This window comes from Alteromonas sp. ABV2_168, from assembly GCF_056161165.1.
The window spans coordinates 1-326087 of sequence record NZ_JBSWYQ010000004.1 but is presented as its reverse complement, the minus strand read 5'-3'; the positions used below and the strand labels follow the sequence as shown (position 1 = coordinate 326087).

The following is a 326087-nucleotide window of genomic DNA, read 5'->3' as shown; positions in this document are numbered from 1 at the left end:
CTTCGCAAGACAAAATTTCTGTCCCCTTCGTCTAGAGGCCTAGGACACCGCCCTTTCACGGCGGTAACAGGGGTTCGAATCCCCTAGGGGACGCCATTTATATCGCGTCACAGTCGATTGAAACTGTGAGATAGGCCGGAGTTGTTGTTTGTAGCTTGCATCAGTGAGTTACACTTAAACATATTCAGGACTTGAAAGTTCAGTAAGAGGAATAAGGTCGCTCATCTCGCGGGCTCGATTCGCCTTACTGAAAATCTCGGAAGCTTGCTTCCGAACCTAGGATAAGGCTGCTCTCACGATAAATCGTGAATCGCCTTACAGAAATTTAGCGAAGCATGCTTCGCAAGACAAAATTTCTGTCCCCTTCGTCTAGAGGCCTAGGACACCGCCCTTTCACGGCGGTAACAGGGGTTCGAATCCCCTAGGGGACGCCATATAAGAAAGACCAGCAATTGCTGGTCTTTTTTTTTTCCTTAAATTTACCTGCCTGAATTCTTCTGCGGAAACTGCACCGGTGATCCTGCCATCATCACAAATTGTTACTTTTTCACATACTTTCCATCCTTTAATATTGCTAGTCTGATAGTTGATTAATAAAAGGAATTATCGCTATGCAAGGAACGCTTTTCATAAAACGTTTGTCGACGGTCGCGCTTTGTGTGAGTGCGCTTACTTTTCCGGTTATTGCCAGTGCAGACACCCTGATTTCCGATGATGCACTGGACGCCTGGTTTAAGGAAGGTAAGTACGGCCAGGTCATCGCGACGCTGAAAGATGAAAAGAATAAGTCGGCAGAGCGTTTTTCTACTTACATCTCTGCACTGATGAAAACCGATCTGGATGACGCAGAAAAGGCAGCGGAAGATTTTATCAGTGCCTATCCGGAAAATTACCGTGTGTACATGCTCCATGCGAGTGTGATGGGCGCACAGGCAGGAGAGAGTATTTTTTCAGCATTAGGCTATGCCAAAAAAGCCCGTAAGAGTCTGGAGAAAGCTATTGAAGTGGCACCTGACGAAATCCGCACTTATCAGGCTCTTTTCCAGTATCACCTTTTTGTTCCATCCATAGCCGGTGGCGATATGGACACGGCAAAATCACTGGTGGCTGATATAGCAGCACTTGACCCTGATGAAGGACAGATTGCTGAAGCAAAATATTTGCTGGCCGGTGATAAAAAAGAAGAAGGCATTTCGCTTCTTAATAAGCTAATGGAAAAACCTGAAACCCGGGTTTATGCCAGATACGTGCTGGGCGATCAATATATGAGTGATGAAGCTTACCCGCAGGCTTTTGATACCTTGCAGCCTTTGCTGACGCTACGCCTGGAGGCCGCTTCTGTAGAAGATGAGTCTGCATGGGAGGCATACAGCGAGGATCGGTTTAATCAGTTATACGGTCTTTATCGCCTGGGGCAAACAGCGGTGCAGTCTGGTGAATATACCGGTACCGGCATTCAGGCGCTGGAGACTTACCTGAGCGAATTGCCCGAAGCCGGTATCGATACAGATGGCTTGCCTTCTCTGAACTGGGCGAATCTCCGGCTGGCTGAATTGTATCTGCATGATAATAATAAGGAGCAGGCAAAACTTACCCTTCAGCGTATCAGCGGCAAAGAAGATGAACGCTTCAGTAAACTGCTTAAGAAACTGCAGAAAAAAGTCTGACTGTTATTTCAGGCTGCCAGCCCGCCACAGGATGCGTGCCTGGGAATTCTCTGCCGGGCCGGATAACGTGATAAAGTGCATATTCATCTGACTCGCGATAACAGCAACTTTAAATGCCGTGGTATCGTGTCAGTCAGAACATTGTTGTTAACAGAAACAAAGGTTGGATATGCAAGATTACCCTATTGGTACCCCCGGAACGCCCTGGTCAGACACAGAGAAAAAACAGTGGCTGGATGCCCAGTCTGTTAAACGTAGCTATAAAGAAGAAGTGATTGACCGGTTGCCCGCGGTACCTGAGAATTATGAAATCACACAGTTTGGTGCATTACCTTACGACGAGTCCCGCTATCCGCTTTACGTCATCAAACCAAAGTTATTCGTTAAATCCCTACCAACCGTACTTATTACTGGTGGTGTTCATGGTTATGAAACCAGCGGCGTACAGGGAGCACTGAAGTTTGCCACAGACCATCTGGCTGAGTGGCAGGACAAATGTAACTTCGTAATTGCACCTTGTGTCAGCCCATGGGGTTACGAAACGATTAACCGCTGGGATCCCCTTGCCGTTGATCCTAACCGCAGTTTCCGCGCGGATTCTCCGGCACCTGAAGCAGCCATGCTGAAAGCGATGGTTGATGCCATTGAAGAGCCGGTTCATATGCACATCGATTTACACGAAACCACTGATACTGATAACTCCGAGTTCCGGCCGGCCCTGGGTGCGCGGGATGGTATCACTCAGGACGTCTGGGAGATCCCGGATGGTTTTTATCTGGTTGCTGACAGCGGGAAGGTTGAGCTGGATTTTCAGAAAGCGGTCATCGAAAAAGTGCGGGGCGTTACACACATCGCACCTGCAGATGAAAATGACAAAATCATCGGCGCTGAGGTGCTTTACGATGGTGTGATCAGCTATGACAAGAAATCCCTGTTTCTGTGCGGAGGCCTGACTGATGCGCCATACGTTACGACAACCGAGGTTTATCCCGACAGTCCATCAGCCTCTGATGAAATATGCAATGATGCTCAGGTTGCAGCCATCATAGGCGGTCTGGAATATATTTTGGCCGGTTAAGAACAAAACATTCTTTGTTTACACTTCCGGACGTTTGAAAGTATAGACGTCTAAATGTATAGTGTGCTTCCTGACTCAGCGAGGCACATTATGTATACTTTCAAAGCACTGATTTACGACGGCAACCGCCAGCGCATCGTTTCTCGCGATTGCGATACCAAAGCTGAGTTCGAACAGTACCTGACCCGTGAGTTCGGATGCTACGTGTGTTTGTGGATTGCTCAGGACGTGAAAAACATCGCCAGTTAACCGGCGAACCTCGCAGTATCATCACTTCATATTGTATTACCCCTTACTCAACGGCTTTCATTTCATCTGTGGCAGGATGATTCGCTGCCTTTTCTCTGCTAAACTTCGCGCCCGTTTCTAAACCATACCGGCACAGTGTAAACACATGAGAATCTTACTTGCTCCCATGGAAGGGGTCGTTGACCATCTGATGAGAGACATGCTTACCCGCGTGGGTGGCTTTGATTTGTGTGTGACCGAATTCGTGCGGGTGGTCGATCAAAAGTTACCGCATAAAACCTTTTATAAGCTTTGTCCTGAGTTGCATAACGGCAGCGTGACACCGTCTGGTGTACCGGTAAGGGTTCAGTTACTGGGCCAACACCCTGAGTGGCTGGCAGAAAATGCGCAAACAGCAGTAGAGCTGGGTTCCCCCGGTGTGGATCTGAACTTCGGATGTCCGGCAAAAACCGTGAACAAAAGCAAGGGCGGGGCAGTGTTGCTGAAAGAAACGGAAACCCTTTACAACATTGTCAAAGCGGTACGGGACGCCGTGCCGGCAAATCAGCCTGTCACGGCGAAAATCCGGCTGGGTTTTGAAGATAAATCTCTGGCCATTGAAAATGCCATTGCTATAACAGAGGCAGGCGCGGACCAGCTTGTCGTGCATGCCCGCACTAAAACCGAGGGTTACAAGCCTCCTGCTTACTGGGACTGGATTGCTAAAATTCGCGCTCACACCAATATTCCACTGGTTGCTAACGGTGAAATCTGGCATGCCGGTGATGCACTGCGCTGTCAGGAGCAATCCGGCTGTACTGATTTGATGCTGGGGCGCGGCGCACTGGCCATGCCGAATCTGGCGCGGACTATCCGCGGCGAGCAGGCGGTTATGCGCTGGGAAGAAGTGGCGGATTTATTGATTCATTATTCCGGTTATGAGATTTACGGCGATAAGGGACGGTACTATCCCAACCGTATTAAGCAATGGTGTGGTTATCTTAAGCGTCAGTATCCGCAAGCGGAAATCCTGTTTAATGATATCCGTAAATTGCAAAAAGCGGATGAAATTGTCGCTGTACTGCGTCGTCAGTCCTCGCATAGCAGCGTCGCTTAATCTCACCGTATATTGTTTGTTTTCCCGCAATTGTCTAGGTTATTAGTGGGGAGGGCTTTTCGACAGAAACAGCCGCAATACTCATACTAAAAACGTAAACAATAAAAAAACGGAAAACATCATGAAACACACACCAACAAAGCTGGCCTTAGCGCTGGCTTGTCTGTGTTCCACTGTTTTAGTCGCTTGTTCCGATAAGCCGGCTGAAAAGGGAGAGCAGGCGCCTCATGTGTCAATCAATACCGATCCTTATCCCGGCACTTACACACCCATAGCCGGAAAGCCCACAGTCATTACCAACGTCACCATCCTCGATGGTGTGGGTAACCGCATTGAAAACAGCATGATTTATTTTGCTGACGGGAAAATTGTAGCGACAGGTGAAACCGTTGAATACCCCGCTGATGCGGTTGTTATCGACGGTGACGGAAAGTGGGTTACTCCCGGCATTATCGACAACCACAGCCACCTTGGTGTTTATCCGTCTCCGTCGGTGGGTTCTACGTCTGACGGAAACGAAATGACGAAGCCGGTAACTCCCGGCGTATGGGCTGAGCATTCCGTATGGCCACAGGATCCCGGTTTCGGCCGCGCTCTGGCGGGTGGTGTCACCTCGCTGCAAATACTGCCCGGCTCAGCGAATTTATTTGGCGGCCGTTCAGTGGTACTGAAGAACGTACCAAGCCGGACTATGCAGGATATGAAATTTCCGGATGCCCCCTACGGGATGAAAATGGCCTGCGGTGAAAATCCGAAACGTGTGTATGGTCAGAAAGGCGGCCCGATGACCCGTATGGGCAATGTTAAAGGCTATCGTCAGGCGTGGTCTGACGCCCAGGCTTATATGCGTGAATGGGACAAATATGAAGCGGATTACGATGCAGGGAAAGATCCCAAGGCCCCGAAACGGGATCTGGATTTAGAAACCATGGCCGGCGTGCTTAATGGTGACATTCTTGTGCATATGCATTGCTATCGCGCTGATGAAATGACGGTCATGATGGACATGATGAAGGAATTTAACTATCAGATTTCCTCATTCCACCATGCTGTTGAAGGCTACAAAATTGCCGACAAGCTGGCAGAAAACAATGTGTGTGCCTCCATGTGGGCCGACTGGTGGGGCTTCAAGCTGGAAGCTTATGACGGGATCCGTGAAAACATTCCGGTGGTACACGCTGCGAAAGCCTGTGCCATTGTACACAGTGACGACGAACTCGGCATTCAGCGCTTAAATCAGGAAGCGGCCAAAGCCTGGTCTGACGGTAAACGTGCCGGCATGGATATCTCTATGGCCGATGCGTGGCAATGGCTGAGCGCCAACCCGGCAAAATCACTGGGAATTTTTGATAAAACCGGCTCTCTGGAAGCAGGAAAAAATGCCGACCTTGTTTTATGGACAGGGAATCCTTTCTCGACTTACACCAAAGCTGAACAGGTCTATATCGACGGTGGTAAGGCTTACGATCTGAAGAGCCCGGACAGCTGGCCGTTAAGCGATTTTGAAGTGGGTCAGGTCGGTGAAGGAGATGTAAAATGAAGCGCTTATTATCACTTGCTGTTGCCGCAGCACTCAGTACCGGTGTAATGGCTGAGAATATCGCCATTACAGGGGGGAAAGTACTTACCCAGACAGCACAGGGCACGGTTGAAAACGGCACTGTATTGATTAAAGACGGTAAAATTGAAAAAGTGACAGCCGGCGGCAACGTGCCGGCAGGCTATACCCGTGTGGATGCCAGCGGAAAAGTTGTTACGCCGGGTTTTGTCGGTGCGTTGACATCTCTTGGCCTTGTTGAAGTGTCGTCCTGGGCGGGCGAGGTGGATTCTTCTGCCGGAGCAACGCCTGTCAGCACAACCGGTGCGGCTCTGGATGTCACATACGCGATTAATCCTGACTCCACGCTTATCGACGTAAGCCGTATTGAAGGGGTAACCTCAGCGGCAACGACGGTACAGTACACTGACATGTTATTCCATGGCCAGGGTGCGGTGATCAGTCTTGACGACAACGCAGAGATATTAAAAAACAAAGCCTTTATGGTGGTGAACGTGGACGGTAATTCAGCCGACAGCCACGGCGGCTCAAGGGCTGCATTGTGGGTGACACTGGAAGCGCTGTTTGATGAAGTCAGCAGCACGAAGTCCGTGCCTTCACTGACCTCAAGCTGGGACGGTATTAACGCCCGTGCAGATATCAAAGCGCTCAAAGGTGTTGTCAGCGGTGATGTACCGTTATTCATCGAAGCCGACCGTGCAGCAGATATCCGCCAGGTGCTGGCGTTTAAAAAGCGTCACCCGGCCATGCATCTTGTGTTACTGCATGGAGTGGAAGCCTGGCGTGTTGCTGATGAACTGGCTGAAGCCGGCGTGCCGGTTATTCTTGACCCGCAGCTGAACTTACCGGGTAACTTTGAACAGTTAGGTGCAACGTTACATAACGCGGCAAGACTGGAAGAAGCCGGTGTGAAAGTCGCTATAGGTATGGAAACTCACAATATCCGTCTGGCTGCCCAGCATGCCGGGAATGCTGTTGCCAACGGCCTCAGTTATGAAGGTGGTATCGCCAGTCTTACTTCAGTCCCTGCCGCGATTCTGGGTGTGGACGGTCAGGTTGGTTCACTTGCTCCTGGCAAACGTGCCGATGTGGTGATCTGGAGTGGTGATCCCCTTGAAGTAACAGAAGTGGCAGAGCAGGTCTATATTGAAGGCGAAGCCATTGAAATGTCTTCCCGTCAAACCAAACTTCGTGACCGCTACATGAAACTGACAGAACAACCTGAAGGCGTGACTTCACATTATGTGAAGCCGTAAAGATGTAAAACAAAAAAGAGGATGCCGGGCATCCTCTTTTTTGAACTGGCGGGCTCAGCTCCTGTTCAGAATGAGCGGAGCGAGTTGCTGAGCCATAAACTGTGCAATCATTGGCTGGGCTTCTGCATTAGGATGAATGCCGTCGTTTTGCATTAGTGATTTATCCAGCGCTACCTGTTGCAGGAAAAACGGGATTAAATTTATGTCATTTTCTTCTGCCACCGCATCAAATGCATTGGCGAACATTTGTGTGTAACGACGCCCGTAATTGGTAGGAATTTCCATATCCTGTATGAATACAGTAGCCCCGGACGCTTTTGCCAGCTTAACCATTTCGTTCAGATTGGATTTCGTCTTTGTGACCGGATGACCTTGTAATCCGTCATTACCACCCAATTCTATAAGTACATGTGTTGGCTGATGTTGTTCCAGCAATCTGGGAAGTCTGGCCAGGCCGCCGTCTGTGGTTTCTCCGCTTATCGCGGCGTTTATTACATCGATCTGATGCTGTTCGTCATTCCAGATATTTTGTAACAAACTAACCCAGCCTTCCTGTTGCTTTAAACCATAGCCTGCACTTAGGCTATCACCCAGGACTAACAGTTTGAAATGCGGTGATGTTTGCTGATTTTCTGACGCAGCGTGCAGATGATCTGAAACCACCAACAGCTGTAAAAATAAAAGAGCCCATGCAAAAGCAAAGCGGCGGTATCGTTGTAACAAAAACACGGCAGTGACAACTCCTATGATTAGCACCCGAAATATTACGAAAACAGTATCTACGAGTGAAGGTGAGCTTCAGATCCTTCAATCAATTTCATTCGAAGTCAAGGCAGGTGAGTCTGTTGCCATTGTCGGCGCGTCTGGTTCCGGCAAATCCACTTTACTGAGTCTGCTGGCCGGGCTGGATGAAGTGAGCAGCGGAGAAATCCATCTCGACGGCGCTCCCCTTCATACCATGAACGAAGAGGCGCGGGCACAGCTGAGGGGAGAGAAAGTCGGGTTTATTTTCCAGAGCTTTATGCTGGTGCAAAGTCTGACAGCCATCGAGAACGTCATGCTGCCTGCGGAGATTTCAGGGCTAAGTGATGCGAAAGGCCGCGCGAAGAAAATTCTGGAACAGGTGGGCTTGTCCCACAGAGCCCATCATTACCCTAATCAGCTGTCCGGCGGCGAGCAACAACGGGTTGCTATCGCAAGAGCGTTTATCGGTCAGCCAAAAATCCTCTTTGCCGATGAGCCTACAGGTAATCTCGATGCTGCCAACAGTGAAAAAATTGAGCAGCTTTTATTTCAGATGAACCGTGAACTGGGCACGACACTGGTGCTGGTTACCCATGATAACGAGCTGGCACTACGTTGCTCACGACAGCTGACGATGCAGGCGGGGGAACTGACTGAAACCACGGTATCATCCGGTCCTGTCGCTGAGGAAGCCTGATATGGGGATGGCATTTAATTTAGCGTGGCGTTTATTTAAGCATGAGGCCCGGCGGGGTGAACTTACCATTATCCTGCTCGCTATTGTGTTATCAGTGGCGTCGGTGTTGTCTCTGTCGTTGTTCAGTGAGCGCCTTCAGGGCGCACTTACCGAGCGCTCCGCCAGCTTTATGGCTGCAGACAGTCAGTTACGCGCCTCTCAACCGGTGGATCCGGCCTGGATTGCACAGGCGCAAACAGACGGACTGGGCACTGCGACACAGGTCGCCACGCGCTCTATGGCATTCGGTGAAGAGCAGATGTCACTGGTGGACTTGCGTGCCGTAGACGGACACTATCCGTTAAAGGGTGAAATTCTGGTGACGGACTCGCCTTTCGGAGAAGCGAAGCCGGCTACAGGTTTGCCCCAACCCGGCGAAGCGTGGATAGATTCGCGGTTATTTCAACTGCTGGATGTTGAGCCCGGAGGAACCGTTTATGTGGGCGACGCCGCATTTACAGTAACAAATGTGCTGTCTGAAATTCCTGATGCCGGTTTCAGCATTTTCTCAACCGACCCCATCGTATTAATCCGTGAAGCCGATTTACCGGCTGCAAATATCACCGGCCCCGGCAGCCGGGTGACGTACAAAGCCTATTTTACCGGTGATACGTCACAACTAGACACGTTCTATGAGTGGCTGCGTCCGCAGCTTGATGATGAAATTCACCGCTGGCAGTCTGTCGAAGATGATGAATCCCCGGTCGGCCGCTCGGTGAAGCGTGCCGAACGTTATTTCCTGCTCGCCAGTCTGCTTGCCATCATTCTGGCTGCGGTGTCGATTGCCGTTGCCGCCCAGCGATACAGTCAGCGTCATTTTGACCCTGTAGCCATTATGAAAACACTGGGCGCCAGCAAAACCACAATACGCCGCATTTACACTATGCAAATTTGTTTTATCACCCTGGTAGGCATCGTGATTGGTATTACTGCAGGCGTTATTATTCAGCAGATAGTGGTGACGGCGCTGGCTGATCAGGTAGATGTATCTCTGGATGTGTGGCACTGGCGACCGGTGCTGATTGCTGTATTTACCGGTGTGGTTTGTGCGCTCCTGTTTTCACTGTATCCCTTACTGCGCTTATTTTCAGTGCCTCCGCTGCGGGTACTGCGCCGCGATGTTGGCGCCGGAATGAGCTCAAAATCCCTGCAGTTTTTGGCTGCGGGTGGTGCAATTTTTTTACTGATGTGGACGTACAGCCAGGACTTGAAAATCAGTGCCATTCTGTTTGTATCCGGCATTGCGCTGGTCGCCGGTTTGCTGCTTGTTACGCTGGGTCTTATCCGTGTGGGGCGCAAACTGGGCAGCGGCAGCATGGGGCCGTGGCAGCTGGCGTGGGCCCGTATCCGCAGGCGCTCCATGGATAACAGTGTGCAACTTATCAGTTTCTCCGTGACCTTATTGTTGTTGCTGGTGGTGCTGGTCATGCGCAATGATATGGTCGCGCAATGGCGGGCACAGTTGCCAGAGGGCACGCCTAATTATTTTCTGATCAATATTACCCAAAGTCAGAAACCTCAGTTGCAATCGCATTTTGAGCAGGCGGATGTGGAAGCTTCTGACTTTTATCCCGTTGTACGCGGGCGGTTCGTTGCGGTGAATGATGACCGTGTGAATACGGAAGTCTCGAAAGAAGACAGGGAAGGTCCCCGTGAGGGCAGGGACGGTTTGGGCCGTGAAGCGAATCTGACATGGAGTAACACCCTGCAATTTGGCAATGAAATCGTTGCCGGTGAGTGGCAGGGTAATGCGACGTCTGCGCCGGAGGACGGGATTTATCCTGTATCTGTAGAAGAGGAAGTGGCTGGCAGGCTGGATATCCGGCTCAATGATGTGCTGACATTTAATATCGGCAGTGAAGAGGTGCAGGCGCGGGTAACCAGTTTACGAAAAGTCGACTGGCAAACTATGCAACCCAATTTCTTCTTTGTCTTGTCACCCGAAGCGATGGCGGCGTTTTCACCAACCTATATCACCAGTTTCTTCCTGCCACCGGAAAGAAAGCCGGAACTGACAGAGTTGCTGAAGCCATTCCCGTCCGCCACGTTGTTCGACGTGGATGCCCGTATCAATCAGTTGCGGGATATTGTTGACCAGGTCTCACTGGCCGTTGAGTTTATCCTGATTCTGGTGCTGGCTGCCGGCGCACTGGTGCTGATAGCACAGGTCCAGGCATCCATGGACGAGCGTCAGCAGGAACTGGCTATACTTCGTACTCTGGGAGCGAAAGGCTCGCTGATCCGCCTGAGCGTGGTATATGAATTTGTCATCATCGGCGTCGTGGCCGGGTTTATGGCCGCACTTGCCAATGAGCTCAGTCTCTATTTACTGCAAACACAAATTTTTCAGATGGAAGCATCGTTGCATCCGGAGTTTTGGGTGATTGCTCCGGTGACCGGAGCGATTGTTGTGGGCGTATTGGGGGCACTGGGCTGCTGGCGTTTGCTGTCATTAAATACCACAGCGTTGCTTCGTAAAATGGTGTAACGAGGCTATTGAATTTATTGCGGTACAAAATAGCTGTACCGGCGGTATAAACCGGTTCAGAGAAGAGTGTGTCACTCTCTGAACCGGCTCATTTCCTGATATTTTCCAGTGACTTTCCCGCCAGCTGGCAGGTTTCAGGTATTCATCTTTTCTGCACAGCGCTTTTTTATTTCGTTACAAAATTTACAACAACTCTTTACGTTGCCTGTGATAACTTACGCAATATCGCTGCCGGTCGTTCTGACAATCCGTTCTCCGGCCTGAAAATAATTGCTTCGCAGTGACCACAATCATTACGTTCAACAAAATAAAAATGACACCCAGCCTGACAAAGGATTTCATCTGACAATGAATAAATCATCTGTTTTCGCACTCCTGTTTATTCTTCTTATATGTGCATGGATGGTCTCCGGACTTTTTTCATCAGAGCCCGAAGAGCAAGATCAGACTCAAAGTGAGAGCCAGCCATTTTCTGTGGAAGTGACGGTTTCTGAAGCGCAGGTTACACCAGTTTCGCTGGTGGTTCAGGGGCAAACCGTGCCGGAACGCCTGCTGGAAATTAAAGCCCAGACTGCAGGGCGAATTGAGCAGATTTCGGTAACCGAAGGCGACTCTGTGCGAAAGGGTGATACCTTACTGACCATTGATATGGAAGACAGACTTATTCAGCTTGAGCAGCAGGAAGCCTTGTACGAAGCCCGTAAGAAAACCTATAAGCGTTTATCGCAACTGGCTGATAAGCAGTATCAAAGTGAATCAGAGCTCGACACCGCTCTGGCAAATGTAAAAGCGTCTGAAGCCGCCATTGCGAACATCCGTTCAGATATTAATTTTGTGCGTCCTGTGGCGCCTTTTGACGGCGAAGTCCAGAGCTTGTCTGCAGAAAGCGGCGATGTGGTAAGTATCGGCGATCCGATGCTGGAGCTGGTGGATAACTCGGTACTGGTGGTTGAGATCCAAATCGCACAACAACGGGTGAATGAAGTTAAAAAAGGGCTGCAGGCAGATATTAAGCTTGCCACCGGCGAGCAGGTATCAGGCAAAGTCCGCTTCATTGCGCCTTATGCCAGCAGTGAATCCCGTACCTATCTTGCTGAAATCGGTATACCCAATCCTGACGGAAAACTGAAATCCGGGTCCAGCGCCACAGTTACCCTGCATGTCAATGAAGTGAAGGCCCATTATGTATCGCCGGCTACCTTCACGCTGGATGCCGACGGACGGATTGGCGTGAAGTCGGTTGGTAATGACAACAAAGTGGCGTTTCATCAGGTCTCGTTACTGCAATCTGACAATGAAGGGGCCTGGGTAACCGGCTTGCCTGATACCGTACGTCTTATCACCACAGGGCAGGGCTTTGTGGATGCCGGTAATGTGGTGACGCCTGTTGAGAAGGCGGCCCGATAATGAATGGAATTATCGATGCGGCATTTGCCCGCACCCGTACTGTAGCGCTGGTCTTTTTTGTTTTAACCATTGCCGGCGCCAGCGCTTACTTTGCTATTCCGAAAGAGTCTGAACCGGACATTACGATTCCGTTTATCTATGTTTCAGTGGTGTACGACGGTATTGCGCCGGAAGACAGCGAACGCTTGCTGGTACGGCCGTTGGAGAAAGAGCTTCAATCCATTGAAGGCCTGAAAGAAATGAAAGGTACGGCCATTCAGGGCTTCGCCTCGGTGGTGATGGAGTTTGAAGCCGGCTTTGACGCCGATCAGGCATTACTTGATGTCAGGGAAAAAGTCGATCTGGCCAAAGCCGAGTTGCCTCCCGGCAGCGAAGAGCCCAGAGTTACCGAAGTGAACCTGTCACTCTTCCCGGTGCTGACTGTCATGCTGTCCGGCGACATTCCTGAACGCACACTGGTGAATATTGCCCGCCGTCTGCAGGATGAAATTGAAGCTTTATCCGGTGTACTGGAAGTGGATATTGCCGGTGATAGGGAAGAATTACTTGAAGTCATTATCGACCCGGTTGCGCTGGAAACGTATAACCTGTCTTTTCCCGATGTGCTGAATTTTGTCAGTCAGAATAATCAGCTGGTGGCTGCCGGGGCTATTGATGCCAGTGCCGGCCGGATGGTGTTTAAAGTGCCGGGCGTAATTGAAACCATGCAGGATTTGGCTACCTTGCCGGTGAAAAAAGTCGGAAACACCATCGTCACCTTCGATGATGTCGCCACAATTCGCCGTACCTTCAAAGATCCCACCAGCTTCGCCCGCTTGCGGGGTGAAAAAGCCATTGCTCTTGAAGTATCAAAGCGAAGCGGCGCAAATATTATCGAAACCATTGCGGACGTACGCAATCTTGTGGAACTGGCGAGAACTCAGTGGCCGGATACCATCAAAGTAGACTATCTGCAGGACAAATCCGGTGAAATTAAGAGCATGCTGGGTGATCTCGAAAACAACGTGCTGACCGCCATTATTCTGGTGATGATAGTGATTGTTTTTGCCCTGGGTATACGGCCGAGCATCCTGGTTGGCATGGCTATTCCCGGTTCATTTCTGGCGGCCATGACGGTGATATTTTTCTTCGGCATGACCATGAATATGATTGTGCTGTTCAGCCTGATTCTGGTGGTGGGTATGCTGGTTGACGGCGCCATTGTTACCATCGAGCTGGCAGACCGGAAAATTGCTGAAGGCGAGCCGCCGAAAACCGCTTTCGCCACCGCCTCCAAACGCATGGCGTGGCCTATCATTGCTTCAACCATCACCACGCTGACCGTATTCTTCCCGTTGCTGGTGTGGCCTGGCCTGGTGGGGGAGTTTATGAGCTTCCTGCCGCTGACCGTCATCATCACATTAACCGCTTCGTTATTTATGGCGCTGATATTTATTCCGGTACTTGGCGGTGTGATTACCCGTAAAGTCAGCGTCGATACCCAGTCTGATACGGTGAAATTTATCCGCATGGCGGAGAAGGGCAACCTGGATGATATTCAGGGATGGCTGGGCCGCTATCTGCGATTTTTAAAGAACATTGTAAATCATCCCGGCAAGTCCACCCTGGCGGCACTGGGTATTATGTTCATGACCTTTGTGCTTTACGGTTTCTTTGGCCGTGGCGTGTTGTTCTTCCCGGACATTGAACCTGAATATCTGCAAATTCAGGTGCAGGCACGGGGTGATTTATCTATTTATGAACGCGACAAACTGGTTAAGAAAGTCGAGACGTTTTTGTTGCAGCAGGACAATCTCGACTCGGTGTACGCCCGCACAATTGGCGGCGGTGGTGGCAACGAGTCGGAAATGCCGGAAGACGTTATCGGCGTTATCCAGCTTGAATTAAGCGACTGGGAAACCCGTCCGCCGGCGTCAGAAATCATGGCTGATATCCGTGAATATGTTGAAACCATCCCCGGCATCAAAGTACAGGTACGGTTGCCCGACATGGGGCCGTCCTCCGGTAAACCGGTGGAAATTGTCCTCAGCGGGATCAGTAATGACAGTCTGATTGAAGGCACGGAACATATTCTTGCCCTAATGGAAAAAACAGGTGGTTTTGTTGATGTTGAAGACTCCCGGCCTCTGCCCAGTGTGGAGTGGCGTTTAAACGTGGACAGAGAGCTGGCGGCGCAGTACAACGTGGATGTCACCCTGCTGGGGAATGTGGTGAAGTTAATCACCAATGGCGCCATGCTGGCGGAGTACCGCCCGGATGATGCCGAGGAAGAAGTCGAAATTCGTCTGCGCTTCCCGGAAACCTTCCGCAATATTGAACAGCTCTATCAACTTCGTATTCCTTCTGCCAACGGCTCTGTGCCCATTGGTAACTTCGTGACTATTGAGCCTGCACCCAAAACCGGGCGGATAAACCGTCTTGATGGTGCACGAACATATACAATTAAAGCTGAAATTGCGGAAGGTGAGTTGCTGGATCAGAAGCTGAAGCAGATGCGTGAAAAGCTTATCGAATCGCCGTTACCTGCTGACGTTATGTTGTCGTTTAAGGGCGAGGATGAAGACACCCAGGAGTCAATGACATTCCTGAGTAATGCTTTTATCGGATCGATTTTCCTGATGCTGATCATTCTGGTGACCCAGTTCAACAGCTTCTATCAGGCCTTTGTGGTCTTGAGCGCAATTATCTTTTCAACAGCAGGCGTGTTAATTGGCCTGATGGTCACGTCGCAACCCTTCGTGGTGGTTATGAGTGGTATCGGCACCATTGCCCTTGCAGGCATAGTGGTAAACAACAACATCGTTTTAATCGACACCTATAATGCGCTCAAGAGTGAGGGCATGGACGCCAAGGAAGCCATTTTACGCACGGCAGCGCAGCGTGCCAGACCGGTACTGCTGACGTCTGTTACCACCATTCTGGGCTTATTGCCCATGGTGTTTGCGCTGACCATTGATATTGTCGGCCGGAACATTTCTGTGGGAGCACCATCAGCGCAGTGGTGGACAGTGTTGTCGAGTACCATCGCCGGTGGTCTGACATTTGCGACCCTGCTCACACTGCTGCTGACACCGGCACTGTTAATGTTGGGAGAGAAAATAAAATCCCTGACCTCAGCCAGGGATTAGAGCAACGCCGTTACCAGAACTTTTCAAGGATGTTCTGAACAATGTTAAGGCTCATAACGTGTGCAGCAAAGGCCTGCACACGTACCTGCATTCTGTGAACAGGATAGCCGCGAAACACCCACCACTTGCGGGTCGCATTATAGCGGGTCAGAAATTGCTTTTTATGCGCCGGTAGCGGTGTGGTTCCGTAACGCTCCCAGGCTTTATATGCCCCGGTGATATCTGCATAACGCATAAATTTCTGCAACCATAATGGGAAACGTTGCCAGCGCAAGCTCGACTGAAAATCAATAATGGCGGGCTTTCCCTGCTCATCAATAAGAATGTTCCCCATGTTCCGTAAGTCCAGATGAACCCGTCCGGCCTCATGCATCCGGTGAATAATTTTTTCCAGTTCCAGGCAAAATGCCGGTGACAAACGGTTTCCCTCAGCACCGTAATCTTTCAGTGTTTGCCCGGCAATATGGCTGTAAGCAATGGTACATTCTCCCGGCCGGAAGCAGAGCGGTGTAATGCCCGGTATGTGTTGTAATGCTGTAATGGCATTGAACTCCTGGCGAACTGATAAACGGCCTATGGTTTTTCTGATAAGCCAGTGCCGCGAAGAAAAGTCTTTGATGATGAGTTGATAATGTTCGTCCTGATATAAATAAACGATAGCGTTAGCAAAGCGTCCTTCATGCAAAACGGACAGGCTGCCGGCAGAAAATGTGTGGCCGGGTGTGTGTGCTGACAGAGCACGAAGAATTGCCTGAATCATGTTGAGTGTGTGTTTTTGGTTGACCAGGCAAGTATTTTATCGCTTGTGGTTGCCCAGGCAACTAAATAGAGATTGTAAGCGGATAAGTGCGATAACTGTCAGTTAGTGACACAAATTATGCTGACAACGGGTGAGCATGCTGAAAAATTGCTCCCTTTCAGATTCTGAAAAATCTTTCAGTGCGACATCGTAAATGGCATTAATTTTAGGCGTAGTAAGCGGGAACAGCTGTTCGCCTTTTGCGGTGAGGGCCAGTTTAAATGCGCGGCCGTCGTGAGGGCAGGGTTTACGGCGGATAAGCGCCTTTTCTTCCATACGGCTTAAAATCCGGCTCATCGCACCTTTATCATGATGCATCGCTTCACAGAGTTTTGCCAGCGTATCGGCTCTGCCTTCAGCGATCAGCTTGATAACAGCAAATTGTGAACCGGTAAGGTCAAATTCTTTCAGAGCCTCGTCCAGTCTGCTCATCATCTGATTTCTGACCAGTGCGATTTGTTTGCCGAATTCACCCGCAGCCACAGCCGTTACTCCGTTATGTAAAATATTAAAGACACCGGCAGACTAAACAGGTTCACATCGGGGTGCAAGGCTTTTGATTTTTATACAAAAGCCTTTCGCTGGCCGGTGGCAATATTCCGGCGGATCAGATGCTGCTCTCAGCTTCAGCCATCTTTGTAGTGATAGCTGTAGCCGTTCAGGGCAGGGGCACCGCCAAGGTGAGCATAAAGTACCTTTGAGCCTTCAGGGAAGAAACCTTTTTTAGTCAGGTCGATTAGTCCCTGCATCGATTTTCCTTCATATACCGGGTCGGTGATCATGGCTTCGGTTTTAGCTGCCAGACGTATTGCTTCATTGGTTTCTTCTGACGGAACACCGTAAGCGGGATAGGCATAGTCAGGGTTGATAACAATTTCGTCTTCACGTACTTTGCGGCCAAGGCCCACCAGATCAGCCGTTTTATCAACAATGCTGGTTACCTGATCCCGTGTCTGCTGCAGAGTGCCTGAAGCATCAATGCCAATTACGGTATCTGCCCGGTCGTGATTTGCAAAGCCTACAATCATGCCGCCCTGGGTAGAACCGGTCACCACACACACCACAATATAATCGAACTTAAAGCCCAGCTCTTTTTCCTGAGCAATCACCTCTTCGGCAAAGCCGATATAGCCTAAAGCACCGTATTTATGTACCGATGCACCGGCCGGAATTGCATAGGGTTTGCCGCCTGCATCTTTTACTGACTGAATCGCTTTATTCCAGCTGTCACGAATGCCGATATCAAAGCCGTCGTCCACAAGGCGGCTGTCAGCCCCCATCAGGCGGGTCATCTGAATATTACCCACGCGGTCATAAACAGCGTCGTAGTGGGGCACCCATTTCTCCTGCACAACCACGCATTTCATGCCGATTTTGGCAGCCGTCGCAGCTACCATACGGGTATGGTTAGATTGCACACCACCAATTGAAACCAGTGTATCGGCACCGCTCGCAATGGCGTCCGGTACAATATATTCCAGTTTTCTTAGCTTATTACCACCCATTGCCAGACCTGAATTACAGTCTTCCCGTTTAGCATAGATATCTACTTTTCCTCCCAGGGCTTCAGTCAGCCTGGGCAAATATTCGATTGGCGTCACGCCGAATGTCAGCGGGTAGCGCTCAAAATTACTGATCAATGATTTCATAATCCGGTTTCCTGTTCTTACCGGTACCCGTATTTATTCTTCGGGCAGTCCGGCAGGTGGTTTGTCAGGACAAGCAACAGACTTTGTCCTTTTTGTGCGTTATACTGCACAACATAAAACAAACATAACACCGTGCGTTATAGCGCACAAATAGTTTTTTGCTATGGCTGAACAAGAATTTAAGCAACATATCGCGTTACACCTTAAAACTCTGCGAAAAGACAGAGGACTCAGTCTGGATGCTCTGGCAAAGTTGTCCGGAGTCTCTAAGGCGATGCTGGGACAAATAGAACGTCAGGAATCCAGTCCCACCATTTCAACTCTCTGGAAGATTGCCAGCGGCCTGGATGCATCGTTTTCTGCCTTTTTTGCTTCCGGACCGGATGACAGAGAAAACAGTGATAACTTTCCCCGGGATCCGGACATGAAAGTGAAAGCCATTTTTCCCTATTCAGCAGATACGCGGATAGAAGTCATGGAAGTATGTTTGCTGAATTTTCATGAACAACAGTCTGATCCCCATGCGCCGGGGGTGATTGAACACGTTTATGTGACAGAAGGGGCGTTATCGTTGCATGTGGACGGGGCGTGGCATGATTTAAAGTGTGGTGGCAGCTTGCGTTTTCATGCCGATCAGCCGCATGTTTATAAATCCACAGCGCAAACAACCCGTTTTCAAAATATTATCTGCTATCAGGCAGGTAAATCGTCCGGCAAAGACTAAGCTGAGTAGCGTCTTTGCCGGGCGGGAGTGCTGAATCAGTTATTTTGCTTTTTATCTTCAGATGCCTCTTCTTCATCCAGATCCGTCACTTCAACACGACCCATGCTGACTTCATGTTTGGTACGCAGTTTCTGCAGAATTTCCAGTTGTGCTTCTGAAAAACGGAAGTTAACAGGCGTTTTCATTGCGTTGTCTTCAGCGAGGTAGTTTTGAATTGCTACCGTGTCGCCAAAGGCCTCGCCGGGTTGAGTCGCTACTACGGCATCCAGCATGGCCGCCCCGTTGGTTGCAGCCGACCGGCCGTATTTTCTACCTTCGCCAATCAGCGCTGCCAGTGTCCAGTCTTCCATTTCGAATTCGACGTCGTCGCGGTTTGCGTATTCATCAAACATGTCACCCTGCAGATAGTCCATTAAATGGCTGACCAGTTTGGCCTGATCGTTGTCAAAGAAAGGCATATTGCGCTCGTATAATGCCGACACTTCGCCGTCAAAATATGTGCCGCGGTTTGAGTTAATAAATTCACCGGCATTGTCTTCCAGCTTCCGCCATACTGTTTTTCCGGTGTAAGCAGTATTTCTGAGGCTCGGGCCACCAATATTGCCTTGCCAGAGACCATAAATAATCAGAGGATTACCAAAGTACTTTTCTTTGAGGATCGTAAACTGAATGTCGTCCAGGCTTAACGGAACACCGGCGACGTTAAGTAGTTTTTGCGCCATGATCGAGTCGCCATCACCGTAATCGAGCACCCGCAGTAAATTATGCTTCGGATACACTTTCATCATTTCATCCAGCAGGGTGAAATTGTAAAGATTCAGCCAGTATGCCAGTTGTTCATTTTTGTTCAGCAGACGTAATGGCACTTCAGCGGGCAGCATTTCAAGGCTTGCGCGAATGTCAGAGATAAATTCAGCTATCAGATCTTTTTCACTTGCGCCTTTAAAATAGAACCTGTTACCTTCAAGCGCCGTCAGTCTGTTGATGCGGGTTTTTAATCTGGTACCGACACCTGCATCCGGACGTGGTGCTTTTTCCCGCGTGGACCAGCCACTTACTGTTACATAAGATGAGAGCAGCGCATTCAAATCATCATAGGCCACTTCCAGACTAGAATTGGGGTCATCGCCGCGAAATGGCTCAGGAATATTTTCTTCACCGGCAACAGACAGGGGAGATGTGCCTGCGAGCAGCAAAATCAGCAAGGTGTTGATTGTTTTTTTCATAGTTACATCCTTTTTACTAATTTGGAGTGATAACTATTTACCTCCGGGGCCGGACTGTCAATGCAGTTGCACGATTAATAACCGGATGTGTGTCACGAAGATGTGACAAAATGTGAATGGCACCTGTCAGCATAATTGCCAGTGACGGGCGCCGGACTCCATGGTTAAGTTTCAGGCGTATATTTGTTGCAAAGCTGCCGGCAGGGCCGGATAGCGAAAATGGAAACCACTTTCCTGCAAACGCTCAGGAATCACATGCTGGCCGGTGATGACCATATCTGCAGCTTCCCCCATCAGTATTTTCAGTACGAATGCCGGGACCATGAAGAAATCCGGCCGGTGAAGCGTTTCCGCCAGAGTTCGTGTGAAGGCCGCATTGGTCTCCGGTTCCGGAGCAGTAAGATTATAGGGCCCTGAGCAGCGGTGGTTTTCGAGGAGGTGTTCAATGGCTGTTACCATGTCATCAATGTGGATCCATGACAGGATCTGTTTGCCGCCCGCAATTTTCCCTCCTACACCCAACTTTACCGGCATTGCCATTTTGGGTAATGCTCCCCGGTCCTTATCGAGCACGACACCGGTGCGTAACAAACATACACGGGTTGCGTCAGAGGCAGCCTGCATGGCGATTTGTTCCCACCGCTGACAAACCTGGTGGGTGAATTCATCATGAACGGTATGGTTATTTTCGGAAACCGGTCTATTTCCCTGACGACCATAGTAGCCGATGGCTGAGCCGGAAATAAAAACAGACGGCGGATGTTCACAGGCTTTCATGCGGGTAACAAGCTGCTGTGTCAGATCCCAGCGACTATGGCAGATACGTTGTTTTTGTAACGGCGTCCAGCGTTTATCTGCAATAGGCTCACCGGCCAGATTAATGACGCCGTCAAACAGACAAAAATCTGCAATATCATGCAAACCTGCAATTACCTCAACATTGTCCGGCAACTGTTTGCGGGCCTGCTCCGGCGACCGGCTTAACACGGTGAATTGATATTTACATGCTGTTTTATGAATAAACCGGCTGCCAACCAGCCCGGTACCGCCTGTGACAAGTATTTTCACTGATACCTCTTTAAGGTTTGGTGCACGACAACGTCAGGGACACTGAATCGGCGAAGCGCAGCGCGTGAGGCTTATCCACTTCCACTTCTGCAAACGTTACCCACGGGTGCTCTGCTGCAACGGCAAGCACATCTGAAGTAAGTTTCTCAAGCAGAGAGAAACGGTTGTCTTCCACCAGTTTTATAATCGCTTTCGTCACCGTTTTATAATTCAGAGCATCATCCATGTTGTCAGTATTGGTGGCGTTTATTGCATCGTAATGAATCTTCGCGTTGACCACGACATCCTGTTTATTTTTTATCTCGTCGTCGTTAATACCAATATAGGTGCGCAGGCGCAGGTTTTTGATCCGGATGGTTGCCTGATTCAGCGTCATGATCTCTCTCGTTATTCTGGTTATATCTATCAGCAGTATAATTTGTTAATTTGATAACAGGAATTATCTTTAAAAGACCACTATGGAACTCAAATCTCCCACAGCCAAAGCGATGATAGTACTCGCTTGTCTGGTCGTTGTACTGGCCGGTATTAAGGCCGCCAGCGCCATCATGGTACCTTTCTTCCTGTCGGTATTTATCGCTATTGCATGCAGCCCGCTTATAAATTGGGCCAGTGCTCACCGCATTCCGCGCTGGGCATCCATTAGTTTAGTAATACTGATTATTCTGGTTTTCGGATTCCTGCTGGCAGGGCTGGTTGGCCAATCATTAACAGATTTTAAGGAAAACCTGCCCGGTTACCGTAAACAGCTGGACAGCGAGTTTGCCTGGATCATTGACCGGCTGGCGACAATGAACATTCATATTAACCGTGAGCTGTTCACTCAGCACTTTGATCCCGGTACGGCGATGTCTGTGGCAACGAATTTTCTCAGCGGAATGGGAGGCGCATTGTCTAATATGTTCCTTATCCTGCTGACGGTTATTTTTATGCTTTTCGAAGCTGACAGTATGCCTTCACGTTTACATACGGCGCTGGCAGATCCGGAAATGAAGATGAAACATGTGGACCGGTTTATAAAATCGGTGAACAGCTATCTCGCGATTAAAACCGTGGTAAGTCTGGCAACCGGGCTGATCATCGGTATCTGGTTATATATTCTGGATATCGACCACTTTCTTCTCTGGGGTGTGCTTGCGTTTCTGCTCAATTATATTCCGAATATCGGCTCAATTATCGCTGCCATTCCGGCGGTGCTGATTGCACTGGTGCAATACGGGGCGGGCACTGCAGGACTGGTTGCACTGGCATTCGTGGCGGTAAATACCGTGATGGGAAATATCGTGGAGCCCAGATTAATGGGGCGGGGGATGGGACTGTCTACCCTGGTCGTTTTCCTTTCTCTGGTATTCTGGGGGTGGCTGCTGGGCAGTGTCGGAATGTTGTTATCCGTTCCGCTGACAATGGTTGTGAAAATTGCGCTGGAATCCCGTGAGGAAAGCCAGTGGCTGGCATTACTGCTGTCCAGCAACGCAGAGAGGGATGCCAGACAGCTTTAATCAGTGAAATTACCTTTATAAGGCGATTACATTGACCGGTGTAATGATGACCGGTACCGCTTTTGAGGTCGGGGTGGCACTTTGCTGCCCCACACTGTTGAAGGGCACCAGCGGGTTCGCTTCCGGATAGTAGGCCGCAACGTTCCCCTGAGGAATGTCGTAGCTGACCGCTTTAAAGCGTGAAATTTTACGGGTGACATCGTCATCCCACACGGTCTCAACATCTATCAGACTGCCTTCACGTATATTCAGTCTGGCTAAATCCTGCGGGTTAATGAACACAATATTACGTTCACCGAAAATGCCTCTGTAACGGTCGTTCATGCCGTAAATCGTGGTGTTGTACTGGTCGTGGCTGCGCAATGTCTGCATGGTGAAAACCGGCGTATCACTGGCTGCGATTTTTGCCATCACGCCTTCGCTGAACAAATTTTCAGGTAAGGCATTGTGGTTAAACAGGGCTTTACCCTCTTTATTCCGCCATTCCCGGTTTGCTGCAGCGTTGTACAAATGAAAGCCGCCTGGTTCGGCTATCTTATCATTCATATTCTCAAACCCGGGGATAACCTTCGCGATAAGGTCGCGGATCAGGCTGTAATCGTCTTTCAGTGACAGCCAGTCTGCCGGCGTATTCTCACCCAGAGTTGCAGCGGCGATACGGCAGATGATCTCTGTTTCCGATTTAAGGTTGTTACTTTGCGGTGATGTGCTGCCGCTGGAACCGTGCACCATACTGAATGTGTCTTCTACGGTAATCACCTGATTGCCCGTGGCCTGCATGTCGATTTCTGTTCTGCCTAAACAGGGCAGCAGCAGGGCGTCCTGTTTAGCGGTAACGTGAGTGCGGTTGAGTTTAGTTGCGATGTTTACCAGCAGTTCAGCATTGCCCGCAGCAGCGGCGGTAAAGGGGGTATCTGCTGCGGCAGCCACCAGGTTCCCGCCAAGGCAAATAAGTACTTTGCTGCGCTTTTCATGCAGGGCGCTCAGCATATCAAACACACGGTGTCCGGGTTTTTCCGGCGGATTGAAGCCAAAAGTCTCATTCATGCGCTGATTAAAATCGGGTTTCGGTGCTTCCAGGATCCCCATCGTGCGGTTGCCCTGCACATTGCTGTGACCACGCACCGGACTCAGTCCTGCACCGGGTAACCCGAGGGCACCGGTGAGCAGATGCAGGGAAACAATTTCTTTGATGGTATCTACTGAGTAAAGATGCTGGGTGATACCCATCGCCCAGGTAGAAATGGTTTTGCGTGAAGCAGAAAACAGCGCTGCCAGTTCTTCGATTGTACTTTGCGACAGGCCACTTTGTTTTTCTATGCTCTGCCAGCTTGTTGCTTCAACAGCAGTTGCATACGCGTCGTAACCTGAAGTGTGGGAAGTCATAAACTCATGGTCGAGCCTGTCTTTGTGGTGCATCAGAATGGCCTTCGCCATACCTCTGGCAACGGCATAATCGCCCCCCAGTTTAGGTGAAACGTACTTACTGCTTATTTGCACAGTTTCAAGACCGAGTAACTCTGCAGGCTTTTGCGGGCTGGCAAATTTCTGTAAGCCGACTTCTTTTAAGTTGTTCACCGAAACAATGGTCGCACCCCTTTTTGACGCCGCACGTAAGGCGTTAAGCATGCGCGGATGATTGGTACCGGGGTTTTGTCCGAACACAAACAAGGTGTCAGCTTTTTCAAAATCTTTCAGGACCACCGTGCCTTTGCCTACACCTACCGACTGGTTCAGCGCAATGCCGCTGGCTTCGTGGCACATATTGGAACAATCGGGAAAATTATTCGTGCCGAATGCACGTCCGAATAATTGATAGACAAAAGAGGCTTCATTACTCGCCCGGCCGGATGTATACAACTCAAGTTCATCAGGGCTGCTTAACCCGTTGAGTTTAGCTGCAATGATGTGAAAAGCATCATCCCAGCTTACCTGTTCATAATGGTCTGTTGCTGCATTGTAACGCAGCGGTTCTGCCAGCCGACCCTGACTTTCCAGCCAGTGATCGGATTGTTTATTAAGATACGTCACACTATGTTGTCTGAAAAACTCAGCACCAATGGTCATCTCTGTCGATTCCCATGCCACCGCTTTTGCACCGTTTTCGCAAAATCTGAATGTACCGTCTTTTTCGTCTCCCCAGGCGCATCCCGGGCAGTCAAATCCCTTATGCTTATTCACCTTATACAGGTTCAGCATGTTCTGACGAACCTGCTTACTTTTAATCAGTTCGTTCACGGTGGATTTAATTGACGGTAAACCGCCTGCCTTAGTGGATTTAACTGCCATGTTGAACCTCGCGGGAGAAAAATACAGGCTGGTTGTTTCGTGGCAAAAACACCAGATTCAATTTGTGTTGCCTGGCGAAAGACACTGCCAGTGACGTGGGAGAAGAAAAGCTTATCAGTGTGGTAAAGCCTGCAATCACTGCCTTCTGGACCAGTTCAACACCACATCGGCTGGTCACAACAAGATAACCTTCTTCATGGTTTTTTATGCGTTTTCGCACAGCACCGATCACTTTATCTAATGCGTTGTGACGGCCAATATCCTCCCGTCCGAGTACGATGTCATTGCCTGAACCGTAAAGGGCGGCGTGCAGGGCGCCGGTCTTGCGGGCTTTTTCCTGCAGCTTGTCCATAGCATCTCTGAGTGAACCGAAGTCACAGGCCGGCACAGGAGCCCAGCTTACCGCAGCGTCAAGTTGCGGAAATACCTGTTCAAGGGCGGTGTGATTACAAATTCCGCAGCCTGCATTGACCCGTGTAAAACGCCGTGATTTTAGCAGGTGTTCCCGGCGGCCGGTAAGGCTGACATTGGCTTCGATGCCGGCTTCGTTGCGTACGATATGAATATCTTTAATTTCAACCGGCGCAGTAATGATTTGTTCGGTAAGAAAGTAGCCGGTAATGAAATCTTCGATATCGTCAGGGGAGATCATCATCACCACCAGACTGATGTCATTGACTGAAACCGCCAGCGGCACTTCTTCAACCAGCAGTGATTCATCGTCAGGCAGTCGATGGTTGTCAGCAGAAAGTAAATCCGGTTTTGTCATTAATGCATACAAAATGTTTAATCGGCTAAGATGAGCCATACTAGATGAAAATGCAGGACGGGCACAGTCGTATACTCAATTCGTCACCCTGTATGCATAGATAGCAAGTGTTCTGTAAGGGCTCAGGTCGGTTGCGGTCAAAACAGGGAAACTAACGTCAGGAGAAATTCGTGAAGCAAAAAGCGCTAATTCATAGCATAGCGATGTCAGCCAGTATTCTTATTCTTACCGCATGTGACAATGGCGGGAAAGAGGAAACCATCGCCGGACGCCCTTATCAATATGACTGTGGCGATGCCGGTGCGGTGATATTTCAGGTGGACGGCAACAATACAGCCATTCTGCAGATTGGAGCAAATGCCATGGTGCTGACGCCCGGTATCAGTGCCTCGGGTGCGAAATATACGGGTAACAGTGTGGTGTTCTGGAGCAAAGGTAAAAAAGCGACGCTCACCCTCAGTGATGAGGAATATCAATGTGCCCTGGTTGACGGAGAGTGAATCAGACGCTGTGATGACAAGAAAAAGTACGCAATAAGCATTTTGTTTTTTCAGTGCTGTAATAAATAAACCTGCTTTTCCAGGCAGGAACTCAATTAGTGGCTCATAATATTTACAAAGTTTTTTCAATTTTTTTCAAAAAAACTAATTTATTTGCATCTGATTAGCCTGCACTCCCGTATGGCTATATGTTCACTCACGAAAAAAGGTTAAATTATGTCCACATTCAAACCTCTCACTCTTGCTGTTTCAGCTGCGCTGGTTGCCGGTATTTCTGCTACTGCAATGGCTTCGAGTCACCGGGAGGCGCCGGCTATAACACGCGCTCCTACCGTCGATGCTACAGATTTTTACATGTTTAACAGTTACGAATCTGGCAGAGATGGGTATGTCACGTTGATAGCCAATTACATTCCGTTACAGGATGCGTACGGCGGGCCAAACTATTTTTCAATGGATCCGGATGCAGTATATGCAATTCACATTGATAACGATGGCGACGCGATGGAGGACATTACTCTCGCATTTCAGTTCAGTGCCATGCTAGCTGCGGATAATGAAGGTGTTGCTCTGCCGGTTGGTCCTGAAGGCGATCAGAAGATGATCAAAGTGCCTCTAAAAAATATCGGGCCGGTCAGTGCTGACGATCAAAGTAATGCTAACTTTTCTGAGCATTACACAATGACATGGGTTAGTGGTAACGCCCGCACCGGTGAAAGAACATCACTGACACCATCTTCAGCAGCAATGTTTTCTAAACCACTGGATTATATTGGTGATAAAACTTTCACCAGTTCAAGTGAATATGAGCGTTACGCCGGTCAGTATGTTTATGATTTCGCTGTACCGGGCTGCGATAACCCCGGCAAGGTCTTTGTTGGACAGAGAAAAGACCCGTTTGTTGTTAACCTGGGAGACACTTTTGACCTGGTCAATTATGTTCCTGTTGAAGGAGACAGTGCGCCCGGTGCAGGTGACGGAGATGGTTTTCCGGGAGGGATCACTCAAAGCGAAGATAATGATGATCTCGCTGACAAGAACGTGACCTCTATCGCTGTTGAAATTCCGGCCGCTTGTATTACCGGAGACGGCAATGGAACAGTGGGCGCATGGACTACAGCCAGCTTGCCACAGGCCAGAATCCTGAATCCAAATGCAACGTTCGAAAAGCCATCAGCTGCTGGTGGAGCGATGACACAGGTATCACGGCTTGGTAGCCCGTTAGTCAATGAACTGGTAATAGGGCTTGGCGATAAAGACAAATTTAACAGTTCACATCCGTCTGCAGACGGACAATTTGCTGATTATGTGACCAATCCGGTATTGCCTGAATTGCTTAATATCCTGTTCCGCGATGCAGTGAATACTACCCTGGGCACAGATCTGGAAACTCTCGCGCCAACTAATTTTCCGCGTAATGATTTAGTCACTGCGTTTCTCACCGGCTTTCCGGGAGTAAATCAGCAAGCTACGGTAACAGCGTCGGAAATGCTGCGTCTGAATACGGGTATTCCGGCAACACCAGCCGGTGAACAGTCAGCCTTTGGCGTTGCCGGTGATGATCTTGCCGGTTTTCCAAACGGCCGGCGTCCGGGTGATGACGTAGTTGATATCGCACTTCGCGTGGTAATGGGAGCATTATGTTATCCCATTCCGGTAAATGGTGAGTCGACTGACTTAGGTCTTTGTACTTCAGAAGATGCAAGTGTTGGAAACGTACCGTTTACCGATGGTGCTCCGGTAGACGCTTCCATGACCATGTCTGGTTTTCCTTATCTTGCAACCCCAATCTCTGGCTCAGCGGAATAAAGGAATCATGATGAAACATCTATATTTAGTCGCAGTCACAGGCATCATTCTCGGCGGCTGCAGCGATGACGATGATACCAATTATGCTCCTGAGGTAATATCAGAAGACTTTACCACCACGGTGGATACATCATTTTCTGATACGCTCACAGCATCTGACGCTAACGGCGATACGCTCGTTTATTCGTTGGAAGGATCGCCGGCCAACGGTAGTGTGGAAATCGCTGACAATGGTAGTTTTACATTCACACCAGATGCTGAATTTACCGGAGAAGACAGTTTTACGTTTACTGTCAGTGACGGTGTCAATGACCCCGTGAGCGGTACAATTGGTATTATTGTTGAAGCGGAGAACGTGATGGTCTCTACCTATGTCCGTTCCGCATTCAGTCAGCCGGCAACCGGAACCCCGCTTCCTGTAAATGGCAGGGTGTTTGAAAACGATTCAGATGATCCCGCAGCGTTCGATGATCTATTGACGGATTACTGATAACCGGGAGGCCAGGGACGGCCTGTTGTCACGGGGAAAAATATTGAAAATCTTCTTTTGCACACTAGTTGCTACCTTTGTCGTTTGGGCGGGACAAACTTCTGCAGTTCGCGCAGATATTTTCTATCCGGACGACAGAACTGTGGTAGCAAGTTGGGAAGCCGGGCCGGAAGAAAAGCCAGAGCTATCTTCGTTAAAAAAATCACTGGATGAAGCGAGATCACTTAACGGTTCAGGGTTAGCGCTTCGACGCATAATTCGTTTAACAAATGCAGTAATAAGCTCAGGAAACTTTGAGCCGGAAATGTTGTTGTTTAAGGCAAGATTACAGCAACACCAACATGCTTTCATTGATGCTGCTTCAACAATCAGGCAGTACACTGATAAATACGGAAAAACACCTTCTGCGCAGTTATTGCAAGCGACCATTGCAATCAATCTCGGAAAATCTGATGAGGCTGAAGCTGCCTGCCGGTCTCTTGCCGGAACCGGAGAACCTGCCTTGTCTGCAATTTGTTTACTGGATATACGCTCGCAGCAATCTCCCGATTTAGATGATTACAAAAAGCTTGAACAGTTACATCAATATTCCGGTGTGGCCACATCCGCACCACTTGATGGATGGCTCAGAGAAATTCTGGCTTCTTTGGCGCTTGAACTTAACCGCCCGGAAGAGGCCAGTGCATGGCTTGATAACGTCGATTTTAATCAGGTTCCGTTGAGTCGTGTTGCGCTTTGGGCTGATATTCAGCTTGCCCTGGGTCAACCGGATAGAGTTCTCAACACGCTATCACCCATTATTAATGATCCGGATAATGTAGATGATGCCATTATGCTCAGACTTGCGCAGGCAGAAAAACTAAGTAAAAACGGAACGCTGTGGACGCAAGCTATGGCACAGCGTGTGGCTATGCGCGCCTGGCGTGACGATGGCGTTCATGCGGCGCAACTTGCACGATATTATCTTGATATTCAACCTGATCCCCTGAAAGCTCTGAAGTATGCGCGTCTGAATTGGGAGCACGGGAAAACCCGGGCCGATAAGATACTATTGGAACGCGCCGTTGACAGCCAGAATGAATCAGAAGAAAAATAACCGGAGCAGGCATGTTTTTGTTGTCGTTTTATCGCGCTAGTGATTATGTTACCAACCGTGCATTCGGGTTGATGATTTTGTCATTCCTGATGATAACCGTTCCGGAGGGGGTGAAAGCCCATGAACTCAGCAACGGATATATTACTTTGAACGGAGACAATACGCAGAAGTTTAGCGGGCGACTTTCTCTTATGCCATATGATCTCGAGATTGAGATGAAACTGGATGAGAATTTTGATGGCAAACTCGTCTGGCATGAAGTAAAAGAAGCTCAACCTGATCTGCATGCCTACGCAGCTGCTGTTTTGCAATTTACTCAGGGTAGTGCAGCCTGTTCGCCGGTATTTCATGAAGTAGCAATGGAATTAATATCTGGCGAAGCCCTGATAGCTATTCCATTCACAATCGACTGCCCCTACGACACCGATGTTTCAGTGGATTATCAGGGGATATTTGAGCAGGATGACACTCATCAAACATTGTTCAGTGCGGCTATAGGTGGAGAGAGTCATACTGCTGTGTTTACGAATGAACACAGGCAAGTGACACTGTCAGCTGCGTCCGGCGCTTCCGTGTGGCAAACCATCACTACTTTTGTGTATCAGGGTATTATTCATATCTGGATTGGTATTGACCATATTTTGTTTCTGTTAGCTACTTTGCTGACTGTTAATCTGGTAAGAAAAAACAATCAATGGCAGGGCGAATTGAGTAAAGGTAAAGTACTTAAATCTACGTTCTGGCTTGTAACTGCATTTACCGTTGCCCATTCTGTTACGTTGACAACGACTGCCCTTGGCTGGTATCACCCTCCCGGTCGCTGGGTGGAATTTGGTATTGCAATATCAGTGATGCTGACGGCAATCAATAACATCTGGCCTGTTATACACCGGCTGGCTATTGTTACATTCGCTTTCGGATTAATTCACGGGATGGGCTTCGCAAGTGTGTTCGGGGAACTGCAAGCTGATGCACAGAGTCCTTTGCTAGCTATTGCTTTATTTAATATTGGTGTAGAGCTCGGTCAACTCGTCGTCGTATTATTATTGCTGCCATTGCTTCTGGCATTAAGACATATGCGATTGTATGCTTCTGCTGTCATGCCTTTAGCTTCATCAGCTATTGCTCTGATTGCGCTCAACTGGGCAGTTCAGCGGTTTTGAGTTTTGTTAATACCTGTCACTCCCACGGGCTGAAGCTCTGCTAAAACCTGAAACAGAGCATCCTGAAAAAAAGCCCCGACAAAGTCGGGGCCTTCTAAATAGTATTAAGAACCGCTAATTAAACGTTCTTAACTGCTACGTCTGCTTCAAACTTAGGCTTAACAGCCAGGTCTTCTGAAGGCGGAGCAAACTTGGTCAGGTCGATGCCTGCAACAGCCTGCTTGTACTCTTCAGTAGTCGGGAAGCGACCCAGTACTGTAGACAGTACTACCAGCGGCGTTGAGCCCAGCAGTGATTCGCCTTTCTTTTCGCTCGTATCAGCAACAACACGGCCCTGGAACAAACGGGTAGAAGTAGCAATTACAGTGTCACCAGGTTCAGCTTTTTCCTGGTTACCCATACACAGGTTACATCCAGGGCGCTCCAGGTACAGAATGTTGTCGTACTTAGTACGTGCAGCTTCTTTTGGCTTAGCATCGTCAAACTGGAAGCCAGCGTATTTCGCCAGAATTTCCCAGTCGCCTTCAGCTTTCAGCTCATCAACAATGTTGTACGTAGGTGGAGCAACAACCAGTGGCGCTTTAAAGCTAACCGAACCGTTCAGTTTTTCCAGGTTACGCAGCATTTGGGCAATGATTTGCATGTCGCCTTTGTGAACCATACAAGAACCTACGAAGCCCAGGTCAACTGGCTTACCGTCATAGTAAGAAACCGGACGGATAACATCGTGGGTATAACGCTTAGAAACGTCTTCGTTGTTTACGTCCGGGTCAGCAATCATTGGCTCGTCGATTTGGTCCAGGTCAACAACCACTTCTGCAAAGTATTTTGCGTTGTCATCCGGTGCAAGCGCTGGCTCTTCACCAGACTTGATTTCAGCGATACGCTTGTCTGCCAGGTCGATAAGGCCTTGCAGCATGTTAGCGTCGTTATCCATACCTTTGTTGATCATGATCTGGATACGGCTCTTCGCCAGTTCCAGTGATGCAATCATGGTCTCGTTGTCAGAGATACAGATTGAAGCTTTCGCTTTCATCTCAGCAGTCCAGTCAGTGAACGTAAATGCCTGGTCAGCCAGCAGCGTACCGATTTGAACTTCGATAACACGGCCCTGGAACACGTTTTCACCAGCGAATTGCTTCAGCATTTGTGCCTGTGTAGCGTGAACAACATCACGGAAGTCCATGTGCTCTTTCATGCTACCTTTAAAGGTCACTTTCACAGACTCAGGAATAGGCATTGCCGCTTCACCTGTTGCCAGTGCCAGTGCTACCGTACCGGAGTCAGCACCGAATGCCACACCTTTTGACATACGGGTGTGCGAGTCACCACCAATGATAATTGCGCGGTCGTCTACAGTGATGTCGTTAAGCACTTTGTGAATAACGTCAGTCATTGAGTGGTAAACGCCTTTAGGATCACGGGCAGTGATAACTCCAAAATTGTTCATGAAAGACATCAGCTTAGGAATGTTAGCCTGCGCTTTCTTATCCCAAACTGACGCAGTGTGACAGCCAGACTGGTATGCACCATCAACAATTGGAGAGATGGTTGAAGCCGCCATGGATTCCAGTTCCTGACAAGTCATCGGGCCTGTAGTGTCTTGAGAACCTACAATGTTTACCTTCACACGTACGTCTGAACCAGCATGTAATGGAGAGTCAGAGTTCACACCGACTGCATTACGGTTGAAGATTTTCTCAACAGCAGTCAGGCCCTGGCCTTCGTGTGATACTTCTTTAGACGGCGCGTAAACGTCTGGTGCAGTTACACCCAGCGTTTCAGCTGCGAAAGTTTGCAGTTGCTTACCGAAAACTACAGCGTATGAACCGCCGGCTTTCATGAATTCAACTTTTTGTGGCGTAAACGCGTCAGCAACGTCAGCCAGTTCTTCAGAACCGTTGAACAGTTTCTTCGCTTTGGTGTCGATGGTCAGTACGGTACCGGTAGCAACAGAGTACGCTTCTTCCAGTACCGGGTCGCCATTTGCATCGCGAATCACTTCACCATTTTCGTCAGTTTTCTTAACCCAGTTTTTCAGGTCCAGACCAATACCGCCGGTTACACCAACGGTTGTCAGGAAGATAGGAGCGATACCGTTAGTACCGGCAACAACAGGGGCTTTGTTTACGAAAGGAATGTAAGGGCTGGTAGGCTCACCGGCCCACAGTGCCACGTTGTTCACACCAGACATACGAGAAGAACCTACACCCATGGTGCCTTTTTCTGCAATCAGCATGACTTTAGCGTCAGGGTGTTTTTTGCCCAGCTCGACGATTTCCTGTTGTGCTTCAGGCGTAATCATACATTGGCCGTGCAGTTCACGGTCGGCACGGGAGTGCGCCTGGTTGCCCGGAGAAAGCAGGTCAGTAGAGATATCACCTTCAGCAGCGATATAAGTAACAACTTCAATTTTTTCTGGTACATCTGGAAGCTTGGTGAAGAATTCTGCTTTCGCGTAGCTTTCCAGAATATCTTTGACGATTGGGTTGCCTGCTTTATAAGCCGCTTCCAGACGCCCGGTGTCTGCATCGTACAGATAAACCTGTGTTTTCAGAACTTCTGCAGCAGGTTTGGCAACTGCTTCGTTATCAGATAACGCCAGGTCCAGTAATACTTCTACAGAAGGGCCACCTTTCATGTGAGAAAGCAGTTCAAGTGCAAACTCAGGTGTGATTTCTTCTACTTTTTCTTCGCCAAGAACAATTTCTTTCAGGAATTGTGCTTTAACACCAGCCGCGCTCGTGGTGCCGGGCAGGGTGTTATAGATAAAGAATTTTAAAGAGTCTTCACGGTGCTCATTTGCTGTGTCTTTAATTTGAGCAATGATTTCTGACAGCAGATCAGCACTGTCTATTGGCTTCGGGTTAAGACCTAGTTCCGTTTTACGGGTTTCGATCTCTGCCAGATATTCTGAATACAAACTCATAATTTTCTCTCGGTCTTGGTTCACTCGGGCGTAGAATTAAGACGGTCTTAGCTATACGCGTATAAAAATGAGGGACATATTAACTGATTTTTAGTGATTACGTAATGACAGAAAGTGACCCGGGGCTGTCATGCAACATGCTTATGTAAAACAGATGTTGCATGTCGATTTTTGGTTTCTTTGTTAATGATTTGCGATTTATAAATTAATTATAAAAATCATTAGTTTATAGAGTTCAGATAAATGTGATTTACGGTGACGCGTCAGATTGGTTTTACCAATTAGGATAAATTATAGTGTTACATTTATGGTAAGCATTCATGAGGGTTATGGTTGTACCAGATTGAAAAGTAAACATAACGCACAACAAACTGTAATTACACAGGAAATGACAATGTAACTGCTGCGCCGCCCAGTGTACTGTCTGCAATATCCAGCCTGCCTTCATAAATAGCAACGAGATCGGCAACGACAGCCATGCCAATCCCCTGACCTTCCGCATAGGTGTCCAGACGCTCGCCCCGTTCAAGCAGCGCGTCTTTCTGATCCGGGGGGATGCCCGGCCCGTCATCTTCTATACGGATATGACTCCAGCCCTCTTCCTGCTCAAGGGTGAGAAGTACGGTTGTGCTGGCTGCTTTACAGGCGTTATCTAAAAGGTTACCCATCATTTCCATCAAATCTGTTTCATCGCCCTTGAACTGGCAATTGGTATCACCTGCCATGTTTATGCTAAGTGAACGATCACGATGCACTTTTTCCATTGCATTAAGTAGTTTTCGCGCCAGCGGCGCTACCGTGACACTGGCTTGCCAGCCGGCTTTGGCTGCTGCAGCCCGTTTGAGCTGGCGTTGGATGATATTGTTGATTTGCGTAAGTGAGTCATGGGCATCATCGGGAAGATTATTGGTGCCCATAGCAACAGCCAGCGGCGTTTTCAGGCTGTGAGCCAAATCACCCAGACTATTCTTATAGCGACTGCGTTGCTGGGCTTCTGCTTCAAGCAGCCGGTTAATGCTGTTTTTCAGCGGGGTAAACTCTTTCGGATAACGGCGGGTGAGTGCACCCTGGCGTCCGCTGGCTGTCAGCCGTATTTCATTAATCAGTTCCCGCACAGGATTCAGCACGAAAGTAATGCCCGCGATAATCAATGCAAGGAGTCCGGTAGCGAGCAGGAGCAACCATTTCCACAATGTACCGGTGAATGCGTCACGCTCAAGATTGAATTCCTGACGGCTGTTCATAATGTAAAAATGAACCGGTTCGAAGCTGTCGGCGGCCGCGAATTCTGCTGTAAAAGCATAGCTGAAATAGCTGCCGGTGTTACTGAGTGCCCCCCGGTCTTCGGTGATAAATTCTTCATCGCCGGTTGCTGGAGCGGGAAGGGTAGCGATCACCTCATTGTGCAACGCTGAAGCCGATTTCCAGACCACTTTATTGCGGAAAACGATAATGCCTATGTAGCCTGAATCCGGCAAATTAAGCTGCTCTTCGTACAACAGTTCCGGCATGTAAGGCACATCACCGTCCAGTTCAAAGGCAGAGACCAGTGCCAGGTTCATCAGCTTTAATTCGTTGTGCTTCGCCTGGGTGAGACTTTCCGTATAGGCTTTGTCCAGTGTCAGCACGGTCACCGGAATAAAAATAGCCAGCGCAAGCAGTGCCAGAAGAGCACTGCGAAGACGAAGAGACAGACGGGTCATAGATCTCTGTTCAGGCGGTAGCCGCGGCCACGAAGTGTTTCAATAGGTTTCAGTGTGCCGTCAGGATCGAGTTTTTTCCGCAGACGTCCTACAAATACCTCAATCACGTTACTGTCTAAATCGAAGTCCTGATCGTAAATGTGTTCTGTCAGTTCTGTTTTCGACACAATCTTCTGCGGATTCAGCATCAGGTATTCCATGACCTTGTACTCGTACGCCGTGAGGTCCAGGCGGACGTCGTTCAGAGTAATTTCTTCGGCAACTGTGTCCAGGCATACCGGACCAAACTGAATAGACGGATTTGCCTGACCGGAAGCGCGGCGGATCAAAGCTTTTACTCTGGCCAGTAACTCTTCATTGTGAAATGGCTTGGTGAGGTAGTCATCAGCACCGGCATCCAGACCTTCTACTTTTTCCTGCCAGCGATCTCTGGCGGTCAGGATCAGCACCGGTGTGCGCACATCATTCTGACGGGCTTTACGGATCACGTCGAATCCGTCAATACCCGGCAGACCAATATCAATGACAGCTAAATCGTAATTGTATTCCTGAAGCTGATATAAGGCGTTGTTACCATTGTCTGCGAGGTCCACGCTGTAGCCGTTTTGCTGTAGCAAAGCATCTAACTGGGTTAGCAGACGACTGTCGTCTTCGGCAATTAATAAGCGCATTTGTCTTAATTATCCTTGTCCGTTGCCGGCTGAACTTTGCCGGTTTTCTTATCTACATCCACCGACACCACACGACCATTTTTTTTCAGCACTTTTACACGGTATTTTGTACGGGTCTGGTCGACCCGCAACACCCGACCTTTTTCATGTTGTTGTGCTTTTGTCGCGGCCTGACTGCGATCTATCTGTTGCGCCTGCTCCTGAACGGCAGCGGCCTGCTGCGATAGCGAAGCTATGAGCAGTAACACAGTCAGAAACAGGGTTTTAACGATATTCATACAGCCTCAGGATGGTGCTCAGGACACGGTGTCCGGCATTCTCTAATTTTCGTATCCTAGCATAACCGTTATAAATGAACATTGGCTGAATCGAATCTGACTTTTGTTAATTGCTGCAAATTCATTACTTTAAAATTTCTAAATCCCGCAATAAAAAAACGGGAGCCGCCGGCTCCCGTTTTGTTTCCGTAACCGGTTACGGCAATACTTTCTTGTAGGGTTTAACTACGACATTGTCATAGACGCCGGCTTCCACATACGGGTCGGCTTCAGCCCAGGCTTTCGCGGTTTCCAGAGAGTCAAATTCAGCGACAACCAGGGAACCGGTGAATCCGGCCGGGCCGGGATCTTCACTGTCAATAGCAGGGAAGGGGCCGGCAATCAGCAAGCGGCCTTCGTCTTTTAACGCATTCAGACGTGCCAGGTGAGCAGGGCGGGCGGCCAGACGCTTTTCCAGACTGTTTTCCACGTCGGTTGCACAAATCATATAGAACATCGTATTTCTTCCCTTATTTTTCCGTAGCGGCTTTCATGCCGGTAACAAAGGCATCAAGTGCGCTGAGCATGGCCGGCACATCATCCAAATGTTTGGCGATGATGTTAACGGTGGCTGAACCACTGATTGCGCCCGCAGCGCCGGCTTTGATGGCTGTCGACACCTGCTCCGGTGTTGAAATACCAAAGCCAAGAATTGGCGGTGCACATGCATAATCCGATAATTTGGCAATTAATGACTCTGCCGGGATATCTGCAGCGGTTTCCACGCCGGTCACACCAGCCCGGCCCAGTAAATAAGTGTAGCCGCGCGAGTGTTCACCAATCTGCGATAAGGTTTCTTCTGTTGCATTAGGCGGCGCGATGAGAATTTGGGCAACGCCGGTTTCATTGGCTACAGATATAAAGGGTTTTGCTTCACGAAGCGGTACATCCGCCACCAGAATTGAATCAACACCGGCATCGTGTGCCTGCTGATAAAAGGCTTTGATCCCTTTGGCCATCACCAGGTTGCTATATAACAATAAGCCCATAGGCACATCGGGGTATCTTGCTCTGACGCGGGACAGCATCTCAAAGCAGGCATCCGGTGTGACGCCGTTGCCTAGAGCACGAATACTTGCAGCCTGAATTGTCGGGCCATCAGCAATGGGATCTGAGTAGGGAATACCCAGTTCAAGAGCGTCTGCGCCGCTTTCAATCAACTGACAGATAATTTTTTCAGACGTGTCGATATCTGGATCGCCAATCATGACGAAAGGAACAAACGCACCGCGATTACCGGCGTTCAGCCGGCCAAACATATCACTATAGCGATCCATTAAAATCTTCTCCCAGAATCTTGATCACGTGTCCAAGGTCTTTGTCGCCGCGACCCGATAAATTCACCACGATAATGGTTTCTTCTTCTGCCTCGTCCGCCATGTTGAGCGCATGGGCCAGCGCGTGGGAAGACTCAAGCGCCGGTATGATACCTTCTTTGCGGGCTAGCAACTGGAAGGCATTCAGCGCTTCTTCATCAGTAACCGCAACATATTCAGCGCGGCCGGTATCCGCAAGATAGGCATGCTGAGGACCAACAGCAGGGTAGTCCAGACCGGCAGACACAGAGTAGCTTTCTTCAATCTGACCTTGCTTGTCCTGCATAATATACGTGTATGCACCGTGCAGAATGCCTTTCGAACCGGTACAAATGGTGGCACCGTGTTCTTTGGTGTGCAGGCCTTTACCTGCAGGCTCGACACCGATTAGCTTCACAGAAGGTTCGTCGATAAAGTCAGCAAACATGCCGATAGCATTCGAGCCGCCGCCAACACAGGCAACCACGGCATCCGGTAATCTGCCTTCTTTTTCCATGATCTGCGCACGGGTTTCTTCACCAATCATGCGGTGGAATTCACGTACGATATGCGGGAACGGGTGAGGGCCGGCCGCGGTGCCCAGCAGATAGTGTGCTTTGTCGTAATTGGCAGACCAGTCACGGAGTGCTTCGTTAACCGCATCTTTCAGGGTGCCTGAACCAGCATTCACTGGAATGACTTCCGCACCCATCAAACGCATACGGAATACGTTCGGTGCCTGACGCTCAACATCTTTCGCACCCATGTAAATGCGGCATTTCAGACCCAGCAGTGCGCAGGCAAGTGCCGTCGCCGTACCGTGCTGACCGGCACCGGTTTCGGCAATGACTTCGGTTTTGCCCATACGCTTAGTCAGCAGTGCCTGACCCAATACCTGGTTGGTTTTGTGCGCACCGCCATGCAGTAAATCTTCACGCTTCAGATACAGCTTAACCTTGGGGTTTGTTACCAGATTGCGCGTCAGGGTCATCGCCGTAGGACGACCTGCATAATCTTTTAACAGTGCCGAAAACTCTTCCTGAAATGCCGGATCTTCTTTGGCATCAATAAATTCTTTCTCGAGTTGGTCTAGCGCGGGAATAAGCAACTCGGGCACGTACATGCCCCCGAAATCCCCGAATTTTGAATCAAGTTGGTTCATGAATAATCCTGTTGATCATCAATTAATAGCGTCGTGCTGTTGCGAACAGCGCCGCCAGCTTTTCAGCAGATTTTTGTGCCGGAGCATCTTCTACTCCGGAATTTACGTCTATGGTGCCCGCGCCGGTTTCGAGCGCAGCGACCAGGTTCCCGGCATGAATGCCGCCGGCAACGATGAGTTTTTTCTTGTCTGTCACATTGTCCAGCAGTGACCAGTTAAACGACTGTCCCGTTCCGCCTTTTTCCGAACCTACCTGACAATCCAGCAGTACACGGTCTGTTTCGGTTTCGCCCGGCAAATCGCTGAGGTGCGGCGGTAAGTCGCCGGATATGCCAACCGCCTGCCAAATCTGGCATTCAGCAGGCAATGCCGCCCGTAATGTCTGGCGGAAAGCCGCATCTTCGCTGCCGTGTAACTGAACGGCAAACAGGTTAAGTGAACGGGCAGCGCTGACAATGTCATCCACAGGGTGGTCGACAAATACGCCCACATAACGGCCCGGCACTGTCTCAATAATCGTGCGCGCCTGTTCTGGCGTTACACAACGTTTAGACTTTTCTGCGAAGATGAGTCCGCCATAGTTGGCGCCGCCGTCAAATGCAGCTTTAGCATCTTCTACACGGGACAGGCCGCATATTTTGATGTCGCCGTAAATGAGGGCACGCACCGCTTCGGGTAAATCTTTTTGAGCCATCAGCGCACTGCCGACCAGAAAGCCCTGGCATAGCGGCGCTAAGCGGCGTACATCCTGGTGGGTGTAAATGCCGGACTCAGAAATCACAACGAAATCATGACTTGCCTTCTCCAGCATAGGGATCAGTTTTTCGCTGGTGGCGAGGTCGGTGGACAGATCCCGCAGATCACGGTTATTAATGCCGATGATTTTCGCTTCCAGCGCGATGGCGCGGTGCATTTCTTCTTCGTTACTGACTTCGGTAAGAATATCCAGCGCCAGGCTGTCAGCCAGGCTGGCGAGAGTGCGGTAAGTGTCGTCGTCCAGCACGCTCAGCATCAGCAAAATAGCATCAGCGTTATAATGACGGGCCAGATAAACCTGATACTCGTTCACAAAGAAATCTTTGTTCAGCACCGGTTGCGACACCCGCTCAGTCACATAAGCCAGATAGTCATAGCTGCCCTGAAAATACTTTTCATCAGTCAGCACTGAAATGCCTGCTGCGTAAGGTTTATAAGCGGCAAGAATTTCGTCGAGGTCGAATACAGGGCGAATGAGCCCTTTTGACGGCGATGCCTTTTTACATTCAAAAATAAAACCGGCATCCGGCTGACTTAATGCATCGAACAAGCTTTTATTTGATGGTGTCAGTGAATCTTTAAACGTGGTTAACGGCATTGCTGCCATACGTGCTTCTAACTCCACACGTTTATCGGCGACGATGCGTTCTAACACATTACTCATCGTTACTGCTCTCCTGATGACTGATTTTTGCCACGGCGTTAAGCGTGGTTAACGGTTTGCCCTGTTTCATGGCTTCCATGGCCATTTCCGCACCGTCTTTGAATGTGGTCACGGTGTCGGTAAGTTTCAACAGCGCGCCGCAATTCATTGCAATGGCGGCCCGGTGTGCTTCCTGACCTTCGCCGGCCAGAGCGGCTTCCACCATTTTGCGGTTTTCATCCGGTTCACCGCCGGCTATGGCCTCAAGAGGGTATGAAGGTAAACCGAAGTCTGAAGGCGTCACGGTCAGTGTGCGTAAATCACCATGCTCTAAGTCGATGATGTGAGATTCGCCGTGCAGAGCCAGTTCGTCCAGTCCATCGCCATGAACAATCATGGCCCTGTGCTGGCCGAGCAGCATCAACGTGCGGGCATACGGCTCAAGAAGCTCCGGAGAATATACACCGAATAAACCATGGGTAGGGCCGGCAGGGTTTGCCAGCGGACCCAGAATGTTGAAAATGGTGCGGGTTTTCAGTGCCGCACGGATGGGCGCAGCGTGACGCATACCGGAATGATAAACCGGTGCGAACAGGAAGCAGAAGTTCGCATCGTCCAGACATTGTCTTGCTGTCTCCGGGCTGATTTCCAGATTAATACCGAACTGTCTGAATATATCCGCAGAGCCGGATTTACTGGAGACGCTGCGGTTACCGTGTTTGGCGACTTTTACGCCGCAACTGGCGGCTACCACACCCGCCGCACTGGAAATATTAATGGTGTTATGTCCGTCACCGCCGGTGCCGACAATATCCGCAAAAGGATAGTCCGGCGTGGGGAAAGGCAGTGCGTTTGACACCATGGCGCTGGCAGCACCGGCGATTTCATTGGGTGATTCGCCGTTCAGCTTTAAGGCGGTAAGCACGGTTGCCAGGATCAGATCAGGTTGTTCGCCATGCATAATGCTGTTAAATAAAGCAAAAGACTGCGCCTGACTCAGATGCTCTTTAGCAAATAACAGGTCCAGCAGGGGAGAGGCATCATACATGTTCCAACTCCTTGTCGGTTAAATAGTGAATACTTTGCAGTAGTAAACGGCTTCCGTCTGCGGTGAGAATTGACTCCGGGTGAAACTGGAAACCAAGCATTTTGTCTTCGGGGTGATAAACCGCCATGGTGGTGTCACCAAAACTGGCAATGGTTTCTAACCCTGCCGGTAATGATGTAGCCACAAGAGAATGATAACGGGCCACATGCAGCGGGTTAGCCAGACCTGAAAACATGGCCTCGCCGGAGTGACTGATGGGCGATGATTTGCCGTGCATTACCTCTCTGGCCCGGTCGACCACGCCGCCGTAATGACTCACGATAGCCTGGTGACCTAAGCATATACCCAATACCGGAAAAACACCCTGTACCTTTTTAATCAGTGCGGGCATGCAACCGGCTTCATGGGGCGCACCCGGACCCGGCGACAATAACAGCAATACCGGCGCTTTTTCTGCTTCCTGCTGCATGCGGGAGAACAACATGTCTGCATCTACCGTGTTACGGTACACAATGATGTGTAAATCCAGTGCCCGTAGCTCGTCAACCAGGTTATAGGTGAAGGAGTCTACATTATCGAGCAGAAAAACGGTGATTTTATCTTTCATGATCAGGCTCCCTGTTTCAAAGAGCGGCGAACCGCGTTGATGACAGCCTGCGCTTTGGTGCGGGTTTCATTGGCTTCAGACTGGGGATCTGAGTCGTAAACCACACCGGCGCCTGCCTGAATATAGGCACGGTCGTTTTTCACAAACGCTGAGCGGATAACAATACAGGTATCCATATCGCCGTTCCCGTTTAAGTAGCCCACAGCGCCGCCATAGCTTCCCCGGCGTTTCTTCTCAACCTGGCGGATTAATGTGGCCGCACTGACCTTTGGTGCGCCGACCAGGGTGCCCATGTTCATGCAGGCCTGATAAGCATGCAGCGCATCCAGATCGGTTCGTAACTGACCCACGACCCGGGAAACCAGGTGCATCACGTGAGAGTAGCGGTCTACTTTCAGCAGGTCTTTCACAAAACGCGTGCCCGGACGGCTTACTTTCGCCACATCGTTACGGGCCAGGTCGACTAACATAATGTGTTCGGCTTTCTCTTTGTCATCTTCACGCAAATTCAGTTCAATGCGGCTGTCCAAATCCGGATCGATTTCACCATTCGCCCGTTTGCCTCTGGGGCGGGTACCGGCGATGGGGTAAATTTCCACCTGATTCGATGATTTCTCGTATTTGATTGCCGACTCAGGTGACGCGCCGAATATAGTAAAGTCTGCATCCTGCATATAAAACATATAAGGACTTGGATTACTGATTTTTAATTGAGCGTATGCGGTTAACGGGTCAGGACAAGGTAAGGAGAAAGTGCGGGAAGGTACAACCTGGAAAATGTCACCGGAAAGGATATTGGCTTTTAAGTCGACAACGTCCTGCTTATAGGTTTCATCGTCTTTGTCGACATCCACATCCATAGCATCCTGAGCCCCGGGCGGGATAGTGGCAGTACTCGCAGGTATATCTGTGAGTCTGGCCTGCAGCCGCTCCAGTCGCTGTGCCACATCAAAATAACTTTGCGCCACGTTAGGGCCGCTGAATACGCTGCCGATTAAACGGGTCTGGCGGGTTTGATGATCGACAGTGAGTAAGGTCTCTGCCAGATAGAATACATAGTCCGGACAGTCATTTTCGCCATCGGGTACATCAGGTAAGTTTTCGAATGTGGCCAGCAGATCATAAGCAAATACACCACCCAGAAAGACGGCGTGGGGATGCTGCCGGATTGGCGTGATTTTCTGAACCAGTAACCGCAGTGCGTCGAATACGCTGGCCGCTTTCAGCCGGCTGTCTTCATCCAGGGCATTATCCGCAGCGTGGCAGGTGAGCGTTACCGTTACTCCGTCTCTGACAACACTGGTATTGTCCGGGCGCTGTGCTTCAATCAGCGGTAATACAGATTCGCCGTTGGGGGTCAGTGCAGTGCAGATAACCTGATTACCTTTGCACACAAGGCGCATCGCGGCATCTACCATCAGCAGGCTTTGCAAGTCGTCCTTGCTGTCAATTTCTGCTGATTCTAACAACAGTGCATTTGATTTTCCGGCACAAAGGTGGGCAAAGGCGGCTAACGGATCGTTCAGGTAGGTACCTGACTGTTCGATTGTTTCCACTTTGCCGGGCTGGGTGCCCAGTTCAGCTAAACTCATTGTCGCATTTTCTCCAACTGCGATTAAAAAAAAAGGCCCGTTAAACGGGCCTTTATTGTGTTCTTTTACGCACTCACGCGTACACCGCCCGTTACTTCAGGGAGTGCCACCACCAAACTGCTTTTACTAAAGTGCTGATTGATAATTGATTACGCATGATTTCTCTGTCATAAACTTCGATAGGCATCGAAGGCGTTAGTACGTATAATATGCCCTATAGAAGAAAACAAAAACGAAGTTGTGTCAACCGTAAATTTGCATAAGACATTGAAAATCGATCTACATAGTCATACAAAATTTTCCGACGGCCATTTAACGCCGGAAGAGCTGGTGCTCCGCGCGCACACCATGCAGGTGGATGTGCTGGCCATTACCGACCATGATACCCTCGCCGGTTTACCGCTTGCCCACCAAACTCAGGCAAAGCAAAAGCGTGTGATGACGATCATTAACGGCGTTGAAATCTCCACCGCCTGGCATGGGTTCGATATTCATATCGTCGGCTTAAATGTGGATGTGGAAGATGCATCACTCAACAGCTTTCTGGCTGAGCAAAGTACAATACGCAAGGAACGTGCGGTTAAAATTGGTGAAAAGCTGCAAAAATGCGGTTTTGACGGTGTGCTTGAAAAGGCGCTGAATCTTGCCGGTGTGGGGCAGGTGACCCGTGCACACTTCGCACGCGTATTAGTTAATGAATATGGTGTTGCGACCATGGATGCGGCCTTTAAAAAGTATCTTGGAAAAGGGAAACGGGCCGCCGTTAAGGCTGTGTGGCCCGGCATGGAGCAAGCCATATCTCATATTCGTGCTGCCGGTGGTCAGGCTGTACTTGCTCATCCCGCCCACTATGACATAACGGCAAAATGGTTGCGCCGTCTGGTCAATGATTTTGCACATCACGGTGGACAGGCCATCGAAACGGCTTTTCCCGGTATTAATCCTGACAAGCAAAAGCTTATCAACGAGCTTGCCAGCGAGCACAATCTTTTGGCTTCGGCGGGTTCTGATTTTCACTTCCCGTCCAGGTGGACAGAATTGGGGCGTAATTTAGGTATCGCTTCTCACCTCAAGCCAGTCTGGCATGACTGGGCACTGCCCGCCCATCAGTAACAGGACATTGTAATGAGTCAATTTTTCTATATTCATCCTGAAAATCCACAGCAGCGATTGTTAAATCAGGCTGTGGAGTTAATCCGGCAGGGCGAGGTAGTGGTGTATCCCACTGATTCCGGCTACGCCATTGGCTGCCAGATGGAAGACAAAAAAGCGCTGGAACGCCTTTGCCAGATAAGGCAAATCGAGCACGACCACAACTTCACTTTGATGTGCCGTGATATGTCCGAATTATCGTTTTATGCCAAAGTGGATAACACCGCTTTCCGGCAAATAAAAAACAACACACCGGGCCCGTATACCTTCATTTTCAAAGCCACCCGTGAGGTTCCCCGCCGGTTACAAAACCCCAAGCGGAAGACCATCGGGATCCGTGTGCCGGATAACGTGATTGCACTTAAGTTGCTGGAAACCCTTAATGAACCGCTGATGTCCACATCACTGATCCTGCCGGGTAAAGAAATGGCAGAGTCAGATCCTGATGAAATCCGTGACAGGCTGGAAAAACAGGTAGGATTGATTATTCATGGCGGGTATCTTGGTGAATATCCCACCACCATTGTCGATTTCTCTGAAGGCAATGCGGAAGTGATCAGGGAAGGCAGTGGCGACCCGTCACCGTTCCTGTAAAACAATCATAGCACGGACGAACAGCACGTAAGATGACAGACGAACAAACGCCGGCGGCAGTAAGCGACCCCGTTCAGCAACCTTTGCCACTGGCGTTTATCAATGGTGAAGCGGTCATTGAAAAGCCGTCAGATCTGTACATTCCCCCCGATGCACTGGAAGTCATTCTGGAAACCTTTGAAGGCCCGCTGGACCTTCTTTTGTATCTTATCCGCAAACAGAAATTCGAAATCGTAACCTTACCCGTGGCAGACATTACTGCACAGTACATGGAATATGTGGAGGTTATGAAAACATTGAAGCTGGAATTAGCTGCCGAATATTTGCTGATGGCAGCGATTCTGGCTGAGATTAAATCCCGGTTACTGCTACCAAGGCGAAGCGATGAACCTGAAGATGAAGAAGACCCGCGAGCGGAGCTGATCCGCCGGTTAAGAGAATACGAAGCCGTTAAAGAAGCTGCGCAATTACTGGATGAACAGCCCCGTATGGAGCGGGATGTGTTTGCAGTGAAGGCTGATGTGGCTCTGAGTGTGCAACCGGTGCGGATAGAGCCGGATGTGTCACTGCAGGAGCTTGTGCTGGCATTCAGCCATGCCATGAAGCGGGCTGCTGCATTTGAACATCATACAATTGAGCGGGAGGCGCTGAGTACCCGTGAGCGCATGAGTCAGATTCTGGCTATGGTAAACAGTGAGACCTACACACCGCTGGATGCGCTATTCACGCCGGAAGAAGGCAGAGCAGGTGTGGTGGTGTCTTTTCTGGCGATTCTGGAATTAGTAAAAGAACAGCTTTTATTGTGCGTTCAGACAGGACCATTTGCCAGAATTCATGTAAAATTGGGCCGTCATGAAGAAGATTAATAAAGTCCAGCTTAAGCAACTGGTCGAGGCCGCACTGTTTGTTGCCGATGCGCCAATGACTAAACTGGCACTGCGAGAGTCTGTGCTGGCTGAATTTACAGTCAGTGAACGGGCGCTGAACGAGGTGCTCAAAGAGCTGGTGCTGGACTATCAGCCCAGAGGGATTCAACTGGTTGAAGTGGCCAGCGGATATCGTTTTCAGTCACTGGACAGCTTAAGCCCCTGGCTGAGCCGCATGTGGCAGGAGAACGCGCCCCGTTATTCACGTGCAATGCTGGAAACACTGGCGTTAATTGCTTACCGTCAACCCATAACCCGCGGCGAAATTGAAGCGGTACGCGGGGTGGCAGTCAGCAGTAATATTATCCGTACCCTGACAGAAAGAGACTGGATCAAAGTGGTAGGGCACAAAGAAGTGCCGGGCAGACCGTCGTTATATGCCACTACCAGACAGTTTCTGGATTATTTTTCGTTAAAGTCGTTGGCCGATTTACCCGGATCTGAGGTTTTTGAAGGGCTTGAAGACAACGAACAGCCGCCTGCGACGGCTACACTAGAGGCACCGTCTGACGACGACCGTGCGATTGAAACCGCTGAACAAAAGCGAGAAGAAAATGAGTGAAAAGTTGCAAAAAGTCCTGGCAAACCAGGGACTGGGCTCCCGCCGTGAAATGGAACGGTGGATAGAAGCCGGAAGGGTATCGGTAGATGGCAAAATTGCGACACTGGGCGACCGTGTTGAACCCGGCCAGCAAATCCGTGTAGACGGTCATCTGTTATCCCGTCAGGCAGAAAAACCGGTATGCCGTGTATTGATGTATAACAAGCCGGAAGGTGAATTATGCAGCCGTCACGATCCTGAAGGCCGCCCCACAGTATTTGACCGTCTGCCTGCTATCCGCGTGGGACGCTGGATTGCCGTAGGCCGGCTGGATATCAATACCAGTGGCCTGTTATTGTTCACCAATGACGGTGAACTGGCAAACCGCTTAATGCACCCTAAATGTGAAGTAGAACGTGAGTATGCTGTACGCGTATTCGGTGAAGTGTCCGGTAAAACCCTGAACACGCTGACCAAAGGGGTTGAACTGGAAGATGGTCTGGCGGGGTTTACTGAAATCAAAGCCCGTTCTAAGCCTGCCGGTGAAGAAGAGAGTATGAACCGCTGGTACAACGTGACGTTGTCTGAAGGCCGTAACCGCGAGGTACGTCGCTTGTGGGAGTCTCAGGAAATGCAGGTCAGCCGTCTCGTTCGCGTGCGTTACGGACCGGTGGAGCTGCAAAAGCGTTTACCGCAGGGGGCCTGGGTAGAGTTGCCGCTGGAGCAGTTAAATGCCCTTCGTAAACTGGTGCAACTGGACGATGAAACACAAACGCTGGTGGATGTAAGACAGGGTAAACTTGATCATGCCCGCCTTACCCGTATGCGCCGCTCGGTGAAAAAACACCGTACACGGCAGTCTCATCAACGTAATCAGTCAGCCAGCTCTGACTGACTGGAAGGGCGTTTCTTTAAACAGGTACGCCCGTTATCAATACCGTGCCGGCGGGCAACCTGAGCAATCAGCCCGCGGTGCGTTTTGAGAAATTCATCTAATTTTTCCAGCATCGCCGGATACTGCTCACTGGAAATCCGCAGGCTCTCTTTCTTATCCTGAATATGTTCTGATGCCACAATGCGTTTACCTGACAGCTTCAGTGCTGCAGTTGCATCATTCAGCTGTTCGCTGTCTGTGATAATGGCATCAACCTCACCGTCAACCAGCGCCTTTACCAGGTGTGTCGGCTCAGAGAATGACACTATTTTTGTGTAGCCTTTACGTTCCTGTTCTAACCAGTCACTGGAAACCGGCTGATCTTCAATAATACCCAGTGCAGTCACGTCGGGGATTCGCATCCATTGATTCTCAGGCAACACACGGGTGATTTCACAAATACCGACCACAGGCTGGCTGTAAAACAGCGTGCCGTCTGTGGCAGACCAGCGGGGGTGATCCGGAAAGCGGAAATCAATCATGTTTTCTTTAAACCACTGATCGTAAGCGTCGCCCTGAAGGGGCACATATTCCAGTTCAAAGCCCTCTTCAAGAGCAAATGCTGTCATCACCGCATCGAGCACCGGGTGATATTTGCCACCGTTTACCGGGTGGACCTGTCTGCCTGAACTGTCTTCGACACCTACAAAGAAAGTATCTTTCGCCGCAAAAGCATGACCTGAAAGCAATACGGCAGCGAGAAGAGTGATAGCGCGTCGCATCGTATTCGTCCTGTTCACTTAAACTTTAGTCGTAGTAGAAGCCTATCAATGCAATTGCATTTGCTCGATAAGGCCGTTGGCATGCAAGTATTAAAACTAATACCTGAAGAAAGTGAAGTAATCTGTATTCAATGTCTTAGCGTAGACAAGGTGAATTCATAAAACAGGAGAAGATAATGCAATCGATGCCTCAATTAGGTGTAGGTACGTTTCGTTTAGAAGGAGAGGTAGCAAGAAAAACGGTTTCAGATGCGCTTTCCACCGGCTTCCGCCATATCGATACCGCCCAGTTTTATGGCAACGAAGAAGAAATCGGCAATGCAATTCAAACTGCCGGTCTTCCCCGTGAAGAACTGTTCGTGACCACCAAGGTATGGCACGACCATCTTGATAAGGGTCACTTCATTCCGTCTGTGCATGAAAGTCTGAACAAACTGAAAATGGCCTATGTTGACCTGCTGCTCATCCACTGGCCGTCACCCAATGATCATATTCCCATGGAGTCATATTTAGCGTCACTGAAGCAGGCTAAGGAAGAAGGTTTAACGCGCCATATCGGTGTGTCGAATTTCACTATGGCACAAATCGACAAAGCGGTTGAGATCCTGGGAGAGGGCGAGATACTCACTAACCAGATAGAGCTTCACCCGTTTATGCAAAACCGTCAGGTGGTTGAACATTGTAAGCAGGCTGGTATTTCTACTACCGCATATATGCCCTTTGCGGTGGGCGAAGTCATGAAAAATGATGAACTCAAAGCCATTGCTGACGCGCACGGAGCCAATCCTGCACAGGTTGTACTGGCGTGGATGGAAGTAAAAGGTATCCATGCCATCCCTTCATCAACGAATAAGGACCATTTGCAGGCGAACTTCGATTATACCACTGTGACGCTGTCAGAAGATGATGTGGCGCGCATTGACGAGCTGGATAACGGCGAACGTATCGTGGATCCGGATTTCGCGCCGAAGTGGGATTAATATCCTTTTACATTTAAGCACCCGTAATTGTCATAAAGGGTTTGCCGGCTGCACTTTCATCACCATATAGTGGATAGGATGTATACGCCTGATGAGGTGCAGTCAGGTAAGTAAGGCAATATTAATACAAGGACAAACGTGCTACCGGATAATAAACAGCAGCAGCTCCGGCGTGCAAAACGCATCGCGCTTTTCTGGCTGGTAGGAGCTGCGTTTGTCTTTATTCTTGCGACGCTGGCAGAGTACCGGCAGTGGATAACGCCATGGCCCGCCTGGGCCGGACTCATTAAGATGGCATCAGAAGCTGCGCTGGTTGGCGGGCTGGCTGACTGGTTTGCCGTCAGCGCATTGTTCAGGCCTATTCCGGCCAGATTTCCAATCCCTCACACGAATATCGTAGCGAATAACAAAGCGGCGGTTGCCGGCAATTTGTCCCGCTTTGTGAAAGAAAAATTCTTCAATGAAGTCGCTATCGAAAAACTGGTCAATGATGCCCGCCCTGCTCAGGGAATGGCAAGGTGGTTGCGCGAGCCTCAAAACGCAGACCGTCTGAGTCGCTTCGCTGCGCGCTCGCTGGTGGGGATCATTAACACGCTGGATGATAAACCCGTTCAGGACATGATGGTAAGCGGAGTAAAGCGGGCTCTGCTGAAAATGGATCTTTCACCTCTCGCGGCCGGCACGTTACGGGTTCTGACCCGTGATAAGCGACATCAGGAGGTGCTGGACCAATTGCTTTATAAAATCGCAGAGCTTGCTCACCGGCCTGACAGTCAGATGTTTATTGCTGAAAAGCTGCATAGCTGGCTGAAAGCAGAGTACCGGCGACTGGAGAAGATATTGCCGACAACCTGGTTGAGCGAGCAGGGCGCTGACATCGCTTCCAAAGCCATTGTGAGCATTCTGGCGGATATTGCCAACGACAGCGAACACCCGGTACGCAAGAGTTTCGACCGCCAGTTGGAGGACTTCACGGCGAGGATGGAAACCGACCCTGCAATGACAGAGAAGCTGGAAAATATCCGTAACCAATTGCTGAACAACGATACCCTTCAGCAGTACCTGTTTCAGGTGTGGGGCGACGTGAAACGCTGGTTAATCGATGATGTTGCAGCCACAGACGGCAAATTCACAGGCCGTTTATCCCATGCACTGCAGGAAACAGGTAAATCGGTGGCAAACGATGAGCAACTGGCAAACGCTGTTGATGTACACATCGCAGAAGCAGCCAGAGCGATGGCGCCGGAGCTCGCAGATTTTCTTACTGACCATATCCGTAAAACCATTCTGGCATGGGATGACAACCAGATGGCGGAACAAATTGAACTGAACATCGGTAAAGATCTGCAAAAAGTGCGTATTAACGGTACGTTGGTGGGCGGGCTGATTGGTGCCTGTCTGTTTTTAATTGAACATGCTATCAGTCTTTTATAACCGGTACGTAGCCGTCTTCCTTTTGAGTTTTTTGTACTATCGTGTGACACTTTTCCTTCCCCATTTTTATTTATAAAAAACGAAAACAACATGAGAAAACGAATTCTTCCGGCGTTACTGCTGGTGTTGCCGCTTATGCATGTCAGCGCAGACGCAGAGCAGGTCAGAGCCCGTGATCTTGGCATCGCGCCTGGTGTACTTGCGACCGGAAAACTGAACAGTATTACCGATGTCGCAGGCGTACGGGTGGGGCAGGTAACCCTTCATGACGGAAAAGACGTTCACACCGGTGTGACAGCCATTATTCCGGCAGAGGGCAATTTACGGCAGCGTAAGGTACCGGCTGCGGTATACGTGGGCAATGGATACGGCAAAATGGCCGGGATCAGTCAAATCCGGGAATTGGGAGAAATTGAAACACCCGTTGTGCTTACCAATACACTGAATGTGGCTGAAGGTATTGCCGGCGTGGTGGAATGGACGCTGGCACAACCGGGGAATGAAGACGTGGCATCGGTGAATGCTGTCGTAGGTGAAACCAACGACGGATTTCTTAACGACATCCGCCGCAGAACCGTGACGAAAGCTGATGTGATTCAGGCTATCAATACAGCGCAAGGTGGCCCGGTTGCAGAGGGAAATAATGGTGCCGGCAGCGGTACCCGCGCCTTCGGATGGAAAGGCGGGATCGGAACAAGCAGCCGTTTGCTGCCTGCATCACTGGGCGGATACACAGTCGGTGTGCTGGTACAGAGTAACTTTGGCGGCATCCTGAATATCGACGGCCTGAAAGCCGGGGAAGCGCTTAATCAGCACTACCTGTACAACGAACTGAATAACGATACCGCTGCTGACGGCTCCATCATGATAGTGGTTGCAACAGACGCACCGCTGGACGACCGCAATCTGGAAAGGCTGGCAAAGCGGGCCATGGCCGGTGTTGCGCGAACCGGTGCCAGCCTGACAAACGGCTCCGGCGATTATGTTATAGCCTTTTCTAACGCAGATGCATTACGTCGTGACGAGCAGTCGCCGGCGCATTCATCCACCGTGATGGCGAACAGTCAGGTGTCACCTTTATTCGAGGCGGTGATTGAAGCAACACAGGAAGCCATTTATAACAGTCTGCTGGTGGCTGAGGACGTGGAGGGTTTTCACGGGAGTGTAAAAGCCCTGCCGGTAGACAAAATCCGCTCTATATTACCGGCCGAACAGGGGACTACAGAGTCATCTGATACGTTGAGAGTGGCTACTTTTAACGTAAGTATGGAGTCGACGAATTACCCTTCTTCAGGGCTTCCGCCCGGTGATGACGTGCTTAAAAAGGTGTTGTCAGATGGCAATAATCCGCAGGTCAAAAATATTGCTGAGATCATTCAGCGCACCGCGCCGGATATTATTTTGCTTAATGAGTTTGATTACATCAAATCGCAGAGCGATGGTGTACGGGCTTTTATTCAAAATTATCTGAATGTCAGCCAGCACGGGCAACCTGCTATCGATTACCCGTACGTTTATCTCGCGCCGGTGAACACCGGTGAGCCGTCTCCTTTCGATCTGGATAACGATGGTAAAGCCACCGGAACAGGCGGTGATGCGTGGGGATTTGGCTTGTATCCCGGCCAGTACGGCATGGTTGTATTGTCGAAATATCCCGTTGTACATGATCAGGTGCACAGCTTGCAGACACTTAAGTGGAAAGATATGCCCGGTGCTCAGAAGCCCGTTGACCCGGCCACAGATACTCCCTGGTATAACGAAGAGGAATGGGCTGAGTTCCGGTTAAGCTCCAAGTCTCACTGGGATATACCCGTTAACGTTAATGGCCGCATTGTGCATGTACTTGCTATGCATCCCACACCGCCTAATTTCGATGGTGATGAAGACCGAAACGGAAAGCGGAACCATGATGAAATCAGGTTGATGGCTGACTATCTGTCTCCGGATAAAGGCGAATATATTATTGATGATGAGGGTAAGCAATCCGGTCTGCCGGAAAACACCCGTTTCGTACTGGCGGGCGATTTCAACGCTGCCGATGCGGGTGATAAACACCGGCCCGGCGTCATAGAACAGCTTATTGATAACCGGTACGTGAACGGCAATGTTATCCCGGAAAGTGAAGGTGGCCGTGAACATTCAACAGAGCCTTACAGCCGCAGGTTCACTGCACACTGGGGGGCAAGGGCAGATTACGTTTTACCGTCAAGATATGGTTTTGAAGTGACCGGTAGCGGTGTTTTCTGGCCCGAAAAAGCCAGCCCGTTGTACCGTCTGGTGAAAGATCGTGAAGCAAGTTCTGATCACCGCCTGGTCTGGCTGGACGTTAAGTTAACCGGTAAGTGATTAAACAGGCCGGGCAGATGTATTTCTGTCCGGCCTGTCAGGGTTTAGCTGCGGTTGCTGTTGTTACGTCTTATTACTTTGCTTTCCAGCGCAGGGTTAGCAAGCTCAAGTACAACGGCGCGCTCTAAAATGATATTGCCGTTAACAACCACATCGTCCGTGATTGAAAGCACCGGTTGTTCGGATTTGTTCTTCATCCAGCCATTTTCTGTTTCTTCAAATACGATGTCGCCGTAGATCCGGGTATTGCCTGACAAGCTGACATCACCGTTTTGCGTTGTGACTGAGCCTTTTATCTCGCCATCCGGCACCGAAATGTCGCCATTCACTGTTTCCAAATCGCCTTCCACCAGACTATTCACAGAAAGCCCGATATTGCCATTTACCGTAGACATATCACCAAACACATTCAGGTTTTTACCGGCATTGATATCGCCGTTAACCGTACTCGCTTCATTGATTGCAGCGTTATCTGCAATACTGATATTGCCATTCACCGTACTGACATCTTCAGCAACAGTAAATGTTTGCAAAGTCACGTCTCCGTTGACGGAAGACACATCACCAGCATGGCGGCCTTCATAGATGGTTACCGATCCCAGCACACTGCTTACATCGCCGCCATCGTGATAATCACCGTTACCCCCGACATTGATAACACAGCCTGATAACGTGGCAGCACACAAAAGTGATAAAGCAATAATTGAGAGATTCCTGTTTAGCATTCTATTTTCCGTTTTGTAGTGATGTGTGTCCGGTATGGCGTTAATACTTCCGTTTATTGCCGGGAAGCATTCACTTAATGACGAGCAATAACCGCACACGAATGAGTGTAAAAAGTATGTCAAGTTCAGCAATTGCTGAGCCAAAATTGATTATTTATTTAAAATCAGGAGGTTATGGGTTTTTGGCGTGCTGGGGGAAGGGGAGAGCGTATTTGGAAGTAGTCCGGAACACCATATTTTGGTGTTCCGGACCAAAAATGCTTACTGATCGAGCGGAGTATTAAAATCTTCTGACAGTTCGAAGTCGCCTTCTACGGTGGTCAGCACATTACCGTCGAAATTAAGTACCAGTTGCTTCTGGAAATCTTCACCGCGTTTGGACATACCGCGCTTCATATCGTACACGTAATACCAAGTGCTCTTATCAAAAGAGTCTTCAACAACAGGGTGGCCAAGAACATAAACAACCTGCTCTTTGGTCATGCCAACACGCAGCTTTTTAACGTCACGTTCGTCCAGAAAGTTGCCCTGTGGCACATCAATCCGGTAGATCCAGTTGTTACAGGCAGTGGTGAAAAATACAGCGGTTAACAAAATAGCGATTTGATACAACTTCATGCGTGAGCTTGTCCAGTTATGCTTTGATTATAGTGACAGGCATTACCTTTGCCGGCAAACCAGTGTCAGAATGCGGCTGTCGCAAAATAATGCGCGACAGCATGCTACCCAATCACCTATGACCAATCAACCGCTTATTAGTTCGATTCTGCACTTTCTAACAGTTCTCTGGCATTTGCCAGTGCTGATTCGGTTACCTTGTCACCGGCAAGTAACCTGGCAAGTTCGTCTATCCGGTCCTGCTTCGTTAATGGCAACATCTGTGTTTCTGTTGTACTACCATCACTGAACTTGGTCACAAACAACTGGTTATGGGCCTGTGCAGCAACCTGAGGTAAGTGCGTAACACACATAACCTGACTCACTTTACCCAGCCGGCGTAACAAACCACCCACAATAGCGGCGGTAGGGCCGCTGATCCCCGTATCGACCTCATCAAAAATCATGGTCGGTGTTGCGTGTTTGTCGCTGGTCAGTACCTGAATGGCAAGCCCGATACGCGACAGCTCACCGCCCGACACCACTTTCTCCAGCTTGTCTGCCGGCTGACCGGGGTTAGTGGATACCAGGAAAGTCACATCATCCAGACCAGACGCCACAGGCGTTTTGTCTTCCTGATAATCGACAGCAATATTAATGACCGCATGAGGCATATTCATCTGACGGATTTGCCCCTGAATCGCTTCTGCCAGCTTAACCGAAGCAACCTGCCTTGATGCCGAAAGTGCCTCACAGGCCTGACGGTAAGCATCTTTTGCTTCAACGACCTCATGCTGTAAATCTTCAAGACGATTCTCATCCTGCTCCAGACCGGCAAATTCTGCCGCCAGTGCCTGATGATGGCCGAATAGTTCTTCAGGCATCACTGTATGCTTACGTGCCAGTTCCATGGCTTTGCTGTAACGGGATTCCACCTGTTGCAGCCGCAGAGGATCTATTTCAAGATCATCGCAATAGCTGCGTAATTCTCTGGCCGCTTCTTCTACCTGAATAGAGGCATCGTTCAGCAAGGCAATAATCGGCGTCAGTGCGCTGTCGTGTTCTTCCAGCTCAGACAGACGGTCAAGACCATTTTGGATAATGGATAACGCATTACCTTCATCATTCTCATACAGGTTATAAAAACTCGTTTGCGCCTGTTCCAGCAATGCCTGGCCGTTACTCAACCTGCGGTGCTCAATTTCCAGTTCGGTAAATTCGCCGTCTTCAATAGCAAACTCATCCAGTTCCTGTACCTGGTAGGCCAGCAGTTGCTGGCGGTCAGCACGCTGTTGCGCCTGTGTTTCCAGGTTTTTCAGTTCCGACTGTTTCTGCCTCCACAAGCGGTAGTTATCTGACACGGCGCTCAGCAAGGCAGGATGCGCGGCATACTGATCCACCAGCTTTCGCTGGTAATCGTCTTTCAAAAGCTGAAGGTGCGTGTTCTGGCCATGGATAGCAATGAGGTACTGGCCGAACTGTTTCAGCTGCTGCAGCGATACCGGTGTGCCGTTAATGAACGCTTTCGATCTGCCTTCGCGGGAAATGACACGGCGTACAAAACAGCTGTCGTCATCTTCATCCAGCAATTCCTGCTCATCCAGCCAGGCCAGTGCAGCTTTGTGGCCTTTCAGATTAAAATGGGCAACGATTTCAGCTTTAGGCGCGTCTTTACGCACCGCGCCGGCATCGGCCCGCTCACCCAGACAAAGGCTGAGTGCATCAATGGCAATAGACTTACCCGCACCGGTTTCACCGGTGATGGCCGTCATACCCGACTCAAGATTGACAGATAATTGCTTAACAACAGCGAAATTTTTGATCGACAGATTAACCAGCATGTGTTCACCGCAGTATGTTTATACAGTATGTGTAAATATATACAGTATTCTGGCCGTGTAAAGTGAAGTTGTAGGTTTTAATGACAGTGTCATTTCTTACAATCTGATGTAATTGTTTATATTCAGTAAGTTAAGTCATTTATAGTAGTTTTTTATGGGAATGAAAATTTTTCGAGCGGCGGTTATTCGGTTTGGCTTTGTACGCGAGTATAAGGAGGTGTCCACTGAATCGCCACTGATTTCCTGGACGTCTCTCAGTTAGATAAACTAACTGAAAAGAGAGGTGTATATGAGCGGTAAACGCTACCCTGAAGAATTCAAAATTGAAGCGGTCAAACAAGTCGTTGATCGTGGCCATACTGTCGCCGATGTTGCCAAGCGACTCGATATTACTACTCACAGCTTGTATGCCTGGGTTAAGAAGTTCGGCCCTGATTCTAAGAAGCATAATGATTTATCTGAGGCCCAGGCTGAGATAAAGCGGCTTCAGAAGGAATTAAAACGGGCTACAGAAGAACGGGACATATTAAAAAAAGCCGCGGCGTACTTCGCAAAGCAGTCCGATTGAGGTACGCCTTTATCAAGGATAATAGCTAATTCTGGCCTGTCCGTTGGCTATGTCGAATGCTGGATGTTCATCCGAGCGGATACTATGCCTGGAGCAGTAAGCCTCTGTCGAAACGCGATAAAGCCAACCGTCGTCTAACAGGACTAATTAAGCAATTCTGGCTGGAGTCTGGTGGCGTGTACGGCTACCGCAAAATTCATTCAGATTTACGGGACATCGGTGAACGATGCGGTATTAACCGCGTGTACCGACTCATGGTTCGGGAAGGGTTACGTGCCCAGGTTGGCTATCGACGGCCTCGTCATCGAGGCGGAGAAAGTCACTTTGTGGTTCCAAACAGGCTGAATCGAGAATTTAATCCCGCTGCGCCTGATGAAGCCTGGGTAACGGATATCACCCACATCCGAACTCACGAAGGCTGGCTATATCTGGCGGTTGTCGTGGACTTGTTCTCCCGAAAGGTTATCGTCTGGTCAATGCAGCAGCGAATAACGAAAGATATTGTGCTCAATGCCCTGTTGATGGCTGTATGGCGCCGGAATCCAAAGCAACAAGTGACAGTGCACTCAGATCAAGGAAGTCAATATACGAGCCATGACTGGCAGGCATTCCTAAAAGCGAATGGTCTGGAGGGAAGTATGAGCCGACGTGGTAACTGTCATGATAACGCCGTTGCAGAAAGCTTCTTCCAACTGCTGAAGCGAGAGAGAATCAAAAAGAAAATCTACTCAACCAGAGATGATGCCCGTGCTGACATATTCGATTACATCGAAATGTTTTATAACTGTAAACGCAAACATTGTTCCAATAAATTACTGTCACCAGTAGAGTATGAAAGACGCCATGTTCAACGGCTGGGAAGTGTCTAGGCTAATAGTGGCGATTCACTTAACAAACAAATTTGAATTAATACAAGTTAGCAGGCATGGGAAAAAGGACATGAAGCATGTGTGGATACTGCATTGAGGGTGAGGCAATTAAGTGCCTGTGGGATAACCAGTTTGATATTGATAAGCTAGCAGACGTAATGAAGGGGAAAGACCTAGAATATATTGTGTCAGAATATCATTTGTTCCCTGAGTTTGTTGACGAAAGCGCAGCGCTGGCAAGCTTTCGCGAGCGCTTGCAACCTAACCATCCTTTGAGTCTATGGGCGACGCTCCGTCAGGTGATATTAACAGGGAGCATTTCTTCTTCGTTCTATAGTGAACTAGAAGAGCAGGTATGCGCTGGCGTTTTGCAGCAGGAGCTCAGTCACTACGGCGCAGATATTCAGCTCCCCATACCAGCTTTTTCTCAATTAGTGAGTTCAAAGTCACTTTCTCAGTTTTTACAGCGTTACTCGACACTCATTCCTAGCCTCATTGAAGAAGCGAAATGTATCATCAGGCAGATATCGAGAGATTTCGTTTCGCCATTTTTTACGAAGGGTGAAAACGAAGGTGGGATGTTTGCAAATATGTCGTTGCCTACATACGAGGAAGACGAGCATTCTGCGTTTTATAATCTACCTATTACTATTTTTCTAGCGGCAGATATTCTCATCTCCCATGAGCCTGCGGCTGTAGAGCTAACGGCGGTTTCGTTACACATTTATCCTACTCCAGCTTTCGATTCAACAATGATGGCGTGGCAACGTTTCATCGTGTGGCATTGGTATTGCCTAAATGGCCAAGAAGGTTTAAAAGAGCTAGGTGTTGTAATGCGTCGAGAGCTCGTGCTTTATTTGGCGATAAAAATGAAATGTCAGAACCAATCGTTGGAGTGGCTGTCTACTGTTGTGACGTCTATGCGCTCTCCTATTGTAAATATTGATAGCGAATACTTAATGCAGATGACGAAAGAAGCGTCTTTAAATAGCTGATTTGCGCTATGTGGTGAAATCCAGAGACTGTCTGGTTTGGTAGGTTTACGTATTTTATAGACAAAATGGTGCCTACTTCTTACGCTTTCATTACCTGATAGGTGTTGGTAAACAAGGATTGTGCTCCAGTCTTTATTCAAGTTATAGTGCGAATTGAAATATAAAAGGAGTTTAAAAATGCCATCATATCACGTGCATTATCGGAAAATCAGTAACCATAATATGAAGGGGAATAAAAATATGTCAGGGAAAGATATAGAAGAGATAAAGAGTAAATTTAATAAGTCGGCTCACGCTAATACGGATGAAATTTTCGAAATTAAAATTGGCTCCAAGGTAGTGTGGACAGCTTGACGCTAATTTTGTCAATTGCTTGTTGTCTAATTCCCAAGTATACGCTCCTCTGAAATTGATAGAGGAGCCCAGGTTATTCTTTCTCGCACGTTAGGGGTGAGGTCAAATGGCAGCAAGTATAACGATAGCTTCTCGTTCTTATCGAAGCGGAATGGGTGCGCGAACGGACGTTCAAAGTCCGATGTCTTTGGATAAATCAAGACTAATGTGCCTTTGCCGTCAAGATATTTATAGCCATAAGCTAACATCTGATAAAAGTCTGATTGTGAAAGGTCAAACTTGTCAGAACCACTACTTTTATTTTGATTAATTAACTTCCATTTAGTATCCATGACAATCTTACCCCCACTCGGAGTCGTTAGGTATAAGTCTGGCTTTAAGCGAAAATACCCCTTATCGCCATATGTCACCAGTGATTCTTTATTGAGTTGTGTTGAGAGTGAAAAGTTGGGGGGCAAATTGTCAAAAAGGTACTTTGCCACAAAGCTTTCAAACACAGATTCCATTGGAAATAGCAACGAGAATGCTTCATTGCTTCCTGACATTGCATGCGGACTTAGTCCTTCAATGATAAGTTTTGACCATTTAATCGGTTGTTCATAATGTTGCATACCACGTTGTAAGGTTGCGGATGCAAAATCTCGTTTTAGATCTGTTGAGAAAGACACCTCGTTAAAAGCAAACATGAGCTCTTGGCAGAGCCTACTATTGGCTTGGTGACGAGTATATTGATTCACTTTAGAGAGCGCGGTGTGAATAATGCGGTTTGTTGGTGTATCCGCCATGTACGTATCGTATTCAGTAAAGAAACGATGCTTATGAATAAAGTTTCGCTTTAGTTGTTGGGTGTGTAGTAGTTTTCCGCGTAAAAAAACATTGTTGTTTTGTTCAGCAACATAGTCACTTTTGAGCCCGCGTTTTACCAAATGATTCACCGACTCTAAAAATTGCGCGATGAATATCTCCAGCAGCGGCATCTTCTGCTGTTTGATGTTGGCTGCGCCGGTTTGAATGTGCCTGAACGACTTCAACGATTTTAGCATCATTAAAAGGGACAACCTGGCCGTCTCATATGCGTCCTTTTGGTGGTCACCGGCTTGCCGTTTGGCAATTTTGGGCAGGATTTCAATTTGAGTGCCGTCTGGGCACCGGACAACGCCTGCATAGTTTTGAACTTGGAATACGGTCATGCCTGATTTCTTCTTATAGCTTAAGAAGTTTGTTTCATGCTCATCAGAAATGAGGCATGCATGTAGGTATTCGAATGCAGCTGGTGAAATCTTATAGACTGAGTTGGACGTATTCTCGGCTCTATTGTCATTACTTAAATAATCATATTCAAAAACAGTGATATTTTGTTGATGATTATTCTTCATTGGCAATATCGCCATTTGACAAGTCTTGATAAACACCCTTGTACAGCAATGGGTTGTGCCATTCTGAAGAGTTTGGAGGGATAAGCGAATATTCCGCAGTATCATTATCACCGAAGCTCTCAGTTTCCCGCTTACCAAACAGTTTTTCAAAAGCAATATTGCGTTCAGTAATGAACATCGGGGCGTTACTGTTGACCTTCTGATTATCGCCGAGGACCAGTCTAACCTTGTGCCAGTCTTCAAAGAAATATTCTGTTAATAGCGGGATGATTTTATTTTTGAAGCATGTTGCGAGTTCTCGAATAGCTAGGTCATGTTTATTGCTATTAAGCGCGGCGACAACGGGCATAAAGAACGCGTGTCCTAGCATGTGCTCTCTATCATACAACGCCGCAATTCGTTCGTTGATGATCCGCAATAATGTTGCGAGATCGATTTCATGTTCTTTAATCTTGATGATGTAGCCAGTTAGTACTTCGTAGTCCGGCATCATCTCTTTAAATTCAAATCTTCGTCTTAGCGCCGTGTCCATCAACGCTAATGATCTGTCGGCAGTGTTCATTGTTCCAATGATGAAAACATTACTTGGTACGCCAAACTTATCGTTACTGTATGGAAGGGTGACTTCGAGGGCTTCTGGTCGGCCAATACGTTTAGAAGGCTCTATAAGAGTAATCAGCTCACCAAAAATCTTAGAGATGTTCCCTCTGTTGATTTCATCAATAATTAATACGTAATTTTCCTTATTAACAGCAGAAAGCGGCTGTTGGCGGGAAATGATTTCATCACACAGTGGTTTAAATAATGTCTTGTAGCCTGACACGAAGACAGCCTCGACGTTTGAACCGGCTTCTCGTAGCTTTTCGTCACTCACCTCATTCATGTTCAATGTGCCGTTTTTAACGAGCTTAACGATTTCGTCCACGATGAGGCGGGGCATCGGTAAGTGGCTACCGTTTTGCTTTTTGATGTGGACGAGCTCCGATGTTAGTTTGGTAATAGTAAACGAACCAAACTTATCACCGGGTCTGAGTAACGATGAGGGAGATTGCTGTTCGCCGAGTCGCGCGTCTCTACATATTTGTTTGAAAACCCCATCCTTTTGGAAGTAACTTAAGTCACCCTTGTCTGTGGTTCTTGCACTCAATCCTTCGACAAATTCTTCATAGCCAAAACTCTGATGGAAAGTCACAAAGCGAATGTGTTTTGAATCTACCAGGCGCTGATACTGTTTCTTGTATGACGCTCGTTTTTCTTCCGTTGTGCTGCCTTCAGGAGAGAATTCAGGCATCGCGGCGTCAACGGCTAACCTAATCGTTGAATATGTTTTTCCCGTTCCAGGTGGCCCGTATAGAATTTGGTTAAGTGGATATTCATTCTCTGTGCTCAATTCGCCATTATTTTCCACACGTGCATCCTTTGATGTCATAGATCTGAGGTCTTCTAGAGTCATAGTGAAATAGGGGGATAAAAGTTCTTCTTCGAAGCGGCTTAAATCTTCTTCCGACACTCTGCGACAAGTACTATTATTACTTGGACTCCAACCGTTATAAGGTCTCGGCCCCTCAAATTTTTGAGGTGTATCGAGGGTCTTTATGATGTCGTACTCTCGTAATAGCCAATTTTCACTCAATGGTGAATCAGCGTCTTTGATGATATCTGATGTGACCCGAACAATTCGAAATACATTCGGCCCATGAACGAGAGATACGACATCGTTTACTTTTATACTTTCGAATGCCGCCGCTCCACCTCGTTTGGTATCTTTATGGACGGCTAATCTATTGTGCTGAGAAAGCCAGTCTAGGTCGTATTGGTTAAATGAATCTGGGCTATGAGAAACTTTCCAAATAGATAATGAAGAAACGGCATCAGAATCTTTGTAATCATGAGGCCAAAAAGGCTCCCGATTAATCGGATGTTCTGCATTAAAGTTACTCAAATCAGATAAGGATTCCAGTTCATTAATGAAGCCTTTATCCAATTGACCTTTACGTTCTGTGGGGTAGGCCTGAGCGAAATTTACTTTGTCTTTTAAAAGTGACAATCTCATGAACACAGAATTAGCTCTGCCGTGTAGCTCCTTTCTGCCAAGCCTAAAAGCCCAGCCTTGGCTCATGTCAGTAAGAAATATATCGAGCCCAGCGCGGTTCACTAAACGACACAAGTCACAAAAGTTGGTAAACAACTCACTATCCCAGCTGTCGACTTTTTGCATAAAAGCTGGTTTATGAGCAAATTGCTGCTTTATCTCTTCATTCGTCAAGGACATCGAAACTCCATGTTGATATCTTGAGGGGGAGCCTAAAAGGGAGGATTAAAACTATCAACTAGCATTATGAAAATAAAGGCTTAATTTATTTATAGGCATGGCGAATTGATTCGGCAATGTAGCCGCGAGAACTATTAGCTTCACACTCTTTATCGCGAATGCTGTATCAAGAGAAGTGGTGTCCAGTGGATCAACAGAAACAAAAGTTTGACTATCGCGTCACCTGGCAAATAAGCTGGTTTGCCATGCTCAGCATCTTTTAAACCTTCTATTCCTGATTCTTCATACCATTTGCACCAATGATTAACAGACGAACGTGCAGCACTCTGCAACGATGCTGCACGGGAACGAGAATGACCGTCATTAACCAAAAGCACAGTATTAGCGCGACGACTAAAGCGTTTATCCTTACTACGTTGAACAATTTTCTGTAAACGGCGTCGCTCAGCCCGGTCAATCAATGATATTCTGTTCATGCTCAGTGTGGTTCTCGGTAATTTCTGTTTGGCGACCGATCTGATCGCAGAAATCACACTGAGTTCCCCTATGGGGTGCTCTACACTTAAGAACAGTTATTTAGATAGTGCGTTTAACAATTGAATAGGGTGACTTTAATTTTTTAAAACTGAATTTAAATCTAATGTAAGATGTTTCGTTATATCAATGTGCTCGCATGAGATTGGAGCACATTAATGCCTATCTGATATTTAGGAGTTGCTTTTATCTTGAATGTTATAGCTTAGTATATTTAGCTAGATTTTTGCATTTCAATGATTTTAACGACGCACTCAGATTTCTTTAATGAGGATTTGCTCGCTTCTGGTAGGATTTTGCTGCCCTCTGTTAAATTCTCATATTCATTATAAATTGTTGCCAATTCAATTTGGAAGTCATGAATTGCTATTCGCGGTATGTTGATTTCGTTTATGGGTTTCAAATATATTTTATCTCTTTCTTCATCTATCTTTCTGATGAAATTTTTCTTATATTTTTCTATTTCTGAAACTTCTTTCTCTGTTAATAATTTTTCGGGGGGAATTTCAAATAACCCATTGTTATGTCTTCTCAAGAAATTTAAATAGCTATTGAGCGCTGTTGTATCTAGCCTGTCTAATCCGTAGCTGACGAAAGCTAATGCGCTCATAAGATGAAATTTAACTTCATCCGAAACTTTATTGCTAATCTTAAATAGATGCTCGGCATAAAGCATTTCCTGTATAACGAAATGTGACAAAGCTATAGAAGTGTTTCCTAAAACTATCAACTGCATTGCAGACTTATCTTTTACCGCCAGGCTTAGATTTTCTCTTTGAAGAAGGGTTAATAATGCAAAATTATCATTTTCGCTCGCAAATTTTATTAGTTCTGGTGTAGCTAAATCAATATAAGGCTCTAAGAGTCCGCTGTTCGCCTGGTTAAAATAGGAGTCATAATTCGGGATTAAAATATCCCCACGTGTTACGGCCCACTCATTTGATTCTTCTCTTGCTAAAGCCCGGCTTTTTTCGTCTAAATCATTGATTGCAATGCACCAGTCTTCATCAAGCGATAATTTTTCTTTAGTTGACTTAAAGGTATTCTCTTCATTTGCTATTTTCCCTGCTTCTGAATTAATAGCTGCTTTTTGGGGTGAGAAACTAAATGATGATTCTGGTGTTGATTCTATTTTAAATTCAGAAAAGTACCAAGTAATCAAACCTGCGATTGTCAAAATGCACAATAAAGTTATTTTATTTTTCATGTGATTTAATCCAAATATTATTCACAACTAATTGCATTCATTTGCCAGGCTATCAGCTCTATCTTGCCTACAATGAGCGAGATGCGCATCTCTTTCGGCTTCAGCTATGGCCTTACAATTACCAAAGTAAAGGTCTATCATGCCAACTCTGGAACAGTCTTGTTTGATTATTATAGAGTACGCGTCATAAGCTCTGGATTCACAAGCCGCAAATTCACTTTCCACTCTCAACTTGCATTGCTCTGAACTTTCGGTATTACTGCCTTCTCCTGGAGGGGAGACAGGAGTAGTTCCCGGAGTTGTTGGAACATATGGTGAGTTGCCTCCTATTCAATATGCTGGAGAGCATACCGGAACTTGTGGGAAGTAATCGCAATAGTCATCCTGACTTCCGACGGTAGTTGAAGGAAGCGTTCCCCCAAACTCTTGAGCATGGACCTGATTGGTTATCCAAAAATTATCACTTGAACTTAATCTGTGTATATTTATGTTTGTAACAAGGCAAACAAAAGCAATTGCTGCTTTAACGGTATTTCTAGATTTACCAATTCTCATTGTCGTCTATATCCATATAGTTAAAAATCGTGATAAAGATAGTTGATATTTCTAATAATATAAATAGTTATGATTTCTATTTGCGTTCAATTTGATTTTTGTGTTGTTGCTTTATTCCAGCGATTACAGTATCACCACTTATATCATCATATGTTAATGATTTTGTGAGTTACCCGAATAAGGGAGCGAGTTGCAAAATAATGAACCTTAAAATTCAATCAATAAGACCTTCACGGCCCCGAACACCACCACCCCCGTGAGAGTGGGTAAACCCATTGAGCGGGTTTTCGACCAAACAACCAGTGTTGCCAGCAGGCCTGCTACTGTCGCTGTCCATGAGGGGATGGCGAGGTGGACCGGTACCAGCGAGCTGCCGAGCATGGCGGCTATCATTGCAGGGCCGGATACGGTGAGCCAGTCTGGCATATCGGGTGTTGTTTCATCGTTCTCATGCTTAGAGAGTTTTTTGCGCATCCACAAATAAGGCAGCAGCCTGATTAAATAAGTACCAAAGGCAATACTGACGAGGGTCAGCCACATTTCCTGACTCATTTCTGGCTGTCTCCCGGTTGAATCGCCTTTATGGCATAAAACACGACGACGCCGGCTAAGGCGGCAAGGGGAATGGCTGCATTCGGGTAACCGGCTATTTTGCACAGCATAGACAGCGCTGCAGCAGTGATAAGAGTGGTGGTCCATAAAATGCTGTTACAGCGCGGGGCAACCAATACCGCAAACAGGGCGGGCAGGGCGAACGGCAGGGCTTCATTGACGAGTGGCCAGCGTTGGGTAAGTGTATCGCCGGCTACTGCGCCAAGCGCTGTACCGCCAATCCAGCTGAACCATGCCAGCAAACCTAAGCTCGTATACCATGCAATCCGGTGCGCTTTGGGCAGTTGTGGCAAGCGCACCAGCGCTAAGGCAAATACCTGGTCGGTAAGTCCGTGCATCAAAGGAAGCCAGCGTTTATCTGAACCCATGTACCTGGCAATGTTCGGTGCATAAACCATATGGCGGGCGTTAATCAGCAGTGTCATCAGCACAACAAGTGGCAGGGGAGCACCGGATGCCACCATGGCTACAAATAAAAATTGTGAAGCACCGGCATAGATGAATGTTGAGATCAGGATGGTTTCAAAAACGCTGAAACCTGCCTGTATTGAAATTAAGCCGAAGGAGATGGCTACGGGAATATAACCCCCGAACAAGGGAAGGGCATCCTTCAGTCCCTGACGCCATGGCGAAAAGTCCGGCGTGATTGTAAGCGTATTCATTCCGCAGGTTCCTGTATGCATGTTCCGATCACCCGGTGGTGGTGTAAATAGTGTGTCATGTGCAAGGTGAGATGAAATTAAACGTTCCGGCTGTAACCGCGCAGCACCGGGGCGGCGGGATCCAGTAAAGCCAGTTTCTCCAGTGCAAGTTCTCTGGCACCGGCAGATGCGCCGTATAACGGTGCCTTTTCCGGCTCTGAGGTAACAGAAATAGCTGTACCGGCAATATTACTGGCCAGTGCATCTTCAATACAGGCTTGCAGTGCCGGATGGTGACAAAGCTGACCGCCGAGCACCACCTTTTCCGGATTGGTCAGTACGCAGGTAGCGGCCACTACCTTACCGGTGGCATTCAGCACTTCAGCGGGCAGTGCGTTGCCGGGTGTCAGCGCCATTTCATAAAAGTGTTCAGTATACAAAGATTCAAGCAACGGTGGCGCAGTGCCCAGCCTGACATAACCAATTTCACCGGCCATACCGTCAGCACCACGCACAATATTACCGTTGAGCATGAGGCCGCAGCCTATGCCTCTGCCAAGATGGATATAAGCAAAATTCTCACAGCCGGAATTCACAAATTCCATGAGTGTGGCCCAGTTTACATCGTTATCGACGGTCACGGGGCATTGGTAACGATCGCCAAGCAGCTGTGCAAACTGAAGGCCGTGCGCCAGCGGAAAAGGAGAGTAAGGCAGGGCCAGCACATTACCGGTAACCGGACTGACAGGATCGGCCACAGACACACCGGTAGCGAGCAGCGGTGCGTTTGTTGCCTTCAGGGTTTTGTCTGTGAGGGTGAACATATCCTGTACAAAATCTGCCTGCAAACGCCCTTTGGAATAAGTCACAAACTCTTCAGAAAGTGTATTTCCGGTAAAATCCGTGAAGCGTATCCAGGTGGCATTTTCTTCCAGTGCGAGGGAGAGCAGGGCCCCGAAATCCGGGTTTATTTCATATATAACCGACGGACGCTTTGATGACACGTTATCCATTTCAGATGCGGTTTTAATCATGCCTTTTTCAGTCAGTCTTTGTGCAGATTCTGACACCGTGGGTTTGGAGATCCCCGTCATTTTGGCTATGGCTGCACGGGACAAACGCTGCGCTTTCTCCAGACACTGAAAGAACTGCTGGTCTGTGCGCATGGCCAGGCTGCCGGGCCGGTGATCAGGCTTGGCTGACATTGTAGCTGCTTCCTTTCTCTTAAATCTGCTTTGTTAACGAAATGAAAAAATGTCTTTACTCAATGCGATGCCCAGACTAGTATAATTAAATAAGTTAGGAAACCTTACTTATTTAATTGTGAGGTTAATAATCCATAAAATGAGAGGGAAGTATTGTGAGCGAACAGACGTCTAAATCGTATCTGCCAGACGAAATCGAAAAAGCCATTAAAGACACTAAACAACTATGGCGGGAGCGTATTGGTGATGTACCTGCTCTGCTGGAAAATATTGTCGCGGGACTGGAAAGAAACATTCAGGCTATTGAACAGGATATTAAAAACGGCAACACAGGCTGGCCTGAAGCAAACTATGAAGATATTGCCGCCGGTACGGTCTCTGCGGATGTGATGGCCGGGGTAAAACAACGGGGATGTCTGGTGGTACGGGAGCACTTTCCCCGTGAACAGGCCGTGAAGTGGGACAAAGAGCTGGTGGATTATGTGGAATCTAACGATTTTGATAATCAGTACCGGGGGCCGGGAGATGACTTTTTCGGGACCTTGTCGGCGTCCCGTCCTGAAATATTTCCTATCTACTGGTCTAAACCTCAGATGGAAGCGCGCCTCAGTAGTCGCATGCAGGATGTACAGGTATTCTTAAATTCATTCTGGAAAACGGAATCGGAAGGCAGGAAATGGTTTGATCCTGCATGTAATTATATTTACCCCGATCGAGTGAGACGCCGCCCGCCCGGCGTGACATCCGGCGGTCTGGGGCCCCACACCGATTCCGGCGCGCTGGAAAGGTGGTTATTACCTGCGTATCAGAAGGTGTTCCGTCATATTCTGGACGGCGACTTTGATAAGTACGACCCCTGGGATGCTGCCTGGCGACCGCTCGTGAATGAGTATGAAGGCGGAACAACGAAATGTTCGGCGTTCAGAACGTTTCAGGGCTGGACTGCATTAAGTGACATTAAACGGGACCAGGGCGTGCTGTTTACCATTCCCGTGCCGGCTGCGATGGCGTATTTGCTTATTCGCCCGTTGCTGGACGATGTGCCGGAAGACAGCTTATGTGGTGTGTCGCCCCGTAAGGTGTTGCCGGTGGATGAGAAATGGCACAGCTTGCTGTTGCGGGCGAAGGCAACCATCCCCGATATGTCGCCGGGAGATTCGGTGTGGTGGCATTGCGATGTGATCCACGGCGTAGAACCGGTTGAAAACCAGCAGGGGTGGGGGAATGTAATGTATATTCCTGCTGCGCCGGGTTGTGATAAAAACCGTTTATATGCACAGCGTTGTGCCGGAGATTTTAAAGCAGGCAGATCGCCGGATGATTTCCCGGAAGAGCATTACGAAGAAAGCTGGGACAACAGAGTAAAATGGTCAGACTTATCTGACGCAGACAAAAAAGCATTTGGTGAATAAGCCCTACAGTGCCGGCTCATACGATATCCTCACCGGACGGTACCAGAAAGCAGGAGTCACCGGTTTTCTCACCGCCTTTAAAGGTTTTCACCTCACTGACGGTGAGGCCGGTGTATAGTTTGGGGTCGTCCAGAATGGCATTAACAACAGGATCATCAGGTCCGCCATTTAACCAGGCGTTCACAGCGTTGCGGTTGTGGGGCAAAAAGCACGGAATGGATTTTTCGTGAAACTGGCTGAAACGAGGATGGGGTGGTCTGGTGATCACCGCACAGGCAGCCGTGCCGTTGTCGAACTGCCTGTACACCGCACCGATTAACATGGCGCCCTGCGCTTCCATCAGGTAATGCACTTTCCCTTTTCCCCGCGGATTCGACTCGCCAACTGCGGTGGCAACCACAATACCTCTTTGATAACGTACCGCATGTTTCCAGAAAGGACTGTCGAGATTACGTGCATTGAAAGTAGTACGGTCACCAATAACCAGTCCGTCGCCCTCTGGTCTGGCATCAAACCACCAGGTCGCATCAATGACGTTGTCAGGCGCTGTTATCAGATTGGTGATTTTACGGGCCGGATTTTTACCAAAAGCGGGATAGAAATTCAGTACCCCGCCGCTTTCTTCCTTAAACAAGGGCAGTGTGGTGGTTAAGCCAACTTCTTCAAGCAGGTCAATCACGGCGGGGCAATCTGTCACCCGCTGAATGAATCCGCACATAGCAATGCCTTTTTGAGAATAATCATTACACAGTACAGGACATTCGTATCGATAACACAGTTATTTCCCGTCTGTGACATCCGGCAACACGAAAGACACTTTATTCGGGTGCAGGCGGAACCATAAACCGGGATTCTCATCAAGCTGTGCCTGTGCGGTGGTTTCGTCTGCGCTGATGGATGTGTTCAGCACCTTTGCGTAAGTCACCTTTTTGGCCGGTGCGGTGCTGGCATCCACCACTGACTGAACCAGTTTTTTCGCGCCCAGAATAGCGGCCGGTCCGAGGGTTAAAATCATCCCTGCTGCGCGGCATTCTGCTTCGTCCTGCGGGCTGATTGAGCTGCCACCGGCTTTAAATTTACTGATGTGGTGCTCAAGAATACTGGCAGAAATGGGAATGAGGCCTGCCATGTGTGAGGCTTTTGCGCCGGAGAAAGGCTTGATATAAGCCAGGTGAGACGCCGCATTGTCTTCCGGACCGTGACCGATAAAGAAAATGTCCAGACCACCAAGGCGTTCAAGTTTTTGTAAGTAATCTTTCAGACCTGCCTGTACATCTTCAAGATCCGTTTGCATGGGGGTGAAGCTTTTGATTTTGGCAAAGAATGCATCGCCAAGAATACGCTCGAAATCCCGCACAAAACTCAGGCTGTTTTGCATGCTCATGGGGGCCAGTGCATCCTGTGTGAATACGTTCAGCCGCGCAAGTACATCATCCAGTTCCCTGCCTTTTGCTTTTTCTCCCAGCAAACGGTGAAATGCCTGAGCGCCACGCCCGCCAAGCAGGGCAATGTTAATATCGCCGTCCTTGCCTTCTGCTGTTTTCAGTAATTCTTCCAGCATGGCTTTACCCACTTCCGCTTCTGATGGCAGAACAACGGGGGAAACACCATAGTCTTTGTAGTTGCTGACGGTCGCTTCGTGCTGACTTAACCAGACGTTTTTTTGTTTATTTGCTTGCTGAGTCACTCATTTCACCTGTTAAAACGATTCGGTTCTGTACCCGCTTTATCGGTACATAAAAAAATGCCACCGGTAGCATAGCATTGGTCAGGGTTTGTTTCGAGGCTATCCTGAACGCGCAAACTACTCACCGGTATTCTGGTGACGGCTATATCTTCTTTGTTGACGGCATAGCTGATCCAGAGTGCATCATGCCAGACAATACTCTTCGGGTAGCTGTAACCGGTGCGTTTATATTTTCCGGCGAATTTCATCGGCGGCAACGAAGATTCATCTCTGGCGAGCAGGGCATGATCAAAGTGTTTACCGTCACGGCTGAGCGTGACAACCAGCGGCAGCCGGTCTTTCGTGCCGGAGGGATTATTAACCAGATAGGCGGTGCCATCGGGTAAATTACCGGCGCTCTGTTTGGCCCGTGAATCAGGCATACCGGTAACCGCAGGCAAAGACCAGGTGTCACCGTTATCTTTACTCACCGATGCCAGCACACGAAAGCTGCCGGCCTGATCGCGAAACGTCATAACAATGTTGTTGTCTGCATCAACAAAGGATGACGGTTCGAGCTCCCGGCTGATGGTGTCTTTGTGGGGTAAATTAGTGAAACTGCCCGCTGTCCATCCTGACGTGGCTGAGGGGTCTTCAGTGTAATAAGGTGTCGCATGCAAACCCGGTTACATGTGAAAAGCCGTAAGAATGCGGCCTGACGGCAAAGCTTTCAAATCCTGCTCAATAATACCTTGTACCGGGCGTCCGCCGGCACCGGTAACCGGTTTAAATGCACTCCAGTTAATGCCATCTGAACTTATTGCATATTCCGTATGACCCTGCTTTTGTGGTGCATCGTCTGGCCATACATTAATAAACGCGATTAAAGTATCACCCTGCGTCCACCAACCGCCGCTGGTAACAATGGCGTGTTTTCGGGCCGGTGCAAGTACACGGGACTTATTCCAGTGTTCTCCGTCTTCACTGAAACTGTAAATGACATGGGTGCCGGGTCCGTCTTCATCTTTTCCCGATGTTTGCCACTGGCAGAAAAGTTGTCCTTTAAAGCCGGTGAGCACAGCGCCGTGATTGTAGCCCGCCTTAGTTTGAACACCTTCAAATACGCTAAAGTGCTGTACGCCATCCGGCGATTTAAGGGCAGGGAAAGTGTTGCCATGCTTTGTAAATAGAGTCGGATTGACGGTAAACGGCACAGAGGGCTTAGCGGATTCTTCCGAAAATGCACTGAACGGATAAATGAGGACAAGTAACGTAAACAGAAAACGCAAATCCGGATGACGAAAAGCCGTCTGGCGGAATGCAAAGAGAGAAGCTGAAAATGGGGACTGAAACATGGCAGAAACTCATTGAAGCACAACAACATGCTTACCAGAGTGTATCAGTATGCCCGGCCTGCGCTGCTACTTCTGCCCGGAATGTTCAAATATCAACATTTACGGGTGTGTTCAGACCGGCTGTTGCAGAAATCAATGGTCCGCGCCGGTTACCAGCGCTTCAGTTTAGGTTTGCGGCGTTGCCAGAACTGAGCGCCTTCGTATGGGAGTTCATGCTCTACAGTGAAGGTTTTATCAGCAATAATGCTGCCGTTTAATTCCAATGTCATGCGCCAGTCACCGGCTTTATCGTCAAGGGGCTCCCAGAGCGTATCCCCCAGATAAAAATCCCAGTCGTTTGAGCGTACATATTCTTCACCGTCGAAGGGCGCCATGGGCTCTCCGTCTTTACCCGGTATGTCGGGGTGATAAATACAGTACCGGACCTTTTGATTTTTCGCCCGCTTGATATTCACAATGAAGCCGAATTCAATATCCAGTTCAAGGGGGATATCAAGGGTAAACGTCTTTATCTTAGGCAACGCTTTGTCTTCAGCATCCCATTTTGAATGGATACCAAAAGTCAGCATTTCTATAACGGGTTCAGGTCTGGCCATGGTCTTATCCGGCTGGGGTAAAATCGCGGGAATGGTATCAAATCCCGTGCCGGTCTCACAGTCTGTTTGAACCCTGTAGAATGCTGGTGGCGATCAACTATACTGTGATAAATGTAGTAAACAGAGTCTGACAGGTGGTTAGCAGTATGAAAATGACAGGCATTGTGGCGGTGTGTGTTTTATTACTGACAGGGTGTGGTGGTTCGGGAGACAGCACCAGCCGGTCTGCGCGGGCTGTCAGTGAGCCTGACATAACAGTGACAGAAAATGTCAGTTACCGTCAGGTGCTGGCTCTGAATGCCACATCCCCTGATGTAAATATGGCTTATGGTGAAGAGCCATTGCAAACCGGTGATTTGTGGGTGCCCGCAGACGTGGTATCACCGCCGCTGGTGATTGTAATCCACGGCGGCTGCTGGTCAAATCAGTACGGACCGGAACAACTCTATCCTCTTGCCTCGGCGCTTCAGGAAGACGGTTTTGCTGTGTGGGTGCCGGGTTTTCGTCGCAACGGGGATGAGGGCGGCGGCTGGCCGGGTACGCTGGAAGATGTCGTGCAAAGCATCAATTATATTTATCAGCAGAACGAGTTCCGGTTTGACGAAACCAGCGTTACGCTGGCCGGACACTCTTCAGGCGGTCACCTTGCATTGCTGGCCAGTCAGCAAATCACATTACCAGTGGCGCGTATCACCGGGCTTGCGCCCATTACGGACATCGTGGCTTACTCACAGGGCGAAAACAGTTGTCAGCAAGCTGTTACTTCATTCATGGGAAGCCGCAGGGAGGACGATCCGCAGGCCTGGGCTGAGGCAAATCCTGTCAATCTTAGTTACGATACACCGCTTTGGATCCTTGCCGGTGAGCAGGATATTACGGTAACCATTGAACAGAATCCCATACCTGAAGCCACTTTTGTTGTTGTGGAACGCGCTGGACATTTCGACTGGCTACATCCTGATACGCCGGCTTTTCAGGTGTTTACCTCTTTGCTGGCCCGTTAGCCCCTATTACATTTTTCGTGTAATTTGCAGTGAATATGCATAAAGTGGCTTTTTTCTGTCATCTGACAACCGTATTCTGAGCCGTAATAAGAAAAAGAGTAAGGACGCTGTTTTGTTGTTATCCCATAAGCATCAGTTTTTGTTTGTTCATATCGCCAAAACCGGCGGTACCAGTGTAAGAAAAGCCTTATCCTCTCACCGTTGGGATGTTAAATACGGTCTGCCCCAGTTTGTGGTGAACAAGCTGAGCCAGTTTACCGGGCATAAACTGGGATGCCGTTTTCCCCGCCACAGCCGCATTGTGGCAGCCAGTGAAATGTTGCCGGCGGACTATTTTAATAACCTGTATAAATTTGCTTTTGTGCGCAATCCCTGGGATTTGCAGGTCAGCTCTTTTTATCACATCAAGCGGGAACGCCCTCAGGTGCTGGAAGGGCATGACAACTTTAAAGATTTCATGCGTTACAAGTTCGATCCGGCGCGGCCTTATCAGTATCACATCGATACTTCGCTGCAATTACAGTCTGACTATCTGGTGGATTTGCACGGCAATGTACTGGTAAATAAAGTCGGCAAATACGAAAACCTGCAAGGGGATTTCGATAACATCTGTGAGCATATCGGCCTGAAAAAAATCAAGCTGCCCCACAAGCGTAAAGCGGATGACAGAAAACGCTACCGCGCTTATTACGATGATGACCTGGCTGAAAAGGTGGCTAACCATTTCGCCCGGGATATTCAGATGCTGGGGTACGAGTTTTAACCGGACATAGTGCCCGGGAGGATCAGTAAAGCTTGCTGCCCCAGCTCAGTTTATTACGCAATACATTGAAATAGCTGTAGCCTTTAGGGTGCACAAGGCGCAGGGTATCCTGACTTTTATGCACGCGGATCTCATCCCCGGGCAGAACAGGCAATACAATATGACTGTCACAGCTCACCTGCAGGCTGTCGCTGTTTACTTTTGATACCCGCATAGAAATAGTGCTTTTTGAGTCCACCACAATCGGGCGGCTGCTGAGGGTATGGGGAAACATGGGCACCAAAGTTAATGCATCCAGGTGGGGTACAATGATAGGGCCGCCGGCGGATAAAGAATAAGCCGTAGAGCCGGTAGGTGTGGCAACAATTAACCCGTCTGACCGCTGACTGAACACAAACTGGCCGTCGATATAAATCTCAAACTCCATCATGTGAGCCACTTTACCGTGGTGCAATACTACTTCGTTCATCGCGGCATTATTGCTCTTCAGTTTTTCGTGGCGATACACACACACTTCCAGCAGGAAGCGCTCTTCAACCACGGTTTCACCGGAAAAAATAATATCCAGTTGCTCTTCAATCTGGTCCGGGTGGATATCGGTTAAAAAACCCAGGTTTCCACGGTTTACGCCGACAACATGAATGTCAAAACGGGAGAGTACACGCGCTGCGCCCAGCATACTGCCATCCCCGCCGATAACCACGGCAAGGTCGGCTTCTTTTCCGATAGTGACTAAGTTGGCGGCAGGGTATTTGTCATTATCCATCTCATCAATGATGGATTCTTCGATAAGTACGCGGCAACCACGCTTATCGAGCCAGGTCGCTATTTGTTTGAGACTGTCCTGAGTGCCGGTATGGTCAGGTTTACCAATCAGGCCAACGGTTTGATAAGTCATAATCTGGCTAATGCCCGCATGCTGCTACATTTTTTCGGACATTAGCACAGAGTTTGATAAAAAAGAAAGGGTTAGCGCGCCACCCAGCCGCCATCAAGTACCATAGTCTGACCGGTGATATTGCGGGCGCCGTCGCTGATGAGAAATTTCGCCGTCGCGCCCAGTTCGTCCATTGAAATAAATGCTTTCTTTGGCATGGGCTTGAGCATAATTTCATTTACCACTTCTTCTTCGCTGATCCCGTTTTCCTTAGCCTGGGCAGCAATCTGCTTGTCTACCAGCGGCGTTTTTACGTAGGAAGGGCAAATGGTATTGATGGTGACGTTGCAGTCGCCGGTTTCAAGCGCAATGGTTTTTGCGAAACCAAGTAAACCGTGTTTGGCTGCGACGTAAGCCGATTTATAGGGAGATGCAACCAGCGAGTGTATTGAACCCACATTGATAATGCGGCCAAAATCAGCACCACGCATACAGGGTAAAAATGCCTGAGTAAGCAGGGCAGGGCCAACTAGCATAATATTGATAAGCTGTTGCCATTTTTCGGCCGGAAAATCCTCGATTTTAGACACATGCTGGATGCCGGCGTTGTTGATAAGCACATCTACCTTCACGTCTCCCAGTTTACCGGGAAGTGCTGCGACCTGCTCAGCATCGCATACGTTAACTTCAACGGCCTGCGCGCTGAAGCCGGCGTCCTTTAATTGCTGAGCCGCAGACTCAGCGGCATCAAGATTAATATCTGCAATGAGTAGATGATGCCCGTCATTTGCCAGTGATTCAGCAATGCCATACCCGATGCCACTGGCACCGCCAGTGATAAATATATTCAAAGCCATGATAGAACCTTAATTTGATGATAATCCAAGAACGATATCGCGGACGGCGTTAATCTGCTCTCCGCTGCGTGTGGCGTAATCTTCTCCGGTGTAACCCCACCAGTCCCAGCAGCCCTGAGGATTTAAAGGCATGAAAAGCGATTTGCGGGTTTGCGGGTACACCACCACCATATTGTTACTGTCGGCCCAGTTATTCAAGCCGGTTTGCTCTACGTAAGCTTTGCCCACTGCTTCTGCGTACTGATTACAGCCATGAAAACTGACATGCACCCGGCATTGTTCACCTTCACGGCAACTGGCAGGAATATAAGCATAGCCTGTTTCTGCCATGGTAGACGCATTATCGCCGGCGAGTGTCTGCTGACTGAAACTCACTACCTCACCACTCAGCTTGTCGCTGGCGGGTTGTAAACCGTCCAGCAGAAAGTTGAGCATTTCTCCTGCAGCATCATAGTCACAGCGGCCGATATAGGGTGAGTCAGACGACATGCACTGTCCGCCGTTGTTCTTTGTAGGGAATAAATGGGCAACCGGTTTATTGTTAACGTAAGTAATTTGTTCAGCCGGCATCAAAGCCGCATACTGGGCGTTCAGTGCGTCACTGACGGCGCTGTTCACCCGCACGTCGCGGGTGCCGTGAAATAACCAGACCTTATCGTTTTGCAGTGCTGACAGTGGCGCCAGTTTTCCTTCCTGCGCCAGCGTTTTTACTTTTCCGGTGAGTGCATTCACATCAATGGCTGGTTCAGTTTTATCAACACACTGACTCAGCGCTGTGCTGATATCACCTTTTGCGCAGTAATAAGGGCCTGCCGCCAGAATGCCCGCTCCGTCAATCCAGTCGCTGTAAGCCAGATGAAACTGATTGGCCATGTAACCGCCGGAAGACAAGCCTGACACTGTGATGTGAGCAGTATCGAGGTTAAGCGCCGGCACCTGTGCCATTGCGCCGGCGCTAAATAATGCTGAGAGCAGGGCGGCGGTGGCGTTGTTTTTCAATCCGTGCATAAATCGTGTTTCCGTTATGAATCGTGAATGTTTGAATGAGGAACCGGGTGCATCATTCAGTTTCGTCGTTTAAAAACCGGCGCAGCAGTTGTGCTTTTTGTTTGATGTCAGCCACTCCTTCAAGATGCCCCAGTGCGCCTTTCAGGTAACTGAGTTGCGTATTCTTGCCTTGTGATTTCAAAATACCATGGGGTGCTTCCGCCATGTATGGCATCAGCAGAAGATCGGTTTCAGCGGGCAAATAAAGCGTTTTCGCCTTAACGTTCTTCAGCCCCTCTTGCAAGGAGCCCCGGTGGCCGGCAACGAACAATTGATTTGCGCGTACCAGGTAAAGCAGGTGGTTGGCATCCATTAAATCAGCACGGTCTTCTGCCCTGCTTCTGAGCCAGTTAATGATTGAATGGGTGGCATGAATATCCTCAAGCGGGCCTTTTTCCTGTGGTGTATAGCCCAGCGCTTTGCCTTGCTGATTGAAAAAATCCGGATGCAGCGCCTGCAGAGTAATGCTCATGAGTGCTGCGACCAGACCGTCTTTTGGCGGATTATCAGGGGTATAATCACCGTTATTCCAGTGTTTATCCAGCCGGATTGGCGTGGCCCACTGTTCCAGCGCGGCGGTGGTCCAGGCGTCAGCCTGAGCCGCAGGGATCACGGCAATCATTCGGGGCACCCAGTCCGGATAAGTCGCGGCCCATTCCTGTGCCTGCATGGAGCCCATAGAGGGACCGGCAACGGCATGCAGCGATGAAATGCCAAGGCTTTCCAGTACGAGTTTTTGTACGTTCACAAAGTCGCGGATGGTCACCACCGGAAACGACAAACCATAAGGCTTACCGGTTTGGGGATTGATGGTGGCCGGGCCTGTGGTTACCACATTCGGGTCGTAAGCGGACAGGTTTACCAGAGAATCCACACTGATCACAAAGAACTTATTGGTGTCTATGGCCTTGGCGGGGCCGATAATGGCATCCCAGTATCCGGGTTCCGCATCATCTCCGTGATACCGGCCGGCGGCGTGTGAGTTTCCCGAAAAATAATGCGTGATAAGTATGACGTTATCTTTGGCGTCGTTGAGTTTGCCGTAACTTTCCCAGCCAACTTTCACTTCAGGAATAATTTCTCCGCCGTAAGTTTCAAACTGAGTAGTGGTGAAAACCTGCTTTTCTGTCATCAACATGGCTGTACCTGACTGGTTGGGCGGTGTGGCGGCACAGGCCGGTTGGACGGCTACCGCGCATAAGACAATTAACCTTACCAGTATGCTACGAAAATTAGTCATAAATGTAGTCATCATTTTCCTTAAAACAGACTGAACAGCGTAATGGCAATAGCTAAGCCAATAACCGGCACTACCACTGTCAGTGCGGCCATGGCACCGTATGCGGCTTTGTGGGTTTCGCGACAAATAGCACGGATGGTGGTAACAACGTAACCATTATGCGGCAATGAATCCAGCGCGCCGGATGAAATAGACACGATGCGATGCAATTGTTCGGGCTGCACGCCCTGGTCAATATAATGCGGTGCAACCAGCGGTAAAACAATGGCCTGGCCGCCGGACGCTGAGCCGGTGAGTCCGGCGATGACACTGACCGCAATCGCTGCGCCAATCAGTTCATTGCCGGGAATATGCGTCATAATTTCAACGGTTTGCTGAAAAGCCTCTGTGTGTTTGGCGATGGCACCGAAACCCACCACGGCGGCGGTGTTGCCAATGGCGACCAGAGCACCGGTTGTGCCATCGTTAATGGCGGCGGATAAATTATGAAAGTAGCGGAAATTGATGATCATCAGCGTCAGTACGCCGCCTGCCAGTGCAACGATTAATGCCAGTTGCGCCATGCTGTCATGGAGTAAAAAGGATAATGCCAGTACGACAAACAGGGGCAGTATGCCGGTCAGCGGACTGGGGTAATCTCTGGCTTCAATTTCAGGATCGCCGGTGCGGCTTTCAAACTTTTCGCCGTTAGCGATGGCGCGGCTAATCATGCGCTTCAGCCACCAGTAACCGAATGTGGCCATAAAAACAGCAACCAGCAAGCTGACTTCCCATGCTGCAAAGGGAGATGTTCCCAGATATTTTATCGGGATCCAGTTCTGGATTTCAGGTGAGCCTGCTGATGTCATGGTGAAGGTGACAGAGCCGAACGCCAGTGTAGCTGGGATAAAACGGCGGGGCAGATTGGCGTCTTTAAACAGGCTGAGCGCCATGGGGTAAACCGAGAATGCCACGACAAACAGACTTACACCACCGTAGGTTAAAATGGCGCAGGCAAGCACCACAGCCAGCACGGCGTGTTTAAAACCCAGCTTATCGACTATCCAGCGGGCCACGGAGTCTGCCGCACCGGTATCTTCCATGAATTTACCGAAAATAGCCCCCAGCAAAAACATAAAAAACCAGGCCGCAATGAAGCCGGAAAAGCCACCCATGTACAAGGTGACAAAATTCTCTTCGCCCTGAAAAAGAGGAATACCGCTGGTAAGCGCAACAATAACGGCGCAAAGCGGAGCAGCAATAAATAAATTCATGCCGCGGATGGTAAGCACAATAAGGAGGGCAAGCCCGCCTGTAAGGCCAATCATACTGATCATATCGGGTTCCTTAATAACAATCTGTGACCGCAGACGCTTCAGGAACTGAAAAAGATTGTGTCGTTAAATCAGTAAGATGCCCATAGTACGATGGTACTACTTACTGCTACAAAAAATTAACATAGAGTTTACCTCAGACCGCAGCTTCAGTGCCGAATAGTTGAAACAGATAACAAAAGGGACACATCATGATAAACGCACAGAAACCCGTTAACCGCTTTACCCGCACGCTAAGTGCAGTGGCGGTCACTGCCGCATGCTTAAGCAGTCAGACTGCTTTTGCGCAGCAAAACAACGATGAAAGCAGAGGCAAATTAGAGCGCATTGAGGTGACTGCCCGTAAAACGGTAGAGTCATTACAGGAAACGCCTGTTGCTATCACTTCAATCGGTGCAACTGAATTAACGGAAAAGGGCATCAGCGTGCTGACGGAAATTCAGCAGTTCTCACCGAATACCACCATGCAAACCAGCCGCGGTACCAACTCTACCTTAACAGCATTTATCCGCGGGCTGGGTCAGCAGGATCCGCTTTGGGGTTATGAGCCCGGTGTTGGGATTTACATTGATGATGTGTATATGGCACGGCCACAGGGCGCGGTGCTGGATTTACTTGATGTACAGCGAATTGAAGTGCTGCGGGGGCCGCAGGGCACATTGTACGGTAAGAACACCATTGGTGGTGCGGTGAAATATGTCACGAAAGAAATGACCGGTGAACCTCAGTTTAACGCTGAGGTGACACTGGGCAATTACAGCCGCCGTGACATGAAATTAACCGGTCAGATGCCGCTGATTGAAGACAAAGTTTACCTGGGTGTGGGTTATGCAAACCTGAACCGCGATGGTTACGGTGAGTTCCTGATCTCTGCACTGGATGGTCAGGATACAGAAAACTACAACAAAGATCTGTGGGCTGCCAGACTGACCCTGGAAATTCATCCGTCTGATAACCTGTTCCTACGGTTCGGCTGGGATAAAACCGAAGATGATTCAAATGCTAAAGGGGGTTACCGGTTACTGCCAAGCTTACGTACCGACGCACCGCAACCGGATTCTGTTTTCGACTCTTACACCAGCATGCCTACAGACAACTATGTTGAACTGGAAGGCTTCAGCTGGCTCGCCAGATACAATGTGAATGAAAATCTGGAGCTGAAATATATCGGCTCCCACCGCGAAAGTTTTTCTGATACCAATATCGATTTTGATAATACTCAGCTGGATATTTTTGACGTACCGGCCATTTACGATGACTCTAACGATACTCACGAAATTCAGGCGAACTATACCGGCAGTGCGTTCAGCCTTGTAAGCGGCCTGTATTATTATGACGGTGAATCCTGCGGCGTATTTGATGCGGTACTTGGTGTGCTGGGGCGGGACTACGCGGCGCTTGGCATCTTCCCTGAAGGTACGCCGGGTTTCACCCGTGAAGTGTCCGGTTGTAATAACAGTGAAAGCTGGGCGGCGTATACCCAGTTAAATTACGATATTACCGATAAACTCTCTCTGTCTCTGGGGGCCCGTTATACCGACGAAGAAAAACAGGCAACGGTAAATAACGGCACGGTATTGTTTAATCTGTATCCTGAATCCGGCTGGATTGACGGTTATGTCCGTCCTGACGGTCTGACTATGCCGCAGGTGCTGGGCAGCGATTCCGACGGCGACGGCGTGCTTGATGCGCCGGCAACAGAAAGCTGGTCACGTTTTACGCCGCGGGTAGGGGTAGAATATCAGTACACCAGGGACACCATGTTCTTCGCCAGTTATTCTCAGGGCTTTAAGTCCGGTACGTTTAACCCCCGCGCGACAATCAATGAACCCGGTGTATCACCGGAAGTAGTGGACTCGTTTGAACTGGGCGTGAAAAGTGATGTAACCAGTCAGTTCCGCGTCAATGCCACGGCGTTCAGCTACAACCATAAAGATCGTCAGTATATTGGTATTGAAGGTAACTCCGATGATCCCACAGCATTGCTTCAGCGTCTGAGAAACGCCGCTGAAACTGCCGCCTCGGGTATTGAGTTGGAGATGACTTACGTGGTGAATGAGGCACTGAAGTTTGATCTGGCCTACGGTTTTATCGATTTTGAAATTAAAGAAAATAACGCTACGCCGCCGCTAATCGGACTGGCAAGCACACCGGAAAACACCCTGAATTTCGGTGCAAACTATTTATTGCAAACCAGCATGGGTGATTTCATTTTCAACGCAAACTATTACTACCGTGATGACTATCTGCTGTTTGAAACCAGCGACCTTATTGAGCAGGACGCGTACGGTATGGTCAACCTCGGCGTAAGCTGGGAAAGCATGGAAGGTAACTGGTACGGTGGTCTGCACGTGAAAAACCTGACTGACGAAGAATATCTGGTTGGCGGTTATGACTTTGTCACCCGCAATGAGGATGGCAGTTACGGTCCCGGTCTGGGTAACGACACCACGCTGATTGGCTATTATGGCGATCCGCGCACAGTACAACTTACTGTAGGCTACCGGTTCTGACTCTGATTGTGTGTAAACTCTGAAAGGCGGCAAGGGCCGCCTTTTTGTGTTTGATGACTTGAACCCGGAGGCAGACTTCGTCAAAGTAATTCATGAATATGACTCAAACGGATTTACCCATGCAGGCCAATGTACTGATAGCTGATGATCACCCGTTATTCCGCGCCGCTATGCGCCAGGCGCTGGCCGGTATTACCGGTGAATCAGTGATTGAAGCCTCAACATTCAGTGAAGCCAGGGAGGCCCTGATCCGGGATGACAGTATTGAACTGGTGTTCCTGGACATACACATGCCCGGTAACGACGGACTCACAGGGTTGAGTGAACTTCGCACCACATTCCCCGATGTGCTGGTGGTGATGGTGTCAGCCGAAGACAAACCGGATCTTATTCGCAAAGCCATCGATCTGGGGGCCAGCGGTTATATTCCCAAATCAACGCCACTGCCGTTAATTGCCGGTGCCGTCAGTCAGGTGCTGGATGGTGGTCAATGGTTGCCGGACGGGCTGGAGGCTGAATTAGCCTCTCATGAAGACGCCGCTCAGGCAGAATTTGCAGAACGACTGGCTCAACTCACACCGCATCAGTTTACTGTGCTCAAAATGATGGCAGATGGCTTGCTGAACAAACAGATTGCCTGGGAATTGTCTATTTCCGAATCCACGGTGAAGCAACATGCTTCGGCGGTGTTACGTAAACTCAATGTGATAAACCGTACCCGTGCCGGCGTGCTTTTCCGTCAACTCACCGGCGCGGAGTAGTGTCGGTACATCAGGTAATTGTGACTATAAAGCGCGCAGTCAGGCTGACTGTGGTTTACCCGTCTGTGATGATAAGCTTTTTCAGCATGCGCTTTAAGGCAGCGGGTTTTACCGGCTTAGGTAAATAGCGCAAACCCGCTGCAGCCGCTTCGTCTCTCACACCGTCTTCCCGGTTTGCTGTATTGAGAATACCGGGTACATTTTTTTGCCAGAAGTCTTTTAACGCAACGGCCGATGTTGTGCCTTTTTCGCCGTAATCCAGGTGAAAATCAACCAGCATCACATCAGGCGCCTGAGGGCATAAGGCTCTGGCTTGTTGTAATGACTGACTGCCGGTGACCGTTGCGCCCCAGCCGGTGAGCAGGGTTTTCATCGCGGTCATGATCTGGTCATCGTTTTCCAGCACTAAAATGTGTTTCTCAGCCAGCCAGTTTGCCGTATTTGCCATGTTTGGATTGATATCTGCTGCAAGCATATTACTACTTTTCTGCAGTGCCCTTACGCCACGGGGCAATGTCACTGTAAATACCGTTCCTTTACCCATTTCCGATTCCAGCGCAACAGGATGACCGAGAAGCTGGCTGATCCTTTCAACGATGGTCAGCCCCAGGCCCAGTCCCTGGTTTCCGGGTAAATGTTCCAGTTGATGAAATTCATTAAAAATCGCTTTTTGCTGACCCGCAGGGATCCCGGTTCCGGTGTCGTACACCCTGATTTGAATCTGATTGTCTGACCGTCGCCGGACGCCAATCAGCACTTTGCCTTCCAGGGTGTAACGGATCGCGTTTGAAATCAGATTCTGGATAATACGCCGGAGCAGTTTTTTGTCTGAACGCACAACCAGTGCAGAGGGAATATAACGGAGTGACAGCGCTTTTTGTTCTGCAATAACCTTAAACTCATCCACCAACGGTGACAGCATGTCGTCGAGGGCAAATTCGGTGACTTGCGGGACTAGTACTCCGGACTCAAGTTTGGTCATATCCAGCAAAGTAGAGAGTAATGATTCGGCACTGTTCAGTGATGTCACCAGTCCCTGTGACAGACTTGCCAGTCCGGTGCCTTCGGTTTTCTGCGACAACATGCCGGCAAACAGAGTGGCAGCATTGAAAGGTTGCATCAGATCGTGACCTGCAGCAGCCAGAAAGCGGGTTTTACTCTCGCTCGCCCGGTCGGCTTCCTGCTTCGCCTGCTCAAGCTGAGCCGTACGTTGTGCTACGCGAACCTCAAGATCTTCTTTTGCTGCCCGCAGTTCATCCTGAATGCGTATATAGGCCGTAATGTCGCTGTAGGTAGTCACGTAACCACCGTGGGGCAACGGGCTGCCGTTAAGCTCAATAACCCGCCCGTCGGGTTGCTTGCGGATATACTGGTAACTGCTGCCGTTTTCCATGTAAGTAACACGTTTGCTTATTTCCGTTTCGACATCCGGAAGATTGCCCAGCAGGCCGCGCTCAGCGTTGTACTGCAATAAGGACTGGATCGGCATACCGGCCTTCAGGAATCCCGGTGGATAGCCAAACAACTCTGTATAGCGGTCGTTCCAGGCCAGCAGGGAAAGATCCTGATCCAGTACGCTTATCCCTTGCTGTATATTTTGTACCGAAGACTGCAATATGTCGTGATTAAACTGGAATGACTGGGAAGCTTCTTCTACCCATTCTACGATGTCACTGAGTTCGCCGCCGCGCTTTTGCGCAATGGCTGAAAGCAGAATACGGGCACCCGGTGTGCCCATCTGAGCAGCCAGTAATTTTTCTACCCGTGACAACAGGCCTGCACTGGCAAACCCTTCTGCATATGCAGAAGAATGGGACAACTGACTTTTAAGCGTGCGGTGCACCGATGGCTCCAGTACCCGGCCGGTGAGCAGGAACAGATCTCTTAATCTGATTGCGAGATCAGGGTGACTGTCGCTGACGATATCGCCTGTATCCGGTGCCTGAACAGACCTGGCGCTGCCCTGATTAAAAAGCAGAGACAATCCGGCCAGGGTGACCAGGTTAATAAACAGGCTAATGATAAAACTCCGGCCCAGCTCCAGTTCAGTCGGCGGACTTTCAAAGTAATAGCTCGACAGAATAGAAGGGTAGAGCAGCCAGGCGCACCAGCAACAAAAACCGGTGAAAATGGCAATAATGACGGCTGTCTTTGATGTCTTTTTCCAGTACAGGCTTAACAACATTGCCGGCAGCAGTTGTCCGAGTAACGCGATAGCAATCACACCGCTTTTCACCAGTGGCGCCGACTGGCTGACGTTCACGTGATACCAGTACGCCACTGACAGCACAACCAGCACGGTTAAACGTCGTACTGTCAGCAGGGTCGACGGCGTCATGGTGTTATGTGGGTCGTCTTTGAGGCGGATTTTCAGCCATAAAGGCGTGATAAGGTTGTTGGAAATCATGATGCCGAGGGCAAGGGTTGCCACGATAATCATACTGGTGGTGGCTGACAGACCACCTATCAGCGCGGCCAGCGCCACACCGGCATTGCCGGCCTGTAATGGCAATGCCAGTACAAAGGCATCCGTTTTTACCACTGAGGTATCCAGTAACACGTGCCCGGCCAGTGCAACCGGCAGAATAAACGTCGTCATGCCAAGCAGGTAGAGAGGAAACAGCCAGCGTGCGGTGCGAATTTCTCCTTCACCGTTACACTCAACAAAATTCATATGAAATTGTCTGGGCAATACAAAGAGTGAGCAAACTCCCAGCAGGACGTGACTGGCATACACAAGCGGTGCGCTGTCTGCGTACAGCACTTCTCTGGCAACGGGGTGACTGGCAGCCTGAGCGATTAAGTCAAAAGGCCCGCTAAACAGGCCATAGCAGACAAAAATACCGACGATGGAAAGCCCCACCAGTTTCACCACCGATTCTACGGCAATGGTCAGCACCAGCCCGGGATGTTTATCGGTAAGGTTTAATGTGCGTGTACCGAACAAAATGGCAAACAGAGCCATGAGTCCGGCGACATACAAGCCAACCGTGTTGGTTCCCTGTTCCGCATCATAAGCAATCAGGCGGATGCTGGCCGAAATGGCATCAAGTTGAAGTGCAATGTACGGGATAACGCCGGTAAAACACAATACGGTGACTGAGGCAGCCAGAAAATGTGAATGCCTGAAGCGCAGGGCGAAGAAGTCTGCCAGTGAGGTCACATTATTTTTCTGGCAATAACGGGAAATTTTTATCAGCACCGGAAAAAGAAAAGCCATACCGGCAATGATCCCGGCATACGTCGGTACCAGTGCCCAGCCAAATTGTGACGCCTGAGTGGTTGTGCCGAAAAATGCCCAGGAAGTGCAGTGAATGCCTAACCCTAAACTGTACAGCACCGGATGCTGCTGATTGTCGCGCAAGCGCTTGTCTCCCCAGAAGGCAACAAGAAACAAAAACGTGAGATAAATCACGGTAATAACGCCGACAGTCCAGATACTAAACATGACCAGAAAGAGATGAAAACAATTCGTTAACAAACTCTACAGCAAACCCGTTGGCAAGCAAATCACAAAAAAATTGCGGTTTAGCCACAAATTTTTCATGGATACCCTTGAAGGGTGGGGAAGTAACCCCATTAATAGCCCCACTGAACGCATTCACGCAGCCTGTGGCACGGACTTTCCTGTGCAGGCCGCTAAGCAAAAATTCACCGCAGATGAGTATTGTTGGGAGGATAGCATGAGCGAAGATCGCGACGTGCAGGATCAAAAACAGCCTGAAGACGCAGAAGTGATTCAGGGTGAAGTAGTTAACGAAGACGCTGCAGAGGCGCAACCGGTTTCTGAGCACGAGCAAAAAGTTTACGAACTGGAAACGGCTTTATCTGACGCTCAGGCGCAGATTAAAGAACAACAGGACAGCGTATTACGTGCCCGTGCCGATATGGAAAATGCCCGCCGTCGTGCTGAAGCTGAAGTGGAAAAAGCCCGTAAATTCGCGTTAGAGCGTTTTGCCGGTGAACTGCTTCCGGTTATCGATAATCTGGAACGTGCTATCCAGGCCGGTGACGGCGAAAATGATGCGGTTAAGCCATTGCTTGAAGGCGTGGATATGACGCTGAAATCTTTCGTCAGCACAATTGAAAAGTTCGGTTTAACACCTATTGATCCACAGGGTGAAGGTTTTAACCCGGAACTGCATCAGGCGATGTCTATGCAGGAAAGTGCAGATCATGCGCCAAACACCGTTATGGCCGTGATGCAGAAAGGGTATCAAATTAACGGTCGCCTGCTTCGTCCGGCCATGGTGATGGTGTCCCGTGCACCTGAAGGTGGCGTTGATACGCAGGCTTAACCGGGGCGGAAGCCAAAAACGACAGATTTTTTCTGGCGACTATTGAAATGGTGCGGGAATAACCCCACTAATAATGCAGAAATTAAAGATTCTTATTTTGGAGACACGTAATGGGTAAAATCATTGGTATCGACTTAGGTACAACGAATTCATGTGTCGCAGTTCTAGACGGCGACAAACCTCGCGTAATTGAAAACGCCGAAGGCGATCGCACAACCCCCTCAATCATCGCTTACACAAACGATGGTGAGACTCTGGTAGGTCAGTCTGCGAAGCGTCAGGCAGTAACCAACCCGACTAATACTTTATTCGCTATTAAGCGTCTGATCGGTCGCCGCTTCGAAGATAAAGAAGTACAGCGCGATATCGACATCATGCCTTACAAAATTGTTAAAGCTGACAATGGTGATGCATGGGTTGAGACCAAAGGCGAAAAAATGGCGCCTCCTCAGATTTCAGCTGAAGTGCTGAAGAAAATGAAGAAGACTGCTGAAGACTTCCTGGGCGAAGAAGTAACCGGTGCTGTTATCACAGTACCTGCATACTTCAACGACTCTCAGCGTCAGGCGACTAAAGACGCCGGCCGTATCGCTGGTCTGGAAGTAAAACGTATTATCAACGAGCCGACTGCTGCTGCCCTTGCTTACGGCATGGACAAGAAGAAAGGCGATAACGTTGTTGCGGTTTACGACTTAGGTGGTGGTACGTTCGATATCTCTATCATCGAAATCGATGAAGTTGACGGCGAGCACACGTTTGAAGTGCTGGCAACCAACGGTGATACTCACTTAGGTGGTGAAGACTTCGATAACCGTGTAATTACTTACCTGGTAGACGAATTCAAGAAAGATCAGGGTATTGACCTGCGTAAAGATCCGCTGGCCATGCAACGTCTGAAAGAAGCCGGTGAAAAAGCGAAAATTGAACTGTCTTCTTCACAGCAAACAGAAGTTAACCTGCCGTACATCACTGCTGATGCGACAGGTCCTAAGCACTTAGCCATTAAACTGACCCGTGCGAAACTGGAATCTCTGGTTGAAGACATGGTGAAAGACTCGCTGAATCCTGTTAAGCAGGCGCTGGCTGATGCTGACCTGTCAGTATCTGATATCCACGATATCATTCTGGTTGGTGGTCAGACGCGTATGCCTCTGGTTCAGAAGTACGTAACTGATTTCTTCGGTAAAGAGCCACGTAAAGACGTGAACCCTGACGAAGCAGTTGCTGTTGGTGCGGCAATCCAGGGCGGTGTATTGTCCGGTGACGTAAAAGACGTACTGCTGCTTGACGTAACGCCTTTGTCTCTGGGTATTGAAACTATGGGTGGCGTAATGACGTCACTGATTGAGAAGAACACTACGATTCCTACTAAGAAATCGCAAACCTTCTCAACGGCGGAAGATAACCAGTCTGCGGTAACAGTACACGTACTGCAAGGTGAGCGTAAGCAAGCTGCCGGTAACAAGTCGTTAGGTCAGTTCAACCTTGAAGGTATCCGTCCTGCGTCACGCGGAACACCGCAAATCGAAGTAACTTTCGACCTGGATGCTGACGGTATTCTGCATGTGTCTGCGAAAGACAAAGATACTGGTAAAGAGCAGAAGATCACCATCAAAGCATCTTCTGGTCTGAGCGATGATGAAATCGAAAAAATGGTTGCTGATGCAGAAGCAAACAAAGAGTCTGATGCGAAGTTTGAAGAACTGATCCAGGCCCGCAACCAGGCTGACGGTATGATTCACGCTACCCGTAAGCAGCTTGATGAAGTTGGCGATGCATTAAGTGCCGACGACAAAGCACCAATCGAAGCTGCTATTTCAGCGCTGGAAACCGCCGCGAAAGGCGAAGACAAAGCTGAAATCGAAGCGAAAACGCAGGAGCTTATCCAGGCGTCTTCTAAACTGATGGAAGCAGCTCAGGCGCAAGCCGGTGCAGCGGGCGGCGCAGATGCCGGTGCTGAACAGCAAGCTTCCGGTAAGAAAGCGGAAGATGACGTTGTTGACGCTGAATTTGAAGAAGTGAAAGACGACAAAAAATAAGCTGTAGTCAGTGTGTCTCCGGTACTTTGTGCCGGAGTGCTGTACAAGCCGGGCGCAGCAGGAAGTTCTTGTTGCGCCTTTGTCGTGTAAAGACCGGCTCAGTGCCGGATGATTTAAAAGTGTGTGGTTTAAGACAACTTGAACCGGGTGCTTGATGTAACGAGTAGGAAAAGTAAGCGATATGTCGAAACGTGACTACTACGAAGTGCTGGGTGTAGATAAAGGTGCTGGCGAACGCGATATTAAGAAGGCGTATAAAAAGCTGGCTATGAAATATCACCCCGATCGCACACAGGGCGATAAAGCACTGGAAGAAAAATTTAAGGAAATCCAGGAAGCCTATGAGGTTCTGACCGATTCGCAGAAACGCGCTGCGTATGATCAGTACGGTCATGCCGGTGTGGATCCGAATCGTGGTGGTGCAGGCTTCGGCGGTGGCGCAGACTTTGGTGACATCTTCGGTGATGTATTCGGCGATATCTTTGGTGGTGGCCGCGGTGGACGTCAGTCCCGCGCACGTCAGGGAGCTGATTTACGTTACAATCTGGAGTTATCGCTTGAAGAAGCGGTGCGTGGTAAAGAAGTTGAAATCCGCGTACCTACGCTGGTGGAATGTGATTCGTGTCACGGCTCCGGTGCGAAAAAAGGCACTTCGCCGACTACGTGCCCAACCTGCCATGGTAACGGTCAGGTACAAATGCGTCAGGGGTTCTTTGCTGTCCAGCAAACCTGTCCGACGTGTTCCGGGCGGGGCAAAATTATTTCCGACCCTTGTAATGCTTGTCATGGTCATGGTCGCAAAGAAAAAACGAAAACCTTGTCGGTTAAAATTCCGGCAGGCGTTGATACCGGTGACCGCATCCGCTTAACCGGCGAAGGTGAAGCAGGGGAGAACGGCGCACCGGCAGGTGATTTGTATGTTCAGGTGCACGTACGCGAGCATGATATCTTCCAGCGTGACGGTAACAACCTGTACTGTGAAGTACCACTTAGCTTCACAACCGCTGCCCTGGGCGGCGAGCTGCAAGTACCTACACTTGACGGTAAAGTGAAGCTGAAAGTGAGTCCGGAAACCCAAACCGGCCGTATGTTCCGTCTGCGCGGAAAAGGCGTGAAGTCGGTAAGAAGCGGCGTGACCGGCGATCTGATGTGTAAGGTAGTGGTTGAGACCCCGGTTAACCTGTCTGCAAGACAAAAAGAATTGCTGCAGGAACTGGACGACTCTATGGGCGGTGATTCTGCGAAGCACCGACCGAAGGAAAAAGGTTTCTTTGACGGCGTGAAGAAATTCTTCGACGACCTGACTAACTAATCAAATCCAAAGCATTATAAAAGCCCTCGTATGAGGGCTTTTTTGTGCCTGATGTTATTCCTCGTCCGGAGCTTGTGCGCGGATTTCCTGAATCTGCTCAAAATGCTCCAGCATGACATGTGTGATGATAGGGTCGAATTGCTTACCGGCATTTTCAGTCAAATAAGCTTTGACATCTTCTGTGCTCCAGGGCGGCTTGTAGCAGCGTTTTGATAACAGTGCATCGACAACGTCAACGATAGCCATGATACGGCCTTCAATAGGGATATCGTCACCAGCCACTCCTTCCGGATAGCCTTCACCATCCCAGCGTTCATGGTGAGTTTTGGCAATGATAGCGCCCATCTTCGCGACAATTTTGTCGGAGCCTGCCAGTAATTCGTAGCCTTTCGCAGCGTGGGTTTTCATGATTTCCCATTCATCCGGAGTCAGTTTACCGGGCTTGTGCAAAATGGTTTCCGGAATACTGATTTTACCCACATCATGCAGGGCAGAAGCATAGCGGATGGTTTCAATAAACTCGTCACTCATGAACAGTTTTTCAGCCAAAAACTCTGACATCAGCATGACACGCTTAACATGGCCGCCGGTTTCTTTACTGCGCATTTCTATGGCGTCACTGAGCACCATAATCAGCTCTTTCTGGGTATGCTGAATATCTTCTTTGTGCATCAGGTTCTGGAAAATGACGGACACATTTGAGGCAAACATTTCCAGCGTTTTCAACTGAAACTTATTCAGCGGCTCGCTTAGTTCCACATACAGAATATTATGGCTGTCTTTGCCCGTGGGGTAGTAGCCGATGAACAGCTCTTCAGATTGGAAATGAGATTTCTTCTCCAGTACTTCTTTCACTTTCTCCGCAATTTCATCCGGGATCTCTGCTGAAACGCCTTCTTTACTCAATCCCACCAGATCACCGCTGGCACCGAGCACGGTCATTTTAGTGTGGCCGTACAAGTCTGTGTGCTGGGCAGATAAATACAGTACAGAGTTATTCAGATTAAGCAGAGTCAGGGTTTGTTTTAACACTGCGGTGCCGAATTGTCCCAGCGACTGGCTTTCCAGAATTGAAGATGAAGACTGTAACACGCCTTCGATGCCCCGTTTACCTTCCTCAATAGTCTGGATATCACGGTAGGAGCGGATAGCCGTGTACACACAGGATTTCAGTTTTGAAGAGGTCAGTTCGGTTTTCGACTTGTAATCGTTGATATCATAGCGGCTGATCACTTCTTCTTCCGGTGCCTGACCCGGCTGCCCGGTGCGTAAAACTAAACGTGTCGTACGGTTCTTAAGTGTATTGCGAATGGCGTCGATAAGGTTCAGACCAGCTTCATCTGTCTCCATGACCACGTCGACAAAAGCCAGCGCGATGTCTGGCGTATTTTTGAAGAGTTCAAGTCCTTCCTTAGCGCTGTATGCCGACAATAATTCGAGATTGCGGTTCTCAAAGGTAAATTTTTGCAGCGTGAGTTTCGTGACCTTATGCACATCACGTTCATCGTCAATAATGACTACTTTCCAGGGGGGGAGCTTCGATTTCTTGACTGCAATCTCTGACTTTTTAAATAACGGCATATACGACTAAAAAAGTTTGCGTTGCTTAAACTTAATTCACAATCTGCGATACCGCAAATGTGAACAGGCAGATAATTTCAAATTATTAAAAAGCCAGCCTCAGCCTGAAGGTGGCTCATGGTGCCGGAGCGGTAATATTCATTCGAAATAGTCATCTATGACTCAAGTTCACCGGACACATGGCGAATTTTCAGGCGGAATGTGGTGCCTTCGTCAGGTGCTGAGATGAGTTCAACTTCGCCCTGAAGTTTTTGGATAACAAGGTTGTTAAAATGTTCCGACCAAGACCAGTGCCACCCTGATCCCGCGCAGTGGTGTAGAAAGGCTCGAACACTTTTTTGTGCAGTGAGGCGGGAATGCCTTTGCCGTTGTCACTGACACTGATGATGACGCCGTCATCCACACCATAGCAGCCCACAGTGATGAGATTGCCCCCGTTATTTTTATAGCCGTGAAATCCGTGTCGTTGTGCGTTTGAAAGTAAGTTAGTAAGTAGCTGGGCAATAATACCCGGACTGGTAATGATGATAGTGTCAGGGTGAATATCCAGCTTAAGTTGGATGTTGTCTTTTTTAAGCATAGGCCGCAGGGGATTGCATACTCTGGGAATGTAATCATCGGGAGATAAACGTTCCACGTCCATGGATGTCTGGTCGGCAGAGGTACGTTTGAAGTCCTGTACGAGGTCGGCAGCCCGGAAGAGGCTGGATTCAGCCAGATTGAGTCCTTCATTGCATATATCATTAAAATCTCTGAAGCCTTCTTCCGACAGTTCCCCGGATTCAAAATCCTTATAAATCCCGGCAAGTTCTTCCTTACAGTTACTGACAGAAGTAAGCGCAATGCCGGCCACCAGATTCCCCAGTGCTGCCATTTTTTCTGACTGAACCAGTTTCTCCCGTGCTGATTCCAGAGATCGCAGAGTATCTTCAAGCTCTGCGGTACGATCCTTAACTTTTTGTTCCAGCGTCTGATTAGCTTCAATGAGCTTATTCTCATAATCAGCCCGCTCCTTGGCACTCACTGCCCGGCCGTATAAGTCGGCCAACGCCGCAGCAAACACAATTTCATCGGGATCCCACTGTCTCGGGTTTCCGCGATGTTCGCAGCATATTATTCCAATCATATTACCACGGTGACGTATAGGTACATCGAGCATGGCGTTGATATTCAGGGGCGTCAGGTAGCATTCAGCAAACTGGGCATGTCGGTTCTAGCCTAAAGTTCAATCGAGGCATCACATCCGGTCTTCTATTCGAATGAATGTAAATAGCACTAATTGTTAGTCAATACGGCCACTTGAGCTGGCTAAAACAATCACTCATTTTGCTATCATCAGAGCATTTAAAATTAAGTTATTGATTTTAAATAGATAAAAAAGTTGGCACTTCCATTGCGATAGTAAGAGCAAGCATAACGCTTAAATCTCTTAATAATTGAAAAGGAAATAATTATGAAAGCATTTACGAAAACTCTGGCTGTTGTTGGTTTGTCTTTTGGTGCAATGGGTATGGCAAACGCAAGTCCTGAATTGACGCCTGCAGATACAGCAGTGACGTCTAAAATTTGTGTCACCGCAGCAACCGGCAGCAAACTGAAGCTTCGAAATGCGCTGGAAGATGCTGGTCTGACTAAGCACTATGTTGAAAATAATGTTACCTGTAATGGCCTGCCTATTGTTGAATTTGTTGCACAATACAGCGACAACCCTGACAGCATTAATGCCTTTATCACCAGTGGTAAATATGTGGCTGACAACTACATCGCGAGTGTAAAATCCCGTCATTAATCCGGTTTTGCGTTATGTTTACTTACCCCGCTGGGATGTCGGCGTTGCCGGAGCGGGGTGAGGTAAACATCTGGACTTCCTTCCCTATATTCTGTTTACTCTCCCTATCATTCGTTTTATTCCGTCACTTTTATGGAACCCCGTCAGACCGGTGAAAAGTACGATCGTATCGCTCGCTGGTGGCATGAACGTCATCAACATTCTCAATATGGTGTAGCTGCTGTAACCCGTGCACTGGATTACCTTGGTGAGGGAACCGTTGCACTGGATGCAGGTTGCGGTGCAGGCGGCAGAATGGTGAGGTTGATGGAGGAACGGGGGCTTGCTGTAACCGGTGTGGATGTATCTGCTGAAATGATAGCGCTGGCGAAAGCGCAACACCCTGAGCACACATTTATTCATCAGGATATTTGCTCCTTTAAGCCTGAAGTGCAATATGATTTTATTCTTGCCTGGGACAGCCTTTTCCATCTTCCTTTTAGTGCCCAGGAACAGGTCATTGCTAAGCTGAGCAAACATGTTGCTGAAGGCGGGATCTTGCTGCTGACTTGCGGCAACGATTGTGGTGAACATACTGACAGCTGGATGGATGATACATTCTATTACAGTTCAATTGGTATTAACCGGAATCTTCAACTCATGATGTCAGCCGGACTGACCATCGTGCATACTGAACTTGACCAGTATCCGCAAAAACATGTGCTGATTATCGCCAAAAGGCAAGATTAGAAACAGTTCAGATGACAGCGAATTTTCGCATTTGAACCAAACTGACAGAAGTTGACAGGTTTGGCTTGAGTCCTTGCGTGTAATTTTCTAGTTTACGAAAAATTAACATTTTTGTTGATATTTTGGACAAGGAAAATACATGATATTCCAGACTAAGCATCGTGCACTAAAATCCGGCCGCCTTATCACCGGCGCCTTAATCCCTCCCGTCCTTATGCTCAGTGCCGCATGCGCTGATGCCAGCGACAGACACAGACAAAATCAAAGCGATCCCGCTACCGGTATCATCATGGAATCCCTCGACCGGGGACTGGTTGTCATTCCCGCTGAGCAGGGCAACGCGGTGAGCTGGCGGTTGCTGGGCACCGATCCGCTCGATATTTCCTTTGAAATTTACAGGAACGGTCACAAGCTGAACGGTAAAAAGCTATCCGGTGCGACTTTCTTCACCGACCCGCAGGGAGACAAAGATGATGTGTATGAAATTAAAGCTTCCGGCTTGAACAACAAAAATAAACGCAAGAAAGATCGCAGTGCTGCCATGGCCACAGCCTGGCAGGATGTGATGCTGCAGATCCCGCTGAACAAGCCTGCGGACGGCTGGGTAAACGGACAATCCTTCACTTATTCTGCAAATGATGGCTCGGTGGCGGATTTAACGGGAGATGGCCGGTACGAAGTCATTGTTAAATGGTATCCGTCAAATGCCAAAGACAATTCACAGGCCGGTCATACCGGAAACACGTACCTGGATGCCTACACGTTGGAAGGACAGCAACTTTGGCGTATTGACCTTGGCAGGAATATTCGTTCCGGCGCCCATTATACTCAGTTTGTTGCCTATGATTTCGATCAGGATGGCCGGGCTGAAGTAGCCATGAAAACGGCGGATGGCACTGTGGACGGAGAGGGTATGGTAATGGGTGATACCAACGCAGATTACCGTAACAGTCAGGGATACGTGCTGGACGGACCTGAATTTCTAACCATGTTCGATGGTTTGTCAGGAAAGGCACTGGATACCATTGATTATGTCCCTGAGCGGGGCAGTGTAAGCAGTTGGGGGGATGGTTACGGAAACCGGGTGGATCGCTTTCTTGCTGGCGTGGGCTATTTTGACGGCTCCACACCCACCGCTTTTTTCGCCAGAGGGTATTACACCAGAGCAGTTGTCAGTGCCTTCGACTGGGTTGACGGTCAGTTTGTCAGCCGCTGGGTTTATGACAGTAATAACGGCGGTGCAGATGCCGGTGGATATGGTCAGGGAGCCCACAGCAATTCTGTGGGAGATGTTGACGGCGACGGAAAAGATGAGATCGTGTACGGCGCCGCTACTATCGACGATGACGGCCATTTGCTGTATAGCACGGATTTAGGTCACGGTGATGCTTTGCATATGTCGGATATCGATCCTGAACGTCCCGGTCTTGAAATTCATATGGTGCATGAATCACCGTCTGCCTATACCAAAGACGGCACAGAGTATGGCGTTGAATTACATGATGCCGCCACCGGTGAAATCTTATGGCATCGTTCAGGCAACGGTACCGATGTGGGGCGGGGCGTAAGTGCTGATATTGACCCCGCATATACAGGTAACGAGAACTGGGCAACCCGGGGCGGACTGGTCGCTGCCAACGGAACAGTTATTTCGGATACCCGGCCGTCTCAGGTAAATTTTTTATCATGGTGGGATGGTGATTTGAATCGCGAGTTACTGGACGGAAACCGGATCTATAAGTGGCAGCCGGCTACGGAAACCTCTGAAGTCGTACTCGATGGAAGCGAATGGGGAGCCGTGTCGAATAACGGCACGAAAGCAACGCCGGTTCTGTCGGCAGATATATTGGGTGACTGGCGGGAAGAAGTCATTTGGGCCAACAGTGACAGCAGTGCTTTACTTCTCTTTTCTACCACTGAAGACACGGAATACCGTATTCCGGCATTGATGCACAACCCGCAATACCGGACAGCTATTGCGTGGCAAAACGTGGGTTATAACCAGCCGCCTCATCCTTCCTTTTACCTGGGAAGTGATATGAAAGCTATGCCGGTATATGACATTCAGACACAAAAAAGTCAGTTGTGGCTGCAGGCTGTTGCCCGCGGAAATGCAGACTCGGTTGAAATCAGCATTCATTCAAACGGCTATCCTTACAAAGGAATGACACTGTATAAGAGTTTATCTGATGATCCGGAAACCCGGGAATTGCTCACTACTCTGGGCAGTGGTGAAAGCCGTTTTGTGGACACTGATGTCGAACCGGACACCCGGTATTACTACTGGGGCAGTGTGAAAAGTAAGCATAATGAGCCTGAGTTATTGCCTGTGACAACTGCAACATTAACTTCAAGCGACATACCGGATATCCGCACTTTTCATCAAAGTTCTGCTAGTCCGGTAACCTTAAGCTGGTTCACTGCGAATATTGAAGTGAGTAGTGTATTTGTGTTCCGCGCAGAGCGTGTTGAGGGTGAAGCCGATCCCGTTTTTGAACAGGCATCAGGAGTCGCTTCACTTGCAGCGGATTCAACACAGTGGACAGATGAATCATCAGTGCCCGGTACGCCGTACATTTACTGGCTGGTGTTTGATACTGCGTCAAAAGGCCAGATAACCAGTGATCCGGTGAATGCAGAACGTCTGCTGGAGCCCAAAACACATTTGTCTGCAGTGCAAAACGGTGACGGTATTGTGGTCAGCTGGCAACTGGAAGATTTCCCGCAAGCTATTCGTGGTGTACAACTTTACCGGAACACCAAAGCAGAACTGAGCGGGCGCACGCGTATCAGCCCGTCAGCGCCGGTCAGCGGCAGCCTGACCGACACCTTGTCACTGGAAAATGGTACAACCTACTGGTACATGTTTAAACTGACCATGGAAGACGGTACAACTTACAACACCGAACCGGAAGCTGCGGTTACATTTGTGCAGTAGCCTTTTCCTGCGTTGCTATCTCAACCGGTAGCAGCGCTCGGGGCGGCCCACGTTGCCGTAAACCTGCTCAGCAATAAGCTCTTCGGTTTCCAATAAGTATTCGAGATAGCGACGGGCGGTGGAGCGGCTTACGCCGACAGTGTCACCAACCTGTTGTGCACTCAGGCTGTCTTTAGGCGCTGCAGTAAAGACCTGCTGTATTTTTTGAAGTGTCAGGCCATCTACGCCTTTGGGTAAGCGCTGCGCCTTTCCGTCGCTCTGCCGGCTGAAGAATTGATCCACGACAGTTTGCGTAAGCTCTGACGCACCGGATAACTGCTTATGGCGGTTCTCAAAGTTCTGCAGGGCCTGTTCCAAACGACTTTGCAGAATCGGTTTTACCAGAAAGTCAGACACGCCTAATTTCATTGCCTGCTCCAGTACCTGTACTTCTTTCGCTGCCGTTAGCAGAAACACTTCTGTCTTCTGCAATTCATCGTGATGGCTTTTCATCAGTTCAAGGCCATTACCGTCGGGCAGATAAACATCCAGCAGAAGTAAGTCAGGCTGCATGGCGCCGAGCAAAGCTTCAGCTGCCGCCACGTTATTTGCCATGCCCATCACCATGTAGCGACCGGTTTGAATGAGGTACTGAGCCAGATACTGGGCTACGTGGGGCTGATCTTCAACAATAATACAAGAGTAGGGCATAACTATTTTGACACTTCTGTTCTCGGAATATACACAGAGAAGCGGGCTCCGCCTGATTCCGACTCGCCAATCTCGATACTGCCGTTGCAGCCTTCAAGATGCGTTTTCACTATATACATGCCCACTCCATGACGGGCATCAGATTTTGAGCTGAACGACGGTGCGAAAATACGTTCATATTCAGCAGCGGGAATACCGTCACCGCTGTCTTCAACATCGAAAACGATATTATTGCCCATTTCTTCCAGGCTCACACTGACTTTTGCCGGCCGGTGACTGCTCGCACGCTGGGACGCTTCGATGGCATTATCGATCAGGTTACCGAAGATAGAAACCAGACATTCGAGTAAGTGTTTATCGTTAATCACAGAAAGCTGCGTATCCGGACTGATGTCCAGCGCCACATTGCCTTCCTGTGCTTTGTGATATTTGCCGAACAACAAAGCGGCGAGCACCGGCGTTTGTACCCGGCCGACCAGACTGTGTACCTGCGTCTGCACTTCCTGACTTTCATTACTGATCAGTTCAAGGGCTTTTTCCACATTCCCCATCTGCAGCAAGGCGGCAAGGGTATTCAGTTTGTTCGAGTAATCGTGAGTCTGAACCCGCAGCAGCTCAGCAAACGCTTCCACCCGTGCAAGTTGCTGTGACAAATGTTCCACTTCATCGGCAGGACGCATCGTCAGCATCAGGCCGGCCATCTGACCCTGAACTTGTAAAGGTACGCGGGATAACACCAGCCATTGTTGATTGGCAAACAGTTCGAAACCAAGGATGTGTTTGTCGGTGTTTTTCAGCAGAAATTCTGCATGCTGGGGCAGGATGTCGTTTATCGTGCCGCCGTTTTCGTTCTCAGCGAATAACAATACCCTGGCACGCTGGTTCATGCGTTGTATTTTACCGTCCAATGTCATGGCAATGATACCGGTCCGCACGGTGTTAAAGATAGCTTCCTGCTCGGCATACAAGCGGCCAATTTCATCCGGTTGCAGACCAAATAAACGACTACGCACACGGTTACCAATCCAGCGCGCGGCAATCACAGCCAACGCCAGAATCACAAAAATAACGCCCAGGATAAGCCAGGTTTGTTGCTCAATGGCGAGGCTTACTGATTTTTCCAAAAATCCCACAGACACCAATCCGATGACATCGCCACTGGCATTGATAACCGGCGCTTTACCACGGATTGACGGACCCATAGAACCCGTTGAAGAGGAGATGTAATAGTTGCCTTCCAGTGCAGCCTGACTGTCGCCGCCTTGCATTGGCTGGCCGACACGATCTGTTACCGGGTGAAATAAACGGATTTTACTTTCGTTACCAATGACAACATAACTGGCGCCGTAACCGTGTTGCAGCAGAGCGAGTTCCCGCTGAAGCGGTTCAGGAACGGATTCTGCTTCTACAGCATGGATGATATCGGGACGACTGGCGAGGGAACGGGCAATGGCAAGGGCCTGTTGCCCGGTTTTTTCTTCAATGACAGATGCCAGCAGATACTGGCTGGCAAAGCCTAATACAGCAAGCTGTAGCAGGCTCATAACAACAATGGCGGCAACTAACCAGGATTCCAGTTTGTTACGAATGAAATAACGTCTTGTTGCCACCAGTTATTTTGCCCCTTTTTAGTCCGGCGTTGCCGTTGTATTTGCCCGGCGGTTTTTGACAAAACCTAACAGCGGTACCAGCAACACAACAATTGCCACGATCAGAATCGACAGGGTAAGCGGCCGCTCCCAGATGAAACTGAATGAACCGTCTGAAATCAGCATGGCACGACGGAAGTTACGCTCAATCATGTCGCCCAAAATAAAGCCCAGTAGCAGCGGGGCCATAGGGAATTGTAATATGCGCAGGACAACCGCCACGAAGGCAAACCCGATCATCATAAATAAATCGAATGTGTTAAAGGATACCAGATACACGCCAATTAAACTGAAGAACAGAATAAAAATGGTCAGCAGTGATTTGGGCAATACCAGCACTTTGGCCAGATACGGGATCAGTGGCAGGTTCAGGATGAGCAAAACCACGTTACCAAAATACATGGACACAATGACAGACCAGAATACGTCAGGATTTTCCTGCATAAGCAGCGGTCCCGGTTGTAAGCCGTAAGCAATCAGTGCACCCAGCATAATTGCCGTCGTACCTGATCCAGGGATCCCCAGCGTTAACAAAGGGACAAATGAACCTGTACACGCCGCGTTGTTCGCTGCTTCAGGTGCAGCAAGACCACGCTTGGCACCCTGGCCAAACTCTTTCTTGAAGCGGGCAGGGGCCAGATTTCTTTCTGCGGCATAGGCCATAAAGCTGGCGATGGTTGCACCGGCACCGGGCAAAACACCAATTAAAAAGCCAAGGATGGATGAACGGCCTACTGATGGCGCGATTTCTTTTACTTCGTCTTTGCTCAGCTTAAAGCTGCCCAATTGATTACCGCCCATGCTGGTGTCTTTAGCACTGTCAGGCTTAATGACATTCATCAAGGCTTCTGACAAGGCAAAGGTGGCCATAGCAATCAGCAGAAAGCTCAACCCGTCCAGCAAATCGGGCTGGCCGAAAGTAAAGCGCTCAGTACCGGATGACGGGTCGATACCAATGGTGGACAGGGCAAGACCAAATACGGTCATCATCATGGCTTTTAAAAATTCGCCGTTGCTGGAGAACGCTGCAATAGCGGTTAAACCTACCAGCATTAACATTACATAGTCGCCGGAATGGAAACTCAGCGAGACTTCTGCCAGCGTGGGAGCTGCTACCATCAGCATTATCGCGCCAATGGTGCCGCCGGTGAAAGAGGCCCAGGCCGCGATAGCCAGTGCTTTACCGGCCTGTCCCTTCATAGCCAGCGGATAACCGTCGAAGGATGAGGCAACGGTGCCGGCAATGCCCGGTGCATTAATCAAAATGGAGCTGGTTGAGCCACCAAAGATGGCACCGTAATAAACCCCGGCCATCAGGATCATGCCTGAACTCGGGCCGATACTGTAAGTGATGGGGATCATTAATGCGATGGCAGTAATGGGTCCTAAGCCCGGGAGCATACCGATAAAGGTACCGACCAGACAGCCAATCACAACATACATCAAATTGTGCCACTGGAATGCGGCATCCAGGCCTATCATCATTGCATCAAACATGGGTTAACTCCAAAGGCTGCCGGGGGCCAGGTAAATATCAAGAAGTTGGGTCATGAGGAGCCAGAAAAACACCACCATAGGGACTGAGGCGAACAGCACTATGCGGGCGCGTCTTTCTCCCATAACCCAAAAGCCGGAAATCAGAAAAATAAGTGTTGCCACAATGAACCCTAACGGATCGAGCAGCGCGCTGTAGATCACCATCAGCAGCATAACAACCGCGGTCTGACGAACGGTATGTTTAGTGATCCCCAGCGGCTTTTGTTCGCCCTGTGGTTCCTTACTTTTAATCATATGGCTGACGATAGCTAAAAAACTGAACAGAGCGCCTGCCATGGCGTAGAGTTTTGGCATAGTGGATGAATCCACCACTTCATATTGTTCAAACGGTAGCAGAGGAATTTGCCAGGCATAGATACCGTAAAACGTGAAAAAAACGAGAAACAGGGCAGGGCCGGTTAACTGACGTGTCATTGTTGTTGCTCCTGTTGAATAAAGCCAAGTTGAATCATCAGGGTCTTAATTTGTGCTTCCTGGGCTGCCAGGTCTGCGGCAAAATCGTCCGTGGTACGGAACAAATCCATCCAACCGTTCCGGTCACGAACTGCCGCCCACTCAGGGGTTTTCAGCAGCGCGGCGTATTTATCGATATATTCCTGTACTTTTTCATCAGATGTATCAGGCGCTGCAAACAATCCACGCCAGTTTACGAACGTTGCGTCGTAGCCCAGCGATTTTAAAGTGGGAATATCCGGATAGGCGGGCACGGTTTCAGGGGCTGTGATGGCTAAAATACGTGCCTGGCCACCTTCTGCAATTTCCAGTGCTTCGCTTAATCCGGTAGAAAGCATTTGTACTTCACCTGAAAGCAGTCCGGCTTTTGCCTGACCGCCTGCGTCATAAGGGATGTAGCGGATGCGGGCACCGTCTAGGCCGGCAGCATTGACTGCCAGCGAAGCCACCAGATGATCCATACTGCCCCGTGCAGAACCGCCTGCGATGGTCAGTTCACGGACGTTTTTGGACAGGATCGCTAAGGCTTCATTCCAACTTTTGATGGGCGAGTCTTCTCGCACCACAAAGGCGCCGTAGTCAGCAATTATGCTGGCTACGGGTTTCACATCACGGTAGCTGAAGGGTACCTGACCGGTTAACGCACGAATTACAATAGGCGTAGAGTTAACCATCAACATATCGCCGTGTTTGTTACCCGATTCAATCAGATAAGCGATAGCGCGACCGCCACCCCCACCGGACATATTCTGAAACGAGGCGTTATCTGAAATACCTGACTTCATCAACGCTTCCCCGATACCACGACCGGTAGTGTCCCAGCCTCCGCCGGGGCCGCCCGGGATCAGAAAGTGATCCTTGGCGAAGGCACTGGCACTCACCAGCCACAATATTGCTGCACTAATCAAAACAGAACGCATGAATCCCTCCGTTAGAAGTCGTAATGGAAACGCATGGTGATGGCATTGCCGCTGGTTTCATCACCCACAAGCGCTTCTGTGCCGGGGCCTGACACTTTGCTATGCACGCCGTTCAGCATAATTTTTGTATTTTCATCGATGTAGTAAGACACACCCGCCGTGAATGATTTGGCCCGGGTGCCCTGAAATTCGCTGGTGGCATCCATAGACGAAACGCGGGCGGCTATTTCCCACGCGTCTTCAACGCCTTTAGGCTGATTGAAACGTGCGCTGCCTTTGGAATATGACTTACTCTCGCCGGTTAGCATGTAGCTGGCCTGAAAGTAATAGCCGTCATAGTTTTCGTCGTCGGGCAAGGATGCAGGATCGCTGGTGGCGATATTGCGCCGGGCTACTTCACCCTGAACCAGTAAGCTGTTGTACTGGTAGGCGGCTTCAATACCGTACTGACTCAGATGGTCAAGGGGCACGGTGTCGCCGCCTGCGGCATAATTTACCAGTCTCACGTTCGGCTCTCTGACTTCCGCACGGGCAAAAGAAGCTGACAACTGGCTGTTATCCATTTTGCGGTATGAGCCCCATGAGCCCAGGTGGATCAGATTGTTTTCTTTAAATTCGTGCGCCCAGGTGAGGCGTCCGGTGGTTGCCAGTGAAATGGCGGAGTCATCATCGGTACCTTCTGCGCCGAATGCATCGTTTTTATGTACACCCACAGCGTAACGTAAACCTGTTGACGGGAAGTATTGATACGCAGCCACACCCCAACGGAAATAGGGCGACATAGTATTTGCCATGCTCGCACGCTCAATTAAAGCCATATGCTTAGAGCTGGTCAGAGCGTCAAGAGTAATGTCTTCACGGATTTTACCGAACTTAATCGTCGGGCCGTTTTCAAAACCGGTATATTCAAAACGAAGTAACAAAATTTCGATGGTTTCTTCGGCAAATTCCAGAATCATCTTGTATTCCAGATCGCTGCGTTCGCCTTCTACCGACAACCGCGCACGGCGGGGAAAAATAGTAGAACCTGTGTTGCCTTCGTTGTCTGCATTGTAGGCGCCGTCAAAGATGTTAGCGTCTATCTGAAGTCGTCCGCCTAACGTCACCCATTTATCGTCACTTGCGTCTTTCGCTTCCATTGATGCGAGCTGTTGCTCTAACTGAGAAAGCCTGTTTTCAAGAGACTGATTACTGGTTGATTCCGTTTGTGCCGAAGCCTGATAAGTGGCTGCCAGGCACAGCAGACCAATTGTTGTTTTATGCATCACAAAGTACCTCAATGTTTCGTGACGCAAGAATATTGTTAGTCCTTTGTTAAGGCTATGTAATGGATGTTTTTGTGCTTGAAAATATAACTGTCTGTTTTGTTTGTTTTGTCCATGAACTTAATGAACAAAATAGATCAGGTTGCAGGAATAAAAGAAGCTTTACCGGTAACAATTACTGTCTGATAATGTTAAGTTAATGTTATTGTTGCATAAACTTTAACGGTGCCCGTCACCGGTTTCTATGATGAGGACCAGGATGTTATTCACTTTTTTTTGCTGCCAGCGCTTTCGCGGGTGTTTCTCTGTACTGTTTTTAACTATTTCGTCGCTATCCTGCGGGTATGCTGCCGGCCATGACACGCCTGAGGTGACTCTCGCCTCCGGTAAAGTAACCGGACAGCATGCAGACGGAATAAACTTTTACCGCGGTATGCCTTATGCCAAAGCGCCGGTGGGTAACTTGCGCTGGCAGCCGCCTCAGGCACCGGATGCTATTGCATCGCCCTATGCAGCAACGTCTTTCTTTCCTCCCTGCCCGCAGCGGGGCAAAGATAATGGCAGCGAAGACTGTTTGGGAATTAATGTATTCTCCCAGTCAGCGGATGACGGGCAGACTGCGCGGCCAGTGTTAGTGTGGATTCATGGTGGCGGGTATGTAGGTGGATCAGGTGATTTGGATCCCAAAATCGTTTCACACTGGGTAAGTCAGGGACTCGTACTGGTATCGTTTAACTACCGGCTTGGTGCACTGGGTATTTTTGCTCATCCGGCTTTATCTCAACCTGATGGTGTTAACTATAGTGTGATGGATATGGTCGCTGCGCTGTCCTGGGTTCAGGACAATATCGCTGAATTCGGTGGCGATCCCGCCAGGGTGACGATTGCCGGCGGCTCTGCAGGTGGCATGGCCGTGCAGATGCTAATGGTAACACCCAAAGCTGAAGGTTTGTTCTCCGGCGCGATTTCTCAAAGTGGCTACGGCACCTGGCCGTTGCCACGCACTTCAGGTGCACCGGCCCTTCAGGGCAGCCCGGATGCAGAGATCCTGTCCTCTGCCATCGCACAGCGGGCAACGGGAACAGACAAAGTCAGCAGGGAGCAACTTTATCAGACCAGTCCGGAAGCATTCGTCAATGCGATAAACGGCTTTCACCTGCCGGTTGCAGACGGTATCACGTTGCCCGACGAACCGGCGCGATTGTTTGCTCAGGGGAAGCAGCACGCTGTACCTTATATTAGCGGCGGAAACAGTTACGACGGCAATGTTTATCCCTATGCCGGTGTGTCACCTCAGCGCATGCTCACCTTAACGGCATCTGCTGCTGACAGTGTGCAAAAAGCGTATGGACTGGGCGAGCAGGCGCTGACGGCCTTACCTTTTCAACATTTGTTCGGTGATTTACGTTATGTTCTGGCCGGTATGGTGACAACCGGCGCAATGCAAACTGTTAAGCAACCGGGGTACCGTTACTTTTACGATGTTGCGGATGAGACTACGCCGGGGGCAGGTCATGCCTCAGAAACCTTTGCACTTTTTAAACCTGCCGGCGATGATGCCGTTAAAGCGATGCAGGCGTACTGGCGGAATTTCATAAGAACCGGCAACCCGAACGGGCAGGGCTTATCTGAGTGGCAGCCAGTGGATAAGCAGGACAAGAACTGGATAGTTTTTGATAAGACAGCCCATGCTGAAAAAGAGGTCAGAGCCGGAAAGCTTGGCATACTGCGACAGGTTTATCAGACGCGGGTGAATCCTTAACCCCGTTTGTTATTATCAATAACAAGGCATATCTGCCGTTAAACGAAAAAAGGCCCGGAATGACCGGGCCTTATCATTTTAAGTGTTCAGCGAAAATATCACTGTTTGCAGGTATCGTTACCTTGTCCCGCTGTCCACTTCATACCGTTTTTTAATAACTTAATATTGTATTCGGCGTTGTAAACTTCTTTGCGGTGACCGATAGCGCTGTACATCGCCCGGCCTTCGCCGATGCAATGGGTCCAGACCAGCGGATGATCTTCACCCATTTCCAGTTCTTTACCCGGCACATAAGTGGTTTCATCTATGGCCATTACGATGTCGTAGCCTTTAGAAGACACGCTGTCTGAGAACGAATACCACTCATCATTGAGTTCCCAGCGGTCAGGGATCCCTTCTGCTACACCGGTGCCGTGACGGGTAACATCCAGCGATGCATCCTGGAACCAGTTGTCATCGCCGGGATGGCCGATAAACTGTGCACCAATCAGCACATCACGATACCAGTCCCAGAAATACACGGAGTCGCCGGCTGATGCATGTATGCCCAGGAAGCCACCACCGTTATTCATGTAGTCTTCAAACGCTTTACGCTGAGAGAGGGTGAGGGTGTCACCGCTGACATTATTCCAGATCACCACATCAAATTCAGACAGGTTTTCCGGTGTAAAGGCACTGCCTTTGGCGCTGACAGAAACACCATAGCCCATTTCTTTTGCCAGCTTGCTCAGGTTTTCTGTGGCAGCAGTTACTGATTCGCCGTGGTCATAGCCATTGATTTTCTGATAGATCAGTACCTGAACAGGTTCTTCACCCAGGTCGAATTCCACCGGTTCTGAATCGAATCTTGCACAACGTGCAATCTTATCTTCACGGGTGACCGGCAGTCCTGCCAGTTCTTTGCGCATGGCTGCAGCGTTTGCATCGTCTTCAACACCCACACGGGCCAGCAACTGATCCAGTGTGATCAATGTACTGAAAGAAGGCATGGATTCACTTAAGATCCACGCCGGAATTTTAGCCAGTACGCCGGGGTAGTGTTTTTCAACAATGGCTCTGGCTTTTGGACGCATTACCACATCGTAAGCCGGCATAGAGCTGGAAAAAGGCACATCCCGTAAGGAACAGTCGGTTAATACCTCTGCGGCAGACGCGCAGCCCGTCGCTACCAGACTGCCCATTGCCATGCTGCCGGCAATAATGGCTTTAAGTATATTTTTCTTCATCATCAGGAGTCTCCTTACATCGGCCAAACGGTCATCCAGGCTTTGTCCCCTTTCTTATAAGGGATATCTTTGTAGTCGCCCGGTATGTCTACGTGACGGAGCACCTGAGTGCCGCCTGCTTTCGACGTAAAGAAACCAAAGATCATCAGCTGCTTGTAGAGGGTAAAGTAATGGGGCAGGCCATCTTCTTTTCCATCCCAGGGCGAGTCTTCACCGCGGTTAAACGCCAGCGCCTCACTGTCCAGTTTAGAAGCCAGTGCGGTTTTCTGTTTCTGGCTTAAGCCAACGAAAGGCTTACCGTATTCTTCCTGACTGCGTGCATCCACATCTTTAAATCCGGCTTCCATCAGAGCCTGTTGTTCCGGTGTGTAGCATTCGCGGATCATGCCGATAAAGAACGCCGGTAAACCTGCATCTTTCGCTCCCGGCGTATCGGTTCTCGGTAATACGGTTTCACACAGTTCAGTAATCAGCGCGACGGTGTTGTCGTCAAGTCCTGAGTCTTTTACAGAGGTCAGGGCCGGTTGCTCCTGCCAGACGGCCATGGCCGGAGAACAGATAAAGCTTGTGCCGGTGGCGGTTGCGATAAGTTTTAGTAAATCACGACGATCCATTACAGATTACCCCGCTTGAGTTCTTCTACTGCAAAATCTGCGGCACGGGCTGTCAGTGCCATGTAAGTAAGTGAAGGATTAACACACGAAGAGGATGTCATACAGGCTCCGTCGGTAACAAATACGTTAGGCGCATCCCAAACCTGATTATGCTTGTTAAGCACGGAAGTCTTAGGATCCCGGCCCATGCGGGCGGTGCCCATTTCATGAATACCTTTACCCATGTGGTAAGTGGTTTCCCAGGCGGTGGCATTTTTAAGACCGATGCTGTCAAACATTTCAACAATGTCTTCTTTCATGGCTTTACGCATTTTCAGTTCGTTGTCCCTGATTTTGGCATCCATTTCCAGCACCGGCAGTCCCCATGCATCTTTCACATCATGGTTCAGACTCACTTTATTGCGGTGGTCCGGCAGAATTTCACCAAAACCAACTGTACTGATGCTCCACGGACCCGGCTCACTGAGACCGTCTTTCAATCCGGCTCCGATACCTAAGTCGTCAGCGCTGCGGCTGAAACCTGAACGGGATGCGTTACCCTGGAAGCCGAAGCCACGGAGGAAGTCACGTTTGTCATCGCCCCAGTTTGCAAAGCGGGGAATGTAGAAGCCTGTTGGCCTGCGGCCATAGACGTATTTGTCGAGATGGCCTTCAATTTCTGCCATACCGCCCAGCATGTAGTGGTGATCCATGACATTGTGACCCAGTTCACCTGAGCTTGAGCCAAGACCGTTATCCCAGACATCACGGGCTGAGTTCATCAGTAACCAGGCAGAGTTCAGTGCCGAGGCATTCAGGAAGACAATTTTACTGTGGAAAACTTCAGTTAGTCCGGTTTCCGAATCAATTATTTCAACCCCGGTAACCCGCTTAGTGTCTTTATCGTAAATCAGCTCTTTTACGATGGCGAGCGGGCGAAGAGTAAGATTGCCGGTTTTCAGTGCCGCTGGCAGGGTTGCAGACTGGGTACTGAAGTAGCCGCCGAAAGGACAGCCAGTCCAGCACTTGTCACGGTGCTGACACTTCACACGACCCTGTTCGGGACGTTGCTCGGTAATGTGGGCGGTACGGCCCATAATTAATTGTCGCTTGCCCTTGTACTGTTTTTTAAGACGGGCTTGAACGTCTTTTTCTACAGCATTAAAAGCAAATGCCGGCAGGAATTCACCGTCAGGTAATACATCCAGACCGTCGCGGTTACCGGAAATTCCGGCAAACTTTTCAACATACGAATACCATGGTGCCACATCTTCATAGCGAATAGGCCAGTCAACACCCACACCTTCTTTACCATTGGCTTCGAAGTCTTCAGGGTTTAAACGGTAAGACTGACGACCCCACAACAAAGAACGTCCACCTACCTGATAGGCACGAAACCACTGGAAAGGTTCTTTTTCCACATAGGGAGATGTTTGCGCAGAAGCCCAGGCGCCCATTGTGGGTTCGTTAAAAGGATACCCCTTACCACGGGCCATATTGGGTTCAGAGGCCAGTGCCTCCAGGCTGGGACGACCGTGGTGGGGATAGTCCCATAAATTTTTACTCATGTTGGTGTAGTCTTTAATGTGCTCGACGTTTTCGCCGCGCTCAAGCATAAGTACCTTCAGGCCCTTTTCGGTAAGCTCTTTAGCAGCCCAGCCCCCGCTGATACCAGAGCCAACTACGATGGCATCATATGTATTTTTTGACATTTTTGCCCCTGTTTAAGTTGAAAACGATCTGCGCCTGTTTTTGTCCCTACAAGCAGATCACACAGTGAATCCTGACCTTAACCTGATTGATTTTATTTGTAATCAATATGGTTAACAAAAAGTAAATTTAGTAACACTATAATGTATTTATGTCATCGATGTCATTATAAAATTGACGTGTTTTGTAACAGGTGTGCGGGTGCGTTTGTAAGCGCTTTCTTGCTTTATGGCTATGCGTATGAGCTGTAAGAGGTTTTTGAGAAATTAATGTCTGAAGGAAATTGTGATATTTTGTTTCAATGGCTCACGGTGTCAAAACGCCGTGAGCCGGAAAGTCCACCCAATACGTTATCCGGAAATAGCAGGGCTTTCAGCAAATGCAGCGGTAAAACGGGAGGCTTCGTTATGTGCCATGCACAGATGATATAAGGTACTGGCAGCCATTTTCGGGTCCACGGGTTGTCCGTTGCTGTCTATAACATACGTGTAATGGGCTTCAAGTTGCGGATGGGAGAAGCCGTCAATCAACTGGTGGATGGCAAATGTGGCACTGGCAATGTCCTGTTCACAGTTTGCATTGTCAGGCAAAGTGCTGTGAACCAGTGCAGCTTTGATCCACTCCGTCATCGGCCAGCTCTTAAAGGTGGACGACACGACTGTTCCTTCAGGTGTAACGGTATCGTGCAACCAGCGGTTACCGGGCGTCAACCCGTAGTCTCTGGCATGGCGGTATAATACCGACTGATAACGTGTGGTATCTGTGCCACTGACAGTCTGAAATTCATGCAGCAGCCATACCCACTCCATCATGTGGCCGGGTTCTACACTCCGGCCGCCGGTGGGGCAAGGCTGCCAGTCTGTGGTGAAAAACTCCAGCAACACACCGTGCTGTGCATCGAAAAAATGCTGCTCAAACAGTGCATACACCTGATTACAGCGTTCAAGCCAGAACGTGTCGTTACTGACCCGGTACAAATGAATAAAGGCTTCGAACAAATGCATGTGCGGATTTTGACGCCGCGTGGTGTGGGCATATGTCCCTTCAAGCCAGCCACCATGATCACTTTTCAGAACAGTATCCACGTGCAGTGCAAGGTTTTTCGCTTTTAGCAGAGCATGATCATCATTCAGCGCGTCTTTCTGCCAACTGTATGCCAGCAGAAAAAATGCCACATCATACAAATCGGTAGCGGCATTTTTTACTTTATCGGATGCATCAAGGGTCATCGGGTAAAAGCCGGGAAGGGCGTCAGGACAGGCGTTGCTGATAAACTTTTCCGTTGCCTGCGCCAGGGCTTTACCTTCAGGCAGGAACCCTTTTTTATAGCCGTAGCACATTGAAAATATTTGTCTTGATTGCACCCGCATACGCTTGTCGGCTTGCCAGTCGGGCTTGCCTTCACCATCAAAACATTCCAGTGCGGCGCCGTTTTCAGCAAAACCCTCTGCAGCCCATTTCGGAAACAATGATGTCGTCAGCCAGTGGTCGAAACGCTGCCAGGCGTCGATAAAATCGCGATGTATCGTTTCCATGAAATTTCCTTGCACTACAGATGAATGGACAACGGACACGCATTGTAATCGTCAGTACAAGGGTTTGACAGTGTTTTTGCAATTTGAATAAGCGATGCCAGTGACATTAACACACGATCAGGGCTTGCTATTTTCCTGACTCCTCAGTCTTTGCCCTCAGATGATCTAAAAATTCTTTTTGTAACCGGGTGGGGTGCCAGTTTTTCCTTAATGTATAGCCAATCTGTCTCGGTGCATCGCTCAGGGGCGTCGGGTTGACCGCCAGCAATCCTGCGGCAACATCAATTTCAACCTGGCGGGCAGGCAGGATGGCGGCGCGGTCGCTGTTGATTAGCAATCCGCGAATTGCCATCAGTGAGCTGCATTCAATCACTTCGTAAGCGTGATCGGGACAAATGGCTTGTAGCACATCACCAAAGGCCTTACGTGCAGGTGTACCTTCTTTTGCCGCAATCCACTTCAGTGATTGCCAGTCTTGTGCCGTGAGGGAGCATTTGGCGGCCAGCGGATGGTGACTGCCGGTCACAATTGACAGGTAATCATCAAACAAAGGGATCTGTTCAATATCGTCAGACAGGGCGGGGAAGCGCAGGGCGCCTACCAGTATATCAATATGTCCGTGCAGCAAGGCATGCAACTGCTCTTCATATGGACCGTCGACAATGCTTATGTTGGCGCCCGGCGCCTCTTCAAGCAGAGCGAGTACAGCTTTGGGAACAATCTCAGACCGTGCGAGCGGTAAGCTGCCAATACGCACGCTACCCAGCTTTTCACCATTTAATTCTGCGACTTCATCCAGCCCCTGGCTGAGTTCTGAAAAATACAATGAGGCAATACGGGAAAACTGTCTGGCACGCCAGGTGGCCTCAACACCGGTGGGGGAGCGGTTGAACAGGGTTTGCTGGCACAAGGTTTCCAGATCACGGATAGTTCTGTGAAGCGTGGGTTGAGACAAGCCCATTTTTACTGATGCAGCCGTGTAACTTTGCAATTCAACAATATGTACCAGAGCATCAAGTTGCCTTGCAGTGACCCCCCGCAGAAACGACGTTCTGCCATGCTTGTCGGCACTGAATAAAGTGGTGGCAAAGCTTTCCAGCAAACTGAAGGCACGGCCAAACCGGTTAAGAAAAACATCTCCCTCCGGGGTTACGAACATACCGGAGGAGGAACGGGTAAACAGCGTCCAGCCAATGCTCTCTTCCAGTTTTTTAATGCTTTGAGTAAGGGCAGATTGGGTGAGGTGCACTTGTCGGGCTGCTTCTGACAGATTGCAGTACTTTTTAATTTCAAGTGCACAGTGCAGGTGCCGGATATTCAACATGGCATGGCAAACCAGTAGCGATTTTTTGCCATTATAGAAAAAAGTAATGATGCTGCACAGGTTTCTAAACGGCTTTTTAACATTTACCGGCGCATACTGAGCCACACCAAAAAGTCAGAAGGGTTAAAGGTTATGGCAGTATGCGTTACGAATTGTCCACGTGCATCTGAGGACACGCTGAAAAAATATGAAGGCGCGGAAGTGGCTACCGTCCACGAAGCTCAGGGTCGCAAAGGTTTGCTGGCTGATTACATGCGTCCAATTTACCGCCCGGCCAGTATTTCCGGTACGGCTGTAACCTGTCAGGTTGCCCCGGGTGACAACTGGATGATCCACGTTGCTGTTGAGCAGTGTCAGCCCGGAGATGTATTAGTTGTATCGCCCACCAGTCACTGCATTGATGGTTTTTTTGGCGATTTGCTGGCTACCTCGTTAAAAGCCCGTGGCGTGAAAGGGTTAATCATTGACGGCGGTGTGCGTGATACCGCAACGCTGCAGGAAATGGAATTTCCCGTCTGGTCTAAAGCAATTTTTGCCCAGGGCACAGTGAAAGAAACCATCGCCAGCGTAAACGTGCCGGTGGTTTGTGCCGGCGCACTGATTCATCCGGGCGACATTATTGTTGCCGATGACGATGGTGTTGTGGTTGTGCAGCGTAACGAAGCGGATGCAGTGCATGAAAAAGTACAGAAGCGTCTTGATAACGAAGCATCCAAACGGGATCGCCTGGCCGCCGGAGAACTGGGGCTGGATATTTACAATATGCGTGAGCGTTTGGCTGAAAAAGGCCTGAAATATGTGTCTTACGAGGAGTACAGCAAGTGAAGGCCATTCCCTGCCATCTGATGCGCGGCGGAACGTCTAAAGGCTTGTATTTTCTTGCATCTTCGTTACCGGAAGATACCGTATTGCGGGACCAGGTTTTGCTGGCTGCAATGGGATCTCCTGATGACAGACAAATCGACGGTGTGGGCGGTGCCCATCCGTTAACCAGCAAGGTTGCAGTAGTCAGTCCGTCTACCAGAGACGATGCCGACGTGGATTATCTTTTCCTGCAGGTTGTGGTGGATAAAGCCGTGGTTAGTGATGGCCAGAATTGCGGAAATATTCTTGCAGGCGTGGGTCCTTTCGCGATTGAACAAGGCTTAATTGACGCGCAGGAAGGTATCACCAGTGTGCGTATTCACATGGTGAATACCGGTGGTCTTGCGGTAGCACAGGTTGAAGTTAAAGACGGTGTGCCGGTATATGAAGGTGATGCCCGTATCGACGGCGTGCCGGGCACGGCAGCGCCGGTTCTGATTGATTTCCTCGATGTTGCCGGAGCCAGTTGCGGTGCATTATTTCCCACCGGCAACGCCAAAGATGTGATTGATGGTGTGGACGTTACCTGTATCGATAACGGCATGCCTGTTGTGCTGTTAAATGCCGCTGACTTTGGCTTAACAGGCGATGAGTCGCCTGCGGAAATTGAAAAAAATACCGGCGTTAAAGACCGCATTGAAAGCATCAGGTTACAAGCGGGCCGGCAAATGAACCTTGGTGATGTAAGCGATAAAACTGTCCCTAAAATGTCGCTTATATCGGCCCCTGTCCGGGGTGGTTTGCTGAATACCCGCACTTTTATTCCACACCGTGTGCATGATGCCATAGGTGTACTGGGTTCGGTGAGTGTTGCTACAGCCTGCGTGGTGGACGGTTCCATCGCCTACGGCTACCTCAAAGGTTGTAGCGACTACTCCCGTCTTGAAATAGAACATCCAACCGGCAGTTTCACTGTGGCAATGGATGTGGAGGGCAGCGGTTCGCTGTCGACTTTGAAAATTAACCGTTCTGCGCTGTTGCGCACAGCCCGTTTGCTCATGCGGGGAGAAGTGCTGGTCGCAGACTCAGCGTTCTCTGCGCCCGGGAAACAATAAGTTACAGGATTGATTATGATTATTGATTGTCACGGCCATTACACAACGGCACCGGAACCACTTCAATTATTCCGTGATGCGCAACTGGCGGCGTTTAAGGCGGGTAAAGCGTTACCTGAAGTTCCTCATATCAGTGATGAGCAAATTCAGGAAAGTATTGAGAAAAACCAGCTTCGTTTGCTGATTGAACGCGGTTCAGATATGACCATTTTTTCTCCCCGCGCGTCAGCCATGGCGCACCACCTGGGGGACGAAGCCGTTTCTAAACAGTGGACCAGCGCATGTAACGATTTAATTAAGCGTGTGGTGGATTTATATCCGAAGCAATTCATTGGTGTTTGCCAACTGCCGCAATCCCCGGGCGTGCCGATTAAAAATTCAGTGGACGAACTGGAACGTTGCGTAAACGAACTGGGTTTTGTCGGGTGTAACCTGAACCCGGATCCTTCAGGCGGTCACTGGACATCAAAGCCGCTGACAGATGAAAGCTGGTATCCCTTCTATGAAAAAATGGTAGAACTGGATGTACCGGCAATGATCCATGTGTCCGGCTCCTGTAATGCCAACTTCCACGCTACCGGTGCTCACTATATGAACGCAGACACCACGGCATTCATGCAGTTCCTGCAGGGAAATCTGTTCAAAGAGTTTCCGGATCTGCGCTTTATCATTCCTCATGGTGGCGGTGCAGTGCCTTATCACTGGGGACGTTACCGCGGTCTTGCCGATATGCTTGAGCAGCCCCCGTTACGTGAGCATGTGATGAAAAATGTGTATTTTGACACGTGTGTGTATCACCAGCCGGGTATCGATTTACTGTTTGATGTTATCGATCTGGACAACATTCTTTTTGGTTCAGAAATGATTGGTGCGGTGCGCGGCATTGACCCGGAAACCGGTTACTACTTCGACGACACTAAACGTTATGTCGATGCGCTGGATTTAACTGAGGAACAACGTACTCAGGTTTACTCAGGGAACGCCCGTCGTGTTTATCCCCGTCTGGATGCAAAACTGAAGTCTATGGGACTGTAATTCAGGCAAAAAAATACCGCCGGGATGAGCTCCGGCGGTCTAAGGGTCCTGCCTTTTGGCTGGAGGAGTAGTACCAGGTTGAAAATTAACAGGCTCAATTCTCAAAAGGTGAAATTATCTTAATGCAAATGAGAATGTTTATCAATAAGATTTAGCCAAAAAGTCCGGGTAAATCGCAACTGTCTCTTTTTCCCAAATCTCCGGTGCTGGTTTCCAGCCATTGCTCAGCGGTTTTTATGCCTTCCTCCTTCAGTTCCAGAAGGAACGCCCGTGAATTGTCGTACTTACTCATCTGGTCAAGGGCAGACATTAATTCACTGTTTTCTATGATGTGTGTGCGGGTTGCCCGTATGCGTTTCTCAAAATCGCCAGAAACCCAGCCCCACCGTTGAGACGAGGTTTTAATGTCCAGCATTGAGCGCATCTCCCGTAAAAAAGCACAGTGAAATGTGAGTTCACTGATGCGGTCACTGATTTCTTCCGAACGGACGGGCAGTGCTCTCCGTTGTAACGGTTGCAGCAGTACAATCAGAACATCCTGAGCGTCACAACTGTGGATCAACGGAAAGATAGCCGGATTGGCCGCGTAGCCACCGTCCCAGTAGTGTTTATTATTTATCGTTACCGCTTTGTAAACGTTGGGCAAACAGGCGGAAGCCAGAACGTGACTGACGGTCAGTTCCTGTTCATTAAAGAGTTCCAGTTTTCCCGTCGTCACTTCAGTTGCGGCAATGAATAAGCGAAAAGGGGAGTGGTGCTGCAGTGCTTTGAAATCAGTAATTTCATCGAGCACATCCCGGAGCGGGTTGATGTCCATCGTATTGATGTCGTAGGGGGAGAAATGTTGAAACATGCTCATCCACCATTTGTTCAATGATTGCTCCAGTATTTTCGGCATGGGCATCTGTACACCTTTGTCAGCGATGGCTTCCCAGAATGCATCCAGTTGCGCCGCTGCCCCCCGGCGACCGTCTTTACGCCAGCCTTCAGCAAGCATTACTGCATTCATTGCACCGGCACTGGTGCCGCTGATGCCGTCAAACTCCAGCCACTCTTCTTCCAGCAGCCTGATCAACACCCCCCAGGTGAAAGCACCGTGGGCCCCGCCACCCTGTAAAGCGAGATTTATTTTCAGTGGTTTCATTGCCGGTTCCTTAAGTTATGCTGCTATGCAGCATTTTCAGAGTAGCATACGAAACGGCCCGGGGTTTAGTGCAAAATTGAATAAAAAATAAACATTCCGGGTGGGGAGAGGGAAACGGACAGCCACACCCGGCTGTCCGGTAAACAGGTATTATCAGCTTCTGGCTGACCAGGGACCGGTAATTGCAACGGTTCTGGCCGGAGAATACAAATTAACAAACAGGGTACTGCCGTCCGGTGAGAAGCATGCGCCGGCAAGTTCGGTTTGATCATGTAAGCGGGCAAAAGGATACACACTGCCATCAGGGGTTACACCCCGCAGATGGTTGTCAACGACGTCTGTGTACTGATCTTCACAAACAATTAAGTCACCAAAGGGTGCAACAGTGAGATTATCGCCAAAGTTAAACAGGGATTTATCTGTGCTTTCCAGGAACAATTGCAGCCGGCCCGGCTTAGCTGCTTCGTGTTCTGTGCCTTCAGACGCAGAAGGCTGGTAGCGCATAATTTGTCCTAGTTGCTTTTTGCCGCCATTGGTGCAGCAGAAATAGAGTTCACCGTCTCCCCAGTGAATCCCCTCACCACGGGCGAACAGGGCTGCGCCGTCTGCATATCCCCGTTTACGGAGATCATCTTCCGGACTCTCCGGGTCTGTCAAATCTATCCAATTGGCATCGAGCCATTGTTGCAGCGGCATCGCCGGGTTAACCCAGTTGCGGCTGTCGTAACCCTGACTGGCTTTTATTGCCAGTGCCTGAAGTCTGCCACCCTTGATAAGATCGCCGGGGACATCGGGAATAAAGCGGTAGAACAGGCTGTCTCCCCGGTCTTCCGTCATGTAAACAATACCGGTGCGGGGGTCCACTGCTGCAGCTTCATGGTTAAAGCGGCCCATGGCTTTAAGCGGCTCAGGTGAGACAAGGGTTTGTGCTGTTGAGGGGACTTCAAAAACCCAGCCGTGGTCTTTATTGTTATAAGCCGACGGCTTATCAATACTCTCTTCGCAAGTGAGCCAGCTGCCCCAGGGAGTAATGCCACCGGAACAGTTACGGATTGTGCCGCATAAACTTACATGCTGGCTTTCAGTTTCACCGGTGATTAAATTATACACCATGGTAGTCGTGCCACCGGGCAGTGCATTCCCGTCGGGGGCGGTGTCGTAGGCGTCTGCAGTTTTGTGCGAGGCAACCGATGCAGGCTGCAAGATCCGGTCTTTCGGGGTAAGTTCATGGTTTCTTACCAGAGCCACACGTTGTTCATCCAGTTTGAAACAGCCCATTCCGTCAGCTTTATCCGGCACATTCAGGCCGTCAGACATGGCCTGGCCCAGCGCTGAAATAACTTTATAAGTAAAGCCTTCCGGTAAATCCAGCAGGGAAGCCGGATCCGGTTTCAGCGGGCCAAACCCGGTCGCAGCACGCAGTCCGCCTGCGGCATGCTGAGTTGCTGCATTGGCGAGCCCGCCGAATGCGCTGCTGCCTGCAGACAGAGCCGCCAGGCCAAAGGTGAATTGTCGTCTTGTTATCATTATTGTGTTCTCATAAAAAAAGGTATTGTTACAATATAACAATACCTTAATTCTTCATGACAGTCTGTTACGTTAAGATGAAACCATAACAGGATTAACCGTCAGATTAGCGTCGTGGTGATGCATGCGCTGCGCCACGGAATATAGCATTCAATAGCATGACGTTCAGACCATCCATATATGCGCGGCTTGAAGGGTCCTGGGTAAAGCCTATCACCATGCCTTCGCCGGACGGTTGCACCATCAGAAATGGCTTATAAGCCAGCTGTTCGCGGTTCTCGTCCCATAAATATCCGGATGCGAGCAGCTCATCAGCACCTTTATACCAGGCAACATTTTTACCGGCATCCAGTTTCATGGGCGCAAAAATAGTATTGCCTGTTACCAGCGAAACCACTTCAGGATTGACCCCTGCGGTAAGCCAGTGCTCCTGGTCCACTTCAACCTTCGCAAGGATACCGGCAACGTAATCCGGTGAACGCTGGTTGTTTTCAATGCGACGAATAAGTTGCGATTTATCAGTAATATGTGAACCGGCCACATGACCACGGTGGTCTGCCTGCTCATCTGCTTCCACCGTTTCATCATTAAAGCTGTATTCCGGGTCTGCATCCAGCAGGCCGTTATCCGGTGAGGCTGCAAAAGCGGTTGCCTGTGCAAAAGTGATTAGCACACCTCCCTGTTTTACCCAGGTCTTGAGGTTTTCAGCGCCGCGCTGGCCTAAGGCTCCGTCGTACCAGCCTGAAGGCAAAATGATCACCTGATAGTGGTTGAGGTTTCTGCTTGCCAGCATATCTGTCCGGATTGCGGTGACCGGATAGTTAAACTGCCGCTCAATAACAAAGCGGGTGCTGCCGGCGCTCAGTGAGCTGGTGGGAGAATCCCAGGCCATAGCAATATTGGGTGCTGACATCACCGGTGTACTGCGGCTGCCGAAGCTGGGACCGTCAGTTATCCAACTGCTGTCAGTGCCTGTTACCAGCGCGCCGGTTTGTGCTGCAAGCGCGGCAATCTTTTCACTGGTGCCTTCGTCATTAGCTTTTACTTCAATAATTAATGTGCCGGCCGGAAACCGGCGCTTATCGTCGAGAGTGAAGGCTTCATCAGCACTTTTCAAATGGATCCCCTGTTGCAGCGCGGCTGTCAGAAAACGGCCGGCTGCGGCATCACCCCAGGGCACCAGCCAGGCCACACTGGCGTCCGGTTTATCCACATTGCCTTTCAGGGGCATATCAGGTGTCACGTAGTTGCCTTTTACAGATAAACCATCATCACAACTGTCGGTTTTGACATTGAATAACAATGGCAGAGACCAGGCTGTTACATCATAAATTTCATCGTCCAGCTTGCGGGCCCGGCGCCGTTCCTGCTCTTTAATGAATGATTCCGCCATATCGACCTGGCGGGTAAAGGTAGTTTTCACAAACCGGCCACGGGGCTGGGCAGTATCAATGATATAGGCCCCTTTGTTATACCGGGTGCCACATGCTTTAAATGATTCGCCAGCCTGTTTTACTTCGACACCGTGGGTCGCCATTAATGTAGCCAGACGGTGGCTGCCGGCACGATCGGTGGTTGCCGGAATAATAAAGGTACGCTCGTCATCTTTTTTACCGGCTTCAATAGCATTAACCTGATACTGGTAAAAATCAGTGAGGATTTTCTCACGGTTATCCGCGGCAGCCTCGAGGGTAGAAAGGGAAGCAACAAAGTGCTTTTGCACAGGATCGCGATAATGATTCACTTTGCCGTCTTTATTTCTGAATGTCATTCCACGGGTAGAAGCCACTTCATAGGTGGCAGCAGACGCCCCGTAAAAAGTAGGCCAGCTGTCACCATAGCCCGGATAAAATGCGTCATAGACTTCGCGGGTAAAATAGTCAAAACCCATGCGGTCAAAATGTTTACCGTTGTTTCTACCTATTAAATCGTTATTGTCGAGCTGTGCCTGCTGCATATGCGGGTTGATCGGGCTCGCTGCCGGCACGAAAAAGTAGGTGGAGTCACTGCCCATTTCGTGTAAATCAATGACTACCGTTGGCTTGAAGTGGTTCAGGGCATTCACCCGGCCCAGCGTTTCAGGCTGGGTAATGGCAAGCCAGTCGCGGTTCATGTCGAACAAATAGTGGTTACTTCTGCCCCTGGGCCATGGTTCATTCTGATCGACGCTCAGGCGATCATCGCTGTCCTGTAAGCCGGTGGAGGAATAGTAGTTGTGCGTAAATCTGGTGCGGCCATCGGGGTTTTGCAGCGGGTCAATAAAGACCAGTGTGTTTTTTAGCACCTTCGCCGTCAACGGGTCGTTCTGTGCTGCCAGCAAGTGATAAGCCGTCATCATTGCGGCATCGGTACTGCTGATTTCGTTACCATGAACACCGTGCTGAAGCCATACCGACGAGGGCAGGGAAGCGATGAGCTTATTAGCTTCATCACGGGAAGTTTTTCGCGGGTCGGCCAGGCGGTTCATATTTGCTGCGAACTGCTCCAGGTCTTTAATATGCTCAGGCGAACCGATTGCGACATAAATAAGCGCACGGCCCTCCCAGCTTTCTGCGTACTTGACCAGATGGACCCGATCCGGAGCAGCCTCTGCCAGTGCTTTGAAGTAGGTCAGCATATCACTGTGGGTCGTGATGCGTTCGCCGGTGTTATACCCGAGCACTGATTTTACCGTGGGGATGGACGGGCTGTACTGTGCGCCCGGCCACATTTCAAAACTTTCTGTTTGCTGGGGCGTGCTTGCAATAGCTTTTCCTGCACTGAAGCACAAAGAGACTGTGAGTGCAGAAATAGTGAATAAGTGTCTGAGTGTCATGATTTTCCCGGTCAGATATTTTTATTATGCAAAGTGAATCATAGCAATTAAAAGCACCCCGTAACATTTCCCTTATCAGTGGTTTTCAGGCCTTTATCGAATCGTTTTATTGTAATTCGTCTTAAAAATAAGCATTTACATTTGTTTTACTTGAAGGTAACCGGTCGTACCAGTAGGATGCGGCCCTTTTTCAATAATCATAGAGTTTTTATGAAGCATCCTTTATTCGTCCGAACAGCGCTTACGCTTTCTGTAGCCGGACTGTTCTCTTCTTCTGCTTTCTCTGCAGGTTTTCAGGTCAATGAACACAGTGCGAACGGACTGGGTCGCGCTATGGCGGGTCAGGCTGCAAAGCCGGAAAACGCTTCTGTGCTGGCAACTAACCCGGCTGCTATCACCGCGTTTGATAAAGCACAATTCAGCGCCCAGGTCAGCTACCTTGACCCCGAAGTAGATATCCGGGGTGATATGACCACCTCAGTAGGCGGCGCAACCATTACCAGCGATGCCAGTGCTGAAGACATTGCTGAATCAGCCGTCATTCCTTCCATTTTTTACGCTGCGCCGGTTAACGATAAGTTCTCCTGGGGCATTGGTTTATTTACCAGCTACGGCCTGTCGACAGATTACAGCGATGATTACAATGCGCTGCATTATGCAGATGAAGCTGAGATCATCTCTTTTACTGTAAATCCGGCTGTCGCCTGGAAAGCAACGGACACGTTGAGTCTGGGACTTGGCCTGAATGTTACCTATGCCGATGCGAAAATCAGTACCTCTATTCCTCAGGTCTTCGGCCAGGTGATGGGCAATCCGGCGCTGGGCAACCTGACTATTGTCGAAATGGCCGGAGATGATATCGGCTATGGCTGGAACGCCGGTGTGTTCTGGCAACCGGCTGACGGCACGAATGTGGCGTTAAGTTATCGTGCTGAAACACAGCTGGAACTGGCCGGTGAAATTAAGTCAGATCTGGGTGTGCTGATCCCTGAAGTTGCTGAGCTGTATAATCAGGGCGGTAGCCTGGATTTGAATTTCGCTGCAGTCACTGAGCTGGCCATCGATCAAAAAATTGATGAGCAATGGTCTGTGCAGGCCAGTGTGAATTACACAGACTGGAGCACCTTTGATAAGCTGGAAGCGAATCTGGACAGTGGCTATGATTTGCTGCTCAAAGAAGAAGATTTTGAAGATACCTGGCGCTGGAGTGCAGGTGTTACTTATCAGTATGATGAGAAGCTGACGCTGCGTGCCGGTTATGCTTATGATGAAGGTGCTGTGAGTTTTGCACACCGTTCACTGAGCATTCCGGACACAGATCGTCACTGGGTAAGTGCCGGAGCAACCTGGGCGCTGACTGATGACACCAGTGTGGATATGGCCTACGTGTATATCAAAGGACGTGAAGCGGCGGTATCTCAGCAACGTGCAATCGGCTCCATTGTCAGCGATCTTACCGCTACAGAGCATGCGAAAGCGCAAATTCTGAGCGTACAGATTAATACCGCATTTTAACCGGCCGGGGCATCAGCCCGGGCGGCATATTCAGATACTAAAAGCACAGCAGCAACGGCCGCTGTGCTTTTTTATTGTCAGAACCAAATCCGCGCGCCGGCAATAAAGCCGAATTCGGACGTGTCTTCACCGTATGCAGCGGTTGTGTTCGCAGTTTGTCCTAACTGCTTTTGCCAGTAAACACCAAAGTATGGTGCAAATTCCCGCACCACTTCCTGACGGTAACGCAAGCCGAACCGTACGGATTCAACACCGGCCTCTCTGCCAAAGCGCTCTGAATCTGTCAGGTTGGTGTTCACCGTAAACCTGGGTTGAAGATAACTGGTTTGTGTCAGCAAAAAGTCATATTCAAACTCGTTAAGCCACTGAACCTCACCGTCTTCATTAATAAGCAAACTGGAGTCGGTTTCAAAGTAGTAAGGCGCAAGGCCAGTCAGACTGAATACTGCATAGTGCTCGGCGTTCTCCCCGGACGACATCTCGCCTTTCAGACCTAGGCCGGCCTGCAGTGACCAGAAGGATGAAATCATGTAGCTGTAGCTGATATCTGTTCTTTCAAGGTCGGTGGGGTGACCATCGTTTTGCTGATTTTCGCCCTCAGTCCTTAACACAACGCGGTGATAATCGCCGCCGTACCAGGCGGTGGCATCCCAGGTAAACACATTTTCTTTATCTGTATTACGGGATAATTCCAGCCTGTCGAGCATGACTTGCCAGGCTGCCATTTCCATCATCGGTGAAGGCCAGTCTGATTTATCCTCTGCCATTGCGCAGGTTGAGAATGTAATACTGCTGAGCACAGCAGCGGCTAAAAGATTGTGTTTAATCATGATGATGCCCTCCGTGCTGAACACTGACTACCCTGAACATGCCGGCTTCCATGTGATAAAGCAGATGGCAGTGGAATGCCCAGTCACCCATAGCATCCGCGGTGATAAGTAACGACACTTTTTCTGAGGGTTTTAAGCTGATGGTATGTTTTCGCGGACGGGGATACTGACCATTTTCCAGTTCCATCCACATACCATGTAAATGGATAGGGTGGTCCATCATAGTATCGTTTACCAGCACCAGCCTTAACCGTTCTCCGTGGCGAAACACTACCGGTCCGTCAACCTCGCTGAACTTTTTGCCGTCAAATGACCACATGTAGCGCTGCATGTTTCCGGTAAGGTGAAGTTCGAGGTTACGGGACGGTTCCCGTTCGTCCCCCCAGGTTTGAGCACCGGTGAGATCTTTATAAACGAGTACCCGGCGACCGTCATTACCCAGGCCGATGCCGGGTTCGTCCAGTCTTGAACGGGGATTCGCCGCAATCATCGCTGCCCCCGGACCGTGTCCGTCCGCGTCGTGATGGATGGCAATATCATCGACGGCAGGTTTGCCGCTGCCCTTCATGTCGTGACCTGCGTGCTTCATTGCGCTGTGATCCATATTTCCATGGCTCATTTGGCTATGATCCATGCTCATGGCATCCATACCGCGTTCAGTAATCGTCCGGCGGGGAGGGACGGCGGCGCTCATTCCGGGCCGTGGCGCGAGCGTGCCGCGAACAAAGCCGCTGCGATCATAGCTTTCGGCAAAGAGGGTATAAGCTTTGTTCTCTTTGGGCTGCACAATGACATCGTAACTTTCTGCAATGGCAATACGGATTTCATCAACGGTGACAGGTTTTACCGGCTGACCGTCGGCCGCGACAACCGTCATTTCCAGCCCCGGAATACGAAAACCGAAATAGGTCATGGCGGAACCGTTCACCAGCCGCAGCCTGACTTTTTCACCCGGATTAAACAGAGCCTCCCAGTTCATCACCGCATCCCGACCATTCATCAGGTAGGTATATGCACTGGCTGACACATCAGCAATATCCCTGGGATCCATCCGCATGCTGTTCCACATACTGCGAACATGCCATGTATCGGCTAGGCCTTGTTCTTCCACATCTTGTAACGTGTCGAAAATGGTCCGCTTCTGGTAGTTGTAATAACCTTCAGATACTTTAAGTTTGCGGAATATTTCGTGAGGATCTTCAAAGGTCCAGTCTGACAGCAGGATCATATGTTCCCTGTCGGCACCAATATCGCCGTCAGCGGGATGAATAACCAGTGGGCCAAGATGCCCAATCTGTTCCTGTAAGCCCGAGTGGCTGTGGTACCAGTAGGTACCGCTTTGTTGCAAATCAAATTCGTATCTGAAGGTTTCGCCCGGCTTGATGCCGGCAAAGGATAAGCCCGGCACACCGTCCATGTTGGCGGGTAAAATGATGCCGTGCCAGTGGATTGACGTGTCTTCGCTGAGGGTATTAGTGACGTTAATCACTGCCCGTTCACCTTCGCGAAAACGCAGTAGTGGTCCCGGCATCTGACCGTTGATGGTAATGGTGTTATTTTTCTTGTTGCCAAAAGAAAATGTTTGCTGGCTGATCTTCAGATTAACTTCATTATTACTGGTCTGAAATTCAGTGTTCCCCTGAGCAACAGCCCAACGGGGGGCGGCCTGATATAATGCCATCGCTGACATTGAGGTCACCGCGCCGCAAAGAAAACGACGACGTGACGAATCCTGGTTGTTCATAGCTATTTCCGGTTAAAAAAGTAATGTCCGCCTGCATGCAATGCAGGCGGTGTTTAACTGTAATTAACTTAACCGGATAGGGGGCTTGAAGGGCGGACCACCATGAGCAGTCAGCGGTTCTGATATGGAGCTAGTGGTATCATTCAACACAACTGCTGCGGTAAAGTGCGTAAAGTGAGACAGCACGAACAGGCTACCGTGGCACATGGAGACATCACATTGACACTCCTGTTTACAGCAATCTTCCTGAGTCATACCAGACATCATTACATCAGGCTCTGAATGTGCCTGCAGGTGGCCGGTCATATTTATTTGTACAGTTTGCATAGCATGGTGTCGCGCAGCATCATGCACATTGCCTTGCGCGTTCATAGTGAACACACCAAGCAGACAAACCATTAAAAATGCAGTGAAGACTTTCATCAGGGGAATAAATTGTTCCTGTTCATTTACCTTTTCAGCATATAACGGTCGCCGGATGCTATGCAAGAACATACACGGAATCATGCGACTCTGATGCAGGATTTTACGGCGGGCAGCTTCATTCTAAAGTTTAATGTTTAAAAATTGTTAATGTGTGGTAAATTTAGGTGGTTGATAACCAAGAAACGGGAAGTCCTCTATGAACCACCGTATTGATAAAATGAAAAACTATCTGAAAGATTGTGTGTCTGATCCGGTACTGTATTGTTTTGCTGCGGGTCTGATGATGCTGCTTATTGTGGAACATAATCTGGTGATCAATCTTTAAAGCCTCAGGCTTTTTCTTTCATATCCGTTGACGTCAGTTTTCTCAGTGAGGGGAATTGCCAGATTCCCCATCCAACCACACCAAAAGCCGTGATTGCTCCAATCAGTGCTGCGCCGGCGGGCCCTGCTGCGGCAGCTACCGTTCCCGCTCTGAAATCTCCCAGTTGATTTGATGAGGCAATGAAGATGGCGTTCAGCGCGCCTACACGTCCCCGTAGTGCATCTGGTGTATTATGTTGAATAACGGAGCCGCGGATAACCACGCTGAACATATCTGATGCGCCGTAAATAAATAAGCATGCGCAGGCTATCCAGATACTGGTCGTTTGCGAAAATACCAGTACAGAGCAGGCAAAGACAAACAGGGCAGAGAATAGTGTATAACCGGCGTGGCGGAAGTCGGTTTTAAATTTCGACAGATAAATGCCGATGAGTACCGCGCCGATAGCGGGCATGGCCCTCAGCATGCCCAGTCCTTGCGGACCAGTGTGCAGAATATCCGCGGCATAAACGGGTAACAATGCTACGACGGAACCGCCCAGCACGATGAGTAAATCCAGCGACAAACTACCCAGTACGATGGGATTTCGCTGCATGAAATGTACGCCTTCCCACAAGGCTTTTTTACTACGTTGTCCTCCGGTATTAGCAGGACCAATCGGGGGCAGAAACAAGAAACAGATGCTGATCACAAAGCAAATTACGCATACTGTCCAGTACACTTTAAAGTCCATTAACGTTATCAGCAGCCCGGCGACGAAGGGGCCGGCGGTTAATGCCAGATTCCAGACGGTGCTGGTAATCGCGATGGCTGCGCCAAGCCTGTCGGGGGGCACCAGGTTGGGCACAATGGCCTGCATGGACGGAGATATAAACGCTTTGACGGTGCCAAGTGCCATTAATAACGACAGTAAAACCCACTTATTAAAGTTTCCGTCGTGCATCTCAAAGGCGATACAAAGAATGATACCCAGCCAGCAAACGGCCCCGGATTGCAGTACCTTCTTACGGGACATATGGTCGGCAACCCAGCCGGTAAGGATAAAGAAAACATACACCGGGACGATTTGAAATAATCCTACCAGCGCCAGGTCGAAGGGATCTTTTGTAGCTTGATATAAATGCCAGCCAACAGCAGTGCCTAATATGGAGTCTATGACACTGAACAGCCCTCTGCCGGTGAGAAATGCGTAAAATCCGGGCGGAAAACGTCCTGATTGTCGTGTCATAGTATCCTTTACTGGTTGAGCATCCTTTTACGGAGCGATGACTTAACGTAGATGTTGGAAAATTATCTCTTCAATTTGTCTGCCAAGGTCCCGTAATACGTTGATATCCTGATCAGAAAACGTGCGGGGTGCGTCATAGATAACGCACAATGTACCCAGCTCGTAACCATCCGGGGATTTCAGGATCATGCCAGCATATGCCCGGATAAAGGGTTCACCCTTAACCAGCGGACTCCCTGCAAAGCGGTTGTCCTGTGTGGCATCAGGTACTATCAGGTATTCTTCTTCGGCAATGGCATAAGTACAGAAAGATACATTACGCGGGGTCTCAGTTTTATCCAGACATTGTCTGGATTTAAACCACTGGCGATCTTCTGCTATCAAACTGATTAGGCATATTTTACAGTCAAAATACGCTTGCGCGGCCTTAGTAATCGCATCTAACCGTTCATCCGGCTCAGTATCGAGAATTTTCAGGTCATGCAATGCTTTTAAACGGGCGTCTTCGTGGGGCAGAACGGGATAATCCATACAGGGGTCACATCAGATCCGCAAGGGACCGGCCAATGTTTGTTACGACAGGTATGGGATTCTATATTAACTCTGTCCGCTGAAGAATATTTTTTCTTTAAATTTGAACTATAGTATAGAGACTATGTTTTAATGCGTTACGCTGAACACTATTTACGTGTGTAACATGTTGTGACAGCGGAAAAAGCAGGATTTTCTGAGGTGGAAGGTCAGGTAAAGGAATAGATGTTTAAAGTTCAGTCGCACATGCAAAAACTGCTGGCCACTTTTCTGGTCTCAACAGGCTATATATTGTTTGGGCTGCTCAGTATATGGGCTGCCATTCCGCCCGGTTTTGCTACGGTAGTCTGGCCCGCTGCCGGCCTCGGCCTGCTGGCCGTACTTTTGCTTGGCCCGTTTGCATTGTTTGGTGTGTTTGCTGGTGCTGCAGTTCTTAATTTCATTGTATCTTTAAACTATGCCGGCGGAGAGCCGTCATTGTTTGTTTCCGGTATGATGGGGGCGTTCGCGGCAACACAGGCGCTGGTCGGGCGGGTACTGATTGTCAGTGTCATTCCCGCGCCGGTTAATTTTGTGCGTCCTGCGGTGGTGGCGAAATTTTTATTGCTCGGAGCAATTATCAGCCCCTTAACCGGCGCCACTTTGAGTAATATTTTTCTCTGGGCACAGGGGGTTATTTCTGACCAGGACTGGTTTAAAAACTGGGTAAGCTGGTATATGGGCGATGCTATCGGCATCGTGTTTATCATTCCCTGGCTGCTGGTATTTACACCGAAAACCCTGTCTTCTCATGTATCCAAGTTCCGCTTTGTTTTTTATTCCCTGATCACTATTACTTCCTGCACGGCGCTGCTGGGTTGGCTGGTAACCAAAACGGAAATGGAAAAACACAAAGTTGAGTTCACTGTTAATGTGAACGTTCTTGAGCGTGCACTCAGCGGTGAACTGTCCAAAGTTTCGGATATCCTTCAGGCGCTGGCGGGGTTTGTCAGAATTCAGGAAGATGTCACCCCTTCAGAATACCGTGTCTTCACGCAGGATCTGCTGAAGCGAAACCCTTCAATTCACGGGTTATCGTGGAATGAAAGACTGGAGGGGCGGGAACTGAAGGCGTTTGAAACGGCTATGCAGGCGAGTTACGAGACCTTCGATCCCACCATTCATTTTGAAGTGAAAGGTCTGGATGCCAAAGAAGATATGGTGGCGGTAGATAACCGTGATACCTACGTAATCGTGTCGTTTATTGAGCCTATGACGGGCAACATAAAAGCACTGGGGCTGGATGTTTATTCACAAATATCCCGCAGGAAAGCGCTGGATAACGCGTGGTCCAGCCATCGTTTATTCCCCACTGCGCCTATCAACCTTGTTCAGGGAGACCGCTTTGAACCCGGCGTACTTATGTTCATGCCGGGCGGAAAAACTACAGGATCAAATCATGCCGGTTATGCCACTGCAGTTTTGAAAGCTCAGGAAATGATTGAGAATGCTTTTGGTGATTCTCTTTTGCCTACCCTGGGCGTACTGGTCTTTGACCCTGCGGCACCGCCCGGCCATTCCACCTTGTTCCGGCAAAACCTCTCCGGCGAAGATGTAGAGTTTCTGACTACAGGATGGAATAAGCTGGCACAAGACAAAGCGGGCTTCCTGGCTGAGCGTTTTCCGCTAAATGAGGTCAGAACAATTACTGTCGGAGGGCACAGTTGGGTGCTGCTGCAGGTGAGCGGCAGCAGCTTTCTTTATCAGCCCTGGGGCGTACATTTGCTGCTGGCAGGTTCTGTGTTGTTCGCCGGGCTGCTGGGCTGGTTCATTATTATTGTGGCCGGGCATACTGATGAAATTGAATATCAGGTCAAACGACGTACCCGTGATTTGACTCAGGCTAACAGCAGACTGGTTGAGTCAGAATATGCTCAGGCTGAGGCAGTTAAAGACGCAGAACGTTCAAACCGTGCGAAAAGTGAATTTCTGGCCAATATGAGCCATGAAATTCGTACGCCGCTGAACGCCATTCTGGGATTAAGCCGTTTAGGGCTGAACCAGGAACCGCCGGCCAATTTCCGTGACAAGTTCGAAAAAATTAATCATTCCGGCGAGCTGTTGCTGGGGATCATCAATGACATTCTGGATTTTTCCAAAATCGAAGCACAGAAGCTGGAACTTGAGGAACAAATTTTTTCTATTAAGGACATTATCAGCCAGTTGCGGGATTTGTTTCTTGAACAGGCAAAAGCAAAAGGTATTGAACTGCAATTCCGTTTTGACGGCAAACTTCGCCCCTGGCTTACCGGTGATTCGTTGCGGCTGCGGCAGATACTGGTGAACTTACTCAGCAATGCCATTAAATTCACCAGTGAGGGAAGTGTTACCCTGGTGTGCCGGTATGAAGATATCGACGATCATGAATGCTTGCTGGTAATTTCAGTGACAGACACCGGGATTGGCATGTCGGAAAGTCAGCAGAAGGTAGTCTTTGATGCCTTCACGCAGGCGGACTCTTCAACCAGCCGCAAATTTGGTGGTACAGGGCTGGGAATGACCATCAGCCATCGTCTGGCAACCGCCATGGACGGGAATATCTCAGTAACAAGCCGTCAGGGCGAGGGCACGACTTTTATAGTAAAACTGCCGTTTAAGTTACCTCAGCCACGGGAAATTGATGAGTTTAAAGCTGAGCGGGCACGGGTAAGAGACAACCTTGAAGGGGCTTTTAGCGGTCACGTATTACTGGTAGAAGATAACGAGATTAACCAGGAAGTGGTGGGTGAACAGTTACGTCACCTTGGACTGGATGTCACCATGGCAGATAACGGGGCGCTGGCTGTGGCTGCAACACGCCGCCATCATTTTGATATTATTTTAATGGATATTCAGATGCCGGTGATGGATGGCTATGAAGCGACCCGGCAAATCCGTGAGTCTGGCATCAATGTGCCGGTTATTGCTCTGACCGCTGCGGCCATGGTGGAAGACAAACGTAAAGCACTGGAATGTGGCATGGATGATCATTTAAGTAAGCCATTCCGGCAGGAAGAAATGTATGCGGCACTGACCAAATGGTTGAATGCATCAAAATCTACCCTGACGTCACCCCGTGACGACGGCAAGGGGTAATATTATTTACCCGGTGACATCTTTTGCAGTTTTCTTTGTAAAGTCCTGCGGTGCATTCCCAATGCCTTCGCTGTAGCGGAAATATTGTGTGCGTGATCGTGCAGGGTGCGCTGAATATGTTCCCACTCCGCCTGTGCCGGCGTCATCGGTGTCAGCGATTCTTTTTCATCTCCGGCTGACACCACCCCGAGGCGTTGCAAAATGGTCTGGAAAGAAACCGGTTTGGTTAAGTAGTCTGTGGCACCGCTTTTTATGGCCCGCACGGTGGTAGGAATGCTGGCGTATCCTGTCATCACAATCAGGTGTCGGGGGCAAAAGCGGGCGGCCAGCTGCTCAATAAAATCCAGTCCGGTTTCATCCTGCAACATCATATCGAGTAAAATTGCATAAACACCGGTTTGCTGGTGGTGCATGGCTTCACTGGCCGATGCAAAGCAATGTACGTTAAATTCTGTTTTGGTGGCAAACCGTCTGGCAAGCACTTGTGAAAGTCTGGGATCATCGTCAATGATAAAGATAGTCTGCATTATTGCTCTGCCGGCAAAATGACCGTGGTTTCAAGTGTGAGAGTGCCCCGGCTATCAATAATTTCCCAACTGACTTTGCCACCGAACCGCTCAATTGTTGCGTTTGTCAGCACACTGGCAACCCCGTTTCCTTTTTCGCTGTGAACAAGTTGCCGGCCGATGACCGGTGCGTGTTCAGGTGGCGCATTATTCAGCGGATTAGCTATCCGCAACGTCCATTGACCGGTGCTGACAACCTGAGTGATGCTCACGCCGTTGTCTGCTTCACCGGACGCTTCCTCACAGGCATTAACGACAATATTTGTAAGCGCAGGCAGCAGAGTGCGGTCAGCGTGAATATTGCAATCGCTATTACAGGTTTGCCAGTGAATAAGGGCTTCCGGTCTGGCAAGAGTCAGACTATGCCGTAATGCTTTGATTAATCCTGAACTGCGATAGGTTGTGGTGCGGGACTCTCTGACATCATCAGCCACTTCCCGCCAGTCAGATAACAAACCATTCAGTCTGCTGACCTGTTCACTGAGCTCTTTTATGAGTGCCGGATCCGGGCTGTCCCGCCATTCTTCCAGTAGTAAATTAATTGTCTGAACCGGCGTTGCAGCATCATGGGTAAGTTGTGCGGCGGCAGTGCCAATAGCCAGGAGTTGTTCATTTCTTAACTGAGTTTCTCTGAGCGCAACAATAGCCGCATTGCGCTTTCTTAACTGGCGGCGGTAATAAAAAATGATGGCTGCGATAAACACGCTGGTGCCGGCAAAACTCCACACCATATTGGCCGCATGCTGCGCCATACCATCATGATGAGAAGCAGGGGAAGCAAGCAGTTGTAATAACTGGGCACCGGTACTGATAAGCAATACCGCCGTGGCCAACCTGAAGGGAAGTTGTACCAGACCGGCGACAAGGGGGATCAGTAATATGATGGCGTAGGGATTACTGGCCGCACCGTTCAATCCAATAAGCCAGTTTATCAGCACGATTTCCAGCACCGTGCATACAAACAACGCTACGGCGTTCAGCCGGCGCTTTTCGGGTAGCAGGGTGAGCAAGATCAGTAGCATCAGCGTGGATTACCGCATTGTCTGTTATTCCGGCGTACTGCTTCTGCAGAGCGGGCCTGATTATAGAGTGCTCTGCGGCGTACAACCGCAGAGTATAAAGTGTTAAGTCTAAAACGCCAGTGTTACGCCAAGGTCAAAAGACCGCCCCCTTCCGGCAATCTGCGCGAAGCCCTGTTCCGGCGTTTGCTTAAATTGAGCAATGTTGACTCCGCCAGCGGGCTCTTCATACCAGGTATCCAGCAGATTATGGATGTCGAAGTGGAAAGTCATATTACCCTGTTGCCAGGCAGTAGACAGATGCAGCAGTGACCAGGCGTCAGTGGTGTTCTCATTCCGCCGGTTATCCACATCGTTTTTACTGCCTGTCCATTGCCAGGATAATGCACCGGAGAACGACGATATGGCATATTCCAGGCTCATAGTATTCTGTACCGGTATGATCTGGTAAAGATTGCCTTCTCCGTGACGGCGCTCACCTTGTTGCCAGCTGAACGCTGTTTTCCAGGTCAATGCCCCTGCTTCATTGTCAAACAGACGCTTCGATGCTTTTACATCAGCACCGGTAAGAGTAGCGTCTGTGTTCACAAATTGCAGAATGTTTCTCTGTCCCGCAGCGGACTCTGTGCGGTTGAAAGTACCGGTGACGTCGACGTCAATGTAGTCTGATACCCGCGTGTACCAGATACTCACTTCTGCTGCCCAGTCTGATTTTTCTGCTTGCCAGGACACCGAGGCTGTACTGGCGGTTTCAGGTGCAAGATTGATGTTGCCGATATAGCCGTTTCCGTCACCGAACCAGCCAATCATGGATGTGGCCATGGCGCTGGTTCCCCAGCTGTAGCGTTCATAAAGGTTAGGGGCGCGGTTCTTTCTTGCGATACCAAGGGTCAGGCTTTGATCGCCGGATAATTTGCGTGTAGCCAGCAACGTGGCGTCGAACAGTGTGTCAGACTGACTCCGGTCTGCTGAATTAAATGCGCTGGCTGCTGCCAGATTGTTTGCCATCATCATCCCGCTGCCCATGGACATGCCACCCATGGACATTCCATCCATGCTGCTGTTGACATATGCCTGAACTTCACCGGTATCCGTTGTGACATATTCAGCGCGCAGTCCCGCCTGGTACTGCCAGTCTTCATCAGCGGCGGACAACCATTCAGCCCAGGCTGCAAGGCGGTCCCGCTCCCCGTCATTAATGTTGATGTAGTCATTGGGGCCCATCATGGCTGAGCCTTCCACGGCAGGCCACCAGTCGTCCAGGCGATTGGCGTAATATTCCTGACCAAAAACAAAGGTACTGCTGTTGTCTGCCGGCATCGTCCACTTCAGCTTTAGTGCAGTGTCGTGGCTGTCTGTGTTCATTGGCATCATGCCTGTTTTCTCCGCCGTGAAGAAACCCATTTCATGGGTGGTATGACGGGTACTGGCGGTGGCATCCAGGGCAATATCTCCGAACTGTCGCTGGTACAGTGCCGTAATGCCTGTACTGGTATTGTCAGTCATGTCCATGTACTGGTTCGGGAAGCCCTGATAGGGGATACGCTGGTGAGAAATGCTCATTTGCAGGCGTTGTGATGCATCCTGATAACCACCACTCAGCAAATGGTTTGTGGCTTTATAAAGGGTATCAAGTACCAGGTTACCATGCCCGTCTTCGTAGCTTTCTGCTTTGGACTGATTTCCTGCATAGCTCAGATACCATGTGTCACTGGCAACAGTGGCATCAGCGCTCAGGGTTCTGCCATTGTCGTTGCTTTGATAAAAATACCCCAGCGACCCTTTCTCAAACGTTACCGTATCACTAGTATTGAATGCCGGTGTGAAAGTAGACAATGCAATAACCCCGGCAATATTGTCACCGCCGGCACTGACCGGAGATACGCCCGGTAAAACGGCAATGGTATTGACCTGATTGGCGGAAACATATGACAGAGGCGGGTTCATCTGGTTACCACAAGCTGCAGTAACAGGCACACCGTCGGTGAGTAGCTGAATGCGGTCACCCATCATACCGTTCATCACCGGTAATGCAGAGACACCGCCTGCTGCAGAAAACGTGATACCGGCTTGTGCCAGACGGGATGAGAGGTTCTCATCACCATGAAGATGAGGCTGGCGGGTGGTGACTTCGATGGTTTCCACCGGAGTTTCTCCGGCAGAAGCTAATGTACTGAGCAGTGTGGTTGCAGACAACACAGCATAGGGGAATGGTTTCACTTACATTTTCCGGTTATTAAATCCGGCGATAGTGTAACGGCGGCGTCGCAAAACCAACATGCGACAAATTGTCGCACATGTTCAAAAGTTAAGCGTTTGAGAAGTTTGGCGATATTTATTTAGCTTTACGGAAGATAAGCCCTTATTCAGGCTCAGAAATCATGTAACAATAGTCGTTCATCCGGTCCATCCTTGTCATACTAATGATTAGTTGCGGCTTTATCATATTGGTTATACGTTTCAGGTATAAAGTTATTCTGTAGGATATTGTAGTGTCTGATAATCTGGTTTCTGTTAAGACTCTCGATAAAGAGCAACTTAAACACGCAACAATTTTTTCCGGTATCAGCCCGAAGGCCATGCGCCGGGTGTTTGCTGCGTGGTGTATTTTTTGTGTTGTAGTCGCCATTATTGTGGTTATGGCTCCTGATTTATCTCAGGTTTTCCAACTTACCGTGTTTGGTGTACTGATTGCGTTTACGCTGGCCATGTTTGGTCAAAGCCGCATCGCTGAAGGCTGGCCGGCTGTACTTTCCAGTGACAATGAAATTTGTGTGATCCGCGACCCGCAAAAGCGGGAATTTATATGTGTGCCTGTCAGTCTGGTTACCGCAGCTGAACCGGCGCTGATAAAGCCAAATAAAAAAGCACTGGCGCTCATGCTGGATACGCAGCGGCTATCGGAAAACGATGTCAGTACCCTTAATCAGGCGGTCTGGCCACGGGACGACCGGTTGCTGGCTCTTGCGCACTTTATATCCCGCGATAAAGCATGCCGGAAAATTAATTCCTTCCTCTCCTGAGATCCATTTCTTCCGGTGCTTGCACAAAAAATGAGCAGGTGCCGGCGACTTGTCCCAATTTGGCCTGTCATGGGGACAATATTCACAGATAGAATTGTTTTTCAAATTTCATTAATGGTAATGTTGTCTTACCTTTGATCATGAAATTAGCACGCTTATTTCTTTAAGGTGTTGATATTTGGGGTTAATACTGATTTCGGTGGTATATAAAATTCGTAATAAACGCCGCTTATACAGAGATGGCGTGAATTCTGCAAAAGTAAATTCTGCAGATACACGTGCAGAAAGGTAGCAACTTTATTGCTGCACCTGTAGCACCAGTACAAATTAAATGTGCGTTTCCTTAAGTTTTAGGGTCTATGAGACCTGTCGCAGAAATGCGGACAGAGTGTGAAAACAGCAAGGAGGCAACATGACCCCCGGTACAATCTTACAAATTCTGGTCGTTGAAGACGATCCTGTGGTAGCAAGCCAGTTAACCTGCTTTTTGACCGGACTGGGATGGAAAGTGGATTTTGCTGCCAGCGGAAAGCTGGCTATCCGTCTGAGCAAGGCTCAGCGATACGACGCTATTCTGCTTGATGTGGCGATGCCGGATTTACCCGGTGCGGAAATACTGGCACAAATAAAACAAGCCTGTGATTCGCCGGTATTACTGATGAACCCCGGACAAGACCCCGCAGGTAACGCAGCCTTTGCCGCTGCAGATGACAGTGTTCCGGATCCTTCAGACTATCGTGACATTGTGAGTCGTTGTCAACGCTTTGCCACACAGGAACCGCTGGCAATCACAGCCTGACAAAATACCCTCAAAAGAGAGTTCATGGAAACCTGTAGCTGAAAAGCCACGGGTTTTTTTATGCCTGTTCAATTGATGGATCAGTTCTTAATCTCAGTGTTGTAAGTAAGGGAAAGTGGTCTGAGCCTACATCCGGCATTCTTTCTATTTTGATCAGTTCGAAATGTTCAGTATGAAAGACATGATCGAGGGGCCAGCGCAGCAACGGATAATCCGCATGGAAAGTGTTGAAGAATCCACGGCCACGACGGGGATCCAGCATGCCACTTATTTCTCTGAATTTTCGGGTCGTCGGTGACCATGCCACATCATTGAGGTCGCCGGTAACAATGGCCGGATGCTTTAACTTTGCCATTTCTTTTCCTACCCGTGTCAGTTCCTTATCCCTGGGTCCGGCAGATTTATTTTCTGTGGGACTTGGCGGTTTAGGGTGTACAAAATGGATTTTTACCTGAGTACCGGCCATTTTCTGCCAGATTTCCATAGACGGTACGTCATCTTCAATAATGAAACGGATTTTTTCGTTGCCGAAGGGACGCCGGCTATAAAGATGCATGCCGTAAAGATTTTCCAGCGGACAAGAGAGGCGATAGGGATAGTCATCGTGAAGGACCGACAATGCCTGCTCCCAGTCTTTGTTGCTTTCCAGCGTCACCAAAATATCCGGTTTACGTAGCCTGGTAAGATTAATCAGTGCGTCATAGTTATCGTTAGTCATTAATACATTGCTGGTGAGAATGCTTATTGTACGGTCGTCATCAGTTGCCGGTACCTGATTCACTTCTGTGCGCCATACCGGTGTGTAAGGGATTACCCAGGCAAGTTGATAGAGCAAAGCACAGACAGCACCGGCCTGCATGCACAGCGCCAGTAAGGGCGTTTCGATATACCAGTATGTCCAGACTAAGGTGAGCACAAGTAAAATAAACGCCTGCTGCAGACGGGGAAACTCCCACACGCGGATTAACCAGTGCTGGCCGGGTATGTGAGGCAGTATTGCAGCCACAATAAAGAAAAGGGTAATAATAGAGAGTACTGTTGTCATGGTTCGTCCGCTGAAATTACTGTCCGGAATCAAAATATTTAGCTTACTTATATAAAGACTTTCTGCCCGGTTCGATCAAACGAGGTGATTTCAGCAATTGTAAATGCAAGGTAAAAAATACGGGGTTCTGAGAAAAGTTTGCATGAAGGGAAAAAGTGAAAAATTATAGTTAACGATAAAAATTTATATTTTTCAGTTGTTTAACTTGATGGCATGAAGTTGGCTTCAGTTAGTTTGCTTGATAATTAAGGAGAGCAAAATTATGAAACGTTCAATTCTTTCACTGTTAGTAGCTGGTACATTAACTACTTCTGCTTTTGCAGGATCTATGGATACTGCGAACAAGTGGGAGGAAGGTGCCAAGGATGCCTGGATAGACGGCAAAGCTGAAGCAACATTACTGTTTAACGGTAATCTGAATTCTTTTGATATCAACACCGATGTTCAGGATGGCAAGGTTATTCTGACAGGTAAAGTTGATAACTCTGTCGATAAAAAGCTCGCGGAAGAGCTGGTAGCGAATATCGACGGCGTAACAGATGTTGATAACCAGCTGACCATTGTAGAAGAGCATGACTCTCAAGCTATGTCCGGCGATGACATGGATATGGACTCTGCAACCGGCAAACTGACAGATGCTAAAATCGCGACTGTTATCAAAACCCGTTTACTGATGGACTCTGACATTTCCGGTTTTGATATCGACGTGGATGTTGAGCAGGGCAATGTTACGCTTACCGGTACAGTAGACTCAGACGCTGAGCGTGACCTGGCCGTTGAGATTGCGAAAAACGCCACAGATGTTACAGACGTTGAAGACAACCTGAAGGTCGTTCAACAGAAAACAGCGATGAAAAGTGAATAATACTTTTTAACTGCATAATCCGGAAAGGGCTGAGTTATCTCAGCCCTTTTTTATTGCGTTCCGGTTGATGAATCCTGCTGAAAAGCTTTCCTTCCCGTCTGTGAAAATATTTCCCGCCTGTAGTAAAAAAAGTATCATTGTTTTTTCCGGTCCACGTAAATTGTGTGGGTGTAATCGCCCGAATCCCTTCCCTATGATTTTTATTCTATGATATTGAATTAATACTTAAGTCTAATAAATCAGTAGGTTACGAAAACGCCGGTCATGACGTTGAAGCACGGGGGGCTTTTACGGCGTTTCTGTAAGATCTTTAAAAATATGGCGCGGAAATTGGAATATTAAAAATAGTTGTGAGAGTAAATAAGTCATTTACCGGAATTCAATTCTACGCACGCAAGGGAGCAGTATGAAATTTCTGAAGACTAAACACCGTCCGTTACCGTCAACGTCATTTGAGCGTCTCATTCACTCGCAGCCAGTTTTTAACTGGTTCGATCGCTACGACAAACGTGACCACAAAGCCGGTAAGGCAACAACAGGTGCAGTGATGGCGGAGGCAGCGACCGCTAACTAAGTACAGGAAAGCGATCCGGACGGCCCTTGAATTAAACAACGATGGTGAAAAACATGAATTACTTAAAAATTGCAGTAATGACAGTGTTACTTCTGACCAGTCTTGTAGCTCTGGGGTCCGGAAAGCAACTTTCAACCTGGCCGGGGGAAACGCCGGCAGAAACATCAACTGGTGCTGATCTGGCAGAAGTTGAGGCGGTATTTAATGAGTTGGAATTTGACCCGACGAATTCGTTTCATCAAATTCGTAAGCAAAGGATTGAGCATTATCTTGATTTGGCCCGTAACTATGATGATAGTGACTGGGACTACAGCAGGGATGAAGCTCTGCAGCGGGCTCAAAATATAATGAATCACCACGAAAGGAAGGAAAGTGGTATCTATGCCAGCTTATAGACAAGGTGCTTTCGCCTTAATTATTTTTTTATTTTTATTGGGTGGCTGTGCCAGCGCGCCCGACACGCCTGAAAATTCTGCTGTACAACCGCAGGACAACAAGCAACCTCAAAATAACGAACCTGCACTGGCTGAAGAGCTTGCGAAAGGTAAGGACGTTACCGTGCAAACCAGCCAGGGAGCCGTATCTGTTTCTCCGGTGGTGGTTGCAGTAGGCGATACCCCTCAGTCAGGGAATACCGGTGATGAGGTGTATTACAACGATCCCTGGGAAGGTTTCAACCGGGCCATGTTCAGCTTCAATAATGTGTCTTATCAGTATGTACTTTTACCGTTGGCAGACGGTTATCATTATGTAGTGCCCGGTGTAGTTAGAGACAAAATCGGTAATGCCTTTGATAATCTCAGAGAGCCGTTGAATCTGGTCAACAACACCTTTGCAGGCGAGTTCGGTGAGGCTGGTGCAAACTTAGGGCGCTTTCTGATTAATTCTACGGTGGGACTGCTCGGCTTATTCGACCCGGCATCCGACTGGTTCGACATCAAACCGCAAAAGCAAACCATCGCAAATACCTTGCAACGTTATGATATTGGCTCCGGCCCGTATCTGGTTATTCCCATTTTAGGTCCGTCTGATTCCCGCGGCGCGTTATCTACGCTCACCGAAGGGTTTGTCCATCCGGTAAATTACATTGCCGAACCACCGGAGAGCTATCAGTTGAGGATTTTTGAAGGTTTTGATGACTTCTCAAATCAGTCAGATACGTACAGGAAACTGTATGAGCAGGCTGAGGATCCTTACATCTATTTCCGTAATCAGTACATTCAGGGACAGCGACGTGACGAACTCTTCGAACTCAGTGAACGCGAACAGCAAGATAACCAGTAAGCTGGCGGCAGGGATTATTTCAGCCCGCTGGGGTATTCTGGTTTTCTTTATTGCGGCTTTAGCGTGGCTGGGATTACACATATCGCAATTTCGCATTGATGCGTCCGCAGATACCTTACTGGTCAAAGATAACAAGCTCTACATTCAGACTCAGGTTGCTGATCAGACATTCGCCCCGCAGGAATTTATTCTGCTGGCTTATGAGCCAGTTTCTCATGATCTGTTCAGCCGGCAGACATTTGATGATATTGCTGCGCTGTCGGCAGAAATCAAGAAAATCGACCGTGTCGAAGCTGTGACATCCATTATCACCGTGCCGCTTATTAATGATGCCGGTGCACTTACCGGTGATACCGATGTGGCTTCTCTGTCATGGGAAAAGCAGCAGTATTCTCCCGCGCAAATGAAATCGATGATTTCAGGCCATCCAATTTTTACTGACCTGCTGGTTAACCGTCAGGAAACCGCAACGGGCATTCAGATTGTTTTTAAAGACAATCCTGAACTGGCAGAAATAGACAAAGAAATTACCGCCATTCAGGCCAAAGTACTTGACGGTGAGAGCCTCAGTGACGCCGACAATAAGAAAATTGAAGCGTTAAAGGCGAAGGCTGATCCTATCCGTCAGCAACTGACCGCACAGCGAAAAGCCGAAATCGAAAAAATTGAACAAATCACGCAGTCTGTGTCTGACAGAGCCAACACCTATCTTGGCGGTGCCTATGTGGTAGGCCAGCATCTTATAGATATCATCAAGTCAGACCTGGTGAATTTTGGCACCGCAATCGCTGCGGTTATCGTGTTACTTCTGGCCTTATTGTACCGTTCATTTAAGTGGGTATTCTTTCCGTTACTTTCCTGTGCAGTAAGCGTATTTCTGACCATGGGCCTGTTCGGGTTGCTGGATTTACGTACCACGGTCATTTCCGCAAATTTTGTGGCTTTGCAACTTATTCTTACCCTGGCAGTAATGATCCACGTCATCGGCAGTTACCGCGAAATAAGCCGGGATAACCCTGAGTATTCTCAACGCCAGCGCATTGTCGCTACGTTGGAAGATAAACTGTCTCCCTGTTTTTACGCCACGCTGACCACCTCTGTAGGATTCGGCGCTCTCATCTTTTCAGGCTTGCAGCCGGTGGTCGCATTTGGATGGATGATGCTGGCTTCCATGTTGATCACCATGGCGGTAAGTTTGCTGCTGTTCCCGGCTTTGCTGTCATTTTTACCGGCCAGTAAAGAAACGAAAGAGTACGGTTTTATTAAAGCATTGCTGGAACGCCTGCGCGGGCTGTCGATGCGCGCACCAATGGCTGTCAGCGGGTTTGTGCTCATTGTGTTTGCTGTTATGGCGGCGGGCATCACACGGCTTAATGTTGAAAACTCCTTTATTAATTACTTTGATAAAGACACGCAAATCTACAAAGAACTGGCGTTTATCGACCGTGAATTTGGTGGTTCTACTGCCCTGGATGTCATTATTACACTGGATGAACAAAACGCGTCGAAGGAACTGGTGCTGACGGCAGACTCTGTCGCACAGTTGCAGCTGGCGCAGGCGGCCATCAAGGCATTTGACGCCACAGGCAGTGTGACGTCGGTAGTAAATTTTACTGAACTGGCAAAACAGTTAAATGGCGGAAAGCCTCTTACTGAGTATGAGCTTACCTCTATCTACCGTTTACTGGATGAAAAGGTGGTAAATCAGCTGGTGGGGGCGTACTTTTCTGCTGAAGATAATGCCTTTCGTATCTCTACGCGTATTCAGGACACCACGGAAGGGTTGAACCGTCAACTGTTTATGACTCAACTGCAGTCTGACTTAAAAGCCACGGGGCTGGATGACTCTCAGTATGAACTGACTAACCTGTTCGTGTTGTATCAGGATATTCTCAGTCGTCTGTTTGACTCCCAAATCAAAACTCTCGGCATTGTGTATGCTGTGCTGGCGCTGGTGCTGTTTGCTATTTTCCGCTCGCTTAAGGTCACACTGATTGCACTTCTACCGAATATACTCACTACGCTGGGAATTTTAGGGATCATAGGCTGGTCCGGTATTTCCCTTGATATTATGACTATCACTATTGCGGCAATAGCCATGGGCATAGCTGTCGATGATACCATTCACTTTTTACACAGTTACCTGTCTGGTATGAAACAGGGAGATGGCAGCGCAGACGCGGGGAGCCGTTCAGCCTTCGGGCATTCCGGACTGGCTATATTGTTCACCTCTACCATTATTGCAACGGGTTTCTCACTGTTCGGCTTTTCTGACTTTTTACCCAGTGTGTATTTTGGCTTGCTGACGGCACTGGCGATGCTGCTGGCACTGTTTACTGACCTGAGTTTATTGCCGGCGCTGCTAAACCGTTTTGTTGGTAAGAAAAGTAGCGGGTAATGCCCCTGCAATCAGGTATGATGTATAGACGAATAAAGGCTTGCAGCGATGCAGGCCTTTTTTACTGATGGCTGAGAAAGGAGCTGAGCAATGCCTGAGGCAGATTCCGTTGCAGGGTTAGGGTGTGAAGAGGCGTGTATTCAGGTGTTTATGGCAAACCGGCCTGATTATCCTCTGACGGGGCCTCCGGGACAATTGTTGCCGGCAAATAATACCCTCATTGAGAACATAAACCGGGAATGCGGAAATGGCTGGCGTAAAGTATTTAATGTCTACGCAAAATGGGTATTTGCCTTGTCAGAGAGTGCCGGCAAAACACAAGGCATTTCCTCATGGCAGCAGTATCGTGACGAGCTATTGCTGACAGAGCAGGGAAGTACTGCACTCTGGTTTAAAGTGCCGGAACACTTTAACCCCGCCAGATTAAATATTGTGATGGGCAAAACCTTTGCCGGGACGTTGGGACTAACAGACAGTGTGGAATGGCTGACGGCTGATTTTGCTGTGTGCTTGCAACGGTCACTGGTTGTGACGCCGTATTTTGACTACCGGCAGCTGACAAATGAAAAAATTGGTTTTCTGAATTATCTGATCAGAAGTAGGCCGGCTTTGCTGAAACAGGCTATGGGGTGTCAGAAATAAAAAACCAGACCCGGAGGTCTGGTTTTGATTTTTCTTAGTACTGATTAACAGTCTTTGTCTTCTGCATTCATGCCTTCTTTGGCATCTTCACAGGCGTCTTCAACTGCGTTACCTGCATCGGTAACGACTTCGTCGAGTTTTTCACCTGCGTTTTCTGCTTCACCGTCGCCGCATGCGGCCAGTGAGAATGCGAAACCTGCTACTAAGAGTGCCTTAAGCATTAATTTAGATAAGTTCATAGTCCTTTCTCCTTGTTCCAATGTAAATTGTTAGACTCTAGGTGATTTGCCGCGTAATGCATTTGCGATCAGAGAGATCACCAGCAACGCTACAAACACGAAGAATAAAAACTGAGCAATGCCTGATGCTGCACCGGCAATGCCGCCAAAGCCAAAAACTGCTGCGATAATGGCGATAATGAAAAATGTAACTGCCCAACCTAGCATATTTATTTCCTCATATTGCTCTAGTAAATGACATATACACATATGCTGGTATTGTGCCATCATTTAAGGTGTTGAAAATTAAGGTTTATTTTTTTGTTTTACTGCGTTTGGCCCTGATGGACAGGGCGGTAGTTACAACTTACTTGCATTTTTTACACAGTCTCCGGAAAGCTTTCATGCAGTGCATGAGAGACGCTGGTACACTAGATTTATATTTCATCATTTATTTAATCCGGCTTACCCGTGGCCCGCCAGCCGTTGCCGGTCCCGCTTTCGATATACGGACAACTATTCATGAGTAAAAACCATTCTGCATTTATCGGTTTGATGCAAAGAGCAAGAAACGTAAAACGCTGGCCCTTAATGGCGCAGTTTCAGGAAGAAATGTTATCGACGCATATTTATGAAGCGGCGGTGGTTGCTCATATGCTCGGGGCAATTGCAAAAGACGTATTTAACGAAGATGTTGAGCCTGACCGGGTAGCCTCCATGGCTATTTTCCATGAAGGCAGTGAAATTGCCGGTATGAGCGACATTCCCAGCCCGGTAAAATATCACGACCCGGAAACCACCATGGCGATTAAAAAGCTGGAGCGGAGGTTTGAAGCCATGTTACTTCAAACACTACCTGAACCACTACGTCAGCGTTATCAGCCTCTGATTGAGCAGGATAAAGAAGATATTCATGTGGCGCTGGCGAAAGCCGCAGACGTATTGTGTGCTTATCTGAAATGTGACTATGAGTTATCAAAATCTAACTCAGAGTTTTCAAATGCTATGCACGAAATGGACATACAACTGAAAAAATACCGGGACACGTTTAAATGTGTGGATTATTTCTGTCAGGTATTTCTTGAAGATGCAAAAGGAACGCTGGATGAGCAGACCCGCGATCTAGACTGGGTCGAAAGGGCTAATACGCTGAATATTAAAGAATAACAGGGAACATTTAACGTCCTCAGTTCAGGCGCGGTCCTTCAATAACCGCGTTCTGGCTTGTTTCAGGGATAATAATTCATCATAGCATTGCTGCATGCGGGTGCGGATTTTCCGCAACAACTGAGCACAAGACTGGCTCTGTTTTTCGTTTAACGCATCATCGAACTGTTTCAGAACCCGTGATTCCAGCGCTACCAGTTGCTCAACAAACACCTGCTCACTGTTTGCAGAAAGCTTACTGACTACATGGGTATAGAGTTTTCTCGCTTCGATAAGCAAAGACGTTTCAGTAAAATCACTGTGCTGACCTGCATAAGGCATGAGATCAGTACAGGCTTGTTGCTTCTCTTTTAATATACGCGAAAACAGGGCGCGGGTACTGTCGCAGCTCACGGCTTTAATTCCGTCACTGTAAAACGTGATACCGCTTTGCAGCATATTGATGAGATATGAAATATTATCAGACGGATAATTAGCAGCAGACACAGCGGATTCCCTTTGTTGCAAAACTCTGTATGGGAATTTGCAGGGATCAGGCCATATGTTATGTCTGCTAATTAAATTTTATATTCATGATATACAAAGTTTTTTTTCCGGATGTTCAAACTGGCAGCGTGTGGAAGAAACGGGTAAATACATCTTTACAATTTGCTCTGTAAAAAAGTAAAAGCCGGCATTGCGAACAATGCCGGCTTTTAAGTGCTGTTAACAGTAATTACAGGTTGTACATTTTCACATCGCCTGGATTACCGGAATAGGTAGATACAGTGAGATCCTGAGTGAAGTACACGAAATGTACCTGAGTCGGATTACCGGTGTCGTCGTAAAATACTTCGCCGGCATTTCCGGGAATGTATCCGCAGGCGCCACTGTAGTAATAAGCGTTCCAGCCAGTCACCAGGGGACTGTTGTAGCTGGCCAGCGCATTCACCGGTTCAGGGCTGCTGTAAACTTTGTTCCAGAGGTCCACACAGCCGGCGGTGTCCGCAGTGCTACCCTGAGCCCAGCCATCCGATGTGAAATCTACAGATTGTCCGCCGATATTTATCGGCGTTGTCTGACGAATCTGATATTTGGCCTGTAACAGCGTAATGCCCGACTTGAATGCGCCCATCTGACCCTGAGTGACGGCATTAGTGGCATCTTCAGACAAATCAATAAAACGGGGAGCAGCTGTTACTGCCAGCACGCCAAGAATGACAATGACGATGACCAGTTCGATTTAAAGCCTGCAGAATATTTAATAGTTTTCATCATGGTATAAGGTTCTGATTAACGACATGATGAGAATAGAGTAAAGGAACGTTTGCGCCAATAAAGAAACGCCTGAAACGGGTATTTCAGGCGTTTATCAGGTGTAGAGCAGAATAAGTAAATGACTGCCCGGGCGCTGCTTACAATTCGGATATCAGGCAGGTTTGTTTGCCAGCAGTTCACTGACTTTAAAGGCTTTTTTACCCAGAGTAGCCGCATCATTGCTCATTCTTACCATGATTGAAAAATACACGTCTTCCATGGTCTGCGTTTCAACGGTCATCTCTGTGGTTTGTGCCGGGAATGGCTGGGCTACGCCGGAACAGCCTGACATTGTGCATTGTTCTTCCTGCAGTACAGGGATTTGAGCAGCACTGGTGTCTTTTACCAGGCGTTTGCCGGTAGTCATTTTGCGTTCAACATCTGTTTTCACGATAGCCAGATACTGATAGCCGGCGGCCTGAGCGATTTCAGCTGCGCGGTATAAAGTATATTCCTGCACCAGCGCCGCATCGGTGGCTTCTGTGGCGCGGAACATCACCCTGTACTCCGCATCAGACAGTTGAACAGATGAATATCCGTACTGTTTCTCAGATTTTGCCGCCTTATATGGCGTTGGCGCTGAGTCCGGAACACTGCTGCAGGCACTGAGAACCAGCACACTTGCCGTTAGAACCGGTAAAAATACGTTGCGCGTTTTAATCATTAATCCTGATGCAAAACCTGGCATATAGTGTCCTTATCCTAAGAAATTGAAAACTGCGGTGCGGGCAAAAGCAAACAGGGCTTGCCGGCGCTTGCCTGGCGGATCATCACTGGTTGCACCTTTCCAGGCACCGGCACCGAAACAGGTAAGCAGAGTTTCGGGACGGGCAACAAAAAGTCTTGCCGTCACTTTAGCATGGTTCACTGCAACCGCACTTTCATATTGCGATATTTCGTAGTTTTCCTGCGCCTTGTCACGGGCGCGCAGTGCCGAAGTTAAAAACAGGTTCATGATTTTGTTTCCTCCTGTTTTTCCTCTTTGTTCACACCAACAGCCTGCAACAGCGTTCTGATTGCAGGCATCAGCGAAATGTAGCGGTAAGCATTTCTGGCTATCGCAAATGCAGCCACGGCCAGAACGAGATTAAGTACAAAAACAATCAGCGCTGTTATGCCGTTGTGAACGTTAAAATGATGCAATGTAATGGCGATGCCGATATTGGCGATGAGCCAGCAGAAGCAGGCAAACACGAATGACGCCAGAATTGATATGCCGGTGACGACCACTGATTGCCTGGCCACATTCACTTCGGCTGCGGTAAGTTCCGTCAGTGCTATCAATTCCTGTTGCTTTTGGAACAGCACCCATTGCGCGTTGGTAATCATGTCGTCCAGCGAAGGATCAGACTCATCGGAAGTCTCTGTGCCTTCGTTGCCAGCGTCTTCAGCGTAAGGATCCTGACGGCCTTCCGGCGATTCTGAGCGGGAAGGAGAAAAACCCCGGTCAGTATCACTGACCAGGGCTTCGTCGGGAATGTGCCCGGTGACCATCTCTTCACCGGGACCAGTCGGCTCCCTGACGCTCATGTTACTTTTTACGTAAAAGTGAAGTAACCAGCATGCCTGCAGCAAACGCGATACCTGCAGTAGCTACCGGGTTTTCGATGGCGTACTTACGTACCCCTGAGGCCTTCCACTTCGCGTCCATCTGGGCCTTACGTGCTGCCATGTTGTCAGCAGAGTCAGACGCGGTGGAGCGGATATTCTGTTCGGCACGGGCCGCTGATTCAGCCAGCTTATCTACAGACGAGTGCAGAGAAGCCTGAGCTTTGTCTGTAAAAGGATGAGTCGAATCAGCCACACCGTTAGAAGTCTTTGTTGCTGAAGCGGTTGATGCTGCGTTAGCCATAATAATTTCTCCTTTTTGGAATGTTCACAAGGAGTATTGCAAGGCCAATACCAATACGAGTTTTGGTGCAAGTTGTTGATAATTCTTGCTTTTTGTTTTTCGGTGAATTGATGTGGCTTGCGAGGACCAGCGTTTGTTACAGGTTGCCTGTAATAATTGCAGGCAACCTCTTACTAAAACAGCGTGGCAAGATCGTTCCGGTTAACCGGTTTGAGCAATGTGCCGGCGATGTCGACGTCTTTTAAGTCATTTTCATCAGGCTCCCGGCCACTGACAATGTATATCTTCAAATCTTTGTGGTCCTGACGGATATCACTGGCAAGGCTGATCCCGTCAGCATCCGGCAGGGTTAAATCCAGCAGGGCGGCATCGAATGGCTTAATCGCAATGAGGGATTTCGCGTCACGGGCATTATGTGCAACCTCAACACTGTGGCCCAGGTGACTGAGCAACAACTTCATCAGTTCTGCAGCATCGTGATCATCTTCAACCAGTAATACCTGTTTTCCGTCAGAATCGCCGCGCTGATTGTCACTAGTATCTGGAAGCGGGGGGGAGGACTCCGTTTCAGATGTTTTATAAGGAACAAACTCCAGCGCTTTATTGACATTGGATGCTTCATCTTCTGAAGGCTTTGCCATTCCCGGTGTGCTGATAAGATATCGATCCAGTATGTCGAACAACGCCGGTTTATCGATGGGCTTGCCAAGCACATCATCAAATCCTTCGTCCAGAAGTGACTGTCTCAGGCCTTTTCTGCTGGCGGCGGTAATTGCCACTACGGCGACATTACACTGGTGTTTACGCATGGCTTTAAGAGCATCAATGCCGTTCATCACCGGCATGTGTATATCCATCAGCACCAGGTGATAAGGTTTGCCCGCTTGTTCAGCCTGCAAAACGGCCTCCAGCGCTTTAACACCGTTCTCAGCATAGGACACAGTCGCATGGCACTGGCTGACCATATGACCAGTGAGCTTTCTCAGTTCACGTAAGTCGTCGACAATAAGCACCCGGCCGGTGACATGAAGATGGTTCTTGTTGAGGTCATCCGGCGTTGGCGCTGATAACCGGAAAACGTCAAAGTGCTGTTCGCTGATGTCACCGGGGTCAATGGTGAAAGAGAAAGTACTACCGCGGCCAAATACTGACTCAACACTGATTTCTCCTCCCATTTTGGACACCAGTTCACGGCATATCGCCAGGCCAAGACCCGCGCCGCCATGGTTAGCCCGCATAACATCTTCAATCTGCTCAAAAGGACGGAAGATGTCATCCAGTTTGTTCGGCGGCATGCCAATACCCGAATCGGTGACCCGGAATAACAGCAATTCTTTATTATCAGATTTTCGGGGGGGCAGGGTTTCCACTGACACCCGGATGGTGCCGGTATCAGTAAACTTAACCGCATTACTGATAAGGTTGATTAATACCTGTCTGAGCCGGGTAGGATCGGCGGTGATAAAATCTGGAATATCATTTTGCGAAAAGACTTCCATGGAAAGCCCTTTGTCTTTCGCTGCCAGATTCATCAGTGAATGGACGTCTGTGAGAAAGCCGTTGAGATTCACTTCTCTGAGTGAAAGCTCAAGTTTATTAGCCATAATGCGTGACATATCCAGCAAATCGTTCAGCAAACTGAGCAGGTGTTTGCCATTGGTGTGGATAATCGACAGTTCCTGGTTCATCGGTTCGTTGGCTTCATCGTCAAGCAACAGCTCGGTGTAGCCCAGAATGGATGTCAGCGGTGTGCGTAACTCATGGCCAAGGTGTGCCAGGAACTTATCTTTTGCTTTATTTTGTTGCTCAACTTTATGCCGTTCGATGCGCTCGTTTTCTATCTCGCGACGAACCATGGCATATCGCATAGTCCGCATGAAACGGGGGGATTCAATTTCGCTTTTGTTCAGATAGTCAGCTGCACCGGCACGCATCACCATGTCATCCACCTGACTGTCTGTCTGGCCGGTCAGAATGACAACAGGAACGGTGATACCCGCAGCTTTAAAGGTGGCAAGCACATCAAGTGCATTTTCTGCCCCTAAAATGTAGTCCAGCAAACAAATGTCAAAGGTGCGCTTCTGAAAAGCATCGATGGCGGCCTTGCCGTTTGTTACCCATGTGATGTGGAATTTAGGGTCTTCACACTGGGACATATAGTCGGCGGTGAGGAAATAATCATCCTCATCGTCTTCTACCAGTAAAACCCGAATAACTTCTGCCACGCTCGTTTCCCCGTGCACTATTGATTGCTGCTTATTGCTGACCACTTAATCGTGGGGTAACTCTACAAACTCAATCCAGTAACGTCCTAATGCCCGCATGAGGTCCACCAGGCCTTCAAAGTTTACCGGCTTGGTAATATATGAAGCGCAACCAAGGTCATAGCCTCTAAGCATGTCTTCTTCCTCTTTCGAGGTCGTCAGAATGACCACGGGAATGCCTCTCAGAGACGGGTCAGCTTTGATTTCCTGTAAGGCTTCACGGCCGTCCTTCCTGGGCATATTTAAATCCAGAAGAATGAGACTGGGGCGGGGCGAGTCTTTCGGATCGGCATATTTTCCTTCACGGCGAAGGTACTCCAGAAGTTCGACACCGTCTTCGACACAATACAGGTTATTCAGTACACGGCTTTCTTTTAGTGCATCGAGGGTAAGCAAACGATCGTCTTCGTCGTCATCTGCCATCAGAATATTTATCGGGGTGCCATGTTTAAGAGACATGTTTTTCTACTCCTTCGCTGTTTGTCGCAAACGGTTCGCCATTGACAGGCATCGTAATGACAAAGCGCGATCCTTTGCCAGGTTCACTGAATGCTTTTATAACGCCATTGTGCCGCTCTACAATCCGGCGGCACACGGCAAGTCCTATGCCCGTTCCTTTGTAGGCACTTCTGCCATGTAAACGCTGGAACGGCGCAAAAATTTTCTCAGCAAAAGACTGTTCAAAGCCAATGCCGTTATCTTCAACTGTGATGGTTACCCATTCATATTCATCTTTCAATAAAATGGGTTCGAGTTCTTCCTCTGTAGACGGGCGGGAATTGAGGGAAATAACCGGTGAGGTATCTTCAGATCTGAATTTCAGTGCATTGGACATCAGATTGAGCAACAGTTGTTCAATTTGCGTTTTATCGCACTGCACCACCGGCAGGGCGCCTGCATTGATGGTGGCTTTGCATTCTTCTATGGCAATTTCCAGGTCACTGGTGACATTGTCGAGGATCTCAGACAGGGCAACCTCTGAAAAGTCCTTACCTCTTGTGGTCACCCGGGAGAAGGCGAGTAAGTCACTGATTAACATCGACATGCGTTCGGCTGCATTGAGCATGCGCTGCAGAAAATCTCTTCCCCGTTCATCCATCACATCAGTATAGCCGGCTTCCAGACGGTTACCGAAAGCACGAATCTTCCTTAACGGTTCCTGCAAGTCATGAGAGGCGACGAAAGCGAAATCTTCAAGTTCGCGATTGCTCCGGGAGAGCTCATCTGCATACAGTTTGAGTTCCTGCGTGCGATCCTCAATTTTATCTTCAAGCTCTTCATTGTATTCTTCGAGATCCCGCTGATGTTTAACGGTTTCCCGCAGGTTAATGCGCAATAAGATAAGAATGGCGATGATCAGCAAGCCGGTGGTGATACCGGAAATGATGAGGGTCGTTACCGAGTCTGAACGCAGACGCATAAGGCTGTCCAGATGCTTAACCTGAGCCTCTCTTTCTGTGGCATCCACTTTGTCATAACGTAAATCGAATTCATCGTATAAGCTCAGGCCCAAATCAGTATTCACCAGAGACAGTGCTTCGGCGTATTCACCTGCACGGGTAAGCTCTACGGTTTTGATAAGCTCGTTAATTTTTGCCTTACTCAAGTCGATTAAATCTTCGATATTATCTTCCTGTTTGGGAAGATCCGATTCCACAGATGCGGCTTCAACTTCTTCAAGCAATTCATTGAGCTTGTTCAGGGTGATGGTGTAATCGGTGAGGTAGGCTTCATCTTTGGTTAGCAGGTAACCCCGTTGCCCCGATTCAGCACGAAGTACAGCCATGTGAAGTTTATTGATAGCGCTGATCACGCGGTTAGTACTGAACAGCCTGCTCTCAAGAGAGGCGAGCTCATCCAGTGTACTGACAACGTAAAATGCATTACCGGTAATAATAACAATGACCACGGTAACCAACGTGATCCAGCTGTAAGCAGATTGAACAACTTTATTCAGCATATATTATTATTCCGCCGTACCGCTGGCCAGATCATCCATCATTTCTGTCAGGGCGTGGCTGCAATCTTTAGTGCTTACGATAATTTTATCCAGCGCTTCCTGCGCTTTCTCTAACGGAATATCACCGTTCAGAGCCATCTTTACCAGTTCGGCCTGCATGGAGATTCGGTTGAGCGGTTTTCTTGCATCGTGTACCCACTTTGCAATTTCCGCCAGCTTTTCATCAGTCATGGATCCTTTCCTCAGGACTCGTCTTTGCTCAAATCACCGTATGCGTGCAAACGGTTATAGAGTGTTTTGGTACTGATCCCCAGCATCTCTGCGGCCAGTGTTTTATTACCGTTCACTTTCTCGAGAGTGGCATAGATTAGTTCTTTTTCCACATCCTCAATGGTCCGTCCGGCTTCCAGAGCAGTCGTCGTCGATTGCTTTTTCGCGAAAGGAGATTCAATTGTCTTCGGTAATTCTATGTTGGTTTTGTCCGGGTCACTCATGATGGCAGCGCGGTGCACAAAGTGGCGCAATTCACGTACGTTACCCGGCCAGTCGTAGGCTGTGAGGGTATCGAGCTGGGCTTCATCCCATTCAAAACGGGTATCATTTTCTTTATTGAATTCTTCAATAAATTGCATGGCCAGAAGCGGAATATCTTCCTTGCGTTCCCGCAATGGCGGAATCGTGATGGGAAACACGGCGAGTCGAAAATAGATGTCTTCCCGCAATACTTTACTTTCAGCGATTTCTTCCATCCGGCGGTTTGTCGCTGATACGACACGGCAGTTTACCGGAATGGTTTTTGTGCCGCCCACGCGGATGACCACTTTATTTTCCAGTACCCGTAACAGGTTAGGCTGCATATCGATGGGCATTTCAGTGATCTCATCTAAAAACAGCGTACCGCTTTCAGCCTGTTCAAATACCCCTTCCTTACGGTTCACCGCGCCGGTAAAAGCGCCTTTTTCGTGACCAAATAATTCACTGCCGATCAATTCTTTAGAAAACGCACCACAGTTGGTGGCGATGTACGGGCCGGTTACATCAGAGGCCTGATGAATTGAGGCGGCAACCACTTCTTTACCCACGCCGCTTTCACCCAGCAACATGACGTTTGCGCTGGTGCGGCTTACCCGTTCAATAAGTTTATACAGTTCTTTCATTGGCGCTGATTCACCAATGAGATGACCGAAATACTTCTTAATTTTATTACCACCGGAAGCCGGTTTTTCTTTTTTACCGGACAGGGCTGCTTCGATGTCTTCCCGCTGTATGGGCTTGACCAGATAATCGATATTCGGCCCGCACAGACCCTTGATAATGCCGCGGACAGAAGGATGGCCGGTAATTAACGTCACTTTGGGACGTTTGGGCAGGGCATCGAGTTCTTCAAAAAGGTGGACGCCGCTACCGTCGGGGAGCATGAAATCCAGCAGAACATGGTCGAAGGTTTCTTTTTCCAGCCATTCCCTGGCTTCGGCAAGGTTGCCTGCGGTCAGAATGTCATGACCCAAAAATTCGATAATTGTGCAAGCTACCTCGGTAAACTCAGGGTCGTCATCCACAAGTAAAACAGTCAGCACTGTGTTAGTCCTTTAGTAAAAATTATTGTCGCAATGTACGTATTACAGGGTGTCTGCGGATTAAGATCACGCTTTATTTTATAATTATAAATTCAGTGACCGCCGGTGTGAATGCGGCTTTGCGGTGATGTCAGGGAAGTACCGTCCTGCATCACAGAAAGGATGTCTTTTGCCGGCATGGGTTTGCCATAAAGATATCCTTGTGCGATGTGACAGTCCAGCCGGGTCAGCAGGCTGGCTTGTTGCTGTGTTTCCACGCCCTCGGCAATCACGTCGATCCCCAGGTTACGGCATAAAGACACAATGCCTTCCACTATTTTTGCGTCACGGTTTCCTTCAGCCAGACCACGAATAAATGACTGGTCAAGTTTGACAGTATGAATATCCAGTTCCCGCAAGTAGGCAAATGAACTCATGCCAGTACCAAAATCGTCAATCGATGTGGCAATACCCATTTCTCTGAAATCTGACAGTACGCGGCGGCTTACCGCGATATCTACCATCGTAGCGCTTTCAGTGAGTTCAAATTCCAGCAAGGCCGGTTTAATACCTGACTTTTCCAGCAAACTACGGACAAAGGGGATGAATGCGCTGTCCATTAAATTATAAGCAGACAGATTGACAGAAACAGGTAATTCAAACCCGCAGGATGACCAGGTTTTGATCTGATTGACCGCCATTTCCACCGTGTAACGGGTAAAAGCATGAATAATTCCGCTTTGTTCGACCAAATCAATGAATAACGAAGGTTGCAGCAGTCCTTCTTCAGGATGCTGCCACCGTACAATGGCTTCGGCGCCTGCCAGCCTGCCACTGCCAATTTCTACTTTGGGCTGATAATGCAGTACAAATTCTTTATTGTGTAATGCAGAGCGAAGCTGACTGCGCAAAGTCACTTTAATGGTGCTGTTATATGCCAGTCTCTCATTATAAATTTGCACGCCAAGACGTAATTTCTTGGCCCTGTGCATGGCGTTTTCAGCATTTCTGATCAGCATTTCGTGGTGATGACCATGCTCAGGGAAACAGGCAACACCAATACTGCAACTGACCTCAAATGCACTGTTTCCGATAAATAACGGCTCGCGGCAATCGTACAGCAGGGTAAACGCGCGGCTGAGCACATCGTCTGCCGGCAGGTCAGGGTGCCAGATAACAAATTCATCACTACGGTAGCGATATACCTTGACGCCTTTTCCGGCAATATTTTTTAACCGCTGTGAAAAAGCAAACAACATTCTGTCACCCATCGCGTGTCCCAGCGCATCATTTATTTCTCTGAATCGGTCGAGATCAAGAAAAAACAACGCGCCATGGGTTGAATTGAAGGTATCACCGGACAGCAGCGCATTGCGGTTGGGAAGTTTGGTCAGTGCATCTTCAAGAGCCAGTCGCTCCAGCGTGTTGTTGGCTTGCTCAAAGCGGCGGGCAATGAAGGCGGACATCAGCAGGGCAGCCCACACTGCAACCCAAAACGTAATAAAGCCGGCGACAGAAAGGGTGTTGACTATCTGTGAGGAGATTTCAGTGAGATCTTTTGTGCGCCAGATAACGGTCAACGGGGCTCCATCTGCGGTTGAAGGCAGTTCACGGATATAAAGACGCAGGTTATTAAATTCTGTGACCGGCTCGCCTGAGTTTGCCGTCAGTGTGTCGGGAAGGTCAGCTATGCCGGACTTTTGATACAAGATTACCGGACCCCGCTTCACCATCATTACCGCATCAGGCATCAGTCTTTTGTTGATGGCCGGCTGACTGGCAAGGGTGCTGATAAAAGGCATCTGGCTGTCGAAATACTGTTTTTCAAAATCGGTTTCAAGCTCAATCAGAATGCCATGGCCGAGGTAGCACAATACGCCTATCAGCAGCATAGATAAGCCTGTGGAGCCTGCCAGCAACCGCTTGCGCAAGCTGGCTTTATTATGTTGAATTTCGACTCTATGCGGCATTGATTGTGGTATCCGCTTTGAAAGGCTGAATCTCAGGTGCAGACCCTGTGGCTCCGGAATAACAATAAATGATGGTACGTGGCACGGGTCCCTCCTTTGTTATTATTTTATACGGGACCTGTTTGTTATACCTGCTTACGCTTTTTGGGGCAACTTTTGCGCCCGATTTGCATACTATTTAACGAATTAAAAAGCCTTCCGCTTCTGCTGTGGGAAGATTCATTGACTGATAGCGCAGTTCGCCAATAAAAGCACGGGCAGCGGGTCCGAGACGGTCTCCGTCTTCAAAACAAAGATACAACAGGCCTTTACGTATACCGCTGGTCTCCATCGGGAGTGGTTTCAACAGTCCCTGATTCAGCTGTGGCTTGATAATAGCCAGTGGCAGCCATGCGAAACCCAGACCTTTGCATATAATGTCGATTGATGTACGTACGTGGCTTACTGTCCAGCGTTGGTCGGCACCCAGCCAGCCGGACTCGGCTTTGCGTTCTGCAGACGAATCACGCACCACTATCTGACGGTGAGATTTTAAATCTTCTACGGTTAAAGCACGTTCAAGCTGATGCAGCGGATGGTCCGGGTGGGCAACGGCAACAAATTCGATTTCGCATAAATCTTCGCTGAAACCGTTTTTAACTGCAAAAGGTGAGATAGCAATATCTACTTCAGCAGCTTTTAAAAGTGAATTTGCACCATTAAGTACGGTTTCCATCAGTTCTATCCGTAAAAGGGGATATTCCTGAGAGACTTTATTTAAAACATTATATAAAAGCGTAGGCGGGAAAATAATATCAACAGCAATGCGTAATTGCGTCTCTGTGCCACTTTGCAGGTTCGTCGCAACGGCTTCCAGTTTGTGTGCTTCATCAAGGAGAAAATTAGCACGGCGCAGCATCAAATCACCGGCCTCTGTTAATTTAACTTTTCGCCCGTCATTTTCAAATAAAGTAATGCCAAGGGCTGTTTCCAGTTTTTGAACGGCGTGATGCACACTCGACTGACTTTTATGTACCAGCTGTGCTGCCTGATTAAAGCCACCTGCATCCACGACGGCTTTAAACATCCGCCACTGCTCTAACGTTGCTTTCAACATAATTTTCCGTGTCTGTCTTTAATCAACTACTAAGGTAACTTTGCTTCTGTTTCTGATAATCAGTTTACCTCAGAGCGCACGCTGGTAAAACACGAAAGCATAAAACCTTATCAGCCGGTTGCGCCGGTCTGTCATTCAGGGAAGTGTTTACAAATATCTATAACAGGACAGGTGATCACAGAGACATTTTCGTATCCCATCAATGCAAGTTGTTCTGCAGCCAGTTTGGCGCGGACCCCCGATGCGCAATGTAAATAAACCGGTTTGGCGGCGTCAGGGAACTTTTCGGCCATCTTCATCTCTAATACCCCCCTGGGGAAATTGATAGCGCTTTCAGACGGCTGGTTCTGACATTCACCCGGCTCACGAACGTCAATCAATACGCCGTCATTGCCGGCACATTCCGACGCTGCCTCTTGAGCGGTAATAATTCGTAAGGGCAGGGTGATAGAAGCAATGCGTTCCTGAATCGTCTTCAGCATGGTTATTCTCCGGAAATGGTCGGGTCATGACAGTCATGTCCCCCGATAGTGATAACATTTGCAATATAAGGTGAATGTAATATAGCTTGCGGTAAATAAACAGTGGTAATACCTTGGAACGCATGTTATTTACGATGAACATTGTTGATAAGTGAGAATCATTTACGCTTTAATACCCACAAATAAATAATAAAGAAGTACTACTAATGACAGCGACTGCAAACAACATTGACACAGAAGAATTGTTATCCCATGCCTCCGAGGCTGAGCGATATTTAAAGCAATTAGCGAACAAAACCCGCCTTATGGTGTTATGTTCTCTGCTAAATGATGAATTTTCTGTATCTGATTTACTGACCAGGATTCCGGTAACTCAGCCGGTACTTTCTCAACATCTGGCACTTTTACGTGAGGCCAACATGGTGGCCACCCGTCGTGACGGGCAGACAATTTACTATAGTCTGGCCGACGACAGAGTGAAGCAGACTATAGGCCTGCTTTATGGTTTCTTCTGTGCTGCAGAGTGACATCTCCGGTTCTTATTGAATTAAGGCGGCGGCTGCCGCCTTTATTATTTTCGATCTGTCATTAAAGGTTTACTTGCCAGAGACGCAAGGTAGTCGGCGTCATCAAGGCGGTCATCATCCACTTCCGGTAATGCCATCAGGTCATCATGACTGACGTTCACATGAATTTTATGCGTCGACCAGTCGATGTCTTTTATCAGCGCGGGAGCGAGCGCAATTTTTTTCCCGCCGGGCAGCCAGTTTCGTGTATCAATAATGAAAAGCTGAATGGCCCAGTTGCGTTTGTCGATGACAAAATCACATACGTGACCTGTGTCCTCGCCCTGCGCACTGATATCGTACCCGTTTACTTCGTCGCAGGACCGTAAGTGATTTTCAGGCTTGCTTTCAAGGCTGTCCATGTCGTCCTGCATACTTTGCTGATCAACAAGCTCTGTAGGATGTGAGAAGTCGCCCCAGGCACCCGGTCCCGTCCAGTAATAGCCGTAACCGAAATATTTAAATAAGATTTCTTCGTATTCCCGCGATAACGGTTTGTGGTCGTCGATGGACGGACTTTCTTTCAAAGCATCTTTGGTCATAGACACATAGAGTTTTTCTTCTGTGTCATTCACCTCAGTAAGTGAAATAGGGGAGAGTACAACTTTGCGGCCAAGGGGCAGCCACTTGTGTGTATCGGCCACAAAGTAGCGGATAACGAAATCCTGATCATCAAACAAAACATCTTTGCACTGACCAATGTCGCCGTCAGTGGCATGAATTCCGAATTTTGTCAGGGTATTAAAAGCAATCATCTTTTTGTCCTTTTTGCCTGCTTAAACCATAAGCGCAGTGAAATCCCGGTCTTACAAGTACTGAGATTGCACGGGTATACATGCTGTTTCGTACAGGCAATCTAAAAAGATCACAAAAAGCTGCGGGAAAAAGTAAAAAGTTAAGGCGTGAATAAAACGGCAAAACCTGACCGGTTCCGTGAAAGAAACCGGGCAGGTTCATAAAGATGACTGTGAAGATGAATCAGGCGACGTCGAATGTTTCGTCTGAGTAGTCATCATCAAATTCGGCCGCGTTGCTGGCCGAACTGTGTAACGTGTAGAAGTTACGTTTTCCACGGGCTAGGTGTACGTACTTTTGCCACGCTTTTTCCAGTCCGTTCTCAGCCGGAACAGTACCGGAAATGAAAGCGACAAAGTGTTTTTCATCAGCGGATTCAGGTTGTATTGTGCCTGATTCCAGATCACACAAAGTTTTACCGTAACGTGTCAGCAAGTCGGCCTCAGGTATACTGAAGTCTCCGGATTTTTTAAAACCGTACGGAAATTTTACCCTGTCGATGAAGGGCTTTGGAGCTGGTCGGATATCAAACGTTTTCATGGCGAAGTCTCGAAAAGGAGTAAACTCAGCAGACTTTTAAATCAATAAAAACACCATGGGAAACAAATTTTTTTTACCTTTAAGATAAATAATTTTGAATGTGCTTTTGTCAGGACGACAAGCACCGTGAGCAGTCCGGGAAACGGGCTCAACGGGGAAATTAGCCCTTTAACGCTACACTAGTGAGGTAGCTAATGAATAGAGGGTGGTTGATTTTTGTTCAGTGAAATTATTCATCGTCACGATGATTAATTTTTGTTTCCCATTTTTGTCAGCACACTGATAATGGAGATGTGGCAATAACTATGAGACTGCAATGAGTAAAGACTATCGTTACCAGCGTGAAGAATGGGACTCGGTAGAAGATGGTGACCTTCACGGCAAAAAAAGCCAGGACCGTCGTCATCAGGTGAAAACTAAGCAAAAGCGTGACGTTCAGCGTCGCGAAAAACAGCGAAGGCTTCACCAGGAAAGTTACTGATAACACGCGATTAATGTTATCTGAGCAACGCATCAGTTTTCTGATGCGTTGTGTACATTTTTGTTTTACAACCATAGAAAGCTGTGAGACCGTATACCCTGTAACGTGACTCGCTGTGTAGCATCTATGGATATCCGCTTTTTATCTACCTTTCTTGAAGTTGTTAAGACCCGGCATTTTGGTAAAGCCGCAGAGAATCTTTATCTGACGCAATCTGCTGTCAGCGCCAGAATTAAATTGCTGGAAGAGTATTTTCAGACCACTTTATTTATACGCCACCGCAACAGTATTCAATTGACGCAGGCTGGTGAGAAACTCCTTCCTTTCGCGCATCAACTGACCGACACGCTAAAAGACGCCAAACGGGAACTGCAAGCCGAATCCGGCGAATTTGTGGTGTGCGCCGCTACCCAGCTGGCCAGTGAAATGGGGTTCACGTCTGTGCTGGGAAAAGTTCATCAGGCATTTCCAGACTGGTCTGTAAAAGCCGAAGTGCTTACGCTGGACAGCTTATCCCGTCAGCTTCATGAAAGAACCATCGACATTGCATTGTCTTCAGAACCGCTGAAGTCTGAAGAAATTCTGAGTACGGAGTTGCTATGTGAGCCCCTTGCTATGTTTGCTTATGGTACTGAAGCAGAAGAGCCTGCGCCGAACACCTATGTGTCTGTAGAGTGGGGCAGCAAAGTCAGGGATAAGTTACAGCAAATCAGTCCTCAGCTCCGTGATGCCAGACTCAGTACAAATTCTCTCCGGCTGGCTGCCAGCAGCCTTACTGAAGAAGGCGGCTTTGCGTTGTTACCGGAATCGGTTGCAAAAAAACTGTTACCGGCCGGGGAACTCCGTTGTGTCAGTACTTTTGAGGATCTCTCTGCGACGGTTTATCTTAATACAATGAAATCGGTTAAACGTCCCGGGCTACCCGCACTGCTCGATTTACTCACATCCGCTCAAGTGTGATATTACCTGTATCGACCGGTCACTCACCTTTTTATTTACATCGTCAGACTGGCGTAATACCAGTCTGAATCTGGAATTTAATTCTGTTTGGGTTATGATACCTGCATACGGTTAAACTTTCGCAAGGCTGGCGGATTAAAAGTTACCGTTTATCTCTGTGTCTGACGGATTTAGCACAGATGAGAACCAAATCACTATTAATACTGTATTGACTGACAGAATATGCGGCCATGGAAGGAGTAAAAGCATGCGTTGTCTGAAAATATGGGGTCTGGTAATCGAGTGTTTGACCTCATGGGCGTTAACAGCCTCTGTTGAAACTGTCTCTGCGGAACAAGTTCCGGCGAAATATTCCTCATCTGTTACCAGTGCGGTACAGCTACAGCCTGCCAATGGCGAAGTGTTCAATTCTGTTGCTCAGGGCGCGATAACGTTCACCCTGGAAAATGGCCTTAACGTGGTCATGCTGCCCATGGATACAACAGCCGCCGTCACCTTACATTTGCAGTTTGATACCAACCGGTATCCTGATAAACCTTTGCCAGGATTACCTGCGCTGGCTTTCGATGTATTGGCAGCAAATCCCGCTTTGTCATATTTTAACGGTGATCTCCGGTTGGTCAGCGGCGCCCGTACCAGTCAGGTGAGCGTGGATACGTCCGGCGAAAAAGCTATAGAAGCGACTAATGTGCTGGCACAGGCTGTACGCTATAACGGTATTGATGAAGACATTCTGGCAAGAACAAAAGCCGAACACTGGCGGAACTATGAAATTGCCGGTTTGCAAAAAGCCACCGGTATTGAGGCCGGTAATTTAAGCCGCGGGACAGTGCAACCGGAAGCGGCTTCATTTTTGAATATCACTGGCGATGATATCCGCAACTATGTGACTGACACACTGGTGGCCAGCCGTGCCAGACTCTTTGTGGCAGGAGATTTTATGCAGGATAAAATGGAACAGGCCATACGACAGGCATTTGCCGGCATGCCGGCTGGAAACGAAGGTGCGTCCGCCGGTGAAAACCGCTATGCCGGCTACACGTTAGTTCACCGTGAAGTGGCAACGCCCGCCAGACGGTTAACAGCAGCCTTTGCGCCGGAAAAACGCTTAACGGCAGGGGATAAACCTGCTTCCAGCTTTGTGTTACCGCAACACCAACGCGGTGAATTAATTAATCAGTTAGCAAATCTTTACGCTTTTGACTTGCAGGAAAGAAGTCTGACCCAATATATCAGCTATGTTCATCAAAGATCAGTCGTCCGGTCTGGCAATACTGTGGAGAGAAATCCCATGGCAGATTCATTATCATCGGGTAACGAAAAGCCGGAATATCAAACACAAGATGATAAGCCGGATGCTGAAAAATTTAAGTCAGATAACCGCTTGCCGGTTCTGTAAGGAAATGTATGTCTTTATCTCACCCTCTACTGGAAGTCAGTGCTGAAAAACGCCTTCAGGCCACCGTTGAATCCGTCATTGAAAATGGCGAGGTGTGGATCTTAAAAGATGACGATGGTTGTGTGATGCTCACTTCTGATGAAGAAGACGGTGTGCCGGTATGGCCTGATGAGGCGCTGGCTGCACTCTGGGCTACGGATGAATGGTCTCACTGTGAGCCGTTACGTATTTCCCTGCAGGACTGGATGCAAAAGTGGACACCGGGCTTGTTGAAAGACGCGCTGGTGGTCATGGTTTGCCCAGTACCGGGTGAAGAAGGCGAGATTATTGAGCCGGACGTCATGGCGGAGAAAATTCTCGCTGCAAAAGGCTGATCGCAGGGGCTGCCTCTTACGTTAAAACCTTATCAGAAATGAATAAAAGGAGCAGCGTATGTTATTGCAACAACCCACAATGCAGGATCTGTTCGCTCAACTGGGTTTGGACAACAGCGATGAAGCGATGGAGAGTTTTATCGAAAAGCACCGGGGTTTGAACGACAGCAGACACATTGAAGATGCACCTTTCTGGAATGATGCGCAGGCTACATTCTTGAGAAGTGCTTTGCTGGAGGATGCTGAATGGGTCGAAATTATCGATCAACTAAATGCTGAACTGCATCATTAAATAAAGTCACGCCCTGCATCTGACAGGGCTTTTTTTGCTCTTCCCTGACACATTTTCACACACTCTTTAGCGTCTCATCGCGATGCAGTCTCCTTTTGCAATTTCCATTCTGACGTCTGCCGGGTAAACTAGGGACGTAAAATAACGACGGAAAAAAGCAAAAGGAATCAAGATGTCCCGAAAAACAATCATTGCTGCGTCAGTAGCATTTTGCTGTGCAGCGCTTCCGGCACTGGCAAAAGAAGGTATGTTTACCCCTGAACAGCTCCCGCAAATAGCCGGTGATCTTAAAAATACCGGTCTGGAGATTTCTCCTGAAACACTCTCTGACTTAACCGGTTTTCCCATGGGCGCGATTGTTTCCCTTGGCGGTTGCTCTGCTTCCTTCGTTTCCGCACAGGGTCTTGCCGTTACCAACCATCACTGTGCGCGTGGCTCAGTGCAATACAACAGTACACCTGACAACAATTATCTGAAAAACGGTTTTCTTGCAAAGGAGCTCGCAGATGAGTTGCCGGCCGCGCCCGGTACGCGCATGTTCGTCACTGTGGATGTTGCCGACGTGACCAGTCAGGTTACCGGCACGCTCAGTGAGAAATTACAGGGGCGGGAACGATACGATGCCATCGAGCAAAACCGCAAGGCGATTATTGCTGAATGTGAAGCCGAGCCCGGTTACCGCTGTTCCGTGCCGGCTTTTTTCCAGGGCCTGGAATATAAATTAATCAGGCAAATGGAAATACGCGATGTACGCATCGCCTATGCACCGGCGGAATCCACCGGGACATACGGTGGGGAAATTGATAACTGGATGTGGCCCCGCCACACAGGGGATTTCTCATTTTACCGCGCTTATGTGGGACCGGACGGAAAGCCGGCAGTCTACAGTGAAGATAATGTCCCTTATCAGCCAGCACAAATACTCAAGGTCTCTGCAGCCGGGTTGGATGACGGCGATTTTGTTATGGCGGCAGGTTATCCCGGCTCTACAAACCGTTATGCCAGACATTCACTGGTTTCCTATACGTTTGACTGGTTGTATCCAACGAACCTTGATTTGGGGGGGCAGTGGGTTGATACCATCAAGGGCGCATCTGAAGAGGGTAGTGATGCGCGGATAAAATATGATGCCTTACTCGCCAGCCTGAATAACTTCCTGAAAAATATACAGGGACAACTTGAAGGCGCTAAGCGGGTGGGACTGGTTTCGCGCCGCGCCGAAAGGGAAGAGGCTCTGACTTCCTGGCTAACGTCGCAGGGTAAAAATGCCCTGGTTGACAATATCACTCAACTGGACAGCGTCATGGACGAGCGCATCAGAAACAACAAGCAAAATTTCTGGTATAGAAATTTGTCCCGCGCACAGCTATTGTCAGTGGCGAAACAGCTTTACCGCAATGCAATAGAAAGTGAGAAGCCGGATGCTGAACATGAACCGGGTTTTCAGGATCGGGACCGTTCACGGCTGGAAGAAAGCCTGACACGGGTTGATCGCCGCTTCGATGTCGCTGTTGATAAAGCGGTATGGAAAAAAATGATTTCTCTTTATATGGCTCAGCCTGAAGATGCACGGGTAAAAGCCTTTGACAATGCTATGGGTCTGAAGGCCGCTGCCGATAAAGGAAACCTTGATGAAGTACTGGATACTTTTTATCGTGAAACTACACTGAAAGATACTGAAATGCGGGTAAACTGGCTTAAGGCCGGTCGCAGTGAATTTGAGAGCAGTAAAGATCCTTTCATTCGTCTTGCTGTGGCGTTATATGACACTGAAATGCAAATAGAAGATGCCACAAAAGCGCTGCGGGGGCAGTCTGCTGCCTTGCAGCCTCTGTATATGCAAGCCATTATTGACTGGCAGAAATCAAAAGGTAATCTGGCGTACCCTGATGCCAACAGTACTCTGAGGGTGACCTACGGAAATGTACTCGGCGGCTCGCCAAAAGACGGTTTAATCTATGAACCGTTTACCCGTCTTGAAGGTATTTTAGAGAAAGACACCGGGGAAAGTCCCTTCAATGCACCGGCAAAATTGTTGTCGCTGATTGAAGAAAAGCAGTATGGACCTTATAAGCTGGATAGTATTAACAGTGTGCCGGTCAATTTCCTTACCGATCTGGATTCCACCGGCGGTAACTCAGGCTCTGCAACGCTGAATGCCAATGCTGAACTGGTTGGCTTGTTGTTCGACGGTACATTTGAAAGTGTCAACTCAGACTGGGATTTTGATCCCCGTACAACACGTACTATTCATGTTGATGCGCGATACATGCTGTGGGTAATGGAATATGTAGACGGCGCAACCAATCTCATTGATGAAATGACCATCGTGAAATAATTGCCTGTTCTGACTACGTACGGCCTGTGATTGACAGGCCGTTTCTATTTTAACTTCTTGATGGGGAGGTGATTATCAGCTCACTTAATCCGGCAAAAGATGATTTATGGTTTATTCCGCTGGGCGGTACCGGTGAAATTGGCATGAACCTGAATCTTTATGGACACGACGGACAGTGGTTAATGGTGGATTGCGGCGTCTCATTTAATGAGCCTCTGTATCCGGCCGCTGAAACGGGCGTCACGAAAGATGCCTTATTTTCTGTCGTCGCGCCGGACCCGGAATTTATCACCTCCCGCAAAGAGCAACTGGCCGGGCTGGTGATAACCCATGCTCATGAAGATCACGTCGGTGCGGTTCCTTATATCTGGCAACGGTTTCGTTGTCCTGTTTATACCACGCCGTTTACTGCCGAAGTGCTGCGCCGCAAACTGGCAAGGGAAAATATGGCCGGACGGGTGCCAATTATAGAAGTGTCGGAAAACAGCTCCCACACGATTGGGCCTTTCACCGTGCGTTGGCTGGCTATCACTCATTCCATTCCTGATCCCTACGCCATATTGATAGACACCTCCGCAGGTAAAATTTTTCATACCGCTGACTGGAAAATTGATGCGCAGCCTGTGTCAGGCAAGCCTTTTCAGCACACACTTTATCAGGCCCTGCAGGACGAAAACATTCTGGCCATGGTGGGGGATTCCACCAACGCATTAAAGCCCGGTATGTCACTGTCTGAACGTAATTGCTTCGATGGTTTGTTATCAGTTATCAAACCATTGAAGGGCAGAATAGTGGTAGCCTGTTTTGCCAGTAACATCGCCAGATTGATTTCTCTGGCGCGGATTGCTCAACGGACAGGGCGTTACCTTGCCCTGCTTGGCCGCTCACTCATCAACATGGTCAGCATTGCCAGGGCTCAGGGCTTCTGGCCGGAAGACATAACGCTGGCAGATCCAGAACATATTGGCTACTTACCACCCGAAGAAGTGCTGGTGGTGGCAACAGGCAGCCAGGGAGAGCCCCGGGCTGCGCTCTCCCGTCTGGCAACAAACAGTCATCCGCAACTGGAGCTGGCCAGAGGCGACCATGTTATTTTTTCCAGCATAGTGATACCCGGTAACGAAAAGCCGGTAGAGCGGTTACTGTCCCGTTTTGCAGCCATGGGAGTCAGTACGTTGCTCAGTGAAGACAGCCCGTTGCCGGTTCACGCCAGCGGTCACCCCTGTGCTGAAGAACTCAAGCTTATGTATCACTGGGTGAAGCCGGAAATTGCCATTCCTGTACATGGCGAAGCTGCACATCTGCAGGCCCATGCAGATATTGCAAAATCATGCGGTATCCGGAAAACCTATGTGGGCACCAATGGTGATCTTTACCGCCTCGCTCCTCAGGCCGGTATCAAACGCGGCGCGGTGAAAGCCGGCCGGATCCCTATCAGGGAAAAGGACTGACACGTATTAACAGCTTCTTATTTTTCAATGAGGTATGTAAATTTATCCTCAGGTCAGGCAGTGCCGCTTTCATTTATGTGCAGAATCGTTAAACTGCACACCATAGACAAATAGCAATTGCGGTTCGCTGTGTCTGACCGGTAAAAAAACGGTGCACGGCGAAGTTGTCAGGCCCGCTGAGGCCTCTCATGTCGAAGTGAAACGACACCTGATGATAACAATGAAAATAATGCACCAGTTCCCGGACATCAGGGAACGATTAATGACACTGTTGTTTTTTATTCTGTTTTTTCTTACTGGCACGGTGAATGCCGCTCCTCTTATCGAAGATCCCACTTTTTTACAGCTCGGTACCGCCGATGGTCTGGCTCAGGACAAGGTTCAGGATATCGTGCGCGACCGTGACGGATTTATCTGGGTGGCGACAGAAGGGGGAGTGAGCCGCTGGGACGGTTACCGCTTTGTTACCCTGGAAGGTCCTGACGGATTGTTCGTCAACAACGAAATCCGTAATTTGTTTGTCGACAGCAGCAATCGTCTGTGGGTTTCCACTTATTCTGACGGCGTTTATTTTTTTGATTTAAACAGTAACCGTTACCAACTGGTCAGCAGAGTCAGTTATTTTGATGAAGAAGGTTGGACCCAGGGTGCTGATGCCTTCGAAGAACTGGCGGACGGTTCTATGGTGGTGGCGCTGGAACAGCACATTATCAGATATTATCCCCAAACCGGTGAAAGTACTGAACTGTATCGTCTTACCAAAGAGCATATCGGAGAGGGGAACGTAATCAGGGATGTAAAGAGTATTGGTGACCAGCTCTTTATCGCCACAAGTTACGGCCTGGAAGTTATGTCACTGTCAAAAGGGCTGGCAAGTCTTAAAACACTCAACTATCTGCCTGCCGGTGATATCTCCAATCTTTCTGTTAATACAAAAACCTTATATACCCCTTCTCCGGATACATTATTTATCGGCACGGTAGGGGGACTTTTTTCAATCCCGGTGACTGTTTTTACCGCAGAAGTCGGTGATGTTATTGAGGTTCAGGGCAGCCGTGTCGTTAGAGATCGCAATATCTGGACAATGGTGCCGGCCGGCAACGGAGAGTACTGGCTGGGCACAGACCTTGGACTGTTCAGGTTATATCGTGAAAATGACCAGTGGCAAAACAGCCATATTCTTTATCCTCATGCAGGCATCATTACACTGGCTGACAAAAGTATCCGCAGCTTGTTGTCAGATGAGCAGGGGAATTTATGGATGGGCAGCGTATATGGTGGTCTTTTGTTCTGGTATGCCAAGCCATTAGGTATCGAGACGTATCAGAACACCATTCGTGACGATAAGCCGGTCGTGGCGGATAACACCGTGTGGTCATTTTTGCAGGAAGACGACATTCTGTGGGTGGGTACCAAAAACGGATTAACAGCATTCAATCTTAAAACAGAAGAAAGCCGGCATTTCCTTCGTGAAAATGATATCGCCAACAGCAGCGATGTCAGTATTATCATGAATATCTATTCTGCACCGGGTGACAATTTAATTCTCGAGACATACAGAGGACTGCGAATGTTCTCTAAGCAAACCGGAAAAATCAGTCTGCTGCCGGCACAGACACCGGAGGCTGAAAAAGTCTTAAACGATTGGAATTTTGGCACCGCAACGGACAACGAAGGCCGCATTTATTTTATTTCCCGGGGCTTCTGGCGCTACGACCCGGCCACTGAAAAACTGGAATCTCTGCCGCTGGATATTGAAGGCATTAACGCCAATTATTCCTTTACCTTTCTTGGTGCAGATAAGCGCTACCCCGGCAAGATCTTCTTGTCAGTGAGAGACGCTGTACTGATGGTAGATACCACGGATTTCGGGATCCGCGATGTCTACCGGTTTCCTGAAAAGGAACGCAATAATATCAGCGCGGTTACCAGCTTCATGGTCGACAGTCACGATGTACTCTGGCTGGGCTTTCCCAGTTACGGCATGGTGGGTTTAGACGCTGAAACCTTTGCTGTGAAAACATACTTGAACGGAACAGAGTCGTTGTTCACAGACATTGTTTACAGCCTCACCGGAGATGAAAGCGAGAACATCTGGTTTACTACCCATGGATTCCTCGGGCGTTATTCACCTCTTTCCGGTTCCGTAGAGCGGTACCGTTACGGGGAAGACATCAGAGTCTCTGAGTTTAATGATGGCGCAGCGTTAAAGCTCAGTGACGGACGGCTGGTATTTGGTTCTACGGCCGGGTTCGTGTTGTTTGATCCGGAAAAATTGCTGGATAAAGCAAAGCAACGGGCCCGTAGTGTGAAAAAAATGGTGATCAGCAATGTGTTGCTGGACTCCCGCATGATCCATGAACCCATGCGAAACCTTAGTGGTGAACATGTTACGTTTAATCATGACGACTACGGCATTACTATTCAGTTCACTGCGCTGTCGTCCAGTTACAGCCGCGATACAACATTCCGCTATAAGCTCGTCAGAGAAAATTCGGTGGTCAGCGAGTCGGTCTCCAAAAACGGCAGTGTCACATTTGCATTTCTGTCTCCGGGCGAATATCACTTTGATGTGTCCCCGTTAAAGCAGGACAACGATGTGGTGCTGCTGCCGGCTTCTTTGTCTTTTACCATTCCGTATCCGCCGCTACGTTCACCGGTGGCCTACAGTATTTATTTTTGCTTTCTGCTGGTTTTACTTGCCAGTTATCTCTTTCACCGGCAGCGTCAGCAAAACCGCTTACATCAAGCGCAACATCAGGTGCGTTTGTTCGGTGACGCGTTTCAGCACACCCGTGACTGGGTAATGATTTTCGACAACGCCTATATGCCGGTGGCTGTGAATCCTTCATGCTGTGCAGCATTCGGGCTCGACAGCGACAAGGGACTGGAACGCCAGCTGAATCGTATGTTTGAGAACTCGCCGCGACTGGGTAAAACGTTAAGAGAAAAATTATCTGTTCTGAAAGCCGGCGAGTTCTGGAAGAGCGAAGAAAGTCTCACCGGTGCTGATGGCCGCCATTATGACGTACTGGTTGAAGTCTCTGTGACCGGCACGATGACTGATGCGGATAAAATCGACCATTACCTCATTATCATGTCAGATATTACGGAGCAGAAAAACGCCGAAAGAAAGCTTATTAAAGTGGCGAACTACGACAGTCTTACCGGTCTGGTTAACCGGACACTGTTGCTCGAAAGGCTTGAACAGGCCATTGAGCGTGCCAATCACCATGGTAGCGAAGTGGGGGTATTGTTCGTCGACCTGGACAGGTTTAAAGGCATTAATGATTCTTTAGGACATGATTATGGCGATAAGTTGCTCAGGATTGTTGCCAACCGCATGCTGAACCTGGCATCACCGGACGATACTGTAGCCAGACTGGGCGGTGATGAATTTGTTATTGTGACTGAAAATGTTACTGACAGGCAGAAAGTCGGCGAGTTTGTGGGGCACCTGATTGAGTCCGTTGAAACCCCTATCGCCCTTGGCAACGAAGTGGTGCGGGTGTCTGCCAGTGTGGGGATTTCTTTTTATCCCGAAGATGCCTCTGAGCCCGCTGAGTTGCTGAAACAGTCAGATGTGGCCATGTATACGGCGAAGAAAGATACTGTGTCCGGCTTCAGTTATTTCACTGAAGATATGAATGCCAAAGTCCGCGACAGACTTAAGCTGGAAAACAGGGTGAAAAAAGCCTGGCAGGAACAGTGTTTTTACAATCATTATCAGCCCATCATAAATGCGAAAACCGGCAAAACTGTCGGTGTCGAATTACTGCTTCGTTGCTCACTTAATGAACCTCCTTTATACCCGTCCGAATTCATTCCGGTACTGGAAGAATTACGTTATGTGATTGATGTGACCCGTGCTGCCATGCAGGGCGCCGTGGATGATCTCATAACGTGGTATGCGGACGGCTTTGAGGGGTATGTGGCAATTAACCTGTCAGCTTTACACTTTAAAACCGAGTTCGATATTGACGGTGTGAAAGCCTTACTGGATGAGGCCGGTTTGCCAAGAAGTGCATTGCGCTTCGAGCTTACTGAAGGGATCCTGATGGATGATGCGGAAGGTGCTCTCCGTCAGGTTAACCGGTTTATCGAAGCAGGATTTATACTGGCACTGGATGACTTTGGTACCGGCTATTCATCATTGAGTTATCTGAAAAAATTCCCCCTTCAGGTACTAAAAATCGATAAAAGTTTTGTCGATGACATTGAGCCTGATGGCAGTAACGATGCGCTGGTACTGGCGACCATAGAAATGGCAACTAATCTGAATATGCGTTGTGTCGCTGAAGGGGTAGAAGAAGCCGGACAGGTAGAATATTTACTTGAGAAGGGATGTATTTACCACCAGGGCTATTATTATTCCCGCCCTGTTGAGGCGAAATATGTGCCTGAGCTACTGAACCGGCAATGGTAACTGTTATTCGTCTGTCATAACCGGCAAAATGCCTGTACTCAGTACAGGCATTTTGCTTTTTCAACACTTAGCTTTTCAGATTGAGTTTTAACGGTAACGGCAAGGTTTTAAAACGCTGGCCGGTAGCGGCAAATAACGCATTGCACAGCGCCGGCGTAAATGGCGGCGTCGGTGGCTCACCGACACCGGCTGCCGGTGCATCACTGTCAACGATATCAATCTCAAAGTGTGCCGGTGCATGTTGCATGCGTGCCACGGTGTAGTTGTGGAAGTTACTCTGATCTATCGCCCCGTCTGTGGCTGAAATCTGCCCCAGCGCACAGCTCAAACCATATACCGACCCCCCTTCACACTGCGCCCGTACATGTTCCGGGTTTACGAAGGTGCCCGCATCAATACTGACCCAGGTAGCCGGAATATGCCACGTACCGTCCTCTTTTACTTCTATTTCCACCACGGTTGCAGTGTAACTTAGAAATGAGCGATGAGCTGCCAGGCCCAGGTAGCGACCCTGTGACTTCCGTTTATCCCAGTCTGCCATGGCCGTCACCCTTTCAATCACATTGATCAGGCGGCCAGTATCTACAGGGTATTTTTCAATGGGATCGCCATAATTTTCATACGCCGCACCTTCCGCTTTTAAGTCAATCAGGCGGGCAGGTCCAATAAGGGACAGTAAATGGGCTTTGGGATCCTGACCGGCGTGATGGGCCAGTTCGTCAGCGAAACTCTGCACTGCCCAGGCATGGAAAATATTGCATACACTGCGTAACCAGCCGATCCTCACATGATTAACCGCTTCACCTTTTTGCAGCAACATATTATCGATGCTGAACGGGTTATCCATGAATCCCAGACTCAGCTCGCCGTTTGATGGTGTGGTAACCCCGCCGGCGAAGGTGGTGGAAATTGAGGGAAATGCTGTGCAGTGTTGCCAGGCCAGCGTTTTTCCATTTTCATCCTGCGCAGCCTTAAGGTGCTGGGCACTCACACTGTGATAATAGCCATGCTGAATGTCGTCTTCCCGCCGCCAGATAAGCTTTACCGGAGCGCCGGTTTGCTTTGAAAGCAGCGCGGCTTCAGCAGCATAATCCGGCTTTGATTTACGTCCGAAGCCGCCACCGAGCAAGGTCACATTTACTGTTACATTGTCAGCCGGGATCCCAAGGGCGCCGGCCACGTTGTTACGGGTAGCCTGAGGTGTTTGGGTACATGCCCAGATTTCAGCTTTATCACCCTGTACGTGTGCAGTTGCTGCCGGCGGTTCCATAGGCGCCTGTGCGAGAAGGGGGGCGAAGTAAGTCGATTCAATAACCTTGTCTGACGATGCCAGTACAGCCGGAGCATCTCCTTTCGACCTGACGGTTTCGCCGCCTTTTTGGGCTGAGGCAATCAGCGCCTGTTTTTCATCTTCAAACTGATAATGGCTATGTTCGTTTTGTGTCCACTGAATGTTCAGCGCTTTTGCGCCCTGCATAGCAGACCAGGTGGACGTGGCTACGACAGCAACGCCACCTAACGGATTAAACATGGCCGGCGCAGCAGCAGCCGGCATGGTGATAACATGTTTTACGCCTTTGACCTGTTTCGCTTTGCTGTCGTCCAGCGATTTTACCGTCGTGAACATGACAGGAGGGCGCACAATGACAGCGGTAAGCATACCTTCACGTTGCACATCCTGACCATATACGGTGTTGCCGGCTACTACATCCGGTAAGTCGACGCTGGCCATGCCTTTGCCGCTGTATTTTAAGGCGGACTTTTCCTTAACAGTGACATCTGCTTCGGCAGGGACAGACAAGGTTGCTGCAACAGGAACCAGACTGGCAAAGCCGGCTTTGCGGCCTGTCGGCTTGTGTAGTACGTAATGGTTTTCACAAACGCACTCACTGCTGTCGGTTCCCCAGCCTTTTGCTGCGGCTTGTCTCAGCATCAATGCAGCGGTAGCGCCTGCTGTTCTCAGCCGGTCGTAATTCCGGCGGATACTTCTGGAGCCGTCTGTATTCTGGTCACCGTAAACCGGATCGCCTGTTGCCTGAGTCACCTTGACCATGGACCAGTCGGCATCCAGTTCGTCAGCAATGATTTGCGCAATGGCGGTGCGGATTTGCTGACCCATCTCCGAGCGGTGGCAGGTGACAGTAATCACACCTTCCTCACTGACAGACACAAACAGGTTCGGCGCAAGACGCTCTGCTGATGTGGCCATTTCTGCACCAAGAGCGTGAGTGGCCGGCAGCAATGTCACGGACAGGGAAAAGCCACCGGCAGCGGCAGACTTTTTCAGAAACGAGCGGCGTGACAGATTCAAATCAGTCGTATTCATTTTCCTGCCTCCGCTGCTTTTTTAATGGCTTTTTTAATTCTGGGATACGTACCGCAGCGGCAGATATTGCCCGACATGGCCCGTTCAATGTCTGCGTCATCAGGCGAAGGATTAGAGGCCAGCAGGGAAGCTGCCTGCATAATCTGACCACTCTGGCAGTAGCCACATTGGGGAACATGTTCTTCCGCCCAGCTAATTTGTAACGGGTGAGCATTATTTTCATCCAGCCCTTCTATTGTGGTGATCGTTTTACCGTCTGCTGCAGACATGGGTAACTGACAGGAACGCGTAGCCTGACCATCCAGATGTACAGTACATGCGCCGCACAGTGCCATGCCACAGCCGTATTTCGTGCCGGTCATCTTCAGATCATCACGGATGTACCACAGCAGGGGCATGGCCGGGTCGCCGTCATACTCCTGAGTTTTGCCATTAATTGTAATTTTCATGATTTCGCCTTGTTTGTTCATTCCTTGTTCCCTGGTCAGTGCCGGGAGCGAAAAATGTATGCCTGTTAACTGGTTTAAGTGGTGTAAGTGTCAGTATCTACTATGATTAACCATGAATAACGCTTAGATTTATATAACCGCTTTGTGAATTTAATGTTAATCTCTGCGATACAATAGCAATAAAAACGGATGTAATGTCAATGACTCTAGCCGTCGTAAATGAAAATCAGCAAGTTCAGTATAGCCCTCTGGCCATGCTGTACCATTGGGAAAATACCCGGCCCGCCGATACCTTTCTTGTTCAGCCTTCAGATGGTCATTATCAACCTTATTCCTACGCGCAGGTTGCCGGTCTTGCAAGACGGGTTGCCCGCCGGTTAACTGAGTTGTCACTGCCTGCCGGCAGCCGTATTGGTATTTTCGCTAAAAATTGCGCGGAATGGTTTGTCGTTGATCTCGGGATCATGATGGCTGGTCATATTTCGGTACCCATTTTTGCCTCTGCCGGCGGGGATACACTGAATTATGTTATTCGCCATGCAGATATTAAGCTCTTGTTCATCGGCAAACTGGATAAGCCCGACACACAATTACCTGCTGTGCCGGCTGACTTGCATACTGTAGCGATGCCTTATCCCGGGATCCCTGCCAGCGAGCAATGGGATGCCTTTATTGCCTGCGAACCGCTAGCCGGCTCGCCTGATCGGGATCTTGATGATGTAATGACCATTATCTACACCTCCGGCAGCACCGGCGAGCCTAAAGGTGTGGTGCACAGCTTTCGCAGTATCTGCTGGGCTGCGGCTAATTCACTGGATGCGCTGACGTTTTGTGCCACTGACCGGATGATGAGTTATTTGCCGCTGGCGCACATAACCGAACGGGTACTGGTAGAACTGGCCAGTTTCTATGCCGGCGGAAAAATCCACTTTGTCGAATCCCTTGATACCTTCCAGCGGGACGTAAAACATTGTCAGCCCACCTTGTTTATTTCTGTACCGCGTCTGTGGACCAAGTTCAGAGATGGTGTGCTTGGCAAAATGCCGCAGAAAAAATTGTCTTTGCTGTTAGCTATACCTTTCATCAATTCCATGGTGAAAAAGAAGATACAGCAGGGGCTGGGCTTATCAGAAGCACGCTTGTTTGCCAGTGGTTCAGCACCACTGGCTCCCGCAATTATCAGTTGGTTCAGTAAGATTGGTATTCCCATCAGTGAAGGTTGGGGAATGACGGAAAACAGTGCATACGGGTCTGCCTGCGTACCGTTCCGGCAGGATAAAATAGGTAAAATTGGGAAGGCCTATAAAGGTGTGGATATCCGCATCAGCAGTGAAGGCGAAATACAGGTTAAGTCTCCCTGCAATATGGTGGAGTATTACCTGGATCCGGTAAAAACGGCGGAAGTCCTGACCCCTGACGGCTATTTAAAAACCGGTGATAAGGGAGAAATTGACAACGAAGGGTACGTGAAAATTACCGGACGCCTGAAGGATATATTTAAAACAGAAAAAGGAAAATATGTGACGCCGGCGCCTATTGAAGCCCGCATCATGGAGAATGATTTAATTGAGCAGGTGTGTGTCGTCGGTACCGGATTGCCTCAACCGGTGGCCTTACTGGTGTTATCGGAGGAAGCAGCTAAGCAACCCAAACTGACACTGGAAACCCGTTTGCAAAGCACACTGAACGCAGTAAACAGCAATCTGGAAAGCCATCAGAAGCTTGATCATATGCTGGTGATCAATGAGGAGTGGACCATCGACAATGGGTTACTCACCCCCACGCTGAAAGTGAAGCGACATGTGCTGGAGGAGCGGTATAAGTCAGTGATTCTGGCCGGATACCGGGAACCGGTTGTGTGGATTAACTAAATTTTTTGGTTAAATTTAATACAGTTTTCAGTTTCTCTGTTACTATTGAAACTCTCCGGGTCGCCGGGGCCCGGCATGCAAAGGAACGCTTATGAAAATGAATGTATTACCCGCCACATTAGTATTCGCTTCACTGGCCTTATCTGCTTCAGCACACGCTGACGTTGCTGACTACATGAAAGCAGCCGGTGCGTTCTGCGACAAGCTGAAAGTGTGTATATCGCTGGAAATGGAAAAAGAAATGGGCGGCGAAGTTCCCCCTCAAATGCGCGGGATGGTAGAAGGTATGGCCGACCAGATGTGTCAGCAATATGTACCTGAAATGTTCGAAGAGAAATTTGCTGCGCACGAAGACATAGTGGAGAAAAGTACAGAGTGTCTTAATGAGATGCTTGATGTTGACTGCAGTGAGTTTGAAGACTTAAATGAACCCGCTTCATGCAAAGAAGCTGAATCTATGGCAAAGGCCAGGGGTCTGATTGAATAGCCTCTCAGCCCGGATGAAAAAGTAGAAAGCTCACTAAAGAAGTGAGCTTTTTACTATGATTTATTCTCAGGCAGGATAGCGTTCTGCCAGTCCTGCGTAAACCTGATCAGCGTAGCTTTCGTGGTTGATATCCAGTGCCGCTAATACTTCCACAAGGTGTTCATTGTCTTCCCGGCCTTGCCACTCTTTGATATAGGTTCCGGCTTTATAACCATTGTCCTGACGGAAAAAGTTCAGCACATTCTTACCCACATACTGGCGAAATAACTCATCACTAGTCATTTCGCTTTGACCGGCGATATGCATAAACAGTGGCACACTGAAACGTTTTGCCGCACAAAGACCGGCCATCAGTTCCAGGTTATCCAGCAGTGACTGCTGCTCCGGGTGATAATCTGTGCCGTCAAACTGCACTTGCACTGAAGTCTGTGCAAGTTGTGCCGCCAGTGCATCAGCGGTTGCCTGCACATCACCCTGATAATCAATAATGCTTGCAGACAGGGCAAAGTGCCAGATATCTACCAGCTCCATCTGTAACTGAGGTAAATCTTTCTGTTGTGCTTTCCACCACTTCCAGCCGTGGTGCTCAATAGCCTCTACCGATTCCACCATCGCGGCACGCAGGTAACCATATCCGGCGGTTAACCACTGAGGGTTGACTTTGGTGTTCATTTTATTTTGCAGCGAGAGCATGGTGGCGAGTTGTTGTTGGCTTAACATGTTTTTCTTCATAACGATTGTCAGGATGACAGAATTGTATAGGAACAGCATTCGGGAGAAAAGCACTGGCAAGTTGCCTTGTCTTGGTGCGTTTGCACCAAAACAAAAAAACTGCTTTCGCAGTTTTTTGATGGGGTTAAGGCTAAGTTTTTGAATTTTATAGGTTATTGTTTTCTGGCACGCATAGTGCCTTATCTAAAGTGTTATCTGTGCTTTCTCCTGGCGTTAACCTTTTCCGGTGCCAGGCAACGCCGCGAACCGGTTGTCACGAGTGAGCCCGTAACCTTGCCCATACAGATTTTTCGTGTCCTGAGGTCTGTATGGGTTTTTTTATCCGCATAATTCTACCTCAAGGCCATTTTTTAGCCAACCGTTTATTTATTGAACTTTAGTCTGTTTTTTGCTGCTGGCTCATTTTCACGTTATCCCGTAACATGGAAAAAAACGCGTGAATTCAGGTGATCATTGCTAGCCCTTTATCCCTCAAACAAGCTCGAACATCTCAGTTTTTTATTGTCAGCGTTGCTTAGCCAACAGAGCCAGTCGGAAGACACGGCCTCTCTGTTCACACCGCAAACGATTCTGGTTGAAAGCCCCGGTATGCAACACTGGCTGAACATGTCACTGGCTCAGGACCGTTCCGTGGCGATGAACCTGTCATTCCCTTTGCCGGTCAGGTTCATGTGGGATACCGCACGTAAAATACTCGGGGAAGAACGGGTGCCGAAGCAGTCGCCGTTTCGGCGGGAAGTGCTGGTATGGCGGATAGACGCGATCATTCGCAGCGCTGCATTCTGTGAATTGCCGGAGGCTGAAGCGGTAAACCGTTACTGGCAGCAGTGCAGTAATGAAGAGGAAGCCAGTGTACAGCGCCTTCAATTTGCCACGGCGCTGGCAGACGTATACGAACAATACCTGTTATTCCGGCCTCAGTGGCTGTTCGCCTGGGAAGAAGGGAAGGGCGCAGACACCGGTAACAGCGATGAAGTCTGGCAGGCTGTTATATGGCGCGCGCTGGTAAAAGAGAACCGCGATCATCCGGCCCGGCTTCATGCCGGTGCGATGCAAGCACTGGCAGAACGGGGCAGCGAACTGTCCTTACCGGAAAATATCATTGTTTTTGCCATTAACACCATGGCTCCGCAACTGGTGCAATTTCTCGATGCACTGGCTGTGCACACACATATCCATGTGTTTCACCTTAATCCCAGTGTGAATTACTGGGGCGAGGTAAAAAGTAACAAAGAGCAGGCGAAACTGTTACGGGAGTCCGGCCTGGCCCAATGGCAGGAAGCCCGGCAGGACAACCCCCTGTTAGGTAATCTGGGTCAGCAGGGGCGTGATTTGTTTAACCTGCTTACCCCCCTTGAAAGCTATGAAGTCAGCGCATTCGACACCGATCCCGTAGTAGCAGAAGAGCTGGCCGGCCGGCGCCTGCATGCCATGCAGGAGGATATCTTACATGCCTGTGCACCTGAAGCCCGTTCCGGTTTTAACAGCGAAGACAACAGCATTACAGTTGTCAGTGCTCATACGGCGCTGCGGGAAGTTCAGGCATTGCACGATTACCTGCTGACGTTAATGAATACCGCTACAGCTGACAGGGAAACAGTATTAAAACCGTCTGATATTGTAGTGATGTGTCCTGCAATTGAAGAATATGCTCCGTTTGTGGAGGCGGTTTTTCACCGTGTGGGCACGCCGGAAGCGGGCGATACTGACCCCCCCCGTATTCCGTGCTCCATCGCAGACCGTGCGCCCCTTGATGCCGAACCTATGATCGCCGCTTTTGTACGGTTACTCAGTTTGCCTGACAGTCGCTTTGAGGTTAGTCAGATCATTGATTATCTGCGTCTTGAACCGGTTCAGCGAAAGTTCCGGCTTACCTCTGAAGACATCGATATGATGAGCGAATGGTTGCACCAGGCACATGTGCACTGGGGTCGAAATGCAGCGCACAAATCTGCCTTACTTGATAAGGAAGCGGCTGAGACCTTTACCTGGGCCTGGGGATTGCGACGTTTGCTCACCGGCATGACTATGAAGGACTCACCGTCAATAGCCGGCGATATTCTGACTATTCCTGATGTGGAAGGGCAGAGTACAGTATTGCTGGGTAAGCTGCTCCATTTACTTGAAGCGCTTTCATTATTCGCCTCAGAATTGAAAGCGCCGCGAAATGCTGAAGACTGGCATGATTATCTCAATGAAATGAAAGCAGAATGTTTTGAAGCTACACCGGAAGATATGCCCGGCTGGGAAGCAATATCCAAAGCCACTGCTGATCTGGTAACCCATTGTGAGCAGGCCGGTTTCAGTGATGAACTTACACTGAGTCAAATCCGTGCGGTGCTGGTGAAAAAATTCACTACGCCGGATGCGGCTAACCACTTCCTCACTGGTCAGGTAACCTTTTGTTCCATGTTGCCTATGCGCAGCATCCCTTTCAAAGTGGTGTGTATTCTTGGCCTTAATGACGGTGAATTTCCCCGTCAATCAGCGCCGCTCAGCATCGACTTAATGGCAAAGACGCCCCGTAAAACCGGTGACCGTTCAAGACGTCTGGAAGATCGCTACCTGTTTCTGGAAGCATTAATCTCTGCCCGTGAATATTTGTATCTGAGTTATCAGGGACGGCGGGGAAAAGACAATACAGAACGTCAGCCGAGCCTGGTGTTATCAGAATTACTTGCGGTGCTCAGCAGCGGGTATGAATTTAAGCCATCCTGTGTCCGGCAGTTACCTTTACATCCGTTCAGTCCGGCCAACTTTGCCGGTGATATGCCATCGTTTGAAAGCGGCTGGTTCCGTCTGGCCGGCGCGGTAACGACTGTACCTGACGGAAGTCAGGGTGAGTTTGCTGCTACTTCTGCCCCGTTGCCACAGGCTGTTATCAGCACAGACGATATGGCAGGTGTTTTCGACAACCCGCTGCGGGCATTTGCCGGTCAGAGGCTGGGTGTCCGGCTGGAACAGGCTGAACCTTTGCTCGCCGATGAGGAGCCCTTCAGTGAAAACAATCTGCTGCGGTTTAATGCGTTAAGGGCCTTTACGGAGGCGGGTATTCACCAGCAGGATAAGACACTGGTGAGAGAAACGTTACAAAAAAGCGGTGACTTTCCTGATACCCCGCTGACACCTGCACTGATGGAAAGCTGGGAACAGGCAGGCGCACAATTATCTTCAAGCCTGGGTTTGCATATGGCAGAGCAGAACCATGTCAGCGCTGATCTTGGGGAATTACAGTTAGAAGCCGGTGCCTGGCTTGGCAGCGACGGCCTTAAAATGCTGCATTACGGTTCGCAGAACGCTAAAAGGATGATGGCTCAGTACCTGACGTTGTTGTGTTTTAACGCAAACGGGAATGATATGCCCCTGCAGGTTTTTTATCTGAAATGGGCAAAGGGACAGGCAGAGCTCAGGCAGGCGACATGGCACCCTGTCATGATGGAAGAAGCTCAGCAACGTCTTGAAGAAATTGGTGTATTGTACAGGCAGATATTAAGCGAACCGGTGCCTTGTTTTGCCGGGCTGGCAGTAGAACTGACGAAAAAATATACCGGTGGCCGGAAAAAAGAAAAGCCACAAATCCCGCTATCACAATGGTTGTCGTCGCCTGAGGGCTTAAAAACCTGGGAGAACGCACTGGACAGCGGTTTTATGCAGGCGAGCATCAACGACGACCCGTATGTGCGCTGGTTCTTCCCGCAAGGCTTGTTACCGGATCAATTTCCCTGTGAAGCCGCAGAGCGGTTTTTCGTGCCGCTGTTGTTAAATCAGAAAGATGGAAAAGTCTCGTGAGTGAATCTTCCGTGCAATCTTCCCCCCTTGATGTTATTGCCATGCCCCTTCGCGGCCGGCACTTAATTGAAGCCAGTGCCGGAACCGGTAAAACCTTCAATATCACCCGTATTTATCTCCGGCTGTTGCTGGAAAAAAACTTTACCGTGCAACAGATCCTGGTCATGACGTTTACCAAAGCGGCCACAGAAGAAATTAAAGGACGGATAGCTGAAACTCTTCGTGAAGCTGTTGATTTGTGGCGGCATGCGGCTTCTCAATCATCGTTACCGGACAGCGCCGATCCGGTATTTCACGCGCTGTATGCTGTTGCGCCGGGTGAGCCGGGGCTGGCAAAGCTGGAAGCGGCATTGCTGGAACTGGATGAAGCTGCGGTATTTACCATTCATGGCTTTTGTAATCACGTGTTGTCCCAACTGGCGTTTGCCAGCGGCTCGCCCATGTCTCTGACGCTTGAAACGGATACACAGGCGCTCTGGGAAGAAGCGGCAGCAGACTGGATACGGATTATGGCATTGCAACCGCAGCAATATGCGCTGCTCGCAGAAGCGGGCTGGCATGTGCCCGGGCAGTTTATCGCTGAGTTTAATCAGGCTATTAAGAGTGAGCTGGAACCGGAATACTGCGATGATGAAGCTGTTCTGCGCCAGTACGAAAAAGGACTGTCCAACCTGAAAGTACGCTTTCAGCACACGTTTCATGATTTATACAGCGAATTGAAAATCCATGAAGCACTCATCAGCGAGAAACTGATTTTAAGTAGAAAAGACAGTGAGCGGGATGAGCGGTCAGCAGAGTGGGAAGTGTTGCTGAACTGGCTGGAAGCAAAGCGGATTAGTGCTCCGGATAAAGCGGCGAAAGAATTTGTCAAAGGCACCAGGTATGCCAGACAGAAAGAGGTGAAGGCGGTCCTGGAGCCGGTTAAAGATTTCATCAATACCCTGGAAAAAGAGCTGGCGCAGCTGGACGCGGCAAAACAAAAAAATGAACAGCAACAACCGCTGTATAAACTGGTCTGTGAAGGCTTTGTATGGATACGGCAGCATGTAGCTACTGCAAAACGCAGGTTGGGCATTGTCGATTTTGACGACCTGATCCGTCTGCTGGCGCAGAAGGTGAGGGGGGGCGATGACACGCTGAAAAAAGCGCTGCGGGCGTTATATCCGGTGGCACTGATTGATGAATTTCAGGATACCGACGACAGCCAGTACAGTATTTTATCTGCGGTTTATCCTTCCGGCAGTGATAATTTGACCCTGATGATGATTGGCGATCCTAAGCAGGCGATTTACGGGTTCAGAGGCGGGGATATTTTCACTTATCTGGAAGCTGGCCGTCAGGCGGATTACCGGTGGGTGATGGATACAAACTGGCGCTCTGTTGCGCCCATGGTTGATGCGTATAACCGTCTCTTTTACGGTGCGCCTGTCGAAGCGCAAGCCCGTGATGTCTTTGGTTACGGTATCCGGTACGAGCCGGTAAAATCGACTGAGCATGCCAAAGCCGCGAAACATCCCCTGAGCGATCCTGCTGAGCGTGCCGCACTGAATTATGTGGTACTGGAAGCTGAAGAAGACACGCCGGCCAATGCCAATACGTTGTCCCTGCAATTGGCTAACTGGATGAGTCACGAGATTCAACGCTTGCTGTCTGAGGCAATGTTGGGAGATACAGCTTTACAGCCTGCTGATATCGCCATTCTCGTCCGCTCCGGGCCGGAAGCCGATCTGGTCAAAAAGGCATTGCGGCAGGTCGGGCTGGGTTCGGTTTATCTCAGTACCAGTACCTCTTTGTTCGCATCGGCAGAAGCTGCAGATTTATACCGTGTACTCGACGGCATATGGCACAGTGAGCAAATACGGCGTCTTTCTGCTGCCCTTGCCAGTCCGCTGATGGGGTATCCCCACGAAGAGCTCGTTGCCATGCTTCATGATGAAGACGATGACCTGTGGGAAGACTGCATGGCGGAAGTGGGCACACTTCGCCAGATATGGCTGAAACAGGGTTGTATGGCCGTGGTACTGAATTTGCTGCGGCGCAAATTCCGGGTCACCGGCCGGGATACTGAACGGCAACTGACCAACTATATGCATCTCGCGGAAGTGCTGGAACAACAGGTGGCGGCCACATTGCAGCCGGAGCAGCTACTGCAATGGTTGCACCGTCAGGTTCATGATCCTCAGTATGGTGAGGAACAAATCCAGCGTCTCGAAAGTGATGCGCGGCTGATTCAAATTATTACCCAGCACGGTTCTAAAGGGCTGGAATATCCGGTGGTTTTTGTGCCTTTTGCCAGCCGCTACCGTGACCCGGTAAAGCAGGGTACCCGGGATCTGACAATTTATAAATACTACAACAGCGAAACCGGAAAACAGACCCTGCAACTCGGGGCTACTGAGGAAGTGGCGGCACAGGTCCGTGATGAAGGTGAAGCGGAAGCCATGCGCTTACTGTATGTGGCCATTACCCGTGCGGCACACCGGTGCTACTTAGGGGTAGCCCCCTATAAAAACAATGAACGCTCAGCGCTGGGTAAAGCCGCTGATGTGAAAGCCGGAGAAAGCTGGTACTTACCGGTAAACAAAGTGGAGCAGGAGAACGGCGGGCATACCCGCTATTTGCAGGCCGCTGATTTACCTGCAGAGCCTCATTCTGATCACACTGCTTTCGCACAAGCCAGTGAAGTACCACTGGGAATCAGCCAGTTCAGAGGCTCCGTTGAAGATGCATGGCGCTTATATTCTTTTACCGCGCTGACCAGACAGCAGATTGCGGTTAAACAGACGGCCCGTGACGAAGAAACCGACCTTGCAGTGCCGGGAAACGAGCCTGTTGCAGGCGAATTACCCATCCGTTTTACCCTTGAAAAAGGGGCAACGGCCGGGAACTTGCTGCACGATTTGCTGGAAGTAACCGATTTTACTGCGCCAGACTGGCAGTCTCATCGCAGTATGGCCAATCGCTTAAGCCTGAGTGATGATGATTTTAGCGCGCTCAGCTGCTGGATGGACGAAGTACTCGCCACGCCGCTCTGCGCTCCGGGACTGCGCGTTCCCCTCAACAGCCTGTCGCTGCCTGTTACATTGCGGGAGGCAGAATTTTATTTTCCGGTAGAGAAAGCTAACTGGTGGTCGGTCAGCCGTATTCTTACTGTGCACCGCAGCGCAGTAAACGGTGATAACGCGCTGGCAGTACCTAAGTTATCCCGTCCCATGCTGGAAGGTATGATGCACGGTTTCATCGATTTGATTTTTGAGCATGACGGCCGTTTTTATGTGGCGGATTATAAGTCCACCCATCTGGGCGATGCGTTCACCGGTTATTCTTTCAATGCGCTGGCGCACAATAACCAGCACCATTTGTACGACCTGCAATATTTATTGTATGCATTGGCATTGCACCGGTTTCTGACGGTCAGTAAACCGGATTATGACATTCACCGCCACCTTGGCGGGGTGTTTTATCTTTATGTACGCGGCATGCATCCTGACAACAAGGGTAGTGAAGGCGTGTTCTATACGCCCCTTGCGGCTGAACTCATTCTCGCACTGGATGCGGCCTTCAAAGGTGAAAACCGGGAGGTCGCGTTATGACAATACCTGCAATGAAAACCTACGCTGGTATCGAATCCATCGATTATTATTTTGCCCGCCATTATGCGCAGGCAGTGGATGCCACAATCCGCACTGAGGCGTTTCATTTGCTGGTGGCATTGTCATGGCACTTGCGTCAGGGACATACCTGTCTGCCTCTGGCAGAAATTGCCGGAAAGCAATTGTTTGATGATAAGGAACAGAAATGTGACGGGGTAACGTTTGCGGAACTGACACCCCTTATCAGGCTGGCAAGAACTTTGGCTGAAACCTTTGAAGATCCTCAACAGCTGGTTTACCACAGAGGCAAGCTCTATACCTCCCGCTACCACGACTTTGAACAGGTTGTCTCAAAAGGTGTCGTGCAGCGACTCCACGCCAGACAATTTACTGATGAAGACTATACGCGGTTGCAAAAGCTCTGGCGGCATCTGTTTCCGGTTACGCCGGTTCTGGAACAGGACTGGCAGCAGATCGCGGTTGCCTGTGCACTGACACGGGAATTTGCAGTAATTAACGGTGGCCCCGGGACAGGAAAAACTTATACCGTAGCCCGTTTACTGCTGGCATTGCAGGCATCGTCGGAAAAAGCGCTGAACATTAAACTGGCGGCGCCTACCGGAAAAGCGGCTCAACGTTTAACAGAGTCAGTGAGTGACAGCCTGAATGGCATTACCGGCGCAGATATTGAGTCACTTAAAGCGCGTATAGTCACACAGGCCAGCACCTTGCACCGGTTACTGGGGATCCGGCCAAACCGGGTCAGACCGCGGCATCATTCCGATAATCCGGTGCAGTGTGACGTACTCATTATCGATGAGGCTTCAATGGTGGATCTTGCCCTGATGGCGCGGGTTTTCCGTGCCTTACCGGATGACGCCAGGGTCTATCTGGTGGGCGATGCCAATCAGTTACCTTCCGTTGAGTCAGGCAATGTGCTTGAAGCGCTGGCTGGCAATGATGACGACCGTCATCTTACTGTGCCTGCTGAGCTTGCCGCACACGTACATAAATTGTGTCCGCATTTACCCGGTCTTGCCACCGACGATGAACAGCTTACTACCGTGTTTTCTCTGAAAGTCAGTCAGCGTTACAGCGGTAAACTGGCAGAAATTGCAGTGGCGGTCAGAACCGGTAACAGCGATGACATGCTGGCACGGCTGACCCGGGTCAGTGAGCCGGTAACCGGTTTGTTGAGCCTGGAAGATGTTGTGCTCATGCCGCCACCTGAAAACACGGATTTCACCAAACTGGTAAAAGACAGCTTCGCACCATTGCAGCAGGCAACATCACCGGCTTCTGCACTGGCTGCTATGGGGCAATGCCGGTGGCTGACGCCGGTGCGCAACGGCAAAGAAAGTGTCAGCGAACTGAATGCGTCTATAGAGCGCATTTTGCAGCCCGGCAAGCTGAATGGCCGGGACATCCACTACACAGGAAGGCCGGTGATGGTCATGGAAAATGACTATACACAGCGATTGTTTAATGGTGATACGGGCGTGATCTGGCCGGATGACAATAAACAACTGAAAGCATGGTTTACTGACGACCAGGGTGCGTTAAAGGCGGTGAGTTTATCCCGGTTACCTGCAGTAGAAACGGTGTACGCCATGACCATACACAAATCACAGGGCTCGGAGTTTCAGCGGGTGGTAATGTGGTTGCCGGAAGCAAGCGGTAAAGCAGCCAGCTTGTTTACCCGCGAATTGTTATATACCGGACTGACCCGGGCGAAAAAAGGGTGTGTGATGATAGGTCACACTCAGCGGATCAAAGAGATTATCGCTCAGCGGGCTACCCGTTTCTCCGGCTTACAGGCATGCATTGAAGAAAACTGGCATCACAGCTGAACATCAAACCTGAAAATAAAACAGGCAATCTGATTTGGCCGTTTCTGCCAGCCGGTTTACTACAATGAGCATCATGGGCATGGTCACGGTAAGACAATGGTCGTCAGCACAGAACCAGGTGCTGACTGCTTCTCTGGGGCTTCTTCCGGCGATGCGGAAATGGCTGAGTTTATGATGGTCCACCCATCCGAGTACATCGCCGGGATTGACCTGTGTAAAACTCAGACCGGATATGTCCTGCCGCAACGTGCAATTGACGCCGAACACCGGTTTATCTGAATACGTCAGCGCCGCACTTCTTCGCAGTTCAAGTCTTCGAGGCTGTTGAAGTACGTTAACCAGCTGACGGGGATGGATTGATTCGGTATGCCAGAAATGCATCAGGCCTTTGTATAACTGACTACGCTGAAGACCGGTATATTCCGCCGGTGCATAGACAGAAATGAGGGGATAATCTGCAGATAAATCCGTAATCGCACCGGTCTTGAGGGGAGACCAGAGCAGATTGCCGGAGAAAAAAGACGTCAGAGCACAGGTATCTCTGTTTTCTGTCGCCGAAATGGCAAAGGTTTCTGTGAGCACGCAGGAATCATGAATATCAACCAGCGCACCGGGTTGCCATTTTTCAATCTGGTTAAGCAGTGTATTAGCGGGATGTCCGGGCTGGCAGATGAAAGGGTCGCGAAAGCAGCGGTTGAGATCCCGCTGACCCGGTAAAAACGGATGACTGAATTGAGGAAGCAGTTTCGCTGCTTCTACCGAGATAATCACAATTTTCATGTCCGTGGCAGGTTCGCCGCCATGAATCATGGTAGCCAGTAATGTTCGTAAACTGTTGCTGTTGTCTCCGTGCAGCAGGCTGGTAATTACTCTGCAGGGTGTTTCTTTCCCCTTTTTTTCCTTCCCTTTGATGTGCAGTACTGACGGGCCGGGCAATTGAGTTATGAAATCTGTTGCAGAGGCGGGGAGCAGTGCGGTATCCACATTATAAAAGTGATAGAAGCCGTCCTGATCAGTATCGGTTTTCCGGAATGCCGCCGTCATAATTATTCCTGTATCGCCATGAGATCCGTTATTCACAGAAAGCATAGTTGCCCGTGGTTTTTATGCGTTGACGCAGATCAAGAGGAAGGATTTCTACAGAAATGGCCACCGTCCGGAAGAAATTACACCCGACATTCGTGGTAAAGGTGGGAGAGTTTAATCGCAAAACCAGCGTTATTCAGCGAGTGATCTTGCACCTTGTGAAACAATCAGGGTAGGGTAGGAAACGGAACTTCCCGTTCACTAAAACATAATAAATATAAATCCGCGCAGGCTTTTCTGCCTGTCGCAGACGTTCAGACACGACACTTGTTGAACTTATAATTTGGAGAACTCACTTTGCGCAAATCCCTCTCGATGTTGATGCTGCTTGTCAGCAGTAATCTGTGGGCTGCACTGCCGTCGGTATCTGACTTTACGAAGGATATGACCCGCAGTGATGGCTACCTGCCATTCTATTACGATGCCGGCTCAGACAAAATTTATCTGCTGGTTAATAAACCTGATACCCAAATGCTGTTGCAGACCAGTCTGCCCCAGGGGGTAGGTTCTAATGATATTGGTCTGGATCGTGGTCAGCTTGGCCTGGCTCACCTGATTGTGTTTGAACGTCACGGTAACAAAGTGCTTATGAAAGAGCTGAACACCCGTTACCGTTCAGTCTCAGATAATGCTGCCGAACTGGCCAGTATTGATGAAGCCTTTGCAGACTCCGTGCTGGCGGGTTTTACCGCAGTCGCTGAGAACGGTGACAACGTCCTGATTGATTATACGTCGTATCTGCTCAGTGACGTGCACGGTATATCAAACCGTCTTACCCGTGCGAAGCAGGGCAGTTATAAACCTGACCCGTCACGCAGTGCTGTTTTTCTTCCACGCAGCAAAGGTTTTCCAAAAAATACGGAGCTGGAGTCTATTGTTACTTTTGCAGGTACTAATCCCGGTGAGTATGTAAAACAGGTTACCCCCAGTGCGGAAAGTATCACTGTGCATTTGCATCACTCGTTTGTAGAGTTACCTGGACCGGGTTATACGCCGCGGGCATATCATCCTTTTGCAGGGTACGGTAAGCAATATTATTTCGACTACGCCACGGATATTACTGAACCTACTGAAGTAAAATACATAGCCCGTCACCGTCTGCAAAAGAAAGACATTGATGCAAAGATGAGTGAGCCGGTAGAACCTATTATTTATTACCTTGATCCCGGCATTCCGGAACCGGTAATGAGTGCGCTTAAAGAAGGTGCTAGCTGGTGGAATCAGGCTTATGAAGCTATCGGCTATAAAGATGCTTTCCAGGTAAAAGTATTGCCTGAAGGTGCCGATCCTATGGACATCCGTTACAACATGATTAACTGGGTTCATCGTGCAACCCGTGGCTGGTCATACGGTTATTCAGTGAAAGACCCCCGTACCGGTGAAATCATTAAAGGCAATGTGACGCTTGGTTCGTTGCGGGTCCGTCAGGATTTTCTGATTGCTCTGGGTATGACCAGCCCGTTTGACGGTGAGCAGACAACAGATGCCCAGAAAGAGATGGCGCTGGCCCGTATCCGTCAGTTGTCAGCTCACGAAGTGGGACACACACTGGGCCTGTCGCATAATTTTGCTGCCAGTGAAGACGGCCGGGAGTCTGTGATGGATTATCCTCATCCCCTTATCAGCGTTAAGAACGACAAAATCGTGCTGGATGACGCGTATGATACCGGTATGGGCAAGTGGGACTTCCACACGATTGCTTACGGCTACCAGGACTATGCTTCTGAGGAAGCTGAAGCTGCCGGACTGGCTGCATTAATTGAATCGGACCGTGAAAAGGGTCTCGAATTTAAAACCGACTGGGACACCCGTTCTGCTTATCACCCTTCAAGTAATGGTCATATGTGGGACAACGGCAATGATCCGCTGGATGCCTTTGATGAAATGGCCGGTATTCGCAGTCTGGCGCTGAAAAACTTTGGAATGAATTCTATTCCTGATAATGCCAGTTTGTCGTCTCTTGAAGACGTACTTGTGCCGGTTTATCTGTCTCACCGTTATCAGCTGGAAGCGGTTTCCAAGCAGATTGGCGGCCTGAATTATGAATATGAGCGCAAAGGTGATTACAGCAAACCAAAAGGTGTGAGTTTTGTTGCTGCAGAGCGTCAGAAGCGGGCACTGAAACAATTGCTTGAAGCGACGTCACCGGCTTTCCTGCGCTTACCGGATGAAGTGCTTGCCCTTATCCCGCCAACGGCATTCGGCGATGATATTACCCGTGAGCAATTCAAAAGCCGTATGGGACTGGCATTCGACCCTGTCAGTGCCGCAGAAGCCGCAGCTAACTTCAGTTACAGCCTGTTACTGCATCCTGAACGCCTGAACCGTGTCTCCTGGCAGGCCAGCCAGTCGAAAGGGATCCCTGACGTGGCAGAAATTGCCGGCCGTATTTTTGCTATGCACTGGTATGACAAAAAGCAGGCTGATTATGGTCTGAATGCCAGATTACGCATGGTGGCGCTGAACGCTGTCATTAAAGCGGCAACGGCAGATGAGCTGGCGCCGGAAGCGAAACTGGCGCTGAATGATGCGCTTATGGAGCTTGACGAGTGGCTGGATGATAAAAGTAAATTGCCGGGCTCTGAGCTGTTACATAAACAACTCGGCGTATACTTTGAAACAGGCAGCTGGCCGGGGGCATTCGAACCTAAACCTCTGCCACCCGGTTCACCCATTTAAGCGGTGTCAGCAGTCAGTTTTTCTGCTGAATAACCGGTGTAATACGGAATAAAAAAACGGCGCATCATGCGCCGTTTTTATTTGTGTTCTTTTTCTGCTCAGGCCGTAGTCAGGTAGGTATAGTTTGTAAATACCTTAAATAACTGGGTGCCGCTGAGCACCGATGCGGACGGAAAATGAAGCATAGGAATTAAATCGCAGGGGGCTTCCAGGGTAAAACAGCCGGCCTCTGTATCGAGTTCATCAATGTTGAGGACCCTCGCCATCGTGTCGCCCCGTGTGACTTTCTGACCGGGTTTAACGCAGTACTCCACCATACCGCCCCACTGGGTGAACAATGTTTTGTAGTCTCTCAGTGCCACGCCGATCCGGTTCATCACGGCTGGCTCCAGCGTAGATGCCGGTAACACGTCTTTTTGTGTCAGGTAAGTCAGAATACTCAGCGCATCCACTTTTCCTTCAGAGAACTGAATCACTTCCTGACTACCCATTTCAAGGGTGAACCCTTCCACGCCGAATGCGAAAGGCCGGCCGAACCTTGTTGTCAGTGCATCCTGCAACGTCCACCAGGGACAAAACGTGGCTTCATCCAGTGCACCGGCAAATTTGTTAGGAATAAAAATACAGTGAGGAAAGTTAAACTGGTAAGCCGCGTCTCTGGCATATTCAGGAATATAAATGTGCCTTGTGGATACCGGTCCATTGTGTAAGTCCAGCACGAAGTCAGCATTCACAGCCAGTTGCTGTAACTTCAGATTAAGTTGTTGAGCCAGCCCGAGTCCCCAGGGCGAAGCCAGCTTTTCGGCAATACATTCTGCCCAGTAATGACGGAAGTCGTTGCGGATAGTGGCTATATCCTCACTGTCCTGCACCGTTTCTGCAAACGCCAGGACCTTTTCTTCATCATAAAAATAGCCGCGGTTCCAGTTTGTACCGTTGACCGGGTCAAAGCGCCCCAGGGTGTATTCACCGGCCTTGATGTTGGTGCCAATGGGATTACAGTTCGGGACGAGAATGATTTCACCGGCAATCTGCTGATCTTTCAGTGCCTGAATTAACTGATAAATCACCACGTTGCCCTGAACTTCAGCGCCATGGATAGAGCTCTGGATATAGACTACAGGACCGGGTTTTTCTCCCGTGAAACGGTAAACAGGCACATTCATGCTGCGGCCTGAAGCATTCTGGGCAACCACCATGTGGTTTTTCGTCATTATTGTCATAACATCTCTTTTATTTTGGCTGACAAATGTCACAGTCTGGCAGCGGTGGTACGGTAAATTTTTGCCATTGAAAAGTGAGGCCGTCAAAAAGGTGAAGTTCACCGGCGGGTAATGTACCAAAACCGGTCAGTACCTGCATGGCAAGTTGCGCCTGGCAGGCACCGGTGATACTGACTACCGGAGAAAGGATACCTGCTTCGTTACAACTCAGTTCCGTCATACTGAAGCGCTTTTCTACACACTGATAGCAGGCTTTATTGCTGCCCGGAATGCTGACAAAAAGCTGACCTTCAAAACGGATGGCTGCACCGCTGACAAGGGGTTTACCATGGCGGTAACTGATTGCATTGATTTGCTTTCTGCTGGCAAGATTGTCTGTGCAGTCAATAACTATGTCATGGCTTTCTACCAGACGGCTCAGCACGTTGTCATCCGGCCTTTCGGAAACACAATGAATGACACACTCCGGCACGAGTGCAAGTAAACGTTGCCGGGCCGCTTCTGTTTTTAATTTACCGCAATCTTCTGGCGTAAACAGAATTTGTCGGGGAAGATTGTGTGCTTCCACTCTGTCATCGTCGGCCAGTGTGATTGTTCCCGCGCCGCCGGTGCACATGAGTTGGGCAACCGTATTACCCAGGCCTCCGGCGCCAAGGATTAATACTTTGCTGTTGAGCAGTTTTTCCTGACCTTCCAGGTCAAACTGTGGCAGCACGATGTGCCGGTTGTATCGCATAGCTTGAGTATGCGTTAAAGTATCTGGCATAGTAGTAAAAAATCTCTTTTCAGCGACGGTGCGGTACTAAGCGTACACGTGTATTTACCGTTGTATTTTATCAGGAAAACCCATGTCTTCAGCAGTATCTCTTAATATCGCCGTTCTTACTATCTCTGACACCCGGACAACAGACACAGACACGTCCGGTGCTTACCTCATTGAAGCTGTAGAAACAGCAGGCCATAAGCTGGCTGCGCGGGATCTGGTAAAAGATGATATTTATGCCCAGCGTGCGATTGTTTCTGCATGGATTGCCGACCCTGCTATCCATGCGATTCTGGTGACAGGTGGTACCGGCTTTACCCACAGAGATTCAACACCGGAAGCGTTGTCGGTTTTATTTGATAAAACCGTTGACGGTTTTGGCGAGCTGTTCCGTCATCTGAGTTATCAGGAAATCGGCACCTCTACCATTCAGTCCCGTGCTATTGCCGGGTTTGCCAACCGGACTGCTATTTTCTGTTTGCCGGGCAGCACCGGTGCCTGCCGCACCGCCTGGGAAGGTATTGTACGCAGTCAGCTGGATTCTGAATACCGTCCGTGTAACTTTGTAAAACACCTTACCGGTGAACTGTAATGAGCGGGTTCAGTCATTTAAATGCCAGTGGCGAAGCCAATATGGTCGACGTGTCCGGCAAGCAGGAAACTCAGCGTGAAGCGCTGGCAGAAGGCTACCTGTATGTGTCTGATGCCGTTATGACAGCCATTTCAGAGCAAACAGTGATGAAAGGCGATGTGTATGCCGTAGCCAGAGTAGCGGGCATTCAGGGCGCGAAACGTTGCGCTGATTTAATTCCGTTATGCCACCCGTTACCGCTGACCAAAGTGGACATCGGCTTTACCGCTGAGCCTGAACAAAACCGCATTCACACGACCTGCTTTTGCAAAGTCAGCGGCAAAACCGGCGTGGAAATGGAAGCACTTACCGGTGTGAATATCGCCTTACTGACATTGTTCGACATGTGCAAAGCGCTGGATCCGGCCATGCGCATTGAAGGTGTCAGAGTGTTACAAAAGCGGGGCGGTAAAACCGGTGACTGGGAGGCAGAGCAAAAGGCATGATTACCATAAAAACCTTTGCGCAGATCCGTGAAATCAGTGGCGACAGCGAGCTTTCTCTTCCCCTGCCGGAAAACTGCGCTACCGTTGCCGGTCTGAAAGCGCATCTTGCAACCCGGTCATCCGCCTGGGAGCAGGCCTTGTCGGCCGGGGTGCTCTGTGCGGTTAATCAGTCGCTGGGTGACGAAACCAGTGCGGTTAACGATGGTGACGAGGTGGCGTTTTTTCCGCCGGTGACAGGAGGCTGAATGTTTGCTGAAGTAACCACAGCCTTACTGGATGAAACGGCTTATGTTGAAAAGCTCCGTCAATCATCGCACAATGCTGGTGCAATAGTAACGTTCACCGGCCTGGTCCGTGACTATAACGCTGACGGTGAAATTGAAGGTATCAGTCTGGAGCAGTACCCCGGGATGACCGCAAGTGCCATGCAACAGCTGTTGCAACAGGCCTTAGACAGATTTGCACTGCTCAGTGCCGGTATTGTACACCGTGTCGGTTACATCGGAAATTACGAGCCGGTGGTGTGGGTAGGCTGCAGCGCCAGCCACCGTAAGGCCGCCTTCGACGGCGCAGAATTCGTTATGGATATGCTGAAAAAGTCGGTGCCGCTTTGGAAGAAAGAACATGCTGACGGAAAAACAGCATGGGTTGCCGCAAAGGCATCAGATGAAGAAGCCGCCATGAAGTGGCTCAGGAATGAAGGTTTATCAGACAATTTATGAAGAACAGGATGTGTCGGGCGTATAAAGTCTGTCTGTGTGTCATGCTACTTCTGGCAGGTAAAGGATTTGCCGCAGAGCAGGTAGTAAATATTGCCGTTGCCGCCAATTTTGCCGGGCCGGTTAAACATTTCGCCAGTGCCTTTGAAGAAAAAACCGGTATCCGTCCGGTTATAACCGTCGGTTCAAGTGGCACTTTATTTGCGCAAATCGGCCACGGTGCCCCCTTTGACGTATTTCTTTCTGCTGATGCAGCCAGACCAGAAGCGCTGGTGGCCGAAGGCAAAGCAGATAAGCAAAATCTGCGCAGTTACGCCAGAGGGCGTCTGACACTGGTAACCAGACAGTCAGCGCCGTCCGGGCTGGAAGAATTTCTGACAAGACAGTTCAACAAACCTGTTGCCATTGCCAATCCCAAACTCGCGCCTTATGGTCTGGCGGCTGAACAGGTGTTTTCCACGCTGCCTGAAAATACCGCACTTCCTTTTAAACTGGTACGTGGGAAAAGTATTTTACAAGCGTGGCAGTACTTTACTGCAGGTAATGTGGACGATGCGTTTGTGGCATGGTCACTGGTGAAAAATTCGAAAGCAAATTACTGGTTAATCCCTGCCTCCATGCACGATCCCATCGTACAAAAAATGGTGATTGTTAAACATAACCAGCACCCTTATGCCGCACGGCGGTTTATGCAATACATGATGTCACCGGCGGTGCAGAACGCGCTGGCAGACTGGGGATATCAGCCGCTAAAAGCGCGGCAAAAGAAAAACAAGGATAAAGCCGGTGAACGGTGACATGGATGCTATCTGGCTCACTCTGGAACTGGCACTGATCACCAGTCTGGTGCTGATGCTGATTGCCACGCCGTTGGCATGGAAGTTATCCCGCTGGCAGCATAAAGCAAAGAATCTGGTTCTTGCTGTGGTGGCGCTGCCACTGGTGTTGCCGCCCACTGTGCTGGGTTTTTATCTGCTGGTGGTGTTTTCCCCGGATGCACTTGCAGGGCAATTATGGCAGGCCGTAACCGGTCAGCAGCTGGCCTTTTCTTTTTCCGGACTGGTGCTGGGGTCGGTGATTTATTCACTGCCCTTTGCCGTACAGCCTCTTTATGCCAGTTTTATTCAGCTGGACAGTCGTTATATCGATGTAGCCCGCACCATGGGAATGTCCAAATGGTCACGTTTCCGTCGCATCATTATGCCTATCTGTAAACCCGCCTTTATCGTTGCACTTGGATTAAGTTTCGCCCACACCATCGGTGAATTTGGTGTGGTGCTGATGATAGGCGGCAATATTCCGGGTGAAACTCAGGTACTGTCTATTGCGTTGTTTGAGCATGTGGAGGCACTTGAATACGGTCAGGCTCATGCGCTTGCTCTTGGCTTGCTGGTCTTTTCCTTCCTGCTGATGGCGCTGCTTTACCGCTATAACCGAAACGGAGTGTCGTCATGGAAGTCGTAGTGCAGGCAGCATGGGAAAATCTGCAACTCAATGCCAGTATTCAGTTACCGGCAACGGCACAATTTATTGGCCTGAGCGGACCATCCGGCGCCGGTAAATCAACATTACTGCGTTGCCTGGCCGGACTTACCGGTTCTGCAAAAGTCACCGGGCAGTGGGAAAATAGTCGCATTGCCAGGGTCCGCACAGGGCTCGTGTTTCAGGACAGTCTGTTATTCCCCCATTTATCAGTGGGGCAGAATTTACTGCTGGCGGCAGATTTTGCAAAACAGCAGACCTATCACTTTGACGAGGTGGTTCTGGGGTGTAAATGTAATCACCTGATGACACGTATGCCCGATACACTCTCGGGAGGCGAAGCGCAGCGGGTAGCCATTGCCAGAGCCATTTTAAATTCACCGCAAATCCTGTTACTGGATGAACCGGTGAGCGCGCTGGATAATACGTTAAAACACGATGTGCTTAAGTATTTAACAAAGCTGGCCCGCAGCGGTCTGAAAATGCTGATGGTGTCCCACGACCTCCGTGAACTGGCTTTGTACAGTGAATACATGGCATGGATGGAGCAGGGCAGTATTGTCCATCAGGGCGCATCAAATGATGTGCTGGCACAGTTAACTCCGTCTATGCCAAATTTCGAACAGCAGTTCAGTGTGCTTAAAGGCGCACTAAAAGCACATCTGCCTGAGCAAGCTTGTTATGCCATAGAATGCGAAGGGCATACGCTCTATGCACGCCATCCTGTGGTCAGTAAGGAACAGGCCATGCTGACCATCGACGCCAGGGATGTCAGTATCGACCGGCAGGAAGCCAATGCCTCTTCCATTGTCAACGCCTTGCCCTGTGTCATTGAGTCCGTGTCTGAAAGCCGGGCCGGGCAGGTGATGATAAATCTGATGTGTGGCCGCAGCAGATTGTTTGCGCTGATCAGCCAGTTGTCCCAGGAACGGTTACAGTTCCGTGAAGGAGAAACTGTTACCGCCAGGTTTAAACTCAGATAACTCTGGAATACCGGTGCTGAATTGCGGCGCTGCCTTTAAGGTAAGCGTCGAAGGTCATACAGATGATGCGGATAAACAGTCTTGCTGACGGAAATACCTCGATACCCGTTCCGGTTACCTGTAATAAACCATCTTCTTCAAATTCTCTCAGTGCCGCAAGTTCCGGCTTAAAATGATGGCGGAACTGAATACCGAAAAGCGCCTCTGTTGCAGAAAAATCCACGGAAAGATTGCACATTAATTGTTGGATAACGTAGCGTCTGAGCAGATCTGAGGGCGACAGAAACACCCCTTTTTCTGCAATTTCTTCATTGCTATCAAGTTTGCCGTAATAGTCATTCAGGGTTTTCGGGTTTTGCAGATAAGCATTGCCTGCGGCACTGATAGAGGAAACACCCAGCCCCAGTAAATCCAGGTCCCCCCGAGTGGTGTAGCCCTGAAAATTCCGGTGCAATTTTTTATTACGTTGCGCTTCAGCCAGTTCGTCAGATGGCAGGGCGAAATGGTCCATGCCAATCATTTCATAACCTGCCTGTGTAAGGCTGGTGATGGCTTGTTTCATGAGCCCTGTTTTTACCTGGGCAGAGGGCAGCCACTCATCTTTTATTTTGCGCTGGGCAGCAAACCGCTCAGGCAGATGGGCGTAGCTGAACATGGAAATCCGCTCCGGCGTCATCGCCTTTACCGCTGCCAGTGTAGAAGCAAAGGTATCTGCTGTCTGGTGAGGCAGGCCGTAAATCAGATCCAGATTAACAGATTTAAATCCGGCGGAACGGGCGCAATCTACCAGCGTGGCGATATGGGATGTGCTCTGAACCCGGTTTATCGCTTCCTGCACACGGTAATCGGTATCCTGTACGCCAATACTCAGGCGGTTATAGCCTAAAGAGGACAGGTGTCGCAAATAAGCAGGCGTGGTACGGCGGGGATCGATTTCAATACTCATTTCTGCATCGCTGACCACATCAAAAGCCGATGTAAGCATGCCTGCCAGGCGTGTTTGTTGCTGCTCTGTGAGGAACCCCGGCGTGCCGCCTCCTAAGTGTATTTGCTCCGCTTTACGGTGCCGGAAAGCAGGCGCGCGCCGTTGAATTTCTTTTTCCAGATAATCCAGATAACGATCTGCTTTTTCCTGATGTCTGGTCACAATTTTATTGCAGCCGCAGTAATAACAGAGGCTGTGGCAGAAAGGAATATGTACATACAGTGAAACGCCGCTGGCCTGAGTGACACTCAGTGCTTTTTCCAGAGGCGCTGGTTCAGATAACCCGGAAAACGTTAACGCGGTTGGGTAAGAGGTATAGCGCGGCCCGTTAATATTGTATTTCTTCAGGCGTGCGGGATCGAATAATTCGTTTGCTGACATGGTTATTCCGGCTTGAGTAGAATGCACGGAAAGTATAATCAGCAGACAAAGAGGTGTTGTTGATCTACTTCAAGTTTTCGCCAGCCAGTTTTGTATAACGCAACCGGCCGGCGTTTACTCTTCGAAATGACAATCAGAACTCGCGGGTAACAGTCACACCCCAGGAGAGCGGCTGGCCGGGATAAGCCATAAGCTTGCCGGCCTGAACAGGTACATCGAAACCGTTTCTGGCGATGTACTCTTTATTTGTCAGGTTCCTGCCCCATAACGTGATGCGTGTATCCCACTGCGGGACTGACAGTTCAACCCGTGCGTTCACCAGGGCATAACTGCTGCTGTGTTTATACGGATCGTTAGTATCATCAAGGAACAAGTCTCCCGTATATTGATAATCTGCAGCCATGACAACCGGATACCCGCCTGCCATTAATGTGTGTTGCAACGTCAGGCTGGCAGAGGTTTCCGGTTCAAACCCCAGGCGATCACCGGTTCTGGAGCAGTAGGGTGTATCTGCAAAAGGCCGGCCGGGATCATCCGTCCCGGTATGCCAGGGATAAGCAACCTGGCAGGTGCCTTTTTCAAAATCGTCAAAACCGGTAAGGGTACGGGCAAGGGTCAGGCCGGCACGGGTATCGGAAACAGGAAACCAGACAATTTCAAGTTCATACCCTTTGGTATGTAAGTCGCCGGCATTTTGTAAATTAAAACCAAGACCGGTAAAAGTCGAGGCCTGAAAATCTTTGATTTGGGTATAATGCAGTGCACCGTTAATACGCAGGTTTTGCCCCGGAAATTGCTTTTTCACACCCAGTTCGTAAGCGGTGGCTTTTTCAGCGTTAAATTGGGGGCTTAACCCTTCGGCAATACGATCTGTATTCATGCCTCCCGATTTAAACCCTGTGCTGGTACTGGCATACCAGAGGCTATTGTTATCTGGTTGCCAGCTTACTTTCAGCGTCCCTGTAAGTTGTCCGTCGTTACGTTTTTCATCCAGATCACTGCGGGGAAGTACCGATGCTGAACCGAGAAAATAATAGCCCCAGCCCGCCTGAGTAAAAGGAAGTAGCGCACTGAGTTGCGTGTAATCAGGGGGATTGCCGGTTGCCAGGCTCTGAGCAAAAGAGCCAAGGGCGACAGCGGCACTCAGCGGATCAGGAATGTTTTCAGTACCTGTTGGTAATCCGTCAATGTCAGGACCCTGTTCATCAAAGCGGGCGGTCAATGTTTTATCCTCGCGGGTGTATCGTAATCCGGCGGTGAGGGTAAATTCTTCAGCAAATTGCCAGTCAGTCTGGCTGAATACGGCCAGGCTGTCCTGCTGCTGATAAGCATTGTGGGCAAACTGAGTCTGGCCGGGCGTGGCTGATGCAACAGCGGGGACAAGGCCGGATGTTGCTGCACTCAGGGCATTTACGCCGTCAGTCAGGGGTTGCAGTTCAGCCGCAGACGCTGTGAAAAATGCCGGAAATGCGTCACCGGTGGTGATAGCAAAATCCAGGTCAAGGTTCTGGCTGAAATACCACAATCCGGCGATGGTAGTGACATGCTCACTGGACCAGGTTGCCCGCAACTCCTGGGAAAACGCCTGTTGTCGGGCGTTATTGGTAGTGGAAAGCAAGTCTGCATCAGTAAAATCTGTATCTGTCTGGTCGAAGCTGTCAAAGCCACGCCAGGCTGTGATGGAGGTGAGCAATAATGCGGGGGATGTTTGCCAGTTTATTTCTGCAGAAAGCCCCTTGTCCTGCATGCGGGATTCGGGCAGGGAGCTGAGTGCCGTGGTATAGCGGTAAAACTCATCACCGGTAAATAAGGTGGCATTGAACGGTGGCATCATAAGCAAGGTGTCTGTTCCGTATTTCCCTTCGACACCGTTTGCTTGCCGGTTATCCTGCAACGTTAATGCGCCGCAACAATGTTCATCGAGTTCTGCGTAATCGGCAATTATCCGCACTGATACGTCGTCTGACGGCGTATACAGGGTTTGAAGACGCACACCGGAACGGTTCCTGTCATTAATTGTGTCGTCACCATAGCCTGTGTCATCAATCCATCCATCCCTGCGCGTACTGAAGCCTGATACTCTGGCAGCCAGTTTATTATCAATTACATTAATTGACGTTGCTCCGCTTAGCCGGATCAAATCATCATTGCCGGCGGTTACTGTAATAAAACCATTGCCGGTTTCAAAATCAGGTTGTCGCGTTCTGAAAACCACTGCACCAGCCGGTGTATTTTTACCGAAAAGTGAGCCCTGAGGGCCGCGAAGAATTTCTACAGTATCAATATCGACTAAATCATTGATCACCGCATTCTGACGAGACCGGTAGACGCCATCTACATAGAGACCGGTAGAAGACTCAAAACCGTAATTCTGCGAAGAGGTACCAATTCCCCGAATGGAAAAACTGGAGTTGACCGCACTTTGACTTTGAAAGGCAGAAAAAGCGGGTACATAACCCTGAATGTCGAAAACGTCCATTGATGCTGTTTCATTAATCATCTTTCCGGTGATGGCAGACATGGCAACAGGCACATCCTGCATATCCCGCGGGCGCTTCTGAGCGGTAACTTCAATATGTTCAAGTTTGGTCGGAGAAGGATCTTGCCGGGCAATACTTTGAAAAGAGGTGATTAAGGCGGTACTGATCAGAGAAAAATAAAACAACCTGCCTGTTGAGCTGTGCGACATGAACAATTCCTGTTTCTTATTTTGTCCGGTCCTTCGCTGCGATGAATAGGTTTTTCAGACTCCTTTTGAAAAACGGCCATTATTCTGCCCGAATAATCAGCAACTTTCATGACAATTTTATAAAAACAGAAACAGGTATGAGCAGGGCGGGAGGAACTATATACGGATAGCACAAAAAATTGCGGCCCGTAAAACGGGCCGCGGAGATGCAGATGTTACTCTGCTTACCATGTTGAAAGGTTCAACACCTTCCCTGGTGCATGTTACGGGTTAGCCGCAACAAGATGGTCTGGTAAATTTTTTAAAAGAAGTGTCTTTTTGTTTTCCTGCAGGGAGCTGAAGATGTCTGCAGTTTGTTGTTCTTCTACGGCTGCCGCCGTCAGAATAGTTTTGTCTAAGGACTTACCTGCGCGAACTTTCTTTTTCACTGAAATCTCTGCAACACCGGAAGCCGCTGCTACGGAGGCTGTTTCGCTAGTGCCGGCCAGAACAACATTGCTGGAAGCCAGCAGAGATAAACCGATTAGTGTTGCTTTGATAGTTTTCATTCTGTTTATCCTGTTTAAAAAACAGGGCGCCGGAAGCGCCCGCAATGATGTTGTTTGTTCGCTATCTATTAAAGGCGATAATGACGCCGTTAGATACGCCCGGGCTGATACTTGGGTATGTGATAAAATACGATAAATTTGGTATCTATATATTTTACAACTAGTTACGTCATTTTGGTGGGTGTATTTTCTCCCGGAAATTGTTGTTTTTACCCTGTGACCAGCTTTAACCAGCTATTTCGTATTTTCAACTATAACTTTTATGATGGGGTGAATTTTTCTTATTTATCAATTCTATAAAAGAAAAAAGCGACGTTCCCGTCGCTTTTTAGAGTGCAGGCGTTAACCTGCTACCATGTTGAAATGGTATCTTCTGTTTCGTCTTAATCCTTAGAGGCGCTTAGACAAAACATCCGCGATAGGGCTGCCCTGGTTACCAGTTTCGTTTACCCAGGCCTGAAGGGTTTTGCCATCAGCTTCCGGTGCACTCAGGTCGCTCTTGGGCATTTTCTTCACCAGCAAGGTGCCGGTTTCTACTGCGTTGCTGCTGATGGCAGTACGGATAAGGCTGTTGCCACCACAGCTGATGCCAGAGTAGTAATCACGCAGCTTCAGGCGGTAATCAGATTCTACCAGACGAATTTTCTTACGCAGCTCACCTTTATCGTCAGCTTGTACAATAGTGCAAATGTTAGCCAGATCATCATTGATGTCCGCTTGCGCTACGCCAGTAAAACCTAAACCCATTGTTGCTACGATGAGAGAAGTCTTAACAATTTTCAACATGGTTAATTCCTCAGAAATAAAATTAAAAAGTGGTGTTGTTTGTTCGGGTTTAATTAAACTAAATTAATGCAGAATGAAAAATAGCAGGATGAATACTAAGGTATGCCGTGAAATACATTAACCTGATTATTGTTAGATAAGTAATTGTATTTGTTTGCTTAATTATCTTTTTGGGGTCTGGCATTTTAATGTTTTTATCTCAGAGCATCAGCGAAAAAGACCTGGCCGGATTTAAGACGAAAAAAAGCGGCGTTTCCGCCGCTTCTTAAGTGCAGGCTTTCGCCTGCTACCATGTTGAAATGGTACTTTAAATTTTTAGTCGTAATAAAATTACAGACGCTTAGCCAGTTCGTCAGCGATAGGGCTGCCCTGGTTACCAGTTTCGTTAACCCATGCCTGCAACGTTTTGCCATCAGCTTCCGGCGCTCCCAAGTCACTCTTAGGCATTTTCTTAACCAGTAGCGTACCAGTTTCTACTGCGTTACTGCTGATGGCAGTACGGATAAGGCTGTTGCCACCACAGCTGATGCCAGTGTAATAGTCGCGCAGTTTCAAACGGTAGTCAGATTCTACCAGACGAATTTTCTTACGTAGTTCACCTTTGTCGTCAGCCTGAACGATTGTGCAGATGTTAGCTAAGTCGTCGTTGATATCAGCCTGAGCTGCGCCAGCGAAAGTTAAACCCAGAGTTGCAGCGATGATAGAAGTCTTAACAATTTTCAACATGGTTAAATCCTCGAAGTAGTTAAAAGTTTATGTTGTGTTGTTTGTTCGGGACCTATTAAACAAAAGTTGAAGAGGAAGAAAAATACCAGGGGATAAACATGGGTATTTGAACTGATACCTAACTGAAGGGGACTTGTAAAGTTTGCAGCCCGGACTGGGCTTCACTTTCTGCCGACGAAAACTTGAAGAGTGAATCCGCTAAGGACAAAGTAAGCGTAATAACTATATAAACAGATTTACACTTCTAATAATGAAAGCAGGAGCAATGACATGACAGAAAAGCTAGATGATCAGGCGATTGCCGCAGCGCTCACGGAATTGAACGAAGGTTTAGCAGAAGATAAGCAGTGGGTTTTAAAAGAAGGGAAGTTGACGAAGCGATTTGCTTTCAGAAACTTTATCCGCGCCTTTGGCTGGATGTCTCAGGCTGCCATATGGGCTGAAAAACTACGCCATCACCCGGAATGGTTTAATGTTTACAATAAAGTAGATGTTGCATTGACGACCCATGATGCAGGTGGAATTACTGAGCTGGACTTCAAATTAGCTACCAAAATGGAGAGTCTTTTACAGTAATTTGTATGCGGTTTGAGCGGTCTGCCGGAATATTGTCCGAACAGTCAAAAAATTGCAATATTCTTACTTCTATCCCTTGCCAAGGATTAATGCCTATGTATAATACGCACCACTCAACGGCAGGGGGCTTTCAAACAGCCAACAGCCGGTAAGTAAACGGACGCGGGATGGAGCAGTCTGGTAGCTCGTCGGGCTCATAACCCGAAGGTCGTTGGTTCAAATCCAGCTCCCGCAACCACTTTACTTCTTTGAGAGCACAATCTATTTAATTCGGACGCGGGATGGAGCAGTCTGGTAGCTCGTCGGGCTCATAACCCGAAGGTCGTTGGTTCAAATCCAGCTCCCGCAACCACTCCGAATGTTTAAATTCTAATTTATTTCCGTATTTTTTCCACAAATAAGTCATCACTTTTTATTAAGTTGCGCTTCACCGTACTTTTTCGGCAACTTCACGACTTTCGCCCTGCAACTAATTTGTACTTCACTCAATAGCTGTTACGCTAACTATTGATAATAAACTATACACGGACTTACTGATGCTCGAATGGCTGATGTCTTTTTTTGTCATTCCTGACACCTCTCTGTTACTTACCGGCGAATATTCACCTGTTCTGGTAACTATTTCCATTTTTATATCGGTTGCTTCTTCTTATATGGCTTTCCGCGTAGCCGGTCAGGCCGCAGAATCTGAAGACAATAACCGGAGACTCATTTTGCTTGGTCTGGGAAGTCTGGCGCTGGGAGGCGGAATTTGGGCCATGCACTTCATTGGCATGCTGGCTTTTGAGTTGTGTACTCCCGTTAGCTGGGCTCCGTGGACAACATTTATGTCCTTTATTCCCGGCGTGCTGGCAGCATTTGTTGCATTGCAAAGTTTGACTCACCGGAAAGTGAAATTTTCTCAGATATTTATTGGCGGCGTCCTTGTCGGCTCGGGTATCGGGGCGATGCATTATACCGGGATGGCGGCTATGGAAATGGCGCCTCTGTTACGGTACAACCTGCCTGTTTTTGCCTTATCCATCGTTGTGGCGGTATTGCTGGCCATGTTGTCTTTATGGATAAAGTTCGGTCTGAAGCGATTTGCAATTTCCCGCGGATTTAAAGGTACCCGTGTTATCGCCAGCGTTGTGATGGGTTGTGCGATCACGGCAATGCACTATACCGGTATGGCTGCCGCCCGCTTTGTTGCCCCTCCCGGATTGGAAACCTCTGCTCAGGATCAATCTCTGTCGTACATCCTTGCTGGCTATGTGAGTTTCTTCACGTTATTGATTATTGGCATTGTGATGGGCGTTACATTGTTGTTCCGTTACATGGATATTTCTCAAAAGGCTGAGAACAGCCGCCGTACCCAGCTTGCGCTGATGGATACTGCTATTGATGGCATCCTTACCGTCAATGGCCAGGGAACTGTGCTGAATATGAATCAGGCGGTGACAACCATACTGGGCTGGACAGAGGAAGATCTTACCGGTCACTCTATTCATCGTATGATTCCTGAAGAAATGCGCAGCCGCTACAATGAGCAATTTTTCCGGCAGGAAGTGGTTCCTGTTGATGAACAAATTATCGGAGTTAGCCGTGATGTGGAAGCACTTAATAAAACGGGCCAGCGGGTTCCGGTTCGGGTGGGTGTGGGCCACACCCGATTAGGTGAACAAAATCTGTTTGTGGTTATCGTGGGCGACAACCGCGAACGCATCGAAATGGAAAAGACTATCAGGGACAACGAAGCTAAGTTCCGGTCTTTTTTCCATAATATTCCCGGCATTGCTTATCGCAGTATGAATACGCCCGGCTGGCCTTTCGAATTTGTCAGTGCGGCTGTTGAGGAATTCAGCGGATATCCGGTTTCAGCATTTATCCGTTCAGACTCACCGGTTACCCTTGAGCAACTGGTGCATGAAGACGACCGGGAGTCGTTCCTTACTGCCCGCCGTTCCGGCGCTGACTTTTATGTGGAATACCGTCTTGTTCATAAAGACGGAACAATAAAGTGGTTGCGCGAGTACGGCAACGTTGTACACAGCACCGACAAGTCAGTGAGCTGGGTCGACGGCTTTATTATGGACATCACTTCCCGTAAGGAAATGGAGGAAGAGCTGCGTCATGCGAAAAATGATGCTGAGCAGGCCGCTGCGGCCAGAGCCAGCTTCCTTGCTAATATGAGTCATGAAATCCGTACACCGATGAATGCCATTATCGGTTTCAGTGATATTTTACTGGATGAGAAACTCACAGACGGCCAGCATAAACACCTGACAACCATTAACCGGTCTGCGCGCTCGTTACTTCATTTACTGAACGATATTCTCGACAGTGCCAAACTTGATAAAGGAAAGCTGGACCTCGAATACCGTGATTTTTCAATTACCGAAGAAATTGACACGGTGATTTCTACCTACTGGCTTGAAGCGAAGAGAAAGGGTCTGACGCTGGGGGTCAGTGTTTCGCCATCCTTGTCTGACTACTATTACGGAGCACCTGAGCGTATCCGGCAGGTGCTGAATAACCTTATAAGTAATGCCGTGAAATTCACTGCCCACGGTGAAGTTGATGTAGAAGTCTACCCGGACGCCGACGGCATGATCGCATTTTCCGTCAGCGACAGCGGCATTGGTATGACCAGCGAACAGGTGAGCCGGGTTTTTGATGCCTTTGCACAGGCAGATGCTTCCATGAGCCGAAAATATGGCGGTACAGGTCTTGGTACGACAATCAGTAAACAACTGGTTGAGTTGATGGGCGGTACAATTTCGGTGTCCAGCGAACCGGAAAGAGGCACTAATTTCACTTTCACGCTGCCTCTTACTGCGGTGGAAAAACAGATCAGTGAAATGCGTGCTGTAACGGTTGATTTACCGCCTCTGCACATTCTGGTGGTGGATGATATCAGCCAGAATATTGATCTTATCAGTTTGCTGTTAAACCGCGCCGGTCACACAGTTGATTTTGCAGAGAACGGTGCCAGAGCATTGGAAAAAATGAATAAAGGTAGTTTTGACATTGTGTTGATGGACTTGCAGATGCCGGTAATGGACGGTCTGACAGCGGCGGCACGACGCCGTGAATATGAGCAGGTACATCATTTAAAGCAACTGCCTATTGTCGCCTTAACCGCCAGTGTACTGGTACAGGATAAACAAGATGCGATAAATGCCGGTATGGAAGGCTTTGCGAACAAGCCCATCGATTTTCCTGTACTGGTGAATGAAATTGCCAGAGTGCTGGGTTTTGAAACAAAGGAAAGTGTGCGTGAAATAGAAACAGCCAGAGAGGCCTGTGCAATAGATTATCGCCGGGGTGTGCAGCTTTGGGGCGATAAGGATACCCTGAATAAGGAAATCTCACAGTTCCTGCGCAACAGTCATGAAACTCTGACTAAACTGGTGAATTTCTTCGCTGATGATGATTATGAGCAAGTCGTAAAATACCTGCACGGCATGAAAGGTGTCAGCGGTAATCTGGGCTTAACAAAGCTGATGAATTTGTGCGGTGAGTTCGAGCGCAGCGCAAGAAATGATCATTTAAGCGCCGAAGATATTCCTACCCTTAAGACGGCATTGCGGGAAGTCGAAAATGAACTCAACCGGCAGACGGAAGAGCCTGCTGCAGAAGAGTCCCGTGAGGAAGTCGACATTACTGCCTTGCGTAACACACTGAATGCACTGCTGGTTTCAGCGGCGCAGAATCAGTTTGACGAATCTACTTATCAATATTGTGAAGGCCAGTATTTTGGAAGCTACAATGTACAGGTGCAGGGCATTTTACAGGATATGGATGATTTTGAATTTGAGCGTGCTGTTGAACGAATTAAGCAACTACTTGCATCTACAGAACAAACAGGGGAATAAATGTGTTTGGTGAACCCGGAAAGCCCAAATTACTGCTGGTAGATGACGAACCGGTTAACTTGCGGGTACTGAAACAATTATTAGGTAAAGACTACATCCTTTATTTTGCAAAAAGCGGTGATGAAGCGTTAAAGCTGGCAGAGAAACAACGTCCTGATCTTATTTTAATGGATGTGATGATGCCGGAAATGACAGGTTTTCAGGCCTGTACACACCTTAAAAAAACATCCGGTCTTAAGCATATACCGGTTATATTCGTTACAGCTCTTAACGATGCGACTGATGAAGCGGAAGGGTTTGCTGTCGGAGGCGTGGATTATATAACCAAGCCAATTTCGCCACCGGTGGTGCTGGCGAGGGTTAAGACCCACCTTTCCCTGGTACAGTCTGACGAATTACGCCGCACCCGTATGCAGGTCATACAACGACTCGGCCGGGCGGCAGAATACAAAGATAACGAAACAGGCATGCACGTGCTGCGCATGAGTCACTTCTCAAAAATCATCGCGCTGGCGTATGGTTTTTCAGAGGCGAGGGCAGATATGCTGCTTCACGCTGCCCCTATGCACGATATCGGTAAAATCGGAATTCCGGACAGTATTATGCTCAAACCTGGCAGACTCACTGATTCAGAATTTGAGGTCATGAAGACCCATCCCAAAATTGGTGCAGAAATACTCGGTGATGCAGACTCTGACCTCATGAATCTGGCGCGAATCGTTGCACTCACACACCATGAAAAATGGGATGGCACCGGGTATCCTGAAGGTCTCGCCGGGGAAGACATCCCCATTGAAGGACGTATTGTGGCAGTGGCGGATGTTTTTGATGCGCTCACCAGCCGGCGACCATATAAAGAAGCCTGGCCGGTGGATAAAACCCTCGACTTTATGCATTCTCAGAGTGGTATTCATTTCGACCCGGCACTCATCGCATTACTCGACCAGTGTCTGGATGATATTTTAGAAGTGAAAGAACGCTGGAAAGATGAAGATCCAAACCCGTTACTGAGTTGATATCTGGTCTGAGTACCAGTATAATGCGCTCCAACTAGTTAGTTAGCGGGCTTACTGGAGCATTTTACACGGTATACGCCTAACTATTTTGCAAACTTTTCTGCGTATTTTGCGTAGTTAAACCTGTATTGTTTGCAACTGCCTCTGGCAGACAGGGTTCAGATTCTTGCAAAAAGCCCCGCTAGTACGGGGCTTTTTGTTGTATTTAAACTGATTTATTCCCTTTTCAGGCAGTAAATTAAGTAGTTGGGCTATATGCCCTTTTTTCGTTTTTGGAGGTAAGGATTGGCAAAGCTTGAAGATAAACTGACCGAGATGCTTGAGCCGGGTGTTGAAGCCCTGGGTTACGAACTGGTAGGCGTGGAATTTGTACGTGCAGGTAAGCACTCGATTTTGCGTGTTTTTATCGACCATGAAAATGGTGTAACCGTTGATGATTGCGCGGAAGTCAGTTACCAGGCAAGTGCGATTCTTGATGTTGAAGATCCAATTACTACGGAATACAACCTGGAGGTGTCTTCTCCGGGTATGGATCGACCTTTGTTCAAGGCCAGGCACTATGAGCAGGCCGTGGGTGAAGTTATTCAGGCGCGTTTGACTGTGCCTATGGATAACCGGCGGAATTTCAAAGGAAAGTTATTGTCATGTGAAAATGGCATGATCAATATTGAAGTGGATGGCCAGCAGTTCCAGTTAGCTGTGGCGAATATCGAAAAAGCAAACATTGTTCCCACATTTGACTAATGGAACAGCACGCTTTCAGCGTAAGAAAGCATCAGTGAGGCGAAAATGAATAAAGAAATTTTGTTAGTGGCAGAAGCCGTTTCAAATGAAAAACAAGTGCCTAGAGAAAAGATCTTTGAAGCACTGGAGTACGCGATTGCCAGCGCAACGAAAAAGAAAAACGAAGGCGAAATTGAAGTACGCGTAAGCATTAACCGCACCACCGGTGATTTTGATACGTTCCGCCGCTGGGAGGTTGTTCCTGACGATCACGAACAGGAAAACCCGTATGCAGAAATGTCGCTGTCTGCCGCACAAGTTGACGATCCTGACGCACAACTGGGCGATTATGTTGAAGAGCAGATTGAATCTATTGCTTTCGACCGTATTACTACGCAAACCGCCAAGCAGGTTATCGTACAAAAAGTACGTGAAGCTGAACGCGCGCAAATGGTTGCAGAATACGAAGACAAGGTTGGCGAACTGGTAACCGGTACGGTGAAGAAAGTTAACCGTGACAACATTATCATCGACCTGGGTAATAACGCTGAAGGTGTTATTTACCGTGACGATATGCTGCCCCGCGAAACCTTCCGTCCGGGCGACCGTGTACGTGGTCTGCTTTACGTTATCCGTCCTGAAGCCCGCGGTGCACAGCTGTTTATCAGCCGTACTCATCCTGACATGCTGGTTGAACTGTTCCGTCTGGAAGTGCCGGAAATTGCCGAAGAGACGCTGGAAATTAAGTCCGCTGCCCGCGATCCGGGTTCACGTGCAAAAATCGCTGTGAAGACAAACGATAAGCGTCTTGACCCTGTCGGTGCCTGCGTAGGTATGCGTGGTTCACGTGTGCAGGCTGTATCCGGCGAACTTGGCGGTGAGCGTGTTGATATTGTGCTTTGGGACGAAAACCCGGCACAATTCGTTATTAACGCAATGGCACCTGCTGAAGTGGCTTCTATCGTAGTAGACGAAGACGCCCATGCAATGGATGTTGCAGTGGAGCAGGACAACCTGGCACAGGCCATCGGCCGGAGTGGTCAGAACGTTCGCCTTGCAAGCCAGCTGACCGGCTGGGAACTGAATGTCATGACAGTTGCCGACCTGAACAAGAAGCACGAAGAAGAAACTGCCAAAGTACTTCAGGTGTTTGTTGAAGGTCTGGATATTGACGAAGATTTTGCAGAATTATTGGCTAGCGAAGGCTTTAGCACACTTGAAGAAGTAGCTTATGTCCCTGTTAGCGAACTGCTGGCCATTGACGGCCTTGATGAAGACACTGTTGAGGAACTGCGTAATCGTGCACGTGCTGCACTGACTACCCGTGCTCTGGCGAATGAGGAAACGCTGGAAGGCGCTGAACCGACTGAAGCGCTGCTGAACCTTGACGGTATGAATAAACACATTGCCTATGTCCTTGCTAGCCGTGGAATTACTGACCTTGAAGAGCTGGCTGAGCAGGGAACAGACGATATTAGTGATATCGAAGGATTGACCGAAGAAGACGCCGGAAAACTCATCATGGCGGCACGGAATATTGTCTGGTTTGGTGAAGAAGAAGGTCAATAAGGGGAAAAAGACTAAGATGGCAGAAGTATCCATAGAAAAGCTCGCCAGCGACATTGGAACAACCGTTGACCGACTGGTAACTCAGTTTAAAGATGCCGGTATTACGAAAGCAGTTGATGATTCCGTTACAGAAGATGAGAAACGTCAACTTCTTGAGCACCTGAGCAAGCAACACGGTAGCGCCGGTTCTGGCGAACCGACACGAATGACGCTGCAGCGTAAAACTACCAGCACGTTAAGTGTAGGCAAGTCTAAGTCTGTAAAAGTTGAAGTACGTAAGAAACGCACGTACGTGAAGCGCAGCGAAGTTGATGAACAGAAAGCGGCTGAAGAAGAGGCCCGTCTGGAAGAAGAACGCGCACGTCTTGAAGCTGAACAGAAAGCAGCAGAAGAAGCCGCCGCTGAAGCCGCCCGCAAAGTGGCTGAAGAAAAAGCGCGTGTAGAGGCGGAAGCGAAGAAGAAGGCGGAAAAAGAGCGTGCCCGTAAAGCTGCTGAAGAGAAAGCCCGCAAAGAATCTGAAGCGCCCGAGCTGAGTGCTGAAGAACTGGCTGAGCAGGAAGCTGCACGTCAGGAAGAAGAGCGCCTGCGTAAGCAACAGGAAGAAGAAGCGAAGAAAAAGCTTGAAGAAGAGGCAAAGCGTGCGGCTGAAGAAGCCCGTAAGCTGGCTGAAGAAAACGAGCGTCGCTGGAAAGAAGAAGAAGAGCGTCGTAAACGTGATGAGGCTGCTGAAGTTCATATGCACTCAAACCGTTACGCGCAGGAAGCGGAAGACGAAGAAGACATGCAAGTTGAGCGATCTTCACGTCGCCGTAAGAAATCGAAGAGAAATGCCGGTGAGCATCTGAAGCAAGGCTTTAATAAGCCGGCTCAGCCAGTTGAACGTGTTGTTAAACTGGGTGCGACTATCACCGTTGGTGAACTGGCTAACCGTCTGGCGGTCAAGTCTAACGAAGTTATCAAGACCATGATGAAAATGGGCGAGATGGCTACCATCAACCAGGTATTGGATCAGGATACTGCCACACTTGTTATTGACGAAATGGGTCACAAGTATGAGCTGGTTAATGACAATGCGCTGGAAGATGAACTGATGTCAGAATCCGGTCAGGGTGAGAAAATTACCCGTGCACCGGTTGTTACCATCATGGGTCACGTTGACCACGGTAAAACGTCGTTACTTGACTACATTCGCCGCGCTAAAGTAGCTGCAGGCGAAGCCGGTGGTATTACTCAGCACATCGGTGCATATAAAGTTGAAACGGATAACGGCGAAATTGCTTTCCTGGATACACCGGGACACGCCGCGTTTACCGCAATGCGTGCACGTGGTGCAACCGCAACTGATATCGTAATCCTGGTTGTTGCAGCAGATGACGGTGTAATGCCGCAAACTAAAGAAGCGGTACAGCACGCGAAAGCGGCTGGTGTACCTCTGATTGTTGCTGTAAACAAAATGGATAAAGAAACAGCGGATCCGGATCGTGTTAAAACTGAACTGTCTCAACTGGAAGTTATTTCAGAAGAGTGGGGCGGTGAACACCAGTTTGTAAACGTATCTGCGAAAACAGGTATGGGTGTTGATGAGCTGCTTGAAGCCATCACGCTGCAAGCTGAACTGCTTGATCTGAAAGCCGTACCGAATGGTCCGGGTCGTGGTCTGGTGATTGAGTCGCGTCTTGATAAAGGCCGTGGTCCCATTGCATCGGTTCTCGTTCAGGAAGGTGAAGTACGCGCCGGCGATATCTTACTGTGTGGTGAAGAGTACGGCCGCGTTCGTGCTATGCGCGACGAAAACGGTATCGAGCTGAAAGTAGCTGGTCCTTCTACACCTGTTGAGGTACTGGGTTTATCCGGTGTACCGGTAGCCGGTGAAGATGCAGTCGTTGTACAGGACGAGCGAAAAGCCCGTGAAGTCGCAGCTAAGCGTCATCAGAAGAAACGTGAACTGAAACTTGCCCGCCAGCAGAAAGCGAAACTGGAAAACATGTTTGCAAACATGGAAGCCGGTGATATCAGTGAACTGAACATCGTACTGAAGGCTGACGTACAAGGTTCTGTGGAAGCGATTTCTGAATCACTGCTGAAACTGTCTACCAGCGAAGTTAAAGTTAACATTGTTGGTAGTGGTGTAGGTGGTATTACTGAAACTGACGCGACACTTGCAGCGGCCTCCGGCGCTATCATTCTTGGCTTCAACGTACGTGCCGATGCAACTGCACGCCGCGTCATAGAAGCTGAAGAAATCGATCTGCGTTATTACAGCGTTATCTATAACCTGATTGACGAAGTGAAAGCGGCAATGAGCGGTATGCTTGCCCCTGAATTCCGTCAGGAAATCATCGGTCTTGCTGAAGTGCGTGATGTGTTTAAATCACCGAAACTGGGTGCCATCGCAGGTTGTATGGTTACTGAAGGTATCGTGAAGCGCAGCAATCCAATCCGTGTTCTTCGCGACAACGTAGTTATCTACGAAGGTGAGCTGGAATCACTGCGTCGCTTTAAAGACGACGTGCAGGAAGTACGTAACGGTATGGAATGTGGTATCGGCGTTAAGAACTACAATGACGTAAAAGTTGGCGACCAAATCGAAGTATTTGAAGTCATCGAAGTTGCACGTCAAATTTAGTCCTGAAATGGCTGAATGACAAAGCGGGGGCGTTAGCCCCCGTTTTTGTCCTTATAGCCTGATGCAGGTATGAGGAGTTAACTATGGCACGGGAATTTTCTCGTACAGACAGAGTGGCACAGCAAGTTCATAAAGAAGTTGCCAGCATTCTGCAAAATGAATACAAGCACCGGGTGGGTAATATCCCTATGATCACGGTGGCAGACGTGGAAGTCTCCAGAGATTTGGCACACGCGAAAATCTTCATTTCAATTTATGGTGCCGAAGAAGAAGAGGCCAAAGCGCATACAAAACAACTGGAAGAGTCAAAGGGCTTCGTTCGTTCGTTGCTGGCTAAACGCTTGCGCATGCGCAGTGTGCCGCATTTGCATTTCTTCCGCGATGAATCGCTCACCGAAGGTATTCGCATCTCAAATCTGGTTTCTGAAACCATTGCAAAAGATGAAGCGAAAAGTAAACAGCGGGACGAAGAGCAGGATTAATGGGCAGACGTCGTAAGGGCCGTAGTATCAACGGTGTATTGCTGTTGAATAAGCCAACAGGCGGTTCATCTAACCAGATTTTACAAAAAGTACGCTGGTGCTATAAAGCGGCGAAAGCCGGTCACACCGGCGCGCTGGATCCGCTGGCCAGCGGCATGTTACCCATATGCCTGGGCGAAGCGACAAAGTTTTCTCAGTTTCTGTTAGATGCTGATAAAACTTACGAAGTCACCATGCACCTGGGCGTCAGAACGACGACGTCCGATGCTGACGGCGAAGTCGTGGAAGAAAAGCCGGTAAATGTTTCTGAGGACGAAGTCCGCAGTGCCTGCCAAGCGTTTCTTGGTCAGAGCAAGCAAATCCCTTCCATGTTTTCAGCATTGAAGTACCAGGGAAAGCCGCTTTACTACTATGCGCGTCAGGGCATTACAGTAGAAAGAGAAGCCCGGGATATCACCATTTTCGAACTGGAAATTACCCGCATGGCGTTACCTGATGTAGACATGCGCGTGCGTTGCAGCAAAGGTACTTACATCCGTTCACTGGTGGATGACATTGGTCAGCAATTGGGTTGCGGTGGTTACGTTACCCGTCTGCATCGTACGGAAGTTGCTGATTATCCTGCAGATAAGATGGTATCTCTGGATGACGTAATTGCTATGCAGGAAGCTCTGGATGAGGGGGAGTTTGATACCCTTGACCAACTGCTGTTACCCATGGACACGGCTGTTTTATCATTACCGGAAATTATGCTGGACTCGCAGCAATGTGCCCGTTTTGAACATGGTCAGAGTGTTTTGCCTGACAGCCCGGCATCACTTGTTGCCGGTGAACAATACCGGGTGTATACCAGACAAGATGATGAAGTGCTGTTTCTGGGGGTAGGAGAAGGCGTGGTATCGCCGAAAGACCAGCCCCGGGCAGATGCCGGTGAGGTATTTGTTTCGCCGAAACGCAGAGTCGTCTACACAGATTGATTTTACTTGCGTATGGTAACGTCATCGTTATAATACGCGCTCTCATAATTTCGCTGAATTAGTGATCGGCGGGATTTAATCCAATCAGGAGAAAATTATGTCACTAACTAAAGAAGAAACAGCACAAATCGTAGCTGATTATGGCGTTAAAGAAGGTGATACTGGTTCACCTGAAGTACAAGTTGCACTGTTGACTCACAACATCAACAAACTGCAAGGTCACTTCTCTGGCCACAAGAAAGATCACCACTCACGTCGTGGTCTGCTGCGCATGGTTAGCCAGCGTCGTAAACTGCTTGACTACCTGAAAGGTAAGAACGCAGAACGTTATCTTGATCTGATCAAGCGTTTAGGTCTGCGTCGCTAAGACACAGTTCTGAACGAAAAAAGCGCCGAAAGGCGCTTTTTTTGTGTCTGCAGATTTTTCTAGCCGGGGTTAGTATCTGCTGAGCAGACCGGTAGATGGCAGAAAACAGTCTCTAAAATACTCTGGCTTGCGGCAGACTGTCGCCTGCCGGCAACAGATTACTGAGGTTGAGGCTGACTGACGACGACTTTTGTCGCTATTTCACGGATTTCGTTTTCCATGCCGCTGATACGGCCTGCCAGGCTGTTGTTACGGTTTTCCAGAACTGAAATCTTGTCAGACAGGCTCTTAACCGTTTGCGCCTGTGAGGCTTTATCACCGGCCGCCTGTTCAAGTTGAACGTTCAGCGCCAGAATTTCATCAGCCAGACCACTTAACTGGTTGTTTAACGAAACCACCTTACTTTGCTGGGCTTTTAAATCTTCAGCGACCGCAGTAACTGACTTCTTCAGTCCGTTTTCTGTGGCGTTAAGCTTATCACCCAAATCCGTGATTTCTTTCTGATTACGGCGCCAGGCTGAGGCCCAGAGCTTATCCATCTGATCCCACAATTCATTGCTTTTATCAGTCAGCTCACTCACTTTCACCTGCAGCGCGACAGTGGATTCACCCATTTCTTCGCCTGTTGCAGAGAGTTTTCTTTCCAGCTGGGCAATGCGTGAATCAGCATCTTCAGCAGCGATTTGTTGTTTCTGCAGTTGATCATACAAGTAATAGCATCCGCCACAGCCGGCCAGAGCGACCACGGCGACAAGGGCAATCCACAATCCGTTACCGCCACCGCTACTTTTTTCAGAAACAGGTGACGCCGGTTTTTTGGTGCCTGACGGTGAACTCGTGTCCGCTTTAATGGTGTGTGCAGCGGTGTGCTTTTTTTGCTGGTAGTCGCGACGATCTTCATCATCCAGTCTGATGGTAGGAAAATCATCGTTTCTTGAATCGTTAGACATACTTACTCTTTTGAAAACTCAACTTCAGGTGATTAATCTTGCTAATAAGGAAGATGGTATCCTTAATCCCATACCAATACCATTCTCCGCGGGAAATAACAATGCACGCAGGGTGCATTGTTATTAAATTCCCACAAGTTACAGCAAAGGGCAGGCCAGTTTGCTGTTTATGGCAGTTAACTGGCCGGTTAACGACTTATTTATCACCAATCCACTGAACACGGTAGAGATCACGACGTCTGTCCAAATAGTTGCGGACAGACCCTTCATTTTGCAGTTTGGTGAGCTTGTCGAGGTCAAGATCAACAATCAGCGTCATCTCAGTGTTTGGTGTTGTCTCAGACACGATGGCATCGTGAGGGAACGAGAAATCAGAAGGTGAGAACACCGCAGTTTGTCCGTACTGAATATCCACGTTATCTACTTTCGGCAGGTTGCCCACGCTGCCGGCGATGGCCACATAACACTCGTTTTCAATGGCACGGGCCTGTGCACAACGACGTACCCGCAGATAACCATTCTTGGTATCTGTCCAGAAAGGAACAAACAGGATCTGCATTTCCTGTTCTGACTGGATACGGGCGAGTTCAGGGAACTCCACGTCATAACAAATCAAAATGCCAATTTTACCAAAGTCTGTGTCAAAGACATTCAGGGCGTTACCGCCTTTCATGATCCAGTCTTTCTTCTCATGTGGGGTAGGGTGAATTTTATACTGGCTGTCTATGGTACCGTCGCGGCGGCACATGTAACTGACATTATATAATTCTTCGTCTTCCACAACCGGCATTGAACCGGCAATGATAGTAATGTTGTAACTCACCGCGAGATGAGAAACGGCGGTAAGAATTTCATCCGTATAGCTTGCCAGATGCCAGATGGCATCAATGGACTCCTGTGACTCACTAAGTCCCATCAACGGTGCATTAAAGAACTCGGGAAACAGCGCAACGTCGCAGCCATAGTCTGATAAAGCATCCACAAAATACTCTACCTGTTGCAGTAACTCTTCAACGTTCTCAAAGTAACGCATTTGCCACTGAATACAGCCGATGCGGGCATTCGATTTCTTGCCGCCGAATAAACGTGGATTACCCGGTTCATAATAGATATTGTGCCACTGAAGCAGTGTGGCATAACCCCGGGAGGCTTCATCTTCCGGCAAATAGGCCTTCAGAATTTGTTTTACCTCGAAACCGTTGGATAACTGAAAGGTTAAGATAGGGTCATAAATGTCTTTCGACTTCACCGCTTCAATGTATTCATACGGCGTCATTTCGTGACTGTGTTTGCCGTAATTCGGAATGCGGCCGCCAGCCATAATAGACTGCAGATTCAGATTCCGGCATAACTCTTTCCGCGCTTCATATAAGCGCCGGCCAAGTCGAAGTCCGCGGTAATCCGGACATACAATGACTTCTACTCCGTAGAGCACATCACCGTTAGGATCGTGGGTGGTGAGGTATGCGTCACCGGTAATCTCATCATAGGTATGTTTGTCGTCAAACTGGTCGTAATCCACAATAACTGAAATGGCAAACGCAACCACTTTGCCTTTATCTTCGATACAAATCTGGCCTTCAGGAAAGGTGGTAACCTGAGCTTTGTAATTTTTGAATGGCCAGGCGCCTCCCACGTTGGCGTAAACCTTGTCCATCAGTTCTTTTACATCATCATAGTCATCCAGCGTTAAGTTACGCAGTTCCAAATGATGCTCTGTTTCTTCGTTATGATGAATATCCTGACTCATTAAATTCGCCTTACTCTTTGATTTTACTACACCGGATGTATACACCATGACAGAAAGAAAAGATCCTTTCCATCACCTTGTCACAGTGGTTAAAAATTGATTGCCAAAACCACTTTTCCGTCGTATAAGTCCGCCAGTTTTTTTACTTACTCACACACAATAATGACTGCACTTCTGGCTGATGACATTCCTGTCGACACGTCGCTTTTTACCCGTATCGCGGATGACATTTATTCGCAGGGATACAGCGTACAAGAATATGCTCTACCCGAAGCATTGGCGAATGCTTTATTTTTGCAAAACAATGCGATGAATGAAGCTGAGTTTCAGGCTGCCGGCATAGGCCGCAGTACTGACTTTCAGGAAAACAGCTTCGTACGGCGGGATGAAATTTGCTGGATAGACGGCTCGTCAGCGGCGGGCGCTGACTGGCTGTCGTGGACTGCACAGCTTAAACAGTTCCTGAACCGTAATCTGATGCTGGGTTTGTATTCCTTTGAAAGCCATTTTGCCGTGTATCAACCCGGGGCATTTTATAAACGTCATCTCGATGCCTTCAAAGGTCAGACGAACCGGGTTTTGTCTCTGGTCACTTACCTTAATCCGGACTGGCAGGAGGCTGAAGGCGGTCATCTGGTCATTTATACCAGTGAAGAAGACAAAACCGGCATTCGCGTTTTACCTAAGTTCGGTACGGTTGTGGTGTTTCTGAGTGAGGAATTTCCTCATGAAGTATTGCCGGCTACCCGCAGCCGGTCGTCTATCGCTGGCTGGTACAGGGTTAACGGCACCATCGGTGACGTCATTGACCCTCCTCAGTAACCAGCAGATTCATCGCTTCTTTGTAATCAAGGTTTATGATGGCAGTGATAATAGCTTCACTGCCATCCTCACCGTACTTGTCTTCCAGTGTATTCCGGTAAGGTTCAACGTCGCTCTTGCGCAGATAATGATGGTTTTTAACGGCCAGAATTAATTCATCCAGTCCGGCTTTCGTTTCACCGCCCTCCGGTTCAATAAAAGGCTTGCAAGCCTTCAGCGCCTTACCGGTATTGTTGTAAACGATATTAAATTCTTTTCTCAAATCCCGCGTTGACTGCAGTTTACCTGATTTGTGTAAGTGCTCTGCTTCTTTAACCAGGGTTTCCAGCCGGGTGGCCCCGATGGACATGGATAAGCCTTTCATCGTGTGCAGGCGCCGGCCAATCTTTTCATCGTCGCCATGCTCACTGAGTTCTTCATCAAATTTGGCAAAATGAAGATGGAAGTTTTCCAGCAAACCCAGATACGTCAATACATCATTTCCCAGTCTGTCTGTGGCGGCATCAATGTCGAAGCCAATCAGCGTGGTCGCCAGAGCTTTACGGATAGCTGCATCATCCTGATCCTGTTGGTCCCGGGGCAACCTGACGACTGAATCTGCTTTGGCGATTTTTTTGACCAGTACTCTTTCCAGCAGTTTGTATAAGTCTTCTCTGACTACAGGTTTGGCGATATGTCCGTCCATACCGGTCGACACCACTTTTTCTTTATCCGACTCCATCACCGCAGCAGACATAGCATAAATGGGAATGGTTTTACCCACCGGCAAGTCGCGAATTTTGCGGGCAGCGGTAAATCCGTCCATATTCGGCATCTGCAAATCCATCAACACAATATCAAAAGGTTTCTTCTGAAACTTACTGATGGCCTCAACGCCATCTTCAGCCACGACTACTTCCAGCCCTACAGCATTCAACAACTCTGTAGCGACAAACTGGTTTGTTGGATGGTCTTCCACAAGCAGCACAGATGCGCCGCTGAACATCAGTGGCGGTTTTTCTTTTGTCCTGTCTTTTAACGTGTGATTACGATTTAAAATAGCGGTGACGGATTCTTCAAGGTCGGACATCACAAAAGGCGTGACAAGCCAGGCCGATGCCGTGCTTAAAATAATATCACTGGCTTTTTCATGAAAATGGCTTTCAGAACTCAAAAAGATAACGCCTTTCGTTATCATATTATCGTGCTGATTGCTGAGCAGTGCTTCCATAACTGAGCCTTTTTCTGCATTATTCAGTGTTGTCATATCAATCATAACAACGTCGAAATCTGTGTCCCATTTCTGATGCAGGTAGTCGTAATTATCGACAATGCTGACCTCGCAGCCCACAGAGGTAAAATACTGTTCTATAACAGGAATATGCCTTGAAGAATTCCCGATAATCAGTGTTCTGGCATTCAGCAATTTCCCTTCCAGCGTGGTGGCATGGTGCGCGTCAGCGACAAGTGGCAGGGTGAGAGTAAAGGTGCTGCCTTCACCCGGCGTACTTCTTACGGTCAATGAGCCGTTTAACAGTGTGGCAAGGTGTTTACAAATTGACAGGCCCAGACCGGTGCCGCCAAACCTGCGGCCAATAGAACTGTCAGCCTGAGAGAAAGACCTGAACAGACTTTCAAGCTTCTCCTTATCAATGCCGATGCCGGTGTCAGATACCGCAAACTTCACCATATACGTGCCGGATACGGGGCTGAGTTCGGCTGTTACAGACAGGGTAACTTCCCCTTTTTCAGTAAACTTAATCGCATTACCCAACAGGTTGTTGATGATTTGAGCAATGCGTGTGGCATCACCGATAACAAATCTGGGAACGCTCTTTCCGACGTCTGAATCGATAAACAGGTTCTTTTGTGTCGCCGTGGTAGAGAACAGGTGCAGGCTGTTTGATAACATTTTGTAGAGATCAAAAGGGGTGTTATCGATTTCCAGTTTGCCGGCTTCCAGCTTAGAGTAATCAAGAATATCGTTGAGGATTTGCAGTAAAGAGCGGGATGAAGCCTGCACTTTTTTCAGATATTCCCGCTGCTTATTACCCATTTCCATTTTCAGCACCATGTCTGTTAATGCGATAACAGCATTCATGGGGGTGCGGATTTCATGGCTCATGTTGGCCAGAAATTCACTTTTAGACTGATTGGCATCTTCAGCACGGTCTTTCAGTGATAACAGATTGTCCTGCATCTTTTTCAGTGGTGTGATATCCAGAAAAGATCCCATGATTTTGAGTGGCCGGCCTTTGTCGTTTCTATCGAAGACCACATCCTGCGCCATTAACCATAACCAGTTTCCATTGGCGTGTTTTACACGGTACTGGAGGGTGAATACATTACCGTCGGTAGGATCACTGAGCAGATGATGGAAATGATGTTTTACCTTGCCCAGGTCTTCGGAGTGGATCAGCGAACTGATACCTCCGTTCAGATTATTGAGCTGTTCAAGAGAGTATCCTGTAATTGCAGTATAGCGGTCGTTAACAAACTGATTTTTTCTGTTTTTTACATCGAAAATGTAGACGCCGGCAATGGAAGCGTTAATTGCTCTTCGCGTGATGCTTTCACTTTCAATCAACTGCCCCTGAAACTGTTTTGCTTCAGTGACATCTTCAAACATCACGACCAGCTTACCCGGGGAAGTATAAAACAAATACAATTGAAGGCTCTGTAAACCGGGAACGGGGAGAGTAATTTCGGTTTTAATCGCTTTTTCATGGCCTTCTGCGACAGATTGCATCTTTGCTGTTAGCGCAGGCTGTGAAATAAATACATCAGGCTCGCATTCTGAAAGCAGTCCGTCAGCAATAGTATTTGATTTCAGTAATACAAACTCTTCCTGATGATATTTATAAAAATGGACACCCATTGGCATATGTTCAATGAGGCTGTCGGTGATGGAGCGGCTGGCCGCTAATGCCTGCTCGTTGTTTAACCGTTCGCTGATATCCTGCACAGACACATAAATAGTGTGCGCATCGTGTTGAGCACGGTTAAGACGGATCTCCAAAGGTACAGGGCTGCTATCTTTTTTATAACCGGTCACTATCCGGTTCATGCTCAGTGCTGCATCAATGGCGCTGCCGTCGATGAATTGTTGCATGAGTTGATCATGTTTTTCCGTGAACTCAGTGGCCACCAACAGATTGATATGGCGATTTTCAAGTTCATCTTTTTCATATCCAAAAATAGAGCAGGTCGCTTTGTTAGCGACAGTAATTATACCATCGGAAGCCAGCACCATGATGCCCACATGGGCACTGTCTGTACTTTCACGCAATATTAAATCCTGCTGGTGCTCATTTTCCAGGCGTAAATTCTCTAGCTTGGCATTGCTGGCGTCTTCCATCGCTTTTTTTAACTGATTAACGTTTGGCAATTGCAGAGCGGCAGGAATGGAACTATATACTTTATAGGCGGTAATACACGAAACAATGGCGGTGACGAGTTTGGCGATACCATGGAGGCCGTAAGCGCCATGCCAGATAACGAAGATACTGATGAGATGCGTCACACCACATAAAGCGATGAAAAGAGAGAAAAGGATAAAAATACCTTTAAACTTTAGATCGCTTCGCTGCCTGACAAAGTAAAAAATGGCAATGGGAATTGAGAAGTATGCCGTGGCAATGAGCAGGTCAGAGATGACATTTAGCCACAAAATTTCCGGGTTCCACAGGTAGCAGTGTCCGTGCGGCATGAAGTTAGTACGCAATAAGTTATCTAATACGTTGGACATAAAAAGTCGTTTTGTTCGCCATGTATTTCATAATAGAAAGGTTTTTGTATTACTGCGAGTTGTTATTGGTTTAAGAAACAGGATTTCAAAAAATGCCCATATCACGTTCCCGCGTGCTAATTGTCGATGATGACATTACGACAATCAGGCTGATCGCCGAAGCACTGGCGACAGATTACGAAGTGATTATTGCAACGGATGCAGAGGACGGCCTCGAACAGGCTATTTCAACTGAGCCTGAGCTTATTCTTCTTGATGTATTGATGCCGGAAATTAACGGCTTTTCTTTATGTCGGAAATTAAAGTCTGACGAGCGTACCCGCCGTATTCCCGTAGTGTTTGTTACCGGTTTAACCGAAGTCAGTGACCAGGCTAAAGGTTTCGAAATTGGTGCGGTTGACTACATTACTAAGCCTATCGAAGTGCCGTTGTTGCGGGCGCGGGTAAAAACCCATGTGCGCCTTTACCGGCAAACTATGCAACTGGAGTCGCTGGCCGCCACAGATCCTCTCACCGGGCTTTCTAACCGGCGTAAGTTCGATGAGAGTCTTGCCCATGAAATCGAGCGTTGTCAGCGTAGTCAGAGCGAACTGGCATTGTTGATGATCGATATAGATGATTTCAAAGCCTATAATGATAAATACGGCCACGGTAAAGGTGACGATTGCCTGATCACCGTAGCTAAATTACTTAAAGACAATGCACGCAGGGGAACAGATTTATGCTGTCGTCTGGGCGGGGAAGAATTCGGTATTATACTGGGTGAAACCGACAGAGCCGGTGCAATGACGCTGGCTGAGCATATCATTTCTGTGTTCAACGAGTTAAAACTACCTCATGAAACGGCCTCTGCGTTTCCTTTTTTGACTGTGAGTGTAGGTGTGTCGGTTATGGATATGCGCAGTGCCCTGAAAAACCGCGTATACGGCCGTGATTTGGTAGACAAGGCGGATGAAGCGTTATACCGGGCTAAATCACTGGGCCGGAACCGTGCCGAATTTATGCCTCTGGCATTTCCTATGGTAAAAAAAATAGGATAAAACCCTTGGCTGGTCTGCTTCATCATTGCTACTAAAGTCGTAACAGTTTATTGTAAACGGTAAATATTGCGAACTTTACACAGATGGCAGGCCGCATTTCATTCTGGTGAAACGGAATTATCATGGCGAGTGTGTGCAGCCACTGAACAGGGAAGAAACGCAAAGGCATTCGGATTAGCAGTAAGATTGGATACACAAATTGGAAAAGTTTCCTCCACTTGTCCCCGCAGAAGAGTTAAAAGTCCTGATTATCGATAATCAGGGTCTGGTTCATGATGTTATCAGCAACGCCTTAAAAGAAGTCGGCATCCGCCGTGTGGACAGTGCATTTAATGCCTTTCACGCTGTTCGCCTTTGTGAGCAGAACACTTATGACTTTGTCATGATCGCTTTTAATGTGAGTGTGGATAAAGACGGCTTTCATTTGTTTGAAGAGCTCAAGCACCACAGTCATATCACAGATAAGACCACGGTTATCTTTCTCAGTGCCGAAACCAGTCAGGCGCTGGTGAACTGCATTGTTGAGTTGCAACCTGCAGATTTCTGGGTCAAACCGCTGGATCGCAACCGTATTGAGCAACGGTTGCGCTATCTGATTAACATCAGAAGTAAGCTGCATAAGCTGCAATGTTGTCTTAATCAACAGGATTATTCTACCGCTGTTTATTACGCAGAGCGTCAACTGATGGATAAATCCGTCAGCGAATACCATCCCCGCCTGAAGCGTATAATCGGCGAAAGCTATCTTGCATTGCGTGACTACACCACTGCAGAAGTGTATTTCAGGAAACTGCTGCAGCAATACGATCATGCCTGGGTGCATATGGGACTGGCCAGATCGTTACTTCGTCAGAATAAACTGGAAGAAACTGAAACCCTGGTGGAAGATTTGCTGCAACGTGATGATACCCGCTTTCTCACATACGATTTACTTGCACAGTATTACATTGAAAAGGAAGAATTTGATAAGGCGTATGAGCAGATGCGTGAGGCCAGTAAGCTGGCGCCGCGGAATATCGAACGTAACAAACGCTTATGGGATCTTGCCAGGTTAAACCATGACAAGCCCGGTCAGTTAATGGCTGTGCAAAATATGGCAAAGTACGCCAAAAATTCAATTCACGATTCGCCGGAACTGACCCTCAATGTTATGCGTGCAACGCTCGATATGGCTACCACCGCTTCTGCCGGTGACGCTGAAAAGCTGGTGAGAAAAGTTGAAGCAGAACTGGCGGAACTGAGTAATCAGCAGGGACTGGATAAAGTACTGACCGAGCAATTTTCTGTACTCAATGCCAGAGTATTGTGTTTGCGTAATCAGAAAAAATCCGCCGAAGCGATCATGAAGACCAAAAAGCCGGATACGGACGGTCTGTCTATGGAAGACAACCTGGATAAAATGAAAGCGTTCCATGAACTGGGTATGCGGGAGCATTGCCTGGCGTTACTGGAAAAACTGCATAAACAGATTGCCGGGGATACCTTTACCAGTCAGGTTGTTGATGAATACCTGAAACAGGAATCTATCGAGCGCAAAGAGATTAATTTTACCACCCGTGAGCTAAAAGACATGGCTGCGGTAAATTACAAAGAGAATCGCTTTGTGCCGGCGTACAATAACCTGCGACAGGCACTCACGTTATCTCCCGGCAATAAGCAAATTGCGCTGAGCCTGCTTAAGGTACTGGTGCAACTGAATAAGAAAGAACCTTTGAGCGACGAACAGCTGGAGCAGGCTGTAAAAGCTGCTACTACGTTATCCGGCGACGGTCTGGGCACTACCCAGGCAGAAAAGCGCAACGAATACGTGCATTTGCTGAATATCGAAGAGCAACTGAGCGGGGTTGATGAACCAGCCTCTTCTCTACTGACCTGACACATCGCCCGATGCCGGCAGCTACGGGTTAGCTGCCGGCGCCTGCGTTTTAGCTGCCGGCATCCCGCGCCGCTGTGCTGTGTTGCGAAATCTTCATTGTATTGTCACTTGATCCCGGCAACATACTTTGCCAGACTATAAATTGCATTTTTCGCTCAAATTCAAATCCAATAATCAAAAAAACTGATTAAGCCTTTCAATATTACCAATTATCTTTTTGAACCCTGCACGACTATTCTAATCACAAGTCAACGGGGACGGGTTCAACAAACCATAAAGTTCGAACCATGTTTCTGATTAATTCGTAGATACCGTGTCCATTAGTCAACCGGTTGCCCGGTGCGAACGACACACAACAAACTAACTTAATGGAGATTAACCAATGGCAATTATCAACACTGCTATCAAACCTTTTAAAGCAAATGCATTTAAAGACGGTGAATTTGTTGAAGTAAGTAGTGAAGACATCAAGGGTAAATGGGCGGTATTCGTATTCTATCCTGCAGACTTCACTTTTGTTTGCCCGACTGAACTTGGCGACATTGCTGACAAGTACGAAGAGCTGCAAGCCCGTGGCGTAGAAGTATTCTCAGTATCAACTGATACACACTTCACTCACGCTGCATGGCACGCGTCTTCTGAGACCATCGGCAAAATCAAATTTGCAATGATCGGCGACCCTACCGGTGAGATCACACGCAACTTCGATTGTATGCGTGAAAACATGGGTCTGGCTGACCGTGGTACGTTCGTAGTTGACCCTGACGGTATCGTACAGGCAATGGAAATCACTGCTGAAGGTATCGGCCGTGAAGCAGACGACGTAGTACGTAAAGTTAAAGCAGCACAATACGTTGCTTCTCACCCTGGTGAAGTTTGTCCTGCTAAATGGAAAGAAGGCGAAGCGACATTAGCGCCTTCATTAGACCTGGTAGGCAAAATCTAAGGTAACGTTGTTTACCAACTCTTTGTGACGGTGCAGGCAACTGCCTGCACCTCCTTAACACTAAGCAAAAGGCAGAATTACCGTGTTAACTAAAGAAATTTTACAGGCATTGAAAGGCTACACCGCGTCAATGCAGAAAGAAGTAACATTCGTTGTCCAGACTGGCGAGCACAGCAAGCGTGACGAATTGGTTGAATTTCTGTCTGGCGTAGCAAGTGTAAGCGACAACATTAAGTTGGAAGAACGTGATACAAATGGCGTTTTACGCGGCGCGACAAGCTTCTTGCTTGAAGCTGACGGTGAAGATACCGGTATTCGTTTCTCCGGCATCCCGGGCGGACACGAGTTTAACTCGTTAATCCTGGCTATCTTACATGCGTCAGGCACAGCGCTGAAAGTAGACGACAATCTGCAAAACATCGTTAAAGGTGTCAACGAGCCGCTGCACTTTGAAGTGTTCATCAGCTTAAGTTGCCATAACTGTCCTGATGTTGTGCAGGCGCTGAATCAGTTTGCATTATTAAACCCTAACATCACATCTGAAATGATTGATGGCGGTGTTTATCCGAAACTGATTGAAGAAAGAGACATTCAGGGTGTACCGAGTGTTTACTTAAACGGCGAGTTATTCGCTAACGGCAAGGTAGATGCGTCTACACTGCTTGATAAGCTGTTAGAGCGCGACCCGTCGCTGAAAGAAGCGAACAAGGGTAAGAGCATGCCGCTGCAGGACGTAACCGTGATTGGTGGTGGTCCGGCAGGTGTGAGTGCCGCAATCTACAGTGCACGTAAAGGCTTAAACGTGACCATCGTGGCCGACCGTTTTGGTGGTCAGGTAAAAGATACCATGGGTATCGAAAATTTAATCTCAGTGCCGAAAACCACAGGCCCCGAACTGGTGGGCAACCTGATGGAGCACATGAAAGATTATGACATCACGTTGAAAGAGCACGTGAAAGTCGAAAACATTGAACGTGGCGACATTAAAATCGTGGCGTTGTCATCCGGCGAAGAAATTCGTACCCGCTCTATCATTGTGGCCACAGGTGCCCGTTGGAGAGAACTGGGTGTACCGGGTGAGAAAGAAAACGTAGGTAATGGCGTGGCATATTGTCCGCACTGTGATGGTCCTTTCTTTAAAGGAAAAGACGTAGCTGTTATCGGCGGGGGTAACTCAGGCATCGAGGCTGCTCTTGACCTGGCGGGTATCGTGAAGTCTGTCACCGTGTTCGAGTTTATGCCAACGCTGAAAGCCGATGATGTGCTGGTTAAGCAGGCTGAAAAGCGTGACAACATTACCATTCTGCGCAATGTAGCAACGAATCAGATTGTGGCAGAAAATGGCAAAGTAACGGCCATTGAGTACACAAATCGCGAAACGCAGGAAGTGACCACGTTACCGTTGGCAGGTGTGTTCGTCCAGATTGGTCTGGTACCGAACAGTCAGTTCATGCAAGGTGTCGTGGATATGACCAAACACGGTGAAATCATCGTTGATAATAAGTGTATTACTTCCGAGAAAGGCATTTTTGCAGCCGGCGACGTCACCACCGTGCCGTACAAGCAGATTGTCATCTCAATGGGTGAGGGCGCAAAAGCATCATTGTCTGCCTTTGAATACCTGTTGACTCACGAAGTCCCTGCAAACGAACAGGCTGATGCATAACGCATCGCAATAAAGAACTGACCGGCATCCTGTGATGCCGGTTTTTTTATGTCCGCCGTACTGTGATAGTTATTCCCGCCACGCCCAGTCTGTATGCTGCAAACCCAGCAGGGTAATAAACTGGGAGTAATCGTTTTTGCCCATCGCCATGGCAACGGTTTTAAATACCGACTTTGCCCGTGAAGCTTTTGCCTGAAGCAGTTCAAGGCGTTTCTCTGAATGGCTGTCGAAGCGGCTGGCGAGGATGTCGTCTATTTTATTTACGGTATGCCAATACGCCAGAACGTTGCTGATAAGCTTCTGGTAAATGCTTACCAGTCTTTTGTCCTTAAATACGTTTTCAAGTCCGGCACTGCTCACTGCCTGTTGAAAAGAGTGTACCGTTTCATGCTCAAGCATGCCTTCCAGTGCTGACAGTTCTCTGAGTAAATCATTCAGGTATTTTTGATGTTCAGCACCGGCGTAAAAACCGCTTTCCTGCATTTCGATATCACTGAGAAGGATATCTATATTCACCAGGTGCCGCTGTGTCGTGGCGATCATTACAACATCAGAATAAAGAAAATAATCAGTGAGCATACACGAATTTCCCACGTAAAGGGTAGGGAGAGCCTGATGAAACCTCTCTGATCCATAAACAGATCTGCATATTGCTTGACAAAAGCGCTTATTTGATTTAAAAACCGACCAGTTGGTTTGTTTTGGAAGAGTGATGACAGAATCAAAAGCGGATACGTCGCGAAAGCGTATTTTGGATGCTGCCACAGAAATTGCTATTGAACAGGGGCCCAAGGTGCTAACCCTGGACAATGTGGCAAAGCAGTGCGGAATGAGCAAAGGTGGTGTTATGCATCACTTTAAAAACAAAGATGCATTACTGGCCGGTATGGTGGAAAGCATGATTGGCATGATGAAAACTGAACTGTATGAAGTTGAGAAAGCCCATGCTGATGCGTTACCGGTGACAAATTTGTTGCGTACCCGCCAGCGGGCACACGAAAAGCTTGCTGTGCATCAGGCCAAAATTTTGCTGGTCGCGGCGGTGGAAAATTCGTCGTTATTGGCACCCATGCTCGAAATGATGCAAAGCAAACGTGAAGAAATTGAACAGCGCGACGCGGTGGATGAAAGCACCCTGTTGTGGCTGGCGGCTGATGGACTAAGCTTTCAGGAGCTGATGGACATCAGTCCTTTCACAGCAGAAGAGCGCATTGCCCTGCGCGGGAAATTAATTAATAAAGCGATTGCCTTAGAGGAAGCACGAAATGAAAATCAGGATTAAATTACCGTCAATTATGGCAATCGCAGCAGCATCTGCGGCTTTTCTGCTCGCAGGATGCAGCGGTGAAGCGCAGGAACAGAAAGCGCCGCCGCCACCGTTGGTTCAGGTTTATGAGGTCGGCGCAGACGATCAAACAGTCGTCAGACACTTTGTTGCCAGAGTGGATGCTCTGAGTACGGTGGATTTATCTTTTCAGGTAGCCGGACGCATAAACCAGCTGGCAGACCGTCAGGGGGTTGTGGTACCGGAAGGTGAATTGCTGGCCGCCCTGGATCCGCAGGATTACGAGCTGGCCCTGAAACAATCTGAAGCCAGTTTCCGCAAGGCAAAGTCTGATTTTGAACGTGGAAAACAGCTTCAGAACGATAATTACATCAGTCAGAGTGAATTCGATGCGCTGGAAACTGCTTATGAAAATGCGGAACTGGCTGTGGAGAATGCCGGTATCAATATTGAATATACCGAACTGCACGCGCCTTTCGATGCGCTGATCACTAACCGTCTGGTTGAAAAGTTCTCGTATGTGCAACCGAATCAGTCTGTGCTGCGGGTACAGAACATTAATTATCTGCGGGTTCACGTGAATGTTCCTGAGCAGCTAATGCGCTACGCCGTGGAAGAAAACCCGGTGTACCAGGCTTATCTTGAAGATGAAAACGGCAATCTGATTTCGGGTGACGACGGCAAACCGGTAACTTTAAGTTATCTGGAGCATAAAACTGAAATTAATACATCAACGCAAACTTATCAGGTGACATTTAAATTGCCCCGCCTTGAGCATCTGGACTTGCTGCCGGGTATGGTGCTGACAGCGCGTATTGTCGTGGCAAACCCCATCGGGCCGGTCGGTCTGTGGGTGCCGGTGAGTGCTGTTGATACTTCTGGCAGTGAAGACTTTGCGGTATGGCGGCTGGAAGGGGATAAAGTGGTTTATCACCCGGTGACAGTAGGTCTTATCCGTGATGATAAAGCGCAGGTAACAGCAGGACTGGAGGCCGGTATGCGGCTGGTGGCTGCGGGCACAGACAGCCTGCAGGATGGTATGACAGTACGGGAATTTAACAAGGAGAAGCCTGTACTATGAGAATCGCCACTTATTCAATTAAGAATCCGCTGACAGTATGGCTGCTCATGCTGATCTGCCTGATTGGCGGTGTCACCGGTGTCGTTGCCATCGGCAAGCTGGAAGATCCGGCTTTCGCGGTGAAAACCGCTATCGTTACTACCACGTATCCCGGCGCCACTGCCGAGGAAGTGGAGCTGGAAATTACCGAACCGCTTGAATCTACTATTCAGCAGCTGGCGCAACTGGGTGATATTACCTCCCGTTCTCTGCCAGGGCAGTCTCAGATCACGGTGGAGATCCGTGACGACTTCAACAGTGACAATTTGCAACAGGCCTGGGATGAATTGCGCCGCAAGGTGTCTGCGGCAGCCATGAAATTGCCGTCAGGAGCAAACAGTCCGGTGGTGAATGATGACTTCGGCGATGTATATGGCATGTTTTACGCTGTGGTGGCTGAAGGTTTTTCAGACCGTCAGCGCCAGGAGCTGGCAACACGGTTAAGACGTGAAGTGCTCACTGTGCCGGGCGTAACACAGGCACAACTGGCCGGCGTGCCGGAAGAAACTATTTATGTGGAAGTGACGCAGGAAAAGCTGGCCAGTCTGGGGATTTCTATGTCCAGTATTGCCAGCGTATTTCAGACCGAAAGTGATATTGCCAATGCGGGCAGCATGCGTCTGGGCGAGCGCCGGATCCGGCTGGTTTTGCCTGCCGGTGATGATTCCGAAGAAACCATTAAAGGTTTGAAATTCGGTGTGCCCGGCACCACCGAACAACTGCACATCGGCGACATTGCCCGTGTGTACCGTGTGGAATCTGAATCGCCGTCACAGGTTGTCAGACATAACGGTCACGAAGCGTTTACTCTGGCCATTGCCGGTCGCAGTGACCGGAATATTGTAGATATAGGTCACGCGGTCGAAGCGCACCTCGACGAACTGCGTACCCACTTACCTCTTGGCGTGGATATTCTGCCGATTTATGAACAGCATATTGTGGTAGATACAGCTATCAGCGACTTTCTGGTGAACCTGGCGGCTTCTGTTGCCATTGTTGTTGCTGTACTTTTGCTGGTCATGGGCTGGCGCGTCGGCGTTGTGGTTGGCGGTACATTGCTGCTTACTGTACTTGGTACCGTGCTTACCATGTGGATATTTGAAATCCAGATGGAGCGGATTTCCCTGGGCGCACTTATTATCGCCATGGGGATGCTGGTGGATAACGCTATTGTTATTGCCGAGTCTATGCTGTTAGGCATGCATAAAGGTCAGGACTCGGTATCCGCTGCCGAAGATGCGGCACAACAAACCCAGTACCCGCTGCTGGCTGCCACCGTCATCGGCATTCTTGCCTTTGCCGGCATCGGACTTTCACAGGATACCACCGGCGACTTCATGTTCTCGCTGTTCGCGGTGATCTGTATATCACTGCTGCTCAGCTGGATTCTGGCTGTTACGGTAACGCCTCTGCTGGGGCACTACCTGTTTACCCAAAAAGAAGCTGGTGAAGATGCCGGTCACTATGACGGCGGAGGCTACCGTTTTTACAAGGGGTTACTGGGTGCAGCGCTGCGCTTTCCCCGCATTACCGTACTTGTGCTGGTTGCCACGACGGCGGTCAGCGTAATGGGTTTTGCGCTGGTGAAGCAGTCCTTTTTCCCGCCGTCAAATACGCCCATTTTCTATATTAATTACACCTTGCCTCAGGGCAGCGACATCCGTGCTACTGAAGCTGACATTGCTGATATAGAAGCGCTGGTGAAAGCCCGTGACGAGGTAGTCAACGTGACCAGTTTCATCGGCATGGGCGCAAGCCGGTTTATGCTGACGTATTCACCGGACCTGCCAAACCCGTCATTTGGTCAGTTAATTGTGCGCACGCATAACCGTGAAGAAATACCGCTGGTGATGAACGAATTGCGGGCGCAAATTCGTGAACGGCACCCTCAGGCTGATGTATTTACCCAGCGTTTGTTCTTCGGTCCGGCTACCGGTGCGAAAATAGAGGCGCGCTTTAAAGGTAATGATTCTGCCGTGCTACGGGAACTGGGAGCAAAAGCTGAAGCATTAATGCGTCAGGAGCCTACCATTACCGATGTGCGTCAGGACTGGCGTCAGCGCGAATTCACCATCTATCCGGTAGTGGATGAGCAGAAAGCGAAAATTGCCGGTCTGTCGCGTACTGATATTGCTGACGCAACGGAATTTGCCACGGTAGGTAAAACCGTAGGTATTTATCGTGAAGACGAACGTCAAATCCCGGTGGTGATCCGCCCGCCTGTATCAGAGCGTCAGAACATGGACTGGCTCAGAGATCGTTTGATATGGAGTGAAGTGCAACAGGACTTTATCCCTATCACACAGGTAATTAAAGAGTTTGATGTGCAGGCACACGACGGCATTATCAAACGCCGTAACCGTGTACGCACGCTGACCGTTCAGGCAGAACCCGCCGGCGATTACACCGCGGAGGAAGCCCGCCGGAACGTGGCAGCCGTGATTGAAAACATGCCTCTGCCGGACGGCTACAGTTTTGAGTGGGGCGGTGAGTTTGAAAGCTCCCGCGACGCGCAAAAAGCGTTGGGACAGCAGTTGCCGCTGAGTTTTCTCAGTATGATTCTGATCACCGTATTGCTGTTTAATGCGGTCAGGCAGGCATTGCTCATCTGGTTTATTGTGCCGATGGCGATTTGCGGTGTTACAGCAGGCCTGGTGTTTACCGGCATGCCATTCAGCTTCACGGCATTACTCGGGTTGTTAAGTCTGTCGGGCATGCTGATTAAAAACGCCATCGTACTGGTGGATGAAACCGATCTGCGCCGCAAAGAGGGCGGAGCACTGAGAGACGCGATTGTCGGTGCCAGCCTCAGTCGTGTAAGACCGGTAGTGCTTGCCGTGTTAACCACTGTTCTCGGTATGATCCCGCTGCTGTGGGATGCATTCTTTGCAAGTATGGCTGTGACTATCATGTCCGGCCTGACCTTTGCCACGTTACTCACGCTGGTGGCGGTACCGGTATTGTATTCGCTGTTTTTCAGTGAGAAGGACATGGGTCACTGATTACGACTTATTTGTGTGTGAGTGTCATATCCCTTCGTACCGGCGCATATTTTGCGCCGGTGCTTTTTCTGCTCCGTTAATCACGGCGTATACTGCGCTGCAGTTTTCGAGATATTAATGATAATGAATATCTTTTACATTTCTTAAGGGTGTTTGTACTATTAGCGTTTAAATGACTAGCGCACAGGACAAGTGCACAAACCTGCCTTCAGGTCAATCCGGACGTTATGACAAATATCATTCTTTCCTGCGGGATCAGTGCCTTATCACTGGTTCTGCTTTATGTAAGCTGGCAGAAGCAATATCGTGCCTGGCTGTGGTTTTCTTTGCTCGCTTTCGCGGGATCTTTTTTCATGTGGAGCAGGGCAACCGGCTGGGAGACTGGCAGTGTGTTCGCCCTTTGTCTGCCTGCTATCGGAGTGTGGCCGTTGATTTTAGCAAACCGGCAAACGCTGCCGTCACCTAAAAATCAGCCGGCACCCAAACCGTTGAGTTTTGTCAGACGGGAGGTGTTGCAACATGCCGGTCATTATCTGGTGATCCTGATCGTGCTGTTAGTCGTCAGTTTACTGTCCAGTCTCGCTGTCAGTCTGGCGCTGCCCATGAAAGAAACAGGACAACTGGCTACCTGTATTGTGTTGTTGCCGGTTATCTGGGGCCTGCTGGGATATCACTACTTTGCCGTTGCATCAAAACCAAAAGCCCTTGCGCTATACACAGTACTGGGTGCTCTCAGCGCAGCGTATCTTCTTTTCATTCCGGCATTTCAGGCAGTATCAGTATGAATAAAACAACAAAACAAGCTGCATTAAATGCCCACAGCTGGGTGGGTGTGTTTTTAAGTGTATTGCTGTTTCTTGTGTGCTGGTCCGGTACGCTGGCTGTGTTTCATCAGGAATTTGAACGCTGGGAGCAACCGGGTGTTACGGAACTGGAAACGGTATCAGGAGACGTAATTGATACCGCCATGGCTAATTTCCTTGCTGAACATAAAGAAGAAACTCATCATCTCTTCGTCGTTTTGCCAACCTCGAATATTCCCAGGCTTGTGGTTGAAAACGATCACACCGCCTGGTTTGCCGGTGCATCCGGTGAACTGCTGGAAGAGGAATCTGTGTCCTTCACTAAAATGCTGGTGGATTTGCACCTGTATCTCAATTTGCCGGCAAGCTGGGGCATGATTCTGGTGAGCGCGCTGGGTGCCATTATCGTCACGTTAGTGATAAGCGGTATTGTGGCGCATAAACGCATCAAAAAAGATGCCTTCCGTTTACGGCAGGGCGGAAACGGTCAGCAGTATCAAATTGATTTACATAACCGTTTCGGTTTGTGGGCATCACCGTTTCATCTGATCATTGGTATCACCGGTGCGTACTTTGGTCTGGCGGGTCTTGTGCTGGTGCTGGTCGCTCAATTGTATTTTGGTGGTGACCGTGATGCGGTGATAGAAAAGATTTTCACACCGGACCCTGAATTGTCGCAGCCTGTTTCGACTCCGCAAATCGGTAAAGCCGTAGAACAGATGGCCACTATTGCCCCTGATAATCAGCTGATTTTCCTCACCGTGCATGAGGTGAATACACCGGAGCAATTCATCGAAATTTATGCCAGAGTGCCGGGTAAAATGATTTACTCAGAGAATTACCGGTTTGACAGTGCGGGGAATTATCTCGGTACAGCCGGCTATGCAGACGGGCACTGGGGCAAGCAGGTGGTTTACGCCATGTATCGTTTACACTTCGGTGATTTTGCCGGTATTCCCTCTAAGCTGTTGTATTTCGTTCTTGGCCTTATGCTTACCGTGTTGTGTATTTCCGGTATGGAAATCTGGTTGGCGAAGAAGGCCAATCCGCCGCTGGCTACACGCTTATGGCATTGTGTAGTATGGGGAAGCGTATCGGCCCTGGCGCTTACTGCGCTGGTTGATATGTTTGCTGCCATTCCGCTCATCCCTGTTTTCTGGATAATGATGGCCCTCAACCTCACTCTTACGGTAGCGGTTAAGTCGCTGGATAAATCCGCCTGGCTTGGATTATCGGCGCTGTCGGTGTTAGTGATGCTGTTCGCTTATGTCATCTGTCACGGCGGGGATGCCATGTCATTGCCGGCATTGCAACTGAACATACCTATGCTCGCTTATGTTGGCTGGGCATTACTCAGGTGTAAACAGTTAAGGGCGGGAACGAACTGAAACAGGAGGCTGATGCCTCCTGTTTTTTTATGCTTTTAGCGGGCTCTTTGCTGGCGCTGACCGGGTTTCCCTTTTGCGCCGTTTCTGCCTTTACCAGAGGCATTTTTTTCGCGGAAGCCTTTTGGCGGTAAACCGGTGTGCTTCGTTAAAGCCCGTTCACCCCGTTTGCCTTTTTGCACCTTCTGGCGTTTTTCGTCTGCGGTTTCCGGCGGAACCAGATGCTGAGGGCCACGACCAATCAGATCTTCACGTCCCATTTTCTTCAGTGCTTCGCGGATTTGCGCAAAGTTCTTCGGATCATGGTAACGCAGCATGGCCTTGTGCAGACGGCGGTGAATTTCACCTTTTGCTGAGGGTACCTGTTCACTTTCTTTATTGACCTTACGCAGCGAATTCACCCCGGTGTGATACATCGTGGTGGCTGTCGCCATAGGTGACGGATAGAAATTCTGTACCTGATCCAGCTTAAAGCGGTTTTCTTTCAGCCAGATTGCCAGGTTCAGCATATCTTCATCCGTTGTGCCCGGGTGAGAGGCGATAAAATAAGGAATGAGATACTGTTTTTTACCGGCTTCGGCAGAATACTTATCAAATAATTCCTTAAACCGGTAGTAACTGCCCATACCGGGTTTCATCATCTTGCTAAGCGGCCCTTCCTCGGTATGCTCCGGCGCAATTTTCAGATAGCCACCGGTGTGATGAAGTGCCAGTTCTTTCACGTACTCAGGATCTTCAACCGCCAGGTCGTAACGTACGCCAGACGCAATCAATACCTTTTTGATGCCGGGTAATTCCCGTGCACGGCGATACAAATCGATAGTCGGCTTATGGTCGGTATCCATATGTGCACAGATAGACGGGTACACACAGGATGGACGGCGACAGGTAGCTTCCGCTTTGGCACTTTTACACCGCAGGCGGTACATGTTTGCAGTAGGTCCGCCCAAGTCGGAAATGACACCGGTAAAGCCCGGCACCTTATCGCGGATCTCTTCTATTTCACGAATGATTGAATCTTCAGAACGGCTCTGAATGATGCGGCCTTCGTGTTCTGTAATAGAACAGAATGTACAACCGCCGTAACAGCCACGCATGATATTAATGGAAAAACGAATCATGTCGTAAGCCGGTATTTTTGCATCACCGTAAACCGGGTGGGGGATACGCTGGTACGACAAATCAAATACCGCGTCCATTTCATCGGTTTCCAGCGGCATGGCCGGCGGATTGATCCAGATATGACGGTCGCCATGGCGTTGCATTAACGCACGGGCACAGCCGGGGTTGACTTCCTGATGCAGAATACGGGATGTATGGGCATAAAGCGCTTTGTTGTCTTTTACCACTTCATAAGCAGGTAGTTTTACATACACGTGTTCCCAGGGCTTGCGGCGTTCAACCGGCTGGATAACAACCCCTTTCGCTTCCGGTGCTTCAGAGGACGTTGTGTCTTCTTTATCACATTCCGGCAATTCCTGATAAGGCGAGGGGATCGGGTCTATTTTGCCCGGGCGATCCAAAGACGTGGAGTCGACACCCTGCCATTCCGGCAGTGCCTCTTTTACGATAATCGCTGTACCGCGCACATCACGGATATCTGCAATGTCTTCACCGGAGGCCAGTCTGTGGGTCACTTCAACCAGCGGGCGCTCGGCATTACCGAAAAATAACATGTCAGCTTTACTGTCAAACAGCACGGAACGTCTGACTTTTTCTGACCAGTAATCGTAGTGTGCAATCCGGCGAAGGCTGGCTTCAATACCGCCAACAATAACCGGCACGCCTTTGAAGGCTTCACGGCAGCGCTGGGAATACACGGTTACCGCACGATCAGGCCGTTTGCCTCCCACATTGCCCGGGGTATAGGCATCGTCATGGCGAATTTTCTTATCCGCTGTGTAACGGTTGATCATGGAATCCATATTTCCGGCAGTTACTCCGAAATACAGATTGGGTTTCCCCAGTTTCATGAAGTCGTCTTTGCTGGTCCAGTCAGGCTGGGCAATAATACCCACGCGGAAACCGTGGGCTTCCAGTACCCGTCCGATCACCGCCATACCAAAACTGGGGTGGTCCACATACGCATCACCGGTGACCAGAATCACATCACAGCTGTCCCAGCCGAGCTCGTCCATCTCTTCCTTTGACATGGGTAAAAATGGCGCAGTACCGTAGCAATGAGCCCAGTACTTCGGATAGGAAAACAGGCCGCGGTCAGCCTTGATGGTAGCTTGCATGACAATAAACCGGAAAGAACGACGTAAAGGCGTAATTATATCAGCTACCCGCGGGGTGACGATAGTTAAATACAAAAAAGCGTGCCCGGTCCGGCACGCTTTTGCCGTGTTTCAACCCCCGGTTGCCACACGGCAGACCACATCGTTGCCTGCAGGCGGCTCAGGCGGTGGTATTAATGCCAATGCTGGAAGTGAGTCTGTCCATCAGAGATGCGGACGCAGAACCCAGTTGTTCATTGCTGGCATAGGTTTGTGTCTGGCTGTTACCTGGCGGTGGTGGTGGCATATCAGTAGCTGCTGACTGTCTGGCTGACTGCTGATCGTGCTTCTGCTGAAAAAAGCTTTCCAGATTGATGCCGTTCTCTTCGGCAAAAGCCTGCATGGTGGCCGGCGCGTTGGCGGCAAGGCTTTGCGCATCAAATTCGCCTGATGTTTCCATGTCCATTATGCTCTGCATAAAGGCTTTTACATCTTCATCACTGCCGGATTCCGCCATGTATTCTGATAATGCATCCTGCTGAGGTGGCGGTGGTGGCGGGCTCTGGTTTTTAATACTGTTAACGTTACTGGTGCCGGTCAGTGCGCCGGTTTGCATGGCACTGTTTAGTTGAGAGATTTCCATTAGGTTGCTCCTGTGGTCGATGCCCGAATTGGCATGATGTTAAAATAGCAACCTGTATTCCGGTGTGTGTCAGTATTGTGTAAAGGTGGGTAAAGCGGACGTTGTCCACGAAATCGGATGCTGTGATAGACTGCATTTTTAAAAAAAGGTTTTCAGGAGACATTGTGGCTTACTGGCTGTTTAAATCAGAACCGGATGCATTTGGTATCGACGATCTTGCTTCCCGTACGGATAAAACTGAGCCCTGGGACGGGGTCAGAAACTATCAGGCAAGAAATTTCATGCGCGATGAGGTGAAAGCCGGGGATTTACTGTTTTTCTATCACTCAAGCTGCAAGGACGTTGGCATTGCCGGTGTTGCAGAAATTTCCCGTGATGCCTATCCCGATGCGAGTCAGTTCGATCCCGAAAGCAAATATTACGATCCTAAATCAGACCGCGATAATCCCCGCTGGTTTTGCGTGGATGTGACGTTTAAAGAGAAGTTTGCTTCGGTGCTTCCGCTGGCGACAATCAAAGCCATGCCGGAAATAGAGCAACTGGGTGTGGTTAAAAAAGGGCACCGTTTATCGGTGATGCCCGTTACACCAGATGAATGGGACGCACTGTACGCAAAGGCAAAAGGTTCCCGTAAATAAAAACCTGCGCTGCTAAACCAGGCGCAGAACAAGCCACGACCCGGCGTCAAAAACCGGGCCTGCTTTACGTTAATAGAAACTGATGTCGTCCATTGACATCCATACTGAATCACCGGCTTTACCGTGCTTGCCGGTCTCCAGCATCAGCAACTGTGCACTGTCCAGTTTTCCGTCACAGAATGCACTGAAGGGTAACTGCACCGTTTGCCAGGCCGGGGTGGCTGAGAATGAGGTTTCACATTCGCCGCTGCCCGTGGTCAGGCTAACAAAATATTCTCCCTCGCCACGTACTGAAAGCGTGATGCCTTTATAAGCCGAAGCGTCTACCGGTACCACAGCGCCCGGAGTGAAGTGCATCCGTACTGAAGCTTCCGGTTCTTCCTTATTAGACAAAGCAGCCTGCATGAAATAGGCATAGCCACTGCCATCTTCTTTCGGTACCCGCTGAGACAATGACCGGCTATGTCCTACGCCGGTATCCCGGTGATTGATATACACCGTATTTAATGCCGTTCTGCCCGATGAAGACTCAAAATCATCAATCAATGCAGTGGCTTTTACCGCTGGCGGTAAGCCTTCGGGCTGCGCCGTGACAAGAGTGTTGTTACGCGCCTTCAGTTCGCCGTCAATCCAGACCTGCTCAACCTTGCGGGTATCTGAGATGGATTCCCAGGGCATACCGTCAATGATCACAAGATCAGCCCGTTTGCCGGCTTCCAGAGTCCCTCTGTCTTCCAGTAAGTTCAGGGCGGCAGCACTGTTTCTGGTTGCAGCAACCAGTGCCTGCTCCGGCGTCAGACCTCCGGCAACTAAAAGCTCCATCTCACGGTGAGTGGAACTGCCGTGTGGTGTTTTAGGCATACCGGCGTCAGTCCCTGTAGCCACAGGAATGCCAGCTTCACTGAACAACTTTAAGTTGTACATGGAGTGTTTCTGACGGTTGTCTGCCATGGCCAGTGCTTCTTCGTCGTAGTAAGCCTTTTTCGCTTCTGTGACTTCATACACTGCCAGGCTGGGCGAATAGGTCATGTTAGCTGACAGCATGGCCTGCACCAGTTCTTCATCTGCGTCGCCGTCCTGAACAGCATGTACCAGCACATCCACACCGGCACCGGCAGCTTTCTTCGCCCGGTCAACCGTTACCACGTGAGCCACAACAGGCAGACCCAGAGGGTGAGCAGCATCAGCCATCCCCTTCATGGTGAGTTCATCCATGCTGGTATTTTCTTCCTTACGGCCATAGCGCCAGCCATCAGCAAATAATTTGATGAGATCAGGCTTATAGGGCGCCAGCGTTTTCATGGCAACAGCGGCATCTTCCGGTGTGGAAATTTTATACGTGGTGTGGTTATCTGCCCACATTGCACCATGGCCACCCGGTGTGCTCATTCTGGCAGCGAAAGCCACATGCGGGGCACTGAGGTTCGCCAGCCAGGCGCGCTTGGGAGCATAAGACTCCGGCGCAGAATGAAAATCGGTGACCGTGGTAACACCATGAATAACGTATTGCTCAGCAATGGCCGGAATAGAAGGAGGTTCACCACCCGGTGTCCAGTGCACGTGGATATCAAAAAAACCGGGTAACATTGCTTTGCCGCTGGCATCTATAACCTCAGCATTTCCCGCGTCACTGATGGAAGCGGCTATCTGACTGATGCGGCCGTCTTTTACCAGCACATCTGCAACGAAAGGTTTTTTACCCGTGCCGTCGAACAGCGTAGCCTGTTTAAAAAGGGTATCTGCACAGGCAGCGTTGAAAAGCGAAAAACAAAAAGAACCGGCCAGAACAAGAGATGAGCCAGTTGGGCGTAAACGCATAATAACAATCCGTATTGTTTGCTCAAGCGTTGGCAGCGCGTGAAGCGGGTAGGGTGTCCTGACAAATCCGATATTTGCAGATGGCTGCCGGATAACCTACAGGCTAAAGATAAATCGCTAATAAAATGCGTTCTGTGACATATAGGCTATACTTTTGTTGTAGAGATTGTGGTTGCAAAAAGTAGCCGCTGTTTTTTCTCAGGTAGCAGGGAAACACCTTGAATAATCACAGTACACCTATGTCAGCTCAGCCATTACTGAACAATCAGCTGGCCTTCACCGAATTGCTTTCAACACTGACCTCAAGATTAATCAATGTAAAACATGCTGAGCTGGATCCTCTGATAGAGCAGAGCCTTGGCGCATACGGAAAGTTCCGTGGTGTTCAGCGGTGCTACCTGTTCCGTTTTTCTGCAGACAAAACCACTATGGACAATACCCATGAATGGGTAGCAAATGGTGTGCAGCCCTATAAGCAGCAATTGCAGGGCGTGGTAACAACAGAACTCCCTTACTTTACCCGCGCCATTTTGTCTGAGCAGCTGTTCAGAATTAATGATGTTAATGATCTGCCGGAGGAAGCCGCCGGAGAAAAGGCGGAGTTTCAGCGTGAAAATATCAGTTCTATTTTGTGTGTTGCCATTCGGATAAACGATGAACTTACCGGATTTGTCGGATGTGATGTGGTGGGGTCACCCTATGAGTGGCAGGACAACGACGTACGTTATCTTAAGCTCATCGGCGAAATTCTGAGTAATACTCTTGAAAGTCAGGCAAACCGCATCGCCCTCGAGCGGGTAAGTAACGAACTGCTGGCCGCGAATCAAAAGCTGGATGTACTGGCAAATTCAGACGGACTGACCGGTATTGCCAACCGGCGCTTTTTCGACAACAGTTTGCTAAAGGCCATCCGCCGTTGTGCCAGAAGCTGTAACACATTGAATCTGGTTATGCTGGATGTGGATTTTTTCAAACAGTACAACGACACATACGGCCATGTGGCCGGTGACGAAGTACTGAAAAATATCAGTGAAGTATTGAGCAGGGTTGCCCGCAGACCGGATGATGTGGCTGCACGGTATGGTGGAGAAGAGTTTGCTGTACTGTTGCCCTGTATTCCCGCTGAAGAGGCGCACAATATTACGCAAACGTTGCTGGATGAAATTTCTGCGCTGGCAGTACCTTTTCCGGAATCTGCAGTGAGTAACTTTATCACTGTCAGCGCCGGCATTGCGTCTTTGCGTTGCGACAAAAACACCAGGCCGGTAGAGCTTATACTGCTGGCAGACAAGGCCCTTTACCGTGCAAAGCAAAACGGCAGAAAAGGAATTGTCCTCGGAGAAGTGAATAACACGCCCGGTTGATTCAGATCGGTTTTTAAGAAAAAAGCAGCCCTTACACCTTGATCCACGACGCCGAAAAGGAATAATACGTCACTCAGTTCATCTTCCGGAGTTTTCTGGTGAAATACCTTCCGCTTTTACCGTTATTTTTATTCGCTGCCCCCTCTTATGCAGCAACCGGCACCACCTTCATAGGCATGATCATCGTTGTGGTTTTTGTCACTATTATGCTGGTCCTTTATTTCCTCGTGGTAACCGAAGCCGGCAGCAAAAACAAAGACAACAATGACAGTGAGCAGGCTGCTGCCCCGGCGGAAGAGCACAGTAAAAAAGAGCGTTAATCCGCTGATTCCGCGTATTAGCACTAATTTGGCTATTTTCTGGTCCGCAAAGTATTCTCAGGTGAAGTTTACTAAGTGAAAAAGCCGTGAATCATGTATCCTTGGCAACTTCATAAAAAGTTGTCAGTTAAAGGTTATTCCCCGTTATGAGTTCAGATCAGGCAAAACGTCTTAATAAATACATCAGTGATACCGGTCACTGTTCCCGGCGAGAAGCAGATAAACTCATCGAACAAAAACGGGTAACCATTAATGATGAGCTCCCTGAACTGGGCACCAAAGTGGCGCCGGGGGATAAAGTCAAAGTTGACGGTAAGCTTATCGGTGCGGTGGCTGCGGATAAATCAGACCGGATTTACATTATGTATAACAAACCGGTTGGTATTACCTGTACAACGGAACGTCACGTCAGAGGCAATATCATCGACGCGATAGGCCATAAAGAGCGGATATTTCCCATCGGTCGTCTCGACAAACCTTCCGAAGGACTGATCCTGCTCACCAGTGACGGCGACATTGTGAATAAAATTCTGCGGGCAGAAAATGCCCACGATAAAGAATATGATGTGACCGTGAATCAGCCCATCAGCGGACGCTTTTTACAAAAGATGTCCCGTGGCGTACCCATCCTCGGCACAGTCACCAAACCCTGCCAGCTGGAATCCCGTGGCCGGGATCGCTTCACCATTATCCTGACTCAGGGATTAAACCGCCAAATCCGCAGAATGTGCGAATTCCTCGGCTATGAAGTCACCAAACTGAAACGCACCCGCATCATGCACCTGACTTTAGGCAATCTGCGTCCCGGCCAGTGGCGTAACCTCACTGAAAAGGAACTGGATTTGCTGAATAAAGCTGTACAAGGTTCTAAGAAGACAGCGCCGGAAAAAACAGAGAAGTAAAGCTGCTTGCAATGGATATGAAAAAGGGACGTAACTCATAGATATTGAGCTACATCCCTTCGATGTTGGTGGAGCTGGCGGGATTTGAACCCGCGTCCATGCCCTTGTTTTATTGCTCTGGAGAAGATTCCGTGCAGAAATTGTGTATATAAGTTTTATCTAAAGTAAAAATCAAGCTTTAAAGGTAGTCGATTCTTCATCTTTCAGCGGTGCGTTCCACCACTGTTTCAAAGTGAGATTCTTGCTCCAGCATTCATAGCCTATACGAAGAACCTCATAAAGTAGGTACAGTCCATAAACTAGTCCCAAGAACTTCAGTCCCATTATGTCTTCCTTCTCAATTGATGTTAGCCCACTTTAACAAAATTCCCCCACCATGAGCTTAGTTATTTCCGAGGTTTACTACAAGGACATAACTATGGCAAAGAAGACGCAACATCGTGATCTGCAAATCACGTTCATTCATCAATTCAAACGTTCGACAAGAACCGAGTGGCCTGACAAATTTCGCGTGTGCTGGTATTTCAACGCGGATACTCTGGATTGTATCTATGAGCACAAGGATGAGAAGTTTGTTACTAACGGCTTTGTGCTCTCAGATGGATTAGTTCAGCAGCTCCCTGAAGAGTTTCGGAAGAAATACTTTTCACCTGCTGAGAGGTGCTTGCTGTTTCTAATCTTCGAATTCCAGATTTTTCAATTCATCAGTTCTGATGACGTTGACGACCAGGAGTTTGAGAACGTCTTTGGGGTATCAAAGAGAAGGTACTTCTCGGATGAAGCTATTGAGGAATGGATTGAACAGATCGAACTACTCTAGGGGCTGCATTGCAGCCCTTTTTTTAATTAGAAAGGTTTAGTATTGAAGTTGTACGTAAATTTTTATTAAAATCGCAGGGTTAGCCTGTCATTTGCAATAATTAAAGAATGACCATTAAGCTAAATCATTCTTAATTTTCAGAAATCTAAAGCTGCCAAATACAGTTTAAAGCCTGAAAGTCCGAGAGGACACTTACTTTTCTATGCCCCATAAGAGACGTGGGCATGAATTATTAAAAATACGGAGACAAATAACAATACTATGGTCGTCCATACAGCAGACTTGATTTTATAAATATGTGATGATTTTTTAACACACTGTTTTAAATAGATTTTTAAGTTATCTTTCTTACTCTCAGGGAAAACCTCAAAGGGAAATACTACATGAAGTTCAAAGTGGCCGCTGCAATACCCTCGCTTTTAGTCCTCATAACTAGTTGTAAATCGACACCAAATGAACCTATTGGAAATGGGATTTTCATCAATGGACTTGAACCAGCTACAACATTCACAGAAGCAGTTGAAAATGCCAAGAGAACCCCTGGAGCCGAAACTTTTCAGGTCGGAGGATCTTCTGAGGTGATCACGACACCTTTGAGTATTGAGAATACGGTACAACCTATTAGTTTCGAACAAGCCGATCATTATCAATCATTCGTTATCAGAGAGACTTTTGAAAAGTCCTGCAATGCTGAAGATGGATTTTTTCTAGTGGAGGCAGGTTTTGGGGCTAGCAACTGGGATATTAAAACCCTATTTCAAAAAGGGTTACTTAGCGCAGAAGCTTACGATTCATCAGATGAATATGTAGCTCTTATAGAAACAGAACCGAAAATAACATCTAGAGCACAGTATAGGAGTAAAATATCGAATCCCCCTAAGGTCAATGATGTCAAGACTGGAAAGGAAATATTCTTGGATGATGTAGATCAGGATATAAGGGCTGCATATTCTTGCTTAAAAGATGGGAAAGTAATAGGTTCAGTGGTTTTTGGTAAGATTAGACTCTACAAGATGTATGTTTATGCAATTTATAAAGCAGGGTTTTTATATATATCTGGAGAAGAATCAAATAGGTATATTCAAAAGTCTCTGGATTTCGTAGAGCGTGAACAAAATCTGAAGAGGCATAAGGAACAGGGCAGAATGATAGCTGAAGAGAGGAGGAAATCAAAAACAAAAGCTAAAATTCAAGAGCTTGAAAATATAAACTCATTAAATAAGAAAACTTGGGAATTACGATTATCTCAGAAAATATACGTTGGTGATAAAATCTGTACTTACGAAAATCACCTTGGTTTTGTAGACGAAATTTCTGGTAACAATTATAGAATATTGTTGAAAGAAAAACTCGATGGTGAGGATGGGATGTACTTCGGTAATTGGCCCTTGGAGCAATTTTCTGACAGTAACAGGTTCCGCAAGGACTTCATAAAACTCGATGAAACTGTTTGGCTGCCAAGAGAGCAGATTTCGCTGTGTACGATATTGTAGTACAGCTTAACGACTAAAATAAATATCCCCGTTTTGATCGCAACATCAGTGCACTGTTTCACCTACTTCTAGAATAAAAATAGCTCCTCATCAGGGGAGCTAAAATCATTCTTTCCACTTCCCCTAAACTGAGACAGACTTATTTGGAGTTTTCTGCAATGATTATTGCAGGAGACGACTATGAAAAAATCACGCTACACAGAATCTCAGATCATCGGGGTGTTAAAAGAAGTTGATGCCGGCAAAAGTTGGGAGTTTGCTTGATTAACTAGAAAAAATAATTCAAATTCTAGATTGAGCTTCTCTGAGTGCATTACTTAACTTTTTGCTAAAGTCGCCAAATATGTGGCAGAACGACTCATGATCAGTTGCTTCTTCAAGAGAATCATCCAACGAATCAATAATGCCGTTAACTTCTCTATAAAGACTACTATCCACAATTTGCAGAACCATAGACTTATCGCGCAACTCGTTCATTTTATCCAGAAAATAAGAGCGATAAAAGCTATCCAAGTCGTGTGACGAACGGAACTTCTCTGGGCTTTCGATACCGAGTTCTATTAAAGGCGCTAGTATATTAGGAAAAACGACAGTTCTTAACCAATAGTCATCATTAACAGACTTTCTCCTTTGAGCATTGTTAGTGTATATGGTGTAGAGAAGAGCGCCTAACGACACAATCAACGCCAGCCAAGGTAGGATATCAAAGGGTTTGTCTTTATTACTATCACTTACGATAATACTAGGTTGGCTTAATACACATATTTGGGGTGACATCCCAGCCTGAAACTCCATGCTGGATGTATTGATGAAAACATCAGGCTTTAAACTAGAACAATTCTCGGTCCGTTGATAGGCCTCTGCGGATTGCTCTGGTACATTCTTCTCGGCTTTTGTCACTTAAACCATCCATGTTAATCATACTTAGTGCTTCGTTAGCAGTAGTAAAATTTTTCAACTCTTTGCCCAGTAGACCCAAAAAATAAGAACTAGTAATTAGCTGCTCTCTACCAGAGCTTAGGACGTAACCGTCAGAACTTTCCACAATATGAAAACGCTCTCTAGCCCGAGTTCCGTTTTTTCTACCTGTAAGTAATTGAGAATCAAGCTGACCAAAATCAACGTTTATAGCTGCCATCATTTCATTTATCCTTGATCTTACTAAGACTGCCGTTCAGAGGTACTTGAATATTAATCATAGCCCCAGGGAAAAAGCCTGCCTTCATTGTCTTAATATAAGTACGGTCGGGCGGGAAAGCAAGGTCACTTTCTTCATTGAAAGAGATCAATATACGCTCTCCACCGCCTGCGTCATTAATATTAAACGACTTATATTTATCATCAAACCTTATCACTACTGAACCACTTATGAGGTTCATTACTGGAGTGCTACTAGTCTCCTGACCATTAACAATGATTCTTAAGTCGCTATAATTTTTATATAAATTTTCAAAAGTCTCAATCAGAGTTATGGTTCCATGACCTCTTGTGCCAGCAGTATCTTCATTTTTTGAACTTACGTTTCCTTGGAGGGCTGCGATAGTCAAAAGTGCTTCACTTGATAGCTCCGGTGATCTATGCCTCATTACATATTTTTCAGCAATTTTTTTGCTAAAGTTGTTGTCTGACAAGTTGGAAAAAGTTTCAGCAAAAGTTCTTCCGATATTAAAAACAGAAATCTCTAGTGTACGGTTTGAGCTGCTATTGTTGATATATGCTCGAACATACCATCTAGGAGTACCTAGCCCGCAATGTTCGTGCACATTGTCTAGTAATTCGCCCATGCAAGCTTTCAAATTGTCTGCTGCTGATTTTATTAATTTTAACTTGTGATCCTTAAGGCAATTCATAAGGTGTTCAACAAAACCAATTGCAGTTTCGTTGTTTAAATCTTTTGCCGAGACGCTCGATGATTCATGTAAAGTACAGTCCTGCTTAAAGGTATGAATCAATGAATCATCTGAATCTGTTGGTGTGTCAAACTCATGCAAAGGAAGCTCAGACACAATACCAACGGAATTAATTACATCTTGATGATCATCATTTTTAGATGTATGCCCTGATATATCGCAGTCCATGCCATACTTACTACAAAGCCTATAAACTTCACTTGTTAAAACGCCAAGAAGACTCTCACTTCCGAGACTCCATTTTTTTGTACGACTGTGATCTATAAATATTTTGCTTGGATTTGCTATCGAAGTTTTTACGAATCTTTTAATGAAAAGCAAGCTTTCTTCAGATCTTTCAAATACGCAAAAGTTCTTTGGAGTACATAGTTTTGAGTTCTTTTCAAACTGTTTGCCAATAGTTTTATAAGTGGGAATAAAGGCTCTTATCAAAGCTGATTCGCGATAGTTTATTGCTTTTTTACGATTCTGTAACTCTCTTCTTTTTTGAGATCTTTTGCGTTGCAATTTACTTTTTATTAAGTGTTTTTTTAATCTATTTATTCTAGAGATATCAGTTGGCGTCGCGCTCTTTCGCATTGTTTTTTACCTAGACATTCAATTCCATGTAAATTCTGGTTCGGGCAGCCCCTTAATTAGCTCTACTCTATATAGACAGCTAAATAGCGATTAGCTATGCACTTCCTGTGGAGATTAACATCACATTATCTACTGATAGCTTGAAAAATTCAAACTTTACGAGGTAATTTGCAATCAACGATAAATGCATTAGCCAGCTATTCAGTTGCTATGCCCACTAGTCCATTTATGGTGTGCTTACAAGATAGCACCAGAAGGCTCTTACTCTAATAATTATACAAAATTTGAATTGAGAATAAAGCTAAGAAGTTTCCTAACAAATACTATTATAAATACTGCAACTAAGCACTTAAACAGGCATGTTTATTAGGAAGTGGGGCGGTTCACGCTTTATTGAATAAGGCTTTCGCAGACGGATTTAAAATCCCTTGTGTTGGCGCTTGGCTCTGGAATGACACTCATTGTATAGCGCGTGTCATTTGCGTGTCATTTTTTGCGGTTTTGCTGAGGTATTGTAGAGGGTAGGTAGCGCTAAACCCTTGTTCTGCTGGGGTTTAGCCTACCCTGAATTGGTGGAGCTGGCGGGATTTGAACCCGCGTCCAGAAAATGTCTACCTTTGGTACTACATGCTTAGTTTGTCTTTTATTTAACTACTTTGGACCCCGACAAACAGGGTTCCTGGTAGCTGTCCTGATACTATTTCGCGGTTCAACCTCAGGAGAGTTTCCCTCGCTAGTTTGCTTTAATGACCTTCCAAAATCCTGGCTAGCAGACAAAGCTTAGGGGGAAGGGCCTATGCCGGTTATTAAGCGGCTAGTGCGTAGTTTTCGTCGTTTGCGACTATTTAAATGCGGCTTTTTAAGAGGCAAACCGCTCCTCTGCATGCACCTCCAGCTTCCTAGATCCTGTCGAATCCTAATCAGCCCCGGCGATCGCCTGTTTCCAGGTCATTCAATAACCTTAAAACAACATGTTACTGAATATTGGGTGGAGTCTAACTTATTCAAGTGTACGCCACAAATTAATTCAACATTAGTACGTCTGTTTGCTCAAAAAGTTTACGATATAGCAGAAAATGGCCGGCATGCTGCCGGCCATATCCTGAGTATTACCTGTCAGTACTTACCACAAATATTCTGGCAGTACGGCTACTGATTCAGGGGCTGTGAATGCAACGCTGTAATCCGGTGCCATGTCACCGCTTGCGGCATTCATAATGTCATCGAATCGCAGGATCATACCGTTGGATTTTTCTGCCACGTATACATTGCCGTTGCTGAGCATAATATCTACCGGATTACCCAGCATGCTTGAGGGACCGGCAATGTTAACAGTCATATCTGTGAGGCCATCTGCCATGCCGGCGTCAGGGATAACGTAAAGTTTTCCGTCTGTCGCACTGGCAGCACTGCCCACATCAGAAATGACCAGCGCATCACTTTGAGCATCATAGTCAATGCCGTGAATATTCGTGGGTGCAGCAATCGCCTCACCATTCATAGCCGGTATGAGCAGGCGGTCTTCACCCGTAATTTCACTGGTGCCGCTCATCATCTTGCGGGTAACTTCATCAAACACTGCAACAGTGCCGTTTGTCAGGGCGAGGAAAGCGCGGTCAGTTTCAGCGTCGTAATCCACATCCCAAGGGCGCGCACCGTCAGAAGCTGTCAGTGTCATCACAGGCATTACATTGCCTGCGGCGCAGCCCGAAAACACGCGGACGGCGGGTGTAGCTTCATTGACATCTGCTACGAACACCAGAGCGTGCTCACTGTTTACGTCCAGTCCTTTTGGCGCAACCAGACCTGTCATGTCCCCCATGATTTCGCGGTCCTGAGACAGGCTGAACATGCCGTCATCGCGCATGGATGCCATCCGGTTCACTACCAGTAATCCGCCCATGGCTGTTTCCGGGTCATCATACGTAACGAAGCCGTCACCATTGACTGAGTAAGCAACGCTTTCGATACTCATGCCAGTATCGAACATAGCAGTCTGACTACCGAGAGAGGCATCAAACTGCACTACCATGCCTGTTGTATCGCCGGCAGTAGCAGGGTTACTGCTGGCACTGACACCGCCTATGGTCACATCTGCAAGGGCCTGGTCAGAAAAATCTGCCATTTCAGGCATATCCGTCAACTCTGCGAGAGATTCAGGTTTTACTGAAGACGTGGAAAGGGTCGGGGCAATATCGCCACTGTCACCACTAAATATATTTGTATAAACAAGAATCGCGTCGTTGGATTTTTCTGCGACACGCAGTGTGGTGCCCGACAGAATAATATCAACAGGGTTGCCCAGCATCGTTGACGGGCCTGCGATGGTGCGCGCCGGTTCCACTGCACCGTCAGCGGTGGAAGCATTGTTGATTACAAAGATCTGCCCGTCATCGGCAACACTGGCATCACCCACATCGGAAACCACCAGACGGTCCGAGTCTGCGTCGTAGACAATGCCGTGACTGTTTACGGAAATCTGTGTGCCACTGGCATCTGACGGTACAATAATACGCATCACTGACGGCGCGAAATCCGAACCCATAACATTGTCATACACCGCGATGGTGCCGTCGGTAAGTGCCACGTACATCCGGTCAGCGTTTTCATCTACGGCCACATCCCAGGGCTGTGCCGGCAACATGATCTCAGCAACCGGCGCTACATCACCTGCTGCAGCACTGCCGAAAACAGCAATTCTCATTGCGTTAAAGTCAGCCACATAAATCAGGCCGCTGTCATCAGCCAGTGCTATACCTTTAGGGTTGGTGAGACCGGTGTTTGCTCCCATAATCTGAGAATCGACAGACGACATCATCATTCCGTCTTCCCGGCCTGCAATACGGCAAAATGCGCCAAGCATGGGTTCACCGCTGTCTCCTGCCTGATAAAGTGTGCCTGAAGAGGACAACGCAATGCCTTCATTGGCACCGGTTTCGAAACTGCTCAGCATGTCGCCGTCCTGATCAATCCAGTCCACCGTGCCCCGGTTTTCATCACCGTTGTTCGCCCGCAGGAACGTTCCGGTGGTCAGGGCCGGCGTACCATCCTGGCCGTCGGCACCATCCATACCGTCCATGCCGTCGTCGCCATCACTGCCGCTGCAGCCTGCCAGCGAAACGGCCAGTAACGTTGCGAGAAGAGAATATTTGAATGGTGCGTTTTTCGTCTGTGTATTCAGCATTGTTGTCTCCGTATGTGACATGCATTTTCAAAGACGCGCCTGCTTTTCTGCGTCCGTATAACGAGCCAAACGACTGAAAGATGCAACCGGATGCAAAAAATATAAATTTTTTTAAATTTTTTGATTTTTGAGATTTAACGGAATAAATGAAAAGGGATGAAACAGGCGCGGCGCAGTACGTGGTGGTGCTGCGCCGGTAGCCGTGTTATGAGGGTTTTAAACAGAAAATATGTTGGTGTGATATAGCACGTCAGTGGGTGAACCGTTTGGCGAGCCCCCGGGTGGCTCCATGCTGACGGCCAGTACCGTAACGTTTTTGTCCAGCAACATCGAGGGTGGAATACGGGTGATATCTCCACTTTTGGGAAGCAGTCCCAGGGAGACTGGTGCACCGCCACCGGCCGGCGCCATCCACAATTGATAGTCCTTGTCAGGTCTGGCAGCAAGTGCTCCGGTAACTCTTACATTCAGGGAGTCACCGGAAATTTCGATGATCCATAAAGGCTGATTATTGGTGTCATTAAATATTGCCACCCGCTCAACAGGGGCGGTGACAGGTTCCGTCATGGAAACGAGTAACACGGCCATCATCAGCGCGGCAGCGGCGGCCACGCCGGAAAACAGACGCCACTGCTTTCGTCGTTTACGTTCGAAAGCGACAATGTTACCGGACGTATCTGTCCGTTCTTCAGGATTAATGCGTTTCTGGATGGCCTGCCATACGCGCGGAGGCGGAGTGACCGGCGGCAACCTGTGGTTCAGTCCGTCGAGATATTGTTCCCATAAGGCGGTCGTTTCAGCAATAACCTGATATTGCATCATCAGCTTCTGATAACGCACTCTGGCTTTTCCCCGCAACGTACCCAGTACATATTCAGCAGCGAGGGCGTTTCTCCGTGCTTCAGTAAGATAATTCATAGTGACAGACACCTCTGCAAACTTTGTAATCCGCGACGGATCCAACTTTTGATAGTGCCCAGCGGAGACGCCATGTGGCTTTCCACTTCGTGATGAGATAAACCGTTAATGTAAGCGAGATGGATAGCCTGCCGCTGGGCAGGTTCAAGTTCATCCATACAGGCTTCAAGCTTTTTCTGCTCTGCATCAGACAAATTGGATTCGTCCGGGGAAACAGGTAAATGTGTATCTTCAGACAAGTCCACTTCATTGCGCACTTTATGATAGCGCATCAAATCCAGTGCACGGTAGCGGGCTATACTGAGCATCCAGGTAAACACAGTACCTTTACCACGCTGATATTGTCCGGCATTGTGCCATATTTTGACATAAGCATCCTGAATGGCTTCATCCGCCAGTTCAGGCCTTTTCAACATCTTCAGTGCGACTGCATACATCTGACCGCTGGTCAGTTTATACAATTCTGAAAACGCTTCTTTGTTGCCGTTTGCCGTTTCACACAAGAGTGGAAACAATGTTTCGTGTTCCATGAAATCTCAGTTTCCGCTGTCTGCTGTCACTATTTACACATTATTAACGTTTATTCCGTTTACTATCAAGTTGAACCTACCTGAACCAAACGACTGAACGCTCAGATCGGATGCAAAGAAATGCATATTAGTGAAAAGGTAATAGTGGCTTGTCGATGTTGACGAAGCCACATCACGGCCAGGAGTCATGTTTTTAGTCATATCAATGATTTAAAGCCGGCAAAGACACGCTTGATAGTGCAGCATGTGATTACTGATAGTAAAACGTGTTCAGCCGGTTTACGGGCAGTGACAGGGCGCCGGAAAGAAAACGGATAAGGTATGGGTTAATGGATTAACGACAAAAAGTCTCAACATAGAGCGCTTCCACTTTGGCCCTGGCCCAGGGAGTACGGCGCAGAAATTTCAGTGACGACTTCACCGACGGTTCGTTATAAAAGCAGTTCAGATGAATGCGTTCATCCAGTCCGTCCCAGCCATAATGATCATGCAGCTGCACGATTATCTTTTCTAATGTCAGACCGTGTAAGGGATTATTTGGCTGTTGCTGGCTCATGGCAGGGCTTCCGGTAATACAAACCGCCGTAGTGTAACAGATAACCAGTCCGGTGGGTCAGTTCCTGTCTGTTGATCTGTATCATTTACGTAACGGCAAAATGAAAAATAACGCACATGAAGCATGAAAGCGCCGGGCATTTCCTATAAAGTAGTCGCGCTTAAGCTTCAGACACGGAATCATGCAGCAAAATCAAATATCAATGGCGACACCGGTAACGTTGCCATGCGGGCAGGTTGTTAAAAACAGGATTGTCAAAGCCGCGATGGAAGAAAACATGGCGGATAAGCAACTTCAGCCGGATCATGCGCTTTATGCACTTTACCGGTACTGGGCACATGGCGGTGCCGGAATGATCATTACCGGTAATGTGATGATTGATGCTACTGCTATGACCGGCCCGGGCGGTGTGGTTATGCCGCTGGAAGGCGACTTAAAAGCCTTTGAAAAGTGGGCGGCAGTGATCAAATCCGGTGGTGCAAAAGCCATTATGCAACTTAACCATCCGGGCAGACAGATGCCCCGTGAGATTGGTGAAGTGGCATGGGCACCCTCAGACGTTCCACTTTCTCTGGGACGATACACCAAACGTTTTGCTAAACCACAGCCGATGTCCTGTGAACAAATTCATCAAATCACCCATCAGTTTGCCCAGGCGGCGAGGCGTGCAAAAGAAGCCGGTTTCGACGGTGTGCAAATTCATGCTGCCCATGGCTACCTGTTAAGTCAGTTTTTGTCTCCGCTGGCAAACCGACGGGAAGACGAGTGGGGCGGTTCTCTGAAGAACCGTGCCCGTCTGTTGCTGAACATTGTTTGTCAGGTAAGGGCATATTGCGGTAATCATTTTATTGTGATGGTGAAACTGAATACGGCAGATTTTCAGCGTGGTGGTTTTACTGCGCAGGAGGCAACTGAAGTAGCACAGTGGCTGGCAGGATTGAATGTGGATGTGGTGGAACTGTCCGGCGGAAATTATGAATCTCCGGCTATGCAGGGAACCGCGCAGGAAGGTTTTGCCGTATCCCGTAAAGACGCTTACTTCGCAGATGTGGCAAAGCAGATTTCTGAACAGGCTGACATACCGCTGATGACCACAGGCGGTATTGCCCGGCAGGAAACTGTGCAGCAAGTTTTAGACAACGGATGTACGTTCGCGGGTATGGCAAGCGCTCTGGCATTTACGCCGGATCTGATGAAAAAATGGCAGCAAAAGCCGGATTATGCGGGGATAAAACCGGAGTGTGACTGGCAGGATAAAACACTGGCATCGCTGGTGAAAATGGCAAAAGTACGCCGGCAGCTGAGACGTTTAGGCAACGATCTGACCACAATGCATAACCCGACGGGTTTCTGGAGCTTGTTTCTGGATATTCTCCACCGCAGAAAGATGACGATGGTATACAAAGCGTATATCAGCGCAAAGATCAAAGAGACCATTGCGCCGATGCAACCTGAGGTTACACACTGTGTTTCATCACCCGTTGTTTCTGACGTTCCCAGTCGCGATCTTTAACGGCATCACGTTTATCATGTTCCTGTTTACCTTTCGCCAGATAAATCTCGAGCTTCACCCAGCACTTTTTCCAGTACATGGCAGTGGCAACAATGGAGTAGCCCTGACGCTCTCGGCCGCCGATAAGCCGGTCGATTTCTTTTTTATTCAGCAGTAATTTGCGGGCCCGCTCAGGTTCGCAAATCACGTGGGTGGAAGCCTGATTCAGCGGCGTAATGCGCGCACCTACCAGCCAGGCTTCGCCGTTTTGCAAAATAACGTACGTGTCAGTAATGTTCACTTTACCTTCACGGATGCTCTTTAATTCCCAGCCTTGCAGCGACACTCCTGCTTCGAATTTGTCCTGCAGATGATAGTCGTGACGCGCCTTCTTGTTCAGCGCGATGGTGCCGGTTGAGTTTTGATTGGATTTGTTCTTTTTCATGCCCGCCATTATACCGATTGCAAACAGAATGTCTTTTCATTTCCATGGTATATGGGGGCGATAGCGCGCGCTTAAAGGGTAGGTGACAATAAACAGTCGTGGTAGACTTACCAGATTATCAGAAATAAAAAGTGAGTTTATGCCAAGTATCCAACGCAGTGCGTTAGTGGCATACAGTGCCGGGGCCATGTTTGATTTGGTCAATGATGTAGCTGCCTATCCACAATTTTTACCGGGCTGTGCCGACAGTCAGGTTCTTGACCACAGTGAAAGCCACATGAAGGCGTCGTTACTGGTATCGAAAGCCGGTATTAAGCAATGGTTCACAACACTCAATACTCTGGAGCCGGCAAGGCGTATAGACATGCGTCTGGTTGATGGTCCGTTTAAGCAATTATCAGGCGGGTGGACGTTTTCTCCGTTATCTGATGACGCCTGTAAAATTGCGCTTAATCTGGATTTTGAATTCAGTAACCGTTTAACTGAAATGGCCTTCGGTAAGGTATTCAGCGGGCTGGCCACCAGCATGGTGAATGCATTTACGGAGCGGGCGCGGAGCGTGTACTGATGAGTGACGAAATAACGGTAGAAGTTGCCTACGCACTGCCACAAAAGCAATCGCTGGTGGAAATTTCGGTGCCGGCAGACAGCACTATCGAAAGCATTATTGTTGCTTCCGGTTTATGTGAACTTCATCCTGAAATCGATTTAAAGAAAACGAAAGTGGGCGTATGGAGCCGTGTGGCCAAAATGCGCGATACAGTTAATGATGGTGACCGGATTGAAATCTACCGTCCGTTGATTGCAGATCCGAAAGAAATCCGTAAACGTCGTGCTGAAAAAGCCGTTGAAGAAGGTCGGGCAGATAAAGTGACCGGTGGCCGCCCGAATCCGCTGAAAGCAAAAGAATGATAAGTGAAGGTTAAGTGACATCCGGCGGGTTAATACCGGAAACAGGCCCCATAAAGAGAAGCCACGGCAAACGCCGTGGCTTTTTTTATTTATCCCGCAGGGAACCCACTTCAAGAAACGGGGAGGCATCAATATCTTCAGCGTCCATCATGGAAGCTATGCGTTGCATCGTTGCAACCATCTGGCTTTGTTCCCAGTCCTTCATGTTATTGAACCGGTCAATGAAGTGCTCCTGTAAAGGGCGGGGCGCGTTTTCCAGCGACGCTTCACCTTTGTCCGTCAGATACACGCCTACTTTTCGCTTATCGGTGGTGCTGCGGATGCGGGTAACCAGTTCACGGGCTTCAATGCGATCAAGAATATTGGTAATGGTAGCAGGACTCAGATTAATGCTTTCCGCAATTTCCCGCACCATGATGCCGGGGCGTTCCTGAATATTTTGCATTACCAGCAACTGCGGGCCGGTCAGACCCACATCTTTACTTAATTGCTTACTGCGTAAATCAACCGCACGGATGACCTTACGCAGGGCAACCAATAATTCTTCTTCTTTTCTCATAAATAAGCCCGTCCTGTGAACTGCTGATTTCACACTAACCGGTGTAAAAAGTGCTGGTGTTTGTGGTACTGATCGATGACATCGTTGATAACAGCAAGTGTCGACCAGCCCATGATGTCGTATCCCTGTCCACCCTCACTCAGGTGAACTTCGGCGCGATAGTACGTGTCATCACTATCTATGTCCAGCGTACCGTTTAAATCCGGTTGTACTGTGGATGTAGGATAAACCGCATAGATAAAATCAGGCTGCTCGTTGAGTTTCACCGTCAGCATCATGAACTTATCTGTCTGCTCAATTTCCACATCAAAATTCAGTTTACCAAATTCCTCTTTTACATCATTAAATGCTGGCAGTACCGTTTTATCCAGAAAGCGATTTACGGCTTTTTTGTTCGGGAAAGACACGATGTTTTCCAGCCTCGAACGCCAGTTTTTGTCACTGTCACCGGTACTGGTCTGAAAACCACTTATTTGCATACTTTCCCGCTTGTAATCTTCCACCCGCAGGGCCTTCATCAGGCCGAAGAGTGCAACAAGCAATATCACCGAAAAAGGCAGTGCTGCGACTATCGTCATGGTTTGCAACGCGCCCAGCCCGCCGGCGTAGAGCAGGATGGCAGCCACCACACCCACGCTGACAGCCCAGTAAATGCGTTGCCATAAAGGCGTATCGTTACGACCGTTAGAGCACAGCATGTCGACAACCATGGCGCCTGAGTCACAGGAGGTCACAAAGAAAATCACTACCATCAGTACTGCCAGTAATGTCAGTACACTGCTGAACGGGAAGTTTTCTAAAAAGACAAACAGGGCGACAGAGGTATCTTCGTTTACCATTGAAGCCAGCGCGTCTTTGCCCTGTACAAGTACCATATCGATAGCGGTATTGCCGAACACGGTCATCCACAACAAGGTAAATGCAGTCGGGATAAGCAGTACACCCATGACGAATTCACGGATGGTGCGGCCATAAGAGATACGGGCAATGAACAAACCAACAAATGGCGCCCAGGCTAACCACCATCCCCAGTAGAAAATTGTCCAGCCGCCAATCCAGTCTGTTTTGGCGTAGGCAAACAGGTTGAGGGTATTCCGCACGATGTCGGAAGCATACGCTCCCATGTTTTGCAGGTAAGCCTGCAGTAGGAATACCGTGGGGCCAAGCACCAGTACGAAAACCAGTAATGCTACGGCAAGTAACATATTTGCTTCGGATAACCGGCGGATCCCCTTATCAAGACCGGTAGTCACAGAAATGATGGCAATACCCACAACACCGGCCATCAGGCCAATTTGTACACCTGTTGTGCTGGGAATGCCGAACACATAAGACAAACCGGCATTAATTTGTGCTGCACCGAAACCCAGTGACGTAGACACACCGAAGATAGTGGACGTAACAGCAAATATATCCACCAGGTGGCCGGGCCAGCCGTAGATACGCTCACCAATTAAAGGGTAGAGCGCTGAACGTAGTGTCAGTGGGAGTTGGTGACGGTAGGCAAAGTAACCCAGCACCAGCGCAACCGCGGCATAAATTGCCCACGGATGCACGCCCCAGTGGAAAAAGGTGGTTTTCATCGCTTCTTTCACTGCGGCAATACTGTTCGGGTCGGCAGTGGGTGGCGCCAGGAAGTGCATGACAGGCTCGGCAACACCGAAGAACATCAATCCTATCCCCATACCGGCGGCAAATAACATAGATAACCATGTCAGCTTGCTGAACTCAGGCGTGGCGTGATCAGGCCCGAGACGGATATCGCCATAGCGGGAAAATCCGAGGATCACCACGGTAAGAAGAATAATGGCTACCGTGAGGATGTAAAACCACCCGCCATTTTGCGCCACTGTGTCCTGCAGTGACTGGAAGAATGTATTGGCCTGGTCAGGGTTGCTGGCTGCATAAATCAGCAAAACAAGAATGGCCAGAGAAGAGGTAAAAAATACCGGTTTATTTAACATTGCACCCGGTTTACTGGTTTCTGTCACTACGGCTTCCTTTGTCTTAATAGCTATTAATTATGAATGAATACGACAATTTTGGCGTTTCGTTTAAGGCTCATTCATATTTGCCATTAGTATAATAATTAGTGTTCAACTTGATTTTATTGTCTCCGAAAGGGATCATAGACAAGTTTTTTGACTTATCTGCTATAATTATAGGGTTTTGTAACGCTATCATCGCGATTACGCATGAACCAAATCGTTAGCGAACAAGTATATCTGCTTGCGATTGCTAAATAAATGATAAGCAAATAGCACGACATAAAATATTTACTCATCTAAGTAAAACAAAGAACCAGAGGAACACACATGCATAAAACACGTCTAAGCTGTGCCATCGTTGCAGCGCTGGCGGCATCTGCGGTGCACGCCCAGGAAGCACAAAGCAAAGCGAAGATCGAAACCATTGAGGTAACGGCAACCAAACGTAGTGAATCTATACAGGACGTACCGGTCGCGGTCAGCGCGCTTGATGGAAAAGCATTGGAAAACCTTGGCATTGACAGCTTCCAGGATTACGTTGAATTCTTACCTAACGTGGTATTCCAGGGTACAGGCCCGGGTCAGAATGAAATCTATATCCGTGGTGCTGCAACCACACAATCAAATATCATGTTGTCATCTGTTCAGGCACTGCAACCTTCAGTTGCTTTTTACCTGGACGAACAGCCGGTATCTATGGCCGGCCGTAACCTCGACATTTACGCCACTGACATCCAGCGCGTAGAAGTACTGCCCGGTCCTCAGGGGACACTGTTCGGCGCAAGCTCGCAGGCGGGTACAGTGAGAATGATCACTGCTAAACCTGATCACTCAGGTTTTTCTGCCGGTGTTGATACCAATATTGGTTTCACCAAAGGTGGCGAGATGAGCAATGCGGTTGAAGCTTACTTCAACATGCCTCTGACTGATGACCTGGCTGTTCGTGTAGCTGCATATAACGACAGACAGGGCGGCTGGATTGATAACGTGCTGAATGATCCGGGTAACGGTGGCTACATCGGCAGTGCACAGGTAATCAGCCGTATTTCCGGTGGTGTATTAACCAACCCCGCAGGCATGGATGCAAACCGCATTACTAACCCTGAGATCACGTCTCCGGTAGATGCTGACGTAGTGTCACCGCGAAATGATTCGCTGGTTGAAGACGATTTCAACGATGCAGTTTATGCCGGTGCCCGTTTTGGTCTGTCATATCACATCAATGATGACTGGGATCTGCTGGTACAGCACACACAGCAAACGTTAGAAACAGAAGGTGTGTTTGCATACGATCCGAATCTGGAAGGTGAAAGTTCCACTAACCGTTTCCAGCCTGAAGAGAACCAGGATGAATTCGGCCTGACGACGTGGACACTGGAAGGCCGTCTGCAAAAGCTGGATGTGGTGTATACCGGTGGTTACCTCGACCGTGAAATCGATACCCTTGCAGACTACACCGGTTACACCAACGGCGGTTTATTCTCAGCGTACTATGTATGCAGTTATGACAGCTCTGATGCAAACAGCGAAGACCGTTGCCTTGACCCTACCAAGTTCTACCGTGAAGACACCACTTCAACCCGTATGACCCATGAGCTGCGTTTCAATACCACCATGGATGAGCCATGGCGTGTTACTGCCGGTCTGTTCTATGACGATCAGGAAGTGGCGACTGTTGGTCAGTTTAACATTGCCAGTACTGAGTTATTCCCGGATATGGCAAGGAATCTGGTAGGTAATGAAGGCATTAACAGTGATGGCGGCCCGTTCCCGGCTGATATCAGCTTCGTTAACGACATCACTCATACCATTGAGCAGGTAGCAGTGTTCGGTCAGTTTGAATACGATATTACCGATACCCTGACCGCCAGTGTGGGCGCCCGCTGGTACCAGATTGATGACGAGTACAAAGGCTCTACAACCACCGTAGATGTTTCACGCCGTATCCGTGCATTCGGCACAATGGACGATGCTGAATTAGCCGCAGTGGGACTGGATCCTGCTCTGGTTAATGAAGCTATTCAAAGCGGTCAGCTGGAAGTAGATCTACTGGATTCTGACGGCGTACTTACCGTTGATGACACTATCTGGAAATTCTCACTGGACTGGAAAGTGACAGACGGCATCTTACTGTTTGCTAACTATTCAGAAGGTTTCCGTCCGCCGGTAACTAACCGTGTTGGTGGTGGTCTGGCATCTAATCAGTCCGGTAAGTTCGAGAACTTCCGTATTCCTGTTTACTCTACAACGGATACGCTGGACAACTATGAACTTGGTCTGAAAGGGGATTTCTTTGACGGACTCGTACGTGTGAATGCAACTGCGTACTATTCTGAAATCACCGATCTGCAAACTTCACGTTTCGATCCGACCAATATCTCGTTCCTGGTATTCACCGACAACGTGGGTGATGCTGAGATCCGTGGTCTTGATGCCGATATTACCTGGCTTGCCGGTGATGATTTGATCATCAGCAGTGCATTCAGCTTGCTGGATACTGAGCTGACCCGCGTGAACTCTGAGCTTGAAGGTATTTCTGCCGGTGTCGGTTCTGAACTGCCTTACTCTGCGAAGTTCTCAGGAAACGTAAACGCCCGTTATTTCTTTGAATTACAGGGTGACAAGCGCGGTTACGTGAATGCTTCTGTGAGCTACACCGGTGACAGACTTGCCGGTATGGTGATGGATGCCTACGTAATGGAAGATGCCACGCAACTTATCTACGGCACGGGCTCAGGCCTTAAAATCGAAGACGAAGCTGCAGTCTATGAAGGTGTAACCTATGCAGACAGCAACGGCGAAACGTTCCGTGGCGGCCGTTATGTACAGGAAGCCTATGTACTGACAAACCTTGCGGTGGGTGTGACTAATGATGAGTGGAAAGCTGAATTGTATATAGACAATGTATTTGATGAGAATGCTATTTTGAACATTGATACTCAGCAATTCACGCCGAAAGTGGTAACTAACCGTCCGCGTACCATTGGCGTGCGTTTGTCATACGATTACTATTAAGTTATCCGTTGCGTAATTAATTACGTTAATATTGAAACGGCAAGCCTTTGCGGGCTTGCCGTTTTTTCGTTGTTTAATGCAGGATTAACATGACCCGTTCCGTTCAGTCTCGTCTAAATGAAGCCAAAAAAGCCCTGATGCAGTCTCAGTTCGCGCAGGCAGTGTCGTTATGCAAAGAATGTTTGTCGGGACATGACAATACCCTGACAGACCGTGAATGCCTGTATCTGATAGCTGTGGCTTTACGAATGGCAAAAGAGCCGGCGCAGGCCCTTCCTGTACTGGACAGATTACTGAAAGCTTTTCCGGATTATGGCCGGGGATATCAGGAGCAGGGGTATTGTTTTAAAGCGCTGCAGAAAGGCCGGGAGATGGCCGCTGCGTTTTACCGTGCTACACGATTTAATCCGGCTCTGCTGACTGCCTGGCGGGAGCTGGAACAGGTATACCGCCAGACCGGTAACACCGACGCACTGGCGCTGGCAGGACAACACATTCAGTCCTTATCGTCACTGCCAAAACCACTGCTGGGGGCCATGGATTTACTCCATGAAGGGCAGTTACAAAAAGCAGAACAAATTTGCAGGGACTTTCTCAAACAACATAAACATCATCCGGATGCCATGATGTTACTTGCGGAAGCCGGCATGCAACTGAAGGTCTATCATGATGCAGAATTCCTGCTGGAAAGTTGTGCAGAACTGTATCCGGATAATGAAGCTGCAGCAACTGCGTATCAAAGTGTACTGGGTAAGCTGGGTAAGTTTCCCCGTGCCGTTGAATTTGCCCGCGGGCGTCTGGCACGTCAGCCGGATAATTTTCAGGCAGCCGTCGCCCTTGCCCATGCTCTCACCGGCACCGGGGAGGTAGATGAGGCACTGACTTTATACCGCACACTGCTTGATAAAAACAGCAGGCGACCGGCGTTATGGGTACAGTATGGCCATGCGCTGAAGGCCTCAGGCGACGCCGCTGCCGCTGTGGCCGCCTACGAAAAAGCAGCAGAGATAGCGCCTGATTTTGGTGATGCTTACTGGAGCCTGGCGAATACTAAAACGTATAGCTTTTCAGCTTCGCTGACAGACAGGATGAAAGCGGCAGCAGAGAATGAAAATACTGCGCTGGAAGATAAAATTCATCTGTATTTTGCGCTGGGTAAAGCCAGTGAAGACGATAAAGCGTTTGATGATGCTTTCCGTTATTACGATAACGGTAATCAGTTGAAGCGCCAGACACTCCGTTTCGATATTTCCCGTACTGAACAGGCGATGGCGTCACAGCAGTCCGCCTGCAATGCGCCTTTGTTTGAGCACGCAAAAGGCTGTGATGCTCCTGATCCGATTTTCATCGTGGGTTTACCCCGCGCCGGTTCTACACTACTGGAACAAATTCTGGCCTCTCACTCTATGGTCGACGGTACGATGGAACTGCATGATATTCTGGGGATCGCATCAGGGCTCAGCCATCAGGCGGTGCCTTATCCGCAAAACTTGTCATCCCTCACAGATGAGCAATGCAAAAAGCTGGGAGAGCAGTATATTGCTCAAACCCGTGCATACCGCCGTGGTGCCCCATTTTTTATTGATAAGATGCCCAACAATTTTATTCATACCGGACTTATCAAACGCATTCTGCCCAATGCCAAAATCATTGATGCCAGACGGGATGCTGTGGCTTGCTGTTTCAGCGGGTTTAAGCAGCTTTTCGGCGAAGGACAGGAGTTCAGTTATTCACTGAATGACATCGGACGTTATTACAATGCTTACCGGAAGCTGATGGACCACTGGCATGAAGTGTTGCCCGGACAAATTCTTACGGTGCAGCACGAAGATGTGATTGACGATCTTGAAGGGCAGGTCAGACGCATGCTGGACTTTTGCGGATTACCTTTTGAAGAGGCCTGCCTGAACTTCCATCAGACGAAGCGGGTGATTAAAACCCCCAGCTCAGAGCAGGTAAGACAACCGATTTACCGTTCCGGCATGACGCAATGGAAAGGCTTTGAACCTTACCTTGCGCCACTGTTTTCGGTACTGGACGGGGAGTCTGAAGCTTAGTATTTTTTCCGTTGCAGGCCGGTTTCAGCAAGAATTTTCGCGGAAATTTCTTCTACGGAATAGCGGGTTGAATTCAAAAACGGAATGCGCTCGCGACGATAAAGGTTTTCTACTTCCCGAAGTTCCATACGACACTGCTGCAGTGACGCGTAGCGGCTGTTGGCCCTGCGCTCAGAACGGATCTGACTGAGCCTTTCCGGATGGATAGTAAGGCCGAACAGCTTCTGTTTATAACGGCGCAGTGCGGGGGGCATTTTCAGCATGTCCCCCATGTCTTCTTCAGTGAAGGGATAATTGGCCGCTTTAATGCCGTATTGAAGCGCCAGATACAGGCTGGTGGGTGTTTTACCGGAGCGGGAAACACCCACTAATATAATGTCTGCTTCTTCGTAGTTTTTGATGTTGGAACCATCATCATTGGCCAGTGCATAGTTCACCGCTTCAATGCGAATATCATAGGTTTTTTCGTGAATACTGTGGGTACGGTGTTTTTCCGGTTTTGACGGTACACCGAGCACTTTTTCGACAGGCGCAACGAATTGATCGAGAAAATTATAATTAATACCCACTGAACGGGAGATAATTTTGCGCACATCGACATTCACAATTGTATAAAAAACGAGCGGCCTTTCTCCCGTATCTTGAAAACTTTCAGAAATTTTCTCCAGGACCTTGTAGGCCTGTTCCTCGGTTTCAACGAAGGGAATCGTGGTGTGATTAAACTGAATAGGGAACAGAGACAGTAAGGCGTGGCCGAAGACCTCAGCAGTGATGGCTGTACCATCTGAAATGTAGTATGCGGTACGCAAAACAAATCCTTAACATTGTTGTAATTTTATTACGGAATACAGAAAGATTTTACTTTCGATTTTTCACCATTCTAAGATGAAACCGTCGAAAAGCCAGCATGCTATGAACAGGTTGGCACTAACCTCGGCGAATATCGCAAAGTTTCGTGATAAACATTTCGTAACACAGGTTGCGTAAATTAGCGGAACTGACAAGTTTAATAAAGCTGGAGGCTTTGGCCGTGCAAGAATACGTACTTTGGTACCAGGAATTGGGGATGCATGATGTAGGTCGCGTTGGCGGCAAGAATGCATCTTTAGGTGAAATGATTTCTAATTTGGCAAATGCAGGTGTGCAGGTGCCGGGCGGTTTTGCTACAACTGCAGATGCATTTAACGAGTTTCTTGAGCAAAGTGGTCTTGAAGCACGGATCCATGATGTACTGGATACCCTGGATGTTGACGATGTAACAGCACTGGCTGAAGCAGGTAAAAACATCCGTCAGTGGATCATCGACACGCCGTTCCAGCCCGCGCTGGAAACTGCAATTCAGGAAGCATTTGCAACGTTACAGGGCGATGCCGGTGATGAGGCGTCGTTTGCAGTCCGCTCTTCCGCAACAGCAGAAGATATGCCAGATGCGTCTTTCGCAGGGCAGCAGGAAACTTTCCTTAACGTGAAAGGTTACGATGCGGTGCTGGTGGCCATCAAGCACGTATTTGCCTCACTGTTTAACGACCGTGCCATTTCCTATCGTGTTCACCAGGGCTACGACCATAAAGGGGTTGCACTGTCTGCCGGTGTACAACGCATGGTACGAAGCGACATCGCGTCTTCCGGTGTTATGTTCACCATTGATACAGAATCAGGCTTCGATGATGTGGTATTTGTGACCAGTTCATTTGGTCTTGGTGAAATGGTGGTGCAGGGTGCCGTTAACCCTGACGAATTCTATGTACACAAGCCTACGCTGGCCAATGGCAACCCGGCTATCCTGCGCCGTAATCTGGGCAGCAAGCTGACAAAAATGATTTATTCTGCAGATGAGTCTCATGGCAAGCAGGTATCTATTGTTGATATCGACAAAGCCGACAGTCTGCGCTTCTCGCTGACTGACGATGAAGTACAGGAACTGGCTAAGCAGGCTGTAATCATCGAAAAGCACTATCAGCGTCCTATGGACATCGAATGGGCTAAAGACGGTACAGACGGTAAGTTGTACATTGTTCAGGCCCGTCCTGAAACTGTACGCAGCCGCGAAGACAGTCAGACAATTGAACGTTTCCACCTCAAAGATAAGAGCAGCATCGTTTGTGAAGGCCGTGCTATCGGTCACAAGATTGGTGCCGGCGAAGCGAAAGTGCTTGGCTCAATTGAAGAGATGGACAAGATTCAGCCCGGTGATGTGCTGGTCACTGACATGACGGATCCTGACTGGGAACCCATCATGAAAAAAGCCTCTGCCATTGTGACTAACCGTGGTGGCCGTACTTGTCACGCCGCAATCATTGCCCGTGAATTAGGTATTCCGGCAGTGGTAGGGTGTGGTAATGCCACAGATTCTATCGCCACCGGCGACAAAATCACGGTTTCCTGTGCAGAAGGTGATACAGGTTACATCTACAGTTCTGAGCTGGAATTTGATGTGGTGACTTCCCGCATTGATGCCATGCCGGATTTGTCACTCAAAGTGATGATGAACGTAGGTAACCCTGACCGTGCATTTGATTTCGCCCGCCTGCCAAGTGCCGGTGTGGGTCTGGCCCGCCTTGAATTCATTATTAACCGCATGATTGGTGTTCACCCTAAAGCTTTGCTGAATTTTGACAGCCAGCCTGAAGAGCTGAAAGAAGAAATCAGTGAAATGATTGCCGGTTACGAGTCACCCCGTGAATTCTACATCCAGAAACTGGTAGAAGGGATTGCCAGCATCGGTGCTGCATTCTCACCGAAGAAGGTAATTGTTCGTATGTCTGACTTTAAGTCGAACGAATACTTCAACCTGGTAGGTGGTTACCAGTACGAGCCGGATGAAGAAAACCCGATGCTGGGCTTCCGTGGTGCCAGCCGTTACATCTCAGATGATTTCCGCGATTGCTTTGCGCTGGAATGTGAAGCTATCAAGCGCGTTCGTAATGTGATGGGACTGACCAACGTTGAAATTATGATCCCTTTCGTCCGTACACTGGAAGAAGGTCGTCAGGTTATCGAAATCCTGGCTGAAAATGGTCTTATGCAGGGCGACAACGGTCTGCGGGTTATCATGATGTGTGAACTGCCGTCCAACGCATTGCTGGCTGACCAGTTCCTGGATATCTTCGATGGTTTCTCCATCGGTTCAAACGATATGACACAGCTTGCGCTGGGTCTTGACCGCGACTCAGGCCTGATTGCTCATCTGTTCGACGAGCGTGACCCTGCCGTGAAGGCGTTGCTCTCTATGGCAATCCGTGCGGCAAAAGCCCGTGGCAAATACGTAGGTATTTGTGGTCAGGGACCATCGGATCATGATGATTTCGCTGCATGGCTGGTGGAAGAAGGTATCGATTCTGTGTCACTGAACCCGGATACTGTGGTAGAAACCTGGTTATACCTGGCAGAAAATCACGGATAAGCTATAGTTAGCTTGTAGTTTAAGGAAAGCGGGCCCATCCCAACCAGCCCGCTCAGACACAAAAGCCGCTTAAAGCGGCTTTTTTATTGGCTGTTCTTCAGCGTGATTTACGGGCCAGCTTGCGGGAAAGCAGGAAGGTATCGAGCTTGCGGGCACCCCGCTGCATGCTGCCCTGTACCACCTTAAGCCACACACGGGCCTTTGGTATGTCGTAACTGAGTACAACCAGACCGGCCAGGATCAGCAGTGTTGAACCGGGAATAATGGTCAGTACAACGCCGGCAACGGCGAGCAGGGCACCAAGTGTAATTCGGATTGCTTTTATCATCATAAGTCCGGTTTTTCTCCAATGCTGACAGACTACTTTATTTACAGCAAAAACCAAGAGAATTGATGTAAGTAAGTGTAAACGCCCCTGCTGATAGCGATAGTGATAACTATCAAGCCGGGAATAATGACGAAAAATGGCGTTTGTGGTAGTTTACGAAACAGGAAAGCATTAAAAACACCATTAAAAAAGAAGTGAAGTATGACAGAGCAAACAACGCCGCAAATCTCAGAACAACAACGTCAGCAGTGGCTGAATGAGCAATTTAAAAAAGCAACGAAATATCTGGCAGAAAACGGAGTTGTGGTATCCACCGTTGATGATGCAGCCAGCCGGTATCTTTATCCGTTATGGGCAGTTCTGAAAGTGAAAGCGATGGACGGTGCAGCATTCTGGGTACTGAGTGGTGACTTACCGGTAGATTTTATCTCCGCAGGTAATGCAGCGAACGGTCGTGATGCATTACGCCACTTTGTTATGAGCTGGCAGCTAAAAGCTGAAAACATTCAGCGCTCGGGGATCACCGATGAGACTCAGCTGCAGTTTGCAGCCATTATGCAAAACCGTGCAGAGCAACTGTATAAGTTTGTTGAGAAAGATGAAATTTGGGGTTCTGTCTGAGCTGCCGGGTCTTGAGTAAGACGGAGACTTTTAAGTCTTAAAGTCTCCGCTCAATGGCATTCCTGCACGTCCGGTAGCCTGAAACGGTTGATAGGGCAAAACATACGCTGACGGGGAATGCCCGCTTCCATGAATACCGGGCCTTCCGGTGTGTAACCCCGGGCTTTATGCTCATCCACACTAGCCAGATTACAAACCACTTTCACCTGATCCACTCTGGCTGTTTTGCCCAGTTTGATTAAAGAACGGAACAGAATTTTATACACATCCAGCGTGCGGTAAGCATGCAGCACGGCGATCCGGCCAATTTCACCGTCTCTGGTAATTCTGCCGGTGGCAACCGGCTGATGATTTTCGTCTGAAACAAGGATGTGCAGGGCGTCAGGATCCCTGTCGTCGAATTCTGCCTGTCGCGGAATACGCCACTCCACAACAAATACCTGTTCGCGAAGTTCTGTAAGTCGATTTTTACCGCTCATCCAATCAACATTTTCGATTTGAAAACGCATGATTCAAGCTCTGAGTTGCCTGTACGCTGCGGGACTTTCTTCATGAAATACGCAGCGAGCCAAAAGGACTAGTTCCTTAGTTCCCAGTAACCTTTATTGATCAGTATAGACAAAAGTTGAATCATCGCAATGTCATCTGCGTCAGCAACATGGTGTTCCGGCGGATACGGCTGGCCTGCGAGAACGGGCAGTAATAACGGTTTTAATGAGGACGGAGCACTGAATCTTTCACCATTAACATAAAACGCAAACTCTTCATCTGCCTGATTTTCACTGTATACCGGCTTGCAGCCGGGCGCACGGAAAACAGCACATCCTGTTTCAACCGCTTCAGTGATTTCAGCAAGGGTATAGGGCTCTCCCGGCACGTTTTCCGGCAGGTGCTGAGCGCTCAAAATACTGAGCAATCCATCCTGACCCTGGTCAGATTGCAGGTAATCAATCATTAGCTGTTGTAAACCTGATAACGCATCATTGCTTACCATGGAGGGATGTTCCTGCGGCAACAGGTGCGGGTCGCTGTATCGTCGTGGTGTAACACCGGCTACTGACGGCGCTGCCGCAAGATGGTCTGCCAGTTGTTGCAGTAAATCGTTCTGGTCAGGTGCACGGAAGCCAATGGAATAAGTGAGGCAGTCTTCCAGTGCAGTACCTTCGTGGGCCCAGCCCGGAGGGATATAAAGAATATCACCGGGCTTTAGTACCACATCGATGTCGGGGTTAAAAGAGGCAACCTGTTGTAAATCTTTGTGCGGGCGGCACACTTCAGCATTGTCTGGAGGCGCAACGCGCCAGCGGCGGGAACCTTTACCCTGAATAAGAAAAACATCGTACTGATCGGTATGTGCACCCACGCCGGCCCCTTCTACAGCGAAACTTATCATTACGTCATCCATTCGCCAGTAGGGAATAAAGCTGAACAGCGACATTAATTCGTCCACGTCATCACTGTAACGGTCTGTCGCCTGTACGAGCAACGACCATTTGCCGTTGCATACCTGGTCGAAATCTTCAAACGGGCCGTGGGCAACGTCCCACTTGTCACCGGTCCGGCTGACGATGCGGCTGTCGATGTCAGCTTCCATCGCCATGCCGGCGAGGTCATGTTCATCAAGGGGATCATCGAAATCAATAATGCCGCTGCGGATAACTAACGGGGCTTTTTGCCAGTAAGTGGCGAGAAACTGATCAGTTTTAAAATCAGTATTTAAGGTGTACATAAATAGTTAATCTTTTTGTAATCGCAATGAATGGGCAACCAGGTTGTCGCCGACGACAAAGCTGTTAGAGAATTCAAATTGAGAGGCACCGGCATCGACAAGTTGTCCCCGGGTTCTGGCGCACACGGTGATTGAGCCGGGCTGACTGGCCTGTTCAAGCCTTGCAGCGCGGTTCACCGTTTTTCCCCAGATATCAAAATGGGGTTTATGGGCACCGATTATCCCGCCTGTGACAGAGCCGGTTGCGATTCCTATCCGGATATTACAGCCAAGGTCTTTTTCTTTTGCCAGTTCATGAAAGCTTTCTAAAATTGCGCTGGCAAAGGTACACAGTGTCACCGCAGTATTCTCCTGAATATATTCAGGTACAGTAATGGTGGAGGGGATACCGGTAGCGGCCATGTATTCATCGCCGTTGGTTTTTACCTTTTCAATACCCAGGCGCAGGGCGTGGGCATCGAAAAGGCGGTAGAGATCGTCCAGAATAGCAACAATGCCAATGTCATCGTATTTTTCGCTGAGCTTGGTATAACCCTGAAGGTCTGCGAAAAGTACTGAAACATTGGTGATTTTTTCTGTGTGCCCTAAGGGCCAGTGTTTGCTCTTATCGTCCGGCGCTGCGGGCAACATGCTTTTCAGCAAGGTTGTGTTGCGGCGTTCAGACAACAACAAGGCTTCTGCCTGCTTTTCAATTTTATCCCTGACCAGCCTGAGCATGACCAGACCGCCGGAAACCAGAATGATGGCATTAGACAGGCGCAATGTGGCCCAGGTATGGGTTTCACTGAATACAATTACGCCTTCCACGATGATGTACAACAGGCCGTAGGTATATTCAGCAAAGCGGCGTTGTTGCTGTTCGCTGCGGGGAAAAATAAAGCCGCTGGTGATCATACCGACCAGCAGGAGCTGTTGTAATCCCGTGTCTTTTTCCCACATCAGTGATAGTAGCGTGATGAGGGTCATACAACTGGTGACAAAAATAAACCGCGCGCGATCTGCGGCATCCGGTTGATTACGGTAAGTCAGTGCGAGGGTGCTGCTGAACAGGAGTGCATGAGTGGCGATAAGCAACAGAATCGACACTGAATAGTCTTCAAGAATAAAAACAACAATCAGTGTATAGGCAGCCAGACCGGCTAAAACCGCAAGTGATAATGTCCGTACCAGTGAAAGCATTGAAACACTGGTTTTGCTAGCATGTGAATTCACAAGTATCCTGAAAAGAAGAAGGGCTGCACAGCAGCCCTAATATTCATACCGGTGACTAAATAGTATACCGTGACATTTATTCCGGCAACTGATCAACAAGGCGAATTGCATCACCGATGTAGTTAGCAGGAGACAAGTTTTTCAGTTCTGCTTTCACTGCGTCAGGCAGAGCCAGCCCGTCGATGAATTCAGCCATGACTTCTGCATTGACTTTCTTACCACGGGTCAGCTCTTTGAGCTTCTCGTAAGGCTTTTCAATGCCGTAACGACGCATAACGGTTTGTACCGGCTCAGCCAGCAGTTCCCAGTTGTTGTCCAGTTCAGCAAGCAGGCTGGCTTCGTTAACTTCCAGTTTGCTGATCCCCTTCAGGGTCGCCTGATAAGCAATAACCGCATAACCCACACCAACACCCAGATTACGCAGAACTGTAGAGTCAGTCAGGTCACGCTGCCAGCGTGATACAGGCAGTTTGGCAGCCAGGTGATCGAAAATTGCGTTTGCCAGACCCAGATTACCTTCTGAGTTTTCAAAGTCGATTGGATTGACTTTGTGCGGCATGGTAGAAGAACCGATCTCACCGGCAATAGTTTTTTGTTTGAAGTGACCGAGCGCAATGTAGCCCCACACGTCACGGTCAAAATCCAGTACGATGGTGTTGAAACGGGCCACGGCATCAAACAGCTCAGCAATGTAATCGTGAGGTTCGATTTGTGTGGTGTACGGGTTCCATGTCAGGCCAAGGCTGGTAACAAATTTTTCTGACAGGGCGTGCCAGTCAGTATCTGCATACGCAGACAGGTGAGCATTATAGTTGCCCACTGCGCCGTTGATTTTACCCAGCAGGGTAACCGCAGCAATCTGGTCGCGCTGACGGCGTAAACGCATGGCAACGTTCGCCATTTCTTTACCCATAGTCGTAGGCGATGCAGGCTGGCCGTGAGTACGGGCCATCATCGGAATGGTTTTATATACCTTCGCTAAACGGGTAAGTTCACTGATCAGCTTATCACAGTAAGGCAGAAGCACGGTGTCACGGGCTTCAGTCAACATCAGGCCGTGAGAAAGATTGTTGATGTCTTCTGAGGTACACGCAAAGTGAATGAATTCACTGATAGCGTTTAATTCGCTGTTGCCTTCTACCTTTTCTTTTAAGAAGTACTCAACTGCCTTCACATCGTGATTCGTTGTGCGCTCAATTTCTTTAATGCGCATTGCATCATCAACAGAAAAAGAAGCAACAATGTCGTTCAGCAGTGCGTGAGATTCATCGCTAAAAGCAGGGACTTCAGTAATTGAAGCCTGTTCAGACAGCATTTGTAACCATCTTACTTCTACCTGAACACGGTATTTCAATAAGCCGTATTCACTGAAAATGCTGCGCAGCTCTGCACTTTTACTTGCATAGCGGCCATCGACAGGGGAAATTGCGGTTAACTGAGTCAGTTCCACCTTTAGCTCCTAAACTAATTGATTAATCTCAGTGCAAGGGTTGCACTGTGTAAAATTTGTTTGCGGTTAAAGAGTATCTGGCGGCGCCGGCCGCCCATTTGCCGCCACATGACGGCAGCACGCACACCCGCTAGCAGCAGGGCACGGACCCGCTGCTGATTAAGGGGACGGCTTAAATGTTCTGTATTGCCGGCTACCTGAATTTTCGGTGCCAGCGGGCTGATAATATCACTGTAAATACTGGCCAGGGAGGCAATGATCTGACTGTTGTCAAAATCTACATGTGCCAGCTGTCGCTGAACGTGGGAAATACGCTGGCTCAATTCATTCAGGGCTGCCGGTTTGGCGCTGAGTTTTCTTTCCAGACCAAGCAGGCTGGCAACATAACGGGTGAGTTCGGCATCTTTATGACTACTGCGGCCGGAGAGCTGGGAGACAATGCTCTGATAACCCATCTTCAAATTGCTTAACTGCCCGAAAACATGTTGTGGTGATTCCGGGTCGGTCACCAGGATACTCGACAGGCTGGCCTCACAGGCTTCTGTATCCACAGTGCCTGCGCGTGCGACTTTTTGTACCAGTGCTGCGGCCTGACAAACGCCTGCCAGCGCAATATGTTGCTCTATTTTAGGATCCAGCATCACCGTATGTAACTCTCAATGATTCCGCCACCCAGACAGACTTCTTCCTGATAAAACACCGCAGACTGGCCGGGCGTCACGGCTTTTTGCGGCTCATCGAAGATCACTTCCATCAAATCATCATTTAGCGGACGGATAGTGCAGGGGATGTCTGTCTGACGGTAACGGGTTTTAACGACGGCCCGCACCGTTTCAGTTACAGGGGTTCTGTCTACCCAGTGCAATTGCCGGGCGATCAGTCCTTTGGAATACAGACGGGGATGATCAGCACCCTGACCGACGATGAGCACATTACGTTCAACGTCTTTGTCTACCACGTACCAGGGATCGTCACCATGAGCCGCCAGACCACCAATGTGTAAACCTTTTCTCTGACCCAGTGTGTGATACATCAGGCCTTCGTGTTCGCCGATAACTTCGCCTTCAGCGGTTTCGATAACACCCGGCTGTGCAGGAAGATATTTAGACAGGAAGTCTTTAAATTTACGCTCACCGATAAAACATATGCCGGTGGAGTCTTTTTTGTCAGCTGTTACCAGTCCCTGCTCTTCAGCGATTTCACGGACACGGGGCTTTTCCAGTTCGCCAACAGGGAACAACGTTTTAGCGACATGTTCTTCGCCCAGCGTATAAAGGAAATAACTCTGATCTTTATTACCATCCAGGCCACGTAACATTTGCCAGTGACCGTCTTTCTCACGGCGGCGAACATAGTGGCCGGTAGCAATGTAATCTGCACCTAAGTCTTCAGCTGCAAATTCCAGGAAGGCTTTAAATTTAATTTCTTTATTACACATGATGTCCGGGTTGGGCGTTCTGCCGGCTTTGTACTCTTCCAGAAAGTACTCAAATACATTATCCCAGTACTCAGCGGCGAAATTGATCGTGTGTAATTCAATGCCCAGTTTATCAGCCACGGCCTGTGCATCAGCTAAATCTTCTGCAGCTGCACAATATTCGTCGTTGTCATCTTCTTCCCAGTTTTTCATGAAAAGTCCCTCTACCTGATAACCCTGCTGCTGCAAGAGATACGCAGAAACAGAAGAATCTACACCGCCGGACATACCGACAATAACTTTTTGAGATGCAGGTGAAGGTGTTGAATTTGATGACATATTAACTCTTAGTGGATTTCCAATTTATCTGGCTGACTCAGGGTCGCGGATTCTACCAGAATTATCTGGCTATGGCACGGCAGTAACCCGGCAATTCAGCTATAACTTGTGCCTTTTTGTAAAAAGTATAGAAGCCTGCTGCTATTGCACAATTGCCGGTACGGATTTTCCTCAGGCTCTGTCAATGACAAATTACTGGATTTGCAGGTATTCGCCGTTAGCAATGCCATCAATGGTCCAGTTACCGATGCGGTACCGGATCAGTCTGAGCGTCGGGAATCCCACGTGGGCTGTCATCCGTCTGACCTGACGGTTTTTGCCTTCGGTAAGGGTCACCGATAACCAGCTGGTGGGAATGTGCTGCCGGAACCTCACTGGCGGATTGCGCGGCCACAGTGCCGGTTCATCCATGCGGTGTACTTTTGCCCGCCGCGTAAGGCCGTCTTTCAGTTCCACACCATCACACAGCTGTTGTATGGCCTCATCTGTGGGCTCTCCCTCAACCTGCACCCAGTAGGTTTTACTGGTTTTGGCTTTAGGATTTGCCAGACGGTGCTGCAGTTTGCCATCGTCAGTGAGTACCAGTAACCCTTCGGAATCTCTGTCGAGCCTGCCGGCTGCATACACGCCGGGAACGGGAATGAAGTCTTTCAGGGTTTGTCTGCCTTCCTGATCGGTAAACTGTGTCAGTACGTTGAATGGCTTATTGAACAGCAGAATTTTGCCCGCCGGCATTTGTCACTCCCGGAAAATAGTCAGAACCGGTGCGCATGCTACCGCAAAAATGCCGTCGGGGCGGACTGTCTGTGTCACTTTTTTGAAGAAAAAAAACGAAATTGCAAAAAAAGATCAGGAAATTGACAAAAATTAGATTGATCTTCACGCTTAAGACAATGGTATGACTTGTAACTCCTACGTTCGACCCTATACTATTGAGCGCGGTAATTTCGGCAGGACAGGGTGCGTCTGCAAGGCGGGCCCGCAAAAATGACGAATTGGGTGTAGTGTTCGTGGGCGAGAGGACATTACACAGTGATCTGTAAACTACAGATATAGACCAGACTGAAAGGTTATTTCAGTAATCGTGATCAGAATCTTACGATATTACCGGAATGCCCTGCATATTATAGCGATTCCACGCGGGGTTAATGGAATAAATCAGGTAGCTCTTTACCGACAACTTTGAGGTATATAATGACCAAAGCTAAGTCGACTATCATCTACACAAAAACAGATGAAGCGCCAATGCTGGCGACTTACTCTTTACTGCCAATCATTGAGAAATTTGCTAAATCTGCTGACATCGACATCGAGTTAAGCGATATTTCACTGGCTGCGCGTATTCTCGCCAACTTCCCGGATTACCTGAACGACGATCAAAAAGTGCCTGACGCACTGACTGACCTGGGTGAAAAAACGCAGGATCCAGAAGCAAACATCATTAAACTGCCTAACATCAGTGCATCTATTCCCCAATTGCGTGCAGCAATCAAAGAATTAAACGCCAAAGGCTATAACGTTCCTCCGTTCCCTGAAGATCCTAAAACGGACGAAGAAAAAGACATCCGTGAACGTTACGGAAAAGTACTGGGTTCTGCTGTTAACCCGGTTCTGCGTGAAGGTAACTCAGACCGCCGTGCACCTACAGCGGTTAAAAACTTCGCGAAGAAACACCCGCATTCAATGGGTGAGTGGAGCCAGGCTTCACGCTCTCACGTTGCGCACATGCGCGGCGGTGATTTCTACTCAAGTGAGAAATCTACTACTGTTGAGAAAGACGGCTACGTAAGCATTGAATTTACCGGTAAAGATGGTAGCAAGAAAACCCTGAAGCCACGTGTAGATCTGCTGGCGGGTGAAGTTATCGACGGTATGTTCATGAGCAAGAAAGCCCTGTGCAAATTCTTCGAAGAACAAATCGAAGATGCGAAGCAAACCGGCATTCTGTTCTCACTGCACGTAAAAGCGACCATGATGAAGGTGTCTCACCCCATCGTATTCGGTCACTGTGTAAAAGTGTTTTATAAAGAACTGTTCGATAAGCACGGCGAACTGTTTAAAGAACTGGGTGTTAACCCTAACAATGGTTTAGGCAGCGTTTACGACAAAATCGCTTCTCTGCCTGAATCACAGCGTTCTGAAATCGAAAAAGACATCAACGCCTGTTACGCTGACCGTCCGCCTATGGCAATGGTTAACTCAGACAAAGGTATTTCTAACCTGCACGTGCCTTCAGACGTTATCGTTGACGCGTCTATGCCTGCAATGATCCGTAACAGCGGTCAGATGTGGGGACCAGATGGTAAGGCGCACGATACTAAAGCGGTTATTCCTGAGTCTACTTACGCGACTATCTATCAGGAAGTGATTAACTTCTGTAAGACCCACGGTGCATTTGATCCTACTACCATGGGTACAGTGCCTAACGTTGGTCTGATGGCGCAGAAAGCGGAAGAGTACGGTTCACACGACAAGACCTTTGAACTGGAAGCTGACGGTACTGTACAAATCATCGATCAGGACGGAAACGTACTGATTGAGCACAATGTTGAAGAAGGCGATATCTGGCGTATGTGTCAGGCGAAAGACGCGCCGATTCAGGATTGGGTTAAACTGGCCGTTACCCGTGCGCGTAACTCTGGTATGCCGGCAGTATTCTGGCTGGACGATGAGCGTGCCCACGATGCACAGCTGATCAAGAAAGTTGAGAAGTACCTCAAAGACCATGACACGAATGGTCTGGAAATCCATATCATGTCACCTGTACGTGCGATTCGTTTCTCTATGGAACGTGCAATCCGCGGCCTGGACACTATCTCTGTAACAGGTAACGTTCTGCGTGACTACCTGACTGACCTGTTCCCGATTCTGGAACTGGGTACCAGTGCGAAGATGCTGTCTATCGTGCCTCTGATGGCCGGTGGTGGTCTGTACGAGACCGGTGCGGGTGGTTCTGCACCTAAGCACATTCAGCAGTTCGTTGAAGAAGGTCACTTACGCTGGGATTCACTGGGTGAGTTCCTGGCACTGGCAGTGTCTCTTGAAGAGCTGGCTATCAAGCACAGCAACTCTAAAGCGAAAGCACTGGCGGTTGCCCTTGATAAGGCGACTGAGAAGCTGCTGAACACCGGTAAGTCACCTGAGCGTAAAGTGGGTCAGCTGGATAACCGTGGCAGCCATGTATGGCTGGCGCTGTACTGGGCTGAAGCACTGACTGAGCAGACTGAAGATAAAGAGCTGGCTGAACTGTTCAAGCCTACTCTGGAAGCGATGACTGCGAACATCGACAAAATTATCGAAGAAATCGATGCATCTCAGGGTCAGCCACAGGATATTGGCGGTTACTACTTCCCTGACGAAGACAAGCTGTATGCAGCCATGTCTCCAAGCAAAACGCTGCAGGAATCCCTTTCTAAATAAGCGTTTAAGCAAGAACCAAAAAACCCGGCTTTCGCCGGGTTTTTTATTTGGTAGCGGTAAATTTGAAGACACCGCTGAAAATGGCGCATAAAAAAGGCCTTCTACCGACTGCCGAATCGCAGTAAAAAGCCCTTTGAGATGCTTTTTTGAATTTTAACGTTCAGGTTCTTCGACAACACCAATGTTTTCTGCGTGAAGGCCCTTAGGACCCTGCTGTACATCAAACGTTACTTCCTGGCCTGCCTTGAGAGAACGATATCCATCCATCTGAATGGTGGAGTAGTGGGCAAAAATGTCCTCTCCGCCGTCTTCAGGAACGATAAATCCAAATCCTTTAGCATTGTTAAACCATTTAACTTTACCAACCGCCATACATCGACTTCCTCTTAATCCTTGAACTCATAATACTATGCCCCCACAATAGAAATATGAGGAGCACGATGGCTATGCGCGTCACTCGCATGGCCATAGTTAAAACTGTAGATATTTTAACCATTGAATGTCAAGCGTAAATTAAAGATTATTTATTTACAAAAAAATCGGCTAATCTGCGCTAAGGCACTATTATTGTACTATGAGTAAAGACAACGCGATCAGTATAGACAGAGAAAAAGAGAGGCTTGCGGAGCGACAGAAGACGCAGCCGCCGCCAATGTATAAAGTGTTGTTGAACAACGACGATTACACGCCGATGGACTTCGTGGTCGAAGTACTCATGCATTTTTTTAATATGGATGCTGAGAAGGCCAATCAGACTATGCTCACCGTACATTATCAGGGACGTGCTGTGTGTGGCATATTTTCTGCAGAGATTGCAGAAACCAAAGTGATGCAGGTCAATCAGTATGCGCGTAAGCATCAACACCCGCTTATGTGCACCATGGAACAGGCATAGGTCTATTAACAGAGGGCGAGCGATATGTTGAATAAAGAGTTAGAGCAAACGCTGAACGAAGCTTTCGTGTTTGCCAGAGAACATCGTCACGAATTCATGACGGTAGAGCATCTGTTGCTGGCGCTGATGGATAATTCTGCCGCCCGGGACGCACTTAAAGCGTGTGGTGCCAATATCGAGCAAATCAAAAGCGAGCTTATCGAGTTTGTTAAAGATACCACGCCACTCATCATGGATGAGCAGGCAAATGACCGTGAGACGCAGCCAACTTTAGGTTTCCAGCGTGTACTTCAGCGCGCGGTTTTTCATGTTCAGTCATCAGGTAAAGACGAAGTCACCGGCGCGAACGTGCTGGTGGCTATATTCTCCGAGCAGGAATCTCAGGCGGTTTATATTCTCAAACGTGCTGACGTCACCCGTCTTGATGTGGTGAATTACATCAGTCACGGTGTCAGTAAAAATGAAGACGAAAGTCCTGCCGGTGCTGAAAGTCAGGAAGAGACAGCAGAGGGCGAAGAGTCAGGTTCTGCACTGAGCAAATATTCTACTGATCTGAACCGTCAGGCGAAGGACGGTAAGATTGACCCGTTAATCGGACGTGATGCGGAAGTTGAGCGTACAATTCAAATTCTGTGTCGTCGCCGTAAAAACAACCCGCTGCTGGTGGGAGAAGCCGGCGTAGGTAAAACGGCTATTGCGGAAGGTTTAGCTTACCGCATCGTTAACGATGACGTGCCGGACGTGATTGCTGACAGTACGGTGTATTCTCTGGACTTAGGCGGCTTGCTGGCCGGTACCAAGTATCGCGGTGACTTTGAGAAACGGTTAAAAGCCATTCTTAAAGAACTCAGCAAAGACGAAAACGCCATTTTATTTATTGATGAAATTCATACGATCATCGGTGCCGGTGCGGCATCCGGTGGTGTGATGGATGCATCTAATTTGCTGAAGCCAAAACTGAGTTCCGGTGAATTGCGTTGCATCGGTTCTACCACCTATCAGGAATACCAGGGCATTTTTGAAAAAGACAGGGCACTTGCACGTCGCTTCCAGAAAGTCGACGTGGTGGAGCCTTCAGTGAGCGATACGACCAAGATCCTGCTGGGTCTGAAGTCCCGCTACGAAGAGCACCATAGCGTTCGTTTTACCCAGAAAGCACTTCAGGCAGCTGCAGAGCTGTCTGCCAAGTACATCAACGAACGCCATTTGCCGGACAAAGCCATTGACGTCATGGACGAAGCAGGCGCCAGCCAGCGTTTGTTGCCGGTGTCCCGCCGTAAGAAAACCATCAATGTGGCTGATATCGAGCAAATCATCGCAAAGATGGCCCGGATCCCTGAGAAGTCCGTGTCTGCCTCCGACCGTCAGGCGCTGAAACATCTTGGCCGTGACCTGAAAATGGTGGTATTTGGTCAGGACAAAGCCATTGAGACGCTGACAGACGCGATTCACTTATCCCGTGCCGGTCTGGGCAGTGAAGAGAAGCCTATCGGCAGTTTCCTGTTCGCCGGTCCTACCGGTGTAGGTAAGACGGAAGTCACACAGCAGCTGGCAAAAATCATGGGTGTGGAGCTTATTCGTTTCGATATGTCGGAATATATGGAGCGCCACGCGGTAAGCCGTTTAATCGGTGCGCCTCCGGGATATGTCGGGTTCGATCAGGGCGGTCTGCTTACCGATGCAGTCATTAAAAACCCGTATTCGGTAGTACTGCTGGATGAAATCGAAAAAGCCCACAGTGATATTTACAATATTCTGCTGCAGGTCATGGATCACGGTACGCTGACGGATAACAACGGCCGTAAGGTTGATTTCCGTAATGTGGTACTGGTCATGACCACCAATGCCGGTGTGCAGGAAACCGTACGTAAATCTATCGGCTTCCAGCAACAGGATCACAGTCATGATGCCATGTCGGAAATCAACAAGGTGTTTACCCCTGAGTTCCGTAACCGTCTTGACGGTATTATCTGGTTCAATCACCTTGGCACCGACGTTATTCTGCAAGTGGTCGATAAGTTCCTGGTGGAACTGGAAGCGCAGCTGGATACCAAAGGTGTTACCTTTGAAGTCACGCCGGCTGCAAGGGCGTATCTTGCTGAGAAAGGTTACGATAAATCTATGGGCGCACGGCCTATGTCACGCCTTATAAAAGAGGAAGTGAAGAAAGAGCTGGCTAACGAACTGTTGTTCGGAGAGTTGAGCAAAGGTGGCAGTGTGAAAGTCGATTTGGGTGAAAACAAACTGGAGTTCTCTTTCTCCGGTGCGGAAACCCGGAATGAAGAGGCGGAATCCAACTAAGGATTTCGCATTCAACCCAACTTAAAAACAAAAAGCCCGGTGACATCACCGGGCTTTTTTTAAGATTCTACAGACTACTGAGTATTATCTTGCACGATAAACGATGCGACCTTTAGTCAGATCGTACGGCGTCATCTCTACGGTTACCTTGTCACCAGTAAGAATGCGGATATAGTTCTTACGCATTTTGCCGGAGATGTGTGCAGTCACAACGTGACCGTTCTCAAGTTCAACGCGGAATTGTGTGCTTGGAAGTGTGTCAACCACGGTTCCTTCCATTTCGATAGAATCTTCTTTTGCCATGAAAAGCAGTTACCTCAGTAAGTCAAAATTTTGCCGCGCAGACATTAACCAATAAACGCCCGAGTGTAAAGGGTTCAGGCTTTATTTGAGCTGAATTTTTGCCAATTCATGTCAAATAAACGTTCATGGGGCAAAAATTTCGTTTTGTAATTCATTTTATTGCACTCGTCTATCTGGTAGCCGAGATACAAAAAACTGCGGGCATCGGATTTAGCATGGGCGATTTGTTGTAATATCATCCACGTGCCCATTGACGAGGACGATAACTCAGGCGCAAAAAACGTATACAGCGCTGAGAAAGAAGCTGTACCGTCACAATGACGGATGTCATCGGTAACGGCCACTGCAACCAGCTCATCTCCGTCCCGCGCTTCAATAAATACGGGGGGATTCCAGTTGCAGAAAATGAAACTGTTATACTGGTCTCTGTTAGCCGGATACATGCTGCCGTCGGTATGGCGCTCATTAATGTATCGTTCGTATAGAGGGTAGTATTCGTCTTTCGGTGTTAATGACAGCGTAGTGGTGAGGTGACTGTTGCGCTTCAGCACACGTCGCTGACTTCTTGAGGGCGAAAACTGTGCCACAGGAATACGTACCGACTGGCAAGCTTCGCAGGTGGGGCAGTGGGGCCGGTAAATTTGATCGCCGCTGCGACGGAATCCAGCCTGAATCAGCTGTCCGTAACGATAGCGGAGATCCTGTTCAGTTTCTGCAAATACCAGTAACTGTTCATTCTTATCCGGTAAATAACTGCAGGCGAAAGACTGCGTAAGCCCAAACTTCATGGCGTTATATTTCCACCTTGCCAACTACTACGGTATGAGGCAGTTATTCTGCCGTCTTCGTCTATTGTAGCATTATGTTGACGTAAGCGGTCAATAAATGTGCTTCTGGGAATGGTTTGCGCCCCGAGGGACTGCAAATGTTCCGTAGGTAACTGGCAGTCAATAAATGCAAGATTATGGTTTTGCATGTGTTTTACCAGCGCCAGCATGGCCAGCTTGGATGTATTCGGTTCTTTGTGGAACATGGATTCACCACAAAAAACACCACCTACTGCCACACCGTACAAGCCGCCGGCCAGTTGATTGTCTTCATTCCATACTTCAACAGAGTGGGCAATGCCGGCTCGGTGTAGTCTTTCGTATGCGGTAATCATGTCACCGGTGATCCAGGTATCCGACGACAGTTCATTACTGTCAGGCCGGTAGCGGGGAATGGATGAGCAGGCACGGATAACCGCGTAGAAATCTTCATTCAGCGTGACGCGGTACTGTTTTCGTTTTGCCAGTTTTTTCAGACTTTTAGATACGTGAAAGCCATCCAGCTCAATGATTGCTCTTGGATCCGGCGACCACCAGAGTACCGGCTCATCATCGCTGAACCAGGGGAAAATGCCGTTGGAGTAAGCCTGAAATAATCGGGGGGCATCCAGTGTTGCGCCGTAAGCCAGCAGGCCGTCAGGTTCTTTCAGTGCAGTTGAAACAGGCGGAAAAGGCGTATCAACATTCAGGTAAGGAAGTTCAATCATGGAATCACGGGGCAGGGAAGCTGCCCCGTACCTCAGTTATCAGCCTTGTTCCGGGCGGAAACCGTCGAGGAATTTTTCTGCATCCAGTGCAGCCATACAACCAGTACCGGCTGAGGTAATTGCCTGACGATAAATGTGATCGCTCACATCACCGGCAGCAAAAATACCTTCCACCGAGGTTTGTGTGGCATTACCCTGCAGACCGCTCTGAACAACAATATAGCCGTCTTTCATTTCAAGCTGACCTTCGAAAATATCCGTGTTCGGCTTGTGGCCAATGGCAATAAACAGGCCCATTACATCGATTTCTTCTTTGGCATCGGACTGCGTGTCAGCGATACGGACTTTGGTTACGCCCATTTCATCGCCCAGCACTTCGTCCAGCGTTTTATTCAGGTGCAGAACCACGTTACCGTTTTCTGCTTTGTCCAGCAGACGCTGCTCAAGAATTTTTTCACTGCGGAAAGTGTCACGACGGTGAATAACGTGAACTTCAGACGCGATGTTCGACAGATACAGTGCTTCTTCCACGGCAGTATTACCGCCGCCCACAACCGCTACTTTCTGGTTACGGTAGAAGAATCCGTCACAGGTTGCGCAGGCAGAGACCCCTTTACCTTTGAACGCTTCTTCAGATTCCAGACCCAGGTATTTCGCAGAAGCACCGGTTGCGATGATCAGTGCATCACAGGTATAAGTGCCTGAATCACCGTAAAGGGTGAACGGGCGCTTACTGAAATCAGTTTTGTTGATGTGGTCAAAAATGATTTCTGTATTGAATTTCTCTGCGTGTTTTTGCATGCGTACCATCAGATCAGGACCTGTCAGTCCTTCAGGGTCGCCCGGCCAGTTTTCAACTTCTGTGGTTGTTGTTAACTGTCCACCCTGCTGAATACCTGTTAACAGTACAGGTTCAAGGTTTGCTCTGGCCGCATAGACTGCTGCGGAATATCCTGCCGGGCCAGAGCCCAGAATAAGTAGACGGACGTGTCTGCTTTCTGCCATTTCTATCTCCAATGCTTTCACTCATCGCCGCTGACAACGAGCCTTTTAATGATGGTATCTTTATGTGGGTCAATATCGCATATTCAACCTGAATTGAGTATGACTTTTCATTACAATATATGTCAGTAATGTAACCTGAGCCGTTAACCGGGCTATAATAAACCAAACCGCAGTATATTTAGTATAGAATGCTGAATACATCCGGGATTAATTGTAGTTTAATAAAATAAAATCCAGACGTTGACCGGGGTCAGCACCGGCAGGAGAGCAGGCATGTCACAATCAGTAATTACGCTTCTGCGTGACGGACAAGACTATATGAATACCTGGCCGGTAAAACGGGAGCTTTATGCTTTCTTTCCGGAGTGCCGTGTCGTCAGTGCTACAAAGCTGGCTATCAAAGCCATGCCGCCTCTGGCCATTGTGGCCGCGGGAATGATGTTAAATGTGCTGGGAAGTGCATACCTGCCGCAGGCGATGGCAATTGGGTTGTTCTTCATCAGCCTGCCATTACAGGGCTTACTCTGGTTGGGGCACCGCTCGAATCAGACTCTGCCGCCGCAAATTAAAAGCTGGTATCAGGAAGTTCACCGTAAAATGGCAGCAGAAGGTTGTGAATTGCAGGCAATGCGTTCTCAGCCTAAATATCGTGAACTGGCGGCTACGCTGAAAACAGCATTCAGTGAACTCGACCGCGTTTTCACGCAAAAATGGTTTAACTGAAAGCCGTTCTTTATACCGGTGACGTCCTATTGCGTCACCTGACTGCCTTGTCTTTGAACCGTTTTTAAGCCTTCTTATCTCTCAGTCAGCTTACGTTGCTTCGCTGCTTTCAACGAATACCAGATTTTCCCCGCATCGTCTGCAGCGATAAGTCATGCCCTTTTTCACATTATTATGCCTTCTCACCGACAATTCTATAGTCTGGCAGCCACAGCGGTAGTTAAAGGTTGTCAGGCCCAGTACGGATAAGTCGAAGTCATGTGTCGTTGAAGGGGATACGCCGTAAACATGTTGCATGACAGTCTGCCATTCCGGACCGTGAGGTTTCACTCTGCGTCGTTTGCCTGCTGTATGCCACGTTATCAGATGACTGACTTCATGTGGGATCACATCACTGAAAAATGCCGCTTTGTTTGCAGCCAGTAATACAGGATGAAAGTTAACCCTGTTCTGCTGTAAAAAGGCGGTGCCGGCGTTTTTACCGCTGCGCCTGAAAGATACATCCGGCAAAGGGAAAGAGCGGTTAAAATAACGTTCTGCAACAGCAAAGAGGCGGTGAACCTCACGGATCACCGCCTCTTTTTCAGAGTGATTAAGTGTCACCGGGTCTTAGTCCACCTTACACTGAAGGCACAGGGTGTATACACCGCGTGGATCATTCAGGTTGGTTACCGTGCCGGTTTCTGCTAACAGGTTCTTCACCATTTTCATCAGGTGACTGTCGTTATCAGCGAATTGCATTTTTGCACCCCACACCAGCGCCTGGCCGAAAAACTCTTTCCAGAATTGTTCCTGAGGAGACAGGATACGCTCTACGTACTGGGTGTCCCAGGTTTCCAGACCGGCAATTTCAGCAGCGGATGCGACGGCATCATCAAGGTCACCCAGTTCGTCTACCAAACCCAGTTCCAGTGCCTGACTACCAATCCATACACGACCCTGGGCAATTTTATCAACCGCTTCAGGGCTCATACCGCGGGATTCACCCACCATGGTGATGAACTGGCGATAAGCGCTTTCCACATTGCGCTGGAGGATTTCACCAAAGCGGGGATCCAGCTTGCGCAGTGCTGACATACCGGCAATTTCGGTAGATGCAACACCGTCGGTGTTAATGCCAAGGTATTCCAGTGAATCCTCGAAGGTAAGAAACATACCAAACACACCGATGGAGCCAGTGATAGTGCTGGGAGAAGCAATGATTTTATCTGCCGGTGCAGAAATCCAGTAACCGCCGGACGCTGCATAGGTGCTCATAGACACAACGACAGGTTTACCGGCGCTTTGCAGTTCCAGCACTTCCTGACGGATAATTTCGGATGCAAATGAACTGCCTCCCGGTGAATCGACCTGCAGAACGACAGCTTTCACCGTATCATCCAGACGGGCCTGTCGTAATAAGCGTGCTGTGCTGTCCCCACCGATTGTGCCGGCGGGCTGATTACCGTCGAGGATTTCGCCTTTGGCTACCACAATTGCGACTTTATCCTTCGTGTTACCAATTTTGGGTAACGGCGGATTAACGGCTTTCAGGTAAGTATTAAAAGGGGTAACGTTGACACCCAGTTTGTTTTCATCCGTTCCGACTAAAGCAACCAGTTCCTGACGGACTTCTTCCCGGGTTTTAAGGGCATCCACCCAGCCGTTGTTCAGTGCATATTTAGCGAAATCTGCACCGGCTTCTTCAAACTTGTTCAGCAGAACGTCCAGTTCTTCATCGAAGTTACTGACATCAATACCACGGGCAGCAGCCACATCAGCTTTGTATTGTGACCAGTAAGTGTCGAGCCACAACTTGTTTGCTTCTTTTGCCGCGTCAGACATGTCATTACGGATAAACGGCTCTACGGCAGATTTGTACGTACCAACACGGAAGATATGTGTCGTAATGCGCAATTTCTCCAGCATGTCTTTAAAGTACATGCCAAAGCGGCCGTAACCTTCAAACATCACACCGCCCATTGGATTCAGGTAAATATGATCAGCACGTGCTGCAAGGTAATATTGATTCTGGCTGTAGTAGTCGCCGATAGCGTAGACCGGTTTTTCGGTCTTAAAGTCATCGATGGCAGCGGCTACGGTGCGGAGTTTATCCAGTCCGCCGCCCTGTAACCCGGACAAATCCAGAATGAGCGCTTTTATGCGGGAGTCCTGTTTGGCGTTATCCAGTACCTTAACCACATCACGTACCAGCACTTCCGGGTTTTCCGGTTCTTCACCAAACGCTTCCTGCATGAATTGTGAAAACGGGTCGACCTGTTCTTTTTCAATGACCAGGTTACCGTTCAACTGCAACAATAATGCACTGTCAGGTTTTACCGAGATGGGATCTTCACTGCTACTGATGGCAATAATGACGCCAATAACAAGAACCAGAAAAATAAGATTAAATACGAGTTTTCTGGCGAAATTCAGTACTGTCCATAGTCCTGTGAATAATGCTTTCGTCCAGCTTCCTTTTGCTGCCATATTGCTTTGTACCTCAGACGGATGTTTAGTTCATGGTAACGGAACCACGAAGGATAGCTAACTTAAATTGTAATGAATTGTGATAGCGGTAAACAAGCGCTACAGGCCTGATTTACTGTGAATATACATCATTGAGGGATAAGTTTGGTAAAAGCTGTTTCATCTGCACCACGCCGCTGATACATTGTGCTTTCATCAATGTATTTCCCGATGTGTATAAGGAGAACCGCAATTGGAAGCTCTTGACCTGCTGTTAAACCGTCGTTCCCAACCCAGACTCAAAGCCCCTGCGCCGGAGGGCGATGCCCTGGAAAATATTTTTCAGGCCGCTTTACGTGCGCCGGACCATGCGGCGCTTACGCCATGGCGTTTTATTGTGTGTGAAGGGGAGGGGCTGGTAAAACTCGGTTCTGTGTTTGAGCAGTCTGCTATTGAAAACGACAAATCCGCCAAAGAAATAGAACGTGCCCCGCAGTTGCCGATGCGTGCTCCTATGGTGATTGTGGCCATCACAACGTATAAAGAGCATGAAAAAGTGCCCCGTGTAGAGCAGGTCGCGTCGACAGCCTGTGCGGTAATGGCCATGCAAATGGCTGCTCAGGCGCAAGGATTTAACGGAATATGGCGGACCGGCGCCTACGCCCATTGTGAGCTGGTGAGAAAGGCATTGTCGTTAAATGAAGAAGATGAAATAGCCGGATTTTTATATTTAGGCACACCGGCAATCGATACGCCGCCGGTAATACGTCCGGACAGCACGCCGTTTTTCACTTACTGGCGCTGATCGTTTCAATCCTGACCGGCGTTGACCGCATCAGTGATAAGCACAAAGCAAAAGGCCGGCAACATTGCCGGCCTTCCTGTATCCGTTGAACGGACATTAAATTGAGTCAGTATTAATCTACCTGAACAATTTTCAGCGCGTTGGTCGCACCGATTTTTTCCATTTCATCGCCGTAAGTCATGATCACACTGTCACCTTCTTTCACCAGACCGATGGCTTTCAGTGCTGCCATGGTATCGTGTTTCAGCTGACCCGGTTCACTGTCGCGGGAATCAAAGAATACCGGCTTCACACCACGGTAAAGTGCCATTGCATTAAGCGTGGCTTCGTGACGTGACATAGCTATGATAGGTAAACCGGTGGTAATACGTGACATCAGCTTAGGCGTATTACCACTTTCAGTTAATGCAACAATAGCTTTGATGCTTGGCAGGTGGTTAGCAGCATAAACTGCAGACAACGCCACTGTTTCACTGACCGTAGAGAACACTGTATCCATTCTGTGCTTGGACAGTTTAACGCTGGGGTGTGTTTCTGCACCTTCACAAACCCGTGCCATGGCTCTCACTGTTTCAACAGGGTAATTACCGGCAGCAGTTTCCGCCGATAACATCACTGCATCCGTACCGTCCAGTACGGCGTTCGCCACGTCCATCACTTCTGCACGGGTTGGCATCGGGCTGGTGATCATTGATTCCATCATCTGCGTGGCAGTAATGACAACTTTATTCAGTTGACGAGAGCGGGCAATCAGTTTCTTCTGAACACCTACCAGCTCTGCATCACCGATCTCCACACCCAGGTCACCACGGGCAACCATAACGGCGTCAGATGCACTGATAATATCGTCAATGGCTTCATCGGTAGCAACGGCTTCAGCACGTTCTACTTTGGCACAGATTAGTGCTTCACAACCGGCTTCGCGGGCCAGCTCGCGGGCGTAGTTCAGGTCTGCACCTGAACGGGGGAAGGACACTGCCAGATAATCAACGCCGATTTTGGCGGCAGTTTTAATATCTTCTTTGTCTTTCGCAGTCAGAGCTTCGGCAGACAGACCACCGCCCTGACGGTTGATGCCTTTATTGTTAGACAGTTTTCCGCCTACGGTTACTTTTGTATGCACTTTACGACCGGCTACTTCTGTAACTTCCAGTTGAATACGGCCATCGTCGAGTAGCAGAATGTCGCCGGTGTTTACGTCGTCAGGCAGCGCTTTATAGTCGATGCCTACTGCGTTCACGTCACCGTCATCCTTCGCCATTTCAGCATCAAGGGTAAAAGGTGCGCCTACATCAAGATTTACAGCGCCTTCTTTAAACCGGGCTACACGAATTTTAGGGCCCTGCAAATCACCGAGAATGGCGACATATTTATTTAAGTTCTTTGCTGCCTGACGTACTTTCTTCGCACGCTCAATGTGATCTTCAGCCTGACCGTGAGAGAAGTTCATCCGCACTGTGTTTGCACCTGCTGCGATGATGGCTTCAATGCGTTCGATGGTGTCTGTTGCTGGTCCTAATGTGGCAAGTATCTTTGTTCTTCTGGTCATATGATTCGTCGCTTGTTCTTCGTCGTTAACAGGGAGGCTTCTACACACGTTACTTACATTGACAATAATGTCGAAAAAATGTTCGATTTATGTTGCTGTAATGCTTTTACGTAATTTTATTACAGAATAGTAGAGCAATCTGACAAAAATGTGAATGCAAAGAACTTTTTTCCTCACTGGCCTTACCAGTGAGGTGTGAACTAATCTGAACGCAGGAAGAAGAAAAAATGGTTAAAAAAAAACCGCTGGTAAAAGCGGTCTTCAATAAATCAGCTGGAATGAACTGTTATAAGTCACGCTTGTCAAAACGAGAACCACGAAGGGTGTCTTTGACCCGCTTGAGATTTTCTCTGAATTTATTGCCACGACGCAGGGTGAAGCCGGTGGCCAGTACATCAATTAAGGTAAGCTGGGCAATACGGCTCGCCATGGGCATGTACATGTCAGTGTCTTCCGGCACTTCCAGAGACAATACGTAACTGCATTCACGTGATAAGGGGCTGTCTGCAGAGGTGATACCAACGACAGTGGCATCGTTACTGCGGGCAATCTGGGCAATCTCGACCAGGCTTTTGGTTCTGCCGGTGTGGGAAATCAATACAACCACATCGCCGTCTGTGCAGTTCATGCAACTCATGCGTTGCATCAGAATATCTTCAAAGTAAACCACGGGCACATTGAAGCGGAAAAACTTATTCAGCGCGTCATGGGCTACAGAGGCCGAGGCGCCGAGGCCAAAAAATGAAATTTTTTGTGCCTGAGTCAACAGATCAACAACACGGTTAACAACATTGACGTCAATGGACTGCCGCGCAACTTCGAGGGATGCCATGGTGCTTTCGAAAATTTTGTTGGTGTATTCACCCGGGCCGTCACTTTCATCTACATGACGGTTAACATACGGCGTGCCATTCGCTAAGCTTTGTGCCAGATGCAATTTAAAATCCGGGAAGCCTTTGGTGTCCAGGCGGCGGCAAAAACGGTTTACTGTCGGCTCACTGACATCAGACATTTTAGCGAGCGTTGCTATACTCGAATGAATTGCCGTTTGCGGGTTGGCCAATATTATTTCGGCAACTTTGCGCTCAGACTTGCTGAAAGCGGCTTTATTTTGCGTAATTTTCTCAAGAATATTCATACGGATATAGCGAAAAGTAAGGTAAAGTTATAATCATTCCAGCTTTCTATACTACCCAAAGTGACTCGGGTGACAAGAAAAATGTAATTTTTTGACAATCGAAGCAACAGAATGGCGGGTATTCAGCGAATAAATACCTCTTTAACGTGTCATAGATGACTCAAGTTGTAATTTTACTACATTTGGTGTTAACTATGTGCTAACAACGACGAGACAGTTCATCTGCGTTGCCTGACAGTATCGAACTGTTATCTGGATTATCATTAAGAAGGTCGACGAAATATGGTAATGGATAATTCCTTTGAACCCTGTGATTTTGTGCTGTTTGGCACGTTAGGGGATCTCTCACGACGGAAACTATTGCCGTCCTTATATCAGCTGGAAAAAGCTGAGCTCATTCACCCTGATACCAAAATTATTGGTGTAGCGCGTCAGGACCTGAGCACTGAGGACTACAAGAAAGAAGTCCGTAACAACATCGAAAAATTTGGTTCCAAACAAGTTTGCGAAGATACCTGGGCCCGCCTTGAAGCCCGTCTGCAATATGCTTGTGTGGATATGAAGAATACTGAAAGCTACCGCGTTTTTGATTCAGTAGTAGATGCAGACCGCATTATGGTTTGCTATCTGGCGACTCCGCCGGCTATCTACGGTGACATCTGCCGTGGTCTGCACAGCTGCGATATTATCGACAGCTCCGTACGTGTAGTGCTGGAAAAACCAATCGGTCACGATCTTGAATCTTCTAAAGTCATTAATGACCAGGTTTCAGAATACTTTAAAGAATCGCAAATCTACCGCATTGACCACTATCTGGGTAAAGAAACCGTTCTTAACCTGATTGCCCTGCGTTTTGCTAACTCCATATTTGCTACCAACTGGGACCACAACTCCATTGACCACGTACAGATTACTGTTGCTGAGTCGGTAGGGATTGAAGGCCGTTGGGGCTATTTTGATGACGCTGGTCAAATGCGTGACATGGTGCAGAACCACCTGTTGCAAATTCTCAGTCTGATTGCCATGGAACCGCCGGCAAACCTGAATGCCGACAGTATCCGTGATGAAAAACTGAAAGTACTGAAAGCCTTACGTCCGATTAACCTGAGTAATATCAACGAATCAACAGTTCGTGGTCAGTACACGTCTGGTTTCGTTAAGGGTGAAGAAGTACCTGGCTATCTGGAAGAAGAGGGTGCCAACACCCGCAGCCGTACTGAAAGCTTCGTTGCCATCAAGGCCGACATCGACAACTGGCGCTGGGCCGGCGTGCCGTTTTATTTAAGAACAGGTAAGCGTTTGCCGACTAAAGTGTCTGAAGTTGTGATTTACTTCAAACGCCAGCCACACAACCTGTTCGGTGACAGCTTCCAGAATCTGCCGCCTAATAAACTGGTTATCCGTCTGCAGCCTGACGAAGGTGTTGAAATCACCGTAATGAATAAGGTACCGGGTCTGACCAGCTCAGGTTCAATGGACCTGCAAAAGTCAAAACTCGACTTGAGTTTCTCGGATGCATTCGGCGACGACCGCATTCCTGATGCTTATGAAAAGCTGTTACTTGAAGTGATGCTGGGCAACCAGGCTCTGTTCGTTCGCCGTGATGAAATTGAACAGGCGTGGAACTGGGTTGATTCAATTCTTGAAGCGTGGAAGCAAACTAATGAGCCACCGGAGCCTTATCAGGCTGGTACGTGGGGACCGGTAGATTCTATCGGGTTATTAGCCCGCGCTAACCGTAGTTGGTATGAAAGCAAAACAATACGGAAGAAGAAATAAGATGGCTTTGACAATTAATGCTTTTGACAATGCAGATGCACTGACCAGTGCATTTGCAGACACGCTTATTTCACTGCTGGAAAAAGGTATTGCAGAACGTGGTCGCGCCAGTCTGGTAGTGAGCGGGGGCAGAACACCTCTGGCTCTGTTCAAACAGCTTAGCCAGACTGATCTTGCCTGGGATAAAGTTGACATTACGCTGGCTGATGAGCGTTGGGTTGGTGAAAATGACGACGCCAGCAATACAAAGCTGGTGCGTGAAAACCTGATTCAGAACAAAGCAGCAGCCGCTAATTTTGTCACTTTGAAAACGGACGATGCAGATGCCAATGATGGTATCGCCGAGGCGGAAAACCGCCTGTCCAGTTTCAGCCAGCCTTTCGACGCGCTTATTCTCGGTATGGGCGAAGATGGCCACACAGCATCACTGTTTCCGTGTTCGGAGCAGGTTGCGGATGGTCTGGATCTGGCGAGTGGTAAAATTTGTATCGCTACCCAACCCACCACGGCCCCTCACCAACGTATTTCACTGACACTGCCTGCGCTGTTAAACAGTCGCAATATCTTTATTCACCTCACCGGTGAAAAGAAAAAAGCGGTTTTAGAAGACGCCATTGCTAATGCAACTGAGCTGGAAAAACCCGTTACCGCAGTTGTCAACCGTGCTGATGTCACGCTGATGTGGGCACCCTAGGAGCAGATCATGAATTCTAAAATTGCTGAAGTAACACAGCGAATTATTGAACGCAGTAAAGCAACCCGTAAGGCCTATCTGGAAAAAATAGAAAAGGCCCGCCGCCAGGGGCCGCACCGTGGTGTGCTGTCCTGTGGTAACCTGGCTCACGGCTTCGCCGCTTGTGGCAGTGATGACAAAGCCGATTTGCGTTCAATGACGAAAGCCAATATCGCAATCATCTCTTCTTACAACGATATGCTGTCGGCTCACCAGCCGTACGAAGCGTATCCGGCAATCATTAAAGAAGCCATCCGTCAGGTGGGCAGCGTAGCGCAGTTCGCCGGTGGTGTACCGGCCATGTGTGATGGTGTTACTCAGGGTAACCCGGGCATGGATCTGAGCCTGATGAGCCGTGACATTATTGCCCAGGCGACCGCAGTGGGTCTGTCTCACAACATGTTCGACGGCGCTCTGATGCTGGGGATCTGTGACAAAATTGTTCCCGGATTACTGATGGGCTCACTGGCCTTTGGTCACTTACCGACTGTTTTCATTCCTGCCGGTCCAATGCCTTCAGGTCTGCCAAACAAAGAGAAAGCCCGTGTCCGTCAGGAATTTGCTCAGGGTAAAGTAGGGCGCGACAAATTACTTGAAGCAGAATCTCAGTCTTACCACTCTGCCGGTACCTGTACTTTCTACGGTACAGCGAACTCTAACCAGCTGGTTGTTGAGACTATGGGTCTGCATCTGCCGGGTTCATCGTTTGTTAATCCGGGCACGCCACTACGTGATGCACTGACAAAAGCTGCATCCGTTCAGGCAACCCGTATCACTGACCTGGGCGACAACTACACGCCGATTGGTCATATTGTTGACGAGAAAGCCATTGTTAACGGTATCGTTGCATTACTGGCGACCGGTGGTTCAACTAACCACACCATGCACCTTGTGGCGATTGCCCGTGCAGCCGGTATTCTGGTTAACTGGGACGACTTCTCAGATCTGTCTGATGCCACACCGTTAATTACCCGTATCTATCCGAATGGTCACGCTGACATTAACCATTTTGTCGCTGCCGGTGGTATGTCGCTGTTGTTCAAACAGCTGCTGGATGCAGGACTGCTGCACAATGACGTTAAGACAATTTGTGGTGACGGTCTGGATTTATACACCAAAGAGCCGGTTCTGAAAGACGGTGAACTTGAATGGCGTGACGGTCCGGTTGAATCTCTTGATAAAGAAGTACTGGCCACTGTTGAGAAACCCTTTAAGCCTGACGGTGGTGTTTGCGTTCTTCGCGGGAACCTGGGTCGTGGCGTTATCAAAACGTCTGCACTTAAGTCTCCGGTTTGCCATATTAAGGCACCTGCTGTGGTGTTCGAAGATCAGTTTGAACTGGATGCGGCGTTTAAATCCGGTGATCTGGACAAAGACTGCATTATTGTTGTGCGTTTCCAGGGCCCGTCAGCGATTGGTATGCCTGAACTGCACCGCTTAACACCACCTCTGGGTGTGTTACAGGACCGCGGATTCAAAGTCGCGCTGGTAACAGACGGACGTATGTCCGGCGCGTCAGGTAAAGTACCTGCGGCTATCCATGTTACCCCGGAAGCCTACAAAGGCGGCATGCTGGCGAAAGTGGAATCCGGCGATCTCATCGAACTGAATACAGAAACCGGTGAACTGACATTGCTGGTGGATGACGAAACTCTGGCTGCACGTACCGCAAAAGAAGCGGACCTGGCGCATCATCAGGAAGGTATGGGACGTGAACTGTTCTCCGGTTACAGAAATATTCTGTCCGGTGCTGAAGAAGGCGCGTGTTCATTGTTTGTAACTCAGGAGCAGGCGCTATGACGGCACTTTTTGTTGCAGATGTCGGCGGGACGAACATTCGTCTTGCCCGTGTAACTGATACCGGTGTAGACAATATCATCAAATACCAGTGCAGAGATTTTGCCAGTATTGATTTGGCTATTGGTCAGTATTTCGCAGATTTACCTCAGTTCACCTTTACGTCAGGTTGTATTGCTATTGCCTGTCCGGTACTGGGTGACCAGGTAGAGATGACGAACCACAGCTGGGCATTCTCACAAACTGCATTACGTAGTCAGTTGAAGCTGGACAATCTGTTTGTGATCAATGATTTCACAGCCGTGGCGCATTCATTACCGGTATTAGGTGATGATCAGGTGGTGCAAATCGGAACCGGCACGGCGAAAACCAACGGCAATATCGCTGTATTTGGTCCGGGCACCGGGTTAGGTGTAGAACACATCACCATGACGTCTTCAGGCTGGCAAACTCTGGACGGCGAGGGTGGTCATGTTGATTTCGCCCCTGTTGATGAAACAGATGTGGTGATCTGGCGCTACCTGCAAAATGAACACGGTCGCGCATCTGCCGAAGAGGTGATGTCTGGTCGCGGACTGATGAACATCTATAAGGCGCTGGCATTACACAATAACGTACCGGTAACACACACAGAACCGTCTCAGGTTACTGAACGTGCGTTGTCCGGCGAATGCGATGTGTGCGTACAAACTCTGACTCAGTTCTGCCGTATCATGGGCAGTTTTGCCGGTAACCTGGCACTGAACATGGCTACCACCGGTGGTATTTTCATCGGCGGCGGTATTGCGAACCGTTTTGCAGAATTCTTAAAAGAGAGTGACTTCCGTGCCCGCTTCGAGGCCAAAGGTCAGATGAAGCATTACGTGAAAGACATTCCAACTTATCTGATTGCAGAGCCCGACCACGGATTATTAGGTGCATCTGCATACCTGAAACAACATACAGCGAGTGAACTATGACAACGAACGCTAACTATACACCGGCAGACATTTTTGCTGCTGGCCCGGTAGTCCCGGTACTGGTAATTAAGGACCTGGACAAAGCTGTGCCACTGGCAAAAGCACTGATTGCAGGTGGCATTAAGGTGCTGGAAGTCACACTGCGTACACCTGTTGCTCTGGATGTGATTAAGAAAATCGCAGACGAAGTACCTGAAGCGATTATCGGTGCGGGTACTGTTACCAATGCACAGCAGCTTAAACAGGTTGTTGAAGCAGGTGCGAAATTCGCTATCAGCCCGGGTCTTACAGAAGCACTGCTGGAAGCCGGTAAAGGCTACGATATTCCGTTAATTCCGGGTATTTCTTCAATTTCTGATCTGATGACAGCGAAGGATGCGGGTTATGACCACCTGAAATTCTTCCCTGCTGAAGCATCAGGTGGCGTGAAGGCGCTTAAATCTATCGGCGGTCCTTTCCCTGATGTGACATTCTGTCCTACAGGCGGTATCGGTCCGGCTAACTACAACGACTACCTGGCTCTGTCTAACGTTCGTTGTGTTGGCGGTTCATGGGTTGCACCTGATGATGCCATTGAAAGCGGCGACTGGGACAAGATCACCCAACTGGCAAAAGAAGCCTGTGACGGTGCCAAAGCCTGAGTACAAATTCTCTGATTTTGCTCAGAAACCGGATGTTGTATAACATCCGGTTTTTTTATGTCTGCAGGCATGCTTATGCCTGATGGTGTGTTTTTCCCGCTTGTGACAATAGCTGACTAAAGGGGGGAAACAATTTGCGTGACGCTGCGGCTTTCGCCGGGTGCTAGCGTGCATCCATTGGTCACGGCTGTCTCAATACATAACATATGTCTGAAACCAAACGCGTCCATGTCAGCGATAGAAGCAGCCCCTTGCCAGGGATTCCAGACCACCAGAGAATCGTGTCCCATAGACGTTACGCGGGTAAATGGCTTCTCTTCTACATAAACGGTTACGTCAGGAGCAGCATGCTGATGAATGCGGTCTGTTTCACCACTGAAAGTATACGGAGACGGGGCAGGCTTTAATGCCCAGTTTTCCAGTTTGTCTTTATACTCGCCTTCAATACCTGTAATTTTGGTATGCGCGATATCTGCCACTGAAAAATAGGTGTGCATTGCTACATTGAATGAAAACGACACGATACCGGTGTTTTCTGTTTTCAGTGTAATCGACAGGGTTTTACCCACCAGAATTTCGTAGCTGACTTTGCAATCATATTCAAAGCCTTCACCACGACTGAATGTGGGGGTAAGAACAATGCGCGTGCCGTCTCCGGTGTCTTCAGAAGACTGAATCTGCCAGCTTTGGGTGCGCAAAAAACCATGAGAAGGAAGTTCACCTTTCTCACGGCCATGATCATCACTGAACCAGGGCCAGCAAAGAGGAATTCCACCACGGATCGGGCGCTCACCGTTTAAGAACGCATGTGGACTGAGCCATAAACGGTCACGATCATCAGATTTTGGAATGAATGACAGTACATGCGCGCCAAATAAGCTGATACGGCTGCTGGCAAACTGATTGTCTACGTTTAAAAAGGTAATCCCTGAAGATTCTTCAACAGTTACAGAGTCGGGAATACTCATGTGACATCTCCTTGCCAAAATAAAGTCCGGTTATTATTGTGCATCCAAAAACAAAAAGGTGCGATAGCAAATCGCACCTTTTTTTACATTTTTATCTTGCTTATCACCCGGTTAGGGCGTGTTCGCATTATTTTGAAATATGCTGAACCAAATCAAGTACTTTATTTGAGTAACCCCATTCGTTGTCGTACCAGGATACAACTTTAACGAACGTGTCAGTCAGAGCGATACCTGCATCTGCATCGAAGATTGAAGTGCGTGCGTCACCCAGGAAGTCATTAGACACAACAGCATCTTCGGTGTAACCCAGAATGCCTTTCAGTTCACCTTCAGACGCTTCCTTCATTGCTTCACAGATAGCTTCATAAGTGGTTGGCTTTGCCAGATTTACTGTCAGGTCAACAACTGAAACATTCGGAGTAGGCACACGGAATGCCATGCCGGTTAATTTACCGTTCAGTGCAGGGATAACTTTACCAACGGCTTTCGCAGCACCGGTAGAAGATGGAATGATGTTCTGGCTCGCACCACGACCACCGCGCCAGTCTTTGTGAGAAGGACCGTCAACAGTTTTCTGTGTTGCTGTCGTCGCGTGAACAGTCGTCATCAGACCGTCAACAATACCGAATTTGTCGTTCAGTACTTTCGCCAGAGGCGCAAGACAGTTTGTGGTGCACGACGCATTAGAAACGATAGTCTGGCCATCGTATTCACCGTGGTTAACACCCATAACGAACATAGGCGTGTCGTCTTTAGATGGTGCAGACATCACCACTTTCTTTGCGCCGGCTTCAAGGTGAGCTGAAGCAGTATCTTTTGTCAGGAACAAACCTGTAGATTCAACAACAACGTCAACGTTTACATCGTTCCATGCCAGGTCAGCAGGGTTTCTTTCTGATGTAACACGGATAGTTTTACCATTTACTATCAGCTGGTTATTGTCTACCTTTATTTCACCATCAAAAACGCCATGGGTTGAATCATATTTCAGCATGTAAGCGATGTAATCTGTGTCCAGCAGATCGTTGATAGCAACAACTTCGATGTCGTCACGCTTTTGTGCAGCGCGCATTACCAAACGACCAATGCGTCCAAAACCATTGATACCGATGCGAATAGTCATGTCATACCTCTAATTGTATTTTGGTACAAGTGAAAAAAAATTACGTAAAGTATGGATCAAAATGGCATAATTGGCAAAGTAAAAAGCAAAAAATGTTGCAAAATTACAACTATGAACTATGCAAACGTATTCAGTTTCGTCGTATCGGGTCTTTAACTGATAATGCTCAAAATTATGTGTTGATGAGAATGCGCGGCCGTTGCCTTAACATTATCAACACGGGAAACAGGAATAGATAAAATGACAAATCCCGTTTTACAACAGCTGGTTGAGATGCGCGGCATAGAGACCCACTATGTTGATGCGTGGGGCAAACCTGCCACGATTTCAGAATCAAGCCAGACCAAATTACTTAACGCACTGGGTTACGACACCAGCAATGAAGCTGCTATAGAACAACAGCTTTCTGAAGAAGCCAGAAAAATCTGGCAGACTCCGCTCAACCCGGTACAGGTTTTACGCCAATCAGACACCGTTCCGTTTTCTGTACGGTTACCGATAGAACTGGTAACCGATGAGTACACTGTAGCGCTCTCTTTTGAAGATGGACAGACATTCGTCCACACTTTTGCACCGGTTGACGAAACACTGGTAAATGTCGCCCAGCTGGAAGACGTGGAATATCACGAATACGCTGTCACACTGACGGTTCAGGCGCCCACGGGTTATCATACACTGAGCTTATCGGTGGAAGGGGATGATGAACCGCTTTGCAGTATGCGGGTTATTATTGCACCTTCAGCCTGCTTCATCCCTGAATCCATTGTTGCCGGTAAAAAGATTTGGGGCCTGAGTGTGCAACTTTACTGTGTACGCAGTCAGAAAAACTGGGGCATGGGCGACTTCTCAGATCTGGCTTTATTAACCGAAAAGGCCGCTGCCACCGGAGCAGAGTTTATCGGGTTGAACCCTATTCATGCGCTGTATCCGGCGAACCCTGATGCCTGCAGCCCTTACGGACCGTCTTCACGTCGCTGGCTGAATTATTTATACCTCGATGTGACAGCCATGCCCTGTTTTGACGACGCCAGTGTGCAGACCATTGTGAATGATGCGGCTTTTCAGGAAAAACTTGCAGCAGCAAGAGCGGCTGACCTGGTTGACTATGCTGCCGTTGCGTCACTTAAACTGCCTGCACTCTCCGCATTGTTCGACGTGTACTACAACAAGTACCTGACTAAAAATACAAAACAGAACAAAGCATTTAAAGCGTTCGTGGAAGCCGGTGGTGAAAGCCTTGATATGCTGGCGGTGTACGATACGTTGCAGGAAAAGCTGGCTGAAGAAGGTAAGCCTTCCTGGGGCTGGCCGGTATTTCCTGAGGAATTCCGTGAATACCACAAACCTGATGTAGCGGTATTCAGAGAACAGAATAAAAAGCGGGTTTCTTTTTACCTGTTCCTGCAATGGCAGGCTGCGTTGCAATTACAGGCCGCCAGTGATGTGGCAACTAATGCCGGCATGGCTATCGGTTTATACCGTGATCTCGCCGTAGGTGTCAGTGAAGGCAGTGCAGAAATCTGGGGTAACAAAGACTTGTACTGTACCGGTGCCTCTGTGGGGGCGCCGCCGGATATTTTAGGGCCACTCGGACAAAACTGGGGGCTGCCGCCTATGGACCCTTACAAGCTTTACGAACAGGCCTATCAGCCAATCATAGACTTGTTTGCTTCCAACATGGCCGGTTCCGGTGCTTTGCGAATTGACCATGTTATGGCACTGCTTCGTCTGTGGTGGGTGACTAAAGGTGACCATGCAAAAGACGGTGGTTACGTTTATTATCCTGTCGATGATCTGCTGGCCATTCTGGCACTGGAAAGCCACCGGAATCAGAGCCTCGTGATTGGTGAAGATTTGGGTACAGTACCGGAAGAAATCCGTGAAAAACTGGCGGATAACGGTGTCCATTCGTACCGTGTATTCTTCTTTGAGCAGGCTAAAGACGGCGGCTTTTATTCACCGGCCCATTACCCCGTGCAATCTATGTCGACACTGACAACCCACGATATGCCAACTTTGACCGGCTTCTGGCATTGCCTGGATCTTGAGCTGGGTAAAGAGCTTGGTTTGTATCCTACTGATGAAATATTGTCTGTGTTGTATCACGACAGGCATAAGAATAAACAGGCGATACTGGATACCTTGCACGGTCACCATTCCATCAGTGACAACATTAGTCGTGATGTGAATGTGACGGGAATGACTACAGAACTTAACCGCGGTATGCAATTGCATATGGCGGCAGGTTCCAGTGCGTTACTCAGTCTGCAACTTGAAGACTGGTTGGAAATGGATAAGCCTGTTAATGTACCGGGTACGTTTAACGAATATCCTAACTGGCGCAGGAAGTTATCTCAGCCTTTAGAGACTATTTTTGAAAATCAGGACATCACTAACCTGGCTGCTAAGCTGACCGCTGTCAGAAAGCAGGCCAGCACAGATTAGGGATGTTCTGCAGTCTGCCGTATTGTGCGGCAGACTTTGCAGGAGTAACAAATGGTAGTAGAGCAGCAACTGGCACAAGCGCGGTGCAGTCAGCCTTTTTCCGTACTTGGTAATCAGCAAAGCGAAGATGGCGTAACGGTTACCGCCTATATCCCGGAAGCCAAAACAGTGTCAGTCCGCTGTTTAAAAACCCGCAAAGAAATCATCAAACTCAAAAAACAGGGCGACTCAGCTCTGTTTTCTGCATTATCAAAAAAGTTAAAGCCTGCGCAGCGTTACGAACTGCAGGTGACAACGGCAGACAGCGAATACAGCTTCACCGACCCTTACCAGTTCCGTGAAGAAGCATTTCATGCTGTGCACTTTATCGACCATCAGCCTGAAAATCTTTACCGGCAGGGCGGGGCACAACTGCTAACCACAGATGGCATTACCGGAACACGTTTTGCTGTTTATGCCCCTAACGCATCTGCGGTTTCCGTCATCGGTGATTTTAACCGCTGGGATGGCCGTACTCATCCTATGCAACAAACTGACATGGGCTACTGGGTACTCTTCATTCCGGGACTCGTTGCCGGCGAGCGCTATAAATATCAGTTAAAAGATGCCTGGGGTAACGATTTACCTCACAAGGCTGACCCGTTAGGCTTTGCTGCTGAGCAGTATCCATCTCACGCTTCAAAAGTGTTCGATCACAATGCCTATGAGTGGAATGACAGTGCCTGGATGGAGAAGCGGCAGGCAGACAAATACGCAAACCCCATGAGCGTATATGAAGTGCATCCGGGTTCATGGCGCCGGCCTTCTGAAGAGAGCGGGAAACGCTATCTCAGTTATCATGAACTGGCAGATTCGCTGATCCCCTACGTGAAAGAGATGGGGTATACCCATATAGAATTGTTACCCGTATCAGAGTTTCCTTTCGACGGTTCCTGGGGGTATCAGCCGGTGGGGCTTTACGCACCGACAAGCCGCTTCGGTTCACCTGACGATTTTAAATACTTTGTTGATCAGTGCCACCAGGCAGATATCGGCATCATCATTGACTGGGTACCGGCGCACTTCCCGGAAGATGCCCATGGCCTTGCGCGGTTCGATGGCAGTCATGTGTACGAATATGACGATCCCCGCCGTGGCTGGCATCCGGACTGGAATTCATGCATTTACGATTTCGGTAAAGATACTGTTCGCCAGTTTCTGGTTGCCAACGCACTTTTCTGGTTGGATAAATTTCACATTGACGGCTTGCGGGTGGATGCAGTGGCGTCCATGTTGTACCTGGATTATTCCCGTAATGAAGGGGAGTGGATCCCCAACGTGCACGGGGGCAATGAAAACTACGAAGCTATCAGTCTGCTGAAATGGATGAATGAAGAGGTTTACCGGCACTTCCCGGGTGCAATGACTATTGCTGAGGAGTCCACTTCATTCCCGGGTGTATCCAGACCGGTGAGCGAAGGCGGTCTCGGATTCGGCTTTAAGTGGAATATGGGCTGGATGCACGATTCATTGCATTACATCAGTAAAGATCCGGCGTATCGCCGCTATCATCACGGAGAAATCACCTTTTCCATGGTGTATGCCTTCGATGAAAACTTTGTATTGCCGATTTCCCACGATGAAGTCGTACACGGAAAAGGCAGTCTGATTGGTAAAATGCCGGGAGATGAATGGCAGCAGGCGGCAAACCTGCGTTGCTATGCCGGTTTCATGTATGGTCATCCGGGAAAAAAACTGAATTTCATGGGTAATGAAATTGCCCAGTCAAGGGAATGGAATCACGATGGTGAGCTTGACTGGTGGTTGCTGGAGTTCGACAAGCATAAAGGCATGCAGGCACTTTACCGTAAGCTTAACCATCTGTACCGGACTATGCCTGCACTGTATGAGCAGGATCACAATTATGAAGGTTTCAGCTGGATAGACCATAATTATGCTGAACTAAGTATGTTGTCCTTCGTAAGAAAAGCCAAAGACGACAAGCAAAAAGTCTATGTGGTGAATAACTTTACGCCTTCTCCCCGTGAGAAGTTCCGCATTGGCGTGGAAGACCCGGGCACTTACTCACTGGTACTGAATACCGACAGCGGTGAGTTCTGGGGCAGTGATTACCCTGCACCTGAAATTGTTACTGCTGACGCGGTGGAATGGAACAATCAGCCGTATTCTATTGAAATCACTTTACCGCCACTGGCAACACTTTACTGGGTTTATGAATAACAGGAGAACCGGCAAAGGTGAAGCAAGACTCACTTGTAAACTATAACGTTAAGGCTGGCGTGCCGTATCCGCCGGGGGCGACTGTCACCGGCGACGGCTGCAATTTTGCTGTTGAATCGCCGGACGCCAGAGCTGTCGTGCTGTGCCTTTTCCAAAGTGATACAGAGGAACCGGTTGCAGAGATTGTGATGCCGGCCAAAACCGGTTCAGTCTGGCATTGTGAAGTAGAAGGTGCCGGCGAGAATCAGCATTATGCATACAGGGTGGAGCGTGGTGAAGAATCCCTTCACCATGTGCCGACAGACAAGCTGTTAATCGACCCTTACGCGCATAAATTCAGCCGGCCACTGCACTGGAATGCCAGACACTATGAACATGACTCACAGTTTATGGTGCCGAAATGTGTCGTGGTGCGTCATGATAAACATGACCGGCCGCCGAAGCCTGCCTTTCAGCCCCATCAGCGAATTATTTACGAAGCCCATGTGAAAGGGCTGACTATGCTGCACCCCGCTGTACCCGACGAGGATAAAGGTAAATATACAGGGGCGGCCCATCCGGATGTCATAAAACATCTGGTTGATCTCGGTGTGACCACTGTGCAATTTATGCCTTTGTCAGCGTTCATGCCGGAACCTTACATTACTGAAAAAGGCATGACCAACTACTGGGGTTACAATCCGGTAAACTACTTTGCACCTGAGCCCCGGTACGGAAAAGCGGATGCTGTCCGTGAACTGAAAGCCATGGTGGATGCCTATCACGGAGCCGGCCTGGAAGTCATCATTGATGTGGTTTACAACCATACCGCTGAGGGCGGAGATGGCGGACCGGTATTGTCTTTCAAAGGCTTCTTCCCCCACCAGGCCTATTTGTACGAACAGACCAAAACCGGTGAGATTGTTTACAGCAATCACTCAGGATGCGGAAATACAGTAAATACTGCCAGTCCGGTCATGACGACGATGATTATGGATGCCATGCGTTACTGGGTTGAGGTTATCGGTGTAGACGGATTCCGTTTCGATCTCGCCGTATGTCTTGGCAGAGATCCGCAACAGTTTTCGCCTCACTCCGGTTTGCTTAAATCAATTTCACAGGACCCGGTGTTGAAACAGGCTGTACTGGTGGCGGAACCCTGGGACATTGGCCCGGGCGGTTATCAGTTAGGCGCTTTTGCGTATCCGTGGCTGGAAGTGAACGACCGTTACCGTGACACCTTAAGAGCATTCTGGCGGGGTGATCACGCTATTACCGCGGAGTTTGCAACACGGCTGATGGGGTCACGGGATATTTTCCATAAGGGATTCCGGCCTGTTTATACATCGGTAAACAATGTGACCTACCATGACGGCTTTACCCTTCACGATTTGGTGAGCTACACCGAACGCCACAATGAGGCGAATGGTGAAAATAACCGCGACGGGCATGGTCACAATTTATCAGCCAATTATGGTGTGGAAGGACCCACTCAGGACGAGAAAATTCTCCAGCTTCGTGAGCGTCAGAAACGAAATATGTTTTTGTCGATGATGCTGTCACAGGGGATCCCTCATGTTCTGGGCGGTGATGAGCTGAGTAAAACCCAGAACGGAAACAACAACGCCTATTGTCAGGACAATGCCCTTAACTGGTATGACTGGGAGCTGAATAAACGGGAGTCTGATTTTCTGCATTTCTGTCAGCACGTGATTCAACTGCGTCGTAGCAGCGAGTTGCTGAGTCATTTACTGCTCGAAGACGATTTATTTCAGCTTGATACGAATGTAGCGGTGATCCGCTGGTATAAACCTGACGGACAGGATAAAGAATCAGAAGACTGGCAGTCACCGGACAGTCAGTCATTCGGCGTTGAAATCCGCGGTACAACCAAAGATGAAAACGACCCTGAACACTGGTTCCTGTGTTTTAATGCCAGCCTGCAGGACAAGCGTTTTAATCTGCCAGGGATCTCGCCTCAGTGTGCCTGGCAACTGATGGTCGATACCCGGTACGGTTCTTTACCGGAACAACCGGATATTTGTATTCAGAGAGTGTTTTTGCAGGCGGGCAGAAGCGTAGCCGTGTTTAAACAAAGCCAGATAGTGCCGTAAAGGGTTTACTGCTGCACGGCAAGTAAGCAATCAGTCATGATTTGAGCATAATTCGCAGAAAATCAGTCATAAGTTAGTGTTCGCACTATTATCGGGTGGTATGATCCGCAGCCATCTGTAACTTGAGGTGACACCCAATGCAAAAAGAAGATGGAAAGCACACTGAAACTAAGTGTGATATCGGTTTTATTGGTTTAGGCGTAATGGGCGCCAACCTGACGCTTAACCTGGTCGATCATGGTTATCGCGTAGCCTGTTTCGACCTTGATCAAACCAAAGTCGATGCAATTATTGCTAAAGATGCTGAAGAGCGTGGCGACGCGGCTGCCCGTGTAGAAGGCTGCAGCTCATACACCGAATTACTCAGCAAATTGAAGTCACCTCACATGGTTATTCTGTCGGTGCCTGCCGGCGAACCTGTAGACCATGTTTGTTCTCACCTGATTGACGCCGGCATCCAGGCGGATGACATTGTTGTGGATACCGGAAACAGCTTGTGGACGGATTCTGTCGAACGGGAAGAAAAGTACAAAAGTAAGTTTATCTTCTTCTCTACTGCGGTTTCCGGCGGTGAAGTGGGCGCACGTTTCGGCCCTTCTCTGATGCCTTCAGGCAACCCGTATGCGTGGACACGCCTTGAGCCGGTACTGAAAGCTATTGCAGCAAAAGTCGATGCTGAGACAGGTCTGCCGATTGAATCTTTCACCCCGGGTAAGCCGGTGCTGGAAGGGGAAGCCTGTGCCACGTACATTGGTCCTGTGGGTGCCGGTCACTACGTTAAAATGGTGCATAACGGTATTGAGTATGCCGACATGCAACTTATCTGCGAAACCTATCAGGTCATGCGTACCGCTTTACACATGTCTGCTGCTGAGATTGCAGAGGTTTTCCGTCGCTGGAATAAAGGCAAGCTGAACAGTTACCTGATGGAAATCAGTGCAGAAGTGCTGGAGCAGCTGGATCCTGAAACCGGTGTACCACTGGTAGATGTCATTCTTGATAAGGCTGGTCAGAAAGGCACGGGTCTCTGGACCGCCGTCAGCGCGCTGCAAGTGGGAAGTCCTGCCCAGACGATTACTTCTGCGGTATTTGCCCGCAGTCTGTCCAGCCTCAAAGACGAGCGTGTCGCAGCCAGCAAAGTTCTGCAGGGACCGGAAGTCAAAGTCCTTTCTGACGAAGAGAAGTTTGCGGCTATCGACAAGCTGGAATATGCGCTTTATTGCTCAAAGATTTGTGCATACGCGCAGGGTTTCCAGTTGATGGCTGTTGCTTCTAAAGAGCACGGTTGGGAACTGGACTTCGGTGGTATTGCGAAAATCTGGCGTGCCGGCTGTATTATCCGTGCGGTTTTCCTGCAATCTATTTCCAAAGCCTACGAAAACAACGAAGATCTGGCGAACCTGCTGCTTGATCCTTTCTTTGCTGATCAAATCACCCAATATCAGTCTGACTGGCGGGAATCACTGGCACAGGCTGCTCTGGCAGGTATTCCCTGTCCGGCAATGATGTCAGCGTTAAGTTATTACGATTCTTACCGCACCGCAGTACTGCCGGCCAACCTGCTTCAGGGCCAGCGTGACTACTTTGGCGCACACACGTATCAGCGTGTAGATAAACCGTCGGGTAAGAAGTTTCACCTTGACTGGAGTGATCCGGCGCGTCCTCAGATTGCTATCAAAAAGTAATCGTGTAAACGAACACAGGAGCAAACATGGCTGTCGATAAAGACTGGAAAGCAACGCTGTCACCTGACGAATATCGTGTCACCCGTCAGGCTGGTACAGAGCGTCCTTACACGGGTGTATTACTGGACGAGAAGCGTCCGGGAACCTATATATGCAAGTGTTGTGGTGCGCCGCTTTTCAGTTCGGATGCTAAGTTTGATTCCGGTTGTGGCTGGCCTTCATTTGATCAGCAAACAGATGACGGTAATGTGTTGTACCGTGAAGACAATAGTCACGGCATGCGCAGAACGGAAATTATCTGTAAATCCTGTGACGCCCATCTGGGCCATGTTTTCCCTGACGGACCCACAGAGACCGGCCAGCGGTATTGTGTAAATTCGTTATCACTGAATTTGAAAACTGCTGAGGATGAAGTCGTCCGCGGCTGACATGTTCACTTCTGGTTAAAAAATAAACACCGCTTTGTTGTAAAGCGGTGTTTTTGTTTGTGACTTCGTCATAACGGGTGGAAATACTGAAATTTCCTGTGAAAGTGACTTACAGGATCCGTTGAAAAAAGCGACCCCGGTCAATGCTGAAGTCTGACGGTTACAGTTTGGTAAGCCCCAGCGCCTTTGCATCGAATTCACCGTCTTCCAGTGCGCCGGTTATTTCATCTGCTACGTTATTCATCAGTGACGCCGGTAACTGAAACTTTGTTGCCATTGCTTCCAGTTGATGCGTATTGATTGAGTCGGAGTAGTGACTGGCGACTTTTGACCAGATCCAGGCAAGTTTGTATTTCTTCTGTTCCATGCTGATGGTTGTCAGCGTATGAAATACTGAGACATCGACATTTTCATCATCTTTGTAGAGACTCAACGCACGGTACAGGGTGTCACGGGTGCGGTTCATGTCATCTTGCGCCTGTATTGACGCCAGGGCGATCAGTTGTTCCGGCGTGTTAAGGTGACCGGCACTGGCAGCAGACATAAACCGTTTCAATGCGTCTTCATCACCGGAACGGGACCAGTGATACCAGGCGAGAAGGGGCTCACTGCTATTGCGGGTTTTACGGTTGAGACGATCGAGTTCTTTGCGTGCTGTCAGCACACCTTTCATCCGGTCTGCTTCTTTGTCCCGGTATTTTTTGTGGGTCAGGCCGGAGGCGTTAACAATACAACGCTGGTAGTCTTCAAACATCAGCATCAGGCGATAAATGTCTTCACCTTCACCGTCGTCAGGGTGGCGGTAGCGTTGCTTGATAATTTCTGCTTTTTCCCCGCGGCACCATTCATCGCTGTTGAGATCGTTACACATTTGCGGATTATCCTGACAAATTGTGGCGACTTTAGGCGCAAACATATCACCGCAACCGGGCAATACCACTGTCCCAATCAGTAACGGCAGGCACTTCGCCAGTTGTGTTGGAAAATTACTAAAGGATCGGGGTGTTTGTAGCTTAAATGATGAAATACTGAAAATTTTCAACAGTTTGGTCTTCCTTGATGGTTTTCTTAGAATAAGTCCGTTCCACGCAGACAACGACTTTTACACCTTAGTGTACCCTACAATTATGAAGCTTTCTGCGTGGACTGTCCGGTTAATTTCAAATGGTTAAGGCAAAGGCATGAATCAACAGTTTGAACAGGAATTGCAAAGTAGCTGGCAGGAACGTCAGGAATACGCGGAAATGATGATGCCGCTCATCGGTAAGCTCTACAGAAATCATTCAGTAGAAGTGTCTGTGTATGGCCGTTCGTTACTGGGTGCCAGTGTCATCGATATCGTTAAAGCACACCGCAAAGTGCGTTTACATGAAGGCATTAAACTGCGTTTACGGGAGAGCTTTCCTGTACTTGAAGCGTTAACAGCAATGCCCCTCGCACCGGCACAAATTGATATTGGTAAACTGGCTTTTGATTTCCATTATGGTAGTGCCGTCGATCAGACCGATTTGAATGCTTATTTGCAGGAAAAGCTGGCTGATGTAGCCGGTAAAGACGATGAGCAGACGCCTCAGGATGTGGTACTTTACGGCTTTGGCCGTATCGGCCGCTTACTTGCCCGTCTGCTGATAGAAAGACAGGGTAAAGCGAACAAGTTGCGCTTGCGTGCAATTGTTGTGCGCGGCGGCAAAGACGGCGACCTGGAAAAGCGCGCAAGCTTACTTCGTCGTGATTCGGTACATGGTCCGTTCAATGGCAGTATCACAATTGATCACGAGCGCCAGGCCATTAAAGCTAATGGTTCTTTTATTCAAATCATCTATGCAAACAGCCCGGATGAAGTGGACTACACCAAATACGGTATCGATAATGCTATCGTCGTTGACAATACCGGCATGTGGCGCGACCGCGACGGTTTGGGTCTGCATCTTAAAGCCAAAGGTGCTGCGAAGGCATTACTGACTGCTCCGGGTAAAGGTGACATTAAAAACATCGTTCACGGCGTTAATCATGAAGACATTCTGGCAGAAGACACAATCCTGTCAGCCGCCAGTTGTACAACGAATGCAATCACGCCTGTGCTGAAAGCGCTGGATGAAGAGTATGGTATTGATTCCGGTCACGTGGAAACCGTACACAGTTTTACCAACGACCAGAACCTCATTGATAACTACCACAAAGCTGACCGTCGTGGCCGCAGTGCACCGCTTAATATGGTTATCACTGAAACCGGCGCTGCGAAAGCAGTAGCAAAAGCCTATCCTAAACTGGCCGGAAAGCTGACTGGTAACGCGATTCGTGTGCCTACACCAAACGTGTCTATGGCTATTCTGAACCTTAACCTGAAAACTTCCACCGAGAAGTTGGCGGTGAATGAGTTCCTGCGGGATACGGCTCTGTTCTCATCGCTGCAGCATCAGATTGACTATACGGCCAGTAAAGAAATCGTTTCAACTGACCTGGTGGGTTCACGTGCTGCGAGTGTGGTGGATTCACAGGCAACAATCGTCGCTGATAACCGTCTGACGCTGTATGTGTGGTATGACAATGAATTCGGATACAGCTGCCAGGTGATGCGTGTAGTGCGCGACATGGCCGGGATCACTTTCCCAACGTTACCTGCATAATTGTTAGCGCAGGCGTTATTACCGGTATCGCTTCGGCGTTACCGGTTTTTTTTGTCTGCAGAAATGTAAACCTTCATGCTGTTCATTTCCCGGGCATAACCACCGGACGGATGTGTTAAACATGGTATTTACATTCCCGACTATGCTAAATTAGCGGCAAAAATAGAAGGACACGACAGATCCATGCATATCTCAGCACAGTTTGACAGCGGAAATATCCGTGTCATCGAAGCCGCCTCTCCGCAAAAAATCGTTCTTGGCATCAACAAAGACAATCAGTCGGATTTTTATCAGTGGTTCCATTTCCGTTTATTCGGGGAAGTATTCGAAACCCATCACATCACGCTCACTGATTTGGCTAAATCTGCGTATCCCGATGGCTGGAAAGATTACAATGTACTGGCTTCTTATGACCGCCAGAACTGGTTTCGCGTAGACAGCGAATTTGACGGTGATAATCTATCATTCAGCTTCACACCGGAACAGCCAGCCGTCTATTTTGCCTATTTCATCCCTTACAGCTATGAACGGCATCTGGATCTGGTTCACGATGCACAAATGTCTCTGCGCTGTGAACACCGCTTGTTAGGCGAAACGCTGGATGGTCGTGACATTAACCTGTTAGTTATCGGTGACGAAGAGCCGGCTAAAAAGAAAATCTGGATCACAGCCAGACAACACCCCGGCGAAACCATGGCCGAATGGTGTGCAGAAGGACTGCTTTACCGCCTGCTGGATGAACAGGACGGTCTGTCCAGACAATTACTGGACGACGCTGTTTTCTATATTGTGCCGAACATGAATCCGGATGGCGCTGCACGGGGCCATTTGCGTACGAACGCGGCGGGTACTAACCTGAACCGTGAGTGGGCAGAGCCCAGCGCAGAGAAAAGCCCGGAAGTCTTGCATGTGTTAAATGCCATGACAGACACCGGTGTAGACATGTATCTTGATATTCACGGTGACGAAGCATTACCGTACAATTTTGTCGCAGGCAGCGAGGGGATCCCTTGTTATTCTGCACGCCTGAAAGATCTGGAGGACACGTTTAAAGCAGCATTACTGTCTGCTACGCCGGAATTTCAGGACGAATATGGCTATCCAAAAGACAAGCCGGGTGAAGCAAACCTGACCGTGGCATCCAATGCTGTTGGTCAGAAATTTGATTGCCTTGCCTACACGCTGGAAATGCCGTTCAAAGATAATAATAATTTACCTGATCCTGTGTATGGATGGTCAGTGCAACGCTGCCGCCAGCTGGGAGAAGACCTTTTGATTGCCGTGCGTGCGGTAGTGTCAAAACTACGATAATAAAAACACGCAAAATAACAACAAAGTATTGAGGGGAACTCGTCTTGGAAGGCTTGTATAATTTTCTTGTGTCAATAGATGGCATGCTCGGGGGAGCACCTTGGTTCCCCTTCGTTCTGCTGGGTGTCGGTTTGTTCTTTACCGTGTACCTTAAATTTCCGCAAATCCGCTTCTTTAAGCATGCCTGGCTGGTCGTCACCGGCAAGTATGATAAAGAAGGCGAGGAAGGGGATACCACTCACTTCCGCGCGTTAACCACTGCACTTTCCGGCACAGTGGGTACAGGTAATATCAGTGGTGTTGCTTTCGCAATCTTTCTTGGCGGTCCTGCGGCGTTATTCTGGATGTGGGCAACAGCCTTTCTGGGTATGACCACTAAATTTGTAGAAGTGACACTTTCCCACAAGTACCGTGTGAAAACGGAAGACGGCACCATGGCCGGTGGTCCCATGTATTACATGGACCGTCGTTTGAACATGAAATGGTTAGCCGTAGCTTTTGCTATTGCGACGGTAATCAGTTCATTCGGTACCGGAAACCTGCCACAAAGTAATGGTATTGCACAGAGTATTGAAGCCACTTTTGGTATTGATCCGGTTATCGTCGGTAGCGTGCTGGGTATCCTGCTGGCACTGGTTATCTTAGGCGGTATTCAACGTATTGCAGCATTTACAGCCAGAATTGTTCCCATTATGGCGATGGTGTATCTGATTGGTGCGCTGGCGGTAATTTTTGCTAACCTGGAAAATATCGGGCCGTCATTCGCTGCTGTTATCGGAGATGCATTTACCGGTTCCGCTGCTGCAGGCGGATTCCTTGGTGCATCACTGGCTTATGCATTTAACCGTGGTGTAAACCGGGGACTGTTCTCTAACGAAGCTGGTCAGGGTTCAGCACCAATTGCTCACGCCGCTGCGAAAACCAGTGAACCGGCATCTGAGGGCATGGTATCTCTGCTTGAACCTTTCATCGACACCATTTTGATTTGTACAGTAACCGGTCTGGTTATCCTGTCTTCAGGTGTATGGAAAGAAAAGCATGAAAACGTGTTTGACCGCGCAGATATGTATTTCGTACAGGGCGTCTATTCTGATGAACAGCCGCAGGATCGTGAAGCACTTTACAAATACTTAAACGGTGTCGACGGCAGTGGCGTTGAGGCTTATACCGGCCCGGTTTCAGTGGTTAACGGTACGGCAGTCAGTGAGGGCTTCACCCTGATTAACTCCCGTTCTATTGCGGAAGACGTAACCTATTCACTGGGTGACGACGACGCTTACACCGGCACGCTGCAAATTAAGAATGGTAAACCGGTTAAAGACAACCTGGAAGTGCAGGGCAAGTCGCTGGTGCATTCTGCCGCACTGACTACCATTGCTTTCACCCGTGGGTATTTCGGTGACTTCGGGCAGTACATTGTATCTATTGGTCTGATGTTATTCGCTTTCTCCACCGCTATTGCCTGGTCGTATTACGGTGACAGGGCAATGACCTATTTGTTAGGTCCCCGTTCTGTTATGCCTTACCGGGTGATTTACGTGGCTGGTTTTATCTGGGCTTCGTTTTCAGATACCACGCTGGTGTGGGCTTTATCGGCGGTCGCAATAGTTGTTATGACACTGCCTAACCTGTTTGGTATTATGATGCTGAGCAAGGAAATGAAGCAGACGGTGAACGAGTACTGGGCCAAAGTCCGGGACGATAAGTAAACCGTCAGCGTATTCCGGCTGACACTTATGTCAGCCGTCGAATTGAAAAGGACACATTGGTGTCCTTTTTTGTATAAGCGGGCCACACGCAGGGTTCCGCAATGAAACTTATTTAAGTACCAGTAAAACAGTCCGGGAGCAATAATGGCATTAACAGATTGTCCGTCATGTAATAAAAAAATATCCGATAAGTCTGAAGAGTGCCCCCATTGCCAGTTCAGAGTGGGTGATGCTTCAGCTGAAGATGTGTTGAGAAAGCAGAGTTTGCAGCGCTACAAGAAAAAACAAAGTATACAAAATCAGTCACTGCTGGCAGTGCTGTTGTTTGTTGCCGGATTCGGCTTTATGTACTGGGGCGGCACAAAGCCCGGTGATATTCAGCATAACCTGGCGATTTTAGCCGCTGTGGCCGGCTTTATGTGGTATGTTGTGAACCGTGTCAGATTAGTCATTATTAAACGTTTTTCCTCATGAATATAGATGCATTACTTGCCGCTATGACGCCCGATGTGTACGCACGTCTGCGTCAGGCAGTTGAAACCGGCAAATGGCCTGATGGCACTGTACTGTCTGAAGAGCAGCGGGACAGTTGCATGCAGGCGGTATTGTTGTACCAGTCCAAAATCGAAAAATCCTCCGAGCACATGACAATAAATGCGCAGGGAGAGATCGTGCAAAAAAGTAAAAGAGAATTCCGTGATGCGTTGCAGGCGGAACAGGATGAAAACACCATAGCGCGGTTCAAGCAGGATGATATTTAGTCGACTTTTTTCCCCGGCGCACACCAGTTCAGACCCGCAAAAACGACTTCAGGCCATTGCCGGATTATCGGTAAGTAAACCAGCAGAACGCTCGGCGTTGCATGAACTGGCTTTCAACGACAGCAACAGCGATGTGAGTCTGGCCGCACTGGAAAAACTGGATTCCTTTCCTCTGTGGATGAAAATGTCACAGACAGCCCGTGATGACAAAATCCGGCGCCGTGCGGTTGCACGGGTTGAATCCGCCATTATTGATGCTGACAGTGCTGATATTTCTACTGACGACCAGTATGAGTATGTGCTGAAGCAGGCCCCTGCTGAACTGGCACGCAAGTTAGTGGAATCTCCCCGCCGGGAAACCCTGACGGAGGCTCAGATTTTTGCGTTGCTGGAAAAAATCGGCCGCAGTGACTACACACGGGAATTCTTTGGAGCATTTGCATCTGTGTCGCTGCAAATGCGTATCGCAGAACAATGCGATGATGCAGTATTGCTGGGCCGTTTAATAAAAAAGGCGGACGATACGCAGGTACAAACGTTTATTCAGGATAAGCTGAGCGCCTTACAGGAAGCGGCAGAGAAGCCGGCCAGAACTGAGCAGGCTTATACGCTGGTGTTGTCAAAGCTGCAGGCAGTCACTGACCGTTTTGATTATGAAGATGTGGATGCACGTTTGCAGGCCTGTGCTGAAGATTTAGATGCGCTGTCAGCGGATTTACCCGTTCTCGCTGAAAATGTTGTTGCAACGATCACTGAAAAGCAAACCCGTTTACTTGCACGAGCGCAGCAACACCGCGATCGTCTGAAGGTCGACTGGGATGCGCAACAAGCAGAAAGGGCATTGCAGCAGGAGTGGTTGTTATTCAAGGCTGCATTGTCTGCAGCGGAAGAAAAGGTTGCCTGGCTGTTTAATGAGCGTTTGTCAGAAGCAACACTCTCTGATGTCGAATCTGTCAATGATGCGGTAAGGGAACTGGAAGGCAAAGCTGACAGCTTCGCACAGTTAAAGCCTGCCGGGGAACGACAGGCACTGGCAGATACAATTAATGACCTTGCCGGTAAACTGGATGCATTCTCAGCACAACAGCAGATCGCCATACGGCTCAATGCGGTGCTCAGTGATGCTGAACGTGCCGCTGCTGATGCCGGTGGCGCAGAAAACATCGACGATGAAGTGTGGCGTGCGCTGGCAGGCCGCTGGGCAGAACACAAAGACTTATTGTTCCCTGTAGCGGATGCGTTAAAGCAACGCTGGAGTGTACTGTCGAAAGCGAAGAAGCGTGAACAGACTCAGCGTCGTGTGGCTCAGAACAATACGCTGAAGCAGGTCCGGAGATTATCATCTGTAGTCAGTAATCTTATTGAAACCGGACGTTTCAGAGCTGCCATGACGCGGTTCACTGAACTTCAGACTTTATATGATGCACTCGATGAGAGCAACCGGCTCTCCGTTGAGCGCAAATACGGGCAGCTCACTGAAGAGATAGCCCGTCTTGAGGGCTGGCAAACATATCTGGCTGCGCCGCGCAAACCGGCCATGCTGGAAGAAGCACGACAGCTCGCTGCAACAGCTCCTGCTGATATTGCTGCCAGAGCGGCAGCTATCAAACAACTGCGTAAACAATGGCAGTCACTGGCAACCTCTCAGGATAAGGATGAAGCAGATATCGCCTTTGACGAAGCGCTGGAACAGGCTTTTGCGCCATGTCGTGCCCATTATGCTGAACAGGAACAGCAGCGACTCGCTGCGCAGCAAAAACGGGAAGGGTTGATCAGTGAGTTATCATCACTCACACCGGCTTGTGATGACCCCGCGTCACTGGCTAAACAGCTGGATAAATTGCGTCAGCGCTGGCGCGATGCCGGTGCTGTAGATAAACCCGTGTATGAGGCGCTTAAGAAACGTTGGGATACTGCGCTGGCGCCACTCAGTGACAGCGTCAATCAGTGGTTTAATGACAACCGTGTGCGCAAGCAGGCCATTATTGAACAAGCCCGATCTCTGGCGTCTCAGGAAGACAGTGCTTCTGTGTCTGAACAGGCTAAAGCACTGCAAGTGGAATGGAAAAATACCGGTCATGCCGGCAAGCGTCATGAAAGTCGTATGTGGCAAACCTTTAAGAGCATCAATGATGAGCTGTTCGCCCGGGTCAAAGAGCAGCGAAATGCCGTTGCAGAGGAAGAAAATGCACAGCTGAATACGCTGCTTGAACAGGTTAAAGTAGTTGGCAAATCAGTGAAACAACATCCGGAAGAAATGGATGCGGCACTGGTACCTGTGGTCGAAGCGATGCAGACCCTTGACGCAAAGAAACAGGCGGTGGTGCAGCAGCGTATTGACCGGCTTCGCAAAAACGCGCAGCAGCAGGTTCAGGAGCAGGCGCTGGATGATCGTAAAACAGCCATGTTGTCATTGCATGATGTGCTGAAAAGCTGGCTGGCGAATGATGCTATACCGGTGGATAGTGATGCCTGGGCTTCACTACCGAAAGCATGGCGTAATGCACTGACAGGTCAGTCTGCTGCAGATAAATCCCGCGACTGGTACACCCATGTGCTTGAGCTTAAATTAAATATTGATGCAGCACCGTCTTTGCAGGCGGAGCGTCGTAGCGTGCAGCTTGCGCTGATGACAGCGAAGCTGGAAAAGGGCGATGATATCAGTTTCAGTGAGGCCCTTTGTGCATGGCTTGGTCACGGAAAACCCGGTGATGCTGAGTTCCGGCGGTTACTGAATGTCATCGGTCAGGTGCAGGAAAATGCCGTGTTACTGAAAGAGGTCGTGTAGTGCAGGTGCAACTGGAATTTGTGTTCGATACGGAACCGGACGCTTACCGTTTCTTAAATACAGCGAAGCATTTTGCTGCAAAAGATCTCATCGTTAAACGGGGCAGGACTTCACAGCATGTGTTGATCCGCTATCGTTATGCTGACGGGGAATTTGATGATACAGCTGCAAAGCTTGACGATCTGGCCCGTGAAATGGGTGGTGAAGAGTTTCGCGGCTGATAAAGCGACCGGATGAGACAGGGAGCCGGCTTTTCCGGCTCCCTTTTATCTTAATGCGTTTTCTTACCTGCCAGCTTGCCGGCAAGCATTAAAAAGATAATGTTGCCCGGTAACCCGCATATTTGCGGATGTTTATGACCCTGTCACCATCGAGCATAAGATACTGGCCCTTAATGCCATGCAACGTGCCCGTGAATGCAGGGGTTTTGTCCAGATTAATTGATTTGATTTTTACCGGATAGTTATCCACCGGATAGTGGATAGAGACCGCTTCTGCAGTGGTTTCGCTTACCGCATCAAGCCCGTGTTCACGGCGTATATCTTCCAGACCATCAGCGATTTTCTCCATCAGACTGGCTTTCAGAGCCGGTAAATCTGCCGCTTCCGCTTCGCCTTTCAGCATTGTCCGCCAGTTGGTTTTATCCCCGATGTGGGCTTTACATAAGGTTTCCACCAGACCACTGGTCAGGCGGTCTTTGACACGAAGAAAAACCATAGCCTGACTGGCGCCCTGGTCCATCCAGCGGCTGGACACCTGATCAGATACATGACGGGTAATGCCAACCTTCAGGTTGCCGGTATTCGCCAGATAAACAAAGTGGTCACTCAGACAATGGGTTTCTCCCCATTCCGGCTCCCTGCAGGTGCCTTCTTTGTAATGGCAAAGTTCCGGTTTGATAATACAACTGTCGCATTGAGCCAGGGTGATCAGGCAACGGTAGCAGTAACCCTGATTGAAACTTTTTTTGGTTTTCGCATCACAATGAACACAGCGGATTTCACCTTCTGTGGTCAGCGTAATTTCTTTCCCGATGAGACTGTTCATATCTACCTTCTCATCACCCAGCGGTAATGTGTAGTGGACAAGATGACTGGTATTAACGGTTACCTTCATTTTGCCAAGTGCGCCTGTAAATGATTGCATGTTTACTCTTTTTTTATTCGCTTAGCTCACCACGTAAACTGGTAGTCAGCTTTGATTTAATCTCTTCATAATTTAATGACTGGCTGAGCAGATAGTGCAATTTGGCAAGGGCTGCTTCCGGCGTCATGTCACTGCCGGACAGTACGCCGGCTTCTTTTAAACTGTTACCCGTTGCATAGCCACCCATATTCACCCGGCCACGGAGACATTGTGTGCAGTTGAGTACAACGATTTCTCTGTCTGCCGCGTACTTGAGTTGTTGTAACAGAGCAGGCTGTTGTGGTGCGTTGCCTACACCGTAACTTAACAGAATGAGTGCATTAACCGGCTGCTGTAACGTGTTTTTAATTACCTCCGGTGAAATCCCGGGGTATAAGCTCACCAGACCGATGGGTTGTGATTTAACACGGCAGACTTTCAGTGGTGTTGCTGCCGGTTTGGCCAGTTCTCCGGCTTTGACACGGATATTAATACCGGCTTCCAGTAACGGCGGGAAGTTCGGTGAGTCAAACGCATTAAAACCGTCAGCATCGACTTTACGGCTCCGGTTTCCTCTCAGAAGGCGGTTGTTGAAGAACAGGCTGACTTCTGCAATGGGATAGTTCGCCGCGACGTAAAGGGCATTGAGCAGATTAACCTGACCGTCAGAGCGCAGTTCTGCCAGCGGAATTTGTGAGCCGGTAACGATAACAGGTTTACTCAGGTCCTCCAGCATAAAGCTGAGGGCAGATGCCGTGTAAGCCATGGTATCCGTACCGTGGAGAATAATGAATCCGTCATATTTATCATAATTATCTGCGATATCATCAGCGATACGCTGCCAGTCTGACGGATTCATATCAGAAGAATCAATCAGGTTGTCATACTCATGCAGAGTATATAAAGGCATTTCAGGACGATGAAACTCAGGCATGTTGGCGAGGGTGTTGCCAAGGAATCCCGCTGCGGGCACATAGCCTTGTCTGGAAGGTTTCATCCCGATAGTACCGCCGGTATAGGCAATGTAAATATGTTTTCTCATAGGGACTCCTGTTTTTAGCGGCGTATTGTAACAGGCTGGCAGGGCAAGTCATCATGTGCCGCTGCGAATAGAGGCGGGTAGCATCATTGATTTGCCTCACATGTCTGATTAATAAAGGTAAGACGGACATAATTCATGCTTGCTCCGCAAAATTATCAGGGCATAATTAGAATAGATCGCTCAGACAATATACAGCCTTTAACAGGCTGGTCTGAAACCGTTTATAAAATCATAAAAAATACAGCAGTACGGTTATTACTATGCAAAGTAACACAGGAAGTTTGGTCTGCGTGGGGCCGGGAATGACCCTTGGTGCTCATATGCCGCTGCGCTGCCGCAGTCACATCGAAAACGCTGATGTGGTCTTTACCAATTGTCATCCTCTGATGGAGCAATGGGTAAGCACCATGAACAAAGATACCCGTTCTTTACAGCCACTTTATGCGGAAGGTAAAGATCGCCGTGATACTTATCGCGAAATGGTCGCAGCGATAATGGCGGAAGTGACATCGGGCAAACGGGTGTGCGGTGTATTCTACGGGCATCCGGGTGTATTTGCTCAGGTGCCTCACACGGCTATTGCTCAGGCAAAGCAGGCAGGCTTTCGTGCGCATATGGAGCCGGGCATTTCTGCTGAAGACTGCCTGTATGCTGATATGGGCATCGACCCCGGCGCCTATGGCAGTCAACATTTTGAAACCACTCAATTCATGATGTTCTCACGTAATATCGATACTACTGCGTATCTCTTCCTCTGGCAGGTCGGTCTGGCAGGGGACTTATCCATAACAAAAAAATCAACGTCGGTGGCTCAGCGTAAAGTACTTACTGATCTGTTAATTGATGATTATGGCTATCCGCCGGAGCACCGTGTTGCGTTGTATGAATGCCCCGTGGTGATAACGGATAAAACCAGAATTGAATGGCTGCCTTTGAATACGTTACACGAAGCAGCGTTATCCTTGATCACCACCCTGGTGATACCACCATGCAAGCGATTAATTAAAAACGAAAAAATACTAAATAAACTCAACTCACTCTCATCTGACAAGGAAGCAACATCATGAATAAGACTATAGAAATACTCGCTGCACTGGCAGAGGATGTCACCCGTTCGGTCGATCAGTTATCACCGCAAGAAATGGCAGATATCGCACGTTTGAAAGCAGAAACTGTTAGAATGAACCCGCTGATGGCTATCGTGGAGCCTAATGATCCCGACGAGCCTTCACGGGAACCGGAGCGAGAGCCCGACAGAAACCCGATTGTGGCGTAACTGCTGCAACGGATAGTTGTCTAATACTGAGATTGCTGAATGCGCTGTTTTCTTTTCATTTTGTTGTTTATTCCTTTCGCCTGTACGGCAGCGAATGATCATGAAAGACTGCAGCGCATTGAATCCCTCGCTTTGTCTGACTGGGACACGGCAAAAATCCTCCTGAAAGAAGTTAACCCGGAGGAGCTTGCACCGGCAGATAAACATTTTTACCGCTATTTATCCATTTACCTTTCTACGAAAGATACGCCTCTTGAAACTGTTGTCGGTCAGTATAAGGGGCTTTACCGCACGCTGCCGGATGAGGCGGTGAAAGTTAAAGTTGCTAAATCTCTGCTGGCACTGGAAGCTTACCTGAACGAATGGGACCATGCGTTCGGCCTGGCAAAAGAACTTGAAGCGCAAATCGCCCGGCTGAATGACGTACAGAGTAATTTATCCACCTGGAAAGGCATGGTGGTATTTTACAGCCAGGCCGGTTTGTATGACATGGCGTCTGATATGGTGGGGAAAATCCTTGCAACAAAAGAGGCAGGAGATGATTTACGTTGTTTCGCACTGTCGCTGGGTGAAGAAATAAATCTTCATAACAACACGGCGTCTGAAAAAGGCTTTAATCATGCGATTGATGTATGCAGACGGGCAGGGCAAAATTACTACATCGCTTTCAATTACGTCCATCTGCTTGATTTATATGTAAAGGAAGGGGCTTTCAACAAAGCACGCATTATTGAGAAGGAAGCTACCTGGCGGGTAAACGAGAGTCAGTTTCATCATTTGATGGCCGGATTCAGTTTATCGCTGGCAGAGATGCGCCTCAGCGAAGGTAAAGTGGAAGATGCTGAAGCTCTGGCACTGGGTGTGATTCAAAAGGATATCCGTGAGGAATTTAAAGAGGCCCTGCGCGATGCATACCGTATCCTTGTCGGGATAGCCGTTGAAAAGCAGCAATATCATAAGGCGTTTGATTACATCAGCAATAAACAACGTATGGAAGACGCGCTGCATTCAGAACAAAGCATTAAAGAGCTCGCATTTCAGAAAGCCATGTTTGATTTATCCAGTAAAGAAAATGAAATTCTCCTGCTGGACAAACAAAACAAGTTACTTCAGGCAGAAGCAAAATACAGCAGCCAGAAAATGAAGACCACGGTGCTGGCCCTCTCGCTGGTGTCAGTAATGGGTGTTGCTTTGCTATTGTGGAGCTACCGCAGCCGCAGGCTTGCCAGACGCCTGCGCTACCTGGCAACCCGTGACAGTCTGACAGGTGTTTATAACCGGGGTTACTTTACCGACCTTGCCGCAGAAAAACTTAAACGCTGCCAGAAAAATGAAACGTCTGTGGTGATGTTACTGCTGGATCTGGATTTATTTAAAGGTCTTAACGACACCTATGGTCACCAGGTGGGAGACTGGGTTTTGCGGGAAGTGGCCCGTGTTCTTAAAAATTGCTGTCCGGAGAAAGGTCTGGTCACCCGCATGGGCGGAGAAGAATTTGGAATTCTGGCCGAAGGAATGACAACAGAGCAGGGATTCGAACTGGCGGAACGCTGCAGGCAGGCCATTGAAGAAATTGATTCCGGGATATCCGGTCATAAGTTTACTGTATCAGCCAGTTTCGGAGTCAGCAGTTCATCGCAGGTAGGATATGGTCTCGATAACCTGATTTCGGCTTCGGATCTTGCGCTTTATCAGTCTAAACGCTTCGGCCGTAATCAGGTTTTTGAGTACAGTCATTCAATGAATTAAAAAACCCGGCATTTGCCGGGTTTTTTATAATACTTAGCTGAGAGTTACTTCACTTCTTTACCGGCTGCCTGCTGGTCTGCATGATAGCTTGAGCGAACCATTGGACCGCATGCCGCGTGCACGAAGCCGATATCTTTCGCGTAATCGCCAAGCGCATCAAATTCGTTCGGGTGCACATAACGTTTCACCGGGTAATGGTGACGGGACGGTTGCAGGTATTGACCCAGAGTCAGCATGTCGACATCGTGAGCACGTAAATCACGCAGTACACCTTCAATCTCTTCGTTCTCTTCACCCATGCCCATCATCAGGCCGGACTTGGTTTTCACGTCAGGGTGCTGAGCTTTAAACTTCTTCAGCAGATCCAGAGACCACTGATAGTTCGCGCCCGGGCGGCATTCCCGGTAAAGGCGAGGAATGGTTTCAAGGTTATGGTTGAATACATCCGGTACACCGCTTTTGAAAATCTCCAGTGCACGATCCATACGGCCACGAAAATCCGGTACCAGTACTTCAATGGTGGTTGACGGACTGTGTTCACGTATTGCATTAATACAATCAACAAAGTGCTGAGCACCACCGTCTCTGAGATCATCACGGTCTACTGAAGTAATCACCACGTATTTCAACTTCATTTCCGCAATGGTCTTAGCCAGTTTTTCCGGTTCTTCGGCACTGGGCGGTAATGGTTTTCCGTGAGCGACATCGCAGAAAGGACAACGACGGGTACAAATATCACCTAAAATCATGAAGGTGGCAGTTCCGTGGTTAAAACACTCAGCCAGGTTAGGGCAGGAGGCTTCTTCACATACGGAATGCAGTTTGTTTTTACGCAGCGTCTGTTTGATTTCGTCAATACGATCAGTTGTACGTGGAAGCTTAATCTTGATCCATGACGGTTTACGAAGCATCTCCTCTTTTTCGGTAGGGACGATCGTAATCGGAATATGTTTTACTTTCTCATCATCGCGGAGTTTTACCCCGGCTTTAGGACGTGCGTTACTCATCAAAACCTTCTTTGTTTATGACTTCCTGAATATTTAGAATATTCAGAAGGTGTTGCGTGAGAGCCGGGCCTGCAATTTCCAGCGAATCAGGCCCTGCTAACCGCGCAGTATCAATCATTTCCATGCCGGCATAGCCGCAGGGATTAATCCGGTTGAACGGAGCTAAGTCCATATTAACATTGAGTGCGAGTCCATGGAATGAACAACCTTTACGGATCCGTAATCCTAAGGAACACACTTTCCGTTCATCAACGTACACACCGGGAGCATCTTTCTTAGCGCGGGCTTCTACACCGTAGTCTGCCAGTAATGCAACCACTGCATCTTCCATCGCCGTCACCAGCTCCCGCACACCCAGTTTTCGACGCTTAATATTCAGCATCAGGTAAATAACCTGCTGGCCGGGACCATGGTAGGTAACCTGACCGCCACGGTCTACGTTGACTACAGGAATATCTCCCGGCATCAATATGTGTTCGGCTTTACCCGCCTGACCCTGGGTAAACACAGCGTCATGCTCTACCAGCCAGATTTCATCGGTTGTGTCTGCGTCACGCTCATCTGTGAACGACTGCATTTTTTGCCACACCGGCAAATAATACTGACGGGCTAACTGACGGACAATTACAGGATGATGTGTTGCGGTCACTTACAATACAACCCTGACCAGTTCAATTTTAGCCAGCTCGGTATAAATGGTTTCCATGTGCTCTTTACTGGTCACACGGACACTCACCGACACAGAATGGTAGTTACCTTTAGCACTGGGCTTAACGGTAGGAGAGTAATCTCCCGGCGAATGCTTCTGCAGACAGGTAATCACCTGCTGCGGTAATTCTTCATGGGCTACACCCATTACTTTAAACGTCTGGAAACAGGGAAAATCCAGCAACTCATCGAAACGGGTATCCATTACGATATCCTTACTTCTTTATATAAACAAAACGGCCAGATTATAACAATCTGGCCGCTGATCAACTAGCACTACTGACCGGTTATTCGTCCCAGCCAAGCTGCAGCATGACATAATCAACCATACGATCTAAGAAACCACCTTCATTCACTTCCTGCAAAGCAACAAGGGGATAGTTGGCAACGTCTTCGCCGTCCAGTTGCAGGTAAAGTGTGCCAACCACCTGGCCTTTTGCCAGCGGCGCTTCCAGTTTCTTATCTAACTCAAAACTGGCTTCAAGGTTACCTGCCTGGCCACGGGGAATGGTAATGGGGGTAGATTGATTAATTCCAAGGTCTACAGTTTCGCGGTCACCCATATAAATGCGGTGAGCAACGAAGCTTTCACCGGCTTTATAAGGGGTTACAGTTTCATAGAAACGAAAACCGTAACGCAATAATTTTTTGTTTTCTTCTTTTCGGGCGCGTTCACTGTCTGTGCCCATCACAACAGAAATTAAACGCATATCACCCTGTTTAGCCGAGGTGATGAGGCTGTAGCCTGCATCAGAAGTGTGACCGGTTTTAATGCCATCCACATTCAGGCTCTGATCCCACAGCAAGCTGTTACGGTTGTACTGTTTGATACCGTTGTAGGTGTACTCTTTTTCGCTGTAAATCGCGTAGATTTCCGGCGTCTCAGCGACCAGCGCCTGAGACAACAGCGCCATATCCCGCGGCGTTACGTAGTGATCGGGGTCGTGCAGGCCGTGGCTGTTCACAAAATGTGAAGAAGACATACCCAGCGCCTGCGCGTGGGCATTCATCATGCTGGCAAAGGCACTTTCAGAACCGGCGATATGTTCAGCCATAGCAACACAGGCATCGTTACCGGACTGAATAATAATACCGCGAACCAGGTCGGCCACTTTTACCTGTGTACCCACCTCAATGAACATTTTTGATGATTCCGGAAAATTCTTCGCCCATGCATTCTCAGATATGGTTACTTCATCGTCCATGCTGATATTGCCGGCTTCCAGCTCTTTTCCGATGACATACGTCGTCATCATTTTAGTCAGACTTGCAGGCGGCAACTGCATGTCTGCATTTTTCTCTGCGATAACCTGGCCCGTTTCGTTATCCATCAGCACGAAGCCTTCAGCGGCAACACTTGGCGGCGGCGGGATCACGACGTTGGCGTGGACTTTGGCAACATAAGACATGCACATCATGATAAACATGGTGAGCATGAAAGACGGTTTAGCGCGATTTATAATTTTATGCATGGGAATATCAATTACCGTTTTTTATTTAAGACAAACTGTTTTGAATTTTAACGTAAGCAACAAGCCTGGACCAGAGTCAGTGCAGCTTTGTTCCTTATATAAAGAGCAAAGTGATTCAGATGCTGATTTGTACCTTAAAAGTCTACCGGATTACAGTGTTGCTGACCGATTTACCCGGCAAATCCACAAGTTCGGCAGATGAATGCCATATTTACAGGTTGCCGCCCACGGTATAAGCACCGGGATAGCCATTTTTCTGCAAATCATCTAACAGCATTTTTGCCTGAAAGCGGTCAGCCAGCGGGCCCAGCCGTAATTTGTAGATATTATTAATTAACGGTATTTCAGCAGGCACCTGATAAAGTTGGGACAGGACGGTAGATACTGATTTGGCACGTTCAGGATCACTCACTGCGGCGACCTGAATGTAAAGCCCGTCGTCAGCAGCAGAAACCGGCTCAGCTTCCGGCTCTTCAGGCAGAGGAACAATGCCGGCATATTGTTCATAGCTGACAGTAGGCTGATCGCCCACAGTCACCTGATTGTTCTCATCAAAATGAATCACTTCCAGCTTCACCTTTGCCGTGCCGTGCTGCTGGTAATCCAGTTTTTTCGCTGCGGCATAAGACAAGTCGATAATCCGGCTGGAATGAAAGGGGCCACGATCATTTACCCGCACAATGGCTGTCTTGCCATTACTCAGGTTAGTCACTTTAACAAATGAGGGCAGCGGCAAGGTTTTATGTGCCGCTGTCATTGCAAACATATTGTAGGTTTCACCGTTAGAAGTGAGGTGCCCGTGAAATTTCTGGCCGTACCAGGAAGCCAGCCCGGTTTCCACAAAACCTTTGCCGGATTGCAACGGAAAATATCGTTTACCCAATACTTCGTAGGGGCGGCTGTTCCATTCACGGTAAGGTTCGTATTGCGGGTCTGCGTCAGTGTAATCCGGTTCGTCATACACAAACGTGGGGGCTGAATCGCTGTGCTGGGCATAGCGACCTGAAGACTGGCAGCCGCATAACACGACTGCACATAGCAGTAAGATACAGTATTTAGCGCACATAACCGGTTATCGGGATAAGAATCTTTTTTGTGTTCCGATTGCCATCAGAATGCCAAAACCTGCCATCAATGTCACCATTGACGTACCGCCAAAACTAACCAGTGGCAGTGGCACTCCTACTACGGGCAGTAAGCCTGACACCATACCCATATTTACAAACACGTAAACAAAGAAGGTCAGGGTTATCGAACCCGCCAGTAACTTACTGTAGGCGTCCTGAGCACGGTTGGCAATGATCAGGCCGCGAATAATGATAAACAGGTAAATTGCGAGTAATCCGATGACGCCAGTCAGACCGAATTCTTCACTGAAAACCGCAAAGATAAAATCGGTGTGACGTTCCGGCAGAAACTCAAGCTGTGACTGGGTTCCCTGCAACCAGCCTTTGCCCTGAAGGCCGCCGGAACCAATGGCAATTTTAGACTGGATAATATGATAACCGGCGCCCAGAGGATCGGATTCAGGATTTAAAAACGTGATTACCCGCTGCTTCTGATATTCCTGCATCAGAAAAAACCACATTACCGGTGCAAACGCACCGCCCATGGCGGCAACAATGCCAATAAGACGCCAGCTCATGCCTGCCAGAAAAATAGCAAAAATTCCCGAACTGGCAATAAGTAGCGACGTCCCTAAATCCGGCTGTTTAGCGATGAGGATTGTGGGTACGATAACCAGAGTGAAGCCAATGCCTATCTGAATAAGACGGGGGGGCAGGGTAAACTTACTGATATACCAGGCCACCATCATGGGCACCGCAAGCTTCATCAGTTCCGATGGCTGAAAACGAACAAATTTAAGATCAAGCCAGCGCTGGGCACCTTTACCCACGTCGCCGAATAAAAGTACAGCAATCAGCATCAGTAAGCCGGCAATGTAAGCATAAGTGGATAACCGCCGGTAGGCCATAGGTGGTACCTGCGCCATGACGCACATTACACCCATGGCAATACCGAGACGGGCGAACTGCCGTTCCATCTGGCCGGGATCCTGACCGGAGGCCGAATAAAGGGTATACAGGCCGACCACCATTAAAACCAGCAATCCCAGCAACAGCCAGCCGTCAATATGAAGCCGTTCGAGCAGAGTAGACTGATTTTGTTTTATCGTTGTACGTTTCATTCAGCCTGTTCCTTTGATGCTTGCTCCGGCGGCACATAATCAGGCTGCATAAAGTCCCTTTCGCGGAAGAAAAAATCCATAACCTGACGGGCTACCGGCGCGGCATTGGAACTGCCGCCTCCGGCATTTTCAACCACAACCGCCACAGAGACTTCAGGTTGCTCATAAGGGGCGAAGGCTACATACATGGCATTATCACGAAGATGTTCAGAAACCTCTTCTTCGTTGTAGGACTCGTTCTGGCCTACTGAAAAAAGTTGTGCAGTACCGGATTTACCCCCGGACTGGTAAGGGGCATCAGAGAATGACTTGCGGCCTGTACCTTCATCGGAATGATTAACATCGTGCATGGCACTGAGCATTAAATCCCAGTTTTTCCTTTCTTTCACCATAATCGGACGCATGGTTTTTAAAGGCTCCTGCGAGACCTCGCCGTTTTCACTCATGAATCCCATCATAATTTGAGGAACAAACCGTTCGCCGTGGTTTATCAGTGTATTTATTGCCTGATTCAATTGGATTGGTGTCGCTGTCCAGTAACTCTGGCCAATACCCACAGGAATCGTATCGCCGATGTACCAGGGCTGATTAAAACGGGCACGTTTCCAGCCGCGGCTTGGCATATTGGCGTCTGATTCTTCGTATAAGTCTACGCCGGTGTAATCGCCGAAACCGAATTCAGACATCGCATCACTGATTCGATCGATACCGAGCTTGTAGGCAAGGTCATAGTAGAAAGTATCGCAGGACATCATAATTGCCCCTTCCACACCCACCCCCCCCCCCCCCCCCCCCCCCCCCCCCCCCCCCCCCCCCCCCCCCCCCCCCCCCCCCCCCCCCCCCCCCCCCCCCCCCCCCCCCCCCCC

At 48.8% G+C, this 326087-nt stretch carries 271 protein-coding genes, 4 tRNA genes, 1 other RNA gene and 3 pseudogenes; 137 read left to right on the top strand and 142 right to left on the bottom strand.

What is annotated here, in order from left to right; genetic code table 11:
- The first annotated feature begins 20 nt into the window (after positions 1-20).
- From ACXAH4_RS09125 to ACXAH4_RS09090, 8 genes are all read left to right on the top strand, one after another.
- Positions 21-96, top strand: a tRNA-Glu gene (locus tag ACXAH4_RS09125).
- A gap of 262 nt (positions 97-358) precedes the next feature.
- Positions 359-434: transfer RNA gene (locus tag ACXAH4_RS09120), tRNA-Glu, on the top strand.
- Positions 435-611: 177 nt separating this feature from the next.
- Positions 612-1667, top strand: coding sequence for a tetratricopeptide repeat protein (locus ACXAH4_RS09115; RefSeq protein ID WP_474845383.1), 1056 nt, complete (start codon positions 612-614; stop codon positions 1665-1667).
- A gap of 169 nt (positions 1668-1836) precedes the next feature.
- Positions 1837-2745 (top strand): M14 family metallopeptidase, encoded by a 909-nt coding sequence (locus ACXAH4_RS09110; RefSeq protein ID WP_474845385.1) that lies wholly within the window; start codon positions 1837-1839, stop codon positions 2743-2745.
- Positions 2746-2835: 90 nt separating this feature from the next.
- Entirely contained in the window at positions 2836-2994 is a 159-nt protein-coding gene (locus ACXAH4_RS09105) for a hypothetical protein (protein WP_474845387.1), read from the top strand.
- Positions 2995-3139: 145 nt separating this feature from the next.
- A complete protein-coding gene (gene dusC / locus ACXAH4_RS09100; RefSeq protein ID WP_474845389.1) occupies positions 3140-4090 on the top strand; it encodes a tRNA dihydrouridine(16) synthase DusC in 951 nt (316 codons plus the stop codon).
- 118 nt (positions 4091-4208) lie between these two features.
- The gene (locus ACXAH4_RS09095; RefSeq protein ID WP_474881592.1) at positions 4209-5630 is read left to right on the top strand and encodes an amidohydrolase; all 1422 of its coding nucleotides are present in this window, start codon (positions 4209-4211) and stop codon (positions 5628-5630) included.
- Complete coding sequence (locus ACXAH4_RS09090) at positions 5627-6904, top strand: amidohydrolase family protein (protein WP_474845391.1); 1278 nt, start codon at positions 5627-5629, stop codon at positions 6902-6904. The genes ACXAH4_RS09095 and ACXAH4_RS09090 overlap by 4 nt, the downstream gene beginning before the upstream one ends.
- Before the next feature lie 54 nt (positions 6905-6958).
- Here the strand turns inward: ACXAH4_RS09090 and ACXAH4_RS09085 are convergent, their stop codons facing one another.
- Positions 6959-7627, bottom strand: coding sequence for an arylesterase (locus ACXAH4_RS09085; protein WP_442858458.1), 669 nt, complete (start codon positions 7625-7627; stop codon positions 6959-6961).
- Positions 7628-7649: 22 nt separating this feature from the next.
- On the opposite strand from ACXAH4_RS09085, the gene ACXAH4_RS09080 reads away from it, so the two are divergent.
- From ACXAH4_RS09080 to ACXAH4_RS09065, 4 genes are all read left to right on the top strand, one after another.
- Positions 7650-8345, top strand: coding sequence for an ABC transporter ATP-binding protein (locus tag ACXAH4_RS09080; RefSeq protein WP_474845393.1), 696 nt, complete (start codon positions 7650-7652; stop codon positions 8343-8345).
- A 1-nt stretch (position 8346) separates the two neighbouring features.
- Positions 8347-10872: an ABC transporter permease gene (locus ACXAH4_RS09075; protein ID WP_474845395.1), complete on the top strand. Its 2526-nt coding sequence runs from the start codon at positions 8347-8349 to the stop codon at positions 10870-10872.
- Between the two features lie 348 nt (positions 10873-11220).
- The gene (locus ACXAH4_RS09070; RefSeq protein WP_474845397.1) at positions 11221-12279 is read left to right on the top strand and encodes an efflux RND transporter periplasmic adaptor subunit; all 1059 of its coding nucleotides are present in this window, start codon (positions 11221-11223) and stop codon (positions 12277-12279) included.
- Entirely contained in the window at positions 12279-15407 is a 3129-nt protein-coding gene (locus ACXAH4_RS09065) for an efflux RND transporter permease subunit (protein WP_474881584.1), read from the top strand. Before ACXAH4_RS09070 ends, ACXAH4_RS09065 begins: the two co-directional genes overlap by 1 nt.
- 10 nt (positions 15408-15417) lie before the next feature.
- Here the strand turns inward: ACXAH4_RS09065 and ACXAH4_RS09060 are convergent, their stop codons facing one another.
- From ACXAH4_RS09060 to ACXAH4_RS09050, 3 genes are all read right to left on the bottom strand, one after another.
- The gene (locus ACXAH4_RS09060) at positions 15418-16167 is read right to left on the bottom strand and encodes a BUD32 family EKC/KEOPS complex subunit (protein WP_474881582.1); all 750 of its coding nucleotides are present in this window, start codon (positions 16165-16167) and stop codon (positions 15418-15420) included.
- Between the two features lie 102 nt (positions 16168-16269).
- Positions 16270-16689 (bottom strand): MarR family winged helix-turn-helix transcriptional regulator, encoded by a 420-nt coding sequence (locus ACXAH4_RS09055; protein WP_474845403.1) that lies wholly within the window; start codon positions 16687-16689, stop codon positions 16270-16272.
- 143 nt (positions 16690-16832) lie between these two features.
- Positions 16833-17855: a 1-aminocyclopropane-1-carboxylate deaminase gene (locus ACXAH4_RS09050; protein WP_119500878.1), complete on the bottom strand. Its 1023-nt coding sequence runs from the start codon at positions 17853-17855 to the stop codon at positions 16833-16835.
- Between the two features lie 163 nt (positions 17856-18018).
- Here ACXAH4_RS09050 and ACXAH4_RS09045 point away from each other — a divergent pair, with 163 nt between their 5' ends.
- The gene (locus tag ACXAH4_RS09045; protein ID WP_474845405.1) at positions 18019-18579 is read left to right on the top strand and encodes a helix-turn-helix domain-containing protein; all 561 of its coding nucleotides are present in this window, start codon (positions 18019-18021) and stop codon (positions 18577-18579) included.
- Between the two features lie 35 nt (positions 18580-18614).
- On the opposite strand, the gene ACXAH4_RS09040 is transcribed toward ACXAH4_RS09045, so the two are convergent.
- The 3 genes from ACXAH4_RS09040 to folX all read right to left on the bottom strand — a co-directional run bounded on the left by ACXAH4_RS09040 (position 18615) and on the right by folX (position 21249).
- Positions 18615-19805: a DUF547 domain-containing protein gene (locus tag ACXAH4_RS09040; RefSeq protein WP_474881581.1), complete on the bottom strand. Its 1191-nt coding sequence runs from the start codon at positions 19803-19805 to the stop codon at positions 18615-18617.
- A 171-nt stretch (positions 19806-19976) separates the two neighbouring features.
- Positions 19977-20873 carry a TIGR01777 family oxidoreductase gene (locus ACXAH4_RS09035; protein ID WP_474881579.1) on the bottom strand — a complete coding sequence of 299 codons (897 nt, stop codon included), beginning with the start codon at positions 20871-20873 and terminating at the stop codon, positions 19977-19979.
- Positions 20874-20883: 10 nt separating this feature from the next.
- On the bottom strand, positions 20884-21249 hold the full coding sequence (folX, locus tag ACXAH4_RS09030; RefSeq protein ID WP_119500882.1) for a dihydroneopterin triphosphate 2'-epimerase: 366 nt from the start codon (positions 21247-21249) through the stop codon (positions 20884-20886).
- Between the two features lie 82 nt (positions 21250-21331).
- On the opposite strand from folX, the gene ACXAH4_RS09025 reads away from it, so the two are divergent.
- On the top strand, positions 21332-22372 hold the full coding sequence (locus tag ACXAH4_RS09025; protein ID WP_303574643.1) for an AI-2E family transporter: 1041 nt from the start codon (positions 21332-21334) through the stop codon (positions 22370-22372).
- Between the two features lie 15 nt (positions 22373-22387).
- On the opposite strand, the gene ACXAH4_RS09020 is transcribed toward ACXAH4_RS09025, so the two are convergent.
- Complete coding sequence (locus ACXAH4_RS09020) at positions 22388-24661, bottom strand: FdhF/YdeP family oxidoreductase (protein WP_474845412.1); 2274 nt, start codon at positions 24659-24661, stop codon at positions 22388-22390.
- Positions 24651-25430 carry a formate dehydrogenase accessory sulfurtransferase FdhD gene (fdhD, locus tag ACXAH4_RS09015; protein ID WP_474845414.1) on the bottom strand — a complete coding sequence of 260 codons (780 nt, stop codon included), beginning with the start codon at positions 25428-25430 and terminating at the stop codon, positions 24651-24653. The genes ACXAH4_RS09020 and fdhD overlap by 11 nt, the downstream gene beginning before the upstream one ends.
- 170 nt (positions 25431-25600) lie before the next feature.
- On the opposite strand from fdhD, the gene ACXAH4_RS09010 reads away from it, so the two are divergent.
- The 5 genes from ACXAH4_RS09010 (at position 25601) to ACXAH4_RS08990 (ending at position 30488) form a co-directional block, all read left to right on the top strand.
- Positions 25601-25930: an MliC family protein gene (locus ACXAH4_RS09010; protein ID WP_474845416.1), complete on the top strand. Its 330-nt coding sequence runs from the start codon at positions 25601-25603 to the stop codon at positions 25928-25930.
- 216 nt (positions 25931-26146) lie between these two features.
- On the top strand, positions 26147-27739 hold the full coding sequence (locus ACXAH4_RS09005) for a DUF4331 domain-containing protein (RefSeq protein ID WP_474881578.1): 1593 nt from the start codon (positions 26147-26149) through the stop codon (positions 27737-27739).
- A gap of 7 nt (positions 27740-27746) precedes the next feature.
- Positions 27747-28229 carry an Ig-like domain-containing protein gene (locus tag ACXAH4_RS09000; protein WP_474845420.1) on the top strand — a complete coding sequence of 161 codons (483 nt, stop codon included), beginning with the start codon at positions 27747-27749 and terminating at the stop codon, positions 28227-28229.
- A 43-nt stretch (positions 28230-28272) separates the two neighbouring features.
- Complete coding sequence (locus ACXAH4_RS08995) at positions 28273-29325, top strand: tetratricopeptide repeat protein (RefSeq protein WP_474881576.1); 1053 nt, start codon at positions 28273-28275, stop codon at positions 29323-29325.
- A gap of 11 nt (positions 29326-29336) precedes the next feature.
- A complete protein-coding gene (locus tag ACXAH4_RS08990; RefSeq protein WP_474881574.1) occupies positions 29337-30488 on the top strand; it encodes a HupE/UreJ family protein in 1152 nt (383 codons plus the stop codon).
- Positions 30489-30606: 118 nt separating this feature from the next.
- Here ACXAH4_RS08990 and ACXAH4_RS08985 read toward each other — a convergent pair whose 3' ends face one another.
- From ACXAH4_RS08985 to ACXAH4_RS08935, 11 genes are all read right to left on the bottom strand, one after another.
- Positions 30607-33417: a bifunctional aconitate hydratase 2/2-methylisocitrate dehydratase gene (locus ACXAH4_RS08985; RefSeq protein ID WP_474881572.1), complete on the bottom strand. Its 2811-nt coding sequence runs from the start codon at positions 33415-33417 to the stop codon at positions 30607-30609.
- Positions 33418-33794: 377 nt separating this feature from the next.
- A complete protein-coding gene (locus tag ACXAH4_RS08980; RefSeq protein ID WP_474881571.1) occupies positions 33795-35120 on the bottom strand; it encodes an ATP-binding protein in 1326 nt (441 codons plus the stop codon).
- Positions 35117-35791 (bottom strand): response regulator transcription factor, encoded by a 675-nt coding sequence (locus ACXAH4_RS08975; protein ID WP_303574633.1) that lies wholly within the window; start codon positions 35789-35791, stop codon positions 35117-35119. The genes ACXAH4_RS08980 and ACXAH4_RS08975 overlap by 4 nt, the downstream gene beginning before the upstream one ends.
- 5 nt (positions 35792-35796) lie before the next feature.
- Complete coding sequence (locus ACXAH4_RS08970) at positions 35797-36069, bottom strand: PepSY domain-containing protein (RefSeq protein WP_303574632.1); 273 nt, start codon at positions 36067-36069, stop codon at positions 35797-35799.
- A gap of 196 nt (positions 36070-36265) precedes the next feature.
- Positions 36266-36565, bottom strand: a complete 300-nt coding sequence (locus ACXAH4_RS08965) for a YciI family protein (protein ID WP_474845431.1) — start codon at positions 36563-36565, stop codon at positions 36266-36268.
- A gap of 13 nt (positions 36566-36578) precedes the next feature.
- On the bottom strand, positions 36579-37385 hold the full coding sequence (trpA, locus tag ACXAH4_RS08960; RefSeq protein ID WP_474845433.1) for a tryptophan synthase subunit alpha: 807 nt from the start codon (positions 37383-37385) through the stop codon (positions 36579-36581).
- The gene (gene trpB, locus ACXAH4_RS08955) at positions 37372-38565 is read right to left on the bottom strand and encodes a tryptophan synthase subunit beta (protein ID WP_119500894.1); all 1194 of its coding nucleotides are present in this window, start codon (positions 38563-38565) and stop codon (positions 37372-37374) included. The genes trpA and trpB overlap by 14 nt, the downstream gene beginning before the upstream one ends.
- 22 nt (positions 38566-38587) lie before the next feature.
- Positions 38588-39985 carry a bifunctional indole-3-glycerol-phosphate synthase TrpC/phosphoribosylanthranilate isomerase TrpF gene (gene trpCF / locus ACXAH4_RS08950; protein ID WP_474881569.1) on the bottom strand — a complete coding sequence of 466 codons (1398 nt, stop codon included), beginning with the start codon at positions 39983-39985 and terminating at the stop codon, positions 38588-38590.
- Positions 39978-41012, bottom strand: coding sequence for an anthranilate phosphoribosyltransferase (gene trpD, locus ACXAH4_RS08945; protein WP_119500896.1), 1035 nt, complete (start codon positions 41010-41012; stop codon positions 39978-39980). The genes trpCF and trpD overlap by 8 nt, the downstream gene beginning before the upstream one ends.
- Entirely contained in the window at positions 41005-41619 is a 615-nt protein-coding gene (locus tag ACXAH4_RS08940) for an aminodeoxychorismate/anthranilate synthase component II (RefSeq protein ID WP_119500897.1), read from the bottom strand. Before ACXAH4_RS08940 ends, trpD begins: the two co-directional genes overlap by 8 nt.
- A gap of 2 nt (positions 41620-41621) precedes the next feature.
- Entirely contained in the window at positions 41622-43211 is a 1590-nt protein-coding gene (locus ACXAH4_RS08935) for an anthranilate synthase component 1 (RefSeq protein ID WP_474845438.1), read from the bottom strand.
- A 267-nt stretch (positions 43212-43478) separates the two neighbouring features.
- Here ACXAH4_RS08935 and ACXAH4_RS08930 point away from each other — a divergent pair, with 267 nt between their 5' ends.
- From ACXAH4_RS08930 to rluB, 5 genes are read left to right on the top strand one after another with little or no spacing between them, the layout of a single operon-like run.
- Positions 43479-44324, top strand: a complete 846-nt coding sequence (locus ACXAH4_RS08930; protein ID WP_474845953.1) for a PHP domain-containing protein — start codon at positions 43479-43481, stop codon at positions 44322-44324.
- 12 nt (positions 44325-44336) lie between these two features.
- Entirely contained in the window at positions 44337-44957 is a 621-nt protein-coding gene (locus tag ACXAH4_RS08925) for an L-threonylcarbamoyladenylate synthase (protein ID WP_474881568.1), read from the top strand.
- A gap of 32 nt (positions 44958-44989) precedes the next feature.
- Positions 44990-45823: a segregation and condensation protein A gene (locus tag ACXAH4_RS08920; RefSeq protein ID WP_474881567.1), complete on the top strand. Its 834-nt coding sequence runs from the start codon at positions 44990-44992 to the stop codon at positions 45821-45823.
- Positions 45810-46445 carry an SMC-Scp complex subunit ScpB gene (scpB, locus tag ACXAH4_RS08915; RefSeq protein WP_119500901.1) on the top strand — a complete coding sequence of 212 codons (636 nt, stop codon included), beginning with the start codon at positions 45810-45812 and terminating at the stop codon, positions 46443-46445. Before ACXAH4_RS08920 ends, scpB begins: the two co-directional genes overlap by 14 nt.
- Complete coding sequence (gene rluB / locus ACXAH4_RS08910; protein WP_474881565.1) at positions 46438-47319, top strand: 23S rRNA pseudouridine(2605) synthase RluB; 882 nt, start codon at positions 46438-46440, stop codon at positions 47317-47319. Before scpB ends, rluB begins: the two co-directional genes overlap by 8 nt.
- Here the strand turns inward: rluB and ACXAH4_RS08905 are convergent.
- On the bottom strand, positions 47298-48080 hold the full coding sequence (locus ACXAH4_RS08905) for a type 2 periplasmic-binding domain-containing protein (protein WP_474881564.1): 783 nt from the start codon (positions 48078-48080) through the stop codon (positions 47298-47300). The two genes, rluB and ACXAH4_RS08905, sit on opposite strands and share 22 nt — an antisense overlap.
- A gap of 176 nt (positions 48081-48256) precedes the next feature.
- Here ACXAH4_RS08905 and dkgB point away from each other — a divergent pair, with 176 nt between their 5' ends.
- From dkgB to ACXAH4_RS08890, 3 genes are all read left to right on the top strand, one after another.
- Positions 48257-49060: a 2,5-didehydrogluconate reductase DkgB gene (gene dkgB / locus ACXAH4_RS08900; protein WP_474881562.1), complete on the top strand. Its 804-nt coding sequence runs from the start codon at positions 48257-48259 to the stop codon at positions 49058-49060.
- A 138-nt stretch (positions 49061-49198) separates the two neighbouring features.
- Positions 49199-50494: a DUF445 domain-containing protein gene (locus ACXAH4_RS08895; RefSeq protein WP_474881561.1), complete on the top strand. Its 1296-nt coding sequence runs from the start codon at positions 49199-49201 to the stop codon at positions 50492-50494.
- Between the two features lie 90 nt (positions 50495-50584).
- The gene (locus tag ACXAH4_RS08890; RefSeq protein WP_474881559.1) at positions 50585-52840 is read left to right on the top strand and encodes a P1 family peptidase; all 2256 of its coding nucleotides are present in this window, start codon (positions 50585-50587) and stop codon (positions 52838-52840) included.
- A gap of 44 nt (positions 52841-52884) precedes the next feature.
- On the opposite strand, the gene ACXAH4_RS08885 is transcribed toward ACXAH4_RS08890, so the two are convergent.
- From ACXAH4_RS08885 to recN, 3 genes are all read right to left on the bottom strand, one after another.
- On the bottom strand, positions 52885-53565 hold the full coding sequence (locus ACXAH4_RS08885; RefSeq protein ID WP_474881558.1) for a DUF4097 family beta strand repeat-containing protein: 681 nt from the start codon (positions 53563-53565) through the stop codon (positions 52885-52887).
- A gap of 261 nt (positions 53566-53826) precedes the next feature.
- Entirely contained in the window at positions 53827-54183 is a 357-nt protein-coding gene (locus ACXAH4_RS08880; protein ID WP_119500908.1) for an outer membrane protein assembly factor BamE, read from the bottom strand.
- Between the two features lie 137 nt (positions 54184-54320).
- Entirely contained in the window at positions 54321-56003 is a 1683-nt protein-coding gene (gene recN / locus ACXAH4_RS08875) for a DNA repair protein RecN (protein ID WP_474881556.1), read from the bottom strand.
- Between the two features lie 289 nt (positions 56004-56292).
- Between recN and ACXAH4_RS08870 the strand changes: the two are divergent.
- Together ACXAH4_RS08870 and ACXAH4_RS08865 are read left to right on the top strand one after the other, a co-directional pair.
- Positions 56293-57440, top strand: a pseudogene (locus ACXAH4_RS08870) (IS3 family transposase).
- A 77-nt stretch (positions 57441-57517) separates the two neighbouring features.
- On the top strand, positions 57518-58435 hold the full coding sequence (locus ACXAH4_RS08865) for a hypothetical protein (RefSeq protein WP_474881555.1): 918 nt from the start codon (positions 57518-57520) through the stop codon (positions 58433-58435).
- 380 nt (positions 58436-58815) lie between these two features.
- Here ACXAH4_RS08865 and ACXAH4_RS08860 read toward each other — a convergent pair whose 3' ends face one another.
- The 7 genes from ACXAH4_RS08860 to ACXAH4_RS08830 form a co-directional block, all read right to left on the bottom strand.
- Positions 58816-60180 carry an McrC family protein gene (locus tag ACXAH4_RS08860; protein ID WP_474881553.1) on the bottom strand — a complete coding sequence of 455 codons (1365 nt, stop codon included), beginning with the start codon at positions 60178-60180 and terminating at the stop codon, positions 58816-58818.
- On the bottom strand, positions 60155-62437 hold the full coding sequence (locus ACXAH4_RS08855; RefSeq protein ID WP_474881552.1) for an McrB family protein: 2283 nt from the start codon (positions 62435-62437) through the stop codon (positions 60155-60157). The genes ACXAH4_RS08860 and ACXAH4_RS08855 overlap by 26 nt, the downstream gene beginning before the upstream one ends.
- A 149-nt stretch (positions 62438-62586) precedes the next feature.
- Complete coding sequence (locus ACXAH4_RS08850) at positions 62587-62970, bottom strand: helix-turn-helix domain-containing protein (protein ID WP_474881550.1); 384 nt, start codon at positions 62968-62970, stop codon at positions 62587-62589.
- A gap of 215 nt (positions 62971-63185) precedes the next feature.
- Positions 63186-64178 (bottom strand): hypothetical protein, encoded by a 993-nt coding sequence (locus tag ACXAH4_RS08845; protein ID WP_474881548.1) that lies wholly within the window; start codon positions 64176-64178, stop codon positions 63186-63188.
- Positions 64179-64940: 762 nt separating this feature from the next.
- Positions 64941-65285: an AzlD domain-containing protein gene (locus ACXAH4_RS08840; RefSeq protein WP_474881546.1), complete on the bottom strand. Its 345-nt coding sequence runs from the start codon at positions 65283-65285 to the stop codon at positions 64941-64943.
- Positions 65282-66007, bottom strand: coding sequence for an AzlC family ABC transporter permease (locus tag ACXAH4_RS08835; protein WP_474881544.1), 726 nt, complete (start codon positions 66005-66007; stop codon positions 65282-65284). Before ACXAH4_RS08835 ends, ACXAH4_RS08840 begins: the two co-directional genes overlap by 4 nt.
- A gap of 77 nt (positions 66008-66084) precedes the next feature.
- On the bottom strand, positions 66085-67191 hold the full coding sequence (locus ACXAH4_RS08830; RefSeq protein WP_474881542.1) for an ROK family transcriptional regulator: 1107 nt from the start codon (positions 67189-67191) through the stop codon (positions 66085-66087).
- A 155-nt stretch (positions 67192-67346) separates the two neighbouring features.
- Here ACXAH4_RS08830 and ACXAH4_RS08825 point away from each other — a divergent pair, with 155 nt between their 5' ends.
- Positions 67347-68603, top strand: coding sequence for a YbiU family protein (locus tag ACXAH4_RS08825; protein WP_474881540.1), 1257 nt, complete (start codon positions 67347-67349; stop codon positions 68601-68603).
- A gap of 16 nt (positions 68604-68619) precedes the next feature.
- Here ACXAH4_RS08825 and ACXAH4_RS08820 read toward each other — a convergent pair whose 3' ends face one another.
- From ACXAH4_RS08820 to ACXAH4_RS08805, 4 genes and pseudogenes are all read right to left on the bottom strand, one after another.
- Entirely contained in the window at positions 68620-69321 is a 702-nt protein-coding gene (locus ACXAH4_RS08820; RefSeq protein WP_474881539.1) for an SOS response-associated peptidase family protein, read from the bottom strand.
- Positions 69322-69381: 60 nt separating this feature from the next.
- Positions 69382-70290: a hypothetical protein gene (locus tag ACXAH4_RS08815; RefSeq protein WP_474881537.1), complete on the bottom strand. Its 909-nt coding sequence runs from the start codon at positions 70288-70290 to the stop codon at positions 69382-69384.
- Positions 70291-70295: 5 nt separating this feature from the next.
- Positions 70296-71624: pseudogene (locus tag ACXAH4_RS08810) on the bottom strand (sialidase family protein).
- A gap of 149 nt (positions 71625-71773) precedes the next feature.
- Positions 71774-72220: a DUF3859 domain-containing protein gene (locus ACXAH4_RS08805; RefSeq protein ID WP_474845957.1), complete on the bottom strand. Its 447-nt coding sequence runs from the start codon at positions 72218-72220 to the stop codon at positions 71774-71776.
- A 146-nt stretch (positions 72221-72366) separates the two neighbouring features.
- Between ACXAH4_RS08805 and ACXAH4_RS08800 the strand changes: the two genes are divergently transcribed.
- Both ACXAH4_RS08800 and ACXAH4_RS08795 read left to right on the top strand, forming a co-directional pair.
- Positions 72367-73224, top strand: a complete 858-nt coding sequence (locus ACXAH4_RS08800) for an alpha/beta fold hydrolase (protein WP_474881535.1) — start codon at positions 72367-72369, stop codon at positions 73222-73224.
- A gap of 112 nt (positions 73225-73336) precedes the next feature.
- Entirely contained in the window at positions 73337-73987 is a 651-nt protein-coding gene (locus ACXAH4_RS08795; RefSeq protein ID WP_474881534.1) for a sulfotransferase family 2 domain-containing protein, read from the top strand.
- Between the two features lie 22 nt (positions 73988-74009).
- On the opposite strand, the gene nadK is transcribed toward ACXAH4_RS08795, so the two are convergent.
- From nadK to ACXAH4_RS08770, 5 genes are all read right to left on the bottom strand, one after another.
- Positions 74010-74885 carry an NAD(+) kinase gene (gene nadK / locus ACXAH4_RS08790; protein ID WP_119500923.1) on the bottom strand — a complete coding sequence of 292 codons (876 nt, stop codon included), beginning with the start codon at positions 74883-74885 and terminating at the stop codon, positions 74010-74012.
- Positions 74886-74956: 71 nt separating this feature from the next.
- A complete protein-coding gene (locus ACXAH4_RS08785; protein WP_474881532.1) occupies positions 74957-75721 on the bottom strand; it encodes a 3-hydroxybutyrate dehydrogenase in 765 nt (254 codons plus the stop codon).
- A 9-nt stretch (positions 75722-75730) separates the two neighbouring features.
- The gene (locus ACXAH4_RS08780) at positions 75731-76729 is read right to left on the bottom strand and encodes an extracellular catalytic domain type 2 short-chain-length polyhydroxyalkanoate depolymerase (protein ID WP_474845479.1); all 999 of its coding nucleotides are present in this window, start codon (positions 76727-76729) and stop codon (positions 75731-75733) included.
- Positions 76730-76781: 52 nt separating this feature from the next.
- A complete protein-coding gene (locus tag ACXAH4_RS08775; protein WP_474845481.1) occupies positions 76782-78008 on the bottom strand; it encodes an E22 family MetX-like putative esterase in 1227 nt (408 codons plus the stop codon).
- A gap of 20 nt (positions 78009-78028) precedes the next feature.
- Positions 78029-79324 carry a GntP family permease gene (locus ACXAH4_RS08770; protein WP_474845483.1) on the bottom strand — a complete coding sequence of 432 codons (1296 nt, stop codon included), beginning with the start codon at positions 79322-79324 and terminating at the stop codon, positions 78029-78031.
- Between the two features lie 188 nt (positions 79325-79512).
- On the opposite strand from ACXAH4_RS08770, the gene ACXAH4_RS08765 reads away from it, so the two are divergent.
- A complete protein-coding gene (locus ACXAH4_RS08765) occupies positions 79513-81834 on the top strand; it encodes a TonB-dependent receptor (protein ID WP_303574594.1) in 2322 nt (773 codons plus the stop codon).
- Between the two features lie 119 nt (positions 81835-81953).
- Positions 81954-82595: a response regulator gene (locus ACXAH4_RS08760; protein ID WP_474845959.1), complete on the top strand. Its 642-nt coding sequence runs from the start codon at positions 81954-81956 to the stop codon at positions 82593-82595.
- A 55-nt stretch (positions 82596-82650) separates the two neighbouring features.
- Here the strand turns inward: ACXAH4_RS08760 and ACXAH4_RS08755 are convergent, their stop codons facing one another.
- Positions 82651-86043: a PAS domain-containing hybrid sensor histidine kinase/response regulator gene (locus ACXAH4_RS08755; protein ID WP_474881530.1), complete on the bottom strand. Its 3393-nt coding sequence runs from the start codon at positions 86041-86043 to the stop codon at positions 82651-82653.
- A gap of 235 nt (positions 86044-86278) precedes the next feature.
- On the opposite strand from ACXAH4_RS08755, the gene grpE reads away from it, so the two are divergent.
- The 3 genes from grpE to dnaJ all read left to right on the top strand — a co-directional run bounded on the left by grpE (position 86279) and on the right by dnaJ (position 90244).
- Positions 86279-86893, top strand: a complete 615-nt coding sequence (gene grpE / locus ACXAH4_RS08750; protein WP_119503362.1) for a nucleotide exchange factor GrpE — start codon at positions 86279-86281, stop codon at positions 86891-86893.
- A 110-nt stretch (positions 86894-87003) separates the two neighbouring features.
- Positions 87004-88932, top strand: a complete 1929-nt coding sequence (dnaK, locus tag ACXAH4_RS08745) for a molecular chaperone DnaK (protein WP_474881528.1) — start codon at positions 87004-87006, stop codon at positions 88930-88932.
- A 181-nt stretch (positions 88933-89113) separates the two neighbouring features.
- Positions 89114-90244: a molecular chaperone DnaJ gene (dnaJ, locus tag ACXAH4_RS08740; RefSeq protein WP_119500929.1), complete on the top strand. Its 1131-nt coding sequence runs from the start codon at positions 89114-89116 to the stop codon at positions 90242-90244.
- 54 nt (positions 90245-90298) lie between these two features.
- Here the strand turns inward: dnaJ and ACXAH4_RS08735 are convergent, their stop codons facing one another.
- Both ACXAH4_RS08735 and ACXAH4_RS08730 read right to left on the bottom strand, forming a co-directional pair.
- Positions 90299-91825 (bottom strand): DUF3369 domain-containing protein, encoded by a 1527-nt coding sequence (locus tag ACXAH4_RS08735; protein ID WP_474881526.1) that lies wholly within the window; start codon positions 91823-91825, stop codon positions 90299-90301.
- Positions 91826-92015: 190 nt separating this feature from the next.
- Entirely contained in the window at positions 92016-92984 is a 969-nt protein-coding gene (locus ACXAH4_RS08730; protein ID WP_474851771.1) for an ATP-binding protein, read from the bottom strand.
- Between the two features lie 294 nt (positions 92985-93278).
- Between ACXAH4_RS08730 and ACXAH4_RS08725 the strand changes: the two genes are divergently transcribed.
- From ACXAH4_RS08725 to ACXAH4_RS08715, 3 genes are all read left to right on the top strand, one after another.
- On the top strand, positions 93279-93614 hold the full coding sequence (locus ACXAH4_RS08725) for a DUF3718 domain-containing protein (protein ID WP_474845494.1): 336 nt from the start codon (positions 93279-93281) through the stop codon (positions 93612-93614).
- Between the two features lie 132 nt (positions 93615-93746).
- Positions 93747-94343, top strand: coding sequence for a class I SAM-dependent methyltransferase (locus ACXAH4_RS08720; RefSeq protein ID WP_474881525.1), 597 nt, complete (start codon positions 93747-93749; stop codon positions 94341-94343).
- A gap of 139 nt (positions 94344-94482) precedes the next feature.
- Positions 94483-97281, top strand: coding sequence for a rhamnogalacturonan lyase family protein (locus tag ACXAH4_RS08715; RefSeq protein ID WP_474881524.1), 2799 nt, complete (start codon positions 94483-94485; stop codon positions 97279-97281).
- A gap of 15 nt (positions 97282-97296) precedes the next feature.
- Here ACXAH4_RS08715 and ACXAH4_RS08710 read toward each other — a convergent pair whose 3' ends face one another.
- The 6 genes from ACXAH4_RS08710 to ACXAH4_RS08685 are packed head-to-tail and all read right to left on the bottom strand — an operon-like array spanning position 97297 to position 103815.
- Positions 97297-97971: a response regulator gene (locus ACXAH4_RS08710; RefSeq protein WP_474881522.1), complete on the bottom strand. Its 675-nt coding sequence runs from the start codon at positions 97969-97971 to the stop codon at positions 97297-97299.
- Positions 97972-97973: 2 nt separating this feature from the next.
- Positions 97974-99581 carry a sensor histidine kinase gene (locus tag ACXAH4_RS08705; protein ID WP_474881521.1) on the bottom strand — a complete coding sequence of 536 codons (1608 nt, stop codon included), beginning with the start codon at positions 99579-99581 and terminating at the stop codon, positions 97974-97976.
- A gap of 18 nt (positions 99582-99599) precedes the next feature.
- On the bottom strand, positions 99600-101117 hold the full coding sequence (locus ACXAH4_RS08700) for a tripartite tricarboxylate transporter permease (protein ID WP_474845502.1): 1518 nt from the start codon (positions 101115-101117) through the stop codon (positions 99600-99602).
- Between the two features lie 3 nt (positions 101118-101120).
- Positions 101121-101591 (bottom strand): tripartite tricarboxylate transporter TctB family protein, encoded by a 471-nt coding sequence (locus ACXAH4_RS08695; RefSeq protein ID WP_474845504.1) that lies wholly within the window; start codon positions 101589-101591, stop codon positions 101121-101123.
- Positions 101588-102550, bottom strand: coding sequence for a Bug family tripartite tricarboxylate transporter substrate binding protein (locus ACXAH4_RS08690; RefSeq protein ID WP_474845506.1), 963 nt, complete (start codon positions 102548-102550; stop codon positions 101588-101590). The genes ACXAH4_RS08695 and ACXAH4_RS08690 overlap by 4 nt, the downstream gene beginning before the upstream one ends.
- Positions 102551-102561: 11 nt before the next feature.
- Positions 102562-103815: an OprO/OprP family phosphate-selective porin gene (locus ACXAH4_RS08685; protein WP_474845508.1), complete on the bottom strand. Its 1254-nt coding sequence runs from the start codon at positions 103813-103815 to the stop codon at positions 102562-102564.
- 259 nt (positions 103816-104074) lie between these two features.
- Between ACXAH4_RS08685 and ACXAH4_RS08680 the strand changes: the two genes are divergently transcribed.
- Positions 104075-105577 carry a carboxylesterase/lipase family protein gene (locus tag ACXAH4_RS08680; RefSeq protein WP_474881519.1) on the top strand — a complete coding sequence of 501 codons (1503 nt, stop codon included), beginning with the start codon at positions 104075-104077 and terminating at the stop codon, positions 105575-105577.
- A 98-nt stretch (positions 105578-105675) separates the two neighbouring features.
- On the opposite strand, the gene ACXAH4_RS08675 is transcribed toward ACXAH4_RS08680, so the two are convergent.
- The 5 genes from ACXAH4_RS08675 to ACXAH4_RS08655 all read right to left on the bottom strand — a co-directional run bounded on the left by ACXAH4_RS08675 (position 105676) and on the right by ACXAH4_RS08655 (position 111965).
- On the bottom strand, positions 105676-106806 hold the full coding sequence (locus tag ACXAH4_RS08675) for a ThuA domain-containing protein (protein ID WP_474881518.1): 1131 nt from the start codon (positions 106804-106806) through the stop codon (positions 105676-105678).
- Positions 106807-106817: 11 nt separating this feature from the next.
- Entirely contained in the window at positions 106818-107417 is a 600-nt protein-coding gene (locus tag ACXAH4_RS08670) for a gluconate 2-dehydrogenase subunit 3 family protein (RefSeq protein ID WP_474881516.1), read from the bottom strand.
- Entirely contained in the window at positions 107417-109108 is a 1692-nt protein-coding gene (locus tag ACXAH4_RS08665) for a GMC oxidoreductase (RefSeq protein ID WP_474881515.1), read from the bottom strand. The genes ACXAH4_RS08670 and ACXAH4_RS08665 overlap by 1 nt, the downstream gene beginning before the upstream one ends.
- A 348-nt stretch (positions 109109-109456) precedes the next feature.
- Positions 109457-110641 (bottom strand): AGE family epimerase/isomerase, encoded by a 1185-nt coding sequence (locus ACXAH4_RS08660; RefSeq protein ID WP_474881513.1) that lies wholly within the window; start codon positions 110639-110641, stop codon positions 109457-109459.
- A 127-nt stretch (positions 110642-110768) separates the two neighbouring features.
- Complete coding sequence (locus tag ACXAH4_RS08655) at positions 110769-111965, bottom strand: LysR family transcriptional regulator (RefSeq protein ID WP_474881512.1); 1197 nt, start codon at positions 111963-111965, stop codon at positions 110769-110771.
- Between the two features lie 132 nt (positions 111966-112097).
- Between ACXAH4_RS08655 and ACXAH4_RS08650 the strand changes: the two genes are divergently transcribed.
- The 3 genes from ACXAH4_RS08650 to ACXAH4_RS08640 are packed head-to-tail and all read left to right on the top strand — an operon-like array spanning position 112098 to position 114919.
- Positions 112098-112790 carry a 4-carboxy-4-hydroxy-2-oxoadipate aldolase/oxaloacetate decarboxylase gene (locus ACXAH4_RS08650; RefSeq protein ID WP_119500948.1) on the top strand — a complete coding sequence of 231 codons (693 nt, stop codon included), beginning with the start codon at positions 112098-112100 and terminating at the stop codon, positions 112788-112790.
- Positions 112787-113884: a 4-oxalomesaconate tautomerase gene (locus ACXAH4_RS08645; protein ID WP_474881511.1), complete on the top strand. Its 1098-nt coding sequence runs from the start codon at positions 112787-112789 to the stop codon at positions 113882-113884. Before ACXAH4_RS08650 ends, ACXAH4_RS08645 begins: the two co-directional genes overlap by 4 nt.
- A 15-nt stretch (positions 113885-113899) precedes the next feature.
- Positions 113900-114919 (top strand): amidohydrolase family protein, encoded by a 1020-nt coding sequence (locus ACXAH4_RS08640; RefSeq protein WP_119500949.1) that lies wholly within the window; start codon positions 113900-113902, stop codon positions 114917-114919.
- Between the two features lie 151 nt (positions 114920-115070).
- On the opposite strand, the gene ACXAH4_RS08635 is transcribed toward ACXAH4_RS08640, so the two are convergent.
- From ACXAH4_RS08635 to ACXAH4_RS08625, 3 genes are all read right to left on the bottom strand, one after another.
- Entirely contained in the window at positions 115071-116063 is a 993-nt protein-coding gene (locus tag ACXAH4_RS08635; RefSeq protein WP_474881509.1) for a patatin-like phospholipase family protein, read from the bottom strand.
- Positions 116064-116216: 153 nt separating this feature from the next.
- On the bottom strand, positions 116217-117590 hold the full coding sequence (locus tag ACXAH4_RS08630) for an alkaline phosphatase PhoX (protein WP_474881507.1): 1374 nt from the start codon (positions 117588-117590) through the stop codon (positions 116217-116219).
- Between the two features lie 106 nt (positions 117591-117696).
- Positions 117697-120405, bottom strand: coding sequence for a M14 family zinc carboxypeptidase (locus tag ACXAH4_RS08625; RefSeq protein WP_474881505.1), 2709 nt, complete (start codon positions 120403-120405; stop codon positions 117697-117699).
- A gap of 210 nt (positions 120406-120615) precedes the next feature.
- On the opposite strand from ACXAH4_RS08625, the gene ACXAH4_RS08620 reads away from it, so the two are divergent.
- Positions 120616-121920, top strand: coding sequence for a porin (locus ACXAH4_RS08620; protein WP_474881503.1), 1305 nt, complete (start codon positions 120616-120618; stop codon positions 121918-121920).
- Positions 121921-121997: 77 nt separating this feature from the next.
- Here the strand turns inward: ACXAH4_RS08620 and ACXAH4_RS08615 are convergent, their stop codons facing one another.
- The 3 genes from ACXAH4_RS08615 to ACXAH4_RS08605 form a co-directional block, all read right to left on the bottom strand.
- The gene (locus tag ACXAH4_RS08615) at positions 121998-122750 is read right to left on the bottom strand and encodes a copper resistance protein B (protein WP_474881501.1); all 753 of its coding nucleotides are present in this window, start codon (positions 122748-122750) and stop codon (positions 121998-122000) included.
- Positions 122743-124494 (bottom strand): copper resistance system multicopper oxidase, encoded by a 1752-nt coding sequence (locus ACXAH4_RS08610; RefSeq protein WP_474881499.1) that lies wholly within the window; start codon positions 124492-124494, stop codon positions 122743-122745. The genes ACXAH4_RS08615 and ACXAH4_RS08610 overlap by 8 nt, the downstream gene beginning before the upstream one ends.
- Before the next feature lie 63 nt (positions 124495-124557).
- Positions 124558-124989 (bottom strand): hypothetical protein, encoded by a 432-nt coding sequence (locus ACXAH4_RS08605; protein ID WP_474881498.1) that lies wholly within the window; start codon positions 124987-124989, stop codon positions 124558-124560.
- 127 nt (positions 124990-125116) lie between these two features.
- Between ACXAH4_RS08605 and ACXAH4_RS08600 the strand changes: the two genes are divergently transcribed.
- On the top strand, positions 125117-125245 hold the full coding sequence (locus ACXAH4_RS08600; protein ID WP_474881496.1) for a hypothetical protein: 129 nt from the start codon (positions 125117-125119) through the stop codon (positions 125243-125245).
- A 4-nt stretch (positions 125246-125249) separates the two neighbouring features.
- Here ACXAH4_RS08600 and ACXAH4_RS08595 read toward each other — a convergent pair whose 3' ends face one another.
- On the bottom strand, positions 125250-126473 hold the full coding sequence (locus ACXAH4_RS08595; protein ID WP_474881495.1) for an MFS transporter: 1224 nt from the start codon (positions 126471-126473) through the stop codon (positions 125250-125252).
- A 42-nt stretch (positions 126474-126515) separates the two neighbouring features.
- The gene (locus ACXAH4_RS08590) at positions 126516-127004 is read right to left on the bottom strand and encodes a GAF domain-containing protein (protein ID WP_474881493.1); all 489 of its coding nucleotides are present in this window, start codon (positions 127002-127004) and stop codon (positions 126516-126518) included.
- Positions 127005-127229: 225 nt separating this feature from the next.
- Between ACXAH4_RS08590 and ACXAH4_RS08585 the strand changes: the two genes are divergently transcribed.
- Entirely contained in the window at positions 127230-130118 is a 2889-nt protein-coding gene (locus tag ACXAH4_RS08585) for a response regulator (RefSeq protein ID WP_474881491.1), read from the top strand.
- 2 nt (positions 130119-130120) lie between these two features.
- On the opposite strand, the gene ACXAH4_RS08580 is transcribed toward ACXAH4_RS08585, so the two are convergent.
- The 3 genes from ACXAH4_RS08580 to ACXAH4_RS08570 all read right to left on the bottom strand — a co-directional run bounded on the left by ACXAH4_RS08580 (position 130121) and on the right by ACXAH4_RS08570 (position 133923).
- Positions 130121-130645: a response regulator transcription factor gene (locus ACXAH4_RS08580; protein ID WP_474881489.1), complete on the bottom strand. Its 525-nt coding sequence runs from the start codon at positions 130643-130645 to the stop codon at positions 130121-130123.
- Positions 130645-131706 (bottom strand): hypothetical protein, encoded by a 1062-nt coding sequence (locus ACXAH4_RS08575; protein ID WP_474881487.1) that lies wholly within the window; start codon positions 131704-131706, stop codon positions 130645-130647. Before ACXAH4_RS08575 ends, ACXAH4_RS08580 begins: the two co-directional genes overlap by 1 nt.
- A 108-nt stretch (positions 131707-131814) precedes the next feature.
- The gene (locus tag ACXAH4_RS08570) at positions 131815-133923 is read right to left on the bottom strand and encodes a TonB-dependent receptor plug domain-containing protein (protein WP_474881485.1); all 2109 of its coding nucleotides are present in this window, start codon (positions 133921-133923) and stop codon (positions 131815-131817) included.
- A 272-nt stretch (positions 133924-134195) separates the two neighbouring features.
- Between ACXAH4_RS08570 and ACXAH4_RS08565 the strand changes: the two genes are divergently transcribed.
- Both ACXAH4_RS08565 and ACXAH4_RS08560 read left to right on the top strand, forming a co-directional pair.
- The gene (locus ACXAH4_RS08565; RefSeq protein WP_232373517.1) at positions 134196-134726 is read left to right on the top strand and encodes a hypothetical protein; all 531 of its coding nucleotides are present in this window, start codon (positions 134196-134198) and stop codon (positions 134724-134726) included.
- 412 nt (positions 134727-135138) lie between these two features.
- The gene (locus ACXAH4_RS08560; RefSeq protein WP_474845554.1) at positions 135139-135525 is read left to right on the top strand and encodes a response regulator transcription factor; all 387 of its coding nucleotides are present in this window, start codon (positions 135139-135141) and stop codon (positions 135523-135525) included.
- 58 nt (positions 135526-135583) lie between these two features.
- Here the strand turns inward: ACXAH4_RS08560 and ACXAH4_RS08555 are convergent, their stop codons facing one another.
- Positions 135584-136570, bottom strand: a complete 987-nt coding sequence (locus tag ACXAH4_RS08555) for an endonuclease/exonuclease/phosphatase family protein (RefSeq protein WP_474881483.1) — start codon at positions 136568-136570, stop codon at positions 135584-135586.
- 262 nt (positions 136571-136832) lie between these two features.
- On the opposite strand from ACXAH4_RS08555, the gene ACXAH4_RS08550 reads away from it, so the two are divergent.
- From ACXAH4_RS08550 to ACXAH4_RS08525, 6 genes are all read left to right on the top strand, one after another.
- Complete coding sequence (locus ACXAH4_RS08550) at positions 136833-137435, top strand: BON domain-containing protein (protein ID WP_474868647.1); 603 nt, start codon at positions 136833-136835, stop codon at positions 137433-137435.
- A gap of 406 nt (positions 137436-137841) precedes the next feature.
- Positions 137842-138009 carry a hypothetical protein gene (locus tag ACXAH4_RS08545; protein WP_474881481.1) on the top strand — a complete coding sequence of 56 codons (168 nt, stop codon included), beginning with the start codon at positions 137842-137844 and terminating at the stop codon, positions 138007-138009.
- A gap of 53 nt (positions 138010-138062) precedes the next feature.
- Complete coding sequence (locus ACXAH4_RS08540; RefSeq protein ID WP_474881480.1) at positions 138063-138404, top strand: hypothetical protein; 342 nt, start codon at positions 138063-138065, stop codon at positions 138402-138404.
- Positions 138391-139293, top strand: a complete 903-nt coding sequence (locus ACXAH4_RS08535) for an MlaA family lipoprotein (protein ID WP_474881478.1) — start codon at positions 138391-138393, stop codon at positions 139291-139293. Before ACXAH4_RS08540 ends, ACXAH4_RS08535 begins: the two co-directional genes overlap by 14 nt.
- On the top strand, positions 139244-141691 hold the full coding sequence (locus tag ACXAH4_RS08530; RefSeq protein WP_474881477.1) for an efflux RND transporter permease subunit: 2448 nt from the start codon (positions 139244-139246) through the stop codon (positions 141689-141691). The genes ACXAH4_RS08535 and ACXAH4_RS08530 overlap by 50 nt, the downstream gene beginning before the upstream one ends.
- A gap of 90 nt (positions 141692-141781) precedes the next feature.
- Positions 141782-142333, top strand: coding sequence for a DUF6942 family protein (locus ACXAH4_RS08525; RefSeq protein ID WP_474881476.1), 552 nt, complete (start codon positions 141782-141784; stop codon positions 142331-142333).
- A 44-nt stretch (positions 142334-142377) separates the two neighbouring features.
- Here ACXAH4_RS08525 and ACXAH4_RS08520 read toward each other — a convergent pair whose 3' ends face one another.
- Together ACXAH4_RS08520 and ACXAH4_RS08515 are read right to left on the bottom strand one after the other, a co-directional pair.
- Positions 142378-142572 carry a hypothetical protein gene (locus ACXAH4_RS08520; RefSeq protein ID WP_119500971.1) on the bottom strand — a complete coding sequence of 65 codons (195 nt, stop codon included), beginning with the start codon at positions 142570-142572 and terminating at the stop codon, positions 142378-142380.
- Between the two features lie 30 nt (positions 142573-142602).
- Positions 142603-142779, bottom strand: coding sequence for a DUF1328 domain-containing protein (locus ACXAH4_RS08515; RefSeq protein ID WP_070125299.1), 177 nt, complete (start codon positions 142777-142779; stop codon positions 142603-142605).
- 294 nt (positions 142780-143073) lie between these two features.
- Between ACXAH4_RS08515 and yfbR the strand changes: the two genes are divergently transcribed.
- Positions 143074-143718 carry a 5'-deoxynucleotidase gene (gene yfbR / locus ACXAH4_RS08510; protein ID WP_119500972.1) on the top strand — a complete coding sequence of 215 codons (645 nt, stop codon included), beginning with the start codon at positions 143074-143076 and terminating at the stop codon, positions 143716-143718.
- A gap of 24 nt (positions 143719-143742) precedes the next feature.
- Here yfbR and ACXAH4_RS08505 read toward each other — a convergent pair whose 3' ends face one another.
- The 14 genes from ACXAH4_RS08505 to ACXAH4_RS08440 all read right to left on the bottom strand — a co-directional run bounded on the left by ACXAH4_RS08505 (position 143743) and on the right by ACXAH4_RS08440 (position 156194).
- Positions 143743-144204 carry a ferritin family protein gene (locus tag ACXAH4_RS08505; RefSeq protein WP_474881474.1) on the bottom strand — a complete coding sequence of 154 codons (462 nt, stop codon included), beginning with the start codon at positions 144202-144204 and terminating at the stop codon, positions 143743-143745.
- A gap of 229 nt (positions 144205-144433) precedes the next feature.
- Positions 144434-144907, bottom strand: coding sequence for a hypothetical protein (locus ACXAH4_RS08500; RefSeq protein WP_474868665.1), 474 nt, complete (start codon positions 144905-144907; stop codon positions 144434-144436).
- A gap of 219 nt (positions 144908-145126) precedes the next feature.
- Complete coding sequence (locus tag ACXAH4_RS08495; protein ID WP_474881472.1) at positions 145127-145702, bottom strand: CC0125/CC1285 family lipoprotein; 576 nt, start codon at positions 145700-145702, stop codon at positions 145127-145129.
- A gap of 9 nt (positions 145703-145711) precedes the next feature.
- Positions 145712-145969 carry a hypothetical protein gene (locus tag ACXAH4_RS08490; protein WP_119500975.1) on the bottom strand — a complete coding sequence of 86 codons (258 nt, stop codon included), beginning with the start codon at positions 145967-145969 and terminating at the stop codon, positions 145712-145714.
- On the bottom strand, positions 145966-146544 hold the full coding sequence (locus tag ACXAH4_RS08485; protein WP_474868670.1) for a phage holin family protein: 579 nt from the start codon (positions 146542-146544) through the stop codon (positions 145966-145968). Before ACXAH4_RS08485 ends, ACXAH4_RS08490 begins: the two co-directional genes overlap by 4 nt.
- 1 nt (position 146545) lies before the next feature.
- Entirely contained in the window at positions 146546-146866 is a 321-nt protein-coding gene (locus tag ACXAH4_RS08480; protein WP_474868673.1) for a DUF883 domain-containing protein, read from the bottom strand.
- 173 nt (positions 146867-147039) lie between these two features.
- Positions 147040-149091 (bottom strand): response regulator, encoded by a 2052-nt coding sequence (locus ACXAH4_RS08475; protein WP_474881470.1) that lies wholly within the window; start codon positions 149089-149091, stop codon positions 147040-147042.
- Between the two features lie 45 nt (positions 149092-149136).
- Positions 149137-149589, bottom strand: a complete 453-nt coding sequence (locus ACXAH4_RS08470) for a response regulator (RefSeq protein ID WP_119500978.1) — start codon at positions 149587-149589, stop codon at positions 149137-149139.
- Positions 149579-151090 (bottom strand): sensor histidine kinase, encoded by a 1512-nt coding sequence (locus ACXAH4_RS08465; protein WP_474881468.1) that lies wholly within the window; start codon positions 151088-151090, stop codon positions 149579-149581. Before ACXAH4_RS08465 ends, ACXAH4_RS08470 begins: the two co-directional genes overlap by 11 nt.
- A gap of 6 nt (positions 151091-151096) precedes the next feature.
- Complete coding sequence (locus tag ACXAH4_RS08460; protein WP_474868679.1) at positions 151097-151321, bottom strand: histidine kinase dimerization/phospho-acceptor domain-containing protein; 225 nt, start codon at positions 151319-151321, stop codon at positions 151097-151099.
- A gap of 11 nt (positions 151322-151332) precedes the next feature.
- On the bottom strand, positions 151333-152667 hold the full coding sequence (locus ACXAH4_RS08455; protein WP_303574538.1) for a sigma-54-dependent transcriptional regulator: 1335 nt from the start codon (positions 152665-152667) through the stop codon (positions 151333-151335).
- Between the two features lie 92 nt (positions 152668-152759).
- Positions 152760-154616, bottom strand: coding sequence for a putative bifunctional diguanylate cyclase/phosphodiesterase (locus tag ACXAH4_RS08450; RefSeq protein WP_474881466.1), 1857 nt, complete (start codon positions 154614-154616; stop codon positions 152760-152762).
- Positions 154617-154794: 178 nt separating this feature from the next.
- Positions 154795-155712 (bottom strand): LysR family transcriptional regulator, encoded by a 918-nt coding sequence (locus ACXAH4_RS08445; RefSeq protein ID WP_119500983.1) that lies wholly within the window; start codon positions 155710-155712, stop codon positions 154795-154797.
- Positions 155713-155843: 131 nt separating this feature from the next.
- Positions 155844-156194: a rhodanese-like domain-containing protein gene (locus ACXAH4_RS08440; RefSeq protein ID WP_349585776.1), complete on the bottom strand. Its 351-nt coding sequence runs from the start codon at positions 156192-156194 to the stop codon at positions 155844-155846.
- Between the two features lie 206 nt (positions 156195-156400).
- Here ACXAH4_RS08440 and ACXAH4_RS08435 point away from each other — a divergent pair, with 206 nt between their 5' ends.
- Positions 156401-156721, top strand: coding sequence for an ArsR/SmtB family transcription factor (locus ACXAH4_RS08435; protein ID WP_119500985.1), 321 nt, complete (start codon positions 156401-156403; stop codon positions 156719-156721).
- A 44-nt stretch (positions 156722-156765) separates the two neighbouring features.
- On the opposite strand, the gene ACXAH4_RS08430 is transcribed toward ACXAH4_RS08435, so the two are convergent.
- Both ACXAH4_RS08430 and ACXAH4_RS08425 read right to left on the bottom strand, forming a co-directional pair.
- Positions 156766-157515 (bottom strand): PRC-barrel domain containing protein, encoded by a 750-nt coding sequence (locus ACXAH4_RS08430; RefSeq protein WP_474851841.1) that lies wholly within the window; start codon positions 157513-157515, stop codon positions 156766-156768.
- 223 nt (positions 157516-157738) lie between these two features.
- The gene (locus tag ACXAH4_RS08425) at positions 157739-158095 is read right to left on the bottom strand and encodes a MaoP family protein (RefSeq protein ID WP_303574533.1); all 357 of its coding nucleotides are present in this window, start codon (positions 158093-158095) and stop codon (positions 157739-157741) included.
- Between the two features lie 316 nt (positions 158096-158411).
- On the opposite strand from ACXAH4_RS08425, the gene ACXAH4_RS08420 reads away from it, so the two are divergent.
- The 8 genes from ACXAH4_RS08420 (at position 158412) to ACXAH4_RS08385 (ending at position 169816) form a co-directional block, all read left to right on the top strand.
- On the top strand, positions 158412-158576 hold the full coding sequence (locus ACXAH4_RS08420; RefSeq protein WP_474845595.1) for a hypothetical protein: 165 nt from the start codon (positions 158412-158414) through the stop codon (positions 158574-158576).
- Positions 158577-158702: 126 nt separating this feature from the next.
- Positions 158703-159536, top strand: coding sequence for a LysR family transcriptional regulator (locus tag ACXAH4_RS08415; RefSeq protein WP_119500988.1), 834 nt, complete (start codon positions 158703-158705; stop codon positions 159534-159536).
- Positions 159537-159783: 247 nt separating this feature from the next.
- Positions 159784-160935: a peptidase M16 family protein gene (locus ACXAH4_RS08410; protein ID WP_474881464.1), complete on the top strand. Its 1152-nt coding sequence runs from the start codon at positions 159784-159786 to the stop codon at positions 160933-160935.
- An 8-nt stretch (positions 160936-160943) separates the two neighbouring features.
- On the top strand, positions 160944-161309 hold the full coding sequence (locus ACXAH4_RS08405; RefSeq protein WP_303574529.1) for a DUF2750 domain-containing protein: 366 nt from the start codon (positions 160944-160946) through the stop codon (positions 161307-161309).
- A gap of 58 nt (positions 161310-161367) precedes the next feature.
- The gene (locus tag ACXAH4_RS08400) at positions 161368-161601 is read left to right on the top strand and encodes a DUF2789 family protein (RefSeq protein WP_474868698.1); all 234 of its coding nucleotides are present in this window, start codon (positions 161368-161370) and stop codon (positions 161599-161601) included.
- Between the two features lie 172 nt (positions 161602-161773).
- Positions 161774-163939 (top strand): S46 family peptidase, encoded by a 2166-nt coding sequence (locus tag ACXAH4_RS08395; protein WP_474881462.1) that lies wholly within the window; start codon positions 161774-161776, stop codon positions 163937-163939.
- A gap of 143 nt (positions 163940-164082) precedes the next feature.
- On the top strand, positions 164083-165390 hold the full coding sequence (locus ACXAH4_RS08390) for a ribonuclease J (protein ID WP_474881591.1): 1308 nt from the start codon (positions 164083-164085) through the stop codon (positions 165388-165390).
- Positions 165391-165652: 262 nt separating this feature from the next.
- Positions 165653-169816: an EAL domain-containing protein gene (locus ACXAH4_RS08385; RefSeq protein WP_474881460.1), complete on the top strand. Its 4164-nt coding sequence runs from the start codon at positions 165653-165655 to the stop codon at positions 169814-169816.
- 67 nt (positions 169817-169883) lie between these two features.
- Here the strand turns inward: ACXAH4_RS08385 and ACXAH4_RS08380 are convergent, their stop codons facing one another.
- Both ACXAH4_RS08380 and ACXAH4_RS08375 read right to left on the bottom strand, forming a co-directional pair.
- A complete protein-coding gene (locus ACXAH4_RS08380) occupies positions 169884-172142 on the bottom strand; it encodes a xanthine dehydrogenase family protein molybdopterin-binding subunit (protein ID WP_474881458.1) in 2259 nt (752 codons plus the stop codon).
- Positions 172139-172594, bottom strand: a complete 456-nt coding sequence (locus ACXAH4_RS08375) for a (2Fe-2S)-binding protein (RefSeq protein WP_474881590.1) — start codon at positions 172592-172594, stop codon at positions 172139-172141. The genes ACXAH4_RS08380 and ACXAH4_RS08375 overlap by 4 nt, the downstream gene beginning before the upstream one ends.
- Before the next feature lie 191 nt (positions 172595-172785).
- Here ACXAH4_RS08375 and ACXAH4_RS08370 point away from each other — a divergent pair, with 191 nt between their 5' ends.
- Both ACXAH4_RS08370 and ACXAH4_RS08365 read left to right on the top strand, forming a co-directional pair.
- Positions 172786-174462: an AMP-binding protein gene (locus tag ACXAH4_RS08370; RefSeq protein ID WP_474845607.1), complete on the top strand. Its 1677-nt coding sequence runs from the start codon at positions 172786-172788 to the stop codon at positions 174460-174462.
- 91 nt (positions 174463-174553) lie between these two features.
- Positions 174554-174949 carry a hypothetical protein gene (locus ACXAH4_RS08365; protein ID WP_474845609.1) on the top strand — a complete coding sequence of 132 codons (396 nt, stop codon included), beginning with the start codon at positions 174554-174556 and terminating at the stop codon, positions 174947-174949.
- 66 nt (positions 174950-175015) lie between these two features.
- On the opposite strand, the gene ACXAH4_RS08360 is transcribed toward ACXAH4_RS08365, so the two are convergent.
- On the bottom strand, positions 175016-175669 hold the full coding sequence (locus tag ACXAH4_RS08360) for a dUTP diphosphatase (protein WP_474881588.1): 654 nt from the start codon (positions 175667-175669) through the stop codon (positions 175016-175018).
- Between the two features lie 465 nt (positions 175670-176134).
- Here ACXAH4_RS08360 and recC point away from each other — a divergent pair, with 465 nt between their 5' ends.
- Genes recC through recD form a run of 3 tightly spaced genes read left to right on the top strand, consistent with a single transcriptional unit; the run spans position 176135 to position 184913 of the window.
- Positions 176135-179470, top strand: a complete 3336-nt coding sequence (gene recC / locus ACXAH4_RS08355; protein ID WP_474881457.1) for an exodeoxyribonuclease V subunit gamma — start codon at positions 176135-176137, stop codon at positions 179468-179470.
- Entirely contained in the window at positions 179467-183063 is a 3597-nt protein-coding gene (gene recB, locus ACXAH4_RS08350; protein WP_474881455.1) for an exodeoxyribonuclease V subunit beta, read from the top strand. Before recC ends, recB begins: the two co-directional genes overlap by 4 nt.
- The gene (gene recD / locus ACXAH4_RS08345) at positions 183060-184913 is read left to right on the top strand and encodes an exodeoxyribonuclease V subunit alpha (RefSeq protein ID WP_474845615.1); all 1854 of its coding nucleotides are present in this window, start codon (positions 183060-183062) and stop codon (positions 184911-184913) included. Before recB ends, recD begins: the two co-directional genes overlap by 4 nt.
- A 3-nt stretch (positions 184914-184916) precedes the next feature.
- Here the strand turns inward: recD and ACXAH4_RS08340 are convergent, their stop codons facing one another.
- Positions 184917-185957 (bottom strand): M14 family metallopeptidase, encoded by a 1041-nt coding sequence (locus ACXAH4_RS08340; protein WP_474881454.1) that lies wholly within the window; start codon positions 185955-185957, stop codon positions 184917-184919.
- 357 nt (positions 185958-186314) lie between these two features.
- Here ACXAH4_RS08340 and ACXAH4_RS08335 point away from each other — a divergent pair, with 357 nt between their 5' ends.
- Positions 186315-188678 carry a zinc-dependent metalloprotease gene (locus tag ACXAH4_RS08335; protein WP_474881586.1) on the top strand — a complete coding sequence of 788 codons (2364 nt, stop codon included), beginning with the start codon at positions 186315-186317 and terminating at the stop codon, positions 188676-188678.
- A gap of 98 nt (positions 188679-188776) precedes the next feature.
- On the opposite strand, the gene ACXAH4_RS08330 is transcribed toward ACXAH4_RS08335, so the two are convergent.
- Positions 188777-189901 carry a M14 family metallopeptidase gene (locus ACXAH4_RS08330; protein WP_474881453.1) on the bottom strand — a complete coding sequence of 375 codons (1125 nt, stop codon included), beginning with the start codon at positions 189899-189901 and terminating at the stop codon, positions 188777-188779.
- 10 nt (positions 189902-189911) lie between these two features.
- Complete coding sequence (locus tag ACXAH4_RS08325; RefSeq protein WP_474881451.1) at positions 189912-190667, bottom strand: HesA/MoeB/ThiF family protein; 756 nt, start codon at positions 190665-190667, stop codon at positions 189912-189914.
- Positions 190668-190749: 82 nt separating this feature from the next.
- Between ACXAH4_RS08325 and moaB the strand changes: the two genes are divergently transcribed.
- The 7 genes from moaB to ACXAH4_RS08290 are packed head-to-tail and all read left to right on the top strand — an operon-like array spanning position 190750 to position 194925.
- Positions 190750-191256 (top strand): molybdenum cofactor biosynthesis protein B, encoded by a 507-nt coding sequence (moaB, locus tag ACXAH4_RS08320; protein WP_119501003.1) that lies wholly within the window; start codon positions 190750-190752, stop codon positions 191254-191256.
- On the top strand, positions 191256-191741 hold the full coding sequence (gene moaC / locus ACXAH4_RS08315) for a cyclic pyranopterin monophosphate synthase MoaC (RefSeq protein ID WP_474881449.1): 486 nt from the start codon (positions 191256-191258) through the stop codon (positions 191739-191741). Before moaB ends, moaC begins: the two co-directional genes overlap by 1 nt.
- The gene (moaD, locus tag ACXAH4_RS08310) at positions 191738-191986 is read left to right on the top strand and encodes a molybdopterin converting factor subunit 1 (RefSeq protein WP_474881448.1); all 249 of its coding nucleotides are present in this window, start codon (positions 191738-191740) and stop codon (positions 191984-191986) included. The genes moaC and moaD overlap by 4 nt, the downstream gene beginning before the upstream one ends.
- A complete protein-coding gene (locus ACXAH4_RS08305; protein WP_474881446.1) occupies positions 191987-192463 on the top strand; it encodes a molybdenum cofactor biosynthesis protein MoaE in 477 nt (158 codons plus the stop codon). It begins immediately after the preceding gene.
- A 41-nt stretch (positions 192464-192504) separates the two neighbouring features.
- Positions 192505-193257: a molybdate ABC transporter substrate-binding protein gene (gene modA / locus ACXAH4_RS08300; protein ID WP_474881444.1), complete on the top strand. Its 753-nt coding sequence runs from the start codon at positions 192505-192507 to the stop codon at positions 193255-193257.
- A gap of 1 nt (position 193258) precedes the next feature.
- A complete protein-coding gene (modB, locus tag ACXAH4_RS08295) occupies positions 193259-193924 on the top strand; it encodes a molybdate ABC transporter permease subunit (protein ID WP_119503374.1) in 666 nt (221 codons plus the stop codon).
- The gene (locus ACXAH4_RS08290) at positions 193912-194925 is read left to right on the top strand and encodes an ATP-binding cassette domain-containing protein (protein WP_474845632.1); all 1014 of its coding nucleotides are present in this window, start codon (positions 193912-193914) and stop codon (positions 194923-194925) included. The genes modB and ACXAH4_RS08290 overlap by 13 nt, the downstream gene beginning before the upstream one ends.
- Here the strand turns inward: ACXAH4_RS08290 and hemN are convergent.
- The 5 genes from hemN to ACXAH4_RS08265 all read right to left on the bottom strand — a co-directional run bounded on the left by hemN (position 194918) and on the right by ACXAH4_RS08265 (position 201040).
- A complete protein-coding gene (hemN, locus tag ACXAH4_RS08285; protein WP_474845634.1) occupies positions 194918-196291 on the bottom strand; it encodes an oxygen-independent coproporphyrinogen III oxidase in 1374 nt (457 codons plus the stop codon). The two genes, ACXAH4_RS08290 and hemN, sit on opposite strands and share 8 nt — an antisense overlap.
- 133 nt (positions 196292-196424) lie before the next feature.
- Entirely contained in the window at positions 196425-198980 is a 2556-nt protein-coding gene (locus tag ACXAH4_RS08280) for a TonB-dependent receptor (RefSeq protein ID WP_474881442.1), read from the bottom strand.
- 263 nt (positions 198981-199243) lie between these two features.
- Complete coding sequence (locus tag ACXAH4_RS08275; RefSeq protein ID WP_474851871.1) at positions 199244-199528, bottom strand: hypothetical protein; 285 nt, start codon at positions 199526-199528, stop codon at positions 199244-199246.
- Between the two features lie 390 nt (positions 199529-199918).
- Positions 199919-200314, bottom strand: coding sequence for a DUF3718 domain-containing protein (locus ACXAH4_RS08270; RefSeq protein WP_474845640.1), 396 nt, complete (start codon positions 200312-200314; stop codon positions 199919-199921).
- A gap of 330 nt (positions 200315-200644) precedes the next feature.
- Entirely contained in the window at positions 200645-201040 is a 396-nt protein-coding gene (locus ACXAH4_RS08265; RefSeq protein WP_119501013.1) for a DUF3718 domain-containing protein, read from the bottom strand.
- Between the two features lie 270 nt (positions 201041-201310).
- Here ACXAH4_RS08265 and ACXAH4_RS08260 point away from each other — a divergent pair, with 270 nt between their 5' ends.
- The 11 genes from ACXAH4_RS08260 (at position 201311) to rpsO (ending at position 213233) form a co-directional block, all read left to right on the top strand.
- Positions 201311-201616, top strand: coding sequence for a 4a-hydroxytetrahydrobiopterin dehydratase (locus tag ACXAH4_RS08260; protein ID WP_474881440.1), 306 nt, complete (start codon positions 201311-201313; stop codon positions 201614-201616).
- 161 nt (positions 201617-201777) lie between these two features.
- A tRNA-Met gene (locus ACXAH4_RS08255) sits at positions 201778-201854 on the top strand.
- 37 nt (positions 201855-201891) lie between these two features.
- A tRNA-Met gene (locus tag ACXAH4_RS08250) sits at positions 201892-201968 on the top strand.
- Positions 201969-202152: 184 nt separating this feature from the next.
- Positions 202153-205473, top strand: coding sequence for an MHYT domain-containing protein (locus tag ACXAH4_RS08245; RefSeq protein ID WP_474881438.1), 3321 nt, complete (start codon positions 202153-202155; stop codon positions 205471-205473).
- Between the two features lie 2 nt (positions 205474-205475).
- Entirely contained in the window at positions 205476-206489 is a 1014-nt protein-coding gene (locus tag ACXAH4_RS08240; protein WP_474845646.1) for a response regulator, read from the top strand.
- 285 nt (positions 206490-206774) lie between these two features.
- Entirely contained in the window at positions 206775-207233 is a 459-nt protein-coding gene (rimP, locus tag ACXAH4_RS08235; RefSeq protein WP_119501016.1) for a ribosome maturation factor RimP, read from the top strand.
- A 45-nt stretch (positions 207234-207278) separates the two neighbouring features.
- A complete protein-coding gene (nusA, locus tag ACXAH4_RS08230) occupies positions 207279-208781 on the top strand; it encodes a transcription termination factor NusA (RefSeq protein ID WP_303574330.1) in 1503 nt (500 codons plus the stop codon).
- Between the two features lie 16 nt (positions 208782-208797).
- On the top strand, positions 208798-211407 hold the full coding sequence (gene infB / locus ACXAH4_RS08225; RefSeq protein ID WP_474881436.1) for a translation initiation factor IF-2: 2610 nt from the start codon (positions 208798-208800) through the stop codon (positions 211405-211407).
- Positions 211408-211490: 83 nt separating this feature from the next.
- Positions 211491-211889, top strand: a complete 399-nt coding sequence (gene rbfA / locus ACXAH4_RS08220; RefSeq protein ID WP_303574328.1) for a 30S ribosome-binding factor RbfA — start codon at positions 211491-211493, stop codon at positions 211887-211889.
- Complete coding sequence (gene truB, locus ACXAH4_RS08215) at positions 211889-212866, top strand: tRNA pseudouridine(55) synthase TruB (protein ID WP_474851879.1); 978 nt, start codon at positions 211889-211891, stop codon at positions 212864-212866. The genes rbfA and truB overlap by 1 nt, the downstream gene beginning before the upstream one ends.
- Before the next feature lie 97 nt (positions 212867-212963).
- A complete protein-coding gene (gene rpsO / locus ACXAH4_RS08210) occupies positions 212964-213233 on the top strand; it encodes a 30S ribosomal protein S15 (protein ID WP_070125244.1) in 270 nt (89 codons plus the stop codon).
- A gap of 158 nt (positions 213234-213391) precedes the next feature.
- Here the strand turns inward: rpsO and ACXAH4_RS08205 are convergent, their stop codons facing one another.
- Both ACXAH4_RS08205 and ACXAH4_RS08200 read right to left on the bottom strand, forming a co-directional pair.
- On the bottom strand, positions 213392-214183 hold the full coding sequence (locus ACXAH4_RS08205; protein ID WP_474881435.1) for a hypothetical protein: 792 nt from the start codon (positions 214181-214183) through the stop codon (positions 213392-213394).
- 196 nt (positions 214184-214379) lie between these two features.
- The gene (locus ACXAH4_RS08200; RefSeq protein WP_303574325.1) at positions 214380-215933 is read right to left on the bottom strand and encodes a bifunctional GNAT family N-acetyltransferase/carbon-nitrogen hydrolase family protein; all 1554 of its coding nucleotides are present in this window, start codon (positions 215931-215933) and stop codon (positions 214380-214382) included.
- Positions 215934-216095: 162 nt separating this feature from the next.
- Here ACXAH4_RS08200 and ACXAH4_RS08195 point away from each other — a divergent pair, with 162 nt between their 5' ends.
- On the top strand, positions 216096-216755 hold the full coding sequence (locus ACXAH4_RS08195) for a 2OG-Fe(II) oxygenase (RefSeq protein WP_474845655.1): 660 nt from the start codon (positions 216096-216098) through the stop codon (positions 216753-216755).
- On the opposite strand, the gene ACXAH4_RS08190 is transcribed toward ACXAH4_RS08195, so the two are convergent.
- Positions 216736-220482, bottom strand: a complete 3747-nt coding sequence (locus ACXAH4_RS08190) for an ATP-binding protein (protein ID WP_474881433.1) — start codon at positions 220480-220482, stop codon at positions 216736-216738. The genes ACXAH4_RS08195 and ACXAH4_RS08190 overlap by 20 nt on opposite strands.
- A 92-nt stretch (positions 220483-220574) precedes the next feature.
- Here ACXAH4_RS08190 and ACXAH4_RS08185 point away from each other — a divergent pair, with 92 nt between their 5' ends.
- From ACXAH4_RS08185 to ahpF, 4 genes are all read left to right on the top strand, one after another.
- Positions 220575-221522 carry a diguanylate cyclase domain-containing protein gene (locus ACXAH4_RS08185; RefSeq protein WP_474881431.1) on the top strand — a complete coding sequence of 316 codons (948 nt, stop codon included), beginning with the start codon at positions 220575-220577 and terminating at the stop codon, positions 221520-221522.
- A gap of 199 nt (positions 221523-221721) precedes the next feature.
- Entirely contained in the window at positions 221722-223398 is a 1677-nt protein-coding gene (locus ACXAH4_RS08180) for a response regulator (RefSeq protein WP_474881429.1), read from the top strand.
- A 382-nt stretch (positions 223399-223780) separates the two neighbouring features.
- Complete coding sequence (gene ahpC, locus ACXAH4_RS08175; protein WP_119501027.1) at positions 223781-224344, top strand: alkyl hydroperoxide reductase subunit C; 564 nt, start codon at positions 223781-223783, stop codon at positions 224342-224344.
- A gap of 82 nt (positions 224345-224426) precedes the next feature.
- Positions 224427-226010, top strand: a complete 1584-nt coding sequence (gene ahpF, locus ACXAH4_RS08170; protein WP_474851886.1) for an alkyl hydroperoxide reductase subunit F — start codon at positions 224427-224429, stop codon at positions 226008-226010.
- Between the two features lie 69 nt (positions 226011-226079).
- Here ahpF and ACXAH4_RS08165 read toward each other — a convergent pair whose 3' ends face one another.
- Positions 226080-226589 carry a hypothetical protein gene (locus tag ACXAH4_RS08165; RefSeq protein WP_119501029.1) on the bottom strand — a complete coding sequence of 170 codons (510 nt, stop codon included), beginning with the start codon at positions 226587-226589 and terminating at the stop codon, positions 226080-226082.
- Positions 226590-226722: 133 nt separating this feature from the next.
- Between ACXAH4_RS08165 and ACXAH4_RS08160 the strand changes: the two genes are divergently transcribed.
- From ACXAH4_RS08160 to ACXAH4_RS08140, 5 genes are all read left to right on the top strand, one after another.
- Complete coding sequence (locus ACXAH4_RS08160; protein ID WP_474845667.1) at positions 226723-227292, top strand: TetR/AcrR family transcriptional regulator; 570 nt, start codon at positions 226723-226725, stop codon at positions 227290-227292.
- Positions 227276-228376 carry an efflux RND transporter periplasmic adaptor subunit gene (locus ACXAH4_RS08155; RefSeq protein ID WP_474845669.1) on the top strand — a complete coding sequence of 367 codons (1101 nt, stop codon included), beginning with the start codon at positions 227276-227278 and terminating at the stop codon, positions 228374-228376. Before ACXAH4_RS08160 ends, ACXAH4_RS08155 begins: the two co-directional genes overlap by 17 nt.
- The gene (locus tag ACXAH4_RS08150) at positions 228373-231417 is read left to right on the top strand and encodes an efflux RND transporter permease subunit (RefSeq protein WP_474881427.1); all 3045 of its coding nucleotides are present in this window, start codon (positions 228373-228375) and stop codon (positions 231415-231417) included. Before ACXAH4_RS08155 ends, ACXAH4_RS08150 begins: the two co-directional genes overlap by 4 nt.
- A gap of 227 nt (positions 231418-231644) precedes the next feature.
- On the top strand, positions 231645-232202 hold the full coding sequence (locus tag ACXAH4_RS08145; RefSeq protein ID WP_474881425.1) for a hypothetical protein: 558 nt from the start codon (positions 231645-231647) through the stop codon (positions 232200-232202).
- Positions 232199-233608, top strand: a complete 1410-nt coding sequence (locus ACXAH4_RS08140; protein WP_474881423.1) for a PepSY-associated TM helix domain-containing protein — start codon at positions 232199-232201, stop codon at positions 233606-233608. The genes ACXAH4_RS08145 and ACXAH4_RS08140 overlap by 4 nt, the downstream gene beginning before the upstream one ends.
- 35 nt (positions 233609-233643) lie before the next feature.
- Here the strand turns inward: ACXAH4_RS08140 and ACXAH4_RS08135 are convergent, their stop codons facing one another.
- Together ACXAH4_RS08135 and ACXAH4_RS08130 are read right to left on the bottom strand one after the other, a co-directional pair.
- Positions 233644-235845, bottom strand: coding sequence for a YgiQ family radical SAM protein (locus ACXAH4_RS08135; protein WP_474881421.1), 2202 nt, complete (start codon positions 235843-235845; stop codon positions 233644-233646).
- A gap of 160 nt (positions 235846-236005) precedes the next feature.
- Entirely contained in the window at positions 236006-236467 is a 462-nt protein-coding gene (locus ACXAH4_RS08130; protein WP_474845679.1) for a hypothetical protein, read from the bottom strand.
- Positions 236468-236631: 164 nt separating this feature from the next.
- Between ACXAH4_RS08130 and ACXAH4_RS08125 the strand changes: the two genes are divergently transcribed.
- Positions 236632-237105: an EVE domain-containing protein gene (locus ACXAH4_RS08125; RefSeq protein ID WP_474881419.1), complete on the top strand. Its 474-nt coding sequence runs from the start codon at positions 236632-236634 to the stop codon at positions 237103-237105.
- Positions 237106-237174: 69 nt separating this feature from the next.
- On the opposite strand, the gene ACXAH4_RS08120 is transcribed toward ACXAH4_RS08125, so the two are convergent.
- Positions 237175-238923, bottom strand: a complete 1749-nt coding sequence (locus ACXAH4_RS08120) for an amidohydrolase family protein (RefSeq protein ID WP_474881417.1) — start codon at positions 238921-238923, stop codon at positions 237175-237177.
- Positions 238924-239141: 218 nt separating this feature from the next.
- Here ACXAH4_RS08120 and ACXAH4_RS08115 point away from each other — a divergent pair, with 218 nt between their 5' ends.
- From ACXAH4_RS08115 to ACXAH4_RS08095, 5 genes are all read left to right on the top strand, one after another.
- Entirely contained in the window at positions 239142-240287 is a 1146-nt protein-coding gene (locus ACXAH4_RS08115) for a sensor domain-containing diguanylate cyclase (protein WP_474881415.1), read from the top strand.
- A 98-nt stretch (positions 240288-240385) separates the two neighbouring features.
- Positions 240386-240607: a hypothetical protein gene (locus ACXAH4_RS08110; RefSeq protein ID WP_474845687.1), complete on the top strand. Its 222-nt coding sequence runs from the start codon at positions 240386-240388 to the stop codon at positions 240605-240607.
- 146 nt (positions 240608-240753) lie between these two features.
- Entirely contained in the window at positions 240754-241509 is a 756-nt protein-coding gene (gene rluF, locus ACXAH4_RS08105; RefSeq protein ID WP_474845689.1) for a 23S rRNA pseudouridine(2604) synthase RluF, read from the top strand.
- Between the two features lie 418 nt (positions 241510-241927).
- Complete coding sequence (locus ACXAH4_RS08100) at positions 241928-242329, top strand: hypothetical protein (RefSeq protein ID WP_474881413.1); 402 nt, start codon at positions 241928-241930, stop codon at positions 242327-242329.
- A gap of 383 nt (positions 242330-242712) precedes the next feature.
- Positions 242713-243822 carry a hypothetical protein gene (locus ACXAH4_RS08095; protein WP_474881411.1) on the top strand — a complete coding sequence of 370 codons (1110 nt, stop codon included), beginning with the start codon at positions 242713-242715 and terminating at the stop codon, positions 243820-243822.
- A gap of 282 nt (positions 243823-244104) precedes the next feature.
- Here ACXAH4_RS08095 and ACXAH4_RS08090 read toward each other — a convergent pair whose 3' ends face one another.
- From ACXAH4_RS08090 to ACXAH4_RS08060, 7 genes are all read right to left on the bottom strand, one after another.
- A complete protein-coding gene (locus ACXAH4_RS08090) occupies positions 244105-244722 on the bottom strand; it encodes a hypothetical protein (protein ID WP_474881410.1) in 618 nt (205 codons plus the stop codon).
- Between the two features lie 242 nt (positions 244723-244964).
- Positions 244965-246311, bottom strand: a complete 1347-nt coding sequence (locus ACXAH4_RS08085; protein ID WP_474881409.1) for a hypothetical protein — start codon at positions 246309-246311, stop codon at positions 244965-244967.
- A 570-nt stretch (positions 246312-246881) separates the two neighbouring features.
- Positions 246882-247239: a transfer-messenger RNA gene (gene ssrA, locus ACXAH4_RS08080) on the bottom strand.
- A gap of 195 nt (positions 247240-247434) precedes the next feature.
- Complete coding sequence (locus tag ACXAH4_RS08075) at positions 247435-249495, bottom strand: hypothetical protein (protein ID WP_474851937.1); 2061 nt, start codon at positions 249493-249495, stop codon at positions 247435-247437.
- A gap of 216 nt (positions 249496-249711) precedes the next feature.
- Positions 249712-250413, bottom strand: coding sequence for an anti-sigma factor (locus ACXAH4_RS08070; RefSeq protein ID WP_474851939.1), 702 nt, complete (start codon positions 250411-250413; stop codon positions 249712-249714).
- The gene (locus ACXAH4_RS08065; protein ID WP_119501056.1) at positions 250410-250943 is read right to left on the bottom strand and encodes an RNA polymerase sigma factor; all 534 of its coding nucleotides are present in this window, start codon (positions 250941-250943) and stop codon (positions 250410-250412) included. The genes ACXAH4_RS08070 and ACXAH4_RS08065 overlap by 4 nt, the downstream gene beginning before the upstream one ends.
- Positions 250944-251277: 334 nt before the next feature.
- Positions 251278-251499 (bottom strand): VF530 family protein, encoded by a 222-nt coding sequence (locus ACXAH4_RS08060; protein WP_474845695.1) that lies wholly within the window; start codon positions 251497-251499, stop codon positions 251278-251280.
- Between the two features lie 181 nt (positions 251500-251680).
- Between ACXAH4_RS08060 and ACXAH4_RS08055 the strand changes: the two genes are divergently transcribed.
- Positions 251681-253012 carry an NADH:flavin oxidoreductase/NADH oxidase family protein gene (locus ACXAH4_RS08055; RefSeq protein ID WP_474881407.1) on the top strand — a complete coding sequence of 444 codons (1332 nt, stop codon included), beginning with the start codon at positions 251681-251683 and terminating at the stop codon, positions 253010-253012.
- Here ACXAH4_RS08055 and smpB read toward each other — a convergent pair.
- Positions 252957-253436 carry an SsrA-binding protein SmpB gene (gene smpB / locus ACXAH4_RS08050; protein ID WP_303574297.1) on the bottom strand — a complete coding sequence of 160 codons (480 nt, stop codon included), beginning with the start codon at positions 253434-253436 and terminating at the stop codon, positions 252957-252959. The genes ACXAH4_RS08055 and smpB overlap by 56 nt on opposite strands.
- A gap of 139 nt (positions 253437-253575) precedes the next feature.
- Between smpB and ACXAH4_RS08045 the strand changes: the two genes are divergently transcribed.
- Positions 253576-254004: a type II toxin-antitoxin system RatA family toxin gene (locus ACXAH4_RS08045; protein WP_119501059.1), complete on the top strand. Its 429-nt coding sequence runs from the start codon at positions 253576-253578 to the stop codon at positions 254002-254004.
- Positions 254004-254348 (top strand): RnfH family protein, encoded by a 345-nt coding sequence (locus tag ACXAH4_RS08040; protein WP_119501060.1) that lies wholly within the window; start codon positions 254004-254006, stop codon positions 254346-254348. The genes ACXAH4_RS08045 and ACXAH4_RS08040 overlap by 1 nt, the downstream gene beginning before the upstream one ends.
- A gap of 85 nt (positions 254349-254433) precedes the next feature.
- On the opposite strand, the gene ACXAH4_RS08035 is transcribed toward ACXAH4_RS08040, so the two are convergent.
- Both ACXAH4_RS08035 and ACXAH4_RS08030 read right to left on the bottom strand, forming a co-directional pair.
- Positions 254434-254907, bottom strand: a complete 474-nt coding sequence (locus ACXAH4_RS08035) for a MarR family winged helix-turn-helix transcriptional regulator (RefSeq protein WP_119501061.1) — start codon at positions 254905-254907, stop codon at positions 254434-254436.
- A 29-nt stretch (positions 254908-254936) separates the two neighbouring features.
- Positions 254937-256871, bottom strand: coding sequence for a BCCT family transporter (locus ACXAH4_RS08030; protein ID WP_474852150.1), 1935 nt, complete (start codon positions 256869-256871; stop codon positions 254937-254939).
- 351 nt (positions 256872-257222) lie between these two features.
- On the opposite strand from ACXAH4_RS08030, the gene ACXAH4_RS08025 reads away from it, so the two are divergent.
- The gene (locus tag ACXAH4_RS08025; RefSeq protein WP_474881406.1) at positions 257223-259910 is read left to right on the top strand and encodes a TonB-dependent receptor; all 2688 of its coding nucleotides are present in this window, start codon (positions 257223-257225) and stop codon (positions 259908-259910) included.
- 89 nt (positions 259911-259999) lie between these two features.
- Positions 260000-261967 carry a tetratricopeptide repeat-containing sulfotransferase family protein gene (locus ACXAH4_RS08020; protein WP_474881405.1) on the top strand — a complete coding sequence of 656 codons (1968 nt, stop codon included), beginning with the start codon at positions 260000-260002 and terminating at the stop codon, positions 261965-261967.
- On the opposite strand, the gene ppsR is transcribed toward ACXAH4_RS08020, so the two are convergent.
- A complete protein-coding gene (ppsR, locus tag ACXAH4_RS08015) occupies positions 261964-262776 on the bottom strand; it encodes a posphoenolpyruvate synthetase regulatory kinase/phosphorylase PpsR (RefSeq protein WP_119501065.1) in 813 nt (270 codons plus the stop codon). The genes ACXAH4_RS08020 and ppsR overlap by 4 nt on opposite strands.
- 221 nt (positions 262777-262997) lie before the next feature.
- Here ppsR and ppsA point away from each other — a divergent pair, with 221 nt between their 5' ends.
- Positions 262998-265370 (top strand): phosphoenolpyruvate synthase, encoded by a 2373-nt coding sequence (gene ppsA / locus ACXAH4_RS08010; RefSeq protein WP_474881403.1) that lies wholly within the window; start codon positions 262998-263000, stop codon positions 265368-265370.
- A 97-nt stretch (positions 265371-265467) separates the two neighbouring features.
- Here ppsA and ACXAH4_RS08005 read toward each other — a convergent pair whose 3' ends face one another.
- Positions 265468-265701 carry a PGPGW domain-containing protein gene (locus tag ACXAH4_RS08005; protein ID WP_442858445.1) on the bottom strand — a complete coding sequence of 78 codons (234 nt, stop codon included), beginning with the start codon at positions 265699-265701 and terminating at the stop codon, positions 265468-265470.
- Positions 265702-265899: 198 nt separating this feature from the next.
- On the opposite strand from ACXAH4_RS08005, the gene ACXAH4_RS08000 reads away from it, so the two are divergent.
- Positions 265900-266319 carry a DUF4826 family protein gene (locus ACXAH4_RS08000; RefSeq protein ID WP_474881402.1) on the top strand — a complete coding sequence of 140 codons (420 nt, stop codon included), beginning with the start codon at positions 265900-265902 and terminating at the stop codon, positions 266317-266319.
- Between the two features lie 50 nt (positions 266320-266369).
- Here ACXAH4_RS08000 and ACXAH4_RS07995 read toward each other — a convergent pair whose 3' ends face one another.
- From ACXAH4_RS07995 to ACXAH4_RS07965, 7 genes are all read right to left on the bottom strand, one after another.
- Positions 266370-266828, bottom strand: coding sequence for a GNAT family N-acetyltransferase (locus ACXAH4_RS07995; protein WP_119501068.1), 459 nt, complete (start codon positions 266826-266828; stop codon positions 266370-266372).
- 68 nt (positions 266829-266896) lie between these two features.
- Entirely contained in the window at positions 266897-268048 is a 1152-nt protein-coding gene (locus tag ACXAH4_RS07990; protein WP_474845709.1) for a JmjC domain-containing protein, read from the bottom strand.
- A 6-nt stretch (positions 268049-268054) separates the two neighbouring features.
- The gene (locus ACXAH4_RS07985) at positions 268055-269260 is read right to left on the bottom strand and encodes an adenylate/guanylate cyclase domain-containing protein (protein WP_474845711.1); all 1206 of its coding nucleotides are present in this window, start codon (positions 269258-269260) and stop codon (positions 268055-268057) included.
- A gap of 76 nt (positions 269261-269336) precedes the next feature.
- Positions 269337-270710 (bottom strand): adenylosuccinate lyase, encoded by a 1374-nt coding sequence (gene purB / locus ACXAH4_RS07980; protein ID WP_474881401.1) that lies wholly within the window; start codon positions 270708-270710, stop codon positions 269337-269339.
- Between the two features lie 14 nt (positions 270711-270724).
- Positions 270725-271351 carry a high frequency lysogenization protein HflD gene (hflD, locus tag ACXAH4_RS07975; protein ID WP_119501072.1) on the bottom strand — a complete coding sequence of 209 codons (627 nt, stop codon included), beginning with the start codon at positions 271349-271351 and terminating at the stop codon, positions 270725-270727.
- Entirely contained in the window at positions 271351-272466 is a 1116-nt protein-coding gene (gene mnmA / locus ACXAH4_RS07970) for a tRNA 2-thiouridine(34) synthase MnmA (protein ID WP_474851959.1), read from the bottom strand. The genes hflD and mnmA overlap by 1 nt, the downstream gene beginning before the upstream one ends.
- A gap of 192 nt (positions 272467-272658) precedes the next feature.
- A complete protein-coding gene (locus tag ACXAH4_RS07965) occupies positions 272659-273201 on the bottom strand; it encodes an rRNA large subunit pseudouridine synthase E (protein WP_474851961.1) in 543 nt (180 codons plus the stop codon).
- A gap of 459 nt (positions 273202-273660) precedes the next feature.
- Here ACXAH4_RS07965 and ACXAH4_RS07960 point away from each other — a divergent pair, with 459 nt between their 5' ends.
- Entirely contained in the window at positions 273661-275886 is a 2226-nt protein-coding gene (locus tag ACXAH4_RS07960; RefSeq protein WP_474845716.1) for an NADP-dependent isocitrate dehydrogenase, read from the top strand.
- A gap of 153 nt (positions 275887-276039) precedes the next feature.
- Here the strand turns inward: ACXAH4_RS07960 and cspD are convergent, their stop codons facing one another.
- Entirely contained in the window at positions 276040-276258 is a 219-nt protein-coding gene (gene cspD, locus ACXAH4_RS07955; protein WP_119501076.1) for a cold shock domain-containing protein CspD, read from the bottom strand.
- A 202-nt stretch (positions 276259-276460) separates the two neighbouring features.
- Between cspD and clpS the strand changes: the two genes are divergently transcribed.
- Both clpS and clpA read left to right on the top strand, forming a co-directional pair.
- Positions 276461-276781 (top strand): ATP-dependent Clp protease adapter ClpS, encoded by a 321-nt coding sequence (gene clpS, locus ACXAH4_RS07950; protein WP_474881399.1) that lies wholly within the window; start codon positions 276461-276463, stop codon positions 276779-276781.
- 24 nt (positions 276782-276805) lie between these two features.
- Complete coding sequence (gene clpA, locus ACXAH4_RS07945) at positions 276806-279082, top strand: ATP-dependent Clp protease ATP-binding subunit ClpA (protein WP_119501078.1); 2277 nt, start codon at positions 276806-276808, stop codon at positions 279080-279082.
- 84 nt (positions 279083-279166) lie between these two features.
- Here clpA and infA read toward each other — a convergent pair whose 3' ends face one another.
- The 4 genes from infA to trxB all read right to left on the bottom strand — a co-directional run bounded on the left by infA (position 279167) and on the right by trxB (position 281924).
- Entirely contained in the window at positions 279167-279385 is a 219-nt protein-coding gene (gene infA, locus ACXAH4_RS07940) for a translation initiation factor IF-1 (protein ID WP_070124261.1), read from the bottom strand.
- Between the two features lie 74 nt (positions 279386-279459).
- The gene (locus tag ACXAH4_RS07935) at positions 279460-280173 is read right to left on the bottom strand and encodes an arginyltransferase (RefSeq protein ID WP_474881397.1); all 714 of its coding nucleotides are present in this window, start codon (positions 280171-280173) and stop codon (positions 279460-279462) included.
- Positions 280170-280919, bottom strand: a complete 750-nt coding sequence (aat, locus tag ACXAH4_RS07930) for a leucyl/phenylalanyl-tRNA--protein transferase (RefSeq protein WP_474851963.1) — start codon at positions 280917-280919, stop codon at positions 280170-280172. The genes ACXAH4_RS07935 and aat overlap by 4 nt, the downstream gene beginning before the upstream one ends.
- 39 nt (positions 280920-280958) lie before the next feature.
- The gene (gene trxB, locus ACXAH4_RS07925) at positions 280959-281924 is read right to left on the bottom strand and encodes a thioredoxin-disulfide reductase (RefSeq protein WP_303574283.1); all 966 of its coding nucleotides are present in this window, start codon (positions 281922-281924) and stop codon (positions 280959-280961) included.
- A gap of 273 nt (positions 281925-282197) precedes the next feature.
- Here trxB and yfbV point away from each other — a divergent pair, with 273 nt between their 5' ends.
- Positions 282198-282647, top strand: a complete 450-nt coding sequence (yfbV, locus tag ACXAH4_RS07920) for a terminus macrodomain insulation protein YfbV (RefSeq protein ID WP_119501081.1) — start codon at positions 282198-282200, stop codon at positions 282645-282647.
- Positions 282648-282737: 90 nt separating this feature from the next.
- On the opposite strand, the gene ACXAH4_RS07915 is transcribed toward yfbV, so the two are convergent.
- Positions 282738-283250, bottom strand: a complete 513-nt coding sequence (locus tag ACXAH4_RS07915) for a SprT family zinc-dependent metalloprotease (RefSeq protein ID WP_474881395.1) — start codon at positions 283248-283250, stop codon at positions 282738-282740.
- Between the two features lie 6 nt (positions 283251-283256).
- Positions 283257-285116, bottom strand: coding sequence for a signal peptide peptidase SppA (sppA, locus tag ACXAH4_RS07910; RefSeq protein WP_474881393.1), 1860 nt, complete (start codon positions 285114-285116; stop codon positions 283257-283259).
- Positions 285117-285348: 232 nt separating this feature from the next.
- On the opposite strand from sppA, the gene ACXAH4_RS07905 reads away from it, so the two are divergent.
- The gene (locus tag ACXAH4_RS07905; protein WP_474881391.1) at positions 285349-285900 is read left to right on the top strand and encodes an NAD(P)H nitroreductase; all 552 of its coding nucleotides are present in this window, start codon (positions 285349-285351) and stop codon (positions 285898-285900) included.
- A gap of 112 nt (positions 285901-286012) precedes the next feature.
- Here the strand turns inward: ACXAH4_RS07905 and pyk are convergent, their stop codons facing one another.
- Together pyk and ACXAH4_RS07895 are read right to left on the bottom strand one after the other, a co-directional pair.
- Positions 286013-287449, bottom strand: coding sequence for a pyruvate kinase (gene pyk, locus ACXAH4_RS07900; protein WP_119501084.1), 1437 nt, complete (start codon positions 287447-287449; stop codon positions 286013-286015).
- 286 nt (positions 287450-287735) lie between these two features.
- A complete protein-coding gene (locus ACXAH4_RS07895; RefSeq protein WP_119501085.1) occupies positions 287736-288587 on the bottom strand; it encodes a MurR/RpiR family transcriptional regulator in 852 nt (283 codons plus the stop codon).
- Positions 288588-288869: 282 nt separating this feature from the next.
- On the opposite strand from ACXAH4_RS07895, the gene zwf reads away from it, so the two are divergent.
- From zwf to ACXAH4_RS07870, 5 genes are read left to right on the top strand one after another with little or no spacing between them, the layout of a single operon-like run.
- A complete protein-coding gene (zwf, locus tag ACXAH4_RS07890; protein WP_474845731.1) occupies positions 288870-290366 on the top strand; it encodes a glucose-6-phosphate dehydrogenase in 1497 nt (498 codons plus the stop codon).
- Position 290367: 1 nt separating this feature from the next.
- Entirely contained in the window at positions 290368-291060 is a 693-nt protein-coding gene (gene pgl / locus ACXAH4_RS07885; protein WP_474881390.1) for a 6-phosphogluconolactonase, read from the top strand.
- Positions 291061-291069: 9 nt separating this feature from the next.
- Positions 291070-292899, top strand: a complete 1830-nt coding sequence (gene edd / locus ACXAH4_RS07880; RefSeq protein WP_474881388.1) for a phosphogluconate dehydratase — start codon at positions 291070-291072, stop codon at positions 292897-292899.
- A complete protein-coding gene (locus ACXAH4_RS07875) occupies positions 292896-293855 on the top strand; it encodes a glucokinase (protein WP_474845737.1) in 960 nt (319 codons plus the stop codon). The genes edd and ACXAH4_RS07875 overlap by 4 nt, the downstream gene beginning before the upstream one ends.
- Positions 293852-294496 carry a bifunctional 4-hydroxy-2-oxoglutarate aldolase/2-dehydro-3-deoxy-phosphogluconate aldolase gene (locus ACXAH4_RS07870; RefSeq protein WP_119501090.1) on the top strand — a complete coding sequence of 215 codons (645 nt, stop codon included), beginning with the start codon at positions 293852-293854 and terminating at the stop codon, positions 294494-294496. Before ACXAH4_RS07875 ends, ACXAH4_RS07870 begins: the two co-directional genes overlap by 4 nt.
- A 116-nt stretch (positions 294497-294612) precedes the next feature.
- Here the strand turns inward: ACXAH4_RS07870 and ACXAH4_RS07865 are convergent, their stop codons facing one another.
- Together ACXAH4_RS07865 and gap are read right to left on the bottom strand one after the other, a co-directional pair.
- A complete protein-coding gene (locus ACXAH4_RS07865; protein WP_474845741.1) occupies positions 294613-295464 on the bottom strand; it encodes a D-hexose-6-phosphate mutarotase in 852 nt (283 codons plus the stop codon).
- Positions 295465-295591: 127 nt separating this feature from the next.
- Positions 295592-296587 carry a type I glyceraldehyde-3-phosphate dehydrogenase gene (gene gap / locus ACXAH4_RS07860; RefSeq protein WP_119501094.1) on the bottom strand — a complete coding sequence of 332 codons (996 nt, stop codon included), beginning with the start codon at positions 296585-296587 and terminating at the stop codon, positions 295592-295594.
- 240 nt (positions 296588-296827) lie between these two features.
- On the opposite strand from gap, the gene malQ reads away from it, so the two are divergent.
- The 5 genes from malQ (at position 296828) to msrB (ending at position 305458) form a co-directional block, all read left to right on the top strand.
- Positions 296828-299032 (top strand): 4-alpha-glucanotransferase, encoded by a 2205-nt coding sequence (malQ, locus tag ACXAH4_RS07855; RefSeq protein ID WP_474881386.1) that lies wholly within the window; start codon positions 296828-296830, stop codon positions 299030-299032.
- Between the two features lie 51 nt (positions 299033-299083).
- Positions 299084-301252 (top strand): 1,4-alpha-glucan branching protein GlgB, encoded by a 2169-nt coding sequence (gene glgB, locus ACXAH4_RS07850; protein WP_474867840.1) that lies wholly within the window; start codon positions 299084-299086, stop codon positions 301250-301252.
- Between the two features lie 17 nt (positions 301253-301269).
- Positions 301270-303345: a glycogen debranching protein GlgX gene (gene glgX, locus ACXAH4_RS07845; RefSeq protein ID WP_474881384.1), complete on the top strand. Its 2076-nt coding sequence runs from the start codon at positions 301270-301272 to the stop codon at positions 303343-303345.
- 137 nt (positions 303346-303482) lie between these two features.
- Positions 303483-305030, top strand: a complete 1548-nt coding sequence (gndA, locus tag ACXAH4_RS07840; RefSeq protein ID WP_474845750.1) for an NADP-dependent phosphogluconate dehydrogenase — start codon at positions 303483-303485, stop codon at positions 305028-305030.
- Between the two features lie 26 nt (positions 305031-305056).
- On the top strand, positions 305057-305458 hold the full coding sequence (msrB, locus tag ACXAH4_RS07835; RefSeq protein ID WP_474851983.1) for a peptide-methionine (R)-S-oxide reductase MsrB: 402 nt from the start codon (positions 305057-305059) through the stop codon (positions 305456-305458).
- 160 nt (positions 305459-305618) lie between these two features.
- Here msrB and ACXAH4_RS07830 read toward each other — a convergent pair whose 3' ends face one another.
- Positions 305619-306398, bottom strand: coding sequence for a DUF2989 domain-containing protein (locus ACXAH4_RS07830; protein WP_474845971.1), 780 nt, complete (start codon positions 306396-306398; stop codon positions 305619-305621).
- A gap of 241 nt (positions 306399-306639) precedes the next feature.
- Here ACXAH4_RS07830 and ACXAH4_RS07825 point away from each other — a divergent pair, with 241 nt between their 5' ends.
- The 7 genes from ACXAH4_RS07825 (at position 306640) to ACXAH4_RS07795 (ending at position 314875) form a co-directional block, all read left to right on the top strand.
- Positions 306640-308085 (top strand): glyceraldehyde-3-phosphate dehydrogenase, encoded by a 1446-nt coding sequence (locus ACXAH4_RS07825; RefSeq protein ID WP_474845752.1) that lies wholly within the window; start codon positions 306640-306642, stop codon positions 308083-308085.
- A 183-nt stretch (positions 308086-308268) separates the two neighbouring features.
- Positions 308269-309396, top strand: a complete 1128-nt coding sequence (locus ACXAH4_RS07820; RefSeq protein ID WP_474881383.1) for a M14 family metallopeptidase — start codon at positions 308269-308271, stop codon at positions 309394-309396.
- Between the two features lie 44 nt (positions 309397-309440).
- A complete protein-coding gene (locus tag ACXAH4_RS07815) occupies positions 309441-311105 on the top strand; it encodes an alanine/glycine:cation symporter family protein (protein ID WP_474851988.1) in 1665 nt (554 codons plus the stop codon).
- 144 nt (positions 311106-311249) lie between these two features.
- Positions 311250-311579, top strand: coding sequence for a hypothetical protein (locus ACXAH4_RS07810; protein ID WP_119501104.1), 330 nt, complete (start codon positions 311250-311252; stop codon positions 311577-311579).
- Positions 311576-311866: a YeaC family protein gene (locus tag ACXAH4_RS07805; protein WP_119501105.1), complete on the top strand. Its 291-nt coding sequence runs from the start codon at positions 311576-311578 to the stop codon at positions 311864-311866. The genes ACXAH4_RS07810 and ACXAH4_RS07805 overlap by 4 nt, the downstream gene beginning before the upstream one ends.
- Positions 311856-314654: a DUF349 domain-containing protein gene (locus tag ACXAH4_RS07800; protein ID WP_474881381.1), complete on the top strand. Its 2799-nt coding sequence runs from the start codon at positions 311856-311858 to the stop codon at positions 314652-314654. The genes ACXAH4_RS07805 and ACXAH4_RS07800 overlap by 11 nt, the downstream gene beginning before the upstream one ends.
- Positions 314654-314875 carry a hypothetical protein gene (locus ACXAH4_RS07795; RefSeq protein ID WP_474881379.1) on the top strand — a complete coding sequence of 74 codons (222 nt, stop codon included), beginning with the start codon at positions 314654-314656 and terminating at the stop codon, positions 314873-314875. The genes ACXAH4_RS07800 and ACXAH4_RS07795 overlap by 1 nt, the downstream gene beginning before the upstream one ends.
- An 88-nt stretch (positions 314876-314963) precedes the next feature.
- Here the strand turns inward: ACXAH4_RS07795 and ACXAH4_RS07790 are convergent, their stop codons facing one another.
- Together ACXAH4_RS07790 and ansA are read right to left on the bottom strand one after the other, a co-directional pair.
- On the bottom strand, positions 314964-315800 hold the full coding sequence (locus ACXAH4_RS07790) for a DUF2797 domain-containing protein (RefSeq protein WP_474881377.1): 837 nt from the start codon (positions 315798-315800) through the stop codon (positions 314964-314966).
- Between the two features lie 13 nt (positions 315801-315813).
- Positions 315814-316821: an asparaginase gene (ansA, locus tag ACXAH4_RS07785; RefSeq protein ID WP_474851996.1), complete on the bottom strand. Its 1008-nt coding sequence runs from the start codon at positions 316819-316821 to the stop codon at positions 315814-315816.
- Positions 316822-317081: 260 nt separating this feature from the next.
- Here ansA and ACXAH4_RS07780 point away from each other — a divergent pair, with 260 nt between their 5' ends.
- Genes ACXAH4_RS07780 through ACXAH4_RS07770 form a run of 3 tightly spaced genes read left to right on the top strand, consistent with a single transcriptional unit; the run spans position 317082 to position 319846 of the window.
- Positions 317082-317888, top strand: a complete 807-nt coding sequence (locus ACXAH4_RS07780) for an SAM-dependent methyltransferase (protein WP_119501110.1) — start codon at positions 317082-317084, stop codon at positions 317886-317888.
- The gene (locus tag ACXAH4_RS07775; RefSeq protein ID WP_474845765.1) at positions 317885-318097 is read left to right on the top strand and encodes a hypothetical protein; all 213 of its coding nucleotides are present in this window, start codon (positions 317885-317887) and stop codon (positions 318095-318097) included. The genes ACXAH4_RS07780 and ACXAH4_RS07775 overlap by 4 nt, the downstream gene beginning before the upstream one ends.
- 39 nt (positions 318098-318136) lie before the next feature.
- Complete coding sequence (locus tag ACXAH4_RS07770) at positions 318137-319846, top strand: GGDEF domain-containing protein (protein WP_474881375.1); 1710 nt, start codon at positions 318137-318139, stop codon at positions 319844-319846.
- A 44-nt stretch (positions 319847-319890) separates the two neighbouring features.
- On the opposite strand, the gene lipA is transcribed toward ACXAH4_RS07770, so the two are convergent.
- The 7 genes and pseudogenes from lipA to ACXAH4_RS07735 form a co-directional block, all read right to left on the bottom strand.
- Complete coding sequence (gene lipA, locus ACXAH4_RS07765; protein ID WP_119501113.1) at positions 319891-320853, bottom strand: lipoyl synthase; 963 nt, start codon at positions 320851-320853, stop codon at positions 319891-319893.
- Complete coding sequence (gene lipB, locus ACXAH4_RS07760) at positions 320846-321430, bottom strand: lipoyl(octanoyl) transferase LipB (RefSeq protein WP_474845973.1); 585 nt, start codon at positions 321428-321430, stop codon at positions 320846-320848. The genes lipA and lipB overlap by 8 nt, the downstream gene beginning before the upstream one ends.
- Positions 321431-321502: 72 nt before the next feature.
- A complete protein-coding gene (ybeD, locus tag ACXAH4_RS07755; protein ID WP_474845770.1) occupies positions 321503-321766 on the bottom strand; it encodes a DUF493 family protein YbeD in 264 nt (87 codons plus the stop codon).
- Positions 321767-321848: 82 nt separating this feature from the next.
- Positions 321849-322997, bottom strand: coding sequence for a serine hydrolase (locus ACXAH4_RS07750; protein ID WP_474867912.1), 1149 nt, complete (start codon positions 322995-322997; stop codon positions 321849-321851).
- 247 nt (positions 322998-323244) lie between these two features.
- Complete coding sequence (locus tag ACXAH4_RS07745; protein ID WP_474845772.1) at positions 323245-324099, bottom strand: septal ring lytic transglycosylase RlpA family protein; 855 nt, start codon at positions 324097-324099, stop codon at positions 323245-323247.
- Between the two features lie 6 nt (positions 324100-324105).
- Complete coding sequence (rodA, locus tag ACXAH4_RS07740; protein ID WP_119501118.1) at positions 324106-325221, bottom strand: rod shape-determining protein RodA; 1116 nt, start codon at positions 325219-325221, stop codon at positions 324106-324108.
- A pseudogene (locus ACXAH4_RS07735) lies at positions 325218-326009 on the bottom strand (penicillin-binding transpeptidase domain-containing protein); the annotation flags it as partial. The pseudogene ACXAH4_RS07735 and the gene rodA, both read right to left, overlap by 4 nt.
- Positions 326010-326087: the final 78 nt, after the last annotated feature.

Bases quoted from the DNA above. Each gene is read 5' to 3' on its own strand.
- ACXAH4_RS09115 (WP_474845383.1), top strand. From the start codon at position 612: ATGCAAGGAACGCTTTTCATAAAACGTTTGTCGACGGTCGCGCTTTGT.
- ACXAH4_RS09110 (WP_474845385.1), top strand. From the start codon at position 1,837: ATGCAAGATTACCCTATTGGTACCCCCGGAACGCCCTGGTCAGACACA.
- ACXAH4_RS09105 (WP_474845387.1), top strand. From the start codon at position 2,836: ATGTATACTTTCAAAGCACTGATTTACGACGGCAACCGCCAGCGCATC.
- dusC (WP_474845389.1), top strand. From the start codon at position 3,140: ATGAGAATCTTACTTGCTCCCATGGAAGGGGTCGTTGACCATCTGATG.
- ACXAH4_RS09090 (WP_474845391.1), top strand. From the start codon at position 5,627: ATGAAGCGCTTATTATCACTTGCTGTTGCCGCAGCACTCAGTACCGGT.
- ACXAH4_RS09080 (WP_474845393.1), top strand. From the start codon at position 7,650: ATGATTAGCACCCGAAATATTACGAAAACAGTATCTACGAGTGAAGGT.
- ACXAH4_RS09075 (WP_474845395.1), top strand. From the start codon at position 8,347: ATGGGGATGGCATTTAATTTAGCGTGGCGTTTATTTAAGCATGAGGCC.
- ACXAH4_RS09070 (WP_474845397.1), top strand. From the start codon at position 11,221: ATGAATAAATCATCTGTTTTCGCACTCCTGTTTATTCTTCTTATATGT.
- ACXAH4_RS09065 (WP_474881584.1), top strand. From the start codon at position 12,279: ATGAATGGAATTATCGATGCGGCATTTGCCCGCACCCGTACTGTAGCG.
- ACXAH4_RS09060 (WP_474881582.1), bottom strand. From the start codon at position 16,167: ATGATTCAGGCAATTCTTCGTGCTCTGTCAGCACACACACCCGGCCAC.
- ACXAH4_RS09050 (WP_119500878.1), bottom strand. From the start codon at position 17,855: ATGAAATCATTGATCAGTAATTTTGAGCGCTACCCGCTGACATTCGGC.
- ACXAH4_RS09045 (WP_474845405.1), top strand. From the start codon at position 18,019: ATGGCTGAACAAGAATTTAAGCAACATATCGCGTTACACCTTAAAACT.
- ACXAH4_RS09040 (WP_474881581.1), bottom strand. From the start codon at position 19,805: ATGAAAAAAACAATCAACACCTTGCTGATTTTGCTGCTCGCAGGCACA.
- folX (WP_119500882.1), bottom strand. From the start codon at position 21,249: ATGACGCTGAATCAGGCAACCATCCGGATCAAAAACCTGCGCCTGCGC.
- ACXAH4_RS09025 (WP_303574643.1), top strand. From the start codon at position 21,332: ATGGAACTCAAATCTCCCACAGCCAAAGCGATGATAGTACTCGCTTGT.
- ACXAH4_RS09020 (WP_474845412.1), bottom strand. From the start codon at position 24,661: ATGGCAGTTAAATCCACTAAGGCAGGCGGTTTACCGTCAATTAAATCC.
- fdhD (WP_474845414.1), bottom strand. From the start codon at position 25,430: ATGACAAAACCGGATTTACTTTCTGCTGACAACCATCGACTGCCTGAC.
- ACXAH4_RS09005 (WP_474881578.1), top strand. From the start codon at position 26,147: ATGTCCACATTCAAACCTCTCACTCTTGCTGTTTCAGCTGCGCTGGTT.
- ACXAH4_RS09000 (WP_474845420.1), top strand. From the start codon at position 27,747: ATGATGAAACATCTATATTTAGTCGCAGTCACAGGCATCATTCTCGGC.
- ACXAH4_RS08990 (WP_474881574.1), top strand. From the start codon at position 29,337: ATGTTTTTGTTGTCGTTTTATCGCGCTAGTGATTATGTTACCAACCGT.
- ACXAH4_RS08985 (WP_474881572.1), bottom strand. From the start codon at position 33,417: ATGAGTTTGTATTCAGAATATCTGGCAGAGATCGAAACCCGTAAAACG.
- ACXAH4_RS08980 (WP_474881571.1), bottom strand. From the start codon at position 35,120: ATGACCCGTCTGTCTCTTCGTCTTCGCAGTGCTCTTCTGGCACTGCTT.
- ACXAH4_RS08975 (WP_303574633.1), bottom strand. From the start codon at position 35,791: ATGCGCTTATTAATTGCCGAAGACGACAGTCGTCTGCTAACCCAGTTA.
- ACXAH4_RS08970 (WP_303574632.1), bottom strand. From the start codon at position 36,069: ATGAATATCGTTAAAACCCTGTTTCTGACTGTGTTACTGCTCATAGCT.
- ACXAH4_RS08965 (WP_474845431.1), bottom strand. From the start codon at position 36,565: ATGTTCTATATGATTTGTGCAACCGACGTGGAAAACAGTCTGGAAAAG.
- trpA (WP_474845433.1), bottom strand. From the start codon at position 37,385: ATGGATCGCTATAGTGATATGTTTGGCCGGCTGAACGCCGGTAATCGC.
- trpB (WP_119500894.1), bottom strand. From the start codon at position 38,565: ATGAACCAACTTGATTCAAAATTCGGGGATTTCGGGGGCATGTACGTG.
- trpCF (WP_474881569.1), bottom strand. From the start codon at position 39,985: ATGAGTAATGTGTTAGAACGCATCGTCGCCGATAAACGTGTGGAGTTA.
- trpD (WP_119500896.1), bottom strand. From the start codon at position 41,012: ATGTATGATGCCTCTCCCCTGCTGGACCTGTTATTTGCTAAAGAGCAT.
- ACXAH4_RS08940 (WP_119500897.1), bottom strand. From the start codon at position 41,619: ATGAAAGATAAAATCACCGTTTTTCTGCTCGATAATGTAGACTCCTTC.
- ACXAH4_RS08935 (WP_474845438.1), bottom strand. From the start codon at position 43,211: ATGAGTTTAGCTGAACTGGGCACCCAGCCCGGCAAAGTGGAAACAATC.
- ACXAH4_RS08925 (WP_474881568.1), top strand. From the start codon at position 44,337: ATGAGTCAATTTTTCTATATTCATCCTGAAAATCCACAGCAGCGATTG.
- ACXAH4_RS08920 (WP_474881567.1), top strand. From the start codon at position 44,990: ATGACAGACGAACAAACGCCGGCGGCAGTAAGCGACCCCGTTCAGCAA.
- scpB (WP_119500901.1), top strand. From the start codon at position 45,810: ATGAAGAAGATTAATAAAGTCCAGCTTAAGCAACTGGTCGAGGCCGCA.
- rluB (WP_474881565.1), top strand. From the start codon at position 46,438: ATGAGTGAAAAGTTGCAAAAAGTCCTGGCAAACCAGGGACTGGGCTCC.
- ACXAH4_RS08905 (WP_474881564.1), bottom strand. From the start codon at position 48,080: ATGCGACGCGCTATCACTCTTCTCGCTGCCGTATTGCTTTCAGGTCAT.
- dkgB (WP_474881562.1), top strand. From the start codon at position 48,257: ATGCAATCGATGCCTCAATTAGGTGTAGGTACGTTTCGTTTAGAAGGA.
- ACXAH4_RS08890 (WP_474881559.1), top strand. From the start codon at position 50,585: ATGAGAAAACGAATTCTTCCGGCGTTACTGCTGGTGTTGCCGCTTATG.
- ACXAH4_RS08885 (WP_474881558.1), bottom strand. From the start codon at position 53,565: ATGCTAAACAGGAATCTCTCAATTATTGCTTTATCACTTTTGTGTGCT.
- ACXAH4_RS08880 (WP_119500908.1), bottom strand. From the start codon at position 54,183: ATGAAGTTGTATCAAATCGCTATTTTGTTAACCGCTGTATTTTTCACC.
- recN (WP_474881556.1), bottom strand. From the start codon at position 56,003: ATGCTGGTTAATCTGTCGATCAAAAATTTCGCTGTTGTTAAGCAATTA.
- ACXAH4_RS08865 (WP_474881555.1), top strand. From the start codon at position 57,518: ATGTGTGGATACTGCATTGAGGGTGAGGCAATTAAGTGCCTGTGGGAT.
- ACXAH4_RS08860 (WP_474881553.1), bottom strand. From the start codon at position 60,180: ATGGCGATATTGCCAATGAAGAATAATCATCAACAAAATATCACTGTT.
- ACXAH4_RS08855 (WP_474881552.1), bottom strand. From the start codon at position 62,437: ATGTCCTTGACGAATGAAGAGATAAAGCAGCAATTTGCTCATAAACCA.
- ACXAH4_RS08845 (WP_474881548.1), bottom strand. From the start codon at position 64,178: ATGAAAAATAAAATAACTTTATTGTGCATTTTGACAATCGCAGGTTTG.
- ACXAH4_RS08840 (WP_474881546.1), bottom strand. From the start codon at position 65,285: ATGAGTCAGGAAATGTGGCTGACCCTCGTCAGTATTGCCTTTGGTACT.
- ACXAH4_RS08835 (WP_474881544.1), bottom strand. From the start codon at position 66,007: ATGAATACGCTTACAATCACGCCGGACTTTTCGCCATGGCGTCAGGGA.
- ACXAH4_RS08830 (WP_474881542.1), bottom strand. From the start codon at position 67,191: ATGTCAGCCAAGCCTGATCACCGGCCCGGCAGCCTGGCCATGCGCACA.
- ACXAH4_RS08820 (WP_474881539.1), bottom strand. From the start codon at position 69,321: ATGTGCGGATTCATTCAGCGGGTGACAGATTGCCCCGCCGTGATTGAC.
- ACXAH4_RS08805 (WP_474845957.1), bottom strand. From the start codon at position 72,220: ATGGCCAGACCTGAACCCGTTATAGAAATGCTGACTTTTGGTATCCAT.
- ACXAH4_RS08800 (WP_474881535.1), top strand. From the start codon at position 72,367: ATGAAAATGACAGGCATTGTGGCGGTGTGTGTTTTATTACTGACAGGG.
- nadK (WP_119500923.1), bottom strand. From the start codon at position 74,885: ATGACTTATCAAACCGTTGGCCTGATTGGTAAACCTGACCATACCGGC.
- ACXAH4_RS08785 (WP_474881532.1), bottom strand. From the start codon at position 75,721: ATGGCTTTGAATATATTTATCACTGGCGGTGCCAGTGGCATCGGGTAT.
- ACXAH4_RS08780 (WP_474845479.1), bottom strand. From the start codon at position 76,729: ATGCACGGATTGAAAAACAACGCCACCGCCGCCCTGCTCTCAGCATTA.
- ACXAH4_RS08775 (WP_474845481.1), bottom strand. From the start codon at position 78,008: ATGACTAATTTTCGTAGCATACTGGTAAGGTTAATTGTCTTATGCGCG.
- ACXAH4_RS08770 (WP_474845483.1), bottom strand. From the start codon at position 79,324: ATGATCAGTATGATTGGCCTTACAGGCGGGCTTGCCCTCCTTATTGTG.
- ACXAH4_RS08765 (WP_303574594.1), top strand. From the start codon at position 79,513: ATGATAAACGCACAGAAACCCGTTAACCGCTTTACCCGCACGCTAAGT.
- ACXAH4_RS08760 (WP_474845959.1), top strand. From the start codon at position 81,954: ATGCAGGCCAATGTACTGATAGCTGATGATCACCCGTTATTCCGCGCC.
- ACXAH4_RS08755 (WP_474881530.1), bottom strand. From the start codon at position 86,043: ATGTTTAGTATCTGGACTGTCGGCGTTATTACCGTGATTTATCTCACG.
- grpE (WP_119503362.1), top strand. From the start codon at position 86,279: ATGAGCGAAGATCGCGACGTGCAGGATCAAAAACAGCCTGAAGACGCA.
- dnaK (WP_474881528.1), top strand. From the start codon at position 87,004: ATGGGTAAAATCATTGGTATCGACTTAGGTACAACGAATTCATGTGTC.
- dnaJ (WP_119500929.1), top strand. From the start codon at position 89,114: ATGTCGAAACGTGACTACTACGAAGTGCTGGGTGTAGATAAAGGTGCT.
- ACXAH4_RS08735 (WP_474881526.1), bottom strand. From the start codon at position 91,825: ATGCCGTTATTTAAAAAGTCAGAGATTGCAGTCAAGAAATCGAAGCTC.
- ACXAH4_RS08730 (WP_474851771.1), bottom strand. From the start codon at position 92,984: ATGCTCGATGTACCTATACGTCACCGTGGTAATATGATTGGAATAATA.
- ACXAH4_RS08725 (WP_474845494.1), top strand. From the start codon at position 93,279: ATGAAAGCATTTACGAAAACTCTGGCTGTTGTTGGTTTGTCTTTTGGT.
- ACXAH4_RS08720 (WP_474881525.1), top strand. From the start codon at position 93,747: ATGGAACCCCGTCAGACCGGTGAAAAGTACGATCGTATCGCTCGCTGG.
- ACXAH4_RS08715 (WP_474881524.1), top strand. From the start codon at position 94,483: ATGATATTCCAGACTAAGCATCGTGCACTAAAATCCGGCCGCCTTATC.
- ACXAH4_RS08710 (WP_474881522.1), bottom strand. From the start codon at position 97,971: ATGCCCTACTCTTGTATTATTGTTGAAGATCAGCCCCACGTAGCCCAG.
- ACXAH4_RS08700 (WP_474845502.1), bottom strand. From the start codon at position 101,117: ATGTTTGATGCAATGATGATAGGCCTGGATGCCGCATTCCAGTGGCAC.
- ACXAH4_RS08695 (WP_474845504.1), bottom strand. From the start codon at position 101,591: ATGACACGTCAGTTAACCGGCCCTGCCCTGTTTCTCGTTTTTTTCACG.
- ACXAH4_RS08690 (WP_474845506.1), bottom strand. From the start codon at position 102,550: ATGCGTTCTGTTTTGATTAGTGCAGCAATATTGTGGCTGGTGAGTGCC.
- ACXAH4_RS08685 (WP_474845508.1), bottom strand. From the start codon at position 103,815: ATGCATAAAACAACAATTGGTCTGCTGTGCCTGGCAGCCACTTATCAG.
- ACXAH4_RS08680 (WP_474881519.1), top strand. From the start codon at position 104,075: ATGTTATTCACTTTTTTTTGCTGCCAGCGCTTTCGCGGGTGTTTCTCT.
- ACXAH4_RS08675 (WP_474881518.1), bottom strand. From the start codon at position 106,806: ATGATGAAGAAAAATATACTTAAAGCCATTATTGCCGGCAGCATGGCA.
- ACXAH4_RS08670 (WP_474881516.1), bottom strand. From the start codon at position 107,417: ATGGATCGTCGTGATTTACTAAAACTTATCGCAACCGCCACCGGCACA.
- ACXAH4_RS08665 (WP_474881515.1), bottom strand. From the start codon at position 109,108: ATGTCAAAAAATACATATGATGCCATCGTAGTTGGCTCTGGTATCAGC.
- ACXAH4_RS08660 (WP_474881513.1), bottom strand. From the start codon at position 110,641: ATGGAAACGATACATCGCGATTTTATCGACGCCTGGCAGCGTTTCGAC.
- ACXAH4_RS08655 (WP_474881512.1), bottom strand. From the start codon at position 111,965: ATGTTGAATATCCGGCACCTGCACTGTGCACTTGAAATTAAAAAGTAC.
- ACXAH4_RS08650 (WP_119500948.1), top strand. From the start codon at position 112,098: ATGGCAGTATGCGTTACGAATTGTCCACGTGCATCTGAGGACACGCTG.
- ACXAH4_RS08640 (WP_119500949.1), top strand. From the start codon at position 113,900: ATGATTATTGATTGTCACGGCCATTACACAACGGCACCGGAACCACTT.
- ACXAH4_RS08635 (WP_474881509.1), bottom strand. From the start codon at position 116,063: ATGAAACCACTGAAAATAAATCTCGCTTTACAGGGTGGCGGGGCCCAC.
- ACXAH4_RS08630 (WP_474881507.1), bottom strand. From the start codon at position 117,590: ATGATAACAAGACGACAATTCACCTTTGGCCTGGCGGCTCTGTCTGCA.
- ACXAH4_RS08625 (WP_474881505.1), bottom strand. From the start codon at position 120,405: ATGACACTCAGACACTTATTCACTATTTCTGCACTCACAGTCTCTTTG.
- ACXAH4_RS08620 (WP_474881503.1), top strand. From the start codon at position 120,616: ATGAAGCATCCTTTATTCGTCCGAACAGCGCTTACGCTTTCTGTAGCC.
- ACXAH4_RS08615 (WP_474881501.1), bottom strand. From the start codon at position 122,750: ATGATTAAACACAATCTTTTAGCCGCTGCTGTGCTCAGCAGTATTACA.
- ACXAH4_RS08610 (WP_474881499.1), bottom strand. From the start codon at position 124,494: ATGAACAACCAGGATTCGTCACGTCGTCGTTTTCTTTGCGGCGCGGTG.
- ACXAH4_RS08605 (WP_474881498.1), bottom strand. From the start codon at position 124,989: ATGTTCTTGCATAGCATCCGGCGACCGTTATATGCTGAAAAGGTAAAT.
- ACXAH4_RS08600 (WP_474881496.1), top strand. From the start codon at position 125,117: ATGAACCACCGTATTGATAAAATGAAAAACTATCTGAAAGATTGTGTG.
- ACXAH4_RS08595 (WP_474881495.1), bottom strand. From the start codon at position 126,473: ATGACACGACAATCAGGACGTTTTCCGCCCGGATTTTACGCATTTCTC.
- ACXAH4_RS08590 (WP_474881493.1), bottom strand. From the start codon at position 127,004: ATGGATTATCCCGTTCTGCCCCACGAAGACGCCCGTTTAAAAGCATTG.
- ACXAH4_RS08585 (WP_474881491.1), top strand. From the start codon at position 127,230: ATGTTTAAAGTTCAGTCGCACATGCAAAAACTGCTGGCCACTTTTCTG.
- ACXAH4_RS08580 (WP_474881489.1), bottom strand. From the start codon at position 130,645: ATGCAGACTATCTTTATCATTGACGATGATCCCAGACTTTCACAAGTG.
- ACXAH4_RS08575 (WP_474881487.1), bottom strand. From the start codon at position 131,706: ATGCTACTGATCTTGCTCACCCTGCTACCCGAAAAGCGCCGGCTGAAC.
- ACXAH4_RS08560 (WP_474845554.1), top strand. From the start codon at position 135,139: ATGACCCCCGGTACAATCTTACAAATTCTGGTCGTTGAAGACGATCCT.
- ACXAH4_RS08555 (WP_474881483.1), bottom strand. From the start codon at position 136,570: ATGACAACAGTACTCTCTATTATTACCCTTTTCTTTATTGTGGCTGCA.
- ACXAH4_RS08550 (WP_474868647.1), top strand. From the start codon at position 136,833: ATGAAACGTTCAATTCTTTCACTGTTAGTAGCTGGTACATTAACTACT.
- ACXAH4_RS08545 (WP_474881481.1), top strand. From the start codon at position 137,842: ATGAAATTTCTGAAGACTAAACACCGTCCGTTACCGTCAACGTCATTT.
- ACXAH4_RS08540 (WP_474881480.1), top strand. From the start codon at position 138,063: ATGAATTACTTAAAAATTGCAGTAATGACAGTGTTACTTCTGACCAGT.
- ACXAH4_RS08535 (WP_474881478.1), top strand. From the start codon at position 138,391: ATGCCAGCTTATAGACAAGGTGCTTTCGCCTTAATTATTTTTTTATTT.
- ACXAH4_RS08525 (WP_474881476.1), top strand. From the start codon at position 141,782: ATGCCTGAGGCAGATTCCGTTGCAGGGTTAGGGTGTGAAGAGGCGTGT.
- ACXAH4_RS08520 (WP_119500971.1), bottom strand. From the start codon at position 142,572: ATGAACTTATCTAAATTAATGCTTAAGGCACTCTTAGTAGCAGGTTTC.
- ACXAH4_RS08515 (WP_070125299.1), bottom strand. From the start codon at position 142,779: ATGCTAGGTTGGGCAGTTACATTTTTCATTATCGCCATTATCGCAGCA.
- yfbR (WP_119500972.1), top strand. From the start codon at position 143,074: ATGAGTAAAAACCATTCTGCATTTATCGGTTTGATGCAAAGAGCAAGA.
- ACXAH4_RS08495 (WP_474881472.1), bottom strand. From the start codon at position 145,702: ATGCCAGGTTTTGCATCAGGATTAATGATTAAAACGCGCAACGTATTT.
- ACXAH4_RS08490 (WP_119500975.1), bottom strand. From the start codon at position 145,969: ATGAACCTGTTTTTAACTTCGGCACTGCGCGCCCGTGACAAGGCGCAG.
- ACXAH4_RS08485 (WP_474868670.1), bottom strand. From the start codon at position 146,544: ATGAGCGTCAGGGAGCCGACTGGTCCCGGTGAAGAGATGGTCACCGGG.
- ACXAH4_RS08480 (WP_474868673.1), bottom strand. From the start codon at position 146,866: ATGGCTAACGCAGCATCAACCGCTTCAGCAACAAAGACTTCTAACGGT.
- ACXAH4_RS08470 (WP_119500978.1), bottom strand. From the start codon at position 149,589: ATGTCTCTTAAACATGGCACCCCGATAAATATTCTGATGGCAGATGAC.
- ACXAH4_RS08465 (WP_474881468.1), bottom strand. From the start codon at position 151,090: ATGCTGAATAAAGTTGTTCAATCTGCTTACAGCTGGATCACGTTGGTT.
- ACXAH4_RS08460 (WP_474868679.1), bottom strand. From the start codon at position 151,321: ATGACTGATGAAAAGCTGGCGGAAATTGCAAAGTGGGTACACGATGCA.
- ACXAH4_RS08450 (WP_474881466.1), bottom strand. From the start codon at position 154,616: ATGCCGCATAGAGTCGAAATTCAACATAATAAAGCCAGCTTGCGCAAG.
- ACXAH4_RS08445 (WP_119500983.1), bottom strand. From the start codon at position 155,712: ATGTTGAAAGCAACGTTAGAGCAGTGGCGGATGTTTAAAGCCGTCGTG.
- ACXAH4_RS08440 (WP_349585776.1), bottom strand. From the start codon at position 156,194: ATGCTGAAGACGATTCAGGAACGCATTGCTTCTATCACCCTGCCCTTA.
- ACXAH4_RS08435 (WP_119500985.1), top strand. From the start codon at position 156,401: ATGACAGCGACTGCAAACAACATTGACACAGAAGAATTGTTATCCCAT.
- ACXAH4_RS08430 (WP_474851841.1), bottom strand. From the start codon at position 157,515: ATGATTGCTTTTAATACCCTGACAAAATTCGGAATTCATGCCACTGAC.
- ACXAH4_RS08425 (WP_303574533.1), bottom strand. From the start codon at position 158,095: ATGAAAACGTTTGATATCCGACCAGCTCCAAAGCCCTTCATCGACAGG.
- ACXAH4_RS08420 (WP_474845595.1), top strand. From the start codon at position 158,412: ATGAGTAAAGACTATCGTTACCAGCGTGAAGAATGGGACTCGGTAGAA.
- ACXAH4_RS08415 (WP_119500988.1), top strand. From the start codon at position 158,703: ATGGATATCCGCTTTTTATCTACCTTTCTTGAAGTTGTTAAGACCCGG.
- ACXAH4_RS08410 (WP_474881464.1), top strand. From the start codon at position 159,784: ATGCGTTGTCTGAAAATATGGGGTCTGGTAATCGAGTGTTTGACCTCA.
- ACXAH4_RS08405 (WP_303574529.1), top strand. From the start codon at position 160,944: ATGTCTTTATCTCACCCTCTACTGGAAGTCAGTGCTGAAAAACGCCTT.
- ACXAH4_RS08400 (WP_474868698.1), top strand. From the start codon at position 161,368: ATGTTATTGCAACAACCCACAATGCAGGATCTGTTCGCTCAACTGGGT.
- ACXAH4_RS08395 (WP_474881462.1), top strand. From the start codon at position 161,774: ATGTCCCGAAAAACAATCATTGCTGCGTCAGTAGCATTTTGCTGTGCA.
- ACXAH4_RS08390 (WP_474881591.1), top strand. From the start codon at position 164,083: ATGAACCTGAATCTTTATGGACACGACGGACAGTGGTTAATGGTGGAT.
- ACXAH4_RS08385 (WP_474881460.1), top strand. From the start codon at position 165,653: ATGACACTGTTGTTTTTTATTCTGTTTTTTCTTACTGGCACGGTGAAT.
- ACXAH4_RS08380 (WP_474881458.1), bottom strand. From the start codon at position 172,142: ATGAATACGACTGATTTGAATCTGTCACGCCGCTCGTTTCTGAAAAAG.
- ACXAH4_RS08370 (WP_474845607.1), top strand. From the start codon at position 172,786: ATGTCAATGACTCTAGCCGTCGTAAATGAAAATCAGCAAGTTCAGTAT.
- ACXAH4_RS08365 (WP_474845609.1), top strand. From the start codon at position 174,554: ATGAAAATGAATGTATTACCCGCCACATTAGTATTCGCTTCACTGGCC.
- ACXAH4_RS08360 (WP_474881588.1), bottom strand. From the start codon at position 175,669: ATGTTAAGCCAACAACAACTCGCCACCATGCTCTCGCTGCAAAATAAA.
- recD (WP_474845615.1), top strand. From the start codon at position 183,060: ATGACAATACCTGCAATGAAAACCTACGCTGGTATCGAATCCATCGAT.
- ACXAH4_RS08340 (WP_474881454.1), bottom strand. From the start codon at position 185,957: ATGACGGCGGCATTCCGGAAAACCGATACTGATCAGGACGGCTTCTAT.
- ACXAH4_RS08335 (WP_474881586.1), top strand. From the start codon at position 186,315: ATGTTGATGCTGCTTGTCAGCAGTAATCTGTGGGCTGCACTGCCGTCG.
- ACXAH4_RS08330 (WP_474881453.1), bottom strand. From the start codon at position 189,901: ATGACAATAATGACGAAAAACCACATGGTGGTTGCCCAGAATGCTTCA.
- ACXAH4_RS08325 (WP_474881451.1), bottom strand. From the start codon at position 190,667: ATGCCAGATACTTTAACGCATACTCAAGCTATGCGATACAACCGGCAC.
- moaB (WP_119501003.1), top strand. From the start codon at position 190,750: ATGTCTTCAGCAGTATCTCTTAATATCGCCGTTCTTACTATCTCTGAC.
- moaC (WP_474881449.1), top strand. From the start codon at position 191,256: ATGAGCGGGTTCAGTCATTTAAATGCCAGTGGCGAAGCCAATATGGTC.
- moaD (WP_474881448.1), top strand. From the start codon at position 191,738: ATGATTACCATAAAAACCTTTGCGCAGATCCGTGAAATCAGTGGCGAC.
- ACXAH4_RS08305 (WP_474881446.1), top strand. From the start codon at position 191,987: ATGTTTGCTGAAGTAACCACAGCCTTACTGGATGAAACGGCTTATGTT.
- modA (WP_474881444.1), top strand. From the start codon at position 192,505: ATGCTACTTCTGGCAGGTAAAGGATTTGCCGCAGAGCAGGTAGTAAAT.
- modB (WP_119503374.1), top strand. From the start codon at position 193,259: ATGGATGCTATCTGGCTCACTCTGGAACTGGCACTGATCACCAGTCTG.
- ACXAH4_RS08290 (WP_474845632.1), top strand. From the start codon at position 193,912: ATGGAAGTCGTAGTGCAGGCAGCATGGGAAAATCTGCAACTCAATGCC.
- hemN (WP_474845634.1), bottom strand. From the start codon at position 196,291: ATGTCAGCAAACGAATTATTCGATCCCGCACGCCTGAAGAAATACAAT.
- ACXAH4_RS08280 (WP_474881442.1), bottom strand. From the start codon at position 198,980: ATGTCGCACAGCTCAACAGGCAGGTTGTTTTATTTTTCTCTGATCAGT.
- ACXAH4_RS08275 (WP_474851871.1), bottom strand. From the start codon at position 199,528: ATGAAAACTATCAAAGCAACACTAATCGGTTTATCTCTGCTGGCTTCC.
- ACXAH4_RS08270 (WP_474845640.1), bottom strand. From the start codon at position 200,314: ATGTTGAAAATTGTTAAGACTTCTCTCATCGTAGCAACAATGGGTTTA.
- ACXAH4_RS08265 (WP_119501013.1), bottom strand. From the start codon at position 201,040: ATGTTGAAAATTGTTAAGACTTCTATCATCGCTGCAACTCTGGGTTTA.
- ACXAH4_RS08260 (WP_474881440.1), top strand. From the start codon at position 201,311: ATGACAGAAAAGCTAGATGATCAGGCGATTGCCGCAGCGCTCACGGAA.
- ACXAH4_RS08245 (WP_474881438.1), top strand. From the start codon at position 202,153: ATGCTCGAATGGCTGATGTCTTTTTTTGTCATTCCTGACACCTCTCTG.
- nusA (WP_303574330.1), top strand. From the start codon at position 207,279: ATGAATAAAGAAATTTTGTTAGTGGCAGAAGCCGTTTCAAATGAAAAA.
- infB (WP_474881436.1), top strand. From the start codon at position 208,798: ATGGCAGAAGTATCCATAGAAAAGCTCGCCAGCGACATTGGAACAACC.
- rbfA (WP_303574328.1), top strand. From the start codon at position 211,491: ATGGCACGGGAATTTTCTCGTACAGACAGAGTGGCACAGCAAGTTCAT.
- truB (WP_474851879.1), top strand. From the start codon at position 211,889: ATGGGCAGACGTCGTAAGGGCCGTAGTATCAACGGTGTATTGCTGTTG.
- rpsO (WP_070125244.1), top strand. From the start codon at position 212,964: ATGTCACTAACTAAAGAAGAAACAGCACAAATCGTAGCTGATTATGGC.
- ACXAH4_RS08205 (WP_474881435.1), bottom strand. From the start codon at position 214,183: ATGTCTAACGATTCAAGAAACGATGATTTTCCTACCATCAGACTGGAT.
- ACXAH4_RS08200 (WP_303574325.1), bottom strand. From the start codon at position 215,933: ATGAGTCAGGATATTCATCATAACGAAGAAACAGAGCATCATTTGGAA.
- ACXAH4_RS08195 (WP_474845655.1), top strand. From the start codon at position 216,096: ATGACTGCACTTCTGGCTGATGACATTCCTGTCGACACGTCGCTTTTT.
- ACXAH4_RS08190 (WP_474881433.1), bottom strand. From the start codon at position 220,482: ATGTCCAACGTATTAGATAACTTATTGCGTACTAACTTCATGCCGCAC.
- ACXAH4_RS08185 (WP_474881431.1), top strand. From the start codon at position 220,575: ATGCCCATATCACGTTCCCGCGTGCTAATTGTCGATGATGACATTACG.
- ahpC (WP_119501027.1), top strand. From the start codon at position 223,781: ATGGCAATTATCAACACTGCTATCAAACCTTTTAAAGCAAATGCATTT.
- ACXAH4_RS08165 (WP_119501029.1), bottom strand. From the start codon at position 226,589: ATGCTCACTGATTATTTTCTTTATTCTGATGTTGTAATGATCGCCACG.
- ACXAH4_RS08160 (WP_474845667.1), top strand. From the start codon at position 226,723: ATGACAGAATCAAAAGCGGATACGTCGCGAAAGCGTATTTTGGATGCT.
- ACXAH4_RS08155 (WP_474845669.1), top strand. From the start codon at position 227,276: ATGAAAATCAGGATTAAATTACCGTCAATTATGGCAATCGCAGCAGCA.
- ACXAH4_RS08150 (WP_474881427.1), top strand. From the start codon at position 228,373: ATGAGAATCGCCACTTATTCAATTAAGAATCCGCTGACAGTATGGCTG.
- ACXAH4_RS08145 (WP_474881425.1), top strand. From the start codon at position 231,645: ATGACAAATATCATTCTTTCCTGCGGGATCAGTGCCTTATCACTGGTT.
- ACXAH4_RS08140 (WP_474881423.1), top strand. From the start codon at position 232,199: ATGAATAAAACAACAAAACAAGCTGCATTAAATGCCCACAGCTGGGTG.
- ACXAH4_RS08135 (WP_474881421.1), bottom strand. From the start codon at position 235,845: ATGCAAGCTACCATCAAGGCTGACCGCGGCCTGTTTTCCTATCCGAAG.
- ACXAH4_RS08130 (WP_474845679.1), bottom strand. From the start codon at position 236,467: ATGGAAATCTCTCAACTAAACAGTGCCATGCAAACCGGCGCACTGACC.
- ACXAH4_RS08120 (WP_474881417.1), bottom strand. From the start codon at position 238,923: ATGCGTTTACGCCCAACTGGCTCATCTCTTGTTCTGGCCGGTTCTTTT.
- rluF (WP_474845689.1), top strand. From the start codon at position 240,754: ATGAGTTCAGATCAGGCAAAACGTCTTAATAAATACATCAGTGATACC.
- ACXAH4_RS08100 (WP_474881413.1), top strand. From the start codon at position 241,928: ATGGCAAAGAAGACGCAACATCGTGATCTGCAAATCACGTTCATTCAT.
- ACXAH4_RS08095 (WP_474881411.1), top strand. From the start codon at position 242,713: ATGAAGTTCAAAGTGGCCGCTGCAATACCCTCGCTTTTAGTCCTCATA.
- ACXAH4_RS08085 (WP_474881409.1), bottom strand. From the start codon at position 246,311: ATGCGAAAGAGCGCGACGCCAACTGATATCTCTAGAATAAATAGATTA.
- ACXAH4_RS08075 (WP_474851937.1), bottom strand. From the start codon at position 249,495: ATGCTGAATACACAGACGAAAAACGCACCATTCAAATATTCTCTTCTC.
- ACXAH4_RS08070 (WP_474851939.1), bottom strand. From the start codon at position 250,413: ATGAATTATCTTACTGAAGCACGGAGAAACGCCCTCGCTGCTGAATAT.
- ACXAH4_RS08065 (WP_119501056.1), bottom strand. From the start codon at position 250,943: ATGGAACACGAAACATTGTTTCCACTCTTGTGTGAAACGGCAAACGGC.
- ACXAH4_RS08060 (WP_474845695.1), bottom strand. From the start codon at position 251,499: ATGAGCCAGCAACAGCCAAATAATCCCTTACACGGTCTGACATTAGAA.
- ACXAH4_RS08055 (WP_474881407.1), top strand. From the start codon at position 251,681: ATGCAGCAAAATCAAATATCAATGGCGACACCGGTAACGTTGCCATGC.
- smpB (WP_303574297.1), bottom strand. From the start codon at position 253,436: ATGAAAAAGAACAAATCCAATCAAAACTCAACCGGCACCATCGCGCTG.
- ACXAH4_RS08045 (WP_119501059.1), top strand. From the start codon at position 253,576: ATGCCAAGTATCCAACGCAGTGCGTTAGTGGCATACAGTGCCGGGGCC.
- ACXAH4_RS08040 (WP_119501060.1), top strand. From the start codon at position 254,004: ATGAGTGACGAAATAACGGTAGAAGTTGCCTACGCACTGCCACAAAAG.
- ACXAH4_RS08035 (WP_119501061.1), bottom strand. From the start codon at position 254,907: ATGAGAAAAGAAGAAGAATTATTGGTTGCCCTGCGTAAGGTCATCCGT.
- ACXAH4_RS08030 (WP_474852150.1), bottom strand. From the start codon at position 256,871: ATGTTAAATAAACCGGTATTTTTTACCTCTTCTCTGGCCATTCTTGTT.
- ACXAH4_RS08025 (WP_474881406.1), top strand. From the start codon at position 257,223: ATGCATAAAACACGTCTAAGCTGTGCCATCGTTGCAGCGCTGGCGGCA.
- ACXAH4_RS08020 (WP_474881405.1), top strand. From the start codon at position 260,000: ATGACCCGTTCCGTTCAGTCTCGTCTAAATGAAGCCAAAAAAGCCCTG.
- ACXAH4_RS08005 (WP_442858445.1), bottom strand. From the start codon at position 265,701: ATGATGATAAAAGCAATCCGAATTACACTTGGTGCCCTGCTCGCCGTT.
- ACXAH4_RS08000 (WP_474881402.1), top strand. From the start codon at position 265,900: ATGACAGAGCAAACAACGCCGCAAATCTCAGAACAACAACGTCAGCAG.
- ACXAH4_RS07995 (WP_119501068.1), bottom strand. From the start codon at position 266,828: ATGCGTTTTCAAATCGAAAATGTTGATTGGATGAGCGGTAAAAATCGA.
- ACXAH4_RS07990 (WP_474845709.1), bottom strand. From the start codon at position 268,048: ATGTACACCTTAAATACTGATTTTAAAACTGATCAGTTTCTCGCCACT.
- hflD (WP_119501072.1), bottom strand. From the start codon at position 271,351: ATGCTGGATCCTAAAATAGAGCAACATATTGCGCTGGCAGGCGTTTGT.
- mnmA (WP_474851959.1), bottom strand. From the start codon at position 272,466: ATGTCATCAAATTCAACACCTTCACCTGCATCTCAAAAAGTTATTGTC.
- ACXAH4_RS07965 (WP_474851961.1), bottom strand. From the start codon at position 273,201: ATGCCGGCGGGCAAAATTCTGCTGTTCAATAAGCCATTCAACGTACTG.
- ACXAH4_RS07960 (WP_474845716.1), top strand. From the start codon at position 273,661: ATGACCAAAGCTAAGTCGACTATCATCTACACAAAAACAGATGAAGCG.
- cspD (WP_119501076.1), bottom strand. From the start codon at position 276,258: ATGGCGGTTGGTAAAGTTAAATGGTTTAACAATGCTAAAGGATTTGGA.
- clpS (WP_474881399.1), top strand. From the start codon at position 276,461: ATGAGTAAAGACAACGCGATCAGTATAGACAGAGAAAAAGAGAGGCTT.
- clpA (WP_119501078.1), top strand. From the start codon at position 276,806: ATGTTGAATAAAGAGTTAGAGCAAACGCTGAACGAAGCTTTCGTGTTT.
- infA (WP_070124261.1), bottom strand. From the start codon at position 279,385: ATGGCAAAAGAAGATTCTATCGAAATGGAAGGAACCGTGGTTGACACA.
- ACXAH4_RS07935 (WP_474881397.1), bottom strand. From the start codon at position 280,173: ATGAAGTTTGGGCTTACGCAGTCTTTCGCCTGCAGTTATTTACCGGAT.
- aat (WP_474851963.1), bottom strand. From the start codon at position 280,919: ATGATTGAACTTCCTTACCTGAATGTTGATACGCCTTTTCCGCCTGTT.
- trxB (WP_303574283.1), bottom strand. From the start codon at position 281,924: ATGGCAGAAAGCAGACACGTCCGTCTACTTATTCTGGGCTCTGGCCCG.
- yfbV (WP_119501081.1), top strand. From the start codon at position 282,198: ATGTCACAATCAGTAATTACGCTTCTGCGTGACGGACAAGACTATATG.
- sppA (WP_474881393.1), bottom strand. From the start codon at position 285,116: ATGGCAGCAAAAGGAAGCTGGACGAAAGCATTATTCACAGGACTATGG.
- pyk (WP_119501084.1), bottom strand. From the start codon at position 287,449: ATGACCAGAAGAACAAAGATACTTGCCACATTAGGACCAGCAACAGAC.
- ACXAH4_RS07895 (WP_119501085.1), bottom strand. From the start codon at position 288,587: ATGAATATTCTTGAGAAAATTACGCAAAATAAAGCCGCTTTCAGCAAG.
- zwf (WP_474845731.1), top strand. From the start codon at position 288,870: ATGGTAATGGATAATTCCTTTGAACCCTGTGATTTTGTGCTGTTTGGC.
- pgl (WP_474881390.1), top strand. From the start codon at position 290,368: ATGGCTTTGACAATTAATGCTTTTGACAATGCAGATGCACTGACCAGT.
- edd (WP_474881388.1), top strand. From the start codon at position 291,070: ATGAATTCTAAAATTGCTGAAGTAACACAGCGAATTATTGAACGCAGT.
- ACXAH4_RS07875 (WP_474845737.1), top strand. From the start codon at position 292,896: ATGACGGCACTTTTTGTTGCAGATGTCGGCGGGACGAACATTCGTCTT.
- ACXAH4_RS07870 (WP_119501090.1), top strand. From the start codon at position 293,852: ATGACAACGAACGCTAACTATACACCGGCAGACATTTTTGCTGCTGGC.
- ACXAH4_RS07865 (WP_474845741.1), bottom strand. From the start codon at position 295,464: ATGAGTATTCCCGACTCTGTAACTGTTGAAGAATCTTCAGGGATTACC.
- gap (WP_119501094.1), bottom strand. From the start codon at position 296,587: ATGACTATTCGCATCGGTATCAATGGTTTTGGACGCATTGGTCGTTTG.
- malQ (WP_474881386.1), top strand. From the start codon at position 296,828: ATGACAAATCCCGTTTTACAACAGCTGGTTGAGATGCGCGGCATAGAG.
- glgB (WP_474867840.1), top strand. From the start codon at position 299,084: ATGGTAGTAGAGCAGCAACTGGCACAAGCGCGGTGCAGTCAGCCTTTT.
- gndA (WP_474845750.1), top strand. From the start codon at position 303,483: ATGCAAAAAGAAGATGGAAAGCACACTGAAACTAAGTGTGATATCGGT.
- msrB (WP_474851983.1), top strand. From the start codon at position 305,057: ATGGCTGTCGATAAAGACTGGAAAGCAACGCTGTCACCTGACGAATAT.
- ACXAH4_RS07825 (WP_474845752.1), top strand. From the start codon at position 306,640: ATGAATCAACAGTTTGAACAGGAATTGCAAAGTAGCTGGCAGGAACGT.
- ACXAH4_RS07820 (WP_474881383.1), top strand. From the start codon at position 308,269: ATGCATATCTCAGCACAGTTTGACAGCGGAAATATCCGTGTCATCGAA.
- ACXAH4_RS07810 (WP_119501104.1), top strand. From the start codon at position 311,250: ATGGCATTAACAGATTGTCCGTCATGTAATAAAAAAATATCCGATAAG.
- ACXAH4_RS07805 (WP_119501105.1), top strand. From the start codon at position 311,576: ATGAATATAGATGCATTACTTGCCGCTATGACGCCCGATGTGTACGCA.
- ACXAH4_RS07800 (WP_474881381.1), top strand. From the start codon at position 311,856: ATGATATTTAGTCGACTTTTTTCCCCGGCGCACACCAGTTCAGACCCG.
- ACXAH4_RS07790 (WP_474881377.1), bottom strand. From the start codon at position 315,800: ATGCAATCATTTACAGGCGCACTTGGCAAAATGAAGGTAACCGTTAAT.
- ansA (WP_474851996.1), bottom strand. From the start codon at position 316,821: ATGAGAAAACATATTTACATTGCCTATACCGGCGGTACTATCGGGATG.
- ACXAH4_RS07780 (WP_119501110.1), top strand. From the start codon at position 317,082: ATGCAAAGTAACACAGGAAGTTTGGTCTGCGTGGGGCCGGGAATGACC.
- ACXAH4_RS07775 (WP_474845765.1), top strand. From the start codon at position 317,885: ATGAATAAGACTATAGAAATACTCGCTGCACTGGCAGAGGATGTCACC.
- ACXAH4_RS07770 (WP_474881375.1), top strand. From the start codon at position 318,137: ATGCGCTGTTTTCTTTTCATTTTGTTGTTTATTCCTTTCGCCTGTACG.
- lipA (WP_119501113.1), bottom strand. From the start codon at position 320,853: ATGAGTAACGCACGTCCTAAAGCCGGGGTAAAACTCCGCGATGATGAG.
- lipB (WP_474845973.1), bottom strand. From the start codon at position 321,430: ATGCAGTCGTTCACAGATGAGCGTGACGCAGACACAACCGATGAAATC.
- ybeD (WP_474845770.1), bottom strand. From the start codon at position 321,766: ATGGATACCCGTTTCGATGAGTTGCTGGATTTTCCCTGTTTCCAGACG.
- ACXAH4_RS07750 (WP_474867912.1), bottom strand. From the start codon at position 322,997: ATGCTCACCATGTTTATCATGATGTGCATGTCTTATGTTGCCAAAGTC.
- ACXAH4_RS07745 (WP_474845772.1), bottom strand. From the start codon at position 324,099: ATGTGCGCTAAATACTGTATCTTACTGCTATGTGCAGTCGTGTTATGC.
- rodA (WP_119501118.1), bottom strand. From the start codon at position 325,221: ATGAAACGTACAACGATAAAACAAAATCAGTCTACTCTGCTCGAACGG.